We start from the raw sequence: 458528 nt of genomic DNA, 5'->3' as shown, positions 1-458528 counted from the left end.
TCAAGGGCTGACAATTGGCTCCTTTCGACCTGTTGTGGCAGGCGTAGATTGCGAAACTTGGTCTCCAACCCCCAGCCTTTTCCAAAGGAATGAACATGAAAGCAGTGGTATGCCATCACGGTGAGTTTTAGGTTCAGGATGTGACTGAGCCACCGAACATGAGTATCAGGTCTTGCCCCGTGCCTGGGATGGCAAAAGACATGAGATCCGCGACCCCGGGCTTCCGCGACTGGTTGATGGTTTCAATATCTACCCCGCGTGGAACGGCCCTGGTGGCGGCGATTCCCGGAGCCGAGAGAGGGGGGGCGCCAGCTGGCCCGTGGTGCGGCGGCAGTTGTTCGCAGCCTGGGTGCGGCCATTGAGGATGCGCAGGCATCGACCGGTCCGAAGACGGCCGCACGCGGGCGCAGGACCTAGACCAGAGTTTGTTGGTTAGATTGAAGCCCACTGCGGGATTTACCAAGGGAGAGTCGAGATGTTGATCAAACGGCAGTCGTTTTCAGTGCTTTTCGTTGCCACGCTGCTGTTGGTCGGCTGTGACAACAACGGATCGTCAAGTGATGATTCGGCTGGCATCGTCACTGAGCGTGGCGTAACGCCCAGCCAGCCGCAGAATCTGGATCGCAGCTGTGATGAAGCAGCCTACCCGTCAGCGAAATGGACAGCCTGCGAAGCAGCCAATTACGCCAAGGTGCAGGAAGCCACTACAGAGCAATTATCACCGGATTTCGATTCGCGTTGGGTCATGCAATCGGCAGCCAACCTGCAGGCCTGGACTGAGCGTTCACTGGCTGATCCAAGCTGGTTGAGCCCACTCGCCGGCAATACCCCTGTCACCCCGCTGTGCACCACTTGGTCACTGCAATGTACCGGCGATCCGTTCCGCTACCCCACAGTCGACGGGCCAGATGGCCGGACTTTTTATGAAAACGAAGCCGAGGTCATCCCGGTCGTGTTCTACGACGACGGCTGTGCACGCCTCAGCGGCCGGGTCTGGGCACCCAAAGGTTCGACTGGAAAACGGCTGCCCGCCGTAGTTATCGAAAACGGCTCCGTCCAGGCGCCTGAAACCGCCTACTGGTGGGCGGCACAACTGCTCGTGCGTGCCGGTTATGTGGTGCTGACCTTCGACCCACGCGGCCAAGGGCGATCTGATTTACAGACACCCACCCTGAGCCAGGGCGGCAACATCAATGCGGATGTGTTCGTCACGGGCCTGGTCAACGCCATCGATTTCTTCCGCTCGACGCCCGCCACGCCCTATCCCTGGAATCAGAGCTGCGCCGCTACCTATCCCACCGCGGTGAACGAACACAATCCCTTCCATGACCGCATCGATCCCGAGCGGCTAGGTATTACCGGACATTCGGCAGGCGCCATCGGTGCCTCGATCGTCGCCGGTTTCGGTGCGCCTGGCGCGGATGTCTGGCCCGGCCTGTTGGATACCGACAACCCGGTTGATGCACTGGTAGCCTGGGACCCGCTGGTCTCAGGTTCCACCCTCTTACTGCCCAGTCGGTTTGCAGTGCCACGCGTGCCTGGCCTGGGGCTGGTCGGCGACTACATCAGCGCGGACGGTATCAACCGGGATTTACTGACCGGCGTATTTACGCTGATCCCTAATGTCGTCCCGCCCAATCCGAAACAGAACCTGAAGCTGGCCTACAACGACTACGTGGCGGCTGGCATCCCCGTGTACTCTCTGACCATCGCCGGCGCGACCCATTTCGATTTCAGTCAGGTCCCTACTTTTCCGGCCACTTCCTGGTGCCCGGACACCAGCAGCGGCAACTGTGAAGGGGGCTGGGGCATCGGGGTAATAGAACATTACACCCTGGCCTGGTTCGATCGCTGGCTTAAGAAGCCGGGAGAACCGGGATATGCTGATGCCGACCAACGACTGGTGGACGATGCCGGGCCTGATGGCGCGACAAAACTCAGCTTCCACTACCACTCCGCACGCGCCTATACCGACCGCTCAGGCAAATGGCAACTCTGCGAGGACATACGGGCCGGCTGTCCTTGAGTTTCGGACACTAGGGCGAAGTCGGGGACACCCATAAATTGGAAGATCGCCTACGCTGAAAATGCACGATGTCTGATATTGGTCTGTCGGGATGATCAGTATCTTTTGAGTCATGGATAAGCAAGGAGGCGTTCCATGACTCGTGCTCGCTATACCCAGGTTTCTCTGGACTCCACTCCCTACTATCACTGCATCTGTCGCTGTGTGCGGCGAGCCTTTCTGTGTGGCCAGGACCACTATTCTGGCCAGGATTACGAGCATCGCCGCCAATGGGCGGTGGATCACCTTGCAGTGCTGGGCCAGGTGTTTGCCATTGATCTCTGTGCCTATGCGGTAATGTCCAATCACTATCACGTTGTTGTTCGACTCAATCAGAAGCAGGCGCAGGCCTGGTCAGATGCTGAAGTTGCTGAGCGATGGATGCAGTTATTCAGTGGGCCACTGATTGTGAAGCGCTGGCTGAGCGGGCAGTCAGAGGATGGTGAGGCGTTGAAGGCACTTGAGATCGTCGGCCAATGGCGGGAGCGGCTTTATGATCTTGGCTGGTTCATGAAATGCCTGAATGAATACCTCGCCCGGCGGGCGAACGAGGAGGATTGCTGTAAGGGCCGCTTCTGGGAAGGCCGTTACAAATGTCAGGCGTTACTGGATGAAAAGGCCGTGTTGCAGTGTATGGCCTATGTGGATCTCAATCCTGTTCGGGCGGATATGGCCAGTACTCCTGAAGCTTCGGATTATACCTCGATTCAACAACGAACCAGCGAGGTTAAGGATCGCCACACAACGAAGAAAATGCCCCGACTACTCCCGATGGTAGATAGTGAGACAGTGGAAGTTGAAGACGGTGATACGGTTTGCCGCTTTCGGCTGATGGACTATCTGGATCTCGTGGACAGTACGGGAAGGGCGGTGCGTGCAGACAAGCGTGGAGCAATTTCGGAGCGGGCGGCGGGGATTCTGGATCGACTCGGCATTGATAAAAGGGCCTGGCTGCAGCATATGCAGAAGCGCAAGCAGAGACTGCCTGTCGCGGTCGGCAGCCTGAAAAGACTGAAAGCCTATGCAGACTCGACAGGTCGTAAATGGGTGGCGGGACAAAGCCTGATCGCATGCTGATTGATCCGACTTTCTTTTGATTAAATTTATGCGTGTCCCGGATTAGAATGGACGCGCCCCCAATCGAGGAGTTCCGCAGCATGTATGTCCCGAGCCACTTCAAGGAAGACGACATTGGCAAGCTTCAGCAATATATTCGTGACTACGGATTGGGTTTGCTGGTAGTTGCTGATGATGCTGGAATTGAAGCGAACCATGTCCCTTTTTATTTGAGCCCTGAAGAAAGCGGTTCTCTTGGGGTTCTGCAGTGCCATCTGGCTAGAAGCAACCCGGTTTGGCAGCGCCTGCAGGGTGGGGCTCGGGTTCTTGTCGTTTTTCAGGGGCCGGATGCATACATTTCACCCTCGTGGTACGAAACCAAGTCTGAAACAGGCCGAGTCGTTCCAACGTGGAACTACCTGGCTGTCCATGCAGAAGGACAGGCTCGGATTATCGAGGATTCAAGCTGGCTGAAGCACCATCTTCATCGGCTGACAGAGCAGAATGAGTCCGGCATGAGTGATCCTTGGTCCGTAGATGATGCGCCAGCTGACTTCACCGAACGTCTGGTGCAGGCTATTGTGGGTGTAGAGATAAAAATAGATTCTCTGACAGGCAAGCTGAAAGCTAGTCAGAATCAGCCGGAGCGTAACAGGGTGGGCGTCAAAGCTGGCCTTGAAGCTGGAGAGAGAACGCATAATCGGGGCATGTCCAAATTCATCCGCTAACCGAGAGTTGACTCAATATTCAAATAACGGCCTTTCCTCCCGCCATTTCTCAGCGTCCCCACAGCGCTTTCAAGTGTCGCACCCCTGCCCGAAGCCACTCCTGCCGGGCCCGCAACTGGTCTCGTCTGACCTGCTCCAGGTTAATGCCGCCCCGCCCATTCCGGTATCGGGCCGGGATGGGTTCGTTAGGTAGATTATTGGCACGGCCTTTTTCTGCGTCAGCGCTGTCGCGCAGAGCGACAGGGATGCCGCTGTTAACGTATTGAACCTCTTCGAAAACTGACATGCCCGACCTCCGTTACCCGGCCCCTGATCGCAGGGGCCTTGGCCATCCAATGGATTTATGGGCATGCTAGTCCTGTCGTATGCTGCAAACTATTCCCGCTACGGCCTGAGTGTGGATCGGAGTCATGGATCTGGTCAGCAACGGCCTGGGCGGCGGCAGCGCCAGGCAGGTGATTAACGGCAACGAACGCTGATATCTACGTGCGCCTGGAACAAAAACGCCCGCAAGGACGCCGAAGCCATCCACAGCCTGCGCCTCAAAGCCGCCGACGGAGCCTGGGTACTTATGGATCTTGGCGGACGTATCCCTGATCTCTCCGGCCCACCGCAGATCAGCCGCGACGACGTGCAGCGCCGTGTGGTAATCCAGGCCAACGGCCAGGAGAGTCGCGACATGGGCTTTCCCGTAGTGGCGGACATCCGGCAAGCCATCGACAGCGAGGTAGACCTGCCCGCCGGCTACAGCGTGGACATCGGCGGCCAGTACGAAAACCAGCAGCGCGCCCAGCAACGCCTGGCCATGGTGGTGCCCGTGGCCGTGGGCCTCATTGCCTTGCTGCTCTACTTCGCCTTCGGCTCCGTGGCCCAGGCTGCCCTCATCCTGGTCAACGTCCCCCTCGCCCTTATCGGCGGCATCCTCGCTCTGGCTCTCAGCGGCCAGTACCTGTCGGTGCCCAGTTCCGTAGGCTTTATCACCCTGTTCGGGGTGGCAGTGCTGAATGGGGTGGTGATGGTGGAAGCCATCAATCATCGGCTGCGTGATGGGGAGGCGCTGGAGACGGCGATCTTCGAAGGGGCGGTGTCTCGCCTGCGCCCGGTGCTGATGACTGCGCTCACTTCCATGCTGGGTCTGATTCCCATGTTACTGGCCACGGGGGTGGGCAGTGAGGTGCAAAGGCCGCTGGCAGTGGTAATTGTCGGGGGGCTAGTGTCGGCGACGGGGTTAACGTTGCTGGTACTGCCAAGTCTTTATGCGTTTTTCTCGAGCAAAAAAGCTGTCGAGTTACAACGATAATCTAATCTTCCCCCGGCGGTTATCAGCCGGGGGGTTTAGGAGGAAAAAATGCTTTACTCTACATTGTGCAATCAAGGTGACTGGGCTTTTCGATGGCGTAGTATCGCTCCGGCGGTGCTTATGATTCCCGCGGTAATAGTTGCCTTAATAGATGTGCAATATTTTTTGGATAGTCACACCTATGATCAGTGGTGGGACTTGTTCGCGATATCGTTTGTGGTGGCGGGCCTTGGGATTCGTGTCTGGACTACTGGACATACCCCGCGAAGAACCTCTGGTCGTAATACCAAAAGTCAGGTGGCGGATTCACTAAACACTCGCGGTATTTATTCTATTGTTCGTAATCCTCTCTACCTGGGGAATTTTGTCGGAGCCTTGGGGGTGATTCTATTGCTCCACTCCTTATGGTTAACCCTTTACTATGTGCTGGCGTTCGCGCTTTACTTCGAACGTGTAATTCTTGTTGAGGAGAGATTTCTGTTGAGAAAATTTGGTGATTCATATCGCCAATGGGCAGAAAAAACGCCGGCTTTCTTCCCTTTAATATTACGAAAGTACCAGCCTGATGAATTGCCTTTTTGTTGGAGAACGGTGTTACGTCGTGAATATATAACTGTCGCCATGACAGTGTTGCTGCTGTTTGTTATGGAGGTCGGCGAAGATACAATGATCCAGGGGGAAATTATTCTGGATAGTCGCTGGCTAATAATTGCGGCAATCAATGGAGGGATGTTCTTGTTCTTCCGGGTGGTTAGCAAGCGAACACGTTGGCTTTCCAAAGGTTGGCAGGTAATATACCGAAAAGGAAAAATCGTTAGGGAAGGAGAAGATAATCGTGGACACCCATAAATTGAAAGATCTCCTACTCTGAAAATGCGCGATGTCTGATACTTGTCTGTCTTTACGGCCAGTACATTGATGTCATGGATAAGCAAGGAGGCGTTCCATGACTCGTGCTCGCTATACCCAGGTTTCTCTTGATTCCACTCCCTACTATCACTGCATCTGTCGCTGTGTGCGGCGAGCCTTTCTGTGTGGCAAGGACCACTATTCCGGCCAGGATTACGAACATCGCCGGCAATGGGTAGTGGATCGCCTTGCGGTGCTGGGTGAGGTGTTTGCCATTGATCTCTGTGCCTATGCGGTAATGTCCAATCACTATCACGTTGTTGTTCGGCTCAATCAGAAAGGCGAAGGCCTGGTCAGATACTGAAGTCGCTGATCGGTGGATGCAGTTATTCAGTGGCCCACTGATTGTCAAGCGCTGGCTGAGCGGGCAGTCAGAGGATGGCGAGGCATTGAAGGCACTTGAGATCGTCGGCCAATGGCGGGAGCCGTTACAAGTGCCAGGCGCTACTGGATGAAAAGGCCGTATTGCAGTGTATGGCCTATGTGGATCTCAACCCTGTTCGGGCAGATATGGCCAGTACTCCTGAAGCTTCGGACTATACCTCGGTGAAACAACGAGCCCGAGATGTTAATGGTCGCCACGCAACGAAGAAAATGCCTCCCCTGCTACCGATGGTGGATAGTGAGACAGTAGAATTTGAGCACGATAATACGGTTTGCCGTTTTCGGCTGATGGACTATCTGGAGCTCGTGGACAGTACGGGAAGGGCGATGCGTGCAGACAAGCGTGGCGCAATCTCGGAGCGAGCCGCAGGGATTCTGGATCGCCTTGGTATTGATGAAAGGGCCTGGCTGCGGCATATGCAGCCGCGCAAGCAGAGACTGCCTGTCGCGGTCGGCAGCCTGGAAAGATTGAAAGCCTATGCCGCCTCGACAGGCCGTAAATGGGTGTCGGGACAAAACCTAATCGCATACTGATTGATGAGGATTTCTTTTGATTAAATTTATGTGTGTTCCGGATTAGAATGGGCGAGCCCCCAATCGAGGAGTCCCGCAGCATGTATGTCCCGAGCCACTTCAAGGAAGACGACATCGACAAGCTTCAGCAATATATTCGTGACTACGGATTGGGTTTGCTGGTAGTTGCTGATGATGCTGGAATTGAGGCGAACCATGTTCCTTTTTATTTGAGTCCTGAAGAGAGCGGTTCTCTTGGGTTTTTGCAGTGCCATCTGGCTAGAAGCAACCCGGCTTGGCAGCGCCTGCAGGGTGGGGCTCGGGTTCTTGTCGTTTTTCAGGGGCCCGATTCCGCTTTCCATTGGTCTGGCCTTGTTGGCGATGGCAAGTCTGGGCATGTCCGCCAACCTGATGTCACTGGGTGGCCTGGCCGTGGCCATCGGCATGCTGGTGGATGGCTCCGTGGTGATGGTGGAAAACATCTTCAAACACCTGAGCCGCAAAGAGGGCAGTCACGACTCACAGGGAGGCATCGCCTTGAGGGTAAAAGACGCCGCCCAGGAAGTGGCACGCCCGGTGTTCTTCGCCGCCAGCATTATCCTGGTGGTGTTCCTGCCCCTGTTCGCCTTCGAAGGGGTGGAAGCGAAAATGTTCGTGCCCATGGCCATCAGCATCATGCTCGCCATGACCGCCGCCGTGCTGGTGGCGTTGATCGTGGTGCCGGCGCTGGCCGGTTTTCTGTTCCGTCACGGCGTGGAAGAAAAGCCCAACAAACTCATGCAGTGGCTGGAGGCCCGCTATCGAAAACTGCTGGCCAAAGCCATGCAGGCCCGCAAGGCGGTCATCGGCGGTGCGGTGGGCCTGTTTGCATTGGCGCTGGCCACCACGCCCTTTATCGGCACGGAATTCGTGCCGGTACTGGAAGAGGGCACCCTGGCTTTGCGCGCCACTCTGGCTCCGTCCTCCAGTCTCGATACAGCGCTAGAAGTGGGTCAGAAACTGGAGAAGGAAATCATGACCTTCCCGGAAGTCACCTACGCGCTCAGTCGGGTAGGGCGCGCGGAAATCGGCGGCGACCCGGAGCCAGTGAGCAACGTGGAAATCTATATCGGCCTCAAGTCCATCGACGAATGGGAAAGCGCCAGCACACGTCTTGAGCTACAGGAAAAGATCCAGCAGAAACTGGAAAAACATCCCGGCCTGCTACTCAACTTTTCCCAGCCCATCGCCATGCGCGTGGACGAACTGCTCTCCGGCGTCAAAGCCCAGCTGGCCATCAAACTGTTCGGCCCAGATCTCGACGTGCTCCAGGAAAAAGGCGAAGCCATCACCCAGGCCGTCAAGGAAGTGGATGGCGCTACCGACGTGCAACTGGAGCAGATCGCCGGGGAAGCCCAGCTCGTCGTCACTCCGGACCGCAACGCACTCAGTCGCTACGGCCTGAGTGTGGATCAGGTCATGGATCTGGTCAGCAACGGCCTGGGCGGCGGCAGCGCCGGGCAGGTGATTAACGGCAACGAACGCTACGATATCTACGTGCGCCTGGAACAAAACGCCCGCAAGGACGCCGAAGCCATCCGCAACCTGCGCCTCAAAGCCGCCGACGGAGCCTGGGTGCGCCTTATGGATGTGGCGGACGTATCCCTGGTCTCCGGCCCACCGCAGATCAGCCGCGACGACGTGCAGCGCCGTGTGGTAATCCAGGCCAACGTGGCCGGTCGCGACATGGGCTCCGTAGTGGCGGACATCCAGCAAGCCATCGACAGCGAGGTAGACCTGCCCGCCGGCTACAGCGTGGACATCGGCGGCCAGTACGAAAACCAGCAGCGCGCCCAGCAACGCCTGGCCATGGTGGTGCCCGTGGCCGTGGGCCTCATTGCCTTGCTGCTCTACTTCGCCTTCGGCTCCGTGGCCCAGGCTGCCCTCATCCTGGTCAACGTCCCCCTCGCCCTTATCGGCGGCATCCTCGCTCTGGCTCTCAGCGGCCAGTACCTGTCGGTGCCCAGTTCCGTAGGCTTTATCACCCTGTTCGGGGTGGCAGTGCTGAATGGGGTGGTGATGGTGGAAGCCATCAATCATCGGCTGCGTGATGGGGAGGCGCTGGAGACGGCGATCTTCGAAGGGGCGGTGTCTCGCCTGCGCCCGGTGCTGATGACTGCGCTCACTTCCATGCTGGGTCTGATTCCCATGTTACTGGCCACGGGGGTGGGCAGTGAGGTGCAAAGGCCGCTGGCAGTGGTAATTGTCGGGGGGCTAGTGTCGGCGACGGGGTTAACGTTGCTGGTACTGCCAAGTCTTTATGCGTTTTTCTCGAGCAAAAAAGCTGTCGAGTTACAACGATAATCTAATCTTCCCCCGGCGGTTATCAGCCGGGGGGTTTAGGAGGAAAAAATGCTTTACTCTACATTGTGCAATCAAGGTGACTGGGCTTTTCGATGGCGTAGTATCGCTCCGGCGGTGCTTATGATTCCCGCGGTAATAGTTGCCTTAATAGATGTGCAATATTTTTTGGATAGTCACACCTATGATCAGTGGTGGGACTTGTTCGCGATATCGTTTGTGGTGGCGGGCCTTGGGATTCGTGTCTGGACTACTGGACATACCCCGCGAAGAACCTCTGGTCGTAATACCAAAAGTCAGGTGGCGGATTCACTAAACACTCGCGGTATTTATTCTATTGTTCGTAATCCTCTCTACCTGGGGAATTTTGTCGGAGCCTTGGGGGTGATTCTATTGCTCCACTCCTTATGGTTAACCCTTTACTATGTGCTGGCGTTCGCGCTTTACTTCGAACGTGTAATTCTTGTTGAGGAGAGATTTCTGTTGAGAAAATTTGGTGATTCATATCGCCAATGGGCAGAAAAAACGCCGGCTTTCTTCCCTTTAATATTACGAAAGTACCAGCCTGATGAATTGCCTTTTTGTTGGAGAACGGTGTTACGTCGTGAATATATAACTGTCGCCATGACAGTGTTGCTGCTGTTTGTTATGGAGGTCGGCGAAGATACAATGATCCAGGGGGAAATTATTCTGGATAGTCGCTGGCTAATAATTGCGGCAATCAATGGAGGGATGTTCTTGTTCTTCCGGGTGGTTAGCAAGCGAACACGTTGGCTTTCCAAGGTTGGCAGGTAATATACCGAAAGGAAAAATCGTTAGGGAAGGAGAAGATAATCGTGGACACCCATAAATTGAAAGATCTCCTACTCTGAAAATGCGCGATGTCTGATACTTGTCTGTCTTTACGGCCAGTACATTGATGTCATGGATAAGCAAGGAGGCGTTCCATGACTCGTGCTCGCTATACCCAGGTTTCTCTTGATTCCACTCCCTACTATCACTGCATCTGTCGCTGTGTGCGGCGAGCCTTTCTGTGTGGCAAGGACCACTATTCCGGCCAGGATTACGAACATCGCCGGCAATGGGTAGTGGATCGCCTTGCGGTGCTGGGTGAGGTGTTTGCCATTGATCTCTGTGCCTATGCGGTAATGTCCAATCACTATCACGTTGTTGTTCGGCTCAATCAGAAAAAGGCGAAGGCCTGGTCAGATACTGAAGTCGCTGATCGGTGGATGCAGTTATTCAGTGGCCCACTGATTGTCAAGCGCTGGCTGAGCGGGCAGTCAGAGGATGGCGAGGCATTGAAGGCACTTGAGATCGTCGGCCAATGGCGGGAGCGGCTTTATGATCTTGGCTGGTTCATGAAATGCCTGAATGAATACCTCGCCCGGCGGGCGAACGAGGAGGATTGCTGTAAGGGCCGCTTCTGGGAAGGTCGTTACAAGTGCCAGGCGCTACTGGATGAAAAGGCCGTATTGCAGTGTATGGCCTATGTGGATCTCAACCCTGTTCGGGCAGATATGGCCAGTACTCCTGAAGCTTCGGACTATACCTCGGTGAAACAACGAGCCCGAGATGTTAATGGTCGCCACGCAACGAAGAAAATGCCTCCCCTGCTACCGATGGTGGATAGTGAGACAGTAGAATTTGAGCACGATAATACGGTTTGCCGTTTTCGGCTGATGGACTATCTGGAGCTCGTGGACAGTACGGGAAGGGCGATGCGTGCAGACAAGCGTGGCGCAATCTCGGAGCGAGCCGCAGGGATTCTGGATCGCCTTGGTATTGATGAAAGGGCCTGGCTGCGGCATATGCAGCCGCGCAAGCAGAGACTGCCTGTCGCGGTCGGCAGCCTGGAAAGATTGAAAGCCTATGCCGCCTCGACAGGCCGTAAATGGGTGTCGGGACAAAACCTAATCGCATACTGATTGATGAGGATTTCTTTTGATTAAATTTATGTGTGTTCCGGATTAGAATGGGCGAGCCCCCAATCGAGGAGTCCCGCAGCATGTATGTCCCGAGCCACTTCAAGGAAGACGACATCGACAAGCTTCAGCAATATATTCGTGACTACGGATTGGGTTTGCTGGTAGTTGCTGATGATGCTGGAATTGAGGCGAACCATGTTCCTTTTTATTTGAGTCCTGAAGAGAGCGGTTCTCTTGGGTTTTTGCAGTGCCATCTGGCTAGAAGCAACCCGGCTTGGCAGCGCCTGCAGGGTGGGGCTCGGGTTCTTGTCGTTTTTCAGGGGCCGGATGCTTACATTTCACCCTCGTGGTACGAAACCAAGTCAGAAACAGGCCGAGTCGTTCCAACGTGGAACTACCTGGCTGTCCATGCAGAAGGTCAGGCTCGGATTATCGAGGATTCAAGCTGGCTGAAGCACCATCTTCATCGGCTGACAGAGCAGAATGAATCCGGCATGAGTGCTCCTTGGTCCGTAGATGATGCGCCAGCTGACTTCACCGAACGTTTGGTGCAGGCTATTGTGGGTGTAGAGATAAAAATAGATTCTCTGACAGGCAAGCTGAAAGCTAGTCAGAATCAACCGGAGCGTAACAGGGCGGGCGTCAAAGCTGGCCTTGAAGCTGGAGAGAGAACGTATAATCGGGGCATGTCCCAATTCATCAGCTAACCGAGAGTTGACTCAATATTCAAATGCCGGCCTTTCCTCCCACCATTTCTCAGCGTCCCCACAACGCGTTCAAGCGTCGCACCACTGTCTGAAGCCACTCCTGCCTGGCCCGCAACTGATCCCGTCTGACCTGCTCCAGGTTAATGCCGCCCCGCCCATCCCGGTATCTGGCCGGGATAGATTCGTTAGGCAGATGACTGGCACGGCTTCTTTCTGCATCAGCGCTGTCGCGGACAGCGACAGGTATGCCGCTGTTAACGTATTGAACCTCTTCGAAAACTGACATGCCTGACCTCCGTTACCCGGCCCCTGATCGCAGGGGCCTTGGCCATCCAATGGATTTATGGGCATGCTAGTCCTGTCGTATGCTGCAAACTATTCCCTAAAGGCGAGTAATGACTTTGCAAAAACGAACAGGAAAGCCAAACGAGCCCGCTTCTGACGACTATCCGAAAACCCGCAGTCATCTGGCGTGGAATGACTTTGAGATCGTTCTCGCGGTGGCGGTGGCGGGTTCCCTGTCCGGGGCGTCCCGTGCCATGGGGGTCAGTCACGCCACGGTGTTTCGGCGCCTGGGGGAGATCGAAAAGCGTCTGGGGGTGACGCTCTTTGAGAGGAGCCGTACCGGGTATCGGCCGACGCCCGCCGGGGAGGAGCTTGCCGAAACGGCCAAGGTGATGGACCAGGCCGCTCTGGCTGCCGAGAGAAAAGTCGCGGGGCGTGACCTGGAGCCGAGCGGGGAAATCTGGGCCACCACAACGGATTCGTTGCTAATGGGCCTGTTGGCGCCGTTGTTCACGGAGTTTCGGCAACATTATCCGGGCATCGTGGTGGACGTTGCGGTCTCCAACCAGTTGTTCAACCTGACACGTCGGGAAGCAGATGTTGCCATCCGCCCCTCCAACCGCCCCCCGGAAAATCTTATCGGCCGGCCCCTGACCACTATTGGCCAGGCGGTATATGGGCACCGAAGCCTCGGCCTGACCCCGGGCGAGCCCATCAGCGCTCTTGTGGATCAGCCGTGGATTGGTGCGGGGCCCCGGTTGCTGGATTCAAAACTGGATCAGTGGATGGACAGTAACGGGTTAAAACCAGCCTGCGTCTACCGCGTGGATACCCTGGTAGGCATCCTCAGTGCCATTCGCTCTCGGATGGGGTTGGCCGTCCTGCCGTGCTATCTGGCGGATTCAGATCCGGACATTGTTCAGCTCAGCGACCCCATTCCCGAGCTGGAATTCGGCCTCTGGTTTCTCATGCACCCGGACCTGCGTGGCGTGGTGAGAATTCATGCCTTGATGGACTTCCTGACCGAAGCGATCCGGGCACAGAAACAGCGCCTGGCCGGGCCGCGATTATGCTAACCAGAAGGCCGGGGTAGGGGCTTTCTTCATTTATTGGTTTTACCGATAACCCCTCAAATATATGTGTGTCCCGAATTAGCGGAAGGCGTCACGGATTGGCTGGCGATCCGGATGCTATACCAGTGGTAGCTTGAAAGGCCGTGGGGGGCATCCGCCTCCCATGGGTCGATACGAAACCCCAGGGATATGGGGCAAACGGGTACAAGGAGCGACCAATGCGAAGCACACTGTTATTGATGACGGCGATGATTCTGACCGCCTGCCACCATCCGAGCCGCAGTTATGAAGTGAGATATCTGGAGCCTACTGCACGCCAGCAGCTTTACATGCGTGACGAGGGCGACATGGCTGGCATTGATGTGTTCTGTGGGGTGAATGTGTCGGGGCTGCCGGGGCAGGATTATCCCGGGCTGACGGAACCCACGTCGGCGGTGGTCGGTTATGAAAGCACGGATCTCCCCAAAAGCGCCCGGCCGCGGTGCCGGGTTGATGTGAATGTGGAGCACCATGCATGGCTGCTGTTTGATTTAAGCGAAATCACCCGGGATGGTGAGCCCCGTACCCTGATCAAGGCAACGCTCAGTGGCGAGGCGCACCCTGACAGTGATAACGCCAACTGCCAGGCCGATACTCCCTTCATTGCCTGGGTCAATTTTGCGCCGCCGTCGGTAGCCGTGCCGACAATGGATGATGGCACACCACATAACGGGATAGAGGCGCCCACGGCCATCATTGATGACGAGCACTTGAACTTCCGCGAATACCATGAGCGGCTTTCCGCAGCCAGAGAGTTTACCCGGGGGCGACATGGCAGCGCGCCTAATTTCGTTTATACCTTGAGTGATCGGGAAGTGGGGAGACTGGCTGAAACCTTTGCCACCGAGGAGTGGATTTCGCCTGACCCTTACCATGCGGTTCTGGTCGGCGTGGAAAACCCCGCTCCGGGGCGCGATAGCTACTGCCTGGCCGGGCTGGAAAATTTGAAGCTGACCCTCATCTTTTCTGACATGGAATAGATGGTGAGAGGAGGGGTCCGTTAAACGCAGGGGGACTGCCTGTCTTTCTGGTTTTCTATGTGTTTCCCGGGTCCGAGACGAGTATCCGTTTGGATTCGCCGATTCGAAAACATGCTCTTGTTCCGTGCTGGAGAGTGAGGCAGCATGGACCCTAGTATCAAGTTTGAACCGCGACAGTAATCCATATCAGTAGGCATAGTAGATTTCCTCTGGTGTTTTGTAGTTGTGTCTCTTTCTTGGTCGGCTATTAAGTTTGTCAGCGATCCTGTCGCATTCAATCTGAGTCAGCTCCGACATACTCGTTCCTTTCGGGAGATACTGTCGTATTAGCCCATTCGCGTTTTCATTGCTGCCTCGCTCCCATGAGTGATGAGGTGTTGCGAAGTAGAATTTCACGCCAGTGCGCTTTTCAACCAGCTTGTACTGATGGAACTCGGTGCCATTATCAGCAGTAATTGTCTTGAACGAGATCGGGTCTCTGCTAATCAATCGAATGACTTTTTTGTTAAGTGATTTGGTGGATCGGTCTCTGAGCTTGCCGATCTGGATGAACCCGGACTTGCGCTCAAGTATCGTTACAATGCAGTCAGTTGAACCTGTTCCCATCACAGTATCGATCTCCCAATGCCCTCTATAGCGGCGGGTTTCGACGGAGCCAGGCCTTTCTGAGATATGTCTCTTGTCGGCCAATCGCCCCCTGCTGTCATAGGCTCGATAGCGTTTTCTTCGCTGCTTGCTCGACTGGCGAAGATGCATCCATAGAGCGCCACCTTCTGCCTTATCGCGCCAAAGGTACTGATATATCGTTTCATGACTGATGTGGCGGTGCATTAGAGAGAACCGACGAATATGGCCGGATATTTGCTCTGGAGACCACTTCTGTCTCAGCAGTTTCCGGATCAACTTGAAGTGATCATCAGTGTAGTGACGATTGCGCCTGGAGCGACTGCGGCGGGCACGGGTTCGGCGCTCGGCTTTGCTGGGCCTGTACGAACCGTCAATGTGCAAGCAACTGTTGCGCTGTAGCTCGCGATAGAGAGTTGAGAAATGACGCCCCAGCTGGCGTGCGATCTCTCTGACTGACAGGCCTTGCCGTTTTAGTGTGGAAAGCATTACTCTTTCTTCGTAGGTGAGCTGTACATATCTCATAGCAATTTCAACTTCTTGGCGGGAGTGAAAGTGCTGGTATTACAGCTCACCTTTTTATTACATGAAAGTGTCGCGGTTAGTATATGAATTCGGCGACGAAAACATGGAATCTGAGCAACACAGGGAGCGTGCCGCATTGGATTAATGCCATGTTCAGGCGGGGATCTGCCTGCAACCAGCCTTCTTTATGCACCGACCAACTGAAAGTTGGCGGCCCTGTCTCGTTGTTGTTTGTTATTTGGGCGCTTTTGCATCAGGCATTTTATGCTCATAAAGGGTTCTCCCGGTAGATGTGAATCGCCAACACCGAATTGAATAACAATAATAGTGGTAAAAATTTTGCCACCTTTTTTCACAAGGAGTGAAAATGATGTCACTAAAAGAAAGGATGCTTAATCCACTCACGATCGCTGTGTTTGTTGTGTCTGCAGTGCTTGCGCTGTCGGCTTGCGAGAGTACGCGGGAAGAAGAGAAATCCAGTGACAATGACATTCAGAAAGAGGCTTATCCCGTTGCTACCGTCACTGTGCCGGCCCTTGTTGCTGCGAAGAGTGACTTCATCGAATTGGTGCAGTCTCGAGGGCATGCTGGCGGTATGGATGATGTCAGGGAGCTTGAGCGTCTTGCCGACGTGATTGTCTCGCTGGAAAGCGTACTGGGATCGGATCTCGAGGCTGCCCTGCATACCCGTGATCCGGCTCTTGCGATAGACATGATGGGCTGGTCGACGGATCTGGCCGGTGAGCTCCTCGCTGAAGTCGGCGGCAATGTCAGGCTTGCTGAACTGCTGGGTGAACGTCGGGGTGGCAATGATCTGGGGCGAGGAAACCCCAGTGGGCTTTCAGATTCGCCGGGGCTGTCGAAGTTCGAGTCCTCTCTGGGTGGCCTGATGGGGTCGTTGTCAGATTATATGCAGAGCGACCCGGATGGCTGGCCTGGTGAAGGGGAGGATAATGATCGGGGGGCAAACAATGAAAGCAGTGACCCCTGGGTGAATTATCTGAATGACAGAGTCCCCCAGGGCGCCGACCCTGATCCGAACGACCCCGATGTGGACGCTACCGGTGATACCTGGAACGACTACCTGAACGATGATGCCGCCCCGGGTGCCGACCCGGACCGACCTGATGAGGGCAGTGGCAATGACACTGAAGGCGACGGTGAGGAGATCGAGGTCGGTGACGGTGATGTAGTGATCATTTGGACGGATGGCGATGGCAATCTGGACCGTGTCGAAAAAAACAAGGATGAGGGAGAGACTGGCGACACAGGTAATGACGGTGCTGATGACGGAGCCGGTACTGATGGTGATGATGGCGCTAGCGGTGGTGACGGTAACGGCACCAGTGGTGGTGGCAGTGACCCCGATGATGGTACAGGCGATGATGGAGAGAGTGGCACCGGAAGCGGCGATGAAGAAATGCCCTGTGACCCCAATATTGATGGCTGTAATACGGGTGGGGGAGAAGTGCCGGACACGGACCCCAATGATGGGACGACTCAGCCGGGGCTTGGCGATGCTGGCAACGACGATCCAGAGATTGATCTGGGCTCAAAGGGTGGTGGCCTTGGCCCCCTGATCCTTGTCGGTCCCGATCATCAACAGCGCGGCGCAGTGGTCTTGGTGGTTCGTTCGCCGACTTATGGGCAGACGCAGCCTGGTTTGGGGGACGACCGCTTTAATGGTGGTTTCTGGAAAGGCGATGTTGATGTTATCGGCGGCAGGATTGATCAGCTGTTTTCCCGGTCGAGAGAGCTGGCCGAGGGAGTTGCAGAGCTCTGTGCGCCCCAGGATTGCTGAGGGTTCTGCCTATCAAAGTGATGAAAGAAAAGACCGGGGCATGCATGAAGTTGTCTGATCGTTTGCGATGTAATGTATTCTTGTCCCGGATTTAGTCAGCCTGTGAAGTATTGAAAAGGACACTTAATGAAAAAACTTTCCCTGTTTATTTTGGTCGGCGCGCTTTTGGGTGGATGCGCTGCGGTTCCGGTCTCAGAAGATCGCACTGCCTCTGAGCCAGCAAAAAATGAGATATCGACGTCCCTATTTGCCTCGGATAAGGCTGTGATGTCCGATGAGGCGGTAAAGAAAGCGCTGGATGGTGTGGTCCGCTTTCCTTCCCGGGCAAGAGTGGCGCTTCTGGATGTGTCTCCCGAGCGGCAGAGCTATCGATACTATGGCTCGAATTATTGGCGCTCGGAAGCCTACATGAATCAGCAGCAGCGTTATTTTGATGCATTATCGCTACCTGTAACCGGAATTGATGAGGTGAAAGCGGCTGTTCCCATGCCGTCTTTTACTGTCAACAAGCAGATGACCCTGTCACAGATTCGTGAAGCTGCTGTCAGGATGCAGATCGATGCCTTGGTTATCTATGCCTTACGAAGTGATATTTTTGAAAAATCCCGCTTATTTTCAGCGACTGAAGTCAAAGGATTTGCCACCTGTGAGGTCGCCATCCTGGATACACGAACAGGCATCATGCCATACACTGATGTGATGACAGTCAAGGAACAGGTTGAGCATCAGCGCAGCCAGGAAGACCTATCCGAGACGCGTATGCGTGCTGAGCTGCAAGCGTCGGAAAAGTGCCTGGGGATGTTGGGTGAGGCTATGTCAGAATTCATTGATGGATGATTATGAGATTCGGATCAGATAATGAAGAAAGGAGCATCGCAGGTATCAGGAATAAGCTGTTGTTGACAGCTTATTCCTGATAGAAGGTGATTCTCCTAAGCGATCCGGCTCTGCCCCCGAATCATATCCACTGCCTTTTCCGCAATCATCATGGCCGGCGCATTGGTGTTGCCGCCGATCAGGGTGGGCATGATGGACGCATCGATGACACGCAGGCCCTCAATACCGTGAACCCGTAATTGCGGGTCGACCACGGCGGCCTCATCGGTGCCCATCTTGCAGGACCCCACCGGGTGATAGACCGTGTCGGCCCGTTGCCGGATCACTTCGCGGATCTCGTCGTCGCTTTTTACGTTCCCGGTGAACATGTCTTTCTTCATCCAGCGCTTGAGTGACGGCGCTTCCATGATCTTCTGCGTGATCTTGTAGCCTGCCACCATGTCTTCCAGATCCTGAGGGTCGTCCAGGAAGGCCGGGTCGATCAGGGGCAGGTCGTTCGGGTTGGCGCTGGCCAGTTGCACGCTGCCCCGGCTGCGCGGGCGCAGCAGGCAGACATGGCAGGAGTAGCCCTGGGTGAAGTGCATCTTGCGGCCGTGATCATCCACCAGGGCGGTGACCATGTGCAGCTGCAGGTCTGGGGCGGTAAGCTCTGGCCGGGTTTTCAGGAAGGCGCCGGCTTCTGCAAAGTTGGAAGTCCACAGGCCGCGCCGTTCCTTGCGATAGGTGCTCATGGCCATCAGTGCCCGCCACATGCCACCCGGCGACAGACCGAAGGTGGCCGGGCTGTCGGTGGTGTAGCCGAAAATGAAATCCGGGTGGTCCTGCAGGTTCTTGCCCACGCCGGGAAGATGGTGGACCACGGGTATGCCATGTTTTTTCAGTTCATCTGAATCGCCCACCCCGGACAGCATCAGCAGCTGAGGAGACTGGAAGGCGCCGGCTGACAACAGCACTTCCTTGCGGGCGCGGACGGTACGCACCTGTTTGCCTTGCTTGAATTCCACGCCCACGGCGCGTTTGCCTTCGAAGACAATACGCTGGACCTGGGCATTGGTTTCCACGGTCAGGTTGCTGCGATCCATATGGGGGAACAGGTAAGCCCGTGCACTGCTCCAGCGCTCGCCGTCTTTCTGGGTGACCTGATAGACCCCGGCGCCTTCCTGCTCTGCACCGTTGAAGTCATCGGTAATGGGGATATCGCATTCTCTGGCGGCATCCAGAAAGTAGTTCTGGAACGGGTTGCCGGTGCGGCTGTCGCTGACCCAGAGTGGCCCGTCGGAGCCGTGGTATTCGTTGTCGAGGCGTTCGTTGTGTTCGTTGAGGCGGAAGTAGGGCAGCACATCCTCATAGGACCAGCCGTCATTGCCCAACGCGGCCCAGTGATCGTAATCCTTGCGGTGGCCACGAATATAGACCATGGCATTGATGGCCGACGAGCCGCCCAGGCACTTGCCCCGGGGCTGGAACCCCTGCCGGCCATTGAGTCCTTTTTGCGGCACGGTCTCCATGACCCAGTTGTTGATGGGTTTGGAGAGCATGGCCACCGCGCCCGAGGGCACATTGACCAACAGGCCATCACCACTGCCACCGGCTTCGAGCAGACACACGTGGGTGTCCGGATCTTCGCTCAGCCTGCCGGCCAGGGCGCACCCTGCGGAGCCTCCGCCGATAATGAGGTAGTCGAAGTCGTTTTCCATGTCTGCTTCCCTTTTGTTGTCTGTTATTTGCGGTGTGGCTCGACAGAGGCATTTGTTTCGGCGAGCTTTCGCTGGTGAGGGGCTGGTGCCGACATCCATCACAACTTCAGGGGGAAAGATTATCACCGGGTTTTTGTGGTGGTAAGTACTGTTTGTGTGACCAATAGCGCTCTCCTGTATGCTGAATCAAGCCTCACGTGGCCTTAACGGCTGATGTCGCCTCATAATTAACAGTGCTTGCGATGCAAGTTTTGGCATCGTGCCAAGGGGCACTGCGTATGTTTATATGAAGCCCTTCTTTTCCCGGCATGCTTTTCGTGTGCCCGAGGGCATGATGATGAATGGAGATAACAATGAAAAAGCTGTCTGCAGCGCTACGCCTGGTAGCAGATAACACCCGCGCAAAGCCCATGCTGGTGCCGATGCGCAGGAGCCTGCGTTTCAACCTGGACCCCAAGCGGATTTCTGACTGGCACACCCAGGGTGGGCCGGTGCTGACGGCGTTTCTTAATACCTTCTCCACCATCCTGCCCGTGGGTGAACGATTTTTTATCGACAGTGTGCGTGCCTACCGGGACCAGATTACCGATCCGGAGCTCAAGAAGGCGGTGACCGCCTTTATCGGCCAGGAAGCCATGCATGGCCGCGAGCATGAAGAATATAACGATGCCCTGTTTGCGGTGTCGTCGGTGGCGCCCAAATTCGAGCGTCTGGTGGAGGGCGTGCTGAAGACGTTCAACAAGTACAGTGCGCCGGTGTCCCTGAGCGGTACCATTGCCCTGGAGCACTTTACCGGTCTGCTTGCAGACAGCGTGTTGAGCGACCCCCGAGTGGTGGAAGGGGCCGACCCGGCCTATGCGGCGTTGTGGCGCTGGCATGCCCTGGAAGAAACCGAACACAAGGCGGTGGCCTTTGATGTGTGGACGGCGGTCATGGGCAAAGGCGTGGGTGCCTACGGGTTGCGCTGTTTCGGACTCGGTCTGGCGACGGTGGTGTTCTGGGGGCTGGTGATTCCGGTCTTTATTGAAGTGCTGCGCGAGCAGGGCAAGCTGACGGACTGGAAAGGGTGGCAGAAGTTTTTCCACTACACCTTCGGTGATATCGGCATGCTGCGAAAGCAGATTGGCAATTATCTAGATTACTTCCGCCCAGGGTTCCATCCCTGGGATCACGACAACCGGGAATACCTGCTGCAGATCGACAGTTTTCTGGCTGAGCAGGAAGCTGCCGCCTCCGCCTGATATTTCCCGCCTGTTCTTGGCCGGCTGACATCATGATCTGAAAACCATGATGTCAGCCGACGCTGCCTTTCTTGTCTGTTCACGTTCCTCTCCTGTGTCCGATGCTGTGAGCGCTCCCAGCTGTTGCACAGCGAAATAATCTGCGTTTCAGTGGTAGACGAGAGCCCATGAAATGAGGCTTGCGTGCAGGTTTTTTCAATGTCACCGGGCAGGCAGGAGGGCAGATGGCGCGCCTGAGCACAGCGTTGGTGATCGTGGCAGCGCTGTGCTGGGGGCTGTCAGGCGGCCTCGGCGGTATTCTCATGGCCGAAGGCTGGGGCGCGTTTCTGGTGTCTTTTTACCGGGGCGCCATCGGTCTGCTCTTTGTGCTGATCTGGCTGGCATTGCAGCCGGTGGGCCATGGCCTGACCAGTGGCCGACTATGGGGTTGGTCGCTCATTGCCGGGCTGGGTGTGGCCGGTAATTTCGCCTTCTATTTTTTCAGTATTTCCCGGGGCAGTGTGGCGGTGGCAGCCACCTTGATGTACTGCGCCCCGGTGTTCGTATATCTGGTCTCGTTTGCTCTTCGTCTGGAGCGTCCCTCTGTGTTGAAGCTGGCCGCGATTGCCGTGGTGATGCTGGGCATCGTGCTGCTGACCCGGGTTTATGACATGGGCGCGGACGGGGTGACAGCTATTGGCGTGGGTGCAGGTTTGCTGGCCGGGGTCTGCTATGCGCTCTTCATTTTCGGATTCAAGTATGCCGCCCCTCATGGCAGCCCCCAGGCGATTCTGTCCATTGCGTTTACGGTGCTGGTCGCGATGCTGGTGTGGCCGGCGGATGCTGGCCAGATTGTGGCGGCAATTAACTCCGCGGACTTGCCGTTGTTCGCCGGGATCGGTGTGCTGGGTGCGGGGTTGTCGTTTGTGTTTTATGTGATTGGCCTCAGGGAGGTGGCTCCGGCGATCGCGTCCATCGTGGCCATGGTGGAGCCGGTGACCGCGTCGTTATTTGGCGTGGTGATATTGAATGAAAGCCTGGCCGGTTCACAGGTGATCGGTATGGCATTGATTCTGGTGGCGGTGACGGCGCTGAGCCTGTATTCCGGCTCAGGCCGTCTCCCTTCCCGTTGGGGTGTCCACTGACCGGCCTGGCCTCCAAGAACCCCTGCAATCCTTGGTTTTCTGCGGCAAGATCGCCGTTATTCGCGATGCCAGTTCGCTTTCTACAGCAGAAAAATCAGGCCCGGCGCCTGTCCTTTCTGGCACGAAACGGTGCCACCTTCCTGTCACTTGGCCCATCCGCCTTGCGGGACACATAATCCGCCGGCGGTGCCTCAAGCAGGCTCTGGTAGCTCAGGTTGACGATGGACTCGGAGGTCTTCGGCAGCAGGTAATACATGGCCAGGGCACCCTTGCCGAAGATGCCCAGCTTGCGTTTGTTCTGGGTGATGACCACATCCAGCAACCAGTTCACCGCGGTGTCCGGCGACATGACCGGCAGGTAGTCGTAGATTTTGGTGGGCGCAATCATCGGCGTGCGCACCAGCGGGTAGTTGATGGAGGAAAAACGCAGGTTGGTATGGGCATATTCGTTGGCGGCCACCCAGGTCCAGCCCTCCAGCGCCCACTTGGAACCCAGATAGGCAGAAAAGCGCGCCGGATTGGCCTGCACCCCCACGGTGGACACATTGATGATATGGCCCTCGTCGCGGGCTTCCATGCCAGGCAGCAGGTTCATGGCCAGACGCAGGGCGGCAAAGTAATTGAGCTGCATGGTGCGTTCGTAATCGTGGAAGCGGTTCACGGTGAATTTGATCGAGCGGCGAATGGAGCGGCCCGCGTTGTTGATCAGGATATCCACGTGGCCATGGTCGGCCAGGGCCTGCTGGCAGATGCGGTCGCACTCTTCCATGTCGGTCAGATCGCCCGGGTAGATGAAGGCCCGGCCGCCACGTTTCCTGATACCAGCGGCAATGGCCTCCAGCTTGTCCGCATTACGGGCCAGCAGCAGCAGGGTGGCGCCGGCATCGGCCAGTTTCTCTGCCACGCCTTCCCCGATCCCGGAACTGGCGCCGGTGAGCAGTACCACTTTTCCCTGCACTCGATCACGCAGGGCCTGCCCGGGCGTCAGCAGGCTTTTGGCGTTCCAGGCCCAGTGATTGCGGAAACGGCTGAAGTAGGCGCCGACTTTGGGGCGTCTGAACTGGATGTCGTTGGCCATGGGGGTCTCGCGGTTTGCTGTGGGTGTCGTCGTGCAGTCATTATAATCTGAGCATATACTCGGAAAAACTCGGATTTGCTGACTGGAACAGGCCCCCGGACCATGCGCACAGAAAAATGGCAAACCTCTGATTTCAAAATGAAAAAAGAGCCGAAACAGGTGCGATCAAAAGCCTCGGTGGCGGCCATGGTGGGCGCCTGTGCTCGGATTCTGGAGCGGAGTGGTTACACGGGCTTGAGCACCAATGCCATCGCCGAGGTGGCCGGGGTCAGCATCGGTTCGGTGTATGAGTATTTCCCGGGCAAGGAAGCGGTGGTGGCGCGCCTTACGGAGGAGCTGCTGGCGGAAACTACCTCCCTGCTGCATGAGCGCCTGGATCTGACCGATAACCGCAACGACCTGCATGTGGCCATGCGCCATTTTCTGGGCGCCCTGTATTCGCTGATGCGCAGGCAGCGCAAGCTGTTGCGGGTGCTGGTGTTTCAGGTGCCCTATCTGCACCAGTTGCCGGCCACCCGGCAGTTGCAGAAAGAGTTGCAGCAGGTGTTGCAGACCGGCTTGCAGAAAACCCGTCAGCATTATCAGATGAACGTCCATCCCCATACCCTGTATCTGATGGCGACCTCCACGGCGGGCAGCCTGTTGCATCTGGTGCTGATGGCACCGGCCGGACTGGATCATGAGGCGATTCTGGATTCCCTGGCAGGGAAGCTGTCGGATTGGCTGATAGCAGGCTGAGTTCCTGGATTGCCGGCTCTGCTATCATGTGCGGAAAGCGAAAACATGACTTCAGATCTCCCGGGAATATCAATGAAAGAACTTGAACAGGCAGAAGACGATTTCGCGCAGCAGGCACTGGTGGAAGCGGTGGAAAACCAGATCGCCGATGGCCATCCCCGTGAGGCGGGGCTGGTGATCATGGATCTGATCGGCCAGGGCGTGGACCGTGAAGAGGCGCTGGAGAAGATGGCGGATGTGCTGGCAGCGCATATTGCACTCACCATGAAGGACGAAACGCCCTTTGATGTGAACGCCTATGCCCGTGATCTGTTGCAACTGGCGGCAGCGGATAGCGCCGAGTGATCGGCCGGCTGTCGGCGGCTCCGGGCGCTCCAACAAGAGGCTGGTAACGCCGACTCCCTCCCCAATTACCTTTTCTTGCGCGGATTTCAAGCCTTTATCGACTGGCCGACAGGGGCGGGCCTGCCATGGTATCCAGCCTGTATAATGCTAGTCTTGCGCACCCTGGCGATGACGCCAGCGAATACAGACCGAGGTAACCGTGTCCGACATCGAGATCCCCATCGAAAATTTCCGCCCGCCGTCCCTGCGCACCATGGCCCGGGTGACTGCCCTGCAGCGTCGCTATTTCGCAGCGACACTGGAAGGTGCGGAAAACGTGGATCCGCAACGGCCGGGCCTGTTTGTGGGTAACCATGCGCTGATGGGGGTGCTGGATTCACCGTTGTTTGTCTATGAGCTGTATCGGCAGACCGGTGTATTTCCGCGTTCCCTGGGGGATCACTTTCACTTCCCGACGCCGGTTTGGGGAAAACTGGTGACCCGGTTTGGTGCCGTGCCCGGCACCCGTGAGAACTGCCGTCGGCTGATGGAAAGCGGTCAGCATGTGCTGGTTTTTCCGGGCGGTGCCCGCGAGGTGGCCAAGCGCCGGGACGAGATCAACAAGCTGGTATGGAAAAAAAGAACCGGCTTTGTCTACATGGCTATTGAGCAGGGCTTTGACATTATCCCCTTTGCGTCGCTGGGCTGTGATGAAGCCTATGACATCGTCTATGACGGTGATGATTTTGCCAATGGCTGGCTTGGCAAACGGTTACTGGGTAACGAAAAGATCAATTCGTTGATGCGCGGCGGTGATCTGTTCATGCCGCTGGTAAAGGGGGTCGGTCCTACCCTGCTGCCCAAGGCAGAGCCGTTCCGCTTTGCCATCGGCAAGCCCATTTCAACGGCTCATCTGAAAGGCCAGGAAAGTGACCCCAAGGTGCTCTGGAAATTGCGCGAACAGGTGTCCGATGCCATTACCGGGATGCTCTCCCGAATGGATGAAGAGCGTAAAGAAAAGCCGCGGCCCCTGTGGCGAAAAGTGCTGGGTGCGCGCAAGCACTGAGCGTAGCGGATAACCGCCGTTATTCGCGATGCGAGCATCGCTTCCCACATTAGAAAAAGCGCGCTAACCCAGAGTCAGAAACGGCAGCAGCGTTACCAGTAATAGCGCCAGTACCGCCACGAACAATCCCACAACGCGAAGCGGCTGTTCACGCAGTCGCCCTCCCAGCGTCGGGGCCGTTCCGTCCCGTTGTGCTTCCTCATAGGCTTCCCGCTGTAGCCGGGCCCGCTCCTGTTGGTAGTCGGCCAGCAATGCCTTGGCACGTTCCCGGTCCTCGGGCTGGGTCAGCCAGATACCACCGGAGGAAATTCCCCACATGCTCGGGGTGGTTTCATAGAACGGGATCTGGTTCTGTTCCAGCAAGGCACGAACTTCATCGGCCTCGTCGTCCGGAACCCGGCGCAGATTCAGCAGTAAGGTGGTCATGGTGCTCCTGATGATGTGTCCTGGCCTGCCGGGTAGCACCGGGCAGGGCGTAGAGGTGCATACAGGATACATGGGTGCGCGCGCCAAGGGTTACCACCCTTCCGCGCGGTTTTATCGCCATTACACTCAACCCAGTAAGCCGTGTGACACCCAGCCGCCCAGGTACAGGCCGGCGCCGAACATCCCATGGGTCAGCAGGCTCTGTAAGCGGGCGGCGTTCGGGGCCGGTGTGCGCGAGGCGGCAATGCCGGCCCCCATGCCCGGTTGCATCAACAGAAACGGTGCGGCAACGGTGCCGATGCCGACCAGCAAGGCCGGTGCCAGAGTGGGCTGGTCGATCCAGCCTTGTCCCACGGTGCCCAGCAGAATCCCGGCGAAGACCAGACCGGTCAGATGATGGGCCAGCCAGCCGACGGCTTTTTCTCCAGGCATGGCGGGCGAAGTGGCAATGGCGGAGTGGCCGAATTGCCCGTGGCCCATGTGCAGCAACCAGCGGCCGACCATGGCGTAGTTGGGCGGGGCCACACCGAGCAGCGGCTGGCGCAGCCAGCTCCAGGCGTCCATGACCAGGGTGGCGCAGATCCCGATGGCCCGGGCCCAGGCGCACCTGGATCGTTGCCAGGCGGATCAAAATCCAGCCTGATCATCACCACCGGCGGCCTGCGGGTGCCGGCGGACTTATCAAGGCCCTGGCGCTGGGGGCGGATGCAGTGGCGTTGTCCAGCAGTGCCCTGCAGGCCATCCCGGTTGTCTGGGCATGCGGGCCTGTCATATAATATTTCATGGTGGGGATTGCGACCCAGCGGCGCACGCAGGGCGCCTGCTGGTGGAAACGGCGGCGGCGCGGCTGGCGTTTCTCACCGCTTCCACCGAACTGATGCAGGTGATGGCACGGGCCTGTGGCTACCCATCTGAATCAGTTCAATCGCGACTGATCTGACCACCTGGCAAGGAAATGGCAGAGCTGGCCGGCATTGCCTTTGCCGGAGTATGAAGATCGATAAGAAGACGCTGCGATCCGCCATCAGAACAAAGCGCATGCGCTGTTGTGTCTGCCATGCCAAAAACATTGCGGCCAAGGCGATCTGAGCCGCAGGATTCACCGCGGTCTTTGCTATCATGGTTGCAGTGTGTTGTTCCCGCCGATTGGATAATGGAAGTACAGATATGAAAACTTGAACAGGCAGAAGACGATTTCGCGCAGCAAGCGCTGGTGAAGCGGTGGAAAACCAGATTGCCGATGGCCACCCCGCGCGAGGCGGGGCTGAGGTGATCATGGACCTGAATTGGCCGGTGTGGACCGTGAAGAAGCCCTGGGAGATAGCCAGATGTGCTGGCGGCGCATATTGCGGTCACCCTGAAGGACGAAAAGTCCTTTGATGTGAATGCTTACGCCCGCGACCTGCTGCAGTGAAGCAAGCTGTTGTCGGTGATTGCCTGGGTGCTCCTCCACGGGTGTGCCCATCGTTGATTTCAAAGCTCTTTCGACGCTGAACCGTCAACGGCAGATCTGCATGGTCGCCGCCTGTACCAATGTGAATCGCCACCTGGCGCTGACACCAGCGAAAACAGACCGAGGTAACCGTGTCCGATATCGAGATCCCCATCGAAAATTTCCGCCCGCCGTCCCTGCGTACCATGGCCCGGGTGACCGCCCTGCAGCGCCGCTATTTCGACGCGACGCTGGAAGGCGCCGAGAATGTGGATCCGCAAAGGCCGGGCCTGTTTGTAGGGAATCTCGCGCTGATGGGGGTACTGGATTCGCCGCTGTTCGTCTACGAACTGTATCGGCAGACCGGTGTATTTCCACGCTCCCTGGGGGATCACTTCCACTTCCCGACACCGGTGTGGGGCAAGCTAGTCACCATTTTAGCGCAGTACCAGCTTTTACGTGAAAACTATCGCCAGCTAATGAAACTGATCAGCATGCTGGTATTTTCCGGGCGGCGCCCGCGGAAGGAAGTGGCCAAGCGCCGGGACGAGATCCCAACCGGCTGGCAGGTACATGTGGAAGAAAGAACCGACACGTCCTGCATGGCCATTGAGCAGGGGGGTTCATTTTATTATTCCTTTGCGTCACTGGAGTTGTGATGAGGCCTACGACATCGTCTATGACGGTGACGATTTTGCCAATGGCTGGCTTGGCAAGCGGTTACTGGGTAACGAGAGAATCAACTGTGATGCGGTGGTGATCTGTTCATGTAGTAAAGGCATCGGCCCGACCTTGCTTCCCAAAGCAGAGCCTTTCCTTTGCCATCGGCAAGCCCATACCGACCGCGCACCTGCAGGCAGGAAAACGATCCTGCGGTGCTCTTGGCAATTGCGCGAACAGGTCTCGGATGCCATTACCGGCCATGCTTTCCCGCATGGCTGAAGAGCGCAAGGAAGAGCCACGGCCCTGTGGCGGAAAGTGCTCGGTGCGCGCAAGCGCGGGCGCAGCGGATAACCGCCGATTATTCGCGGTGCGAGCATCGCTTCCACAGTAGAAAGAAGCGCTATTCGGTATAACCCAGAGTCAGAAACGGCAGCAGCGTTACCAGTAATGACGCCAGCACCGCCACGAACAATCCGCAGCGCGAAAGCATACTCGCGCAGTCGCTTCCCGGCGCCGACCCGACCTGAAGTCATTCCAGGCCTGGATCGAGTAAGGCGGCGTCTGGGTGGATGCCCGGGAAATTGCCGATTGGGAACAGGCCAATCCGCAGAAGTTTCAACGTGATCGTTACCAGGGCAGCTACGCGGATTTCAAGGGCACGGACGATGAGCCCCACGTCAAGGCGATCCATGCGCTGGCCGACAGCGGCCTGGAAAAGACCGGACACCATGGGCCCATGGCGGCCATGGGCGTGCCCGGGCGCAGCCTGCCACGCTGGGATGACATCCAGGTGCTGACAGCACAATTGCATCGCCCGCCGCAGCTGGATGAGGCTCCGGTGGGCACCGAGGTGGTGATTGGCCCGGCGGCGGCCAGGCCGCTGACCCTGGATATTCCACTGATGGTCTCGGACATGAGTTTCGGTGCCCTGTCCCAGGAAGCCAAGACGGCCTTGTCCCTGGGGGCCGAGCAGGCCGGGACCGGTATCTGCTCCGGTGAGGGTGGCATGCTGGACGAAGAGCAGGCGGCCAACAGCCGGTATTTCTACGAACTGGCTTCGGCCCGTTTCGGGTTTTCCATGGACAAGGTGGCACGCTGCCAGGCTTTTCATTTCAAGGGGGGCCAGGCCGCCAAGACCGGCACGGGCGGACACCTGCCCGGGAGCAAGGTCATCGGCCGCATCGCCCAGGTGCGGGACCTGGCCGAAGGGGAGGCCGCCGTGTCACCGGCGCGCTTTCCGGACTGGACTTCTCCGGCGGATTTTCGGGATTTTGGCAATCAGGTGCGCGAAGCCACCGGCGGAATTCCGATCGGTTTCAAGTTGTCTGCCCAGCATATCGAAAAGGATATTGATGCGGCGCTGGAAGCGGGGGTGGATTACCTGATTCTGGATGGGCGAGGTGGTGGCACCGGTGCCGCGCCACTGTTGTTCCGCGACAATATTTCCGTGCCCACCATTCCCGCGCTGGCCCGGGCCCGGGCGCACCTGGATCGTTGCCAGGCGGATCAAATCAGCCTGATCATCACCGGCGGCCTGCGGGTGCCGGCGGACTTTATCAAGGCCCTGGCGCTGGGGGCGGATGCAGTGGCGTTGTCCAACAGTGCCCTGCAGGCCATCGGTTGTCTGGGCATGCGGGCCTGTCATACCAATAACTGCCCGGTGGGGATTGCGACCCAGCAACCGCACCTGCGGGAGCGCCTGCTGGTGGAAACGGCGGCGGCGCGGCTGGCCCGTTTCCTCACCGCTTCCACCGAACTGATGCAGGTGATGGCACGGGCCTGTGGCTATACCCATCTGAATCAGTTCAATCGCGACGATCTGACCACCTGGCACAAGGAAATGGCAGAGCTGGCCGGCATTGCCTTTGCCGGAGTGAAAGATCGGTAAGAAGACGCTGCGATCCGCCATCAGAACAAACGCGCTGCGCTGTTGTGTCTGCCATGCGCTTATTCTGCGCAATGCGTGATCACAGGCCGCAGGATTCACCGCGGTCTTTGCTATCATGGTTCACAGTGTGTTGTTCCCGCCGATTGGATAATGGAAGTACGAATGAAAGAACTTGAACAGGCAGAAGACGATTTCGCGCAGCAAGCGCTGGTGGAAGCGGTGGAAAACCAGATTGCCGATGGCCACCCACGCGAGGCGGGGCTGGTGATCATGGACCTGATTGGCCAGGGTGTGGACCGTGAAGAGGCCCTGGGGAAGATGGCAGATGTGCTGGCGGCGCATATTGCGGTCACCCTGAAGGACGAAAAGTCCTTTGATGTGAATGCTTACGCCCGCGACCTGCTGCAATTGGCGGCAGCGGATAGCGCCGAGTGATCGGCCGGCTGTCGGCGCTCCGGGCGCTCCAACAAGGGCTGGTAACGCCTTACCTTTTCTTGCGCGGATTTCAAGCCTTTATCGACTGGCCGACAGGGGCGGGCCTGCCATGGTCTCCCGCCTGTATAATGCTAGTCTTGCCCACCCTGGCGCTGACACCAGCGAAAACAGACCGAGGTAACCGTGTCCGATATCGAGATCCCCATCGAAAATTTCCGCCCGCCGTCCCTGCGCACCATGGCCCGGGTGACTGCCCTGCAGCGTCGCTATTTCGCAGCGACACTGGAAGGTGCGGAAAACGTGGATCCGCAACGGCCGGGCCTGTTTGTGGGTAACCATGCGCTGATGGGGGTGCTGGATTCACCGTTGTTTGTCTATGAGCTGTATCGGCAGACCGGTGTATTTCCGCGTTCCCTGGGGGATCACTTTCACTTCCCGACGCCGGTTTGGGGAAAACTGGTGACCCGGTTTGGTGCCGTGCCCGGCACCCGTGAGAACTGCCGTCGGCTGATGGAAAGCGGTCAGCATGTGCTGGTTTTTCCGGGCGGTGCCCGCGAGGTGGCCAAGCGCCGGGACGAGATCAACAAGCTGGTATGGAAAAAAAGAACCGGCTTTGTCTACATGGCTATTGAGCAGGGCTTTGACATTATCCCCTTTGCGTCGCTGGGCTGTGATGAAGCCTATGACATCGTCTATGACGGTGATGATTTTGCCAATGGCTGGCTTGGCAAACGGTTACTGGGTAACGAAAAGATCAATTCGTTGATGCGCGGCGGTGATCTGTTCATGCCGCTGGTAAAGGGGGTCGGTCCTACCCTGCTGCCCAAGGCAGAGCCGTTCCGCTTTGCCATCGGCAAGCCCATTTCAACGGCTCATCTGAAAGGCCAGGAAAGTGACCCCAAGGTGCTCTGGAAATTGCGCGAACAGGTGTCCGATGCCATTACCGGGATGCTCTCCCGAATGGATGAAGAGCGTAAAGAAAAGCCGCGGCCCCTGTGGCGAAAAGTGCTGGGTGCGCGCAAGCACTGAGCGTAGCGGATAACCGCCGTTATTCGCGATGCGAGCATCGCTTCCCACATTAGAAAAAGCGCGCTAACCCAGAGTCAGAAACGGCAGCAGCGTTACCAGTAATAGCGCCAGTACCGCCACGAACAATCCCACAACGCGAAGCGGCTGTTCACGCAGTCGCCCTCCCAGCGTCGGGGCCGTTCCGTCCCGTTGTGCTTCCTCATAGGCTTCCCGCTGTAGCCGGGCCCGCTCCTGTTGGTAGTCGGCCAGCAATGCCTTGGCACGTTCCCGGTCCTCGGGCTGGGTCAGCCAGATACCACCGGAGGAAATTCCCCACATGCTCGGGGTGGTTTCATAGAACGGGATCTGGTTCTGTTCCAGCAAGGCACGAACTTCATCGGCCTCGTCGTCCGGAACCCGGCGCAGATTCAGCAGTAAGGTGGTCATGGTGCTCCTGATGATGTGTCCTGGCCTGCCGGGTAGCACCGGGCAGGGCGTAGAGGTGCATACAGGATACATGGGTGCGCGCGCCAGTGGTTACCACCCTTCCGCGCGCGGTTTTATCGCCATTACACTCAACCCAGTAAGCCGTGTGACACCCAGCCGCCCAGGTACAGGCCGGCGCCGAACATCCCATGGGTCAGCAGGCTCTGTAAGCGGGCGGCGTTCGGGGCCGGTGTGCGCGAGGCGGCAATGCCGGCCCCCATGCCCGGTTGCATCAACAGAAACGGTGCGGCAACGGTGCCGATGCCGACCAGCAAGGCCGGTGCCAGAGTGGGCTGGTCGATCCAGCCTTGTCCCACGGTGCCCAGCAGAATCCCGGCGAAGACCAGACCGGTCAGATGATGGGCCAGCCAGCCGACGGCTTTTTCTCCAGGCATGGCGGGCGAAGTGGCAATGGCGGAGTGGCCGAATTGCCCGTGGCCCATGTGCAGCAACCAGCGGCCGACCATGGCGTAGTTGGGCGGGGCCACACCGAGCAGCGGCTGGCGCAGCCAGCTCCAGGCGTCCATGACCAGGGTGGCGCAGATCCCGACGATGATCATGCTGGCCAGGTACTCCGTAACGTTATCCATGGGGCTTCCTCAAGGTGGATTTGATGCTAACGTACAACTTGAAGCTGGCTTGAGGTCAAGGTCGTGTTGGATATTACCGAAGTGGTGCGCCAGTCCGGCGTGCCGGCGTCGACGCTGCGCTATTACGAAGAGAAAGGGCTGATACTCTCCACCGGGCGCCGGGGGCTCAAGCGGATATTTGCACCCAGGGTGCTGGATCAACTGGCGCTGATTGCCCTGGGGCGGGCAGCGGGATTTACGCTGGATGAAATCGGCGAGATGTTTGATGCCGGCGGCGAGCCAAGTATTGATCGGGATATGTTGTCGGCGAAAGCCGATGAACTGGATGACACCATCCGCAAACTGTCTGCCATGCGTGACGGCCTGCGCCACGCGGCAAAATGTCCGGCCCCCAGTCACCTGGAATGCGGACAGTTCCGGCGTTTGATGAACATTGCCTCGGCACGAATAAGGGTGGAAAAGGGCGGTAGCAGGTAGCGGTCGTCGTGTGAGCTACGGGTAAGAAGGCACGTAAGAAGGGACACGCATCAGTAGGTGTGTGTCCCTCGGCAGTAGCTCGGCAGTGGCGTTACGCACTCTGCCTGTGGTTCACCGGCTGCATGAAGCCGTCGAGCCCTTCCAGGAACGTCAGCTGCTGGCGGATCACGTTGCTGAATGCCGGTTCGAAATAGGGTTCGAAGTGGTTGGCGTCAATGCTGGCGATGGTCAGGTTGGGGTTGTTGACGTTGCGGATGGCGCTTTCCGCAAAGGGGGCGACGGAATCCTGGCTGGCGCCGAGCAGCAGGGTCGGGATACGGATGTCCTTGAGGCGCTTGAACGGACGGTAGGGGCCCATGGTCATCATGGAGCGGGCCGCTATGCGGTTATCGTAGCGACGACCGATGCTGGTTTCGGCCAGTTGCAGTGCCTTGCCGGCATCGTCCCGGTCCATGGAGGAAAACGCCCCGGGTTCGCTGACCACAGGCAGGTAGACCGGCTGGCCTGGCTTGAGCAGGTCGGCCATGGCGTACAGCCCAAAGCGCAGCAGTCGTGGCAAGGGAACGGCGCGCACCGCGGCCATGCCATCGAGCATGGGGACCTGGGCAATGGCCCCGGCCAATTCCGGATGTTCGGCGGCCAGTTCCACCACATGGCCGCCACCAAAGGACGAGCCCCACAGCACGATGCGATGGGGATCGATGCCCGGCTGGCTTTTCAGGAAGGCCAGGGCAGCGTCGCCATCGGCTACCCGCTGGCGGGCGGAAATCACGTGCCGCGGCAGGCCGGCACTGTCGCCCCAGCCGCGATAATCAAAGGTCATCACTGCGTAGCCAGCGCGGGTGAATTCCTCATAGTAGGACACCGTTAGCGCATCCTGAATCCCGCCCCAGCCGTGTAGCATGAGGATCGCTGGCAGTGTTTCTGCTGAGGCCTTTGCTGGCCGGTGCAGGGTGGCCGCACACCAGGTCCCGCCGGAGTAAAAACCGGTTCGCTGGCTGTCGCAGGTCAGGTCCTGGGGGCTGTGTCGCAGGGTATCCATGGTCGGGCTCCGGGTTTCTTGTATGGCATTCAAGAGCAAAGACTAGCATTCTTGAATACCATACAAGATGACCGGACAGACTGTGGGAGAGGGCCCCTTGGCCAAGAACAAGCGCGATATTGATCTGAAGGTAAAGCAGGACGAGCTGGAGAGCACAGCAGCTCGGCTGTTCCTGTCACTGGGCTACGATGGCACGTCCATGGGCCGTATTGCCCGAGAGCTGGGGGTCGCCCCGAATACCCTGTACTGGTATTACGCCAGCAAGGACGAGCTGTTGGTGGCTGTGCTCAACCGGCAGATGTCACAGACCCTGGTCCGCCTGCCGGCCATCGTGAACAAACCCCTGAAGGAGAAGATGGCTTGGGCATTGCTGGAATTCGAGCAGAGCCGCGAACTGGTCACCACGGTGCATGCCCGGCTGGAACAGTCCGCGGTGATCCGCGAATGGCATGACCAGTTCCACCGTTTTGTGGAGGCGGCGGTGATCCATACCCTGCAAGCGGATGGTGTGGCGCAGGAACGCGCGACCATGCTGGCCACGGTGGGCACCTTTCTGGTGGAGGGTTTGCTGGCCCACCCTCACAGTGAGCGTCAGCGCGAGGCTATTCTGCAGTGGTTTGCTGACAGCGCTTTGCCGGTGTAGCAATAAGAGAAGAGAGAAATCAGGAAAGGAAATAAAGGGACACGCATCAGTGAGTGCGTGTCCCTGGCCGGTCTCAACCCCAGTCACCCAGCCATTTCTTCTTCGCTTTCTCCACCAGATCCCGGGCGTCGTGATCCCACGGGTGGAAGTTCGGGCTGTAGAACTTGAAGTAAGCGGGCAGCAGCTTGCGGAATACCCCCGGACGGCCCCACATGTAGTTCACGGCACCCAGCCAGGATTTCACATTGCCCAGCTGGCCGTCCTCTTTCATCAGTTGCACCAGGTGCACTGCGGAGAACACCGGGAACAGCACGCTGACGACCATCATTTCGGTGACACGGGCAAATTCGCTGCCGCCCACGGCCTTGTAAACATCAAAGGCGACCGCCTTGTGTTCGGATTCCTCGATGGCATGCCAGGCCCAGATCGGAGCGATGCGCGGGTCCATCTCTTCCAGGGCGTCGTACTTGAGCAGGAACTCCTCGGCCATCAGCGCGGTAAAGTGCTCCACGGCGACGGTGTGGGCGAGCTGGCGTTCCGGGCTCAGGTGTTTGCGCAGCAAATTCATGAAACCCAGGATTTCACGCTCCAGCCGCGCCAGATCCACGCCGCGTTCCTGCAGGAAGCCGTTCATCAATTCGTGTTCGCGTGAGTGGTGGGCTTCCTGGCCGATAAAGCCCTTGATGGCTTTCTTCAGTTCCGGATCGGTGATCTGGCTCTGATAGTGACGCACCGAATCAATGAAAAAGCGCTCACCGGGCGGGAAGCTGGCGGACATGGCAGCCAGCAGCAAGGTCTTTACCGGGTCGTTGTCCCACCAATAGCGCGGCAGGTCTTCGGCCTCGCTGAAGGTGAACTGGGGGCGACGCACCTTGGGGATCATGTCCTTGGGGGTTTTGCCGGCAAGGTTTCGCAGGGAGCCGGCGAGGCCTTTGCGAGCCTTTGCCTTGCCCGGGCGAACAGGGACCACAGCATTCATGTCAGAACTCCTCGTTGAGGTGTTTGCTCAATATGTCCCATACGGTACTGGTGAATGGGCGGAGGGCGTGAGATTCTGCACGGACATTGTACTTGTCATCGGTGGCCAAATGCCGCAAAGCGAACTCCTGGCAGCAACCACACAGCAACTGGCAGCGCTTCCGGCCTGGGTACGGCAGCGTAATCAGTCCGCTACCTACCCGCGTGCCTTTATGGAAGCGGCCATAGACAGTGGCGCCTCCCGGGAGCAGTTATTGCAGGCGGCCGGTATTACCCCCGATCAGATTGACGATCCGGCCGGGCGGTTGTCGTTGCAGGAAACCTGGAAGCTGGGTGCTGCGGCGCTCTCGCTCACTGGCAATGGCAGCCTGGGGTTTGCCTCCGGTGATCGCATGCCTCTCACCGCCCACGGTAACCTGGGTTATGCCCTGATGTGTGCCGGTAGTCCCCGCGAGGCCATCGCCATTCTGGAGCGCTTCTGGCACCTGCGCGGGCGCGGGGCGCAGTTGATGGTGAGCGAGAGCGAGGATCGCCTGTTCATGGAGCTGGTGCTGGAGCTCTCCGCCCCGGATGCCCTGCGCGATATGCTGATGAGCTCCATGCTGACCAGCATGTATCGCGGCATGGAGTTTCTGATTCCGCACCTGCCCGAGCAACGGGAAATCTGGGTGTATGGCGACGAGCCGGCGGGGTTTGATCGCTGGCGAGCGCTGCTGCCGACGGTCCGTTTCGGCATGCCCCAGGCCGGTATTTCCCTGGCGGGAGATATCGCGTTGCTGGATCAGCCCCTGCCCACCGCCAACCCGGAAGCCCTGACGCTGGCGCTAGCCCAGTGCGAACGGGAAAGCGCGCTGGTGGATGACGCCGACGACACCCTGCGCCGTGCCCGTGCGGCCCTGACCCTGGGCGCGGACGGGTACCCATCTCCGGAGGCCCTGGCCGACAGCCTGCACCTGACGCCCCGAACCCTGCGGCGGCGCCTGCAGGAACAGGGCTACAGTTATCAGCAGCTGCTGGAAGCCGCCCGGCGGAGGGACAGCTGTCAGATGCTGGCGGATCCGGACCTGGAGATTCGCCGCATTGGTGAGGCGCTTGGCTATGGCGACCCGGCCAATTTCACCCGTGCCTTCAAGGCCTGGACCGGCCTGTCTCCCCGGGAATGGCGCAAGGGCCACGCTGGGAGCTGATCACGCTGCCTTTGTCCCTGATGTAACAATTGTGCGTGTCCCCGATTGGGGTGTGCGTTTACGTGGAGTGAGTGACGATGAAGCAGAGCGACAAGGAAACACGACATAGCGGCCGGACACTCCAGTATTCCAGCAACCGGGGCCGGGCCAGCCACCGGGTGCGTTATGTGGAAAGTTCTGCGCCGGCGGCTGGCGAATGCATGTTGTGTGTAGGGTCCCTGGCAGATCTTGAGGGCGACCTGCATTTTTATGGGCCGGTCAATGACTCAAGGCCTCTGCCGATGCAGTTACCGATTCCGTTACCCACATGAAGGTGGGATAAGCGGCGTTCGCAGGCCGCCTCGCGAATAATTTATGCGTGTCCCCGATTGAAAAGTCTCTGCTTGACCCGATTGCCCCTGCTGTGGTCAATTATTGGAATTGTATTCCAAAAAAATAAAGGGAGAGCATATGTCACTTATCAATGGGCTGCGCAGCAGCCTTCTGGCTGGCGCAGTGATGGCCTGCGGCCTGGCACAGGCCGGTATTCCCACACCGCTGAGCGAAAAGGTCGGCAAGCTGGCTGCAGACCAGCAGCCGGAGCTGGAGAAGGTGTTCCGCCAGTTGCACGCCAACCCGGAGCTGGCCTTCGATCTGCACGATACCTCCGCGCTGGTGGCCAAGCGTCTGAAGAAACTGGGTTACCAGGTGCATACCGGCATTGCGGAAACCGGCCTCGCCGCGGTGCTGAAAAACGGCGATGGCCCGGTGATCATGTTCCGCAGCGACATGGATGCCCTGCCGGTGAAAGAGGAGAGCGGCCTGTCCTATGCCAGCAAGAAACAGGTGGAGCTGGATGATGGCAGCACCAGCTATGTGTCCCATGCCTGTGGTCATGATTCCCATACCGCCTGGTTGCTGGGCATTGCCAAGGTGATGATGGAAACCCGCGATGCCTGGTCCGGCACTTTGGTGCTGGTCGGCCAGCCGGCGGAGGAGCTGATCGCCGGTGCCCAGGCCATGGTGGACGATGGTCTTTACGACAAGGTGCCCAAGCCGTCTCTGCTGATTTCCGCCCACGTGTACCCGGTGTGGCCGGCGGGCACGGTGGCGGTGAAAGCCGGCCGCCGCATGGCCGGCAGCGATCAGCTGGATGTGCATCTCACCGGTATTGGCGGCCACGGTTCCCGCCCGGAAGGCACCATTGATCCGGTGGTCATGGGCGCGCGGGCGGTGATGGCCTACCAGACCATCGTCAGCCGAAACATCCCGGCCCAGGACCCGGCGGTGCTGACAGTGGGCGCAATGCAGGTGGGTGAAACCCATAACGTGATTCCGGAAACCGGCACCCTGAAACTGAACCTGCGCTGGTTCGACAAGGGCGTGCGCCAGACCATGCTGGATGCCATCGAGCGGGAAACCCAGGGCATTGCCGTTGCTGCGGGTGTGCCGGAGGAGCGCAAACCCACCATGACCATGCTGGGGTATGCGGAGCCGGTGATTAACGAGCCTGCCCTTGCTGCGAAGGCCAATGAAGCGTTGGTGGCGGCCCTGGGGAAAAAACGGATCATGCCCGGCATTCCGCCGGTGATGGGCTCCGAGGATTTCCCCATGCTGGTGGCGGGCATTGAAGATGCCGAAACCCTGTTTGTGGAAGTGGGCGGTGGCGCCCCGGATGTGATGAAGAAATACATGAGTACCGGCGAACTGCCGCCGCTCAATCACAACCCGAAATTCCGCATCGACAATCCGGGCCTGGCGATTACCACCGCCGTGCAGGCCAACAGCACCTTGTTGCTGGATGCCTTTCTTGCCGGTGACGCCGAATAACCTCGACGCACTTTGCGGTGATAAAAAAACAGCGGCCAAGGCCGCTGTTTTTGTTTGCAGGGGATAACGGTTAGTTAGCCCGCCCTGGCCGATAGCGCCGGGCCAGGCCGAGCATGCCGAGCAGAAGCAGCAGGCCGCCCAGGTTGACGCTGCCGATGCCGGAGGAGCTGGAACCTCCTCTGCCGCTGTCTAGCAGATCGGCCAGCAGACCCTGGCGGGATACGGATACGACGCCGCCACGCACGGCAATCCTTGCATCGGCCTGGCCGTCCGCATCTGCGGCGCTGCCGTCACGGATGCCCACGCGCACACACCAGTGGCCCGGGTTCAGGCCACTGCGGTATGCGGCGGAGCCGGGGGAGGGGCAGTACCCCTCGGCGCCCGGGGCAGACGCCACGTTGCCGGCGGTGTGCCAGCCGCCGTTGGCGAACAGCTGGAAGCTGGCGTTGGACCCGATCGCCCGGGCCTGGGGCACCACCAGGTAAGCGGTGCGTTGCGGTGCGCCCAGGGCGGCAATGCGCACGTCCACAAAGCGGTTGCCGTCTTGAAGGTCAAAACCGCTGTCGAGGGACACATTGAAGGCATCCAGCAGTTCCTGGGCGCTTATCGTGGCGGCGCTGTTGTCGGCTGCCAGAACGGTGTCGCCGAGGCTGAGCTGCAGGCCGGGCTCGGTTTCCAGCAGGTGTTGGTCGGCGATGGCGGGCTGGCCCTGCAGCACATTGCCGGTGGCGATGGCATCCAGGTAATCCGGCACGCCATCGTTGTCGGTGTCGGCAATGCCTTCGCTCGGGTCGTCCAGACCGTCGCCGTCGCTGTCATCATGGCCAAGCACCGGCGCCTCGCCCAGCAGGCGCAATGCCAGCGAGCTGCTCACCGCAGCGCTGCTATCGGAGACGGTGACCGCCAGGGTGTACTGGCCCGGGCCCAGCAGCGCCGGGTCAAAGGTGAAGCTTTGCGGGTCGCCGTCAGTATCCACCAACGCACCGCTGGTGGCGGACCAGTCCAGGGTGTGGCTGTCGCCGCCGTTGGCATCCTCGATGGTGGCCGTCACCGTGACCGGGCCACCGGCCGGGGTCAGCCAGCGTGTCTGCTCACCGTTCTGTTCCGCGTGCAGCTGAACCGCCGGCACCACATTACTTTCGTGGATGGTGACGGTCTGGGAGGTGAGGAAGCCGGTCACCGCATTGCTGGGGGTGCCGAAGATCACCTGCAGGTTTTCACTGCCTTCGCTGCTGCCGTCGGCGATCAGTTGCAGGGCCAGGCTGGCTTCGGTGCCGGCGTTGATGATCAGGTCGCCTTCGACCAGATCATGGTCGCTGGAGTCGGCGCTGCCGCTCAGGGTATAGGGCACGGTGACCGGGTACTGGGCGGCCGGGCCGTTCAGGTAGGCGCGCAGGGTGACGCTGGCGCCTTCGGCGGAGACCGGGTCGGGGCCGAAGCTGATCTGCGGAATCACGCTGACGGTTTGATCGGTGCTGGCGGTATTGCCGGCGTTGTCGGTGGCGCTGCGCTCAACCAGGTGTTGCCCCGGTGCGAAATAGCCCCGGTCGGGAGTGGTGTTGATGTCACCGTCCCGGCCGTCGCTGGCCACCAAAGTGCCCAGCTGCACTAGGGTGAACAGGCCGGTGGAATCCGTGCTCACCGGTGTGGCCGCGCCCAGCAGCGGCGCATAGTCATCCACGGTGGGGTCGCTATTGGCGAGGAACTCGTCCAGGTTGCTGGTGCCGTCACCATCCAGATCGGTATCGGCGTCCCCGGGATCTCTGGGGTCCAGTCCGGCGGTGGTCTCAAAGTCGTTGCTCATGCCATCGCCATCGATGTCATCGTCATGGATATCGGCAATGGTGTCGCCATCCAGATCGGCGAGCACTTCAATCGTCATTTCCAGGGTGCTGTCCGCCTGCCCATCGCTGGCAGTCAGGGTGATGGCAGATACCTGGCCCACGGTGTCGGCGCCCGGGGTGCCGGTGATCTCGCCGCTGCTGCTGTTCACGCTGGCCCAGGCGGGCAGGCCGCTGGCGGTGACGGTGAGGGTGTCACCTTCCACGTCGGACAGGGTGGTGGGGCTCACGCTGAGCGCCACGTTTTCCACCGCGCTGATGCTGGCCGGGCCGGTCAGGGTGGGGGCGTCGTTGATCCCGGCAATATTCACGGTGACGGTGATGTCGGTGATGCCGCCGTTGCCGTCGGCAACGCGCACCACAAAGCTGTCGCTGCCGCTGTAGTCGGGGGCAGGCTGGTAATCGATGGCGGGGCTGGCGCCGGTGCCGCTGACGGTGGCCGTGCCTTCGCTGGCCGGGGTCTGTAGCGACCAGCTCAGCAGGTCATCCTCAATATCGCTGGCATCCAGTGTCAGCGCAAAGGCGGTGGGTGAGCTGTCTTCGTCCATGTCCACGGTCACCGCATTGCCCTGGGTGATCACGGGGGCATCGTTGAGCGGGTTGATGGTGACGTTGAAGGTGTGGCTGGCCGCGCCGCCGTTACCGTCGCTGACGCTCACCGCGAAGTTGTCCGTGCCATTGAAATTCAGGGCGGGGGTGTAGGTCACATTGCCGCCGGCCACTTCCACCTGGCCGTTGGCTGCGGCGCTGGAAACGCTCCAGTTCAGCGGATCACTTTCCACATCGTTGGCAGTCAGCGTGGTCAGCAGGGCGCTGTCTTCGTCGGTGATGTAATCGGCGTCGCTTCCCTCACTGATGACCGGTGCGTCGTTGACGCTGGCGATGGTCAGGGTCGCCGTGGCGGTGGGGCTGAACAGGGTGCCATCGCTGGCCCGCCAGTTGAAGCTGCTGCTGCCGTGCCAGTTGGCATCGGGCATGAAGGAAAGGGTATTCAGGTCGGCCAGGGGCATCAGGGTGCCGGCGCTGACCGCAACGCCAGCCTGCAGCAGGGTGCCGTTGGCGGGCAGGGTGTCGATGGAAACAGACAGGTTTTCGCCGTCCGGTTCGGTAACCGTAAAGTCGCCGGCTGACAGATTCAGCGGGGTGTCTTCCTGGCCGTTAACGGTAAAGCCGATGACCCGGGGTGCCCGGTTCACGGTAAGCGTGAAGGACTGGCTGTCCGCCGGGCTGACGCCGTTATCGGCGGTAATGGTGATCGGGTAGCTGGCCTCGGCGTTGACCGGTGTGCCACTGAGGGTGCCGTTACTGCTGAGCGTGACGCCATCGGGCAAGCTGCCGGCGGTGACGGAATAGGTGGGCGCCGGGTAACCGTCTGCGGTGACGCTGAAGCTGTTGGCCTGGCCTTCCGAGAAGGTGGTGGCGTTGGCGCTGGTAAGGGTGGGCGGGCCTTCCACGAAAAGCGTGAACGATCTGCCTGCGCTACCGGCGCTGTTGGTGGCGGTAATCACCGGGTGATAGACGCCCTGGCTGCCGGTGGCCGGGGTGCCGGTGAGTCGGTAATTGACGCTGTCCCAGGTAACGCCGGCGGGCAGGGTGCCGGATTGGCTCAATACCGGTTCCGGTACCCCGGAGGCGGCAAATACTACCGGGGTGGCAGCGGCGCCTTCCCGGAAGGTGGCGCTGGTACCGCCGCTGGTGAATACCGGCGGGAACGAGCCACCGGTCGGCGTCACATACACCGAGTCCATGTCGATCTCGGTAATGTCGGTGGGGCCGGCGTAGTTGGTCGGTGCATCTCACCGGTATTGGCGGCACGGTTCCCGCCCGGAAGGCACCATTGATCCGGTGGTCATGGGCGCGCGGGCGGTGATGGCCTACCAGACCATCGTCAGCCGAAACATCCCGGCCCAGGACCCGGCGGTGCTGACAGTGGGCGCAATGCAGGTGGGTGAAACCCATAACGTGATTCCGGAAACCGGCACCCTGAAACTGAACCTGCGCTGGTTCGACAAGGGCGTGCGCCAGACCATGCTGGATGCCATCGAGCGGGAAACCCAGGGCATTGCCGTTGCTGCGGGTGTGCCGGAGGAGCGCAAACCCACCATGACCATGCTGGGGTATGCGGAGCCGGTGATTAACGAGCCTGCCCTTGCTGCGAAGGCCAATGAAGCGTTGGTGGCGGCCCTGGGGAAAAACGGATCATGCCCGGCATTCCGCCGGTGATGATGGGCTCCGAGGATTTCCCCATGCTGGTGGCGGGCATTGAAGATGCCGAAACCCTGTTTGTGGAAGTGGGCGGTGGCGCCCCGGATGTGATGAAGAAATACATGAGTACCGGCGAACTGCCGCCGCTCAATCACAACCCGAAATTCCGCATCGACAATCCGGGCCTGGCGATTACCACCGCCGTGCAGGCCAACAGCACCTTGTTGCTGGATGCCTTTCTTGCCGGTGACGCCGAATAACCTCGACGCACTTTGCGGTGATAAAAAAACAGCGGCCAAGGCCGCTGTTTTTGTTTGCAGGGGATAACGGTTAGTTAGCCCGCCCTGGCCGATAGCGCCGGGCCAGGCCGAGCATGCCGAGCAGAAGCAGCAGGCCGCCCAGGTTGACGCTGCCGATGCCGGAGGAGCTGGAACCTCCTCTGCCGCTGTCTAGCAGATCGGCCAGCAGACCCTGGCGGGATACGGATACGACGCCGCCACGCACGGCAATCCTTGCATCGGCCTGGCCGTCCGCATCTGCGGCGCTGCCGTCACGGATGCCCACGCGCACACACCAGTGGCCCGGGTTCAGGCCACTGCGGTATGCGGCGGAGCCGGGGGAGGGGCAGTACCCCTCGGCGCCCGGGGCAGACGCCACGTTGCCGGCGGTGTGCCAGCCGCCGTTGGCGAACAGCTGGAAGCTGGCGTTGGACCCGATCGCCCGGGCCTGGGGCACCACCAGGTAAGCGGTGCGTTGCGGTGCGCCCAGGGCGGCAATGCGCACGTCCACAAAGCGGTTGCCGTCTTGAAGGTCAAAACCGCTGTCGAGGGACACATTGAAGGCATCCAGCAGTTCCTGGGCGCTTATCGTGGCGGCGCTGTTGTCGGCTGCCAGAACGGTGTCGCCGAGGCTGAGCTGCAGGCCGGGCTCGGTTTCCAGCAGGTGTTGGTCGGCGATGGCGGGCTGGCCCTGCAGCACATTGCCGGTGGCGATGGCATCCAGGTAATCCGGCACGCCATCGTTGTCGGTGTCGGCAATGCCTTCGCTCGGGTCGTCCAGACCGTCGCCGTCGCTGTCATCATGGCCAAGCACCGGCGCCTCGCCCAGCAGGCGCAATGCCAGCGAGCTGCTCACCGCAGCGCTGCTATCGGAGACGGTGACCGCCAGGGTGTACTGGCCCGGGCCCAGCAGCGCCGGGTCAAAGGTGAAGCTTTGCGGGTCGCCGTCAGTATCCACCAACGCACCGCTGGTGGCGGACCAGTCCAGGGTGTGGCTGTCGCCGCCGTTGGCATCCTCGATGGTGGCCGTCACCGTGACCGGGCCACCGGCCGGGGTCAGCCAGCGTGTCTGCTCACCGTTCTGTTCCGCGTGCAGCTGAACCGCCGGCACCACATTACTTTCGTGGATGGTGACGGTCTGGGAGGTGAGGAAGCCGGTCACCGCATTGCTGGGGGTGCCGAAGATCACCTGCAGGTTTTCACTGCCTTCGCTGCTGCCGTCGGCGATCAGTTGCAGGGCCAGGCTGGCTTCGGTGCCGGCGTTGATGATCAGGTCGCCTTCGACCAGATCATGGTCGCTGGAGTCGGCGCTGCCGCTCAGGGTATAGGGCACGGTGACCGGGTACTGGGCGGCCGGGCCGTTCAGGTAGGCGCGCAGGGTGACGCTGGCGCCTTCGGCGGAGACCGGGTCGGGGCCGAAGCTGATCTGCGGAATCACGCTGACGGTTTGATCGGTGCTGGCGGTATTGCCGGCGTTGTCGGTGGCGCTGCGCTCAACCAGGTGTTGCCCCGGTGCGAAATAGCCCCGGTCGGGAGTGGTGTTGATGTCACCGTCCCGGCCGTCGCTGGCCACCAAAGTGCCCAGCTGCACTAGGGTGAACAGGCCGGTGGAATCCGTGCTCACCGGTGTGGCCGCGCCCAGCAGCGGCGCATAGTCATCCACGGTGGGGTCGCTATTGGCGAGGAACTCGTCCAGGTTGCTGGTGCCGTCACCATCCAGATCGGTATCGGCGTCCCCGGGATCTCTGGGGTCCAGTCCGGCGGTGGTCTCAAAGTCGTTGCTCATGCCATCGCCATCGATGTCATCGTCATGGATATCGGCAATGGTGTCGCCATCCAGATCGGCGAGCACTTCAATCGTCATTTCCAGGGTGCTGTCCGCCTGCCCATCGCTGGCAGTCAGGGTGATGGCAGATACCTGGCCCACGGTGTCGGCGCCCGGGGTGCCGGTGATCTCGCCGCTGCTGCTGTTCACGCTGGCCCAGGCGGGCAGGCCGCTGGCGGTGACGGTGAGGGTGTCACCTTCCACGTCGGACAGGGTGGTGGGGCTCACGCTGAGCGCCACGTTTTCCACCGCGCTGATGCTGGCCGGGCCGGTCAGGGTGGGGGCGTCGTTGATCCCGGCAATATTCACGGTGACGGTGATGTCGGTGATGCCGCCGTTGCCGTCGGCAACGCGCACCACAAAGCTGTCGCTGCCGCTGTAGTCGGGGGCAGGCTGGTAATCGATGGCGGGGCTGGCGCCGGTGCCGCTGACGGTGGCCGTGCCTTCGCTGGCCGGGGTCTGTAGCGACCAGCTCAGCAGGTCATCCTCAATATCGCTGGCATCCAGTGTCAGCGCAAAGGCGGTGGGTGAGCTGTCTTCGTCCATGTCCACGGTCACCGCATTGCCCTGGGTGATCACGGGGGCATCGTTGAGCGTTGATGGTGACGCGTTGAAGGTGCTGGCTGGCCGCGCCGCCGTTACTGTCGCTGATCTGCAGGGCCGCAAATAGCGGCGGGTTTTTCAGGCCGAATTCAGATGGACCAGCCTTTGCCAGTCACGTGGACCACGAATAGCTGGGGTCATCCGGACACTCCAGTATTCCAGCAACCGGGGCCGGGCCAGCCACCGGGTGCGTTATGTGGAAAGTTCTGCGCCGGCGGCTGGCGAATGCATGTTGTGTGTGGGGTCCCTGGCAGACCTTGAGAGCGACCTGCATTTTTATGGGCCGATCAACGACCCAAGGCCTCTGCCGATGCAGTTGCCGATTCCGTTACCCACATGGAAAGTGGGGTAAGCGTAGTCCGCAGGCCGCCTCACGATAATTTATGCGTGTCCCCCGAGTTGCTCGCGGATGATGTCAAACGATCAAGGCGCCTCCGTTGGAGGTTTGCTTGCAAAGCGAAGAGCCATCTACCGTAGGCCCTGCGTCAGATTGACCGTCTTTGCCTCGCAAGCAAGGCTCCAACGAACCGGTGCCTGTCCCCCGATGCCATGCCGCGTAAAGTGAGTGGTATTCCGGCATTTCCCGGCGCCTGTATTCATGCGTGTCCCCGATTGAAGAGTCTCTGCTTGACCTGATTGCCCCTGCTGTGGTCAATTATTGGAATTGTATTCCAAAAAAATAAAGGGAGAGCACATGTCACTTATCAACGGGCTGCGCAGCAGCCTTCTGGCTGGCGCAGTGATGGCCTGCGGCCTGGCACAGGCTGGTATTCCCACCTCGCTGAGCGAAAAGGTTGGCAAGCTGGCTGCGGACCAGCAGTCGGAGCTGGAGAAGGTGTTCCGCCAGTTGCATGCCAATCCGGAGCTGGCCTTCGACCTGCACGATACCTCTGCGCTGGTGGCCAAGCGTCTTAAGAAGCTCGGTTACCAGGTGCATACCGGCATTGCGGAAACCGGCCTGGCCGCGGTGCTGAAAAACGGCGATGGCCCGGTGATCATGTTCCGCAGCGACATGGATGCCCTGCCGGTGAAAGAGGAAAGCGGTTTGCCCTATGCCAGCAAGAAACAGGTGAAGCTGGATGATGGCAGCACCAGCTATGTGTCCCATGCCTGTGGTCATGATTCCCATACCGCCTGGTTGCTGGGCATCGCCAAGGTGATGATGGAAACCCGCGATGCCTGGTCCGGCACCCTGGTGCTGGTCGGCCAGCCGGCGGAGGAGCTGATCGCCGGTGCCCAGGCCATGGTGGACGATGGTCTTTACGACAAGGTGCCCAAGCCTTCCCTGCTGATTTCCGCCCACGTGTACCCGGTGTGGCCGGCAGGCACGGTGGCGGTGAAAGCCGGCCGCCGCATGGCCGGCAGCGATCAGCTGGATGTGCATCTCACCGGGATTGGCGGCCACGGTTCTCGCCCGGAAGGCACCATTGATCCGGTGGTGATGGGCGCGCGGGCGGTGATGGCCTACCAGACCATCGTCAGCCGAAACATCCCGGCCCAGGACCCGGCGGTGCTGACAGTGGGCGCAATGCAGGTGGGTGAAACCCATAACGTGATTCCGGAAACCGGCACCCTGAAACTGAACCTGCGCTGGTTCGACAAGGGCGTGCGCCAGACCATGCTGGATGCCATCGAGCGGGAAACCCAGGGCATTGCCGTTGCTGCGGGTGTGCCGGAGGAGCGCAAACCCACCATGACCATGCTGGGGTATGCGGAGCCGGTGATTAACGAGCCTGCCCTTGCTGCGAAGGCCAATGAAGCGTTGGTGGCGGCCCTGGGGAAAAAACGGATCATGCCCGGCATTCCGCCGGTGATGGGCTCCGAGGATTTCCCCATGCTGGTGGCGGGCATTGAAGATGCCGAAACCCTGTTTGTGGAAGTGGGCGGTGGCGCCCCGGATGTGATGAAGAAGTACATGAGCACCGGAGAACTGCCGCCGCTCAACCACAACCCGAAATTCCGCATCGAAAATCCGGGCCTGGCGATTACCACCGCGGTGCAGGCCAACAGCACCTTGTTGCTGGATGCCTTCCTTGCCGGTGACGCCGAGTAACCTCGACGCACTTTGCGGTGATAAAAAAACAGCGGCCTGGGCCGCTGTTTTTGTTTGCAGGAAATAGTGGTTAGTTGGCCCGCCCTGGCCGATAGCGACGGGCCAGGCCGAGCATGCCGAGCAGAAGCAGCAGGCCGTTGAGATTGACGCTGCCGATGCCAGAGGAGCTGGAGCTTCCTGTTGCGCCGTCAAGCAGGCCGTCGAGCAGACCTTTACGGGGTGCGGCTACGACGCCGCCACGCACGGCAACCCTTGCATCGGTCTGCCCGTCCGCATCCGCGGCGCTGCCGTCACGGATGCCCACGCGCACACACCAGTCGCCCGGGTTCAGGCCGCTGCGGTATGCGGCGGAGCCGGGGGAGGGGCAGTACCCTTTGGCGCCCGGGGCAGACGCCACGTTGCCGGCAGTGTGCCAGCCGCCGTTGGCGAACAGCTGGAAGCTGGCGTTGGACCCGATCGCCCGGGCCTGGGGCACCACCAGGTAAGCGGTGCGTTGCGGTGCGCCCAGGGCGGCAATGCGCACGTCAACAAAGCGGTTGCCGTCTTGCAGGTCAAAACCGCTGTCGAGGGACGCATTGAAGGCATCCAGCAGTTCCTGGGCGCTTATGGTGGCGGCGCTGTTGTCGGCTGCAAGAACGGTGTCGCCGAGGCTGAGCAGCAGGCCGGGCTCGGTTTCCAGCAGGTGCTGGTCGGCGATGGCGGGCTGGCCCTGCAGCACATTGCCGGCAGCGATGGCATCCAGGTAATCCGGCACGCCATCGTTGTCACTGTCGGCCATGCCTTCGCTCAGGTCGTCCAGACCGTCGCCGTCGCTGTCATCATCGCCAAGCACCGGCGCTTCGCCCAGCAGGCGCAGCGCCAGCGAGCTGCTCACCGCAGCGCTGCCATCGGAGACGGAGACCGCCAGGGTGTACTGTCCCGGGCCCAGCAGCGCCGGGTCAAAGGTGAAGCTCTGCGGGTCGCCGTCAGTGTCCACCAGCGCACCGCTGGTGGCGGACCAGTCCAGGGTGTGGCTGTCGCCGCCGTTGGCATCCTCGATGGTGGCCGTCACCGTGACCGGGCCACCGGCCGGAGTCAGCCAGCGTGCCTGCGCACCATTCTGTTCCGCGTGCAGCTGAACCGCCGGCACCACATTGCTTTCGTGGATGGTGACGGTCTGGGTGGTCAGGAAGCCGGGCACTGCATTGCTGGGGGTGCCGAAGATCACCTGCAGGTTTTCACTGCCTTCGCTGCTGCCGTCGGCAATCAGTTGCAGGGCCAGGTTGGCTTCGGTGCCGGCGTTGATGATCAGGTCACCTTCTACCAGATCATGGTCGCTGGAGTCGGCGCTGCCGCTAAGGGTATAGGGCACGGTGACCGGATACTGGGCGGCCGGGCCGTTCAGGTAGGCGCGCAGGGTGACGCTGGCGCCTTCGGCGGAGACCGGGTCAGGGCCGAAGCTGATCTGCGGGATCACACTGACGGTTTGATCGGTGCTGGCGGTATTGCCGGCGTTGTCGGTGGCGCTGCGCTCAACCAGGTGTTGCCCTGGTGCGAAATAGCCCCGGTCGGGAGAGGTGTTGATGTCCCCGTCCCGGCCGTCGCGGGCTACCAGAGTGCCCAGCTGCACCAGGGTGAACAGGCCGGTGGAATCCGTGCTCACCGGTGTGGCGGCGTCCAGCAGCGGCGCATAGTCATCCACGGTGGGGTCGCTATGGGCGAGGAACTCGTCCAGGTTGCTGGTGCCGTCACCATCCAGATCGGTATCGGCGTCGCCGGGATCTCTGGGGTCCAGACCGGCGGTGGTTTCAAAGTCGTTGCTCATGCCATCGCCGTCGATGTCATCGTCATAGATATCGGCAATGGTGTCGCCATCCAGATCGGCGAGCACTTCAATCGTCATCTCCAGGGTGCTGTCCGCCTGCCCATCGCTGGCAGTCAAGGTGATGGCAGATACCTGGCCACGGTGTCGGAGCCCGGGGTGCCGCTGATCTCGCCGCTGCTGCTGTTCACACTGGCCCAGGCGGGCAGGCCGCTGGCGGTGACGGTGAGGGTGTCACCTTCCACGTCGGTCAGGGTGGTGGGGCTCACGCTGAGCGCCACGTTTTCCACCGCGCTGACGCTGGCCGGGCCGGCCAGGGTCGGGGCGTCGTTGATTCCGGCAATATTCACGGTGACGGTGATATCGGCGTTGCCGCCGTTGCCATCGGCAACACGCAGCACAAAGCTGTCGCTGCCGCTGTAGTTGGGCGCGGGCTGGTAATTGATAGCGGGGCTGGCGCCGGTGCCGCTGACGGTGGCCGTGCCTTCGCTGGCCGGGGTCGGTAGCGACCAGCTCAGCAGGTCATCCTCAATATCGCTGGCCTCCAGTGTCAGCGCAAAGGCGGTGGGTGAGCTGTCTTCGTCCATGTCCACGGTCACCGCATTGCCCTGGGTGATCACGGGGGCATCGTTGAGCGGGTTGATGGTGACGTTGAAGGTGTGGCTGGCCGCGCCGCCGTTACCGTCGCTGACGCTCACCGCGAAGGTGTCCGTGCCATTGAAATTCAGGGCGGGGGTGTAGGTCACATTGCCGCCGGCCACTTCTACCTGGCCGTTGGCTGCGGCGCTGGACACGCTCCAGCTCAGCGGATCACTTTCCACATCGTTGGCAGTCAGCGTGGTCAGCAGGGCGCTGTCTTCGTCGGTGATGTAATCGGCGTCGCTTCCCTCACTGATGACCGGTGCGTCGTTGACGCTGGCGATGGTCAGGGTCGCCGTGGCGGTGGGGCTGAACAGGGTGCCATCGCTGGCCCGCCAGTTGAAGCTGCTGCTGCCGTGCCAGTTGGCATCGGGCATGAAGGAAAGGGTATTCAGGTCGGCCAGGGGCATCAGGGTGCCGGCGCTGACCGCAACGCCAGCCTGCAGCAGGGTGCCGTTGGCGGGCAGGGTGTCGATGGAAACAGACAGGTTTTCGCCGTCCGGTTCGGTAACCGTAAAGTCGCCGGCTGACAGATTCAGCGGGGTGTCTTCCTGGCCGTTAACGGTAAAGCCGATGACCCGGGGTGCCCGGTTCACGGTAAGCGTGAAGGACTGGCTGTCCGCCGGGCTGACGCCGTTATCGGCGGTAATGGTGATCGGGTAGCTGGCCTCGGCGTTGACCGGTGTGCCACTGAGGGTGCCGTTACTGCTGAGCGTGACGCCATCGGGCAAGCTGCCGGCGGTGACGGAATAGGTGGGCGCCGGGTAACCGTCTGCGGTGACGCTGAAGCTGTTGGCCTGGCCTTCCGAGAAGGTGGTGGCGTTGGCGCTGGTAAGGGTGGGCGGGCCTTCCACGAAAAGCGTGAACGATCTGCCTGCGCTACCGGCGCTGTTGGTGGCGGTAATCACCGGGTGATAGACGCCCTGGCTGCCGGTGGCCGGGGTGCCGGTGAGTCGGTAATTGACGCTGTCCCAGGTAACGCCGGCGGGCAGGGTGCCGGATTGGCTCAATACCGGTTCCGGTACCCCGGAGGCGGCAAATACTACCGGGGTGGCAGCGGCGCCTTCCCGGAAGGTGGCGCTGGTACCGCCGCTGGTGAATACCGGCGGGAACGAGCCACCGGTCGGCGTCACATACACCGAGTCCATGTCGATCTCGGTAATGTCGGTGGGGCCGGCGTAGTTGGTCGGGAACGCCAGCCGCACGGTGATCCGGTTGATGGCACCGAAATTCGGCTGCGGTGAAAAGCAGGTCGGGTTGACGCTGCAATTGAAGTTCAGCGCCAGGGACTGGCCGTCGGGCACATTGCCGATGCCGGTATTGTAGGTGCCATTCACGCCGCTGGTGTCGCGGGCGGTAATGGTGACACTCAGGGCAGTTTCCCCTTCGGCGGCCTCGGCCCGGACAATCCGGTCCATGACCAGGAAGAACTGGGTGTTGGTGCCGCCATCGGTGAGATCGATGGGGGAGGGGAACGTGTAGGTCATCAGCAGGGCGCCGGCGGTGTTGCCGTTGCCGCCCAGAGTGACCTTGGCGCGGCCACCGGTTTCGGTGAAAGTCGCCCCGTTGGTGGTGGTCGACGTTGCCGGCAGCGGATAGCGGGTTATTCCCCGGCTGGCTTCCGGCATGACCGGCACAAAGCCGTCAATCTGAATGAAGTCGGCCCTGAGTTGACCAAACCCCAGTAAACACACCAGCGCCAGCAGCGCCGGTAACCCCCGTTTGAACCCCATATTGTTCCCCTTGCCTGTATGCCGGTGGAATGACCGGATCAGGCTTTATTGTGAATAAAGCAGGTGCAAAATTTATCACACTAAAGAGTGAATAAAGCAGGGTTTTGTACGGGGGAGGCCCGTTATGGCCTGTTCTGTATACCTTTGGTGGCGGACAGGGGCGGAGATTGTGGAGATTGGGGGGGGAGATCGGGGACACGCACAGGTTTGAATGGGTGCGTGTCCCCGATTGGGAAGGCCGCTCGGATTACATCAACGCGAAGGCCAGATACAGCATCAGGGCTACCTGGGCGAGAAACAGGCTGGCGCGGATGAATACCAGGGGAAAACTGGTGCCGATCAGGTGGACCAGGCTTTGCCCGATGCGTGCCGCCACAATAAAGCCCGCTACCGCATTCACGGTCTCGCTCTGCCCCGTGGCCGCCGCGACCAGCACCAGGGCCGCAAATAGCGGCAGGTTTTCCAGGCAATTCAGATGGGCAGCCTTGGCGCGGACCAGAATAGCTGGGTCATCAACCGGTTTGCCTCGCTCCCAGTGGCTGGCTGTCTTCTTGCCGGTGAGCACCAGCGGTAACCGGTAGGTGGCGTAACTGAGCGCCAGAATCAGCGTCCAGACGATGTAAATCAGCAGTGCAGTCATTCCGGTCATGGTACGGCCCTTTTTTCACGGATAAACCACCAGCGTGGTGGCGGACGAGGCAAGATGGCGTGAAGTCCGGTTTGGGGGCTGGCCGCGGCAATGGGTGCGTGTCCCCGGTAAGCCTTGGCCGGTCTCAGCCCCAGTCACCCAGCCATTTCTTCTTCGCGTTCTCCACCAGATCCCGGGCGTCGTGATTCCACGGATGGAATTTCGGGCTGTAGAACTTGACGTAGGCGGGCAGCAGCCTGCGAAATATTCCGGGTTTGCCCCACATGTAGTTGAGTGCGCTGACCCATGCCTTCACATTGCTGAGCTGGCCGTCGGCCTTCATCAGTTGTATCAGATGCACGCTGGTCAACACCGGAAATAGCATGCTGACTCGCATCATCTCGGTCACCCGAGCAAATTCACTGCCTCCGACGGCTTTGTAGACGTCAAAGGCTACGGCCTTGTGCTCGGATTCCTCAATGGCGTGCCAGGCCCAGACCGGTGCCATGCGCGGGTCCATCTCGTCCAGTGCGTCGTACTTGAGGAGAAATTCCTCGGACATTATCGCGGTGAAATGTTCCACTGCGACGGTATGGGCGAGTTGACGTTCCGGGCTCAAGTTTTTACGCATCCAGTTCATAAAGCCGAGGACTTCTTTCTCCAGGCGCGCCAGGTCGACGCCGCGCTCCTGCAGGAAACCGTTCAGCATTTCGTGCTCGCGGGAGTGGTGCGCTTCCTGGCCGATAAACCCCTTGATGGCTTTTTTCAGTTCCGGATCGGTGATCTGCTTTTCGTAGTGGCGCACGGAATCGATGAAGAAACGCTCGCCAGGCGGGAAGCCAGCGGACATGGCAGCCAGCAGTAGCGTCTTCACCGGGTGGTTGTCCCACCAGTAACGAGGCAGGTCATTCTCGGCGAATTCGAATTTGGGGCGACGGATTTGCGGGACCATGCCCTTGGGGGTCTTGCTGACGGCGTTGCGTACGGTACCGGTGAGCCCTTTGCGTTTCTTATCCTGATTAATGGGAACATTAGCATTCATGGTTGTGCTCCTTTGCGGCCGTGGGCGGCCCTTTTGTCTCAATATGGGCCATACGGTACTGGTTGCCCGGCGAGGAGCGTGAGATTCTGCCCGGACAGAATAATTATCATTGGTGACCACATGGTGCACAGTGAGTTGATGGAGGAGACAGACAAGCTGCTGGCGAATCTGCCGCCCTGGACTCGTCAGCCCACCCAGTCAGCCACTTACCCGCATGCCTTCGTGGAAGCGGCGGTGGCGGCGGGTGCGTCACGCCAGGGGGTGCTGGAAAGCGCTGCGCTCTCCCAGGCGGATTTGGCGGGGCTGGAGGAACCGGGGGGGCTGGTGTCATTGCGGTCGGTGATTCGCATCGCCGCCGCAGTGCTGGTGCATACCGACGATGACTCCCTGGGTTTTGCCTGCGGGCAACGGATGCCGCTGACCGCCCATGGCCATCTGGGATATGCCCTGATGTGTGCCGACACGCCGCGCCAGGCGATACATATTCTCGAGACCTACTGGCATGTGCGTGGACGCGGTGCCCTGTGTACCGTCCATGAGGAAACGCAGCGCGTTTTTCTGGAGTTGTTGCCCGAAGTGGATTCGCCGGCCAGGGTGCAGCAGATGCTGTTCAGCGCCATGCTGACAAGCATTTTCAAGGGCATCGAATTCTTGTTACCCCAGGCACCGATCACGGTGGAGTTCTGGCTGCAGTATGACTTTTCCCTTCGCCCTGGCACTGACATGGCGTCCCTGCCACCGGTGCGGCTGGGAATGCCGCGGGTGGGGATTGCCCTGGAGGGCGATCTGACCATTCTGGATGCCCCTCTGCAAACAGCTAATCCGGAAGGCCTGCGCGCTGCGCTGGCTCTGTGCGAACGGGAAAGTGCGCTGTCGGCGGCGGGCAGTGATGTGCTGCGTCGTGTGCGTACTGCTCTGGTGCCGGGGCCTGACGGCTATCTATCACTGGAGGGGCTGGCTCAGATGCTGCACATGACACCGCGCACGCTACGGCGCCGGCTGCAGGAACAGGGTTATAACTATCAACAATTGCTGGAAGACGCCCGCCGTCGTGACAGTGCCCAGCTGCTGCGTGATCCGACACTGGAGATCCGCCGTATCAGTGAAAAGCTGGGATATCTGAACCCGGCCAATTTTACCCGTGCCTTCAAGGGCTGGACGGGTATGTCGCCCCGGGAGTGGCGGCGGCAATGGGAAAATGGCGGGTAGCAAGTGGGAATCAGTGCTCGAACGCCCACTTACTACCATGGTCGCCTGGGGTGGCGCCTAGTCACTGACGTATAGTAAAGGCTCATGCGCTGCAGGAGCCCGCCATGGCCTTTCAGGTCTATCAGCCACTGCCGTTTGGCATTACCCGTATCGATACCGCCATGGTTCACGACGAGCTGGCGGCCTGTTATCTGCTGGAAGACGCCGGCGAATGCGCCATCATCGAGACCGGCACCCACAACACGGTCCCCATCATCCTGTCTCTGCTGGCGGAAAAGGGGATTGATCGGCGGCAGGTGAAATACGTGATTCCCACCCATGTGCATCTGGATCATGCCGGGGGTGTGGGTGGCTTGATGGAAGCGTTACCCGAGGCCACCTTGTTGATCCACCCCCGTGGCGCCCGCCACATGATCGACCCGGCTAAACTCAAGGCCGGGGCCATGGCTGTCTATGGGGAGAAAGCGTTCGCGGATATCTATGGGGATGTGATCCCGGTGCCGGAAAGCCGGGTGCGGACCATGGATGACGGGGACCAGGCCGTGGTGGGCGGGCGCACCCTGCAGTTTATCGATACACCGGGGCATGCCCGGCACCACTTCTGCGTCCACGACCCGGTATCCCGGGGGCTGTTCACCGGCGATACCTTTGGGCTTTCCTATCCTGCCCTGACCACCCCGAACGGGCCCTTTATCTGCCCGACCACCACTCCGGTGCAGTTCGATCCGCCGGCGCTGAAAGCCTCCATCCGCAAGCTGCTGGCCCTTGCGCCCCAGCGTATTTACCTAACCCATTACGGCATGGTGGAAAACCCGCAACCCCTGGGCGAGCGACTGCTGACCATGGTGGACGACTATGTGGCCCTGGCGGAAAACGTGGCACCAACCAGCGACACTGAGGCGCTGGAAAAAGTACTAATGACTGCCATGGGTGAGTATCTGTTTCGCTGTGCCCGTGAACATGGCTGTGAGATGTCCGACGAGCAGCTGCAGGCGGTGCTGGGGCTGGATATCCAGCTCAACAGCCAGGGCCTGGCGGTGTGGTTGCAGTCCCGTTCCTCTTAGCCCGACGATGAAAACCGGTATTCATGGCGGCATGCTGCTGCCTGATATTTCTTGTAGGAGCGTCGCTGGCGGCGCGAACTGGAACGAAGTGCATAACCCGACGTTTGCAATCGCGCCGCCAGCGACGCTCCTACGGAAAGCCGGAAAAAGGATTCATTAACGGTAATAGGGTTCCCGGGTGTTCCGTCATCCGATTGTTGCCCGGCATGTTGTTATACTGCGGGCACTTTTCTCCGAAACAGGCCTTGTTATGCGCGGTATGAGCCAGGACGTCACCCCCAAACCTATCGACTGGTCCGTGCTGAAAACCCTGTTTCCCTATCTGCTGGAATTCCGTACCCGTATTGCCCTGGCGGTGGTTTGCCTGGTGCTGGCCAAGCTGGCCAGCGTGGGGTTGCCGTTTATTCTCAAGCACATCGTCGACGGGCTGGACGCCAAGGATGTCAGTCAGTTGATCACCCTGCCGCTGGGTCTGTTGCTGGCCTACGGGGTGGTGCGTTTTTCCAATGTGCTGTTCGGTGAACTGCGCGACACCCTGTTCGGGCGCGTTACCGAGCGGGCCATGCGGCGGATAGGCCTGAAGGTGTTTCGGCATCTGCATGCCCTGGATCTGGATTTTCATCTCAACCGCCGTACCGGCGGGCTGTCCCGCGATATCGAGCGGGGCACTAATGGCATCAGTTTTCTGCTGCGTTTCATGGTGTTCAATATCCTGCCCACCCTGCTGGAAATCGGCATGGTGATCGGGCTCTTGCTGTGGAACTACGATGTCTGGTTCGCCTTGATCGTGGCGGTATCGGTGGCGGCCTATGTGGCCTTTTCCGTGTTCGCCACGGAATGGCGGCTGGCCTTTATCCGCGAGGCCAACCAGGCGGAATCCTCCAGCAGCACCCGTGCCATCGATAGCCTGCTCAACTATGAAACGGTGAAATATTTCACCAACGAGGAATTTGAAGCCCGTAACTACGACGAGAACCTGGAGCGCTGGGAGCTGGCCCGGGGAAAAAACCGTTTGTCACTGTTTGCCCTCAATGCGGGCCAGTCACTGATTATTGCCGCCGCCATGACAGCAGCCATGGTGCTGGCGGCGGTGCAGGTCACCGACAAGGTGATGACCCTGGGTGACTTCGTGCTGATCAATGCCTTCATGATGCAGGTGTTCATGCCGCTGAATTTTCTCGGTTTTGTTTACCGGGAAATGAAAGGCGCCATGACCAATATCGAAAACATGTTTGCGGTGTTGGACGTGCAGCCTGGTGTGGTGGATCGCGAAGGCGCCAGCGAGCTGACAGTGGGCGACGGTGAGATCCGCTTTGATGATGTGCACTTCGGGTATGGCGACACACGGGAAATTATTCGCGGCGTCAGCTTCACCGTGCCACCAAAACAGAAGGTGGCGATCGTGGGCAGTAGCGGGGCGGGAAAGTCCACCCTGTTCAAGCTGCTGTTCCGCTTCTATGACGTGAACAGGGGCGACATCACCATTGATGGTCAGTCGATTCGTCAGGTCAGCCAGACGTCCCTGCGCCGACAGATCGGCGTGGTGCCCCAGGATACGGTGTTGTTCAATACCAGCATCTTCGAGAATGTGCGCTACGGTCGTATTGATGCCAGCGACGAAGAGGTTCGCGAGGCCATTCGGCTGGCCTACCTGTCCGACTTCGTCGCCTCCCTGCCGAAGGGAGAGAACACCATGGTGGGCGAACGGGGACTGAAACTCTCCGGTGGTGAAAAGCAGCGGGTGTCCATCGCCAGGGCGTTGCTCAAGCATCCGCCGATCATGGTCTTCGACGAAGCCACCTCATCCCTGGACAGCCATTCGGAAAAAATCATTCTCAAGGCCATCCGCGAGATTTCCCACCAGCAGACCACCCTGGTGATCGCCCATCGCCTGTCCACCATCATGGATGCGGATCGCATCATTGTGCTGGACAACGGCCAGGTGGCGGAGCAGGGCAGTCATGGCGAGTTGCTGGCCCGGGGCGGCTTGTATGCGCACCTGTGGGAAGTCCAGCAGCACGAGAGTGGTATATCGCGTTAAGCCTTCAACGGGTAATTCTGAAAGGGAGTGGCAGCAATGGCAGAGAAGACGGTTTTGATTGTTGGGCTGGAGCCAACCCTGATTGATTTTTCAGATCCGGCCTATGGTTTCGTGCCGGGTATCAATGCGGAAAAGGTCAAGGCAGGGTTGGACGCGTCGGAAAACGCCCTGAAGGAGCTGGGCTATGCTGCCGAACAGTGTCTGATCGATTTTGGTGACACCGCAGAGGCGGTACTGCAGAAAAAACTGGCGCAGCAGCATTACGATTGCGTGCTGATCGGTGCCGGGGTTCGTGTTGTGGAAAGCAATTTCCTGCTTTTCGAGAAGGTGATTAACGTGGTGCACCGTCATGCGCCTCAAGCCCGGCTTTGCTTCAATACCCGGCCTGATGATACAGCCGAATCGGTTAGGCGCTGGGTGTAGTCAGCAGGCTACCGACAGGGTGCGTGAAAAGCGGTAGAAAATGCCAAGCATCATGGAGTAAAGGGCAAGACCTGAGCGCCGTCGGCGGGTACCCTGCCGATAAGAGATGATTCTAACCGGGAGCTGTTTTTATGTCCGATGACACCTACACCCCACCCCGCGTCTGGAAGTGGGACCAGGCCAATGGCGGTGCTTTCGCCAATATCAACCGCCCCATCGCCGGCCCCACCCATGACAAGGCCCTGCAAGTGGGCAAGCATCCTTTGCAGCTTTACTCCCTGGCCACCCCTAACGGGGTAAAGGTCACAGTGATGCTGGAAGAGTTGCTTGAGAAGGGCCACAAGGATGCGGAGTACGATGCCTGGCTGATCAATATTCAGAATGGCGACCAGTTCGGCAGTGGCTTTGTGGAGGTGAACCCCAACTCCAAGATCCCCGCGTTGATGGACCACAGCGTTACCCCGCCACGCCGGGTATTCGAGTCCGGCAACATCCTGCTTTATCTGGCAGAAAAATTTGCTGAATTCCTGCCCGCGGAACCAGGCAAACGTACCGAAACGCTCAATTGGTTGTTCTGGCAAATGGGCAGTGCGCCACTGCTGGGGGGCGGCTTTGGTCATTTTTATGCCTACGCCCCGGAAAAGTACGAGTACCCGATCAATCGCTACACCATGGAGATCAAGCGGCAGCTGGATGTGCTGGATCGTCAGCTGGCAGAAAACGACTATATCGCCGGTGATGAATACACCATTGCCGATATGGCCATCTGGCCCTGGTATGGTGCGCTGGTGACCAACAAGGTCTATGAAGCGGCGGAATTTATCGAAGCCCACACCTACAAGAATGTGCTGCGCTGGACCGAGCAGATCGGCGAACGACCGGCAGTGAAACGCGGCCGTAAAGTGAACCGCGCCTGGGGCGACCCTTCCAGCCAGTTGTGGGAACGCCATGATGCCAGCGATTTCGAGCTGCGCACCCTGGACAAGCTGCAAGGTGAGCAATAGCAAACCCCGGTGCTGATCAAGACGTAGGGTGCACTGAGCCCAAGCGAACTGCACCATTCAAACGCCGGATCGGTGCAGTTCGCCTTAGGCTCAGTGCACCCTACGCAAGGCATTACGTTTGCTGCTTTCCGGTAAGACGTTGTCGCGATGACGGTGATCTGACTGGTGTGATGGCCCTTTGTCTTGCGTTAACCTCACTCCATGACCACGTCGCCAACCGCTGTCCGCTTGGCGCCACTCGCCTGGGCCACTGCCCTGTTGCCGCTGGTGACCATGCATGTCTGCTACCTGCTCTCCGCCAGTGAGCAGCTGGTCCCCTGGTGCCTGCCCTGGTTCGAGGGGTGTACCAGCATTTCCCGCGCGTCCCGTTCTGGTACCGCCTATTTCGTGTTCAAGGCGGGCATGTTGCCTGCCTGTGTCTGCATGGTGTTGTTCTGGTGGAGCAATCGTTATTGGTTACGGCAACTGGGCGTGGAGCCGAAGGTCTGGTGGTGGCTGGGGATGCTGGCGGCCCTGCCTCTGGCGCTGTATACGGTGGTGCTTGGCCACGTGGGGGATACGCCCTACCTGCTGCGTCGGATCGGTGTCGTGGGATTCTTCGGCCTGACCTACCTGGCACAACTGGGGCTGAGTGCCTCCCTGCGTAACAGTGCGCTGTCGTCGGCGGGGCAGCGGTTGTTCCGGCTGTGCGGCGTTACGCTTCTGGTGGGCATCGGGTCATTGATACTTGGCGTGATCTGGCCGGAACACTACGACACCATGGATGACGGGTTTGAGTGGACGTTGGCGGTGCTGATCAATCTGCATACCTTGTGGGTGGCACGGCTATGGCAGCGTAGCGGCTTCTCCGTCACGTTTTCATCGACCCCCTGATCTGATATCGCGATCCAGACAATGCCGTAGGAGCGTCGCTGGCGGCGCGATCCCAAACCTGTTTTAAAAGCATTCTCCCCACAGATGGCAGAGAGCACACCGAGAAAACCTTTTCTTTTCCTCGGTGTGCTCTGTGCCATCTGTGGTAATACATTCTTTAGCCACGTTGGGCTATCGCGCCGCCAGCGACGCTCCTACGGCGTCTTTTGTGGGCAGGGCAAATCCATGGTCGGGGCGACTGGTTATCAGGTGCCGCAAAATGTCTGGCAGACCCGTTCCTCTGGCGCTGGCGGCTGGCGATAGGCGTTGTCCAGGCCGCGGTCCTCATACGGGGCGTTCAGCGCTTTCAGTAGCGCCGTGGTAACAGAGAGATTCCCCTGTTCCGCTGCGACCAGCGCTGCTTCTACGCGATGGTTGCGGGGGATCACCGCCGGGTTGTGATTGCGCATCAGGCACAGGGACGATTTGAGTGGCTTGCGGTTCCGCCCCAGTCGGGCCTGCCAGCGCTGGTGCCAGTTGATGAAGTCGTCATCCTGGTAAAAACGATCTTTTGGGAAAGACTTGGCAGTGAGATCACGGAAGGTATTGGTGTAATCCGCCTGATGGGTTTTCATCCATTCCAGCAGATCGGTAATCAGCTTTTCATCCACCGGATCATCACCGAACAGTCCCAGCTTTTTCTTCATCATTGCCAGCCACTTTCCACTGTAGCGTTCGTTGAAAGACTTGATCACAGCGGTGGCTTTCTCGATGGCGCTGTCCACGTCCTCGTCGATCAGTGGCAGCAGGGTCTCGGCGAAACGGCTCAGGTTCCACTGGGTGATGGTGGGCTGATTGCCATAGGCGTAGCGGCCCTGACGGTCGATGGAGCTGAACACCGTGTCCGGGTCGAAGCTGTCCATAAAGGCGCAGGGGCCGAAGTCGATGCTTTCGCCACTGAGTGTCACGTTGTCGGTATTGAGCACGCCGTGGATAAAGCCTACCCGCATCCAGTGCACGATCAGATCAATCTGGCTGTCCATCACCGCATCCAGCAAGGCCAGTGCCTTGTTGTCGCCGTCATTTTTTTCCGGGTAATGACGGTTCAGGGTGTAATCCACCAACGCTTCCAGTAACGCCGGATTCTGCCGGCCGGCGGCGTATTGGAAGGTGCCCACCCGCAGGTGTGATGCGGCTACCCGGGTGAGAATGGCGCCGGGCAGGGCGGTTTCGCGCAATACGGATTCCCCGGTGCTAACCACGGCCAGACTGCGGGTGGTGGGGATGCCCAGGCCATGCATGGCTTCGCTGATGATGTACTCGCGCAGCATGGGGCCCAGCGCGGCACGGCCATCACCGCCCCGGGAAAATACCGTGCGACCGCCGCCCTTGAGCTGGATATCCCGCCGCGCGCCATCCGGGGTGATCTGTTCGCCGAGCAGAATGGCGCGGCCATCGCCGAGCATGGTCAGGTTGCCGAATTGATGACCAGCGTAGGCCTGGGCGATGGGATCGCTGCCGTCGATCAGCTCATTGCCCGCCAGGAGGGCTGCCCCTGCCGGGCTGTCCAGCCCGTCGCCGTCCAGCCCCAGTTCCTTGGCCAGGGCCCGGTTGAACAGCAGCATCTGCGGTGCCTTCACCGGCTGTGGTGGACAGCGGGAAAACAGGTCTTCCGGCAAATGGCTGTAGCTGTTGTCGAACTGGAAACCGAAGGGGCGGGTCATTGTGGGCGCTCTGCAAACCATGGGCTTACAGGTTAACAGGAGGGGTCGGGCGGGGTCATTCGGTGTGGCTTTTTAACAGGCCCTAGTAGTCCTGCCGGTCCTCACTGGTTTGCCATAACTCGAAGGCGGCTAGCCGGCGCGGGTGATCAAGTTGTTTGGTGGTCAGCTGGCGCTGCGCGACAGGTCGGGCCAGTTCCTGGTAGATAAACTGGTCATCAAAACCGATACGGGCCGCATCGGCCTGGCTGTTGAGATAGAACAGCTTGTCGGGTCTGGCCCAGTAGATGGCACCCAGGCACATGGGGCAGGGCTCGCAACTACTGTAGATCACACAGCCATGGAGCTGGTGGCTACCGAGGTGGTGGCAGGCGTCACGGATGGCTTCCATCTCCGCGTGGGCGGTGGGGTCACGCTGGTCCGTCACCCGGTTACAGCCCTGGCCGATAATGACGCCGTCTTTCACCACCAGGGCGGCAAAAGGCCCGCCCTGGCCCTGGCGTACATTGTCCTCAGCCAGGTCGAGAACAGTCTGGATCAGGTTCTGATGATTATGGATCGGTTCCATGGTTCAGCGTCCTGAGGTATTGGCGTGCCAGCATTGCTTGGCATTCCTTAACGGCGGGTGACCTTGCCGATCACGGTGTTATCCAGATAGTCCGCCCAGGCCTGCAACATCTCCCGGCGTTTTTCCAGGTAGGCCTGGCGGTCGGTTTGTTCGTCGCCGGTCTGGCTGAGCAGTTGTGACTGGATCTGTTCCGCCTGGTAGCCCAGCTCGCCCAGGGCGGTGGCGGCCAGGGTGCGCAGGTTGTCGGTGGAAACGGGTGTAGTGCGGGTGACTTTCTTCAGCGCGCCGGTGAGGGTGCTGGCGCCCAGATGCTTCTTGCGGTCACGGGTGCCGGGGAAAATATATTCCTGGCGGCCGGTAAGGGGTTCTATTTCCCGCAGCAGTTCCACTGCCTGGCGGGGCAGGGGTACGGTAATGATCTTGCTACCGTCCGGGCTATCGGTGCTTTTACGGCGGATGCGCCATTCTCCAGCATCCAGATCCATGTCGGACCAGCGCGCGTTGACGATCTCGCTGGGCCTGGCCAGCAACCAGACGGTGAGTTTGAGCGCCGCTGTCGTGGTGGTGCGACTCCATTGGCCGAGCACGCCGCTGGCCAGATTGAAGAGTTGCTCGCGGGTGCTAAGCAGGAACTCCGGCTCGGTGCCGGAGCCGGTGAGGCGCCGGCGCAGGGCGCCGGTCTGCTGGTAGCCGGCCACGCCGGTATCGCGGGCATGGGTGTAGACCCGTTTGGCAATGCCCAGTACCCGTTTGCCCTTGTCCAGATGCCCCTCGGCACCCAGGGCGGCAGCCAGGGACTTCAGATCTTCCGGGGTGACTTCGCTGACCACCCGCTTGCCGATACTGGAGATCAGGTAGTTTTCCATTTGCCGTTTGGTGCGGCGAAACTGTTCTTCAGAGACTTCAAACCGGTAGACCCGTTCCAGCCAGTCCCGCGCCACCGCTTCGAAGGTTTCCACCGAGGGGCTGAACACTTCCCGCTTTTCACAACGGGTAATCGGGTCGGTGCCGTCGGCGATCAGCTCCCGGGCCTCGTCACGAAGCTGGCGGGCAAAGGCCAGGGTGACTTCCGGGCAGGGGCCCAGGGTAATGACCTTGCTGCGGCCATCGAACCGGTAGTTGAATTTCCAGGTACGATTGCCATTGGTCTCTACCAGCAGGTAAAGCCCCTTGTCGTCCCGGAGTTTGTAGTCTTTCTTGAGAGGTTCGGCGTTGCGGACGTCCGCGGAAGTCAGGGCCATGGCTCGCTGCAGGTCAGGTTATTGTCGGCATCGCGTAAAACGATGCAGGGATTACAGACAATAAGCTACCCAGCTTTGCCGAGGCGTTCAATTGCTGTGCGGTAAGTGCCCGTTTGCTGGCCTCTGGTCAAAGCCTGCCGTGGCTTTGGTGAGGCGAGCCCCGTCAGCGTCAGGTGGCGTCGCTGATGCTCGTCTGGGCGCCATCAAACAGCTCCCTGACTTCGCCACCAGCCAATACGATGGTGGCGATGGCCACCATGGCGATCAATGAAACGAGAATGGCGTACTCTACAATGGAAGCGCCACTTTCTTCCTGCACAAATGCAGTGATGAGCTTGAACATGGCCTCGCCCTCCTGGCGGTTTGGGTATCCTTTTAAATCACAATAGCACGCTTGTTCCGGTACGGTGATGACTTTGATGTATGCAAAAAGGAGAGCATGAAGTTCAGGTTTGTTGGGGGTTTTCTCCACCAAGTTGCCGGTTTTCGGTGATATTTTTCTCCCCGGGAAATAATGCAAAATTTAGGCATTTGTTGGCTTCTTGTAAGAGAGGCCGAAGGTCATGGCGCTTGCTGTCATTCTGCCAGTTGTTGACCTGGGGCAATTTGTCACACACCGTCGCAATTTCTATGTGCTAGCCTAGTGAAAATCATGAATCCTGTTCGCAGGCCTGACATGGGGAGGTTGTGCCCGTGGAGTTTGATCCGTTCCTGCTGGCCCGGCTGCAGTTCGCTGCCAATATCAGTTTCCATATTCTTTTCCCCACCATCACCATCGGCCTGTGCTGGGTGCTGTTCTATTTTCGCCTGCGCTATACCTTTTCCGGTGACAAGGCCTGGGAATATGCCTACTTCTTCTGGGTAAAGATCTTTGCCCTGAGTTTCGCCCTGGGGGTGGTATCGGGCATCACCATGAGTTTTCAGTTCGGCACCAACTGGCCCGGTTTCATGGAGCGCGCGGGCAACATTGCCGGGCCGTTGCTGGGTTATGAAGTGCTTACCGCCTTTTTCCTGGAAGCGTCTTTCCTGGGCATCATGCTGTTCGGTAAAGATCGGGTTTCCAACCGTACTCATCTGATAGCCACGGCGCTGGTGGCAGTGGGTACCTCGTTTTCCGCGTTCTGGATTCTCAGCCTCAATTCCTGGATGCAAACCCCCACGGGGTACCGGATTGAAGATGGTGTGTTCTTCGTGGAAAGCTGGTGGGAGGTGATCTTCAACCCGTCCTTCCCCTATCGCTTCGCCCATATGTTCACTGCCTCCCTGTTGACCGCGGCTTTCCTGATCATGGGTATCAGTGCCTGGCGGGCCATGCGCGGTGTGGATGGCCCGGCCACCTGGAAGGTGATGCGCACCGGTGCACTGATGGCGGCTGTGCTGGCGCCGTTGCAGGTGGTTATCGGTGACTTGCACGGGCTCAATACCCTGGAGCACCAGCCTGCCAAGATCGCCGCCATGGAGGGGATCTGGGAGACGGAAAAAGGGGCCCCGCTGACTCTGTTCGGCTTTCCCGATGAGGAAGAGAAGACTACCCACATGGCCATCAAGGTGCCCAAACTGGCCAGCTTCATCCTGACCCATGAGTGGGACGGTGAAGTGCTCGGGCTCAATGAGTTCGAGGGAGAAGCCCCGCCGGTGGCGCCGGTGTTCTGGGCGTTCCGGGTGATGGTGGGCATCGGCATGTTGATGGTGCTGGTGGGCTGGTGGTCGGCCTGGCGGCTGTTCCGCAACCGGGATGAAAACCGCGACACCCAGACCTGGCTGCTGCGGGCCCTGTCGGTGATGACCTTCTCCGGCTGGATTGCGGTGCTGGCGGGCTGGTACGTGACCGAAATTGGTCGCCAGCCCTGGATTGTGGATGGTCTGCTGCGCACCTCCGAGGTGGTGGCGGATCACAGTAGCGCCACCGTTGCCGGCACCCTGTTCGGCTATGTATTGCTGTACCTGTTCCTGTTGGTGTCCTACATCGCCACCTTGCGACACATGGCCACCAAGCCGGCACGGTCCCTGACGCTGACCCCTCAGCAACGGGCCATGAATGATGCGGAAACTGCCGAAGGAGGCGCGTGATGGATCTGGGATACTGGCTTCCGTTGTTCTTTGCCGGCGCCATGGGCCTGGCGCTGCTGATCTATGTCATTCTCGACGGCTACGATCTGGGCATTGGCATGTTGCTGCCTTTCGCCAGCGATGACGAAAAGGATGTGATGGTGGCAGCCATCGGGCCATTCTGGGATGCCAACGAAACCTGGATCGTGCTGGGTGTGGGTATTTTGCTGATTGCCTTTCCCCAGGCGCATTCCATCGTGCTCACCTCCCTGTACCTGCCAGTGACGCTGATGCTGATGGGGCTGATTCTGCGCGGGGTATCGTTCGATTTTCGGGTCAAGGCCGGCGACAAGCACAAGGCCAAGTGGAATCGTCTGTTCGCGTTTGGCTCGCTGGTGGCTTCCGTCAGCCAGGGCTGGATGCTCGGCGCCTTTGTCACCGGGCTCACCGGCGATGCTACCAGCACCCTGTTCGCCGCGTTGATTGCGTTGGCCTTACCGGCCCTGTACATCATGCTCGGTGCCGCCTGGTTGCTGATCAAGACCGAAGGCGAGCTGTTCAACAAGGCCGCTCGCTGGGGGCGGCTGGCGGTATGGCCCACGGGCGGGTTTTTGCTGCTGATTTCCATCGCCACCCCGCTGGTCAGCAGTACCATTGCCGACAAGTGGTTCACCCTGCCCAACGCCATCGGCCTGATGCCCATTCCTCTGGCGACCGCGCTGGCCTATGCAGGGCTGATCTGGGTGTTCAACAGCAAGCAGATCCTGAACAACGGTTATGGTTGGCTGGCCTTTGTGGCGTTGATGGTGGTGTGTGTGCTGGCGAGTATCGGGCTGGCCTACAGCCTGTTCCCGGATATCGTGCTGGGCCAGATTTCCATCTGGGAAGCGGCGTCGGCCACGGAGTCCCTGCTGTTTACCTTCTGGGGTGCCATCATCGCCTTGCCGATGATTCTGGGCTATACGATCTTTATTTACCGGGTGTTCCGCGGCAAGGCCACGCACCTGAGTTACGAGTAGCAATTCGCCTTGTGAACAAGGCTCCAACGGCGTAGTGCCCTAGCGCTACTTAAACCGTTGGAGCCTTGCTCGCAAGGCGAAGTTTTTCAAACGGTTTCCATTACCGGAATAATGATTTTTCGTTAAGCACTTTCTCCAGGCTTTGTCTCTCAATCCCCGCCATATCAATGGCAAACACCCCCTGCAGTAAGCCCCATAATTCTGTCACCGACGTGATCGTGTGTTTTTCACTGCGGCCATCAGGATAACGCACCGTATAGAGCTCGTTGAGCAAGGTATGGCGGCGATTTTCGCCGGTGCGCACGGCAATCAGGTTATTCACGAATTTGGATTGCGGGTGGCAGGCCACGTACCAGTTGGCCATCTCGAAATCCACGGCGCCCTGTTGCATCAGATCGAAGCGATAAAGCAGGCGCCATGGACCACCAACGTTAACCCACAAGCTGTAACCCTCCTGATCCACATCCACACGAAACGGTTCCAGCGGTGTGCTTTGTGGATCACGGCAGTGGAGTTGCAGTGGCGCGGTGGGTGTCATGCCACCGAATCCCACATCACTGAGATAGTCCTCACCGCCAATCGTCACCAGTAGCAGCATATGCGAGCGTGGTGGCCAGGCATCGTCGGGCTGGTTCCAGTAGACCCGGCCGGTGATGCCGCGGGCCTGGAACCCCAGGGTGGTAAGCACCTCCAGGAACAGCAGGTTATTCTCGAAACAGTATCCGCCGCGACGCTGGTGAACCAGCTTGTCCATCAGGGCCTGGCGATCCAGTGGCACCGGGAGCCCCAGCAGCGGGTTCAGATTTTCGAAGGTAATGGCCTGCAGATGTAATTGTTGCAGGGCCTTAAGGGTGGTCAGGGTGGGTGGCTTTTCCCCCTGATAACCGATCCGCTGCAGGTAGGCTTCAATATCCAGCGTCATGGTGTGAGTCCCTGTTGGAAAAAGATCAGGCAAGCATAAAACCTCAACTCTGGTTGATGTAAAGTCTCAATATCAAAAATAAAGGACAGAGGGTGCAGGGATGAGATGGGCTCTGGGGATTCTGGCGGGATGGTTAACGATGTCTTTTATGGCGTCGATTATTTCTCTTCTCACCATGGCGGGAACGCTCGGCTACAACCTGTATTTTGGAATGGAAGGTATTCCGCCGAAGGAAAAGGCCGATTGGATGGCCGGTTATCTGGACAAAGTGACGAATGATTTCTGGTTCATTGATTTTCCCGCTTGGGGGATCGGTGCCCTATTGGCAGGATGGGTGTTGATCCGGATTACGCGAACCGAGAACGGTTTTGCCGTGGTGGCTGTGTCTTTGCTGATGGGTACCTATGTCGGGCTGAATTACTGGAACTGGCCTGGCAGTGTCGGGCCCTTCCTGGCTGTTTCTGTACTGTTCTTTATCGGTGCTTATATTGCCGATCAGCGCCGGCAAAAAGTGGGAAAGGTGCAAGCCTCTGGTACTGGAGACGATATAGACAAAACTGATTAATATGGGAAAACGATAAACAGCTGGCAGTCGTTAAAAAGGATGCGGGTTACGCTTTTGCAAAACAGACCGGCATGATGCGTACAGGGCTGTGCGCTACACAGGGAAGGCGATAGCAAAAACGTTATGAAAGTCTCAGTGGCAACGGACAGGCTCACCTTTACCCCGCTCACCGAAGCGGACCTGCCGGTGCTGCATGACTGGCTGGGGCGTGAGCATGTCAGCCGCTGGTGGGGGCCGCAGCGCAGTCTGGAGGAGGTGGTGCGGGACTATCATCCGGCCCAGCGTTGCTTCGGCGGCCCCATGTTTTTCTTTATCAGACTGGATTCTGAGCCGCTGGGTTTTATTCAGCGTTATGCGCCTATCGAGCACCACCATGAAGGCTGGTGGCTGGAAATCGACGATCCCGGCGTGCGTGGGGTGGATGTGTTTCTTGCCAGCGAGAGCCACCTGGATCACGGGTTTGGCAGCACGGCAGTGGCGGCTTTTGTGGCGATGCTGTTCGACGACCCCCTGGTCACCGAAGTGATCGCCGATCCGGCCCCGGATAACCTGCGTGCCATTCACTGTTTCCGCAACGCTGGCTTTATTGCCCGTCAGGTGGTCAAAACCCCGGATGGCCCCGCCTTGCTAATGCGCTATCGCCGTCCTTGATCGTCAGGTTCCAATGAGCTGCAGCCCTTTCGCAGTGTCACGAGAGGATTGTCTCCCGGTGGCGATTTTCTGACACAATCAATGAATCCGAAACGGAGCGCTGAGTGTGGCTGACCTTCCCTCCCTGAATCTATTGCGTACCTTTGACGCCGTGGGCCGGCACATGAGTTTTCGGGCCGCTGCCGAGGAATTGCACGTTACCGCTTCGGCGGTGAGCCACCAGATTCGCGATCTGGAAGAGTATCTGGGTCTGCCGTTGTTTGTGCGTGGCGCCCGCCAGGTGAGCTTTACCCCGGAAGGGCAGCAATACCATCAACAGATTTCGCCGCTGCTGCAGCAACTGCGTCAGGCTACCCAGTCCCTGCTCAGCCGTGACCATCCCCTTGCCCTGCGGCTCAGTGCCATTCCCTATATCGCCACCGATGTGATTGCCCCGGAGCTGGCCGCCTTCCAGCGCCAGTGGCCCGGGTTGCGTGTGGACGTGCTGGGTGACACCCGCGCCATGAATGTGGAAGAGGGCGAAGCGGATGTGGCCATCCGGTTTGGCCTGGATATCCACGATAACGCCATTCCCCTGGTGCCTACCCAATGCACCCCGCTGTGCGCGCCGGAGATTGCCGAAGCGGTACGGAATGACCCGGAAAAAGCCTTTGCTACCTTCCCGGTCTACAACATGAGCGGCTACATGGATCTGTGGCAGTTCTGGCTAAAAGAGCAGGGCTGGCGGTTGCCAGCAGACCACACTACCAACCTGAACAGCTATCGAGGCCTGCTGGTGGCCGCGTCTCAGGGTGGCATCTGCCTGGGATTCCTGCCGGTGGCGGTGCCCTGGCTGGAGCGCGGTGAGCTAGCGATGCCGTTTGCCGAACGGACCGTGTCACTGGGGCAGCTGTCCCTGGAGGTGCGTGACGGGCTGCGTTACCAGCCGGAGATTCAGGCCCTGATTCCCTGGCTGCGCGAGCTGTTCCAGGGCTATCAACAGCGCACGGATGAGTTTTTCTCACCACCCCCTGTGTAATCCTCAATTTTCCCGTTTCCAGCCCCGGCCTAGGCTTGCTTTCAACCTTCTGTGTTGTGGAGCAAGGCCATGAGTCTCAGCGACAGTTTTACCCTGACCACCGAGGACGGCGCGCTACTGCAGGCCAGCGGCTTCCGTGCCCGGTCACCCCGGGCCGTGGTGGTCATGGCCGGTGGTACCGGTATTCCCCGCCAGTTCTATCGCCATTTTGCCGCCTGTCTGGCAGGCAGCGGTCTGCATGTCATCACCTTCGATTACCGGGGCAAAGATAGCGCCGTGGCAGCGGAGCAGTTGCGCATGGCGGACTGGGGCCGCCAGGATCTGGATGCGGTGCTGGCCCATGCCGCGCAGCGTTTTCCTGAGTTGCCGCTGCTGTTTGTGGGCCACTCCGTGGGTGGTCAGATCTTCGGGCTGGCCCGTCATTCGGAGAAGGTGCAGGCAGCGCTGCTGATTGCTTCCCAGAGCGGCTACTGGCGGCACTGGCCTGGGGCCTGGCGTTGGCGCCGCTGGCTGGACTGGCACCTGCTGACACCGGCTATGATTCGTCTAGTCGGTGAGCTGCCCGGCTGGATGCTGGGCGGCAAGCCATTGCCCGCCGGCATCAGCAAGGAATGGGCGCGCTGGTGTCGCTCGCCTCATTATCTGTGCGAACGCAACGGGGCGCCCATGCGCGATCACTTTGCCCGCTTGCGTTTGCCCATGCGGTTTTACGGCATCAGTGATGATGTCGGTCTGGCGCCGCTGGCGGCGGTGCGGGCACTGATGGGTTTTTATCCGGTGGCCGGCAAAGAGCTTCAGGTATTAACCCCGGCGGATGCCGGTGTTGCGGCCCTGGGGCATTTCGGTGTGTTCCGGGAAAGCGCCAGTGTGCTGTGGCCACCCATGGTCGAGTGGTTGCTGGTATCGTTATCCTGTGAGCCGCTGCGGTCAGGGCGCGGTGAGTTACAGGAGTGTCTGTCATGAAACGGAACGTATCGCGGCGGCTGTTGTTCGCCGGTTTCCTCTTGCTGTTACTGGGGCTGTTGACCGGCTTCACCCTGCCGCTTCTGGCCAATCCGCGTATGGGGCTGGCCAGCCACATGCAGGGCATTACCAACGGCTTGCTGTTGGTTGCCCTGGGGCTTTGCTGGGGGCGCCTGGTGTTGTCCTCCAGGGCCGCCTGGCTGACCGGGTGGCTGGCGCTCTATGGCACCTATGCCAACTGGCTGGCAACGCTGCTTGCTGCCATCTGGGGCACCGGGGCCATGATGCCGCTGGCGGCGGCGGGCTTCACGGCGGCACCCTGGCAGGAGCAAGTGGTCAGCCTGTTGTTGATCAGCCTGTCCCTGGCCATGGTGGTGGCGTTGCTGCTCGTGATCTGGGGCTTGCGTCCCGGTGCGCAGCAACGCCATGAAGAGGACGGGTAGTCTTTCCGACCACTGGCGGCTGGCAGGGCACCAGCGTCGATCAGATTTCACTCAATCGGGTTAGCCGTGTGACATAATTCCGGTATGAATGAGAACTCATGCCATGTCAGCGGTTGATCGCAATCCGCTTCCCATCACCGATCTGCTCGACTGGAGTGATCGGGACAAGAGCCTGTTGTTGTCAGTGCTCACCGGCCTGCTGATGCTCGGTTTTCTCGGCTGGTTATTGTTCACGCTGCGCTATACCGGTTTTGGTGAGCAGTTCCTGTCTTTGGAAGGGGCTGCGCTGGCCCGCGATATCTTCCTCTTTAACGTGATGGGCTGGCTGTTGCTGGCCTGCTGGGGCATCGCCCTGCACAAACGCAAACGCCACTCGGTGGCCTACCCCAATGTGTGCATTCACTTCTTCGGCTTTTCCTTTCTCGGGGTCGGCTATGTGATGGGCCTGTATAACCCGATCATGGGTCTGGTTCTGGTGGGGTCACCGCTCACCGGCTTTATTCTCTTCGATTTCAAACGGGTCACCTGCAGCCTGGTGCTGCACACCGTCATGGTGCTGGCCATCTATGCGCTGATCGTGCAGGGCAAGCTGCAATATGCGCCGCTGCTAAAGGCGGATCCGGTGACCAAGGACATGGTGTCCGTTTACTGGGTCAACAGCATGATTGCCTTTTCCGTCCCTTTTCTGACCATGGTGTTCGGGTTCACCTATGTACTGCTGCGCCGTTGGCAGATTCGTGAAAATCAGATTCGGGACCTGGCCGTTACCGATCCGCTGACTGGCCTGTCGAACCGGCGCGCCCTGTTCGATCAGTTCAGCTATGAGCTCGCACGTAGCCGGCGCAGTGGTAGCTCTGTATCGGTATGCGTCATGGATCTGGACCATTTCAAACAGATCAATGACCGCTATGGTCATGGTGCCGGGGACCGGGTACTGGAGAGGGTGGCGGAGATATTGAAAGGGTCTCTGCGTGAAACTGATCGTGTCGGCCGCATTGGTGGTGAAGAGTTCATGGTGCTGATGCCGGAAACGGATCTGAATGGCGCAGCCCTGGTAGTGGAGCGATGTCGTAAAGGGATAGAGGCGCAGCGCATTGCACTTTCCGATGTATCGATATCGGTTACCGCGAGTTTTGGTGTCGCTTGTGTCCGGGGGGATGAGGTGCTCAGCGAAGAGCAGATTTTCTGCCAGGCAGACAAAGCCTTGTACCATGCGAAGGAGAGGGGCAGAAACAGAGTTGAATTCTGGCATGGCGACACTGAGCAGCGATTCCGGGAGGCGGGAGCAGGGATTGCCTGAATAGCAAACTCCCTGGGGTTTCTTCAAATAATGAAAATTGGCGAGGGATGCCAATGAATTATAAGAATGAAAGGAAAACATGGGGGTGGATGTACGGTTGCGCTGCCTTGTTCGTCGCTTCTGTAGCCTGTGCCGAGAGTACTGTTCCGGAAACCATTATTTTTGCCGGTGATGATAATTATCCTCCGTTCCAGTGGGTTGATGAGAGCGGGAAAAACAGGGGGATGATTTTCGACCTGGAGAAATCCCTGGTTGAACGACAAGGCAGAAAATCTGAGCACCGGTTGATGGATTGGGCGTCAGCAATTGATCAGCTTGAGTCCGGCCAGGTTGATGTGGTGGCAATGTTCGCTTCAAAAAAACGAAGTGAAAAATTCCTTTTCACGACCCCCTTCTATTTTCTCACGCACGGTATTTATGGTCTTCCTGGTAGTCCCGGGATAAGTGATGTGACGGCGCTTTCCGGAAAAAGTGTGGCGCTGGAAAATAAAGGATATGCCGAGGAGGCATTGGCAGAAAATAACATCGCTGTGATCCCGGTATTGCGGGAGGACTTCGAAGCCGCGCTTCGTGCGGTGATAAACGGTGAAGCAGAATTTGCCGTGGTTCCGCAGCAGTTGGCCAACCGCACTATTGCCCTGGAAAAAATGGACCTGCAGTCCCTGGGGCCACCGATATGGCCGAGACCCTATGTGTTTGCCGTCTCTGCAGAACGTCCCGGTTTGCATGCCTGGCTTCAGAATGAACTGGGTCTGGTGATATCCAGCGGTCGTTATTACGATATTTTTGAACGATGGCGTAGCCAGATAGAGTGGTCAGAAAATGCAGGATGGTGGCGTTACAAATGGTTGTTATGGGGCCTGGCAGGGGTGCTGTTACTGGCGCTATTGGGTTATGGCTATTCATGGCAAATGCGCACCCTTGTTCAGCGCCGCACTCGTGATCTTGAAGGGGCCCTGGATTCGCAGAAAAAAGCGGAAAATGAGTTGCGTCATTGGGCCAGCCATGACCGTCTGACCGGGTTGGCTACCCGCGCCGGGTTCTTCAGCCAGTTACAGGCGATTTCCCGTCAGAAAAAAAACGGTGTCCTGCTGGTTCTTAAATTGACCGATCTGAATGAAATTATCTGTGGGTTGGGCTTTCAGATCGGTGAGGGGGTGCTGGCGGCAGTCGGGCAACGCTTTCAGAAGCAGAACTTTCTCGCTGTCGGACACTTTGGGCGCGGGGTCTTTGCGGTTCTCGCAGAGGGTACGGTGGCGAGCATTGAGGATTTGATTGATGTGTCGCCCTTGTCGGTGGGCGGTATGGATATAGAGCCCCGTTTTGGCGTGGGGGTGGCGCGTCTGGAAGGCCGGCGATGTGATGTAACGGAAGTGTTGAGACAGGCGGAAACGGCAATGGCTGTTGGCGCCAGCCGCCGGCGTTACTGGATGCACTACCACCCGGGAATGGATCCGGACCCGCAGGCATTGTTCGTGATTCGCGATTTTCGCCGAATGCGGGGCGAAGGCTTGAGTGTTTGTCTGCAGCCTCAGGTTGATTTGAGTAGTGGGGCGGTGGTCGGCGCCGAGGTGCTGGTGCGTTGGAATCACCCTTCCCTGGGAGAGTTGTCACCGGCTTACTTTGTTCCCTTGCTTGAGCGTGCCGGGCTGATATCCAGGCTGACAGAGTATGTCTTGAATGAAGCTGTCCGAATAGCTGCAGGGCTTCGGCGTGATGGCTTGCCTACCTGTCTGAGTGTGAACATTTCCGCTGTCGACCTGCTGGAAACCGACTTGTATCGGGTCGTGTTACAGGCACTGGAAAAATATCAGGGCCGGCCAGAAGATCTGCGCCTGGAAATGACAGAAACCAGTGTCATCAGTGACCCGGAAAAAGTCAGCGAAGTGGTTGCCCGTCTGGCAGAGATGGGGGTGGAGTGCAGTATTGATGATTTCGGCGTTGGCTTTTCTTCCATGTCGTATTTACGACAGTTTGCTGTCAGAGAAATAAAGATTGATCGCAGTTTCGTCACTGACATGCTGGAAGAAGATGCGCACTACGCCATAGTGCGAGCGGTGATTGCCCTGGCCCATGAGCTGAATATGACGGTCGTCGCGGAGGGGCCGGAGGACAATGATACCGTCAAGGCGTTGATGGATCTCGGCTGTGATCGTATTCAGGGTTATGTGTTTTCCAGGCCGGTACCCCTGAGCGCTTTTTATGATATCCGGACTCGCACCCTGGCTGTTGGTGACAGGCTGGAAGCCTAGAATCTCCCGCCATGCCGGTTTACGCCAGGGAGATTGCGACCCGGCAAAGAAAGCGCAAGGCTCACTGAGCCCTGCGCTCTTTATAGCGTGCGGGCGGGGTGCCTACGATTCCATCCCGGCAATCAGCGCATTCACGGCGCGGGCAAACTGCACCGGCGAATCCTCCTGAAGAAAGTGACCGCCTACCAGGGTCTGGTGAGGCTGTCCCTTGGCGCCGGGAATACGCTCCTGCATGTACTTGTCGCCGCCCCGGGTGATCGGGTCGCCGTTGCTGAAGGTGGTCAGGAACGGTTTGTTCCACTGTTCCAGCACTTTCCAGGCCTTGCGATTGGCATCGCTGGCCGGGTCATCCGGGGTCACCGGCACCAGCTTCGGAAATGCCCGGGCGCCGACTTTGTATTTCCTGTTCGGGAAGGGGGCATCGTAGGCGCGACGCTCATCCGGGCCCAGTGTCTTGAAGGTGCCACTGCCGATAATGCGGGCGATGGGGAACACCGGGCTGTAAAGCGCGAAATTCTTCCACACGTGAAACGCCTTGGGGACTTTCAGATCGCCAGTGGGCAGCATGCCGTTACCTACCACGATGGCTCCCTTGCTTGAGCGTGCCGGGCTGATATCCAGGCTGACAGAGTATGTCTTGAATGAAGCTGTCCGAATAGCTGCAGGGCTTCGGCGTGATGGCTTGCCTACCTGTCTGAGTGTGAACATTTCCGCTGTCGACCTGCTGGAAACCGACTTGTATCGGGTCGTGTTACAGGCACTGGAAAAATATCAGGGCCGGCCAGAAGATCTGCGCCTGGAAATGACAGAAACCAGTGTCATCAGTGACCCGGAAAAAGTCAGCGAAGTGGTTGCCCGTCTGGCAGAGATGGGGGTGGAGTGCAGTATTGATGATTTCGGCGTTGGCTTTTCTTCCATGTCGTATTTACGACAGTTTGCTGTCAGAGAAATAAAGATTGATCGCAGTTTCGTCACTGACATGCTGGAAGAAGATGCGCACTACGCCATAGTGCGAGCGGTGATTGCCCTGGCCCATGAGCTGAATATGACGGTCGTCGCGGAGGGGCCGGAGGACAATGATACCGTCAAGGCGTTGATGGATCTCGGCTGTGATCGTATTCAGGGTTATGTGTTTTCCAGGCCGGTACCCCTGAGCGCTTTTTATGATATCCGGACTCGCACCCTGGCTGTTGGTGACAGGCTGGAAGCCTAGAATCTCCCGCCATGCCGGTTTACGCCAGGGAGATTGCGACCCGGTAAAGAAAGCGCAAGGCTCACTGAGCCCTGCGCTCTTTATAGCGTGCGGGCGGGGTGCCTACGATTCCATCCCGGCAATCAGCGCATTCACGGCGCGGGCAAACTGCACCGGCGAATCCTCCTGAAGAAAGTGACCGCCTACCAGGGTCTGGTGAGGCTGTCCCTTGGCGCCGGGAATACGCTCCTGCATGTACTTGTCGCCGCCCCTGGTGATCGGGTCGCCGTTGCTGAAGGTGGTCAGGAACGGTTTGTTCCACTGTTCCAGCACTTTCCAGGCCTTGCGATTGGCATCGCTGGCCGGGTCATCCGGGGTTACCGGTACCAGCTTCGGGAATGCTCGGGCGCCGACTTTGTATTTCCTGTTCGGGAAGGGGGCATCGTAGGCGCGGCGCTCATCCGGGCCCAGTGTCTTGAAGGTGCCACTGCCGATAATGCGGGCGATGGGGAACACCGGGCTGTAAAGCGCGAAATTCTTCCACACGTGAAACGCCTTGGGGACTTTCAGATCGCCAGTGGGCAGCATGCCGTTACCTACCACGATGGCGCGGAAGCGTTCCGGGTTTTCCGCCGCCAGCCGCAGGCCCAGCAACGAGCCCCAGTCCTGGCACACCAGGGTAATGTCACGCAGGTCCAGTTGCTCCAGCCAGGATTGCAGCCAGTCCATATGGCTCTGGTAACTGTAGGCGTTGATGTCGGTGGGCTTGTCGGACTTGCCGAAACCGATCAGGTCCGGAGCCAGCACCCGATGCCCGGCGGCGGCGCAGATCGGAATCATGTGCCGGTACAGGTACGACCAGGACGGCTCGCCATGCATCATCAGCACCGGTTTGGCATCCGCCGGGCCTTCATCCAGATAATGCATGCGTAGCCCGCCCACGTCTGTGTAGTGGGGTTCGAAGGGGTAGTCCAGCAGTCGCTCGAAACGGGAATCCGGGGTGCGCAGAAAATCCATGGCCGGTCCTTGTTGGTTGAGAAGAAAAACAGCTCTCAGCAATACCACTAGATGCCGGCAATGGCCAAGTCGTTACAGGACAAACCGTGATGGTTGTCGTTGGAGCGTTGCTTGCAAAGCGAATATCCCGGTCATGGAATATCGAGTTCGCCTTGCGAGCAAGGCTCCAACGGTGGAGGGGTAGGGTTGAGGTTTACTCGTCCCAGAGACCTTCCAGGGTGTAATCGCTGCCCGGCTGTGCCCAGAAACCGCCGTCCACGTAGCGGCGGTGACGGTCCAGCTCGGCGATGGCCTGCATGTCATCCTCGCTGAGTGTCAGGTCGGCGGCGGCCAGGTTCTGTTGCAGCCGTTGCGGGTTCACCGATTTCGGAATCACCGCCGTGCCGCGTTGCAGGGCCCAGGCGATCAGCACCTGTGCCGGGCTGGCGCTGTGGTGGTCGGCGATGTCATGAATGATCGGATCTTCCAGCAGCACCGGTTCATCCTCGGCCTTGAGGCCGTCCGGGCGGTCGGAGGAGCCCAGCGGGGAAGTAGGCGGTCAGGTGGATGCCCTGTTGCTGGCAGAAGCGCAGCATGGCGTTCTGTTGCAGGTAGGGGTGCAGTTCGATCTGGTTCATGGCCGGTTTCAGACGGGCCTTGCCGATCAGGTCTTCCAGCTTCTTGACGCTGAAATTGGACACGCCGATCTGCCGGGTCAGATTCTCGTCCACCAGCGCTTCCATGGCAGCCCAGGTGGTGGCTACGGGCAGCTCATTCAGCGAGACCATGTCGTTGCCGGACTGGGGAAAGGGCACGCCCTTCTTCAGGGCCACCGGCCAGTGCATCAGGTACAGGTCCAGATAATCCAGCTTCAGGTTGTTCAGGGTGGTTTCCAGGGCGGGCTGTACATCCTCCGGGGCATGGTCGCTGTTCCACAGCTTGGAGGTGATCCACAGGTCCTCGCGCTGCACGGTGCCGGCGGCGAACACATCCTGCAGGGCCTGGCCGATTTCGTCCTCGTTGCCATAGATATGGGCACAGTCGATGTGCCGGTAGCCCATCTCGATAGCCGCCTTCACCGCCTCGTAAACCTCGCCGGGCTGGGATTTCCAGGTACCCAGACCCAGTTGCGGCATGGCGTCGCCGTTGGCAAATGTCAGTGTTTTCATCACCTGCTCCTGTAGATGCTGTGTGACAGTACCGGCCGCTTTTGGCAGCCGGTCAAATACCCTACCCACAGTGACCCCCCAAGGGCACCGCAGTTCCTGCCGGATTGTTGTCCGATTCTCCGGAATGAGCGCTTGAGCCGCTTGGGGCATTTCGCTACTGTGGCCAACCCTTCTATTTCGGCGGCGCCTTTTCTCGCCGCCCCTTGTTTGGAACCTGTTTATGTGGATCAAGAATCTGGTTGTGTTTGTGGGCGAAGAGGCCTTTCCTTCCTCCGTGGCCGAGCTCGATGAAATCCTGGACCAGAACCGCTGTCAGCCCTGTGGCTCCCAGACCCTGCGCACCGAAGGCTTTGTGCCGCCCCTGAAAGGGCAGGACCCGATGGTCTATGCGGTGGACGGTTTTATCTACTGCACCTACCAGGAAACTTCCCGCCTGCTGCCCGGGCCGGTGATCAAGGAGCTGCTTGACGAGAAGGTGGAGCACATCCAGGAAGAGGAAGGCCGCAAGGTCGGTCGCAAGGAAAAAGCGGACCTGAAAGAGCAGATCACCTTCGAGCTGATGCCCCGCGCCTTTACCCGCTCTCGTCGCACTTCCCTGCTGATCGATACGGAGCAGATGGTGGCCTGCCTGCGGAGCATCGGCACCCTAACGGTTGCGTCACGCCAGCCGCGAAACCGCCCCTAAGCTGGTGGCCTGCTGCGCAAAAGGCCATCGGCAGCTGGGGTTCGAAGGGGTAGTCCAGCAGTCGCTCGAAACGGGAATCCGGGGTGCGCAGAAAATCCATGGCCATCCTTGTTGGTTGAGAAGAAAAACAGCTCTCAGCAATACCACTAGATGCCGGCAATGGCCAAGTCGTTACAGGACAAACCGTGATGGTTGTCGTTGGAGCGTTGCTTGCAAAGCGAATATCCCGGTCATGGAATATCGAGTTCGCCTTGCGAGCAAGGCTCCAACGGTGGAGGGGTAGGGTTGAGGTTTACTCGTCCCAGAGACCTTCCAGGGTGTAATCGCTGCCCGGCTGTGCCCAGAAACCGCCGTCCACGTAGCGGCGGTGACGGTCCAGCTCGGCGATGGCCTGCATGTCATCCTCGCTGAGTGTCAGGTCGGCGGCGGCCAGGTTCTGTTGCAGCCGTTGCGGGTTCACCGATTTCGGAATCACCGCCGTGCCGCGTTGCAGGGCCCAGGCGATCAGCACCTGTGCCGGGCTGGCGCTGTGGTGGTCGGCGATGTCATGAATGATCGGATCTTCCAGCAGCACCGGTTCATCCTCGGCCTTGAGGCCGTCCGGGCGGTCGGAGGAGCCCAGCGGGGAGTAGGCGGTCAGGTGGATGCCCTGTTGCTGGCAGAAGCGCAGCATGGCGTTCTGTTGCAGGTAGGGGTGCAGTTCGATCTGGTTCATGGCCGGTTTCAGACGGGCCTTGCCGATCAGGTCTTCCAGCTTCTTGACGCTGAAATTGGACACGCCGATCTGCCGGGTCAGATTCTCGTCCACCAGCGCTTCCATGGCAGCCCAGGTGGTGGCTACGGGCAGCTCATTCAGCGAGACCATGTCGTTGCCGGACTGGGGAAAGGGCACGCCCTTCTTCAGGGCCACCGGCCAGTGCATCAGGTACAGGTCCAGATAATCCAGCTTCAGGTTGTTCAGGGTGGTTTCCAGGGCGGGCTGTACATCCTCCGGGGCATGGTCGCTGTTCCACAGCTTGGAGGTGATCCACAGGTCCTCGCGCTGCACGGTGCCGGCGGCGAACACATCCTGCAGGGCCTGGCCGATTTCGTCCTCGTTGCCATAGATATGGGCACAGTCGATGTGCCGGTAGCCCATCTCGATAGCCGCCTTCACCGCCTCGTAAACCTCGCCGGGCTGGGATTTCCAGGTACCCAGACCCAGTTGCGGCATGGCGTCGCCGTTGGCAAATGTCAGTGTTTTCATCACCTGCTCCTGTAGATGCTGTGTGACAGTACCGGCCGCTTTTGGCAGCCGGTCAAATACCCTACCCACAGTGACCCCCAAAGGGCACCGCAGTTCCTGCCGGATTCTTGTCCGATTCTCCGGAATGAGCGCTTGAGCCGCTTGGGGCATTTCGCTACTGTGGCCAACCCTTCTATTTCGGCGGCGCCTTTTCTCGCCGCCCCCTGTTTGGAACCTGTTTATGTGGATCAAGAATCTGGTTGTGTTTGTGGGCGAAGAGGCCTTTCCTTTTTCCGTGGCCGAGCTCGATGAAACCCTGGACCAGAACCGCTGTCAGCCCTGTGGCTCCCAGACCCTGCGCACCGAAGGCTTTGTGCCGCCCTTGAAAGGGCAGGACCCCATGGTCTATGCGGTGGACGGCTTTATCTACTGCACCTACCAGGAAACCTCCCGCCTGCTGCCCGGGCCGGTGATCAAGGAACTGCTCGACGAGAAGGTGGAGCACATCCAGGATGAGGAAGGCCGCAAGGTGGGGCGCAAGGAAAAGGCGGATCTGAAAGAGCAGATCACCTTCGAGTTGATGCCCCGCGCCTTCACCCGCTCCCGTCGTACCTCCCTGCTGATCGATACGGAGCGCAAGCGGGTAATGGTGGATGCCTCGTCCGCCAGCCGCGCCGAAGAAGTGGTGGCCTGCCTGCGCAAGGCCATCGGCACCCTGCCGGTGGCGTATCCAGCCCCCAACTCCGCCCCCTACACCAGCTTCAGCAACTGGCTGAAAGACACCAAGCTGCTGCCGGAAGGCTACACCCTGGGTGACCGTTGCGAGCTGAAAGGCACCAAGGACGAAGGCGCTGCGGTGAAGTTCACCGCTGTAGATCTGGGTCAGGACGAAATTCTCGCCCACCTGGAAACCGGCATGGTGGCTACCCGCATCAATCTGGCCTGGCAGGATTCCCTGGAGCTGGATGTGAACGACAAGCTGGAGATCAAGCGCATCAAGGCGCTGGATCTGCTGCAGGAAAACATCGACGCCATGGATGCAGACGATGCAGTGGCAGAACTGCAGGCGCGCATCAGCCTGCAGGGCAATGTGCTGCGCGAGGCGCTGGATGGATTGTTCGGTTATTTCGAGGTGAATCCGGCGTAACCTGAAGCCGGACACCCTTTGCCGTAGGAGCGTCGCTCGCGGCGCGATGGCAAACGCCTTTAATCGCGCCGCGAGCGACGCTCCTACGGAAAGAGAGGGAAGGGCTCAGTCATCAATGTCCTTGTCGTCTTCCTGGTCCTTGTCCAGTTTGACGATGGAACCTTCATCGCAGTCCGGGGAGTGGGTGAAGGTCCGGGTCACATCCAGATAACCCAGGTGGGACAGGGTGCGGCGGCCCAGCAGTACCGGGTAGATCATGTCCGAGCGGTCGTTCAGGGTGAATTGCTCTTCATAGACGGTGTTGCCCATACACAGATTCATCAGCACCACCGGGCGACGATCGGCACCGCCGGCACCGCGGATCAGCACTTTGCGGTAACGGGGCTTCTCGAAGGTTTTTTCCATCTTTTTACCGCTGGCTTCATCGCGCACGTCCACGGTAAAGCGCACCCAGTTTTCCCCGTCTTTTTCAAAAATTTCCACATCGGTGGCGTGCAATGACGAGGTCAGGGCGCCGCTGTCCAGCTTCGCCTTCAGTTCCACCCCCCAGGGTTCCAGCGTGGCCTTTTCCACCCAGCCGAATACCGGGCGGTCGGCCGCCAGGGTCTGGCCGGCCAGCAGTAACAGGGCAGGGAGCAGGGCAAGTGTCAGGCGAGGCATGGCATCTCCTTGATGATTCATGTCGAACAGTACGACCGGTAACGGGCGGTCCGGTTCCCGCCTGTCCTGATCAGACCGGACCGGGTTCGAACTGGTACTTGTCCGGCTCGAACTTGCGGGTGCGCATCCAGTACTGGAAGGTGAAGCTTGGCCACAGGGTACGGTTTTTGCCGAATTCGTCCAGGTACCAGCTCTCACAGCCACCGGAAGACCATACCGCATCATCCAGTTGTGCCTGCAGGCGCCGGTTGAAGCCCGCCTGCACCTCCGGCTTCACGTCCAGGGACCCGGCGTCCTCACGCAGCAGTTTGTTCACCGCCTGCATCACGTAGTTCACCTGTGCCTCGATCATGAACACGATGGAGGTATGCCCCAGGCCGGTGTTGGGGCCCAGCAACATGAAGAAATTGGGGAAGCCGCTCACCGAGATACCCAGGTAGGCTTCCATGCCGGTCTCGTCCCAGGTGTCGCGAATTTCCTTGCCCCCCTTGCCGACGATCTGCATGGGACCGATGGGGTCGGAAACCTTGAAGCCGGTACCGTAGATAATGCAATCCGCGTCCCGTTCCACGCCCTGGCCATCGACAATGCTGTGGGCTTTCACTTCCTGGATGCCGTCGGTGAGTACCGCCACGTTGTCGCGATTCAGTGACGGGTAGTACTCATCGGACATGAGGATGCGCTTGCAGCCGATGGTGTAGTCCGGGGTGACTTTCTTGCGCAGCTCCCGGTCCTTGATGTTGCGGCGGATAAAGTGGCGGCCATAGAGCTCCGCCAGTTTCATGGCGCGCGGATCCACCGCCAGACCCAGTACCCGGCTTTCCATCCACCAATAGATGCCGCCGCGGAACAGTTTCTGGGTCACCGGCACGGTTTTGAACAGCAGTTTCTCGATCTTGCTCATGCGCCGGTCCGGTTTGCTCAGCACCCAGGGCGGGGTGCGCTGGTACAGATCCAGCTGTTTTACGTCCGGGGCAATGCGCGGCACGAACTGGATGGCGCTGGCGCCGGTGCCGATCACCGCCACCCGCTTGCCGCTGAGATCATAGTCATGGTTCCAGCGGGCAGAGTGAAAGGTCTCGCCCTGAAAGTTTTCCAGCCCCGGCAGTTTCGGGTAGGCAGGGATACTCAGCGCACCGATGCCGGAGACGAAAATGCGGGTGGTCAGCTCGGTGCCGTCATGGGTGGTCACATGCCAGATCTGCTGCTGCTCGTCGTAGACCGCTCGCTCCACCTCGCAATTGAAGCGCATGTGGGGGGTAACCCCGAACTTGTCCGCGCAACGTTTCAGGTAGTCCCAGATCTCCTGTTGCGGGGCAAACATGCGCGACCAGCGCGGGTTGGGGGCAAAGGAATAGGAATACAGATGGGAGGGCACATCGCAGGCGCAGCCCGGGTAGATGTTGTCACGCCAGGTGCCGCCGATATCGTCAGCTTTTTCCAGCACCACGAAATCATCGTAGCCGGCTTGCTTGAGCTGGATCGCCATGCATAGACCGGAGAACCCGGCGCCCACCACAATCACCTGATGGTCTGCCCGGGTAGCATTATTGTTTTTGCTCATTGTGCACCTCCCTGGTTGCTTTCATCATGGCGCAAGGCGTCCGGACGGGCCACCGCTGTTGCGCATTGCCAGCACACCGTTACCGACGATAAACAAAGCCGAAGCGCCATGACCCGGGCGCGCCCTCTGCCCGCGTCATGACCAAGGTGGTCGCCACCATGCCAGTTACGATGGGGGCAGAGAAACATGAGGAATTTGCGATGACAGACAAGCCATCCGCGCCCTCCCTGGGGCTGTTGCTGGGAGAAAGCCGGGCCATGCTGGCCTACGGGCGTTACCTGCTGCGGGGCATGGGCCATCGTCAGCTGCCTGCCGGCAGTGGCCAGCCGGTGCTGGTAGTACCCGGGTTCGGCGCCAGCGATGCCAGTACCCGCCCCCTGCGACGGGCGCTGACCCGACTGGGCTACAGCGTGTACGGCTGGGCCCAGGGCACCAACCTGGGCATGAACAGCAAGCGCAAGGCCATGCTGGTCAGCCAGCTGCAGGCCATCCATACCCGTCATGGCCAGCCCGTGGCGTTGATCGGCTGGAGCCTGGGCGGCGTGTTTGCCCGGGAGCTGGCGCGGGCCTACCCGGAACGGGTCAGCCAGGTGTTCACCCTGGGGAGTCCCATCAATGGTGACCCGGAAGCCAACAATGTGACCACCCTGTTCAACCTCTTTAATCCCCGGCGACCGCCGCCGGACCGGGAAGCCTTCGAAGCGCGTATCCCGGCACCGCCGGTGCCCTGCACGGCCATCTTCACCAAACAGGATGGCATCGTCTCCTGGCAATGCAGCCAGGAAGAAGAGGGCCCGCTCACCGACAACGTGGAAGTGCAGGGCACCCACGTGGGCCTGCCCTGGAATCCCCAGGTGCTGGCGGCCATCGCCGAGCGCCTGGCCCGCAACCCGGAGAAAGGCAATGAGTGACCTGCAACCGGGCCGCTACCGGCACTTCAAGGGCAACGAGTACCAGGTCATCGGTACCGCCACCCACTCGGAAACCGGCGACACCCTGGTGGTCTATCGGCCGCTCTACGGCGATCAGGCCCTGTGGGTACGCCCGCTGGCCATGTTCACCGAAACCGTGGAGCGCGACGGCAAGGTCCAGCCGCGCTTCGCCCGGGTAGGCGATTAGCCCGCCCCCGCCCCCCGGCCCCGTTGGAGCTATGCTTGCATGGCGAATGGGGTTCTGTTTCAGGCAAACGCACTGCGAACCTGACAGCTATTCGCCATGCAAGCATAGCTCCTACAGCAATAAGGCAGTCATTCGCCAAGATAGTCGTTACAATGGCCCCTCGATAGCGGAGCCCATTGCATGACCACCTTTGCCGACCTCAATCTGCACGAGCGCCTGATCAAGGCCCTCGGCGAACTGGAAATCACCACCCCCACGCCCGTCCAGGCGTCAGCCATTCCCGAGGCCCTGGCCGGCCACGACCTGCGTGTGGTCGCCCGCACCGGTAGCGGCAAGACCGCCGCCTTCATGCTGCCCCTGCTGCACCAGCTGCTGCAGCACTCCCGGCCGCGTACCGACACCCGTGCGTTGATCCTGCTGCCCACCCGTGAGCTGGCCCAGCAGACCCTCAAGCAGGTGGAAGCCCTGGGTCGCTACACCTTCATCAAGGCGGAGCTGATCACCGGCGGCGAAGACTTCAAGGTACAGGCCGCCAAGATGCGCAAGAACCCGGAAATCCTCATCGGCACCCCGGGGCGCCTGATCGAGCATCTGGAAGCCGGCAACCTGCGCCTGCAGGACCTGGAAATGCTGGTGCTGGACGAATCCGACCGCATGCTGGACATGGGCTTCAGCGATGATGTGCTGCGCCTGGCCGCGGAATGCCGCGCCGAGCGCCAGACCCTGCTGTTCTCCGCCACCAGCGGCGGCAACGCCATGGAGAAAATGGTCGCCTCCACCCTGCGCGCGCCCAAGTCCCTGATGCTGGATTCCGTGCGCGACCTGAACGAATCCGTGGTTCAGCAAGTGATCACCGCCGACGACGTGAAACACAAGGAACGGCTGGTGCAATGGCTGCTGGCCAACGAGACCTACGACAAGGCGGTGGTCTTCACCAACACCCGCGAGCAGGCCGACCGCCTGGGCGGCGTGCTGGTGGCCTCCAACCTGAAAGTGTTCGTGCTGCACGGCGAGAAAGACCAGAAAGACCGCAAACTGGCCATGGATCGCCTCAAGGCCGGGGCCGTGAAAGTGCTGGTCGCCACCGACGTGGCCGCCCGTGGCATTCACGTGGACGGTCTGGATCTGGTCATCAATTTCGACATGCCGCGCAGTGGTGACGAATACGTCCACCGCATCGGCCGCACCGGCCGGGTGGGCGGCGAAGGCACCGCCATCTCCCTGATCGCCGCCCACGAATGGAACCTTATGGCGAGCATTCAGCGCTACCTGCGCCAGAACTTTGAATACCGCCTGATCGAAGCCTTGAAAGGCAACTTCCTGGGGCCGAAAAACCTCAAGTCCAACGGCAAGGCCGCTGGCAGCAAAAAGAAAAAAATGAAGAAAAAGGCCGATGCCAAAAAAGGCAAGAAACCGGCGAAGAAAAAAGTGGTAGCGAAGAAAAATTCACGGACCAACAAGCCGGTACCGGATACCAACAGTGGTTTTGCTACCGTGAAGAAGCGGAAAAATCCCGGGCCGATCGACTGAAAGGCAGAGGATTTCTAAAGGCAATTAATAGTTAATAGTGAATAATTAATAGCGAAACCAAAAAAGAAGACCCCTCGAAATATCTCCAGTTATTATGCGAGCTTTCGTGGCTTGGGGTGAATGGATTCCCTCTGAGGCTTCTGTGGTACAGTCGGAAATTGTTAGACTGGTTTTCAAGGCAAGAGGCCGCGCCATCATGTTGGGCGCGGCCTCTTGCGTTAGAGTATCGCGGCGCTTTATCGCGCAACTATTAATTATTCACTATTCACTATTAACTATTAATTGCTTTTTTCACATCATTTTCCCGACCATCTTTAACGGCAAATGCCGCATGGCAAAGCCCAGCGGCCCCCAGGGCCAGCCTGGCACCGACGCATTTTTCGGTTCTTTCTCGATGGCCTTCACCAGTGCCTTGCAGCCGGTTTCCGTGTCTACCAGGAAAGGTGTGTTTTTCACCTTCTCGTTGATCTCGGAACGGATAAACCCGGGGAAGATGGTGGTTACCTTGATCGGGGAATTCTGCAATTCCACCTGCAGGCCTTCGGCCAGCATGGCTACGCCGGCCTTGGTGGCGGCGTAGGTGGTGAGGTTTTTCTTCATGCCGCGCATGGCGCTGATGGAAGAGATCATCACCAGGTGGCCGCTATTCTGGGCGCGGAAAATTTCCATGGCCGCTTCGGTCTGCGCCAGCGCCGCCACGAAGTTGGTTTCCGCGGTTTGCCGGTTGGCATAGAAGTAGCCGGTGCCCAGCGGCTGGCCCTTGCCCATGCCGGCGTTGATGATGACGCGATCAATGCCGGCCATTTCCGTGCGGAACGCATCGAACACCGCAAACACCTGGTCGTAATCGTTCACATCCAGCGGCTTGATCAGCACCTGGATACCCGGATGCTTTTCTTCCAGCTCGGCCTTCAAGGTTTCCAGCCGGTCCATGCGCCGGGCACACAACGCCAGGTTGCGCCCCATGGCCGCAAACAATCGCGCCATCCCTTCGCCCAGTCCGGAGCTGGCACCGGTGATTAGAATATTCTTGCGTGTCGGCATGGTTATCCCCGCTTTCAATGATTCGTTGTAGGAGCGTCGCTGGTGGCGCGATCACCGTGCGCATGGAATCGCGCCGCCAGCGACGCTCCTACGGAAAAGTTAGCGATACGTCACCTGCTCGCTCGGCAGATGCAGATGCTCGTTCACCGAGACTAGCCGCAGCTTGCCGGCATTCACAAGCACGCGGGTCACACTGGTGTTGATCAGGGTGCGGTTCCAGGTGATCAGGGCTTCGTCGGTGAGGCCCATCAGCCGCTGGATGATCACGCTGATGGCGCCGCCGGAGGTGAACACCAGGGCGCTGTCGCCGCTGCTCAGGCTGTTGCCCAGGCTGTAGGTGCTGGCCAGCACCCGTTCGCGGAAGGCGGGCCAGCTTTCGCTGTAGTCACCGTCGCCGCTTTGCCAGCGACGCAGGGCCTGCTCGAAGCGGGCCTGGAACACCTTGCGCGGATGCTCCTGCTCGGCCAGCCACTGGGTCAGCGCCGCCCGGTCGGTGGCCAGGGGCCAGTCCACGGCCAGCAGTTCAGTGTGGTTGTATTCGTTGAAGCCGGTATCGGTGTGCCACTCCTTCGGCAGCCCCAGTTCGCCCAGGGTCGCTTCGGCGGTTTCTTTGTGGCGTCGCATGGTGCCGCAGATGGAGCGGGGCACACCCAGATCCTGGTTCTGCAGGGCATGGCCGAGAATGCGGCTCTGTTCCCAGCCCACATCGGAAAGCTGATCGTAATCTTCCTTGCCGAAGCTGGCCTGGCCGTGGCGGATCAGGTAGATCACCGGCATCAGGCCTGCTCCGCTTTTTCCAGTTTGCCCTGCAGTCGTTGGGCGCCTTTCAGCATCACGCGGTTAAACACGAACGGCATGAAACGCTTCATCCAGTAGGCCCGGCGACCACTCTTGTGCGGCAGCAAAAAGAACTGCTTTTTAGCCACCGCCTGCTTGATCATTTCGGCAATCTGGTCGGCAGTGAGTTCGTCACTGGAAAGCAGCTTGTCCACCGTCTCGATCATGCCCGGTTCCGGGGTGCGCATGGATTCGTGCAGGTTGGTGCGGAAAAAGCCCGGGCACACCACCGTGGTGTGGATGCCGTAAGGCGCCAGCTCAAAACGCAGGGTTTCCGACAGGGAAATCACCCCGGCCTTGGTCACGTTATAGCTGCCCATCACCGGCGCGTGCAGCAGCCCGGCCAGGGAGGCGATATTGACGATATGGCCATGGCCCTGGCGCTTCATCATCGGCACGAACACTTTGCAGCCGCGCACCACGCCTTTCACATTGATATCGAAGATCCAGTCCCAGTCCGCCATGTCACCGCGATCGATACGGGCGGCACCGGCCACCCCGGCATTGTTCACCAGCACATCCAGGCCACCCCAGTTCTGCTCCAGCCATTCGCGGGCATTGTTGAAGCTGGCCGCGTCGCGCACATCCAGATACTGGAACTGCAGCTCGCCGGGCAGATCCTTCAGGGCCGCCAGGGTGTCTGCGGCGCGCTCCTGATTCACATCGCCGATCAACACCCGGGCGCCATCGCGCAGCCAGGCCTCGGCCATGGCGCGCCCCAGCCCGGAGGCGCCGCCGGTGATCAGGATGCGTTGTGGGGTCTGGGTCATGATGTGTCCTGTTGTCATGGTGATTTCGGTCGTGGATTGGGCGTCAGGCGTCGACCCGCCGAGATCCGGGGTCTTATCCATTGACCGATGCTAGTGACGGCGTTTCAATAAATCCAATGAATCCTCGCAATGATTACTGATAAACGCCATGCATGTTTCGCGGTTCGATCTCAATCTTTTCGTGGTCTTCGATGCCATCTACACCGAAGGCTCCCTGACCCGCGCCGCCAAGGTGCTCAACCTGACCCAGCCGGCGGTGAGCCACGCCTTGGGGCGCCTGCGTGACCGCTTGGGCGACCCGCTGTTCGTGCGCCAGGGCAGCCGTATGGTGCCCACCGCCCGGGCCCGGGCCATGGTCAGCCCGGTGCGTCATGCCCTGGGGGGCTTCCAGCGCTGCCTCAGTGATGAAGGCGGTTTCGATGCCAGCGAGGCGGAGCGCACCTTCGTGCTGGGCCTGCGCGATGGCCTGGAAGGCTGCCTGCTGCCATCGCTGATGGCGCAGCTGTTGGAAGACGCTCCCGGGGTGCGTTTGCAATCACTCACTATCAGCCGAAAGCAGATGGCCACTGAGCTGGCCAGTGGCCGGCTGGACCTGGCCTGCGACGTGATGCTGGCCCTGCCGGAATCCATCGAGCACCTGCCGGTACTCAGCGGGCCGCTGGTGGTGATGATGCGCGAGGGTCATGAGCTGGCTGATGACATGGATCTGCCCGGCTACCTGGCCGCCCAGCATGTGCTGGTGTCGTCCCGCCGCGAAGGGCCGGGGCTGGAAGATTTCGGCCTGGCCCGGCAGGGCTACCGGCGCCATATCCGCCTGCGCTGCCAGCACTACCAGGCGGCCATCAGCACCGTACAGAACACCGACTTGCTGCTCACCCTGCCGGCCACCCTGGCCGGTCGCCTGTCTCGCAAGGGCATGGTGATCAAATCCTTCCCGGCCGACCTGCCCGGCCTGGAAATGCACCTCTACTGGCACCGCGACCAAAGCGCCGACCCGGCCCACAGCTGGTTGCGGCAGAAGGTGTTGGCGTTGTTGAAAGAACAGCAGGAGCAGTTAACAGTTAACAGTTAACAGTTAACAGTTAACAGTGAATAGTTAACAGCGCGCGAGATCGCGCCAGTGTTGGCTAAAGCGCAGAGGCCGCGTCCCAGTGATGGGCGCGGCCTCTATGGTTGCAGGAACAGAAGCCTTCCCCGCGAGCTGTTCACTGTTACCTATTAACTGTTAACTAAAGTAGTGCGGGTTTTCCTCCACCCGAATATCGCTGGGCTTCACCACGTCGCCGCAGTGGCTGCATTGCAGCTGGGCTTCCAGGGGCTCGCCGCACTGGCGGTGGTAGCGAAAGAGGGGGGCGCCGTGTTCGCCGGCTAGGTGCTTGTCGCCCCACTGGGCCAGATGCACGATCACTGGGTACAGCTCCTTGCCCATGGCAGTGAGCCGGTATTCATGGCGCAGGGGGCGTTCCTGGTAGGCCACCTTGTCGAGCACGCCGCCCTCGGTAAGCTTGCGCAGGCGGTCGCTGAGCACATGGCGGGTGACGCCCAGGCGTTGCTGGAAATCATCGAAGCGGCGCACACCCATAAAGCAGTCGCGCAGCACCAGCAGCGTCCAGTTGTCGCCGATAATGGCCAGGGTGCGGGCCAGGGAACAGGGCTGTTGATCGATGTCTTGCCAGCGCATGCTAAACCTCCGTGAACGTTTTCTGATCATACAGGGTTGACGAGTTCTCAAAAAGAACTGACTATAAGTTCTAAATGGGAACCAACTGCTGGCCCCGCAACAAACCAGGAGGCTCCATGCCTGAATCCGCCGTCGTTGTAATCGGTGCCGGTGATGCCACCGGCGGTGCCATCGCCAAACGCTTTGCCCGCGAAGGCTATACCGTCTGCGTCACCCGCCGTACTGAAGAGGCGTTATCGCCCCTGGTGCAGGAGATCGAACAGGCCGGCGGCAAGGCCCGACCGTTCGGCTGCGATGCCCGCGACGAGGAGCAGATGGTGGCGCTGTTCGACACCATCGAGAAAGAAGTGGGGCCGGTGGAAGTGGTGGTGTTCAACATCGGCGCCAACGTGTTCTTCCCCATCCGTGAGACCACCGCCCGGGTGTACCGCAAGGTCTGGGAAATGGGCGCCTTCGCCGGTTTCCTGGCCGGCCGCGAAGCCGCTCGCGTGATGGTGCCGCGCAACAAGGGCACCATTATCTTCACCGGCGCCACCGCCTCGGTGCGGGGCGGCAAGGGCTTCTCCGCCTTCGCCGGTGCCAAGTTTGCCCTGCGCGCCCTGGCCCAGAGCATGGCCCGCGAGCTGGGGCCGGAAGGCATCCACGTGGTGCACCCCATCATCGATGGCGCCATCGACACCGCCTTTATCCGCGACACCTTCCCGGCCATGTACGCCAAGAAAGATCAGGATGGCATCCTCAACCCGGAACACATCGCCGACACCTACTGGATGCTCCACCAACAACCCCGCGACGCCTGGACCCACGAAATCGACCTGCGCCCGTGGATGGAAACGTTTTAGATAACCAATAACCCTTCACCGTAGGAGCGTCGCTGGCGGCGCGATTCCCGACGTTGGGTTATCGCGCCGCCAGCGACGCTCCTACGGAAATTCCTGAAAGGAAAAACCCATGACCCCAAAAATCGAATTCCTCTTCGACGTAGGCAGCCCCACCGCCTACCTGGCCTGGAGCCAACTGCCGGCCCTGTGCCAGCGCACCGGCGCTGAACTGGTCTACGTCCCCGTCTTGCTCGGCGGCATCTTCAAGGCCACCGGCAACAACCCGCCCGGCGCCGTGCCCGCCAAGGGCATGTACATGATGCGCGACCTGGCCCGCTACGCCGCGCGCTACCAGGTGCCGCTCACCATGAACCCCCACTTCCCGGTGAACACCATCACCCCCATGCGCATCATCACCGCCGCCATCGGCACCCCGGAACAGGATGCCGTCATCACCGCCCTCTACAACGCCATGTGGCGCGAGCCCTGCAAACTGTCCGAGGTAGACGAAATCACCCGTGTACTCACCGACGCGGGCCTGGATGCGCAAGCCTGGCTGGAAAAAGCCGCCAGCGATGAAGTGAAAGAACAGCTCAAGGCCAACACCGAAGCGGCCGTGAAGCGCGGTGTGTTTGGCGCGCCAACCATGTTCGTGGGCAATGAAATGTTCTTCGGCCAGGACCGGCTGGATTTTGTGGAAGAAGCGGTGAAAGGCAGTTAATAGTTAACAGTGAATAGTTAATAGCGAAAATCAAAAAACAGGAGTCGAATGTCCTGGGCGTAAATAGCCTGCCTCTGTAGGAGCTATGCTTGCCCCCAAGGGGATCTGCGACATGCGAACCGGCGCTGGCCGGCCAAGGCAAATCGGGGGAAGACCTGCCTCATTACCCCTGTTAAGTTATCAAGGAGTCGGTGACGCCTTGGCGGGGGACATATGCAGCAGACGATTCAGGAAGCGCTGGTTGCGTGGGTAGATGCGGCAGGGCTGGCCCTGCTTGCCATCATCGCCGGGTTGCTGGTCTATAAAGCGCTGGTCTACCTGATTGGCCGTTTTGCCCGGTCTGACTCCGTCGGCCGTATCTTCTTCGACGCGGCGGCGCGGGCCATTGGTGTGTCGCTGGCCCTTATCGCCCTGAGCAGCGTGCTGTACACCGTGCCTAACGATCTGCCCTGGCTGGCAGAGATACGCCATGGCACCACGCTGCTGCTGATCATTGCCCTCACCTGGACCGCGGTGGGGTTCACCTCCGCCATTGGCGACGTCATCGTCAAACTGAACCCGGCCTACGAAAACGAATGGAAGCGGGCGCGCAAGGTGGAAACCCAGACCCGCTTTCTGGTCCGTTGCCTGAATATCGTCATCGTACTGGTCGGCACCGGTGCCGCCCTGATGACCTTCGATTCCGTCCGCCAGATCGGCACCAGCCTGCTGGCTTCCGCCGGTATCGGCGGCATCATCCTCGGCTTCGCCGCCCGCCCGGTGCTCAGCAACCTGCTGGCGGGCATGCAGATCGCACTCACCCAACCCTTTCGTATCGATGACGCCATGTTCGTGCAGGGCGAATGGTGCTGGGTAGAAGAGGTCACGGCCACCTATGTGGTCCTGCGGGTGTGGGACCTGCGCCGTCTGGTGGTGCCGCTGCAATGGTTTATCGAAAACCCCTTCCAGAACTGGTCACGCAATACCGCCGACCAAATTGGTAGCACCCTGATCTGGGCGGATTACGGTATCCCCATTGAGCCGTTGCGCGAGGAATTCTATCGCCTGCTGGAAGCGGCCTCGGAGTGGGATGGTTCCACCGGCACCGTTCAGGTCGTGGAAGCCGGGGAAAAAGCCATACAAATCCGCTTCCTGATGAGCGCCAAAAACTCCACCACCCTGTGGAACCTCAGGTGCTCCATCCGCGAAGACATGATCGCCTTTATCCAGAAACGCTTTCCCCAATACCTGCCCCGCTATCGTGGCCAGCTGGAAGAGCCGCAGGAGCCAACCGGGCCGGCCAACGTGTTGCCCTGATTTGACAGGGCTGCACACACCAACAGAGCCCCATTGCCGTGGGGCGGTTTTCGTTATTCATTATTAACTATTCATTTTTAATTTATCTGCGCGTTTCCTTGTCCTCCAACATTGTGTAGATTCGGAACTGGATCACAAATCAAAAACCGGTCAGCCAGGGTGGCGTGGCCTGCGAAAGCGAATCGGGGGAAGGGATGCCTGTCTGTTTATCTTTATGTCGGCCTGGTGCTGGCTTCTGCAATGACTTCTCTTCTCTGGCTCGGCGCTCGGGGCAAGACCTGACACCGATTATGTGGCTCTAACGTGTGGAGAGAGACGAGCATGGATTGGAATAATGCCGTTGTTGGTGCGCTCATTGGTGGCGCACTAACGTCAATGGGCTTTATGTACAAGAGAAGAGTTGAGAATCACGTGATTCTTAATCGGTCTCTCTACCAGCTCTTAAATCTCTATAGGTCTATTAGATCTGCCGCTATAAGGCCGTCGGCGGCTGCAAAAATCATAGTTGAGGCTCTCCATGAGATTTTCCCAGAGTCAAAAAGCGACCCGTCAATGGCGGGTGTCGAAGAACTTTACGGTGAGATGTTAACGGAATTATTTAAAAAGACTTCAGGATCCGAGGACGAAGGTTTGCTCCAGATGTACCTTGGTGCTGTGGAAAACCTCTCAGCGGTTGATCCAGTTTTGGCTTATAGGCTTAGCGCAAACGCTGGCTTAAAGCGTTACTTTGTAGTGGTCTAATGAATCCGGACACCAACGTAGGTGGTAAAGTTACCACCTTAATCGAGGTGTCAGATGACCAGAAAACGACGTTCCTTTACTCCTGAGTTCAAGCAGGAAGCCGCCAGCTTGGTGTTGGATCAAGGCTACACTGTTCCCCAAGCCAGCACATCGCTTGGTGTAGTTGAGAGCGCGCTGCGGCGCTGGGTCAAGCAGCTTGAGGCTGAACGCCAAGGTGTTACCCCCAAAGGCAAGGCTCTTACCCCGGAACAGCGCCGGATACAGGAGCTTGAGGCTCGGTGTGAGCGCCTGGAACGGGAGAAGAACATTCTAAAAAAGGCTACTGCTCTCTTGATGTCGGACGACTGGAATCGTACGCGCTGATTGACCAATTAAGTGAGCAAGAGCCTGTGGAATTGGTCTGTTCAGCGTTTAATGTGCATCGTTCCTGTTACTACGAACACCGTAAGCGGTGCCGTCGTATTGATGCGGAGAGGGTAGCCTTGAAAGCCAAAGTGAACTGCTTATTCAATCAGAGTCGCAGCTCGGCGGGAAGCCGTACGATACAAGGGCTCCTCAATGAGCAGGGGGGAGGAAATTGGCCGTTTCAAGGTACGCAGTCTTATGCGTGAACTCGGGCTGGTCTGCAAGCAGCCCGGGCCTCATGCTTACAAGCAGGCGACAGTAGAGCGGCCCGATATACCGAACCATCTGGATCGAGAGTTTACGGTGGCAGCCCCGAATCAGGTGTGGTGTGGAGATATCACCTATATCTGGACGGGGAAAGGCTGGAGTTACCTGGCTGTCGTGCTGGATCTCTACGCCCGGCGAGTTGTGGGCTGGGCCATCTCCAGCCACCCGGATGCAGATCTGGTGGTGAAGGCCCTGGATCATGCCTGGGAGCAACGAGGTCAGCCTGAGAAAGTCATGTTCCACTCGGATCAGGGCAGCCAATATGCCAGTCGCATGTTCCGGCAGCGGTTGTGGCGCTATCGGATGCAGCAAAGCATGAGCCGGCGGGGCAACTGCTGGGATAATGCGCCAATGGAAAGGCTGTTCCGTAGCCTGAAGTCAGAATGGGTGCCGACAATGGGCTACCGCAACTTGCCTGAAGCAAAGAAAGATATCGGTGACTATCTGATGGGTTACTACAATCACCACAGGCCACACAGCTACAACGGCGGAATCGCCCCTGCGGTGGCAGAAGAAAAACCTAAATCACTGTCCGGGATTAGTTGACCACTACACTTGGTAGCGGCGGATGAGGAAACGGCAAACCTAAGGCGCATGGCGGCTGCCGAGCTTTCAGAGGAAGACATGAAGTACATTAAGGCCTGTCATGAGGAAGCTGCTGAGTTGGCCTCAAAGGAGGCTCTACACGAATTGAAGATAGATCTTCTGCTTTTGTCGATCAGGTGCGGAGTCTTTCAATTTATTGCGGTAGCTCGGCGGGTGTGTAGGAAGCATGGTCTTTCTGTCGGAGAAACGGAGAGTATAAAGGCTAATATAAAGGCTCTGCTTGAGAACCAGATCAAGGGTCAGCATGCTGAAACCTAGAGGCTCTAGAGGCTCTAGAGGCTCTAGAGGCGCTTTGGGTTAGGCCTAGGTCCGTGCTTTAAATAGCAAAATATAAGATCTGACCTCAAGCGCATGCGCTTACTTTCAACGAATGAAATAACATTAATTTCTGGATGGTTCATTAACGATATTTCCCATAAACGAAGTCAATGCTGCAGCGCAGCGTGAAGGTCGGGTCTCTTATCTCCTGTTTGAGTATGTGAGCGTTATGAAGATGGAGAGGCCTGCCCCTAGACTCCTTGGGGTGAGTAATTTCCATCGGCATAAAATATGTTAGAAGAAAAAATTTAGTGCGAATAAGAGAGAGAATAGGATGCTTGATTTTAACTACCCCAAACAAGCTCAGGAATTCTATGGGAAGGGGCCTGCCATCATTATGGGTAGCGGTGCCTCGGCTGCATACGGTATTTCTGGAATGTGGGATCTGGCGAATCATTTGGTCGAAAATACTGATACATCGGGGCTCAATGCTGCAGAAAACGAGACATGGTGGGAGTTCTGTCAGCTGCTAAACGATAGTGTCGATCTGGAGTCCGCCCTACATCAAGTAACAGCTTCTGAAGAACTGACAGCTAGGATTGTCAAATCCACTTGGTCGCTGATTAACTTTGAAGACAATAAAATATTTCAGAAGAGCCTTCAAAACAGTGCGTTGTTCCCATTGAGTCGCCTTCTTGAGCATATGTTCAAAAGCAGCCTTAAAAAAATAAACGTTGTCACAACAAACTACGATCGTTTGGCGGAATATGCATGCGACCAGGCTCGCATTTACCATTACACCGGCTTTACCCACGGATTTTTCCGTCAGCTCGCAGATCCTGAAGAAATAATTAGCTCGCGTAGAGTTAATATTTGGAAAGTTCATGGATCTCTGGATTGGTTTCAGTCTCCCCTAGAAGATACTGTAGCCCTCACAAATATCCAGGAGATACCGGATAATTATCAACCTCAGATTGTTACCCCAGGAACACAAAAGTACCAAAAGACGCATCTTGAGCCTTTTCGTTCCATTATTAATAACGCCGATCAGGCGCTCAATGAAGCCGGGTCTTACCTTTGTGTGGGTTACGGTTTTAATGACGAGCACATCCAGCCCAAACTGATGGTGAAGTGCCTTCGGCAGAAAACACCTATAACTATTATCACCTATGCGCTGTCTGAATCAGCTAAGAAGCTTATTCTTGACGGTAAGGCTCAGAACTACCTTGCAATAGAGAGAGGTGAAACAGACGATCAATCCATCGTTTATTCTTCTCTAGATAAAGATCCGCTGAAAGTGGAAAAAAATATCTGGAGTCTTGATGGTTACCTAGAACTAATAATGTAGGAAGAAGGCATGTCGATTTTTAACTTTAGGGACGAAGAAGCTCTTGGGAAAGTTGCTTCAGTCGATACAACAAATGTAATCGTAGAAGTGGAAAACGTCGATCAGTTAAAAAGATTGCAAGTTAATCATCTTTCTGTTCTTCAGAGTAGCAGGCCTGGGCAGCATCTTATCGGTATAATTACACAGGTGACACGTAAGCGCGGCATCGAACAAGTTGTAAATGACGGCATCAGCGAGCATGCCTCAGAGTTGAATTTGTGTCGTATAGCTCTGATTGGAACCATGTTGGACCGTGATGGTGAAAAGGAAAATGTGTTTCGTCGCACTCTTGAGAGTGTTCCTGAAATCGATGCGAATTGCTTCTCGCTTGAAGGCGAAAACCTCACGGGTTTTATGAGAACCCTTTCCAGTGTTTCTGCCGATGGAAATGCCTTGACTCTCGGAAAATACACGCTGGATGAGCATGCTATCGCTTACCTCAACGGAAACAAATTTTTTCAGCGACATGCCTTCATTGGTGGTAGCACAGGCTCGGGTAAATCATGGACAACTGCTAAAGTCATCGAGCAGGTGTCTGGCCTCTCTACCGCTAACGCTATAGTCTTCGATCTTCATGGTGAATACGCGCCTTTGGTAGGTAAAGGAATTCAGCATTTTAAGGTGGCCGGTCCCGCAGACGTTGAGGCAAAACGCACCATTGATGATGACGTTATTTACCTTCCGTACTGGCTGCTTTCTTATGAGGCACTCGTTTCCATGTTCGTCGATCGTAGTGATCAGAATGCCCCGAATCAGGCCATGATCATGGCGCGCGAAATAAACAAGGCGAAGCAAAAGTACTTGGAAGAAAACGGTCAGAAAGACGTGCTCAAGCATTTCACAGTCGATAGCCCTGTCCCGTTTGATCTCAATGTCCTTATGGGGAGGTTGAATGAAATTAACGTCGAGATGGTGCCCGGAGCGGGCGGCAAACCGAAGCAAGGAGATTTCTTCGGAAAGCTCGCCCGCATGATTTCCCGCCTTGAGAATAAAATTTCTGATAGACGTCTTGGCTTTATGTTCAACGGCGATGATGGCCTGCTGGATTTCTCCTGGCTTGAGAAATTCACCACTGCGGTACTCGGGAGCACCGATGAAAACGGAAAGGCAGGGATCAAGATTATTAACTTCTCGGAAGTGCCATCTGACATTCTTCCATTGATTGTGTCTCTAGTTGCACGAGTCACCTTCTCCGTCCAACAATGGACTCCATCGGAGTTGCGCCATCCTATTGCATTGCTCTGTGATGAGGCGCATCTTTATATGCCTCAGCGCAATATGGCCGACTCTGTCGATGATATTTCGCTTGATATTTTCGAGCGCATCGCGAAGGAAGGGCGTAAATATGGCGTTAGCCTGGTTGTGATAAGTCAGCGTCCGTCCGAAGTAAATAAGACGATGCTTAGCCAGTGCAGTAATTTTGTATCCATGAGGTTGACCAACGCAGAGGATCAGGGCGTTATCAAGCGTCTACTTCCTGACAGTCTTGGTGGATTTAGCGATATCTTGCCGACGCTGGATACTGGTGAGGCACTTGTCGTTGGTGATGCTAGCCTGCTACCAAGCCGAATTAGAATCGATGAGCCAAAAAATAAACCAAATAGCGGTACGGTTGATTTTTGGGACGAATGGCAGAAGCCAGTCAAGAGTAGACGTTTGCCAATCGCTGTTGATAACTGGCGTAAGCAGAATATCCAATAGTGGGGAAAATGAGCTTGTGGTTTTGGGGTCGGCTCTGGTAACGGATAACGAGGGTCAGGTCTTTCCCCGTGCGCTTCTGGCTCCTGGTGGTCGGTATATCTAAACGAAAATGCTCTTGCTTCCAACGAAGACAAGGGCATTTTTTTCGTAGCTCGTAGCTCGTAGCTCGTAGCTCGTAGCTTGCAGCTCCTAGCCGTTTATCGCCTAAACGGCGGCAACACCTGCGCCATAAACGGCGGCACACACCTGCGCCCCTTAAACATAGCCGCTGAATAATGCTCCCTCCCAACCCCTTTTGCGTTGGTGTCCGCTTTTCGGAATACACTCACATCGCGGTTCTGCGCTCCAGGCTGCTCTTGGATTACTTTTAAGTGGCACCATCGTATTGAAATCTGATGGGCGCTCCTGCCTGGCTTTTAACAGGTTGAATGGTTTTGCCTTTTCCAGGAATCAAGTCTCATTTCCTGAAATGTAAGATATCACTTACAGCAATGTACGACACCGTTGGATAGAATTACCGCCTTCAACGCACCTCTGAGAAGGGGCGATTTCTGCACTTAACGATGAATCATCATTGGGGGAAGTATGTATCACTCTATAAGAGCGTTAATGGCTCTTTCTGCCTGTTTGATTGTCACTGGCTGTGCCACCGTGACAACGGATGAGCTCACAGTCGCTGAATCCGAGGAAATGTCTGAAAAGACGGTGGTGATGAGCCGCTACAAGGAGCTGCCAGACTTCGTGGCACAAACCGCCACCAATGCACAATTCGGTTTTTTGGGCCTGGCTGCTGCAAAATCCAATGGCAATGCCATGATCCAGAATAATAATATTGCTGATCCAGCGGTAGCTATTTCATTGCAACTCGCGGAAGGTCTTGAGAAAAGTTACAGCCTTAAAGTTATTGAGAATGGCGAGCTGAAGAGTGAATCCGCAAAGCTAGAAAACCTTGTCGAGGTTTATCAGGGCTATGACTACATTCTGGATGTTCGCACGCTGGGGTGGCGATCTATCCATTTTCCGACTGACTGGAATAGCTACAAGGTTTTCTACGCTGCGCACGCCAGACTAATCGATGCGGCCACTCAGAATGTGGTGGCAGAAGAGTTGTGTAATTACATTCCTGAATACGAAGACTCGAATGACGCTCCTTCGTATGAAGAACTGGAAAATGGCGAAGGCCTGCGAAGTGAGCTGGCAAAATCCGTCAGCTATTGCGTGGATTACATAACAACAATGGCCAAGCTGCATAAGCAGGAGAAGGAGCAGGATCTGGCGGCAGCCAAGGAATAATCAGCCGCTTTCGTATGTTTTGGAAAGCTACCCTCCTGAAAAAAAGAATGCCCTTGCTTCTAGCGAAGACAAGGGCATTCTTTTTCGTAGCTCGTAGCTCGTAGCTTCTTAGCCCTTAATCGCCTTCTCCATAAACGGCGGCAACACCAGCGCCCCTTTATGCTGGGCCGCAGTGTAGTACTTGGTTTCGAACCCTTTGCCTGTGGCATCGCCTTCGCGGAACTGGCTCACGTCGGTGTTCTTGCCGGCCATGGTGCAGCTCCACCAGCCGCTGGGGTATACGGGCTGCGGGAAGGGCAGGGTCTGGGTGGTGGTAAAGCCCGCTTCGCGCATGTACATTGTGTAGATTCGGGACTGGATCACAAAGAACAACCGGTCAGCCAGGGTGGCGTGGCCTGCGAAAGCGAATCGGGGGAAGGGATGCCTGTCTGTTTAACTCTATGCTGGCCTGAGGCTGGCTCCTGCGATGACTTCTTTGGTTTTTTGATAATGCGTTGCTCAGAGTGAGGCAGGGGGTAAAGTGAAGTTATTAATAGGGTTGCTTTTCGTATTTATGATGGTGGGTTGTGGTGATGGGGTGGAAGTGGAGAGGGGCGCTTACTCTGATCCTGATAAGGTTTTCGATGAAGCATTGCAGGCCCATCGAGATGGTAAATACGAGGAGGCGCTGAGAAAACATATCTGGTTTCATCAGTATGCGCTTGATTACCAGCCCTCTTTATATGGAGTCAGATTGTCATATGCCTTGAGCGACTGGCGCTGTTTGGCCACTAAGTACCCTGATGCGTTAGTCGCTTTGGAGTATTTTGCTGAGAAGGCAGAGGATGAAATCAAAGATGGTGGCGATGTTTACTCTGTCTTTCACGATTTTGAATCTATCAATAAAGTTCTCGGCAATGAGGAGCGAACAATCGCTCTCTTTGAGTGGCTAGACAGAAATGATGAGTGGCTGGCGGAGAAGGTTTCCAATTTGGCTCGTCCGGCATTAATAGATGCTGAGAAGTACACCCTGATCGGGAAATATCTTGATTCTGAGAGAGAGCTGGATATGCAGCTGATGCAGCTGGACGTTGTAAGTAGCTTTGATGTTCCGGGTGCTAAGGGTGGCGAAATGGAAGCCTATGCGTATGAGACTTTTTCTGAAGATATTCAAACTATGGTCGCTATCCTTGCGAAGAATGGTCGCCTTGACGAGATTGAAAGGGTGTCGAGAAAAGCCACAGAGAAGTGGGATAATGAGGGCTTCAGAGCGCAATTGAAACTAGCACAGCGTGGGGTTTTCCCAGAGCGAAAAAAGAACAACAGTGCCTGCTGTCGCCAGAGTGAATGTGTTGAAAGTGAATAGTCGGTGGTGCGGATAACGAGGGTCAGGTCTTTTCCCGTGCGCTTCTGGCTCCTGGTGGTCGGTATATCTAAACGAAAATGCTCTTGCTTCCAACGAAGACAAGGGCATTCTTTTCGTAGCTCGTAGCTCGTAGCTCGTAGCTCGTAGCTTGCAGCTCCTAGCCGTTTATCGCCTTCTCCATAAACGGCGGCAACACCTGCGCCCCTTAAACATAGCCGCTGAATAATGCTCCCTCCCAACCCCTTTTGCGTTGGTGTCCGCTTTTCGGAATACACTCACATCGCGGTTCTGCGCTCCAGGCTGCTCTTGGATTACTTTTAAGTGGCACCATCGTATTGAAATCTGATGGGCGCTCCTGCCTGGCTTTTAACAGGTTGAATGGTTTTGCCTTTTCCAGGAATCAAGTCTCATTTCCTGAAATGTAAGAGATCGCTTACAGCAATGTACGACACCGTTGGATAGAATTGCCGCCTTCAACGCACCCCTGAGAAGGGGCGAGTTCTGCACTTAACGATGAATCATCATTGGGGGAAGTATGTATCACTCTATAAGAGCGTTAATGGCTCTTTCTGTCTGTTTGATTGTCACTGGCTGTGCCACCGTGACAACGGATGAGCTCACAGTCGCAGAATCCGAGGAAATGTCTGAAAAGACGGTGGTGATGAGCCGATACAAGGAGTTGCCGGACTTCGTGGCACAAACTGCCACTAATGCACAGTTCGGTTTTTTGGGGTTGGCCGCTGCAAAGTCCAATGGTAACGCCATGATACAGAAAAATAATATTGCAGACCCTGCGATAGATATTTCACGGCAGTTAGCCGCTGGTCTTGGGGAAAATTACAATCTTAAAGTTGTTGAGAATGGCGAGCTTAAGAGTGAATCCGGAGAGCTCGAAAATCTTGCAGAGGTTTATCAGGGTTATGACTACATCCTGGACGTTCGCACCCTGGGCTGGCGATCTATTCATTTTCCTACGGACTGGAATAGCTACAAGGTCTTCTACGCTGCTCACGCCAAGCTAATTGATGCTGCCAGTCAGAGTGTTGTTGCAGAAGAGCTGTGCAATTACATTCCTGAATACGAAGACTCGAATGATGCTCCTTCGTATGAAGAGCTGGAGAATGGAGAGGGCTTGCGAAGTGAGCTGGAAAAATCTGTCAGTCATTGTGTGGATCACATAACAACAATGGCCAAGCTACATAAGCAGGAGAAGGAGCGGGATCTGGCGGCAGCCAAGGAATAATCAGCCGCTTTCGTATGTTTTGGAAAGCTACCCTCCTGAAATAAAGAATGCCCTTGCTTCCAATAAAGACAAGGGCATTCTTTTTCGTGGCTCGTGGCTCGTGGCTCGTGGCTCGTGGCTCGTGGCTCGAGTGCGCCGAGGGTCAGGTCTTGCCCCGCGCGTTCCAGAAAACGATGATTTTTCATCAATAAGAATTGTTGTGAGAAATTGATGAAGCATCAGGTCAATGACGTGGTGCTGGAAAGATACCAAAAGCGAGTCGAAATTACCTCGGCCTGCGTCTTCTTTGTCGTAGCTATTCTGCTCTATCTGATGACAGAAAGTTTCTGGGCTGTCTCTGTTATTCCCTTCTATCCCCTGGCTGCCAAAATATTCTGGGAAGCATTGACCGCCTATCTCGATGATGTGGATGAGTGGCGCGACTGGGAGATTGAAAGAACTTCTGAAGGATTGCGTTTCCATTACAAGCATACGGAGCAATGTGCTTTTTTCTGACCTGTCAAAGGTAAAGGTCGATTCAAAGAATGGTGAGATTACGGGCCTGACACTGACATTGAAAAACGAGCAGCGTATCGGCGTGAACTGGTACAACGATATGAATGCCCTGTATCAACACCTGCTTTCCGGTGTCAGTGTGGATGTGGAAATCATCCAATAACTTCCGGAGCCCTGCCAGGCTGAATATTGCCCCCTGATTTCATTGTAATGAAAATATCGACCTATATAATGATTTCTTCCGGTGAAGAAATGTCAAGCCACACTATGGAAGGGAAAAATGAAAATCAGGAACGTACATTTATTCTTTGCGGTTTTTATAGGGTTGTTCAGCTCGATTTGTCTGGCAGATCAACGCGAAAGTAATATCGATAAGTTGATGGCGTTGTCTGGCATCAACAAGCAGATTGCAAGCTTTCCAGACCAAGTCAAGGCTGGTTTTCTTCAGGGGGCCAACCAGGGCGGAATTGGTGAAGAGCGCGTCTCCAAGATTCTTGAAAGTGCCGATAATACAATTGTGCCAGATGTTATTTTGGGTGAAATACGTTCATCTCTAGCGGCTTCTTTGAGTGATGAAGAGACGGCAACTTTGCTGAAATGGTATGAATCTGATATCGGCAGAAGGGTTACTGCTGCAGAGGAAGCGGCGTCTACCCCTGAAGCGTATGAGGAAATGTTGGAAAATGCGCAGATGCTTATGGAGAACGATAAGCGTGTTCAAATGGCAATGCGGATTGACGAGCTGGTAGGTGCCACAAAGATGGGGATGGAGATGCAGGAGTCCAGCAGTACTGCCATTTACTCTGCAATGATGGCAGCGATGGCGCCTGGTCAACCTGTGGATTTTGAGGCTTATAAAAAAGAGATGGAGAAAATTGAGCCTCAAATGAGAGAGCAAATGCAGAGTCTGGTGATGCTTTCCTTTTTGCATACATATCAACCGGTTAGTGATGGTGATATGGCGAAATATGAGGCCTTTCTGAGCCGACCAACGACAAAGAAATTCAATGACTCCGCGCTTTCTGGTCTCGCCCGAGGTTTTGATAAAGTGGTTAAAGATTGGGCTGGTGAGCTGGCTGTCATTATGAAGAGTGAGGCCGCGTGATGCTGTTGGCTACTGGATACATAGCGCTGCAGTATCGCGGTCGTACCCGCTGAGCATGGCAAACGACTGCTCCCACAGAACAAAAAATGCCCTTGTCTTCGATAGAAGCAAGGGCATTCTTTCGTAGCTCGTAGCTCGTAGCTCGTAGCTTCTTAGTCTTTTATCGCCTTCTCCATAAACGGCGGCAACACCAGCGCCCCTTTATGCTGGGCGGCAGTGTAGTACTTCGTCTCAAACCCTTTACCTGTCGCGTCCCCTTCGCGGAACTGGCTCACGTCGGTGTTCTTGCCGGCCATGGTGCAGCTCCACCAGCCGCTGGGGTAGACCGGCTGCGGGAAGGGCAGGGTCTGGGTGGTGGTGAAGCCCGCTTCGCGCATATTGGCGTGAAGATCCTTGATGATGGTATCGCTGTGCAGCAGCGGGGATTCGGACTGCTGCACGATGATGCCGCCATCGGCCAGCACGCGGTGGCAATCGCGGAAGAAGTCGGCCTTGAACAGGCCTTCCGCCGGGCCCACCGGGTCGGTGGAGTCCACGATGATCACGTCCACGCTGCCATCTTCACAGTTGCGCATGTATTGCACGCCGTCTTCGAACAGCAGCTCGGCGCGGCTGTCGTTGTTGGACTCGCACAGTTCCGGGAAGTATTTCTCGGAGTAGCGGGTGACCATTTCGTCGATGTCGATCTGGGTGGCTTTTTCCACGCTGGAGTGACGCAGCACTTCACGCAGGGTGCCGCAGTCGCCGCCACCGATGATGATGACGCGCTTGGGGTCGGCGTGGCTGAACAGCACCGGGTGCGACATCATCTCGTGGTAGAGGAAGTTGTCGCGGGTGGTGAGCATGGTGGCGCCATCGATGGTCATCAGGTAACCGAAGGTGTCGGTTTCCCACATCTCGATGTGCTGATACTCGGTCTGCACTTCTTCCAGCTTTTGTTTCAGGCGCAGGCCGAATGCGGTGCCAGCGGTGTCGAAGTGCTCGTAAAACCAGTTGTCTTTGGTGCTGCTCATGGTGGTTCCCGGTGGAGTGGTGTGGGGGCTGACAGGCGTGGAGCTTCTGCCTTCGCCATACAAACATGACATTCCACAAAAACCTAGCCTCTCAGGGCCGGATTGTAAGGCTTGCGCCCCCCATGTAAAGCAGGAAAAAGGGGTGCGAGTGCGGCGCCCCGGCAGGCATAATGCCCCCAGACAACCCCCTAATTTCAGGACAGGTAATGACCGACAGATCTCCCTTGCCCGCCAGCGACATCTATAACGTGGATCGCTGGGGCGACAGCTACTTCCGTATCGACGACCAGGGCCAGCTGTGTGTGCGGCCCAATGGCGAGCAGGGCGGCCAGGCCACGCTGGAAGCGGTGCTGGAAAGCTGCCGGGCGGCCGGGTTGCGGGCGCCAGTGCTGGCGCGTTTTTCCGGGATTCTGCGCCAGCGGGTGAAGCTGCTGGCGGGGGCCTTCCGTGAGGCTATCGAGGGCAACGACTACCAGGGCGGCTATACGCCGGTGTATCCGATCAAGGTGAACCAGCAGCGCCGGGTGGTGCACGAGATCCTGCGTGCCCGTGAAGATGGCGAGCGTATCGGCCTGGAGGCGGGCTCCAAGCCGGAGCTGTTGGCCGTACTGGCCCTGTCCAACCCGGGCGATACCATCGTCTGCAACGGCTACAAGGACGCGGAATACCTGCGCCTGGCGCTGATGGGCGAGAAGCTGGGCTTTCACGTGCATATCGTGGTGGAGAAGATGTCCGAGCTGCCGGCGCTGCTGTCGCTGGCGGACGAGCTGGGCGTGTCGCCGCGTATCGGCCTGCGGGTGCGGTTGATGAGCATCAGCAAGGGCAACTGGCAGAACACCGGGGGCGAGAAGTCCAAGTTCGGTCTGAGTGCGCCGCAGCTGATGGCGGCCATCGAGCATTGCCGTGCTGCCGGGCGGCTGGATTGCGTGAAGCTGCTGCATTTCCACCTGGGATCCCAGGTGGCCAATATCCAGGACATCAAAGCGGGCATGCGCGAAGCGGCCCGTTACTACACCGAGATGCGTGCCCTGGGTGCGGCGGTGGAAACCGTGGATGTGGGCGGTGGCCTGGGGGTGGATTATGAAGGCACCCATTCCCGTTCCTACTGCTCCATGAACTACGGGGTGGGCGACTATGCCCGCCATATCGTGCAGACCCTGCAGCAGCAGTGCGCCCAGCACGGCCTACCGGAGCCCAACATCATTTCCGAGTCCGGCCGGGCGCTGACTGCCCACCATGCGGTGCTGCTGGTGAATATCACCGACCAGGAGCAGATGGCGTCGGTGGCGGTGGACGCACCGGCGGCGGACGATGTGGCCGAGCTGCATCAGCTGTGGGAGCTGCAGCAGGCGCTGGCCGGTGAGCCGGGCAATCTGCTGGAGCGCTTCTCGGAAGTCACCGGCGCCTGGCAGGACATTCACCAGCGTTATATCGCCGGTGACCTGGGCCTGGGCACCCGTGCCCGGGGTGAGCAGCTGTATATCAACTGCCTGCTGGCCCTGCGCGGTCGCCTGAACCCGTTGCGCAAGCAGCAGCGCGAGTTGCTGGACAGCCTCAACGAAACCCTGGCGGACAAGCTGTTCGTAAATTTCTCCGTGTTCCAGTCGGTGCCGGATGTGTGGGGCATCAACCAGGTATTCCCGGTGCTGCCGCTGTCCGGCCTGGACCAGCCCGCCACCCGCCGGGCGGTGATCCAGGACATCACCTGCGATTCCGATGGCCGCATCGACCAGTTCGTGGATGGCGAAGGCGTGGAAGCCACCCTGCCGCTGCCGGAACAGCTCAACGGCCACCTGGGCATTTTCATGGTGGGCGCCTACCAGGAAATTCTTGGCGACATGCACAACCTGTTCGGCGACACGGATTCGGTGGATGTGGACGTGGAGGCCGATGGTGCCATCACCCTGAGCCACGCCATCCAGGGCGATACGGTGAGCACCGTGCTGCGCTACGTGAACTACGATACCGACAAGCTGCTGGCATCCCTGGAGCAACATTGTCGCCAGGCGCATTTGAGCGATGGTGAGCAGGAAACCTTTATTGGGCTGGTACGCGAAGGCCTGGCCGGGTATACCTATCTGGAGTAGCTACGAGCTACGAAGCCGCTGTAGGAGCTATGCTTGCATGGCGAACCGCGTTTACGCGGAATCGCCCGCAGGGCGATCAGATATTTCAGCGCTCGACAGATTTTATTCATGGCATTGTGAGACCCTTGAATCTCTGTCGCCTCGCTGCGCTCGGGTTCGCCATGCAAGCATGGGCTCCTACGGCGGCGTTATAGCTAGCGGCTAGCAGCTCGTCGCTCACAACTGATTTTCACAGCCAGCAAGGAGAACAAGATGCGTTATGAACTCTGTGCCAGCCAGGATATTCCCCAGGGGAAAAGCCGTGCTTTGGAAGCCGGTGAGAAGAAGCTGGTGGTGTATCACCTGAGTGATGGTTTTTATGCCACCCAGGCCCGTTGTACCCATATGTTCGCGCCGCTGGGGAAGGGCAAGATTCTTGAAGACAAGTGTGTGCAGTGTCCGCTGCACCGGGCGCGGTTTGATATCCGTACCGGGGAAGTGAGCGAGTGGGCCAACTTTCCGCCCGGTGTGCAGCTGTTGAATGTGGTGCGCGGTGAGAAAGCGCTGGAGACCTGGCCGGTCACGGAAGAAGACGGCCACCTGTTTGTGGAGATGTAATGGCAGCAAGGACAGAAGCCCAGCAACGGGCAACCCTGGAGCGGCTGGAAAAGTTCAGCCGTTTTACCGACAGCAGTATCGGCATTCCCTTTACCAAGTTCCAGATCGGTGCCGAGGCCATCATCGGCCTGGTGCCGGTGGTGGGCGATGCCGCCGGTCTGATCCTGTCCAGCTATGTGCTGATCGAAGCGCAGCGGGCCGGGGCCAGCAAGGGTGTGAAGCTGCGTATGCTGCGCAACATGGGCATCGATTTTCTCGGTGGCCTGTTGCCGGTGGTGGGCGATGCCTTCGATGCCATCTACAAGGCCAATACCCGCAATACCAAACTGCTGAAGAATTACCTGGAAAAGCAGCTCGAAGTGGAGCCGCCCCCGCCACCGTTTCCCTGGAAGACCCTGATCGGGTTATCCATCCTGTTTGCCGTTGTCACCGGTGGGCTGACGCTGATTTTCTAGGGCGTTAGTTCCATCGGCCGGTTCTTTTTTGTAGGAGCTATGCTTGCCCCCAAGGGGATCTACGACATGCGAACCACCGCCATCGCGAGCAGGTTCGCCATGCGAGCATAGTTATTCGCTACGCTCACCCTTCGGGCCGACCTGCGGTCGTTACTCCGCTACGCTACTTTCCTACAACGATCTCTGCGTACAACGTTTTCTTCACGCAGTTCTGACCGCGAACAAGAATTCACTTTCATGTTACCCATGGCCTCGGCAGAATGAGGAAAGCCGTGTGTGAATGCCTCGGGAAGATCGGGCGCTGAATACACACCGCTGGCGGTTTGCTGTGTGCCGGAGGGCACCACTGTCAGGGCGTGTCTGTGGCCGGTGCCGGGGTGTTTGCAAAACCGCGCAACCCTGACTGGAGGAACGCTGAATGGATACAGCCAACCCGTCACCCCAGGCCGAGCCCGAGACCCCGGACGGCCGTATCAATCCCCTGGTTTTCTATGGCTCCACCACCGGCATTGTGCTGTTTGCGTTGTGGGCCATGTTGTTCACCGAACAGGCCAATGAAACCATCTACGGCGCCCTTGCCTGGATCTCCGACAGCTTTGGCTGGTTCTATTTTATTTCGGTGGTGGCCTATCTGGTTTTCGTGATCGCCATCGCCTGTTCCAGGTACGGCAGCATCAAGCTGGGGCCGGACCACGCAGAGCCGGAATTCAATATTGTTACCTGGGCGGCCATGCTGTTTTCCGCCGGCATCGGTATCGACCTGATTTTCTATTGCGTGGTGGAACCGGTGACCCAGTACCTGACGCCGCCGGTGGGCGAGGGTGGCACGGTGGAAGCGGCCCGCGAGGCCATGCAGCTCACCTTTCTGCACTGGGGGCTGTCCGGCTGGGGCATCTACTCTTTGGTGGGCATGTCGCTGGCCTATTTCAGTTATCGCCACGGGTTGCCGCTGACCATTCGTTCCGCGCTGTATCCCATTTTCGGTAAACGCATTCACGGTTCCATCGGTAACGCGGTGGATATTGCCGCCGTGCTGGGCACTGTGTTCGGGGTGGCCACCAGCCTGGGCATTGGCATTATCCAGCTGAACTTCGGGTTGAATTACATGTTCGGTATTGCCGAGAGCACCCTGACCCAGGCGGTGCTGGCGATCTTTATTGTGCTTTTCTCGGCGATTTCCGCGGCCACCGGTGTGGACAAGGGCATCCGTCGACTCTCTGAATTCAACATGCTGCTGGCCATCGTGCTGATGCTGTTTGTGCTGGTGGTGGGCGATACCCGCTTCCTGCTGGATGCGCTGGTGATGAATGTGGGTGACTACCTGACCCACTTTGTGTCCATGTCCTTCGATACCTATGCGTTTGATCCGCCCCAGGACTGGCTGAATGCCTGGACGGTGTTCTTTTGGGCCTGGTGGATTGCCTGGGGGCCCTTCGTGGGGCTATTCCTGGCGCGGATTTCTCGCGGGCGCACCATTCGCAGCTTTGTGGCCGGCACCCTGATTCTGCCGCTGACCTTCATGATGGTGTGGATGTCCGTGATGGGCAATTCTGCCATCGACATGGTCATGAATGGCGCCACCGAGTTCGGCAAGGAAGCGGTGGGCAACCCGGGCTCGGCCATCTACCTGTTCCTGGAGCAATTGCCCTGGGTCACGGTGACCACCATTGTGGTGACGGTGCTGGCTATTGTGTTCTTCGTTACCTCCGGGGACTCCGGCTCGCTGGTGTTGTCCAATCTGACCTGTCGTATCAAGGACCCGAACAACGATGCGGCACCGTGGATGCGCATTGTCTGGGCCGCCATTATCGGGGTGGTGACGTTGGCGTTGCTGATGACCGACGGCCTCTCGGCCTTGCAGAGTGCGGTAGTGATCATGGGGCTGCCGTTCGCCTTTGTGCTGTTCCTGATGATGATCGGCCTGCACCGGGCGCTGAAACTGGAAGGGCTCAAGTCCATCAGTATGCAGGATGCTTTGGCCGGGCAATTGTCCGGGCGCAGCAGCTCCCGTACCGAGCATGAAAGCTGGAGCAAGCGATTGGCGCGGGCGATCAGTTTCCCCAGCGAAAAACAGGTGGCCCAGTTTATCGACAAGACGGTCCGCCCAGCCTTTGAGGCGGTGAAGGAAGAGCTGGCGGAGAAGGGCTACCCGGTGGAGATCGCCGACGACAGTGGCGATCAACTGCACATGACCCTGAACGTGGATCTGGGCGGCGAGCAGAACTTCACCTACCAGGTGTGGCCGCGCCGCTGCCTGATGCCGTCGTTCACGGTGCGTACCCAGCAGTCCCGATCCGTGTATTACCGGCTGGAAGTGCACCTGCGCGAGGGTGGCCTGAGTTACGACCTGATGGGTTACAGCCGCGAGCAGGTGATCGAGGATCTCATCGACCATTTTGAGGCGCACCTGCAGTACCTGCACATGCGTCGGGAAATGGGTAACACCATGGATGATTCCAGCGAGCCGGGTCCGGCTTGAATGCAGCATGCGAACGAGGTGAATCATGACCACCTTTGATCAGGAAATGGATTACGTGATCGTCGGTGCCGGCTCTGCCGGCGCCGTGCTGGCCAACCGCCTTACCGAGGATGGCAGCAATCAGGTGCTGGTGCTGGAATTCGGCGGCAAGGACAACTCCATCTTCATCAAGATGCCCACCGCCTTTTCCATTCCCCTGAACATGAACAAGTTCGACTGGGGCTTTCATACCGAGCCGGAGCCAGGTCTGCACGGGCGCAGTATTCACCAGGCCAGGGGCAAGGTGATCGGTGGTTCTTCTTCCATCAACGGCATGGTCTATGTGCGCGGCTGCGCCGGTGACTTTGCCGAGTGGGAATCACTGGGCGCCGAAGGCTGGGGCTATGCGGATGTGCTGCCCTACTTCAAGCGGGCGGAAGGCTGTGTCTACGGCGGCGATGACTATCGCGGCGCCGACGGGCCGCTGACCACCTGCAACGGCAACAACATGAAGAATCCGCTGTACCGGGCCTTTATCCAGGCCGGTGAGGAAGCGGGGTACGGGTACACGGAAGACTACAACGGGTTCCGCCAGGAAGGGTTCGGGCGCATGGACATGACGGTGCGCAACGGCGTGCGCTGCTCCTCCGCCATGGCCTACCTGAAGCCGGCCATGAACCGGCCCAACCTGGACGTGAAAATGCACGCCCTGACCACCCGGGTGATCATGGAAGGCAAGAAAGCGGTGGGGGTGGAATACCGCCGTGGCGGCAACACCTACAAGGTGAAGGCGCGCAAGGAAGTGATTCTGTCTGCCAGTGCGTTCAATTCGCCGAAGTTGTTGATGCTGTCCGGCATTGGTCCGGCGGAGCATCTCAAGGAAAACGGTATCGAGGTGATTCACGATCTGCCCGGGGTGGGTAAGAACCTGCACGATCATCTGGAGGTGTGGGTGCAGCAGGAATGCACCCAGAAGATTACCTTGAATGGCTGGCTGGGGCCGCTGGCGAAAGCCTGGATTGGCGCCAACTGGTTGTTTCTGCGCCGTGGGCTGGGCACCTCCAACCACTTTGAATCCAACGGTTATATTCGCAGCCGTGCCGGGCTGCAGTATCCGGATATCCAGTATCACTTCCTGGCCGGGGCCATTGCCTACGATGGCTCCAGTGCGGTGAAGGGGCACGGTTTTCAGGTGCACCTGGGGGCCAACAAGCCGCTTAGCCGTGGCTGGGTGAAATTGAAATCGAAAGACCCGGCAGCGCCGCCCAGCATGTTCTTCAACTACTTCGACCGGGAAGAGGATCGCCAGGCCTTCCGGGCCGGTGTGCGTTTCACCCGGGAAATTTTTGCCCAGCCGGCCATGGACCCCTATCGCGGTGCCGAGCTGTCACCGGGGCCGGACATCAACAGCGATGACGAGCTGGATGACTGGATGTCACGCACCGCGGAAACCGCCTACCACCCGGCGGGCAGTTGCCGCATGGGCACCGATGACATGGCGGTGGTGGACCCGCAGTGCCGGGTGCACGGGGTGGAGAATCTTCGGGTGGTGGATTCCTCCATTATGCCCACGGTAACCAACGGCAACCTGAACGCCCCCACTATCATGATCGGCGAAAAAGGCGCGGACCTGATCCTGGGTAAATCCCTGCCACCGTCCACGGCGCCCAGCTTCCATGCGGATGGTTGGGAGGAGTATCAGCGTAGCGGGATGCCCAAGCGGCAGGTGTAAGAGACCGTCAACTTTTCACCATAGAGGACACAGAGAGCACAGAGAAAGATTTTGACTCAGTGAACTCGGTGACCTCTGTGGTAAGAACGCCTTTGCGGTTATTCGCCATGCGAGCATGGCTCCAACGGGTTGGCTTGCTTAGTACGGCGAATCCACATCTTCCTGGGCCACGTACACCGTCTTCAGTCGGGTGTAGTGAGCGAAGGCGCGGCGGCTGTTTTCCTTGCCGATGCCGGACTGCTTGAAGCCACCGAAGGGCATCTCAATGGGCGTCAAGTTGTAGTGGTTCACCCACACGATGCCGGCATCGATCCGTTCCGCCATGCGGTGGCCGCGATTGATGTCGCGGGTGAAGACGCCGCCGGCCAGGCCGAAGTCGGTGTTGTTGGCGCGGGCCACCACTTCATCTTCGTCGCGGAAGCTGAGCAGTGACAGCACCGGGCCGAAGATTTCCTCGCGCACGATGGTCATGTCGTCGTTGAGGCCATCGAATACCGTGGGCAATATGAAGTTGCCCTCCGGTAGGCCATCCACCTCTGCCTTGCCGCCGCCGATCAGCACCTGCCCGCCTTCTTCCTTGCCGATCTCGATATAGTTGAGCACGTGTTGCATGTGCTGGCGGCTGATCAGCGGGCCCACTTCCGTGGCCGGGTCCGCGGGGTCGCCCAGGGTCAGGGTGCCGACACGGGCCAGCAGTTTTTCCACAAAGGCATCCTTGATGTCTTCGTGCACAAAGACGCGGGTGCCGTTGGTGCAGATCTGCCCCTGGGTGTAGAAGTTGGCGAGCATGGCGGCGGACACGGCGTTATCCAGATCCGCATCGTCGAAGATGATCAGCGGCGATTTGCCGCCCAGTTCCAGGGTGACGGCTTTCAGGGTATCAGCAGCGGCGCGCATCACCGCCTTGCCGGTGGGGACGCCACCGGTGAGCGACACCTTGGCCACCTGCGGGTGACCGGTAAGTGCCTCGCCGGTTTCCCGGAAACCCTGCACCACATTGAAGATGCCATTGGGCAGGCCCGCTTCCTTGAACAGCTCTGCCAGACGCAGGGCGGACAGGGGGGTGACTTCCGAGGGTTTGTAGACCAGCGCATTGCCGGCGGCCAGGGCCGGGGCCGCTTTCCAGCTGGCGATCTGCACTGGGTAGTTCCAGGCACCGATGCCGGCGCACACGCCCAAGGGTTCCGGGCGGGTGTAGAAGAAGCCGCCGGGCACCTGCTGGTATTCCCCCTGCAGGGAGCTGGCCTGGCCGGCGAAATACTCCAGGCAGTCGATGGCGGAATCCACATCTGCTTCCGGGGTTTCGGCGATGGGCTTGCCCGCATCCAGGGTTTCCAGCTGGGCGATCTCGTCACGGTGTTCGCGCAGCAACTGCGCGGTGCGCATCAGGATGCGCCCGCGCTCCACGCCGCCAAGTGCCTGCCAGGCGGGTTGCGCACGCTTGGCCGCCTGCACGGCGCGATCCACATCGTCGGGGGTGGCCTGGGCCACCCGGCAGATCACCTGATTGGTGGCCGGGTTGATGGTGTCGAAAAACTGGTTGTCGCTGCCGGGGGTAAATTGGCCGTCGATCCAGAGCAGCCGATCCTGTTGCTGTGTCATGACATCCTCGCCGGGTCGCTGATGGGGTCCATTACCGACCACGATAGCGCGCATTGATTCCCCACGAAACCGGGCTCGGGTTTGGTTTTCGCTATTAACTATTAACTGCTCTTCAATGCATCGCCTGCCCAAGCTTGTCCAGATAGTGGCGCAGCCCACTGTGCAGGGGCTCGTCCAGTTGTTCGCTTTGTGCCTGCATGTCATTGAGCCACTGGCCCTGATGGTCGCTGTGATGCCACTGGTGGTAGCAATACACCTGCAGCAGAAAGCTTTGCAGGAAGGCGGGCTTTTCCAGGTCGCTGTCGTTGGCCAGGGGGATGCGCGGGAACAGTTCGTGGAGCTTGCGGGCGAAGGCGCCGGAGGCCATGCCGATCTGCTGACCGCTGGCGTTATGCACCGGCGTGCTCAGGTGGCCGCAACTGGGGGAGCGGGCTTTGAGCACGAAACCGCTCAAGGGTTCGTTCATGCCGGCGGCCACGGTTTCCAGGGCTTCGGTGACATCCTGTTGTGGATCGTCCACGCCCCGAACGCGGAGCTGGTCATCCAGCTGCACCACCTGAATGGGCGGCCTCGGCACCGGCAGGCCGATGGCCACTTCCGGGCAGGTATCGCGAAAGCGCAGCAGGGGGCCAAGTTGATGAACCAGGATGGCGCTGTGTTTGTGGTCGCCGTCGTAGCGGACCTTCTGGCCGAGCAGGCAGGCGCTGACGCCCACTACCGGTTTCTGCCACTCATGTTGTGGCAGGGTGAAGCCCATCTTTTCCAGCAAATCCGTTAGCATGGAACCCCTCCCTTCTTCCCCGATAAAGGTGACCGAACATGCAGGGCGTTTTTCTCGACACCGATACCCTTAATCCCGCCGAGATGGACTTCGCCGCCCTTGAGGCGTTGATGCCCTGGACCTTTTATCCGCTGACCCGCCCGGAAGATCGGCTGGCGCGTCTGGATGGTGCCCAGGTGGTCATCACCAACAAGGTGGTGCTGGATGCCACCACCCTGAAAGCCTGCCCGTCCCTCAAGCTTATCTGCATTTGTGCCACCGGTACCAATAATGTGGATCTGGAGGCGGCCCGGGAATTGGGCATCACGGTGTGCAATGTGAGCGGTTATGCGCGGGCGTCGGTGGCCCAGCACACCCTGACCATGATGCTGTCCCTGGCCACCCGCTGGCATCTTTACGACCGGGATGTGAAGGCCGGGGCCTGGAGCCGGGCGGAGCAGTTCTGTTTGCTGGATCATCCGATCATGGAACTGGCCGGCAAGACCCTGGGGCTGATTGGCCACGGGGATCTGGGGCGGGAAGTGGCACGACTGGCCGAGGCGTTGGGAATGCAGGTGCTGGTGGCGGAATCCTTCCAGCGCCACGGTGGCCAGTCCGGGCGAGTGTCGTTGGCGGAACTGTTGCCCCAGGCGGATGTGCTCAGCCTGCATTGTCCGCTGACGGCGCAGACTGACAAGCTGGTGAATGCGTCGTTTATTGCGCAGATGAAACCCGGCGCCCTGTTGATCAACACCGCCCGTGGCGGCCTGATCGATGAACCGGCCCTGGCCGATGCATTGCGTAGCGGCCACCTGGGTGGCGCCGGCCTGGACGTGCTCAGCAGCGAACCGCCACCGGCGGATCATCCGTTGCTGGCGGACGATATCCCCAACCTGATCATTACCCCGCACAACGCCTGGGGCACCCGGGAATGCCGACAGCGGTTGCTGGACGGGGTCGTGGAAAATATCCGTCAGTGGCAGGCGGGGAGTGCCATCAACGTGGTGAATTGAAGGTTGTTGTAGGAGCGTCGCTCGCGGCGCGATTCCGGGACTGGATCAAAAGCATTTTCCCCACAGAGGGCACAGAGCACACAGAGAAACCCTTTTCTTTTCCTCTGTGACCTCTGTGGTAAATCGATCTTTTCTGACGTTGGGTTATCGCGCCGCCAGCGACGCTCCTACGGAGAGGTTTGGTTTCACCCCTTCTTCTTAAGCTGGCTGGCCAGCAGTTTGTCCATACCCCGGAACAACGGCTGCGGCAGTTTGGTGGCCGGGCCGGGGAGGGCGGCGAGCAGCACGCTGCCCAATTTGCCCATGGGGCGCGCAATGCGCGCCGGGCGTTTTTCGCAGGCTTCCACGATCCAGCCGGCGGCCTTTTTCACGTGCATCATCGGCATGTATTTGTAGATGGCGGTGCGCGATGACATGGGCGTGCGCACCATGGGGAAGTACACCACCGTGGTGCTGATACCCTGATGGCCCATTTCCGCCTGCAGGGAGCGGGTGAAGGATTCCAGCGCACTCTTGCTGGCCAGGTAGGCGGAAAACAGGGGGATGGGCACCTGGGTGGAGAGGCTGGAAATATTCACCACATGGCCCTGGCCCTGGTCGAGAAAACGCGGCAGCAGTTTCAGGGTCATGGCGACGGCGCCGATGTAATTCAACTGCACAGTGCGCTGGTAATCGTGCAGGCGATCCAGGGACTGTTCGATGGGGCGTCGGATGGAATGGGCCGCGTTATTTACCAGTGCATCAATGCGCGGCTGCTCGGCGAGAATGCGTGCAGCGCAGGCCTCGATAGCCACGTTATCGCTCAGGTCGCAGGGGTAGATAAAGGCGCAGCCGCCATCGGCCTCGATGACTTCCTGAACCTCGCGCAACTGTTCTTCGCGACGTGCCACCAGGCACAAGGTGGCGCCTCGGCGCGCCATGATTTTCGCTGCCTCGGCCCCGATGCCACTGGAGGCGCCGGTCAGTACAATGGTCTGGCCATTCAGTTTCATGATGTTTCCCTGTCTGTCGTTGGCTCAAGTGTGCCGGGGTCAGCGGGGAGAGCCAAGGTCCGGAGGGGACGAAGATGTGGTTTCAGAAAACGTTGACGCTGGCGGCGCAACGCCGTGGTTGCCACCTGGTAACCCGTGAAGTGCGGGAAGGCTTGCCGGAGCTGGCGGAGGTGAAGGTGGGCTTGCTGCATCTGTTTATCCAGCACACCTCCGCGTCGCTGACCATCAACGAAAATGCCGACCCGGATGTGCGCGGCGACCTGGAGCGTCACCTGAATGTGATGGTGCCGGAAAACGCGCCCTATTATGAACACACCCTGGAAGGCCCGGACGATATGCCGGCCCATATCAAGAGCGTGCTGATCGGCCCGTCACTGAGCCTGCCGATCAGCAATGGGCGCCTGGCGCTGGGTACCTGGCAGGGCATCTATCTGTGCGAGCACCGGGACCATGGCGGGGCGAGAAGAGTGGTGGCGACGATTCAGGGGGAGTGAATTTCTACACCTCGCCGTAGGAGCGTCGCTGGCGGCGCGATCCCAACCAGGATTGAAAGCATGTTCACCACAGAGGGCACAGAGAAACCCTTTTCTTGTCCTCGGTCTGTGCTCTCTGTGGTAAATCGATTTTTCAGACGTTGGGTTATCGCGCCGCGAGCGACGCTCCTACGGTAGTAGGGAGCGTCGAGTAATCGGTGGGGTTACTGCGAAATCCACTGCAAAAATTCCCGACGTTCTTCCGGGGTGGCCTGTTTCCACTGGGCTTTCAGGGTATCCAGGTAGCTGCCGGCGGGGGCCGGGGCAGGGGCTGCCTGGGTGGCGGGAGCCGGGGCGCTGGGCGCTGGCGCCGGGGTGGCCGTTTGCTGGGGGGCCACGCTGTCGGCGGCGGCGGTGCTCACTTCTTCGCCGGTGATCGGCGCCAGGAAGCCGCGCTTGAGGATCAGGTTGGATTCCGTGGCAGCGACTTTTTCGCCAGTGGCGGTATTGACGGTCCAGCCGGTAAAGGAATCTTCCAAGGCACGGGCTTCTTCCACATCCTGGGGTTTTTCATAGCCCAGCTGCCATTTCTCGCCAGCCTTGCCATCGACGATGAAGTTGGCCGGGTTGCTCTTCACGATTTCGTGGTTGTCCGCATCCAGCTGCCACAGTTCCTTGTAGTAGGCGAGGATCTCGTAGCGTCCCGGGGTGAATTTCAGTTCCTTGAAGTCGGTGGCGAAAAAGGTGTTCACGCCATCCACTTCCTTGCCGTTGATGGTGAACACTTCGATTTCACTGGGCACACGCACGGTGAGGACCTGGCTGTCGGACTTGGCGGGGCCATCATAGAGCTGAACCACCGGGCTGCGGGCGCAGGCAGACAGGATCAGGACGCAGAGAACGAGGGGGATAAGGCGCAGGGACAGCATGGTCTCTCCTAGGTAGGCGCGGGCCAGCCAGTCTGGCCGGCCGTAATGACAACTTTGTGACAGCGGCACAATCAGAAGCCCCAGGTATCTACCCGGGCCGGTGCCACGTTGCGATTCAGGGTGCTCAGGCCGCGGGCACAGCGCACGATCCACCAGATGGTAATCACTACCATCAGTAACCAGCCGATAAAGGCCAGGGTGGTGATACCGGCAATGATGCTGTAGAGCAGACCGATCCAGAAGGTGCGGTACTGGAAGCGGAAGTGTTCACGCAGGGGCGGCGGGGCTTCACCGGCGTGCAGGTGGGCAATGATGACCCCGGCAACGGCGGTCAGCCCGCCGGTGATCAGGCCCACCAGGTGTAGTACATAAACCGCCCGGGCCATGCCCAGGGACGATGTCTGACTCATTGCGGGTCTCCTTTGCTGCGGTAGGTTCTCGCCGGGGCGGCGGGTTCACTATTGCTGGCATTGCAGGTCTGTACGCAGGCGTCCTGTGTTTCGAAGGGCACGCTCCCCTTGCAGCCACCCCAGGTAAAACTCTTGCAGCTGTCACTTTCCTGATCGTAGTAGTAACGCTGGAACGCCGCCTTGCACATGCCGGTTTCCGGCGGCTGGTAACAGGCATCCGGTAGCCTGTTGTCGGCTTCGGTGCCGCTCTGACAGCCGGCCAGCAGGGCGGTGATGATCAGGGGGAAGAGGTATCGCATGGTTTCGTCCTTGTGGTGGTCTTGCCCTTGCCCGCCTGGCAAAGGGTGTCAGTTAGGTTAGCTGTCACTTTACTCGCGCCGGGCGAGCTAGTCAGCCCGGCAGTGTTTCTGGTCTTTGGGCAGGGTGTCGCCGCGCAGGCGAATCACGGTTTTCTGGAGCAGCAGGTTGTTGGGCAGGGTGTAGCGGTGGCCCAGCTCGTCCTGCACGGTGATGAAGATCAGCCCCATGTAGCGGATTTGCCCGGTGACCGTGTTGTCGCCATCCAGCAGGCGGATGCGATCGCCCACCCGGTAGGGCGCACTGAAGAACAGGATGATGGCGGCGGTGGTGTTGCTGAGCATGGACCAGCTGGCAAACAGGGCCACACCGAGCAGTGCCATCAGCGAGGTGGCGAACACCATCAGGCCGCTGCCGTTCAGGCCCCAGAGAATCCCGATGGTAAGCAGTGACAGCACCACACAGGCGCTGTTGATGACCACGGCGGTTTGGAAGATGCGTGCCCGGCTGAAATCACGGCGGCGGCCCAGGCGCCGGGTGGCACCTCGCAGCAACACGGACAGCAGCCAGGCCACCAGAATCACGGCAACCGTCAAACCCCATTTCATTGCGCTGGATTCCATTGCTGCCTCAACCGTGCTTGCCGGAAACGAAAGGATTGTTGGCCCGCTCGTGACCGATGGTGGACATGGGACCGTGGCCAGGGATGAAGGACACATCGTCATCCAGGGTGAGCAGCTTGTCCTTGATGGCCTGGATCAGGGTGTCGAAATCCCCCTTGGGGAAATCCGTGCGACCGATGGAGCCGTTGAACAGCACATCGCCGACCACCACCAGTTTGCTTTCCGGTTGGTAGAACACCACGTGGCCGGGGGTGTGGCCCGGGCAGTGACGCACCTGGAATTCGGTCTCGCCTACGGTGACCGTGTCACCGTCTTCCAGCCAGCGGTTCGGGGTGAACGGGCGTGATGGCTGAAAGCCCATCATCTGCGCCTGTTGGGGCAGCATGTCGATCCAGAACTGGTCGTCCTTGTGTGGCCCTTCGATGGGCAGATCCAGTTTTTCCGCCAGCTCGGCCACGGCGCCGATGTGATCCAGATGGGCGTGGGTGACGAGAATTTTTTCCGGCGTGCCGCCGACCTGCTGCAGGGCTTCCAGAATCTTGTCCAGATCCCCGCCGGGATCGACGATGGCCACCTTGTCAGTGGTGTCGCACTTGAGGAAGGAGCAGTTTTGCTGGAACGGGGTAACCGGCAGGATGGCGTACTTCATGGCTGTCTATCGGGTAAAAAATGTGCCCGCAGTATAGCCGCAAACCGGAATCCGGTTCATTCCCTGTAAAGCGTAAATAATGGCAAATTCCGACGTGTTGCCGCTGAGGGTGGCGAAAGCAGTGCTATTTTAACGGCTTTCACATTATCGCAAAGGAAGGGAACCATGGAAGTGGAGCAGGTGCAGCCTTATCTGGACAAGGCGATTGAGCTGGGCATGACCTACCTGCCCAAGGTGGTACTGGCCATCATTACGCTGATCGTGGGCTTCTGGCTGATCGGCCGAATCACCAAGGGGCTGAACCGGGTGCTCGGCCATAAGGCGGTGGATGACACCCTGCAGAAGTTCATGGCCAGTTTTGTGGAAGTGTTGCTGAAGATCCTGCTGCTGGTGGCTGTGGCCGGCATGGTCGGGGTGCAGACGACCTCCTTCATCGCCATGCTGGGTGCCATTGGCCTGGCGGTGGGTCTGGCCCTGCAGGGTAGCCTGGGCAACTTTGCCGGCGGCGTGCTGATCCTGTTCTTCAAGCCCTACCGACTGGGGGATATTATCGAAGCCCAGGGGCACATGGGCCGGGTTCATGACATCCAGATTTTCAACACCATCCTGATCACCTATGACAACCAGCGCATCGTGATTCCCAATGGTCCCATGTCCAATGGCTGCATCAAGAACGTGTTCTGCGAGCCGCAGCGGCGGGTGGATATCGAATTCGGCATTAGTTATGACGACAGCATTGCCGATGCCAGGGTAGCGATCCAGTCGGTGATCGATAACGATGACCGGATTCTCAGCGGCGGAAAGTTCGATCCCAATATTTTTGTCTCCGCCCACGCGGACAGCAGCATCAATATGCTGACCCGGGTGTGGGTGAATTCCGAGGATTACTGGCCGGTGTATTTCGGGCTCTTTGAGCAGGTCAAGCTGGCCTTCGACAAGGCAGGCATCACCATTCCGTATCCGCAGCGGGATGTACATCTGTATCAGCAGAGCTGAGCTACGAGCTACGCTCGTAGGATAGGGGAGGTCTGGAAAGTTCCTCGTGCTTCGTCATCTCGACGAAGCCGCTGTAGGAGCGCCTCTTGAGGCGCGAACCGCGTGCGAACGCGGAATCGACCGCAGGGCGATCAGGGACGGCAGTGCTCGACAGGTTTCAAAAAAGGTTGCTGCCGTTCGAATCTCTGTTGCCTCGCTACGCTCGGTTCGCACCTCAAGAGGTGCTCCTACATTCAATCGCGTCGCCAGCGGCGCTCCTACGGAAAGATTAGGTAGGGCGCCGGCCACCAGGCTCGGCTCCTCCCGTGTTGTGGCTTACTGCTGCCTTTCAGCGTTTCTCCAACACCACCGGCAAACCATCCTTGGGCATGATCAGCGGCACCTGCTGCACAGGCATTTCGTAACCCGGTTTCAGGCTGACCTTGTAGCGCTGCAGGAAGTGGAACAGGAAGGTCTTGGTCTGCAACTCGGCAAAGTTCAGTCCCAGGCACTTGTGGTGGCCGCCGCCGAAGGGTACCCACTGGTAGAAGTGCTTCTTGTGCTCGGCCCGTTCATCACTGAAACGTTCCGGGTCGAAGGTGTGCGGGTTGCTCCAGTACTCCTCCATGTAGTGGGTGAACAGGGGGGAGATATTGATCAGGGTGTTGCGCGGCAGGGTGTAGCCCTGGAAGGTCACTTCCTTCACGGTGCGCCGCGGGAAGGTGGTCAGCGGCGGGCGCATACGCAGGGTTTCGCGGAATACCCAGCCGGTTTTTTCCAGCTTTGCCAGGTCGTCGTAGTCCAGGTTGTCCTTGTTCAGGCCGGCCATCTCTTCGGCCAGCTGGTCCTGCCAATAGGGATGTTTTGCCAGCAGATAGATGATGGAGCACAGGGTGCTGGTCGTGGTGTCGTGGGCGGCGAACAGCAGGAAGATCATGTGGTTCATCACGTCCTGGTCGCTGAGCCCGCCTTCTTCGTCGGCGGCCTTGCACAGTTCGCTGAAGAAGTCCGGGGTCTCGCTAGCTCGTTTCTGGGGAATCAGGTCGGTGACGAATTTTTCCAGGTAACGGCGTCCGGTCATGCCTCGGTGCCACAGGGTGCCGGGAATGGGCAGGCGCAATACCGCCAGAGAGGCATCTGCGGCATCGATAAAGGACTGGTTCACTTTGTCGGATTCCGGGCCCATGTCCAGACCGAAGAATATCTGTGCGCCCACCTCCAGCAGCAGTGCCTTGATATGGTCGAAGAAGCTCAGGGTGTCGCCGGTCTGCCAGAGCGGGATCTGGCTGCTGATGTGGGCGTTCATGCGGTCCAGGTAGCTGGCCAGTGCCGGCTTCTTGAACGCCTGCTGCATGATGCGGCGATGAAACTTGTGGTCGGCAAAGTCGCGCAGCATGAGCCCGTCGGTGAACAGCTTCTCCAGAAACGGGTTCCAGGCCGCGCGGCTGGAAAACACGTGCTCCGGGTCCTTGAGGACAAACTCGTTGGCCTCCGGCCCCAGCAGGGTGACGCCGCGCTGGAACAGTACCGAGCCCTTGGAGACCAGGCCGTATTTTTCCGCCCGCCGGGTGACCAGCTTATGGTAATCCTTGAGGAAAGGAATGGTGTCGCCCAGTAGTGGCGTGCCGTAATCCCCCGGAATGTGGTCCAGCTTGCGTTGTGGCAGGCGCGGCAGGCGAGCGGCATCCTGCTGGGCGGTTTCCATGCTGCTGCTCATAGTCAGCTCTCCCGATAAACACGTTGTATAGCGTCAATGTACGGTGAGCAAACCGCGGCGAACAGGGGGCTGTTGGCAACGGTCAATTCGGGATGTGCTGTCCAGCCACGGTGGCATGGCTCGTGCTAGCATTGGCGCCAACAGCAAGGAGAAACCCTATGTCCAAGCCTGCGGCAGCCTTCGAGCCCCTGGCCCTGGCGGTATTGACCGTCAGTGATACCCGTACCCCCGATAACGACACCTCCGGAGACCTGCTGGTGCACCGTCTTGAGGAGGCCGGTCACCACCTGCAGGCCCGCCAGATTGTCAAAGATGACATCTATCAGCTGCGCAAGGTGGTGTCGGAGTGGATCGCCGACGAGCGTATTCAGGGCATTCTGACCACCGGCGGCACCGGCTTTTCCGGCCGTGACTCTACGCCGGAGGCACTTAGCGTGCTGTTTGATAAACACATTGAAGGCTTTGGGGAGTTGTTCCGCCAAGTCAGCGTGGACGATATCGGTTCGTCCACCATCCAGTCCCGGTGTCTCGCCGGGCTGGCCAACCGGACGGTGATCTTCTGCCTTCCGGGGTCCAACAATGCCTGTGCCACCGGCTGGGATCGCATCATCCGCGACCAGCTGGATGCCCGCTACCGGCCCTGCAACTTTGTCGCCCAGGTGCGTCGATGAGTGGGGTGCCGATGGCGCTGATGCCGGTGGAGGAAGCCCTGGCCCGCCTGCTGGACAGCGCCGGGCCGTTTGCCCGTGTGCAGGAAATCGCCCTGGGAGAGGCCCGAGGTCAGTACCTGGCCCAGGACGTGGTGTCCCGGGTGGATGTGCCGGCCTTTGATAATGCGGCCGTGGATGGTGTGGCCCTGCGTTATGCGGACTTGGACGAGCCGGGCCTGACCTTGCCCATGCCGCTGCGCATTGCCGCCGGTGACCCGCCCGGCACCCTGATGCCGGGGCAGGTGGCGCGTATCTTTACCGGCGCGCCGGTGCCCGCCGGGGCGGATACGGTGTTGATGCAGGAAGACTGCGAAATCGCTGATGGCCGGGTGCGTCTGCCGGCACAGGCGTCGGTGAGCGAAGGGCAGAACATTCGCCCGGCGGGGCAGGATGCCCGGCTGGATGAGGTGGTGATGCGCGCCGGCCAGCGCCTGACTCCCCAGGCTGTGGGGCTGGTCGCTTCGGTGGGGGTAGACCGGGTGCGGGTGTATGCCCCCCGGGTGCTGGTGCTGACCAGCGGTGATGAATTGCAGGCGCCGCAGGAAAGTCCGCTGCCGGGGAAAATCTACGACAGCAATGGCCCACAGCTGGAGCAGCTGCTGATACAGAGTGGTTTTGCCGAGGTGCAGCGCGAACATCTGCCCGACGACCCGGCCATTATTCGCGCTACGCTGACCCGGGCGCTGACGGATGCGCAGCAGCGCCCGGATGTGATTATTTCCACCGGCGGTGTGTCTGTGGGCGAAGAGGATCATCTGCGGGCGGTACTGGAGCAGCAGGGCCAACTGGATTTCTGGCGGCTGGCCATCAAGCCCGGCAAACCGTTCACCTACGGTAGCGTGGACGGCATTCCGTTTTTCGGTTTGCCCGGCAATCCGTCCGCGGTGCTGGTCTGTTACCTGATGCTGGTGTTGCCCTCCTTGCGTCGTTGCTGTGGCGCCGAAAAGGTCTTGCCGGAACCGTTCCGTTTGCCGGCGGATTTTTCCGTCAAAAAAGCGGGCAAGCGACAGGATTATTTGCGCGTGCGCTGCGTGCCGAAAAACGGGGAGCTGGTGCTGGAGAAGCACCCCAACCAGAGTTCCGGCATGTTGAGCTCTGCGGTGTGGGCGGACGGGCTGGCGGTGGTGCCGGTGGGTGAAACCGTATCGCCGGGAAGCATGCTGGCATACTGGCCGTTCCCGGCACTCATGTAGAAAAGTAGGGTGGATTAGCCTAAGGCGTAATCCACCACAAACGGTTCATCGCGGATGAGAGGGAAAGTGATACAGGGTCTGGGGTCGGACGTCGGAAGTTGGACGCTATAAACGGAAAACCTACAGGCCTTGGATCCGCTATCTTGGTCTCCACCGGCTCTAAACCCGCAGGCTGGTTGCGGTTTTTGGCGTCCGACTTCCGACTTCCGACGTCAGACGTCTGACCAATCTAAATTCCCGACAATGGGCGATGAACCCAAACAATCGGCAAGCGGTGGATTACGCCTGCGGCTAATCCACCCTACGGCCGGCACATTGATGGAGTAAACGAATGACACTGGAATCCAACCTGCTGGCGCGAGCCGATTCGACCTGTGAACTGTGCGGTGCCGGTGAGGCGCTGGCGGTGTATGCGGTGCCGCCGGAAGGGGATGGCACGGCGGCGCAGAGCGCCTTGCTGTGCGAAACCTGCAGTTTTCAGATCGACAATCCCGGCAACGAGGATATCAACCACTGGCGTTGCTTGAACGACAGCATGTGGAGCCAGGAGCCGGCGGTGCAGGTGCTGGCCTGGCGCATGTTGACCCGGTTACGGGCGGAAGGTTGGCCCCAGGATCTGCTGGATATGCTCTATCTCGATGACGAGACACTGGCCTGGGCCCAGGCCACCGGCGAAGGGCAGAGCGAGGAAGACAAGGTTGAGCACCGCGACAGTAATGGTGCGGTACTGGAAGCCGGTGACAGCGTCACCCTGATCAAGGATCTCAACGTGAAGGGCGCCAACTTCACCGCCAAGCGTGGCACACCGGTGCGCAATATCTCGCTGGTGCAGGATAACCCGGAACAGATCGAAGGCCGGGTGGAAGGTCAGCGCATTGTCATCCTCACCCAGTTCGTGAAAAAGAATTGATGCCACATTCCCTGATTCTCGGTGGTATCCGTTCCGGCAAGAGTTCGCTGGCGGAACGACTGGTCTCCGAGCAACCCGATCCGGTGGTGTACGTGGCCACGGCCACCGCCGGGGATGGTGAAATGAGTGAGCGCATTCGTCGCCACCAGCGGCGCCGCCCGGTGAGCTGGGGCCTGGTGGAGGAACCCGTGGAGCTGGGGAATCTGCTGAACCGCCAGGCTACCCTGTCGCCGCCCCCCTGCGTGTTGATTGATTGCATGAGCTTGTGGGTGAGTAACCTGCTGCATGCCGGCGATACGGTCTTTGTGCGCGAGAAGGAAAACTTTCTGGCGGCGCTGGCAGCCTATCCGGGCTCGGTGGTGATCGTCAGTAACGAGGTGGGCCTGGGCATCATCGGCATGGACCCGCTCACCCGCCGCTTTGCCGATGAACTGGGCTGGTTGAATCAGGCCCTGGCGAAACGCTGTGACCGGGTGATGTTGTCGGTGGCGGGGATTGCGCAGACGTTGAAAGGGTAGGCCTGGCCGTAGGAGCTATGCTTGTCCCCCCAGGGAATCTGCGACATGCGAACCTCGCGTAGCGAGGCGGCAACGATCAAGGTTTGTCCCTCGTTGTTTCTGAAACCTGTCGAGTGCTGATACCCCTGATCGCCCTACGGTCGATTTCCGCGCAAGCGCGGTTCGCCATGCAAGCATGGGCTCCTACGGCGGCTTCGTAGAATGACGGCGGGTTAGCCCCCGTGCCTTACCAAACAACTCAAGGTGCCATGCTCGGTGTTATCAATCCGCACCTGCGAGCGGCAGGCGAAGGGCACCTGAAATCCGGCCATGGCATTGCTTGGGCTCAGGCCCAGTACATGACTCAGTACCATGCGGATAACGCCGCCGTGGCATACCAGTAGCACTCGCTGCCCTTGCATGGCCTGCTGCCACAGTGCCCAGGCGTCGCCGATGCGCTGGTGGAAATCCTGAATGGTTTCGCCGTTAACCGGGGGATGGTTTTCCGCATCGCGCCAGAAGTTGGCCTGATGATCGCCGTATTCCGCTGCCACCTGTTCCCGGGTTTTGCCTTCCCAGTCGCCGAAGCTGATTTCCTTGAAATCATGGGCCACGGTGAAGGGAATATGGTGTTGCTCGGACAGGTGCGCGGCAAACTCCCGGCAGCGCAGTAGCGGCGAGGTGAGGATGTGATCCCACTGATCGTCCGCCTGGATGGCATCGCGCATTTGCTGCCAGCCCAGGTCGCTGAGCGGATCGTCCTTGTGGCCGCGATACATATGGCCGCCGACGGGTTCGCCATGGCGGATTAGATCAAACAGGGTGGTGGTCATGGTTTACTCCGCACTGTTGACGCCGGCATCGGCAAAGGTGGCCATGCCGTTATGCAGGGCGCAGGCGCTGCGAATCACCGGCACGGCCACCGCCGCGCCGCTACCTTCACCCAGGCGCATGGACAGGTTGAGGACCGGTTCTGCGTTAAGGGCGTCGAGCAGCCTGGTGTGGCCGGGTTCCCGGGAGTGATGCGCGAATAGCAGCCAGTCACGTAGCTCCGGTCGTAATCGCACGGCGGCCAGTGCCGCCACGGTGACAATAAAGCCATCCACCAGCACGGGAATGCCTCGGGCGGCGCAGCCGATGATGGCACCGGTGAGCGCCGCAATTTCAAAACCACCCAGCGAAGCGAGTACCGCCAGCGGTTCCCGGTTGTCCCCGTGGCGGGTCAGGGCCTGCTCGATCACGGTGGCTTTATGACTGACGCCATCCGCATCCAGCCCGGTGCCGGGCCCGGCCAGGGCTTCCGCCGGTTCGGCCAGCAGGGCACAGGCCACGGCGCTGGCGCTGGTGGTGTTGCCGATGCCCATTTCGCCACCGATAAACAGCTGGGCCTGCTGGTCTGCTGCACGCTGGGCGGCACGGTCACCGGCGGCCAGGGCCTGCTCAAGTTGCGTGGATGACATGGCGGCCTCGCGGGCCAGGTTGGCGGTGCCGGCGGCGATGGTCTCATCCAACACGCCGTCGCTGGTGGGCGGTGGTGTGGCGGTACCCAGGTTGATCACGTCCAGCGTCGCACCCAGCTGTCTGGCCATGACACTGATGGCGGCGCCACCGGCAACGAAGTTGGCAATCATCTGCCCGGTGACTGCCTGGGGAAAGGCGGAAATTCCTTCTGCACAGACACCATGATCGCCGGCAAAGACAGCGATGCTGATACGGTCGGCGGCAGGGGTGTCACTGTGCTGCAACGCCGCCAGCGTCACTGCCAGGGATTCCAGACGACCCAGTGAGCCGGCGGGTTTGGTGAGCTGCCCCTGGCGGGCCAGGGCCTGTTGCCGGTGGGATTCACTGGGGGCGCAGATCGGTTGTTGCCAGGGTAAAACAGGGTGCACGGAAAACTCCCGGAAGCGGGCGGTGGGCCGCAAAGCGGCAAATCCTCTGCCCCGGCGGGGGCAGTGTCAAGTAGACTGCCCGCCTCGGATCATTGTCAGAACCATTGTAATGGGTACCCGATGCTGTCTTTTTCCCTGTTCTGTGCACTGCTTGTCGGCGTGATGCTGGATCGCTGGTTGGGCGAGCCTCGCCGCTGGCATCCGCTGGTGGGGTTTGGCCGGTTGGCGATGGCCGTGGAGCAACGCCTTAACCGTCAGGGTGGTGTATGCGCCGGCACCCTGGCCGTGGCCATCACCGTACTGCCCTGGGTGCTGGCGGTGGTGTTGTTGCTGCAGCTGTTGCCGGGCTGGGCCGGTTGGGGGCTGCAGGCACTGGGCCTGTGGCTGGTGATTGGCGGGCGCAGTCTGGCGGAGCATGGCCGGGCGGTGATCGTGCCGTTGCAAGGCGGCGATTTGACTGACGCCCGGGAGCAGGTGGGCCGCATGGTCAGCCGCGACACCGCCGACCTGGATAGCGAAGGTGTGGCCCGGGCGGCCACCGAGTCGGTGCTGGAAAACGGCGCCGATGCCCTGTTTGCCAGCCTGTTCTGGTTTGCGTTGGCCGGGTTGCCCGGGGCCTTGCTGCACCGGCTGGTGAATACCCTGGATGCCATGTGGGGCTATCGCACGGAACGCTTCGAGCGGTTCGGCAAGGTGGCCGCGCGGCTGGATGATCTGCTCGGCTGGGCGCCGGCACGATTGACGGCAATCAGCTATGCCCTGTGCGGCCGCTTCGCGGCGGGGCTGCGTTGCTGGCAGCAGCAGGGCAGGGCCTGCGACAGCCCCAATGCGGGCCCGGTGATGGCCGCCGGGGCTGGTGCCCTGGGTGTGCGGCTGGGCGGTGGCGCGCCCTATCACGGCGGCTGGAAGGACAAGCCGTGGCTGGGTGAAGGTAAGGTGGCCAGTGCTGACAGCATTGCCGCCGCCATCACCCTGGTGCAGAGGGCGTTGGCGCTGTGGCTGGTGGTGTTGCTGGGGGTGAGCCTGTGAGCGTTCCTGTGCGTGAGCATCATGGCGGGCGTTTGCATGAGGCGGCCCGGCGTTGGGGGATTCCGGTCAGTGACTGGCTGGACCTGTCCACTGGCATCAGCCCCTGGTCCTGGCCGGTGCCGGTATTGCCCACGTCTGTGTGGCAGCGACTTCCTGATGAGGATGATGGGCTGGAAGCACTTTGCCGTCACTGGCTCGCCGTACCTGGAGAAGCCGGCTGTCTGCCGGTACCGGGGAGCCAGGCGGCGCTGCAGCTGTTGCCACGGCTGCGTACGACCTGCCGGGTGGGGGTGCCGTTGCCCGGTTACCGTGAGCATGCGCTGGCCTGGCAGCGGGAAGGGCACGAGGTGGTGCCATTGTCTGTGGAACAGATCGATGCGGCCCTGCCGGATCTGGATGTGCTGGTGTGCATCAACCCCAATAATCCCACCGGCCACCTGTACCCGACAGACACTCTGTTGCACTGGCATCAGCAGTTGACGGCGAAGGGCGGCTGGCTGGTGGTGGATGAAGCGTTTCTGGATGCCAGTGATGGCGAGTCTCTGGTTTCCCGCTGTGATCAGCCGGGCCTGATTGTGTTGCGCTCGCTGGGCAAGTTTTTCGGCCTGGCGGGCTTGCGGGCCGGGGTGATGGTTGGGCCCACGGCTGTGTGTGAGGCGCTGGCGGATCAGCTGGGCCCCTGGGCACTGAGCCATCCGGCCCGTTGGGTAATGGCCCAGGCGGTGCAGGACCGGGGTTGGCAACAGCTGCAGCGGCAACGTTTGCGGCAGGCCAGGCAGCGGTTGAACGAGCTGTTAAGCAAGGCCGGTTTGTTCCCGCAGGGCGACAGTGATCTGTTTGCCTTGTGTGTTCATGATGAGGCCGAGGCGATACGGGATGGTCTGGCGCGCCAGGGCATTCTGGTGCGGCATTTCCAGCAGCCCGCTGCGCTGCGTTTCGGATTACCGGGGAATGAACGTGAAGAACAACGCTTGTTGCTGGCGCTACAGACCTTGCCGGTTTGATCCTTTCCCGTAGGAGCCTGCCTGCAGGCGATGGCTTGCCAGAGAGACATTTCGCCTGCAGGCAGGCTCCTGCGGGCAGACTATTAGCTGACCTCAACTTCTCCTGAATTTTCCTCAAGCTGTGCGTATCCGTTTGCTTATTACCGCCGCCGTTGGTAATTTCGCGCCACCTTCCGGTGCCCGCCTGTTCACACACAGCCGGGTTAAACGGGAAGTCGGTGTGCTTTGCTGTGTCCGCAAAGCCAGTCCGACGCTGCCCCCGCAACGGTGATTGAGTTAATCGCGTTTCGTAGTGCCACTGTGCCAAAGCCCGAAAGGGTGCATGGGAAGGCGAACGCGCCGAGGGAATACGCCTCGCTCATCAGCCCGGAGACCGGCCAGAAGGTGAACTTGGCGTCGCGGTGGGCGATGGCGGGGTGTAACGGTGCTGTTCTGTGCCGGTTATCCCTGTTGTGTCTCCGCGGCTGAATCCAGGCCGTGCGGGTGGGCACGGCAACAGGGGATCTCCTTCATGTCTTTGCGTTTTTTTGCGGCCTCTGCCGCTGTGTCCTTGTCTGTCTTGCCATGGGTCGTTCAGGCCGAATCTTCCGCGTCGCAACAGGTGGCCATGCTCGACCCGGTGGTGGTAACACCTACCCTGGTCAGCCGTACCACGGAAGCATCACTGTCCTCGGTTACCGTGGTGGACGAGCAACAACTTCGCGACCAGCAACCGGTGGATATGGCTGACATCCTGCGTGGCCAGCCTGGTGTGGATACCACCAGCAATGGTTCCTTCGGCAAGAATGCCAGCGTCTTCATCCGCGGTACCTCCAGTGATGCGACCCTGCTGCTGGTAGACGGGGTGCGGCTGCGGTCCGCCACCGCCGGTAGCCCGGCCTGGCAATATCTGCCGCCGGCCATGCTGGAACGGGTGGAAGTGGTGCGCGGTCCACGCGGCTCCTTGTACGGTGCCGATGCGGTGGGCGGCGTGGTGCAGCTCTTTACCCGCGATGACGGTAGCTGGCTGGATTTCGGTGCAGGGAATTTCGGCACCATGAATGCCGGTGCCGGCGTTTCCGGTGAACAGGGCGGCACCCGTTATACCCTGGGTATCAATCGCTTCCGCACCAATGGCATCGAGCTGCGCGAAGACAGCGAAGAACGCGGCTACGACAATACCGCCGGTATTGCCAAACTGAGCCATCGTTTCGGGGATCGTGGCGAAATCGGGGTGTTCGGTTTTCATACTCGGGGCAATACCGAATTTGAAGGCAGCACACCGGCAGACGACAGAAATATCGACTACGCACTGGAAGTGGCAGGTCTGAAAGGCGAGGTGATGCTCACCGATGGCTGGCAGACCAAGGTGCTGATCAGCCAGGCCAAGGACGAAAGCGAAGACTTTGCCAATGACGTCAGTAACGGCGTATTCGATACCCGTACTCGTACCGCCAACTGGCAGAATGTGTTTGCGGTCGGCGCCCATCAGTTTGTGTTGGGTGGCGAATACCAGCGTGATGAGATTACCAGCAGCAACGAATATGACGTGACCGACCGGGACAACAAGGCGGCGTTTGGTCAGGCGCTGCTGCACTTCGGTCCGCTGGATCTGCAGGGCAGCCTGCGCCATGACGATAACGATGCCTACGGCAGCAAGGTGACTGGCGCCGGCGCACTGGGCTACAAGCTGGATACGGCTCACCGGGTACGGGTTAGCTACGGCACGGCCTTCAAGGCGCCCACCTTCAACGATCTCTATTTCCCGGATTCGCCGCCATTTTTCTTCAGCAACCCGAACCTGAAGCCGGAGTCTTCGGAAACCGGTGAGCTGGGTGTGCGCGGCCAGTATCAGCACTGGTTCTGGGATGCGGCGGTGTATCGTACCAACATCGATGATTTGATCGCCTACGATGGCAGCAAGGGCTCCTCGTTCAATGTGAACAAGGCCAGCATCGAAGGGGCGGAACTGGCCCTGGGTATGGACTGGCAAGAGTGGCAGGTGCGGGTAGCCTTCTCCGCACTGAAGCCGGAGGACCGGGATACCGATACCCTGATTGCCCGTCGTGCCCAGCGTCTGGGCCGGGTGGATGTGGATCGCCGCATCGGCACCGTGACCCTGGGGGGCACCGCCAGTTTCCAGGGGCACCGTTACAATGATGCCGCCAACACCCAGCGGCTTTCCGGTTTCGGTCTGCTGGACCTGCGTGCCGGCTGGCAGTTCGCGCCGAACTGGTCCACCCGCCTGACGATGAAAAATGTGCTGGATAAAGAGTACGCCACCGCGAAGAACTTCAGCGGCTGGAACTATCTCAACGCCGGGCGTTCCGTAATGGTAAGCCTGCGTTACGATGTGCAGTAACTGAAACACGGAGTCCGCCATGCCCCCAGCCCGTCTGTTATCACGTTGTCTTCCCCTGTTGGCCGCCTTGTTGTGTCTGGGGAGCGGGCTGGCCCTGGCACAGGTATGTGTCACCGATGATGTGGACCGTCAGGTTTGTCTGGCGCAGCCGGCGCAGCGGATTATTGCCTTGTCTCCCGGTGCCACCGAGTTGTTGTTCGCTGCCGGTGCCGGGGAGCAGGTGGTGGGGGCGGTAAGTTTCAGCGATTATCCGCCGTCGGCAAAAAAGCTGCCGCGGGTGGGCAGCTACAAGCGGCTGGATCTGGAGGCGGTGCTGGCGTTGAAGCCGGATCTGATTGTCGCCTGGCAGAGTGGTAACCCCATGGAACAGGTGGAGCGTCTGCAGGCCATGGGCGTGCCGGTGTACCACAGTGAACCCCGTCGTTTCGAGGATATCAGTACCACCCTGGAGCGCCTTGCGACACTGGCCGGCACCGAAGCGGTAGGGCAGGGCGCAGCCGATGCTCTGCGTAGTGGCATGGATTCCCTGCGTCAGCGCTATGCGGAAGCGGCGCCGGTGACGGTGTTTTACCAGGTCTGGGAAGAGCCGCTGATGACCGTGAATAATGATCATCTGATCAGCGAGGCGATCCAGATCTGCGGTGGCGTCAATGTGTTCGGTGAGCTGACATCGCTGGCGCCAAAAATCAGCCGTGAAGCGGTTCTGGCCAAGGATCCGGAGGTGATCATCGCCGGTGGCATGGGCGAGGATGATCCCGCCTGGCTCGATCCCTGGAAACAGTTCTCCTCCCTGCGCGCGGTGAAGCACGACAACCTGTTCTTTGTGGCGCCGTCCACCCTGCAGCGGCCGACGCCACAGATGCTGGCCGGTACCCGCACCCTGTGCAGCCACCTCGACACCGTGCGCGCCCGTGATTAGCCGCCGAGCCGTCTCTTCCCTGCTGATGCTGGCGGCACTGGGTGCGCTGGCATTGCTGGTGGCGGTGACCGTGGGCAGTGTCTCCATGACTCTCACGGAGCTGTGGATGGCGGTTGTCGGCCGGGGCGACCCCCTGTTCGGTGAATTGGTGTTTTCCCTGCGATTGCCCCGTGCCATGGCGGCGTTTGCCACCGGTGGCCTGCTGGCACTGGCCGGCGCCCTGATGCAGGTGCTGTTGCGTAACCCACTGGCCGATCCCTATGTACTGGGTATTTCTGGTGGTGCCGCTGTGGGGGCACTGGCGTCCATGTTGCTGGGCTTGGGCACGGCCATGGTGTCCGGCTCCGCCTTTGCCGGCGCGCTGCTGTCCACCTTGCTGGTGTTCGGCCTGGCCCAGGGGCGGGGCAGCTGGACGCCCACCCGTTTGCTGCTGACCGGGGTGGTCATCGCTGCCGGCTGGGGTGCGGTGATTACCTTTATGCTGTCGCTGAGTCCGGCGGATCGCTTGCCCGGCATGCTCTACTGGCTGATGGGTGATCTGAGTTACGCCCGCTCGCCACTGATGGCCTGGCTGGTGCTGATTCCGGTGCTGATTCTTACGTTGCCGCTGGGGCGCAGCCTCAATGTGCTGGCCCGGGGGCCGCTGCAGGCGGCGGCCCTGGGGGTGGCGGTGAAGCCGCTGGCCTGGCTGGTCTATGGGCTGGCCAGCCTGCTCACGGCGGTGGCGGTGACTACCGCCGGTAGCGTGGGTTTTGTGGGGCTGATCGTGCCGCATATGCTGCGGCTGGTGCTGGGCAATGATCAGCGCATCATTCTGCCGGCCAGTGTCATGGCCGGCGGCGCCTTGCTGACCATCGCCGATACCCTGGCGCGTACCCTGATGGCCCCGGAGCAATTGCCGGTGGGTGTGATCACCGCCCTGCTTGGGGTGCCCACTTTCCTCTTCTTGCTGTATCGGAGTCGGTGATGGCGATTCTCGAAGCCAGCAATCTGGTGGTGGATATTCCCGGTCGTGCGGCAGGCCAACCTTTTTCCGCACGGATTCTGCCAGGCCAGCGCTGGGGCGTTCTGGGCCCCAATGGCGCGGGCAAGTCCACACTGCTACACACCCTGGCGGGGCTAAGGCCGCCGCGAAGTGGTCAGGTGTTGCTGGATGGTGAATGCCTGACTCAACTGCGTCGTCGGCAACTGGCGCAAAAACTGGCGGTGGTATTTCAGGAACGCCAGGACAGTTTTCCCGCCACGGTGCAGGAGACTGTGCTGATCGGTCGCCATCCTTTCCTGTCGCCCTGGCAACGGGAAACTGCCAACGATCTGCGTCTGGCCAACCAGGCCATGGAGGCCCTGTCCCTGAGTCTGCTCGGCGGCGATCGTCTGGTCAGCACCCTGTCCGGTGGGGAGCGTCAACGGGTGGCCATCGCCACAGCTTTGACTCAGCAGCCGGCCATCTGGCTGGCGGACGAGCCCACCAATCATCTGGATCTGCATCATCAGGTGGCGGTGATGGAGCTGCTGCATCGGCAGGCGGAGCAGGGCGCGGCAGTGTTCATGTGCCTGCACGATCTGAATCTGGCAGCCCGTTGGTGCGATCATCTGCTGCTGCTCTATCCCGATGGCGAGCTGTGCTTCGGCCCCGCCGAGACCATGCTGGTGCCGGAAGCACTGGAGCGACTGTACGACCAGAAACTCAGTGTGGCGCGGATCAACGGTGCGCCGGTGTTTGTCCCGGGATGAGAACTCTTAATGGGCTGTAGGAGCTATGCTTGCATGGCGAACTGGCGGGCGGTCTGCGCAGGCAGGTTCGCCATGCAAGCATAGCTCCTACGGAGTGAACCACCAGAAAACATGTCTCTTTCATTGCCGGCTTAATAGCGAAAGTCAAAAGCGTAAAGAAAAGAACCAAAATCGAACATGGAAAACAATATGAAGCCTGATCCGAAAAGCCCTGAGCGTCATGCCTGGCGGATGGAAAAGAAACAGCAAATCATGCGTGAGCGTATTGCCAATGCGGACAAGGATCAGGGCATCCTGCTGGTGCTCACCGGGCCCGGCAAGGGCAAGAGCAGTTCCGGTTTCGGCATGCTTGCCCGTGCCCTGGGCCATGGCATGAAGGTGGGTGTGGTGCAGTTTATCAAGGGGGCGTTCAGTACCGGTGAGGAAGCCTTCTTTCGCGACCTGCCCAACGTGGATTATCACGTCATGGGTGATGGCTATACCTGGGACACCCAGGACCGGGAAAAGGATGTGGCTGCTGCCAGTGCTGCCTGGGATATCGCAAAAAAAATGTTGCAGGACGACAGCTACCACATGGTGTTGCTGGATGAGCTGAACATCGCGTTGCGTTACGAGTATCTGGATCTGGATAGGGTGCTCGACGATCTGCAAAACCGCCCCGCCATGCAGCATGCCGTTGTCACTGGCCGCTATGCACCGAAAGAGCTGATTGAGCTGGCTGATACCGTTACCGAGATGAAGGTGGTGAAGCATGCCTTCAAGGATCTTGGGGTAAAGGCGCAGAAAGGCGTGGAGCTGTAGTTAATAGTTAACAGTGAATAGTTAATAGCGAAACAAAGCGATGGCTGGTCGTTCGTCGATAACACTGATGGTTCAGGGCTGTACGTCGGATGCCGGGAAGAGCACCGTGGTGGCGGCGTTGTGTCGGTGGTTTGCGCGGCGGGGGTATTCGGTGGCGCCGTTCAAGCCGCAGAACATGGCGTTGAACAGTGCGGTGACTGTGGACGGTGGGGAGATTGGGCGGTCTACCGCGTTGCAGGCGCTGGCTTGCGGGATTGAACCGCATAGCGACATGAATCCGGTGTTGCTCAAGCCGCAGACCGACATGGGCGCCCAGGTGATACTCCGCGGCCAGGTGTTGGGCAATATGCAGGCGCTGGATTATCACGCGTATAAAAAGACCGCCAGTGAAGCGGTGCTGGCGGCCTGGAAAGATCTTTCGAACCGCTATGATGTGATTATCGCCGAAGGCGCCGGCAGTCCGGCGGAAATCAATCTGCGTGACAACGATATCGCCAATATGGGCTTTGCCGAGCTGGTGGATTGCCCGGTGATTCTGGTGGCGGATATCGATCGCGGTGGGGTCTTTGCCCATCTCACCGGCACGCTGGATCTTCTTTCCAAAACCGAGCAACAACGAACCCTGGGTTTTGTCATCAACCGTTTTCGCGGTGACCTGTCGTTATTGCAGGGCGGGCTGGACTGGCTGGAAGATCGCACCGGCAAACCGGTGTTCGGGGTGCTGCCTTATCTGCATGGCCTGACCCTGGATGCGGAAGACGCGGTGGCCGAGCAGGGTGACCATGACGGTGATGCGCTCAAGGTAGTCGTGCCGCTGTTGCCGCGCATGAGCAACCATAATGATTTCGATCCGCTGCGTTTGCACCCCCAGGTCGACCTGCGTTTTGTGAAAATGGGGGAGGTCTGGCCAGCGGCAGATCTGGTAATCCTTCCTGGTAGCAAGGCAACTCGGGCCGACCTTGCATTTCTGCGTGAGCAGGATTGGGACAAACAGATCGAAAAACACCTGCGTTATGGCGGCAAGGTGCTGGGTATCTGCGGTGGATTTCAGATGTTGGGCGAACGGATCGATGATCCTGACGGGCTGGAAAGTGATGCGGGCAACAGCCCTGGTCTTGGCTGGTTGGGGATGACTACCCGGCTGATTGCCGGCAAGCAGTTGCGCAATGTGCAGGGGGTTTTCCTGCCAACCCGGACCGCCATCCACGGTTACGAAATTCACAATGGCATCAGCGAAGGCCCGGCCCTGTCGCAGCCCATGCTGAAACTGGGTGCCCGTGACGAAGGCGCCATCAGCGACGATGGCCAGATCATGGGCTGTTACCTGCATGGCCTGTTCGATAGTGCCGAGGCCGGCAATGCCATTCTGCAATGGGCGGGTTTACGCAGCGACCGGGCGGTGGATTACGATGCCCATCGGCAGAAGGATCTGGACCGGCTGGCAGACATGATTGACCAGCATCTGGATACGAAAAAACTGCTCTCCGTTTTGTAGCGCTGGCCTGCTAGAGTGTTTTTCTTTCTACACAAAGAGAGAAAACCATGCACAAGGATGATGCCCACGCTGGCCAGGCTGTTTACAGTCCTTTCGTTCTCACCCTTTATGACAGGGCCGTGCTCGGCCTGTCCTGCCGCTGGTTATGGCGCTGTCCTGCGTCCACCCTGCTGGCGCATTATCAACAACAGATCAGTGACAACCATCTGGATGTGGGCGTGGGCAGTGGCTACTTTCTGGACAAGGTGACCTTCCCCTCGCCGAGTCCGCGGGTGGCACTGATGGATCTGAATCCTAATAGCCTCGACTATTGCGCTCAGCGTATTAGCCGCTATCAGCCGGAAACGCTGCAACGTAATGTGCTGGAACCCATCGACTATCAGGGCGGCAAATTCGATTCGCTCGGCATGAACCTGCTGTTGCATTGCCTGCCTGGAACCATGGCGGAGAAAGCGCACGCTTTTGACCACCTGCTGCCGTTGCTGACTCCAGGTGCCCGGGTATTTGGTGCCACGATTCTGCAGGGCGATGTGCCCCGTAATATTGCCGCCAGAGGATTGATGGCGGTGTACAACCGCAAGGGTATCTTTTCCAATCAGAATGATTCACTGGCGAGTCTGAAGCAGGCACTGGAAAGCCGGTTGGATAAGGTGGACGTTCAGGTGGAAGGGTGCATGGCCCTGTTTTCAGGGGTCAGGCCTTGAGGCTTTTGATGTGACGTTTGCCAGAATGAAGAAAGGGCCGGCGAAGACCGGCCCTTGTAATATTATTCCATGGGGTTGACGCATTCCGCCCGTGACGGCTCCAGCTTGCAACGCACCTTTCTGAGCAGTCCCATCATCGACTTGTCGTAGACTCCGTCCTGAGTCAGTGAGATACGTGCCTCACGCATCATTTCGTCGTAACGCAACTTGTCCGAATCGGGGATACGGATCCACCATTTTTTATCCACTTCGCTACTGGCGTTATCAATCAATCGCATGGCGCGATCAAATTGCCCATACATGAATTCGCGGGACTGCTGGGCATACTCCGCGGGGAACCGGTCTTTCTTGAGAATGATCTGGGCGCTGAGCTGGCCCAGTACATAATCGAGAATGCCGCCATCGGGAGCCATGCCCTTGTACAGTTCCAGGGCAGAGAAGCCCATGATGGGCGCGAAACAGATATCCACGGAACCATTGTTGAAGCGGGTGGAGAAGTTGGTGATGTCGGACATGACCGGTGACATCCCCACGCGGGAGGCCATGTTTGCCTGGGCACTGTCATATTCAAGTACGGCGATGGATTTTCCGGACAGTTCTTCGACTGTGTCGATCTCCTGATCTTTCAGGAAAAGAAATGCCGCGCCCATGGGAACCACGCCGCCAACTTCATAGGGGCCGGATACCAGTTGCTTGTTGATGGACGGTGTGTCGCTGGCAATGACGGAAATTACGGTCTTCATCGCTTCATAGCTGGGGATGGCGCCAATGGAGTCCATGCTGCCGGTGAAACTGTTGAACTGACGGCCACGAATACCGGTGAGAACCGCTGCGTCACATTGGCCGGCTTTCAGATCTTCAGCGGCGATTTTTTCATCGGTGAAGGGTTTGAGCTCCACATCCACGCCCCATGCAACCGCGGCGGTTTTGTAGTCCTTCATGATGTTATAGATGTCACCGTTGGCGCCGATGATATCGAAAACACAGAATTTTCGTTTTTCCAGTGCGTGAGCAGACAGGGATATACTCGAAAGCAAAGCGGAAAGAATTAATATCGTTATGTAGCGCATGATGCTCTCCCATAAAAACAAAACTATCAAAGAGCATCGATCCTATTGGGCTGTCGAGGATACATTCAATAAGGCTTTACAAAAATCGGCATAATCGACAACAAGAAGCAGAAGTAAGTCGGGTGAGGCTGTCATTCGGATAAAAAAGGAGGAGGAAAAGGGTGCGGGATTCACTCTGCGTTCACTATCGCACAGGTTTCGGGTCTATTAAGGGGTAAATAAAAAAGGCGCCAATGGCGCCTTTTTTCTGGAGGGAAAGACCTTAATGGTCGTGACCTTCCGGACCATGTACGTGGCCGTGTTCTTTCTCTTCGTCGGACGCTTCACGCACTTCGGTGACTTCCACGGCGAAGTTCAGTGTTTCGCCTGCCAGCGGGTGGTTGCCATCAACAGTCACTTCCTCACCTTCCACAGCGGTGATGGTGAAGATGCGCGGACCGGCTTCGGTCTGGGCCTGGAACTGCATGCCCGGCTGCAGATTCTCTTCGTTGCCTTCGAAAGCGGTTTTCGGCACTTGCTGGATCAACTGCTCGTGGCGCTCGCCATAGCCTTCTTCCGGGGTGACGGTCACGTCCAGCTTGTCGCCGGCGGCCTTGCCCACCAGGGCTTTTTCCAGGCCGGGGATAATGTTGCCCGCGCCGTGCAGGTAGGCCAGGGGCTCGCCACGCTGGATAGAGGAATCGATGGTCTCGCCGGCGTTGTTGGTGAGAGTGTAGTGAATGGACACTACGGTGTTTTCAGAAATTTGCATGGAAACCCTTTTGGGGTGGATGAATTCGGAATGCGTGGCATTCAGTCAGGCGCACATTCTAACAATACCCCAGCCGCCATGACCAACCGGGCCCCGGGCGGGCCGACAGGCGTTGCCGCGCTGGCTGGCCTGCCATTTGCTACAGTAGGGCCATGACTGTGACCCGCGCCACCGCCCAATCCGCCCTGCAGGACCGTTTCGGCCGTACCATCGACTATGTGCGCCTGTCGGTGACGGACCGCTGTGATTTCCGCTGTGTGTACTGCATGGCGGAGGATATGACCTTTGTGCCCCGGGCCCAGGTGCTGACCCTGGAGGAGATGGGGCGGCTGGGCCGGGTACTGGTGGAGCTGGGTGTGCGGCGGATCCGGTTGACCGGCGGCGAACCTCTGGTGCGCCGTGATGTGGCGCATCTGGTGCACAATCTTGGTGCGCTTGAGGGGCTGGATGAACTGAATATGACCACCAATGGCGCCGGCCTGGGCCGTTTTGCCGATGATCTGAAGGCCGGTGGGTTGGCTCGACTCAATATCAGCCTGGATTCCCTGGACCCGCAACGCTTCCGGGCGCTGACCCGCACCGGTGACCTGAACAAGGTGCTGGACGGCATCGAGGCGGCCCGCCGGGCCGGTTTCCGCCGCATCAAGCTGAACAGCGTGATCCTGCGCGGGCGCAATCAGGACGAGGTGCCGGCGCTGGTGGATTTCGCCCTGGAAAAGGGGCTGGATATCTCCTTTATCGAGGAAATGCCCCTGGGAGCCATCAGCGAACATGACCGAGCCCTGGAGTTTGTGTCCTCCGAGGAACTGCGAGATCAGCTCTCCGAGCGTCTGACCCTGGTGCCCATGGCGGAAAAAACTGGCGGGCCATCCCGTTACTGGCAGGTGCCGGGCAGTGACAGCCGCATCGGCTTTATCTCTCCCCACTCACAAAACTTTTGCCATTTGTGTAATCGGGTGCGAATTACTGCCGAGGGCCGTATGCTTCTGTGCCTGGGGCACGAGCACAGTGTGGACCTGCGGGCAGTATTGCGGGCGCACCCCACGGATGATGCCCCCCTACGTCAGGCAATTATTGATGCCATGGCCATCAAACCGGAACGGCACGACTTCAATCTGGCCCCGGGTGAGCAACTGGTACGGTTCATGAATATGACCGGTGGTTAACGTCGGGCGTCAAACATCCGGCCTCCAGTAAATGAATGTAGCGAGCGACCATGAAATCCCTTCCTGAACTCTTTACCAACAACGAGCAGTGGCGTCATGACATCGAGAAGGAGCACCCGGGCTTTTTCAAGGCCCTGGGTGAGCAGCAGAGCCCGCAGTATCTGTGGATCGGCTGCGCAGACTCCCGTGTGCCTGCCAATGAGGTGGTGGGGCTGATGCCCGGTGAGTTGTTCGTGCATCGCAATGTGGCCAACCTGGTGAATCACACCGACCTGAACCTGTTGTCGGTGCTGCAGTTCGCCGTGGATGTGCTCAAGGTGAAGCACATCATGGTGGTGGGGCACTACGGTTGCGGTGGGGTGAAGGCGTCCATGGAAGACGTGCCCCATGGTCTGATCGATAACTGGCTGCGCCAGGTGCGCGAGCTCTATCTGCGCAACCGCAAGCACCTGGTCAAGCTCCCGGATGACAAGGCCCAGCTGGATCGCATGTGCGAGCTGAACGTGGCCCGTCAGGTGATCAATGTCTCCAATACCACCGTGGTCCAGGAAGCCTGGCGCCGCGATCAGCCTCTCACTGTCCATGGCTGGATCTACGGCATCGGTGACGGTCGTTTGCGGGATCTGGATCTCCAGATTCAGAACAACCGGGAACTCCGGACGCTGGAAAACGAGGAATACGATAACTCCTCGGCATAAGGTGTCTGCAAGGATCCCTGTAGGGTGCATCGCCTTAGGCTCAGTGCACCCTGCGCAAGATCGACCACTGGCTTTTCAGAACCAGGGAGTGGATTCCTTCCTCCAGTGAAGGCTCTGCCGGGCTGTTGCCTTAACAGGCTGTTGAAAAGCCCCTTGCGTGCTCAGCGTGGCCTGAAGGGTGCAGCTGTTGTGTTTTGTCGCGACGGACAGGGTGGTTCCCTTTCCTAGCGGCAAAGCGCAGCAGATGTGCCCTTCAGGCCTCGCCCTCCGGGTCTTCCAGGCTGGCCCGCACTCGTTGTTGCGCTTTTTCGACAGGCAACCAGCATGCCATCAAAAGCGCGCCTGGATTGCGAACCAGCCTGGAAGACTGAGCATGCAAGGGGCTTTTCAACAGCCTGTTAATGAGCATGGTCATGGTGCTCATGCCCTGTCTTCCCTGCACTTTCCGTTTCCGCTCCGCTGAGCCGTTTCCATTCGGCTTCGGTCATCTCCGGCATGGCTTGCAGCAGAGCCACCATATCCCACAGGGATTCATCGTCATGACTGGTGCCCCAGGCCGGCATGCCGCTCATCTTGATGCCGTGCTTGATGGTCCAGAAGGCGCTGGCCGGGTCGTGGATGCCATGCTCGTTGAGCACCGGAGGTTGTGGATAGAGGCCTGCGCGTAGCTCGGTATTCTCCATGCCCGGTGCCAGATGGCAGCCGGAACACATGGGTTGATAGTGCCTGGCCCCATTGCGAATACGTTCCGCGGCGTCCAGGTCATCCGGCACCGTAATCCGGCTGGCGCGTTGGTCGATGGAGCGGTGCCTGGCAGCTCCGATCAGGCTCTCGGTGAGCCGCCAGTGGGGACTGTCCGCGGCAAAGTTATAGGCGCCGGATGCGATCAGCACTGCTGCTCCCGCTGTAGCCAGCAGGACCACACCAAGCAGGGTCAGTAGAACGGTTTTCATGGCTGTCTCCCGTGGAGAAGGAAAAGCGTACAAGGCGGCGCCGTGGATGACGCCGCCCGGCTCAGAACCAGAAGTAGATCCCTGCTACCAGCGATGCTTCTTCCGGGTCGCCGCCTGCCGCCCGGGTTCTGTCGGCGGTATCGCCGTACTGTTTTTCCCAGTGCACGCCGATGTAGGGCGCCAGCTCCCGGCGGATTTCGTAGCGTAGCCGCAGGCCGGATTCAATGGCGACCAGACCGTCGCCGACACCCAGCTCGTTATCGTCCTTGCCGTAAAAGCTGGCTTCCACTTCCGGCACCAGCGCCAGACGCTGGGTCAGCATCAGCTCGTATTCCGCTTCCAGGCGCAGTTCGCTGAGGCCATCTTCGCCCAGGAACAGCTGGCCGTCGACCTCGAACCAGTAGGGGGCCAGGCCCTGGATGCCCAGGCTGGCCCAGTCCCGGTTGGGATCGTCGGGCTGCCAGTCCCTGCGCCAGCCCAGTTGCCAGTCCCAGTAGGGGGCGAAGGCGTGGCTCCAGGCCAGGCGGGTTTCTGCGCTTTCGGTGCCGGCTTCCTCGTCACGGTGGTCCGGCTCCATGAGCCGTTCGCCTTCCGTGGACAGGTACAGCTTGTTCAGGTCGCTGCCGTACCAGGCACTGGCATCCCAGCCCAGTACCGAGCCCTCGTCGCTGTCACGCAGCTCAAGCTGATCCACCAGCACCTTGCTGAAGCGGGGCGGGTGTTCGCTCATGGACCAGGCCGGTGTGGTGCAGGCCATGGCGGCCAGGGATGACAGTAGCAAAGTGGATGTTTTCATCATGCGTCCTCCCCGTGTGCGCCGTGGTGTGAGTGGTCACCGTCGGCCTTGGCCTTGACCACGCGCACTTCCCGGAACATGCCCGCGTCCATGTGGTAGAGCAGATGGCAGTGATAGGCCCAGCGGCCCAGCGTATCGGCGCGCACCAGGTAGCTGAGTTTCTCGCCGGGTTTCACGGTGATGGTGTGCTTGCGCAGCAGCTTGCCATCGCCCACTTCCAGATCGCTCCACAGACCATGCAGGTGGATGGGGTGGGTCATCATGGTGTCGTTGACCAGGGTGATGCGTACCCGTTCGTTGTGATACAGCTCCAGGGGAACGGAATCCGCAAAAGGAATGCCGTTGAAGCTCCACATGTAGCGGCTCATGTTGCCGGTCAGGTGCAGCACAATTTCCCGTTCCGGGTGCAAGCTGTCCGGTGGCCCGCCAGCGGTTTCCAGGTCCGCATAGGTGAGCACTTTCCAGTCCCGGTCACGCAGACCGATACCCGGGTCGGCGAGCATCTCGCCAGGGGCCATGGCGCGCATGTCCACGCCGGGACCGTATTCGCTGTCGGCATGGTCGGTGGCGTTGTCTCTGGGCGGCAGGTCAGGGTTGTTGCTGTCTACCGCGAAGGGCACGGTGTTGGCGTGCTCGCTGTGATCCATGCCCGCCATGCTGTGGTCCATCCGCCCATGGTCCATCTGGCTGTGATTCATGGCGCCCATGCCCATCTCGGTATGGCCCAGCAGCGGCGGTGGGTCCATCTCTGGCACCGCTGCTTTCATTGCCGGGTTTGGCGTCAGGGTGCCGCGGGCATAGCCGCTGCGGTCGATGCTCTGGGCAAACAGGGTATAGGCCTGGTCCGCTTTGGGTTCCACGATCACGTCCAGGGTTTCTGCCACCCCCAGGCGCACTTCATGGAAAGGAACCGGGTTGACCGGTTGGCCGTCCATTTCAATCACGGTCATGTCCAGGCCGGGAATACGGATGTCGAAGAAGGTCATGGCGCTGGCGTTGATAAAGCGCAGGCGGATGCGCTCGCCCGGGTTGAACTGGCAGGTCCAGTTGCCGTTGGGGCTCTGGCCATTCATCAGGTAGGTGTAGGTGTAGCCGGTGACGTCGGCCAGATCCCGGTCGCTCATGCGCATGGTGTTCCACATGTGGCGATCCTTGAGGGTCTGGATCACGCCCTTGTCCCGGAAGTCGCGCAAGGTGTCGAACACGGTGCGCTCGTTGAAATTGTAGTAGTGGCTGAGTTTTTTCAGGGTGGCGAAGATGTGGTTCGGGTCCTCGTCACTCCAGTCCGACAATACGATGACCTGATCCCGGTCCACCGGGTGCGGCTCCGGCGTTTTCGGATCAATGATGATGGAGCCGTACAGGCCGGTCTGCTCCTGAAAGCCGGAATGGCTGTGATACCAGTAGGTGCCGCTCTGCTTGACCGGAAAGCGGTAGGTGAAGGTCTCACCCGGCTTGATGCCATCGAATGACAGCCCGGGCACGCCATCCATTTCAAACGGCAGCAGCAGGCCATGCCAGTGGATGGAGCTGGTTTCCGGCAGCAGGTTGGTGACTTTGAGGGTGACGGTGTCGCCTTCTCGCCAGCGGAGGGTGGGGCCGGGGACGATGCCGTTGATGGTGGTGGCCGGTCGGGTCTTGCCGGTGATGTTGACGTCGGCGCCGCCCAGGGTCAGGTGGAAGGTGTCACCACTGAGGGTGGGGGCGCCGGTATGACCCTGGCGGGCCAGCAGCTGGGCGGGTGTCAGCCCCAGCCCCAGGCCGGTGGCACCCAGCGCCAGGCCCTGCACGAAACGACGTCGCGGCAGGGAAAACGGATCTGCGGTTTTCATGATGTATTTCCTGATTGTTTGAGTGGGAAAACGAACTCAAACAGTCAGGGAAGGTGGCCGTAACGGCAGGTGATGGATGCCGTCGTGAAGGCCGGTCTCCAGGTCGGAGTGCCAGGGGCGATCGGGGATATCAGCCTGCCCGCTGAACAGGGCGACGGTGGTGGCATTGATCTGGCACAGGGTCAGGCACTGGCAAGCGTCATCTTCGGAGCAGTGCTGGCTGTCGCCATGATCCGCTTGTGTCATCTCTGCATGGTGATGGCAGTGGGTCTGGGGAGTGCTGTCCAGATGGCTCACGGAAATCTGCGCAGCCAAATTGCTTGTCACCACCAGCATCAGGGTGGCAAGCAGGCCGGCCAGCAGGGACCGGTAATCGGGGCGCAGATATCGTTTCATGGGACCATTATTAACCTTGGTGTCGCCCCAAGGTCAAAGGAAAAATTGAGGGACGCCTGATGTCAGGCCGCCTGCCAGACCACGCTGGCGGCGATGACGACCAGCAACACAGCGGTGCCTTTTTCCACCCAGTGATGGTGGGCCCGCAGCCAGGGCAGGAAACGGCTTCGACCCAGCAGTACGGCCACCAGTACATACCAGCCGCCATCGATGAACATGGAGGTCAGTACCATCTGGATGCGCGCGGCCTGGGCCATGTCCGCTTGCAGAAACTGGCTGAACAGAGCCAGAAAAAACAGCGCCACTTTCGGATTCAGAAACGCTACCAGGAAACCGTCCCGGGCGGCGCCGTGCAGGACGTTGAACTGGCTGTCGGCATTGCCGGGTGCCAACGGCTGTTTGCCTGCCTGCCAACTTTTCCAGGCCATCCATAGCAGGAACATGGCGCCGGTCAGACTGAATGCCAGTTCCAGCGATGGGTAGCGGTGGAAGAGTACCGCCAGCCCGGTGACGGTGGCGGTGGCCCAGATGCCGATGCCCAGGGCATGGGTAATGCCGGCGATGGCACCGGCGCGGGGGCCGCCATGGAGAGTGTGGCGCGTAATCACCGCCAGACTGATGCCGGGCGCCATGGCACCCAGGGCGCAGACGCTGGCCAGCAGCAGCCAGTCATGGAGAGGAAGCATTCAGGGTCTCATTACACGCAAAGGGAAAGACTGTAGCGGGTTTCGGTGACAATCTGTAGGTGGTCAGTCCTGGCCGTAGGAGCGTCGCTGGCGGCGCGATAATTCAAACCAGGATCAAAAGCATTTTCCCCACCGAGGGCACAGAGCACACAGAGGAAACCTGTCTTGTTCTCCGTGATATCTGTGCCTTCTGTGGTCAACCGTCTTTTCAGCAGTTGGGATATCGCGCCGCCAGCGACGCTCCTACGGGCGGGTCTGGCGGTATTCAGTTCCCCGGATAGTGACTGAACACTTCAGTGCCTTCTTCATCGAATAGCAGCACGTCGTAGGCGTCCTGACGGTCCCCCATTTCCATGCCCGGGGAACCCACCGGCATGCCGGGAACGGTGAGCCCCTTGGCGTCCGGTTGTTCGGCGAGCAGACGATCCACGTCGCTGGCGGGCACATGGCCTTCAATCACGTAATCGCCGATAAAAGCAGTATGGCAGGAGCCCTGACCCGGCAGGATGCCGGCTTTTTCCTTGATGGATTGCAGGTTTTGCTGTTCGTGGACGACCACCTGATAGCCGTTTTCTTTCATGTGATCCACCCAGGCGCCACAACAGCCACAGGTGGGTGATTTGTACACTTCCAGCACCTTGTCAGTGCTGGCGGTTTTGGTGTCTTCAGTGGCAGCGGGGGGCGCTTCGGTGGCCTGGGGCTGGGGTGGACCGTCGTCGCCGCAGGCGGTGACCAGAAAAGCCAACAGGAGTGCCGAAAATACTTTCATGATGTTTCCTCTTTCATGCGTGCGGCAGTTGCGTGGGTGTGTTGTCGTCAACTAACACCTGAAACCGTGACTTCATCGCGGCGCCTGACGTCAGCCTTTGCCGCCACAAAGAATTTTCTTCAGTCGATCGTATTCCCTGATACGACACTTCCTCAGACCCCCCTGTGCCAACAAATTCTTACGCCATGCATCCACGCTGAAATCACGGATTCAGGTGACAATCAATCTGCCCTGATACATCTGCATCTGGCAGGTGAAACGGTACTCGCCGGCAGGCGGGTTGTTCAGGGTCACGGTGGTGATGGTACCCGTTTCCAGAAACTCGCTCACGTCGAGCCCGTGAAACACCACCTGCTCGGCGCAGGGGGAAGGGTCCCGTCGGTCGAAGTGCAGGGTCAGCGTCTCCCCGGCCTTGGCGCGCAGGGTGGCCGGGCTGTAGACGCCATCGGCGACCACAATGGTGGTGCCCTGGTCGCTGACGTCCTGGCTTCGCGCTGTGGATTTTGACAGCCAGAACCACCAGATGATCCCTGCCATCAACAGCAGGCCGGCAAGATTGATCAGCAGTGTCATGATTAGGCCTCCGGATTAAGGGCGGTGATGACCAGACCGGTCTTGTGCATGATCTGGCCCATCACGTTGATACTTTTCTCTGGAACGATCTGCTGGCGCACGTCGACAAAGCCCGCCGTCTTCAGGGACTGTTGCAGATCAGGGCCGTCGTAGGTGAGAAAGCCGTGCCGGAACACCGGCAGGGTGGCCATGCTGTTCCTGTCGCGCAGGCCCAGGCAAAGCTGGCCGCCGGGACGCAGCAGTTTGCGAAGCGCCGCTAAGGCTGGCAGCAGCGGATTCCAGAAGTACACCACATTGATGGCCACCACATGATCCGCGCTGCCGGGGGCCAGCGGCGGATCATGAAGATCACCTTCCACGAAACGTACCTGTTCCTGATGGTCATGATGATGCTGCGCCTGGGCCACCATGTCCGGGGACTGGTCCAGCCCGGTGTAGTGCAGATCGTCGGCCATGGCCATTAGGTCTGACAGGTAACCCGCGGTACCAGGGCCCACTTCTACGATATGGTCACCGGCCGACGGCGACAGTGCCTGGTAGCTGGCCGCGATGATCGGCTGGTTATGCCGGTTCATGTTGTCGGCCACCAGGGCGCCCTCATCGCCACTGGGGCAGCGCAGTTGGGCAGCCAGTTGTTTCGGCGTCATGACTTGCCTCGCTGAGGTTTGAACAGGCGTAACCGGTTGGCATTGCTGACCACGGTCACCGAACTGAGTGACATGGCGGCGCCGGCGATCACCGGGCTGAGCAGGCTGCCGGTGATCGGGTAGAGCACCCCGGCAGCCACCGGCACGCCCAGGCTGTTGTAGATAAAGGCACCGAACAGGTTCTGCTTGATGTTGCGCACGGTGGCGGCGGAAATCGCCATGGCATCGGCTACGCCGTGCAGCGACCCGCCCATCAGGGTGATGGCGGCGGATTCGATGGCCACGTCGGTGCCGGTGCCGATGGCAAAGCCCACATCCGCCTGGGCCAGCGCCGGGGCATCATTGATGCCGTCGCCGACCATGGCCACGATGCGGCCTTCTTCCTGCAGAGACTGCACTTTTTTCGCCTTGTCCTCGGGCAGCACTTCCGCCATGACTTGGTCCACGCCAACCTGTTTGGCGATGGCGTCGGCGCTGGCCTGGATGTCACCGGTAATCATCACCACGGTGAGGCCCTGATCCTTCAGGCGGGCAATGGCCTCCTGTGAATCGTCCTTGATGCGATCGGCGACGCCGAGGATGCCGAGCAGGGTGTTGTCTTCAGCCAGGAACAGGGGGCTGGCGCCACGCTCGGTGAGCGAGCTGCTGTCCAGATCCACGTCGATGCCTTCGCTTTCCAGCCAGCGACGGTTGCCGAGCCGGTACTGTTTGTCGTTCAGGGTGGCGCTGACACCTTTGCCGTTGAGGGCCTGAAAATTCTCGACCCTGTCCGTTGTCAGCTCGCGCCGTTCTGCTGCGTCCACAATGGCGCGGGCCAGCGGATGCTCGGAGCCGCTTTCCAGGCTGGCGGCCAGCTGCAGCAGGGTGTCTTCCTGCTGGCCTTCGGCGCAGAGAATCTCGGTGAGCGCCGGTTTGCCCTCGGTGATGGTGCCGGTTTTGTCGAGCACAATGGTGTCCAGCTTGCTGCTGGTCTGCAGGGCATCGCCTTCACGAATCAGGATGCCGTGCTCGGCAGCCTTGCCGACGCCGACCATGACCGACATGGGCGTGGCCAGTCCCAGAGCACAGGGGCAGGCAATGATCAGCACCGTGGTAGCACTGATCAGCATGTGGGTGATGCGCGGCTCTGGCCCCAGGTTGAACCAGGCCAGGGCGGCCACTACGGCGATCAGCATGATGGTGGGTACGAACACGGCGGAAACGTCGTCGGCCAGGCGGCCGATGGGCGGCTTGCTGCCCTGGGCTTTTTTCACCAGCGCCACGATGCGTGACAGGGCGGTGTCCTTGCCCACGGCGGTGGCCCGGTAGAGCAGGGTGCCCCCTTCGTTGAGGGTGCCGGCACTGACGGTGTCACCGGTGCTCTTGCTCACCGGCATGGGCTCGCCGGTGAGCATGGATTCATCCAGCCGGCTTTCGCCTTCCTCGACAATGCCGTCCACGGCAATTTTTTCACCGGGGCGTACGCGCAGGATGTCGTCGGTCTGCACCTGGTCAACCGGAATGTCCTGCTCCATTTTTTCCTGATTTGGGCCATCGCGGACCACCCGGGCGGTTTTGGCGCCCAGGTCCAGCAGCCGTTTTACCGCCGCGCTGGTTTTGCCCCGGGCACGGACTTCCAGTGCCTGGCCCAGATTAATCAGGCCGATGATCATGGCGCTGGCTTCGAAGTACACATGGCGGGCGGCTTCCGGCAGGGCGGTGGGTATCAGCACTACGGCCATGGAGTAGAGCCAGGCGGCCCCGGTGCCCAAGGCGATCAGGGTGTCCATGTTGGCGTTGTGATTGGCAAACGCCTTCCAGGCACCAACAAAGAAGTGGCGGCCGGCGGTAGCCAGCACCCCCAGGGTCAGCAGGCCGATAGCCAGCCAGATCCACTGACTGGCTGTGCCGGGCTGTACCATCATGTTGCCGCCCAACAGCCCCCAGGCCATCAGCGGAGCGCCCAGCCCCAGGCCCAGCCAGGTATGCCGCAGCAGGCCTCGATAGTGTTTCCGCTCCTGTTCTTCGCGGGCGTCACTGTCATCGCTGTCGTCCAGCAGGCTGGCGCCATAGCCGGCTTTTTCCACGGCGTCGATCAGGGCCTTAGTGTCCGCCGAGCCACTGACTCTTGCCGTGCGGTCGGCAAAATTCATTTGTGCCTGGGTGACGCCGGCGGTGTTACGCAGGGCATTTTCGATGGTGCGCACGCAGGCGGCACAGGTGGCGCCGGTAATGGCGAGCTGCTGCTCCTGATCGGTGCTGGCGGAGGATGCGGGGGGCGTTTTCGGCTTGTCTTCGACGGCATAGCCTGCCTTGGCCAACGCCGCCTGCACGTCGGTACTGTCAGCGCTACCGGTGACGGTCACCTGCTGGGCATCCAGATCCACCTGCACATCATTGACGCCAGGGACAGGGTCAAGCGCCTGGCGAATCTTGCGAACGCAGCCCTGGCAGCTGGCGCCCTGAATATCGAATTTCTGTGTCTGCATCGGGATCTCCATCGGCCTGTAAAGGCGGAACCATGCGTGTTGTCACAGATTGTCAAACTTAAGGGTAACCCCAAGGTCAAGCCTGTGCTATAAGGGTGCACCTGTTTAGGGTTTATAAGGACGTTTTCGTTGTAGCTGAAAGGCTTCACAACAGCCTTGGCAGGACCAACGGCATTGAAAATTTTTATAAAACTGTCCAAAAGACGGAACCGCTCGCGCGCAAAACACTCCATACCCCCACTACAGTGCGAGCACATTGATGCCGTTCATCGATATTGAGAGGACCTTTTCTATGTTTAAGAAAACTTTGCTTGTGTCAGGGATCGCCCTGGCTGTTGCTGCACCGGCCATGGCTGAGCAGCGGACGTCCATGGTCCGTGATAACGGTTTTTCCTACACCTACGGCCAGCTGGCCTATGATCGCTGGGATCTGGATAACGATCTGGATATTGATGCCCTGACGGCGGAAGGCAGCTTTGCGCTGGACGAGCATATCTTCCTGCGTGGCAGCCTGGGCTTTTATGATGGTGATGGTCCGTTCCGGACTGACGTAGATGGCCATCGTCTTTCCGGTGGTATGGGGTTTCATACCCCGCTGCAGCGCGGCCTGGACTTCGTGACATCTGCTGACATTATTTACGATGAGATCGATATTGGTCGCCGTGATGATGACGAGATCGGTTTTGAAGTACGCGGTGGTGTGCGTCATGCCACTACCGAGCAGCTGGAACTGTCCGGTGGCCTGACCTACATGGATCTGTACGACGATGATCTGGGTGTTTATGGTCAGGGTCTGTTGAAACTGACTCCGGTGGTGGATCTGGGTGCCCGCGTTATCGTGGGTGGCGACCGTGATACCTACGGTGTGTTCGGTCGCTACAACTTCTAAGTAGCGCTCCGCACAAAAAAGCCCGCCGGATGAAAATCCGGCGGGCTTTTTTTGTGGGTGGTGATTCTTGCTGACGTGAGAATATCTCCGCCTATTGTTGTGATTGGCTGTAGGAGCGTCGCTGGCGGCGCGATTATCACAGTATCGAGTTGCGAGGAGCGAGTGCCGACAATCAAAACCTGAAAGACGGAGAGGTCAGATTTGCGCTCCTCCTGACTCGTTTCTCGCAACGTGTTTCTTCGCGCCTCAAGCGACGCTTCTTCGAAGGCTTTATTCGCTCAGGGCTGATTCAGCCAGGCTGACAGCGCCTCGCTGCCTTCTTTTTTCGATGCCGCAAGCGTCTCTTCAATCCCCGCTGCTTTTTCTGCCCAGGCCTTTAACGTGGTCTGATCCATGTCGCGCACACCTTTCAGCAGCCGTTTAGCATTCACCTCGCGAACCGTTGCCGGAATAAACAAGCCTTCTGCTTCCAGGTCGGTGCTGTCTTTGCGGGCGTTACGGGCCAGAGTCTGTTCCAGCCCACATTTCAGGGACGGGGAATCAAGTGGCGCCGCCACGGACAGCAGCCTGGCATCAGCCTGCAGTTGCTCGCCAGCCAGCTGCAGATACTGACGGCGGCGCATGGCAATCTCGTCTTCGCCAGCGAGTAAAGGCAATGCCTTGCTCGTCTCCTCGGTGCCATTGAGTGCCACAAACAGGGCGGCAAAGCCAAGGCTGGCTTCGCTGGCATCGGTGGCGCCGTGCTGGGTGCGCAGGGATTTGCGTGTCATTTCCAGGTAGGGGTCACTGATCAAACCGGATTCGGGCCATTCCGGCAGGGCATCCAGGTAGCCGGGGTAGAGCGGCCAGGTGTCCATGCGGTTGAGCAATTCCTGTTGCTTGAGCTGGCAGGCGCGGCTGGCAGCGAGCAGGTAGTGATCCACAAAGGCGGCATACCAGTCTTCCAGACGATCGCGCAGCGCGTCGAGTTGTGTCTGTTCGCGGGATTCAGTGAAATCGTTCAGGGCCTGTTGCCAGGCTTCAGCACGGTCCTGAAAGGCGTTGTCTGCGCGTTGTTGCCAGTCGGTGGCGGGGATGTCTGCCGTGGTGCCGGAGGTAACCGTTTCTTCGGTCTGCTCCGGTTCCGGTATGTTGCTGTCGCAACCACTTAACACCAGTGCCAGCAGCGTGGCAAAAAAATAACGCATGGTTCCCTTTCCCATTTTTATGAGTCTCAGCGCAGGCTGATGATCGGCCAGCCTTGTTCCCGTGCTTCGCGATCCAGGGTGACATCCGGGTCCACCGCCACCGGGTTGTCCACTTTTCTGAGTAGCGGCAGGTCGTTATGGGAATCGCTGTAGAACCAGCTGCCTGCCAGGCTTTCGTTGTTGGCACGCAGCCATTCTGCCAGTCGTTCCACCTTGCCGTCCCGGTAGCTGGGAATGCCGGCCACATTGCCGGTATAGCGCTCGCGCTTGCATTCGGCCACGGTGGCGATGAGATGATCCACGCCCAGCCGGTCCGCCAGCGGGGCAGTAACGAAATCGTTGGTGGCGGTAATGATCATCAGGGTATGGCCCTGGTCACGGTGTTTCTGCAGCAGGGCCTCGGCCTTTGGCAGCCACATGGCATCGAGTTTTTCCGCCAGAAACTGCTCGCGCCAGAAGTGCAGTTGCGCCATGTCATGCTCGGCAAGCACTTTCAGGGAAAAACGCAGGTAAGCCATGATGTCCAGGCGACCATTCTGGTAATCCACGTAGAACTGGTCGTTGGTATCCTTGTAATGCTGCTGGTCGACAATGCCTTTTTCCACCAGCCAGTCGCCCCACAGGTGGTCGGAATCGCCGGCGATCAGGGTGTTGTCCAGGTCGAAAATTGCGAGCGTCATGGCCTCTCCTTACGTGAACGGCACATTTTATGCGAAGCGAATGACAAGGGAACCTCTGAAAAACTCCCCGACTTTGCCATAATCAGGGCTTTCTATCAGCCACTTTCCGGGAATGCCATGAGCCAGCTGACTTTTGCCGAAGCCGAATATGAACACAAGAAGCGCAAGACCCGGCGGGAAGTGTTCCTTGAGAAGTTGGATCAGTTGCTACCCTGGAAGGCGCTGGAGTCCACGATTGCGGTCTATTACGCCTCTGGCAGCACTGGCCGGCCGCCGTATGCGCTATCGAGCATGCTTCGCATTCATGTCATGCAGATCATCTACAACCTGAGTGATCCGGCGATGGAAGATGCCTTGTATGAGATCGAGTCTATGCGCCGTTTCGCAGGGATTCGGCTCTCTCGGGTTCCTGATGAGACAACGATCCTGAACTTCCGGCACCTGCTGGAGCAGCACACTCTTGGCAAGAAGCTGTTCAAGAAGATCAACCGTCAGTTGGCACGACATGGCCTGATGGTTCGGGAAGGCAGCATCGTTGATGCGACGATTATCGAAGCGCCCAGCTCGACGAAGAACAAAGGTAAGGCTCGTGATCCGGAGATGCACCAGACCAAGAAAGGCAATCAATGGCACTTTGGCATGAAGTGCCATATTGGCGTCGATGACACGGTGGGTCTGATTCATAGCCTTGCCACTACCGCCGCGAATGAGCATGACCTGACGGCATCAGACCAGCTTTTGCATGGCAAAGAGAAACGTGTCTGGGGAGACGCGGGTTATTGCGGTATCGAGAAACGCGAAGAGCACAAGAACCGTAAAGTGGATTGGTTTATCGCTGAGCGTCCTGGTAAGCGCTCCACGATGTCGAAGGTTGCGCTGGAATGCGAAACCATCAAAGCCAGCGTACGTGCCAAAGTGGAACATCCCTTCCGAGTGATCAAAGGCATGTTCGGTTACAGCAAGGTTCGCTACCGGGGTCTGGCGAAAAATACCAACCGGCTCTATCTCCTGGCGGGGCTGCACAACCTGTTGAGGGTGAAACGGGTGCTGCTGCCCTAGGGGCAGTGCGCCTGATTGCCGCTAAAGTGCGGCAATCAGGCGAAAAAATGAACACTCAAGAGTGAATTGTGGCCTGAATTTGATGGCAGAAGCCTGTTGATCATCGTAAAGGCGAAAAAAGCGAGTTATTCAGACCTTCCCAAGTTATAGGGAGGTGGCCGGAGGCCTTGTTGGCAAGGCTGCCGGTGATTGTGGACCGGATGTTGCACGGTTGTGCATTGATTGCGGGTTGCCCGGCAAGGTTTAATGGGTCAACAAGGAGCCAGAGTCGGCAATGGTGTGCCGACTCGCAGAGACACCATGACAGGCATTATTGATGAAAAGGGATTTCGGCTGAACGTCGGGATCATCATTGCCGGCCAGGATGGCCGGGTATTCTGGGGTCGCCGGGTGGGTAACCGTGATGCCTGGCAATTTCCCCAGGGGGGCATGATGCCCGGCGAAACCCCGGAGGAGACGCTTTTTCGCGAGCTGGAAGAAGAGGTGGGCCTACGTCCCGAGCACGTTGAGATTGTTGCCAGCACCGAGGGCTGGCTGACCTATCGTCTGCCCCGCCGCTTTCTGCGCCGGCCCCGTAATCGACCCCACTGTATTGGTCAGCGACAGAAATGGTTTTTGCTGCGGCTGACGGCGGAGGAAGAGGCCATTGACCTGTTCGCCAGCGAGAGCCCCGAGTTCAAGGCGTGGCGCTGGGTCAATTACTGGTATCCGATTCGCAAGGTGGTGCACTTCAAACGGGGCGTTTATGCCCGTGCCCTGCGTGAACTGGCCCCGGCGCTTAAGGGCGAGAAGCGCGAACAGGACAGCAACCCGATGTCACCGGGAGACAACCCCAATGCTTGAGACCCTGCGACGGATTGTCCAGGAAGTGAACAACGCGGCGGATATCCCCTCCGCGTTGAACCTGATGGCCAAACGGGTCCGTGACGCCATGGGCACCGAAGTGTGCTCCATCTATCTGCGCAATGAGGAAGAGCAGCGCTATGTGCTGATGGCGTCTGAAGGTCTCAAGCAGGAAGCCGTGGGTCACGTGAGCCTGGGGTTGTCGGAAGGTCTGGTGGGCCAGGTGGGGCTGCGCGAGGAGCCGGTGAACCTGGAAGACGCCTTCACCCACCCGAAATTCCATTACCTGGCGGAAACCGGTGAAGACCCGTTCCACGCCTTTCTCGGCGTGCCGGTGATGCACCACGGCAAGGTGCTCGGGGTGATGGTGGTGCAGCAGCGCGATGTGCGCCGTTTCGACCAGAGTGAAGAAGCCTTTCTGGTGACCATCTCCGCCCAGTTGTCGGCGGTGATTGCCCACGCCCATGCCTCCGGGGTGCTGTTCGAGCAGCTGGATGCCGGCGGTGTGGACCTGCCCAGTTTCTATGATGGTCTGCCCGGTTGCCCCGGTGCAGCCATTGGCTACGGCGTGTTGTTGTTCCCGGCGGCGGATTTGTCTGCGGTGCCGGATCGTCAGGTGGAGGATGTCAGCGCAGAAATCGCCCGCCTGGATGATGCGCTGGTACGTGTGCGTCAGGAAGTGCGTGATCTGGCCGAGCGGGCGTCGAAGAGTCTGGGTGCTGAAGAGCAGGCGCTGTTTGATGTCTATCTGCGCATGCTGGACCGGCATGCGTTGCCCGCCGAAGTGATCGTCCATATTCGAGAGGGTCAGTGGGCCCAGGGGGCCCTGCGCACGGTGGTGGATGCCCATGTGCGCAACTTCGAGATGATGGATGATCCCTACCTGCGCGAGCGGGCGGCGGATGTGCGCGACCTGGGGCGGCGGGTGCTGGCGCAGCTGCAGAGCCAGAACCGCCGGCATATCGTGTTCCCGGATGACTGCATCCTGCTGGGCGAAGACATTTCCGCGCCGATGCTGATGGAAGTGCCCCGTGAGCGGATTCGCGGCATCGTGACGACGCGGGGTTCGCGCAACTCGCACATGGCCATCGTCGCCCGCGCCATGGGTATTCCCACCGTAGTGGGCGCCCAGAACCTGCCGCTGAAACAAATGGACGACAAGGAAATCATCGTCGATGGTTTCCGTGGTCGGGTAGTGGCCAATGCCTCGCCGGAGCTCAAGCAGCAATTTGAAGAGATCATCGCCGAGGAAGCCAACCTCCAGGCCGGTCTGGAAAAACTGCGCCATGAACCGGCGGAAACCCTGGACGGTGTGCGTATTCCCCTGCAGGTGAATACCGGCCTGATGACCGACATCAACCGTTCCATCGAGCGCGGTGCCGAAGGGGTAGGCCTGTATCGCACGGAAATCCCCTTCATGGTGCGCGACCGCTTTCCGTCCGAAGAAGAGCAGCGGGTAATCTACCGGGAACAGCTGGCCGCCTTTGCGCCACACCCGGTGACCATGCGTACCCTGGATATCGGTGGCGACAAGTCATTGAGCTACTTCCCCATCGAGGAAGAAAACCCCTTCCTGGGCTGGCGGGGTATCCGAGTCACCCTGGATCACCCGGAAATTTTCATGGTGCAGGTGCGCGCCATGCTCAAGGCCAGCGATGGTCTGAATAACCTGCACATCATGCTGCCCATGGTCACCAGCGTGATCGAAGCGGAAGAAGCCCAGCATCTGATTCACCGTGCCTGGCTGGAAGTGCGCGATGAAGGCCTCGACATCCCCATGCCCCAAGTGGGGGTGATGATCGAAGTTCCCGCTGCCGTCTACCAGGCCCGGGCGCTGGCCCAGCGGGTGGACTTTCTGTCCATCGGCACCAACGACCTGACCCAGTACCTGTTGGCGGTGGACCGTAACAATCGCCAGGTGGCGTCGTTGTATAACTCCTATCACCCGGCGGTACTGCATGCCATCCTGCATGTGGTCGAGCAGGCCCATGAGGAAAACGTGCCGGTGTCCGTGTGCGGTGAAATGGCCGGGGAAGTGGGCTCAGCATTGTTGCTCATGGCCATGGGCGTCAATGCCTTGTCCATGAATGCCTCCAACCTGCTCAAGGTGAAAGCCGCCGTGCGCCAGGTCAAAGCCAGCTTTACCCGCCAGCTGCTCAACGAAGTGCTGGCCATGGACAACGGCGAAGTCATCGCCGCCTACGTGGACCTGCAACTGGACAAGGCTGGGCTGGGCGAGTTGCTGCGCAACCGCAAGGCGCTGGTCTGACCTGCAGATGGCAGAGCTCTATGCGTTTGCCGGTTTGCCCGGCGTGGGTAAAACCACACTGGCCATAGCGCTGGCGCAACGCACGGGCGCCACCTACCTGCGTGTGGATGCTGTGGAGCAGGGCTTGCGCAACACCTGCGGGCTGGCTATCCATGCCGAGGGCTATGAGCTGGCGGCCTATATGGCCACGGACTGCCTGAAACAGGGCTTGTCGGTGATCTGCGATTCCTGCAACACGGTAGCGGCCTCCCGGGTTGGCTGGCAACAGGCGGCAGACGCGGCTGGGGCAGCCTGCATCAATATCGAAGTCATCTGTTCCGATGCGGAAGAGCACCGCCGCCGAGTGGTAGCGCGGACATCCTCTCTGCCTGGCCTGATTGTGCCGACCTGGTCAGCGGTTCAGGCCCGGGAGTATGAACCCTGGTCGGTGCCAGTTATTCGTATTGATACGGCGGGAAGGCCGGCACAGGCCTGCAGCGAAGAACTCTTCGCTAATCTAGGAGTGTGATACTAACAACGCATCAATAAAGGCGGAAAAAAATGAAACGCTTGCTGCAATTGCTGGTATTGGCCGTACTGATTCTGCTCGCAGTCCTGGTCTATAACACCCTGACATTGCCCCAGGCGGATAACCGCGTTGCCGACCTGCCCGAATTGCACCAGACCATGGATGAGGACGCCATGGTGGAACGACTGGCAACAGCGCTGCGTTTTGCGACGCTGCCGGAGCAGCCCGATGCCTTTGTGGGCTTCCATGATTTTCTGCGCGCCAGTTTTCCGCTGACCCACCAGACCCTTTCCCTGAAAACCTTCGGCCATAGCCTGTTGTATCACTGGGATAGCAACAACGATTGCCCGCCACAGTTGCTGCTGGCCCATCAGGATGTGGTGCCAGTGTCGTCCCCGGAACAATGGCAGCACCCACCGTTTGCCGGAGTAGTGGATGACGACTTTGTCTGGGGGCGCGGCGCCCTGGATGACAAGGGCAGCCTGATGGCGATCCTGGAAGCCACCGAAGCATTGCTGCAAAACGGCCAGACTCCCGCCTGCGATGTGTATCTGGCATTCGGCCACGATGAGGAAATCGGTGGCCGCGAGGGCGCAGTGAAGATTGCCGCCTGGCTGGAACAGCAGGGCCTGGGGTTTGCCCTGATTCTGGACGAGGGTGGCATGATGCTGCCGGGCAGCACCCTGGGCCTTGATCGCCCGGTGGCGCTGATGGGTATTGCCGAGAAAGGCTACATGACGGTAGAGCTACAGGCAGAGGCCGAGCCGGGGCATTCGTCACGGCCGCCGGAGCGAACTGCCATCGGTGATCTGGCGGCAGCCATCAATCATCTGCAGACCCATCCCCGTCCTGCTTCACTGAGCGGCCCGACTCGAAAAATGCTGGAACAGATCGCACCTCACCAGCCCTTTGGCAAACGGCTGGTGTTTGCCAACTTGTGGCTGTTCGAGCCGCTGATCATTCGCCAGCTGGAAGGCAAACCGGAAACCAATGCCCTGCTGCGCACCACCATGGCGCCCACCTTGCTGGAAGCCGGGGTAAAGGAAAACGTGCTGCCGGCCACCGCCAACGCCACCCTGAATTTCCGCCTGGCCCCCGGCGAAACCCGCGACAGCCTGCAGGCCTATCTGCAGCAGGAGCTACCGGACAACATCACCGTAACGGCCAGGGGCGCCTTCCTGTCCGACCCGTCCGCCGTCACCGATATCCCCTCTGCGAGCTTCGATCGACTGGCCGCGCTGGCGCGGGCATTACCGGAACAACCGGTGGTCGCCCCCTACCTGCTCATCGCCGGCACCGATGCCCGCCATTACCAGCATCTCTCCGACCACGTATTCCGCTTTATGCCGGTGTCCCTGGGCCAGGACGACCTGGCCCGCTTCCACGGCCACAACGAACGCCTGCCCCGTGAGCAATATCCGCACATGGTGCGGTTTTATGCGGGGCTGATACTGGGGCGGTGATACTTGTTTGTCGGCAAAGACTTGCTTCTACGTAGGGTGGATTAGCCACAGGCGTAATTCACCTTGCCCCCGGTAACGCCAACCCCAAGTCCCCACCAACGAGTTGTGATCACACCCCAAACCCGTGGAGCCATCGGCAGAGAGAGGATTGTGGATTAAGCCTGAATTACCTTTCAGACTTCCTGCCGAGTTGCTTCGAGGGCTTTCCAATTGATGCGCTGCTCGGAGGGTTTCCAGCCGCTGGCCAGGGCCTGTTCACGGGTTTTTCCCCAGGGGAAGTCCTTGGCGGCTTTTCTGGCGGCTTCGCGGCGTATTTCAAACTCTTCATCACTCATGTCACGCCAGAAGTGTTTGGGGCGATCGTGTTTTTCGTCGTATTCGGAGGTGACCGGGTCGAACTGTCGGGCCGGTTCGGTGATCACCCGGTCCGGCATGGGCTGGGAAATGTCCATGGATTGATGCAGCCGCTCCCATTCCAGATAGACTTCGAATTCTTCGTTATAGACGTTGATATGCTGAATCAACAGGTCGGAATAGCGGTGAACGAGTTGAAGCAGAAAGCCAGTTGAGCCGGTGGGGCCGGTGCGATGGGTAAGATGAGGATCGAACTCATCGAACGGGACCTCCAGGCGATCTTCGCCCTTCTGGTAGATGCTGACCATGCCGGTACGGCGGTAGAAACGAGTGTCTTTTTTTAGCTTTGGTTCGCCTCTTGTAATGATTTTGAAGAATAACCATGTTGCAAAAATGGGGATGGAAAATTTCGCAAATTCAAGTGCTACTTCGTAACCATTAAGAAGACCAAATATTATTGTCGCCCCCCCCCCGCCAACAAAGGCTAACCATCCGCTGACGTAACATAGCGTTCTGGCCATAACCGGCCACTCAAAAAGGGTGGGCCAGAAATCCATAAGATGAGGATTGCGCATATGGCTGCATTTCTTTTCATCGGAGCCATTTTCTTGAAGCTTTTCCAGATCGAATACATCGCATTGGGCTTCGGCGATATATTCCCGGCATTGGGCGCCAGGAAGGGGCAGCGGGGTGCCGTAGGCTATGCGGGTGAAGCAGCCGCCGCGCTCATTCGATGTTTCCCCCTCGGGCAAATCACGAGGGTTCTGGCTGCTGTAAGCTGTGGCGGCGTAAACCGCTTCATGCTTCATGGCGCTTGCAGCATGCTTTGTGGTCAGGGGTTCGGTCATGCGGTTTGTTGTTTTTCTTTCAAAGCCTGCCAGTTGATGCGCTGCTCGGAAGGTTTCCAGCCGCTGGCTAGAGCCTGTTCGCGGGTTTTCCCCCAAGGGAAATCTTTGGCTGCTTGCTTGGCGGCTTCACGGCGCTCACGGAGCTCTTCTCGGTCCATGTCTCGCCACAAGTGTTTGGGACGCTCTGTCTTCCGGTCGTATTCAGCAGTGACAGGGTCAAACTGGCGGGCAGGTTCGGTCACGATCCTGTCAGGCAAGGGCTGGGATATATCCATGAACTGATGGAGTCGTTCCCACTCCAGATAGACTTGGTACTCTTCAGGATAATCGTTGATATGACTGATGACGATATCCGACTGCCGGTGGGTCAGTTGCAGCATAAAGCCTGTAGAGCCAGCAGCCCCGGTTCGGTATGTCATGGTAGGTTCGAATTCCTCGAAGGGGATTTCCAGTCGATCCTGACCTTTCCGATAAATGCTAACCATACCGGTGCGGCGGAAGAAGCGGGTGTCCTTTTTTAGTTTTGGTTCCCCTTTGGTTGCTAACTTTAAAACTAGCCATGCGATGAAAAAAGGCAAGAAAAAAAATTGAAGTAATCCGAGTATGGCTTTTAGATTGATATCTCCATCTATTAATCCTATAAATGTCATTATTAGCGCGCCACCAATTCCACCAGCAAAGGCGCACCAAGCTATTCCGTGGCGCAATATCATAGCAAAAACTGGCCACTCAAAAAGTGTAGGCCAAAACTCCATCAGGTGGGGATCGCGCATTTCCTCGCATTGCCTTTTCGCTGGCTTCCGCGTCTGTAAAGCATCTTGCTGGAAAATATTGCATTGCCATTCTGCTAGATATTCTTGGCAGTGCGCACCTTTCGGAAGCCCAAGTTTATTGCCGCGGGCAACACGGGTGAAGTAACTATCGTTGCTTCTGTTTTTCCTGGCGGTTAGTTCGGTTTTTTTTTGGCTGTTGTAAGCTGTGCTTTCGTATGTGCTTTCTCGTTCTTGATTCATAAATAGTTTCTTCAAGCGAAGGTTCTGGGGTCGTGACTCAGTGTCAGGGTGGCCTGGGTCCAGCCTCTTGGGGCTGTGTCCGGGTCCAGTTCTGCCTGGGCGGCGCTACTATCCAGGGCGGCGTCTTCGGGCCTGAATGGAAGCCAACATTCCTCCTCTTCATGGAAGAAGCGGGCGCGCACATAGAAAGTGCAAGCGCCAAAGAATTTCGGTTTTTCGTACCAGGCGATCAGGCCGGTACGGCTTTGCGGGTCTTCTTTATTCGCCAGTATGGACACCCAGGCGAGGGGGTTGAGTGTTTGCAGGTCGCCATGTTGATCCTGGTAGACCACGGCATGGTGGATCTTGCCGTTTTCGCCGGCCACCGGGGCGTGGATTTCTACCTTGAACTGGTTGGGCGGGTTCTGACTTTCGGTGATGATGGGTTTGGGGGTCATCAGCAGGGACAGAAGGGATTGATAGACCTGCCCGGCGGTCAGGTCACGATATTCCTCCGTCAAACGTTCTTCTGGGTCGTCGCCGAAGGGGCCGAACTGGGCCCAGCGTTCCATGGGGCTCAGCTTGAGCCATTCGGCCGTAATAGCAGCAATGATGCTCACGGCGGTAAAAGCCCAGCCCCAGGGGCCTAGAGCAAAGAGAAAGGCTCGTCGGCCCAAGCCGCTAACGACAGCACGAGCCAGCTGAGATCCGGTGAGACCGAGCATGGAGGCAGCGGCGACACCATGTGCCGTCGCACTGGCTTGGTTGCCCTTATCCAATTGAATCAGGGCATCCATGGCTGATATGCCGGCTCCAAAGAGGCTTAGTAGGGCACCAAATGCTTTAAAGGTGTTGGCTTCGAGGGTACGGAAAAGATAGGAGTTGCCCTGAATGAGTTTGTGGGCCCATGAGGCTTCTTTTTTCAGCGTCAGCGCTGACAACGCCCGGGTCACTTTGTCCTCGCCAGCTAGCTGTATAGCCGTCTCAGTTATGGCATATGATAGAGAGATACTGCCTAGACCAAAGCCAAAATAGTCCTTAACCTGCCATCCTTCTTTTTTTGCTCTTTCGTATATGCTAGAGAGATTAAAAACCTCCAAAACTGCCATGGTAGGGGGCAAGGTCTTGTTCGCTACCTTGATAGCTCCCGTTGTGAGTCTTGCTCCGGTACTCGCCTGGGTATCCGGCTGGTTCCAGTGCCGTGCATATTCACTGGTGGGTGGTACGGCCATGACGGTTTGTTTTACTCGGGTCAGGCCGTCCTGGCCGACTTCCTGATACAGGTCGGTCCAGTTCTTGTTGGTCAGATTGCGGGGTATGCCCCGGTTATAGGTCAGTTCCGTGGCGTCGCTGCTGCCGAGTACCTTGCCGGGGTCGGTGGGGTCGAGCACCTTGACCCGGCCTTCTGCGTCCAGGCCGCCCTGGCGGATGATATCGCGCCGTTGTGAGCGTTTCAGGGGTTCGAAGACGCGTTCCTTGGCATCGATAATCATCCAGCCTTCGGGGATGACGCTGCCTGTCTTGAACAGCCGGGCGCCGTGCAGGTCGGGTGGGCCGGATCCTTTACCCAGCCGCATCAGCATTTCAATAGTGTCTTCTTGTTGATTGGCCAGTGCGTCCTTCCATTGCTTCTGGAAGCTGAACAGCAGGCTGGCAACGATGCTGTCTGTCTGGTTACGGGTTTGTTGCCAGTACCACCAGTCCGGGTGGCTGCCGGTGACGGCGGCATAGGCGGCATGGCGGAAGCTGCTGTTCGTGGCGGGTTGCTTGGCTTCTTCCAATGAGGGAAGAAAATCACTATCGAGAGGGATCTGATCCGCGCCGGGGATCAGGGCGGCGTGGAGGGGATGATCTGGCTTCAGGAGCTGACTTCTCAGTGCATGCACGGGGTCGTTGTCGTTATCCCATTCCGGATCCGGGTCGGCATCGTAGGCACTGTCGATGACGGAGGGATCCGAGCCCAGGCCGGACAGCAGGCCGGAGATGGCTTTCCAGAAGGCGCTGTAGTCCGGGGTGGCATGGTTGTCGTCCGGGTTCAGGGTGTGGCGTTGCTCGTCACCGGGAACGGGTAGCCAGGCGTAGTCCCGCAGAGCCTCCCAGGGAGAGAGAAAGGCGGTGAAGCCCTGGCTGGCATCGCTGCCTTCGGGGGTTTTGCCATCCAGCCAGTTGATGGTGTCGCGGCGCTGCTGGCGAATCTTCTGGCGCAACTCTCGTCGCTCGGTGACCCGGAGGACTTGCTCCAGAAAGTTACGGTCGATTCGGTCTGCTGCGTCTCTCAGGTTGTCGGCATGGGTGCCATTTTTCACGTAGGTGGTATGCATGTGACCCATGGCGGCGGGGCGGGTTTGCTGTGCATGAAGACGTTGCCTGAAAAACGTCTGATAGGCATAAACGGCACTCTTGGCATGTTCATGCTGGTCGATTTCCATTACATGCTGGCATAGCTCATTCATCAGCAGGGTGAGTTTGCCGACTCCTTCAAAGGCAATCCCCAGCGGGTCCTGAAGGGCCGCCACTGGCAGGTTGTCCTGAATATCTGCGCGGCTCAATTGGGGCAAAGGTAGCAGCCCGTTTTCGTCGGGCTGGTTGTAGTGGTTGTTGGCTTGCCAGGCACCGATCAGGGCGGTTTGTTTGAGGGTGTCCGGCGAGCCCTGGCCATCGAAACTATTCACATTTAACAGCGTGGTCCGCTGCAGACGCAGGGCGTGGTCCACGTTGTCGCGATGCCACTGGTAGGGGGCGTGTTCCGGCAGATCGGGCAGGTAACGGGGGTCTTCATCGGCCAGGCCGCCGAGGATTTCGATCAGGGCCCAGCTCCAGGGGATTTCCGAGAAGGCGATTTGCAGTAGTACCGGGCCGCCATTAAGACGATGGGGGACGGTGATGGCGCCGATTTCGGTTTCCGTGCCGTCGTCCGGTGGGCGCTGGTCGCAGCCCTGGTACTTGGCCAGGTTGATGTCGCGGAAGCTGTTGCCGTCATCGCTGACCACCAGTTCCCGCCACAGGTAGCCACCGACAAAAATATACAGTCTGCCGTTGTCGCGAAGGGGCGCAAGATGTTGGCCTTCTGGGTCCGCAAAGCGCACGGGTTTGATGTGGCCGAGGGCGGTGAGGGCGTCTGTGCTGGTGTCGTCCCGGACTACGGGCAGCCCTTGCCCCAGTGGGACCAGATATAGATTGTCGCTGTCTTTGCTCAGGTAACCGCTTTCTTTCAGGCCTTTTGCAACGGCGTCAGGGTAGCGGGTGCGGTTGTCGTTGAATTCCAGAAACAGTTCCGAGGCGTCTTCCCCGTTGACGTAGAAAGAGGCGGTAGTTCTGTTGCCGACGGTTTCATTGTCGGCCAGGAAGCGGGTTTGGGCGTTCATTTTACCCTCCTGCGCAGGCGCACGAAGTGGCGACGACGGGGCTGGGCGGGGGCCTGGTTGTCCACATCAAGACGATGGGTCGGTGCGATGGTTTGTTCTTCGGTTTCTTCCGGGGTGAGCCCCTGGGGCAGGCCGGCGCCGGCCTGCTGAAGCGGGGCGGGTGCGGTGTTGCGCATGTTGGATACCATCATGTCGCTCTGGCGCACGGCGGGCTGGCCTTCCACGAAGACGTTGGGTGAGAAGGTGAGAAATTCCGCCTGCCCGGCAATGGTGCCGGACATGACTCCGCCGCAGGTTCCTGCCATGTCGCCGCTACTTTTGGCGAAGGTGGAGGCCACATGGCAAACCGGATTGCCGTTGACCAGAACGGAGCTGGCGGTGCCGGCGGCATCCGTGCTCATGGCCACGTTGCTGTAGGGGATGGGCTGGCAGAAAGGCGGGGTCTTGCAAATATCCATGGTGACAAGGGTGCCACCGGAGCCGGCGTGAACAGCGGTGAGGCCGTTGATCAGGATATTACTCATGGCGGGTTCCTTCCTTTGAACCTGGGTGTTGTGCGATGTCTTGTCGTTGATGGTGAAGTTGCATAGCCAGATGCTGCGGGCCACCGGGGCTGTCCAGCACCAGGGCGGTATCCGCCGGGCAGACGCGAAAGCGTAGCGCTTCACAGGCGGTGATCAGGCCCACAGGCAGGGTGGCAGCTCCGCTATCGCCGATGGTGAGCGCCGGGCGCAGGATATGCAGTGGCGCTGGCAGTGTCGGTTGTGGCGCTTCTTTTTCCCCTTTGCGCATGGCCAGGTTGTCGCGGTTGGAAAGACGCACCGGCCACAGGCTTATCTGGGTAGAGTGCCAGCTGAGTTCATGGTCGCGGGTTTGTGCGTGCGCCAGTACCAGCCGATCCGGACGGGAAACGGCCTCATTGTCTGCGGCCTGTCGGGTGGCGGTGGCCAGGGCCTGGCCTTGTTGATGGGGGTGATCCGTTGCGGATGCCGAGTGGCTGCCAAGGCCGGTGCAACTAATGTCGCCGGGTTGCAGGGTGTCGCTTGCTTCGAATCTCACCAGGGCGATGGCCTCCGAGAGTATCCGGCCATGGCTCCAGCTATGGGTACGTACGTCGTTAGCGGGCTGCCGTTCGTTCAGGGTTTCCTCGTTAAGCAGGCTGTCGACCCCGAGCAGGGTGAGCGCGGTAAGGCGCCCCTGCTGCAGATGCTGCCATTCTTCCGCCAGCGCTTCGGGCAGGGTGCGGGGGCAGGTCACCCGTATTTCGCCGGCAGGGGATGCCTCTGCCAGCCGATTGTGTAGCCAGGGGAGGAGGGCCTGCTGCAGGCGTTCGTGACGTGCCCGGTCCGCCGCTGGCAGGCAAAGCAGTATCCGGCTGTCTGTCAGGGCTGGGGCATTCTCATTCAGGAGGGCATCGAGGGCCGGGAGCAGGCGCTGGGGATTGAACGGGGCCTCGTCGTGTTCAGCGGGGATTCGCCCCAGCATGACCGGGTCGGGGTTGCCGCTGGTGGGGTCGGGAATGCACAGGTTTCTGTCGGCCTGATACGCCGGTATTCCGGCCTGGCAGGCCAAATAGACCCCGGCCGGGTGAGTGCCGGTGGGGGCGTTGAGCGCATAGTGGCTGAGGCGGATGGCTGCGGGCATGGGCGGTCAGTTCAGTTCGATACGGGCGCCAAGCAGGCGGTTGATGCCGTCGGCGATGGCGTGGATTTCCCGCCCATCAAGCAGCAGGGTGCCATCCGGGCGCAGCTCTATCTGGGCGTCGCCGGTACGCAGTAGCAGGCCTTTGGGGGCATCGAAGAGGAGCTGGCCATTGTCCAGTTCGGTGACCAGATCCGCGCCCGGGTGGCTATCGGCCAGGGGAACGATGCGGTCGGTGACCACCACCCCGATAGTGTCATCAAGCAGGCAAAGTACCCGATCACCTTCCTGCAGGGTGGTGACGGTTTCGGCGACGTGACGGACCGGCTGCGGATTGTCGTGATTCGGTGTGGTGACCAGAAGGGCGCCATCCTGGCAAGTGATGGTGGCGATGTAGGGGGATGATGTAGTTGGCAGCCGGTCTGCTGCCCGCAATGATGACGTGACCATGAGCCTCTCCTGCTTCCTTGCCGGATCAAAGCAGGGAACGCTAACAGGCTGCCCAGTGGATATCTGTAGGAAATCACTGACAGTTGCCGCCAGTGAGAGCCGTTTAACGCAATTCAGCTATGCCGGAGGCTTCCGTTGGGACTGCCGTCCGGCAACCAGCCCTGTTCCAGCATGATCGGGTCGCTGTTGCGGTGCAGTTGGACCACGCTGCTGGCGCGGGTGCCGTAGGTGGGGGACTGGATAAAGACCGGTGCCACCAGACGCTCCAGGTCCATGCCGACGCCGGTATCGGGCAGTTCGCTGTCCGGCGGCTGGTAGTGATCGTTGACCACCTCCATGAGTTGTTCCGGACTGCTGTCGGCGCTGATGGCGTTCGCCAGGCGCTGTTTGGCGCGTTGCACCTTGGGCCAGGGATCGTCCAGCAGGCCGTTGCACAGGCCGTGAATGCCGGGGCTGACCGCTTGTGGAGCGGCGCCGCGGTTGCCCAGGTACCAGAGGCTGTCAGGGGTGCCGACTAACAGGTTGAATGCGCCGTAGTGATGTTGTTCTTCGGCCAGTTCCCGGCAGAACTGTTCCGGGGAGTCGCTGCCTTCCAGGAAGGCCAGGGGCAGCAGGCCCCGGGAGCGTTCGCCGGTTTGCCGGTCGGCAATGGGTTCCCGGTAGTTGGTGACCACGGCGACGCGGCCATTGCGGTGGATGCCCAGCCAGGTGCCGCCGGCGGTCAGGTCCAGGCCGCAGAAGATATCGCCGCGCCAGCGGGCGGGCTCGGCGGGACGGGCGTGGAATTCGTCCCGGTTGGCGGCCATCCGCAAGGGGGTGTCAGAGTCCGGCTGCCAATCAAAGAGAACAATACACATAAGGGGGAATCCGGTTGCTTTGCGTGCGGCGTGTTGCGTCCAGCGTGCCGCGTTTCACCGTGCTAGCATACCTGCCTTGCGAGTGATTGGCATAAGGGCCGGCCAATGTGGGAACTGTTTCTGATTTGTCTGGGGGTCGGTGTCGGCGCCGGGCTGCTGGCCGGGGCGCTGGGCCTGGGCGGTGGCGTGGTGATCGTGCCGGCGCTGATCTTTCTGTTTCACGGGCTCGGCTTTCCGGCTGACCTGGTGGCGAAGATGGCGGTGGCCACCTCCCTGAGCACGATCATGATTACCTCCATCAGCGCGGTGCGCACCCATCACAAGGCGGGCTTTGTTCGCTGGCCGGTGGTGTTGCGGCTGGGCGTGGGGATTGTGCTGGGGGCCTTCGCCGGAGCCTTTATCGCCGATGCCATGAAAGGGGAACTGCTGACCCGGTTGTTTGGTCTGTTTGCCATGGTGATTGCCCTGCAGATGGCACTGACGGGCCGCAAGGCGCCGGATGGTAACCTGCCGGAGCGGGTGCCCGGCGCGGCGGGGCTGGGTGTAGCCGGGGTGCTGATCGGTACCGGCTCCGCCATTTTCGGTATCGGCGGCGGCTCGCTGACGGTGCCGTTCTTGAGCTGGTGCCGCCTGAAAATGCAGGAAGCGGTGGCCATCGCATCCGCCTGTGGTCTGCCCATCGCCATCGCCGGCACCCTGGGCTTTGCGGTGGCCGGCTGGCAGGAAACCCGGCTCCCCGAGGGGGCGCTGGGCTATGTGTTTTTACCGGCAACAGCCGGTATAGTGCTCACCAGTTTTCCGTTCGCCCGACTGGCGGCGCGACTTAGCCACCGGCTGCCTTCAGCCATGCTGAAAAAGGTGTTCGCGGTGGTGTTGTTTATCATCGGCCTCAGGCTGGTTTTGGGATAGGCATTATGGAATTTCCGCAGATTGATCCGGTGGCGATCGCCATTGGTCCCCTCAAGGTGCACTGGTACGGCCTGATGTACATGATCGGCTTTGCTGCTGCCTGGTTGCTGGGGGTGTATCGCGCCAAGAAACCGAACTCGGGCTGGACCAAGGACCAGGTGGGTGACCTGGTCTTCTACGGCGCCATGGGGGTGATCCTGGGTGGTCGTCTGGGCTATGTGCTGTTCTATAACTTCGGCAAGTTTCTCGATGATCCTATCTGGCTGTTCAAGCTGTGGGACGGCGGCATGAGTTTCCATGGTGGCGCCATTGGTGTGCTGGTGGCGTTCTGGCTGTTTGGCCGCAAGACCCACAAGCGTTTTTTCCAGGTGGCGGATTTCATGGTGCCCATGGTGCCGATTGGTCTGGCCACCGGTCGTCTGGGTAATTTCATCAATGCGGAGCTGTGGGGGCGCACCAGCGATGCGCCCTGGGCCATGGTGTTCCCCACCGATCCGGACCGCCTGCCACGGCACCCTTCCCAGCTGTACGAGTTTGCGCTGGAGGGGGTGATGCTGTTTCTGGTGCTGTGGTTCTATTCGGCCAAACCCCGACCGGCGGGGGCGGTGACCGGGCTGTTCGGGGTGGGTTATGGTCTGGGCCGCACCTTTGTAGAATTCTTCCGCGAGCCGGATGCCCACCTGGGTTATTTGGCCGGTGGCTGGCTGACCATGGGCATGCTGCTGAGTATTCCGATGATACTTCTCGGTGCCGCCATGATGGTGTGGGCCTACCGTCATGATGATCGCGCCGTTACCCCTTCCGGGAGTCGTTCATGAAGCAATATCTCGATCTGCTGCGCCATGTGCGTGAGCATGGCACCTTCAAGGAAGACCGTACCGGCACAGGCACTTACGCGGTGTTTGGCCACCAGATGCGGTTTGATCTGAGTGAAGGGTTTCCCATGGTCACCACCAAGAAGCTGCATCTGCGCTCGATCATTCGTGAGCTGCTGTGGTTTCTGTCCGGCGATACCAATATCCGTTATTTGAAGGAAAACGGGGTGTCGATCTGGGATGGCTGGGCGACCCCGGAGGGTGAGCTGGGGCCGGTCTACGGCGAGCAGTGGCGCAGCTGGAAAACCCACGATGGCCAGGTGGTTGACCAGATCAGTGAGGTGCTGGCAGAGATCAAGCGTAACCCGGATTCCCGCCGTCTGGTGGTGAGTGCCTGGAACCCGGCGGTGCTGCCGGACCCGTCCATTTCTCCGGATGCCAATGCCGCCGCCGGCAAACAGGCGCTACCCCCTTGTCACTGCCTGTTTCAGTTCTACGTGGCGGATGGCAAGTTGAGCTGCCAGCTGTATCAACGCAGCGGCGATATCTTCCTGGGCGTGCCGTTCAACATCGCCTCCTATGCGTTGCTGACGTTGATGATGGCGCAGGTCTGTGATCTGGAGCCCGGCGATTTCGTCCATACCCTGGGGGATGCGCACCTGTACTCCAATCATCTGGAGCAGGCGGATACCCAGCTTGCCCGGGAGCCGCGCTCGCTGCCCACCATGACCCTGAACCCGGAAGTGAAGGATCTGTTTGCCTTTACCTTCGAGGATTTCACCCTGAGCGATTACGAGCCCCACGCCCATATCAAGGCGCCGGTGGCGATTTGAGACGAGTCTGACGTCGGAGGTCCGACGTCAGACGACAAAAATCCTTGCGTCCGACTTCAGACGTCCGACGTCAGACTATAGAGTTTTTTCATGTCCATTCGTCTTTCTCTGATGGTCGCCAAGGCCAGCAATAATGTGATTGGCCGCAATAACAAGCTGCCCTGGTATCTGCCCAACGACCTCAAATACTTCAAGCAGGTCACCTTTGGCAAGCCAGTGATCATGGGCCGCAAGACCTGGGACTCCCTGGGCAAGCCGTTACCCGGTCGCACCAATATCGTCATTACCCGCCAGCCGGATTTTCAGGCGGAAGGCGCCAAGGTGGTGGCGACGCTGGATGAGGCGGTGACCATGGCGGAAAACGTGGCCTTCATCGAAGGGCAGGACGAAGCGGTGGTGATGGGCGGTGCCGAGATTTATGCGCTGGCCTTGCCGAAAGCCGACCGGCTCTATCTCACCGAAGTGCATGCAGAGGTGGAGGGCGATACCTGGTTCCCGGAGTACGACACCACTGAATGGAAAGAGATTGGCCGTGAAGATTTTTCGGCGGAAGGGCCGAATCCCTACGATTATTCGTTCGTGGTTTACGAGCGGAAATAGGGAAGAGCTACAAGCTACAAGCTACAAGCTACAAGCTACAAGCTACAAGCTACAAGCTACAAGCTACAAGCTACAAGCTACAAGCTACAAGCTACAAGCTACAAGCTACAAGCTACAAGCTACAAGCTACAAGCTACAAGCTACGCTTGTGGGATAGGGAAAGCCTCATAAGTTCCCCCGGGTCTGGTTATTTCTACGAAGCCGCTGTAGCAGCTATGCTTGCCCCCCAGGGGATCTGCGACATGCGAACCGCGCTTGCGCGGAAAGCGACCGTAGGGCGATCAGGAATATCCGCGCTCGACAGGCTCCAGAAAGCATGGTGGCAGACTTTGACCTTTGCTGCCTCACAACGCTCGGTTCGCCATGCAAGCATAGCTCCTACAGCAGCCTGGATAACGCGGGTGTGGCGCCAACCGTTTAGCACGGCCTTGCCCGCGTTGTAGCTTGAAGCTTGTAGCTGCCTTACCCTCTCGGCTCAATCAACACTTCACTCTTCACCGATTGCGCAATAAAGCACTTCTCGTGGGCTCGCTGGTGCAGGGCCTGGATCTTGCCGGCGTCAGGTTGTTCGCCGCTGAAGGTCACCAGCGGCTGCAGCAATACCTGCCGGACATAGATCATTGCCTGCTCGTTCTGGCCAAGGACGGCTTCGGGGGCGTCGTCATAGCTGATCACGGACAGGCCTTCGCGGGCGGCTTCAGTGAGAAATGACAGTAGATGGCAGCTGGCCAGGGCGGCGATAAAGGCCTCTTCCGGTTCCATGAATTCCTGCTGGCCATGACGGCTTTGGTCGAAGTCGGTGACAAAACGTCAGTGGCTGGTGTCGGGTGTATCCGTGGTATGGCAGCTTGCGAGTGGCGGCTGCGGGAAGTGAAAACGTTGCGGCCACCACTCGCGGGTTTGCTCTAGTGCGTGGCACTGTCCTGGGCCATTTCCCAGTAGCGGAATACCGCCACATTGACCAGAGCACTGATCAGGCTCACTGGCAGGCCCACCAACAGTGCGGCAGCCTGGGGCTGGCTGACGGCGGCGGTGACCAGTGATGCCAGGATGCTGCTCATCAGCAGATAGGCCAGGAAAACCAGCACCAGTATCAGTAGCAGTGGCCACTGCTGGGCTTCTGTCATGGCAAAGGATTGTCGCAGGGCATCAATGGGATTGCGGCGTTTCAGGACGACCAGGAAAGGCGCGAAACACAGGCGGGTGTAGACCCACAGGGCCGGGAAGAAAAACGCCAGCCAGCCCAGAGAGACACCAACGGCCATGATGGCATAGGTGGCCAGTAGCATCGGATAGACCAACAGGGCGGCTGCCAGACACTGCAGCAGGCCAGCAGGTTTTCCAGAGCGGGTGGCGGCCAGCTGTGCAATCAGCGCGCCTTCGGCCAGAGGGCGGCTGAGCAGCACGATGGCCAGGCTGATGCCGCTGAACTGCAGGGCGCCGCCGGCTTCTTCCGGGAATACAAAACTGGGGCCAAACAGCCACTGGCTGGCTTCGGTGAGCAGGGCAAAGGGCGCGGTGACCAGAAAGATCGGGCCAAGATTGCGCCACCAGAAAAAGAGAATTTCGCGAAAACGTTGGCTGATCATATCGGCTGTAAGGTGTAGCGGGAAAGCCGCTATTTCACCACAGCGGGCGCGCAGTTCACAGAGAAAGCGGGCGAATAGGTGTTGCGATCTTGCGGGGGGAAGATCGTGTAACGGGGTTGGCTGCAGGTAGGGTGCAGTTCGCCCTAGGCTCAGTGCACCCTACGGAATAACCGGTGGGGGGATTCACCACCAGTATTTGCCCCAGTTTTCCGGGTTGGCCCAGAAGCGCGGGTTGTTCCATTTGCGCTCGAAGTTGTAGTTGTCCAGGTCGTAGCTGTAGATGTTCAGCTCGCGGCCATCCTGGGCAAAGTGGCCCTGTTCCCGGCAACCCAGTGCCAGAAACCCGTTGCTGGGCCAGCGCAGTTTCTGCGGGGCCAGGTTGGGCTGGTACACCGCCACCATGGAGTCAGTATGCAGGTTGCGCAGCAAGCCCATCAGGGCTTCGCCGTCCCGCTGGCTCATGTATTCCAGCTGGTCGGCCACGATCGCCATATCCACCCGTTCGATCTCTTCCAGTGCCGCAAAGGGATCCTGCTCCTGGATTTCCACCAGCTTGCAGTCGTGATCCTTGCACCATTGGCTGACGACGGGGATGGGATTGAGGCTGACGGTAACAATGGAGGAGGGCTGGTGGCTATCCAGGATAGCGGCCAGACGTTCCTGGGGGGATTCGGTCATGGGGTGTGCCATCGCGGTATTCATGATTTCAGTCTAGCGCGGTTGAGCAGGGCTTTCGATAGGGGAACGTAAAAACGTTGGCGGGCGGGAGACTTGAGGCGCGGTTCAAGTTTGGGGAGGCGGCAGACGGTTCAAATCCAGGGGGATTATCTGGAAAAGATCAGTGTGCTCTGCAATCCCTGATCGCCCTTTGGGCGATTTCCTCGCAAGCGAGATTCGCGCCTCATACTCGCAGAGCACAGAGAGCGGCGCTCCTACAGTCTGGCCTTTGATCATCTGGGTTACGGCGCTGTTTGTGATCCCCATCAGAAAATCCGAAAAGAGCGTTGACGGTTTCCCAATCAGTAATGATAATGATTCTCATATGCAGACAAGGAGGCCAATATGACTCAGCTCAAGAAGAACGTCACTGCTACCACCCGCCGGGTTTCTATCAATGCAGAAAGCAGTGTTGCCAGCAGCCTGCTGTTGAATCATCAGGGCAAGCTGTGGATCGAGCACGCGGGGGAGCGCTATTTACTGCGCCGCACCTCCAACAACCGGTTGATCCTTACCAAGTAACGTTTATTTGCCGTGCGCTGACTGACATTAGGTGTTTTGCCTGTGGCAGTGCTGTCGGCGCCGGAACCTTTCTCCCTGACGTGGATCGCCAGCCGCTGCCAGCTTTCCACACCTAATAACAAGCACCGTCGACACCTATCGATGGTGCGCGCGATCTGGAGGCAGCATGTCAGTAGTGGCGTGGTCCCCGGCGCCGGCGGCATCCCCGCTGCTTCGTCAGTGCGGTGCCGCACTCGGTGATCGGGTTTTACGGTTACAGGATGAACCGCTGGCCATTCTCAAGGCTCTCTACCGGCTCGGCTCCCTGGTGGTGACCACCTTTACCAGTGGCTCGCGGGTTTCCCAGAACATGCATTATCCGGCGTTCCATGAGGGCGAGTGGTGGCTGGAATCAGTGGGGGATCGTTGCCGGTTGCGGCAGAGCCTGCAGGTATCCCAATGGCATTCGGTGCTGGCGGTACTGGAGCCCACCGGCGCCTTGCCGGCTCGCAGTCTGGTGTTTTTTGATCGCCAGGGGCAGCCGTTGCAGCAGATGGCAGTGGCCCCGGACAGTGGTGGCCTGGCATTCGAGGAACTGGTCTGCGCCATGCTGCATCCCGATCAGCAAAGACTGAATCTGCCGGCCGGTCTGCCCCGGGCTGTAGCGGGTGAGCTGGGACCGCTCTCTCAGCTGGAACGGGACTGGGCCGGCAGCGCCGATGACGAGGATTTCACCCACCTGCTGCAGCGTTGTGATAACCAGCGTTCTGTTCTTTATCGTTCGGTGCGGGATAGTTTTGCCTGCCCGGTACGCCCGGAAACCCTGCCGGCGGTGCTGGCGGAAGCCTCGCGGCGTGACGAAGCGACCACGCTGTGTGTCGGCAATCAAGGTGTGCGTCTGTGCATGACCGCACCCTGGTCGTCACCGCGCTGGCAAGACAGCCATTGTCATCTGGCCCATAACGGTGCCCTGGTATCGCTGGACATGGCAAAGATGCACAGTCTGTGGCGTCTGCGTAAGCCCGGTGATGGGCAGGTGATCACGGCGCTGGAAGCCTTGGATGAAAACGGTGACTGGTTGTGGACATTGTCGGCCGGCGAAGCCGAGTCAGACTGGCGGGCGTTATTGCGGGATAGCGTGATTCGGTAGCTACCAAGCTACGAGCTACGAGCTACGAGCTACGAGCTACGAGCTACGAGCTACGAGCTACGAGCTACGAGCTACGAGCTACGAGCTACGAGCTACGAGCTACGAGCTACGCTGGTTGGATAGGGACAGACTGGAAAGTTCCAAAGACTTCATCATTTCTACGAAGCCGCTTGTAGGAACGGAGCGCAGCGGAGTAACGCACGTAGTTCCGTGCGGCCCGAAGGGTGAGCGAAGCGAATAACCATGCTTGTCCCTCAGGGGATCTGCGACATGCGAACCGCGCTTGCGCGGACATCGACCGCAGGGCGATCAGGGGCGCCAGGGCTCGACAGGTTTCAGAAAGAATGACTGGCAGACTTCGGTTTCTGTACCCTCGCTACGCCCGGTTCGCACCTCAAGCGGTGCTCCTACATTGAATCCCAAATCCTCGCTAAGGCTCGAATCGCGCCGCCAGCGACGCTCCTACAGATACGAGCCCCCGGCTTCGTGTTGCCGCTACCTTAAAAGTGCTCGTCGAACTGCTTCAACAGATCAATGATCTCGCTGACATCCTGGTCCATTCCCTTCAGCGCCTCTTCCGCCATGGGGCTCACATCGCACTGGCCGGGCAGGGGATGGTCGGCATCCAGAATGGCGCGGAAGCGGGCGATAAACACCCACTGCAGCCACTGGCTGAAAGCCATGGTGTCGGCGAAGAACGGGGTGCTGCTGTTGAAGGCGGCGGGCGCCGGGGGCTGTCGGGGCCACTTTCGACAGGCAGGGCACCTTGCGGCTCAGGCGGTCGATATCGGCCATGGTGAAGTCCACTTCGCCTTCCAGGGCGGCGGCCAGCAAGTGCAGCACGGTATTGGTGGAGCCGCCCATGGCGATATCCAGGCTCATGGCGTTCTCGAAGGCCTTGAAGGACGCGATATTGCGCGGCAGAACTGCCTCCACATCCTGCTCGTAGTACAGCTTGGCCACATCGACGATGCGACGACCGGCTTCCAGGAACAGCTCACGGCGATCCGCATGGGTGGCCAACAGGGAGCCGTTCCCCGGCAGGGACAGGCCCAGCGCCTCGGTCAGGCAGTTCATGGAGTTGGCGGTGAACATGCCGGAGCAGGAGCCGCAGGTGGGGCAGGCGGAACGCTCCACTTCGTTCAGGGTGGCTTCGTCCACGCTGTCATCGGCGGCCTNCGGCCGGTGTGCAGCTTCTTGCCGGTAATGCCGATCTTGTCGGTGAGTCGCGCCTCGATGTTCATGTGCACGTCTTCCAGGGCCACGGACCACTGGAATTCGCCGGCTTCGATCTCTTTCTGGATTTCCGCCAGGCCGTTGATGATGGCGTCGCGCTCCTCATCGGTGAGCACGCCCACCTCCGCCAGCATGGTGGCGTGGGCCTGGGAACCGAAGATGTCCTGACGGTACATGCGCCGGTCAAAATTCACGCTGGCGGTGAATTCCTGCACGAACTGGTCGGTGGATTCGCTGAAGCGGCCGCCCCAGAGTTTGTTCTGCTGCTTGTCGGTCATCGTACGGTTCCCATGCATAAAGCCGGATTTGCGAGGCGCGCAGTATAGCAGGGACCGGCGACCCCCTGAACATTAGCTGGTATTGCTTGGGTGACGTGCCCGCTTCAGGTATAACTGCCTGTAACTAGTGATTTTTACTGACAGGAGCTTCAATGGCGGCCACGGACGACCAGCCCAACTCCAGTTTCCTGCCCGATCTGTGCAGCACCCGCGCGGTGCTGGTGGTCGTGGTGGTGGCCGAGCTCATGGCTCTGGTGATCAACCTGGTAGCTACCTACTACAGCGATTTCAGCATGGGCCGGCTGGCCATTACCTCCCTGTTTGTACAATGGGTGGGGCTGACCTCGGCGGCGCTGGTCTGCCAGTTGCGAGCGCGGCTCAATCGCCTGGCACCGGCCTGGGCGGCGGTGGCGGTGGTGCTGCTGGTGGTGGTCGATACCCTGCTGTTCAGCGTGGTGGCCGGCCTGGTGATGAGCTGGGTCACCGGGAATCTGATGCCGGGCTCCCTGTGGACCCAGGAAATTGCGGTTAACAGCCTGATTGCCGCCATTATCGCCGGCCTGGTCATGCGTTATTTCTACGTGCAGGAGCAGCTGCGCCAGAAGGGGCAGGCGGAATTGCAGGCCCGTATCCAGGCCTTGCAGTCGCGGATTCGCCCGCATTTCCTGTTTAATTCCATGAACATTATCGCCAGCCTGATCGCGGTGGATCCGGATGCCGCCGAGCAAGTGGTGGAAGACCTGTCGGTGTTGTTTCGTGCCAGCTTGAAGAATATTGGCAACGAAGCAACGCTGGATGAGGAACTGGAGCTGTGTCGGCGCTATATTCACATTGAGCAGCTGCGCATGGGTGAGCGTTTACAAGTGGAATGGGATATTCGCGTGGAAGCAAAAAGCGTGATGATTCCGCTGTTAACCTTGCAACCCTTGCTCGAAAATGCCATTTATCATGGCATACAGCCATTATCTGCAGGTGGTGTGGTGACTATCCGGGCTCTGGCAGAAAATGGCGAGTTGGTGTTGTCGGTGAGTAACCCAAAGCCGGAAGGCGATGGGCACCACAAAGGAAACCGTATGGCACTGGAGAATATTCGTCACCGGCTGGAAGCGCTGTATGGTGACGGGGTGGCGGTTGAATCCCGACCGCAACAAAAAGAATACGAGATAGAAATCCGATATCCGCTGAAATAAAAAGGATGGGAATTATGCGGGTGCTTGTGTGTGATGACGAACAACTGGCGCGCGACCGGCTCAAGAGGCTGGTGGAGAAAGCCGACGGGGTTGAAGTGGTGGCAGAAGCGGCCAATGGCCGGGAAGCCATTGAGCAGGCCCAGGCCACCAGGCCGGACGTGATCCTCATGGATATTCGCATGCCGGAAATGGATGGCATGGAAGCTGCCGAGCATCTCAGCAAGATGGACAATCCTCCGGCTCTGATCTTCTGCACCGCCTATGATGAGCATGCCCTGCAGGCCTTCAAGGTCCATGCGGTGGATTATCTGCTCAAGCCGGTCAGCGCCGATGATCTGGCAACGGCTCTGGGCAAGGCCCGCACTCTGAATCGGGTGCAGCTGGCGGAAATCGGCAAGGAAGTCAGCGAGGAAAAACCCCGCCGCCGTGGACACATCAGCGCCCGCACCCATCGCGGGCTGGAGCTGGTGCCGGTGGATGAGGTGCGTTATTTCCTGGCTGACCAGAAGTATGTGACCGTCTGCTCCGGCGAGGGCGAAGTGCTGATCGACGAAACCCTCAAGGAGCTGGAGACTGAATTCGGTGACCAGTTTGTGCGCATTCACCGTAATGCCCTGGTGGCGTTGAAGTTTATCGAAGGTATGGAAATGGCCACCGCCGGCCACCATCAGGTACGGCTGCGCGGCATCGATGAACGACTCACTGTCAGCCGCCGCCATGTAGCGGGTCTGCGCCGGGTGCTGCAGAATCTGTAGTCGTTAACAGAGCTTCACGGGCGTGCTAGCCTTGGCATCCCCATGTTTCTAGCGATCAAATAACAAGAACAGGAAACCTGCCATGAAAAAGCTTCTTCTTCTGCTGGTCAGCGCCGCAGCACTGAGCGGCTGTGCTTCCGCCACCATGCCGGTCACCGGTCTGCTCTATGGCAATGTGAAAGCGCCACTCACCGCCACCGCCTCCACCGAGAAGCCCACCCGGGTTGGCCGGGCAAGCACCCGCTCGATTCTCGGCATCATTGCTTCCGGCGACGCCAGCATCCAGACCGCCGCCCGCAACGGCGGCATCACCGAGATCCATCATGTGGATTACGAGTCCCAGAACTTCTTCGGGGTGCTGGCGGAGTTTACCGTAGTGGTTTACGGCAACTGAGAAAGACAGCTACAAGCTTCAAGCTGCAAGCTACAACGCGGCACAGAGGTTTGACTGATCTTCAGCACAGGGGCCGCGTCCAGAGTCTGGACGCGGCCCCTGTCGTTTAAAATCGCAACATCCTTTCTGGCGTGTTGCAGCTTGCAGCTTGAAGCTTGATGCCGCTTTTCCTGTAAACTGTCCTCCTCATTTCAGAACCGACAGGATCTCCCATGTCCCGCGAAGTCTTGCGTATCGCCACCCGTTCCAGCCCCCTTGCCATCTGGCAGGCGGAATACGTTCAGCAGCGTCTGGAAAGTCTGCACGAGGGGTTGAGCGTGGAGCTGGTGCGGATCAAGACCCAGGGGGACAAGATTCTCGATACCCCGCTGGCCAAGATTGGTGGCAAGGGGCTGTTCGTGAAAGAGCTGGAAGAGGCAATCATGGACGGCCGTGCAGATATCGCCGTGCATTCCATGAAGGATGTCCCCATGGAATTGCCGGAGGGCTTTGCGTTGCCGGTGATCTGTGAGCGGGAAGATCCTCGCGATGCCTTTGTTTCCAATCACCATGACAGCCTGTCTGCCCTGCCCGAGGGTGCCTGTGTGGGCACCTCCAGCCTGCGCCGTCAGGCCCAGGTGCAGGCCAATCGGCCGGATCTGGTGGTGAAAAGCCTGCGCGGTAATGTGCAGACCCGGCTGGGCAAGCTGGATGCCGGCGAGTTCGACGCCATCATTCTCGCCGCTGCCGGTCTCAAGCGTCTGGAAATGCACGAGCGGATCCGTTACGAAATGCCCCCGGAGGAATCCCTGCCGGCGGTAGGGCAGGGGGCGGTCGGTATCGAATGTCGTGATGGCGACACTCGTACCATCGAGTTGCTCAGCCCGCTCAGCGACCGGGATACCTGGGATAGAGTCGTGGCCGAACGGGCCATGAATCGTCGCCTGGAGGGCGGCTGCCAGGTGCCAATTGCCGGTTTTGCCCTGCTGGAAGATGGACAGCTATGGCTGCGCGGGCTGGTTGCCGAAGAAAACGGCAAGCAGGTGTTGCGCGCGGAAGGTCGTGCTCCCCGTGAGCGCGGCGCGGAGCTGGGCGTGGAGATTGCCGAGCAACTGCTGGCCCAGGGCGCGGACGAGATCCTCAAGGCGCTCTACGAGCGGGGCTGATCACCATGCAGGTGCTGGTTACCCGTCCCCGGGGGCAGCAGCAGGCGTTAATGGATGCCCTGCGTCACGCGGGTCATGAGCCCCTGCACAGCCCGGCCCTGCATATCGAGCCGCTGCCGCTTAGCGATGCCACCCGCCGGGTTCTCATGGACCTGGATCTGTTCCACGCCGTCTTCTTTGCCAGCAGTAACGCCGCCCGCCTGGCCCTGTCCGCCATGGCGGATCTGTGGCCCCAGTGGCCTGTAGGCGTTCACTGGCTGGCAGTGGGCAAGGCCACCGCGGCGGAAATCAGCCGCTGGCATCTGCAGCCCACGGTGCCCAACGGCGGTTTCAATTCCGAAGCGGTGTTATCCCTGCCTTGCCTGCAACAACTGGCGGAAAAGAAAGTGCTGCTGTGCCGCGGTGAAAGCGGTCGGGAGTTGCTGGCGCAAACCCTTGCCGAGCGCGGCGCGGAGGTTGTCACCCTGCCGTTTTACCGTCGTTTGCCCAGCGCCGATTTCCATTGCCCCGAGTCATGCGACTGGGTCATGGTGACCAGTGTGGAAAGCTGGCAGGCGATCAGCGAGAAAATCCCCGCTGGCGCTGGAATCGTGGCTGCAGGAGAACGAGTGGCTGCACATATCCGTGTACAACATACTGGCCCAATGCGAGTGGCGGTCAGTGCCCATGATGAAGACATGCTGGCCGCCCTGACCTCCGCTTGAAGAACGTGCATAGTCGATCTCTTTTCGTCCCCTTGCGGGAGCGGAGCAAAGAACCGACTTTTCATATTGCGAAAGTAGTGTTTTGTAATCCATCTCGCGATTTCATGCCCTGTTTGCCCTTCCTATTACATTGTTTAATGGACACTCAGCGCAGCCCCAATTAAGGTTTTCGCAGAGGATCGCCCGTTAGAACCGGTTTCGGGGTTTTGGGGTGCCAGATAATCAGAACATGGAGCTGACATGACGCAGGAACGTCTTTATTCCCGCCAGACAGGCATGAGCGTCTGGGTAGTACTGGTGGTGTTGGTGGTTCTGGCGGCCCTGGGGGCCGGTGGCTGGTGGGGCTGGCAGCAGTTCCAGCAGATGCAGAAGGAAAAAGCCGGTCTTGCCGGTCAGATCAGCGAATTGAAAGCGGCCATGGCCAGCCAGCGCAGTGACGTCCAGGGTGCGCTGTCTTCCTTCGAGAAAAAGCAGGCAGAGTTGTCCGCCCGCATGGTCAAGGACCGGGCAGTGTTGGCCGACATGCAAAGCGGTGGCCAGACCCTGTGGCTGGTCAACGAGGCCCGGGCACTGGCCAGTCTGGCTAGTCAGCGGTTGCTGCTGACCCAGGATGCCTCTGCAGCGCGGCGCTTGCTGAAAGCCGCCGATGAAACCCTGGCCCGCCTGGACGATCCCAAGGCGCTGCCTGCTCGCCAGGCACTGGCCATGGATATGGAAAAACTCAGCGGTGCAGGCCAGGTGGACGTGCAGGGCATGGTCCTGCGTCTTGGTGCTCTGCGTCAGATCGTTGCCGAGCTGGCGGTGCCGGTAGAAGAAGCCCCTCCCGAAAGGGATATGCCGGACGTGAGTCAGCCCTGGTGGCAGGACGTGCTCGACCGTTTGCCCATCAATGTGCGCCACCATGAAGGCGCTGTGCCCCTGCCGTTGTCCGCAGAACAGGCGTCCCTGGTACGGCTCACTCTGGATGGCAGTCTGCAGCAGGCACAACTGGCCCTGATGCAGGGCCGTGCCAAGGCGTACCAGCAGGCACTGGATAATGCGCGTACCACGCTGGCCCAGTGGTTCCGTGAGGATGAGCCGCGGGCGGCGCAGATGCGCAAGGCCCTGAAAGAGCTGGGTGGCAGCAGCGTTGCCCAGGCCCTGCCGGAGATTGGTGCGGGGCTGGCGGCCATTGAAGAGTTGAAACGCAAGGAGGGCGGTGCATGAAAAAAATCGCCCTGCTGATCGTCATCGCCCTGGTTGCTGCTCTGGCTCTGGGGCGCTGGATGGCGGCGGATTCTGGCTATGTGCTGGTAATTCGTGATGATTTCTCCATGGATACTACCCTGGGCTTTGTGGTGCTGGCGGCACTGCTGGCGGTGGTGGCCATTGTCATTCTGACCCTGCTCGGCAATGCCGCCTGGAATATTCTGGAGCCGGTTCGTGCTACCCGTCGCTGGAAAAAAGCAGTGGCAGCGCGGCGTCTGCGCAGTGGTTTTCTGCAACTGGTGGATGGGGAGCAGGAAAAGGCCGAGCGGCTGCTGGTTGCCGCCGGTGAAGATGGCGACTGGCCCTTGCTGGCCTGGCTGCTGGCCGCGGAAGCCGCCCAGGAGCAGGAGAATGTGGAGGCCAGCCAGCGGTATCTGGACCATGCCAGTAGCGACCGCCGTGGCCGGCTGGTAGCCGGGCTGATGAAGGCCCGCTTCGCCCTGGACGATGGCTATCCGGAACAGGCTCGTCAGGAACTGAAGGTGCTGGCGGATCTGGCACCCCGTAACAAGCGCATTCTGCGCACCTATGCGGAAGTGTTGGAAAGCCAGAAGGACTGGCCGGCCCTGTGCGCCCTGATGCCGCGTCTCAAGCGCGCCTTCGGTGAGGGTAAGGAGTCCCGTCGCGAACGCCGGGCCTGGCTGGCCCTGCTGCAGGAAACCGCGCGCAAGCCCGGCTTCAATGATGCGGACAGTCGTCGCGAGGAGCTGCGCAAGCTGTGGAAGGATGTGCCGGTACACCTGAAGAATGATCCTGCCATGGTGGCCCGTTATACCGGTTTCCTGGCCCAGCTTGGCGGCGGCAAGGGCGCGCTGAATCTGGTCCGCGAACAGCTTACTCAGCAGTGGGACGACCGCCTGCCGCCGGTACTGGAAGCCATCGATGATATTTCCCCGGATGACCTGCTACAGGTGCTGGAAGGCTGGCTGGCAGAACGGCCAGGCAATGCGGCGGTGCTGATTACCGCCGGACGGGTGGCGTTGAAGGCCCGCCTGTGGGGCAAGGCCCAGGGCTTCTTCGAAGCCGCCGCCAATTCCAGCCAGAGCGCCACTGCCCTGGCCGAACTGTCACGCCTGTATCAGGCACTGGGCGATACCAGCAAGGCGCAGAAAGCATTCGAGCGTCGCCTGCAGCAACTGGACGGGGAATTGCCCGCGTTGCCCATGCCGGAGAAATCGTTGTAGGAGCAAGCTGCCGAACGGCATTGAAACCCAAACCAAGAGGCCGCCCCGGATCCCCGGCGCGGCCTTTTTTATTGCAGGAGCGCCGCTTGAGGCGCGAACCGCATTGGCAGTGAGTCCAGGGTGGGGTTCGAAAAGCGTTTTGTTTTCCGTAACCCGCTTGTCGCAACTCGACCCTGTTCGCGCCTCAAGCGGTGCTCCTACAAAACCCGTGGAGCCCCTGCGGGCGGGTATTGTGTAGGGAGGATTAGTCGCAGGCGTTATCCACAATTCGTCCCTTCGCCGTTTATTTCAACGCCTGGGTGATGGTCTGTGCGGTTTCCTGCCAACCCTGGTCCAGGGCTTCAACCAGCGCCGCGTACCCTTCGCCGTTGATGGGCCCCTGCCAGTCAATGTTTCCCTGCCGGGTTTGTTCTTCTGCGCGGAATTGCCAGGTGCCGGTGATCATGGCTATGTCGCCCTGCGCACTCTGTACGCCCTGAAAGCGGCTCAGTTGCAGATCCAGTTTCCCTTGCTCCGGCAGCGTGGTCTGGCCTGCCAGCGTCGCCGCCAGTGCCCGCTGCAATTGCGCGCCCAGTGGTTCCGCCCAGCGATGCTGGCGGGCCACGTGCAGTTCGGTATCGCTCAGTTGCAGCACGATGCCGCCCTGGTCCAGGTAGCTGGCCAGGCTCACGCGAACCTGTAGCGGGCTATGCCCGCTATGGCTGGCGCCGGGTAGCAGGTAATCCGGTGGCGGTGCCGAGGGGGTTTGGCTACAGGCACTCAGCAACGGCATCAGGGCGATCAGCAGGCCGGTAAGGAAGAACGATTTCATCAGCGTGTGCCTCTGGGTTGCGGGTCGGGGGCCGGCTGGCGCTGGAAGATCAGCGCATTGGGTTGCTGGTTGAGTGTATCCAGCAGCGGTTCGGCCTCATTGAGCAGACGATCCAGTTTCTGCAAGGTCCCTTGCAGTTGCTGGTAGCCGTCGCCGTCGGTCTGCCAGCCTTGCAGGGTGCCTTCCAGGGCGCCCAGGGTGCCGGTAAGCCGTTCCGGCAGGGCATTGAGTGCCGGGTCGGCCAGCAGCGCTTCAAGCCGCTGGGTGGTGCCGGCCAGGTTATCCAGGTTGCGGTTCAGGTTGCCGGCAATGGATTCCAGGGGCAGGTTGTTGAAGGTGTCCAGCAACTGCTGGATCTGGTCTTCGATCTTGCTGATGCCGCCGCTGTCGACCGTGGGGAAAACCGCCACGTCAGCATAGCGTTCGCCGCTGTTGCCGGCGGGACTCTCCGGGTGGAAATCCAGGTCCACGAACAGGGAGCCGGTGAGCAGGTTGCCCGGTTTCAGGCTGGCGCGCAGACCATCACCAATCATGCGATCAATTTCTTCTCGCCAGCGTGCGGTGTCTTCGTGGTTGTGGTGAGTGATGCGCTGGGGCTCCAGGCGGATCAGCACCGGAATCGGTGCGCTGCTGATGGTGGACGGGCCGGTCTGTCCAAAGCCCCAGGCCACCTGTTCCACCGTGCCCACGCGGATGCCCCGATACTCCACCGGGGCGCCACTTTTCAGGCCTCGCACACTGCGTTCCACCAGCAGCACATAATCCAGGGTGTCGGTATACAGTGCCCGGCGCGCGCTTTCCTCGTCGTTGTGCAGGATGAATTCCCGCTCGTCTTTCACCGGGTCGCCGGCCCGCATGTTGCCATCGGGCACCGCGAAGGTGATGCCGCCGCCGATCAGGGCTTCCAGAGAGTGGATCTGGGCCTGAAAACCCCGTGCATCAAGCTGGAACCCCAGGCCACTGGCCTGCCAGAAACGGCTGCTGTCCGAGACCAGCACGTCATAGGGTTTCTGGATAAAGATACGGTGGTGGAAGCGTTTGTCGGCGGCGTTGAAGCGGGTTTCCACTACCCGGCCCACCTTCAGGCTGCGAAAGTTTACCGGGTCACCCACGTCCACATTAGTGCCCGCTTCGCTGACCAGCTTCAGGAACAGGCCGGCGCCGGTGGTCTCCGGGGGCGGGGTGTCCTGCACCTGGAAGCGTTTGCCCTTCTTGTTGCTTTCGCCGGGCATCAGCTCGATGTAGGAGCCGGACAACACCGTATTCAGCCCACTCACCCCTTCCCGGCTGATACGGGGTTTGACTACCCAGAAGCGGGTGTCCCTGGCCAGCATGCGCTCGGTATCCGATTGCATCTGGACAGTGAGCAGGGTGTGGCTCATGTCATCGGACAGCCGCACACTTTCCACCAGACCGACCTGCACGTTGCGGGTTTTTACCGGCGTCTTGCCGGCGTTGATACCTTCCGCATCCGCCAGTGTCAGGGTGATCACCGGCCCCTGGCTGGACAGATAACTGAACACCAGCCACAGGCCGATCAGGGCGGCCGCAAGCGGGATCAGCCAGACGGCGGAAAGCCGGGTGCGGCGAGGTTCGGCTTGGGCATTGTCACTCAAGGCTGCTGCTCCAGTTGGCGGTTGTGGGCCAGCTGCTGCTGGTCCCAGATCAGGCGCGGGTCAAACTGGTGGGCGGCCAGCATGGTAAATATCACCACGGCGGAAAAGGCCACGCCACCTACGCCCGGGGTAACGGTAAGAATATTGCCCATCTGGAACAGGGCGACAATGATGGCCACCACGAACACATCGATCATGGACCAGCGCCCCACCCATTCGGTGATCCGATAGAGCGCCATCTGGTTTTTCATGTCCAGGGTGTCGCGCCGGCGGCTGGCAATGCATAGCCAGCCCAAGGCGAGAATTTTGCCGAACGGCACCAGCACGCTGGCGGAAAAGATGATCAGGGCGATGGGCCAGTCGCCATGGCGCAGAAACAGCATGACGCCGGCAATGATGGTGGAAGGCTCGTTCTGGCCCAGGCTGGTGGTGGTCATGATCGGAAACAGGTGGGCCGGAAAGCAGCACAGAATGGCGGTGATTAGCAGTGCCCAGACCCGTTGTAAAGTCAGCGGATGGCGGTCGTGAAGGCTGCTGTGGCAGCGGTGGCAATGGTGGTTGCCCCGGGCTTGCAACTGCCCGCAGCGCTGGCAGCCGATCAGCCCCTGGGTGCGGGCGGTGAGCCCGCTGCGGGTGGTGGCGGGTTGCTGCAGATTGCCCAGGAGGCGTTGCCACAGGCTGACGGTATTCATGCGGGTGACGGTAATCAGCAATAACAGGGCGTAGCCGGAAAAGGTCCAGAAGGCGGAGAGTAGCTGGATATGAGCCATGGCGACGATCTTCACCAGGCTCACCAGGGCGGCGATGGCAAACACGTCTGCCATCATCCAGGGCTGCATGCGCGGCAGCCAGCGGGCCAGCAACAGGCTGCCGGGTAGATGGCGGGGCGCTGCCAGGCTCAGATGTATCCAGCAGATCGACAGCAGGTAGAGGGCCGGGATGACGATGATGGTGGCAATGACAATGACGGCCAGCGCCGGGTGGTGATAGACCGCCAGTTCCCAGGCCGCGTCGGTGACCGTCATGGCTCGCTCGATGCCACTCTTTTCGAAACCGATGTAGGGAAACAGCAAGGACAGGCCGAGCAGGATCAGGGAGGTGAACGCCAGTGCCGGCGTCAGCTGGTCGCTTTGTGCCTGGCGCATCAGTGGGTGCCGGCAGCGGGGGCATTGCAGCCAGCCACTATTCTGGCGAAGGTCTACCTCGCAGACCAGGTCGCACTCGTGGCAGGGCAGAAGCAATGTCTGGTTGCGCACCGTGGGCGGTGAATCCTGCGCCATCGCATCCCTTCCTTGATGTAAAGCTTCAAGCAGCAAGCTACAAGCTACAACGCGGGCCCGGTTGTTGCCAGTCCGGCCACGTTTTGGCCGCGATTCGTAGCGGATACTCGATGCGGCATGACCAACCAAGCTTGCTGCGCGGGGTCCAGGCCTTGTCGATTAGCACGGGCTCAACCCGCGTTGCAGCTTGTCGCTTGAAGCTTGCGGCTAACTAATCCCTGGGCGCGTAATCGAACACGTCGCAGTGAATATTGCCTGCGGGTACGCCTTCTTCCACCAGCGCATCGAATACCGCCCATGCCATGGGAGGCGAGCCGCCCAGGTAGAACAGCGGTAACTCCGGTTCGTTCAGGGCCGCCAGCGCTGCTTCATGCACCAGGCCTTCGGCGTGGTCCGGGTGACGGATGTCGGACAGGGAGGTGGTGAAATCGAAGTCCTTGAGAGCGGTTTTCCACTGGGCAGGCAGAGCCGGCAGATAGAGGTCCTCCGGGGTGCGTGCGCCCCAGAACAGGCGCACCGGCTGCTCAAAATCCAGGGCGATAAGGCGCTCTACCATGGCCTTTACCGGGGCAAACCCGGTGGAGCCACAGATAAACCACACCGGCTGCTCCGGGGCGCTGTCGATAAAGCGCAGGCCGGCGGGCAGGGTGGCGCTGACGGTGCTGGCTGACTCCAGGTAAGCCATGATGTCCTGGGCGGCACTGTTGTCGTCGCCATGGCGGATGTGTAGCTCCAGGCGGCGGCCATCGCAGTGGTTGGCGATGGAAAAGGGGAAGCCCTCGCCGTTCAGGTTGAGCATCATGTATTGCCCGGCATGCCACTGCACCCGCTTGCCGGCGGGCAGCTGCAACCAGACCCGGCTCACGTCATGGTTGAGCGCTTCAATCTGCTGAATCTGGCAGTTGACGTCGTGGCTTGGCAGTTCGCCGGGAACGGTCACCTCGGGCACATCTATCTCGCAATCGCTGAATGGTTGGGCGACGCAGTATAACACCCGGGAGCTGTCGGCATCGCCCGCATGAATGGTGTGGTTTCTTTGCTGAACGTGTCCGCGTTGAAGCGTGCCCATGCAGCGCTCACAGACACCATTGCGACAGGCCACCGGAAAGCCGAAGCCGGCCTGTTGGCCGGCCTCGACGATGGTCTGGTCCGAGCGGCAGGGGAAAGACGCCTTGCCGTTGACGGAGATGGTGCAGGTCTGGGGCACGAATGATGAATTGATAATGGAAAATTGAGAATTGATAACGAAAACCACCTCCAGTGAGGATTGGCAGTGGTTTTCAGGGTTTTAAGTTATCAATTATCCATTCTCAATTATCAATTGCCTTCTCGTTATGCTCCAACGCCCACGAACAGCGCCACGATACAACCCATGCCGAAGGCCCATACCAGGGTGCGGGCGCTGGCCCAGTCGGCGATATAGCAGACGGTGTACATGACCCGGCTGACCACAAAGGCCAGGGCGATGCCGTCGATGGTGCCCTGCGGGGCGGTTTGCGCAAGATGGGCAATGATCACGGCTGCGGCAAAGGCGGGGGTCACCTCGAAGCTGTTCTGCTGCGCCCAGTGGGCACGCTTGCGGCTGCCCTCCAGGGTTTCCAGGAATTCCCGGGGGTTATGGTTCTGTTTGGGGCCGAAGCCGCCCTGGAACTTGGCCAGAGCCGTATTCAGGTAAGGCAGGAAAATGGCGGCAAGCACGCACCAGTAGGCAAGGGTCATTATGTTCTCTCCGTGGTTTTTATATGCCGTAGGAGCGGCGCTTGAGCCGCGAAGCGTCCAGAGAAATTTTCGGAAACGACTTCGCGGCTCGAGCGCCGCTCCTACGGAAATGCAGGTGAGGTTATCTCAGTCTTTGTCGTCGGCCTGTGAGGCTAGCAGGCATGCCTCGATCACCGCAAAACGATCCTGGCCCCAGACCATGGTGTTTTCGGTCAGGAAGCTGGGGACGCCCCAGCTGCCGGCTTCCATCATGACGTTGCGGTTGTCTTCGGCGCGGTCGCGCCAGCTGTCGTCATCCAGCCAGCGGCGGGCCCGGTTCCAGTCCAGGCCGGCATTTTCCACCAGGAATTTCAGGCCGTTGTCGGTGGCGGCATTGATGCCCTGGCTCCAGATGCCGGTGGCGGCGGCACGCAGCCATTCACGCAGGCGGCCTTCCTTTTCGGCGAAAGGCCAGATGGCCATGCAGCGTTCCACACCGGGGCCCACCGGATCGCACACCTTGCCAAACGGTACCTTGTGCAGGCGGGCTTCCCGGGCGGCGTCCTTGAGAATGTAGAAACGCTTGGCCTTGGGGACCGAGAGCCCGCGCATGACCATGGGCAGCACCGGGCGGATTTTCAGGTTCAGGCCGTAGTGGTCCGCCATGGCGTAGGTGCGGGCCAGGGCCAGATAGGAGTAGGGGCTGCGGAAGGAGAAGAACATCACCAGCGGTTTGCCTTTCAGGCCCTCTGGCACATCTTTCAGGCGGGCGCGCTTGGCGCGGCCGTAGGGCAGCGGCCAGTCCGCGCTGCCCAGCCCCAGGTCGTTGAGGCGGTGGGCCAGGTGGTCCAGCCGTTCCACGCTCCAGTACCACTCACCCTCGTAGTGCAGGGTGCCGGTGAGATAGTGGCCGTCCTTGAGGAACTGGTCGCGGCGCGCGCTTCCAGGGCCAGCTGGGCCCGGTCGGCGGGCATCTGGCCGTGTTCGGTCAGCAGTTCTTCCAGCTTGTCGTGGTCGTTGCGCCACAGGGCATCGGCCAGGGCCGCAGCCAGGCTCCAGAAGCGCTCGTCGCCCTCGTGTTTGAGCAGGCAGCGGGTGGCCGCCAGGCTCACTTCCCGGGGCGGCAGTTGCCAGTGGTGGGGAAAGTCCAGCTCGTGCAGGCGTGCCAGCTGGGTGGCGTCGCGGGGGGCCAGCTCTTCCAGCATGTCCGCCGCCGGGTACATCTGCTGATCCAGGTACAGCATGACCCGGGGGGTAATGATGATGCCGAAGTGACGGGCAAAGCGGGGCAGTACCTGGGCCATCAACACCGAGTAGGGGTCATCAATGCGGAAGTAGAACACCGCCTGATGAGGGCGTCGTTGCAGCTTGCGGCGCGATTCACGAAAGGCCCGTCGCCATTGTTGCAGGCGCTCACTGGTGATCAGCTTGGCCACCAGTGGCATCAAACGTTGTGTCAGACTCATTAACAGAGTGCTCCTCGTCGTGGGCACAGACCGGGATCGCCGACGGGAAAATGCGTCGGGTCCGGTCAAGGTTCCTACGATACTTGTTCAGAAAGCGCCGCGTGGCAACACCCTGTCTACCGGGGTGCGGCAGCGGTCATGGATGTCGGGCGAGAAAGGGGACACAACAAAAGGGCGGCTCGAAAGCCGCCCTGGTCCGTTATTTGTTGAGCTGGCTGAGATCTCGCACGGCGCCGCGGTCGGCGCTGGTGGTCAGGGCCGCATAGGCTTTCAGGGCGGTGGACACCCGGCGTGGGCGCATTTCCATGGGCTTGTAGGCCAGCTTGCCGCGGGCTTCCATCTTGCTGCGGCGGTGGGCCAGTTCCTCATCGGAAATGTCCAGGTTAATGGTGCGGTTGGGGATGTCGATGGCGATGGTGTCGCCTTCTTCCACCAGCGCAATGGCGCCACCTTCCGCCGCTTCCGGAGAGGCGTGGCCGATGGACAGGCCGGAGGTGCCGCCGGAGAAACGACCATCGGTGAGCAGGGCGCACTGCTTGCCCAGCCCCTTGGATTTCAGGTAGCTGGTGGGGTAGAGCATTTCCTGCATGCCCGGGCCACCTTTCGGCCCTTCATAACGAATCACCACCACGTCCCCGGCCACGATCTGGTCGCCGAGAATGGCGCGCACGGCGGAATCCTGGGATTCGAACACCCGGGCACGGCCGGTAAAGGTCAGGATGGACTCGTCCACCCCGGCGGTCTTCACGATGCAGCCGCGCTCGGCGATGTTGCCATACAACACCGCCAGGCCGCCGTCCTTGCTGTAGGCGTTCTCGTAGTTGCGGATACAGCCGTTTTCCCGGTCATCATCCAGGCTGTCCCAGCGGGTGTCCTGGCTGAACGCGGTCTGGGTGGGAATCCCCGCCGGGCCGGCGGTGAACATTTTTTTCACACCTTCGTCGCTGGTGCGCATGATGTCGTAGTGCTCCAGCGCTTCCGCCACGCTGGCGGAGTGCACCATGGGAATGTCCCGGTGCAGCAAGCCGGCCCGGTCCAGTTCGCCGAGAATGCCCATCACGCCACCGGCCCGGTGCACGTCTTCCATATGGTACTTCTGGGTGGCCGGGGCCACTTTCGACAGGCAGGGCACCTTGCGGCTCAGGCGGTCGATATCGGCCATGGTGAAGTCCACTTCGCCTTCCAGGGCGGCGGCCAGCAAGTGCAGCACGGTATTGGTGGAGCCGCCCATGGCGATATCCAGGCTCATGGCGTTCTCGAAGGCCTTGAAGGACGCGATATTGCGCGGCAGAACTGCCTCCACATCCTGCTCGTAGTACAGCTTGGCCACATCGACGATGCGACGACCGGCTTCCAGGAACAGCTCACGGCGATCCGCATGGGTGGCCAACAGGGAGCCGTTCCCCGGCAGGGACAGGCCCAGCGCCTCGGTCAGGCAGTTCATGGAGTTGGCGGTGAACATGCCGGAGCAGGAGCCGCAGGTGGGGCAGGCGGAACGCTCCACTTCGTTCAGGGTGGCTTCGTCCACGCTGTCATCGGCGGCCATCACCATGGCGTCCACCAGATCCAGCTTGCCCTCGGCCAGCCTGGTCTTGCCCGCTTCCATGGGGCCGCCGGACACGAAGATCACCGGGATGTTCAGGCGCATGGCGGCCATCAGCATGCCGGGAGTGATCTTGTCGCAGTTGGAAATGCACACCAGCGCATCGGCGCAGTGAGCGTTGACCATGTACTCCACGGAATCGGCAATGATGTCGCGGCTGGGCAGGGAGTAGAGCATGCCGTCGTGGCCCATGGCGATGCCGTCATCCACCGCAATGGTATTGAATTCCTTGGCGATGCCGCCAGCCCTCTCCACTTCACCGGCCACCAGTTGGCCCATGTCCTTCAGGTGCACGTGCCCGGGCACGAACTGGGTAAAGGAGTTGGCGATGGCAATAATCGGTTTACCGAAGTCCCCGTCCTTCATGCCCGTCGCGCGCCACAGGGCACGGGCGCCGGCCATGTTACGGCCATGGGTGGTGGTACGGGAGCGATACTGCGGCATGGGAACCTCGTAATGATCGATAGCGGGACATAAGCCCGCCATTGTAACCCACAGACCCCCACTGTTGGAGCCTTGCTCGCAAGGCGAAGAGGCGGGGAGACGGCGCTCCCCTGGGGCGGCGCCCACGCCACTCAACGCAATCACCATAGTTGCCTTCACCAACCAGCCCATCCCCGCCCACCGTTGGAGCCATGCTCGCATGGCGAAATAGCTCAGACCCCGGGAATCCAGATGCTCACCCGCAGAGCGCCAGCGCCGTTTTTCACCCGCGCGCAAGTTGAATATGTAGGATATGGCTTACATATTTTTGTAAGTGGCTGAGATAGAGTGAATTTTCAGTTTTGGGGCTGCAAGAAAAGTCCGAACAAAATTTCCCGTTCAACACGCAAGTGCAAGAAAAGTCTGTTGAGAGTGATTCCCGGATGTAGGGTGAATCGCCACCAGTTTGCTAGACACCTTTCAGCCATCCAAAATGGCAATCAGAGAGGTATCTATGAGTAGCAAACGCTATCCCGAAGAATTCAAGATTGAGGCGGTTCGCCAGGTGACGGATCGTGGTCACAGTGTGGCCCAAGTGGCTGACCGACTCGGCGTCACCACCCATAGCCTGTACGCCTGGATCAGGAAGTTTGGCCCGGATTCCGAGCAGCATCAGGCCAATGCAGATGACCAAGCCGAGATTCGCCGGCTCCAGAAAGAGCTCAAGCGCGTTACCGAAGAGCGAGACATCCTAAAAAAAGCCGCGGCGTACTTCGCCAGTCAGTCCGATTGAGGTACGCCTTCATTCAGGAGCACAGCGAGCGGTGGCCAATCCGCTCACTGTGTTCTCTGTTGGACGTTCACCCCAGTGGCTTTTACGCCTGGCAGAGACAGCCTCGTTCAGCTCGTGCAATCGAGGACGAGCGCCTGTCCGGGCTGATCAAGCAGTTCTGGCTGGAATCCGGGGCCGTGTATGGCTACCGGAAGGTTCATACCGATCTGCGCGAGTATGGCGAGCGATGCGGGCCCAATCGAGTCCACCGCCTGATGCGCCACGCAGGAATACGAGCGCAGGTGGGGTATCGTAAACCACGCCATAGGGCTGGGGAGCTGCACAAGGTGACACCGAATATCCTTCAGCGCCAGTTCAATCCGCAAGCCCCGAACGAGAGCTGGGTAACGGATATTACCTATATCCGCACACATGAAGGCTGGCTGTATCTGGCGGTTGTTCTAGATCTGTTCTCAAGACGGGTGATCGGTTGGTCAATGCAATCCAGGATAACCAAGGAACTGGCGCTGGATGCGCTGCTGATGGCGGTCTGGCGTCGCAAGCCTGAGGGCAAGGTGGTTGTTCACTCCGACCAAGGAAGCCAATACACCAGCCACGACTGGGACTCGTTTCTGAAGGCGCATGAGCTGGAGGGGAGTATGAGTCGGCGCGGTAACTGCCACGACAATGCTGTTGCTGAGAGCTTCTTCCAGCTGTTGAAGCGGGAGAGAATAAAGCGAAAGATTTACAGCAGTCGGGACGCGGCCCGGGCAGATATTTTTGATTATATCGAGATGTTCTATAACAACCGTCGACGCCATGGTTCTAATGAAAAGCTGTCACCGGTAGAGTATGAAAAGCGTCACCAAGAACGGCAGGGAAGTGTCTAGAGAACTGGTGGCGATTCAGGGTAAGTTGCTGGTTTGTTGTCGATTTAATGTGGTTCTTGAGTCGGCGTTGATAAGGGATATACAGCAAAGTGTTATATCGCATCTGCAATTGAATACACTGTTAGGGTCAAGAGATGTTGGAGCTCATTATCCAGTTTTGGGCGGTGGTTTTTTCCTGCATAGTTCTGTTGCATATATATTCGGCTGTGCGATTTTTCCGCATTGTTGAGAAGGAGAAGCCTGAGTGGCTGGAAGCTCAATCGTCACTAAGTATTTTCTGCACAGGTTTGCCGAGATATGGAGATCCTAATGTCCAGGTTAAGCTCATAAAGATTATTTATAGTTCCAAGATTGAAGAGTTGAGCTCGCCAATGGCTGTCACATATGCGAAAAGGGTAAGGGTGCTTCTGCCTGTGGGGGTGTTATTGTTTGTCATGTATCTTTTGGTGGTCTTAATAACTGCTCCCTAACAAGAAACTGCAGCGGATCAAATTTCGCTGCGCTCAATTAGTCCGCTGAGTTTGGCGTTACATTTCAAAATAGATCGAGCATGGAAAGAGCAGAAATAATAGAACCAGGGTTTTCAACCGCGGATGCTGGCTTCCCAGACATCAATATGGATGAGGGAGACTTAGTCCTTAAATTTAAAGATTGGCAAGAAAATCCGCGTGAAGTGTTTTTTTCAGATATTGTTGCATTTAAATGGCAAATGATCGAAACCTTCATTGAAGGCGAAGAATACGATAGGTGCCATATTATTAACGAGTCTGAATGGCTAGCAGAGCATATACGACAAGGCGAAATTGGCTCACAAGAAGAGTACAAGCACTACAAATTCAATTTTAATGGTTGCGGGCAGCTTGAGGTAATCAGCAATGGCTTCACCGTCAAAATGTAACAAGTCAAAGCACACGGACTTGGTAAAGCTGTCACCTTTTTTGTCCCAAGAAAGCCGCCAACTTCACCAAGCCGGTGTTTGAGGCGTTAAATGAAATTGATATAGGCAGTATTTTTTGAACGAAGGCTACGGTTATTTATCTGTTCTCGTTAATTTCATAAAAGCGATTTTGATGGGTGTAGGCTATGCATTGCTCATATCTGTAACTGCAACGCTGTTGGGTTTTGAGGCTGATACTGTGGTTAGGGATCAACCGGCGCATAGAGTGGTTATGCTTTTCTCATTGTGCATTTTAGAGGCGCCATTAACCGTTATAGTGGTTTTCAAGTCTGTAGATGCGTTGTTTCTGGCTGCAAGAATTATTTTTAACCGCGTTAAGGAAGGTCTGAATAACTCGCTTTTTTCGCCTTTACGATGATCAACAGGCTTCTGCCATCAAATTCAGGCCACAATTCACTCTTGAGTGTTCATTTTTTCGCCTGATTGCCGCACTTTAGCGGCAATCAGGCGCACTGCCCCTAGGGCAGCAGCACCCGTTTCACCCTCAACAGGTTGTGCAGCCCCGCCAGGAGATAGAGCCGGTTGGTATTTTTCGCCAGACCCCGGTAGCGAACCTTGCTGTAACCGAACATGCCTTTGATCACTCGGAAGGGATGTTCCACTTTGGCACGTACGCTGGCTTTGATGGTTTCGCATTCCAGCGCAACCTTCGACATCGTGGAGCGCTTACCAGGACGCTCAGCGATAAACCAATCCACTTTACGGTTCTTGTGCTCTTCGCGTTTCTCGATACCGCAATAACCCGCGTCTCCCCAGACACGTTTCTCTTTGCCATGCAAAAGCTGGTCTGATGCCGTCAGGTCATGCTCATTCGCGGCGGTAGTGGCAAGGCTATGAATCAGACCCACCGTGTCATCGACGCCAATATGGCACTTCATGCCAAAGTGCCATTGATTGCCTTTCTTGGTCTGGTGCATCTCCGGATCACGAGCCTTACCTTTGTTCTTCGTCGAGCTGGGCGCTTCGATAATCGTCGCATCAACGATGCTGCCTTCCCGAACCATCAGGCCATGTCGTGCCAACTGACGGTTGATCTTCTTGAACAGCTTCTTGCCAAGAGTGTGCTGCTCCAGCAGGTGCCGGAAGTTCAGGATCGTTGTCTCATCAGGAACCCGAGAGAGCCGAATCCCTGCGAAACGGCGCATAGACTCGATCTCATACAAGGCATCTTCCATCGCCGGATCACTCAGGTTGTAGATGATCTGCATGACATGAATGCGCAGCATGCTGGAGAGCGGATACGGCGGCCGGCCAGTGCTACCGGAGGCGTAATAGACCGCAATCGTGGACTCCAGCGCCTTCCAGGGTAGCAACTGATCCAACTTCTCAAGGAACACTTCCCGCCGGGTCTTGCGCTTCTTGTGTTCATATTCGGCTTCGGCAAAAGTCAGCTGGCTCATGGCATTCCCGGAAAGTGGCTGATAGAAAGCCCTGATTATGGCAAAGTCGGGGAGTTTTTCAGAGGTTCCTTAAGTAAGTTGTAAGTTCTATTTAACAAGGGCCTTCAGGCCGAACTTCGGCGGCTGAGGCGGGCGTTAAGAATCAGGGGGAGATATGGATTGCTTTAACCACCCAGGCACATCAGCAGTGGGTACATGTAAGTGTTGTAGCAAGGGGATTTGCTCAAGCTGCGCTGCTGACTTGAACCATGGTCTCGCCTGCAAGGGTAAGCATGAGAATCAAGTTGAAGCGATGAATATGATTATTGAGAAGAATGCGAAGGTGTATGCAGCGGCACCAGCAAATACGGTGATAGCACCAGTGCTTTATCTGTTCATGGGGATTTTGTTCTCTGGGTTTGGTTACTACTCAAGAGGCGGTGTTATGAGCTTGCCGTTCCTCATGGGGCTGGGCTTTATAGTATTTGCAGTAGTTGTTTTTGTTCGTAATAGAGCACTATTCGGCAAAGAGGATAATTCTTAACAATGCCATGCATGCGACAAGCGCATGATGGCGGGCGTTAGCAAGAAAGGGAATTGATGGGGTGTTTGGAAGGGTGGTTGTGGGGGCGCTAGTCCCAATAGTGGTTGTTGATGCATTGCTCATCATGGCGCTACTAATTTCGGAGCAACGATGGTCAGCTTGGCCGGAAGTGGTCGCAAGCATCGTCGGCTTTTCCTTAATCCTAATGCTGACGCCTGCTGTTCTCATATCAATTGCGGCTGAGATGGTGTTGAGCACTGGTATTCGCTCAAAGTGGTTTCTCTTGCTTGGAGGGTTCGCTGGTGCTGCCGCAGGGATAGGGCTCTCGACAGTATCGAAGTTCGATATAGCCATTATGGGTTTCTATGCGCTCCTCGGTGTCACTGGAGGTGTGGCAGGTGCGTATAGTATGCAGTTCATGCGCAGCAAAGATGCTGCTAACAAGTAGCAGCATGCCGACCTTCGGCGGCTGTGCTAGGCGTTAGCATCCAAAAAAGATATGAGCATGAAGTGGACTCCAATTCCTTTAAAAGAACTCAATGATCTCATTGATACACACTATTGGTGTATGGAGCCAGAAGAACGAGAGTTGTGGAATCGAGTAAAAATTGCACCAATTAAGTGGCGGCTTGACCCATGGGGGCGCCACGGTGGAGGCTTTTTCGTGGTCGGGATTTTGGGAGCTAGAGTGATCTGGTACAACGACATAGAAGAAGGCTTCAATATTAGCCAGTATTCTGATTTTGGAGTTATAGACGAATACCTTTGTGAGCAGCTTGAACTCCATTTTGTTATCAGAAGACTGCGTTATGAAATCAAGCAAAAGTGCTAACAATTGCAGGCAAGCGACGCTCCTGACGTCGCGCGCCTGCTGCTAGCGTTATGCCTAAGGAGACTAATCACAAATGGATCAAGATTGGATCCTCCAAAAGAAAGAAACCCGTCGTGCATTTTCTAAATCGACTTGGGTGCCTTTGAGGGCGGCTGTAGATAACGAGCACGGCAACGTTAAAAATTTAGGCTACAGCAACGAGTTTTTTGGCTGTGGGTCCGTTGCATTTTCACCAGAAAACCGTGAAATCGCCGATAAATTGAGTTGGGGTGATATCGGTCTTAGCAAGACAATTGGCCCTTACGCATACGAAGATGGGTGTAGTGGTCTAATGAATCCGGACACCAACGTAGGTGGTAAAGTTACCACCTTAATCGAGGTGTCAGATGACCAGAAAACGACGTTCCTTTACTCCTGAGTTCAAGCAGGAAGCCGCCAGCTTGGTGTTGGATCAAGGCTACACTGTTCCCCAAGCCAGCACATCGCTTGGTGTAGTTGAGAGCGCGCTGCGGCGCTGGGTCAAGCAGCTTGAGGCTGAACGCCAAGGTGTTACCCCCAAAGGCAAGGCTCTTACCCCGGAACAGCGCCGGATACAGGAGCTTGAGGCTCGGTGAGGCTCGGTGTGAGCGCCTGGAACGGGAGAAGAACATTCTAAAAAAGGCTACTGCTCTCTTGATGTCGGACGACTGGAATCGTACGCGCTGATTGACCAATTAAGTGAGCAAGAGCCTGTGGAATTGGTCTGTTCAGCGTTTAATGTGCATCGTTCCTGTTACTACGAACACCGTAAGCGGTGCCGTCGTATTGATGCGGAGAGGGTAGCCTTGAAAGCCAAAGTGAACTGCTTATTCAATCAGAGTCGCAGCTCGGCGGGAAGCCGTACGATACAAGGGCTCCTCAATGAGCAGGGGGAGGAAATTGGCCGTTTCAAGGTACGCAGTCTTATGCGTGAACTCGGGCTGGTCTGCAAGCAGCCCGGGCCTCATGCTTACAAGCAGGCGACAGTAGAGCGGCCCGATATACCGAACCATCTGGATCGAGAGTTTACGGTGGCAGCCCCGAATCAGGTGTGGTGTGGAGATATCACCTATATCTGGACGGGGAAAGGCTGGAGTTACCTGGCTGTCGTGCTGGATCTCTACGCCCGGCGAGTTGTGGGCTGGGCCATCTCCAGCCACCCGGATGCAGATCTGGTGGTGAAGGCCCTGGATCATGCCTGGGAGCAACGAGGTCAGCCTGAGAAAGTCATGTTCCACTCGGATCAGGGCAGCCAATATGCCAGTCGCATGTTCCGGCAGCGGTTGTGGCGCTATCGGATGCAGCAAAGCATGAGCCGGCGGGGCAACTGCTGGGATAATGCGCCAATGGAAAGGCTGTTCCGTAGCCTGAAGTCAGAATGGGTGCCGACAATGGGCTACCGCAACTTGCCTGAAGCAAAGAAAGATATCGGTGACTATCTGATGGGTTACTACAATCACCACAGGCCACACAGCTACAACGGCGGAATCGCCCCTGCGGTGGCAGAAGAAAAACCTAAATCACTGTCCGGGATTAGTTGACCACTACAGGGTTCTACTCGGCAATTGATGAATATCAATATAACGATAAAGAACCGATAGGTGTTCATTTGGTCTTGGAATTGCCTCTACCAGTAGTCGGTGGAAGACAATGGTTATTGAACCCTGATCTTGTTTCAGCTCTCCGCCTCATAAAAGAGGGCGCTCATTGGGTCAGACCTGAGGAGAATTTTGTAGTTGTCGCTCGTGAGATTCTCGATGAGAACGGCGAGCAGCGCCTGATCGAAATTAAGAGAGAATACTTGCTTGATTACTTAGCAGCTAGGAACTTGGCGTTACGACTCTCCTACTACCGTCAAAGAGTGGAAAATGTAACCGCTCTTGAAACTAGCCAATATGCGGGTTTAGAGAGTCATCAAGAAGATCGAGATGGTGGTCGATATGAACTACTGATTCGCGACATCAATGACGTTTTTGGCGGAAGCTGGGCGATGTTCCGCGCTTGGCGAACTGATGTAGACGAAGATGAAGATGCTCCCGTGATGGGGCCAGAAACCAACGAAAACACCGATTATGAAAGCTCCCGAGGACACAAAGGTGGCTATGAAGGTGTCAGAGTGGAGGGGGAGTTCTGGCGAGATGAATGGATAGATCATCAAGGGATTAGCACGCGCGTAAGAGGAGATGCAGATAAAAACCTGCCTCAGTTTATAGTGGAGACCGATGGCACTCGTTTGGCGTCTTCCGAATTAAATAGTGAAGACATTGGAAGATGGTTGTGGTTTCGGTCAAGCATTGTTAACGAACTTCTTGATCTCCGTGGATTTTCGCTTGGGTGGTATACAGCAGAAACTGGCTGCATCAAATCGACTTCCGGGTATTCGGTTCACTTTGGAATAAACTCTTCGGATTTAATTACCATTTACGCTTACGACATAGCTCGCCTTCCTGCATGGGAGCAGCATATTTGGGCAGCTCATAATGTCGTTCCAGATGGGAAGGTTTCAAGCGAGTTATTGGATTCGCAAGTAAAAGCTCAACCGGCATCTACCCATGCTGTGGAAGAGCTTCTTTTCGAGGTTATAGCTATGCTTGAAAACGGTTTTCGTGAAGTCTTTAACGTTCCGCTTTTCACGCATGACATCAACCGCTTAGAAGCTATGAAGCATATATCTCGTTTCGCCAGCAAGGATCAGGCATCTCTTCTACGGTTGGCAAAAGAACTTGTTCGTATATTTTCCGATAGGTTGGATGTGCGTGAGCTTCGTAAGCTTTCAACACATTCAAACAAGGATAAATTGGGTTCAAATAAACTCCTTGAGGATGTGCTGGCTCAGAAGGTGGGCCCCGAAAAAGCTCGTAAAGTATTTGGCCCAATTGCGGGAGCTTATGATATGCGAGTAGGTGATGCTCATCCTACCAGCTCGAAGATTGGGGTTGCGTTAAAGCTCGCGGGGATTGACAGTAGCAACTCATTTCTACGGCAAGGAGAGCAATTAATATCCAATTTTGGCCAATCAATTTGGTGGATTGGAAAACTATTGTTCGAAAAGCCGTAAAGTGAGATATGCAGGCAGGTTGGCATAACAAGGCGCTGCACTCGGACATTTTTTCCGCTTCGCTACAAAAATGCCGGTGAGCGCAGCGTTATACACATAGGGCAGGAAGATCACGATGACAAGGATAGCTGCGTTCTTGATTTTGATGGTTTTATGCTCAGCTTCCTTTGGCAAAGTTATATCCTCTGATCCTGGCGAGATATACAAGCTAATCGGAAATGAGGAAATAAAAAGTCGAGGTGTTGAGTACGATTTCCATGTCGTTTCAACCGATCCCTCATCGGAAAGCTGGGCACCAATGGCGTTTGTTGGTGCAATTGACGTCGACACGGGCGCTGAGTTCCAGGTGTTCATTTTTCAGAAGAGTGGCGGCGGTGACCTTGTTCTTGGACATCGCTACATAGAAGGTGATGAGCTTGTTTTTACCAGAACGCTCTTTCACGGCGTGCCATTTAAACTGGACATTAAAATCATTATTTCGGTGAACGAAGACGGTCTGTTACGTGTGGAGCAGCCGGGCGTTGGGGCGTCGCATGAATACCAAACCGGCATCCTGAATCTGCGATCCTACATCGGCGTCGTTGGAGCTAAGGCAGACTTCAGGCTTGAAGCTGATTGAAGGTATAACAAGGCAAGGCAGCGGACGCCTTCGGCGCCCCTGCTAGCAACGTTCACACTTTGCGAGCCCTTCGCCATGCGAGCATGGCTCCAACGCCAACCGTGCGGTGGCTTGGTAGCGGGCTGGGTGGCGTCAGCTACAGCCCCTTCACAAACACCTTCGAGTTCCGCTGCCAGTTATACAGCGACTTCCGGGCCCCCGGCAGTGCTTCCACCCCAGCCAGTTCAAACCCCTGCTGTTGAAACCAGTGCGCGGTCAGAGTGGTAAGCACGAACAGGCTGGTCAGCCCCTGTTCCTTGGCCCGCCGCTCCAGATAGCCCAATAGCTGGGCGCCGCGCTCGCCCTTGCGGTAGCCGGGGTGGACGGCCACGCAGGCCAGTTCGCCGGTCTTGTCGTCCGGGAAGGGGTAGAGGGCGGCGCAGGCGATGACCATGCCGTCGCGCTCGATGATGGCGAAGCGCTGGATTTCGTTTTCCAGCAGTTCCCGGGAGCGACGCACCAGGGTGCCGTCGGCTTCCAGGGGTTCTATCAGTTCCAGGATGCCGCCCACGTCGTCGATGCGGGCGCCGCGCAGGGTTTCGTAGGTTTCCCGGGTGACCAGGGTGCCGCAGCCGTCGCGGGTGAACAGCTCCTTGAGCAGGGCGCCGTCGTCGTTGGCGTCGATCAGGTGGGCACGGCCTACGCCATTGCTGGCGGCGTGACAGGCGGCGGTGAGCTGCCGGTCCACGCCATTGTCCTGCAATTGGTCGTCGGCAAGCAGTTTGCCGGCCTGTTGCGGGCTGAGTTCGCGCACCATGTCGCCGTTGTTGTCCGCGAGTCGCAGGTCGTTGCCCATGAGAATGAGCTTGTCGGCGCCCAGGGCGATGGCGGCGGTGGAGGCCACTTCTTCCGCATTCACGTTGAACAGTTCACCGGTGGGCGAACAACCCAGCGGTGACAGCAGTACCACATTGCCATTGCTCAGTTGCTGGCGGATGGCATCCACTTCGATACGCCGCACTTCGCCGGTGTGCTGGTAGTCGAACCCGTTGCGCACGCCCACCGGTTTGGCGATGACGAAATTGCCGCTGATCAGCCGGATGCCGGCGTTGTACATGGGGGAGTTGGCCAGCCCCATTGAGAACAGCCCTTCCAGTTTCAGGCGCAGGGCACCCACCGCCGCCATGACACCATTGAGCGCAGCGCTGTCGGTGATGCGCATGTGCTGCTCAAAGGTGGATTCGATGCCGGACTCTGCCAGTCGTGCGCTGATCTGCGGGCGGGCACCGTGGACCAGCACCAGCTTGATCCCCAGGCTGTTGAGCAGGGCCAGATCGTGAATCAGGGTGGGCAGGCGCGGGCCGTCCAGCAGTTCGCCGGAAAGCATGACCACAAAGGTGCGCCCCCGGTGGGCGTTAATGTACGGGGACGAATTGCGGAACCAGTTGACCTGATTGTCGGGGGTGGCGCTGGGCACGGCATGTCTCTGTGGTTGGTGGCTGACAGATCAGTATAGCCAGCGGGGGGCGTCGGTTGCCAGATGTGCCGGTGGGGCGTTGTGGAAGGTGGCCTGGCAACAGAAACAAAAACGCCGCCCGAAGGCGGCGTTGTGTTCTTCAGGCTGGGTTGTTACGCGCCGAACAGGCCCTTGAAGAAGTAGAAGAACAGGATCGACAACAGGGCGCCTGCCGGCAGGGTGACCACCCAGGAGGTGAAGATGGTGCTGACCACCCGCAGGTTCAGGGAGCCGATGCCGCGAGCCATGCCGACACCCAGGATTGCCCCCACCAGGGTGTGAGTGGTGGAAATGGGCAGGCCGGTGCCGGAGGCCAGGATCACCGTGCCGGCAGCGCCCAGCTCGGCGGCAAAGCCGCGGCTGGGGGTCAGCTCGGTGATGTTCTTGCCCACCGTGGCCATGACCCGGGCCCCGAGAATGGCGAGACCGAACACGATACCCATGGCGCCCACCAGCAGAATCCAGCTGGGCATGGCCGCTTCACCACCGATAACGCCTTCATTGACGATGACGCTGTTGATGGCGGCCAGCGGCCCCACGGCGTTGGCGACATCGTTGGAACCATGGGCGAAAGCCATGGCACAGGCGGTGAAGATCATCAGCACGGCAAAGATGCGCTCCACGGAGTGAAAGCGGAAATCCTTGTCGGCTTCCGGATTGGGCTGGATGCGGCTGAGGATGATGGCGCCGATCAGGGCAATGACCAGGCCGCCCACGGCAGCCCAGCCGAGGCTGGCAGCAAAGCTGATTTCCAGGCCGATATGCTTGAGCCCCTTGAGCAGGGTGACGGCGGTGATCGCGAAGCCCACCAGGAACATGTAGAAAGGCACCACCCGCTTGGCTCGCTGGAAGGGGTCGTCCTGGTTGAGTACCAGCTTCTGCACGCTCTTGATCAGGGCAAAGGAGATAAAGCCTGCCAGCAACGGCGAGGTGACCCAGCTGGCGACGATGTTGCCCACCTTGCCCCAGTTGACCGCATCCATGCCCACGCCCACGGCGGCAAAGCCGACAATGGCGCCGACGATGGAGTGGGTGGTGGAGACCGGCCAGCCGAACCAGGAGGCGACAATCAGCCAGATGCCGGCGGCCAGCAGGGCGGACATCATCCCGTAGACCAGATAGTGGGGGAATTCAGTAAAGACGCCCGCGTCGACGATGCCTTTACGTACCGTGGCGGTCACTTCGCCACCGGCCAGATAGGCACCACAGAACTCAAAGACGATGGCAATCATCACGGCTTGCTTGACCGTCAGGGCGCCGGAGCCCACGGATGTGCCCATGGCGTTGGCCACGTCGTTGGCACCCACGCCCCAGGCCATCAGGAAACCGAAGGCGCCGGCCATCAACAGCATCAGGTAGCTGTGTTCAATCATCCACTCCATAAGATAACTCCTAGCGTGCGACCAACATCTGCAGGCGGCCGCCCACTTTCTGGGCGCGATCAGCGAGATCGCCTACCCATTCGATGATCTTGTAGAGAAAAATGACATCCACCGGGGGCAGTTCGCTTTCCAGCTTGAACAGGGTGGAGCGGATGGTGATTTGCTGTTCGTCGTTGTTGCGCTCCAGGCGGTCCAGCTCTTCGATGAGCTCTTCCACGATCTGGATTTCGCGGCCGCTGAAGCCGGTCTCGATCAGCTCGTCGAGCTCGTTAATGGCTTTCTGGGCCTGGGCGGAGGTGTCGATGGCACCCTGCACATAGTCGCGCATCACATCGGCCAGCACCGGCGGGATGCTCATCTGCCGGCCCAGCATCAGCCCGGAGATGTCCTTGGCCTTGTTGGCCACCTTGTCCTGCACGCTGATCAGATCGAGCAGATCGGTACGGGGCATGGGCAGAAACAGGCTTTTGGGCAGGTTCAGGCGGAACTCTTTTTTCAGTTCGTCGGCCTGGTTTTCCAGTTCGGCGATACGTTTGCGGGCAGAGCGCGCCTTGTCCCAGTCCCCTTCGGTAACGGCGGCGAAGAAATCCGCCAGGGTGCGGGCACAATCGTGAACGGTGTCGTAATGTTGCTGTAGGGGCTTGATCGGTGAGCGGCCAAACAGGCCGGCAATGGAGCTTCCAAAGGACATAGGCGCCTCGGATCCAGAGTCAGGTAGAAATCAGTGTCCCACTTTCCCGGGGCGTCGCCCATAGGGAGAGGAGCTCGGGTCATGGCACGACCGTGCGTCTGTCACGGATGTGTCATGAAGCTGGCCGCGAGTATAGTCAAAGGCGTCGGGGCTGTCAGGGTTTACCTGTTATCGTTACAGTACTACAAAATAATGAGACAGGCGGCTCTGCCCGCCCACGACCCGGAGAGTTTCCGTGAACGCCACTGCCAACCCCGCCAAACTGGATGGTCTGCTGATTGATGTGCGCTGGCTGATGCGCGAGTTGCTGGAAGAAGGGCGTGTCAGTCAGGAAGACTTCAATGTCATTTCCACCACGCCGCGGGAAAAGAAGGAGCTGAATTGGCATCCGATTCAGGTGCTGGCGAAGTACCGGCTCACCGATCGGACCAATACCCATCAGTTGCTGGATGTGGACTTCCTGACCCACTGGCTGGGAGAAAAGGCGGGTATGCCGGTGTGTCACATTGATCCACTCAAGGTGCATGTGGACCAGGTGACCAATGTGATGAGCTACGCCTTTGCCGAACGTCACGGCATCGTGGCGGTGGAGGTGCTGCGGGACAAGGTGGTGGTGGCCTGCGATCAGCCCTTTGTGCGCGACTGGCAGGCCCACCTCAAGCAGGTGCTGCGTGATCGGGAGCTGGAGGTGGTGCTGGCCAACCCGGAGCAGCTGCGCCGTTACCGCGTTGAATTCTACAACCTGAGCCGTTCCATCGCCGGGGCTTCCGGCAACACCGGCCAGGAAATGTCCGGTATTACCAACTTCGAGCAGTTGCTGGAAGTGGGTAAGGGGCATCACGACGCGGACGACCAGCACATCGTCAATATCGTGGACTGGATTCTGCAGTACGCGTTTTCCCAGCGGGCCAGCGATATCCATCTGGAGCCTCGCCGGGAGACCGGCAAGATGCGTTTCCGGATCGATGGCGTGCTGCACGATGTCTACGAACTGCCGGCGGCAATCATGGCGGCGGTCACCAGCCGGTTGAAGATTCTCAGCCGCCTGAATGTGGCGGAAAAACGCAAGCCCCAGGATGGTCGCTTGAAGACCAAGTCCCCGGAAGGGGACGAGATTGAACTGCGTATCTCCACCCTGCCCACCGCCTTCGGGGAAAAGATGGTGATGCGGGTGTTCGACCCGGATGTGCTGGTGCGCAGCTTCGAGCAGATGGGTTTTACTGCCGAGGATTACCAGGCCTGGCAGCGCATGACGTCCCATCCCCACGGGATCATCTTCGTCACCGGGCCCACCGGTTCAGGCAAGACCACCACCCTGTATTCCACCCTCAAGCAGCTGGCCACCAGCGAGGTGAATGTCTGCACCATTGAGGATCCCATCGAAATGGTGGAGCCCAGCTTCAACCAGATGCAGGTGCAGGCCAATATCGACGTGAGTTTTGCCCAGGGGGTCAAGGCCATGCTGCGCCAGGACCCGGATATCATCATGATCGGCGAGATCCGCGACCTGGCCACGGCGGACATGGCGATCCAGGCGGCGCTGACCGGTCACCTGGTGCTGTCCACCCTGCACACCAACGATGCCCCATCTTCCATTACCCGTCTGGTGGATCTGGGCGTGCCGCCCTACATGATCAGCGCCACGGTGCTCGGGGTGATGGCCCAGCGTCTGATTCGCACCCTGTGCCCCCATTGCAAGGAGGCAACAGAGACCGATGTGCAGGCCTGGGAGGAGCTGGTGCGCCCCTTCAAGATGAAGCCGCCGGAAGTGCTCTACCGTCCGGTGGGCTGTCTGGAATGTCGGGATACCGGCTATCTGGGGCGCATGGGGGTGTATGAAGCCATGCCCCTTAACACCAGCCTGAAAAACCATATTTCCCGGGGCTCTGAACTGGAAACCCTGACTCGCCAGGCCCTCAAGAATGGCATGAAGCCCCTGCGTATCAGTGGTGCCATGAAAGTGGCCAAGGGTCTGACCACCATTGAAGAGGTGATGCGGGTGACGCCATCCCAGGATATTTTGCTGGGGTGAATCAGCTGCAAGTTTCAAGCTACAAGGTACAAGGCGCGGAGGGAGGTGGTGCCATCTGGTTCGCTCTGGTTCCGCGCTGAATGCTCGATGATTGCCCCTGATTATTGGTCGCTGCGGGCGATGTGGCGTGCACGGTTTCGGTCGGCGTGAGCAAGGGAAAGCCCCGCTGTCGCTAGCATGGGCTCTTCAGAGTTGGCTGATTGCCATTGATTTCAGCGCGAAGCACCAAGGTTACAATGGCTTGCCGACCGTTCCCCGTGTTGCAGCTTGAAGCTTGAGGCTTGCATCTGCTGCTTGTAGCTTGCAGCCCGCCGTATAACAATAGCCGCCCATGAAAGAACCCCAATATCACGCTCTGCCGGATGAATTGTCGGTGCTGGTCAGCCAGCACTGGCAGCACTTTGTGGAATCCGGTCATCGTATCCCCGACGCCCTGCTTGATGACCTGCCCCGGGTGTGGGCGGGCTCTGACTATGTGGCGCAACAGTTTCAGCGTGATCCGGGCCTGGGTCAGTGGCTGCTGGACAGTGACCCGAGCCAGCCTCTGGCAGAGGATTCCCTGCGGCAGACCGTGCGCGACTTGCTGGCAGTCTGCCACAACGAGGACGAGCTCAAGCGGGCCCTGCGTCGCCTGCGTCACCGGCACATGGTGCGCATCATCTGGCGGGATCTGGCCGGGATAGGGGACTACCACAGCACCGTGGCGGATCTGTCGTTGCTGGCGGATACCCTGATTCAGGAAGCGCTCGCTGTGCTGCACGGCTGGGCCTGTGAGAAAAGCGGCACCCCCATGGGTCCGGATGGCAAGCCAGTGCAGCTGGTGGTGCTGGCCATGGGCAAGCTGGGGGCGCGGGAGCTGAATCTGTCCTCGGATATCGACCTGATCTTTGCCTATGAGCATGAAGGGGAGCTCGAGGGCGAACGGCGCAGCCTGAGTCACCACCAGTTTTTCGTGCGCCTGGGTCAGCAGTTGATCAAGGCCCTGGACCAGCCCACCGCGGATGGCTTCGTATTCCGGGTGGACATGCGCCTGCGGCCCTGGGGCAAGAGTGGTGTGCTGGCCATCGGTTTCGACGCCATGGAAGGGTATTACGAAACCCAGGGCCGTGAGTGGGAGCGCTATGCGCTGATCAAGATGCGTCCGGTGGGTGGTGATCTGCAGGCCGGCAAACGCCTGATCAAGCGGCTCAACCCCTTCGTCTATCGCCGCTATATCGACTACGGCGCCTTCCATTCCCTGCGCGAGATGAAATCCCTGATCGAACGGGAAGTGAACCGCAAGGGCATGCAGGCGGATGTGAAACTGGGCGCCGGTGGCATCCGTGAAGTGGAATTTATCGTCCAGGCCTTCCAGTTGATCCGTGGTGGCCAGTTGCCGGCCCTGCGGGAACCGAATCTGATCAAGGTGCTGCCGCAACTGGTGGAGCTGGAGTTGCTGCCTGAGGACGTGGCGGAGGAGCTCACCGAAGCCTATCTGTTCCTGCGGGATGTGGAGCATCGACTGCAGGGGATTGCGGATAAGCAGACCCAGCGCCTGCCTGACGACGAGCTGGGCTGGCAGCGTCTGACTTTTGCCATGGGCTTCTCCGCCCGCGCCGCCTTCGAGCGCAAGTTGCGGCGTTACCGGGAAAGCGTGCGTCATCATTTCAGCCAGGTGATCGCCGACCCGGAACAGGAAACCGACGCCGCCCAGGGCGCCGATCAGGAGCTGCTGGATCTGTGGCTGGGCGAGCTGGATGAGGCCCAGGCCGTGGCTCAACTGGAAGCCATCGGCGTGCAGGAGGGCGACAAGGTCTACGCCCATTTGAATGATTTCCGCGAGAGCCGCTCGGTGCAGAACATGCAGGCGATCGGTCGAGAGCGGCTGGACCGGCTGATGCCCCTGCTGCTGGAGGCCCTGGGTTACCAGGGTCACGGGGAAACCACCGTAGTACGACTGCTGGCTTTTGTGGAGGCGGTGCTACGCCGTAGCGCCTACATTGCCCTGCTGGTGGAAAACCCCAGCGCCCTGACCCAGCTGGTGAAACTGTCCGGAGCCAGCCCCTGGATCGCCGAGCGCCTTACCCTGCATCCGGTGCTGCTGGATGAGCTGCTGGACGTGCGCACTCTCTATTCGCCGCCGGAGCGTGCGGAGCTGGATGACGAGCTGCGCCAGCAGCTGCTGCGGGTGGCCGAGGATGATCTGGAACAGCAGATGGAGGTGCTGCGTAACTTCAAGCAGGCCCATCTGCTGCGGGTGGCGGCCTCGGAAGTCACCGAGGTGCTGCCACTGATGAAGGTCAGTGACTACCTCACCTGGCTGGCGGAAAGCATTCTCAACCAGGTAGTGATGCTGGCCTGGGAGCCGCTGGTGGAACGCCATGGTCGTCCCTCGCGCATCGACGGTCAGCCCTGCAACCCGGATTTTGTGGTGGCGGGTTACGGCAAGCTGGGCGGCATCGAGCTGGGGCACAACTCCGATCTGGACCTGGTGTTTCTGCACGATGCGGCCAGTGGCGGCATGACCGATGGCGACAAGCCGGTGGCCAACGAACAGTTCTATGCCCGCCTGGGCCAACGCATCATTCATATTCTGTCCACCCGCACCATGAGCGGCCAGCTGTACGAAGTGGATATGCGCCTGCGCCCCTCCGGTAGTGCCGGCTTGCTGGTTAGTTCCATGGATTCGTTCGAGAAATACCAGCTCAACGATGCCTGGACCTGGGAGCATCAGGCCCTGGTGCGGGCCCGCGTGGTGGCTGGCTGCAACCGGGCTCGGGCCCGTTTCGAGGCGATTCGTCATCAGGTGCTGTGCCTGGAGCGGCCGCTGGAGAAGTTGCGCGAGGATGTGCTGGCCATGCGCGACAAGATGGTCGACCACTTGGGAGAAAAAGGCGAGGACCGTTTTCATCTCAAGCAGGACCCGGGTGGTATCGTTGATATCGAATTTATGGTGCAATACGGGGTTCTGAGATGGGCCTCCTCCCACGGTGAACTGACCCGCTTCACCGATAATGTGCGGCTGCTCGAAACACTGGCTGCACTGGATATTATGTCGGCGCAGGATGCCGGCTTGCTGCGGGAAGCGTACCTCGCTTACCGATCCGCGGCTCATCGCGCCTCGTTGCGCAAAGAGAAATCCATCGTCGACGACACTCAATTCCGCGATTTGCGTGAAGGCGTGCGAGCGATCTGGAAGCACTGGTTCGATCTGCAGGACTGACGCCTGCAGGTCCTTAGCTCTGGGAGTATCACTGCCATGTCGATGGCTGTAAGAGACGGTTTTATCTGGTTGGATGGCGAACTGGTTCCCTGGCAGGAGGCCAAGGTGCATGTGCTGACGCACACCCTGCACTATGGCATGGGGGTTTTCGAAGGCGTGCGCGCCTACGAAACGGCCAAGGGTCCGGCCATCTTCCGCATGAAGGAGCACACGGACCGCCTGTTCAACAGTGCCCACATCATGAACATGAAGATCCCGTTCACCAAGGACGAGGTCAACGCCGCGCAAGTCGCCGCGGTCAGAGAGAACAACCTGCCCCACGCCTACCTGCGCCCCATGGCATTTTACGGCAGCGAGGGCATGGGCCTGCGCGCCCATAACCTGAAGGTGCACTTGATGGTAGCGGCCTGGGAATGGCCGGCCTACATGTCGCCGGAAGCCCTGGAGCTGGGCATCAAGGTGCGTACCTCCAGCTACACCCGCCACCACGTGAACATCACCATGTGCAAGGCGAAGGCCAACGGCAACTACATCAACTCCATGCTGGCGTTGAACGAAGCCCTGTCCGGCGGTGCCGACGAGGCCCTGTTGCTGGACAACGAAGGCTATGTGGCAGAAGGCTCCGGTGAGAACATCTTCGTGATCAAGGACAAGGTGCTCTACACCCCGGAACTGACTTCCTGCCTGGACGGCATCACCCGCAAGACCATCATCCAGCTGGCCGAAGAGCGCGGTTATGCGGTGCGCGAGAAGCGCATTACCCGTGACGAAATCTACGTGGCGGATGAAGCCTTCTTCACCGGCACCGCCGCCGAAGTCACGCCGATCCGTGAACTGGATGGCCGCATCCTCGGTGAAGGCAAGCGCGGTCCGATCACCGAGCAACTGCAGGCTGTGTACTTTGATCTGGTGCGCGGCAAACTGGATGACGACTACGGAGACTGGCTCACTTACGTGAGCTGAGCAGGCGTATGCCGGCTATTTTGTCCGACTCGCCTTCCGCCATCCTTGTCGTCGGCCCGTCCTGGGTCGGCGACATGGTGATGGCCCAGACCCTGTTTTCCGAACTTCGCCGTCAATATCCGGACTGTGCCATTGATGTGCTGGCGCCGGCCTGGTGCCGGCCATTGCTGTCGCGCATGCCAGAAGTGCGCGAGGCACTCTCGCTGCCTTTTGATCATGGCGATCTGAAGCTGGGCGAGCGACACGCCCTGGGCAAGTCCCTGCGCGGCAAGTATCAGCAAAGTTATGTGCTGCCCAATTCCCTCAAGTCTGCCCTGGTGCCCTGGTCGGCGAAGATCCCCCGGCGCACCGGCTGGCGCGGGGAAATGCGCTATGGCCTGCTCAACGATGTGCGCAAGCTGGACAAGGATCGCTATCCGCTGATGGTGCAGCGTTTCGTGGCGCTGGCACAGTCGCCCGGTGAACCGGTACCGCAACTGGACACCATTACTGCCCCGCATCTGGAGGTCAGTGAAGACTCGCTTCAGCAGGCCATGGCGGCCCACGGGCTCAATACGCAGCGTCCGGTGCTGGGGCTGTGCCCCGGCGCCGAGTTCGGCCCGGCCAAGCGCTGGCCGGAGCATCATTATGCGGCAGTGGCCCAGCACTGGATTGAGCATGGTGGCCAGGCATGGATCTTCGGCTCCGGCAAGGATCAGCCCGTGGCCGAGACCATTGTCGAAATGCTGGAAAACAGTGCTGATGAGCATGCCACGGTGCTGGCGGGCAATACCTCCCTGGAGCAGGCGGTGGATCTGCTGTCGGCTACCACGGCGGTGGTCAGCAACGATTCCGGTCTGATGCATATCGCCGCCGCGCTCAAGCGTCCGCTGGTGGCGGTGTATGGTTCCACCTCCCCGGGCTTTACCCCGCCGCTGGGTGATAGAGTGGCAGTGGTACGGCTGGGGCTGGAATGCAGCCCCTGTTTCGAACGGGAATGCCCGCTGGGGCATTTGAACTGTCTGCGCCAGCTGCCACCTTCGCAGGTGATTGATGCCCTGCAGCAGCTGGAAAGCGCGGATGCCTGAATTGACGGCGAGCAGGTTCTGACATGCGCGTGCTGCTGATCAAGACTTCCTCCATGGGGGATGTGATCCACACCCTGCCGGCGCTGACCGATGCCCTGTCGGCCATTCCCGATCTGCAGGTGGACTGGGTGGTGGAAGAGGCCTTTGCCGATCTGGCCCGCCGTCACCCGGCGGTGCATCAGGTGTTTCCCTGTGCCCTGCGCCGCTGGCGCAAGCACCCCCTCAAGGCCCGCCGCTCCGGTGAGTGGGCGGACTTCAAGCTCAAGCTCCGGGCCACCGACTACGATGCGGTGATCGACGCTCAGGGCCTGATCAAGAGCGCCTTCGTCACCCGCCTGGCGCGGGGGCCGAAATTCGGTCTGAACAAATACTCCGCTCGCGAAGGGCTGTCAGCCCGGGCGCTCGATCATCCCCTGGCAGTCGCGAAGGGGCAGCATGCCATCGACCGGGTGCGGAAACTGTTTGCGCAGGCGCTGTCCTACGACCTGCCCGACGATGCCCCGGATTACGGCCTGCCGCGCAGCCATGTGCCCAGCCCGCTGAACAAGCCGGCGCAGCTGGTGTTCTGCCATGGCACCACCTGGCCCACCAAGCATTATCCGGAAGCCTTCTGGCGTCAGCTGCTGGAGCTGGCCACCGGTGAAGGCCACACGGTTTTTTTGCCCTGGGGCAACGAAACGGAAAAAGCCCGCGCCCAGCGTTTGAGCGAAGGACTGGATAGCGCCCGGGTTCTGCCGAAAATGGGGCTGGATACACTCACCGACAAACTGCTCAGTTGGGATGCGTTCATTGCTGTGGACACTGGCCTGGCTCATCTGGCCGCTGCCGCCGGCTTGCCCGGTGTGGCGCTCTATGGTCCCACTGACCCGGTATTGACCGGGGTGCGAGGCATTCAGGCGCATTCCCTGGCGGCGGATTTTCCCTGCGCCCCCTGCGTGCAGGAAAAGTGCACCTATCGTGGTGAGCTGGGCAAGGGTGTGGAGCCGCCCTGTTTCAGTAGCCTGAAACCGAAACAGGTGTGGCGGGAACTGCGGAGGCGCACCGCATGAAACTGGCCATGGCGCTCTATCATTACTTCCCCTACGGCGGTCTGCAGCGGGATTTTGCCCGCATTGCCCGGGAAGCGGTGAGCCGGGGTCATGAGGTGGTTGCGCTGGTGAGTGATTGGCAAGGTGAAGCCATTGACGGGGTAACAGTGCAGCGCATTGCTGTGTCCGGTGGCAGTAATCACGGCCGTATGTTGTCCTTTGCGAAGGGGGTTCTGGCCGCCCGGCAGACAGGAGAATTCGATCGGGTAGTGGGCTTTAACCGCCTGCCCGGGCTGGACGTGTACTTTGCGGCCGACAGCTGTTTTGCCGAGCACGTACGCAGCAAGCCGAAACCGTTACGTTGGCTGCCCCGCTATGCTGGCTACCTGAAACTGGAGCAGGCGGTGACGGCGGCGGATGGCCCGCTGATCCTGTTTCTCAATGACGATCAACGGGATCAGTACCTGCGTCATTATCCGCTGGCAGAAAACCGTTATGCCTTGTTGCCGCCGGGTATCGAGAGAGATCGTCAACGGCCTGCCGACCACAAGGCGCTGCGCCAACAAACCCGCGCAAACCTGAGTGTTGATGAGCGGGAGACCTTGTTGTTGTTCCTGGGCTCCGGCTTCAAGGTCAAGGGACTGGATCGGGCCCTGAAGGCGTTTGCCGCCCTGCCGGAAACCGTGAAATTAATGATTGTGGGCAATGATCAGGCGGACCCTTATCTGTCCGGCCTGCCGGAGGCCTTGCGCCGTCGCATTCTGGTGCTGGGGCCGCGGGATGATGTGACTGCCCTGATGCAGGCCGCAGACCTGCTGTTGCATCCGGCTTATCGTGAGTCTGCGGGGATGGTGTTGCTGGAAGCCACGGTGGCAGGCTTGCCGGTGCTGACCACGGACACCTGTGGCTACGCCCGCTATGTGCGCGAGGCTGGTTCCGGGGAAGTCATTGCGTCGCCGTTCAGTCAGCAGGCGCTGGACGACACCCTGCAGAAAATGGTCAGCCAGTTGCCCGGGCCCTGGCAGGAAAATGGGGTGGAGTATGGCCGTAACCCGGCCCTCTATTGTCTGGCGCAGACGGTGGTGGATCATGTGGAGGGCTGGACGCCGTGAAACTTTTTCTGCGCGATGACATCGTCGCCCTGTGGGGCGACCGCGACCCGTTCGAGCAGGCCGCCGAGCAGGAGGGTGAAATCTTTCGGGCCCGGGAGGGGCGTCGCACTCTGCGCTTTGCCGGCAACGGCCGCAGCTATTTTCTCAAATATCACGGTGGCATCGGCTGGAAGGAAATCTTCAAGAACCTGACCCAGGGTAAATTGCCGGTGCTGGGCGCCATGGATGAGGTGACTGCCATCGACGCGGTGCGCGGCGCCGGCCTGGATACCATGACCATTGCCGCCTATGGTTCGCGGGGCAGTAATCCGGCATCGGTGGAGTCCTTCATTATTACCGATGATCTGGTGGGCACCTTGAGTCTGGAAGATCTTGGTGAGCGCTGGGTAAAAGACCCGCAGGCCATGCCGCCGGTTTTCAAGCGAGCACTGATCGAACGGGTGGCTACTATTGCGCGCACCATGCACGGCGCGGGCATCAATCACCGGGATTTCTATCTGGCCCATTTCCTGATGCGCGATAGTGATGCGGCGTCGAACAACGCGGACGGCCCCTTGTATCTGATCGATCTGCATCGCTCCCAGGTGCGCAGTCAGGTGCCCCGCCGCTGGCGTATCAAGGACCTGGGTGGGCTGTATTTTTCCACTGCCCGATTCGGCATGACCCGGCGCGACCTGTTGCGTTTTATTCGTACATACAGCGGCTTGCCTCTCCGACAAGCGTTGGCCGACGACAGCACCTGGTCTGCTGTCCGGCGCGAGGCAGAGAAAATCTATCGCCGTTATTTTGAAGTGGAGCCCGAGCTACCGCTGCAGTTCAATGAACACCCGGGAAAGGATATCTGATGGCGGACTCGTCACAGGACATTACCCAGGCCCTGCTGGCCAGCCGTGAAACCGTTTTGCCGGTGACACTGAGCGTGGACGGGCAGGTGCTGGAGATGCAGTCTCTACTGCGCTTTATGCCTGAGCGTCGGGCTGTCTATTCCGGGCTGTTGGATGGACAGCCGGTGATTATCAAACTGTTTTCTTCGCACCCTCGTTCTCGCCGGGAAGTGCAGGTTGAGCAGCAACGGCTGACGGCGCTGGCTGAAAAACAGGTACCGGCTCCCCGGGTATTGCTCCGCGACTATCCCGGGGAGTCGGCCTTGCTGGTGCTGGAGCATTTGGGTGAAGCGTCAGCCAAGGCTCGATTGCAGGAAATCTCCGCTGAAAAAATTCCCGGGCTGGTGCAGGAACTGGTGGTGTTGACCAGCAAAATGCATCGCCATGGCGTGATGCAGAATGATATCCACTTGGGTAACTTTATTTTTGCTGACGGGGCTTGGCATGTAATCGATGCGGGGGATGTAGAAGTGACCGATGCCCCCGTGGAAAAGAGCAAGGCCCTTGGCAATCTGGCTCTGCTACTCGCCCAGTTTCCTCCCTTGTCCCTGCCCACCGCACAACAGGTTGTCAGCGCCTATGGTGATACGTTTTCGTCGCAGCAGTTGGCAGAATCCCTGAAAAAAACGCGTCACGCCCGTTTGCGCAAACTGGTCAAAAAGTCTCTGCGTAACTGTACCGAGTTTGTGGAGCTCAACGGCAAAGGCTACACAGGTATGGGGCGACGGGAGGATCAGCCGCTGATTGATGCTTTGTTGAACACGGGGCTGGATACCTTGCTGGAAAACTGTGAGCGACTGAAGGATGGCAACAGCGCCACCGTAGGGCGTGTGCAGATTCAGGGCGAAAGCCTGGTAATCAAACGCTATAACGTGAAAAGTGCCTGGAAAAAACTGGCCCGCCAGTTCAAAAGCCGGGCGCGCAATTCCTGGCTTAACGCGACTTACCTTGGGTTGGTGCAGATTCCGACTCCCCGGGCGGTTTGCTACCTGTCCAGCAAACAGTCAGGACTGACGGATCGGGAGTATCTGGTGTGCCGCAATGTGGAAGGCCGCATGCTCCCGGAAATCTGCGAAGCCGGTGGCCCCTTGCGGGATCAGGCGCTGAGCCAGATGGCGGATTTTTTTGCGGTGATGCGTTTGATGGCGTTCAGCCATGGCGACAGCAAATATACCAATTTCCTGTTTCAGGATGGCCAGCTCCAGGTGCTGGATCTGGATGGTATGAGCCGGGACCCCGGCAGGGGGCTGGAGCAGGAACTGGCAGATCAGCGCCAGCGCCTTTTCGAGAGCTGGCGCCCCCGTGAAGCCCTGGCTCCGCAAGCCCGGCAGGAATTCAATGCGTTTTACGAGGCGCGCATCAAATCGATTGAGAGTTGGCTATGAAAACCCTGGTTGTCTCCACTGACGGGAAGCTGATGGTTACACGCCCTCTGTGGGAAGCGGCGAAGGGGCGCTTTGATTTCGATCATGTAGAAGTGACCCGCGAGCATGGTCTGGAAGCCTATTTCAACGAGGCAGATTTCAGTGGCTATGATCGGGTTATCGCCGATACCAACCTGCGCCGGCTGGGTAAGCGTTACCAGTGTCTCAAGCGGGCGCCGGGTCTGGTGATCTTCGATCACGATGTATGCCAGAACAATGTGCCCACCAGTGAGTGGTATCGCCGTTATCCGGCGGTGCTTCGTGATCTGGAAAAGGCAAGAATCATTGTCTCCGGTGCCAGCCTGGCGCAGCAGCTTCGCGATGAAGGCATTGATGCCTGCTTTCTTCCCAAGGGCTATGACGGCACAACCATTTCTGATCTGGGACTGGAACGCACCATCGCGTCTGCGTTTGTGGGCCGGGTGAAAAACAAGGTCTACAAGCGCCGCAAGCGTTTTTTACTCAGGCAGGAAAAGCTTGGCAAGCTACAACTGCTGCGGGCAGAGCCGGGCGAGCCCTATAATCGTTTGCTCAATTCGATTCGGGTGTTTGTCAGCGCTGACATCGGGTTCAACGAATACATGATCAAGAATTTCGAAGCCATGGCGGCGGGATGCGTGTTGCTGGCCTGGCGGCAACCGGCTCTGGAGCAGCAGGAGCTGGGGTTCGTGGAGAACGAAAACGTTGTTTTGTACGACAGTGAGCCCGAGTTGCATGAAAAGTTGCAATGGCTTCATGAAAATCCGGAAAAAGCCGGGGCAATTGCCCGGTCAGGACAGCATCTCGTGAGTGAAAAGCATACCTGGGCTTGCCGGGCTGCTGCCTTTCCTGACTTGCTGGCGCCGGATATCAAAATTGCTCCGACACCAAACTGGCGGGACAGAATCCGATTGCTGGGAGCCGGAAAATGAGTGCGACGCATCTGCATGTGGTGGGGTGTCCACGCAGTGGCACCACCCTGATGGCGGAAATGCTGGTGGCCTGTTATCCCCATGAAGGCCACTCTGAACACGAAGAAACCATCTTCAAGGTGTCGCCGCAGGAAAGCGGACTGCGGTTATCAAAAAAACCCAACGATGCGCTGTGGATGGCGCCGTTGCTTGACCGTGACCCGAATCTTTATGTGATTGCCATGATGCGTGATCCCCGCTCGGTGATTTGCAGCATGCACAAGGCCTGGCCTGGTATGTATTTCTGCAACTATCCGGTATGGAAGCGGGCAGAAAAAGCCATCATGGAAATCCAGTCCCACCCCAGGGTGATGGTGCTGCGCTACGAGGACCTGGTCAGTGACCCGAAAGGTGTGCAGCAACGGATGGAAGATATCTTCCCGTTTCTGCACAGAAGCCATGACTTTGACCGCTTTCATGAAGTGGCTGAGGCTGGTGAAGACGCACAGAATGCGCTTGGCGGGCTCCGCCAGGTTGACCTGTCACGCATTGCCGGTTGGCGAGAGCATCTACCACGCCTGAAGCAGCAGCTGCAACGCTACCCGCAGTTGGCGCAGGATCTGATCACCCATGGCTACGAAAGCAATAATGACTGGCAGGCGCAATTAGAGGGAGTGGTGGCGGAAAACTTTCCCTGTCGCTATTCCGATTCGTCAGAGTTCTGGAAGCATCTGGAGCAGAAGCTGCGCTTTGTGGGCAAGCGCCGCCGCTATTTCCGTGAAAGGGGGCTGTGACCATGCAAACCCTTCGTGAGTTCGTGTTCCTGGGCCTGGCGAACCACCTGCCTCGCCTGAGATTTAGTGACAAGTGGCGCTGGTTGTTTCTCAAGGCTGCCGGGTTTGATATGCAGGGGCGTTCCACGGTCTATGGGCCTGTGGTGCTGAGGCCGATTGGTGGTGCGCCCAAAGTGCACATCGGCAAGGGTTGTTTTATCAATACCGAAGTCCGTTTTGCCTGCCCGAAAGCAGCGATCACTCTGGGGGAGCGGTGCCGTATCGGACCCAGGGTCTGCTTTGAAGGGGCGCAGCACAGTCTTTATCTCAATGAAAAGGGTAGGCGTGGTACTACTGGTGCCCCTATCTCTCTCGGTAATGATGTATGGATCGGTGCCGGTGCGATTATTACCGCGGGGGTGGATATCGGTGAGGGCAGCGTTGTAGCCGCTGGAGCGGTTGTAACCGGTAACGTGCCTGCCTTTACGCTAGTAGGCGGTGTTCCGGCAAAAATCATCAAGGACTTGAAAGAGTAGCGTTGAGAGCCTCTTTCCTCGCGGCTAAAGACTTTTTCTCGGCGGACGGTAGCGTTGTCCCAGCTCTCTCAGATACAGCTCCAGACGACGAAGCAAACGGTTGTTATCTTTTTTCTTGTGTTTTCGGGTCTTATTTCGTTGCCGGTCATCCTCAAGGTTGGAGTTGCCCGACTGGACGGGACACAAACCTGCTGCTTTAGGAACAATGGCAAACATATCCAGATCTTTTCGGATCCATCCGCCCGAAACAAAATCATCCGCAGGTAAATAAAAGCTCTCACTAAGTTTAAGTAGCTTGTGGGCGCCAGCAGGTGTCAGCATGTAGGCTGCGAGGCAATAGGCTCTGCGGTTAGCAAACTTGGCAAGACGGAAGGTGTTGTCCAGACGCTGCTGATACCAAACAGAGGGGATGCATTTTGAGTAGTACAGCATGGCCAGCTCCCAGCTAGCCCTCCCGTCACTCAGCATTTCACAGACGTCACGGGAGCTTTCGTTCAGGTCTGCGTCGCCTTCCAGAATTAACGAGGGGCGATCAGATTCTGCTGCCAGTTTCCAGGCTGCCCTGTGGCTCAGGAAGCAACCAATTTCACCACAGGATAAATCCCTGCCTAGGAGCGTTCTGGATTTTTTGTGATTGAAGCCCACTTGATGCCATTGGTCACGCGGAACCGGTGGAGAGGTTTTGACCAGCTCATAGTGCATATTTAGCGCAGACAGCATCTCGTCAAGATGCTGTCTTCGCTCAACCTCGGTGGGTTGAGCTATGGCCAGGATGTTATATTTTTGTTCGGGGTTTTTCATTCTAGGGCCTGTGTTCTCTTTTCTGTTTTCATCATTAGCATAAGAATGGGGAGCCAGGTGTAAAGCCAGAAACTGTTTGGTGAGCGCACCGGGTAGACCCCTTCAAATCCCTGGGTAATCAGGCCAAACAGAAGTATGTAGCCCCATATATTGCTGTGTGCACTTGACGATACATGTTTGCGGATCGCCAGGATCACCAAAATAGCGTAAAGAGCTGCTGCCAGCAGTCCGCCCCGCAGAATCAATGCAAAGTAAAGGCTGTGGGGCTCAAGTTTTACTCCTTGCACTTCGGAGAAAACGGTGATGCTGCCCGCCAGGCCGCTTCCCCATAGTAAATTAAAGTTTGAGTAATGACTGAGAAATTCGCCCCACAGCGAGGGGCGGTGGCTCAACAGTCTTTCAGCATCAATTACCCCTTTCAGCATTAAAGCAATCATGATCCCTGCAGCGATTGCGCAGGCGATAAGATAGCTAATAGAAAGTTTGCGTTGCTGTCGCTCGAAGAAAAAGGCAAAAGGCAGTGTTACGGCTAGCCCCAGCATTGCTGAGCGGCTATTGGCCAGATAGATTGCCATGATAAGAGGGATGGCCAACAGTAAGCCCGTAACACGAGGTTGCTGTATCAAATGAACAGCGAGGATAAGCAAGCCTACTGACAGAGCAAGGCCTGTCTCGTTAGGGTTGTCGCCAAGATTTCCCATGCCGATATTCCCCCGGCTGAGTAAGCCTTGTTGAGCTAGAACGACATAAAAAAGAAAAAGTGCTGCCAGGCTTGAAACGAATAAAATGGCAGGAATACGAGCTGCGAGCACTGGGTGGTGTATGTAAAGGTGTCGAACAGCTACAGCGAGACTCATTACGAACAGTACGCCTTTCAGGTTTTTCCTCATGGTGTCCAGTACATCTCCTGTAACCCATAGGCTTGGCAGATAGAGCGCCAGGGTGATAGCCAGTACCCATAGCAAGGCTCGATCTTCTGAAAGGAAATAGCGTTTACCCTGCCAAAGAGAGAAGTACAGGGCCGGCAAAATAATCCCTATATAGAGGGTGAGGTACTGCGCCTTGCTTGATGGAGCAAGGAAAAAACCACAGAGATAGAGTACCAAGCCTGATGTTATCCAGACCGAAAAAAATTGATAGGTGCGGGACTCGTTTAAGGTCGTCATCAATAACGCTTTGGCTGGCCGGGTGGCTGGTGTTTGAACCGCTTGTGCACCCACAGGTACTGCTCGGGATGTTTGCGGACATAATGTTCGATGGTTTGATTGATGCGTGCAGTATCCGCTTCTTCATTGCCGCTGGGGAAGTCCTCCAGTGGCGGGCCGAATTCGATCTGGTAGTGGCCGCCTGGCAGGCGATAGTGAGCACATGGGATCACCGCAGCCTTGCCCATCTTGGCAATGCGGCTGGTGGCAGTGATGGTGGCAGCGGGAATGCCGAAAAACGGCACGAAGACCGCATGGGCGGTGCCGTAGTCCTGGTCCGGTGCATACCAGAGCACTTCGCCGTTGCGAAGTAGTCGCAGCATTTGCCGCAGATCGGCACGGTCTACCGTGCTGCGGATGTAGTTGCGGCGCCCCTTGTCAATCAGTCGGTCGATGACCGGGTTGTCATTGGGCCGATAGACCGCATGCATATCCAGCAGGGGACCAAGCATCCTTGAGCATGTATCCAGGGTATTGAAATGCATGCCGAGTAGTAATACACCCTGGCCCCTGATCTTACAGGCCTGGATATGTTCCATGCCGGTTACGGTAAGGTTTTTGTTCAGGTCGATGCGGTGATTGTTGTAACTGCCTGCCATTTCCAGGATTGCCTCGCCGGTGCTGATGACGCAGCGGCGGGCCAGGTCTTCCTGTTCCTGTGGAGACAGCTCGGGGAAGCACAGGCGAATGTTGGTCTCGGCAATATGGCGCCGTTTTTTTGCCAGACGCCAGGCCAGACGCCCCACGCCCCGGCCGATGGCCTGCAGAAAACTCCAGGGCAATTGGCCGATCAGCCAGAACAGGCCCACACCGATCCAGGAGGGGTACAGCCTTGGATCAGACAATCGGGTGGGGCGATTAGTACGTTTTCCCATGCAAGACTCGAGACAGATTTAACGGCTGTTTGGGCGGATTGAGGGGCGCTCACTCAGCCGGGCGAGCAGCAGGGCCAGTGGTAACCAGACACTGAGCCAGCTGGCATGAAACGGCACCAGCAGAAAGGCGCCGGCGGAAAATGCCATAAACAGGCCGGGGAGAACGGCGATGGAGTAGGCCGCGTCCTCGTGCCAGTTGATCTGCCGCTGTAACAGGGCGGTAAAGGGGCTGATCCAGCTGGCCAGGAACAAGACCAGACCGACCAGGCCCACACTGTGGATCAGCAACACGAACAGGTTGCGTGGATGTGCCAGGCTGAGCAGTCGGTTGTGGTCCTGGGCGAGCACGCTGTTAAGGGTCTCCTGATTGAGACCATTACCGATCAGCGGATGCAGGAAATAGTTGCTCAGGGTGAAATCGCTGCGCCCTTCCAGCATCAGATAGACCCCGGCGAGCAAGGGCACCACTGCTACCCAGGAACGTCGCTGACGGCTGGCCAGCCAGCTCAGCCCCAGCATCACCGCCATCAGTCCCAGTGGCAGCGAGGTCAGGCACAGAAACACAAAGCCTACCGCGGCCCCCACCAGGCGACGTCCGCCCTTGCCGCTGATCCCTTCTTCCATGCCCTGAGCGAGGAGGATAAAGGTAGGGGCGACCATGGCCATCAACGCAACGCTGGGATCCAGGGATGGCAGATGGAAGATCAGGTTGGCCGGTTCGCTGAACAGGGGGCTGTTGAGTGGCTGGGTGGTGTAGTAACTGATCATCACCATGGTGGCAACTATCATGCAGCACAGGGCGCCATTGGCCAGGGCCTGTTTGAAGGTGTTGCGGAAGTACAGGTGCAACCAGCGGAAAATGCCAACCATGATGATGATCTGAACCATGCCGCGTACTGCCCGCGAGGTGTTAGGCTCTTCCGCCCAGATAAAGCTCAGGGCTGCCCAGCCGATAAATAGATAGAGGGGCATCAGCAGTGGCGAGGTCATCAATCGATAGTCGCCGCTTACCACGGCGCGGGTCAGCAAGGTCAGTGCCGGCAGGAAGAACAGCACATCCAGCACATTGAGGAACCCGATACGGGAATTGAACAGAAAGGTGCCGCTGAACATCACCGCAAAGGACAGGGTCAGCCACCAGCGCAGCCAGCGACCTTGCATGATGTTGGGAGGTAATGGCGGCATAGCGGTTCTGAAGCTCCTGTGGTCTGCCTGTTGGCGGACATGATACCTGTCTGGCAGAGGGATGCGTAGCGGCGGCAAAGTGTACTGGCAGGGGCGGATGGTATCCACTGTTGCCGCGCTCGCCCGGTTTTGGCCCACTATCAAGAGGTGCTGCGTTTTCCCTCAGTGCTTTCAGCAGGTTAGCTAAGTATTGGCCTATGCTACACTGCGTCAAAATCCGGCTCTGTTGTGTTTTGGAGAGCGAAGGGCACCTCCATCAATAGATTGCTATCTCTGGCTTTCAGGCTGGTTCGCAATCTAGGCGCACTTTTGAAGGCATGCTGGTTGCCTGTCGAGAAAGTGCAACAACGAGTGCGGGCCAGCCTGGAAGCCCCGAAGGGCGCGGTCTGAAGCGCACATCTGCTGCGCTTCGTCACTAGGGAAGGGAGCCACCCTGTCCGTCGTGACGAAGCACAACAGCTGCATGCTTCAGGCCACGCAGAGGTAGCAATCTATTGATGGAGGTGCCCTTGATGCACAATCCGCATATCCCCGCTTTTGCCACGGCCCGTGTTCTGGTGGCCGGCGATGTGATGCTCGACCGTTACTGGCACGGACCTACAGGCCGCATTTCGCCGGAAGCACCGGTACCAGTGGTGCGGGTGACCGAGCTGGAGGATCGTCCCGGTGGCGCCGCCAACGTGGCCCTCAATATGGCCGCGCTGGGTGCCCGTGCCGAGCTGGTGGGGATTACTGGCGATGATGAGGCCGCCACCATTCTGGAAGAGCGCCTGGGAGCTGCAGAAGTGGGTTGCCACTTCCAGAAGATCAACGGTCTGCCCACCATCACCAAGTTGCGGGTGATCAGCCGCCAGCAGCAGTTGCTGCGCCTGGACTTCGAGGAAGCCTTCCACGATCAGGACCCGGCTCCGTTTGCCGACAGGGTGAAAGAGCAGCTGGCCCACTGTGGGGCGCTGGTGCTTTCCGATTATGCCAAAGGCGCCCTGCGCGATTGCCCTGGGCTGATCGCCCTGGCCCGGGAAGCCGGTGTGCCGGTACTGGTGGACCCCAAGGGAACCGATTTCAGTCATTACCGGGGCGCCACCTTGCTGACGCCCAATCTCAGTGAATTTGAAGCGGTGGCCGGGCCGATCAAGGATGAACAGGATCTGATCGCCAAGGGCCAGCAACTGATCCGCGACCTGGACCTGAAAGCGCTGCTGGTGACACGCAGCGAAAAGGGCATGACCCTGCTGCGCGACGGCCAGCCGGAACTGCACCTGCCCGCCCGTGCCCGCGAGGTGTTCGATGTGACTGGCGCCGGCGATACCGTGATCTCGGTGTTGGCGGTGGCGCTGGCTGCCGGTGCGGACATGGCCGACGCGGTGGCGCTAGCCAATATCGCCGCCGGTATCGTGGTCGGCAAGCTGGGCACCGCCGTGGTGTCCGCCCCGGAGCTGCGCCGGGCGGTGCATCAGGAAGGGGGTCTGGGCCGCGGGGTGATGACCGAAGAACAGCTGCTGATCGCCATTGAAGATGCCCGAGCCCAGGGCGAGCGGATCGTTTTCACCAATGGCTGCTTCGACATCATCCACGCCGGCCACGTGGGTTATCTGGATTCCGCACGACGTCAGGGCGACCGCCTGGTGTTGGCGGTGAACGGCGATGAATCCATCCGCCGCTTGAAGGGCCCTGGCCGCCCCATCAATCCCCTGGAGCGCCGCATGGCGGTGCTTGCTGCCCTTGAGGTGGTGGACTGGGTAGTGCCCTTCGACACCGACACCCCCGAACCGCTGCTGGAAGCCATCAAGCCCGATGTGCTGGTAAAAGGCGGCGACTACAGTGTGGATCAGGTAGTCGGCCACGAGTTTGTGCAAGGCTATGGCGGTGAGGTGAAGGTGCTCGATTTTATCGATGATATCTCTACGACGAAGATTGTGGAGCGGATCAAGAAAGACCGGTGATTTAGTTAACAGTGAATAGTGAACAGTTAACAGCGACGCGGACCAGGATTGTCTGACTTTAAATGCCAGAAGTCGCGCTTATGGTTTGGGCGCGGCTTCATCGGTGAAAGCAAAGACAGACTCGCTTCGCGAGCTATTAACTGTTCACTGTTAACTATTCACTGCTTTTACGGTGTTTTGCCGGCGTCTGCCCCGTCCAGCGTTCAAACGCCCGCACAAAGGCGGCGGATTCGCTGTAGCCCAGCAGTTCGCCGATCTGCGCCACGCTTTTCTCTGAATCGGCCAGGTAGCGTTTCGCCTTTTCTTCCCGCACCTGATCCATGATGCCCTGAAAGGGCTTTTGCTCGCTGCTCAACTGGCGCCGGAAGCTGCGCTCCGGGATGCCGAAGGCCTGGGCTACCTGCTCGGCGGTGGGGTAGCTGCGTACAAACAGCTGCAGATAACTGGCCACCCGGGCGGCCAGGTTGTCGGTGGGGATCTCCCGGCGGGCCAGCATGGCGTCGCACTGTTCCCGGTACATGTCCTGGGCCATTTTGTTGTAGCCCGGCATCCGCACGGCCAGGTCCTGATTGCGGATCAGCGCCCGGCAGTGGGGCTGGTCGTAGCGTATCGGGCAGCCGAAATAGTTCTCGAACACTTGTACCTGTTCCTCCGGCGGGCGGGGGTAGGGCATCCAGACTTCCTCCGGTTTCAGGTCCAGATTGAGCTGGGTCTGGATATCGTTGACCAGCTTGAAGGTGCCCACCATGTCCCGGTCGATCAGGGTGCGGCGCAACTCCGGCGGTAGGGAGATGGGGTACAGGTCCAGGGCGGTACTATGTTCGCCGGGAATCAGGGCGATTTCGCCGTACAGGTAGGTGAGTGCCTGGTAGCGAACGCCGAACTGAAACCCCTGAAAGGCGGTCTCGCTGGTCATCAGCAGCATGGTGAGCTGGCCATAACCGGCAAAACCGAAGCGGCTGCCCATCTCGAAACCCAGCATGGGATCGTCCACCTGGGGTAGCAGCTCGGAAAAGATCAGCAGTTCCCGGTCCCGGCCGATCTCGCTGTTGGGGTCCAGGCTGGTCTTGTCCAGGCCGTGGCGGGCCAGCACCGGCGCGCAATCCAGTCCTTTCTCCGTTTCCAGGAGTTCCACGGTGTAGATCAGTGCCAGGATCGAACGAGCAGACATGGGTATAGCCTTGGCCGGAATTATCAATTTTCGACTCAGGTTAACACGTATTCACCAGCACCAACCATGGCTAGAGTAGCGGGCAATGACGAATGACAGTTGGCGCTGTCCATGGAGGATAAGGATGACAAGTCAGGCCCGGATCAATGTACAAACCCGTCGCGTAAAGGTGGCCATCGTTGGTGGTGGCTTTGGTGGGCTGTGTATGGCCATCAAGCTGCGTGAGGCCGGTATCGATGATTTTGTGCTGCTGGAGAAGGGCCGCGATGTGGGCGGTACCTGGAATCACAACAGCTACCCCGGGGCCGCCTGCGATGTGCAGTCGCACATGTATTCGTTTTCCTTCGAGGGTAACCCGGACTGGAGCCATCGCTACAGCGGCCAGCAGGAAATCCACAACTACATCAAAGGGGTTACTGACAAGCACGGCATTCGCCCGTTCACCCGCTTCAATGCAGAAGTGACCGGTGCCCATTTTGATGACCAGGTCGCTCTGTGGACCCTGGATCTGGCAGATGGCTCCCAGGTGATCTGCCAGCACTGGGTGCTGGCCAGTGGCCCCCTGCATGTGCCTTCTTTCCCTAACTTCAAGGGCATGGAAAACTTCAAGGGCAAGATCATCCACTCTGCCCAGTGGGACCATGATTACGACATGGCCGGCAAGAAGGTGGTGTCCATCGGTACCGGTGCCAGCGCCATTCAATATGTGCCCCACGTGGCCAAAGAGGCCGGCCACCTGACTGTAGTGCAGCGCACCCCGCCGTGGATCATTCCCCGCGACGAGCGCGCCTATTCCGGCCTGAGCAAGTGGATGTTCCGCCGCTTCCCGGCCCTGCGCAAGCTGCACCGCCTGCGTCTGTATCTCAGCAATGAGGTCAGGGTGGTGCCGATCTTCAACCCGCGCCTGGCCAAGCTGGCGGAGCCAGCCCTGAAGGCCTTTATCCGTTATCAGGTGAAGGACAAGGAAACCGCTCGCAAGCTGATTCCCAGCTACACTCTGGGCTGCAAGCGCATCCTGATTTCCAACAATTATTACCCCACCTTCAACCGGGACAATGTGTCACTGGTTACCGAGGGGGTGAAGGAAATCCGCGAGAACAGCATCGTCTTCAACGACGGTACGGAACAGCAGGCGGATTGCCTGGTGCTGGGTACCGGCTTTATCGTCGATCCGCGCATCTACATGAAGGGTTTCGAGATCACCGGCCTGCCGGGCCGCCGTCTGCAGGATGACTGGAAAGACGCCGCTGAGGCCTACCTGGGTACCACCGTCAGCGGTTACCCGAATATGTTCCAGCTGGTGGGACCGAATACCGGCCTGGGGCATAACTCCATCATCTTCATGATCGAGAGCCAGGTGCGCTACATCATGGATGCCATCGGTAAACTGGATGAGCGTGGTGATGCCTGGCTGAATGTGAAACAGGATGTGCAGGATCGCTACAACGACAAGCTGCAGGAAGAGCTGAAAGGCACCGTGTGGCAGAACGGCGGCTGCATGAGCTGGTATCAGCAGGCCGATGGCCGCAATACCGCCCTGTGGCCCCACGCCACCTTCCAGTTTATGGCTCGCACCTGGACCGTGAACATGAAGGATTACACTTGGCAGCCGGCGGTTGTGGCACAGACGAAGGAAGCAGAGGCGGCCGCCCGGGCCTGATCCGGCGACGCCATCAGATTCACAGAAAAGGGCATCGGGAGTACATTCTCCCGGTGCCCTTTGCGTTTGTGGCCACGGTCAGTTTCCACAATGGGCGGGATCGGTTGCCCGATAAAGCCGGCGGGCTTCTTCCATGCGCGCTTGCAGAGCACCGATGCGCGAATCGTGATTGGGGTGGGTAGACAGGAACTCCAGCGGTTGCCCGCCTCCGGCGGCGGCCATGTTACGCCATAGTTGCGTGCTCTCTCGCGGATCGAAGCCGGCGCTGGCCATCAACTCCAGCCCCATCACGTCCGCTTCCTCCTCGTGGGCGCGGCTGAAGGGCAGGGCAATGCCCAGATGGGCACCCAGCCCCAGCGCCTGGATGATCCGCTCGCTGTCTCCGTCTCCCTCGCTGAACAGCCCCACCAGTAACAATATCGCCTTGATGCCCAGTTCCTGGGTCAGCCGCTCATTGCCGTGGCGTGCCAGTACATGGGCTACCTCATGGCCGATCACCGTGGCCAGCTGGGCATTGTTGCCGGCCACGTCCAGTAATCCCTGATTCACGCCGATCTTGCCGCCGGGCAGGGCAAAGGCGTTGGGGGTGGGGTCATCAAACAGCACGATTTCCCAGGTATCCGGCATGGGCGTGCCGGGAAAGCGATTGCCCACTTCCAGCAGGATTTCCCGGGCGATGCACTGCACTCGCGCATTGCTGGTCGCATTCTCGCTGACGGGAATCTGTTGCTGCATCTGCAGAAAGGCCTGGCTGCCAAACTGGGCCATCATCGACGCCGGAACCAGTGCCAGCTGGTCGCGCCCTGTGGGGGTCTTGTCGCAACCAGCGAGCAGCAGCATGGCCAGAATCATGAAAGGCGTTTTGTTCATCGGTTCACCTGTCCGGGACTGTCCGTTGGAGTGGACAGAATATCGGCATACGAGGGCGTGGATTTTACGGATTCCGGTTTGACAGCGCCAAAACATTAAACGAGAATCATTTTCACTATGGCGTCTGTCAGCACTTCCTGTTAGGCGTTGCGGCGCCATGGCCAGCCTCAAAGCCAGCCTCTCCAGCCGGTCTTCCCCGGCACAAATCCGACCGAGTCTCGACACTGCCATGAGTGGTGGGGCCCCGTCATGTCTTTCTCTTTTGACACGTTACCCGACAAGCTAAGGATACATCATGAGTGATCAAGCTGTGCCGTTCATGCCGTCCAGACCCGACGGCAGCGGGACTGCCGAGCCGTTTCCCGTTTTTGGTGACTTCAGCGTGAGTGATTACCGCCAGGGCATGCAGGCAGTTATGGATTTGCTGCAGCATCGGCTGGAGGTCACGACCGGTCCATTCAGCGGCATTCGCCCAGGCGAGCTGGCGCCGTTGTTCAGCCGTGTGGATCTGGATTGCCCTCTTGGCAATCTGGAACAGGCTTTGGTCGAGGTGGATGACCTGTACCTGCGTGATGCAGTGTATTTCCATCATCCCCGTTACCTGGCCCATCTGAATTGTCCGGTCACCCTGCCGGCGGTGCTGGCCGAAGCGATTCAGAGTGGCGTGAACACGGCGGTGGAAACCTGGGATCAGAGTGCCGGCGCCACCCTGATCGAGCAGGCGCTGGTAGACTGGACCGCAAAACGGATCGGGCTGGGTGAAGAGGCGGATGGCGTTTTTACCACAGGAGGCACCCAGTCCAACCTGATGGCCATGCTGCTGGCCAGGGACCATTTCTGTCAGCGCCGTTGGCATCACTGCACCCGTGAACAGGGCCTTCCTTCGGAATCCAGTCGGTTACGCATCTTCGCCTCTGAAATGAGCCATTTCAGTGTCCAGAAGGCGGCCTCCCTGTTGGGGCTGGGCTATCAGGCGGTGGTGCCGGTGCAGAGCGACCGTTACTACCGCATGGACCCGCAAGCCCTGGAAGCGGCCATCCTCCGGTGCAAGGCTGAGGGCGACTATCCGCTGGCGGTGGTGGCCACCGCCGGCACCACGGATTTTGGCAGTATTGATCCGCTGCCGGCCACCAGTGCTCTTTGCCGGGCCCATGACATCTGGTTCCACGTGGATGCGGCCTACGGCTGCGGTCTGCTCAACTCCCGTCGCCACCGGCACTGCCTTGATGGCATTGAGCAGGCCGACTCGGTGACGGTGGATTACCACAAGAGTTTCTTTCAGCCCGTCAGTTGCAGTGCCCTGCTGGTGCGTAATCGCCATCACCTGTCCTGCGTCACCTGGCATGCGGATTACCTGAACCCCTTCTGTGCCCGGCAGGAAGGCCCCCCGAATCTGGTGGACAAGAGCCTGCAGACGACCCGGCGGTTTGATGCCCTCAAGCTGTGGCTGACGCTGCGCACGGTGGGGGCGGATGCCCTGGGGGAGGCGTTCGATACGGTCATCCAGCGTGCCCGTCAGGCCTATCTGTTATTGCTGTCGGAGCCGGATATCCAGGTGATACACCAGCCTCAGCTGAGCACCCTGGTGTTTCGCTATCAGCCTGCCGGTGTTGATGATCAGACGCTTAACCGGATCAATCCGGCCATTCGCAGCGACATCATGCGCTCGGGCAAAGCGATGATCGCCGGGACCCGCGTTCATGACCGTCAATATCTCAAGTTTACCCTGCTGAACCCGCAGACCGGTCTGGCGGACATTCGTGCCATCGTGGAGTTGATCAAGCAATACGGCGGCCAGCAGTTGGTAGCCTCAAAAGCGCACGCCTCGCAGCACGCTGAGCCGGAGGTGATCTGTGAGTGATTCCATTTATGACCTGGTCGGTATTGGCCTGGGGCCATTCAATCTCAGTCTGGCCTGTCTGGCAGAGCCGGTGGAGGGGCTGTCTTCCCTGTTTCTGGATGAAAATCCCGACTTTGACTGGCACCCCGGACTAATGATGGAAGACGTGCACCTGCAGACGCCGTTCATGTCGGATCTGGTGACCCTGGCCGACCCCACCAGCCGTTACAGTTTTCTCAATTACATCAAGCAGCAGGGTCGCCTGTACGCCTTCTACATCCGTGAAAACTTTTTCCTGTTGCGCCGTGAATACAACCAGTACTGCCAGTGGGCCGCCGGCCAGCTGAGTAATGTGGCGTTCAATCGTCATGTGTCCCGGATCGAGTTCGATGACGCCCGTGACTGCTACCGGCTGACCGTGCGCCGTAACGATAATGGCGGTCGTGAAACGGTGCTGGCGCGCAAGCTGGTCATGGGCACTGGTCCCACGCCGTCGATACCGGCCTGCTGTGAGGGGCTGGGCGAGAACGTGATCCACGCCAGCGATTACCTCAAGCACAAGGCCGAGCTGCAACAACAGGGGAGCATCACTCTGGTGGGCAGTGGCCAGAGTGCAGCAGAAATCTTTTATGACCTGCTGGAACTGGCTGGCCCGGACAGCTATCGGCTCAGTTGGCTCACCCGCTCACCGCGGTTTTTCCCACTGGAGTACACCAAACTGACTCTGGAGATGACCTCGCCGGAGTATGTGGACTATTTCCATGGTCTGCCGACGGCCAGCCGTGATCGCCTGATCGCAGAGCAGAAACAGCTCTACAAGGGGATTAACTCGGAGCTGATCAACGATATCCATGACTTGCTGTACCGCAAGCGCTTGGCAGGTGAGGTGCCGGTGGTGCTGATGACCAACTCCAGCCTGACCGGGGCACACCGTGACCGTGTCTCCAACCGGCTGGAGCTGGATTTTCATCACCATGAGCAGCAGCGTGATTTCCGGCACCAGACCTCATCACTGGTGCTGGCCACCGGCTACCAGTACCGGGAACCCTACTGTCTGGACGGTATTTCGGATCGGCTGCGCCGTGATGATCAAGACCGGCTGGACCCCCGTCGCGATTACAGCATCGACCAGCGCGGTGATGTGTTTATCCAGAACGGCCCGCTGCATAGCCACGGTTTTGTCACCCCGGATCTGGGCATGGCTTGCTATCGCAACGCCTGCATCCTGCGTGCGGTTACCGGCCGTGAACCCTACAGGGTGGAAAAACGGATTGCCTTCCAGGAGTTCGGTGTGCCGGAAGCGAGCGATGTCGTGCTGGAAGCCCGGCGGGAGAGCGCGTAATGAGACCCATGAAATTCTGGCTGATCGCCATGACGCTGGCCGCGGTGGTCAGCGATACCATGCTGCTGCCGTTCTACCCGCAGTTTTTCGAGCGCGTGTTCGGCATTACCGACCCCAACTATGTGGGAGCCTACATCGCTGCCTGTTGCGCGGTCGTGATGCTTGCCTTTCCCTTCTGGGCTCGGGTCGCCCGACGGATTCCGGTGCTTCAGTTGCTGGTTTATACCCAGTTGGCTGCCGGGTTGTTCAGCGTACTTTGCTGGGCGGCGCCGTCGGCCACCGCGTTCTGGTTGTTGTCGTTGACCATGCTGGTGTTCAAGGGCAGCTACCTGCTGGTGTATCCGCTGCTGATGAGTCAGGAAGCACCGGACGGCCATGGTCGCACCATCGGTCTGTTGTCCGTGGTAGTGCATTTTGGTGCCATCTTCGGCGCGCTTCTGGGGGGCTCGGTACTGCAGTTCTTCGAGCCGCGCCAGGTTTACCTGCTGATGACGTTTGGCGACCTGTTCCAGATCCTGGTGTGCCTCTACCTGCTCCGTCAGAAAACCTCGCAAGCTCCCCGCGCCAGCGATGAAGCCGAAGGCGCGGCGCATCCCCTGGCCTGGCCGGTAATTCTGCGTCTCGGCAGTGTCATGTTCCTGTTCTACTTTGCGATTTACCTCACCCGTCCCTTTTTCGCCCGTTACTGGGAGGCATTGTCCGGTAACTCCAGCGAGGTGCTGGCCGGGGCGATCTTTGCTCTGCCCGGTGCGGTGGCGGTGCTGGTGCTGTGGCTGGATTACCGCCGTGGCCACAGTGGTGATGCCAAGGGGGTGCTGCTGCCGGCCATGGCGCTTTGTGCCCTCGGGCTGATGCTGCAAGCCAGCGGCAGCATGGTGCTGGTGCTGGCCGGGCGGCTTCTTTACGGCTGGGGGTTGTTCCGCGCCACAGTGGGGCTGGACCAGTTGCTTTATGTGCTGAGTCGCCCGGCCAGCTATGCCGCTGATTTCAGCAAGATCAGTGTCTTCCAGAACCTGGGCGTGCTGGTGTCGTCCTTTGCGACCGGTGCCCTGGTGGCCTTTGCCGGTCCCCGTCCGACCTTCCTGGCCGGGGCGCTGGGGCTTGCCTTGACCCTGGTGCTTTATCTGGTGTTGGTGCGCCCGCTTTTCTCGTCGTCCCGTAATGCCTCATTTCTTTCTGCGCTTTCCCGGAGTGAAACATGACAAGCAAGACCCCGTTTTCTGTTGATATTACCGGCTTTGGCCGTTTCCACATCCGTGCTGTGCAGGTGCCGGATGATATTGCGCTGATCCACCACTGGCTGAGCAGTGAGCATGCTCGCTACTGGGGAATGCAGGACATGAATGAAAACCAACTGGCGGATTTTTATCGTCAGTTACCTGAGTCGGGCACCGGTGAGGGGTTTCTTGGTTTCCATGAAGGGCGCCCGGTGTGCCTGATCGAGAGTTACGATCCCCGTCGCGATCCGGTGGGAGCCCATTATCCGGTGCAGCCTGGTGATCGCGGCATGCACGTGCTGGTGGCGCCCAGCCGGACACCGGTATCCGGTTTCACCCGTGCCGTTTTTGCCGGGGTCATGGACTTCATGTTCCGGGATCAGGGGGCGCGGCGGGTGGTTGTGGAGCCGGATGAACGCAATGAGCGCATTCACACCCTGAACCGGTTTGGCGGTTTTGTGTACGCCAATACCATTAAGCTGGATACCAAGGTGGCGGCCCTGGCCTTCTGTTGCCGTGAGCAGTTCCTGGATTCCCCGGCCGCCATGCTGATCGCGGCACGGCGGGAAACCTGCGGGGATCTGTTGCGTCTTGCCCCGCAGCGCGCGGCAGCTCATCTGTCGCCGGCGGTCTGGGAACAGGTCAACCGGGTGCAGATCCGCAAGAGCCTGGCAGAGCTGGCCCATGAGCGTCTGCTGACGCCGCAACCCGTTGCAGGGGAAGCGGGGGTCTACACGGTTCACACTGACAAGGAAGGCATTGTCTACCGTTTTCGGGCTCGCCGCCTGGCACTGAACCACTGGCTGGTGGAGCCCGGCAGCATCGAAAAAACCGTGGATGGGGAGCCGGCCTTGCTGGATGCCCTGGCCATGATCATCGAGTTGCAACACACCCTGGGCATCCGCGAGGCCATGATGCCGACCTACATGGAGGAAATCGCCAGCACCCTGTATGGCAGTGCCTACAAGTTGCAACGGCCGGTGCCGGATGCGGAAGGCCTGGTGGATGCGGATTTCCAGCAGATTGAAGCCACCATGAGCGAAGGCCACCCCTGCTTTCTCGCCAATAATGGTCGTATTGGTTTTGATGTACTGGACTACCCGTCCTACACCCCGGAAGCCGGCTCGCCGGTGCAGTTGATCTGGCTCGCAGCGCACCGGGACTACACAGTGTTTGCCGCCAAGGAGGGGCTGGACTACGAGGCGTTGATGACCCATGAACTGGGTGAGGGCCAGCGGCTGGCGTTTGATGCCATGCTCCGCGAGCAGGGCGTAAAACCCAGGGACTACCACCTGATCCCGGTCCATCCCTGGCAGTGGTATAACAAGCTGGCAAGCGTATTTTCCGCTGATCTGGCCGAGCGCAAGCTGATTTGCCTGGGCAAGGGGGAAGACCGTTACCAGGCGCAGCAGTCCATCCGTACTTTTTATAACCTGGACCAGCCGGAAAAGCGTTACGTGAAAACGGCCATTTCCGTACTCAATATGGGCTTCATGCGAGGCCTGTCGCCGTATTACATGAGCACCACGCCAGCGATCAATGACTTCCTGCATGGTTTGGTCAACCAGGATCCGGAACTGGCCGATACCGGCTTCACACTGCTGCGGGAAGTGGCGGGCGTGGGGTATCGGCAGCGTCATTTCGAGGAGGCGGTGGATCAGTACAGTGCCTATCGCAAGATGCTGTCGGCCCTGTGGCGGGAAAGCCCGCTGGATCTGCTGGAAGAGGGGGAAGGGCTGATGACCATGGCGGCACTGCTGCATGTGGATAGCAATGGTCAGGCCTTGCTGCCGGCCCTGATTCGCCGTTCGGGCATGACGCCGCAGGCCTGGCTGGCCGAGTACCTGCGCTGTTATTTACGCCCGTTGATGCATTGCTTTTACCAGCATGATCTGGTGTTCATGCCCCACGGGGAAAACCTGATCATGGTGATGAAAGACGGGGTGCCCCGGCGCGCCATCATGAAAGACATCGCCGAGGAATGCGCCATTCTCAATACCGAGGTGATGCTGGCGGACAAGATCCGGCGGCTGGCCGTGGACGTGCCTGAAGACCTGAAAGTGCTGTCACTGCTGACCGATGTGTTCGACTGCTTCTTCCGCTTTATGGCGGCGATTCTGGTGGAGCATGAAGTGATGGAAGAGGACAGCTTCTGGGCCCAGGTGGCGGAATGCGTGCATGCCTATCAGGCGGATCATCCACAACTGGCCGATAAATTTGCCCGCCATGACCTCTTTGCCCCGGAATTCACCCTGTCATGCCTCAACCGGCTGCAGCTGGCCAATAACCAGCAGATGGTGGACCTGGCCGATCCGGCCAGTGCGCTACAGTTTGCAGGTACCCTGGTGAACCCTATCGCCCGCTGGGCAAGGGTGCCGGAAAAGCAGGCAGAGAGCGCTTGAGAGCACGGTCCGCCGTGGATGCTGTTTCCGTGAGGGTTTTCCCTTGCGGGAGCAGGATGGTGCAGGGAATGAGAAATAGGGGCTGCGGGGCGTAATGGCCAGAGCCGGTCTCTGGGGGCGCAGCGCTATTCATTGCAATGAGCCGCCAGCCGGGCATGACAGAGGGGAACCAAAAAAGGCCTCGCGATGCGAGGCCTTTTGATATCTGGTGCCCGGAGGCGGAATCGAACCACCGACACGGGGATTTTCAATCCATATCGAGGGGGTGTTTGGTGGCGTTAATTTGCGCCTATTTTTCCTTGATAATCAGTACACTGCCTTTAAAAGCAACGCCTTGTCTTAACCCTTGTTAACCCCTTTCAATTAGCAGAAAATTCCTACACAGTTCCTACATGGCTCCTACATGAAATTTAGGGGCGTATTTCTGCGGAAATAGAGCGGCTCTCGTAAAAGCAGTTTTTTGAGTCCAAAAAAGAAAGCCCCGGAGGTGCGGCAACACCCCCAGGGCTGACCAAAGGGCAATATGGAGGATTCCCCCTTGGCACAGGCAAAGCGTACACCAAACCGCACCCATTTCACCCCTGAGCGTATCCGCAAGGCGAAGTGCCCACAGGGCCGCCAGCAACTGCTGGTCTGGGATGACGACCCCCGCAGTCTGGGGCTGCGTGTCACGGCCAGTGGCGCAAAGTCCTATGTGTTCGAGTTCCGGTTACATGGCAGGAACGGGCGCACCACCATTGGGTCAATCGAGGCGTGGGACATTGCCGCCGCCAGAGCGGAAGCACGCCGGTTACAGGTGCTGGTGGATTCCGGCACAGACCCCCGCGACGAAAAGGCCGCACAGGCTCGCCAGAAAGAGCGAGAGCGCCACGAGAAGCAACGGCAGGCCGTTACCCTTGGTGAGTTGTGGCCGGAGTACGTGGAGGCAAACAGCAAGCACTGGAGCGAGAACCACCAGAAAGACCACCAGAAGGCGATACAGACGCCGGGGCTGCCGCGCCAGCGTTCCAAGCTGAAAACCAAGGCGGGGCCGCTGTATGCGCTTGCTGATGTGCGCCTGGTAGACCTGACGCCGGATCGGCTGGAGCGCTGGTTGCTGGAAGAATCCAAGAGCAGGCCCACGGCGGTGGGTCGCGCCTTTCGGTTGCTGCGGGCGTTCCTTCACTGGTGCGAGGATCAGCCCCGGTATCAGGGACTGGCGGCCCCGTCGGATGTGCTTACCAAGAAAGTGCGCAAGGCGGTGGCTTCTCCCAAGGCCAAGACGGATTGCCTACAGAAAGAGATGCTGGCGGACTGGTTCAAGGCTGTTGGCCAGCATGAAAACCCGGTTGTGACCGCCTATCTGGAAGCCCTGTTGCTTACCGGAGCCCGCCGCGAAGAAATGGCCCGGTTGAAATGGGCCGATGTGGATTTCCGGTGGCGGAGCCTGACCCTTGGCGACAAGGTAGAGGGCGAGCGCGTTATTCCCCTGACCCCCTATCTGGCCAGCAAGCTATACGCACTGCCCCGCCGCAATGAGTGGGTATTCAGTAGCGCCACGTCTGAATCCGGCAGGCTCACGGATGTTTACCGCGCTCACCAGCGTGCGGTGGCCATGGCTGGGCTGCCCCATACCACCTTTCACGGCTTGCGCCGTTCCTTCGGCACCTTGGCGGAATGGATGGAATGCCCGGTGGGCATCGTGGCGCAAATTCAGGGCCACAAGCCAAGCGCCCTTGCCGAAAAGCACTACCGCCAGCGCCCCCTGGATCTGTTGCGAAAGTGGCACACCAGTATCGAGAGCTGGATTCTGGAACAGGCCGGGCTGGAGCAGCCAGACCCCAAGGCGAAGTTGAAAAAACTGGGGCTGGCCAGCTAGGGAGGTAAAGCATGGAAGCAAAGCCGCGTGTGGTGCGCTTGGGAAGGAAGCAATACCGGGCGTTTTTCGAGGTCGTGAAGCGGGAGACTGGTGCGGTATTGGCTGTTATGTCGGCTGCTGAGATGGGAGGTTGCTGGGGGATGTATAACCCGATGGCGGTGCCTGTCCAGATAGACGCTAAAGACCCTAATTCAATGTTTGCTGAGAAGGCGGCCATTACCCTGGCGGACCGGATCAATGTGAGGCGTTTGAAGTCGGCAAAGCGGCCAGAAATGGATTGGCATTCCGTACCTGATGACAAGGTGTATGAGTTTGTTTTGTGGCATGAGATCGGCCACAGGATGAACAACTTTTATATCCCAGATGTGTGGCGGGCGGTTGATGGTCTTGAGCGCGGCGGCATGGAGCTGTTTGGGAGGGCGAAGCGAGCCAATGAGGTGCTGGCGGATCGGTACGCCTGGGGGCGCTTGTTTCCAGATAGAAGGTTTCCGGTGCGTGGGGATTTGCCGAGAGAGCAATGCCGCGAGCTGAGTCGAGATATTGAGCATATCAGCACCCTTGTTGAGCTGAGGGAGATTCGTCCGCCAGCGCTTCCTCTTGGTCAGTACGATTACGTTCCCTTGAGTATGCTGAAAAGCGACAGGCTGGCTGCTTACGTTGGCCCTGACGCCGCAATGAGAGAGGTGGCGGCATGAGTCATTGGGAGGAAAGCGACGAATACAGGCGGGATCTTGAACAGTTGGATTGGGAGCGTGAAATATCCCGGCGCAATGGCTTTGAGATTGATTTGGCGCTTGATACTGCTGGGCAAGTGAGAATAGAGGTACGTCATGCTGTGCCTGGTTGGGCAGGCTGGGAGCTCTCAATGGTTTTACATGAGTTGGTCTATGAGTGGATGAAAAAACGTAACCCATACCATCTAGATTTGGCTTCAGCATGTTGCCTTCAGCATGGCGTGCCGCCCACTCCCACTCTATGGCGGCTAATGGGGGAGCTGGCGCAGATGAGGGTCAATGGTGAAGCACCAGCAGGTACGCCTGAGAAGGTTCTAAACGACAAGGCCAGACAAAGCACCCTGATTCTGATGGCGAACCTGATTTTTCATGGTGCTACCGACAATGTGGCGGCTAGCAAAGCGGCAAAAAATCATGCCGACCGCTACCCAGGACTAAAGCAGTACAAAGCTAGGGAACCTCTGAAAAACTCCCCGACTTTGCCATAATCAGGGCTTTCTATCAGCCACTTTCCGGGAATGCCATGAGCCAGCTGACTTTTGCCGAAGCCGAATATGAACACAAGAAGCGCAAGACCCGGCGGGAAGTGTTCCTTGAGAAGTTGGATCAGTTGCTACCCTGGAAGGCGCTGGAGTCCACGATTGCGGTCTATTCCGCCTCTGGCAGCACTGGCCGGCCGCCGTATGCGCTATCGAGCATGCTTCGCATTCATGTCATGCAGATCATCTACAACCTGAGTGATCCGGCGATGGAAGATGCCTTGTATGAGATCGAGTCTATGCGCCGTTTCGCAGGGATTCGGCTCTCTCGGGTTCCTGATGAGACAACGATCCTGAACTTCCGGCACCTGCTGGAGCAGCACACTCTTGGCAAGAAGCTGTTCAAGAAGATCAACCGTCAGTTGGCACGACATGGCCTGATGGTTCGGGAAGGCAGCATCGTTGATGCGACGATTATCGAAGCGCCCAGCTCGACGAAGAACAAAGGTAAGGCTCGTGATCCGGAGATGCACCAGACCAAGAAAGGCAATCAATGGCACTTTGGCATGAAGTGCCATATTGGCGTCGATGACACGGTGGGTCTGATTCATAGCCTTGCCACTACCGCCGCGAATGAGCATGACCTGACGGCATCAGACCAGCTTTTGCATGGCAAAGAGAAACGTGTCTGGGGAGACGCGGGTTATTGCGGTATCGAGAAACGCGAAGAGCACAAGAACCGTAAAGTGGATTGGTTTATCGCTGAGCGTCCTGGTAAGCGCTCCACGATGTCGAAGGTTGCGCTGGAATGCGAAACCATCAAAGCCAGCGTACGTGCCAAAGTGGAACATCCCTTCCGAGTGATCAAAGGCATGTTCGGTTACAGCAAGGTTCGCTACCGGGGTCTGGCGAAAAATACCAACCGGCTCTATCTCCTGGCGGGGCTGCACAACCTGTTGAGGGTGAAACGGGTGCTGCTGCCCTAGGGGCAGTGCGCCTGATTGCCGCTAAAGTGCGGCAATCAGGCGAAAAAATGAACACTCAAGAGTGAATTGTGGCCTGAATTTGATGGCAGAAGCCTGTTGATCATCGTAAAGGCGAAAAAAGCGAGTTATTCAGACCTTCCCTAGCACCTTGCTGAAGGAGTATGCCGCACGGTTCAGAAAGACAGGGTTTCAGGATGAGCTATTTGCTGTTTGGGAAAAGCACCAAGATGAAGCCGTTAGACAGCAATGGCAGAAAATCCTTTCTGAATTGGATGATGCGGATGATGAAATGAAGGGGAGTCGGAGATAGGGGAAAAAAAGAATTTGGATTTTTCCCCTCCCATTTTGTTTGGTATGTGAAGAATAAAGGGCGGACTAACGAATTGGAGTTCGCTCAAATGAAAGTAAATCAATCCAACGGCCTAACCACGGTTCAATTCGGCGCACAAATCGGCATCAAGCCTGAATCCATCCGTGTGCGCCTCTGCCAGACCGGCAGTTACTTCGGTGTTACCCCTCGCAAACTTCCCAATGGGCGGTTGTTGTGGCCCGCTGATGCGGCGGAACAGTTGCTGGGAGAGGAGGGCGCGGCATGAGAGAGAATCGGCCCGCCCCCGCTGCGAACGGGGACAAGACCAAACCGAAGCAAGCCAATGATACTGCGCCCCGCAAGCCGGGGAAACAGGCCCGCATCCTGCTGGTGTTCTATCGCGGCCACAGCCTCCACCGTTTCGAGGCTGAACATATTGGCGACCACTGCCTACACTCCACCATAAGCGCCCTGTTTAACGGTTACGGGCTGGTGTTCGACCGTGAGCGCGTGAAGGTGCCTAACCGTTTCGGAACGCAAACCACCGTGACAGAGTACCGCCTGGCTGGATCTTCCAGAGAGAAAGCGGCCCGGCTTTTGAGTCGCTGGGGTGTGCCGGTTGATCCGCCAGCACCTGAGCAGGCTACAGGCTGAGCAGTATGGCAAGGCAGAGGAAGGCCAAAGGGCCGCCCGGTGGCTTTGCTGGTATCCCGCGCATAGTTATCGAGCATCCTGATTTTCGCGGGGTATCGAGTACGGCCAAGGTGGTGCTGCTGGTGCTTGCGTATCAATACCGGGGCGGCAATAACGGAGACCTGAGCGCAGCCCCCAGCTTGCTAAAGGGCTGGGGCATCGCTTCCAAGGTTACAGTGAATAAGGCCATTCAGGAGTTGATGCTGGCCCGGTTAATTATTCGTACCCGAGAGGGGCGGTTTATGAACCCTGGAGGGCGGTGCGCATTGTACGCACTGAGCTGGCAGCCCATTGATGAATGCCAAGGTAAGCATGATGCGCAGCCGACCACTACGCCCCCTCGAAAATTTACATTGGAGCGGCGGCCATGAACAAAACGCCCGGCACAGAAAATGACCCTAGTGGTATCAAAAAATGTACCCAAACGCTGAAAAAGCAACCAATTTTCAGCCCTAAAAAGGGGGCGTGGTATCAAAAAATGAACCGATGGCGTGTCCAGCCTGGTACAGAAAATGAACCCCTTATTAAGTTACCAAGGGGTAGGGGTGTTTTCTGTATCAATCAGGGAGGTATCAGGCATGGCGAAATTTAAGCGCGGCCAGTCCGGCAACCCGGCAGGCAAGCCCAGGGGAGCCCGCAGCCGCTTCACCAAGATGCGCGAGAAGCTGGAGGCCGACTTGCCTGACCTGCTGGACGCCACCAAGCAAGCGGCGCTGGCTGGTGACATGACGGCCATGCGCTTGCTGTTGGAGCGTACCTTGCCGCCACAGAAAGCCACGGCAGCCACGGTGAGTATACCCGCGCTGGAAAAGGCGTCAGGGCTTACGGAGAAAGCGGACGTGGTGCTGGCGGCAGTGGGGCGGGGTGAGCTGCCCCCGGACGTTGGCGCGTCCCTGGTGGATGGCCTGACCCGTATGGCGAAGCTGAAAGAGCTGGATGAAATCGAGCGGCGATTACTGGCACTGGAGGAACAGCGACAATGAATACGCGAACCCTGAACCGGCTAGCCCGCCTGGAGCAAGGCGGCGGTGAACCTGTCGTGATCCTGGTGATGCGTCCCGCGGCGACCCCGCAGCCCTTCCGAGGCTACCGGGTGACCTGGCCGGACGGTGAGAACGATTACCCCGGCGAGGATCCGGCCAGCTTGAAAACGGTAATCAGAAGCGAGGCGGCGCACAGGCTGCCTGCTGGGGTGTTTGCGCTACAGGTGCGGGAGTTAGCGGCATGAAACGGTTGCGTGAACGTCTGGCGGTACTGGAGGCCACTACCGGGGAGCCCATGGAACACTGGATACATTGCTATAGCGGCCCAGGTGGTGATGGCTGGGAGTGCCTGCCGGGTAATGGGTTGTCGGCCAACGTGCTGCGCCGCCCTGGCGAGGATGGTGCCAGCCTGGAAGGCCGGGCGCGGGAGGTGATGGCGGCGCTGCGCCGGAAAGGTGGTCCGGCTGGCCCTGTAGTATATTTTTTCGGAATCGACCGCGCCCACTAGCCCCTGTCCTGAATGCCTGCCCCTTCCCCCTGTTCGCTGAACACTTACTGAACGCTCATTGAGTCCGCAGTGAAGTGACGACCACAGTGCCGAGTGCTGTCCGCACGTCATGCGGACACGGTGCGGACGAATCACGATTTATCGAGAGCGCTACCAGAGTGCTACCCGAACCCTGGTCGGGTGTGGGTTTTCGTTGGGTTACGGGGTGATGATAAGCGGGGAGGATGGAGCCAAAATCTTCAACGATTTCCTACATGGCTCCTACATGAAAAAGCCCGGCAAGAGCCGGGCTTCTCAAAAATGGCCTAAGCCATTGTTTTATATGGTGCCCGGAGGCGGAATCGAACCACCGACACGGGGATTTTCAATCCCCTGCTCTACCGACTGAGCTATCCGGGCAATCAGGGCGCGTATTAAAGCGGCTCGGGCCGGAGGCGTCAAGCCATCAGCGTTTATTTGTTCGCATCGTGAGCAGGAGGTACGTAACCCTCGGCTTTTTCGTAGTTCTCATTGTTCAGAAAACGATCACGTTGTTCATCCAGAAAGCGTTTAGCCTCCGGGTCCATCACGTTCAGGTGTTTTTCGTTGATCAGCATGGTCTGCTCGTGCAGCCACTCCTGCCAGGCCTTGCGCGATACATTGTCGAAGATGTCCTGCCCCTTGGGACCGGGAAAGGGGGGGCGCTCCAGCCCTTCCTGTTCGCTCTGGTATTTGCGGCAGAAAACCGTGCGACTCATAACGTCTCCATGGTGAGGAATGGGTATGGCAGGACTATAACATGCTCGTTTGCTTTGGGCGGTCGAGCCGACCCAGTAGTTTCTTGACCGGGGCAGCCAGCCCCAGCTCGCCGGGAGCGCTGGGGTCTACCCAGCGACCGCTGCTGTCGCGGGTGCCGATGGTTTGCACCGGGATCTCCAGCGGCGTGATATCCAGGTGGAAGTGGCTGAAGGTGTGACGAAAACCTTGCAGGGCCTGTGGTGTGTCACTGGCGTTAAGTGCGCGCTGGGCCAGGGCCTCGTCGAAAAGATCGATTGCTTCCGTCTGTGGGAAACACCAGAGGCCGCCCCAGATGCCCGATGAGGGACGGGGTTCCAGCCACACCCGGCCTTGCGCATCCCGCAGGATCAGCATCACGGTGGTGCGTACCGGCAGGGCTTTTTTCGGCTTGCGGCCGGGATAGTCCTGCGGGTTGTCATTGGCATGGGCCTGGCAGTGATTTTGTACCGGGCAGGCGCTGCAGTTCGGAGTGCCGCGGGTGCAGACGGTGGCGCCCAGATCCATCATGGCCTGGGTGTAGTCGGCCAGCCGCTGGTGGGGGGTGTAATGCTCTGCCAGTTCCCAAAGGCGGTTTTCCACCGGTTTCTTGCCGGGCCAGCCTTCCACCGCATGCAGCCGCGCCAGTACCCGCTTCACATTGCCGTCGAGGATGGCGGCGCGGATGCCACGACTCTGGGCCAGAATGGCGCCGGCGGTAGAGCGGCCGATGCCGGGCAGGGCGGCGACTTCTTCCACGGTGTGAGGGAAATCGCCATCATGCTCCGCCACCAATGTCTGGGCGCACTTGTGCAGGTTGCGGGCACGGGCGTAGTAGCCCAGCCCGGTCCACAGGTGCAGCACTTCGTCCTGGCCGGCCCTTGCCAGGTTGTGCACATCCGGGAACCGTTCCATGAACCGTTGGAAGTAGGGGATCACGGTGGTGACCTGGGTCTGCTGCAGCATGATCTCCGAGATCCACACCTGATAGGGTGTGCGCGGGTGCTGCCAGGGGAGGCTCTGGCGGCCGTGCTGATCGTACCAGGCGAGCACGGAGTCGCTGAAAGTGGTGGCATCGATAGGGGAGGGGCTACGCATGCGGCGAGTTGTACCCGGAAACGCCGGGTAGGGCAAGAGCATTGGCTTGGTTGTCTGGAGAGGGCAAGGCCGGAGCGTTTGTGGGTCGCTCCGGCCAGGTACGAACGGCAGTTAGTTGAACAGCTTTTTCAGGCCTTCTTTGAGTTGCTTGTCCACTTCTTCCTTTGCCTTATTCTTGGCTGCGTCTTTGATCACTTCCTCGGCGGTGTCACCTTCGCCTTCAATACCCAGCTTGTCCTTGAGCTTCTGCTGGGCCGCTTTGGCGGCGACTTGCTTGCCGATGTCCTTGAAGCCGGATTTGTCCGGGCCGCACCATTTTGCAGGGCTGCCGCCCAGGTTGCCTTCACAGCGCAGCGGCCAGGTGGTGCCCTCCAGATATTTGGAGGTGCCCAGTTCCGGGGACTGCATGCCGATTTTCAGATCGAAATCCTGATTGAGGATATTCATCCAGCCGTTGCCGGAGATTTCGCCTTTGCTGAGCACCGCATTGAGGCTGTCCAGATAGGCCACGTTTTTCTCCAGACGGGCCTTGCTGGTCAGATCCACGATCTTGGTGTCTTCGGACAGGGCGCTGGGCAGCTTGCCGGATTCCTGGTTGGGTATCAGGGCAGCCGCCAGGCCCTGGAACTGGCCAAGCATATCGTTCACGCCGCCCACCAGGGTCTGGTAGAGGTTGAGGCCGCGTACAGTGGCATCCGCCAGGGACATGTCGATGGTGCCTTTTGCGGAATCCATCAGCGCCTTTTCACTGTTGCCGCTGGCGCTATAACTGCCGTTCATGGCGAAGATGCCCTTGGCCAGATCATCTTCCAGTGCCAGCTGCACCAGAGGCTGGATCTGCACACTGGTGACGGTGTTGCTGGCGGTGATCTTCGGGGTCTTGCCGGAGGCATCCAGTTTGCCCCTGGCGGTGAAGCTGCCGCCCAGGGTCTCGCCGCTGGCTTCGGTAAGCTGCAGGATGCCGTTGTTGGCTGAGACCGCAAACTTCAGGTTGCTGGCGTCGATGGTGTCGTATTTCAGGCTGCCGATGCGCAGTTTGCCGTCCATGACCAGCGGACGCAGCGCATCGACCGGAATTAGTTCCGCGGTGGACAGGTTGGCGGTGCCGCCGTCCTTGCCGCCGCCGGCGGCTGCGGTGGCCGGCTCATCCGAGGAAGGTGGCATGTAGCCATCCAGGATGATCTGATCCAGTGCCAGGTCAAAGATGATCTTGCCGCTTTCCAGACTGGCCAGCCCGGCGCTGCCGCTCAGGGTGCTGTCATCCAGAGTGATCTTCAGTGGGTTGGCCATGACACTGCCTGGCTTGCCGCCCAGGGTGGCTTCCATGGCAATGTTGCTAAGCGCCTTGCTGTCGCTGGTCTCGATGGGGGCTTCACCGATGGCTTCCAGCACCTTGTTGGCGTCAAACGCTGCCGTGGCCAGTTTGCCGCTGAGCTGCATATCGCCAGTGAGAGCAGTGATGTCGATATTGCCGCGGGTTTCGGTGCCGGCGGCGGTGAGCAGCAGGTCCTTGATGGAGACAGTGTCCTCGTTGAGGTTCACGTCGAGCTTCTGCTCCAGATGGACATCCACCGGCATGGTGGTAGCGCCGGCGATGTTGGCGTCCAGTTTCATCGGATCAAGGATGAAATGGTTGGCGTCCAGATTGGCGGTGAGTGTAGTGTCCAGATTCATGTCCACGCGCATGTCGCTCTGGTCCTGATAACGCAGGGACATCTGCAGCGGGAAGGCCTCGTCCAGATTCACGTCCTGAGCATTCAGATTGAAATGCTCTACCACGATATCGGTACCGTCGCCGCTGTGGCGATAGCGCACCTTGCCGTCGGTCACGGCCACGCTGGGAATGGTCAGGGGGATATCCAGGCTGCTGCTGCCTTCCTCGTCAGCGGCGGGTGCTTCCTCCTCAGGCGTTTCCTCTGCCGCGGTTTGCGGGCCAATCTGTTCCCAGTTGGCGCCATCCGGTCCATCGGTCAGGTTCACATCCAGGCCGGCCAGGGTGATGCCGTCCATCTCCACCTGGCCGTAAAGCAGGGGAAGCACGGCAACACTGACGCTGGCGGCGTCTAGAGCCGCGAACAGCTCTTCCTCATCGGCGATGCGTGCCTCGGTGCGGCCCAGGCTGACGCCCAGCGATGGCCAGAATTGCCAAGCAAGATCGCCCTGGATATCCAGTGTCAGATTGGCCTGCTCCCTGGCCTGCTTTTCAATTTCCGGTTTGAACTCGTTGGGATCAATAACCTGCGTGATCACAAAAACGGCAATGGCCAATAGCAGAATGATGGCAAAAACTGTGATCAGCAAAATTTTTATCAAGCGTCCCATGGAGCTCTCCTTGCGTGTTGGACGATGGATCAGGATTATACCAGTCGGAAACAACTGACCATAACTTAGCATTGATGGCGTGAGTTTAGGGGAAGGACCTTTGCAAAAGTTCCAATTTTCAGTGTTGACGCTTCTGTTGATGTGGTGCGGCCTGGCAACGGCCGCACAAGGCAGGACGGTGGCACTGGCTGATGCCAGGGATAAGGTACTGCTGGGCGAGTACATGCAGGTACTGGAAGACCCGGAAGGGGACTGGACCCTGGATCAGGTACGAGACCAGTTTGCCAGCCGTTTTCGCAACAGCGAAAGCAGTGCCCTGAATTTCGGCTTCACCCGCAGCACTTTCTGGTTGCGGATCGCCGTGGATACCACCGGGGTGGAGGGTAGCTGGTTTCTGGTGGAGCGCCATCCGATCCTGGACGAGTTGACGCTTTACGCCCCTGACGGGCAGGGCAATTACAGTGCCCTGGAAGTAGGGGATACACGGGATTTTGGCCAGCGACCCATGAAACACCGGGCTTTTGTATTTGGCCTGGAAACCGAAGATCCCGGAGTGAAAGAGTATTACCTGAAGGTGCGCGGTAAAGGCGCGCTGAACATGATGCCGGTGCTTTACAGCGCCAAGGGGCTGGTGGAGTTTACTTATCTTGAGCAGTTGATGCAGGGTCTGTTTTACGGCTCCCTGGGGATCATGCTGATCTATAACCTGCTGCTCTATCTCTCCCTGCGCGACAATGTGCATCTGCATTTCGTGATGTTTCTGGGCGGGATCATTTTCTTCAATATCAATGTCAGCGGTTTTGGGCTGCAGTACCTGTGGCCGGAAACGCCCAAGATCAACGAGTACTTCTGGCTGAGTACCTATGTGATTTCCCTGGCGTTGGCACTGTATTCCCGACAGTTCCTGCAGCTGGCCCAGCGTTTCCCCCGCTATGATCGTCTTCTCAAGCATTACCTGATGCTGATCGGCGGTGCTTTCCTGCTGCAGTGGTTTATGGAGCCACCCTGGACCTACCACCTTTCCACGGTGATTGCGCTGATGACCGTAGTGCTGTTCAGCTGGCTGGGCTGGATGGTCTGGCGGCAAGGGTTTCGAGTGGCACGGCTCTATGTGCTGGCCTGGTCGGTGTTTCTGCTAACTATTTTCCTGTTTGCCATGGGCAACCTGGGCCTTATGCCCTACAGCGTATTCGTGCCTTATCTGCCGCATTTCGGCGCCCTGTGGGTGGTGGTAATGCTGTCCCTTGCCCTGGGCGACCGTATTCGTTTCCTGGAGACCGAACGCAAGCAGCTGGCCCATGAGGCACAACAGAATCTGGAGCGGCATCTGGCCGATATTGAGCAGATGAACCAGGACAAGTCCATGTTCCTGCAGTACATCAGTCACGAGCTGAATACGCCGATCAACTGGATCGGTGCGGCCGACTCCCTGGGTCAGGATGCCCAGGGTGATCAGGAGGTGGATGTCTGGGCCATGGTGCGCAAGGGGCAGCGACGGCTGACCGGTATCGTCAGCACCTCGCTGCGCTATTTCGACTTGTCCGACCGTAACCAGCCGCCTCCGGTGGGTAACTGTCAGCCGATGTGGGTGCTGGATGCGATTCTGCGTGAGCAGGCGGGGCGGATTGAGCAAAGCGGCATCGCCGTGCGCAATCGGGTGTCACCGAATCTGCGGGTCAACGCCAGTGAGGGTGAGCTTCAGGAGGTATTGTCCATTGGCCTGGATAATGCCCTGCGTTTCAGTGCCGAAGGCGGCAGTGTGGATCTTTCCAGTGAAGTGGATGTGCCCGGTGGTTACGCGGAGATTCGTATTCGGGACGAAGGCAAGGGCGCCACGGCGGAGCAGCTTGAGCATATTCTGGAGCCGTTCTTTGTGATGGGATCGCGTCACCACGAGGAAGGCTTCGGTCTGTCACTGGCCATGGCCCGGGTGATGATCGAGCAGGTGGATGGCCAGCTATGGGCGGAAAGTCCGGGGCCCGGGCAGGGCTTTACCCTGCATATCCGTCTGCCGCTCTCGGACATGCAGGCGCCGCGGGCATAACCGTTACCGCCCGGTGTACAGATCAGCGGGGTTGCTCGCATTCCCGGGGCAAGGCCAGTATCGCTCCCAGTTGTTGGCCGATAAGCCGCAGGAAGTCCTTGCCCACTCCCCGGCCCCGGGTGGCCGGGTGTACCACCACCCAGTCCAGCTCGGGCCGATCTTCTTCTACCAGCGCCACTGCCACTCGCTTGCCGTTGAAATGGGCGGCAAACAGGCGTTTGCCGCCAGCGGCCACCGCCGCGTCCAGTTTTTCCCGGTATTGTGGGTCATCGCGCAGCACTTGATCGAAGGTGGCGGCCTGTTCCGGCGATAATGGGTGGGATTCAGCACTGATCGGCATGGAATTGCTCCGCTGGTTAGGCTCTGTCAGGGTGCGTATAATAACCGGCCCACTGCCCTGGGTAACCCCTGGAGATATAGATGAGCAAGCGCAGCGCCTCTGTTGAGCGCAACACCCTGGAAACCCAGATCCAGGTCTCCATCAATCTGGATGGCACCGGCCAGTGCAAACTGGATACCGGCCTGCCGTTCCTGGAGCACATGCTGGACCAGGTGGCCCGCCATGGCCTGGTGGATATCGAGATCAAGGCCAAGGGGGATTTGCACATCGATGCCCACCACACGGTGGAAGACATCGGCATTACCTTGGGTCAGGCGTTTACCAAAGCCATTGGCGACAAGAAAGGGGTGCGCCGTTACGGCCACGCCTATGTGCCGCTTGATGAAGCCCTGTCCCGCGTGGTGCTGGACCTGTCCGGCCGTCCCGGCCTGGAAATGTTCGTGGACTTTACCCGGGGCAGCATCGGCGGCTTCGATGTGGACCTGTTCTACGAATTCTTCCAGGGGCTGGTGAACCACGCCATGATCACCCTGCACATCGATAACCTGCGCGGCAAGAACGCCCACCATCAGGCAGAGACCGTGTTCAAGGCCTTTGGCCGTGCCCTGCGCATGGCGGTGGAGCAGGATCCGCGCATGAGCGGCATTACCCCGTCCACCAAGGGCACCCTGAGCGAAAGCGAATAATTGGCCGGACGTATTTATGAGTGATGTAGTTGCCGTTATTGATTACGGCATGGGCAATCTGCACTCCGCCGGCAAGGCGCTGGAGAAGGTGGCCAGTGGTCAGCAGATCGTCATTACCGGTGACCCGGATCAGGTGCGAGCGGCAGACCGGGTGGTGTTCCCCGGTGTGGGCGCCATCCGTGACTGTATCGCGGTGCTGCGCGAGACTGGTCTGGACCGGGCCATTCTGGATGTGATTGCCGCCGGCAAGCCGGTGCTGGGTATCTGCGTGGGCATGCAGGCCCTGATGGCACGCAGTGAGGAAAACAACGGTGTGGATTGTCTGGGCGTGTTTGATGGTCAGGTCACCTTTTTTGGTGAATTGCAGAGCGATACCGGCGGTCGCCTGAAGGTGCCGCACATGGGCTGGAACCAGGTACGCCAGGGTATGGCGCATCCCATGTGGGCAGGTATTGCCGATAACACCCGTTTCTACTTCGTACACAGCTACTGCGTTACCGGGCTGACCGATGAGGAAGTGGCGGGCCGTTGTGATTACGGTCTGACTTTTGCCGCAGCGGCGACCAGAAAGAATGTTTTTGCGGTGCAGTTCCACCCGGAAAAGAGCGCCGATGCCGGCCTGACCCTGCTGGAAAATTTTCTACGCTGGCGGCCCTGATTCAGCGGCAGAACCGCTGTCAGCACAAACTACTATTTCATGTGCTGCCCTTCTGCGAGGGCAGCCTTCGTTTTGAGACCTAGCTATGCTTTTGATTCCCGCCATTGATCTGAAAGACGGTAAATGTGTACGCCTGAAGCAGGGACGCATGGAAGACGATACGGTGTTTTCCGATGATCCTGTGGCGGTGGCCAGCCACTGGGTGGAGCGCGGTGCCCGTCGTCTGCATCTGGTGGACCTGAACGGTGCCTTTGCTGGTGAGCCGGTGAATGGCGATATCGTCAAGGCGATTGCCAAGGCGCACCCGGATCTGCCGATCCAGATCGGTGGCGGCATTCGCAGCCCGGAAATCATCCAGGCCTATCTGGATGCCGGGGTGCAGTGGGTCATTATCGGCACCAAGGCGGTTAACGAGCCGCAGTTCGTCAAGGAAATGTGCCAGCAGTTCCCCGGCCACATCATCGTTGGTCTGGATGCCAAAGACGGCAAGGTTGCCACCGATGGCTGGGCCAATGTCACGGATGTGGACGTGATTGATCTGGCCAAACAGTTCGAAAACGATGGTGTCTCTGCCATCGTCTATACCGACATCAGCCGTGACGGCATGTTGCAGGGCGTCAATGTGGACGCCACCGTGCGACTGGCCCAGTCCATGTCTATCCCGGTGATTGCCTCCGGCGGCATCACCAATCTTGATGATGTGCGTAACCTGTGTGCAGTGGCGGATCAGGGCATCAGTGGTGCCATTACCGGTCGCGCCATCTACGAGAACACCCTGGACTTCGGCGAAGGCCAGGCACTGTCCGACGAACTGATCGGCGCCTGACGGGGACGCATTATGGGCTTAGCCAAACGCATTATTCCGTGTCTCGATGTGGACGCCGGCCGGGTGGTCAAGGGCGTGCAGTTCGTTGACATTCGCGATGCCGGTGACCCGGTGGAGATTGCCAAGCGCTACAACGACGCCGGCGCTGACGAAATTACCTTTCTGGATATCACCGCCAGCCACCAGGAGCGCGATACCACCTTGCACACGGTGGAGCAGATCGCCAGCCAGGTGTTTATTCCGCTCACCGTGGGTGGCGGCGTACGGACTCTGGAGGATATCCGCAACCTGCTCAATGCCGGTGCCGACAAAGTGGGGATCAACTCGGCGGCGGTGCACAACCCGGAATTTGTCCGCGAGGCGGCAGAGCGGTTCGGTTCCCAGTGCATCGTGGTAGCCATTGATGCCAAGAAGGTCAGTGCCGAGAGTGAAACCAATCGCTGGGAAATCTTCACCCATGGCGGGCGCAAGCCCACCGGGCTGGATGCGGTGGCCTGGGCGAAGAAGATGACCGATTACGGCGCCGGCGAAATCCTGCTGACCAGCATGGACCGGGATGGCACCAAGAATGGTTTTGATATTGCCCTGACACGGGCCATTGCCGACGCAGTGCCGGTGCCGGTGATCGCCTCCGGCGGGGTCGGCAACCTGCAACACCTGGTGGACGGCGTAGTTCAGGGCGGCGCCGATGCGGTGCTGGCCGCCTCCATTTTTCACTTCGGTGAATACTCCGTGCAGGAGGCCAAGCAGTTCATGCAGGCCGCCGGCGTGGAGATGCGGCTGGACCAGTAGCGGCCTGGATAGTTCGCTGGCCCGCTACAGAATCGACCCGTTGGAGCTTTGCTCGCAAAGCGAATCTTTCGATTGCTCTTGCCCTTCGCTTCGCGAGCAAAGCTCCAACAGGTATAGAGCGGAAACTTCAGACCGCGGTCGCATCCTGTAGCAGCGTAGCCGCTTTGTACTGGCTGTCAGTAAAATCCTGTTTTACTCTCGAGGCTTTACCAAGAATAAAACCTCGGGAGAGAGTCAATGGGTTCCAACGCGCTAATCGATATCGGCCTGCCGGTGTCCCTGTTTCTGATCATGGTGGGGATGGGCATGACCCTGACTCCCAAGGACTTCCGCGAAGTCGCCATCGCCCCGCGCGGTACCTTCTTCGGCCTGCTGGCCCAGATTCTCCTGCTGCCGATCATTGCCCTGGGCGTGGCCCTGGCTCTGGACCTGTCTCCCGCACTGGCAGTGGGTCTGATCGTCATTGCCGCCTGCCCCGGCGGCACAACGTCGAACCTTTTTGTCTATCTGGGCCGCGGTGATGTGGCCCTGTCTATCGTGCTGACGGTGCTGGCCAGCCTCATCACCATTGTTACCCTGCCGGCCTTTACCGGTTGGGCGCTGGAGCGCTTCCAGGATGCGGACAAGGTGCTGGAGCTGCCGGTGCTGCGCACCATCATTACCCTGTTTGTGATCATTCTGCTGCCGGTGACCGTGGGCATGACGATTCGCCATTTCCGCCAGGACTGGGCGGAAAAAGGGGAGAAGGCAGTAGGCCTGCTGGGGCTGCTGGTACTGGTGGCGGTCATCGTGTTGCTGATGGTGGAACTGGGTGAAGAGGCGCTGGAACTGTTCCGCAAGGCGGGGCTGTCGGCGGTGATTCTGAACGTTGCCGGTCTGGTGCTGGGGCTGGTGGGAGGGCGTCTGATCGGCCTGAGCCGGGACCAGGCCTTTACCGTGGCCATCGAGCTGGGCATCAAGAATGGCACCCTGGGGCTGATGGTGACCCTGACCCTGTTGCACTCGGAAGCCATGTCGGTGCCGTCGGCTGTGTACGGGGTACTGATGTTTGTCTTCGGTTTCCTGATGATCGGCTATGCCAGGCTCACCGGTATCGGTCGGGGGCGGCCCGCTCCGGTTTCCGAATAACGAGACTCAGGATTCGGCGTGGCTGCCGTTGCCGGTGGTGACGGTATCCAGCGCCGGGGTGTCCAGTAGTGACGAGACCGGAACCACCTGAATGCCGGCGTCGTCCATCAGTGGCAGTACCTGCTGCAGATAATGGACGGTTTCCGGATAAGGGTGGCCGATGGCAATGGCCTGGCCGCGCTGGCGGGCCAGCCGGATCAGCTTGTTGAACTGGGCGTTGATCTTGACCAGGTTCCGGTCGTTATCCAGAAAGATGTCCCGACCGGCGTTGGCCAGCCCCTGTTGTTGTGCCACCCGCTGGGCCACCGAGTGGCCACTGGTGCGGCTGTCCACAAAGAACAGCTGATGGGCTTTCAGTTCTGCCATCAGCCAGCTCATGGGCTCGTTCTGTTCGGTAAGCGCGCTGCCCATGTGGTTGTTGAGGCCGCGGGCCTGGGGGATCTGGCTGAGTGCCTGGCGCACGGTATCCAGCAGTTCGTTTTCGCTGATTCCCAGCCGCAGTCCGCCACGATCCAGGCGAACATGTTGCCCGGCATCCATGGGCAGGTGCACCAGCACTTCCTTGCCGGCCCGACTGGCACGTTCGGCCAGCTTGCGCCCGTGGGGGGAGTAGGGGATCACCGCGCAGGTAATTGGCGCGGGCAGGTCAGTAATGGCCTGGCCGTTCTGGCGGTGGTAGCCCAGATCATCAATGATGATGGCGATGCGCGGCTGGGCGGCGGCAGTGGCCGCCGCCAGCAGCAGTGCCAGGCCGGTTGCGAGACGGCGCATCAACGGCTTGCGTTGTTACGGGCCAGCACAACGCCTTTCAGCACGGACAGCGCCTGGGCCAGGGCATAATCTTCCTGGGCAAGAGAGCGACGCTTGCCGTCGTCGCGACTTTCTCCGTTTTCGTTGTTCAGGTGGCGGGGCAGGTCAGCCTCTCGTACCTGCATGTCTTCACGGACTTCCAGTTTGGTGACCACGTCCACGGCGATATCCGGTTCAATGCCTTCCGCCTGAATGGAGCGTCCATCGGGAGTGTAGTAACGGGCGGTGGTCAGCTTCAGGGCCTTGTCCTTGCTCAGCGGCAGCACTGTCTGCACCGAGCCCTTGCCGAAGGTGCGATTGCCCACCACGATGGCGCGGCCCTGATCCTGCAGGGCGCCGGCGACGATTTCCGAGGCGGACGCACTACCGCCGTTAACCAGCACCACCATGGGCATGCCATTGAGGCGGTCGCCGGGTTTGGCATTGAAATCGCTGCGACTGCTTTTCTCGCGGCCCTGGGTATAGACAATCAGGCCGCTGTCCATGAACAGGTCAGCCACTTCCACGGCGCCACCGAGCACGCCGCCGGGGTTGTTACGCAGATCCAGAACCAGACCGTGCAGGGAGTCTTCCTTGGCCAGCTTGTCGAGGGCCTTGCGGGCATCGTCGCCGGTATTGTTCTGGAATTGTGAGATACGCAGATAGCCCAGTCCCGGTTCCAGCATGCGGGATTTCACGCTGTGCAGCTGGATCTTGTCGCGCTTGAGGGTGACCTGGTGGGGTTTCTCGTCTCCCTCGCTGAGCACCATCAACTCGATTTCCGAGCCAATCTCGCCGCGCATCAGTTCAACGGCTTCGCCCAGAGTCAGGCCTTTTACAAAGGTCTCGTCAATTTTCAGGATCAGATCGCCGGCCTGGATGCCGGCCTTGCTGGCCGGTGAGCCGTCCACCGGGGTAACCACCTTGACGAAGCCGTCTTCCATGGTGACTTCGATGCCCAGGCCGCCGAACTCACCGGTGGTGGTGACCTGCAGGTCGTCGAACTGGTCCGGGGTCAGGTAGCTGGAGTGCGGGTCCAGTTCGTAGAGCATGCCGCGAATGGCGGATTCCAGCAGTTCGCGGTCATCCACCTCATCAATATAGGCGCCGCGGATGCGTTCCATAACCTCGGCAAAGGCACGCAGCTCATCCACCGGCACGCCCTGCTGGCGAGCCTGTTGATCCAGCGCCGGGTCTGCAGCATGGAGACTGGCAAAGGGGGTGATGGAAAGCAGGGCGGTCACCATGACGGTGCGCAAAAAGGACAAGGTTGGCGTTGGCATTCAGTATCCCCGGCAGGCACGCGACACGAATGGGCGTGCTTTAATCATTTGCGTTATGGGCCAATGGCGGCAGTGTAACACGGCGATTACACCAGCGTGTGGGGTTCACGGCCTTGCCGCGATGGCGTATCTCAAAGTACAGACCGCTGGCACGATTACCGCCGGAATTGCCGGCCAGTGCCAGGCTGTCGCCGGCAGATACCCACTCGCCGACGTCCCGCAGCAGGCTCTGGTTGTACCCATAGAGGGTCAGGTAGCCATTGCCGTGATCAACGATGGTGAGCAGGCCGTAGCCACGCAGCCAGTCGGCGAATACAACCCGCCCGGCGTATACCGCACGTACCGGCGTGCCGGCAGGTGCGTTGAGAATGACTCCCTGCCAGCGCAGCGCCCCTTCGCGGGCGCTGTTGTAGTTGGTGCCGATGCTGCCCTGCACCGGCCAGGGCAGCTTGCCCGCCAGTTTGCCAAAGGGTGTGCCACCCAGGTCAGCGGGGATGTCGTCCAGGCTGCGTTGCATGTCGGCCAGCAATTGTTCCAGCTGCTGCTGATCGCGCTTGAGCTGACTGAGGCTGGAGCTGCGGTCATCCAGTGAGCGGTTCAGGCTGGCCAGGGTCTGCTGGCGGTTTTTCTGGGCTTCCTGCAATTTGTCCGCATGGCGCTGTACGTCGCTACGCTTGTCGAGCAGAGTCTGGCGCGCCTGCTCCACACGCAGGCTGATCGCCATCAGCTCATCCAGTTCCCCATTGACCTGCTGCAGGCGATTGCTGCGGGCACGCTGGTAGTACTCCTGGTAGCGTAGCAGGCGGGCAATCTGGTCCGGTTGTTCCTGGTTCAGCAGCAGTTTGATGCGCTCCTGGCGCCCGGCCTGGTAGCTGGCGCGTACGGTTTTGGCCAGCCAGTCGAGCTGGGTCTGCTTTTCCTGCGCCAGTTGCGCCTGCTCCTTTTCCAGTCTGGCCAGGCGCTGGCGAGCCTCACCGGCTTTCTGCTCCAGGTTGCGTTGTTCCCGGGACAGACGGCTGATGCGCAACTCGGCTTCGCGCAGCTCCGCCTGCACCGAGTCCCGCTTGCGCAACTCCCGGTTCTGGGCGGCGCTGAGCTCGCTGATGCGCTCCTTGAGCTGCTCCAGCTGAGCTTTTGACGGTGTGTCCCCACCCCAGGCCAGGGCGGAAAGCAGTAGTAACAGCAGGAATCCGGGGCGCATGGTTTTACCTTACCCCCTTGCGGGTGTGTATACTTGGCGCCGATTTTCCATCGGTACGGGGCTGTGCAGTTATCTGCAGAGTTTCTGCCATTGCCACTGATTCGGGGTTCCAATGAGCCAATTGCTTGAATTTGCCAGTAACCATTACCTTCTGGTGTCCGCCTTTTTTCTGCTGTGGGCCGTTTTCTTTGTGCTTGAGTCCCGCCGTGGTGGCAAGGCTCTGAGTCCTCAGCTGGCCACTAATCTGGTGAACCAGAAGGATGCGGTGATTGTCGACCTGCGTGACAGTGATGAGTTTCGTGCCGGTCATATTGCCGGCAGCATCAATATCCCTGCCAGCCAGGCCCTTGAGCGTATTGCAGAACTGGAAAAATACAAGGACAAACCCATCATTCTGACTTGTGATATGGGTGCCAAGGCCTCACATCTCGGTCGTCAGCTGCGCGGCAAGGGGTTTGCCGAATTGTATCGTATCCAGGGCGGGCTCAACGCCTGGCGTGGCGCCAGCCTGCCCGTGGTGAAGGGGTAGGCATGGCGAAAGTCGAGCTTTATACCACAGGTTGGTGTCCGTTCTGCATTCGTGCCAAGCAGTTGCTGAATAGCAAGAACGTGTCTTACCAGGAAACGGATGTGGATCGTGAGCCGGACCAGCGTGCAGTGATGATGCAGCGCGGTGGTGCGCGCACGGTGCCGCAGATCTTTATTGATGATCGCCCCATCGGCGGTTGTGATGAACTTTATGCTCTGGAGCGCGCAGGGGAGCTGGATACGCTGCTCGGCGCCAATTCGGGGGAGTCGGGAACAAGGTAACAGGAGAAAAACCATGGCCGAACAACAACAAGTTTTCCAGCTGCAGCGTATTTATCTGAAAGATGCTTCCTTCGAGTGCCCGGGTGCACCGGAAGTGTTTCTGGAAGAATGGAAGCCCAAGCTGAATGTGCAGCTCAATAATGGCGCTCGTCGTATTGGCGAGACCGATGAATTCGAAGTGGAGCTGACCGTCACGGTCACAGCCAAGGACGAGAAGGAAGAAAAAACCTTCTATCTGGCAGAAGTGAAGCAGGCCGGTATCTTCACCGTGAAAGGTGTGGAGGGCGAAGAGCGTGCCCAGCTGCTGGGCGCCTACTGCCCAAACCTGCTGTTCCCCTATGTGCGCGAAGTGGTCTCGGATCTGGTCGCCAAGGGCTCCTTCCCGCAGATGGTGCTGCAGCCGATCAACTTCGATGCCCTATACCAGCAGCAACGCCAGCAACAGGCGAAAGCGCAGGCAGAAGCTGGGGGGGAGACGGTTCAGTAAATTCAGTGAGCAGTTAATAGTGAATAGTTAACAGTTCGCGGACTGGCACTGTTGCCGGTCTTTAACGCAAGAGGCCGCGTCCAACCTTTGGACGCGGCCTCTTGCGTTCAGGAACAGATAAAACCGTATCGCGACGCTGTTCACTGTTAGCTATTCACTGTTACCTGCCCCTATGTAGTCCAGCTGTCGCCACGCCTCATACAACGTCACCGCCACCGCGTTGGCTAAATTGAGGCTGCGGCTGTCCGCCACCATGGGCAGTCGCAGTTTTTGTGTGGGCGGCAGGCTGTCGAGAATGTCGGTGGGCAGGCCGCGGGTTTCCGGGCCGAACAGCAATACATCCTCATCCCCGAACACCGCATCACTGTGTGGCTGGCTGGCGCGGGTGGTGAGGGCAAACAGGCGGCGGTCCGCCATGGCTTCCTGGAAAGCGGCAAAATCCGCATGCACAGTGAGGTGGGCCAGTTCGTCGTAATCGAGCCCGGCCCGGCGCAGTTTCTTTTCTTCCAGGGAAAAACCCAGTGGTTCGATCAGATGCAGGTGGGCACCGGTATTGGCGGCAAGACGGATGATGTTGCCGGTATTGGGCGGGATTTCCGGTTCGAACAGTGCGATATGAAGCATTTGCTTTTGCCTTGGTGGGCCGCTCATGGTACTGCTTGTTATCTGCGAAGGGAAAATAACAAGGCTGGTACCATGATACTGAAACACACGCTGTTTGCGTTGCTGTTTTTACTGGTTGCTTGTGGTGAAAAGAAAGACAAGCCCGGCGAGATTCTGCACGTTGCTCCTTATACCTCCGCATGTATCGGTGCGGGGCCCATGGACTGCCTGCGGGTGCGCAGTGATGATGAGCCCAACTTCCAGCTTTTCTATAATCATATTGACGGTTTCGAGTTCGAGCCCGGCCACAATTACACGCTGAGGGTGAAGATAGAAGAAGTGGCGTCACCGCCGGCGGATGGCAGCAGTTTGCGTTATACGCTGCTGGAAGTGGTGAGCAAGGAAGCGGTCAACCCTTGAGGTATCTGAGGATGCTGCCGTGAAGTGTGTTTTTCATGCCCGCGACGGTATTGAGGCGCATATGCTGGCAGATCTGCTCGAGCAGGTCGGTATCATGGCCCAGGTGCAGGGCGACATGTTGCAGGGGGCGGTAGGGGAGCTGCCTGCAGCGGGCCTGGCGTCGGTATGGGTAGCGGAAAGCGATGAGTCACGGGCCCGGGAGGTCATCGCCGATTTTGAGGCCAGCCAGCCGGCGGATAGTCCGCAAAGGCGGCCGGAGATGCAGCGGTCGTTTACCCGTGGTTTGTTACTGGGAATGGTGATTGGCGCCGTGGTGATGCTGGTGTTGCTGCGTTGAGAACAGTCAGCACAAAAAAGCCGGGCAGTGCCCGGCTTTTTTGTGTTCAGCATTGGCGGCGAGGATGCAATTCGCGCTGCGCATTGCATCCTGCGACCACTATTGCGTTACCGTCCGGCGCGCTTGCGCTCGGTTTCGGTGAGCAGCTTCTTGCGGATACGCAGGCAGTTCGGGGTCACTTCCACCAGTTCGTCATCTTCGATGAAGTCCAGCGCCTGCTCCAGGCTGAAGCGGATCGGCGGGGTCAGGACGATGTTTTCATCGGTGCCGGAGGCGCGCATGTTGGTCAGCTGCTTGCCTTTGGTGGGGTTGACCACCAGGTCGTTACCGCGGCTGTGAATACCGATAATCTGGCCTTCGTACACGTCCACGTTCGGGTCGATCAGCATGCGGCCGCGCTCCTGCAGGTTGAACAGGGCAAAGCCCAGCACCTTGCCTTTTACCATGGATACCAGCACACCATTGATGCGTTTGGCCATGTCGCCGGCCTTGAATTCACCGTAGTGGCTGAAGGTGCTGTTGAGGATACCGGTACCGGAGGTGAGGGTCAGGAACTGGCTACGGAAGCCGATCAGGCCGCGGCTGGGCACCAGGAATTCCAGGCGAACCCGGCCCTTGCCATCCGGTTCCATGTTGGTCATTTCCGCGCGACGCAGGCCCAGATGCTCCATGATGGCGCCCTGGTGCTGTTCTTCCACATCGGCGATTACGGTTTCGTAGGGCTCCTGCTTGACGCCATCCACTTCACGGATGATCACCTGGGGACGACCCACGGCCAGCTCGAAACCTTCGCGGCGCATGTTTTCGATCAGCACCGACAGGTGCAGTTCGCCACGGCCGGAGACGCGGAACTGATCGGCGCTGCCGGTTTCTTCCACGCGCAGGGCCACGTTGTGCTTGAGCTCGGCTTCCAGGCGCTCGCGGATCTGGCGGCTGGTGACGAACTTGCCGTCCTGGCCGGCAAACGGCGAGGTATTCACGTGGAAGAACATGCTCACGGTGGGCTCGTCCACGCTCAGCGGCGGCAGGGCTTCCACGCTGGCCGGATCACACAGGGTGTCTGAAATGTTCAGCGGGTCCAGGCCGGTGATGCAGACGATTTCGCCGGCGGAGGCGGTGGGCGCGTCGACCCGCTCCAGGCCGTGGTAGCCCATGATGGTGAGGATCTTGCCGTTACGTACCTTGCCGTCGGCACCGATCACTTTCACCGGGCTGTTGGCCTTGATGTTGCCGCGCTTGACCCGGCCGATGCCGATGATGCCCAGGTAGCTGTTGTAGTCCAGGGAAGAGATCTGCATCTGGAAGGGGCCTTCCGCGTCCACGTTCGGGTAGTCCACCTTGTCGACAATGGTCTGCAGCAGCGGCGTCATGTCGTCGGCCATGTTGTCAGCTTCCAGGCCGGCGATACCGTTCAGGGCGGAGGCGTAGATCACCGGGAAGTCGAGCTGCTCGTCGGTGGCGCCCAGGTTATCGAACAGGTCGAACACCTGATCCATGACCCAGTCCGGGCGAGCGCCGGGACGGTCGATCTTGTTGATCACTACAATCGGCTTCAGGCCGGCGGCAAAGGCTTTCTGGGTTACGAAGCGGGTTTGCGGCATGGGGCCATCCACCGCGTCTACCAGCAGCAGTACACAATCCACCATGGACATGAACCCGCTCTACCTCGCCACCGAAGTCGGCGTGGCCGGGGGTGTCGACGATATTGATGCGGTATTCATTCCACTGGATGGCGGTGTTCTTGGAGAGGATGGTGATACCCCGTTCCTTCTCCAGATCATTGGAGTCCATTACCCGCTCAATATCGCCAGCGCGATCTCCCAGGGTGCCGGACTGTTGCAACAGCTTGTCCACCAGGGTGGTCTTGCCGTGGTCAACGTGGGCGATGATGGCGATATTGCGCAGACGTTCAATCACAGATGTAGCTCCGTTAAGAAATGGGCGGGATGGTATTCGTGCCTGATCTCGACCTGTACGCAGCCACGTAGTGGGCGTGAAAAGGGGTCTTGCATCCCGCGGGGGCGCGCATTATACCAGCGCTGCGCGCAGGTGATAGCCCGTCGGTCAGGCTTTCGCGTAACATTTGCGAATGTGAAAAGATTCAAAAATTCACGGTTGTTCCTGCGAGTCAGCTGCGGATCGCCTAGAATGGCGCAACCATTTTCCCGGGGAAGGGTCAGATCAACCGCTCTTCTTCGTTGCCGGCAATCAATATCCGGCACTAACGCTTTTAAAATCAGGTTGTTATGATGCGAATCCCCTTGGTGCTGATAGGGGCTCTGGTGCCTTCTGTGGCCCTGTCAGAGGTGCCGCCGGCCAACAAGAGAATCTATGGTCTGCACGAAAGTGTGCATATCCGTGAACTGGGTATTACGGTGCCGGCGAAACTGGATACCGGTGCGGACTCTGCTTCCCTGAGCGCCCGTTACATAAAGACCTTTGAGCGTGACGGGGTGAAAATGGTTGAGTTTGATATAGCCATCGACCGGGATGACCGCGAGGAGTGGGGCATCAGCCAGAGTCAGTGGGATGATGTGGAGCTGCCTCTGGCCGGACATGTTCGGATCAAGCGCCGGGCAGAAAGTGTGCAGGATGGCGAGCGGGATTTCAGTCGCAGGCCGATGGTGACGCTGACGATATGCGTGGGCAATCGACGGCAACAGATTGATGTCAATCTGACCGATCGCAGTGAGTTTCGTTATCCGCTGTTGATCGGGGCAGATGCCCTTAAGGGCCTGGGAGCCCTGGTAGATCCGTCGCTGTCCCACTCTGTGGGCAAGCCACGCTGCCGGGAAGATCAAGAGGATACATTGACGATGGAGGCTGCCGGGGCGCAATAACATGGGGTCTGTCAAACTACAGGCACGGATTCTGGCCGTGTTTCTTTTGCTATTGGGTGGCGGCAGTATCGCGTACCAGTTGCTGGTGCAGAAAGTGCCGTTGACTCAGGACGAAAAAGATCCGGTGTGGGTGGTGGACGCCCAGGTCAGTTTTACGGCCAGGGCCAACAAGCCCATCAAGGTACGCATGTTTGTGCCACCCCAGGGGGCAGGCTACACCACACTTAATGAAAGCTTTATCTCCAATAACTACGGCGTGAACGTCAATGTGGAGAAGGGCAATCGGCAGGTTACCTGGTCTGCCCGTCGTGCGGAGGGCAATCAGTACCTTTACTACCGGTTAATGCTTACCCCTCGCTTTGCGGAAACCCGGGAGAATGAGCCTGGTCCCCAGTTCCGCCCTGCACCGGTGCTGGATGGAGCGGAGAAACTGGCCGCCGAGGCGTTGTTGCAGCCAATCCGTCAACATTCCGCAGATGTGGAAACGTTTATCGGTGAGACCATCAAACGGGTGAATGAGCTGGAGAACGACAACGTCCAGTTATTGCTCGGCGGTGATGTGAGTCCGGAGAATCGGGCTCAGGTGGTGGATCTGTTGCTGGCCATGTCCCATATCCCCGCTCAGCCGGTACACACCTTGCGCCTGGTGGAAAGCCAGGAGCAGCAGCCGGAACTGTGGTTGCGTACCTACAACGGAAAGCGCTGGCTGTACTTCAATCCGCTGGATGGGCAGCAAGGACTGCCGGATGACCGGCTGGTCTGGTGGAGCGGCAGTGAGCCGTTGCTGAATATCGAAGGCGGGCGCTCGGCAAACATGACGTTGAGCGTGCATCGCAATGAGATGAGTGCGCTTCAGTTGGCCCGTTCCCTGCGCTTGCAGGATGCCAGCAGCTTCATCGATTTTTCCCTGTATGAGTTGCCGCTGCCCTCCCAGCAGCTGTTCCGTATCCTGATGATGATTCCGGTGGGCGTACTACTGGTGCTGTTGATCCGCTCTCTGGTGGGAATGGAGACCCTGGGCACCTTTACGCCGGTGCTGATTGCCCTGGCATTCCGCGAAACCCAGGTGATCTGGGGGGTGTTGCTGTTTACCTTTATTACCGCCATTGGCTTGTCGGTGCGCTCCTATCTTGAGCATTTGAAGCTGCAGCTGCTGGCGCGTTTGTCGATTGTGCTTACCTTCGTAGTGATCCTGATGGCTGTGATCAGTCTGCTGGGCTACAAGCTGGGTGTGTCGTCCGGGCTGTCGGTGGCGTTGTTCCCCATGGTGATTCTGACCATGGTGATCGAGCGGGTTTCTATCGTCTGGGAAGAACGGGGCGGGACACAGTCCCTCAAGGTGGGGCTTGGCACCCTGGTGGCTGCGGTGCTGTGTCACCTGTTGATGGTATGGCCGCCGCTGGTCTATTTCGTCTTTACCTTCCCGGGCGTTTTGCTGTGCATGTCTGCAGTGATGGTGCTGATGGGCCATTACCGTGGTTACCGCCTCACCGAACTGATGCGCTTCCGGGCCATGGTGGAGCGCTGACATGTTCTGGTCGAAGACCCGCAAAGCCCTGCGCGCCCGTGGCGTAATGGGAATCAACCAGCGTAACGGCGATTACATCCTGCGTTATAACAAGCGCAGCCTGTACCCGCTGGTGGACGACAAACTGCAGACCAAGCAGATGGCGCTGGATGCGGGTATCCGGGTGCCGGAACTGTATGGTGCCATTGCCACGGAGCAGGGTATCAGCACCCTGCACCGAGTGGTGGAAACCCACCGGGATTTTGTCATCAAACCGGCTCAGGGTGCCGGCGGTGACGGCATCATGGTGATCGCCGACCGCTTCGAGGACTATTTTCGTTCCGCCTCCGGGCGCATCGTGACTACCGAAGAGCTGGAGCACCATATCTCCGGCATCATTTCCGGCATTTATTCCCTTGGCGGCCACCGGGACCAGGCCCTGATCGAATACCGGGTGCGCTCCACCGAGTTGTTCAATCGCATCAGTTTCGAGGGGGTGCCGGATATCCGCATCATCGTTTTGCAGGGTTATCCGGTGGCGGCCATGCTGCGCCTGCCCACCCGTCAGTCCCAGGGCAAGGCCAACCTGCACCAGGGGGCGATTGGTGTGGGGCTGGATCTGTCCAGCGGTGTGACCCTGGGCGGCACCTGGCACAATCAGAAAATTGAGCGGCATCCGGATACGGCCAATGCGGTGGCGGGTCTGACCGTGCCGGACTGGGAAGAGTGTCTGGAGCTTGCTGCCCGGTGTTATGACCTGACTGGGCTGGGTTATCTGGGTGTGGATCTGGTGATGGATCGGGAGTTCGGGCCGATGATGCTGGAGCTGAATGCTCGCCCCGGGTTGAACATCCAGATCGCCATGGATGATGGCCTGCTGCGTCGCTGCCGTATTATCGAGGACCACCTGGACAGTCTCGGTAATACCCGGCGCCCGGCAGCGGAGCGCATCGCCTTCTCCAAAAAACATTTCGCCGTGGCCGGGCCGGTACCAGTCAGCGATCCTGCCCCCGCCGTTACTCCCTGACGCCCTGGCCGCGCTGTTCTCCCTCCCAGAGCAGCGTGATCAGCGGGTCGTCGGGATCTCCCTGCACACTGTAGAAACGGTAGTTGGCGCGCAAGCTGTTGCCGTCGTCGCGGATATCCAGGGTCACCAGGCCATGGCTGGCACGGGTGAAGCGCTGGTTGTCGCTTGGCTTGCCCAGATCATTGTTGATGCTGGCGGAGCCGGAGATCAGTTGCCGGGAGCCCTGGTATTCCCCCTCGTCGGACAGAATGTGGTCGTGGCCGCCCAGCAGCAGGTCGAGTTTGCCAATCAGCTTGCTGCGAAGGTGTAACTGCATCATTTCGCCGGCGTTGCCGTGGGAGCCGGAGCTGATCATGGGGTGGTGGGAAAAGACCAGGCTGAAACGGCATTGCCGGTGTTGTGCGGTCTCCATGGCCTGTGTCAGCCAGGAGCCCTGACGACGAAAGTAATACCATTTCTCGAACCAGGTGGTTTCCAGGCTGAAGGCACAGGCGTCCGGCCATTGCTCGAAATAGTAGTAGTGGGGGAGGTGGATCAGCGGGTGGCGCCGTGCCACCTCCAGCCAGGCTTCGGCATTCTGTTTCCAGTCGTGGTTGCCCAGAACCAGGTAGACCGGAATGCCGGCCTCTAAAGCAGGGTTGAGCGGGGCAAAAAAACGGCTTTCCAGCAGCGGATCGTCCGGACCGTTGATGCCGTCCGGGTAGACCAGATCGCCCAGATAACGCACCTGATCACAGTCCAGCAGCACCAGTGCCCGGCCCACGGCCAGGGAGGGCGCATTGCCCCAGCCGCCGTCGCCGATGATGCACAGGCGCTGCCCCGCCAGGGGTTCTCTGTGCATCAGCCATGGGCCGTGGGGGGTATGCCACCACCAGCCCAGGCAGGCGGCGGCAAGGAGCAGAATTAGCAATCGCAGTAGCAAGCGGAGTCGCATGGGGTCCCGTGAGGTGGTCCGGAGCTCCGAGTCTGGCCCGCTGATATGACCCCCAGGTGACAGTCGGGGCTGCGTGAAGGGTGCGTCAGGAGGGCGTGATTGCTATACTTCGCCGCCCATTTTTTAAGCGCCGATCAAGGCAGCAGGTTTTTTCACATGACGTCTTCTGTAACTGAGCCAACCCAACCGATCAAGCGTCGCGCTATCGCTCTGGTGTCCGGCGGACTGGACTCCATGCTGGCTGTGAAAGTGATGCAGGAGCAGGGCATCGAGGTGGAAGGCGTCAATTTCTTCACCGGTTTCTGTGTGGAAGGCCATACCCATGCCATCCGCAAGAAGGACAAGGACAAGGAAAAGCGCAACAACGCCCTGTGGGTGGCCGAGCAGCTGGGCATCAAGATGCACATCATTGATATCTCCGAGGAGTACAAGGATGTGGTGCTCAACCCCAAGCATGGCTACGGTGCGAATCTGAACCCCTGCCTGGACTGCAAGATTTTCATGGTTAACCAGGCCACCCTGATGATCAACAAGGCCCGGGAGCTCGCCGGTGATCGTGGCTTCGACTTTATCGTTACCGGTGAAGTAATCGGCCAGCGGCCCAAGAGCCAGCGCAAGGAAACCATGCCGATCATCAGCCAGGAGTCCGGCGCCGATGATCGTCTGCTGCGTCCTCTGTGTGCCAGGAACCTGCCGCCCACCCTGCCGGAACGCGAGGGCTGGGTGAATCGCGATGAGCTGTATGATTTTTCTGGCCGTAACCGCAAGCCACAGATGGCCCTGGCCAAGGAGTTCGGGCTGGATGATTTTGCCCAGCCCGCTGGCGGTTGCTGCTTTCTCACCGATGAATCCTACTCCAACAAGCTGGCAGATCTGTGGAAGGCCCGTAACGAGCGCCGCTACGAGCTGGATGACATCATGCTGTTGAAAGTGGGCCGCCATCTGCGTCCCCAGCCCCACTACAAGCTGATCATCAGCCGTGAGGAAGGGGAAAACCGTTTTCTGGAAGGCTACCGTTACCAGTTCACCAGCATTACCACCGTGAGTTGCCCGGGGCCTTTGGCGTTGGTGGATGGTAATTTCCAGAGCGATGAGGAGCTGCAGCAAGCCGCGGCTATTGTTGCCCGCTATTCCAAGGGCCGCTCCCTGGACGAGGTGACCCTGGAAGTGCGCAGCCCGGATGGTGTGGCCCGTCAGGTCACCGTGGAACCGGTTCGCCCTGATGCGGTGCCGTTGGCATGGAATGTGGGGTAAAGGCAGCTATGAGCTGTTAGCTGCTAGGAAAACAAAAAAGTGCTGTTGGGGTTGTGCTTCGTTTGGGGTGCGGCACCATCTTTAGAAGCTAGAAGCTAGAAGCTAGAAGCCAAGGATCCCTGATGACCGAAGCTCTTCACGAACTGGATGTACGCCGGATGCTGTGTCCCATGCCGGTGATCAAGACCCAGAACAAGGTGCGCACCCTTTCCGCCGGCGATTGCCTGCGGGTGGTATGCACCGATCCCGGCGCGCTGAATGATATCCCTGCCTGGTGCCGGATCAACGGTCACGAGGTGCTGGAAACCGGTGAGGCGGGCAACGAGGTGTTTGTGGTCCTGCGGGTGGGTGAAGATAATGGCGCACTCTTTTAGTGCGCACCATTGGTGCATTGCACCACTTTAATGCATCATAAGGATGCATTCTCTCGCCCAATTCTGTGTTTACGCGTCAAATGCGCTAAAAAAGGGCTGGCATGGAACTTGCCTCCCTATTGGCAAAGCAGGCCTGGTGGCCGAGAATACCGGCTCTCTGTTCTGCCCTGATGCGGGGCGGGGCGATTGAGCCAGAGACAAACCCGCTGTTCCTTAGGAGGACGCACGACAATGTCTGAAAAGACCCTCAAGCTGATTAAAGAAAATGATGTGAAATGGGTGGACCTGCGCTTCACCGATAGCCGTGGTAAGGAGCAGCATGTAACCCTCCCCGTGGGCGAAATCGACGAAGATTTCTTCCAGGACGGCAAAATGTTCGACGGTTCTTCCATCGCCGGCTGGAAAGGCATCAACGAGTCCGACATGGTGATGATGCCTGACGACGCGTCTGCCGTGCTGGACCCGTTCACTGATGTGGCTACCGTTAACCTGCGTTGCGATATCCTCGAGCCGTCCACCATGCAGGGTTACGAGCGTGATCCGCGCTCCGTGGCTCGTCGCGCCGAGGAATATCTGAAGTCCACCGGTATCGCCGACACCGCGCTGTTTGGTCCCGAGCCGGAATTCTTCGTATTTGATTCCGTGCAGTGGAAATCCGACATGCAGGGTTCCATGTACAACATTCACTCCGAAGAAGCGGCGTGGGTGTCCCACGAAGACTTCGAAGGTGGCAACATCGGTCACCGTCCGGGCGTGAAAGGTGGCTACTTCCCGGTTCCGCCGGTAGACAGCCTGCACGACCTGCGTGGTGCCATGTGTTCCGCCATGGAGCAAATGGGCCTGAACATCGAAGTGCATCACCATGAAGTGGGTACTGCTGGCCAGTGTGAAATCGGCGTTGGCGCCAACACCCTGACCGCCAAGGCTGACGAAGTACAGATCCTCAAGTACTGCGTGCACAACGTGGCTCACGCCTACGGCAAAACCGCCACCTTCATGCCCAAGCCGCTGATCGGTGATAACGGTTCCGGCATGCACGTTCACGTGTCCCTGGGTAAAGATGGCAAGAACCTGTTCGCTGGCGACGGCTATGCGGGTCTGTCCGACGAAGCCCTGTACTTCATCGGCGGTATCATCAAGCACGCCCGTGCCCTGAACGCCTTCACCAACGGTTCCACCAACTCTTACAAGCGTCTGGTGCCCGGTTTCGAAGCTCCGGTAATGCTGGCTTACTCTGCCCGTAACCGCTCTGCTTCCATCCGTATTCCGTTCGTGAGCAGCGCCAAAGCTCGTCGTATCGAAGCACGCTTCCCTGATCCGTCTGCCAACCCCTACCTGTGCTTCGCGGCACTGCTGATGGCTGGCCTGGACGGCATCAAGAACAAGCTGCACCCTGGTGATGCCATGGACAAGGATCTCTACGATCTGCCGGCAGAAGAAGCCAAGGATATCCCGACTGTGGCGCATACCCTGACCATGGCGCTGGATTGCCTGGAAGAAGACATGGACTTCCTGACCGAAGGCGATGTGTTCTCCAAGGATATGCTGCAGGGCTACATCGATCTGAAGCGTGGTGAGATCGAGCGTCTCAACATGACTCCGCATCCGGTCGAGTTCGATATGTACTACTCCTGCTAATTCCCTTTTGGGAAGTTGCAGAAAGAGGGCCCCCGCCAGTCGGGGGCTTTTTTTTGTCTGTGCTATTCTGAAGTAACCGCCATTTTGTGCATTTGGCACTTTCCTGCGCCCGGTGGTCGGGTGAGAATCAGGGAAGGTCTATGGGAGGCGATAATGACGAAAACAGGAATGCTGCTGGCCAGTTTGCTTGTCTGTTCTGGCGGACTTCACGCAGAGACAGGCGTCGATGCTGAAGAGGAGAAGGCAAACGGCTCCGCGAAAATATATCGATCTGTCGATAAGAATGGCAACGTGATTTTCAGTGATCAGCCCCCGGGGGATGGTGGTGCCTCTGAAGAGGTGCACCTGCGTACCCCCAATGCTGTGCCTATGGAGCAGGTCAAATTGCCGCGGGTTGACCCGCAGCCCGCGGAAAAAGAACAGTTTCAGGGGTATGTTTCTCTGGTGATCACCAGCCCTGAGCCGGAAAGTACCATTCGTAATCCGCAGGAGCCGGTGCCGGTGGTCGCGGATCTGAAGCCATCCCTTCAGGATGGGGATCGTCTGGTTCTGTTCGATAACGGGGAGGCGCAGGCTGGTATGGAGCTGAATACCGTGATTCGGGGCACTCACTCCCTGGTGGTGAAGGTGGTGGGCCCGGATGATGAGGTATTGATCAGCTCGGAGCCGGTGCAGGTCTATGTGCATCGCAGCACGGTGCAGAATTTCCAGAACCGTCCGGGTAATGGTAATGGGGGTAACAGGGCCCCGAATACCATCGGTGATCCTGCGAGACGTGGTAACTCCGCCGGGACGGGGGAAACGGCGTCATCGGGCAAGCCCGCGGGTGCGGGCGACCAGGCGGGCCGGGGGAAGCCGGCTCGCCCCGCCCAGCAGCGCCCTGTTCTGACTCCTCGATAATGCACCATTAGGGTGCATCCTTTCCCTGAATCCCGCTACACTCATCATCATGGGTCTGCATTCTCCGCTGTGACGACCTGAAGCCGTGCATCTACGGCGTCAGCAGAGGTGGCCTGATAATTGCTTATGCCCTGTTATGGGCCAACAGTTGATGGGTGGTGTCACCTTGCACAAACGTTTACTCGATCACCTGCGCACTGCAGTGGTCATGCTTGATCACAATCTGCAGGTCCGCTATCTGAATCCAGCGGCAGAGATGCTGCTGGCGACCAGTGTCAGCCGTGCAATGGGGCAGCCGCTTCCCGACTATTTTTTTGATGACGAGGAAGCCCGTGATGCCCTGCGCCAGTGCATCCAGGATGAGCACCCGTTTACACGTCGGGAGGCCCGTCTGGCGGTAGCCCCGGGTTATGAAATAACCGTGGATTATTCGGTCAGCCCGATCAACGAACCCGGCCAGACGCTGAGTCTTTTGATGGAAATGCAGCCGCTGGATCGACTGTTACGTATCACCCGGGAAGAGGCGCTGATCCATGCCCATCAGGCAACCCGGGCGCTGGTGCGCGGGGTGGCACACGAGATCAAGAACCCGCTGGGGGGTATCCGGGGGGCGGCACAGTTGCTTGAACGAGCGTTGCCAGATCCGGATCTGACCGAATACACCAAGGTCATTATTGATGAGGCGGACCGGCTTCGCACAGTGGCGGATCGCATGTTGGGTCCGCGAAAACCGCCGGAATTCAAGGCGGTAAATGTCCACGAGTGCCTGGAGCATGTTCGTCAATTGCTGCTGGCGGAACATCCTCAGGGGGTGGCGATCTGGCGGGATTACGATATTAGTCTGCCGGATGTGATCGCCGACCGGGATCAGATGATACAGGTGTTGCTCAATATTATTCGCAACGCTACCCAGGCCTTGCTGGAGTCACATACCGAGGATGCCCGCATCATCATGCGCACCCGGGTATTGCGCCAGTTCACCATTGGCTCCCAGCGTCACCGTCTGGTGCTGAGGGTGGATATTATCGACAACGGCCCGGGCATTGCAGCGGATGTGCAGGAGACCCTGTTCTATCCCATGGTCAGTGGCCGGGCCAGTGGTACCGGGCTGGGATTGTCCATTGCCCAGTCCATTATCAGTCAGCATCAGGGGTTGATCGAGTGCGAGAGCACACCGGGCAAGACCGTTTTCAGTATTTTGCTGCCAATGGAGCAGCCGGAAGTAACGGAGAGTGAACAGCCATGAGTGCCTACGCAGCCGTGAGCAACGTTAACAGTGAAACACCAGAGAGAGGCCGGTCATGAGCGTAACTGTATGGGTAGTCGACGATGACCGTTCCATTCGCTGGGTGCTGGAGAAGGCATTGGGCCAGGAAGGCTATGCGGTGACCTGTTTCGAGGATGGCGATGAGGCCCTCAATACCCTGGAAGAGGGGGGGCAGGAGCCTGAAGTGCTGATCAGTGATGTGCGTATGCCGGGCACCGATGGGCTGCGCATGCTGAAGATTCTGCAGCGCAAGAACCCGGACTTGCCAGTGATCATCATGACGGCTCACTCGGACCTGGATTCGGCGGTGGCATCCTATCAGGGCGGGGCTTTTGAATATTTGCCCAAGCCGTTTGATGTGGATGAGGCGGTGGCACTGGTGCGCCGTGCCATCAAGCATCGGGAAGAATCCCGTGGTGAGCAACCTGAGGCGGTGGAGGAAGAAACGACCGAAATTATCGGTGAGGCGCCGGCCATGCAAGAGGTGTTTCGTGCTATCGGGCGGCTCAGTCATTCCAACGTCACGGTATTGATTAATGGCCAGTCCGGCACCGGTAAGGAACTGGTGGCGCGGGCTCTGCATAGTCATTCCATGCGCCGGGAAAAGAATTTTGTGGCGCTGAACATGGCGGCCATCCCCAAGGACCTGATCGAGTCCGAACTGTTTGGCCATGAAAAGGGTGCCTTTACCGGTGCCAACAACCAGCGCGTCGGCCGTTTCGAGCAGGCCAATGGCGGCACCCTGTTTCTCGACGAAATCGGTGACATGCCACTGGAGGCTCAGACCCGACTGCTGCGGGTGTTGCAGGAAAGTGAGTTCTATCGCGTTGGTGGAACCACGCCGATCCATGTGGATGTGCGGATTATTGCAGCTACCCACCAGGATCTGGAGCGGCTGGTAAAGGATGGTGACTTTCGTGAGGATCTGTTTCACCGTCTTAACGTTATTCGTATTCATATTCCCCGTCTGGCCGAGCGCCGTGAAGATATTCCCCGGCTGGCCAACTACTTCCTTCAGCGGGCGGGCAATGAGCTGGGTGTGGAGCCCAAGGTGCTGCACAAGGACACGGAAAAATACCTGGCCGCCCAGGGCTGGCCGGGTAACGTACGGCAGCTGGAAAACACCTGTCGCTGGCTGACGGTAATGGCCTCCGGTCGCGAAGTGCTGGTGGATGATCTGCCCCCGGAACTGAAAGAGGCCGGTGCCGCCAAGGGCGCTGATGTGACCGGCGATTGGCTCAAGTCCCTGCGCAACTGGGCCGACCGGGCCCTGTCACAGGGTGAGCGCAGCATCCTCGAGCAGGCAGTCCCCGGTTTTGAGCGCACCATGATCGAAGTGGCCCTGCAGCACACCGGTGGCCGCAAACGCGACGCAGCTGCTCTGCTGGGCTGGGGACGCAATACCCTCACCCGCAAGATCAAGGAACTGGATATGGAAGGGCAGTTGAGTGGTGGCGATGAGGATTGAAAGGCAGTGAACAGTTAATAGTGAATAGTTAACAGTTCGTGGGACTGGATTTCCGGTTCTGCAACGCAAGAGGCCGCGCCCAAACTATGGGCGCGGCCTCTTGCGTTGGGAGATCACAGCGTCACAATCGCGAACTATTCACTATTCACTATTCACTATTCACTATTCACTATTCACTATTCACTATTCACTATTCAGTCCCTAAGTCCGTTCGCTGTCAGCCCTTCAATCTTCCACTCGCCGTCTTCGCGCCAGTCGCTCACCACCCTGTAGCTGTCGGCGTTGTCTGGCATGATGTCTTGGCCGCCCCAGGCGAAGGCGGTGAAGGTGACGCGGGCATGGCGCTGGTTAACCGGGTCCAGCTCGATGTTGACCTGGGTGATTGCCAACTGGCGTTTCGGGTAACGCAGGAAGGTTCCCATCAGCAGGCGGCGTACCTCGTCCCGCTGCAGGGAATGATTGCCGCGCTGAATATCCGCCTGTTCGGTGAGAATATCCATCAGCGTGCCGGTATCGCCAGCCTCGATGGCAGTCTCAAGACTTTCCAGGGCCTCCAGAATGGCCTGCTCCGGTGGTGTTCTGGTGCATCCTGCGATCAACAGTTGCAGGGCAAATACCAGCAGGTATGCTGAAGTCTTTCTGCAGACAAGTGCAGCTCTCATGGCATTATTTCCCTTGCCGGACAGTTATCGGCAGTCTCTGGTGTCGGTAGGTCAGGGGCACCAGCTTTACGTGGAAGAAAGCGGCAACCCGGAGGGTGTGCCTGTGGTCGTGCTGCACGGCGGGCCCGGTGGAGGTTGTTCGCCGTTCATGCGCCGTTTTTTCGATCCCCGGCGGTTCCGCATTATTCTCTTCGATCAGCGAGGTAGCGGTCAAAGCCGTCCCTTCGCGTCCATTCAGGACAATACCACCGCGCATCTGGTTGCCGACCTTGAGTGCCTGCGAGAGGCCATGGGGATAGAGCAGTGGCGGGTGTTTGGTGGCTCCTGGGGTGTCACCCTGGCCCTGGCCTATCTGGCGACGTACCCGCAGCGAGTCGGCGGCATGGTGTTGCGGGGCATCTTCCTTTGTCGACAGCAGGACCGGGACTGGCTCTATACCCCTGGTGGGGCTGCTCGGTTATTCCCTGAACAGTGGGCGGCATTTCAGGAACAGGCGCCGCCCGGTGAAGGTGATTTGCTGCAGCGATACCATCGCGGCCTGCAGGGAGAGCATGCTCGCTACCATGCCCGTAACTGGTGTAACTGGGAGTCAGTGCTGGCATTAACGTCAGTATTGCCGCCCGGCGAAGCCAGTGATGACGAGTTATGCATGGCCATGCAGGAAACCCATTATTTTCTTCATGACGGCTTCCTGTCCATGTCGTTACTGGAGGCCTGTGCCGGCATGACTCTGCCGGTGGAAATTGTTCACGGCACCCGGGATTTTGTCTGCCCGGCAGATCAGGCCCTTGCCCTGCACCAGGTACTGCCCGGCAGCCGGCTGCACTGGGTAGAGGGGGGCAGTCATTCATCCTCCGACCCGCTGATTGCCAGGGCGCTGGTGGATGCGGTGAAGAGACTGGAAAAGAGGATTGACGATTGAAAGTGTTGTTGCAGCGTGTCAGTGAAGCCTCGGTGACCGTATCCGGCGACTGCGTCGGCCGTATCGGCAAAGGCCTGCTTTTACTGGTTGGCATTGAATCCGGCGACGATGAGGCGACGGTCACGCGGATGGCGGAAAGGACGGTGGGCTACCGGGTGTTTGCCGACAGCGATGACAAGATGAATCTGGATGTGCGTGATATTGATGGAGAAATTCTTGCCATTTCCCAGTTCACCCTGGCGGCAGATACCCGCAAGGGGCGTCGCCCCAGCTTCAGCAAGGCGGCCTCGCCGGTGCATGGAAAGCAGCTATACGAATGCTATTTACGGGAACTTGAGAAGCAGAATATCCCGGTCAGTAGCGGTGTTTTTGGTGCGGATATGCAGGTACAGCTGATCAATGATGGGCCCGTCACATTTCTTCTTGGCACGTGACAGCGGTTTTGCAATTGTATTGCAAAGGTTCTCGCCTTGTTTATGATGAAGTCAGTTGCCTGATTGCGGGTGACGGGGAGAGCACTGAGCAGCATCGCTGCCAAAGGGTTGCCAAGTACAGCCTGGTGCTGTGAAGTATCCCCAGGGACGATATATAAAAACTTGGAGGTATCTCAGAATGAAAAAGACGCTTATTGCTGCCACTCTGCTCGGCGCTTCAACTTCTGCCATGGCTGTCGCACCGGGTGGTCCCGGTTGTGGCTGGGGTAACATGCTGTTCGAAGGCAAGTCCGGTTTGCCCATGCATCTGCTGGCGACCATCGTGAACGGCACCTCCGGCAACGCTACTTTCGGTATGACCACTGGTACCAACGGCTGTGATACCAACGGTTCCCTGACTTACAGCGGGCAGAGCCTGCTGGGCATGACTGGTGTCATGGAAGAGGTGGCTCAGGACATGGCAACCGGTGAAGGAGAAGCCCTGACTGCGCTGTCTGTATCCATGGGTATCGAAGCAGGTGATCGTGCCCGCTTCAATGCTGCCATGCACGAAAATTTCGCTGTTATCTTCCCGCACCAGGATGTAACCGCCGAAGAAGTAATGGCCAGCATCACCGAGGTAATGAAGCAGGACGAGAGCCTGTCCAAGTACCTGGCGTAAACGGTTACCGCGTTTACTGACGAGCCCCGCCCAACGGCGGGGCTTTGTTTGTCTGATCTGGAACTGCAGATGCAGGTCTGAATTTTCCCCGCCCGAATCACGGATAATACCGGATGCGCACTGGACTGCTTTGTGTGCTGCTGTGCTGGATTGCCCCGGCGTTGGCCGCGAACCTCCCCCCCTCCCTGGTTGATCTTGCCGCTTCGTCACGATGGCAGGCACTGATGCATGTGAACCCCGGCGCCACCCTGCGTGACCGGGGGCGCAGTTATATCGACGACGATAATTATTTTCTTGCCGAAAATGGCAAGGATGATGTGCTTGCCGAGCTGAGGGCAACGGTGGCGGCGCTTGAGCCGACCAAAGCCCCCGAACGCTGTCGTTTTCCCGCCCGCTACCGTTTTCTCGCCGAGCATTTCAACTGGCAGGACGAAGCGCCATTTGCCCATTGCGAGGACTATTCTGAATGGCGCTCCGCGGTGCAGGCCAACCGTGCAGTACTGGTTTTTCCTGCGGCCTATCTGAACAGCCCATCGTCAATGTTTGGGCATACGCTACTGCGCCTGGATCAGGGTGAAGACAGTGCGGTGTGGTTGTCCTGGGCGGTGAATTTCGGGGCGGTGTCCAGCGAGGCTGATAATTCCTTTTTCTATATTTATCGTGGGCTCGCCGGCGGCTACCCCGGGCGCTTTGCCCTGGTGCCTTATGTGCAAAAAATTCAGGAATATTCCCACATGGAAAATCGCGACATGTGGGAGTACACCCTGGAGCTGGACCAGCAGGAAATTGACTGGCTGATCGAGCATCTTTGGGAACTGAAGGACATCAATTTCGATTACTACTTTTTTGATGAAAACTGCTCCTTCCGTCTGCTGGAGCTGGTAGAGGTGGCGCGCCCGGAGTCGCAGCTGCTCACGGAACTAAGGTTTGCCGAAGTGCCGGTGAATACGGTCCGCGCCCTGGATGATCGGGATCTGATTCGCGAGCGTCACTACCGCCCCTCCAAGGCCGTGGAGCTGGATAACCTGCGCCGCCAGATGACGGCGGGCCAGCAGCAGCTGGCCCGCCGTATTGCGGATGATCCCGGCCTGCTGGAATCGAAAGAGTTTCAGCAGGCCGCTGCGCAGCAGCAGGCGCTGATGGTGACCACCGCCTACCGCTATTTGCGGCTGGTCAATCGCAAAGGGGCCAGGGACCCGGAAGCAGCAAAGGATTCGTTCACGTTACTGACAGAGATGAACCGCCTGCCGAAGGTGGATGTGCCGGAGACGGTGGATCCTGAGCCACCGGAATCGGGCCATGGCACCCAGATGCTGGCCCTGGCCGGTGGCCAGCGTGAGGCGAACCAGGATTTCGGCGAGCTGAGCTATCGCTTGACGTACCACAACCTGCTGGATAACGGTTACGGCTTCCTGCGCGGGGCCCAGATCGAAGGGTTGGGAGTGACCCTGCGCAGCACGGAGTCCGGCGATCCCAAGCTGGAGGAATTGGACGTGGTGAGCATTCGCTCGCTGGCTCCCCGCAATCGTTTCAGCAAGCCGTTGAGCTGGTATGTGGAGGGTGGCCTGGAGAGGGCCTGGGCCGGTCGCCGCAGGCTGGTGCGCTACGTTCAGGGCGGCGCGGGTGGCAGCTGGGCCCTGGGCAACTGGCAGCCCTACCTGTTAACCAGCCTGCGAATGGAAAATAATAGCGACTTTGATACCTTCCTCACCCCCGGGGCCGGGCTGGATGCGGGCCTGCTCTACCAGCGTGGACGCTGGCAGTGGCAACTGGGCAGTGTGGGGCATTACTTCACCAACGATACCTATCGACATACCTCCGAGCTCGCCGTGCACTGGGCTTTTGCCCGTCAGCATGGGCTGCGGGCATCGCTGAGCCGGGAAGGCTGGCGCGGGGATGGCGATAACGAGTTCAAACTGCAATGGCGATGGTACTTCGACTGATCCTGCTGGCCGGCCTGGCCATGGCGCTGGCCGGCTGCAGCAAACTGTTCTTCTATCCCATGGAACCCTGGGTGCAGAACCCGGAAAACCAGGGGCTCAGCTACGAGGATGTGGTGTTGATCCATCCGCGTGGGCTGCGCCTGCATGGCTGGTGGTTGCCGGCCGCGGGGGATGGCCATGTGCGAGGCACCGTGTATTTTCTCCACGGCAATGCCCAGAACATCAGCACCCATCTGGCCAGTGTGCAGTGGTTGCCGGAGCAGGGCTATAACGTCTTTCTGCTCGACTACCGAGGTTATGGCCTGTCCGAGGGCAAGCCGACACTGCCGGCGGTATTTGACGATGTGCAGCTGGGGCTGGACTGGTTACGCCATGCCAAGAGCGCCGAAGGCCCGTTGACGGTGTTTGGCCAGAGCCTGGGTGGTGCCATGGCGACCACCGTGCTGGGCGATGAGGAGAATCAGGGTGCGGCAGATTGCGTGGTACTGGAGGCTGCCTTTGCCAGTTACCGGGGTATTACCAACGACGTGATGAAAGGAAGCTGGCTGCTGTGGCCACTACGCTGGATGGTGGTGCCGACCATGCCCGCCACAGATCTGGATCCTGAATCCCGAATTGCCGGGGTAGCGCCGACCCCACTGCTGGTCATGCACAGCGAAGACGATCCGATTATTCCCTATGATCACGGCAAGCGGTTGTTTGCCGCCGCCGCTGAGCCCAAGCAGTTTCAGCGTTTGCGTGGCAGGCATATTGAGAGCACCCGGGACCCTGCCGTGCAGCAACGGATTGTGAACTTCCTGCAGAGCAATGGCTGTGCCGCACCGGCACCAACGCCACCGGCCCGTGATGACGGCATGGATGGCATGACTCCTTTGCCGTTGCCGCCTGCACCAACCGGGAATAATGGCTACCGTTTTTGACGAAAGCCGGCTGCTGGGCACGACATAGACAGCGTCGCGTACGGTGGATTTAGGTGGCAAGCAGTAAACCGCCATAGGGGCGGGAGAAGTGCTCGATCAGGTTGGTCTGGTGGATTTGCGCCTTCCGGCTCATCTACTCCGCGGGTCAGGTCGCGTCTCGCTGCTTCTGCTTTTCCCGGCGAATCAACCGCGCGGCCAGCAGGCCAACCTCGAACAGGAACCACATGGGTAGCGCCAGCAGGGTCTGGCTGATGATGTCCGGGGGGGTCAGCAGCATGCCAACCACGAAGCAGCCCACCACCACATAGGCGCGGGCGCCGGCCAGTTTTTCCACGGTCGTGGCGCCGGTGCTGACCAGCAGTACGATGGCGATGGGTAATTCAAAAGCCAGTCCGAACGCCAGGAACAGGGCCAGCACAAAATCCAGATAGCTGCTGATGTCTGTGGTCACCGCCACCCCTTCCGGGGCAATGGCGGTAAAGAACTGGAACATCAGCGGGAATACCACGAAATAGGCAAAGGCGGCGCCAGCGTAGAACAGCAGTACGCTGCTGCCCAACAGGGGAATGGCCAGGCGCTTTTCATGCCGGTACAGGCCCGGGGCCACGAAGGCCCAGGCTTGATGCAGGATAAAGGGCATGGCCACGAAGATGCTCAGATACAGGGTCAGTTTGAAGGGCGCCAGGAAGGGTGAGGCGACGCCGGTGGCGATCATGCTGGTGCCTTCGGGCATGGCCTGCATCAGTGGTTTGGCCACCAGGGTGTACAGTTCCCGGGAGAAATAGAACAGCCCCAGAAACACCACGAAGATTGCCGCCATGGCCTTGAGCAGGCGGTTACGCAGTTCCAGCAAATGGGCAATCAGTGGCTGGCCGGAATCGTTGCTGGCGTCATTCATGGCGCGGTGGTTCCTGAGCTTTTTTGCTGTCGTCAGCGGGGTCCGCTTGCGCCTCGCGGGGGGTGCGCGCCTTGGCAATTTGCTCCGGGCTGAGCAGGCTTTCCTTCGCTTCGCGGATGCTGTCTTCGTCCAGGCCCATCTCGCGCATCTGTTTTTCCATGCGCTCGCGCATGTCCTGGGTCACCGCTTCGCGTTCCAGTTCGTTTTTCAGATGGTTGAAAGTGGAGCGGGCACGGCCGACCCACTGGCCCAGGGTGCGTGCCACCGTGGGCAGACGCTCCGGACCAAGCACCACCAGACCGATGATGAAAATCAGGGTAAGTTCGGCAAAGCCGATATCGAACATGGAAACCTCTTAACGGGACGCAGGGAAGGCTGGCCAGATCAGGCCTGGTCTTTTTCCTTGTCCTTCTCGGTTTTCTGCTCGCTGGTGTCCTTCTCGTCTTCGGCCAGACGTTTCTGGTCCTGCTCTTCCTCGCCGTCTTTCATGGCGTTCTTGAAGCCTTTTACGGCCCCACCCAGGTCGCCGCCGATATTGCGCAGTTTCTTGGTGCCGAACAACAGGACCACAATGGCCAGAAGGATCAGTAACTGCCAAATGCTGATGCCGGAAAACATGCTGTTTCTCTCCGATAGATAGGGCGCTGATAGTCAGGGCGGTCAGTGCTTGCTGCCGCGCGCCGCTTTTTCGTCATGGCCGGACAGGCCGAAGCGGCGCTCCAGTTCTGCCAACACCTTGTCCGGGTGTTCACCCAGTTTGGCCAACATGACCAGACTATGGAACCACAAATCCGCGGTTTCGCTGATCAGTGCATCGGTTTTGCCACTGACCTCTGCGTCGCGGGCGGCGAGAATGGTCTCTACCGCTTCCTCGCCCACTTTTTCCAGGATCTTGTTCAGCCCCTTGGCATACAGGCTGGCCACGTAGGAACTGTCCGGATCGGCGCCCTTGCGGGATTCAAGCACCTGATGGAGCTGGCTGAGAATATCTGACATAGCGTTTGCACTTTCTTTATGGTTGGCGCCTGCTGCGGGCGGGCGCCGACGGATTATCCGATGTGCCGCGGTGCGGTGTCACAGTCTAGCGCCGCCAGCTCCAGCTCACCAGCAGCACGGCGACAGCGGCCAGCGGCCAGCTGACATGGGGTGTTGCTAGCCAGATGGCAGTACCGGCGCAGCCCAGCCCCGCCAGGCCGACAAACAGCTTGTGACGGTGGCGTAGCAGGGCCTGTTCGAAGCGGGCTTCCAGTCGATCCTGCTGGTAAGGCAGCTCGCGCAGGCTTTCCAGGCCGTCGCGCAGCAGATCCGGCATCTCGGGCAGCTGGGCGGTCCATTCCGGCATGCGGTTCTGCAGTTTCTTCAGTGTGGCGCTGGGGCCGTATTCGGCCAGCATCCAGGCTTCCAGCAGGGGGCGGCCGGTGCTCCAGATATCCAGTTGCGGATAGATGCTGCGCCCCAGGCCTTCGATATGCACCAGGGTTTTCATCAGCAGGATGTACTGCACCGGCATTTCGATCTGGTAGTGGCGCGCCATATCAAACAGCTTCATCACCAGCGGGGCGAATTCCAGCTGGTCCAGTTGGGCGGACCGCACCGGCTCGACAATGTCGATCACGGCCCGTTCAAAACGGGGACGATCGATGGGGGCGGTATTCCAGCCGGCACGGATCACCGCATCTACCAGGGCACTGTAATCCTCCCGCATCACGGCCAGCACCATGCGGCCCAGCACGTTCAGGTCTTCCTTCGACAGCCGCCCGGCGATGGCTGCATCGACGGCCATGTATTGCGGGGATTCCGGGTGTTCCGGGTTGACGAAGATGTTGCCCGGGTGCATGTCCGCGTGGAAGAAGTTGAAGCGGAATACCTGTGAGAAGAAGATCTCCACGCCCCGTTCTGCCAGCACCTTCGGATCAATGCCGGCGGCCTTGATGCGCTCGATATCATTCACCGGGATGCCATGGATGCGATCCATGATGATCACGGTGGGGCTGGACAGCTCCAGATGAATGGCCGGGATATGCAGCAGCGGGCTGAACAGGAAATGCCGGCGCATGGTTTCGCTGTTGCGGGCTTCGGCGGCCAGGTCCAGTTCGCCAAGGATGATGTCCCGGTAGTCCTGTACCACCCGGGCCGGGCGGAAGTAGCGGGCATCGCGCCACAGCCGTTCCAGCCAGCGGGCGCCGAAGGCCATGACTTTCAGGTCCCGTTGCACCACCGGAAGAATGGTAGGGCGCAGCACCTTGGCCACCACCTGCTGGCCATTGTGCAGGGTAGCGGCATGGACCTGGGCCACGGAGGCGGCGGCCATGGGAGTGCTGTCAAAGTCGCGGAATACCTCATCGAAGGGCTGGCTCAGGCTGGCCGCGACCAGGTCCCGGGCCTGTTGCCCGTCGAAGGGGGCCACCTGGTCCTGCAGTCGCGCCAGGGCGCTCGTCCATTCCGGTGGCAGCATGTCCTGGCGGGTGGCCAGTAGCTGGCCGAACTTGATGAAGATGGGGCCCAGTCGCTCCAGGGCCTTCTGCAGGCGTTCGCCTTCGCTGAGCTTGCCGGTGCCCAGCCAGCTTGAGGGCACCAGAAAGGACAGCACCAGCAGCACGTTGCGCAGTGGCTGGGCAGGCAGCAGGGCGATCAGGCGATAGCGGCACACCACATGGGTGACCACCAGAATACGGGTAACGGGCAGCATCAGTCGGTGGCGCTCCCGTTACTGTTGGTGCCGGTCCGGGCGGTGCGAAGGCGCTGGATGCGGGCATCCAGACGATCCACGTCCATGCGCAGTTCGTCCACATCCTGGCCAAATTCATAGACATCCCGGCGGCCGGGTGTCAGGCCGGATTCGTTGCCCACGTAGTCGGCCAGCTGCTCGGTCAGTCGGCCGGCGGCCTGGCGGGCCCAGCCGAACAGACGGCGGGCGCTGTAATCCAGTTGCTGGGCCAGTTCCGAACCGGTCACCGGCTCCAGAATGGCACCCCAGTCGATTTGCAGCTCGCCGGCCAGTTGCTGCATTTCCTGCAGCAGTTCCCGGTTACCGCTGATGTCCACCGGGCCGCCGATGACGCCGGGGCGGGTGTTCCAGTTCAGCAGCAGGGCAGCCAGATCCATGGGATTGCCCTTTACCGTGACATCCGCGTTGGCATCGCTGCGGTGGTACAACTCCACCCCGTCTTCCACGATCAGCGCATAGATAGCCAGCGGCGGTAAGGTCACCTCGATGGCCAGCAAGCGGCCGGCATGGAGCGCCAGCCGGTCGGCACTGGCCGGGTCGGAACGCAGGGCAGTGTTGATGGCTCTTTCCACCGTGGCCAGGGCCGTGGTGGAGAGCAGGCCGGGGGAGCGGGACTGGTCTTTCAGACTCAAAATTTGAACCCTCTGTGCAGCGCCACGATGCCGCCCAGCATGTTGAAGTATTCGGTACGGGCGAAGCCGGCCTGATCCATCATGCCCTGCAGGGTGTCCTGGTCCGGGTGCATGCGGATGGATTCGGCCAGGTACTGATAACTATCCGCATCGTTGACGATCAGTTTGCCGAGTTTGGGCCACACACCGAAGGAGTAAAGCTCGTAGGCCTTGGCCAGGGGCTTGTGCACCGGGGTGGAGAATTCCAGTACCAGCAGCCGGCCGCCGGGTTTCAGCACCCGCAGCATGGAGCGCAGGGCGGCATCCTTGTCAGTGATGTTGCGCAGGCCGAAGGCGATGGTGATGCAGTGGAAGCTGTTGTCTTCAAAGGGCAGGCACTCGCCGTTTACCTGGGTGACCTGGGTGTTGTGGCTGCAGCCTGCATCGAACAGACGGTCGCGGCCCACTGCCAGCATGGCGTCATTGATGTCCGCCAGCACCACCTGGCCAGTTTCCCCGACAAGGCGGGAAAACTTGATGGCCAGATCGCCGGTGCCGCCGGCCAGATCCAGCACCTTGTGGCCCGGACGCACCCCGGCCAGCTCGATGGTCATGCGCTTGAGCAGGCGGTGGCTGCCCATGGAAATCAGGTCGTTCATGACATCGTATTTGCCCGCTACGGAGCGGAATACGCCGGCCACTTTCTGCTGCTTTTCCTGCCACGGTACCTGCTGGTAACCGAAGTGGGTGACCTTGGTGTCGTCGTTCATGTCAGTCCTCGAAGGGGGCCGGGTGATGGTCGAAGACCTTCTGCATGATGGTCTCTTCCCGTGCGGCCAGCTGCTCCAGCAGCAGGCCCACACTGGGCACCGGTTTCATCACCCGGAAGCTGCGATCCATGAAATCATACAGGTTCGCAAAGCCTGCCGCATGGGCCGGTTTACGCACCATGCGAAAGGTGGTCTGTATCATCCGTGAGCGGATATAGCGATCCAGATGATGTCCCAGTTCGGCCACCAATTGTAGCTGGCGCTGACGGGCATCGTGGTGGTGGTCCTGACGAAAACCCTTGAGGTAGGTCAGCTCGGTGAGTGGTTGATCCAGTTCGCTGCCCAGTGAGTCGGCGATCTGCTCATCCAGCTCCTGGGTGAGGATCGCGGCCTCCAGCGCACTGGCCGAGGTGGCCATGACCTTGTCCGGCAGCAGTTTCATGGCCTTGGGCAGGGCGCGACGGATTTCCCGGGCCACCGGTAGCAGCTCCCGGCCACCGTAGACTTCGTCGAGTAGAAAGCGGATCCCCTCCGCCGTGGCCGGGTCGTCCAGAAGGTGGCGGTGGGTATGGCTGAGGCGCTGGCTCTGCCAGTCCTGCAAGCGCCGCAGGCGGCTCAGGAACAGGGTGTCGTCGCCATGCTGGCGCAGGGCAAAGAAGCGGTTGAGATAGTGTTGAAGCTGTTCGCCGGCGGTCATGGTTTTTCCTCCGGCGGGGATAATAGCAGGAAAGCGGTCGGACGTTGGAAGTCAGGCGCCTGACGCCAATGAATTCAGCGTCAGACGTCTGTCGTCAGGCCTCGGGCTATCAGAGGATATAGCGGCTCAGGTCCTCGTCATCGGCCAGTTCACCCAGATAGCGATCCACCGCTTCGGCGTCCAGTACCAGGGGCTTGTCGTGGTATTGGGTGGCCAGGGAGTCGGCATCGTAGCTGATCTCTTCCAGCAGTTTTTCCAGTACCGTGTGCAGGCGGCGGGCACCGATATTTTCGGTGCGTTCGTTGACCTGCCAGGCCACTTCGGCAATGCGCCGGATGCAGTCGTCGGTAATCTCCAGGTTGAGCCCTTCGGTATCCAGCAGGGCCTTGTACTGCTCGGTGAGCGAGCATCGGGGTTCGGTAAGAATGCGCTGGAAGTCATCCGGTGTCAGCGGGCTCAGTTCAACGCGAATGGGCAGACGGCCCTGCAGCTCCGGGATCAGATCGCTGGGTTTGGCCAGGTGAAAGGCGCCGGAGGCGATAAACAGGATGTGGTCAGTCTTGATCATGCCGTACTTGGTGGACACGGTGCAGCCTTCAATCAGCGGCAGCAGGTCTCGCTGTACCCCTTCACGGGACACGTCAGTGCCGCCGCTTTCGCCGCGTTTGGCCACCTTGTCGATTTCATCCAGGAATACGATGCCGTTGTTTTCCACTGCATCAATGGCCTGTACCTTCAGCTCGTCCTCATTGACGAAGCGGGCCGCTTCCTCGTCCCGGATCAGCCGGTAGGCTTCGCGGACACGCAGCTTCTGGCTGCGCTTGCGGCCGCCCCCGCCCATTTTCGAGAACATCTGTTGCAGCTGGCTGGTCATTTCTTCCATGCCGGGAGGCGCCATGATTTCCACTCCGGCCGGATTGCTGGACACCTCGATCTCGATTTCCTTGTCGTCCAGCTCGCCCTCGCGCAGCTTCTTGCGGAAGATCTGACGAGTGCTGTTGTCGGTCTTGCTCTCTTCGTCGCCGCGGGCTGCGGGTAGAAGGGCATCGAGAATGCGTTCCTCGGCGGCATCATCGGCCTGGCTGCCGACGCGGGCGATAGCTTTCTCGCGCAGCATCTTGATGGCCATTTCCACCAGGTCGCGGATGATGGATTCCACATCGCGGCCCACATAGCCCACTTCGGTGAACTTGGTGGCTTCGATCTTGATAAAGGGGGCGTCGGCCAGTTTGGCCAGGCGCCGGGCAATTTCGGTCTTGCCCACGCCGGTGGGGCCGATCATGAGGATGTTCTTGGGCGCCACTTCAGCGCGCATTTCTGCCGGCAGCTGCATGCGCCGCCAGCGATTGCGCAGGGCCAGGGCAACGGATTTTTTTGCCGGCTCCTGGCCGACAATGTGCTTGTTCAGTTCATGAACAATTTCGCGCGGAGTCAGGTTTGGCATCGGATTACCAGCTCAATTCTTCAATGGTTTGCTGTTGATTGGTGAAGACGCAGATATCGCCGGCGATGGTCAGGCTCTTTTCGACAATATCCCCGGCAGCCAACTCGGTGTTATGCAGCAGGGCGGTGGCGGCTGCCTGGGCAAAGGGGCCGCCGGAGCCGATGGCGATCAGGTCATTTTCCGGCTCGATGACATCGCCATTGCCGGTGATGATCAGTGAGGCTTCCTTGTCGGCCACGGCCAGCAGGGCCTCCAGGCGACGCAGGGCGCGGTCGGTGCGCCAGTCCTTGGCCAGCTCCACCGCAGCACGAACCAGATGGCCCTGGTGTTTTTCCAGCTGCGCTTCAAAGCGCTCAAACAGGGTAAAGGCATCGGCGGTACCGCCAGCAAACCCGGCAATTACCTTGCCGTGGTAGAGCCGGCGCACCTTGCGGGCATTGCCTTTCATGACGGTGTTGCCCAGTGACACCTGGCCGTCACCGCCAATCACAACGCTATTGCCGCGGCGTACGGATACGATCGTGGTCACATTCAGCTCCTTTCACAGTGATTCTGCAGATGTGGGGCTGGTGGCAGGGGATTCAAGGGGATTTGAAGGTAATTAATAATTAACAGTGAATAGTTAATCGCTGCGCGGGAGCTTCCCGGCAAGTGATCTGCCAGGTGCTCCCACGGGGGATGTGTCTGGCGCCAGGAAACCCTGCGTTCAGCGTCTTACTTCTTCATCTTGATGGGCAGGGTCTCGATGCCATTGCCGGCCAGTTGGTCCTGGGCCCGGTGCATGGCGTTGAGGTTGTCGTAGGGGCCAATCATGACCCGGTGCCAGCTGTCGCCGCTTTCCAGATCCACGGACTGGATGGAGGCGTCGAAACCCTTGAGGATCAACTCCGCCCGGCGGCGGTCGGCATCTTCGTTGCGGCGAAAGCTGCCGGCCTGCAACAGGTAGCGTTCGTTGCTGGAGCGGGTACTGGTATCCGGCTTGCGTTCGCTGGTGGACTTGTCCTGGGCGGTGTCACGGCTCTTGCGGGTGCCGGAATCGCTTTCATTCTGCGGCACGATCACTTCCATTTTTGGCAGTACCGCATAAAAGTCGAATTGCGGGGCGTCGTCGCTGCTGTCTTTTTTCGGCTCAGGTTTGGCCGGTTTGGCGGGCTGTTCCACTTTCTGAGCCGCCTTGCCATTGCCCCCTTGCTCCAGCTGGGTCTTGCCCAGGTGAAACAGGAAGGCCACAAACAGACCGACCATCAGGCCGGTAAACAGCCACACCCAGCCGGGGACCTGGCGTTGCGTCTTCTTGCGTACCGGGCCGCGGCTGGCCCCTCGTTTGCTGGTGTTCTTTGCCATGGGGTGTCCTGTGGTTCTCGGCTACATCCGTTCGAGCGGGCTCAGGCCCAGCAGTTCCATGCCCTGTTTCAGGGTGCGGGCTGTGAGGGCGGCCAGTTTCAGGCGGCTCTGCTTCAGGGCCTCATTGTCGCCGGAGAGGATCGGGCAATGCTCGTAAAATGTGGAAAACAGGCCGGCCACGTCATACAGATAGGTGCAAAGCAGATGGGGCAGACCTTTTTCGGCCACGCTTTCCAGTACTTCACCGAATTGCACCAGACGGGCGGCCAGGGCCTGTTCCGCCTCTTCCTGAAGCAGGAAGTCGCCGTTTACGTCGGTCATTTCCAGGCCGGCCTTGCGGAATACGCTAGCCACCCGGGTATAGGCGTAAAGCAGGTAGGGGGCGGTGTTGCCTTCGAAGCTGAGCATCTGCTCGAAATTGAAAATGTAGTCACTGCTGCGGTTCTTGGACAGATCCGCGTATTTCACCGCGCCAATGCCAACGGCATGGGCAATGGTGCGCAGGTCCTGATCGTCCAGTTCCGGGTTCTTGTCCTTGACCAGTGTATAAGCGCGTTCTTCAGCTTCGTCGAGTAGATCGATCAGTTTGACGGTGCCGCCGTCGCGTGTCTTGAAGGGGCGACCATCCGGACCGTTCATGGTGCCGAAGCCCATGTGTTCCAGTTCGGTCTCTTCCGGAACAAAGCCGGCGCGCTTGGCCAAGCTGAACATCTGCTGGAAGTGCAGGGCCTGGCGCTGGTCCACGAAGTAGAGCATGCGGTCGGCATGCAGGGTGCCGGCCCGGTAACGCAGGGCGGCCAGGTCGGTGGTGGCGTACAGGTAGCCGCCGTCGGCTTTCTGCACGATCACCGGCAGCGGGGTGCCTTCCTTGTTCTTGAATTCGTCCATGAACACGCACTGGGCACCCTGGTCTTCGCTGAGCAGACCTCTGGCGTCGAGATCGCTGACCACCTGGGCCAGGTCATCGTTGTAGGCGCTTTCGCCGCGAACGTCCGCTGGGGTCAGGCTCACGCCGAGACGGTCATAGACGGCCTGGCAGTGGCTCAGGGATACGCTGTTGAATTCCCGCCACAGGGCCAGGCAGTCTTCGTCGCCGGCCTGCAATTTCACCACCAGGCTGCGTGCGCGTGTGGCGAAGTCGACGGACTCGTCGAAGCGCTGTTTGGCGGCGCGGTAGAAGCCTTCCAGGTCCCCCAGCTCACGGGACAGTTCGGTGTCGCTTTCCTCGCTTTTCTGTTCTTCCAGGTAGGCCAGCAGCATGCCGAACTGGGTGCCCCAGTCGCCCACGTGGTTCTGGCGAACCACCTGGTGGCCGAGAAATTCCAGGGTGCGCACGACGGCATCGCCGATGATGGACGAGCGCAGGTGCCCCACGTGCATTTCCTTGGCCAGGTTGGGGGAGGAATAGTCCACTACCACGGTCTGTGCCTGCGCTGGACGGGCCACGCCCAGATGTTCGTCTGCCAGAGCCTGGTCCAGCAGGCCGGTGAGCCAGTCATCCGCCTGGAAGAAGTTGATAAAGCCGGGTCCGGCGATCTCCACTTTGGCCACGGCGTTGTCCGCCGGCAGGGCGGCAATCAGTTTTTCCGCCAGGTCGCGGGGCTTCATGCCGGCGGGCTTGGCCAGCATCAGGGCGATATTGGTGGCGAAGTCGCCGTGGCTCTTGTCCTTGGTGCGGTCGATCTGTGCCGGGCGCTTGGCGTCGGCGGGCAGAATCTCCTCGGCAATCAGGGTGTCCAGGGCGCTGTCGATCAGGGATATCAGGCGTTCTTTCATGACATTCTTTTGTGGAGGGCATCTGGGCCGTTCAAGTGGGCGGCGATTGTACGGGAAAAGGCCTGCTTGCGCATGCGCCGGGCGTCAGGCCCGGGGCCGTTCTACAGCATATCGATCGGATCCACATCCAGATGCCAGCGGCACTGACGGGCGGCGGGCAGGGTGCGGGCCTGTTCCAGCAGCAGGCTGATGGCCTGATGCAGGGGGCGACGGCTGGCGCACTGCAGCAGCATCTGGGTGCGATAACGGCCGGCACGCCTTTCCATCGGCGCTGGGACCGGCCCCAGCAGCTGGACGTCCGCAGGTAGCGGTATACCAGCAAGCTGCTGCAGAAACTCCATGGCCTTGGCCATGCTCATGGCTTCACAGCGGAACAGGGCCAGGTGGCCGAAGGGGGGCAGTCCGGCCATTTTCCGCTCTTCCAGCAGGGCATTGGCCAGGGCCGGGTAGTCGCCGCTGGCAGCCAATTGCAGGAGGGGGTGATCCGGGTGGCGGGTTTGCAGCAGCACCCGGCCCTGGTCTTCCCGGCCGCTGCGGCCAGCCACTTGCAGCAGCAACTGGGCGGCCTGCTCCGGGCCACGGAAATCGGCGCTGAGAAAGCCGGCGTCCATATCCAGAATCACCACCAGGGAGAGTTTCGGAAAGTGGTGGCCCTTGGCCAGCATCTGGGTGCCTACCATAACTACCGGGTTGCCCTGCTGGATGGTGGCCAGATGGGCATCCAGGCTACCCTTGCGGCGGGTGGCGTCCCGGTCGATGCGGATCACTGGTGCCTGCACCGACTGCTCCAGCAGTTCGGTGAGTTTTTCGGTGCCGCTGCCGGCTTCATGGATGGCGCTGGAGCCGCAGTCCGGGCAGCGCGCGGGTACCCGTTGCTGATAGTTGCAGTGGTGGCAGCGCAGGCTGCCCTCGCTGCGGTGCCAGGTGAGAAAACTGTCGCAACGGCGGCATTCCGCCTGCCAGCCGCAATCCTGGCAGAGGATCATGGGGGCATAGCCGCGCCGGTTGATAAAGACCAGGGCCTGGTTGCCCTGCTCCACGCAGTGTTTTATCGCCTGCAGGGACAGGGGCAGCAGTGGCTGGCCCGGGGCGGCCAGGGTGCCGTCGAGGATTTCGATGGGCGGGCGGCCCTGATCCGTGGCCCGTTGTGAGAGTTTCAGCCACTGGAAGCGGCCATCCCGGGCCAGTTGCAGGGTTTCCAGGGCCGGGGTGGCACTGCCCAGCACCACGGGAATATCCAGTTGCTGGGCCCGCCAAGTGGCCAGGTCGCGGGCGTGAAAACGAAAGCCGTCCTGCTGTTTCAGGGAGGCGTCGTGGGCTTCGTCGACGATGATCAGTCCCGGGGCGGCCAGCGGTGTAAAGATGGCGGAGCGGGTGCCGATGATGATGCGTGCCTTGCCGTCACGGGCGGCCAGCCAGTTGTCCAGCCGTTCCCGATCGGTGAGCCCGGAGTGCAGGGTCGCCACGGGCACGGCGAAGCGCTGCCGGAAGCGCTGCACCGTCTGGGGCGTCAGGCCGATTTCCGGAATCAGCACCAGTACCTGTTTGCCGGCGGCCAGATGCGCAGTCATGGCCTGCAGGTAGACTTCGGTCTTGCCGCTGCCGGTAACGCCATCAAGAAGGAAGGGGGAGAAGCCCTGGGCCTCCTCCAGCGCGCGGATCGCCTTGCGCTGCTCCGCGTTGGCAGCCAGTGGCGCCTGGGCAAGAATGTCCCTGGGGGGCGCACTGTCCTCCTGCGTTACCTGTTCCGCCCAGCCCTTGTCGCGCAGACTGGCCAGGGCAGCGGCGGGGACATCCAGGGCCGCCAGCATGGCGCTGCTAAGTCCCTTGGGGTGATCGCGCAGGGTGTGCAGGGCCTGACGTTGGCGCGGGGCCCGGCTGAGCTGGTCGTCGCTGACATGTTGGCCCCGCTCGGTGAGTTGCCAGCGTTTTTCCTGGCTGGCCTCTGCGTCGTTGCCCTGGCGCAGCAGGGCCGGCAGGGCATAGCTGAGGACTTCGCCCAGCGGGTGGTGGTAGTAGCGGGCGGCCCGTTCGCATAGCCGGTAGAGTTCTTCCGGCAGGACTGGGCTGTCGTCCAGTACGCGCTGGATGGCTTTCAGTTTCGGGTGTTCGCTGTGGCCATGGCCGTGGACCAGGCCTACCAGAGTGCGTCGACCGAAGGGCACCTGCACCCGCGAGCCACGGGGTGGCGGGGTGGTTCCCGGGTACAGATAGTCGAAGCAGCCCGGTAGCGGGACCGGCAGGGCAATTTGCAGGGTTTTCTTGGCTGACACGGGTTTTCCTGAAGCCTGCAGCGTCTGAGAAGCGCTCAGCGCTTGCGGATTGGGGCCAAGCTGTTATGATTCGCCTTCTTTTTCCCAGACGCAAGCCGTGTGGTGCCTGTCGTAGAGGCAGGTAGCGACACAGATTGGAGCTCAGCCATGAAACCAGAGATTCATCCCGAATACCAGGCAGCGACTTATACCTGTAGCTGCGGTAATGTTATTGAAAGCCGTTCCACCCGTGGTGGTGACATGGCTTTGGACGTTTGTTCTTCTTGCCATCCTTTCTACACTGGCAAGCAGAAGCAGGCCGACAGCGGTGGTCAGATCGACAAGTTCAAGCAGCGTTTCGGCATGATGCGCAGCAAGAAGGACTAAACGGCGTCTTCACCGCAGTTTATGTAGCCTTTAAAAAGCACCCTGCGGGGTGCTTTTTGCTTTGAGAACTTGCGTACACAGTGTTTAGCCTGACAGTTTAGCCCGACTTAGGGACCAGCGGAGACCAGCATGTCTGAGGATTTGAGAACGGCGGCCCTGGAATACCACGCCAAACCGCGGCCAGGGAAAATCAGCGTTGAGGTGACCAAGCCGGCGGCAACCAGCCGTGATCTGAGCCTGGCTTACAGTCCGGGCGTGGCGGAGCCGGTGCGTGAAATCGCCCGCGAGCCTGAGCTGGCCTACCGCTTTACTGCCAAGGGCAACCTGGTGGCCGTGATCAGTGATGGCACCGCCATTCTTGGTCTGGGCAATCTGGGCGCGCTGGCGTCCAAGCCGGTGATGGAAGGCAAGGGGATTCTGTTCAAGCTGTTTGCCGGTATTGATGTATTCGATATCGAGGTGGACGCGGAAGATTCCCAGGCTTTTATTGACACGGTGGTTCGTATTCATCGCACCTTTGGTGGCATTAACCTGGAGGATATCCGGGCACCGGAGTGTTTCGAGATCGAGCGTATCCTCAAAGAGCAGTGCGATGTGCCGGTGTTTCATGATGACCAGCACGGTACCGCTATTGTGGTGGGGGCGGGTCTGATCAATGCGCTGGAAATCCAGAAAAAGCGCATCGAAGATATCAAGGTGGTCTGTGTGGGTGCTGGCGCCGCTGGCGTGGCATCGGTGCGACTGCTGATCGAGATGGGTGCACGCAAGGAAAATATCCTGGTGCTGGATCGCAAGGGCGTGATTCACAGCCGTCGCGACGATCTCAACCAGTACAAGGCGGCGTTGGCCAACGACACCGACAAGCGCACTTTGAACGATGCGGTGGAAGATGCGGATGTGTTTATCGGTGTGTCCGGCCCGGACATGCTGACTCCGGAAATGGTCAAGAAGATGGCGCCCCGGCCGATCATTTTTGCCCTGGCGAATCCGGATCCGGAAATTCGCCCGGAGGTGGCCAAGGCGGCGCGCCCGGATGCGATTGTGGCTACCGGGCGTTCCGATTTTCCCAACCAGGTGAACAATGTGCTGTGTTTCCCGTACATGTTCCGTGGTGCTCTGGACGTGCGCTCCACCTCAATCACCGAGGAAATGAAGATCGCTGCGGTGCACGCCATTGCCGAGCTGGTGCGCGAAGCGCCGCCTCAGGAAGTGCTCGACGCCTACGGCGGTGAGCCGCTTACCTTTGGTGCCGATTACATCATTCCCAAGCCTAATGATCCTCGTCTGCTGGGCCGTGTGTCCTCAGCGGTAGCCCGTGCGGCGGTGGATTGTGGTGTGGCTCGCAAGGGATACCCTTCTCATTATCCGCTGAACTCGCTGGATGAGATTTTCCCTGAGTTGTAGGGGAGAGAAGCCACCCATAAAAAAACCGCCTTTCGGCGGTTTTTTTATGGGTGGGCAAGCGCCAGAGAAAGTCTGGCGCGCCAGTATTAATCAGAAGATCTGTTCTGGTGCACTATTGCCGCCGCCGGGGCCGCGTTGTGGTTCCAGTTCCGGCACCTGATCCTCAATAAAATATTCGCGGATGGCATTGGCGTTGTCCGGGCGCGCGAGCAGGCCGCTGTCGGGATCAATGCGCACGGTGGCGATGCCGGAGGGTTGCTCCAACTGTCTTTCGGGAACCCCTTGCAGGGCCGGGCCCATGTAATCGATCCAGATTGGCAGGGCGGCCTTGCCGCCATATTCGCCCCAGCCCAGGTTGGCCGGGTTGTCGAAGCCCACCCAGACAGTGGCCACCAGGTCCGGAGAATAGCCGGAGAACCAGGCATCCACCTGGTCGTTGGTGGTGCCGGTCTTGCCGGCCAGGTCATCGCGGCCCAGAGCACGGGCCTTGCTGCCGGTGCCTACCCGGATTACATCCTGCAGCATGGAATTCATCAGCCAGGCAATGCGCGGGTCCAGCACCCTGGGCGCCATGACCGGTTCCGGCTGTATCGGTGTGGCTGGCTTGTCGTCACTGTTTTTGTCGCCCTGGTCTGATGCTTCCGATGGAGATTCCAGCTCGGAGATATCGTCTTCCAGTGTGAGTGGTGGCAGGCAGGGAGGCTCACACAAAATGACCTCCGGTGCCTGCCAGAGGATGTCTCCATCGGCATTTTCAATGCGCTGTATGGCCCAGGGGGTAACCCGGTAGCCGCCGTTGGCGAACACGCTATAGGCGTTGGCAATATCCATCGGGGTGACGCTGGCGCTGCCCAGCGCCAAGGACAGGTCTCGCTGAAAATTATCGGCAGGTAGCCCGAAGCGCTTGAGGGTGTCCATGGCCTGGCTGATGCCGATCTGCCGAAGGATGCGAATGGAGACCAGGTTCAACGAGCGATACAGGGCTTCGCGCATGCGGGTGGGGCCGTAGAACTTGCCGCTGGCACCGGTGGGTCGCCAGGCAGTTTCCAGCTTGTCGTCATCGAACACCACGGGCGCATCGTTGATGATGGAGGCGGGAGTGAAGCCGTTTTCCATGGCCGAGGTATAGATGAAGGGTTTGAACACGGAGCCGGCCTGTCGCTCGCTTTGTACGGCCCGGTTGAAGTTCGACGCAGAGAAGCTGTAGCCGCCCTGCATGGCGACCACTGCCCCATTGGCCGGGTCCAGAGAGATCAGGGCCGATTGTGCCTTGGGCAGTTGGGCCAGGCGCCAGCGGCGACTGTTGTCGGGACCCACTGGGCGGACGCGGACGATGTCGCCCCGGGTCAGCACATCACCTGCCTGCTGGGGCTCTTCGCCGACATACTTGTTGTTGAGCTGGGGGCGGGCCCAGCGAATATCATCCCAGGCCAGCCGGGCGCGCTTGCCATCACGGAACAGGATGTCCGCATCCTGTTCGCCCACGCGGGTAACGATGACCGGTTGCAGGGGGCCGATTCGTTGCTGGTCGCGGATGATATTGACCCAGCTGGCGACCTTCGGGTCCAGCCCGGTTATGGTCTTCTCGATTTCTGCTTTTTCTGCCTGAGCAGGCAGTTCGCTCTCTTCGGCGGGCGGTTGTTCGCTGTCAGTGATCTCTATAGCTGGCAATGCCGGGGCCGCACTGACATCTTTCTGTGCTACCGGGCCGCGATAACCATGGCGTTCGTCGTAGCTGTGCAGGCCGGACCGCAGTGCCTTGACGGCCGCTGTCTGGCGTTTGCTGTCGATGGTGGTGATGATGCGAATGCCGTCGGTGAAGATGTCCTGCTCCACCAGCTTGGCGGCTTGCAAGCGGACCATCTCGCCCACATAAGCGGCATCCACCTCTGGCTGAGCGGCATGGAAGCGGGCGCTGACCGGCTCTGCCTGGGCCGCCTCGCGTTCTTCGGGGGTGAGGGCGCCGGTTTCTTCCATGCGGAACAGGATCCAGTTGCGCCTTACCCGTGCCCGCTCCGGGTTGGTGATCGGGTTGTAGGCGGAGGGAGCCTTGGGTAACCCTGCGATCATGGCCTGTTGGGCGATATTGAGCTCCCCCACGGATTTGCCGTAGTAGACTTGGGCGGCGGCTTCTGCTCCATAGGCCCGGTGGCCCAGATAGATTTTGTTGAGGTATAGCTCGAGGATCTCTTCCTTGCTGAGCACCCGCTCGATCTGGATGGCGAGAACAATCTCGTTGAATTTGCGCAGGAAGCGCTGGTCCCGGCTGAGAAAGAAGTTGCGCGCCACCTGCATGGTGATGGTGGAGCCACCGGAGCGGATTTCCCGGTAGCGGGCCAGCTCCACGGCGGCCCGCACCAGGCCCTTGAGGTCAACGCCATTGTGTCTGAAAAATCGTTCATCCTCGGCGGCCAGTACGGCCTGGACCAGGGTTTCCGGCAATTCGTCGTAGGCTACCGGTTGTCGGCGTTTTTCCCCATACTCAGCAATAAGTTTTATATCGCTACTGTAAATACGAAGGGGAATCTGGTATTCCACCTCGCGAATCTGGCTGGCAGGGGGCAGTTGCGGGGCCAGATAGAGGTAGCTGGCGGCCAGAATGGATAGTCCGCCACCGGTGCCGGCAATCAGGAGAAGGAGCAGGTATCGGGTCCAGGAGGGTAAGCGCATGTTTTCGACAACTACTGGCTGGGATCGGTAGAAAGGCCTAGCGGGCCCGTGAAGTGGGTCATTATATGGTGGAAAGGTTGTTGTGATCTAATATCTGTTCTGCTATTACTACACCTAAAGTGATTCGACATAAAAAACGTGTAAGTGTATCTTTATCAAGAAAAAACACTTTAATAATAACCAGACGGGACGACAACAGTGCTGCCTTTCCTCAGAAAAAAGGCCCAGACACTACTGGGGATCGACATCAGCTCCACGGCCGTGAAGCTGCTCGAGCTGTCCAAATCGGGGAACCGCTACAAGGTCGAAAGCTACGGGGTTGAGCCCCTGCCGGCCAATGCGGTTGTCGAAAAAAACATCAGTGACGTGGAGGGTGTCGGGGATGCAATTGCCCGTCTGGTCAGCCGTGCCCGTCCTGGCGTAAAGACTGCGGCTGTGGCCGTGTCCGGCTCCGCCGTGATCACCAAGCTGATTGAAATGGATGCCTCTCTCAGCGAAGACGAGATGGAGAGTCAGCTGAAGGTGGAGGCGGATCAGTACATCCCCTTCCCGCTGGATGAAGTGCGCATGGACTTTCAGGTCATGGGTGCGGTTGAGGGCAATGACGATCGCGTGGAAGTGCTTGTTGCCGCTTCGCGGACGGAAAACGTGGAAATGCGAACCGACGCCCTGGAAATTGGTGGATTGCAGGCCAAGGCGGTGGATGTGGAAGCCTATGCCATGGAGCGGGCCTTCCAGCTGGTGTTGCCGGGTCTGCCCAACGCCGAGGAACTGGAGACCGTGGCTGTCTTCGATATCGGTGCCACCATGACCACGTTAAACGTCTTCCATCAGGGTCGCAGTGTCTATACCCGTGAACAGTTGTTTGGTGGCAAGCAACTGACCGAAGAGATTCAGCGGCGTTACGGTATTTCCATGGAAGAGGCCGGCCTGGCCAAGAAAACCGGTGAGCTGCCGGATGATTATGAGGCAGAAGTGCTTCAGCCCTTCAAGGATGCAGTCGTTCAGCAGGTTAATCGGTCTCTGCAATTTTTCTACGGCTCCACCCAGTTCAATGAGGTGGACTATATCCTGCTGGCAGGGGGGTCGGCTTCCATCCAGGATCTGGCTGAGCTGGTACAGGAAAAAGTGGGTGCCAGCTGTTCCGTGGCCAACCCGTTCAGTGACATGGCGCTAGCAAACAAGGTGGCTGCGTCTGCCATTGCCAATGATGCGCCAGCACTGATGATCGCGTGCGGTTTGGCATTGAGGAGCTTTGAACAATGACAACAACAATCAATCTGCTGCCCTGGCGGGAGGAGCGCCGCAAGCGCCAGCAGCAGGAGTTCATCGTTCTTCTGGTAATGGCAGCGGTTCTGGGCGTGGTGTTGTTCTTCGGTTGGAAAACCGTAGTTGACCAGCAGATTGCGGATCAACGCGCCCGCAACAGCCATATTCAAACAAAAGCGGCTGAGCTTGATGAGAAGATCAAGGAGATCAACGAAATCAAGACTCGGCGTGATGAGCTGATTGCAAGAATGGAGGTCATCCAGAGTTTGCAGGGCAACAGGCCGACGATCGTGTATGTGTTCGATCAGTTGGTCAGAACACTGCCCGACGGTGTCTATTACTCAAAAGTGGAGCGCAAGGGCGACGTTTACACGATCAACGGGATTGCTGAATCCAATAACCGTATTTCCCGTCTGATGCGGAATTTTGATCAGTCACAGTGGTTCAAAGACGCAACGCTGCAAAATGTAACGGCTCTGGAAGATGGCTCCCAAGCCAACAAGTTTACGCTCAATCTGAAGCAGTCTTCACCCGCCAGCAAGAATGAGGAAGAAAAACAATGAAAGCCTCTGAGCTGAAAAACATGGATTTGCGAGAGCTGATTGACGAACTGAACAGTCTCGATTTTGAGAATGTGGGCGGCTGGCCGGCACCGATTAAACTTGGCGCTGCCGTCATCGTTTTGGCGCTTGTTCTGGTGTTGGGTTATTTTTTCGTGATAAAGGACTTGAATGCTTCTCTTGAGCAGCAGCGTGGAGAGGAAAAAACGCTCCTTCAAAGCTATGAGAAGAAAGCATTTGAAGCTCACAATCTTGATCAGTTTCGTGCGCAGCTTGCCGAGATGGAGCAGACTTTCGGGGCTCTGTTGAAGCAGTTGCCTAAAGATACCGAAGTCCCGGGTCTGCTTGAGGATATCACTCATACCGGTTTGGGTAGCGGCTTGGAATTCGAGGAAATCGAGCTTAAGAGCGAAGTGGAAAAGGAGTTTTATGCCGAGCTCCCCATCGATATCAAGGTGATTGGGGATTATCACGGTTTCGGGTCGTTCGTTTCCGGTGTAGCTGCTTTGCCGCGAATTGTTACGCTTCATGACTTCGTTGTTGCCTGGCCCAAGGATAATGAGAAAGAGTTGAAGGCTTTGGGGCTGCTGAAAATGAACATCACTGCAAAGACCTATCGTTATTCCAGTCAGGGCGGTGTTTCTCCGAATAATAAACCGGCCTCTGGTCGCAAATAGGGAGGGCAGATGATGTCTTGTAACAGGTATGCTGCGTTTCCTCTGGTTGCGGTCTTTGTGTTCAGTCTTGCAGGTTGTGGCTCCGGCGCCAATCTGGGTGAGCTGGATGCTCGGCTGCAAGAAATCAAGGCAAGGCCTCGGGGTCGAATTGAGCCGCCACCGGAATTCAAGCCGATCGCTACCTATGCTTATGCGAGTCATCAGCTCCGTTCGCCGTTTGTTGCTCCAATGGAGCAGGAGCTGATAGCGGTAACCGATGGCAGGAAAGTGGAGCCGGATATTGGCCGCCCGAAGGAATATCTTGAGCGCTTCCCTCTAGATGCTCTGAATATGGTAGGGACAATTAGTCGGCCAGGCGGGACGCTTGAGGCCTTGATATCAGATCCGTCCGGAGCGGTGACGCGGGTAAAGCCGGGTAGCTATATGGGGAAGAATTTTGGCCGCGTCAAAGAAGTGACAGATGCCAAGGTGAGTCTTGTGGAAATTGTGCCAGATGGGCGTGACGGTTGGGTAGAGCGGTCCAGTAACGTCACTATTTCCGAATAACAGTCGCTGGGGATCCAGTTATGAATATTGCAACACTGACAACAACAAAGAATGCTTCCCGGCGCTTTTCGGGATTACTGCTATGTGGGCTCCTGTCGCTGTCTGCTTCTTTTGCGGGGGCGGACACTCTGAAATCCATAGAGGCCAACTCCTTGTCCGGCGATGGCATGGAAGTGCGTCTGAATTTCGAGGGAGGGGTTCCGGAGGCCAAGGGCTACAGTATTGAAAAGCCCGCCAGAATTGCCCTTGACCTTATCGGTGCTGACAGTGATGTTGCTGGTAAGCAGCAGAATCTTGGTACGGGAAATGCCCGGAGTGTGACCATTGTCGAGGCCAAGGACCGCACCCGCTTGATTTTCAATCTTGAATCGCTCACAGGATATTCCACTAGAGTCGAGGGCAGTAGTCTGATTGTGATGCTCGGGAAGGAGCAGCAGAGTTCGGTTGCAAAGGGCGATTATGAGGCTGAGGGGGATGCCTCTATCAAGAGTATTGATTTCCGTCGTGGAGATGCGGGAGAAGGCCGTATTGTTATCGGTTTGTCAAAGGCTTCGATTCCTGTGGATGTGCAGGAAGAGGGCGGAAAGATCGTTGCGAAGTTTGTGGGTGCCGGTATATCCAATGATCTGATAAGGAAGCTGGATGTCACGGATTTTGCCACGCCGGTGAAAATGGTGGACACGAGATCCAACGATGACAGTGTTTTAGTGGTTGTTGAGCCTACAGGAACCTGGGAGTACCTCGCGTATCAGGCAGATAACGAATTTAGTATCAATGTGAAGCCATTGACTCGCGCGGAAGCAGAGCGTCAAAAGAAAGAAGACTTTGCTTATACGGGGGAGAAACTGTCCCTGAACTTCCAGGATATTGAAGTTCGTGCAGTGCTCCAGTTGATTGCTGATTTTACCGGTTTGAATCTGGTTGCTTCGGATACTGTGAATGGGCGTATTACCCTGCGCCTCCAGAATGTGCCATGGGATCAGGCGTTGGAACTGATTCTCAAAACCAAGGGGCTGGATAAGCGTCAGGTCGGCAATGTGTTGCTGGTGGCTCCGGCTGATGAAATTGCCGCGCGAGAACAGCTTGAGCTGGAAAGCCAGAAAAAAATTGAAGCCCTTGCTCCTCTTCGCACAGAGTACATCAGCATTAATTATGCCAACGCCTCTGATATGAAAGAGCTCATAAGTAATGCTGGAGGGGAAGGCGATGCGTTGGTTTCCAATCGAGGCTCGGTTGTTGTGGATCAGCGTACTAACACGCTCATTATTCAGGACACCCAGGCCAAGCTTCAGGAAATCCGCGATCTGATCGATACGCTGGATGTGCCGGTTCGTCAGGTACTGATTGAAGCGCGAGTCGTAGTTGCGAGCAACAATGTTGCAGATGAATTTGGTGTTCGCTGGGGCGGGCTGGGTTTTGATGCTGAGTCCATGCTGCAAGATAAGCGCACTTTTGGGGTCTCTGGTCGGCTTCAATCTCTGAGAAACCTTCATCAGTCGAATGTTGACTCAACAGTTTTTCAGGCAACACCTGGGATCGATCCTGATGATGTGGATTTCGGTCCGGACGATTTCACGTTCCAGGAGCCTGAGGGTGACGATGATCTGATTGTCGATCTGGGCGTGGATTCCGCCGATGCCTCACGGTTCGCGATTGGTTTCACGTCCCTGGCTTCAGGGTTGATTGAGCTTGAGCTTTCTGCGTTGGAGGCTGAGGGGCATGGTGAGCTGGTGGCCACACCAAAGGTTCTCACAGCGGATCAGCAGCCTGCTATCATTGCTTCCGGCCAGCAGGTGCCTTTCGAAACTGCTACGGCTTCTGGTGCTACCGCGATTGAATTTGTCGAAGCTGAATTGAGCTTGCAAGTGACTCCCCATATCACCCCTGATGGTAATATCATCATGGATTTGAAAGTGAACAACGATTCATTTGATCCTTCCGGTACAACGGCTATCAATACCAATCGTGTAGAAACCTCTGTTTTGGTGAGTGATGGCGAGACAGTGGTGCTTGGTGGTATCTTCCAGCAGGAAAAGGTCAACTCCGTGACCAAGACGCCTTTCCTGGGTGACTTGCCGTGGATTGGCAATCTGTTCAAGAAGACCGTGAAGCGTGATAACAAGCAGGAGTTGCTGATTTTCATTACGCCACGGTTGATGAAGGATGCTTTGGCGAATCGGTGACCAAGACGACTAACCCCTCTCTGATACTGGTCGGCCCCATGGGTGCTGGAAAAAGCACCCTGGGCCGCCACCTTTCCCAGATACTGGATTATCCCTTCTTCGATTCTGACCGGATTATTGAGGAAAAGACGGGGGCAGATATCCCGTGGATCTTCGATATGGAGGGTGAAGCCGGTTTCCGGCGCCGCGAACACGAAGCAATCGATGAGCTTACCCGTCAGGATGGCATTGTTCTGGCGACTGGCGGCGGCGTTGTGGTGACACCGGAGAACCGTGACCTTCTTCATGAGCGTGGTTGTGTGGTCTATTTGTGGACTCCCGTCGACGTTCAGCTCGCCCGTACTCGTAATGACAAGAACCGGCCCCTGCTGCAAACTGCGGACCCGCGGGCCAGGCTGGAAACGCTGTTCGCCGAACGCGATCCGCTGTACCGGCAGGTGTCCCATCATGTGGTGTCTACCGCTTCCGGCAACCTGAAAAAGGTTGCGGATGACGTGTTGGCTTGTTTGGCGTCTCACCGGCAAGGATAATGTAACCCCCGCAATTGACGGCATGATCCCCTCAGGGTGCCAGTCTTCCATGTTGCATGCGGTGTTATTCAACGGAGATCCAATGCGAACACTTCAGGTGGCCCTGGCCGAGCGTAGTTACCCGATCCATATCGGTGCCGGTCTACTCGACACCTTTCCTATTGCCGAGCAGGTGCGTGGCAATCAGGTCATGATCATTACCAATGAGACCATCGCCCCGCTGTATCTGGAGCGTCTGACCCGGCATTTCTCCGCAGCCCAGTGCGATACTCTGGTTCTTCCAGATGGGGAGAAGTTCAAGACGCTGGAGACTCTGGAAAGCATTTTTGATGCCCTGATGGCCAAGCGCCACTCGCGAACGACTACGCTTATCGCTTTGGGTGGCGGCGTGATTGGCGACATGGTCGGCTTCGCTGCCGCCTGTTATCAGCGAGGGGTGGATTTTATCCAGGTGCCGACCACGCTGCTGGCCCAGGTGGATTCCTCCGTGGGTGGCAAGACCGCCGTTAATCATCCCCGTGGCAAGAACATGATCGGTGCGTTTCACCAGCCGCGGCTGGTGCTGATAGATACGGACGTGCTGAGCACTCTCCCGCAGCGCGAACTGGCGGCAGGTTATGCGGAAGTGATCAAGTATGGCCTGATTCGCGATCCGGATTTTTACCATTGGCTGGAAACCAACAACGAAAAACTGTTGTCCAGAGACACAGAGGCGTTGTCTGAAGCCATCTATCGCAGTTGCGCGAACAAGGCGCAGGTGGTGGCGGATGACGAAACCGAGCAGGGCAATCGCGCCCTGCTTAATCTGGGTCACACCTTCGGCCATGCGATAGAGACGGCCACGGGCTATAGCCAGTGGCTTCATGGTGAGGCGGTTGCGGTCGGAATGCTGATGGCTGCGCATATGTCAGCCAGGCTTGGCTGGCTGGATGCGGCGCTGGAGCCCGGTCTTGCAGATGTGCTGGCGAAGTGGCAATTGCCGGTCACGACTCCCCCGGGGATGAGTCCGGATCAGTTCATGGATCTGATGGCGCTGGACAAGAAAGTACAGAATGGCCAGCTTCGTCTTGTGTTGCTGCGACAGCTGGGTGAGGCTGTGGTCACTGCAGACTACGATGCGGTGGCATTGCGCCAGACGCTGGAGGCTTTTTGTGGAACATGATGATGACCGTTTTTTCAGTGGTGCATCCCGTGGCGATTATCTGGATGCATTGACTGCCCATGCCGGCCTGGGCTCCGTGGTGGCGCTGGAAGGCGATAGCGGTAGCGGGGTGTCCACCTTGCTCGGCCACACGGTGATGGCGTTGCTTGGCGACATGGAGATTGTCCGGATTGATGGCGCTGCCGAGCATAATGCCAATGTGGTCGTTGAGGCCTTGCTGCGGCATTTCGACATCGATCGGGTTGCCCTTCCGGAAAAGCTTCGGGAAACCCTGACTGACGGTCGCATACTGGTGGTGGTGGATAACAGCGAAGATCTGCTGGATGAAGCTATCGTTACCATGGCTGCCCTGAAGCAGAAGCTGGGTGCCCGCCTGGGGTATTTGTTTGGCGGTTTGCCAGGCACGGTGGAAAAGCTGAAGGGAGCGGATCTGGCCCTGGATGACGTGCTTGATCTGCCCTCGCTGGTTGCCGACGACATTCAGGATTTTGCCTGGTTTGTGCTCGGGCTGGAGCTTGATGAGAACCAGGCAGACCGCTTGCGTCATGATAGTGATGGCAATATTGCCCGCCTTATGGAGGTGCTTGGTAGCCAGGATGTCGGTGCGCCGATGATGCTGTCCGCTTCTCCGGAGGATGAGGATGAGGGGGGCGAGCCTGCTGCCGTTTTTGCATCCCGTCCCGCTGATGATAATTCCCAGGACGAGCTGCAGCTTTCTTCCTCGGCAGTGGATGAGGATAGTGTCGATGCTGATGACGAGGACTATCAGGATGAAGAGCAGAATCGCCGTGCCGTGGTGACCCCGCCATGGCGTCACGTGGCGGCGGTTGTTGGACTGCTGGTTGTCGTGGTTATTGTCTGGTCGGTTTTCTCCGGTGGGGGTGGTGACGAGGCTGGGCAGGGAGAGTCTCGTCAGCTTGCCCTGCCGGTTCCCGAGCAATCCGGCGCTAAGTCGGATGCAGGTTCCGCCGGTGAAGATGCGCCTGCGCGCCCGTTGGCATCTTCCATGGAGCCGGTGGCGAGATTGGAGGACCTTCCGGAGCGTCAGGCTGCAAAGACGGATCCCCAAGTTGATAACGAATCCACCAGTGTGTCCCTGGCGCCGGTAACGGATCCGGTTATGCAGTCTGCCCCGGCCAGACAGGAGCAGGAGCTTCGTGTGGCGCAGGAGTCTGCGAGTGTCTCTGCCGAAGAGACCCAACAGGAAGCGCAAACGCCGCAAGAATCGCCTGCGCAAAATTCCCCCGAGGAGCCGGATACACTGCCCGCCAGCGAGCCGGCCCTCAGCGGCCTGGATGCGGAGCTGGGCTATCAGCAGGAAGATTGGCTGGCGACCCTGGATGACAGTCGCTGGTTTTTGCAGATTACGGTTACCAGCCAGGAGGCCAACGCACGCGGAGTGTTGGACCAGCTGGAGCGCAAGGGGGCCTATTATCGGGCCGAGCGTAACGGAAAAGCGGTCTATCTGGTGCTGTCCGGGGACTATTCCAGCCGCCAGGCAGCATTGGATGCAAAGTCGACGTTGCCTGCAAAGTTGCGCTCAGCAGGGCCATTTCCCCGCAAGATGGCCGACATTCGCGGCGAGCTTTGAAAAGAAAAATACCCCTCGGGCGACTGTTCAATTTGTCGCCCGAGGGCGCAATGTGTAGAATGCATATCCCTTTTTTGCCGTCACCACTATCCTGACGCCATTCGCCTTCTGTAAGTCTCTGAATTTCAAGAGGAAAGGTTTTGATGCAGCAGAACTCAACGCTGGTGCGGGGGCTCACTGAGCCCGGAGAATTCCGGGACAACTGTGGTTTTGGTTTGATTGCCCATATGGAGGGCAACGCCAGCCACGAGCTTTTGCAAACGGCCATCGAAGCACTGACATGTATGACTCACCGGGGCGGCATTAATGCCGATGGAAAAACCGGTGATGGCTGCGGTCTGTTGCTCAAGAAACCCGATTCTTTCTTCCGCAAGGTCGCGGAAGCCCAATCCATTAGTCTGCCGGACAATTACGGCGTGGGGATGATCTTTACCCACCCGGATGCCGACCAGGCCGAACAGCAGAAAGCTGCCATCAATGCGGCCCTGGAAGCGCAGGATGTGCAGGTGCTGGGCTGGCGGGAAGTGCCCACCGACGACGCCTGTCTCGGTGATCTGGCTCGTGCCTCCCTGCCCGGCTTCTGGCAGGTGCTGGTGGCGGCTGACGGCAACACCGAGCAGGAGCTTAACCGTCGCCTGTTCTTTGCCCGTCGTCATGCGGAGAAGGCAGTGGAGAGCGATGGCTACTTCTACGTCTGCTCCCTGTCTGCCTCGGTGATTTCCTACAAGGGTCTGATGATGCCGGTGGACCTGCCGGCATTCTTCCCGGACCTGGGTGACAGCGCCATGGAGACCGCCATCGTGGTGTTCCACCAGCGCTTCTCCACCAACACCCTGCCGCAGTGGCCGCTGGCCCAGCCGTTCCGTTACCTGGCCCATAACGGTGAGATCAACACCGTGCAAGGGAACCGTAACTGGGCGCTGGCCCGGGAAAACAAGTTCGAAAATGAACTGTTGCCCGGTCTGGAAGAGCTGAGCCCGCTGGTCAATCGTACCGGTTCCGACTCCTCCAGCATGGATAACATGCTGGAAGTGCTGCTGGCTGGCGGCATGGATCTGTTCCGCGCCGTGCGCATGATGATCCCGCCGGCCTGGCAGAACGTGGAAACCATGGATTCCGATCTGCGGGCTTTCTACGAATATAACTCCATGCACATGGAGCCCTGGGACGGACCTGCTGGCCTGGTGATGACCGACGGTCGTTACGCCGTCTGTATGCTTGACCGTAACGGTCTGCGCCCGGCCCGTTGGGTAGTGACCAAAAACGGCTTTATTACCCTGGCCTCGGAAATCGGCGTGTACGGTTACAAGCCGGAAGACGTGGTGGCCAAGGGTCGGGTCGGACCGGGCCAGATCCTGGCCATTGATACCGAAACCGGTGAAGTGCTGCACACCAAGGACATCGACAACCGTCTCAAGGTGCGTCACCCCTACCGGGACTGGCTGAAAGGCAATGCCCTGCGCATCGAAGCGGACTACGACCACGAAGTGGAGCGTACCGACGAGGTGGATCAGCAGGACCTGCTCAGCTACCAGAAATTCTTCCAGATCAGCTTTGAAGAGCGTGATCAGGTGCTGCGTCCGCTGGCAGAATCCGGCCAGGAAGCCACCGGCTCCATGGGCGATGACACCCCCATGGCGGTGCTGTCCCGTCGCGAGCGCTCCCTGTATGACTACTTCCGTCAGCAGTTCGCCCAGGTGACCAACCCGCCCATCGATCCGCTGCGTGAAGCGATCGTGATGAGCCTGGAAACCTGTGTGGGTGCCGAACGGAATGTGTTCGAGGAAACGGCGGACCACGCCGACCGGGCGATTCTGTCTACCCCGGTACTGTCCCATTCCAAGTTCACCAACCTGATGAAGATCGATCGTCCCGGGTATGATGTGGCCAAGCTGAGCCTGCATTACGATCCGCAGATTGGTCTGCGCCAGGCAGTGGAAAATCTTTGCGAGCAGGCCGCCCAGGCGGTCCGCGATGGCAAGGTGATCCTGGTGCTCACCGACCATGGTATTGCCCAGGACAAGCTCACCATCCACGCCCTGATGGCCACTGGCGCGGTGCATCATTACCTGACCGAAAAAGGTCTACGTTCTGACGCCAACATCATTGTGGAAACGGCCACTGCCCGTGACTCCCATCACTTCGCGGTGCTGTTCGGTTTCGGCGCGACGGCCGTCTACCCGTACCTGGCCTACGACGTGATCTCCGACATGGTGCGCTCCGGCGAGCTGCTTGGTGATGCGGTGGAATTGCAGAAGAACTTCCGCAAGGGCATCAACAAGGGCCTGATGAAGATCCTCTCCAAGATGGGGATCTCCACCATCACCTCCTATCGTGGTGCCCAGCTGTTTGAAGCGGTGGGTATCGCCAGTGATGTGGTGGACCTGTGTTTCCGCGGCGTGCCCAGCCGTATCCAGGGTGCCAGCTTCGAGGATTTCGAGGCGGACCAGCAGAGCCTGGCCAAGGATGCCTGGAAACAGCGCAAGCCCATCGATGCCGGCGGCATTCTCAAGTACATCCACGGCAAGGAATATCACGCCTTCAATCCGGACGTGATCTACGCCCTGCACCGGGCCACCCAGGACGGTGACTACGATGCCTACAAGGAATACGCCGAGCTGGTGAACAAGCGCCCGGTGGCCACCTTGCGTGATCTCTTTGCCCTGCGCGATGACGTGGACGCCATTGATGTGGAAGAGGTGGAGCCGCTGGAGAACATCCTGCTGCGCTTCGACTCCGCAGGCATGTCCCTCGGTGCCCTGAGCCCAGAGGCTCACGAGGCTATCGCCACCGCCATGAATCGTCTGGGCGGTCGCTCCAACTCCGGTGAGGGTGGTGAAGATCCGGCCCGTTACGGTACCGAGCGTGTCTCCAAGATCAAGCAGATCGCCTCCGGCCGTTTCGGCGTGACCCCGCATTACCTGGTCAATGCTGAAGTGCTGCAGATCAAGGTGGCCCAGGGTGCCAAGCCCGGTGAGGGTGGCCAGCTGCCGGGTGGCAAGGTGAATGCGCTGATTGCTCGTCTGCGTCACTCCGTACCTGGTGTGACCCTGATTTCACCGCCTCCGCACCACGACATCTACTCCATTGAGGATCTGGCCCAGCTGATCTTCGACCTCAAGCAGGTCAATCCGGACGCCCAGGTGTCCGTGAAGCTGGTGTCCGAGCCCGGTGTGGGTACCGTGGCCTCCGGTGTGGCCAAGGCCTACGCGGACCTGATCACCATTTCCGGTTACGACGGCGGTACCGCGGCCAGCCCGCTGACCTCCATCCGCTATGCCGGCTCCCCCTGGGAGTTGGGTCTCGCGGAAGCCCACCAGGCCCTGCGTGGCAACGATCTGCGCGACAAGATCCGCCTGCAGACGGATGGTGGCCTGAAGACCGGTCTGGACGTGATCAAGGCGGCCATCCTCGGTGCCGAGTCCTTCGGTTTCGGTACCGTGCCCATGGTGGTGCTGGGCTGTAAGTACCTGCGTATTTGTCACCTGAACAACTGCGCCACCGGCGTGGCCACCCAGCGTGACGATCTGCGCAAGGAGCACTTCATTGGTGCCCCTGAGCTGCTGATCAACTACTTCACCTTTGTGGCCAAGGAAGTGCGTGAGCTGCTGGCGCTGCTGGGCGTGAAGAGCATTCCCGAGCTGATCGGTCGTACCGACCTGCTGAAAGTGCTGGAAGGCGAGACCGTGCGTCAGGGCAAGCTGGATCTGACCCCGATCCTGCGCAACGACCTAGTGCCGGCGGACAAGCCCACCCATTGTCAGGTGAGCCGTAACGAGCCGTTCGACAAGGCGGTGCTGAACCAGAAGATGGTGGAAGACATGCTTGCCGCCGTCGACAGTAAGTCTGGCGGTTCTTTCCACTACGAGATCACCAACTGTGATCGCTCCGTGGGTGCCCGGGTGTCCGGTGAGATTGCCAAGCGCCACGGCAACCTGGATATGGAAACTGCGCCGATCAAGGTGCGCTTCACCGGTACCGCCGGGCAGAGCTTCGGCGTGTTCAACGCCGGTGGTCTGCACATGTACATCGAAGGCGATGCCAACGATTACGTGGGCAAGGGCATGGCCGGCGGCAAGCTGGTTATCCGTCCGCCCAATGGCAGTCCGTTCAAGAGTCAGGAGACTGCCATCATTGGTAACACCTGTCTGTACGGTGCCACCGGTGGCAAGCTGCTGGCGGCCGGTACCGCCGGTGAGCGTTTCGGGGTGCGTAACTCCGGCGCTCACGCCGTAGTGGAAGGCGCTGGCGATCACTGTTGTGAGTACATGACCGGCGGTTCCATCACCGTGCTGGGTCGCACCGGGCATAACTTTGGTGCTGGCATGACCGGTGGTTTCGCCTTTGTACTGGACGAGGACAACGACTTCTTCGACCGCATCAACCCGGAGCTGATCGAACTGCATCGCATCAGCTCCGAAGCCACCGAGTCTCATCGCAGTCACCTGCGTGGCGTGATCTCCGATTACGTGCAAGAGACCGGCAGCGAATGGGGCCAGTACATTCTGGATAACTTTGATGCCATGAGCCGCAAGTTCTGGCTGGTTAAGCCCAAGGCCGCAAGCCTGGAAAACCTGCTCAAGAGCACGCGTGCCAATCCGGCATAACGGGGGAGACCATGGCTGAACGTTTGAGCAATAACTTCCAGTTTCTCGACGTGCCCCGGCACGATCCGAAGAAAAAGGACATTGACGACCGCAAGCACAAGTACGAGGAAATCTACTACCCGTACGAAACCCGGGAAGTGGAGCACCAGGCACACCGTTGCCTGCACTGCGGCAACCCGTACTGCGAATGGAAGTGCCCGGTCCACAACTACATCCCCAACTGGTTGAAGCTGATCAGTGAAGGCAACCTGATGGAAGCGGTGGAGCTGAGTCACCAGACCAACTCCCTGCCGGAAGTTTGTGGTCGTGTGTGCCCGCAGGACCGTCTCTGTGAAGGGGCCTGTACCCTGAACGACGGTTTCGGTGCGGTCACCATCGGTGCCACCGAGAAATACATCACCGACACCGCCCTGGCCATGGGCTGGCGCCCGGACATGTCCAAGGTGGTGTGGACCGACAAGAAAGTCGCTGTGATCGGTGCCGGCCCCGCCGGCATCGGCTGTGCTGACGTGCTGGTGCGCAGCGGCGTGAAGCCGGTGGTATTCGACCGTTACGAGGAAATCGGTGGTCTGCTGACCTTCGGTATCCCCGAGTTCAAGCTGGAAAAACCGGTCATGGCCAAGCGCCGTGAAGTGTTTGAAGGTATGGGCATAGAATTCCGCCTGGGCGTGGAAGTGGGCAAGGACATCACCATTGATGAGCTGCTGGCCGACTACGACGCCGTCTTCATGGGCATGGGCACTTACACCTACATGAAAGGTGGGTTCCCCGGTGAAGACCTGGAAGGCGTGCACGAAGCGCTGCCGTTCCTGGTGGCCAATGCCAACCGCAACCTGGGCTTCGAGAAGGATCCGGCCGACTTCATCGATATGAAGGGCAAGCGTGTTGTGGTGCTGGGTGGTGGTGACACCGCCATGGACTGTAACCGCACCTCCATTCGCCAGCAGGCGGACAGCGTGGTCTGCGCCTACCGCCGCGACGAAGAGAACATGCCCGGTTCCCGTAAGGAAGTGGCCAACGCCAAGGAAGAAGGCGTGCAGTTCCTGTTCAACCGTCAGCCCATCGAAGTGGTGGGAGAAGACGGCAAGGTCACCGGCGTGAAAGTGGTGGAAACCAAGCTGGGCGAGCCAGACAACAATGGCCGTCGTCGCCCCGAGCCGATTCCGGGCAGTGAGGAAATTCTGCCGGCGGATGCGGTGATTGTGGCCTTCGGCTTCCGTCCCAGCCCGGCGGACTGGTTCGAGCCCCAGAATGTGGCTACGGACGATTCCGGTCGCGTGCAGGCTGCGGAAGAACAGGAATTCCCGTTCCAGACCAGCAACGAGAAGATCTTTGCTGGCGGTGACATGGTGCGCGGCTCCGACCTGGTGGTGACCGCCATCTGGGAAGGGCGTGAAGCGGCCAAGGGTATTCTCGATTATCTGGACGTGTAAGAAAGCCGAAAGTGTGACACGGAGGGCCCGCAATGCGGGCCCTTTTGTTATGCGCACAATGGGCTGAATAGGGTAAAGTTGCCGACTATTGCCGATTGTTTCAGGGCGCCGTCCACAGATCTGCGGCGTCAGACCCAAAGGATCACTCATGACCTTCGCTCCTCTACAAAACGACCGTTTTCTCCGTGCCCTTAACCGTGAGTCTGTGGATCAGACGCCGGTGTGGATGATGCGCCAGGCCGGGCGCTATTTGCCGGAATACCGGGCCAGTCGCGAGCATGCCGGCTCGTTCATGGACCTGTGTCAGAATGCGGACCTTGCCTGCGAGGTGACCCTGCAGCCGCTGGAGCGTTACCCGCTGGATGCGGCCATTCTGTTCTCGGATATTCTCACCATTCCCGATGCCATGGGGCTGGGGCTGTATTTCGAGACCGGTGAAGGACCGAAATTCCGCAAGGTAGTGCGCAGCGAAGCAGACGTGGCGGCGTTGCCGATCCCGGATGCGGAAAGTGACTTGGGTTATGTAATGAAGGCGGTCAGCACCATTCGCGGCGCACTCAATGGCCGGGTGCCCCTGATCGGCTTTTCCGGCAGCCCCTGGACACTGGCGACCTATATGGTGGAGGGCGGTTCCAGCAAGGACTTTCGCCACCTCAAGGCCATGGTGTACAGCCAGCCGGAGCTGGCCCATGCCCTGTTGGACAAGCTGGCCCAGTCGGTGACTTCGTATCTGAATGCCCAGATTCGCCATGGCGCCCAGGCGGTACAGATCTTTGATACCTGGGGCGGCGCCCTGTCCGCCGAGGCCTACCAGCAGTTTTCCCTGAAATACATGCAGCAGATCGTTGACGGTCTGATTCGCGATCACGAAGGCCGCAAGGTGCCGGTGATCCTGTTCACCAAGAACGGTGGGCTGTGGCTGGAGTCCATGGCGGCGACCGGCTGTGACGCCCTGGGCCTGGACTGGACCATCAATATTGGCGAAGCCCGCCGTCGCGTCGGTAACAAGGTTGCCCTGCAGGGCAATATGGACCCGGCGGTGCTGTACGCGTCCCCGGATGCCATCCGTGCGGAAGTGAAACGGATTCTGGAAGATTTCGGCGACCACCCGGGGCATATTTTCAATCTGGGGCATGGTATTACGCCCCAGGTGGATCCCGCCCATGCGGGTGTCTTTATCGAGGCGGTGCAGGAATTCAGCAGGAAATAACAAAGCTACAAGCCTCAAGCTGCAAGCTACAACGCGAATCCGGGGTTTGTCTGGTCTTACGTCGCAGGCGCCGCGCCGGGGGATTGGGCGCGGCGCCTTGCGTTCAAAACAGATAAAACATTCAAGCGCGTTGTAGCTTGTAGCTTGAGGCTTAAAAAGGGGGGAAGGGAATGCGTACTGTAATAGCGGTCCTGTTGCTGGTGTGGGGAGCATCGGCAGCGGCCATGTCATTGGCGCTGGCCAAGGTGGAGCGGGCCGGGGAGGGGGAAAGTGAGCAGCAGGTCTGTGACCGGGCCCTGCAGATGATGACCGAGGAGCTGCATACCAGCTTGTTCAGTGTCATTGCCGCCACCGATGATTATCAGCAGCGGCTGCAGGCTTACAAGGAGCAGGACCGCTCTGAGTCCCTGCTCCGGGATGCCTACCTGAGTCAGTTGCAGGAAGAAAAACCCAGTTTGCAGGGGCGTCGCTGGAGCGGTTCGCGTTGCACGCTACGGGCCCGTTATGAGGCGGATATCGATACCCTGGCCCGGCGTGTGCCGATTCCCGAGAAGTCGCAGGCAAGTCGTCCGCAGCATCAGGACGAGCCGCCACCGGGTATCGATCCGAAAACCTGGGAGCTGTTCAGCACCAGCCGGGACCGATCCGCGCTGGCACAGGCATTCAGTACCGTGTCGGTACTACGCATGCAGATCAGCGAGTACTACCTGTCCAGCGGCAAGTGGCCGGGCAGCCTGAACGATATGGGCATTGCCCCGGAGCAGGTGGTGGATCAGCGGATCAAGCGGGCCTACATGCTCCGCGAAGGTATGCTGAAGCTGGAACTGGCTGGTCGCCTGGAAGGCCATGAGCTGACCACCTGGCCGGTGGAAGGCGGGCTGCGTGGCCTGGAATGGCAATGCTCGACCACCGTCAATATGGGCCCGAACGGGTTCTGTGAGCAGGCGGAATAAGCAGTTGAAAGTTGCAAGTTAAAAGTCGCAACGCGGACCATGTGGTCTCGCCCTTACGTCGGAGTGACCGCGTCTACTGGTGACGGGGGAATGGGCCGCGGGGAAGCTCTTCGCCGTGCGGCATTGCCCTTGCCCGCGCCTTGTAACTTTCAACTTTAAACTTGCAACTCAACTCACCCGCCGATCTTGCGCATCTGGTACACGTTATGGGAGAGGGCAACCACCTCTCCATTGGCGTCTTTCAGTTCCACATCCCACTCGAAGTCGCACTTGCCTGCCTCTTCGGTGGTGCTTTCGATGCGCGCAATTTCCTCTTCACTGACGGTGATTTCCACGGTGACATCCGTGGTGGCCGGGCGGCGGAAACGGATCGCCATATCCTTGACGATGGGGTAGAAGCGTTTGGTGTCGAAGGAGGTCAGGTAGATCACTCCGCCGGGCAGTTCGGCGATGGTGTAGAGAGCACCCGCATACATGATGCCCACGTGGTTAAGATTTGGCTCAAGGGGCATCATCATCTTGCAGTAGCCCCGCTCCACATCCAGGGTTTTCACCCCGCAGCGCTCCACAAACGGAAAGGTCTTGTCACTGGCGGCTTTGATCAGGGTTTTCTGTTGTTCGGAAAGGGCCATGCTGTTTCTCCTTCAGTTACGAAGAATGCTAGCAAAGGCGGCGGTTGTTGCCGCAAGCCGTTTTGATCATGGCGGTGGAGGAATTGGTCAAAAAGAGCTGCAAGCTACAAGTTTCAAGCTGCAACGCGGACGAGGCAGTGCCAACCGAATGGCGCCTTGCCCGCGATATTGACGTCAAAGTTGAAGAGAACGTCGGGAGCTTTTTACGCCGCTCCTATCCAAAAGCGTAACTTGTGCTTAGAGCAGCGCGTCGGTCTTGGCGGCGCAGATAAAGTCATTGCGGTGCAGGCCGCCAATCTTGTGGGTCCACCAGGTGACGGTGACCTTGCCGTACTCGGTGAGAATGGCCGGATGATGGCCTTCGTCTTCCGCCAGATCGGCTACCTGATTGGTAAAGGCGAGGGCCTCGGTAAAGTTGTCGAACGAGAAAGCGCGTTGCAGTTTCTCGATGCCGTCTTCCTCCACCAGAATCCAGTCGGGAATCTGGGGGTGCAGTTCCTGGCGCTCCTGATCGGTTACCCGGGGTGCGTCAGCCCGGCATGCGTCGCAGCTCTGTGTGGTCAGGGAAGTCATAACAGCAGTTAATAGTTAATAGTTAATAGTTAACAGCGAAAACCCCAAAATTCAGTTTTGGGTGCTGTTTCCCGAAGTGCATAGGACCCGCGCCATTGTCACGAAGCGCGGGGTTCTGCCTATCCAGTACACACCAAGCCTGTTGCTCGTTGCAACTTCCAACTTGCTAATGTTCTCAGGCCGGTTCGCACAGTCGGACCGGGTCGCCATCGGTGCCGCCGGGGGCCATTTTCTTCAGCAGGCGGCGCAGTTTTTCCAGGTCCGTGTCATCGCGGACGCGGCCGGGGATTTCCATGCCGTCGGCCAGATTCAGCAGCACTGCCTTCATCTTTTCAGGCATCAGTACCGGCTGGCGGTGTTGCAGCACATAGATGCGGTCGCCACGCTTGAACAGCATGAAGCCGTAGTAATAAGTGCCACTTTCCGCTTCGCTGTCTTTCACCTGGGCGGCATCCACATTGATGCCGATAATGGCGAACAGGGCGCGGGGATCGGCGTCTTCCAGGAATTCCCGGTAGGAGGCTTCCGCACTGGTGATCATGGGAGCCTTGGCCACGACCTCACGTAGGTAACTGTTCAGGGTCAGGTTGAGCAGGGTCAGATCGGAGGCAAAGCGGGGAGCCTGGATCATCGGGTGATTTTCCGCGCTCAGATAGTCCACGCGGAACAGGCGCCCGCTGCCGTCCCAGAAGGTGGTGGAGCCACCATGCCGGTCGCAGCGCTCATCAAGCACCACTTCACCCCGGAAGGTGTTGATGCTCATATCCAGAATATAGGCGCCAGCGGGAGAGAAGTAGTAGTCCCCTTGCCGTTCACCCTGCAGATTCTGGCAGCTGGCGAGCAGTAGGGTGCAGATCAGTAACGCGGCAGTTTTAATTGTTTTCATTATTCGCCCCGGATAGAAAAAGCCCGTCGATCATAGCACACCCAGCCGGATGTGCAGCGATTGGCAATGATCTTCGCTAAAGGACGGGTAAACCTTCCAGGGGAATCACGGTTTTCTGCGCGCTGGCCTTGCGGCTGCGGTTGTAGTGCCAGGTGGCCTGGTGGGGTTTGTCGTAGACCCGGGCAGGTAGTTCCGTGACAGCGACCTGGCAGGCGCTGATCTTCTCGGCGGCCTGGTTGAAGCGGGCCAGCAGCTCGGCGTTGATGGGCTGCTGGCGCTCGGCTACGGCGTCACTGCATTGCTGGCCTTCAGCCTGCAGGTAGTTTACTGCCGGAGAGATCAGCACGAATTGCTTGAGCTGTCGCTGGCTGGCGTCGACCACTTCGATGCACTGATGCACCCAGTAGTAATAGCAGTCTTGCGCCCAGGCACCGGCGGCGCAGCCCATGATCAGGCAGGCAATCAGGCCACGTATCATGATGGCAGGCCCTCACGTTGCTGACGAGCGGGTTCCCACTGCAGCAGGATGTTGTCGGTAATCAGGTGCTCGGGAATGCGATGGCGGATTGTGTCATGCAGTGCCGGCAACTGACTCCAGTGCAACCCGGGCAGCATATGGTGAGCGGTGTGGTAGCCCAGGTTCCAGGAGGGCAGGTTGTAGCGCTTCAATTCCACATTGCGCGAGGCGTGGTAGTGGTCCTCGAAACTGGTGCCAGCGTGCTGGCCGTAGGTGTTGTCCAGCAGCATGAACAGCATGGCCGCCATGGGCAGGACGAAAAGAATGACGGCGTTACGCGGATCGTATAGCAGTGCCAGCAGCAGCGGCATGTTAGCGAGTACCAACAGGCGCAGGAAGCGCTGGTATAGCTGAGGATGGCGCTGGCCGATTCGGTGGATTTCCGGGTAGACCTTAAGCGTATTGATCAGAACATAGCGCCAGCGGGGCATCAACGAACCATCCGCCTGCTGCCAGGGGGAAGGGTCATTGTCCGGTTCCAGGTAATGCTTGTGGTGGCCGATATTGTGGTGCAGGGTCCAGCTCAATGGGCTGGTGCCGGTCTGCAGGTAGAGGATGCATTCGAACAGCCGGTTCAGCGGCTTTTTCACGAACACATTCACATGGTGATGATTGTGGCAGATGGCACCACAGGAGACCTGCACCGGCAGCAGGGCCAGCATGGCCAGCCAGGTTGTCAGGCCGTCGCTGAGGAAAAACAGGCCCAGTTGAATGGCAAACACCGCTAACACCAGGGCAACTGCGGCGCGATCAGCCCTATAGCGTACTAACATTTCAACCACCCAGGCTGATTTCTCAGCCTTCACTACGAATAATGGTTGAGTGTATGCCGGAACCCGGAGTGTGATGAAGACCACAAAAACCATTCTGCCGGGCGCAATGGTCAATATGCTGACACTGCGCCTGGCAAAACGCTTACGGCCTTTATAGTCAAAGGCTTACACGCGTCCCAGCAAGTCCCGGGCAATGGCAATGATCTGCATTTCGTCGGTGCCGGCGTAGATCTGCAGGATCTTGGCGTCGCGCATCAGCTGTTCCACCCGTGATTCGCGCATGTAGCCGTAGCCGCCATGGATCTGCACCGCCTCGGTGGCCACCTCCATGGCGGCCTGGGCGGCATAGAGCTTCATGGCAGAGGCTTCCGCCAGGGTCATCTGCTGACCGGCGGCAGTCATCTCGATATAGCGGAACACCATGTTCTGCAGATTGGTACGGGCCACTTCCATTTTTGCCAGCTTGAGCTGAATCAGCTGGTTCTGGCCAATGGCCCGGCCGAACTGGACCCGGTCATGGGCGTACTGGGTGCTCAGTTGCAGCGCCCGTTCCACCATCCCCAGGGCCATGGCGGCCACGCCGGCGCGCTCCTGCATGAAGGTGCCCTTGGCGCCGCTGCGGCCGTAGCTGTCTTCGCTGCCACCCAGCAGCCGGTCCGCGCCCACTTTCACATCGGAGAGGAACAGCTCGCCGGTGGGGGAGGAGCCGATGCCCATCTTCTTGAAGGGTTTGGACTGTTCCAGCCCTTCCATGCCGCTATCCAGGATAAAGGAGACGATCTTGCGTTGATCGGCGGGAACCCCTTCCTCGTCCAGTTTGCAGATCAGGATGATGGTGTCCGCATAGGGACCATTGGTGATCCAGGTCTTGCTGCCATTGATGATGTAGCCGCCATTGCCATCGCGTTTGGCCAGGGTCTTCATCTGCCCGAAGGCGTCGGAGCCGGCGTTGGGTTCGGAGATCGCCCAGGCGCCCACTTTTTCCAGGGTCAGCAGCGGCAGTGCCCAGCGCTCTTTCTGCTCGATGGTCCCTTTGCTCATGATGGCACCACCACCCAGGCCCATGGACACGCCCATGGCTGTCACCAGCCCCTGGGCATGCTTGCAGATCTCGATGATGGGGATCATGCGCATGGCGGCTTCTTCCCCGGCCATGGCGGAGGGGCCGTCCTTTTTCTTCTCTTCCACGGTTTCCCCGGCGGCAATGGCCTTCTCCCGGGCTAGCTGTTTTTCAAAAGACTGCTGGGCCATCACGTCCATGCCGAAGGTCTTGATCAGCTTGCGCAGGATGTCGTAGGGCGGCACACCGTTGTACTCGATGTCATCCAGTTGCGGCACAATTTCTTTTTCCACGAAATCGCGCACCATTTTCTGGATCATCTGTTGTTGTTCGGACCACTGGATCATGGGGCTGTCCTGTCTGTTGAATTGGTTTCAACAGTAGCAAGTCCGTGGTGGGTGCCGCATTGATCAAAAAGAACGGAAATCTTGACGTCCCGGGTCAACAGCCTGCTAGGGAGCCGGGTGAGCGGTGATGCAAGGAATCGGATCAAAGCGCACCCGCATGATCAGGGCACCGGGGCCTTCGCTGGTGGCGGCGGCTTCAATATCCTCCGGGCGCAGGCGGGGGTGGCTGCCGTCGTAGAATTTTTTTGCGGCCTTGGCATTCAGGGTGCGTTCGCGGGCAGCGGCGTAGCTGACGCCTTCGCCGCCCAGCAGGTGGCGGATGTATTCCGCGCAGGCCACGTCTTCGTCACCGGTGGGGTGTGAGGCCACCAGCACCACGATGGGCGGGTTCTTTTCGCGCAGATAGTTGGCGGTGGCTTCCGCATTGACCAGCCCGGCCACCAGTACTTCCTGGCTGTCCTGGGCTTTCAGGGTGGCCACCACGCCGTTGGTGGTGCGCAGGATCAGTTCCCGGTCCTGCAGATCGGCCTGGTCAATTTCCCAGGGGGAGTTGCCGAAATCGAATCCCTTGATCGGTAGAGCCTCCACTTCGCCGGCCAGCAGGGCGTCGGGCAGGTGCTCGTCACGCAGGGCAAAGGCCTGCTCCGCATTGGCCACTGGCCAGATGCAGCGCAGTCCCTTGCGAAAGGCATGATGGCTGGTGGTGAACGCCCGGATCACGTCGATCACCACGGTGATGCCATGAATGTTGTGTGGCGGGTTATGCCCCTGGGCAATATGTACTTCCATCAATGATCCTTTCCAGGGCACTGGTTCAGAACAGCAGGCCGATGCCCCAGGTTGCGTTGTCGAAAATCTCTTCGTCGCTGTCCTGGTATTGTTCCACCGCAACGGTAAAAGTGATGCGGTCACCCAGGGTCATGCGGTCTTTCGGGGTGCGTTTGCCGGTAAAGAAATCCACCACCGAGCGATAGTTGAAGTCGGAGCGGAAGCGCAGCAGGTCACCGTGGTTACCGTAGCCATACTGAATCTGCACGATGCGACCGAAACCGATGCCGGCGTAGGCATTGTTGACCCGTTCCCCATCCGCTTCAGACAGGTCGTCTTCCCGCTGGTCAGAGCGTAGCGGGGAGTCGCCGAATTTTTTGGTGCCGATGCCTGCATTGATAGCCACGCTGCTGTAGTTGGCATCCACAAAGAAACCGGTGTCCACATTTTCAGTAGGATCCACACGGCCCACCGAGACAACGGTGCCACGGATCAGGGTAACACCGCTATAGCGGTCTTCGGCATAGGCATGGTTGGCAAAAGTGGTGGACAGAAAAAACAGGGTTATCGCGCTTATTATTGTTCTCATGGGTATCCCTCCGTGAACTGGCAGGCTGTTGAAAAGCCCTTTGCCTACTTGTTGTGGCCGTTCTTGAAGGTGAGCGGTTTCGACGGGTGGACAGGCACCTTCAAAATTGCGTCCCTTTTCCCTTGGCCAAGGGGCGAGCCAGCCTAAAAGACGGAGCACGCAAGGGGCGATGCAGCAATCGCTGGGGATCATTATGCCTAACAGGCAGGTGAAATACAGCGCATAAGGCGGCGTTTGCGCACTGAAAGCAATTGCGCCTCTTAATGCTCCGGAGTCCGCGCCAGGGTCCACACCCGCACTTCCGCGGCGCCATGGCGCAACAGACATTCACTGGCGGCCCGGGCGCTGCTGCCGGTGGTCATGACGTCATCCACCAGTACCAGCTTCAGCCCGCTGACTGGCCGGGTGCAGGCAAAGGCACCACGCAAATTGCGTCGCCGCTGGCTACGGCTGAGTCCTTGCTGCATGGGGGTTGATTGTTGACGTTGCAGCGCGGGTAAGGACGGCATTTCCCACAGGCCGGCGAGACGATCGGTCAGCCGCTGGCTCTGGTCGAAGCCCCGCTGCCAGCGGCGTTGCCAGTGGGCGGGCAGCGGGCACAGGGCATCCATGTCCGGCCAGGGGCAGGGCGTGTCCGCCAGCAGTTGCTCGATGCCCCTTTCCGCCACCAGATCACCACGGTACTTGTAACGGCGAATCAACCGATCCAGCGGGAAGCTGTAGCGCAGCGGCGCCTGGCTGGCGGTAAAGGGGGGCGGGCGACGCAGGCAGCGCCCACATAGCGGGGCGGGAAGTTCCTCGCCGGGGTTGCCAGCGGGGTGGGGCAAACCGCATCGACACAGTGGGCCTTCCAGGCGCGCCAGTAATACCAGGCAGGCCGGGCAGACTCGGTTGCTCTGTGTCTGGCCACAAAACAGGCATTGGCAGGAGCGATCAAAAAGTGACCTGCAGTAAACTTTTGTTGCCTCTATCAGGTTGACAGGTGCCATGTTGCTCCCTAGCCTGCTTGAAGTCCCGAATGGAGAAGAAGCATGCCCGCAACCGCCAGCCCCGCCCAATCGCCAGCCTCTGACGTTGCTGTACGCCATGACTGGAAACGTAGTGAGATCGACGCCCTGTTTGCTCTGCCGTTCAACGATTTGCTGTTTCAGGCAGCCAACGTGCACCGGGCCCATTTCGATCCCAATGCGGTGCAGGTGAGCACCCTGTTGTCCATCAAGACCGGCGCCTGCCCGGAGGATTGCAAATACTGCTCCCAGTCCGGTCACTACAACACCGAGCTGGAAAAGGAAAAGCTGCTGGAAGTGGCGCGGGTAGTGGAAGAGGCACAGGCCGCCCGCGACAAGGGCGCCTCCCGTTTCTGCATGGGCGCCGCCTGGCGTAGCCCTCGTGAGAAAGACATGCCCTATGTGCTGGACATGGTGCGGCAGGTGAAATCCCTGGGGCTGGAAACCTGCATGACCCTGGGCATGCTGGATCAAGGCCAGGCGGAAGCGTTGGCGGACGCTGGTCTTGATTACTACAACCACAACCTGGACACCTCGCCGGAATACTACGGCCAGGTGATCACCACCCGGACTTACAACGACCGTCTCTCCACCCTGGCCAATGTGCGCGATGCGGGCATGAAGGTGTGCTGTGGCGGTATCGTCGGCATGGGCGAGCAGCGCGATGATCGGGTCGGTCTGCTACAGCAGCTTGCCAACCTGCCGCACCACCCGGAATCCGTACCCATCAACATGCTGGTGAAGATTGAAGGCACGCCGCTGGCGGACGTGGATGATCTGGACCCGTTCGAATTTATCCGCACCGTGGCGGTGGCGCGTATTCTGATGCCGCAATCCTATGTGCGACTGTCCGCCGGCCGTCAGGAAATGAATGACGAGGCCCAGGCCCTGTGCTTCCTGGCCGGCGCCAACTCCATCTTCTACGGTGAGCGGCTGCTGACCACGGACAACCCGGAAGCCAATCACGACCAGCAATTGTTCAAGCGCCTGGGTATCCACCCGCTGGACCTTGGCCATGAAGCCTCCGACGAGGCCCATGAACAGGTCATCAAGGCCCAGGTGGCCGAGCAGCAGGCGGAAGAGGCCGGGCTGTTCTATAACGCCATGTCGCAGAAAGGTGGCGGAAAGCGCCCTGCCAAACATGTACTAGACAAGGACACCGGCCGCCCCGCTGCCACTGAACATTAAGCCATGGCTTTCGATCTGGCTGCCGATCTGGCGGCCCGCCGTGCTCAGCACCGATATCGTCAGCCCTTGCTACAGGACGGCCCCTGCGGTCGTTATGCCAAGGTGGACGGGCGTCGCTATCTGAATTTCTGCAGCAATGATTATCTTGGCCTGGCCAATGATCCGGCGGTGGTTTCCGCCCTGCAGGGCGCGGCCGCTGACTGGGGCGTGGGTAGCGGTGCCTCCCATCTGGTTTGCGGCCATCAGCGCCCCCATCAGCAACTGGAAGACGCGCTGGCGGATCACACCGGCCGGGAAAGAGCGCTGCTGTTTTCCAATGGGTATATGGCCAACCTGGGCGTGATGAGCGCCTTGCTGAGCAAGGGCGATGGGGTCTTTAACGACCGCCTTAATCATGCCTCTCTGCTGGATGGCGGCCTGCTCAGTGGCGCCCGGTTTCGCCGTTTTGCCCATAATGATGCGGTAGCCCTGCGTGGCCAGCTGCAGCGCAGTGAGGCGCGCCGCAAACTGGTGGTCACCGATGGGGTGTTCAGCATGGACGGCGATGTGGCGCCGTTGGCTGACTATGCGGATGCCTGTGAAGACCATGACGCCTGGCTGATGGTGGATGATGCCCACGGCCTGGGCGTGCTGGATGTGCAGGGGCGTGGCTCGTTGTTCGCGCAGGGCGTGAATGAGCGGGTACCGGTACTGATGGGCACGCTGGGCAAGGGGCTGGGCACCGCCGGCGCCTTCGTGGCCGGCAGCCATGCGCTGATCGAGACCCTGATACAATTTGCCCGCACCTATATCTACACCACCGCCATGCCGGCAGCAGTGGCCGCCGCCACCCTGGTGAGCCTGGCCAAGGCCCGGGAAGAGCATTGGCGGCGGGAAAAGCTGGTGGCGCTGATCCAGCGTTTTCGCGCCGGGGCCGAACAACAGGGTTTCACCCTGATGGACTCGGCCACCCCGATCCAGCCGCTGCTTATCGGTGCTGATCAGCAGGCCCTGGCCCTTAGCCAGCAACTGCGTGAACAGGGCTTTCTGATCACCGCTATCCGCCCGCCCACAGTGCCGGACGGGCAGGCGCGACTGCGGGTCACCCTGTCGGCGGCCCATGAGGAAGGCGACGTGGATGCGTTGCTGGCGGCGCTGGATAAGGTCGGATGTCGGACGTCGGACGTCTGATGCTAACCACGATAACCGGATTATGTTGTTTGTTTTTGTCGTCAGGCCTCCGACGTCAGACGTCTGACCAAAGGAACCCGAATGCCTAAGTTGATCCCTTTCCACAACACCTACAAAGCCACCGGCGTGGCGGATGCCGATGCCCAGGATATCGTGCTGATCCATGGCTGGGGTCTGCATGCCATCGTCTTTGACGACATCGTGCCGGCGCTGCTGGAACGCTTCCGGGTCACCGTGGTGGATCTGCCGGGCATGGGGCAGAGCCCGCTGCCCAATGATGATTACACCCTGGCATTTCTCGCCGACCAGGTGCTGGCAATCATGCCGGAACAGGCCCATCTGCTGGGCTGGTCCCTGGGCGGGCTGGTGGCCCTGGCCATGGCCGAGAAGGCGCCGCAGCGGGTGCAGTCTGTGGTGACGGTGGCTACCTCGCCGCGCTTTACCGCAGCGGCGGACTGGGAGCCGGCCATGAAGGCGGATATCCTGGCCAAGTTTGCCGAGCTCTTCGATGAAGACCACGAAGGTACCCTGGTGCGCTTCCTGGCCCTCAACTGCAAGGGCAGCGCGGCCATGCGCGAAGACACCGCGCGCTTGAAAGAAATTCTCTATTTCTGCGGCCTGCCGGCACCCAGGGCGTTGCGTGGTGGGCTCGATATCCTTCGCGATACGGATCTGCGTGACACCTTGCCAGCGTTACCCATGCCGGTGCTGATGGTGTTTGGCGAGCACGATCATATCGTGCCCGCGGCGGCCATGGCCGCGGTGGAACCGCTGATTCAGAACGGCCGCACCGCACTCATCGAACAGGTGGCCCATGTGCCCTTCCTGTCTGCTCCCGATACCTTTACCCGGGCGGTCAATGACTTCTATCGCGACCATCAACTGGTTGACTGAGGCGGCCGTGGAAAGGCCTCTCAAGACGGCTGTCAGCCAGCACTTCAGTCGCGCTGCGCGCAGCTATGATGCCCATGCGGAGCTGCAGTTGGCAGTGGGGCGCTCGTTGGTGCAGCGGTTGCCCGCTGAGCTGGTGACACCGGCTGCACTGGATCTGGGCTGCGCCACCGCACCGTTTGCCCGCGCCCAGCAGCAGGCGTTGCCGGGGGTGTTCTGGCAGGCGGTGGATCTGTCCTCCGATATGCTGAATGAGGCTGCCGAGCGGGGCCGGCTCAATGACAATTATCAGCCCCTGTGTGCCGATGCAGAATCGCTGCCTCTGGAGGATGGATCACAGGGATTGGTGTTTTCCTGTTTTGCCTTGCAGTGGTGTGACCCGACCAGAGTAATGGCGGAAGTGCACCGGGTGCTGGCACCGGGGGGGCGATTGTTGCTGGCGGTGCCGTTGGCGGGCTCCCTGCGGGAACTGAACCAGAGCTGGCAAGCGGTCAATCATCGCCCTCATGTGAATGCCTTGCCATCGTTGGACGACTGGCAAAAAGCCTCTCTGCATGCCGGGTTTGTCGGCGCGCAAATTCAGCAGCAGGTGATGGTGGAATACTACGAATCGGTCAAACAGATTGCTCGCCGCCTGAAAGCGACCGGTGCTGATCATGTCAGTGGCGCCAGTGGTCTGACCGGCAAGCATGCCTGGCAAGCCATGGTGGCGGAATACGAAACCAGACGAACCGGGCAAGGGCTGCCATTGACCTGGAATGTGTTGTTCCTGGAAGCGGAAAAGACGGAGTAGCAAGTGACAAGTTTCAAGTTGCAAGGCGCGGTACAGGCCGTGCGATATTGGCATGCCATACGCGCGATTCACCTGCGCACAGGTTGCTCGCGGGATGACGTCGTTGTTCGTAGGCAAGATCATCACTGCGCGTTGTAACTTGCAACTTGAAACTTGCATCCCGGCAATTTAACGACAAGTTCACCCGAGTAAATCATGGAAAACCAGAAACCTCCTCTTCCCGCCCTCAAGGGCATCTTCTTTGTCACCGGTACCGACACCGAAGTCGGCAAGACCTGGGTGAGTTGTCGTCTGCTGGAGCGGGCCCGCGAGGCCGGGTTGAGCTGCTATGGACTCAAGCCGGTGGCGGCGGGTTGTGAAGAAACGGCGGAGGGCTGGCGCAATGACGACGCCCTGCAGCTGATGGCGGCCAGTTCGGTGACATTGCCCTATGAGCTGGTTAACCCGGTGGCATTGAAAGCGCCGGTAGCGCCACATATTGCCGCCCAGCAGGAAGGCAAAGCGGTTACCCTGGCGCGTCTGGCGGGCTATGTGCGTGGCGCCCTGAATGCTCACAAGGCGGACCTGATTCTGATCGAAGGTGCCGGTGGTTGGCGGGTGCCGCTTAATGATCGGGAGATGTTGTCCGGTCTTGCCAGCGAGCTGGAGCTACCAGTGATTCAGGTGGTGGGCATGAAGCTGGGCTGTATCAACCATGCTCTGCTTACCGCTGAGGCGATCCAGAAAGACGGGTTGCGCTATGCCGGTACCATGGCCAATTGTTTTGGTCCGATGGCGGTGCAGGAAGAGAATCTGCTGACGCTGCGCCAGCATTTACCCGGGGCTTTTGCCGTGGTGTAGTCGCATTCTGAACACTGAAAATCATCAGATTTTCAGTGCCCGGTCATGCCTCTGTCACCTTTAACTGGGCGGTTACAGGTGGCTACATAGTACTACAGTGCAACTACTCAAGGCCCACTGTTCCGGTGCAATTTCCTGCCTAATCTTGAGTCGTCATCCCGTGAAGCGATGGCATTCAATCAGGGGGAAGTTCCATGGATCGCAAACGACGCCGCCTGGTACAGGCACTGGGCGCAGGCAGCACGCTTGCGCTGGCAGGCTGCGGTGGTGGTAGCAGCTCGTCATCGTCACCGGTTAATACACCCACACCGAATCAGCCCGAGATTCCGGATCAACCCGATGCGCTACCTTCCGTGTCTTTTGTGCATGGTGTGGCGTCCGGTGATCCGCTGTCTGATCGGGTTATCCTGTGGACCCGGGTAACGCCGGATTTGGGTAACGGTGAGGATGTGGCCGTGACAGTCACCGTCGCCAATGATCCGGCCATGCAACAGACCGTCGCCAGTTATGCGGCCACCGCTCGGGCAGCGGAGGACTACTGCGTCAAGGTGGATGCCACCGGCCTACAGGCGGACCGCTGGTACTACTACCGGTTCTCTGTGGGCGAGCAGACCTCCCCGGTGGGGCGCACCCGGACTTTCCCGGCCTCTGAGCGTTTTATCGACCGCGCCCGTTTCGCGGTGGTGTCCTGTTCCAATTATCCCAACGGCTTTTTCTCCGTCTACCGGGCGGTGGCCAATCAGGCGGACCTGGATTTTGTTCTGCACCTGGGGGATTACATTTACGAGTACGGTGCCGGTGAATACGGCAACTTCCCTGAGCGCGATCCCCAGCCGCCCCATGAAATGGTGTCCCTGAGCGATTACCGTCAACGCCATGCCCAGTACAAGACCGACCAGGATCTGCAGGCGATTCATCAGCAATTCCCCATGATCGCGGTCTGGGATGATCACGAGTCCAGCAACGACAGCTACCGTGATGGTGCAGAAAACCACCAGCCGCTCACCGAAGGCGACTGGGAAACCCGCAAGCAGATCGCCCAGCAGGCTTACTTCGAATGGCTGCCCATACGCCCTCGCGAGCCGGGCTCTCACAGCGTGATCTATCGCCGTTTCCAGTTTGGCGATCTGCTCGATCTGACCATGCTCGACACCCGCCTGGAAGGCCGTGACGAGCAATTGAGCATTCCCGCCGATCCGGCCCGCAACGATGAAGACCGACATCTGATCAGCGCCGAGCAGATGGACTTTCTGCTCGACAGCCTCAGCGCCTCCACCAGCCAGTGGCGTTTCATCGGTCAGCAGGTCATGTTTGCCCAGCTCAATATTGCCGAGCTGCCGACCCTGGATGAGCGTAGCGCACAACTTCGCGGCAATCTGTCCGCCATCAACATGGATCAGTGGGATGGCTATGCGGCAGACCGGCTGAAAATTCTCAACCATATCGACGACAACAACATCGATAATGTGGTGATTCTTACCGGGGATATTCATACCTCCTGGGCCAGTGAAATCTATCGCAACCCGGGCTCATTACTCGGTGACCTTTTCGACAAGCCGCTGGCAGCGGAGCTGGTCACCCCGGCGGTGACCAGTCCGGGCTTCCCGGATGGTGCGGCAGAAGTGGCCGGCGCGCTGATTCCAGTGGTCAACCCGCATATCCGTTATGTGGAAGCCAAATCCCGCGGTTTCATTCTGGTGGACGTGGATCGCCAGCGTACCCAGGGCGAGTTCTACTACGCGCAGAGCATCGAATCCTTCGATCAGCGTGGCCAGATTGATACCAGCAAGACCAAGGTGGTGGCGGTGAAAAGCGGCGACAGTCGCATTATCGAAGACCTGCCCCCGTCTCGTCCGCGTTCCCTGCGCACCGCGATTTTCCACCCTCCTGTACCGAATGCCGATGAGGTGATGTCATGACTTTTCCCTGGAAACTGCTGCCACTGGTGGCGGCACTGACACTGGCAGCCTGTGGCGGTGGGGGCTCCTCTGGTTCCGGCGGCAATGGCGGCGGTAACAGTGCCACCCCGAACTCCCCGGCTGAGCCGGGCGATGACGGTGGTGACGGGTCGGTGACACTAAATCCACCCGCGGCTCTGCGTTTTATCGTGATCGGTGATTCCGGCAGTGGCTCCGCCGGTCAGTATGCGGTGGGCGAAGCCATCGCCAGGGTCTGCCAGGAAAAAGACGAGTTTATTGGCGACATCGGGTTTCCGGGCTGTGATCTGGTTGTCGGCCTGGGTGACAACATCTACGAATCTGGCGTCACCAGCGTGGACGATCCCCAGTTTGCGGAAAAATTCGAGAAGCCTTTCGAGCCGGTGCAACTGCCTTTCTACATGGTGTTGGGCAATCACGACAACACGGCTTACGTGGGCGGTGATGGCGCCGGCAATGCCCGTGGTGAATTCCAGGTGGATTACACCTATTTCGACGGCAAACTGTCCAATCGCTGGAATATGCCGGATCGTTATTTCCTGCACAGTGCTGGCACCACCCACACCAATCCCCGCCCGCTGGTGGATTTTGTGGCGCTGGATTCCAATCCCATTGCCGGTGGTTTCGGCGATCCGGATATTGCCTACGCCTACCACACCTACGGCATTGATCAGCGCAACTGGGTGGTGAATACCCTGGCCGGTTCCAACGCAGTGTTCAAGATCGCCATGGCCCACCATCCCTACCTGTCCAACGGCACTCACGGGAATGCCGGCAACTACGATGGCGTGCCCAGTGAGATCCTGCCGGTGCTGGCCGGCGAGCGCTGGAAAGCCTTTATGGAAGAAGCGGTCTGTGATCAGACCGACTTCTTCTTTGCCGGTCACGATCATGATCTGCAGGTTCTCGAAGCGGTGCCGGAGTGCGGACGTACCGAGTTCGTGGTCAGTGGCGCAGCCGGTAAGACCCGTTCCATTGATGATCCTGAGCGTAACGCTGCACGTTTTCAGCAAGGCGATGTCTATGGGTTCTTCTGGATGAAGGCCACCGAAGCCGACCCGGTTACCCTGGCGCCGGCCACCCTCTGCCTGGATGCCTATGTGGTAGACCCGGAGGCAGAAGGCCTGGGCGTGATCAGTAACGGCGAGCTGACCCCGGCCTATACTCACTGTTATGACAAACAGCCCATGGCGGGGCTGGTGCCGGGCAATGATTTTTCCGGCCTGCCCCTGGGTGACGACGTGCCTTGCCGCTGCCATTGCCGGACGGTTTTGATGCGGATTTTACCGGGCCCCTCAAGGAGCTGCGTGAAACCCTGGTGTCCGGTTTTACCCAGGCCGGTGCCAACTTGCCTGAAGACCAGCGTCAGGTGTTCGACCAGATGATTGCCGGTACCGATATCCTGTTCAATGCCATGGATGCAGCCACCGCTGCGATTCTGCAAGGCGACAGTAGTGGGATCACCCAGTCCATTCAGGCGGTGCTTGCGGCGTCGGAGCAATTGCAGGCCATTGATACCAGCGGTCTGCCGGCGCCCTTTGATCAACTGGGTGGTGCGTTCGATGCCCTGGCCGCCGGTTTTGGTGGTGGCGGTGGTGACGCCAGTGAAGGCGGTACGGTGGAAGACATTGCCTTTATCGCCGGTCCGCTGGTGGCCCTGTCCCGCAACCTGAATAACATCCTTGATGGCATCGAAGAGCAGGTGCCCGGTGAAGTGCCGGTGTTCGCCGGGCTCACCTCGGTGTTGTCCACCGTTTCTCTGGGCCTGGCGAATACCCTGGAGCAACTGGTGCTGCTGGATACCAGTGCCACCGGTGAGCAACTGGTGGGCACGGTACAGCAGACCCTGGAGAACCTGGTCAACGACGTGCTCTGGCTCAACCAGATTCCCGGCGCGGAGGATTACGCGACCTTGCCCGGTGATGCGCTGTCTTCCGGGCTGCTGATCGTGGTGCGGGAAGTGACCGAGCAACTGGATGAGCGACTGCTGAGCCCGCTGACTCCACTACTGGATCTGTTGTCGCCAATCACCGGATTGCTGGCTGGGTTGTTCGATGGTTTCTGATTTCCAATAACAAGAAGGCAGCCTTTCTTGTCCATAAACCGTGAGGTGGAAACGCCTCGCGGTTTTTTTCAGGGTAAATAAAGGCCGTTGGCGCTTTGCTTGCAAAGCGAAGGGGGGCAACGCCCGGAGCCTGCTGATGCCTTCGCCTTGCGAGCAAGGCTCCAACGGGGGGGCTGTGGCTTCAGGAAATGCGCAACGTCTTCACCGGGCTCGGGTGGGCGACAGACATCACTCCCAGTTCTTCCAGAGTATTGATCACTCGGTCCACAGTAATCCGTTGCAGGCAGGGGTAACTGTCCAGGGCGCAGCTGCTGCGTTCGCAATCCTGGTGACAATGCTGCCAGCGCAGTACCTGGGCATGGGCGGAGAGTGGTTGCCAGAGGCTGTCATCGGTGGGACCGAACAGGGCCACGGTGGGCAGTCCGCAAGCCGCTGCCAGATGCATGGGGCCGCTGTCGTTGCCGACAAAGCCGCGGCTGCGTTTCAGCAAGGCGATCAATCCGGCCAGGCTGAGTTGATCGCACAGGTCGATAACCGGGTCGCAGAGAAAGCTCTGGATGCGGGCGATCTGCTGGCGATCTTTCTGGCCAGCGCCAACCAGCAGTGGGGTAAGCCCGGCTCGACGCAGCTGTTGGCAAAGCGCAGCAAATTGCTCCGCGTGCCAGATTTTGTATGTCTTGGTGGCGCCGGCATGAATGACCACTCGATGGTCTGTTATCAGGGCGCCGTTGAGTATCGTGTCCACTTCAGCCTGACCCGCGGGGCTGTCATTCAGTGGTAGATAGCGCGCCGGTGAGTTTGCCGCCGGTCGGCTCAGACTGGCGTAGGCTTGCCAGCGATGGCCGGACCAGTCCGCTCGCGGTTGCAGCGTATAGAACCACCGGCCGTGGCGTCGACGTGGGCCGATTCGCTCGGCGGCACCACTGAACCGCGCTAACGTGGCGGACTTCTGCTCCCCCTCGATATCCACCACCACCTTCGCCTTGAAGCGACGCATGGCCATGACCAGTTTCAGGTAGCTGCGCACACGCTGAAACAATGGCATCTGCCGCGACAGGGACTGCTCCGGGTAATACAGCAAACGCGTCTCGCCGGGCAGGCTCTGCTCCACCAGCGATTGATAGCGTTCACTCACCACCAGCAACGCGTCTGGTTGTGCGGCCAGCATGGAGCGCAGATGGGGCAGGGCAATGAGCAGATTGCCCATGTGGCTGCAGGGAAACAGAATCAACAGGCGGGACATGGCAGGCTGGTAGTTATCCATAACATGGGATACCAGCCTAGGGGGCTTGGGTGTCGGTTACATGACAGAAGGCAGCTACGAGCTACGAGCTACGAGCTACGAGCTACGAGCTACGAGCTACGAGCTACGAGCTACGAGCTACGAGCTACGAGCTACGAGCTACGAGCTACGCTGATTGGATAGGCAAAGGTTGGAAAGTTCCTCGTAGTTCGCCATTTCTACGAAGCTGCTGTAGGAACGGAGCGCAGCGGAGTAACGCACGTAGTTCCGTGCGGCCTGAAGGGTGAGCGAAGCGAATAATACCTCTTGAGGTGCGAACCGCGCTTGCGCGGAAATCGCCCGCAGGGCGATCAGGAAGCCCCGAGCTCGACAGGTCTATCCAAACCGTCCTGACCCGGTGCCACCCTAAACCATTCGCCATGCGAGCATGGCTCCAACGGGGGGTGGCACGGCCAAACCCCCGTTGCGGCTTGCCGCCTAGCCGCTGCTTTCAATCCCGCTCAATCAACCAGTCAGCAATTTTCCCCCAGCTTTGTTTCTGTGCCGCGGCGCTGCCAAGGATGCCCATGTGGCCGCCTTCGATGGTGATGAAGGTCTTGTCCTTGCTGCGGATCAGCGGCTCCATGGCCTGGCTGCATTCCGGTGTGACGATGGGGTCGCTGGCGCCGGTAATGTTGAGCACGTTGGCGGTAACCTGGTTCAGGTGGCCTTCGGTGCCTTCCATGGGAAGCTGACCGTGGGCCACCACATTGTCAGTCCACAGGTAGCGGATGATGTCCTGAATCACGCCGCCCGGGTAGGCCACCATGTCATCCAGGAAGGCACCGTTGGTGGCATGGGCGGAGACGAAGTCCCGGTCGTGCAGGTTCTTCACCAGATTCCAGTAACCCTGCAGGCTGCCCACCGGATTGGTGAGTTTGAAGGCCAGGCTGTTCACCCAGCCGGGAGAGCGCAGCAGCCCCGCCGGCACATCATGAATGCGCAGGCCGGTGTTGCGGCGTATCCATTTGGCGCGACGGCTGACGCGGCGGTACTGAGCGCCCAGGGCGCCGTTGCGGTGATAGTCCGTGGGGGCGCCCACCAGCACCAGATTCTTGATGTCCGGGTCCTGGCCCAGTGCGCTATAGCAGAGGCTGAACAGGCCGCCGAAGCTCCAGCCGTGCAGGCTGAGCTGCTGCTTGCCGCTGTGCTGACGCACCTGTACCAGCAGCTTGGGCAGATAGTCGGCGAAATAGCTGCTCAGGCTCAGGTGGTTGTGGTGTTTGCCGGGCCGGCCCCAGTCCACCATGTATAGCTCGAAGCCCCGGGCGCGCAGGTAGCGCACCAGGCTACGCTGGGGAAACAGGTCATAGATCAGCATGTTCACCGCCAGCGGTGCCACCAGCACCAGCGGGGTGCGCTGGGTGTCCCGGCTCACGGACATCACCGTGCCGTCGGTAAGCGGGATGGCGTTTTCCTGCAGCGGTGGGTAGTAGCGCAGCTTCACCAGGCCATCGTCGAACAGGGTCTCGTAGGGGGTCTGTTCCGCCTGGCTCAGGGCGTCCGCCTGGAACAACCGGGCGCGGCCGTTATCCAGGCGCTGTCGCCAGGGGCGGGTGGTGTTGTCGAGGGCCTGCTGCAGGGTGTCAGTGATCATGGTTTCACCGGCGATGAATTCGTTGGCGGGCCATTGTAGGGAAGATGGGGGAATCTGCAGTTGCTTTGCGGCCCGGGCCTGATGTCAGGCGAGACACCCGGTCAATCCGGGTCATTGAATGATGGTGGTGTATGGGGTAGACGGGTGGATCGAAAATGTTTCGGCTGCAGGCGGGGAAGGGAATGGGCCGGTTGAACCGGCCCATTCTGCCAAATCAGGCCGGGGTGTCGTCGTTGTACTGCCCCAGCTTGCCTTTCACCCGTACCAGGCTGCCGGCTTTCAGGTCGGTCTCGAAGTTCGCCTTGCCTTCCGGGAACAGCAGTACCACGGTGGAACCGAGCAGGAAGCGGCCCAGCTCGTCGCCTTTTTCCAGGGTGATAGGAGCGGTGCGTTGATAGTCGGTGGTCACCACCTGTTTGGGCAGGGGGGTCACCTGGCCACTGAACACGGTTTCGATGCCGGCCACGATCATGGCACCCACCAGAATGACCGCCGCCGGACCGCGCTCGGTATCAAAGATGCACACCAGCCGCTCGTTGCGGGCAAACAGATTGGGGACGCCATTGGCGGTGGCTTCGTTCACCGAAAACAGATCGCCGGGCACATAGCGGGTTTCGCGCAGGGTGCCGGTCACCGGCATGTGCACGCGGTGATAGTCTCGGGGAGACAGATAGATGGTGGCGAACTGGCCATTGGTGAATTCGCTGGCCAGGGCACTGTCACCACCGAGCAGATCGTACAGGGAATAGTCGTGGCCCTTGGCCTGGAACACCTGATTAGCGCGAATAGCACCCAGCTGGCTCACCGCTCCGTCCGCCGGGCAGGCGATGTCGGCGTCGTCCACTGCTTCCAGTGGGCGGGCGTCCGCTTTCAGTGCCCGGGTAAAGAAGGCGTTGAAAGTCTCGAACTGGTCCGGGTCTTCGATCTGGGCTTCCGACAGGTCGATGCCAAAGCGCTTCATGAAGAGGTTGATGAAGGTGGTCTTGATCCACGGCACTTCGCTACGCGCCAGCATGCCCACCAGCCGGGACAGGCCATGCTGGGGAATCAGGTATTGCAGGGTAACGAAGAGTTTGTCGCGCCAGTTGTTCAAGAGATGTCCTTAACGTGGGTTATTCGGATTTTTCCGCCGGGGTATCGGGGTGGTTGCCCCATTCTGCCCAGGAACCAGCATAGCCACGCAAGGTGGGGTAGCCGAGGATCTTGCCTACCAGCCAGGAAAAGCTGGAGCGATGGTGGGTCTGGCAATGGCAGATCACTTCCTTGTCGGGGGTGATGCCGCGGGCTTCCAGCTCAGCGCGGATATCATCCAGCGGACGCAGGCGCAGGTTGTTCTGCTTGTCCATGGGTTCGGTCCATTCATAGTGAATGGCGCCGGGAATATGGCCGGCTTTCTGGGCAAAGGCGCGTACCCCGGAGAACTCTTCTTCTGAGCGCGAATCCCAGATCGCCACCGCCGGGTCCTGATAATGGGCCAGCAGGTAATCCAGGCTCACTTCGGTCAACGGATCATGCTCACCCACTTCATAGTCACTGGGTGTGGGTTCCGTGGATTCGCTGCTGGTGGGATGCCCTTCTGCCAGCCAGGCATGAATGCCGCCGTTCAGATAGCTGTAGTGCTTGTGGCCAATGGCATCCAGCGTCCACAGCAGTCGCCCGGCCCAGCCGCCGCCTTCGTCGTCATAGGCGATCACATGGGTATCCGGGGTCAGCCCCAACCCGGAAAACAGGTCGCCGAGGGTGTCGTCATCAGGCAGCATCCCCGGCGCCGGCTGGGCGCCAGTCTGCAGGCGTCTGAAATCCAGATGGATAGCCCCGGGTACATGGGCCTGAACATAAATGGTGGGCTTGCTCAGGTCGATAATGAGCAGCTTGTCATCGCCCAGGTGCTTGGCGAGGTCGGCAGGTTCGAGCAGCAGAGGAAGCATGGGATCAGTGAACAGTTAATAGTGAATAGTGAACAGCGAAAAAAAGACATATCGCTGTCAGCGTTGGGGCATTGTCCCTTATTAGCTGTTCACTGTTAACTGTTCACTGATATCTCTCCCGCCCATCCTCATCCAGCGTATCGGCGATCTGGTAGAAGTTGGCCAGCCGTTCCTCGCTGATCTCGCCACTTTCTGCCGCCATGATCAGGGCGCAGCCGGGTTCATTGCGGTGGGAGCAGTTGCGGAATTTGCAGTGGCCGGCCAGGGCGGACAGCTCCCGGTAGCCATGCAGCAGCTCATCTTCGCTGATATGCCAGAGGCCGAATTCGCGGATACCCGGGGAATCGATCAGCTCACCGCCGGTGGGCAGGTGGAACAGCCGGGCGGTGACGGTGGTGTGCTGGCCCAGTCCCGAGCTGGCGGACAGGTCACCCACCTGCAGATCGGCTTCCGGCAGCACCGCATTCACCAGGGAGGATTTGCCCACCCCGGATTGCCCCACAAACACGCTGGTCTTGCCGATCAGGGCTTCCTGCAGCGGGGCCAGGCCCTGGCTGTCGTGGGCGCTCACTTCCAGTACCGGATAATCCAGTCGCTGGTACAGGGCTTTCAGCTCGTCGATGAAGGGCCGCACTTCCTCATCGATCAGATCTGCCTTGTTGAGCACCAGGGTAGCGGGAATCTCGGACAGCTCCGCCGCTACCAGATAGCGGTCCAGCAGGGCGCTGGAGGGAGTGGGCAAGGGCGCGAACACCACCAGCATCTGTTCCACATTGGCGGCCACCGGTTTCAGGTTGCCGTACATGTCCGGCCGTTTCAGTACCGTCTGCCGTGGTTCGATGGCCACCACCACCCCCAGCCCTTCGCTTTTCGGCGGCTGCCAGATCACCCGGTCGCCCACCACCAGCTGCTCCAGGGTGGCGCGGAAGTGGCAGCGCATGGATTCGCCATCCGCGCTTTCCACGCCCACCTGCTGGCCGAAATGGGCGGTGATGGTGCCGGTCTGCTCATCGCCCAGGTCGTCCGCCACCAGGGTCTCCAGCTCCGCGTTGCGGCGCTGTGCCCGCTGGCGTTTCTCTGCCTGGATTTTTTCAATGCGCCAGCGCTGGCGCCGGTTGAGCTTGCGTTTTGCCACGAGGTATTCCGATTGATTGGTGGCTGCATGCTACCATGCCGGTATAAAGCCATGATACGGAATCCCCATGACTGACAAGCGCAACAATCTGATCTGGATCGATCTGGAAATGACCGGCCTGAGCCCGGAAAACGATCGCATCATCGAAATTGCCACCATTGTCACGGATGCCCAGCTGAATCTGCTGGCTGAAGGGCCGGTGCTGGCGGTGCATCAGAGTGATGCCCTGCTGGAGGGCATGGACGAGTGGAATACCGAACACCACAACAACTCCGGGCTGGTGGCGCGGGTGAAGGAAAGCCGCATCAGTGAGATGCAGGCCCAGGCCCAGACCCTGGATTTCCTCAAGGAGCATGTGGAGGCGGGCATGTCCCCCATGTGCGGCAACAGTATCTGCCAGGATCGCCGCTTTCTGGCCAACTATATGCCAGAACTGGAGGCCTTCTTTCACTACCGCAACCTGGATGTGTCGACCCTGAAAGAACTGGCGCGTCGCTGGAAGCCGGAGATCCTGCCGGGCTTCAAGAAGGACAACAAGCATCTGGCGCTGGACGACATTCGCGAATCCATCGCTGAGCTGCAGTACTACCGTGAGCATTTTATTGATTGCTGACGCTTGCGCGCGACACGCAACACGCAAAATCCTCGCCGTAGGAGCGTCGCTGGCGGCGCGATAAAACAGCAGGATCAAAAGCACTTTCACCACAGAGCACACAGAGGCACAGAGAAACCCCTGCCTTTTCCTCAGTGAGCTCTGTGGTAAATCATGCTTTTCCGGGGTTGGGGGATCGCGCCGCGAGCGACGCTCCTACGGTTGGGGTGGGCTATGCCGTTCCAGCGCCCACTGCACATGCTCCTGCACCGTCTCGTCCGGAAAATTCTCTCTTTCTCTCAGCGCCTGCACAATGTCCTCTGACCCCGGCGCATTCCCCAGCGCCACGGCAATATTTCTCAGCCACTTGCGGTACCCGGCCCGGCGAATGGCGCTGCCGGCGGTGCGTTCCAGAAATTCCTCTTCGCTCCACAAAAACAGCGTCACCAGGTCGCTGTCACCGAGCCCGTGACGGGGATGAAAATCCCCCTCCCCGGTGTGCTGGGCAAAGCGGTTCCAGGGACACATAAGCTGGCAGTCGTCGCAGCCGAAAATGCGGTTGCCGATGCCTTCGCGCAGATCTTCGGGGATGCTGCCTTCATGTTCGATGGTCAGGTAGGAAATGCAGCGGCGGGCATCCAGTTCATAGGGGGCGACGATGGCATCGGTGGGGCAGACGGTGATGCAGGCCCGGCACTTGCCGCAATGGTCTTCGCCGGGCTGATCCACCGGCAGGGGGATATCCGTATAGATCTCGCCGAGAAAGAACCAGCTGCCTGCTTCCCGGTTCAGTACCAGGGTGTGCTTGCCCTGCCAGCCCAGCCCGGCCTTGGCAGCCAGAGGTTTTTCCATCACCGGTGCACTGTCCACAAAGGCCCGCGCCAGTTGACTGTCGGCCACTTCCTCGCGAATGCGGGCGGCCAGCGTGGCCAGGCGCTTGCGGATCAGCTTGTGGTAATCGCGGCCCAGAGCGTAGCGGGACACATAGGCCTTGTCTTTCTGCTGCAGCATCTTCACCGGCTGGGTATCCGGCGGCAGATAGTCCATTCGTGCGGAGATCACCCGCAGGGTGCCCGGTTCCAGTTCTTCCGGGCGATAGCGTTTGTTGCCATGGGCGGTCATCCACGCCATCTGGCCCTGGTAGCCTTTTTCCAGCCAGGCCTTCAGGTCCGCTTCGGCGGCGCGCAGATCCGTATCGGCAATGCCGATCTGCTGGAAGCCGAGCTCGCGCCCCCAGAGCTGGATCTTTTCTTTCAGTGCCTGCAGGTCCATGGTTTGAAGGGATATAATGCCGGGAAATGAACGATGAAGGGTAACATGACGACACTGCCGAAGGCTCTCTATACCGCTGCTCAGACCCGTGAACTGGACCGCCTGGCGATCGCTGCCGGCACGCCAGGCGCCGAGCTGATGAGCCGAGCGGGTCAGGCGGCCTTCGATGCGCTGTGTGAGTGCTGGCCGGAAGCCCGCCGGATCGCCGTGCTGTGTGGTGGCGGTAATAACGGTGGTGATGGCTATGTGGTGGCGCGCCTGGCCCATGCCGCCGGGCTGGCGCCGCAGATCCATTTCACCGCGCCGCCGGAAACACTGAAAGGCGATGCCCTGACCATGGCAGAACGTTGTCGTGATGCCGGCATCCCCATGACCCCCCTGACGCTGGACCATCTGCCCGAAGGGGTGGACCTGCTGGTCGATGGCCTGTTGGGTACTGGTCTCAGTGGTGCGTTGCGCGATGAAATGGCGGCCTTGCTCACGGCGCTGGATGCAATGGCGGTCCCCCGGCTGGCGCTGGATATTCCCTCCGGCCTGGGCGCGGATACCGGCATGCCGTTGGGGGCCGTATTGTCAGCCGATCTGACCTGTACCTTTATCGGTCTCAAGCGGGGTCTGCTGACCGGTGAGGGTCCGGTGCATAGCGGTGAGCTGCGTTTCTTTGATTTGCAGGTGGACCGGGATGTCTATAACCAGGTGCCGCCGGATTGCCGGGTGCCCATGTCTGGTGACCTGCACGCACTGCTGCCGCCGAGACGGGCGGATGGCCACAAGGGCAACTACGGCCATGTACTGGTCATCGGCGGTGACCATGGCTTTGCCGGTGCGCCGGTGATGAGCGCACAGGCTGCCGCCCGCTGCGGGGCAGGCAAAGTCAGCCTTATTACCCGCCCGGATCATGTGGCGGTGGCGCTCATGCGCCAACCGGAAATCATGGTTCGCGGCGTGGAAAATGCCAACGAGGCGGCCCCCTTGCTGGCGGCGGCCAGTGTTATCGCCATTGGCCCGGGGCTCGGCCGTGATGACTGGGGCCGTGCGCTGCTGGCCCTGGCGCTGGAAAGCGGTAAGCCGCTGGTAGTGGATGCGGATGCCCTGACCCTGATGGCTGACGATGACGGCATTGGTCTGGGCGACTGGGTGCTGACCCCTCATCCGGGGGAGGCGGGTCGCCTGCTTGGCGTATCTGCAGCGGATGTGCAACAGGATCGCTTTGCGGCTCTGGAAAGCCTGGCGGCCCGCTATGGTGGCACGGTGTTGCTGAAAGGCCTGGGAACCTTGATTCAGGGCGAAGACGTACAGGGCGAGAAAAGTCGCGCCCTGATCCGTGACGGCAATCCGGGAATGGCTTCCGGGGGCATGGGCGATGTGCTCACCGGCGTGATTGCCGCCTTACGCGCCCAGGGCCTGGCAAGCTATGATGCGGCCCGGCTGGGGGCCATGATTCACGCCCGCGCCGCCGATGCCTGCGCGGCGCACCGTGGGCCTCGGGGCATGCTGGCCACGGACCTGTTGCCGTATTTGCGTGCCGAGCTGAATGAAACCTGTCTGGCTAAATGACGAGAGCGTGGATGACTGTTGAGCATGTGGATCTGCCCGATGAAGCCGCTACCCTTGCGCTGGGTGCCAGCCTGGCACGACGTCTTACCGGTGGGGGTGCCTGCGTCTATCTGGAAGGGGACCTGGGGGCCGGCAAGACCACCCTGGTGCGCGGTTTGCTGCGCGGCCTGGGTCATGAAGGGGCGGTAAAAAGCCCGACTTACACGATTGTGGAACCCTACGAGCTTGGCGGCGTCCATATCTATCACTTCGACCTGTATCGTCTTGGTGATCCGGAGGAACTGGAGCTGATAGGTGTACGGGATTATTTCTCCTCCGACAGTTTATGTTTGCTGGAGTGGCCGGAGCGGGGCGCCGGGGTGGTGCCTTCAGCGGATTTGACCATTACACTGGCCGTCAACGGCCGTGGACGAAAGGCGACCCTGGATTGGGCCTATGACGCATCGTGACAATAACAACAACCTGACGGCACTGTTTGTGCTTCTGCTCAGTGGCTTGTGGGCGAGTCTGGGGTTTGCCCAGACGAATATTGATTCGGTGCGTCTGCACCGGGCGCCGGACCACACCCGTATCGTCTTCGACCTGCCCGCGCCGGTAGATCACAAGCTCGACAAGCTGGCCAACCCGGACCGCATCGTGCTGGATCTGCTGGATGCCAGCCTGGGTTTCGACGTCAACACCCTGGATTACGCCAGCAGCCCCATCGCCAATATTCGTGTCGGCAAGCATAGCGACAAGACCCGTGTGGTCTTCGACATGAAAGACGGTGTGCGTACCCGCACCAACCTGCTCAAGCCCATCGAACCCCATGGCTGGCGCCTGGTGGTGGATCTGTTCGACAGCGAACTGCAAAGTGCTGCCAAAACCAGCCCGGAGCCGGAAAAGAAGAAGGAAGCGCCCAGCGAGCCGCGGTTGATGGTGGTGGCCATTGATGCCGGCCATGGTGGTGAAGATCCGGGGGCGCGCGGTCCCAGCGGCGTTTACGAGAAAACCCTGGTGCTGCAGATTGCCAAGAAGGTAGAAAAGCTTGTCAATGATCAGGCCGGCATGCGTGCGGTGATGGTGCGTGACGGGGATTATTATGTGCCTCTCGCCGAGCGCCGCCGTATCGCCCGTGAAGATCACCGGGCGGATGTGTTTATTTCCATTCACGCGGATGCCTTTACGGATGCCCGCGCCAACGGTGCCTCCGTGTTCGCCCTGTCCAGCAGCGGTGCCACCAGTGCCCGGGCCCGCTATCTTGCGAAGATTGCCAACGAATCCGACCGGGTGGCCGGGGTGTACGAAGAGGAAAAGGACGACAGCTCCCTGCTCAGCGTACTGGCGGACCTGCGCATGAATGGCTCCATGGCCGGCAGCCTTTATCTGGGGCGCCAGGTGCTGGGAGAAATGGGCAAGGTGACCAAGCTGCACGGCAACCGGGACCGGGTGGAGCAGGCCGGGTTTGCGGTGCTGAAAGAACCGGAAATGGTCTCCATCCTGGTGGAAACCGGCTTTATTTCCAACCCCAGAGAAGAACGCAACCTGCGCTCCTCTGCACATCAGAGCAAGCTGGCCCGTTCCATCGTCAACGGGGTGGACGCCTATTTTCGCAGTCACCCGGCGCCGCATAGTTGGTATGCGGCCCAGCGCCGTGAGCACGGTGAGCAGTATCGTATCCAGCCCGGTGATACACTCTCGGAAATTGCCCGTCAGTACAGCGTGTCCGAGCAGGCGATCCGCAGTGCCAATGCGCTGAATGGTGATCGCATTGTGGTCGGACAGGTGCTGAAAATTCCGCGTTCGTGAATTGACGTGCTGGCAGCTATGAGGCTGCGCCTTCTGTGTCAATGCCATCCTGGGGCAAGCCCTGGATGGCATGCCATTCACTGCCGGACTGCTAACCCTGAATCCCACCAACAGAGACGCCCGTGACAAAGATCCAGCTGCTTGATTCCCGCCTTGCCAACCAGATCGCCGCCGGTGAGGTGGTGGAACGTCCTGCCTCGGTGTTGAAAGAACTGCTGGAAAACGCCCTGGATGCCGGGTCGGAATCCATCAGCGTGGATGTGGAGCAGGGTGGCGTTAAGCTGGTGCGGGTGCGTGACAACGGCAGCGGCATCGACCGCGACGACCTGCCCTTGGCCCTGTCCCGCCATGCCACCAGCAAGATTCGCGGGCTCGATGATCTGGAAGCCATTGGCACCCTGGGCTTTCGCGGTGAGGCGCTGGCAGCAATCAGCTCGGTATCCCGGCTGACCCTGGCCAGCAACGTGGAGGGAGAAGCGGAAGGCTGGCAGGTGCAGGTGGAGGGGCGCGATATGGCGCCGACCGTGACGCCTGCCGGGCACCCCCGTGGCACCACCGTGACCATGCGTGACCTGTTCTTCAACACCCCGGCTCGGCGCCGCTTCCTGCGTACCGAAAAGACCGAATTCAATCACCTGGAAGAAGTGTTTCGCCGCATTGCCCTGAGCGAGTTCAATACCGCCTTCCGTCTTACCCACAACCAGAAGGTGATTCATCAGTTGCCCGCTGGTCTGGATGACACCCTGCGCGCCGCGCGGGTGGCGAAGCTGTGCGGCAAGGGTTTCATGGAGCAGGCAATACCGGTGGATGTGGAGCGCGATGGTATCCGTCTGCACGGCTGGATGGGGCTGCCCACCTTCTCCCGGTCCCAGGCTGACCTGCAGTATTTCTATGTGAATGGCCGCGTGATTCGCGACAAGGTGGTCAGTCATGCGGTCCGCCAGGCCTACGCGGATGTGCTCTACCATGGCCGTCATCCCGCCTATGTGTTGTTCCTGGAACTGGACCCGGCCCAGGTGGATGTGAACGTGCATCCCACCAAACACGAGGTGCGCTTTCGCGAGCAGCGCATGGTTCACGGCTTCCTTTATAGCTCTTTGCATCGAGCCATTGCCGAGGTGCGCCCGGGCCAGTCACTGGCCGCCAATGTGGTGGACGAAGGGGAGTCGGTGATGCCGGCCATGGAACCCAGTCAGGCCAGCATGTCGCTGTCTGCCCCGGCGGGGCGGCCTTCCTATTCGCTGCCGACGAACAGTTTCAGCTATGGCCAGGGCGCGCGCCAAGCGGATGCCTACGGGGCCCTGGTGCGCCCGCAGGTGGCGGAAACGTCGGTGATGCCGCCAGCCTCGGATCAGGAAACCGTGCCGCCACTGGGTTATGCGGTAGCGCAGTTGCACGGCATCTTTATTCTTGCCGAGAACCAGCAGGGGCTGGTGGTAGTGGATATGCATGCCGCCCACGAGCGCATCACCTACGAGCGGCTGAAACAGAGCTGGTCCGAGGACAAGGTGCGCAGCCAGCCGTTGCTGGTGCCGGTGTCGCTGGCGGTGTCCTCCCGGGAGGCGGATTTTGCCGAGCAGCAACCCGAGGTGTTTTCCCGGTTGGGCTTTATGGTGGATCGCGCCGGGCCTGAGACCCTGGTGGTACGGGAAGTGCCGGCCATGCTGCGCGACAGTGACAGCGAAGCCATGGTGCGCGATGTGCTGTCCGACCTGCTGGCCCAGGGCAGCAGCGAGCGGATTGAACAGAAACTGGATGAATTGCTCTCCACCATGGCCTGCCACGGCAGCGTGCGTGCCAATCGTCGCCTGACCATCCCGGAAATGAATGCCCTGCTGCGCGACATGGAAGCCACCGAACGTTCCGGCCAGTGTAATCATGGCCGCCCCACCTGGACCCAGATGAGCCTGAAGGATCTGGACCGCTTGTTCATGCGGGGGCAGTAGGAATGTCGGACGTCGGACGTCTGAAGTCAGACGACAACACCGCGGCCTCAGACGTCCGACTTCAGACGTCCGGCCCGATCCTGTTGCTCATGGGACCCACCTGTTCCGGCAAGACTGCCCTGGCCATCGAGGCGGCGCAGACTCTGCCCATCGACATCATCAATGTGGATTCCGCGCTGGTCTATCGGGGGCTGGACATCGGTGCGGCGCGGCCCAGTGACGAGGAGCTGGCGGCGGCGCCGCACCGGCTGCTGGGATTTCGCGAGCTGAACATGCCTTACTCGGCGGCGGATTTTCGCGCCGATGCCCTGCGGGAAATCGAACAGATCCATGCCAATGGCAAACTGCCCCTGCTGGTGGGCGGTACCATTCTCTATTTCAAGGCACTGGTGGAGGGGTTGGCGCCCCTGCCGGAAGCGGACCCGGCGGTGCGTGCCGAGATTGCCGCCCTGGCAGAGGCTGAAGGCTGGTCGGCGGTGCATGCGGCGCTGGCCCAGGTGGATCCCGCCAGTGCGGAGCGTCTCAAGCCCACGGACCGCCAGCGTCTGCAGCGGGCCCTGGAAGTCTATCGGGTCACCGGTCGGCCCCTGTCCGCTTTTCATGCGGATCATCATACAACTGTCACACAGAACCGGGATGGTCTGAGTGAGTTCAGTGCCTTGCCCTGGCCAGTCTACAGCGCGGCCCTGCTGCCCCCGGATCGTGCCTGGTTGCACCGCATGATCGAGCAGCGATTCCGACACATGCTGGAGTTGGGGTTGGTGGAAGAAGTGCAGGCACTGCGCCAGCTGCCCGGCGTGCATCGGGATCTGCCGGCCATGAAGGCGGTGGGTTATCGGCAGGTGTGGGATTATCTGGACGGTCAGTACGACTACGACAGCATGGTGGAGCGGGGCATTATCGCCACCCGGCAACTGGCCAAACGGCAGTTCACCTGGCTGCGTAAATGGCCGTATTTACACGGCTTCGACAGTAACGATCCGTCACAGCGACAGGCGCTAGTCGAGCAGCTTGCGAAGATCTGTAAATCTGTGTTTAGTTAGCCCTGTTACTGGACTTTTTGGTTTATAATTCGCCAAACGTCAATTTTGAGCCATTTTGCGGCGATTTGAGAAGCGCGGCGCGGAATGTGTTGGGTCGGGACCTGGAACCAATTTGCTGGGTTGTTGACAAAAAATTTGCCCGATAGCGCATCGGGTGAAGGCAGTGACCGTATGGGACGGTTTCACTGTGTTGCAGCGCTGATTGCCCGAAGTGTTGGGCACTACTTTTTACTGTTATTTCAAGGAGACTTGCCATGTCAAAGGGGCACTCGCTACAAGACCCTTTTCTCAACGCCCTTCGTAAAGAGCGTATTCCGGTTTCTATCTTTCTGGTGAACGGAATAAAGCTGCAGGGGCAGATTGAGTCTTTTGACCAATATGTCGTGCTGCTGAAAAATGCAGTCAGTCAGATGGTTTACAAACACGCTATTTCCACCGTCGTGCCCGCCCGCAACCCCCGTGGCGGCGGTAACCCGGCCATGACCACCACCGGCGCTGGCGGCCCTGCCGCTCCTGCTGCCGATGAGGGCTTCGGCAACCAGTAACACTGCCGCAGACCTGCAAAGAGCCACCTTCGGGTGGCTCTTTGCGTTGTGCCCGGGCTAACGGTCCCGATCGGTACTTTTTCCTGCCGGTTTCCCTGTCTTCTTGCTCTGACTGGTTTAAACTGGCGGTCTAATCCCCCATATCAGGCCTCTATGGACCTATTTGACCGTACAGAGCAGACCAGAACCGGCGCCGGTGAACGCGCTGTTCTGGTGCATTTGGATCTGCCCGATGCCATGGGCCGCGAAGATCTGGATGAATTTTATCATCTGGTCACGTCCAGCGGCGTAGAGCCAGCGGCGGAGTTGACCGGCAAGCGTGACCGGCCCGATCCGGCTCTGTTTATCGGCTCAGGCAAGAGTGAGGAGCTGGCGGCGCTGGTAAGCGACATCAAAGCGGATGTGGTGCTGTTCAATCATGCTCTGAGCCCGGCTCAGGAGCGTAACCTGGAGCGGGTGGTCAAATGCCGGGTGCTGGATCGCACCGGCCTGATTCTGGATATCTTCGCCCAGCGTGCCCGTACCCATGAAGGGCGCTTGCAGGTGGAGCTGGCCCAGTTGCGCCACTTGTCTTCCCGGCTGGTCAGGGGCTGGACTCACCTGGAGCGGCAGAAGGGTGGCATCGGCCTGCGTGGTCCCGGTGAAACCCAGCTGGAAACCGACCGCCGGTTGCTCCGTGATCGTATCCGCGCCATCGAGTCGCGTCTGGAGAAGGTGCGCAAGCAGCGGGCCCAGGGACGTCGGGCTCGCCAGCGTTCCGAAACACCACTGATTTCCCTGGTGGGCTATACCAATGCGGGCAAGTCCACTTTGTTCAACGCCATCACCACTGGCGATGTCTATGTGGCAGACCAACTGTTCGCCACCCTGGACCCGACCCTGCGCAAGGTAAAGGTGCCGGGCGTGGGGCCGGCGATTCTGGCCGACACCGTGGGTTTTATCCGTCATCTGCCCCACCGGCTGGTGCAGGCGTTTCGCGCGACTCTGGAAGAAACCGTTAACGCCACCTTGCTGTTGCACGTGACAGACTGCAGTGCAGAAGAGCGCGACAGTAATGTGGCTGCGGTGAACGAAGTGCTGGAAGAGATTGGCGGTGACACCCTGCCGGTGCTGCACGTTTACAACAAGGTGGATAATCTGGGCCAGTCGCCGAAAATTGATCGGGATGAGCACGGCAATCCCTGGCGCGTATGGATTTCTGCGCAGACCGGAGATGGTTTTGATCTACTGTTTCAGGCCATCGCCGAGCGACTGGCCGCCGGTTGGGTGGATTGCTGGGTGCGTCTGCCCGCGTCTGCCGGTCGTCTGCGTGCCCGCCTGCACGAGGCTGGCGAAGTGCTGGAGGAGCAGGCGGCTCTGGATGGCAGCATGCTGCTGCGTATCAACGTGAACCGGGTGCATTTTGAACGTCTCTTGCGTGAGCAGGGGCTCACGGAAGAAGAATTGGTGGTGCCGGCTCCTGCGGTTGCAGGGGATGATGCCCCTTCCTACAATTCACAACGCTCGCACGATGCGAGCCATCAATAATCCGGTGGGCACAGCGCCCGGACCGATTGGAGACCTACATGGCGTGGAATGAACCCGGCGGCAACAAGCCGAAGGACCCTTGGGGTGGAGGCGGTGACCAGGGGCCGCCGGATCTGGATGAAGCTCTGAAGAATCTGAAAGAGAAGATCAACAGCGTATTCGGCGGCAAGGGCGGCAAGTCCGGAGGCGGCGGCCGCAGTGGCGGTGGTTCTCCCTGGCCGGTGCTGATCATCGCTGCGGTGATCGGCGTGGTGGTTTACGGCCTGGTCGGGTTTTTCCAGGTGGATCAGCGCGAACGTGCCGTGGTGCTGCGTTTCGGGGAATACAACCGCACCGTGGATCCAGGTCTGCGCTGGCGTGCACCGATCATCGAGCAGTATGAGAAGGTGGACGTGGAGCAGAATCGCCGCTACGAAATCACCGAGGCAATGCTCACCCGTGACACCAACATCGTCAGTGTGACCTTGCAGGTACAGTATCAGGTGCTGGACCCGATTCCCTTCCTGCTGAAAGTGGCGCGCCCGGAAGTCATTCTGCAGCACGCCACCAGCTCTGCCCTGCGCCATGTGGTGGGTACCTCCACCATGGATGATGTGCTCAAGGACAACCGTGAGGCCATCCGGGTACAGGTCCGTGAACGTCTTGATGAATACCTGAATCGTTACGATACCGGTCTGGTATTGAAACAGGTGGTGCTGGATCGGACCCAGGCACCGGATGCCGTACGTGACGCCTTCGATGATGTGTCCAGAGCCAAGGAAGATGAGGATCGTTTCAAGAAGGAAGCGGAAGCTTATCGTAATGCGGTGATTCCTCAGGCTCGAGGCGAGGCCAAGCGGCTGGAAGAAGAGGCGGAAGCCTACCGGAACCGTCTGATCGACAGCGCCGTGGGTGATGCAGAGCGCTTTACCGATCTGTTGACCGAATACCGCAAGGCGCCTGAAGTGACCCGTGAGCGTCTCTATCTGGAAACCATGACCGAAGTGTACAGCGCCACCAGCAAGGTGCTGGTGGATGTGGATAACGGCAATAGCCTTATCTACTTGCCGCTGGAGCAACTGGTCAAGGGGCGTGGGGGCAATGTCAAAGTGCCAGAGAGTAAAGGAGGCGCCAATCCGGCCAGTTCTTCATCAGCAGGAGCAGACGATGGCGGCAGTGGTCGTGAGGCCTCTCGCAGCCTCTACAGCACACCAAATCGGGAGTTGCGCTAATGAATAATCGTGGATGGTTGGCGCTGCTGGCTCTGGGTGTTCTGGCCCTGCTGGCGCTGGATTCCTTCTTTATTGTGAATCAGGCCGAAAAGGCGGTGCTCAAACAGTTCAGCCGGATCGACAAGGCCGATGTGGAACCGGGTATTTATTTCAAATGGCCGCTGGTGGAAGAGGTGGTACGGGTTGATGGTCGTGCCCTGGTGTACGACGTGCCCACACAGTCTTTCCTCACGGCCGAGAAGAAATTGCTCAACGTAGATGCCTTTGTGGTCTGGCGGATCAACAATGTGCAGCGCTACATCGTCAGTGTGGGTGGCGGCTCTTCCAATGCCCAGGTAATGGAAGGGCGTGCCCGCCAGTTGCTGGACCCGCGGGTCAACGAGGCGTTGCGTAACGAGTTTGCCTCGCGCACCGTGTTCCAGGTAGTCGCTGGCGAAAGCGATGTGGAAAAACTGGAAGGTGACACGGCCGTACTGCGTGACCCGGTCACCGGTGAGATGACCGAGGTGCCCAGGGATCAGCTGGACGAGTCCATTATTCGTGAAGCCGAGGCCGAAGCCTCCACGGACAAGGTGGATCCCCGGAAAATGGCCAGCGACCAGCGCGAAGCGCTGATGGACCAGGTTCGTGCCAAAGTGAACGAATCCACCATGGAAGATCTGGGCATTGAAGTGGTGGATATCCGCGTCAAGCAAGTGGACTGGCCTGACCAGGTCCGTGGCCGGGTGTTTGATCGTATGCGCGCCGAGCGCCAGCGTGACGCAGCTGCCCACCGTTCCCAGGGCCGCGAGGAAGCGGAGAAAATTCGCGCCGGTGCCGATCGTCAGCGCAGTGAAATCCTTGCTGAAGCCTACCGTAAGGCTCAGGCCACCCGCGGTGAGGGTGACGCTCAGGCCGCGGCCACTTATGCGCAGGCCTACAATCAGGACAAGGAGTTCTTCCGCTTCTATCGCAGCCTCCAGGCCTACAAGGAGAGCTTCAAGGACAAGGAAGATGTGCTGATCCTGGAGCCGGATGGCGAGTTCTTCCGCTACCTGAAGGGAGCGAAGGGCACTCAGCCCTGATTCACCCTGAAAAGCCCTGTCGGCATGACCGGCAGGGCTTTTTTGTGTCTCCAGGGAAGAGGGCGTTAACCTGTCCGCCGCCGGGAGACCGTGGTAGAATGCTGCAACCGGGGGCCGAGGCTCCCGGTTTTTTTGTGGCTGTCTGGCAGGAACAATGGACTTCAGCTTATTGATCAAGGCCCTGTGCCTGGTATTGGTGATCGAGGGCATTCCGCTGTTTCTGGCGCCTAATCGTGCGCGTGAGGCGGCCTTGCAGGTTGCCCGCATGCCCGGGCGCTCACTGAGAATTCTGGGGCTGGTGCTGATGATATTGGGTGCCGGCCTGCTACTACTGATGCGGTCGTAAATGATGAACCAGGAAGAACAGTGGCTACTGCCCGACGGGGTGGAAGAGGTTCTCCCGGGGCGAGCCCGGGCCATTGAGCAATTGCGCCGGCAGACGCTGGATCTTTACCAGCGCTGGGGCTATGAACTGGTTTTCCCGCCACTGATCGAGTTTCTCGAGTCCTTGCTCAACGGCGCGGGCCGTGACCTGGAGCGGGAAACCTTCAAGATCACCGATCAGCTGACTGGCCGCCTGATGGGCGTGCGCGCGGATATCACCCCTCAGGTGGCGCGCATGGATGCCCACAGCCTGCGCCGTTCGGCCCCCTCCCGCCTGTGTTACTGCTCCAGTGCCCTGCGCACCCGCCCGGCGGTGGCCGGCGCTACCCGGCTGCCCTACCAGCTCGGGGTGGAGCTGTTCGGCCATGCCGGAAGTGACAGCGATCTGGAAGTGATGACTCTGCTTCTGGATACCCTGGCTCTGGCTGGTGTGGCCAATGAAGTGGTGCTGGATCTGGGGCATGTGGGTCTGTTCCGCGGGCTGCTGGATGCCTGTGATCTGAGTGATGCCGAGCAGGGTCAGCTGGAAGATATTTATGTCCGCAAGGCGCGGGTAGAGCTGGATAGCTTTCTGGCGGAGCGCGATCTGCCGGCTCCGGCGGCCCGCGCTCTGGCGGCGCTGCCCTGGCTGGCCGGTGGCATCGGCATTCTTGATGAGGCCCGCAGTCTGCTAGGCGATTTCCCCGGTGCCCTGGCGGCGCTGGATGAGCTGGCGGTGCTGGCCGGGGTGCTGGACGCTCGTGGCGTGCAGTTGCATCTGGATCTGGGTGAGTTACGTGGCTATCACTACCACACCGGCTGTGTCTTCGCCGCCTACCTGCCCGGCGAGAGTGAGCCGGTGGCTAAGGGCGGCCGTTATGATCATATCGGTGAAGTGTTTGGCCGGGCCCGCCCGGCGACCGGTTTCAGTGCCGATCTGAAAATGCTGGCGGCGCGTACCGAGGCGGCTGCGCTTAATGGCATTTTGGCGGAAGGTTCTCTGCAGGATGCTGGCTTTGCCGCCCGGGTGGCCGAGTTGCGTGATATGGGCGAGCGGGTGGTGCTGGCGTTGACCGGGGCCGATAATGACCCTCGCGAGCTGGGCTGCCAGCGCAAGCTGGTGCAGGAAGACAGCCACTGGGTGATCCAGGATATTTTCTAGACCGGACACTTCCCTGGGAAGTCTCCGGCACAACCTCCGGGTCGGCAATCGCCGCTCCGGGGTGAATCAAACTGTGCGTGAAGCGTGTCGCGTACAAGCGTTCAATCAACAGGCAGCAAGCAATCATGGGTAAGAACGTAGTCATTCTCGGCACCCAGTGGGGTGATGAAGGCAAGGGCAAGATCGTTGATCTGCTTACCGATCAGGCCTCTCTGGTGGCCCGCTTTCAGGGCGGTCATAACGCCGGCCATACCCTGGTGATCGACGGTAAGAAAACCGTCCTGCATCTGATTCCTTCCGGCATTCTGCGTGATGACGTTCAGTGCCTGATCGGCAATGGTGTGGTGCTGGCCCTGGATGCCCTGCTCAAGGAAATCGGTGGCCTGGAAGAGCAGGGTGTGCCGGTCCGTGAGCGTCTGCGTCTGTCCGCCTCCTGCCCGCTGATTCTGCCGGTGCACGTGGCACTGGATCAGGCCCGGGAAGCGGCCCGTGGCAACAAGAAGATTGGCACCACCGGTCGCGGTATCGGCCCCGCCTACGAAGACAAGGTGGCCCGCCGTGGTCTGCGTCTGGGGGATGTCTATTCCCGCGAGCGCTTTGCTGCCAAGCTCGGCGAAGTGATGGATTACCACAACTTCGTGCTGCGTAGTTATTACAATGCCGAGCCGGTGGACTTCCAGAAAACCCTGGATGAGACCCTGGCCATGGGCGAGGAAGTGCGCAGCATGGTCACCGACGTGACCACTGTGCTGCACGGTGCCCGTGAGCGTAACGAGAACATCATGTTCGAGGGCGCCCAGGGCACGTTGCTGGATATCGACCACGGCACCTATCCCTATGTGACCAGCTCCAACACCACCGCCGGCGGCGCCGCCACCGGCACCGGTTTCGGCCCGCTGTATCTGGACTATGTGCTGGGTATTACCAAGGCCTACACCACCCGGGTGGGTAGCGGTCCTTTCCCCACAGAGCTGTTCGATGAGAACGGTCGTTACCTGGCAGAGAAAGGCCACGAATTCGGTTCCACCACCGGCCGTGCCCGTCGTTGTGGCTGGTTTGATGCGGTGGCCCTGAAACGCTCCATCCAGATCAACTCCATCACCGGCCTGTGTCTCACCAAGCTGGATGTGCTCGACGGTCTGGAAGAAGTGAATATCTGTATCGGTTATCAGGATGCGGAAGGCAACTCCCTGACCTGTGCCTGGGATGCGGATAGCTACGAAGAAGTGAAACCAGTCTACGAAAGCCTTCCCGGCTGGACTGAATCTACCCTGGGTGCCAAATCCGTGGACGAGCTGCCGGCCAACGCCGTGGCTTACCTGAAGCGGATCGAGGAAGTGACCGGTGCCCCCATCGATATCATTTCCACCGGCCCGGATCGCGTGGAAACCATCATCAAGCGGCATCCTTTCGCCTGATCGCCTTTTCATCACGTCCCCGGATCCCCGCCAGGGTATCCGGTGACGTGACCGCTTTATGCGGGTTAATGCCTGATTTTCTCTCTCCTCTCCTTTCTTGACGATTGTCTTTTGATAGACACATGCATGCATTGAAAATGACATGCGCTGTACCCCTTTCTGTCATTCGTTCTGCCTAAGCTCGGTTTCGTACTTTTACCGACTCAGTGGCCGGTGTGTCCGGCTCCAGGCAGGCAACGCAAACAGAACAGGGAGAACAGAGATGGGTCACCATCCCGTAGAAGACAGCAACCGTTCCGATAACACCACCATCAATACTGTGCTGGAACAGCATCTTTCCCGTCGCCAGATTCTGCGCGGCGGTGCGACTGCGGCCACCATGGTGGCCGGTGCCAGCCTGGTGGCCTGTGGTGGTGACAGCAACAATCGCGGTAATGGCGGCGATGCTGGCGGCCAGGTGCCTGCCGAGCTGGGCTTTGCAGCAGTCCCGCGTTCACTGGAGGATCGCGTAGTGCTGCCGGAAGGCTATCGGGCCAGTGTCCTGATCGCCAAAGGCGATGCGCTGTTTTCTGATATTGCGGATTATCAGAACGATGGCAGCGGCGAGGATTTCGACAAGCGTTCCGGTGATGAGCACGATGGCATGGAGTATTTCGGTCTGGATGCTGACGGGACTTGGGATCCGAATGGGTCAGAGCGTGGTGTGTTGTGTATGAACCACGAAAATCTGGAAGATGACACCTTGCATGAGAATGGTGTTACCGCTGCCGCCGATAATGGTGGTGCCCGCCCGCAGGTAGAGATTGACCGGGAAATTCTCGCCCATGGTGTGGCGTGTCTGGAAGTGATCAAAGAGGATGGCCAGTGGCGTTACGTCAAGGATTCCGCCTTCAACCGTCGTGTTACCGGTGCCACTGAAGCGGTGATTTCAGGCCCCTGCTCAGGCCATGACGCCTTGAAAACCAAACTGAGCCCTGCCGGTGACAAGGGCTTCGGCACTCTTAATAACTGTGCCAGCGGCCGGACCCCCTGGGGAACCTACCTGACCTGTGAAGAAAACTGGTTTTCGTATTTCAGCCGTAATGATGCATCCGACGCCCGCAGCGCCACCGAGAATGCGTTGCTTGCCCGCTACGGTATGGGGCTGGTGAGCAAAGGCTTCTCCTATCGGGAATGGGATACGGTGGCCGGCGATATGTACCAGCGGTTCAATATCAGTGTCACTGGCGCCTCGGCCACGGAGGATTTTCGCAATGAGCCAAACACCTTTGGTTATATTGTGGAAATTGATCCTTTCAACACCGCCAGCAAGCCGGTCAAACGGACAGCCATGGGGCGTTTTGCCCATGAAGGAGCCATCTTCGCTCCCGCAGAAACCGGCAAGCCGCTGGTCTATTACATGGGTGATGATTCCCGCAACGAATATCTCTACAAGTTCGTCAGTGCGGCCAACTGGGATCCAGCCGATGTGGGTACCGGTACGGCTGCTGGCAACAAGTATCTGGATGACGGCAAGCTGTACGTGGCGGTGTTCAATAATGACGGCACCGGCGAGTGGAAAGAGCTGAGTGTTGGGGTGAATGGGCTGGATGCAATGAACCCCCTGTATCCTTTCTCCAGTCAGGGGGATGTGATGCTGGCGACTCGCCTTGCTGCAGATCACGTTGGCGCGACCAAAATGGATCGCCCGGAGTGGGCAGCCGTTAATCCGATCAATGGTGAGTGCTACCTCACCTTGACCAACAACCGCGGCAGCAATCGTAATCCGGATACCGTAGACGGGCCCAACCCGCGTACCTACGGCGGCTCGGGCGGTAACCCCAACGGCCATATCATCCGTTGGCGCGAAGAGGGCGGCGACCATAGCGCTACCCGTTTCGATTGGGATGTGTTCCTGTTCGGGTCCCCTGCGGACAAGGATGCCCAGAGCATCAACCTGTCCGGCCTGACCGCGGACAATGATTTCTCCAGCCCGGACGGTCTGTACTTCGACCATCGTGGGTTGTTGTGGATTCAGACGGATGATGGCGCTTACCGTGATGCGGTGAATAACCAGATGCTGGTGGCGATTCCGGGAGAAGTGGGTGATGGCGGCATGCTGACCTTTACCAATGATTTTGGTGGTGAGGAAAATACCACCTTTGTGGGCAAGGACGCGTCCGCGGTGGATCTGCGCCGTTTCCTGGTCGGCCCCAAGGGCTGCGAGATTACCGGTATCACCATGACTCCGGATGCCCGCAGTCTGTTCATCAATGTGCAGCATCCTGGTGAAGGGGGCTCTGCCGCCAACTTCAATACGGATGTGAGCACCTGGCCCAACCCCAACGGCGATGCCCTGTCGCTGGGTAATGGCGTCAGTCGTCCCCGCTCGGCCACCATCGTGATCACCCGAGAGGATGATGGCGAGATCGCTGTGTAGGTCAGCCGAAGCGATACCAAAACCGCCCACTTTTTGTGGGCGGTTTTTCTTTTTCTGTGGCCGGTTTTTTTGAAAGGCAACAGGTGCTGTCGGGATAGTGTCTTGCTGTCATCCCGGAGTCATGCAGCGCCATGACAATGCAGATTATCCCATCAGGCAAACACAGGTGAATCCCATGCTTTCCGGTATCAGTCTCTGGCAACTTCTTATTGTTCTGGTCATCGTCATCATGCTGTTCGGTACCAAGCGTATCCGCAGTCTTGGTTCGGATCTGGGCGGAGCTGTCAAAGGCTTCCGTGATGCCGTAAAGGATGGCGAGAAAAGTCTCCAGTCGGAGCAGGATGACCAGAGCACATTGGTGTCCAGTGACATGAACAAGCAGAAAGACACGGTTCGGAGCTGACAGGAACATGTTCGACTTCGGTTTCATGGAAATACTACTGGTCTGTGTGGTGGCGCTGGTGGTGCTGGGTCCGGAAAAACTGCCCAGGCTGGTGCGTACCCTGGGCCAGTGGGTGGGGCGAGGGCGAGCAATGATGAAGCAGATGCAGCAACAGCTGGAGAATGAGGCGCGCAACCTGGATATGAAAGAGCGCCGCGAAAAGATCCAGCGTGAGTTGGCATTGTTGCAGGGCAATCCGGTTGAAAAGGAGGTGGCAGAGAAATCGCTACCGGTGAAGGACGTGGAATCGTCATGAATGCCATGCCGCTGACTCGCCATTTGCTGGAATTGCGTCAGCGGCTGCTGCGTTCGGTGATTGCCATCGTGCTGGTCTTTATTCCCCTGTTCATGTTTGCCGGGGAAATTTATACCCACCTGGCGCAGCCTCTCATGCAGGCTTTGCCTGAGGGTGGCAGCATGATCGCCACGGACGTGACGGCGCCGTTTCTGGTCCCCTTCAAGCTGGCGTTGTATTTGAGCATGTTGCTGGCCATGCCGTTTCTGTTGCATCAATGCTGGAGCTTTGTGTCGCCGGGGCTGTATCGGCGAGAGAAACGTTTTGCAGGGCCGTTATTGCTTGCCAGCGTGTTGTTGTTCTATCTCGGGGCCCTGTTTGCCTGGTTCGTGGTCATGCCGTTGTTGTTTGCCTTCTTCATTTCGGTGGCCCCGGAAGGGGTCGCGGTGATGACAGATATCGGCGCATGGCTGGGCTTCACCATGACATTCGTGATGGCGTTCGGCATGGCCTTTGAGTTGCCGGTGGCGGTGGTGTTAATGGTGGCGTCGGGCATCACCACGCCGGCCGCATTGGCTGGTGGCCGTTCCTACGTGGTAGTGGGCTGTTTCGTGGCGGGAATGTTGCTCACGCCGCCGGACATTATTTCCCAGAGCTTGCTGGCAATACCCATGTGGGTGCTGTTTGAGGTGGGATTACTGTGTTCGCGCTGGGTGGAGCCGATGGAGGATGACAGTGAGGCGTTATCCTGAGGGGAGGCAGGCACTGGCAGGGCAGCTGTCTCCCTGCCTGCCGGCTACTTCCGGCGCCGGGTGATGATGATCAGTGCCACAGTGATGCCGATGACGGCCGCCGGAAACACCAGCAGGTACCGTTTGCGGTTGGCTTCTTTCTCCCGCTGGGCGTCGGCCTGCTGAATGGCGGGATGCTTGGCGGTGGCGTTGCCGTCGTCGGCGTAGGTGGCAACCGGGGCCAGAAACAGGCCGGTGGCCAGTACCAATGCGGCGATCATGGAGCGGAGAATAGTCATGGCTTTCTGCACCCTGGCTCTGTGGAGACTGGTGGTGTCTGGCCTGAAACGAAAAAGGGCCCCCGTCTGGGAGCCCTTTGAATTGGTGCGAGGAGAGGACTCAAATAGGGAGCGTAACTGTCTGATATAAATAAAGATATCCCAGTTCGGTTTTGCTTCATACCAACACATGTACCAACAAGCGGATTTGTAAAATTTCTGACGCATGAAGGTGTCGTCATTCATCTAAATCCTCTTTCGCTGAATATATCCAAATTTGGAGAGCAGCGAAGGGTGTGGATCATACCATTCTTGCCACCTTGTGCCACCTGCTCGATCAGGGAGGCGAGGGGCTTATCCACAGAATAAGCGACCCAGGGGCATGACTTTGAGAGGATGGGGGCAGGCTCTTTGGTGTGGGAGAGCAGGGAGTGTCACCTTGCCGATCAGATGACTACATTATGACCGTGCTAGCAATCACGTGATATCGGCTTTCTATCTAGTCGTCCGCTGGTCTTCTCGTGAAGGGAGACGAGCAGGCATTTTGCTGTGGCTAGACCTCCACGAACGCTCGGCAAAAAACTAATTCCCCCAAAAACCATTGAATCTGCATAAATCGTACATTGAATTCAGGATTTTTTTGGGTGCGTTGTCTTTAAGGCTTGACGTCGTGGTTGGGAATGCAGTAATTTTTTCTTGGCTTGGCATCGCCACAGATAGCTAAGTCCTCCTGCACCTGATTAACGCGGTGTTGGCAGAACACTACAGACATTTAATGTCTTTTCAACAGCGCAGCCTGAATGGACGTGGCATCCATCAGCAATAAGTCGCCCTCCCTAGTATTGGTTTCACGCGAAGCGTGAACTTCCAATCAAACACAAAATTATATTTGGATTGCGACCTTGTGGTCGTTCTGAGGATTTTTGCTGGGCTGCGCTGAGCGTAGGCACAATTCTTATGGCATTACTTTGCCTTGGGAATGGTGTCGTTTGGCGCAGCACTTAGGAGGGTTAATGAATACTCGATTGATTGCTGCGCCGCTATCTGTTTGCGCAGGTGAAGCACCAAAGCCGCTAACTGGCCTCACTATGCTGTCAGCCAAAGATCTGGCTGAGGAATTGGGGATCGGAGTGAGCACGCTGTGGGCTTGGGTTGATTGCAACGGGAAGCACTTTATTCCCGAATTTCCACAGCCGATAAGGCTGGGAGGGAACTGTACCCGCTGGCGGGCGCAAGACGTGGCAGATTATTTGGCCGGTGTTATGGGAGGTGATCATGCTGATTAATCATGCCTCCCCACCGTTTCAGAGACGGACAGCTCGTTCTGCAGAAAAGCTGCTTACCTCCGTAGACATGTGGGACAGCCCGGAGGAGAACGCTGTTTGCCTAGATGGGCCGAGCGAAATTTTGCGCGCTTACCGTCTCATCAATGGGCTGACAGAGATGATTCATGACGGGCGTGAAATTAAAATCGCGGTAGAGCGTCAATCCGCGAATGGGGGTAAGTGCATCAGACGTGGCCGGGATTACGATTTTGTGATCAAGTGTTTAAAGATCAATCCCTTGATGGCAGAGCGGTATGACCTCCCGCCAGACATGGACGCATGGTTGGAACTTCTGCGGGATCCCAGAATTTCTGCACTGGTAGATACTCTTCAGGGCTGGCATGCCCTTAAGAAAGAAGTCGCCGACATCCTAATTGAATGCGTTGCCCGTTTCCGAAGGATTATCACCAGCAAGGCTCATCGCAAGCGATGCTATAACGAAGTGGGCAATGCCAGGCGGCGGCGGCACTCCATGATCAAGGCGATCAGGCTGTGTTATTACCTGTGCGATGAGGTCGAAATTGCCTTGATCGATCTGTCATGGAAGCCGGAGTGCAGGATGCGGAAGACATTAGCCGATACCGACGCTGCTTATAAAAATTTTGCAAATGGGATTCGGCATCACTCTGCATCCCGCTGCTTTCTGGTGGCTATCTTTTCTGTGGAGTTGAGCGACCACAAGGGATTCCATATCAGCGGTATGCTGTTGCTCAAACCTGGAGCCGGGGAGCGGGCGGCTAACCTTGGCTGCTACTGGCGGGATAATGTGACGGATGGGGAAGGTAGCTTTCTGTGCGCAACCGACAAGCCATATGCAGCTATCTTATCGAAGTGGTCAGGGTTGAACTTCACAGATGTTGCTTCTCCTGTTTATGTTCAGGGCGCTCATGCCCGGCAGCAGCTCCTGGAAGCTGCTGTTACGCGCTTCGCTAAATTCAGCCAGAAACTACGTGCAAATGGTAACGGGAAAAAGCACCGGCAGATCAGGATAATTAAAGGGGCACAAATTCGGCGCTTGGCCAAGATTGTGCCAAACGTTGTCGATAGTGGGGGTGAGAAATGGTGATTCGGCCCATTCAGGTTCCGCCTATTAATATCGGCATTGATGCTTTGTCCGGTCGTGGGTTGGGATTTTTTCCAGGACTATGTGCCAACGGGCATGTCGAGATCACCGGATCATCTGGCATGGGGAAGTCGACCGTAGCCAAATTTATCGCATCATACCTGTTTTGTTCGAAGGTGCCGGTAGTGATTTTCGATTTTCATGATGACTTGGCTATATCAGGGATCAGGACGCTGCATCTTGGAGATGGAGCTTCCGGTGAATGTTCGATCAGATTTCTGGAGCCAACGCCCTTGGCATTGGAGGTCTTTGGTCTGAGAGGGTGCCTGGAAAGCGCGGTCAGAGCCATTGAAGCGACGGGGAGGCGAAAGCTTGGAGATGGTCAAATCAACGTTCTGCGATCAGCGATCATGGAGTTGTGGCGGCGCCTGGGGATTACGGAAAGCGCTTCCGATTCCCCCGCTGCGACTGCAAAGAGTATTCGGCCTTCTGATCTGAGAGATCTTCTTCTTGAGAAGAAAGACGAGGCCGAAAGCAGCAGGGAAAGGCAGATTTTTGATGGCTTGATAAACCGTGTTGATGTATTGGCTGCATGCGCTATTTTCGAGCATGAATCGCCCTTGAGGGTTGATGATCTTTTACAGAATGGTGCGCGTCTTCATATGCAGGGAATCCCCGCTTCAATGAGGGGCTGGGTGGCTCGAACCTTGGTGAATATGATCTATGCTGAAATTGCGGCCATGGGGCCAGTGAAAGAATCACCGTTTGATGCCGGATCGCCATTTCGGGTGTATCTCGTCCTTGATGAGGCTGGATCGGTGATACGCCAGAAAGCGGATGACTGCATCATAAAGACCATTGCGAAAGAGAGCCGGAAGTTCGGTGTTGGCCTCCTGCTGGCCGCTCAAACGCTTGATGAACTGAGTGAGGAAGTGGTCGCCAACGTTGACACCCACTTTGCGCTGCCTACCAGAAGTGCCAAGGATGCCAGGAAGGTGGAGCAGAAGTTGGGCCTCTGTAAGGGCGCGCTAAACTGCGGAACTGGCCGTTGGTCCGGGTTCTATCAGACGGGCCATAATGTATACAAAGCAAACTTCTACCATCTGCAATAGGTGGGGGCTCCTTGCTTAAAAGCGGGTAGCGCCCTCGGTCAATCCTCAGGAGCCATTGGGGGCAGAGTGATGTGGTGGTCAGTATATAGTCAGGGCTGCGAAATTTCTCATGTTAATAAAATTCTTACTAATACTGGTGGCAGTGTCAGTATTAGTAGGGCTTGCTTAATAACGTACATGTTTTGCCCATTATATGAGCGGCGATAGTCAGTGATTTCGGGATCCGGGAGTGGTTGTCTGGTAAATCATAAAGGGGAACATGTTTATTCTCTGGTTTTATTAATATTCAGATTTCCATTCTGGTTGGTTCGTTGCTCATAAAAAGCCATCAAAGAATAAGGTTAATACTGGAGCAATGACGATGAACCAAGGGCACGGCATGATGCTGTCAGTAGAAGCTCAAGTGGGACGGCTGGAGCAGTTCCATGAAATGCTGGACTGTGGACTGGATGTTTACAATCAGAGAGATAATCTCAATAAAGTCTTCATCACTGATCAGGCAGAGACTGCACGTGCGCTTGCGGACGTCACGACGCTTTTAGATGAAATCGTGCCCCAGCGGCGACTGGTCATTAGCCGACGGCAGGAGACTAGCCAAGGGCTTATCCGCAGAATCCCCAATAAGAAGACACCAGCCATCGAATCCTGTATCAATCTCACTGAGGATGATTTCTGGGGGTACAAGGTGGACCCGGATGTTCAGGTTGTCCTGGGCCTCAATAGGGAAGCGGCGGTTCGCGTCTTGACGGGGCGTCGGTTGCATGAGCGCGTTGGCGGTAAAACGGTACATGATTACTATCTCGAGTATCTTCACGAACTGAAACGGCGGCTATCAGCACCTGAGATCCTTCAGTTTCGTAGACAGCAGGTGGTCAGGGAGCAGCGTAGAGTAGACAGCATCACCGGGGCAGTGAATGAGGCGTTGAGCCTTTGTCGAAAAGCTCGCTTGGTGCGTGTTGATGGCAGCTACAAACAGTCTGTGCGTAGGAATAAAACCCCAGAGTGCATATCAAACGATCTAGACCGCTTCATTAGAAACATGCGGCATAACAAGCGCCAGTTTTCTGCTCTGGTGTTGGCGGTGTTCAAGATTGAATACGGGGCAAAAAAGGGCTATCACTGGCATGGATACTTTATATATGACGGTAGTAAGGTCCGCATGGATGTTTTACTTGGCACTTACTTGAAGAGCTATTGGTGTGACGTGGTTACTAAAGGTGAAGGGGCTGGGTTTAATGTGAATGTAGGTGAGATTAGAACGGCGCTGTCGAAACGATTACAGGTCCCTGTGCGGCATTTGGCGGTTGGAGAATTTCGTAAGGGCGATGCAATCCAGGAAGCCAATATGAGGGCTCTCATCCGTTACTTCGCAAAAAAAGAACAGTCCCTTCGGCTAACCGGACAAAAGAGCGTCAATCAATTGCGCATTGTGCGAGGGCCCCGCTTCAAGGCACTGAAGCAGCGGAGAGACCGAACAGCGACCAGGGAAAGTGGTTGACCTACAGTGTGAATGCAATCAAGAGCAGGGCAGAGTGTGACAGTGAGCTACGGGCAACTCTGCCCATTGCGTTGTGTACTCCGGTGATCTGAACTGTTGCCTCATGTACCACGGGGCTGAGGTCCCTTGGGAGGCCATGAACACGCTGCCTTTCCCTTGGGCACGGTTGATACTGTCGATGACGGTCATGAGCTGGTCAGCTCTCTCTGTCTGGCCTGGGTGTAGCATGTCGAACTGATGGTGCTTGCGGTCGCAGATGTTCACGAGACCAACACCCGCTTTCAGGAAGGCATGGCCAGGTTGGTACAGGCGAGCGGCTGTCGCCCTGGCCAATTTCACGATCTCTCGTGTGTCGTCGGTGGGGTAGGGAAGCTGGACCAAGTCGCTGGCGGAGTGGAAGTTCGGCTCAAATGGCGAGGTGTGCATGAACACATGCATGCTCAACGCCAGGTGGTGCTGTTTCCGGAGTTTCTCGGCGGCTCGGGACGCGTAGAGAGCTACCGCCTCCAGTACAGGGCCTGAAGTAGAGGCCTTGTTGCCGAAAGAGCGAGTGCAGTAGATCTGCTTCTTCGCGGGCGGCACTTCCTCAAGGGCCAGGCAGGCTCTGCCGTTCAGCTCCTCGATAGTTCGTTCCAGGTTGATACTGGTCATCCGCCGAATGACCTTGGGGTGTGCCCTGGCGAGATCGAGAGCGCTGTGAATTCCTTCAGCATTGAGCCTGGCCCCCAATCGTCGGGCGATCCCCCAGATGGCCGTGACCGGGACACGCTTCAGCACCCATTCCCACTTCAGTGGTTCATCCAGCACACAGACACCCTGACACTGCGGGAGCTTCTTGGCAGTTCGGTTGGCCAGCTTGGCCAATGTTTTGGTTGGCGCAATGCCTACCCCCACTGGCATTCGGATGTGATCCCACAGCTGAGCCTTGATCTCATGTGCGGTGTGCTTCGGATCGCCAGGGATCCCCGCCATGTCGAGAAACATCTCGTCGATGCTGTAGACCTCAATCCGGGGGCTGAATGCCTGGAGTTTGGTCATCACCCGGTTGGAGATGTCGCCATACAGCGGGTAATTACTGGAAAAGATGGCTACGCCATGCTTTCTGAGTAGCCCCTCAATCTTGAAAAAGGCTTCCAGGTCTGGGATGCCTAGCGCTTTGGCCTCCTTGCTACGGGCGACAACAAAGCCATCGTTATTGGACAGCACCACCACCGGCTTGCCTCGTAAGTCAGGCCGGAAGATCTGCTCGCAACTGGCGTAGAACGAGTTGCAGTCAACCAGTGCGATGGCGGAAGAAGTGGATGGCATTGATCACAACCCCCTCAATCTGAAAGTCGCTCCCATCCAAGATGGGGATCGGCGGGAAGTCCTCGTGGGCTGAACATAGCAGGCGACGATGGGCATCCAGGATCTTGCAGGTCAGCTCACCATCCAGAAAGGCTAAGACCACATCCTGATGCCGTGCCTGCTCCTCGCGGTCAACAATCAGGAGATCCCGGTCATAGATGCCGACGCCCTCCATGGATTCCCCCTCGGTCCAGCAGTAGAAGGTTGAGGCGGGGTGTTTTATAAGGAACTCATTGAGGTCGAGTTTCTTGTCCATGTAATCGTCAGCAGGGCTCGGAAACCCGGTCCTGACGCGGGAGAGATAGCAGGGTGCAGCAAACTGCTCCCTTATCTCCAGTGGAGAGAGAGTGGTAATCGGCATGGCTAAATTAACTGTCCATAAGTACAGTATTTGATTATGTGTACCAATTACGTGCTAATCAAGAGCGATGGCTCAGCCAAATTGGCAGAATCGTTGGGCGTGGACGCTAACCGACTGATCTATGGTGACTTTCGGCCTGGGGCCCAGATTAGCGTGGTGACGGGCGGTAGTGAGGCTCGATTACTGCGCACGGCGACGTGGTGGCTGTATCTCCAGCAGACGCAGGAGGGGCTACGTCCCCACAGGGACTACTTCAGCGTAAACACCAATTACCGCAAGCTACCCCAGAAACGCGAGTTCAAGCATTCGCGCTGCATTATCCCCGCTACCGCCTTTGTCGAGAGCCAGGACGGCAAGCGCCCGCATCTGTTGGAGCCAGCCAATGGCACCGCCATTGCCTTTGGGGGGGCTGTACAAAGAATGGACGGACAAGGTGACAGGGGAGGAAGTTACCTCCGCGTCGATCATTACCCTGCCGGGTATCCCGGCCCTGGAGCAGATCCACCGCAAGTCCACGCCATTGTGGTTGCCTGAGGATGCGTATGACATTTGGTTGTCGCCAGAGGTGACGGATGTGACTGCGCTGGAAGGGTTGCTAGCCCCAGTGATACGCGCTGATCTGATGGCTACCCCGATTGACAAGGTCAGCCTCAAGCAGACGGTAGGGGAACCTTTTCTTATTCAGGATTAAATGCTGCATAAGGGCTGGAAATCAAGATTGGTCTGGCGGCAGGGATATAATGATTAAGTCTTTTCGGAAAAAACAAGTTAAACATAGCGGTGTCGTGCTAGAGAAAATCGTATGACGGCGAGGGTTAAGTGAATTGAGGGGGGTATTATGGCGAAAAATATTAAGTATAGGAAAAATCAAACCATTGGCGATTGGAAGCTTTCATACAAGCTGGGATCTGGTGGTAATGGAGAAGTATGGTCAGTAAAAGATGGAAATGATTCTTATGCCATAAAGCTTTTAAAAAAAATCAGGCCGACGATTTACAATAGATTTAGGTCCGAAGTAGAAGCCATGGAGAAGAATCAAGATATTAGTGGTGTTATACCGTTGGTTGACAAGTTTTTGCCAGAGGATGTGGGTGATCAGGTGCCGTGGTTTGTGATGCCGCAAGCTATCAAGTTTTCTGAGTGGAGAAAAGGAAAAACTGTTCTGGAGATAGTGGAGGGGATGCTGGGACTGGCTAATACTCTCCATCAACTCCATCAAAGAGAATTTCATCATCGTGATATAAAGCCAGCCAATATCCTTTTCCTAAAAAACCGTTTATTTTTGTCTGATTTTGGACTTGTTAAGTACCCGGGTCGAATAGATATTACTAAGGAAGGTCTGAATAACTCGCTTTTTTCGCCTTTACGATGATCAACAGGCTTCTGCCATCAAATTCAGGCCACAATTCACTCTTGAGTGTTCATTTTTTCGCCTGATTGCCGCACTTTAGCGGCAATCAGGCGCACTGCCCCTAGGGCAGCAGCACCCGTTTCACCCTCAACAGGTTGTGCAGCCCCGCCAGGAGATAGAGCCGGTTGGTATTTTTCGCCAGACCCCGGTAGCGAACCTTGCTGTAACCGAACATGCCTTTGATCACTCGGAAGGGATGTTCCACTTTGGCACGTACGCTGGCTTTGATGGTTTCGCATTCCAGCGCAACCTTCGACATCGTGGAGCGCTTACCAGGACGCTCAGCGATAAACCAATCCACTTTACGGTTCTTGTGCTCTTCGCGTTTCTCGATACCGCAATAACCCGCGTCTCCCCAGACACGTTTCTCTTTGCCATGCAAAAGCTGGTCTGATGCCGTCAGGTCATGCTCATTCGCGGCGGTAGTGGCAAGGCTATGAATCAGACCCACCGTGTCATCGACGCCAATATGGCACTTCATGCCAAAGTGCCATTGATTGCCTTTCTTGGTCTGGTGCATCTCCGGATCACGAGCCTTACCTTTGTTCTTCGTCGAGCTGGGCGCTTCGATAATCGTCGCATCAACGATGCTGCCTTCCCGAACCATCAGGCCATGTCGTGCCAACTGACGGTTGATCTTCTTGAACAGCTTCTTGCCAAGAGTGTGCTGCTCCAGCAGGTGCCGGAAGTTCAGGATCGTTGTCTCATCAGGAACCCGAGAGAGCCGAATCCCTGCGAAACGGCGCATAGACTCGATCTCATACAAGGCATCTTCCATCGCCGGATCACTCAGGTTGTAGATGATCTGCATGACATGAATGCGCAGCATGCTGGAGAGCGGATACGGCGGCCGGCCAGTGCTACCGGAGGCGTAATAGACCGCAATCGTGGACTCCAGCGCCTTCCAGGGTAGCAACTGATCCAACTTCTCAAGGAACACTTCCCGCCGGGTCTTGCGCTTCTTGTGTTCATATTCGGCTTCGGCAAAAGTCAGCTGGCTCATGGCATTCCCGGAAAGTGGCTGATAGAAAGCCCTGATTATGGCAAAGTCGGGGAGTTTTTCAGAGGTTCCCTAAGGAAGGTGGAGATGTTGGCCCTAAGTTTACGATGGCTCCTGAAATGAGACGTTATGCCAATGAGGCTGATGGTGAAAAAGCGGACATTTACTCCTTTGCAAAGACTCTATGGATTGCGATTGTTGGTGATATGAAATGCTTTGATGGCCAGTATAGTCCATTATCAGTGATCAGTATCAACTCGGTATGTGGAGGGCTTTACACAAAGTCTCTTCATGATCTATTGACTGAGTGCACTGATAACTCTCCCGATAAGCGGCCTGGAATGAAAGATGTTATTAGTAGGATTGAGGGCTGGCTTAGGATTAACAATGATTTTCATGAGCAGAATATAACCGAGTGGTTTGATCTTCAGAATGCATTGTTTCCGGCAGGCTCTCCAGAGTCTGTTATATGGAGAGATTGTGAAAATATAATTACGGTATTAAATGAAATTTCAAGAGTTGATGGTTTGAATCATGCGTTTTTGCCTGGGGGTGGAGGGAGTACATTTGTAGGTGCCGAGCGTGCTAAAGAGAAGGGGATGATTGCAGTTAAAGTTTCTGAGAGGCTGTATTATTACCTGAAACCAAAAAAGCTAACATACGAGTCGTTCGGTCTTCATCCGCAATGGAATTACTTTCGAATGGAGGCTGAAGAAATTGAGTCTACTAATACATATGAAAATGACTCGTTGATATCTCCCTATGAGGAATTGGTAGAGATTGATTCTGGTAAGTACGTTGAACGGTTTAATTGGGATGAGGGTGAGTTTGATGGAGAGCCGCTGCCAGAGCAAGCACGGTTAATTTGCAGGTATTTACGTGGTAGCTTTGTGATTTTCAGTACTAGGGAACCTCTGAAAAACTCCCCGACTTTGCCATAATCAGGGCTTTCTATCAGCCACTTTCCGGGAATGCCATGAGCCAGCTGACTTTTGCCGAAGCCGAATATGAACACAAGAAGCGCAAGACCCGGCGGGAAGTGTTCCTTGTGAATCGCCACCAGTTTGCTAGACACCTTTCAGCCATCCAAAATGGCAATCAGAGAGGTATCTATGAGTAGCAAACGCTATCCCGAAGAATTCAAGATTGAGGCGGTTCGCCAGGTGACGGATCGTGGTCACAGTGTGGCCCAAGTGGCTGACCGACTCGGCGTCACCACCCATAGCCTGTACGCCTGGATCAGGAAGTTTGGCCCGGATTCCGAGCAGCATCAGGCCAATGCAGATGACCAAGCCGAGATTCGCCGGCTCCAGAAAGAGCTCAAGCGCGTTACCGAAGAGCGAGACATCCTAAAAAAAGCCGCGGCGTACTTCGCCAGTCAGTCCGATTGAGGTACGCCTTCATTCAGGAGCACAGCGAGCGGTGGCCAATCCGCTCACTGTGTTCTCTGTTGGACGTTCACCCCAGTGGCTTTTACGCCTGGCAGAGACAGCCTCGTTCAGCTCGTGCAATCGAGGACGAGCGCCTGTCCGGGCTGATCAAGCAGTTCTGGCTGGAATCCGGGGCCGTGTATGGCTACCGGAAGGTTCATACCGATCTGCGCGAGTATGGCGAGCGATGCGGGCCCAATCGAGTCCACCGCCTGATGCGCCACGCAGGAATACGAGCGCAGGTGGGGTATCGTAAACCACGCCATAGGGCTGGGGAGCTGCACAAGGTGACACCGAATATCCTTCAGCGCCAGTTCAATCCGCAAGCCCCGAACGAGAGCTGGGTAACGGATATTACCTATATCCGCACACATGAAGGCTGGCTGTATCTGGCGGTTGTTCTAGATCTGTTCTCAAGACGGGTGATCGGTTGGTCAATGCAATCCAGGATAACCAAGGAACTGGCGCTGGATGCGCTGCTGATGGCGGTCTGGCGTCGCAAGCCTGAGGGCAAGGTGGTTGTTCACTCCGACCAAGGAAGCCAATACACCAGCCACGACTGGGACTCGTTTCTGAAGGCGCATGAGCTGGAGGGGAGTATGAGTCGGCGCGGTAACTGCCACGACAATGCTGTTGCTGAGAGCTTCTTCCAGCTGTTGAAGCGGGAGAGAATAAAGCGAAAGATTTACAGCAGTCGGGACGCGGCCCGGGCAGATATTTTTGATTATATCGAGATGTTCTATAACAACCGTCGACGCCATGGTTCTAATGAAAAGCTGTCACCGGTAGAGTATGAAAAGCGTCACCAAGAACGGCAGGGAAGTGTCTAGAGAACTGGTGGCGATTCATTGAGAAGTTGGATCAGTTGCTACCCTGGAAGGCGCTGGAGTCCACGATTGCGGTCTATTACGCCTCCGGTAGCACTGGCCGGCCGCCGTATCCGCTCTCCAGCATGCTTCGCATTCATGTCATGCAGATCATCTACAACCTGAGTGATCCGGCGATGGAAGATGCCTTGTATGAGATCGAGTCTATGCGCCGTTTCGCAGGGATTCGGCTCTCTCGGGTTCCTGATGAGACAACGATCCTGAACTTCCGGCACCTGCTGGAGCAGCACACTCTTGGCAAGAAGCTGTTCAAGAAGATCAACCGTCAGTTGGCACGACATGGCCTGATGGTTCGGGAAGGCAGCATCGTTGATGCGACGATTATCGAAGCGCCCAGCTCGACGAAGAACAAAGGTAAGGCTCGTGATCCGGAGATGCACCAGACCAAGAAAGGCAATCAATGGCACTTTGGCATGAAGTGCCATATTGGCGTCGATGACACGGTGGGTCTGATTCATAGCCTTGCCACTACCGCCGCGAATGAGCATGACCTGACGGCATCAGACCAGCTTTTGCATGGCAAAGAGAAACGTGTCTGGGGAGACGCGGGTTATTGCGGTATCGAGAAACGCGAAGAGCACAAGAACCGTAAAGTGGATTGGTTTATCGCTGAGCGTCCTGGTAAGCGCTCCACGATGTCGAAGGTTGCGCTGGAATGCGAAACCATCAAAGCCAGCGTACGTGCCAAAGTGGAACATCCCTTCCGAGTGATCAAAGGCATGTTCGGTTACAGCAAGGTTCGCTACCGGGGTCTGGCGAAAAATACCAACCGGCTCTATCTCCTGGCGGGGCTGCACAACCTGTTGAGGGTGAAACGGGTGCTGCTGCCCTAGGGGCAGTGCGCCTGATTGCCGCTAAAGTGCGGCAATCAGGCGAAAAAATGAACACTCAAGAGTGAATTGTGGCCTGAATTTGATGGCAGAAGCCTGTTGATCATCGTAAAGGCGAAAAAAGCGAGTTATTCAGACCTTCCCTAGATCAATCTATAATCTGGTGCCTGATACTTATGATGGACGCCATGATACGATGTCAGAGCAGGAATTCCGAACTTATATTGAAAGTAATGCCTCCTGATAAAAATTTTAGTCTCTGAAAATCTGGCATAACTAAAGCAATCGGTTATCTAAAAATCTATTTTTTGGGGATGAAGTATTGCAAGATTCATGTCTCAAGGAGCACGGTGTGAAATCCTTTGCGATGGGAGGTCGTCTCCTGGCAGTCAAGTCAGGCCCCCCACCGCACATGGTGTCAGATGGACACAGTCTCCACACACTTTGATAATCGCGCAACTGTGGTCACGGCTGGGATAATGCCAAACTAGATAACCGGATCGCCCAGCTCTTCCTGAATATCCTTGAACTCTTCAGGGTAGGCTCTTTTCAAAGAGGCGTACTGTAGGAAGTTACTTTCAGCCATCTTGGCATATACGCGCCTGCCATCATCAACGATGACATTGGATAGATACCCAATCACGGTGTAGTTCTTGTCTTGTATCACCTCTTGTACTTTTTGATCTCCAAATGAGCTGGTGTAGGAGTAGCCGGGCGGGAGCGGGTCATTACCAAGGTCGGCGAATACTGACGTTGAGTAAACCTGTTCCCCCGTACTTCTCTGGACGACGCTCACCTCTAGGGAGAATTCCCTGATAGTGTAATCGGTGTTGTTATCGAGTTCGGCTTTGATGGCCAGCGGCCCCAGGAATTTTGCTTCCATCGCTTCTAGGGCCACTGGCAGGTCTTTCATCGACGACAAGATCTTTTCTCTGCTATCTAGATAGAGGCCATGGAGCTCTCGGAGCATAAAGAGATCTTCTTCCCTGCGAATGTCGGCAACGTACTGTTCATGCTGCGCGACTTTGCTGATGACCTCCCCGTAGGTGAGGCCATGAAGTGACTCAATGTCATTTTGAGCAAAATTGATACCAGGCTCTTCAGGATCCTGCGGGAGTTCATACTGTTCTGTATAGAACTGGTACTGGCGTTTGAACTGCTCCTCTTCTTTACCATCCAAAGTCTCTAAAATCCCGTTGTACGAGACCCGGATCATGTTGTCATTCGAAGCATCAAATGTTTCACCGCAGCCGGTCATGAATGCTGCGAATAATAGAGTGATGATCAGTTTGTTAATCATTGTTCAATACCTTGCGTGTCAGAGTTCGTGTTAGATCATTGGCAATGGAGTTCGAGGCTGCTGTCGTGGGTTCCGGTAAATGCATGACGGAGATCTCTGTTTTCGTATGCATAACCGACCGAGAGTCTCATCTGCCGGTCGCCATAGGTGCTTTCATGGTGTTTTTCATCTGTTGGCTTTTTAAGCCCGACCCCACCCTCAATCAGAACGAAGGTGCCGTTTTCGGCGACAGACCAGCGGAAGAACTCATAGGCTGAGGCGACATTAAACCCAGACAAGATCTGGTTAACTTTGGATAGAGTGGTTTTGTTGTTGGCTATTTTGTTCTTTTCCCACCGGTCAAGCTCTTCCAGCCTCGCTGTCTTCTCATCGGCTTTTTTTGAGTGATATTTGATGAGCCTTTTTGTTCGATCTGATTCGGCAGACTCAACTTCTGATTTGAGATGATCGATAGAATCCAGCTCTTCTTGGCGCTCTTTCTTGAGTCTTGCCCTGAAGGGGTTGGGGGAGGTGTCGTTTAGGGATTCCTGGCATTTTTCAGCCAGAGCAACCAGTCTTTTATGGTAGTAGTCGTTGACGCCTACAATCTCGCAGCGGTACTCGACTAGATCTCTTCCACGGTTATCTTGAACCATTTGCCAGCTGGTGCTTTCGCACATGGACCGGTTGTCAAAGGTTTCACCGATCTTGAATTCTGGGTGGGCGTCGAATCGCCCTTCTTTGACGATGTCTATATCGCTGGCGCCATCCAGGCAGCCGATAAGTGATGTAGCCAGAAAAAGGCCTGCTATCAGTCGAAGGCAGTCATTGCCCATGGTTTTCTCCTTTTTTGTGCTTCGTTCTTCTTTGGTGGGATGAGCCAATGCTCTGAGGCGACCCTTAATCAGATGATTAGGGTGATTAGATTACTTAATGTTTCCTATAGAGTACATAGGGTGCCCTAACGGGCGTTAATAGGCTTCTCATAACCATCCAGACTGCTTTCTTTACCTTAGATGGCAGGTCAGCATTTGATGGAAATTCCGGTTGCCTTTGGCAAAGCAGTCAAGATTAGGCGTATTGAGCTGAGTATCAGCCAAGAGGATTTGGCTAACAGGGCAGGGCTCTCCAGATCCTTTCTGTCCGGTGTTGAGCTGGGTAATCGACAAGCCTCGGTTTCAACGGTGTGGCGTCTGTCCGAGGCATTGGAGTGCCGCCCTTCAGATCTATGGTTGAAGGCTGAAGTGCTGATCGTTGGCGAGAGTTAAGAATTCTCGCCATGCTTACTTACTTTCGTTGTTTCCTGTTGCGGCCGGCGTAAGCGGTGAATTGGTCAATTTCTGTTTGAGCTTTTTCGTTGATTGAGCGTTTGCTTCGGATTTGGGTGCCGTCTCTGCTTGAAAGAACTCCTCAGTAACCTGCAGCCCTTCTTCTTCCCCATACTCGAACCAGGCGTTCAACAGCCCGGCCTGAGCAACCTTGTCCAGCTCCGTCTGGTGAATCCCCAGATTCTCTCGCCCCTTGGCTTCCTCCCTGGCGTGGGTGACGGCTTCTTTCAGGGGCTGATCGGCCCGCAGGGTTAGATCCACGTAGTAGATCGGTGCCCGGTGGCTCTGGGTGGTGCTCTTGCCGCGCAGCTTGAGCTCCAGCGGCAGGGTGGCCAGGTTGCCGCCACTGATGGCGTGGAAGTAGCGCAGCCGGGCAGCCAGGGTACGGATGCTGTTGTAGCCGGTGGTCCGGAACACGAAACAGCCCAGCTCATCGTCATTCCCGATACGGACATACAAGCGGCCATAGGGCTTACACAGCCCGTGGCTGCCGTAGTCGCACAGATCCGGTGACGGGCAGGGGAGCGATTCCAGTCCATTCTCGGTATGCCGCCGGCATGTCTCCCCGTTGCCTGCACACAGCGGCCTGCCACTCTTGCGGTCAAAGAAGGTGTATTCCGCCCGTAGATTCAGGTCCGGATCGTTGAACGGCAAGGTGACGGGAATGCTGCGGAGCTTGTTGCCCTTGGTGTCCTGGCGCAGGGCGTCATCCAGCGGGTGGGGCAGCCAGCCTTCCTTGGTCTGGATCTGGGTGGTGATGGTGAACTGATCGTCTTTCTCGGGCAGACGCTTGCCGTTCTTCTCCACCACGCGGCCGATGCTGATGCGGCCAATCACGGGGGGCGTAATCGCGAGTCCTTTAATCATGGGATGCTCCTGATGGATAACAGGCATAGACGCAGCCGGGCCAGGCCCGGCTGTTATGCCGTGAGTCGTAGAGGGTTAAGCATTGGGGCGAACCAGGAAGCGACGGCTCCCGGCCTTGTGCTTGGGGTACTGCTTGAGCAGATCAGGCTGATCCTGCAGGAGAGCTTTCGTGTCCAGGCTAGTGGAGTCCTTGCTTCGCTTCCAGGTCACAGAGCCCTCTGTGAAGGTGGCCTTGCTGGCCAACCCCATGGTCTGCTGGATGCGTTGCTTGAGGGTGGATTCCCGGTTGCTCAATCGGCCCAGGGTGTCACGCAGATCCAGTAGCTCATTGAAGTCGCCTTCGATGGCCGGGTTGTCCGTGAGATCCATGGTTTCCCCTTTGTCCTGGGGGTAGAGCGCTTGCAGGGCGTTCCCTGCTGAGTCGGAGCCATCCGGGTCCGGTGGCGTGTCCGCTTCCACCAGCTGCCAGAACTCCCGCTCCAGCTCGTACAGGTGAGCGATCAACGCCTCATCCCGTTCGATCCGATGAATCTGCAACTCCTGTCCGCAGATCAACACGGCCACATCGGCAGCCTGCTTTCCGGTGACCGCTAGCTGATGCTGCACTTGGCATTGGATGTACTCGGGAACCCCATCGGCCCAGAGCTTGGCGCCGTACTGGCCGGTGGTTTTGCACTCGAGGATCTGTACGTCATCGTTACCCACCACGGCGTAATCCAGATTGGCGAGCATCCAGGGCTTGTCTTCATCCGGGTGCTGCAGAACGGAATTCACCCGCCGAACCTTGTTGCCGGTGATCTTGGCGTAAGCCTCGGCCACCTTGGGCTCCAGCAGGGTGCCCCAGTAGAGCGGCGATTGGATGTCATCGGGATCAGGCGCGGGTAACAGACCATCGCGCCCGGTCTTGATCATCCACAGCTCCAGCGGTGACTGGTACGGGCTGATGCCGACGGCGGCAGCCGCATCACTGGCGCCAATGCCCTGCTTGCGGATCTTCAGCCAGTCCTCCCGGCTCATCTGCTTGGTAGAGACAAGGCGCAGTGCCGGGCGCTGGGTAGGAGTTGTGCTTTTCGGTTGTGCCATGAGTGTTCTCCTGACAAAGAAAAGCCCCGGCACAATGGCCGGGGCTAGAAGTAAGGGAAGGGGATGGAGAGTGAGTGATGCCTAAATGGCATCATGCGGCGCGGCCTGACGACGAGGGTGGCTCATCACCTATCTCGAAGAAGTCATTCACCAGCGCTTCGATATAGCGTTCGGCTTGCTTGTCGCTGGGGAGGTGGCCGGTAGTAAGCAGTTGCTCACCCAGCCATTCGCCCAGCTCGCTGACCACTTCGTACTCGAAGATGCCGGGGCGTCCACGGGGTTCGAACCAGATGTGGGAGACGGTTTGCCACAGTGGGTCCAGGTATTCACAGGAGGCGATGATCAGCTCGATGCAGCCACTGTCCCAGGTCTCCAGGATGCGGCGACTGCGCCCCGGATCGCCGGGGTGGCACATCAAGCCTTCATGCAGGAACGCGCCCCACACCGCTGCCAATTCAGCAGGCATAGGGCGGCAGTCCCATACCGCCAACAGGCGGTAGAGCCATTTCAGATCCATGGTGTTCTCCAGGTTTTTTTAATGCGGGAATAGAGAGGGGAAGAAAAGATCCGACCGGTATCAGGCGACCAGCAGGGAAGTTTGCTCCAGAGCACGTTGCTTGATCTGGGCACCCTTGCCGAACCAGGCCGAGTCCAGCCGGTTGTCGGTGCTGCGGGCTCGTCGCTCATGGTCCACGAACTCGGTGACCGCATTGAGCAGGCCGTAGGCTGTGTTCTTGGCGGACGTCAGATCCGACCCGCGACCGGCACCCTCATACAGAGCCATGGCTTTCTTCATGGCCTGTTCGTTGGCCTTCACCGGCATGCCCGGTGGCTGATAGCCGGTGTCGGTGAAGATGGTCTGCATGACCTTCTTGGCGGTCTTGCGGGTAATGCGGCGCTCGCTGAGGGCCTTCAGGCGATACATGAAGTCATCCCAGGCAGAGACAGAGATGCCTAGCTGCTTCTTCACCGACTGCGGATCAAAGGTGGTGTTGTGGCGTACCTTCACCGCATGGGTATTGCCATTCAGTGCCACCGCAAGGGTGTTATTGCAGACGACCCGGATACTGGTGAACTGCGCCGTGGTAGCCAGGGTGCCGTCACAAGCCGTGGCCAGCAGCACATAGCCGTTGGTTTGGTCATTCCCAGCCAACGTGCCGGACTGCCCGGTACGCGCAAGCGCCCAAAGCTTGCGGCCCCCTTTCAATACGCCAGCGGTCTCCAGCTCGAAGCCGGATTGCTCGGTGAGATCCCGGTAGAACTCCAGCACCTCACGGGGCTGAACCACCTTAAAGCGGTTGCTCACTACCGACAGGGGCTCTTGATTGTCAGAACGGAACAGCACCTTCTGATCCGGGAACGATGAGATCTGGCCGAGCGCGCCGGCTTCGCTGCTGATAAAGCGCACCGGGGTCTCACGGATCTCCCAATCCATGCCCGCTTCGCGCATCCAGACTTCCAGCGGCTGTTGGCTGGCCAGCTGGTTGCCCAGCCCGTGCCAGGGGGTACGGCCTACATAGGCCATGTTTTCGACAAGATGTGCCATGGTGAATCTCATGTTAAAGAGGGAATGCCCAAAGGGCAGGGTTAGAGCCAGCCGCGCTCGGCGAGGCTCACGTAGCTGGAACGGGACACCACAAAGTGGTCCAACACCCGCACATCGATCAGTGCGAGGGCGTCCTTGAGGCGTTTGGTGATTTGCCGGTCGGCAGTGGAGGGCTCACTGCAACCGGAAGGGTGGTTATGGGCGAAGATGATGGCTGCGGCATTGCAGTCCAGAGCGCGTTGCACTACCACGCGGGGGTAAACAGCGGAGCTATCAATGGTGCCGTTGAACAAGGTCTCGAAACTGAGCACCTTGTGCTTGTTGTTGAGGAAGATGGCCGAGAAGACTTCGTTTTTCTCCTGTGCCAGAGCCAGTTGCAGGAACTGGGCGACATCGGTAGGCGCGGTCAGGGCCTCCCGGTCGGTAAGCTCATCCAGCAGGATGGTGGCCGCCGTACTGACGATCTCCTCGGGTTTAACGCAGCCCTGTACGTGGTACAGGCCCTGCTCGTTCTTTACGAAAGTGGGAATATCCATTCAGGCCTCCAAAGGGGCATAAAGAAGCCCGCACAAGGCGGGCTTCGGAGTGGTGGGCAAAGGGAAGAGGGGGTTACTCAGAATCGAGGCGGAAGCTGTGTCCGCAGTCCAGGCATTCCAGGTTGTCGAGATAGGTCTCGTCGAGCTTGGCTCCCAGCGCGGCACCGGCTTCACCTCCGGCAACGCCACCAGCTAGACCGCCGAGCACGGCACCTGCGATACCGCCGATGGCGGACCCGGCAGGGCCAAACGCCAAGCCGACAGTAGCGCCAACCCGAGCACCACTGGTCGCCATGGCAAACCCACTGGCAGCGCCGGCAGCCGTGCCAACAGTCCCGCCAACCTTGCGGCCATTTTGCAGGGCGACGATTCGGATGGAGCGGCAGGACGGACATTGAATGATCATGAAACCTCCATGAGATGGGGTCAGGAAGGACATTCCTTCCCGGCTTCATGGAGGTGATATGTGTTTGAAAATAATTAGATTAGAGCTGTTTATGTGAAAGCCAAGGAGATAGAGGCGCTTTGATAGGTTGTCAGAGTTTTATGTCTCTTTGTGCTGCCTGTAGTCCGTAGACTTTTGTAAATCACATGTGTTGAATTGCGATCGTGAAAGACGAGAATATGAATAGCAAAATTCGCTATTCAGTTGGGGGTAATGTTCGCCCAAATGGAAGTGCGCTCTATGTCGCAAGAGAAGTTGTGATAAATGTTGTTTGGATAGATGCATGCACTATCGGCTGGATCATATAATCCAAGAAGAGTGCGAGGGCTCATGCTAAGCTATGTTAGTGTGCGGAGTTTTCAAGAGCCCGCCTAGAACCGCACGCGGAAGAAAAGTGAATAAAGCACAGGTATTGCCACCATGGTAAGCAGAGTGGCGAAGGCAAGCCCCCCCATGATAGTAATCGCCATGCTCGAAAAGAAGGCGTCCCACATCAGAGGTATCATGCCGAGAATGGTGGTGAAGGCCGCGAGGATCACGGGGCGCAGGCGGCTGACGCTGCCATCGACTAGTGCATCTCTCATTAGCTTACCGTCCTTGACCTGTGCGTCGACTTCGTCAATTAACACGATGGCATTTTTCATCAGCATTCCGGAAAGGCTGAGGAAGCCGAGCATTGCCATGAAAGTGAATGGCTGACCAGTTAGTAACAGGCCGATGCTCACGCCACAGATCGACATTGGTACGATCAGCCAGATTATCAGCGGCTGACGGACCTTTCCGAACAATAATACTGAAATTACCAGCATCACAAGGATCCCCAGCGGTACCTGTTTCGCCAGGGACGCTTGCGCTTCGCTGGCTTTCTCATATTCGCCGCCCCATTCCAGAGCATAACCTTTTGGCAGCGGTAGAGTTTCCACCGCGTTATGTAATTGTCGCAATGCTTGGTCGGCAGTCAGGTCGCCAATCGGTTCGGCCTGAACTTTGAGCGCGCGTATACGGTTGCGCCGATGAATAAGGGATTCTTCGGTGGCAATTTCTAGTCCGCTTAGCACCTGGCTAACAGGAACGTAGGTCTGTTCGGCGCTGCTCCACATAACACGGTTGCCGAGTTTGCTGACGCTGCCACGTTCCTCGCTGGGAGGACGTACCACAATTGGTATTTGCGAGTCATATTCGCGGTAGGTGCCGGCTTGGATACCGGTAGTGGCAAATAGTGATGACGTTTTCACTTCTGCACGGCCAACGCCGGCGATACGTGCTCGTTCTTCATCGAAATGCGGTACCACGACAACCTCCCGCGTACGCCAATCGATTCTGATATCTTGCACAACATTACTCTCTTGGAAAATTTGTTGTGCTTGCTCACCAAGTTGACGAAGCACAGCAGGATCGTTGCCCTTAAAGCGTGCCTCAATCTTGGCCCCGCCACCAGGGCCGAACATCATCGTTTGTGGGTACACCTCGAGGGACGGATATTGGTTTGCTAGAACTACTCTTAATTCATCAATCAGGCCGTTAATCAACTGACGATTAGTTACGCGCACGATCAGCTGACCATAGGATGGATTTGGTAGCTCCGGTTCATAAGTCAGCATGAAGCGGCTGGCGCCCTGGCCAACAAAGGTGGTGACTGCTTCTACTTCATCGTGAGCGAGAATCAGACTTTCTATTTCGCTTATCTGCCGCGCGGTTTCTTGTATATCGGCACCCTGACGTAGCCACACATTAAGGTAGAACATTGGCATGTTCGATGGCGGGAAGAAAGCATGTCGAACAAAACCGAAGCCGACTATCGAAATTACGGTAATCATAACTAGTGCGGTAACGGTGATGCCTCGGTTTTTTAGTGCAAGCAGAAGGATCATGCGGTACTTGCCGTAGCTTGCATGCGCGTAGGGATCTTCGCCTTCTTCATACTGGTGGCCATCAAACAAATAGTGGCCCATAAGTGGCGTAACAGTGATCGCCAGCAGCCAACTTAACAACAGTGAAATGGAAATAACTGCGAACAGCGAGAACAGGAATTCGCCGGTCACGTCTTGCGACAGGCCGATCCCGGAAAATGCCATGATGCCGATAACAGTGGCGCCAAGCAGCGGGATTTGGGTGCGACGACAGGCTTCGCTTGCGGCATTCTCGGCACTTTTGCCGCGCTGGATACCGATTAGCATACCTTCGGCAATGACGATGGCATTATCAACTAGCATCCCCATGGCGATAATCAAGGCGCCGAGAGAAATGCGCTCCATTTCGATGGCAAAAATTGCCATAAAAAACACTGTGCCAAGCACGGTAAGTAAAAGGGTGCTGCCGACGGCAACTCCGACGCGCCAGCCCATGGCCAGACAAAGGACACAGATTACAATAGCCACTGACAATGCAAGACTGGCAAGGAAGTCATCAATCGCTTTGTCAACCACAAGGTGCTGCTGGTAAATCGGCTTAATATGCACACCTAACGGAATATGGTGGCGAATTTTATCAAGGTGCTCGTTGACCGCGTGCCCTACCTCGACAATGTTGGCATTTTGCAGGCCGGCGATAGCGAGGGTGAACGCCCTTTCGCCATCATAATTGATAAGTTCCCTGGGGATATCGTCGGTAGCGCGGTATACGGACGCCACATCGCTCAGGCTGAATTGCTCCGTGGAACCGGGTCGACCGATGCGTAACGCCTCAATGGCTGCGACTGAATCAAAACCGGGTTCGCCGCTAATGCGAATGCGGCGTCCATCGATTTTAAAAGAACCGCCGGATTGCATGCGGTTTTCCGATTGTAGAGCGTTGAGCACTACTTCCAGCGGAATGCCGAGGCTGACCAGGCTTTCTTGGGAGATATCCACATAAATGACTTCTGACGGCTCGCCTGCGGTGGTGACTTTCGACACATTTGGCACATTCAATAACTCGCGGCGTAGGAAGCGCGAGAGCTCGCGTACCTCGGAATCAGTTAGGTCTGGTGCGACGACCGCAAAGAAAATTCCGAACACATCGCCATAGTCATCATGGACAGTGGAATTTAAAGCCCCAATTGGCAGGAAGCTTTGTGCGTCACCGACCTTGCGTCGCAGTTCATCCCAAACTTGCGGCATTGTGTCGCCGTCATACTGGTTCTTTATCTCGACCTTGATAATAGACTCACCGGGTCGAGATCGCGAGGTCAGTCGTTTCAGCTGTGGTAATTGCTGGATGGCGGATTCCAGCGGCTCGGTGATTTCCTTTTCTACTTCTACTGCGGTGGCGCCAGGGTAGGGCGTGACCACCAGTGCCATCTTGATGGTGAAGGCAGGGTCTTCGAGGCGGCCAATATTGTTCATTCCCCACAAGCCGCCGAGCAGGCATGCAAGTATAATCAGCCAGGTGTTGACAGGACGCTTGATGGAGGTGCGTGCGATATCCATGAGGCGCCCTATCAGAATCCGTTGAATGGGGTTACGGGCATGTTATCGTGCAATAGCCGCACGCCAGCACTAACAACCTGTTCGTTACCTGAGAGACCGGCGACCAGAGCGTGGCCCTGCTTGGTGACGCCATGTACCTTGACCGGCTGTGCAGTCACCACAGATTTTTTCGGTTGGTAAACCCACACACGGAATTTGCCTTCGGCATCGCTGTCAAGTGCGGACTGGGGAATGTCAATCATGGCATCCGGGCGGTTGCTGGCTTCACTTACACGCACCGTAACGGTCATACCCGGTAAAATTGTCTTTTCGTGCTGGCGCGCCAAGCTGAAGGTGACGCGATAGGATTGTGCTACGGAATTCGGCTCAGTTTCATGTTCGTGATATTTGAGCGGCAACGGATGCTCCGAGTCGTTACCGAAAATTGCGTCGGCCATCAGTCGTTCCGGTGATTCAAGAGTCGCCATCAAGTTCTCCGGGACGTTGATGTGAACACGGAATTCCTCCACGTTTTGCACTCGCACGATTTGTGCGCCAGCGGGTACGTTGGTGAACGGATCGACCAGTCGTCGTGTTACCAGTGCATCGAACGGTGCGAGGATGCGTGTGTAGGCAAGGTTTCGTTGTGCTGTAACAAGAGCAACTTTACGCAGTTTGTATGCGGTTTCGGCCTGATCGAATTTTGCTTGCGGCAGTGTGCCCCGTTCGAACAAGGTACGGGTTCTCTCAAGATCGCGCGAGGCCTGTTCGAGTTGTAGTTCAGCTTCGCGCACCGCGAGTTGATAATCAGATGAATCAAGCGCGGCGATTAGTGTTCCCTTAGCAACAAACTTGCCCTGATGGACCGGCATATCGATGATGCGGCCACTCACCTGAAAAGACAGGTCTACTGTGTTGACTGCGTCGACGCGACCGACGAAGTGGCGAGCTGCTTGAAAGTTATTATTACTGCTGACTTGGTAGAGGCGGACCGTACGGGGCTCCATTGCTGCTTTATCATTGCCGCCGCAGGATGACAGCAACAGGGTAGCGTAGACCAAGATAGCAAGAGTAATGCAGCCATTGCGTAGCGGTATTGGTGACACGCTTTTGGCGTGTGAATGCATGCCGGAAAAGGATGCTGGATCTTGTTTCATTTGAGCAGATCCTTGGCCAGTCGTTGCAGTTGTTGGTAAACCAGCCTGCGTTGGTCGCTGGGTACCGGTGAGATATCAAGTAATTCCTGGAACAACAGGCCGTCGGCGGCTGCCCACAGCAACCATGCCGTGGGAGATTCCCGTTCTTCTTCGAGGATACGTTTGCGGGTTTGCTGAATGTATTGACGCAGCGGGTCGAGAAGGGCCGGCTGCTCAGCGGCTGAGGTCAGTATGGCCATGGTGACCCTGGGGTCGAGCACCTCAGGATCCATCCTTGCTGCAAGCATGGCGCGCAGGACGCTCCAGGGCTGGCCCGACAGCGTTTGCTCATGCGTCTCACGAACTGTTCTGGTGCGGGCGATTAGGCGTTCGAGCATTGCCTGGAGTAGGGCTTCCTTAGTGGCAAAGTGGTAGAGAAGCCCGCCTTTGCTGAAGCCGCTTTCACGGGCAACTTTGTCAAGGGTAATGCGCCCGGATCCGTGCTCTACGGCTATGCGCTGAGCAGCATCCAAGATCATGTCACGAGTGGAGGTGGTGTTCATGGCGGTTCCTAGTACGAACTACATGGTCTGCTTAATGTACCAACTAGACGGTAAAGTAGCCAGTTCCTTGGTCTTGGTGTGGATAGCTGTGTTTTAAGGGGTTGGATGATCGCCCGGGTTCGTTCATATGCTGTTGGTGGTTTGAATTATTCCTCTGGCATTGACATTTGGTTGTATGGCCAAATAACATATTTCGAAAGTGCCGCCTTTTTTGCGGCTTGACCATCCTGAAGAGCCCTGTCTATTTGGAGGAGCCATGAAATCTATCCCGATTAAGCCGCGCAAAGTCGCCTTTGATGTCTCATCAGTGCCAAGGCACTGGAATGGCGGTGATCCCGTGCTGACCCGCTTTTTTGATGCTCTCTCAGTGCATTTCCCGGAGGGAGAGCGCTTCTTTATCCAATCAGTGCGTAACTTCAAGGATCAGGTGACAGATGATCAGCTGAGTGAGGATATTCGCCACTTTATTCGGCAAGAAGGTCAGCATGGGATTGTCCATGATCGCTTTAACGATGTTATGGCAAGCCAGGGTGTAGACGTGGATAAGGTAACGGCGAATCTAAGATCGTTTATTCGCACCACGCAAAAGTACTTGCCGAAGAAGTATCAGCTAGCAATGACTGCGGCGTTTGAGCACTTTACGGCAACCCTTGGCGAAACCATGGTCAGCGAGAAGAGCGACATGTTTAGTGAAGCTGACCCCGTAATGAGGGCATTGTTCCTTTGGCATGGTGTTGAAGAGGTGGAGCACAAGGCCGTGGCCTATGATCTTTACCAAGGGGCTGCTGGTGGAGGGTACCTGACACGTGCTTCCGCGCTGGTGGTCGCGACTCTTATGGTTCACCTGGTAGTGGCTCCGGTATTTTGGAATATGCTCAAGCTTGATGGTGTGACGCGCCAGCCTGGCGTGATTCTGCGAGGCTTGAACAAGCTTTATGGTAGAAACGGTATTCTCACCGGTATGCTGCCTGATTTTCTCGCCTGGTTTCGCCCTGGGTTTCACCCTTGGGATACTGGCATGCCTGAGAAAGTTACCGCGTGGTTGGCTGAGTATGAGGCTCATGGTGATCCGATGCGGGCATCGGAAACCATTTATGGTGCGGCTCCAGTGAGTGAGGCGGCCTGATGCAGGTAGTGAAGCAGGATAATTCTAGTACCATTGATGTTCCTCATACGCATCGGCCTGGGCGTCATTGTGGCAGTTCGGCTATCAGAGACCTGCTGGAGTTCCATGGACTCAATTTGACAGAAGCTTTCTGCTTCGGGCTGGGGGCCGGCCTTGGTATTACCTATGTGGAAATACCAGACACGGCCACCCCGTTTATTGTCCATGTCCGTTCAATGGGTTTCGAAGAAAGGGTGTTCTCAACGCTGGGCGTGCCGTTTCGATGGGAGACTTGGCAGGATAAAAGTGCAGCAGCAGATGCTCTTGATAACCATCTTGAGGCCGGCAGGCCAGCCCTACTGTTAACTGATATATACCATCTGCCTTATTTTAAAAGTAGTACGCATTTTCCAGGTCATGCGATTGTGGCTTGGAAGCATGCAAGAGATAAAATGAGTGTACTTGTAAGCGACACCGAGCGCCCGGGGCTTATTGAGGTGCCACATAGTAAATTAAGTGAGGCGAGATTTTCATTGTCCCCACCTTTTATTCATCATGGATCGTTGTTTGCGCCGGAATACATTGATGTGCAGGTCTCGGCCGAAAAAGTCCGCAATGCAATCCTTAATAATGCTCAGTCTCTCAAGCAGGGAAATCAAAAAAAAGGGATTGAAGCGCTAACGACCTGGAAGCAAGACCTTCCCAGGTGGAAAGCTTTTGAGAAATGGCCTTGGTTGCTTCGATTTGCGTATCAAGTAATCGAAAAGCGCGGGACTGGTGGTAGTGGCTTTCGCGCTATGTACTCAGAGTTTCTAGATGAATCAAGTGGAATTCTACCTGAAATAAAAAATATGGGCTTGGTGGTTTTAATGCGCCGTAGTGCTACGGCTTGGTCATATTTGGCGGATTGCCTTCGTGAAGGTTCGGAAAGCGAAACATTTCCAGAGAAAAAGATAGGTGAGGCCATCGAATATGTTCGGGAAGCAGAGCTTAGATACGTAAACGCTGCTTTAGAATTATGAATATTAAGTTGCGAAAAAAATGACAGCCGAGAAAAAAATAGCAAATAAAATGCTTGCCGCCAAAGCTTTTTTTGGATCGGCACACCCTCTTTTTAATGCTTTTAATATCACAATGGATGACATTACCAAAGATGGCGCGGTAATGAGCATGCCTTGTGTGGAAGTGGTTTGTGATCAACAGGGAAAGCTTCATCGGGGAGCCATCGCTACCTTGCTTGATACGGCATGTGGTTTGGCGATTTTTGTGCGCCTCGGCGACATGCGCCCAATTGCGACAATTGACTTGCGCGTTGATTTCATCGCTAACCCCGAGGCTGGCGAAGGGGTGGCATGTAATGTCACCTGTTTTGCAGTTGAAGAAAATATTGCCTATGTCCGTGGAGAGGCATTTGGGCGTGATGGCGGCAATTTGCTGGCGTCGGTATCAGGCAGTTTTGCGATAGGAACGGCAGGCCCGTCCTTTGATCAATCTGTGAATCCTAGCAATAAGAGAGCCCCCTCCAAGAAAAAAACAATCGATGATGAAGGAATCATCAGCTTCGAAACAGAAAGGGTAACCGCTCTCTCTACTGTGGTCGGCGATGTATCACCATACGAAAAATTTCTTGGTATGACGGCTTCGGACGATAACGGCGAAGCAACCTATAAAATGCCGTTTCGCGAGCAGCACATTGGCAACCCTCTGATCAAGACTTTTCATGGCGGTATTATCGCAAGCTTCGCGGAGCTTGTTGCTGGCGCGCACTTAACAGCGAATCAGACTGAAAAAATAAGCCAGTATGTTCAAGTATGACTCTGGATTATTTGCGCCCGGCCTTTGCGGGTACGTTGGTGGCCAAGCCGAACATTATTCGTGAAGGAAAGCGCTTCATTGTGGTTGTTGTGGATGTGTTTCTTGATGGCGCCCAGGTTTCCCGAGGTCGCTTCATTTATAAGAGAGCCTTCGCTTCCAGCTAATCCAATCTATAAACAACCCTCCCCCCTTCCTTTTCTGCCTCAATAGAGGAGTTCTGTTATGTATATTTCACAGACTTTGCGCCGTGCGGTTCAATTAAACGGCCAAGGTACGGCTACCGTTTTTGCTGGTCGGCGGCAAACCTGGCGAGAGTTTGAAGACCGTATCGCATGCCTTGCTAACGGGTTGCTAAGTCTGGGCGTCAATGCGGGTGACAGGGTTGCCATACTGGCATTAAACAGCGATCGCTACCTGGAGTATTTCTATGCAGTGCCGTGGGCCGGTGCGGCAGTGAATCCCGTCAATATTCGGCTCGCACCACCTGAAATCGCCTATACCTTGAATGACTCAGGTTCTAAAGTGCTTTTCGTTGATGACACCTTTGCAGCATTGCTGCCATCCCTACAGCCACAGCTTGAGTCTATCAAGCATGTTGTCTTCATGGGTGAGGGTGAGTGTCCACAAGGGTGTATTGATTATGAATCCCTTGTCGCCAACGCCGATCGAATCCGTGACGCCAATGCTGGCGGTGACGATCTGGCGGGGCTGTTTTATACCGGTGGTACCACTGGGCGGTCAAAAGGCGTGATGCTGAGTCATGACAACCTGGTATTCAATGCCCTGAACGTGGTTGCCGAGATGGGCTATGACAGTGACACCATATATATGCATGCCGGGCCCATGTTCCACTTGGCTGATATGGCCAGCACGTTTGCCGTGACACTGGCTGCGGGAACTCATGGCATTGTTCCTCGCTTTGATGTTGATGAAGTGCTGGCTTTCATTGAGCAGGAGAAAGTCACGAACACCCTGCTGGTGCCGACCATGGTCAATCTTCTAGCCTCATCTGGGCGCATCGCCAATTACGATGTCAGCAGCATAAAACGCATGCTGTATGGCGCCTCGCCAATGCCAGAGGCGGTATTGATTAGTGCTATGGAACAAATGCCGACAGTGTCATTTGCTCAGGGCTATGGCCAGACCGAAGCCTCCCCAATCATTACCTCACTCGGGCCAGAACATCACATTCCCGGCGGAGAAAAATTACGTAGCGCCGGTCGCGCAGCACTGGGTGTGGAGGTGGTGGTGCTTGATGAAAATGATCAGGTGGTATCTCAAGGTACGGTTGGCGAAATATGTGCGCGGGGACCAAACGTCATGTTGGGTTACTGGGGAATGGAATCAACAACCGCTGATACCTTGCGCAATGGTTGGCTACATACCGGCGACCTTGGCTACATGGACGAGGATGGATTTGTCTTCATCGTTGATCGAGCCAAGGACATGGTAATTAGCGGTGGAGAAAATATTTTCTCTGTTGAAGTTGAAGGTGCCATTTATAGCCATCCTGCGGTACAGGAGTGCGCGGTAATCGGTATTCCTGATGAGCGTTGGGGTGAAGCTGTGCATGCAATCGTGGTGCTGCGTGAAGGAGAGCGCGCTAATGAGGCAGAGATTATCGAACATTGTCGTGAACGAATTGCAGGTTACAAAGTGCCTCGTAGCGTTGATTTTAAGGCAGAGTCGTTGCCGGTGAGTGGGGCAGGTAAGGTGCTGAAAAACGAACTGCGAGCCCCCTTTTGGGAGAGCAACGGTAAACAGGTTAATTGAGTAATCGATGACCTTGTATTGCGAAATTTATTGGCTTGGAGGCTTCCATGAATCTGGATTTCAGTAATGACGAAAAAGAATTTCGTAAGAGTATCCGGCAGTGGATGAAGGAAAATGTGCCTGATGATATTCGGCGCTGTACTGCCCGAGGAGCGATGCCAGACAAGAATATGCAGCAACGATGGGAGCGTTTGCTGGGCAGTCAAGGTTGGCTCACGTCTACTTGGCCAGAACAATTTGGTGGCCCAGGGTGGAGCGCAACCCAGCGGTATATTTTCGATCAGGAACGCGCCTCGGCAGGGGCTCCGCCAACAAGTCCTTTTGGTGTGGCCATGGTTGGGCCGGTGTTATATACCTTTGGTTCTGAAGCACAGAAGGAACGGTGGTTGCCCGGCATTCAGCGTGGCGAAACGCTATGGTGCCAAGGTTATTCTGAGCCCAATGCGGGCTCAGATCTGGCCTCGTTAAAAACGCGAGCCACGCGTAATGGCGACCATTATTTGGTTAATGGTCAAAAAATCTGGACGACACAGGCCCATTGGGCAGACATGATGTTTTGCTTGGTGCGAACGGATAGCACCGTGAAACAGCAGCAGGGTATTTCATTCCTGCTGATCGATATGAAAACCCCCGGGCTTGAAGTACGGCCGATTTATTCAATTGATGGGCATCATCACCTTAACGAAGTCTATTTTACCGACGTGAAAGTGCCTGTGGAAAATTTGGTGGGTCAAGAAGGAATGGGGTGGACCATTGCCAAGTTTCTTCTTACCCACGAACGCACCACCATTGCCGGTGTGGCGGATATTCACTACGAAATCAATCGCCTTAAAAGTGCTATCGATGCGCTACCAACGGAAACAGATAAGCAGTTGGCGGTGCGTCGGTTGGCTGGCTTGGAAGTCGATCTTATGGCACTGGAATACACCAACTTTCGCACCGTTGCTGCCACAGATGAAGGCAAGCCGTTCGGCCCAGAATCGTCAGGACTGAAAATCAAAGGCACGGAACTACAGCAAAGGGTTTCCCAAGCGATGGTGGAAATCGGAGGTTTGATGTCTTTGCCATGGGATAACGAGGAGCCCATTGGGGAGCAAATTTTTAATCAGGCCAGTCGCCGCTATAACTTCCTGCGTGCGTGCACCATCTATGGTGGATCTAACGAGATCCAGAAAAACGTGTTGGCGAAGATGTTGCTCGGATTGTGAGGTGAAAAATGGATTTCAAGTTACCCGAAAATACCACCATGATTGCGGATACCGCGCGCCGTTATCTTAAAGACAACTATTCATTTGACAGCTACATTGCACAGTTGAATGAGAGTAATCACCTTGAAGCGAATCGCTGGCAGGCCATGAATGATTTGGGTTGGTTTGGCCTTCCGTTTGCTGAATCTGTTGGAGGGTATGGCGGCTCATTGCTTGACGTGTGCGCCATTGTTCAGGAGTTAGGAGCCGCGCTTTGTCTTGACCCTTTTGTCGATTTAATTGTTTCCCCCGGCAAGTTATTGGAGTTCGCCAATACGCCAACATCCTTGGCGTTGCTTGATCGCATTATTTCTGGTGAGGCACGTGTGGCTTGCGGTCTTTATGACCGGCATGCCGGTTATCACGTGCTGAACCCTTCCTTGAGGCTAAACGGAGAACGACTTTCCGGGCAGAAGCACGTTGTGTCTGATGGTGGCGTTGCAGACGCCGTGCTCGTCTCCGCTATGTCTGGTGATGAGTTGGCCATTGTCGCGCTACCTTTCGACGCCTGTGACGTTGAAAGATATCGACTGCTCGATGGAAGCCGTGCTGCCAGTTTGACGCTTGATGATGTGCTCATCACAGACGAAATGGTTTTGTGTCGTGGTGATGCGGCAAAGCAAGCGGTTTCTGCCTGGTTCGATTATCTGTGCGCATTGGACTGCGCACGTATGTACGGCGCCTGCCGAGAGGTGTATCAGGCCACTCTGGAATACGCTCGAACGCGTAAACAGTTTGGTACAACGATTGGCAGTTTTCAGGTAATCCAGCACTACCTTGTTGATGCGTTTATTGATCTCCAGCAGCTGGAATCCATGCTCTTGATGGTGTCAGTAAAAGGAGAGAGCGCAAACGTCGGTGAGCGCGGGCGCGCGACAGCGGCGGCAAAGGCTTACTACGCAAACCGGGCCGTTGGTATCACTCAGCAAGGTATCCAGATCCATGGTGGCGTTGGTGTTACGGAAGAGCTGAACATTGGCCATTACTTCCGTCTGGTGACACATGCATCATTGAGTCATGGCGACCGAGAGCACCACATGTCACGGTTTATTCAGGCGGGGGAGAAGCAAAATGAAGTCGTTTGATTTTATCGTCGTGGGGGCGGGCTCTTCGGGCTGTGTTCTTGCCAACCGGTTAAGCGAGTGCGGCAAGTATTCCGTTTGTCTTATTGAGGCCGGCCCCCACGATAATAGCGGTTTTATTAATATTCCGTTTGGACTCATCGGTCTAATTAAACAAGGAAAGCGAAACTGGGGCTACGACACCGCGCCACAAAGTCACCTTAATAAAAGGCGCCTCTACTGGCCGCGAGGAAAAACACTGGGGGGCAGCAGCTCAATCAATGCCATGGTCTACATTCGAGGCCAACAACAAGACTATGATGACTGGGCAGCGCAAGGCGCAACAGGGTGGGCGTGGAAAGATGTGCAGCCGGTATTCAATGCACATGAAAACAATGAACAATACTCCGCTGACAATTGGCATGGTGTGGGTGGGCCACTGAATGTTACCCGAGTCAGGGATGTTAACCCGTTAACCCCGCTGTTTATTAAGTCCGGTGAAGAGCTGGGTTATACCCGAAACGATGATTTTAACGGGCCGGAACAGAAAGGCTTTGGCCGGTTTCAGGTAACACAAAAAGAAGGGCGCCGGTGGAGTGCCGCGCGTGCTTTCCTGGATCCTGCACGTGGCCGCGATAACTTGCACATCATGACGGATGTGCAGGTAACCAAGGTGTTACTGGATTGCGGCAGGGCGATTGGCGTCGAAATTTGTGATAGTGATGGTGCTCAATCGGTCATTCGTACGAACAAAGAAGTCATCCTGTCCGGTGGGGCGATCAATACCCCTCAGTTGCTGATGTTGTCGGGTATTGGAGAGCGAGAGCACCTATCGAAAATCGGCATCACCTGTTTGCAAGACTCGCCGGAAGTTGGGGAGAACCTTCAAGATCACCTTGATATGACCGTCATGATCAAGGACAAAAGCCGTCAATCAATCGGCATGTCACCGTTTTTTATACCTCGGCTGATTAGTGCCTTCTACCAGTATTTTCGTCATCGGCGCGGCTTTCTTGCCAGTAACGCGGCGGAAGCAGGGGCTTTTGTCAGCCTGCTCAGCGAGCCGGATCGTCCGGATGCTCAGCTACACTTTTTACCGGCTTATCTTCGAGATCATGGACGTCAGTTGACGCCAGGGTTTGGTTGTACGATTCATGTGTGCCAACTCAGGCCTAAGAGTCGAGGACAGATTCGATTGGCCAATAGCGATCCATTTGCTGCGCCTTTGATAGACCCAAACTATCTTTCTCATCCTGACGATATTCTTGTGCTCCGTGAAGGCGTGAAACTAGCCAGAAAAGTGTTTCACAGTCATTCTTTCAGCTCTGCTTTTGGCGGTGATGACGAACCGGCTTCCAGCGTGGAGAGTGATGACCAGATTGACGCGGATATTCGCCAGCGCGCTGAAACAATCTACCATCCCGTCGGCACTTGCCGAATGGGTAGTGATGAAAAAGCGGTGGTGGATGTCCGTCTGCGGGTAAACGGTGTGAAGGGGTTGCGTGTCGCCGATGCCTCGATCATGCCACTGTTGATCAGTGGTAATACGAACGCGCCATGTATGATGATTGGCGAGCGAGCGGCACAATTCATTCTAGAGGATGCGCAATAAAGATCGGCTAGAGAAAAGCTATGATAAAAGGTGTAATGCCGGAGTTGCATGGAAGCAATTCCGGCATTTTTTTGTGTGTCTTTTAGCAAACGGTGGTGACAGAGTCGTCAACTATTCAGAGGTTCCCTAAACCCCCTTGAGCATTATTATGCCGCCGGATTGCTATACAGCTCATGCAGTTGGCCACCTTCAGCGAACAACTTCTCACGCCACAGTTTTTCCAGCCCTTTGGTGTCATGTTGATCAGGGTGGAAATCCGGCTGAATGAACTCAGGAAGGCGCGAAAGGATTTGCGATACAAACCCGTTACGACCTAGCAAAATATTCAGACCTTTAACATTATCGCTGATGTTGCCGAGCTGGCCGTCTTTGACAAGCATCCAGCTCCAGGTGATGCCCAGCATCGGCAGCAAGACGACCATCGAGGCGAGGGCTGCAGCCACGCGCTCTGTACGGCTGTTACCAATAAGCTCATATACGTCGTAGGCAACAGATTTGTGTTCCAGCTCTTCGAGCGCATGCCACTGCCATATTTTGAGCATTTCAGGGTCTGCCTGGCGTACAAAATTCTCGTCTTCAAGCAGCTGCTCGGCGAGAAGCGCAGTAAAGTGCTCCATAAACGTGGTGGCGGCTAGCCGAGTGCTCGGCGGCAACTTCTCTAGTATGGCCAAGCCAATTTTGACAAACCGATCTGGCGACTGCATGTCATAGCCGTACTCGGCGAGAATCTGGTTCAGCCTGTCGTGCTCTCGTCCGTGAATGGCCTCCTGCCCCATGAAGCCCGATATGGCCGCCCGTAGAGATTCGTCCTTAACCTGACCACGAAAGTGTCTAACGGACTCCATGAAATAGCGTTCACCAGGTGGGAAAAAACCGGAGAGCATGGCAAAGAAAGTCGTTGCTGTGGCATTTCCAGCATAAAAATACTTTGGAATGGAATCCGGAAATTGAAAATTGATATGACGCGGTGGAATGCCCACCAGTGCGCCGCTGAGTTTCTTAATGCTTTTTACCGTATTAGACGAGCGCATATCGCCTCCAATCAATAATGTGATAGTTAAAGAGAAAAATGTCAGGCCATGCCCTGATGCGTTTTTTTATTTTTGCTGCTTTGCTGTTTTTTAAACATAATTTCAAGCAAGCGTTGGTAGCCTGTGGGTATCAGTCTCTGTGTGGTGTCCAGCATGACCGCGTCACCGCCTACCAAAACTCTTCGCCGGTTTTTCCGCACGCCTTTCAGGATGGTTCTAGCGGCAGCTTCGGGTGTGGTCATGGCAATTTTTTCGAACATGCTGGCAATCTCTTCTTTGTCGCCCATGTTCATGCTGCCCATGTCTCCCATGCGACTATTACGCGCGATGTTGGTCTTTACTCCACCTGGATGAACGCAAGTCGCGCTGACAAGGCCGCCCGCGATATCCAGCTCTTCACGTAATGATTCTGTAAATCCGCGAACAGCAAATTTTGCGGCGTTGTAGGCTGACTGGGTTGGAACACCGATAATGCCGAAAACGCTGGAGATATTGACGATATGGCCTTCACCTATTTTCTGGAGATGGGGAAGAAATGCCTTTGTACCGTATACGACACCCCAGAAATTGATATTCATCAGCCATTCAAAGTTTTCATAGCTCATGTTCTCGACGGTCTCACCCAGTCCCACACCGGCATTGTTCATGATGAGATTTACTTTTCCGTGTGTTGATACGGTATCTTCCGCGTATTGATAAACCGCATTTTTGTTGCTGACATCAACAACATGAGTGCTGATGTTGACGGCGTAGCCTGCCAGTAATTCGACCGTCTTCTCTAGGCTTTCTTCGCTGATATCAGAGATCGCTAAGTGGCAGCCTTCTTTTGCTAGAGCAATCGCCGTGGCTTGCCCGATGCCCGACCCGGCGCCAGTGATCGCCGCGACTTTTCCTGAAAATGATTTCATCGTTGCGCCTCTATATTGAGTGTGTTGCTCAGAAGTTTTTGGACGAGATTGCGTTTCGTTTTATGTAGGTTTGTCGTTTCGAATTTAAGGTGGCCATCATTCATTTTTCCATAACGAAGCGCCGGCAGGTCGTGAAGATAATCGTTGAGGTTTTGCCAAGGATCTTTGTTGCCTTGGCGTGGCAGGCGGTCATCAGCACGTTGAATGTAGCCAGAGCGAAGGTTGAGAAAGTTGACATCAGAGCCACACCCTTCCTCGTCGATAGGGGTCACCTTTTCTGCGCCTGTCTTGCGCATATGCTTGAGAAGCCGACAAACAAATTCGGAGGCAATATCTGCCTTGAGGGTCCAGGACGCGTTGGTATAGCCAAAGACCAGTGCCATATTAGGCACTTTTTCCAGCATTAAGCCTTTGTACATCATGGTGTTTGAGAGATTGACGTGCGTACCATCAACACGTAGCTCTGCGCCGCCCAACATTTGCAAATCCAGACCGGTAGCTGTGACGATAATATCGGCAGGTATCCAATCCCCAGATTCCAGTTTTATACCGGTTTTGGTGACATTTTTTATATGATCCGTCACCACGGAAGCCTTGCCTTCACGAAGCACCTTGAACAGATCCCCCTTGGGAACTGCGCACATTCGTTCCTCCCATGGGTTGTAGTGAGGTTGAAAATGCTTCATGTCGATATCCGGCCCCAGTTGTTTGCGAGCAGCGGCCAGCAGTAATCTGCGGATCGCTTTGGGCTTACGAATCGATAGGTTAAATACGGTTCTCTGCAGCAGGATATTGCGTGTGCGCGCCATGCGGTAAACAAGCATTTCTGGCAGTACTCGGCGCAGGTTTTTCGAGATGAGATCTTGCTCAGGGACGGAGGCAACATAAGTAGGGGAGCGCTGTAACATGGTGACATGCGCAGCGCGGTCGGTCATCGCGGGCACCAGTGTTACGGCGGTGGCGCCGCTGCCGATCACGACAACTCGCTTACCCGTATAGTCGTAGTTATCTGGCCAGTGCTGCGGGTGAATTACCTCGCCGCCAAAGCGATTGATTCCAGGAATTTTCGGTGTGTAGCCGGCGTCATAGTTATAATAACCGGTACAGTTGAGGACAAACCCAGCGGTGAAAACTTCTTCTTCACCGGTTTCCTCGTTCAACGCGGTAACCGTCCAGCGATTGAATTCGCTGCTCCAGTCCTCGGCAGTGACTTTCAGGCCAAAATGAATTTTCTTGTGGACCTGATGATGCTCAGCGGTTTCTTCGATGTAATTGCGAATAGAGGGGCCATCGGCAAGCATCTTGGTGTCTGTCCAAGGCCGAAAGTTATAGCCGAGTGTGAACATATCGGAGTCCGAACGGATGCCGGGATAGCGAAATAAATCCCAGGTGCCACCAACGCGCTTGCGTCGCTCAAGGATGCCATAGCGTAGATCTGGGCACTTGCGGCTTAGGTGACAAGCCGCACCAACGCCGGAAAGGCCCGCGCCAATGATCAGCACGTCGAGGTGTTTATGTTTCATGGTGTAAGTCTCCGATCGGTGGAGCGTATGTGATTTCCTTGCGGGTCAAGGTGCTGAAGAAAGTCCAGCACTGCTCCGGTAAAAATACTGTTGCGGTCACCCGCTACCATATGACCTGCTTGATGGATTACTCGGTACTTGGCATGTGGCACGAGGGCTAATAATTCCTGGGCTCCTGCTTCGCTGAGTACATCACTGTGATGGCCGCGGATGAGTAATATCGGTAATTTGAGTTTGCTTGCTGCAAGATTGAGTCGCGCTCGGCCGAACATGCCTTCATTTGCTTCAGGGATTACCGCATGATCAAGAAACGCAGGATCCCAGTGCCAATGGAGACGGCCATTAGCGTCCTGGCGGAGGTTTTTTCGCAAGCCCTGTGAGCTTGATTGTGCTTTTCGTGTTGGGTTATAGGCAGCCACGGCATCCTGAACCTGATCCAGAGAGTCGAAACCGTCAGGGTGGCGGCGCATGAACTCAATCACCCGGCGAACGCCTTTGGTCTCAAGCCGTGGGGCCACATCCACCAGTACCAGACCTCGACAGGGCAAGGGGGGCTCCTCCCCAAGGGTAAGCATGGCCGTCAGTCCGCCCATTGACGCTCCCACGATATAAGGTGATGTGGGAAGTGATTGGATGATGGCGCGGAGGTCTGATACCAGCGCGGTGCCGCTGTAATCCCCTTCAGGGCACCACTGGCTTTGACCATGACCGCGGGCATCAATGCAGGTAGCGCAGTACCCGGATCTGGCCAGAGCTGTTGCCGTGTGCGCCCAGGCATGACGGGTCAGTCCGCCGCCATGCAGCAAAAGCACCTGCGGTGACTTCGGGTCCCCGAACTGGGTTGCACTAAGAACCAACCCGCCGTTTCCCGGGAACTGTATATCCCTGCCAGATTCCGGTGAGTGCTTTGAATCGCTATAGGCAAGGCTTGCGAGGCTGTCGTGAGGATGCATCATTATAGGCATTTATTTATTTGGCCAAACAACCAAATATTAGCGTTTCTTCTACACAAAGAAAAGTCCTATTTGACGATATTGATGATCATTCAGCGGTGTGGCATACGGTGAGGACAGAAAAAAGCCCCCATAAAGGGGGCATGAAAGTGCGTTAGCACAAGGGGAATATATTAAAAATCTTTTACCGGCAAGAAGGTAAAAGTAAGGTCTACGCCGAGGGGCGGTACCTCCAATTCGACACCGGCCAAACCTATGCCAAGCAGATCAATGTTGGCTGGTATGACGAGAGAGTCAGGGTTGCGAACTTTTAGAATCAGGCGACCATCGTCAACAAAACGTAACGGCCCTTCCAAGGTGACTCCGGTTATTTTTTTACTGCGGATGTCATGCCCAAGTTCAATGATTAGTCGTGGTTCCAGTTCTGGTGCATCCACCATGAGATCAAACGTGGTGCTAAACCAGGGGCCATCAGGGGTTCGGGTGATATAGCCAGTAATGGGCTGATTGTTTTCATATGCCAAGCGAAGCACCAGGGGGCCGGTGTCTAACGGTATTGTGATTAATCCCAGTGCACGGGCTTCCAGAAACACACTCGTCGTTGGGAGAACAGTGGGGAAGACTTTGGCAATGACGGCGCCGGTGACTTCATTTGATGTCATTGGGTCGCTGTCGATGAGGCGTCGGTTGATGGTGACATCCGGCTCATACTGGCTTACCCCGGCTTGCAAGGCGCCTGACCCGACAAAGGCAAATTTCTTTTCCGGGCAATCGTCGCCTATACCACAGCCAATGTTGGCATGGGTTATTACTCCCGATTTGTTTTTTAGCCTAAGCTGTAGGTAGTTGGCATCGGCAATGGCACCGCCGTTACCATCGGGTACCGCACCTTGCTCGTTGTCATCGATACTAAGATTAGCGTTAACATCCGCAACCGGCAGAGAGCGTAACGACACACGGGTGATCCGGTCTTCTTCCCCTGTTACAACGAAGTGATTGGTTAGGTCTGGACCTCCTTCTCTAAGCTCTGGGGCTGAGGAACTGGACTGAGAGATTTGACGTGTTTGTAGCGGTGCACCATCGGTTGAACATATGGCATTGGTGCCACAAACAGGCGAGTTTTGCTCGGAGTGCAGGGTGTAGCGATAAAGCTCGCCAATCTGCCACGGGTTGTTCGGGAGAAACTCTATTCGCTGGGCAAGCACCTTGAGACGACCATTGATGGGGTCCCATGCGTTATTGTTGGTATCGAAGTGTTCAACAACAAAAGTCTGATCATTAACCGTGTCGCCGTCGATACTGCGGCTAAAGATGACTCGAATACTAAAATCCTTGAACATATTCGGTACAGGATAGAGCGGGTCGCTATTTTTACCTCCTACACATCGGCCATTGCGCCAAGTCTCTCTTTCGCCGGTAAGATCGACATCGGTTAACGCACAGGGGTAACCGGGAAAAACAGCAGCGACAAGTGGTGCACGTAGCTCATTGGTGCTGCCATTGGGAAGCACGAAGTCCGGTAGGCGGATGTTGAGTGTCTGGTCCTGGTTGAGCGGGTTTCCCTGCGTATCTCGGAGCAGGCTGGTGAGGGTGACCTCGACGTCTTTTCCGTGTTGAAGGATATCTCCTCCGATGATGATCGTGGCTCCATCGTGACGTATTGGGTACGTCTTTACTACATCATCAACAGAAACCTGTACGGCACCGTCAAGGAACACCGAAGCTGGGTCCAATGGTTTGTTGAAGTTCAGGATAACGGGGTCACCAGGTCTTGCATTGGGTTGGAATGTTTCCCCCGGTGCCCAAGACTGGAGCTGCAAGGGCTGTGTATCTTGGCTTGGGGTAGGCGCTTGGCGCTGGTTTTGATAGGCCTCCATGCGAAATGAGAGCAGGCCAGATGCCCTCTCTAAGCCCAGCACTTCAAGTTCAACCACACTGACCGCATCCAGTACCAGCACACCATCTTTTACAACGGCTAAACCCGCCACCTGCACATTTAGCAGATTCTGGCTGAGAGCCGCATTGGGTTCTTGACCTGCAGCTGTCATTGCTGCGTCCATATTAAGCAGGGCATAGCGGGGGACCGATGGGGAATCACTGAAAGGATTCGGGATCAGATACCCATTAGCGTCGCTGAGTATCGTGATGGTGACTTCACCGGTTTCTAGCCCGGACGGTATTTCGCCCAGTATATTGACGTCGACGGCGGTGCCTCGGAGTACGGAACCAGCGGGGACTCGCAGTGGAACGGCATCAGGAAAGTTGGGAGCAAAAGCCAGATCTGCTGCTAGATCCCCGCTCAACCCGGTAAATGATTCATCTCCCAATACAAAGGATTGTACTGGTACCTGATTGATCGGGTTGCCGGTTAAAGTTGACGCTAGTTCAGGTTGCTCAGCTCCAAGGCTGCCAACTTTGAGAACGGATGTAGCACGGGGAAGTGTCGTTTTCGGTACAAAAGTACGATTGTACACCGGTAACTGTTCACCGGTAGTCTGGGCGCGCAGCCCAGCAATCGTTAGTGTGTGTTCCACAGGTTGTAGATCTTGGTCAGGATCCAGTGTCAGGTAACGGCCCTGCAAAAATAGGGATGCGGGAACCAGCTTGCCGAGGTTGTCACGAAGTTGAACCGATCCGGTTTCGCCATATGCTGTGCTGGCTGGATCAACCGTCTGGTTAAACGACATCCTGAAGGTGCTCATGTCGTTGGGATGCCTGGCATCATCAATTGACTCTAGCAATGACGGTTGGTCTAAAGGAGTGGCTGAAAGCAGAGTGAAAGAGCCGCTTCCCATGCTTTGCGATGCGCCGGCCTGATTGCCTGCAGTCCGAAACCGAACGCGGGCCACAGAATTGTCATCAATGGCTCCTAAGCCACCATCGTTGACAACCAGATGGTACCCTTCAGCCGGAGCCAGCTGCGATTGAGGATACAGGGCCAGGCCTCTGCCATTGTCTACCACTTGATAGTCAACCATGACGGTATTCCCATCAGTATCACTGGCCAGCTGTAGGCGTGAGTCAATGTCATCAATAACCTCTTGCTCAAGTGCAGAGGAAAATCGCAGGATCACTGGCGCGGTAACTGGCACTTCTGTCTGGCCGGGATAAGGGTAAGAAAAAATTAGTGTCTCTGGTGTGCTCCAGGGATTGTTTACATCGCCCTGGTCGCCACCGCATCCGGTCAGAAGGGCTGCTATGGCGATCGCCAGAATAGTAAAAAACTGATGGATTGTGCTGGAATTATTATTCATTGCTCTTCTCCTGGTATTAATCGCATGCCTGTTGTTAAAACTTTAGCGACAGAGAGGCAGAAAATACGTTTATCTCACCATCAGCCCTTACCGTTTCATAAGAATCTGGATCGGTGGGAGAGTTGATGGAGGTCAATTCAAAATCAGCTTCATCCAGCATTTGATACTGGTAAGCGAAGGCGAGTTCTAATGGCATATCTATTATTGGTGCGCTGGCCAGACGGTAGCTGGCACCCACACCGAAAACCTTTTTATCGGTGTCAAGATAGTTAACATCCTGGGATCGGCTGGATTTTAAAGGTGAGTCCTCCAGGGCTGCGCCGGCAAAGAGTTTCATGGACTCCGACCACTGATAGCTAACGCCAATTCGGGGAATGGTGATGTCGTCAAACGCTAGATTAGCCTGATCGCGAATAGTATCGCCGGCAAACTCGCTTTCAAGCGCAGACCAATTGTGCTGCTCAATGCCTGCCGTCAATTCGAATTTGCCAACGGGAAGCAAAATGGCTGCGCCGAGAACTTCAGGTTGATAGGTATCAATTGTACTAAGCGCTAGGCTCAGGCCTGGTTCAGGGATAACTCCCGGCACAACCACATTGGCATCCACGGATACCTCATAGCTACTTTCCCCCCGCCAGAAAAGAGCCAGCTCCATCTTATCCATTCCAAAAGGCATGCACTCGCTTGTACCGCAAAACATTTCTCCAGAGCGGATATTGATACCTAGTGCCGGTGATAGGGATGGAGAGGCTTCCAGGGAAAGTTTTTCAGAGTCTGTGTTGCCGCCAAGGTCTGAAACTGCTTCCAGGTTGGCTTTGGCCTGGAGGGTAAGACGTGCTGATGCGCCGACGTCAATGCCCCTCAGGACGTTGCTGATAGCACCACCAAATGCGAGATAAAGTGGCTGAGACTCATAGCGTAGAAACTGCCCTTCCTGGCTGGTATTGGCCTGATAGGGCAATAGGTTGGACGAGTATTGGTCTACACCCACGTTCAGCCCAAAGTAAATGGGCTTGTCGATGCTGGAAATGCCGGCGACGCGGCTTTTCAAGCCAATTAATAGTAGTTCGGAACTGGTATCAGAGAGGATATCATTCTCTCGCTCCAAAGGGTCTGTTCCTCCCAGTGATTTGGCACGTAATTCCTGGTCGCCATACTGCACAATGACTCCCAGTTCGCCCTCCGGGGAGCGGGCCATGGCGGCCGGGTTGTAGTACACCGACCAGCTGTTGGATGCAAAAGGACTGAATGCCAAGGCAGAGCCAGCATTCATTGGGCCTAGCCCATAAGTGCTCGCTCCGTCGCCAGCACCGCCAATGGCCAAGCCGGGTGAGAGCAATGCTGTAGTGCACGTGAAGAAAAGGAGAGGTAACCGTTTTGTTTTTTTCGCAGGCATTTCAGGCTCCTAAAGGGGGCTGTTCTGGTTATAGATGGTGAGTTGTTCTGATTTTCTGTTTGTTTGGTTAAACAACCAATATTGGTCTCAGGCTTAGCTGTCTGTGTCCATGACTGTAATGACGTTGTGCTCTGGCGCTCCGGTAATGTCACACATTAATGCGTGACGCCCAGTCGTCGTCTATGACGAGATGCCGTGTTCTGTTGCTGACCAGGCATGGGTTATCGAGTGGTGTAACGCCTCCTGGGCAGCGCTAAAGCGCACGGTCAACTGGATCTGGAGAGCTCTGCTGGCGTGACATGTACAAGCAGGCTCCACACTTTCTCTGGCACAGTCACTGAGAATTGTTATCTGTTTGTTTTGCCGAAATGCCCTTCTCTGGCGGCGGGGATGTGTGGCTCACAGGCTTGTCTCCCGCCGTCGTGTCTGCTGGGAGTGTGCCCGGCCAGTACACTGAACCGGTAGTGATCCATCGGTAAATGCTTGGCTCGCCACAGCATTTCCAGAGAGGTAGAGGGCCGCAGCATTGGCGCGTCACCATGATGGTCGAAGTAATAACTGTTCGACAGCGCGCAGTTGTGGTTAAGGAACACGGTGTTTTGCTGGCGTTTCTGGATATTGCGGAAATACGCGTCATGGACGGACTGACGTATTTCCACTTGGCTGGCTCCACGTCGGTTGGCTTCGCGAATACAGCGAGAGAGGTGGATGGCATTCCCTTCGACCATCTTGAAGTAAGAGGTGCCGATAAGGGCATAGGGACCGAGCATGATGTAAAAGTTCGGGTAGCCCGGAATGGTCAACCCTTCATAGGCCTGGTAACGGTAGTCATGCCAGAAATCGCCCAAATTGATGTTGTTGCTGCCGATGACGTCGAACGAGGGAATATTTCCTTTCTCGAAGGTTTTGTAACCGGTGGCGAGGATCAAGGTATCGATACGCCGTGAGCGGCCGTCCTGGGTGGTGATGCCGCGGGACGTAATACGCTTGATCGGGGTCGTGACAAGCTCAACGTTGTTTCGGGCAAAGGTTCGGAAATAGTCGTTGGAAAACGTTGGCCTTTTGCACCCGAAGCCGTATTTCGGTGTCAGTGCTTGCCACAGGTCCTGGCGGTTGGGCAGCTGTTCGCGCAGGTTGTTTATGCCCGCCTTTTCACACATGCGAACCAGCCAAGGGGCCTGCCGGTAATATATTGCGGAAAGCACCATCAGGGTTTCGCTGACGGTGTCGGTAGCGCCGCGAAGGCTGCGTTGCAAGCCCGGTACGGTTCGGAACAATACCTTGAGCCAGCCAGGCAGAGTCTGATCCGGCTTCTTCAGCACCCAGATGGGGGTGCGCTGGTAGACGTCAAGTTGACGAGCCTGGCGGGCAATTTTCGGAATCAGTTGCACTGCAGTGGCGCCAGTGCCTATTACCGCTACTCGCTTGTCACTAAGATCAAGGTCATCTGGCCAGCGTGCAGTGTGAATGACATTGCCCTGGAACGTATCAAGCCCTTCAATATCTGGCATCTTGGGTGATATCAAACCGCCACAGGCCGAGACAATATGGCGTGCACTAAGTCGCCTGCCATCCGTAAGATCGATCAACCAGACATGGCTGTCGAGATCAAAACGGGCGCTAGCGACTTCGACACCAAAGCGAATCAGTGGGTAGATGCCATACTTGCTTGTTACCTGTCTTGTATACTGGTAAAGCTCGTTTCCCGGCGCAAAAACGCGAGACCAATTTGCGTTTTGTTCGAAGGAAAATGAATAGGTAAACGAGGTAATGTCGACAGCGATTCCCGGATAACGGTTGTCGCGCCAGGTTCCTCCCACATCCTTGCTTCGCTCAAGGATCAAGATATCTTTGATGCCATCGGCACGCAGCTGGATTGCCGCACCAATTCCAGAAATTCCCGCGCCGATGATAATGACTTCATGATCAGGAGTAACGCTGGGACGAGGGTTATGGATTGCAACAGCAGCCATATTCATGATGCAACCTCAACTATGGCGCTATCGCTAGCATTGACCGTTTGGGATGGGGCTTTGCCGACGTTATTGCTGGTCAGATACTTTCCCAGAATTCGGACGATGGTAGGGAAGTCCTGCTTTGCCTCTGGTAGCAAAAAGGTGAATACGGGCCACACGTGCGGCATATCATCGCGCTCCAGAACCTGCACGGGCACCCCCGCATCTCGCGCGCATTGTGCTGCTGCATGGGTATCGTCGCGCAGACACTCTTCGCTACTGACAGTGAAAAGTAGAGGGGGCAAGCCGGTGAAATCCGCGGTGATTGGTGAGGCATACGGGTGAGCGGGGTCCGCGCCGGCCAGATAGATATCCGTTGCCACCTCAATCATGCCATGGGAAAGCATGGTATCGCTGTCGCTATTCGCCTGTCTGGACATCAGGGTGCCTCGCGCATCCGATGCCGGCGAAATGGCGAGGGCGCAAGCCGGCATTTTCAGCAGCTGATCACGGGCACGCAGCAATGTGACTAACGTCAGGTTGCCTCCCGCAGAGTCTCCTGCAATGACCACAGGGCGAGGGTCTGCGATCAGTTCACGATACACATTAAAGGCGTCATCCGTTGCTGCCGGGAAGGGGTGCTCAGGGGCTAGTCGGTAATCCGGAAGAAAGACCCGCGCATTCAGGGCGTGAGCCAAACGGCCACAAAAGTGGTGATAGGTATCAAGCCGCCCGCCGATGAAGGCGCCACCATGCAGGTAGAGTATGGTGATTTGTGGGTCTGCGGTGCCTAGCCAGTGGCCAGCTATTCCTGCAACCTTGCCTCGCTTGAGTCGCACTCCGCGTGGCAGCAGAGAGGGGGCCAAAGGCGCGTTCATCACCCTGCGAAGATGTCTTACCAGTTTGTCCGGGTCGCGTATATCACGCTTCATGCCGGCGCGAAAAAGTAGCTTCAAAATTGTTGTAGGAATGGAGGCCATATTGAATTCCTTGCGTGTTCCGTTTCCTCAAATGCGGTTTAATCAGCCAGCATTCTGTAAGCTTCGCCAATTGCGCGGGCGTATAGTCGTGGCGTCAGGCGTTTCAACCGCCAGGCAAGCCGGCCGTCAATTTGTGGCAGCATGTAAAGCTCACCTCGATCAAGGGCACTGAGGGTCTGTCGGGCCACCTGGTCGGCGTTGGTGAGGGCATAGCGGGTCATCGCTGAACGGGCAAAGTCACGGCGACGTTCAGGCAGGCGCCCATTCTCGACGATATTGGTCGGGACCACGGTTGGGCACAGGGCCGTGATTTTTACGCCGGTTCCGGTCAGTTCAGAAGACAGCGTTTCGGACAGGGCCAGTACCCCTGCCTTGGTGACGTTGTAGGCGGCCATTTCCGGGGCGGACCCGAATGCGGCAGCAGAGGCCACATTGATGATGCCTCCATAGCCCAGATCGCGAAGCTGAGGGGCAAAATAATGGCAGCCGTGAATAACTCCCCATAGATTGACGTTCATGCACCAGTGCCAATCTTCAAGTGACACCTCGCCGATTGGGCCACCGAGGCCGACGCCGGCGTTGTTGATTACCAGGGTTACCGGCCTGCCGAGCAAAGGCTCGGCATTTTCCGCCAGGTATGCCATCTGTTTTTCATCGCCGACATCACACCCCAGGGCTACCGCGTGAGTACCGAGTGCTCGCAGGCTGATCGCCACCTGTTCGGCGCGCTCTTCATTGATATCGACACACAGTACCGAACCGCCTCGACGGGCAACTTCGTAAGCAAAGCTACGACCGATGCCGCTACCCGCCCCGGTGATGACAGCTGCCGCCTGAGTTGACGGGTGCAAGGGTTTCTTTTTCATGCCTGCCCCCATGCGGGTTCAGGTTGTGGCGTTTCGAATGTACCGTGTACATTGTTGGCTCGGTGGTCTCTGAGCGCTTGATAGGCCTTATGAGGGTCGCCAGTTCTTTCGTAGGCGCGTTTCCAGATCCGGATTACATCACGGTTATCGTCATCCCACGGGTGGAAAGTGGGGGAGAAATAGGGGGGCACGCCAGCGAGTACCTTGGAAAGAATGCCGGGACGCCAGAACAGGACTTTGGTCATTTTGGCGGCGGACCACAAATTCAGAATTTGACGATCCTTGTAGAGCAGATAGGTCTGGTTGCCGATCATAATGGGGAAGCCCAGGGCAATGGCCAGTAGCATGCCACTGATACGCAGTCGGTAACTGCGGTAGCCACCACCACTGGCATCGACGAAGACGTCATAACTGACGCTCTTGTGCTCGGTTTCTTCGACAAAGTGCCAGTAGAGCATGGCACGCAAATCCGGGTGGGTTTCGTCAAACAGCTCCGGGTGCTCAAGCAGTACCGAGGAAATAATGGCCGTGAAATGTTCAAACGCCGCTGCGATGGAGCTCTGCATATCGTCACTGAGGCGGTGTTGGAGTTGCTTACGGATCAGCTTGAACACGCCTTCAACCTTGTCGATGGGAACCCCGTGTTGCACGCCGATGGCGTTCATTTCATCGTGCTCACGAGCATGAATGCGCTCCTGACGAATGAATTCTTTAGCTGCGTTCAGCACTTCTGGATCGTCAAGCTTGCCAAGCTGCCGTCTTGCAGAATTCATCACCCAGCGTTCACCGTCGGGGACGGCGGCGAGAATGGCATTCATCCAGTGAGTGGACCACGGGTCGTTGCGAAACCAGTGGCGGGCCACGTTTTCGATGTTCATGGGAAAGTGAATGTCACGGGTTACAACCTCGTCGTAACCAATCTTGCGGTTTGCCAGAGCCATTGGATCGCTCCCAAGTAAAGTGCATTCATTGGACTTTATTTGTATGACCAACCAAATTCAAGATTGTAAGGTAAACAGCGTGTTTTTATCTGTATAGATCGAGTAGTGCCATCGGCCAGGAAGGCTGGGCCGACTTTAAAAGGAATGCTAGAATCAAAGGCTTATAGTATGGGAGTGGCTTGTGGGAAGAAAGAAAAATCAGGTAACACCGGTAGCGCAAACGGATCGAGAGTTTGTGCTCGGTGCTGCGGCACGTCTATTTCGTCAAAAGGGGTTCGATAAAACCACCGTTAAGGAAATTGCCGAAGCTTGTGACATGTTGCCTGGCAGCCTGCATTACCGTTACCCCTCCAAGGAAAGCATCCTGGTAGACCTGATGCGTCTTGCGCTTGAGCAAGCCTCCACAGCTTTGTCTGAGGCTATTCGGGGGGAGAGTGAACCACTTGAGCAGTTGCGCCAGGGCATTAATGCTCACCTTGAGTTACTGGTCGGCGGTTCGGATATGGTCTATGTGCTACTTTTTGAATGGCGCTCCTTGCAGGGCCAGTCACGCAAGGAAATGATTGATCTACGAGACAGATACGAACTTCTTTGGTCTGCTATGATCCAATCCTTGTCCTTTCAAAACCTGATTCGTGCGGATGTAGATCGTGACCTTTTGCGCCTTATCGGCTTGGGAGCGTTAAATTGGGTCGCAACATGGTTTAACGAGGGCGGGCGGTATACCGTAAAAGATATCGGTGACTTTGTGTGGGTGGTAATTAAAGACGGTGTGCTCAAGCGCTAGACGATCTATTGAATGAGAAGTCATGACCAGCGCTGATTGCTGACTGTCGGCACGGCTTATGTGCCCGTCCTTTGTCTGTACTGATCAGGAGTCTGACCAAACCAGCGTTTAAACGCCCGTCTGAAGCTGGCAGTGTCATGATAATTCAACAGTGTAGCGGTTGCTTCGACCGAGAGCTGACTCTCGCACAAATAGTTTGCTGCTTGCCTGGATAGCACTTCATCGCGAATCTTTCTGAAGCTGCTGTTTTCTTTCTTGAGCTTCCGTGCAAGGGTGCGTTTGCTCATGAAGAGGGAGGCGGCGGCTTCATCTTCACTCAGTGTCCCGGGTGGTCGGGAAAACATCATTTTCTGTAGCCGAGTCCGATAGTCCGGTTCAGGGTTCTCAAGGCGCGCAAGCATGGATTCGCACTGCTGAAAGGCCAGATGATAGCTTTCATGATTGGCTGATGCGTTCGGCTTTCGACATAACTCCATTGCTAATCTTAGTTTGAAGTGATCGCAGTCGAAGTAAACTTTGCCTGGTAAATACTCCCGGTACATGTCCTGGTAGACGGGGGCTGGATGGGGGAAATGAACCTCTGATTCATACAATGGGCGACCTACGATGAACTCGCCAATTTCAAAAAAAGCCTTGATCACAGTATCTGCCAAGCAGCGCTCCACGTCGTTGTCCATTGCTACCTGAAAGCTCACAACACATTCCAGATAATCCTCAGTGTTTTGCAAGTTCACCTGAATAAAGCTTGCTCGCGTAGGCAGGAAAGTGTGAACGGCTTGCAGCGCGGTATAAAGGTCGGGGCTGCTGTTAGCAACAAAGCCCATCACCCCATGGGTTGCCGGGGTGAGGCGCCTGCCCAACCGCAAGCCGAACTCTGGTTTACCGGATAGATCCAAAGCATTACGCAAGATCTGGATCTGTTGGGTTGCGGTGAGTCGACTCTCATCTTTGAGTAATTGCGTAACATCCACATCTGTTTTGCGCAGGAGTCGGGGCAGCTCTCGTGCACTCAGACCAAGTTCACGGGCGATAAGGCGTGAGTAGTTCGATGGGATATCAGCATCCACGCTTTGCAAGCTATCACTCTGCGTAGTTATTGCCATTAGCCTCTCCTCGGAAAGTCATTACTGTCTTTAAATGTCCCTGTCCTGTCAAGAAATGTCCTCGCTGGCATGCCGCTATATAGCCAATCTTCAGGTTAGACATAAATACTAGGAGACGCGCTGTGGGAAAAATTATCTTTATTGAACATGACGATACCGAGCATGTGACGGAATTCAGGGCGGGTTCTACGCTTATGCAAGTTGCGGTTGATAACGCCGTGCCAGGTATCGATGGTGATTGTGGCGGCGAGTGCGCCTGTGGTACCTGCCACATGATTGTTGCCGATGAGTGGTTCGGCAATACCGGAACGGTTGGTGACGCGGAAGAACAGATGCTGTCCATGACCCCGGAGCGGGCGAGAACCTCGCGTCTGGGCTGCCAGGTAGAAATTACTGAGGCGATGGACGGTATGACCGTGCATTTGCCTGAATTCCAGATGTAAGCAGGGAGAAAGCTATGTCAACAAAAACAAGCTCAAGCAACAGTTTGCAGACCAAGGTTTTCAACGTTTCGTCGAAAGTGGTGCCAATGCATTTTCAGATTAAAACCATGAAAATGTTGATGAAGGCAAAGAGAAAGGCCGTGGGTTCTCGCTCCACACAAATGGAGTTTGTCGAAACTCCCCTGCCTGATGTTAGCACCTTGGCACTGGAAGATATCGACACCAGCAACCCTTTTCTGTATCGACAAGATCAGTGGCGCGCCTATTTTAAGCGGTTACGAGATGAAGCTCCGGTACATTACCAGAAGAACAGTCCATTCGGGCCTTTCTGGTCAATAACGCGCTATGAAGATATTTTGTTCGTCGACAAGAGCCATGAACTGTTTTCCTCTGAGCCGCAAATTATTCTGGGTGATCCACCGGACGGACTATCGGTGGAAATGTTTATCGCCATGGATCCGCCCAAACATGATGTACAGCGCCGAGCGGTGCAGGGCGTCGTTGCTCCGAAAAACCTTAAAGAAATGGAAGGGCTGATTCGTTCTCGTGCGGCGGAAGTGCTAGACAGCTTGCCTCTGGATAAACCTTTCGATTGGGTGCCGGCGGTGTCCAAAGAACTGACTGGCCGTATGCTCGCTACGTTGCTGGATTTCCCTTATGAGGATCGTCACAAACTCGTTGAATGGTCTGATCGTTTGTCTGGCGCGGCATCCGCCACGGGTGGAGAATTTACCGACGAAGATGTCATGTTTGATGACGCGGCAGATATGGCGAGGGCGTTCTCCAGGCTGTGGCGAGACAAGGAGGCGCGACGTGCTTCCGGCGAAGAACCCGGTTTCGATTTGATCAGTATGCTGCAGAGCAACGAAGATACAAAAGACCTGATCAATCGGCCGATGGAGTTTATCGGGAATCTGGCGCTGCTTATTGTTGGTGGAAATGATACCACTCGCAACTCGATGAGTGGTGGCGTGCTGGCTTTGAATCAGTTTCCCGAGGAATTTAGAAAACTGAAGGCAAAACCGGAGTTGATTCCGAATATGGTTTCGGAAATCATCCGTTGGCAAACCCCGCTGGCCAACATGCGCAGGGTTGCGACACAGGACGTTGAGCTTCGTGGCCAGACCATCAAGAAAGGGGACCGGGTTTTAATGTGGTATGCCTCAGGAAATCGGGATGAACGCAAGTTTGAAAACCCCGATCAACTTATTATTGATCGCAAGGATGCACGCAACCATATTTCTTTTGGTTACGGTATTCACCGTTGTATGGGCAACCGCCTGGCCGAATTGCAATTGCGGATTTTGTGGGAAGAACTGCTCAAGCGCTTCGAAAATATCGAAGTGGTCGATGAGCCGGAGCGTGTACAGTCGAACTTTGTGCGCGGTTATTCGAAGTTGATGGTCAAACTGACGGCAAAAAATTAATGAAAGGTTTGACCAGTCTGGCGACTGAACAATTCGATTATATCGTTGTTGGCGCTGGCTCAGCAGGGTGCGCGGTAGCCAATCGTTTGTCTGAGAGTGGCCTCTATACGGTGTTGCTACTCGAAGCCGGGCCCCAGAGTCGCCGAAACCCTTTCGTCAACACGCCTCTTGGATTTTTGCAGTTGATGTTCAGTCGCCGTTTCAACTGGCAGTTCTATACTGAACCACAGCGCCACATGTATGGTCGCTCGTTGTTCCAGCCGCGGGGCAAGATGCTTGGCGGTTCGAGTGGGATTAACGCCCAAGTCTATATCCGTGGTCACGCCAGGGACTACGACGAGTGGGCACGGCAGGGGTGTAACGGTTGGTCATACGCCGAGGTGTTGCCGTATTTTCGTAAGTCAGAACATTACGAGCCTGAGATGGTGCCGGGTACCGCAGGCTTCCACGGTCAGGATGGGCCTCTCAATGTGGCGGAGCGGCGTTATACAAACCCGTTGAGTACGGCGTTTGTCGAGGCATCAGTACAGGCGGGGTATCGACGCAATCGGGACTTCAACGGCCCTGATCAGGAAGGCGTCGGCTATTACTACACCTATCAGAAGGATGGTTCCCGTTGCAGTAATGCGCGTGCTTATCTTGAGCCTGCTGAGGGTCGATCTAACTTGACCATTCGCAGCGATGCACATGTTACCCGCGTGCTGTTTGATGGGGCTCGCGCTATTGGTGTCGAGTATCGCCACGCAAAAAGTTTGGTTAGAGCTCATGCCAAGCGGGAGGTTATCCTATGCGGCGGTGCATTCAACTCGCCACAACTGCTTATGCTGTCAGGTGTCGGCCCCCGCGAGGAGCTTGCTCGACATGGCATTGAGCTGCGTCATTCGCTGGAGGGGGTGGGGCGTAATCTTCAAGATCATGTTGACGTTTTTGTACGGGTCAGATCGCGAAGCCGACTGGGAATATCGATGCATCCGAGCTATTGGTTGAAGGGGGGGCGGGCCTTAATGCAATACCTGAGCGGTCGTCGAGGTGTGCTGTCTAGCAATGGCGCTGAGGCAGGCGGATTCATCTGCTCCCAAGAAGAGCAACCGATACCTGATCTGCAATTGCACTTTGGGCCAATGCTGTACGCTGATCACGGCCGTGACATGAAAATTGCAATGAGTGGCTATGGCTACATTGTAATGATCTATGGGCTCAGGCCCTTGTCCCGGGGCCGCATTGGTTTACACAGTGCTGATCCGCTCGCTGCACCATTGATTGACCCCAATTACATGGCTGACCCTGCCGATGTCGAACAACTCATTCGTGGTGTTCGGCTTGTTCGTAATATTTTGTCCCAGCGTGCACTTTATTTTCATCAGGATGTAGAAATTTCACCAGGGCTGGAAATACAGGATGACGCGAGTCTCACCGAGTGGGTGCGCCGTAATGGTGAGTCCGCATACCACCCGGTCGGCACTTGTAAGATGGGGATTGATCATATGGCAGTGGTCGACCCTCGTCTCCGTGTGCGTGGCTTGCAGTCGTTGCGGGTAGTTGATGCGTCTATCATGCCAACCCTGGTTGGCGGAAATACCAATCAGCCGGCGACCATGATTGGAGAGAAAGGGGCAGATATGATACTTGAGGACGCCGCGGTGGCTGGATTTTAGGCATCATGTGTTTAGCTCGGATGATGTTGCAAGTTATAGTTATTCATGAATTTTTTGTGGGTAACTCGGTTTCAGTACGCATAGAAAGAGACAGGTTATGATTAACAAAAATAAAGAGGTCACCGTCATTATTGGTGGTGGACACGCAGCAGGAACACTTTTGACCGCCTTGCTGCAAAAAAAATACCCTCACAAAGTGGTTATGGTTAGCGAAGAGCTGCACCCTCCCTATCAGCGACCGCCCTTGTCCAAGAATTATCTCGCGGGGGAGGTTGATAAGGCGTCTTTATACCTTAAACCGCCTTCAATCTACGAGAAAGCGGGGCAGCAATTACAGCTCGGCGTGCGCGTAGAACAGATTAACAGAGACGACAAAAGCCTCATTTTGTCAGATCAAAGCACTTTAAAGTACGACCAACTGGTCTTGGCCACTGGCTCACATGTCCGCCGTCTTAACGTGCGGGGTTCAGACTTGAAAGGTATTCATTATTTGCATGGTATCGAGGACACAGATGCCCTGCGTCGTGAGCTAGTACCCGGCAAACGCCTGGTTATCGTGGGGGGCGGGTATATCGGACTTGAAGTGGCTGCCAGTGCGACTAAGCAAGGTGTTAAAGTTACTGTCTTGGAAGCTGCCGAGCGCTTAATGCAGCGTGTTACTGGGCCAGAGATATCTGAATTTCTCTACGCCAAACACACGAGTGCAGGAGTCGATGTTCGTCTGGGGGCGGCCGTAATTGGTTTTGAATCAGATGATCAAGGGTGCGTGAATGGTGTGACCTTGGCCGATGGGGGTAAGGTGTCAGCGGACATCGTTCTCGTTTCGATTGGTGTCATACCAGAAACGGCCTTGGCTGAAAATGCTGGCCTGCTTTGCGATGATGGCGTTGTCGTCGATGAATTTACCCGCACCGATGACCCAGACATTCTGGCGATAGGAGATTGTACCCGCCATCATAATCTGTTCTTCGACAAAAGGCAGCGTCTTGAATCAGTCGCTAACGCTGTTGAGCAAGCTCGTACGGCGGCAGCTACACTTATGAGTGAAGAAAAGCCCTACGATAGCCCTCCCTGGTTCTGGTCGAACCAGTATGATGTTCGTTTGCAGATGGTAGGATTGTCCCAAAATCATGACCAGCGTGTACTGCGTGGCAGTATCCTTGACAAGGAATTCGCAGTTTTCTATCTATGTCTTGGTCATGTTATTGCTGTTGATGCAGTCAATTTTCCAGTTGCATTCATGGTGGGTAAACAGTTGGTTAAACTGCGCAAGAGTGTCAGCGCTGAAGTGTTGTCTAATCCGAATATCGAACTGAAGTCTTTAATCTGAAGCACTGCAAGAATTGCTATCTCCAATAGTCTCGATGACGACTTGTGTCAACGGAAACCGTATCCGGTACCGAAGGTCGATCTGAGCAATCAAGTGGCGTGGACATGGTCGATATACAGCTTTATTCGTTGGGTGTTAACGACAACGTAGCTATGTGTAGAGATGCCGCAAGCCCAAGTGGGGCGGTCAAGCATCGCTCAGCGGTAGTTCCCACTTGGGCGGGTAAGGCGGTGGGTCGTTTACATCTGCACGGGCTCGCAGATGAACGGCGAGCATGTTGCACCAGACTTTGAGATAGCGGTCAAAGAGCGTTTTGTCGGCAACGATGTGCAAATCCTGCGCCATGCCGCGCAACAGCCATTGCGTCAACATCATCATCGAGCGCACATCGGTGTCTTCACTAATGGCCTCCAGATAATGGTCTGCCGCGTTACCGACGATGAAGTAATTGGAAGTCCAGACACGTTGCAAAATGGATGCAAGCTCAGGGTCATGTTGGCTGGCTGTCAATAGTTGCATCAACGGGATAAATTCCGGCTGATCGAAAACATTCTTCCATGCACCAAAGATAAGGGCTTCTAGTCGATCTTCAGATCCATGGAGTTTGGCGATGGCTTTACCCAGCTGAATATAGTGCTGGCGAATTAAATGCTCAGCTGCCGCAGCGATCATGTCTGCTTTACTAGAGAAATGGTGTAGTGGGGCGCCCCTAGATACGCCAGCGATGTTGATAATGCGACTGACGGTGGTGCCAGCGAATCCATCCTTCTCTAGACAGGTGAGCACTGCCTGAATGATGCGTTCCCGCATGGCGTCGCTACGTTGTTCCTGGGTGCGTCGTTGAGCATTCATCGCGTTCTCTGTCTATTACTGAGCATGGTCACTGGGATGCAGAGGCCTGATTCTAAATGATAAATGGATTGTAGCGTAGCTCGCCAATAAACAAGTTGAACGTACGTATTGTAAGTTATAAAGTCTTGCCATTGTTCCTGAATCAACGTTGGAAGCCTGTAATGAGTGATGTGCATGTACCGGCGGCTGTATCGCCGATGATCCCCCGTACTCTCTTCAATGAAGACCATGAGGCGTTCCGCGCCACAGCAAGGCGTTTCTTCGAGACTGAAATCTCCCCTTACCACGAGAAGTGGGAGGAGCAGCAACATATTGATCGTGAACTGTGGAACAAGGCGGGGGAGCTGGGGCTGCTGTGTCCAACGATGCCTGAAGAGTACGGCGGCTGCGGCGTTGACCGTCTCTATTCGATGATACTGATGGAGGAGCAGGCGAGGGTGGGGGATTCGGCCAGCGGCTTTGCCCTGCACTCGGACATTGTTGCCAACTACATCAACAACTTTGGTTCCCATGAACAGAAAAGCCAGTGGCTGCCCAAAATGGCCACCGGTGAAGCGGTCACTGCCGTGGCCATGACCGAGCCGGGTACCGGTTCCGATCTTCAACGTATCAAGACCACGGCCACCCTTGAGGGCGATCACTACGTGGTAAATGGCTCGAAAATCTTTATCACCAACGGTTACCTCTGTGACATGGCGGTGGTGGCGGTGCGTACCGGGCCGGCTGAGCTGGGTGCACAAAGTGTGTCCCTGATGATTATTGAGGCGGATCGCGAGGGCTTCTCCAAGGGCAAGCCGCTGAAGAAAGTCGGCATGCGCGGGCAGGACACCTGCGAGTTGTTCTTCGACAACGTCAAGGTGCCCAAGGAAAACCTGCTGGGTGCCGAGGGCATGGGTTTCATTGCCTTGATGAAGGAGCTGGCCTGGGAGCGGATGATGATCGCCATCATCTGTTCGTCGGCTGCCGAGCATGCGCTGGCAACCACCGTGGAATATGTGAAACAGCGCCAGGCGTTTGGCAAGCCGGTGGCGGCATTCCAGAACACCCGCTTTGAATTGGCCGAGATGCGTTCTGAAATCCAGATTGCACGGGTCTATGTTGATCGCTGTATGGAGCTGGTGGTGAAGAATTCCCTGTCGCCCGAGGCTGCCTGTGCGGCCAAGTACTGGGTATCCGATTTGCTCAGCAAGGTGGTTGACCGCTGTGTGCAACTGCATGGTGGCTATGGCTACATGCTCGAGTATCCGATCGCCCGAGCCTACATCGACACCCGTGCCAACCGCATCTACGGCGGCACCAACGAAATCATGAAAGAACTTATTTCACGCTCTATCTGAGGATTCTCGACCCTGCACGGCATGTGTGCCCTGTATTGAAAAGAGGAAAGTATCATGGCAGAACTTCGTTTTGATGATCGTGTAGCCATTGTCACCGGTGCCGGGGGCGGGCTGGGCCGGCAGCATGCCCTGACCCTGGCCGCGCGTGGCTGCAAGGTGGTGGTTAACGACCTGGGTGGCAGCGCCCACGGTGATGGCAAGTCGTCGTCTGCCGCAGACAAGGTGGTGGATGAGATCCGGGCCATGGGAGGGGAGGCGGTTGCCAACTATGACTCGGTGGAAAACGGCGAGTCGATAGTACAAACCGCGTTGGATAGCTTCGGCACTGTGGACATCGTGGTCAACAATGCCGGCATCCTGCGTGACGTCAGTTTTGCCAAGATGTCGAAGCAGGACTGGGACTTGGTGTTGAAAGTCCATCTGGAAGGTTCCATGAGCGTCACCCATGCGGCTTGGCCGATCATGCGTGAGAAGGGCTATGGCCGCATCATCATGACGACCTCGGCAGCCGGCCTCTACGGTAACTTTGGTCAGGCCAACTACTGTGCTGCCAAGTTGGGTCTGGCCGGGCTGGCCAACTGTCTGGCGGAGGAAGGTCGCAGCAAAAACATTCATGTGAATACCATTGCGCCGATTGCGGCCTCTCGGCTGACTGAAACCATCATGCCGCCGAATTTGCTGGAAAACCTCAAGCCAGAAGCGGTCAGTCCGCTGGTGGCCTGGTTGTGCCATGAAAAGTGCGAAGAAACCAAGGGTATCTTCGAAGTGGGTGCCGGCTTCATCAGCAAGTTGCGCTGGGAACGTAGCCAGGGCAATAGCTTCCCCCTTGGCAAGGCCTTCAGTGTTGATGATGTAGCGCGTCGTTGGGGCAAGATCACCGACTTTACCGATGCGGAGCATCCATCCAATGTCAACGAATCCTTCTCGCCGATTCTCGACAACATCAACAACCCGTCACTGGGCGGCAACGAATTCATCGATCTGGATGTGGCCAGCAAGGAAAGCCTCGAGCTGGAATCGTCCTATGATGAAAATGACCTGTCGTTGTATGCCCTAAGTGTGGGCGCCGCACGTGATCCGCTCGACAAGGATGAACTGAAGTTCGTCTACGAGCTGGGTGGCAATTTCCAGGCGTTGCCCACCTATGGCGTCATGCCACAGATCGGCGCGATGCTAAAGGCAGCAAAAGAAGGCGCGCTGGCTCTGCCAGGGATGAACTTTGGCTTCGACCGGTTGCTGCATGGCGAGCAATACACCGAAATCAAGCGGCCACTGCCGCCCCATGCCAAGCTGAAACATACCTTCAAGTTCAAGAAGGCGCTGGACAAGGACCCGAACGCGGTGGTCACCTTCGCCATTACCTCCACCGACGAGAATGGTAACGAGGTGGCCTACAACGAGATGACCTCGTTCGTGAAAGACGCCGGCGGCTGGGGCGGTGAGCGGGGCGATTCCGGCGAGATCAATGTGCCGCCCGCACGTGAACCGGATGCGGTGATCGAAGAGAAAACCGACGCCAACCAGACGCTGCTGTATCGCCTGTGCGGTGACTGGAATCCGCTGCACGCCGACCCGGCGTTTGCCAGGGCGTTCGGTTATGACAAGCCGATCCTGCATGGGCTGTGTACCTTCGGTTATGCCGGACGCCATGTCATCAAGGCGTTCAGCAATAACGATGGCCGTTATTTCAAGAGCATCAAGGTGCGCTTTGCCAAGACGGTATTTCCGGGTGAAACCCTGGAAACGCGCATGTGGAAGGAATCCGATAACCGCATCATCTTCGAAACCTGGGTGAAAGAGCGTAACGAGGTGGTGCTGAAGAATGCCGCCATCGAGTTGTTCTCGGAGATTCCGGCAGAAGCGCCGGTGCCGGAACAGGTGTCCGCCGAGGAAGTGTCTGCGCCGCAGGTGGAGCAGGCGGTGACGCCTGACGATGTGTTCGCGGCGGTGGCGACCTACATCAAGCAGAAACCGGAACTGGTTGATCAGACCGGTACCAGCTTCCAGTTCGAGTTCAGCAATCCGGATCAGCAGTTCTTTATTGATCTGAAAAATGCACCAGGCGCGGCAGGGCCTGGCACGATCGACAAACCGGACGTGACTCTGGCGCTGGACAGCGAGCATCTGGCGACCGTGTTTGGTGGCGATCTTGCGGCGGTGCAGAAACTGTTCTTCGGTGGCGAGCTGAAAATTTCCGGCAACGTGATGGCGTCCAACAAGTTGACCGTGTTGCAGGACATGGACCCGAAACTGGCCGAGCAGGCGCGTGACAAGCGCGTGGCTGACGGTGGTGGTTCACAAGCTGTCGCAGTACCGGTCGAATCGCAGGAGCCGACCATGGCGGATGTGTTCAGTGCCATCGGCCACTTCATCGCTGACAACCCGGATCTGATCGAGAAGGCCGCTACCAGCTTCCAGTTTGCGTTCAGCAACCCGGATCAGGATTTCTATATTGATCTGAAAAACGCACCGGGTACCGCCGGGGCGGGCCAGCTGGACAAGGCGGATGTGACGCTGGAGTTGGACAGCAAACATGCCCCGACCCTGTTTGGCGGTGATCTGGCTGCGGTACAGAAACTGTTTTTTGGTGGCGATCTGAAGATCGGAGGTAACGTGATGGCCTCCAACAAGCTCACCGTGTTGCAGGACATGGACCCTAAGCTGGTGGAGCAGGCACGCGACAAGCGATTGGCCTCCGGCCAGCCGGATACCGCTACCGCACAACCGAAAAAGCAGAAAGCACCGCAGGCGGAGAAAGTGCTGCCGGAGCTGGCGGAAAAACTGTCGGCCATTGGTGGACAGGGTGGTGTGTTGCAGATCAAGGTGCGGAGCCCAGACAGTGCCTGGTTTATCGATCTATCCGCCTCGTCGCCCGGCATCGTCAGCGGCGAGAAGGACGCGGCGGCGGTGATCACGCTGGACGACAGCAAGCTTGCCGACCTGATTGCCGGCAAGGTGGCCTTGAGCACCTTGTACCAGAAGGGCGACATGCGCGTCGACGGTGACCTGGCGCTGGTGCGCAAACTTGAACAAATCCTGTAACGCCATAATTCGGAGAACAGAGAATGAAACGTAGAGTGAATGTGATCGGTGTCGGGATGACCAAGTTTGCCAAGCCCGGTGCCAGCGATGATTACCATGTGATGGCAAAAGCGGCTGGCCTCGCCGCAATGAAGGATGCCGGCATCCAGTACAGCGATGTTGAGCAGGCGTTCTGTGGTTATGTCTACGGCGATTCCACCTGTGGTCAGCGTGCCGTGTATGAACTGGGCTTGACCGGCATTCCCGTGGTCAATGTGAACAACAATTGTTCCACCGGTTCGTCGGCCCTGTTCCTGGCGCGCCAGGCCATCGAAGGCGGTTTGGCTGAATGTGTCATCGCCCTGGGTTTTGAAAAAATGGAGCGCGGCGCGCTTGGTGCTAAGTTCAATGATCGCGAGAACCCCATGAGCCAGCATGCGCAGGTGATGATGGATACGCAGGGCTTCAATCAGGCGCCGCCGGCGGCACAGATGTTCGGTGGCGCAGGGCGTGAATACCGCTGGAAGTACGGCACCAAACGGGAAACCTTCGGCAAGATTGCCGAGAAGGCGCGTCAGCATGCCGCCAACAATCCTTACGCACTGTTCAATCAGGTGCTGTCGCTGGAAGAGATCATGGCGTCAGACGAGGTGTTTGATCCGCTCACCCGTTTCCAATGCTGCCCGCCCACCTGTGGTGCCGGCGCCGCGATTCTGTGTTCGGACGAGTTCGCCAAGAAGCATGGCATTGCTAACCCGGTGTATATCGCCGCCCAGGCGATGACCACGGATTTCGCCAGCAGCTTTGATGAAAAATCCATGATCAAGATGGTCGGTTACGACATGACCCGTTCCGCCGCCGACAGCGTGTACGAGCAGGCCGGTATCGGCCCGCAAGACATCAATGTGGTCGAGTTGCACGACTGCTTTACCGCCAATGAGCTGCTCACCTATGAAGGTCTGGGTCTGTGCCGGGAAGGCGGCGCGGAGAAATTTATCTGGGATGGCGACAACACTTATGGAGGCAAGTTCGTGACCAATCCGTCCGGTGGCTTGCTGTCCAAGGGGCACCCGCTGGGGGCTACAGGTCTGGCGCAATGTGCCGAACTGGTGTGGCAGTTGCGTGGCCAAGCAGAAAAGCGACAGGTCGAGGGAGCTCGGGTAGCCTTGCAGCACAACCTTGGTCTGGGGGGGGCCTGTGTAGTGACCCTGTACCGCAACGATTGAGCCGTTACATGCAAGGGATGGGCTGGCTGCGCTTCTGATCGGGATGTTGACCAAATAGGGCGGTATCTTAGACGGGCTAGGACGCTTTTGGATGCCTGGGGACTATGCTCAATGACTTGCTTTGCAGGCCTGCGTTATGCTGCCGCCCACGAAGGGTTAGGGTTCCATTTTTTTGCGATTTTTCGGCTGAAAGTCTGTGTTGTTACTTGCACCCGGTGATTTCGAGCTACGAGTGTTTGGTAAAGATCGGAGTGGCGACTAATCAGATGTGGGTTTTTCCTGGGATGCATAATTGCTAAATAAAGCTGTAAAGCTTTTCTTGCCATCCTTCTTTAGATTGCCATTCTCTTTTTCAGTCGATTCGCAGCTAAGGCTGTATTGAGTTTCTGGGGTTGTTCCCGCCCGTTCAAATTGTTTCCCATCTCGAAGGGCGTCTAGGTAGTTGGCCCACTCCTGCATCATTTTGGTGCGCTGACTCAGGAAGCTGGTTCTATTATAGGCGGTACCATTGGGGTCTTTGACGGCATGAGCCAGTTGGTGCTCGATCCACTCAATCCTATAGCCCAGTACTTCGTCCAAGATTGTCCGGGCTGTTGCTCGGAAGCCATGGGGGGTTACGTCATCGTTGCCGTAGCCCATATCCCGAAGGGCCACTCGGACGCCATTCTCGGATAGACAGCGGCTTGCCCCTCGTTGCGACGGAAAAACGTATTTGCCGCGTCCGGTAAACAGGTGGATATCCTGTAGTAACGCCATGGCTTGCTGCGGTAGTGGTACTATGTGGGGATGGCGCATTTTCATCTTGTCGGCAGGGATCTCCCAGCGCTGCTCTTCCCAGTTGATCTCGGACCATTCCATTTGCCGGATTTCGCCTGGGCGCTGGAATAAGATGGGGGTCAGAAGCAGGGCGGTTTTCACCACTGGGCCTGCTGTGGACGCTTGCATGTCCCGTAGCAGCTTTCCCAACCGGGAAGGGTCGGTGATGGCGGCGCGGTGTTTTACCTTGGGTGACTTGAGCGCTCCTCGCAAGCTTGCCGTGGGATCGATTTCGGCTTTTCCCTCAATGATTGCATGGCGGAAGACCTGGCCGCACTTTGTCTTCAGGCGTTGAGCTGTTTCCAGCTTGCCGGTTGACTCGACTCGGCGGAGGACATCCAGCAGTTCTCGGGGGGATATGTCGGCAATAGGCCTGTGTCCTATATAAGGAAAGGCGAAGGTTTCCATGAGCCAGCGATTTTTCTTGTCTGTTTCGGGGGCTACCTGCTGGCGCACCAGCCATTCCTGGGCAACAGCCTCGAAACTGTTGGCCTGGGCTTCGGTGCGAGCCAGTTTCTCCTGGCGGCGAGCTTCGCTAGGGTCAATGTTGTCGGCAAGTTTGAGCCGCGCGTCTTTGTGAGCTTTTCGGGCGGCCTTGAGGGAGATTTCGGGATACACCCCAAGTGCCAAGGATTTCTGCTTACCTAGGAAGCGGTACTGATAGCGCCAGTACATTCCTCCATCAGGAGAGATCTGTAAGTAGAGCCCGCCACCGTCAGCAAGCTTGTAGGTTTTGTCTTTCGGTTTGGCCTTTTTGATCTCAAGGGCCGACAGCTTTTCCATCGCATTCTTGCTCATTTCCTGTTCCTTGGGCGTTGTTGGTATCTGAAAGAGGCCAGCAGGGCAGTGCCAACATAAGTACCAACAGAAATGCTGGTATCTGGTTGGATTCCATCGGATGGGATTAGAGCGAGTATAAACGAAAAAAGCCCTGAACCAGACGGTTGCAGGGCTTTGTCGGACTCCGTAAGAGTCATGTTTGGTGCCGAGGAGAGGACTTGAACCTCCACGGGGTTGCCCCCACTAGCACCTGAAGCTAGCGTGTCTACCAATTTCACCACCTCGGCGTTTCGTGCTGTACCGGACCCTTGTAGATAAGGTAAAGTTTCTTACCGTTTCCGGCCGGTTCATCGCGAAAGCGCGTGCATTCTAGTATATGATGGCCGGATGTCAAACCCTCTTTCCGAAAAAAATTTAATGCCCCCTAAAAAACGTTACCGCGACCCCCATGCCGATCGTGAGGCCGAAAATTACGAAAACCCCGTCCCCAGCCGGGAACTGATCCTGGAAGTGCTCAATGACCATGGCAAGCCCATGGAGTTCGAGCAAATCGCCTCCCTGCTGGAGGTGGATGAGGACGGTGAAGTCGGCCTCGAACGCCGCCTGAAGGCCATGCTGCGTGATGCCCAGTTGGTGCAGAACCGCAATGGCAAGCTGGGTGTGGTGTCCCGAATGGACCTGATTCCCGGACGCGTGCAGGGCCACAAGGATGGCTTCGGCTTCCTGATTCCCGATGACAAGACCCTGAGTGACCTGTTCCTCGGCCCGCGCCAGATGGAAAAGGTCATGGACGGGGATCGGGTACTGGTCAGCGATGCCGGTTACAACCGCTTCGGCAAGAAAGAAGCCCGTATCGTGGAGATTACCGAGCGGGTTGCCACCGAAGTGGTGGGCCGCTATCGCCGTGAAGCCGGTATCAGCTTTGTGGAGCCGGAGAACCGGCGTATCACCAAGGAAGTGCTGGTTGAGGACAAGAACGGTCTGAAACCCAATCCTGGCGACCATGTCCGCGCCATCATTACCCAGTACCCTAGCCGCGACCACCATGTGCTGGTGCGCCTGGAAGAAATCATTGCGACCCCGGATCAGGCCGGCATGGAAATCGAAGTGGCCCTGCGCCGTTTCGAGATACCCCATGTCTGGCCGGACGGCGTGGAAGCCGACGCCGAGCGTTTTGGTGCCGATGTGCCCCACAAGGCCAAGGCCCATCGGGTCGATCTGCGTGATTTGCCGCTGGTCACCATCGATGACGAAACCGCCCGGGATTTCGACGACGCGGTCTATGTGGAGCGCCGCCCTCGTGGTGGCTGGCGTCTGATCGTCGCTATTGCCGATGTCAGCCACTATGTGTCGCCGGGTTCCGCCCTGGATCGGGAAGCGGCCACCCGTGGCAACTCGGTCTACTTCCCCAACCGGGTAGTGCCGATGCTGCCGGAGGCCCTGTCCAACGGTCTTTGCTCGCTCAATCCCCATGTGGATCGGCTGTGTCTGTATTGCGACATGAGGATTTCCGCCAACGGTCGCCTGACCGGGTTTGTTTTCCGCGAAGGGGTGATGCGCTCGCGGCACCGGCTGACCTACAACAAGGTCGGCGCCATGATCGAGGAGCCGGATTCCCAGCTGGCCCAGGACACCGTGGCCAGCCTGGACGACGAGTCCCTGGACATGATCTGGTCGTTCCACGAAATGTTCCTGGCCCTGCGCAAGCGTCGTGCGGAGCGGGGTGCCATCGACTTCGACAGCGATGACACCCGCATCATTTACGATGAAAACCAGAAAATTCAGGCGATTGTGCCGGTGACCCGCAACGTGGCGCATATCATGATTGAGGAGGCCATGCTGGCCGCCAACATCTGTTCCGCCAAGCTGCTGGAAAAGGCCGGTGTGCCGGCCCTGTTCCGTAACCACGAGCCGCCCAAGGAAGAGCGACTGAGCAAGTTGCAGCAATTCCTCGGTGGCCTGGGGTTGAGCCTCGGCTGGTCAGAAGGGGCGCCCAGACCTCATGTCTATCAAGATCTGCGGGAGCAGATCCTGGAGCGCCCGGATCGCAACGTGATCCAGACCATGATGTTGCGCTCCATGACCCAGGCCAAATACGAAGCGGAGAACAAGGGGCACTTCGGGCTGGCCTACAAGGCCTACACCCACTTCACCTCGCCGATTCGCCGTTACCCGGACCTGCTGGTGCACCGGGCCATTCGCTTCCTGATCCGTAGCGAGGCCGTGCCCAACCATGTGGACAATCCGGGCAAGCTGCCGAAGATTCCCCGCGAGAAAATCATCCCCTACAGCCAGGCGGACATGGTGGCCATCGGCGAGCAGTGCTCCATGACCGAGCGCCGGGCGGACGATGCCACTCGTGATGTGGTGTCCTGGCTCAAGTGCCAGTTCATGGAATCGCACATCGGCGATGTGTTCGAGGGCGTGATCAGTGGCGTGGCCAACTTTGGCCTCTTTGTGCAACTTAACGAGCTGCACATTGATGGTCTGGTGCACGTGGCCAACCTGGATAGTGACTACTACCATTTCGATGAGGTCAATCTGACCCTCACCGGGGAAAGCAGTGGTCGCAAATTCGGGCTCGGTGATGGGGTCACCGTGCGAGTAGCTGCGGTGCATACCGAAGAGCGCAAAATTGATCTGCAACTGGAATCCTCTACCCCGTCCGGCAAGGGTCGGCCCAAGGGCGGCAGCAAGAAGGCCGGTAGCGGTAACCGTAGAGGCGGTAGCAGCGAACGGGAAAAGCTGGCCAAGGGCGATATCCCCAAGCCCAAGCCTAAGCGCAAGGGGCCGCCGCGCGGCAAGAAGGCGGCCCGGCGTAACAGCAAAAGCTAGAGTCCCCTGTAGGACGTGCCTGCAAGCGAATTTACCGGCGCTGCGTAAGCGTGGGCGCTTGCGGGCACGCTCCTACATCCAATATTTGCCCGGGCGTGCCGCGTGCGGGCGTGATGCGTGCAGGCGTTATCATGAGCAAACCCCAGAAACCCCAGATGTATTCCGGCTTCCATGCGGTGGAAGCTCTGTTGCGGCATCGTCCGGAGGCGGTGTTGGAGCTGTTTGTGCAGGACAGCCGTGCCGAGCGGGAGGAGCCGCGGCTGGCGGCCATGATCCAGTCCGCCAGGGATTTCGGCATCGCGGTACAGCGTGCCCGTCGAGACGTGCTGGAAAAACACGCCGGTCCTCAGCATCAGGGCATCGTGGCCCGGGCGCGACCGCGTAAACCGGGCGATGAGAGCGGTCTTCTCAAGTGGCTGGATGGCAAACCTGCCCGGCCTTGGCTGCTGGTTCTCGAGAACGTCACCGACCCTCATAACCTGGGTGCCTGCCTGCGCAGTGCCGATGCGGCCGGCGTGAATGCGGTGATCGTGCCGCGCCGTAACGCTGCTGGCCTCACCCCCGTGGCCTGTCGCACGGCGGTGGGAGCGGCGGAAAGCCTGGCCTATTACGAAGTGGGCAATCTGGCCAGTCTGCTGGATCAGCTCCGTGAAAGAGGTGTCTGGGTGGTTGGCACCGCGCTTGAGGAGCGCAGTGAGTCCTTGTTTACCTTCCAGGCCCCGGATGCCCTGGCGGTAGTGATGGGTGCAGAAGGTGCCGGTCTGAAACGGCTGACCCGTGACAAGTGCGACCAGCTACTGGAAATTCCCATGGCCGGCGAAGTGCAGAGCCTGAATGTGTCCGTGGCCACGGGGGTGATGTTGTTTCATGTGCGGGCGCAGCGACAGAGCAGTGAATAGTTAACAGTGAATAGTTGCGCGAGCAACGGTTCTCGGGTTTTCCAACGTATGAGGCCGCGACCAGATTCTGGTCGCGGCCTCATACATTTGGGAACCACAAGGCTGACCCGCGAGCTGTTAACTATTCACTGTTAACTATTAACTGCTACCGCAGTTCTGCCTGGTTGACGACGGTCTGCCGCTCCAGGGTGGGTAGTGGCAGCTGGGGGCGGCGGGCGGAGAGTTCCCGCTGGATGCGCACGTTGTCCTCCAGCAGTATTTCCGGGATCTCCTCGTCATGGTTGTCCGGCAAGGTGCCGGGGGCGCTCAGGGCCTTGTCGGCCAGTTGCTGGCCGGGCAGTGGCGCCAATGGGAAACTGACATGGGTGGTACGGTTGAAGCGGATCGGTTCCCGGTATTTGGGCTGCACGTAGCCATGGGCATTGCGTACGGCGGTATCCAGATCTTCCGGGCCGGTGATGTGGTGCCAGTCATTGGGGGTAGTGGGTCGGGGTGGGGTGATGGATTCGCCCCGGGCCAGTCTGGCTGTCAGGCGGGCTTTGCGTTGCTGCCAGGCCAGTAAGTCGGTGACGAACTGGTCCTGACGACTGTAATTGTGGATATCCGGTCGTGGTCCCAGCGCCTGCTCCAGGGCCTGTTGTTGGGGCTGACTCAGCCCGCTGTCACCAGCGGCCATAGTGGCCACAGGCAGCAGGAAGCCCAGCAGGATTAGAAAGGCGATAAAGCGGATCAGGGACATGGTGTGCTCCGAGGTTCCTCTTCTCGTGTCTTCGGCGGCTCTAGGGTGAACTCTCGCAGCCGCTGCTTAGGCAGCTTTCCACTTCGATAAGACCGGTAGTCAGCACGGCTTCATTATTAAGATCCAGATAGAGCATCAGATTGCCGTTACTGGATATCTCGACAATGGCATTGGGGTTGCCGGCCATCAGGGTAGCCAGATCTACCTTGCGCTCCTCGCCAAACAGGTTCCGGTAAAGCTGCTCGGTGAGCAGATTTCTGGCCTCGCCACCATCATTCAGCCCGTTCAGCTGCATCCCGACAATGGTCATCGGTAGCACCAGTGGGGTGTCTGAGCCGGCATTGCCAAGCAGGGTGCGGATGTGCTCACCAGACAGGGAGTTGCCGGGCAGGGCGGGCAGACCGAAGCTCTGCGAGGTGGAGCGGTTATACCAGGTTCGGTTGCGCTGGTAGTCAATAGGGCTCAGGCGCTCGGTGCGGGCCAGGGCGCTGTCCAGGGTTTCCGGCTGATCAATCACGGTGGGGTCGCTGCTTGCCACCGGCTCCGGCTGGTAATCCTGGGGACAGGCTGCCTGATGGGCTGCCTGATCGCGATTGGCCTGCTTGTACTGCATGACCTGCAGCAGAAAGTCCGAGTAATCCGGGTAATCCTCGAGGGCCGGTTTGTCCGGCACGGTCATGGGGCTGCCACAGGGAGGTGGGGCCGATTCCCGCGCAGACAGGGGGCTCAGCATGCAGATGCCGCACAGGCCGAAGGCCAGAGCTCTGAATTTCATGGTCGTATCCCGTTTTTGTTGTTTTCCCCTGCTATTTCAGGGGTTTAGGGTTAACGACGCTTCTTGTAAGCGTTTGTAGCGTTTTGTTTCTACTGAGCATACGTCCGTCTTTGCCGGATGGCAACGGATATGCCTTGAGGAAAGGGCGTGCTATGGGATAGAATCGCGCGCTTCCTGCGTCCAACTGGCTTCAGGCCGTCGGGCAGGTCTCCTTGCTTCACCGTCTCGCATCTTGCGGATGGGAAGCTGAATTGATGCCGTGAGGTATCGCAACCGTAAGGAGCTAATATGCGTCATTACGAAGTTGTGTTTCTGGTTCATCCGGACCAGAGCGAACAGGTGCCGGCCATGATCGAGCGTTACAGCGCGATCGTGACTGATGGTAAGGGCACCATCCACCGTCTTGAGGATTGGGGTCGTCGTCAGCTGGCATACCCGATCAACAAGATCCACAAAGCCCACTACGTGATGCTGAACATCGAATGTGACGGCGAAACCCTGGGCGAGCTGGAAAACACTTTCCGCTTTAACGATGCCGTAATCCGTCACCTCGTGATTCGTTGCGACAAGGCGGCCACCGAGCCGTCCCCGCTAGCCAAGAATGACGAGAAGGAGGGGGCTGCCAGCTGATTGTGGAAAGCAATCGCTGCGAACTCACCGGTGTGATCGTCACTTTGGAAAAAGTGGCACTGACGCCGGCAGGGGTGCCGCGCCAACGCCTTTGGCTGGAGCATCGCTCCCGACAACTGGAAGATGGCCACCCCCGAGAAGTCCAGGCCCGCATCGCCGTAATACTGGCAGGCGGGATGACCCGACAGGCCCAAGGCCTGAAAGAGGGTCAGCGCATCAAGGTTACCGGTTGCCTGAGTCGCGCCGGTTACAAGGGTGACGCCCGGGACCGTTTGCAACTGATTGCCCAGACGCTGGACACCCTCAACCAGGATTAAACAGGAGATTATCCAATGGCCCGTTTTTATCGCCGCCGCAAGTTCTGCCGCTTTACCGCGGAAGGTGTTGAGTACATCGATTACAAAGATCTCGACACCCTGAAAGCCTACATCACTGAAACCGGCAAGATCGTGCCCAGCCGTATCACCGGCACCAAGGCACGCTACCAGCGTCAGCTGGCCTCTGCGATCAAGCAGGCCCGCTTCCTGGCGCTGCTGCCGTACACTGACAGCCACGACAATTAAGCCGAGGGGACCATCATGCAAGTGATCCTGCTGGAAACGATCAAGAACCTGGGCGACCTGGGTGCTGTGGTGGATGTACGTTCCGGTTACGGCCGTAACTTCCTGATCCCGCAAGGCAAAGCCCTGCCGGCCACCAAAAACAACCTGGCCGAAGTAGAGCAGCGCCGCGCCGAGCTCGAGAAGCACGCCGCCGAGCAGCTGGCTGCTGCCCAGGAACGTGGTGAAAAACTGAACGAAGCCAGCGTAACCGTGTCCTCCAAGGCCGGTGACGAAGGCAAGCTGTTCGGTTCCGTGGGTACCCGCGACATCGCCGAAGCCATTACCGCTGCCACCGGCGTGGAAGTGGAAAAATCGGAAGTGAAGCTGCCCCACGGTGCGCTGCGTAACACCGGTGAGTACGAAATCGATGTGGTTCTCCACGCCGATGTGACTGTGACCATCAAGCTGGCTGTGGTTCCTGCCGAGTAATCGACAGTTGACCGACAACCGGTTTGCCCCTTGCGGGGCGCGGTGACAGAATCAGGGCATTGTCCGCAAGGGCAGTGCCCTTTTTAATGGCAGCTACAAGCTTCAGGCTGCAAGCTACAACGCGCTCAGAGCACCTCATGAATTTGAATGCCCGCAGCCGCGCAGCAAATGTGGGCGCGGGCGAAAGCGTTTCAAAACAGGTATGCCTGCCCCCGTGTTGTAGCTTGCAGCTTCCCCTTGCAGCTCCGCTCGAAACTGGATTTTGGTTGCCCCATGAATGATGCCCTGTCTCTGGATAAACACCTGCCGGAAAACCTCCGGATCCCCCCCAATTCCCTGGAGGCGGAACAGGCCATTCTTGGTGGTCTGCTTCTCAATAACAGTGCCTGGGATGATGTGGCGGAACGTGTGGGGGCCCGCGATTTCTACCGCAAGACCCATCGGCAGATTTTTGAGGTTATTGCGCAGCTGGTTGAGGAGGAAAACCCCTGTGACTTGGTCACCGTCTCCCAGGCTCTGACCCAGTTGGGGCAGCTGGAGGGTATTGGCGGCATGACCTATCTGTCTGAGCTGGCGCGCAATACTCCCAGTGCGGCGAATATTACCGCTTACGCGGAAATTGTTCGCGAGCGCAGCATTCTTCGTCAGTTAATCAGTGTGTCCCAGAATGTGGCGGACAGTGCCTTCAAGCCGGAAGGACGCAAGTCCCTGGAAATCCTGGATTTGGCAGAATCCGCGATTTTCGAGATTGCCGAGCAGCAGAAGAAAGGATCGGGGCCCCAGGACATCAAATCCGTCCTCAAGAAAACCGTGGACCGCATTGATGAGCTCTACAAGAACAAGAGCGCTATTACCGGGGTGACCACCGGCTTTGACGAACTGGATAAAATGACCGGTGGCTTGCAACCCTCCGATATGATCGTGATTGCCGGCCGCCCCTCCATGGGTAAGACCACCTTTGCCATGAACCTGTGCGAGAACGTGGCGATCAAGGCCGGCAAGCCGGTGCTGGTCTTCTCCATGGAGATGCCCGCTGATTCCATTGTCATGCGGATGCTGGCCTCCCTGGGTCGCATTAACCAGACATCTATCCGATCCGGTCAGCTGGAAAAGGATGACTGGCCGCGCATTACCTCCGCCATTCACATGCTCAGTGAACAGAAATTCTTTATCGACGACACCCCGGCGCTCAGTCCTCTGGAAATGCGTGCCCGTGCCCGCCGGGTTGCCCGCGAATGTGGCGGTGAGCTGGGCGCCATCATGGTGGATTACCTGCAGCTGATGCAGGTGCCGGGGGTCGATAACCGGGTCAATGAAATTTCAGAAATTTCCCGCTCCCTGAAAGGGCTTGCCAAGGAACTGAGCTGCCCGGTGCTGGCCCTTTCCCAGCTGAACCGCTCTCTGGAGCAGCGCCCGAACAAGCGCCCTGTCATGTCCGATTTGCGTGAGTCCGGGGCGATTGAACAGGATGCCGACTTGATCGCGTTCCTGTACCGGGATGAGGTTTACAACAAGGACAGTAACGAAAAGGGTGTGGCGGAAGTGATTATCGGCAAACAGCGTAACGGGCCTATCGGCACGGTACGTCTTGCCTTCCAGGGGCAGTTTTCCCGGTTCGATGATCTGGCGCCTGAATACTATGCTCAGCTGGCCTCCATGGATGAGTAACGACCTTGCATGATGCAAAGACTGGAAAAGATGGCAAGGAAGGCAGGGCACTGACCTGGTCTGCCCCCCGCAGGAGTCTGTCCTGATGAGAGGAACCCGAGTAGAGATCCGCTGCGCAGCACTGACGCACAATGCGCGACGTGCCCGGCCCTGGCAGGCAGGGAGCGCCGAGGTGTTTGCCATGGTCAAGGCTGATGGCTATGGCCATGGACTGACGCTGGCGGCAGACGCCATGGCCGGGGAGGTGGATGGTTTTGGTGTGGCGGTTCTGGAAGAGGCCCGGGCCCTGCGCGAACATGGGGTCAGCGCCCCGATTCTGCTAGCGGAAGGGTTTTTCGATCAGGATGAGCTTGAGCAGGCCAGGGGACTGTCGCTGGAGGTGGTAGTGCACTCCTCATGGCAGGTGGGTCTGCTGCTGGAGCACCCCGGCCCGCTGCGCATCTGGCTGAAACTGAATACCGGTATGAATCGGCTGGGATTGCGCCCGGATATTGCCCTGGAAGCTGCCGGCCAGCTTGCTGCCGCCGGAATGAAGCCGATGGGAGTGATGAGCCATTTCGCCTGTGCTGATGAAGCCAGCGATGGTCGTAGTAACACCCAGCTGCGCCTGGCCGGTGAGATTGCTGATGCCCTCGATCTGCCTCTCTCTGCCGCTAATTCCGCCGCTCTGATCCGTTATCCCCATGCCCGGGCTCAGCGGGTGAGGCCGGGCATCATGCTGTATGGATCGTCGCCGTTCGACTGGCAAAGCGCGGCAGAACTGGATTTGGCGGTGAGCCACCGTTTCACTGCCCGCCTGATTGCCATTAATGAGGTTCAGCCTGGTGATACGGTTGGTTATGGCGCCACCTGGACCGCTGCGCGGCCGGGCCGCATTGGCGTGGTGGCCGCCGGCTATGGCGACGGCTACCCGCGCCACGCCCCCAGTGGTACTCCCGCCGCCGTCAACGGCCAGCCCACGGTGCTGGTGGGGCGGGTCTCAATGGATATGCTGACCATCGACCTGAACGGCATCCAGGCTGACATCGGTGATGAGGTAGAGCTGTGGGGGGACGACGTGGACGTGGACAAGGTTGCTCGCGCCTGTGGCACCATCAGCTATGAATTGTTCTGCCAGATCACTGGTCGGCCGGAACGCATCATCGTCTGATCCGACGCCGCTGTAGGAGCACCTCTTGAGGTGCGAACATACCTGAGTTTCGAGAAGCGAGTTTCGAAAACCAAACCCATCAGGCCCGATCGGTTTGGATTGTGCTTTTCGCAACTCGAAACTCGTTACCCGCTAACGCTCGGATTCGCGCCTCAAGCGGCGCTCCTACAGCGACTATCGTAGAGAGTAATACACAAGAAGGACTTGTTTGTGGCCAAGAAAAAAACCGCCTTTGTCTGCACGGATTGTGGCGCCGATTTTCCCAAGTGGCAGGGCCAATGCCCGGCCTGTGGTGCCTGGAATACCCTGCAGGAATTCGTCCATGACCCGGCGACACCCATGTCGAAAGGTGCCGGTAGCCGTGGCGGTTTTTCCGGGCAGTTGTCCGAGGTGCAGAACCTGGGTGAGATCGTGCTGGCGGAGACCCCGCGCATCAGTTCCAGCATGGGCGAGCTGGACCGGGTGCTGGGCGGCGGCTTGGTGCCGGGCTCGGCAATCCTGATCGGCGGGCATCCCGGTGCCGGCAAATCCACCCTGTTGCTGCAAACATTGTGCAAGCTGGCGGCCACGCAGAAATGCCTCTACATCACCGGCGAAGAATCCCTGTCCCAGGTGGCCATGCGTGCCGACCGGCTCAAGCTACCCAAGGAGCAGCTGCGGCTGGCGGCGGAAACCGATGTGGAGCAGATCCTGGATCTGGCCCGCAAAGAGCAGCCCCGGGTGCTGGTGGTGGACTCCATCCAGGTCATGTTTCTGGCCGCCCTGCAATCTGCCCCGGGCAGTGTGGCCCAGGTGCGTGAGTGTGCGGCGGCGCTGACTCGTTTCGCCAAGCAGACCGGCACCGTGCTGTTGCTGGTGGGCCATGTCACCAAGGATGGCACCCTGGCCGGTCCCAGGTGCTGGAGCACATGATTGACTGCTCGTTGATGCTGGAAGGCTCCACGGATTCCCGCTTCCGCACCTTGCGCGGTCTCAAGAATCGCTTCGGGGCGGTGAACGAGCTGGGCGTGTTCGCCATGACCGGCGAAGGCCTCAAGGAAGTGAAAAACCCCTCTGCCATCTTCCTCAACCGGGCCGACGAGATCGCCTCCGGTTCCCTGGTGACAGTGGTCTGGGAGGGCACCCGGCCCTTGCTGGTGGAATTGCAGGCGCTGGTGGACGCCTCTCACTTTGGTAATCCGCGCCGGGTCTGCGTGGGGCTGGAGGCCAACCGCCTGGCCATGCTGCTGGCGGTGCTGCATCGCCACGGTGGCATTCAGGTGGGCGACCAGGATGTGTTCATGAATGTGGTGGGTGGCGTCAAGGTCACCGAGACGGCGGCAGATTTGGCCCAGGTGCTGGCCATCGTCTCCAGCTTCCGCGACCGGGCGCTGGGGCGTGAGCTGGTGGTGTTTGGCGAAGTGGGTCTGTCCGGGGAAATTCGGCCGGTGCCCCAGGGGCAGGAGCGCCTCTACGAAGCAGTCAAACATGGCTTCAAAAAAGCCATCGTCCCCAAAGCCAACCTGCCACGACAGTTGCCGGAAGGGGTAGAGGTGATCGGGGTGAGTACGGTGGCGCAGGCGTTGGAATACTTGTGAGGCAATTAATAGTTAATAATGAATAATTAATAACTCGCGATTTGAGTTTGTGGCTTTCAAACGTAAGAGGCCGCGCCCAAAGTATGGGCGCGGCCTCTTACGTTAATAACTGCAAAACTGTTGCTCGCGCAACTATTAATTATTCATTATTAACTATTAATTATGTTTTGGTGTAGCGTCACCCGATCTCCCTGCGCCCAGCACCAGGCGTCGACGATGTCGAAGAACAGGCTGATCGCGTTGACCATGACTACCGCTACGGTGAAGGCCCATTGGCCGCGGGTAAGGAAGTCGTCACCCCAGAGGCCGGCAAGCTGGCCGACCAGGCCCAGCTCCAGGGGGATCCAGGCGAGCAGGTGAACCAGAGACATGTCCTTGTTCATGCCGCCGTGGTGCCACATGAGCGGCAGGTTCACCGCCAGGACCAGTAGCAGGGCCAGGGCGGTGGCCTGGCCGCTGAAGCTGTCCAGCAACAACAGGCTGGCGCCGTTCAGGGGCATCAGGATCAGCAGCACCCAGCCCTGCAGCCACAGGGGAAGATTGCGAAAGGAATGCCAGATGCCCAGCAAGCGGTGCGAAGCGGTGTTGCCTTCCATGACTCAGCTCCCGTTGATGTATTGATTCAGCGACCAGTCATAATCCAGAAACTGAATCTTCAGCTGTTCCGCGTCCAGTGACTTTCGGTGGTTGGCGGGTATCTCCAGCGTATCGGCATACTGCAGAAGGTAATGGTGCAGGCTGCCGGCGGCATCCACAAAGTCCTCTTCATACCAGTCGAAGATTTTCGATACTTGCAGGCGTGGCGGGTTCTCATTGAAGCGATTGCGCTGTCGGTCGGAAAGAAAGCGGCGGGTGCTGTCGGCCAGTTGCTGCGCCAGTTTCTCTGCGCGGTAGGCTTCCGGTCGCAATGCCGGGCAGCCCACGGAGGCGCAATTCACGGCAAAGTGAATGCGCGGATCCATCAGTGCCGGATTGCCGCGAATCATCTCGTGTTCCACTTCGTCCAGGGTGCGTTCTTCGCCCAGTAGGGTAAAGAAGCGCTGCTCCCAGGGGCCGGAGAAGAAGGAACCAATATCCCGGATGGAGTCGGGCAGGGAGTCCTGGCGCAGGATCAGGTCGACGGTGAAGGCATTGTAGGCGTTGATCAGAAAAGCCAGTTGCTGATCCCGGGACCAGCGCTCAAAGTCATCGTTTGAGACCTGCGACAGGTCGGCAAGATATTCATCCAGCGCCACCCGGTCAGCGCGGATGCCAGGGTAATCCACGCCGGTGGTGACTCCGTCACGCTGCCACTGCACATGATCTGCCAGCAACTGGTCCCAGCCACTATGATCAAATGCCATCAATGGGCTGGCAAGCAATAGCAGCAAGGGTAACAACAAGCGCGCAATCATGGTGTCTCCTATCGGTTTTCGCGATGGAAGCATCGCTTCCCACAGTAGAAAAACGCTTTCCTGACGCTGTCTAGCGCCGCCAGTCGTGAAAGCGTTCCACCCAGCGCAACAGGCCTTCCGGTTTGTGGGCTTTCTTCCATTCACCGGCAGCAAATTTGTTTGCTTCTGCCATGGTGGGGTAGATGTGGATGGTGCCGAGGATCTTGTTCAGGCCCAGGCCGTGTTTCATGGCCAGCACATATTCGGCAATCAGGTCGCTGGCACCGGTGCCAACGATGGTGACGCCGAGAATCTTGTCGCTGCCCTTGGCGGTAATCACTTTCACGAAGCCGTGGTCGTTGCTGTCGGCAATGGCCCGATCCAGATCGTCGATGCCATAGCGGGTCACTTCGTAATCCACACCCTGTTCATCGGCGTCCTGCTCATTCAGCCCCACCCGGGCCACCTCCGGGTCGGTGAAGGTCGCCCAGGGGATCACCCGGTAATCCACGCTGAAGCGTTTCAGTGACCCGAACAGGGCGTTGACGGCGGCATACCAGGCCTGATGGGCCGCAGTATGGGTGAACTGGTAGGGGCCGGCCACGTCGCCGCAGGCGTAGATGTTAGGGTAGCGGCTTTGCAGCTGCTCGTTCACGGTGACGGTACCATTGTCATTAGTGGGCAGGTGCAACTCGTCCAGGCCCAAACCATCGGTATTGGCACGACGGCCCACGGCCACCAGCACTGCATCGAACACCAGCCGCTTTTCTTCGCCGTTGTGCTCCACATACAACACCTTGTCGTTGCCTTCCCGGGCAAAACGCACGGCCTTGTGTTCGGTCATTACGTCCACCCCGCTTTCCTGCAGTGAGGCGGTGACCAGGGCAGCGGCATCGTCATCTTCGCGGGGCATGATGCGCGGCAGCATTTCCACCTGCATCACCTGGCTGCCCAGGCGGGCAAAGGTCTGGGCCAGCTCACAGCCAATGGGGCCGCCACCCAGCACCACTAGCCGCTTGGGTTGCTCCTGGACTGCCCAGAGATTGTCGGAGGTGAGGATGTCCATGTCCTCGATGCCGGGAATGGGTGGCACGAAGGGGCGGGCGCCGCTGGCAATGATGATGCTGCGGGCGGTGAGGCGTTCAGTGCTGTCACCGTTGCGGATTTCCACTTCCCAGGGGGACACAATGCGCGCTTCACCCTGGCGGCAATCCACTCCCAGCTCCGTGTAGCGCTCCACGGAGTCATGCGGTTCGATCTTTTCGATCACCTTGTGCACCCGGGCCATCAGTTTGCTGAAACGAAAATCGCTGCGGATGGTATCAAAGCCATACTTGTCCGCTTCCTTGTCGTGCCAGGCAAGCCGTGCGCTTTTGATTAATGCCTTGGAGGGCACGCAGCCAGTGTTCAGACAGTCGCCGCCCATCTTGTGTTTTTCGATCAGGGTGACCTTGGCTTTCACGGTGGCGGCGATATAGGCGCTGACCAGCCCGGCGGAACCGGCACCAATGACGATCAGGTTGCGATCGAAGTGGTCCGGTTTCTGCCAGCCCTGGTAAACCTTGCGGGCCTGCAGTCTTGCCATGATGAACTTGGCAATCCAGGGAAAAATACCCAGCAGTACAAAGGCGCCGATCAGTTCCGGCGACAGCAGGCCGCTGGCGCTTTTCACCTGGCCCAGTTGAGTGCCGGCCAGTACATAGACGGCGGTACCGGCCAGCATGCCCACCTGGCTGACCCAGTAAAAGGTAACCACCTTGATGGGGGTGAGGCCCATGACCAGGTTGATCACGAAGAACGGAAAGGCGGGGACCAGGCGCAGGGTAAAAAGATAGAAGGCTCCGTCCTTCTTGACGCCGTCGTTGAGTTTTTTCAGACGATCGCCGAAGCGATGCTGTACGGAATCATGGAACAGAAACCGGGAAGCGAGAAAGGCCAGAGTGGCACCGATGGATGACGCAAAGGACACCAGCACCAGCGCCACCCAGAAACCAAACAGGGCACCAGCAGCCAGAGTCATGATAGCGGCGCCGGGCAGGCTCAGGGCGGTAACCACCACGTACAACACAAAGAAACCACCAAGAATCAGTACCGGATTTTCCTGGTACAGGGCGTCAAACGACGCCTGCTGATTCTTGATGTAATCCAGGCTCAGGTACTGACCCAGATCGAAGAAAAAATAGCTGGCGATCAGTGTTGCAAAGATCGCCAGCAGTAAGAGTTTACGAACATTCATGGGTGAGTCCTTGCCGGGTTACCCCTGGAAAATCCAGGATTGCTCCATCAGTGTCCAGAGCGAGCGTAGCTCTTCCTCGCTGGGGGCATAGGCAGTGCCCGCCAGGGTAAGACCACTGAGTGCCAGTAACGCCAGTGCGATCATGGATCGTTTCATCGTTCTCTCCTGGTTACTGTATGCAGTAATAGGATGCGTGGCGAAAAGGGGTGTTACATCGCGCGGCGATAACGGCAGTGATTTAATCACTGCATCAGCAGCAGGGTGCAGCACCGTTCCCGGTGTCGCTGTCTTCAAAGGGGACGTTCAGCCCGCACCCTGCAAAGATGCCGTAGTGCGTATCGAAGTTGCCGATAAAGGTGAAATGTTCGGCGAAGCGACTCTTTTCCAGCATCAGCCAGGTGTTGCCACACACTGGAAACACCTTGCCGGTTTCCATAACGTGGTGATCATCAAGCACGAAGGCATGGGGCTGTTGTGGCACGGTGCCCTGGTAGATCACTGCCTGGCCGTAATCTTCACAGGCTGGTTCCAGGCCATCAATATTGAATAGCCGGTAGGTGGCGGAGTAGAAGCGCTGCTGACCCAGGCGGGCTTCGATGTCCGGGTTCTCGATGGTCAGACGGCGGGATTCCACCAGCCGCGGATCAGCAAAGCCGCTCTGCTTGGCCAGGTTGAGAAAGTCGTTCCAGTACAGGGCGCCGGCCAGGCACTCGCCGTACAGCACCGGGTCGTTGCGCAGGTTGTCCGGCACGCGACGATCCGCGTATACATCGGAAAAATAGAATTCGCCACCGGGCTTGAGCAGGCGCTTCACGTCGCGCAATACCTTGGGCTTGTCGGTGCTCAGGTTGATCACGCAGTTGGAAATGATGATGTCGAAGTAACCGTCCTCCAGATCCAGCTGATCCAGCTCTTCGATATAGCCCTTCAGGAAACGCACATTGCTCTTTGCGTAACCGAAGGTGTCGCGGTGATAGTCCTGATGACGGCGGGCCACTTCCAGCTGTTCATCGGTCATGTCCACGCCCACCACTTCACCGTGCTCACCCACCAGAGCAGACAGCAGATAGACATCACGGCCGGAGCCGGAACCCAGATCCAGAATGCGCATGCCTTCAAGCTGCTGGGGAGCCACCAGACCACAGCCGTAGTAGCGCATCACCACTTCATCGTGGAGCTGCGAGAGAAGGGGTTTCAGCCAGGCCGGCGGCTCCTGATCGCAGCAGGCGTTGGTCTGCAGGTCGTCACTGGAATGCAGTTGCTGGCCGTAATAATTCTGTACCTCTTCACGCATTGTTGATCCTCTGGTGGTTGCATCGGTGTAACGTATTATCAGCGGGCTTTTTTATGCCCAATGAAATAAGGATGCCGTCTTCCTGTGCAGGTTACACCGGCGAGCGGCGATGGCTGTAATTTTTGCGTCAAGATGGCATCCAAGGCGACAGCAAAAGGTGAAAAAGGGCAGGGCATGCACGGAAAGACATTGAAAGGCTTGCTGTTGGTATTGCTGCTGGCCGGCTGCCAGCCGGCAGAGAACAAGCTGGTGATTACCGGCTCCAGCACCATCGCGCCGCTGATGGCCGAGTTGGCGGAGCGCTTCGAGGCGCACAGTGGCGTGCAGGTGGATGTGCAAAGTGGTGGTTCCGGTCGCGGGATCAGCGATGTGCGTCAGGGGCTGGCAGATCTGGGCATGGTCAGCCGGGCCCTCAAGGCCGATGAACAGGATCTGACCGGGCACCTGATCGCCCGTGATGGTATCGCCCTGATTGTCCACCAGGATAATCCGCTGTCCTCGCTTTCCCGGCAACAGGTTGTCGCCATCTATACTGGCAAGCTGGACAGCTGGGCAGACCTTGGCGGTGCGGAGCGGGCCATTACCGTGGTGCACAAGGCGGATGGCCGCTCGACACAGGAGCTGTTTCTCGAGCATTTCGAGCTGGACAACGATCAGATTCGGGCGGATCTGGTGATCGGCGAAAACCAGCAGGGTATCAAGGCGGTGTCCGCGGATCCCTTTGCCATTGGTTACGTGTCCATCGGCACCGCCATTCATGAGCTTGAGGCCGGGGCGCCGTTGCGGTTGCTGCCATTGCAGGGCGTACCCGCCAGCCTTGCCGCGCTGGAACAGGGTGATTACCCACTGGGGCGCGAGCTGAACCTGGTCAGCGCCGGTGAGCCTGATCCCCATGCCAGAGCGCTGTTGGCATTTATTACCGACCCGGCACAGGCAGAGGTATACCGTGATTACTACTTCCTCCCGGCCTCCCGCTGATCAACTGCTGACCTGGCTGCTGCGCCTTGCCGGCGTTGCCGCGGTACTGGTTCTGGGGGGCATCGTGGCGGTGTTGTTGGTTCAGTCCGCACCGTTTCTGGTCGAGTACGGCAATGCCCTATGGCGCAATGACTGGCAGCCCGGTCAGGCCCGTTACGGCATGGCTGCCATGATTGCCGGTTCCGTTGTGGTGAGTGTACTGGCGCTGGTGATTGCCGGCCCGCTGGCGGTGCTGCTGGCGGCCTGGCTGCGTTACTTCGCGCCGCTGATGCGGCGACCGGTGCTGGCCCTGGTGGAGTTGATGGCTGGCATTCCCTCGGTGGTCTATGGTCTGTGGGGCATGCTGGTGCTGGTGCCCTGGATCAACCAGTGGGCACCGCCGGGCGCCTCCTGGCTGGCCGCCTCGCTGGTGCTGGCGTTGATGATCCTGCCGCTGGCGTTGCTGGTCACCGACACCGCCCTGGGCCAGTTGCCGGCCCGTTATCTGCAGGCGGGTCAGGCCTTGTCCCTGTCCCGGGTGGGCATGCTGCGTCGGGTGCTGTTGCCCCAGGCCGGGCCGGCCATTGTCAGTGGTCTGGTGCTGCAGTTTGGCCGTGCCCTGGGCGAAACCATGGCGGTGCTGATGGTGGCGGGCAATGTGGTGCAGTGGCCCACGTCCCTGTTCGACCCGGTGCGTACCCTGACCGCCAATATCGCCCTGGAAATGGCCTATGCCACCGGCGATCACCGGGTGGCCCTGTTTGCCAGCGGCCTGCTTTTGTTACTGGTCACGGCGGTGCTGTTGATGCTGAGCTGGCGGTTGCGGGGAGGGCGTCATGAGATGGCCTGATCGCCTTGCCGGCGTGATTGGCGCGCTGCTGTTGCTGGCGGTGCTGGTGCCCATGGGGCTGATGTTGTGGTCCCTGCTGGAGCAGGGCGCCGGCTTGATCTCTGTGGACTTTCTGCTGGATGACCCGCGCCAGGCGGGCCGCGCGGGCGGGATTGCCGCGCTGCTGGTCAGCACCGCATGGATCCTGGCGGTGTGCCTGCTGGTGGCGGTGCCGGTGGGGTTGGGCTGTGCGCTCTACCTGAGCGAACAGGTGCCGACGGGCACCCGCCGTGCCCAGTGGCTGGGCGGGGTGCTGGATATGCTGGCGGCGGTGCCTTCCATCGTCTATGGCCTGTTCGGTTACCAGTTTTTTGCCATCAGCCTGGGGCTGGGTTTTTCCATTCTCAGTGGCGGTCTGGCGCTGGCGCTGATGGTGTTGCCGCTGATGATCCGCAGCGCCGAGCAGGCCCTGCGGGCGGTGCCGTTGTCCTACCGGCAGGCCAGCGAGTCCCTCTCAATCAGTCGCTGGGGCTGGGTGCGACGTATTCTGATACCCCAGGCGGCACCGGGCATTGCGGTGGGGATTATTCTCAGCATTGGCCGGGCGCTGGCGGAAACCGCGGTGCTGCTGTTCACTGCCGGCTATGTGCTGCGGCGGCCGGATTCGTTGCTGGATTCCGGCCGTGCCTTGAGCGTACATATTTATGATCTGGCCATGAACGTGCCCGGCGGCATGCCCCGGGCAGCGGCCACCGGCCTGGTGCTGGTGGCCATACTGGTGATACTGAATCTGCTGGTGCGGCGCTGGCTGCGCCCGGCACAAGGAGCCTGGCAATGACCTCCCCAACCCTGGAACTGCAACAGGTGTCGGTGTACTACGGTAATCAGGCTGCCATCGAGCAGGCCTCTCTGAGTGTGCAAGCCGGCGAGCTGATGGCGCTGGTGGGGCCCAGCGGCTGCGGCAAGAGCAGCCTGCTGGCCAGCATCAACCGCATGACCGACGGCATCCCCGGGTGTCGGGTCAGTGGCACGATCCTGCTCGGCGGAGAGGCCCTTTCTGCCAGCCAGGATGCCACGGCCCTGCGTCGTCGCATCGGCATGGTGTTCCAGCAGCCCAATCCCTTTCCGTTATCCATCATCGACAACCTGCGCTTTCCCCTGGCCGAGCACGGTGTGCCACGACGTGAACGTGACACCCGGGCCGAGCAGGCACTGCGGGCGGTGGGCCTGTGGGAGGAAGTCAAAGGCCGCTTGTCGCAGTCGGCACTGGGGCTGTCCGGCGGCCAGCAGCAACGCCTGTGCATCGCCCGGGCGCTGGTGCTGGAGCCGCAGGTGCTGTTGCTGGATGAGCCCTGCTCGGCGCTGGACCCGGTGTCCTCGAAAGTGGTGGAGGAGCTGATTGTGTCCCTGAAAGGTCGCTATACCCTGCTGATGGTCACCCACAACCTGGCTCAGGCCCGGCGCATTGCCGACAGCGTCACGGTCTGCTGGATGCAGGAAGGCTGTGGTTGTGTGGTGGAATCCAACGGGTGCCGGCAGGTGTTTGAACACCCCAGCCACCCGATCACCGCCGCCTATTGTGCCGGGGAGGCCGGTTAGCAAGGCGGTGGGAGTCAGGGCGCCAGGCATTGGATCTGTAACAAGCCTGGATCCAGGGCATCATTTGTGCACACCAGAAACCCTACCGGAAAAAGATGATGGATCGGATGAATGATATCTGGCGTTCGTTGCGCAGCTTGCCACTGTGGGTGCAGATCTGGGTGGTAGGCATCCTTGTGCCGGTGAATGTGCTGCCGTTTTTTCTGCTCGATACCCGGGTGGGGATGGCCGCTGCACTGGCCGCGCTGTTTGTGGCGGCCACCAATGGCCCCTTGATGTGGATCTACCGGGGCATGAACAAGGTGCTGTCGATCCCGCACCTGATTGCCTGGGGGCCGCTGGAAATCTATCTGCTGATGCTGCTGGCCGATAGCGGCTTCCGCGCTGAAGCGGGTGCCCTGGAGTTGGGGCTGGCGGTGCTGCTGGTGGTAATCAATGGCATCAGCCTGGCGTTCGATGTGATGGATAGCGCCAAGTGGGTGGCCGGTGACCGGGCCACGCCGGGGCTGCCGCCGCACTCCTCCAGCTGATATAGTCGTGCTAACAGATTCTGGAACCGGGTTATGATCCATCGGCAACACCGTCAGCGTGCCCTGATCGGGCTGATACTGCTTGGGCTATTGTTCCAGGTGCAGACGGTGTTTGCCTGCCAGATGGTGGACACCCACCGTGGTCTCGCCTCGGATTGCTGTTGCGAGAGCATGGCCATGGCCAGTGACGAAGCACCCATGCCGGACCGCAATGGCGGCTGCTGTGACCTGGAGAATACCCTGTCCCTGAAAGACAGCGACAATGACAGCCCGTCCATTGTCCAGGCACGCCTGGTGCCGGACCTGCCCGAGGCGTCGCTGGCCTTTGTGCTGGTATCACTGGATCTCCTCCCTGACGTCACAGCGGCGCCCTCTGCCCTGGTCGCTATCGGCGACAACCCCGCTGATCCGGGTTCCCATACCTGGCTGGAAACCCGCCGCCTGCGCATTTGATTGACTCCCCCGTCGCCACTCAGTGCGACCACACCCCCTGATGCATTGAGTTTAACCGGCAGTGTCGGCGTCGCGTGTATGTGATCGCGGTGTCCGGCCTGCCAGGATTGGGAGTCAATCCATGCAACCCCTGTTTTCCATAGCGTTTACCAGGCGCTGGCTGCTGCTTGCCGCGCTGCTGATGGCCCGGCCCGGCTGGGCAGACGCGGCCTGTGAAGCACCGGCCACCACCACCGAGGGGCTGGTACAGCAAGCCCTGACCTGCAACCCCGCACAACAGGCCTATCTTTCCCGGCATCAGGCGGCGCAGCATCGCAGCGAGGCCAGCGGGCGCCTGGATGATCCGCGCCTGTCCGTCGGTGTGGCGCCCAACACCTTCGGCAATGACCAGCTCGATGATGGCTATATCGTCGAACTCAGTCAGCCCTTGCCCTGGCCCGGCACTCTGAGCCTGGACCGCCAACTGGCCGACGACCGGGTCGCCGGTATTCAGGCCATGACTGCCCACCATCAGGTGGAGCTGGCCCGGCAGTTACGGCTGGCGCTGGCGCGCCGGGACTACCGCCGTCAGCGGCTGGCCATCAACCGGGAAAACCAGCGGCTCTGGCAGTTGCTGATCGACACCCTGGAGGATCGCTATGCCAGCGTCACCGCAAGCCGCTCGGCGCTGCTGCAGGCACAGCATGAGCGGCACCTGCTCATGGAAAACGCCATCCAGCTGGAAGCTGCCCTGGAACGGGACAGCAGCCAGATCCGGCAAGCCCTGAATCTGCCAACCGCAACAGCACTGCCGGATCTCTCCAATGACGGCATCCCGGCGATTAGCGATGACCAACTGACACAGCGGTTATCGGTGCTGGATGAACAGCCGCAGATTCGCGCCCTGCAGGCAGAACAGTCGCAGAAGCAACACGAGCTGGAACGGATCAGAAAACAGCGCTATCCGAACTTCTCACTGATGACCCGCTACAACAGCCTGTGGATGAACGAGGACCAGCGCTGGGTGGTGGGTGTCGGCATCAACCTGCCGCTGGACCAGGGAGGGCGCAGCCGCCAGGAAGCGGCCCTGCGCGCCGACCAGCAGGCGCTGGACTGGGAACAACGGGATCGCCTGCTGGCCCTGCGGGAGCAGCTGGCCCAGGCCGCCAGCCACTACCGGGAAGCCGGCAAGCGTCTGCGACTGTACGCCAACGAGCTGCTGCCGCTGGCCCGCGAAAACCTGGCCGCCAGCCGGGATGCCTTCCGCAGCGGGGAGGCGGATTTTCAGCGCATTCTCACCGCCCAGCGGCAGCTGCTGACCACCCAGGAACAACAGGCCCAGGCGTACTACCAACAGCGCACCGGTTTTGCCCAGCTTACCGCCGCCGCCGGCCTGGTGTTTGTGTCCGACTGGCAATCAACAAACCACAGCGAGAACGGTGGCCACCATGAATAAGCGTACGATTTTGGTCATTGAGGTAGTGGTTGTGGGGCTGGCCCTGTTGCTCTGGTGGTGGAGTGCTGCCGAGCCTGGCAGTCAGGCCATGAGCGATGCCGATTTTATCAGCGCCGGCCCCTATCGAGTGGCCGTTACCGTGACACCAGACAAGCCGGTGGTAGGCGAAAACCAGCTACAGATTCTGGTCCGTGACAACGACGGTCAGCCGCTTGGCGGCGCCGAGGTAAGGGCGGTGGGAGAAATGCCGGCCATGGGCACCATGTCCGCCATGTATGCACCGGCGGAGATTACCGAAGTGGCGCCGGGCCGCTATGAAGGCAGCTTCGAATTGACCATGGCCGGGGAGTGGCCCCTGGCGGTGGATATTGCTGAGGGCGAAAACCATGTGGATCTGACCTTCGATATGGCTACAGGCCGGGAAGGCCTGCGGTTGGCCACGGCCACGCCCGCGGGGGAGGTGGCTTACCACACTTGCTCCATGCATCCCTCGGTGAAATCCGCCACGCCGGGCACCTGTCCGATCTGTGGTATGGATCTGGTGCCGGTCACCCATGAAGAAATTAACAGCGGCAGCATTCGCGTGGAGGAGGGGCGGCGCCAGACCATCGGCATCAGGACCGGTAAAGTCACACGCGAAACCGTGTCTCTGCCGTTACGCTTGCAGGGGCAGCTTGCCTACGACGAGAGCCGGCTTACCGATATCAGTCTGCGTTTTGACGGCTGGATTGGTGAGCTGAAGGTCACCGATGAAGGGCAGGCGATCTCACAGGGGGAGACACTGTTCACCGTCTACAGCCCGGAGCTGCTGACCCTGCAGGAAGACTATCTACGCGCTCGCCGCAGCGGCAATGCCCGCCTGCGCTCGGCGGCACGGCAACGGCTGATGCGTGCCGGTATCACCGATCCGCAACTGCAGTGGTTGGCCAAACGAGGAAAGGCGCAGGACTACTTTCCGATTTTTGCGCCAGCATCCGGGGTGGTGATCGAGAAACATCTGCTGCCCGGTTCGGCGGTAAAAAGCGGCGAGACGCTGCTTCGTCTGGCGGATCTGTCCCGGCTGTGGGTGGAGGCATTTGCCTATGAACAGGACGTGCCGCTGCTGGAAACCGGCCTGACGGCCGATCTGCGTATTGCCGGCCAGTCTGCCATCCCGGCCACGGTGGCCCACGTGGACCCATTCCTGCAGCGCGATACCCGCACCGCCCGGGTGCGCCTGTCGCTGGACAATGAGGCGGGCCGTTATCAGCCCGGTCAGTTCGCCCAGGTCAATCTGCAGGTGCCACTGGGTGAGCAGCTGCTGGTGCCGGAAGACGCGGTGCTGGTGTCCGGTCACAAGCGGATTGTCTTCAAGGATCAGGGGGGCGGCCGGTTGATGCCGGTGCCGGTGCGTACCGGTTACCGTATCGACGGGCAGATCGTCATTCGTGATGGGCTGAAAGAAGGGGAGGCCATCATCACTGCCGGCACCTTCCTGATCGCGTCCGAGAGCAAGATGAAAGCGGGGGTGGCGCAATGGTAAGCCCGAATCCGCCGTCACCGCCGCCGGGTCTGATTGCCCGCCTGATTGCGCTCTGTGCCAGCAAGCCGGGCATCACCCTGTTGCTGGTGCTGCTGGCCGCCCTGTGGGGCGGTCGCAGCCTGTTGCAGGTGCCGCTGGATGCCATTCCCGACCTGTCCGATGCCCAGGTGATCGTGTTCACCGAGTGGGACGGACGCAGCCCGGATCTGGTGGAAGACCAGATCACCTATCCACTCACCACCGCCTTGCTGGGTGTCCCCAATGTGCGCTTTGTGCGTGGCCAGAGTTTCATGGGGCTCAGCTTTGTCTATGTGATCTTCGAGGACGACACCGATATCTACTGGGCCCGCTCGCGGGTGCTGGAATACCTGAACACCGCCAGCCAGCAATTGCCGGAAGGTGTCAGCCCCACACTGGGGCCGGATGCCACCGGGGTGGGCTGGGTGTTCCAGTACGCCCTGGTGGACAAGAGCGGCAAGCATGACCTGGCTGAGCTGCGCGCCTTGCAGGATTTCAAGCTGCGCTACTGGCTCACCGCCGTGGAAGGGGTGGCCGAAGTGGCCTCCGTGGGCGGCTTTGAAAAGGAGTATCAGGTCAGCATCGACCCGGACCGCCTGGCCAGTTTCCACATTCCGCTGAGGAAAGTGGTGGAGGCGATTCGCCGCTCCAACAATGACGTGGGTGGTCGGGTACTGGAAATCGCCGGCCATGAACACTTCATCCGTGGCCGCGGTTACCTGCAATCCAAAGACGATCTGCGTGATGTGGTGATCGGCGTGGATGCCAATCGCATTCCCATCCGGCTGGAACAGGTGGCCAACATCAGCCTGGGCCCGGCCATGCAACGTGGCCTGGCAGAGCTGGATGGGGAAGGGCAGACCGTGGGCGGCATCGTGGTGATGCGCTATGGCGAAAATGCCCTGGCGGTGATCGAGCGGGTCAAGCAGCGTCTGGAAGACGTGCAGGCAGGGCTGCCGGAAGGAGTGGAGGTGGTGACCACCTATGACCGGTCCAACCTGATCCAGCGGGCCATCGATACCCTCACCCATACCCTGATTGTAGAAATGGTGGTGGTGGCACTGGTGATCTTTGCCTTCCTGCTCCATGTGCGTTCGGCGCTGGTGGCCTGTATCACCTTGCCCATTGCCATCCTGCTGGCCTTTATCCCGCTCAAGGCCCAGGGGCTGACCGCCAACATCATGTCCCTGGGTGGCATTGCCGTGGCCATCGGCGCCATGGTGGATGCGGCGGTGGTGATGGTGGATAACATCCACAAGAGGCTTGGCGCGAGGGAAGAGGGCGATGACAGAAAAGCCCTGATCATCAGCGCCATGCAGGATGTGGGGCCGAGCATCTTCTTCTCGCTGCTGATCATTACCCTGTCGTTTATCCCGGTGTTTTCCCTCCAGGCCACCGAAGGGCGGCTGTTCTCGCCACTGGCCTACACCAAGACCTACAGCATGGGCTTTGCGGCCATTCTGGCGGTGACCTTGATACCGGCTTTGGCCGTGCTGTTGATCCGCGGTCGCATCCGCTCGCACAACAATCCGGTCAACCGGGTGCTGGTAACAGTGTTCCTGCCCGCCATCCGCTTCTGTATCCACTGGCGCTGGCCGGTGGTGGGGCTGTCGGTGCTGGCCCTGGTACTCACCGTGCCGGTGGCCCGGCAACTGGGCAACGAGTTCATGCCGCCGCTCAATGAGGGCAGCATTCTTTACATGCCCACCGCCTTGCCGGGCATGTCGATCACCGAAGCCGGCAAGGTGTTGCAACGCATGGACAAGCAGCTCAAGGCGTTTCCCGAAGTGGAGCGGGTGTTCGGCAAGGTGGGGCGCTCTACCAGCGCCACCGACCCGGCGCCCCTGTCCATGGTGGAAACCGTGATCACCCTCAAACCCCGTGACCAGTGGCGCGAGGGAGTGAGCTGGGATGACCTGATTGCAGAAATGGATGAAAAGCTGCGTTACCCCGGTATGCCCAATATCTGGTGGATGCCCATCCAGACCCGCACCGAAATGCTCGCCACCGGCATTCGCAGCGCGCTGGGTATCAAGGTGTTTGGCGACAGTCTTGCGGAGATCGAGAACACCGCCGTGGCCATCGAGAAGGCCCTGCAGGCGGACCCGCGCACCGCCGGCGATACCCGCAGTGCTTTCGCCGAGCGACTCACCGGTGGCTACTTTATCGATTTCGATATCGACCGCCCGGCAGCGGCCCGCTACGGCCTCAATGTGCAGGATGTGCAAGATGTGCTGATGGCTGCCATGGGCGGAGTGGCCGCCACCCAGACCGTGGAAGGGCGCGAGCGCTATAACGTACAGGTGCGTTATGACCGCAGCTACCGGCAATCCATCGCGGATATGGAGCGCTTGCTGATCCCCACGCCCACCGGTGCCACCCTTCCCATCACCGAAGTGGCGGATATCGCTTTTCGTACCGGGGCCCCCATGATTCGCAATGAAGATGGCCAGTTGGTGGGCTTCGTATTCGTGGACCTGAAAAGTGATGTGGGGGTGGCCGATTACGTGGCACAGGCCAAGGACGTTGTTGCTGACAAGGTGGCACTGCCCAGCGGCTACCGGTTGGGCTGGGCCGGCCAGTTCCAGTACTTCGAGCGCGCCAAGGCACGTTTGCAGTGGGTGGTGCCGGCCACCTTGCTGGCCGTGTTCCTGTTGCTCTACCTGCACCGGGGCCGCCTCAGTGACACCCTGTTTGTGCTCAGTGCCATGCCGTTCGCCCTGATCGGCGCCGTCTGGTTACTGTTTTTGCTCGATTACAAACTGAGCGTGGCGGTCTGGGTGGGGATGATTGCCCTGGCCGGGCTGGCGGCGGAGATGGGGCTGCTGATGCTGCATTACCTGGATGGCGCCTACCGGCAGGCCTGCCAGCGAGTGCCTGACATGAGTCCGGCGCTGCTGTGCGAGGAAGTGGCCCAGGGCGCTGTGCACCGAATCCGGCCCATGCTGATGACCAGCCTGACCCTGCTGATTTCGCTGATCCCGGTCATGCTCAGCGACGGCACCGGCGCTGATGTGATGAAGCGCATCGCCGCCCCCATGGTAGGGGGCACGATAACGGCGTTGATTGTGGTGTTGCTGGTGTTTCCGGCGTTATTTGTGTTGTGGAAGCAGCGGTCGCGGCGCCATTAATCGTAATGGTTCAGATGGCACGATAGCGTGCTATCTGAGCCTCGGCGAGGGGGTACAGTAAAACTACTCCAGCAGGCATTACCGGGGATACCGGATAAGTCAGTAATAGTTGCCATAACTGCGCTAGTCTTCGATCAGTAAAAAGCACCGGATCATGGGGGCTGCCCGTGGTTGGCATAATCATTTTACGATCCAGTGGCCAGGCTCAGCAAAGGGCCGACCTTTAGTGAAGAAGGATAACGGAAATGGTGTTGTAGAATGGGTGAAGGGACCCTGCTGGCCGGATTAGTGCCCTTGCGATGCGTCCAGTTTTTTCAGGATGGCCTCGGTGCGGGCATCCTCCAGTGGCTCCTCCTGGCGAGGCAGAAAACCCAGCAGGGCGCGCAGCTGACGCACGTAGCGGCGACAATGGCGACACATCATCAGGTGCAGACGCAGGGCAAAGCGTTCACGCCGGCTGAGCGCGCTGCCGTCGACCAGGGCATCAGCCTTTTCGGTGATATGCTTGCACTTAAGCATTTTTAACTCCTAGCATTCCCCGGTTTCCTGAAAGTGATCCACCATCTCGAACAATCGGGCTCTTGCCCGGTGAAGCAATACCCGGACATTGGATGCGCTGATCTCCAGCATGTTACAGACGTCTTCAGCGGGCAGGCCTTGCAGGTCGCGCAGCTCCAGCACCAGGCGCTGGCTGTCCGGCATGAAATGCAGGTGCTTCTCCATGCAGCGGCGCAGCTCCTCGCGGGTCAGCAGGTTGTCCGGGCTGGACAGTTCCCAGTGCTGCGGAGGGTGTTGCCAGTGGCCGTCGCCGTGAAAGCGATGAGACAGGGCGTCCGGGTCGTTGGTGGGATCAAACTGAATTTCCCGACCACGCTTTCTTAGCATCATTTTCGCCTGGTTGATCACGATGCGTGTCAGCCAGGTGCGCAACTGGCTGCGCCCCTCGAATTTTGCGATCGCTCTGTGTGCGGCAATCCAGGCATCCTGCACCGCTTCTTCGGCATCTGCGGGGTTGAGCAAGGTGCGGGCGGTGGCCAACAACATATTATGATGGCCTTTGACGAGTTTACCAAAGGCGGACCGATCCCCCTGGCGGAGCTGTTCGATGAATCGGGGGTCTTCCAGCTGGGTATCGGCCATTGGCAGTTCCGGTTGGCTAGCGGGGGAGGAGATTGCTGGGGTCGTCTTCGCCATCGTCTCCCTGGTGCAACATGACCAGCCGGCGCAGGTGCTGCATGTCATCCACGGAAGGACGGCTGAACATGATGCCGATTTCCAGCCCCTGCTGGCGTTTGACGGTGCCAGGCAGGGTCAGGTGGATATCCGAATCCTCCAGAGTAATGGTCAGGGTGACCGGGGAGGCGTCTGGCAGGGCCAGCGGCTGATTGCTGTGGACTTGGGCGCCCATGACGGACAGGTCCACCAGTTCCACTGCAAAGGTGTCCTGCTGAAAGATCAGAGTGGCTTCACCATCAAAGGCAACGCGATTGGCCCGGCGCCGTTCATTCATGTTGTTTGTCCTTATCGATCCCCGTACCCCGGCGACGCTCCTGTTGCCGGGGTGACCCTTCAATTGCCCTATACCTCGATACGCTTGTATTTCATGCGCTTGGGCTGCAGGGCGTCGTCGCCCAGCTGTTTGCGTTTGAACTCCTCGTACTCGGTATAGGAGCCTTCGAACCATTCTACCCGCGCATCCCCTTCAAAGGAGAGAATGTGGGTGGCCACCCGATCCAGGAACCAGCGATCGTGAGAGATCACGATGGCGCAGCCCGGGAAAGCCAGCAGGGCTTCTTCCAGGGCCCGCAGGGTTTCCACATCCAGATCGTTGGTAGGCTCATCGAGCAGCAGCACATTGGCGCCCTGCTTGAGAAGTTTGGCAAGGTGCAGACGATTTCGTTCCCCGCCGGACAAATCGCCAACCCGTTTCTGTTGATCGCCGCCCTTGAAGTTGAAGCGGCCCAGGTAGGCGCGGCTGGGAACTTCGTAATTGCCGATCTTGAGAATGTCGTTACCGTCGGAGACTTCTTCCCAGACCGTCTTCTTGCCGTCCAGGTCTTCGCGGCTCTGGTCCACGTAGGCCATCTGCACGGTGTCGCCGATAACGATCTCGCCCTTGTCAGGATTTTCCTGGCCGGCCAGCATGCGGAACAGGGTGGTTTTACCGGCACCGTTGGGACCGATGATGCCGACGATGGCGCCACGGGGAATCTGGAAGCTCAGATCTTCATAAAGCAGTTTGTGGTCGAATTCCTTGGCTACATTGTGCAGCTCGAAGACCTGCTCGCCCAGGCGCTCACCCGGCGGAATATAGAGTTCCTGGGTTTCGTTACGCTTCTGGAATTCCTGGCTGGCCAGTTCCTCGAAGGCGGCTACCCGGGCCTTGTTCTTGCTGCGCCGGCCTTTGGGGTTCTGGCGTACCCATTCCAGTTCCTTTTCCACGGTCTTGCGGTGGGCGGACTCGGATTTGGCTTCCTGCTCCAGACGCTTCTCTTTCTGTTCCAGCCAGGAGGAGTAGTTGCCTTTCCAGGGGATGCCTTCACCGCGGTCCAGTTCCAGAATCCATTCGCAGGAGTTGTCCAGGAAGTAGCGGTCGTGGGTCACCGCCACCACGGTACCGGGGAATTCGTGCAGGAAGCGCTCCAGCCAGGCCACGGATTCCGCGTCCAGGTGGTTGGTGGGCTCATCCAGCAGCAGCATGTCAGGGGCGCTCATGATCAGGCGGCACAGGGCCACTCGGCGGCGTTCACCCCCGGACAGGTGCTCCACGCTGGCATCCCAGGGCGGCAGGCGAAGGGCGTCGGCGGCGATTTCCAGCTTGCGCTCCAGGTTATGGGCATCGCTGGTTTCGATGATGGCTTCCAGCTTGGCCTGTTCGGCGGCCAGCTTGTCGAAATCCGCATCTTCTTCCGCGTAGGCGGCGTAGACCTCATCCAGTCGCTGCTGGGCACTGAGAATCTCGGACAGGGCTTCCTCCACGATCTCGCGGACGTTTTTGCTGGGGTCCAGCTCCGGCTCCTGGGGCAGGTAGCCGATGTTGATACCCGGCTGCGGCCGTGCTTCACCCAGATAATCCTTGTCCACGCCGGCCATGATGCGCAGCAGGGTGGATTTACCTGAGCCGTTCAAGCCCAGCACGCCGATCTTGGCGCCGGGGAAGAACGACAGGGAAATGTCTTTGAGGATGTGCTTTTTCGGTGGGACAACCTTGCCCACCTTGTCCATGGTGAAGATGTACTGGCTCATAAACTCCGACCGCAGTGTCATTAAGTGTGCGGGGCCCCGCGGGCCCCGTCGGAATGGCGCCTAAGCTAACGGAAAGCGGCGCCGAGTGAAAGGCTGTGGGCCCCTGAGGAGTAGGAGGTGGGCAGTTGCAGGCTTCCTAGTGTGGGGCGTTGCCAATGCCGCTGGCGAGCAGGATCCGGATGACGTCCTGCTGCTTATTGACACCGAGCTTGTGAAAGATGCTTTTGAGCTGGGTGCGCACCGTGGCCAGGCTAACACCTTTCTGGGCGCTGATTTCCTTGAGATCCAGGCCGTTGGTGAGGGCAATGGCAATGCCGGCTTCCCTGCGGGTCAGGCCGAAAGTCTGGATCAGCTGCTCCGCGGAGGCATTGAAAGAGGCGCTAGGGTCGGACAGATAGAGGGCCACAAGCCCAGGCTCTGCCGGCCCAAACCGTGAATGCGGGGTTTCGTGACAGGGTACCCCGATTACAGTAAGAGGGTGGCTTCGGTCCGGGTGACGTAGGCCGACGGCCTGGTCCCGTGGCCAGCCTTCCCCGTCGGGGGCTTTTCGCAGGCGCTGCAGCATCTCCCGGAGTCTCTCGTCGTCGTCAGGGTAATAAGCCTTGAACCCCTGCTGGGTCTGTACCAGGGCGGGGTGACAGTCCAGCAGCCTGTCGGCAAGATCATTGCGGTAACGGATGGTGTTGTCCTGGTCGACAATGACCGTGCCCAGCATGACTTTGGACAGCGCGTATTCCAGGGTTTGTGCCTTGCTTTCCTGCAGGTGAAGTTGACGCTGGATCAGTAGTGCCCGCTGGAAATGTGGGGCGAGCTGGTCGAGAAGTTGTAACTCCGCCTCCCCGAACGGTTGGGCGTTGAAGGAACGGTGAACGCCAATGCCCACATGCCAATGCTCATCATTGAAGAAACTGATGGCGGCCACGTAGCCCAAATCATTGGGCTTTACGATCAGGCGATAGTAGAGCGGGTGAGTCAGCCGGGCTTCATCATGCCGGGACACCATGCTGGCCTTGCCGATGGGGCGTTGACTCTGGATCTGGTAAACGGGGTCATATTTGGCAACGCCCAACCGGTAGGATAACTCGGTGACCTTGGGCAGGCCGTAACAGGCCATCATGTACCGTGTATTTTGATGGTAGTCCTCAACATGGATGCCGCCGGACTTGGCACCCAGTCGCCGGCACAGCTCGCTAATGACCACATTCCAGTGTTCGGGCTGGTATGAGGCTTGATAAATGTCGCCGACAAACGCAAGAAGATCCTCTGCGACGTTGGTTGTCGCATTGTCGATGGCTGCTCTTTCCATGGCGCTCCCCAAAGCACGCTTTACGGTACTATTGTGGGTGCAACTGGTATCGCCGTTGACCAGCTGCTGGTTCCCTTAGAGTTTTTGTGGGTATTCCCCGTGGGCAACAGTTTAGGCAGCTTGCCCGGCTGCTTGCAATAAATGTGACACAGGTCTCACGATCAGGCCGATGAACGGGCCAGAACAATGAAAGCCGGTCATGGAGAAATGAAAGTCCTTCATGTGCCAAGCCGCTGGCTTTTGGGTAGAATACGCGCCCCAACCCATCTCTTTGCATGCTGACAGGTAGCCCATGTTCCCGAAATCCATGTCCATCGCCGAGTTCGATCCGGAAATCCAGGCGGCCATCGAGGCCGAGGAAGTTCGCCAGGAAGAGCATATCGAGCTGATTGCCTCTGAAAACTACGCGTCTCCACGGGTCATGGAAGCCCAGGGGTCCGTGCTGACCAACAAATACGCGGAAGGCTACCCGGGCAAGCGCTACTACGGCGGTTGCGAGAATGTGGACGTGGTCGAGCAGCTGGCCATCGACCGGGCCTGTGAGCTGTTTGGCGCCGACTGGGCCAATGTGCAGCCGCACTCCGGTTCCCAGGCCAACGGCGCGGTCTACATGGCCATGCTGCAGCCGGGTGACACCGTACTGGGCATGAGCCTGGACGCCGGTGGCCACCTGACCCACGGCGCCAAGCCGAACTTCTCTGGCAAGACCTACAATGCGGTGCAGTACGGCCTGGATAACGACACGGGTCTGATCGATTACGAGCAGGTTGAAGCCCTGGCCCGTGAGCACAAGCCGAAGATGATCGTCGCCGGCTTCTCCGCTTACTCCCAGGTGGTGGACTGGCAGCGTTTCCGGGATATCGCCGACGAAGTGGGCGCCATCCTGCTGGTGGACATGGCCCACGTGGCCGGTCTGGTTGCCGCGGGCGTGTACCCGAGCCCGGTGGGCATCGCTGACATCACCACCACCACCACCCACAAGACCCTGGGTGGTCCCCGTGGCGGCCTGATCATGGGCAAGGCCAACGAAGAAATTCAGAAGAAGATCAACTCTGCGGTGTTCCCCGGTGGTCAGGGTGGTCCGCTGGAGCACGTGATTGCCGCCAAGGCGATCTGCTTCAAGGAAGCCATGCAGGCGGACTTCAAGGGCTACCAGCAGCAGGTGGTGAAGAACGCCCAGGCCATGGCCAGCGTATTTATCGAGCGTGGTTTCGACGTGGTCTCCAACGGCACTGAAAACCACCTGTTCCTGCTCAGCCTGATCAAGCAGGACATCACCGGTAAGGATGCTGACGCCGCCCTGGGTCGCGCCAACATCACCGTGAACAAGAACGCTGTCCCCAACGACCCGCGTTCCCCGTTCGTCACCTCCGGCCTGCGCATCGGCTCCCCGTCCATCACTCGTCGTGGCTTCAATGAAGCTGACGCTTCGGCCCTGGCCGGCTGGATCTGCGACATCCTCGACAACATGGGCGATGAGTCCGTGATCGAGACCGTTAAAGGGAAGGTGAAGGAGATTTGTGCGCGGTTGCCGGTGTACGAGCGGTAATTCAGTGAACAGTTAACAGTGAATAGTTAACAGCAAAAACACGGGGTCATGGATGACGGACGGGTTTGTGGCGCGGGAGAAATCCCGCGCTTTTGCTTTGCGGGTGGTGAAAAGTTGCCAGTACCTGCAAAGTCAGAAGCGGGAATATGTGCTTAGCAAGCAGCTGCTGCGAAGTGGAACGGCCATCGGTGCCCTGATTCGTGAGGCAGAGTATGCTGAGAGCCGGCTGGATTTTATCCACAAAATGCACATTGCCCTGAAGGAAGCCAATGAAACGGATTACTGGATTGATCTGTTGTCAGATTCGGAGTACTTCAACGAAGAAGCGGGAGCCTCCCTGCAGGCAGATTGCCGAGAGCTGTTGAGATTGCTGATAGCCATTATCAAAACTACCAAGCGTCGAGGATAATGCGATTGTTCTCGCTATTAACTGTTCACTGTTAACTATTAACTGGATCCCCAATGTACTGTCCTTTCTGCAGCGCCCAAGACACCAAAGTGATCGATTCCCGTTTGGTCGCAGACGGTGGGCAGGTGCGTCGTCGGCGTGAGTGTCTTAGCTGCAACGAACGCTTTACCACCTTTGAAACGGCCGAGCTGGTGATGCCGCGACTGGTAAAATCCGATGGCACTCGCCAGCCATTCGATGAAGCCAAGTTGCGTGCCGGTATGTTGCGGGCTCTGGAGAAACGGCCGGTGAGCATGGAGGATCTGGAGGCAGCGATCAGTCGTGTCTGCCATCGTTTGCGGGCCACCGGGGAGCGTGAGTTGCCAGCTCGGGAGCTGGGTGAGTTCGTGATGGAAGAGTTGCAGCAACTGGACGATGTGGCCTATGTGCGCTTTGCGTCCGTGTATCGCAGCTTTCAGGATATTTCCGAATTTTCTGCCGAGGTGGATCGCCTGCGCGGAAGAAGTGACAAGAAAGACGACTAGTCTTTTCGTCAAGTTGAGCATTGAAAAGCCACCGGTCAGCGAGCATGACCGGTGGCTTTTTTCGTTGTGCTGCGACGCCGATGCTCAGCTTCCGTGCAGCCATTGGGCAAGCAGCAGATACAGTGGAATACCGGCCAGCACATTGAACGGAAAGGTGATACCCAGTGAGGCCGCCATCGACAGTGTGGCGTTGGCCTGGGGCAGGGCGACACGCATGGCAGCGGGCACAGCGATATAGGACGCGCTGGCTCCCAGAACGGCAAGCAGGGTGATGCCGCCCACCGACAGGCCGAGCCCCTGGCCCAGCAGGGCGCCCAGTCCGCCCGCCAGTAGCGGCATGAAGATGCCAAAGGCGGTCAGGAACGGGCCGTCTTGCTTGAGAGCGCCGAGCTGTTCTGTGGTGATCAGCCCCATTTTCAGCAGGAACAGGGCCAGGGCGCCCTGGAACAGGTCCATGAAGAAGGGGGATATCTTGTTCAGGCTGTCGCCGGCGAAGGCGCCGATCAGCAGGCCGCCCACCATTAGCACGATGCCGGGGCTGAGCAGGGTTTCATGGGCCAGTTGGCGACTGGCCAGGCCGGCGGACAGCCCCTTTGCCAGCACCAGGCCGACAATGATGGCGGGAATCTCCAGCAGCACCACAAACAACGGGAAGTAAGGCTCGTAGGCCACGCCAGCGGCATCCAGCACTGCCACGGCGACAGCGTAGGTGGCCACACTGACGCTGCCATAATGGGCGGCAATGGCGGCCGCGTTGACCCGGTTAAGGCCGCCCACATGGCGCAGCAGCGGGAATGCCAGTAACGGCAGGACCACACCGAAGCCCACCACCAGTAACGATTCCCGGACAATCCGCAGGCTGGCATGTTCCGCCAGGGCAGCGCCGCCTTTCAGGCCGATGGCCAGCAGCAGGAACAGGGTCAGGCTCTGGTAAAGGCCGCCGGGGAAGGGAAGGCGAACCTTCAATACGCCGGCGGCCAGCCCCAGCACGAAGAAAAGCACTACCGCATCAAGCTGCATAGCTATCCCCGCCTCGCTGGGCGTCAGTGGTGGCGGCCGGGTTGCGCCCTGCCAGCCAGGCCAGCGGCAGCAAGGCAATGCCGATCACCCCCAGCGGAAGGCCGGCGTGCCCGTTGACGATGAGCGCTGTGGCCAGCCCAAGGTTGAGCAGGGCAACGAAGAGAATGAAAAGACGCTGTCGAGTGTGCTGTGGCATAGGGCCTCCTGGGTCAAAACGGGGGCTATTATCCGAGAGACAAAGATTAGATAAAAATAGATACTATCTAGGTTTAATATAGATAAAGGTCTATCTATGAGCCGGTTACATGCCCGCGTGGGCACTCTCCGACAATTGGAAATCCTGCTGGCGGTGCATGAGGCGGGCACCGTGACCGGGGCGGCGGAAATGTTGCACCTGACCCAGCCCACGATATCCATGCAGCTGCGCAAACTGGTGGATGCCATGGGGATGCCGCTCTACGAGCAACAGGGGCGCAAGTTACGCTTTACCGACGCGGGGCTGGCGGCGGTGGCCAGTGCCCGCCGGGTACTGGAGGAGTTCGAGCACCTGGACATGACCCTGGCGGATCTGCGCGGACTCAAGGCCGGCACCCTGCGCCTGGCGGTGGTCAGCACCGCCAAATATTTCGTGCCCCATTTGCTGGGCCCCTTCTGTGCCCGGTATCCCGGCGTGGAAGTGTCTTTCCATGTGGGTAACCGTGAGCAGATCATCGAGCGGCTGGAGCAGGGGCTGGATGATTTCTGCGTCTTCAGTCATGTTCCCGGCGGCCGCCCGCTGATCTCCAGTGCCTTCCTGGATAATCCGTTGGTGGCCATTGCCGCCGAACACCACCCTCTGACTCGCCGTGACTCTCTGACCCTGGATGACATCGCCAGGGAGCCTTTTCTGATGCGCGAGCCAGGCTCTGGTACCCGCCATGCCATCGAGCACTATCTGCAGCAGCAGGGCAAGCAGCTGAATGTGAAGATGACGGTGGAAAGCAATGAGGCCATCCGCCATTCGGTGATGGCCGGGTTGGGCATTTCGATCCTGTCGGCCCATACCCTCAATCTGGGTGGTTGGGTGGGGCTGGCCCCCTTGAAGGTGGTCGGCCTGCCCATTGTGACCCAGTGGTACCTGGTGCGGCCTTCCGGGAAGCGGCTCTCCATCGTGGCGCAGGCGTTCCAGCAGTTCATGGCCAGCGAGGGCAGAGCGGTGCTGGCGGATTTTGTCGAGGATGCGGATCGCTTTGTTGCGGCACCGGACTCCCGCATCCAGTAGAATGCCAGCCATGTTTACGCGTCTGGACACTCACTACATGGCCCGCGCCCTGCAGCTGGCGGAGCTGGGGCTGTATACCACCGACCCCAACCCCCGGGTGGGATGTGTGCTGGTGCGCGATGGCGAGATTGTCGGCGAGGGCTTTCATGCCCGTGCTGGCGAGCCCCATGCGGAGCGTCATGCCCTGGCGGCAGCGGGTGACAGTGCTCGCGGGGCCACCGCCTACGTGACCCTGGAACCCTGCTCCCACACCGGTCGTACCGGGCCCTGCGCAGATGCGCTGGTGGCCGCCGGGGTGGCCAGGGTGATCGCCGCCATGGAAGACCCGAATCCCCAGGTGGCGGGCAATGGCATGGCGAGACTGGCGGCGGCGGGAGTCGACACCGCAACCGGCTTGCTGGAAAGCGAAGCGCGGGCGCTGAATCCGGGCTTCATTTCACGCATGACACGCCAGCGACCCTTTATCCGTATCAAGATCGCCGCCAGTGTGGATGGCCGCACGGCCATGGCCAGTGGCGAGTCCCAGTGGATTACCGGCCCTGCTGCCCGTGAGGATGTGCAGCGGCTGCGGGCGCGAAGCTCGGCGGTGATTACCGGCGTGGGGACGGTGCTGGCAGACCGTCCCTCCTATACCGTGCGCCCGGACCAGTGGGAGCGTGCGGATTATCATCGCCAGACCGATAGCCAGTGGGTGCGTCAGCCTCTGCGGGTGATCCTCGACCGTACCCTGCAAACCCCGCCGGATGTGCCGGTGGTCAGTGCCCCCGGACACTGTCTGCTGGTGGCCGGCGAGCAGCACCCGGGGCGCCAGAATGCCCTGGAATCCGCCGGCGCGGAGGTGATGCTTTTGCCCGCCTCCGGGTCCGGGATTGACCTGCAACAGTTACTGATCGAACTGAACCGGCGCGAATGCAACGAAGTACTGGTAGAATGTGGCGCCACCTTGGCCGGGGCCTTCGTTCGCGAGGGGCTGTTCGATGAACTGATCGTCTATATGGCGCCGGCCCTGCTGGGCTCATCGGCGCGCCCGCTACTGGGTTTGCCGCAACTGGCCAGCATGAGCGAGAAGGTATCGCTAAAGTGGCAGGACGTGCGGATGGTGGGCGGTGATCTTCGTCTGACGCTGACTCCGGCCGGACAACCCCTGCCGTAGGAGCGTCGCTGGCGGCGCGATAACCAACGCCGGGGATCGCGCCGCCAGCGACGCTCCTACGGTGTGAAATCGAGAGGCATTTCCATGTTTACCGGCATTATTGAAGCCATGGGCAAGGTCGCGGCCATGACCCCGAAGGGGGGCGATGTGACCCTGCTGATCAAGAGCGACGCGCTGGATTTTTCCGATGTGCAGCTGGGGGATTCCATTGCCGTCAACGGTGTCTGCCTGACCGCCACGGCCTTGCCAGGTGGTGGCTTCGAGGCGGATGTATCCGGGGAAACCCTGTCGCTGACCTCTCTCAAGCAGATCGCCGTGGGCAGCCAGGTAAACCTGGAAAAAGCACTGACACCGACCACTCGGCTTGGCGGTCACCTGGTCAGCGGCCACGTGGATGGCCTGGGCAAGATCGTGCAGATGAAGCAGGATGCCCGTTCGGTACGCATTGATATCGAAGCCCCGGCGGAGCTGGCCCGCTATATTGCCCACAAGGGCTCGATCACTGTGGATGGCATCAGCCTGACGGTGAACAGCGTGGACGGTGCGGTATTTTCCCTGAACATCATCCCCCACACCCAGGACGTGACCACCATCGGCCAATGGCAGGTGGGGACGCCAGTGAACCTGGAAGTTGATATAATCGCCCGCTATCTGGAGCGCCTGTTGCTGGGCAACAAGGCCGCCGAGCCGAATGCGGAAGGCATCTCCATGGCGTTTCTGGCCGAAAACGGGTTTTTGAAGGGCGGCTGACGCCGCCAGTAACAAGCTGCAAGAGACTAGCTTCAACGCGATGAAAGCGAGTTGCCATCAATTGCAGGCTTGATTATGCGATACCGAAAGAGAGGGTTTGCACTGGTTTTCCTTGTAGCTTGCGGCTTGTCGCTTGCAGCGCATCACCGGTGAAAAATGCAGAGGAAGTGCTGTTTGCTTCCACGCTTAATAGGTCGAGTACCACTATGCAGCTCAACAGTATTGAAGAACTGATCGAAGACATTCGCCAGGGCAAGATGGTTGTCCTGATGGATGATGAAGACCGGGAAAACGAGGGCGATCTGGTGATGGCCGCCGAGCATGTCACCGCCGAAGCCATCAATTTCATGGCCAAGTATGGCCGTGGCCTGATCTGTATGCCCATGTCCCGGGAGCGCTGCGAGCTGCTGGAACTGCCGTTGATGGTACAGAGCAATGGCAGCGGTTTCGGTACCAAGTTCACCGTGTCCATCGAGGCCCGTGAAGGGGTGACTACCGGTATTTCCGCCGCGGACCGAGCCCGCACCGTGCAGGCCGCCGTGGCCCGCAATGCCCGCGCCTACGATATCGTTCAGCCCGGGCATATCTTTCCGCTGATGGCCGAGCCCGGTGGCGTACTGCGTCGCGCCGGCCACACCGAAGCGTCTTGCGATCTGGCCATGCTGGCCGGTTGCGAGCCCGCCGGGGTGATCTGCGAGGTGATGAACGAAGACGGCTCCATGGCCCGCCGGGAAGATCTGGAAGTGTTCGCCAAGGAGCACGACCTGAAAATCGGTACCATTGCCGATCTGATTCAGTACCGCGCACTGAACGAAAAAACCATTGAGCAGGTATCCGATAATGCGCTGGATACCTGGTACGGTGATTTTCGCCTGGTGGCCTTCCGCGACACCGTGGACGGGCTTACTCATGTGGCGTTGGTGAAAGGCGAGATCAGCGAAGACCGGGAAGTGACGGTACGGGTGCACCAGGTGGACCCGCTGCGGGATCTGATGAGTGCCAAGATGAACGGTCGAACCGGCTGGAACATGCACCGGGTTCTGGAAGCGATATCTGGTGCGGATGCCGGGGTGGTGATTATTCTGGGGCAGGACTATGAATCCCAGGATACCGTGGAGCGGCTGGAAGCCTTCTTCGGCGGCACTGCCAGCAAACCCAAAGGGGAATCCCGGGCCTACCGCAACATCGGCACCGGCTCCCAGATTCTCAAGGCCCTGGGCGTGCGCAAGATGCGCCTGCTCAGCTCGCCGATGAAATTCAATGCGCTCAGTGGTTTCGATCTTGAAATCACCGAGTACGTGGAAGCAGACAGCTAAGGCGCCGCGCGCCGAAACAGTAACGCAAAGCGGCGCGGCTAGCCGCCGGATGACAGGAAAATAGGTATGCAAAACATCAAGACCCTTGAAGGTACCCTGAACAATGTGGGCGGTCGTTACGGCATCGTCGTGGCTCGCTTCAACAGTTTTGTGGTGGAAGCCCTGCTGGAAGGCGCCGTGGATGCGCTGGTCCGTCACGGTGTTAGCCCGGATGACATCGAGATCATCCGTGTGCCCGGTGCCTGGGAAATGCCGGTGGCAGTGAAGAAGATCATCGAAAAGCGTGACTACGACGCGGTGATCACCCTGGGTGCGGTGATTCGCGGTGGCACCGCCCACTTTGAATATGTGGCCGGTGAAGCCGCCAAGGGTATTGCCTCTGTGCAGAACGCCACGGGTGTGCCGGTGGTCTTCGGCGTACTGACCGTGGATACCATCGAGCAGGCCATCGAACGTTCCGGCACCAAGGCCGGCAACAAGGGTGCCGAAGCGGCCATGAGCGCGCTGGAAATGGTCTCCCTGTTTAAGGCACTGTAATTATTCGGGACGCGGCGCGGGGCGCAGGCGTCCCGCACCACTTCCTGACGTTGAGGCAGCATGAACAATCCTTCCACACCCAGTGCCCGCCGCAAGGCGCGCCGATTCACCATGCAGGCCCTGTATCAGTGGCAGCTGGCTGGTGCCGCAGTGAGCGACATCGAAGCCCAGTTCCTGGCCAACCAGGATTTTGCCAAGGCTGATCGCGAGTATTTCCATGACCTGCTGCACGGTGTGCCGGCCCAGGTGAAAGAGCTGGACGAGCTGCTTACGCCCTATCTGGATCGCCGGGTAGAGGAGCTGTCCCAGATCGAGAAAGCGATCCTGCGCCTCGGCGCCTTCGAGCTGAAAGAGCGGCTGGATGTACCCTACCGGGTGGTGATCAACGAAGGTATCGAACTGGCCAAGGTGTTCGGTGCCGACGATTCCTTCAAGTACGTCAACGGCGTGCTCGACAAGCTGGCGCGAAAGCTGCGCTACCAGGAAGCGTCAGAACGTCCTTTCCGCGATTGAGCGGGTGCGCGCAGGCTTGCCTGCGCGCTATGCTTCTCCCATGACAGACTCCACGCAGCCGCACACACTGGATGAGTTTTCCCTGATCCGGCGTTACTTTCATCGCCATCTTCATCACGGCCCGAATGCCGGCGTGCTGCTCGGCCCTGGTGATGATGCGGCCATCCTGGTCCCCCCTGCCGATCAGCAACTGGTGATGACCCAGGACACCAGCCTGGCCGGTCGCCATTTTCCTGACGACATGGATGCTGCCGACGTGGGTTACCGCTGCCTGGCGGTGAATCTGTCCGACCTGGCGGCCATGGGCGCCGACCCCCTCTGGTTTCTGCTCTCGCTGACCCTGCCCGATGTGGATGAAGCCTGGCTGGCCGGCTTTGCCGATGGCATGTTTGCGCTGGCGGACCAGGCCGGCATCTCTCTGGTGGGGGGCGACGTGACCCGGGGTCCGCTGTCCGTTTCCATTCAAGCCACCGGGGCAGTGCCGCCGGGGCAGGCCCTGCGCCGTGACGGCGCCCGGGTCGGTGATCGCATCTGTGTAGGCGGTGTTACCGGCGCCGGCCTGCTGGGGCTGCAACAATGGCAGCGGGGTGTGCGCAGTGGTGCCGCTATTGATCACTTCCGGCGCCCGTCTCCGCAACTGAATCTGGGGCTGTCGCTGCGGGGTCGTGCCACGGCCTGTATCGATATCTCCGACGGGGTGCTGGCGGACCTGGGCCATATTCTGGCCGCATCCGGTGGTCTGGGCGCTTGCTTGCAGGAAGACGCCCTGCCGTTGAACAGTGCTGTACTTGCCGGTTGCAGCGAGGCAGAACAACGTCGTCTGCAATTGCAGGGCGGTGATGATTACCTGCTGCTTTTTACCCTGCCAGCACAGGAAAGCCTGCCGCCGGGCTGCTATTGTCTGGGGGTGGTGGAGCAGCAGGATGGCCTGCGACTGGCAGGTTCAGACGGAACAGTCACTACGATGCGAGCCTCTGGCTGGCAGCATTTTTGATTAACGCAGGGTAGGCGTAGGGTGCCGTTCGCTCAGGTTGGGTTCCCCCTACGTAATAATGACAAGCAAGAGAGATGCCGATGGAATTGAAACGCCCGAAGATGACAAACCCGGTCCACTTTCTTGCTTTCGGCTTTGGCTCTGGCCTGGCGCCCATTGCGCCGGGGACCTTCGGTACGCTGGCTGCCATGCCGATCTGGTGGCTGTGTGCCCAGCTGCCACTGTGGGGCTATCTGCTGGTGACAGCGCTGGTGATTGCGGTGGGACCGTTCCTGTGTGGGAAAACCTCCCATGACATGCACGTACACGACCACCCGGGCATTGTCTGGGACGAAATTGCCGGCCTGCTGATCACCATGATTGCGGTGCCGGTAACCTGGTGGGGGGCGCTGGCCGGGTTTGTGGCCTTCCGGGTGTTCGACATTATCAAGCCCTGGCCCATTGGCTGGCTGGACCGTCGCGTGGAAGGCGGGTTGGGCATCATGGTGGATGACCTGCTGGCCGGGGTATACGCAGCAGTGGTGGTGCAGTTGCTGATTGTGTTTCTGCCGCAGTGGTTTACCTGAGCCCTTGCAAAAACGCTGCTGCCGCTGGCGGAGCGCGTTGCGCGCTTGATATGTTCCTTATTGCACTAACCATTATTGCCCTAATATCGTTTTGTCACTACCGCTGGCACAAAAAGGATGGCGCCACGCGGGGTTAGCTCTTAGCCTGACTGGATAATAACTGACCAACCGCAGGCAGGGATTTGCCATGTCGGATACCGATCCCCGTTCCAGGCGGGTGGTGGTGCCGGGGGTGCGCTGGTTACGCTTTCCCCGGCGCCTGGAAATGGAATACCGTGAGTATCAGTGCCGGGAAGCCGTGGATGGCTTCCGGGTCAACGCCTTTTATATTCTTCTGCTTTACGTCCTGCTGATCACCGGTATCTATGCGCTGGCCCCGGAGGCGGTACGTGGCCGCTGGCTGGCGACTTATATCTGGGTGGGGGTCATCGTGCTGGTGGCGGGTGGTCTGGCCCAGGTGTCGGCCCTGAATCGTTATTTTCCCTGGTATGCGGGGCTTGGCAGTTTTCTGGCCGTGGCGGTCTCCATGGCGATTCCCGGTTTTATCAACGGGCCGGTGGCTGTCCAGCTGGCCCATGTGTCGGTGATCTATGCGTTGGTGATTGTCTACGCCATGGTTGGCCTGCGCTTCCCGGTGGCGGTGGCGGCCTGTTGGGGCGGCGGGCTGCTGGGGTGGTGGCTGTCGGAGCGTTTCGGCCATGGGGTTGATTGGCAGATGGCCCATCGTACCTATACCGGGGTGAGTCTGTTGGGCATGTTCTTGTGCTACACCACCGAGGTACGGGATCGCCTGCTGTTTTTCAATCAGCGGCAACTGCTGCGGCAGCAGCAGCGCACCCAGGCGCTGGCGGAACGGCTGCATCGCCTGAGCCGGGAAGACAGCCTCACCGGGTTGGCTAACCGGCGCTCCTTTGACGAGGCCCTGGATCGTGAATGGCGACGCTGCCAGCGTGATCAGCAGCCGCTGACTATCATGCTGGTGGATGTGGACTGCTTCAAAGCCTACAACGACCACTACGGGCACTTGCAGGGCGACCGCTGTCTGCAGCTGCTGTCCAGTGAGCTGCGACGTTACGGACGGCGGGGAGGCGACGTGGTGGCGCGCTTCGGCGGAGAGGAATTCGTCATGCTGTATCCGGGCATCGGTGAAACTGAAGCGCAACAGCTGGCCTCCCGGGTATGCCGTTCGATCCGTGCGTTGGCAATCCCTCATTGCTGCAATCCTGACACCGGCGAGGTCACCGTCAGCCTGGGCGTCGCGGTGCTGACTCCGGGGCCCAAGCAGACCCCGATAGCCTTGCTGGACGCGGCGGATCGGGCTCTGTACCAGGCCAAAGAAAGCGGACGGGACACCTGGCGTCTTTACGAGCCGCCGCCCAGAGTGCGATTGGTCAAGGATGACAAAGGGGGGTAGGGCTCACGCAGGATGGGAATCCTAAGCGAACTGGAAAACCGCCAACCCGGCTTTTACCACAGAGGGCACAGGGCTCACTGAGAAAATTCCGAAAAGGTTTTCCTCGGTGAGCCCTGTGCCCTCTGTGGTAAAAAGGTTTGGTCTTCAGCGAGCCTCGCGCAGGCGTTGCTGTTCGCTCAGGCGGGTGCGGATTTGTGTTTCGATACCCTGGGCATCCAGTCCGGCTTCGGCCAGCAGCACATCCCGTTTGCCGTGGTGGATGAAATGGTCCGGCAGTGCCAGGTTGAGCACGTCTACCAGTAGCCCTTCTTCGTGCAGCAGTTCGTTCACCGCCGAGCCGGCGCCGCCCATGCGCTGATGGTCTTCCACGGTGACCAGCAGGGCGTGGTTGGCGGCGGCCTTGAGGATGGCGTCGCGATCCAGGGGTTTCACCCAGCGCATGTCCAGCACGGTGGCATTGAGCGCCTTGCCGGCCTCCAGTGCTGCCGGGGTGAGGGCGCCGAAGGCCAGGATTGCCACTTGCTGGCCGTCGCGCAGGGTGCGCGCCTGGCCGATGGGCAGGGCTTCCATGGTCTTTTCAATCTCCACGCCCGGTCCGGTGCCGCGCGGGTAGCGTACCGCCGCCGGGCCTTCGTGCTGGTAGGCGCTGTATAGCAGCTGCCGGCATTCGTTCTCGTCGGAGGGCGCGGCGATGATCATGTTGGGCACCGTGCGCAGGTAGGCCAGATCAAATACGCCGCCATGGGTGGCACCGTCTTCGCCCACCAGGCCGGCCCGGTCCAGGCCGAAGGTCACATCCAGGTCCTGCAGGGCCACATCATGGATCAACTGGTCATAGCCCCGTTGCAGGAAGGTGGAGTAGATCGCCACCACCGGTTTCTGGTTTTCACAGGCCAGGCCGCCGGCCAGGGTGACCGCGTGTTGTTCACAGATCGCCACGTCATGGAAACGGTCCGGGAAGCGCTGGCTGAATTCCACCATGCCGGAGCCTTCGCACATGGCCGGGGTAATGCCCACCAGGCGCTTGTCCTGCTCGGCCATGTCGCACAGCCACTGGCCGAAGATGTCCTGGTACTTGGGTTTCTTGGGCTGGCTGGGGACTGCCACCTGTACCTTGGGCTTAGGCTCGATCTTGTTGATGGCGTGGTAGCCCACCGGGTCCGCTTCGGCGGGAGCAAAGCCCTTGCCCTTGGTGGTGTAGATATGCAGTAGCTGGGGGCCTTCCAGCGCACGCATGTTGCTCAGGGTGCGCACCAGCTCGTCCACATTGTGGCCATCGATGGGGCCAATGTAGTTGAAGCCGATGGCCTCGAACAGCATGTCCGGGCTCACCATGTTCTTCATGCTCTCTTCGGTGCGGCGGATAAAATCCCAGGCCGCAGGCATGGTGGAGAGCACCTTC

430 protein-coding genes, 2 tRNA genes, 11 pseudogenes and 1 riboswitch (1 of these 444 running past the window's edge) are annotated in these 458528 nt (G+C 58.5%); of the genes and pseudogenes, 269 read left to right on the top strand and 174 right to left on the bottom strand.

Going from position 1 to position 458528, the window contains the following annotated elements:
• Positions 1-475 precede the first annotated feature (475 nt).
• The 3 genes from KZ772_RS10955 (at position 476) to KZ772_RS10945 (ending at position 3849) form a co-directional block, all read left to right on the top strand.
• Positions 476-2026, top strand: a complete 1551-nt coding sequence (locus KZ772_RS10955) for a hypothetical protein (protein WP_290536611.1) — start codon at positions 476-478, stop codon at positions 2024-2026.
• A gap of 135 nt (positions 2027-2161) precedes the next feature.
• Positions 2162-3142: a transposase gene (locus tag KZ772_RS10950; protein ID WP_290536610.1), complete on the top strand. Its 981-nt coding sequence runs from the start codon at positions 2162-2164 to the stop codon at positions 3140-3142.
• Between the two features lie 47 nt (positions 3143-3189).
• Positions 3190-3849 (top strand): FMN-binding negative transcriptional regulator, encoded by a 660-nt coding sequence (locus KZ772_RS10945; protein WP_290536609.1) that lies wholly within the window; start codon positions 3190-3192, stop codon positions 3847-3849.
• A gap of 49 nt (positions 3850-3898) precedes the next feature.
• Here KZ772_RS10945 and KZ772_RS10940 read toward each other — a convergent pair whose 3' ends face one another.
• Entirely contained in the window at positions 3899-4135 is a 237-nt protein-coding gene (locus tag KZ772_RS10940; protein WP_290536608.1) for a hypothetical protein, read from the bottom strand.
• Positions 4136-4324: 189 nt separating this feature from the next.
• On the opposite strand from KZ772_RS10940, the gene KZ772_RS10935 reads away from it, so the two are divergent.
• The 11 genes and pseudogenes from KZ772_RS10935 (at position 4325) to KZ772_RS10885 (ending at position 14307) form a co-directional block, all read left to right on the top strand.
• Positions 4325-5149 (top strand): efflux RND transporter permease subunit, encoded by an 825-nt coding sequence (locus KZ772_RS10935; protein ID WP_365871131.1) that lies wholly within the window; start codon positions 4325-4327, stop codon positions 5147-5149.
• A gap of 48 nt (positions 5150-5197) precedes the next feature.
• Positions 5198-5998 (top strand): isoprenylcysteine carboxylmethyltransferase family protein, encoded by an 801-nt coding sequence (locus KZ772_RS10930; protein WP_290536607.1) that lies wholly within the window; start codon positions 5198-5200, stop codon positions 5996-5998.
• A gap of 97 nt (positions 5999-6095) precedes the next feature.
• Positions 6096-6362: a hypothetical protein gene (locus KZ772_RS10925; RefSeq protein WP_290536606.1), complete on the top strand. Its 267-nt coding sequence runs from the start codon at positions 6096-6098 to the stop codon at positions 6360-6362.
• A 170-nt stretch (positions 6363-6532) separates the two neighbouring features.
• The gene (locus KZ772_RS10920; RefSeq protein WP_290536605.1) at positions 6533-6976 is read left to right on the top strand and encodes a hypothetical protein; all 444 of its coding nucleotides are present in this window, start codon (positions 6533-6535) and stop codon (positions 6974-6976) included.
• A gap of 47 nt (positions 6977-7023) precedes the next feature.
• A pseudogene (locus tag KZ772_RS10915) lies at positions 7024-7248 on the top strand (FMN-binding negative transcriptional regulator); the annotation flags it as partial.
• 55 nt (positions 7249-7303) lie between these two features.
• Positions 7304-9298, top strand: a pseudogene (locus KZ772_RS10910) (CusA/CzcA family heavy metal efflux RND transporter); the annotation flags it as partial.
• A 48-nt stretch (positions 9299-9346) separates the two neighbouring features.
• Positions 9347-10090: an isoprenylcysteine carboxylmethyltransferase family protein gene (locus KZ772_RS10905; protein ID WP_290536603.1), complete on the top strand. Its 744-nt coding sequence runs from the start codon at positions 9347-9349 to the stop codon at positions 10088-10090.
• 152 nt (positions 10091-10242) lie between these two features.
• Entirely contained in the window at positions 10243-11223 is a 981-nt protein-coding gene (locus KZ772_RS10900; RefSeq protein WP_290536602.1) for a transposase, read from the top strand.
• 80 nt (positions 11224-11303) lie between these two features.
• Positions 11304-11930, top strand: coding sequence for an FMN-binding negative transcriptional regulator (locus tag KZ772_RS10895; RefSeq protein WP_290536601.1), 627 nt, complete (start codon positions 11304-11306; stop codon positions 11928-11930).
• Between the two features lie 395 nt (positions 11931-12325).
• On the top strand, positions 12326-13291 hold the full coding sequence (locus KZ772_RS10890) for a LysR family transcriptional regulator (RefSeq protein WP_290536600.1): 966 nt from the start codon (positions 12326-12328) through the stop codon (positions 13289-13291).
• 215 nt (positions 13292-13506) lie between these two features.
• Positions 13507-14307 (top strand): hypothetical protein, encoded by an 801-nt coding sequence (locus tag KZ772_RS10885; protein WP_290536599.1) that lies wholly within the window; start codon positions 13507-13509, stop codon positions 14305-14307.
• A 186-nt stretch (positions 14308-14493) separates the two neighbouring features.
• Here KZ772_RS10885 and KZ772_RS10880 read toward each other — a convergent pair whose 3' ends face one another.
• Positions 14494-15456 (bottom strand): IS30 family transposase, encoded by a 963-nt coding sequence (locus KZ772_RS10880; RefSeq protein WP_290536598.1) that lies wholly within the window; start codon positions 15454-15456, stop codon positions 14494-14496.
• A 421-nt stretch (positions 15457-15877) separates the two neighbouring features.
• Between KZ772_RS10880 and KZ772_RS10875 the strand changes: the two genes are divergently transcribed.
• Both KZ772_RS10875 and KZ772_RS10870 read left to right on the top strand, forming a co-directional pair.
• A complete protein-coding gene (locus KZ772_RS10875; protein ID WP_290536597.1) occupies positions 15878-17257 on the top strand; it encodes a hypothetical protein in 1380 nt (459 codons plus the stop codon).
• A 126-nt stretch (positions 17258-17383) separates the two neighbouring features.
• Positions 17384-18094: a hypothetical protein gene (locus KZ772_RS10870; RefSeq protein ID WP_290536596.1), complete on the top strand. Its 711-nt coding sequence runs from the start codon at positions 17384-17386 to the stop codon at positions 18092-18094.
• A 95-nt stretch (positions 18095-18189) separates the two neighbouring features.
• Here KZ772_RS10870 and KZ772_RS10865 read toward each other — a convergent pair whose 3' ends face one another.
• Complete coding sequence (locus tag KZ772_RS10865) at positions 18190-19791, bottom strand: choline dehydrogenase (RefSeq protein WP_290536595.1); 1602 nt, start codon at positions 19789-19791, stop codon at positions 18190-18192.
• A 353-nt stretch (positions 19792-20144) separates the two neighbouring features.
• Between KZ772_RS10865 and KZ772_RS10860 the strand changes: the two genes are divergently transcribed.
• Together KZ772_RS10860 and KZ772_RS10855 are read left to right on the top strand one after the other, a co-directional pair.
• Positions 20145-21032 (top strand): metal-dependent hydrolase, encoded by an 888-nt coding sequence (locus KZ772_RS10860; protein ID WP_290536594.1) that lies wholly within the window; start codon positions 20145-20147, stop codon positions 21030-21032.
• A 224-nt stretch (positions 21033-21256) separates the two neighbouring features.
• Positions 21257-22156, top strand: a complete 900-nt coding sequence (locus KZ772_RS10855) for a DMT family transporter (RefSeq protein ID WP_290536593.1) — start codon at positions 21257-21259, stop codon at positions 22154-22156.
• A gap of 94 nt (positions 22157-22250) precedes the next feature.
• On the opposite strand, the gene KZ772_RS10850 is transcribed toward KZ772_RS10855, so the two are convergent.
• Positions 22251-23234 carry an SDR family NAD(P)-dependent oxidoreductase gene (locus tag KZ772_RS10850; protein WP_290536592.1) on the bottom strand — a complete coding sequence of 328 codons (984 nt, stop codon included), beginning with the start codon at positions 23232-23234 and terminating at the stop codon, positions 22251-22253.
• Positions 23235-23372: 138 nt separating this feature from the next.
• On the opposite strand from KZ772_RS10850, the gene KZ772_RS10845 reads away from it, so the two are divergent.
• The 3 genes from KZ772_RS10845 to KZ772_RS10835 all read left to right on the top strand — a co-directional run bounded on the left by KZ772_RS10845 (position 23373) and on the right by KZ772_RS10835 (position 25362).
• Positions 23373-23972, top strand: coding sequence for a TetR/AcrR family transcriptional regulator (locus KZ772_RS10845; RefSeq protein WP_290536591.1), 600 nt, complete (start codon positions 23373-23375; stop codon positions 23970-23972).
• A 72-nt stretch (positions 23973-24044) separates the two neighbouring features.
• Positions 24045-24317: a hypothetical protein gene (locus KZ772_RS10840; RefSeq protein WP_290536590.1), complete on the top strand. Its 273-nt coding sequence runs from the start codon at positions 24045-24047 to the stop codon at positions 24315-24317.
• Positions 24318-24516: 199 nt separating this feature from the next.
• Positions 24517-25362 (top strand): lysophospholipid acyltransferase family protein, encoded by an 846-nt coding sequence (locus KZ772_RS10835; protein WP_290536585.1) that lies wholly within the window; start codon positions 24517-24519, stop codon positions 25360-25362.
• A 63-nt stretch (positions 25363-25425) separates the two neighbouring features.
• Here the strand turns inward: KZ772_RS10835 and KZ772_RS10830 are convergent, their stop codons facing one another.
• Together KZ772_RS10830 and KZ772_RS10825 are read right to left on the bottom strand one after the other, a co-directional pair.
• Complete coding sequence (locus tag KZ772_RS10830) at positions 25426-25788, bottom strand: DUF6164 family protein (protein WP_290536584.1); 363 nt, start codon at positions 25786-25788, stop codon at positions 25426-25428.
• A 126-nt stretch (positions 25789-25914) separates the two neighbouring features.
• Positions 25915-26370, bottom strand: coding sequence for a DUF2938 domain-containing protein (locus KZ772_RS10825; protein ID WP_290539472.1), 456 nt, complete (start codon positions 26368-26370; stop codon positions 25915-25917).
• 1002 nt (positions 26371-27372) lie between these two features.
• On the opposite strand from KZ772_RS10825, the gene KZ772_RS10820 reads away from it, so the two are divergent.
• From KZ772_RS10820 to KZ772_RS10800, 5 genes are all read left to right on the top strand, one after another.
• Positions 27373-27879 (top strand): hypothetical protein, encoded by a 507-nt coding sequence (locus KZ772_RS10820; protein ID WP_290536589.1) that lies wholly within the window; start codon positions 27373-27375, stop codon positions 27877-27879.
• Entirely contained in the window at positions 27794-28162 is a 369-nt protein-coding gene (locus KZ772_RS10815) for a hypothetical protein (protein ID WP_290536588.1), read from the top strand. Before KZ772_RS10820 ends, KZ772_RS10815 begins: the two co-directional genes overlap by 86 nt.
• Before the next feature lie 286 nt (positions 28163-28448).
• Complete coding sequence (locus KZ772_RS10810) at positions 28449-29771, top strand: FMN-binding glutamate synthase family protein (RefSeq protein WP_290536587.1); 1323 nt, start codon at positions 28449-28451, stop codon at positions 29769-29771.
• Positions 29772-29933: 162 nt separating this feature from the next.
• Complete coding sequence (locus KZ772_RS10805; protein ID WP_290536586.1) at positions 29934-30206, top strand: hypothetical protein; 273 nt, start codon at positions 29934-29936, stop codon at positions 30204-30206.
• A 183-nt stretch (positions 30207-30389) separates the two neighbouring features.
• A complete protein-coding gene (locus KZ772_RS10800) occupies positions 30390-31235 on the top strand; it encodes a lysophospholipid acyltransferase family protein (protein ID WP_290536585.1) in 846 nt (281 codons plus the stop codon).
• A 63-nt stretch (positions 31236-31298) separates the two neighbouring features.
• Here the strand turns inward: KZ772_RS10800 and KZ772_RS10795 are convergent, their stop codons facing one another.
• Complete coding sequence (locus KZ772_RS10795) at positions 31299-31661, bottom strand: DUF6164 family protein (RefSeq protein WP_290536584.1); 363 nt, start codon at positions 31659-31661, stop codon at positions 31299-31301.
• A gap of 128 nt (positions 31662-31789) precedes the next feature.
• Positions 31790-32290, bottom strand: a complete 501-nt coding sequence (locus KZ772_RS10790; RefSeq protein ID WP_290536583.1) for a DUF2938 domain-containing protein — start codon at positions 32288-32290, stop codon at positions 31790-31792.
• Between the two features lie 63 nt (positions 32291-32353).
• Here KZ772_RS10790 and KZ772_RS10785 point away from each other — a divergent pair, with 63 nt between their 5' ends.
• Positions 32354-32767: a helix-turn-helix domain-containing protein gene (locus KZ772_RS10785; protein WP_290536582.1), complete on the top strand. Its 414-nt coding sequence runs from the start codon at positions 32354-32356 to the stop codon at positions 32765-32767.
• Between the two features lie 91 nt (positions 32768-32858).
• Here KZ772_RS10785 and KZ772_RS10780 read toward each other — a convergent pair whose 3' ends face one another.
• Entirely contained in the window at positions 32859-33809 is a 951-nt protein-coding gene (locus tag KZ772_RS10780; RefSeq protein WP_290536581.1) for an alpha/beta fold hydrolase, read from the bottom strand.
• A 97-nt stretch (positions 33810-33906) separates the two neighbouring features.
• On the opposite strand from KZ772_RS10780, the gene KZ772_RS10775 reads away from it, so the two are divergent.
• Complete coding sequence (locus tag KZ772_RS10775; protein WP_290536580.1) at positions 33907-34452, top strand: TetR/AcrR family transcriptional regulator; 546 nt, start codon at positions 33907-33909, stop codon at positions 34450-34452.
• Between the two features lie 73 nt (positions 34453-34525).
• Here KZ772_RS10775 and KZ772_RS10770 read toward each other — a convergent pair whose 3' ends face one another.
• Positions 34526-35431, bottom strand: a complete 906-nt coding sequence (locus KZ772_RS10770; protein WP_290536579.1) for a metal-dependent hydrolase — start codon at positions 35429-35431, stop codon at positions 34526-34528.
• Positions 35432-35540: 109 nt separating this feature from the next.
• Between KZ772_RS10770 and KZ772_RS10765 the strand changes: the two genes are divergently transcribed.
• The 3 genes from KZ772_RS10765 (at position 35541) to KZ772_RS10755 (ending at position 38426) form a co-directional block, all read left to right on the top strand.
• The gene (locus KZ772_RS10765; protein WP_290536578.1) at positions 35541-36617 is read left to right on the top strand and encodes an AraC family transcriptional regulator; all 1077 of its coding nucleotides are present in this window, start codon (positions 35541-35543) and stop codon (positions 36615-36617) included.
• 71 nt (positions 36618-36688) lie between these two features.
• Positions 36689-36928, top strand: coding sequence for a hypothetical protein (locus KZ772_RS10760; RefSeq protein WP_290536577.1), 240 nt, complete (start codon positions 36689-36691; stop codon positions 36926-36928).
• A gap of 139 nt (positions 36929-37067) precedes the next feature.
• The gene (locus tag KZ772_RS10755; protein ID WP_290536576.1) at positions 37068-38426 is read left to right on the top strand and encodes an amidohydrolase; all 1359 of its coding nucleotides are present in this window, start codon (positions 37068-37070) and stop codon (positions 38424-38426) included.
• A 70-nt stretch (positions 38427-38496) separates the two neighbouring features.
• On the opposite strand, the gene KZ772_RS10750 is transcribed toward KZ772_RS10755, so the two are convergent.
• Positions 38497-42015 (bottom strand): tandem-95 repeat protein, encoded by a 3519-nt coding sequence (locus KZ772_RS10750; RefSeq protein ID WP_290536575.1) that lies wholly within the window; start codon positions 42013-42015, stop codon positions 38497-38499.
• A 34-nt stretch (positions 42016-42049) separates the two neighbouring features.
• Here KZ772_RS10750 and KZ772_RS10745 point away from each other — a divergent pair, with 34 nt between their 5' ends.
• Both KZ772_RS10745 and KZ772_RS10740 read left to right on the top strand, forming a co-directional pair.
• On the top strand, positions 42050-42490 hold the full coding sequence (locus KZ772_RS10745; RefSeq protein WP_290536574.1) for a hypothetical protein: 441 nt from the start codon (positions 42050-42052) through the stop codon (positions 42488-42490).
• Entirely contained in the window at positions 42469-42732 is a 264-nt protein-coding gene (locus KZ772_RS10740; protein WP_290536573.1) for a hypothetical protein, read from the top strand. The genes KZ772_RS10745 and KZ772_RS10740 overlap by 22 nt, the downstream gene beginning before the upstream one ends.
• A 70-nt stretch (positions 42733-42802) precedes the next feature.
• Here KZ772_RS10740 and KZ772_RS10735 read toward each other — a convergent pair whose 3' ends face one another.
• Positions 42803-45241 carry an Ig-like domain-containing protein gene (locus KZ772_RS10735; protein WP_290536572.1) on the bottom strand — a complete coding sequence of 813 codons (2439 nt, stop codon included), beginning with the start codon at positions 45239-45241 and terminating at the stop codon, positions 42803-42805.
• Between the two features lie 631 nt (positions 45242-45872).
• Here KZ772_RS10735 and KZ772_RS10730 point away from each other — a divergent pair.
• Positions 45873-47231 carry an amidohydrolase gene (locus KZ772_RS10730; RefSeq protein WP_290536571.1) on the top strand — a complete coding sequence of 453 codons (1359 nt, stop codon included), beginning with the start codon at positions 45873-45875 and terminating at the stop codon, positions 47229-47231.
• A gap of 70 nt (positions 47232-47301) precedes the next feature.
• Here KZ772_RS10730 and KZ772_RS10725 read toward each other — a convergent pair whose 3' ends face one another.
• From KZ772_RS10725 to KZ772_RS10710, 4 genes are all read right to left on the bottom strand, one after another.
• Complete coding sequence (locus KZ772_RS10725) at positions 47302-49152, bottom strand: hypothetical protein (RefSeq protein WP_290536570.1); 1851 nt, start codon at positions 49150-49152, stop codon at positions 47302-47304.
• Positions 49149-51404: a tandem-95 repeat protein gene (locus KZ772_RS10720; RefSeq protein ID WP_290536569.1), complete on the bottom strand. Its 2256-nt coding sequence runs from the start codon at positions 51402-51404 to the stop codon at positions 49149-49151. The genes KZ772_RS10725 and KZ772_RS10720 overlap by 4 nt, the downstream gene beginning before the upstream one ends.
• A gap of 247 nt (positions 51405-51651) precedes the next feature.
• Positions 51652-52053: an MAPEG family protein gene (locus tag KZ772_RS10715; RefSeq protein ID WP_290536568.1), complete on the bottom strand. Its 402-nt coding sequence runs from the start codon at positions 52051-52053 to the stop codon at positions 51652-51654.
• A gap of 124 nt (positions 52054-52177) precedes the next feature.
• Positions 52178-53074: a metal-dependent hydrolase gene (locus tag KZ772_RS10710; protein ID WP_290536567.1), complete on the bottom strand. Its 897-nt coding sequence runs from the start codon at positions 53072-53074 to the stop codon at positions 52178-52180.
• Between the two features lie 78 nt (positions 53075-53152).
• On the opposite strand from KZ772_RS10710, the gene KZ772_RS10705 reads away from it, so the two are divergent.
• The 6 genes from KZ772_RS10705 to KZ772_RS10680 all read left to right on the top strand — a co-directional run bounded on the left by KZ772_RS10705 (position 53153) and on the right by KZ772_RS10680 (position 59688).
• Positions 53153-54283, top strand: coding sequence for an AraC family transcriptional regulator (locus KZ772_RS10705; protein ID WP_290536566.1), 1131 nt, complete (start codon positions 53153-53155; stop codon positions 54281-54283).
• Between the two features lie 104 nt (positions 54284-54387).
• Complete coding sequence (locus KZ772_RS10700) at positions 54388-55347, top strand: MBL fold metallo-hydrolase (RefSeq protein WP_290536565.1); 960 nt, start codon at positions 54388-54390, stop codon at positions 55345-55347.
• Positions 55348-55597: 250 nt separating this feature from the next.
• On the top strand, positions 55598-57388 hold the full coding sequence (locus KZ772_RS10695; RefSeq protein WP_290536564.1) for an ABC transporter ATP-binding protein/permease: 1791 nt from the start codon (positions 55598-55600) through the stop codon (positions 57386-57388).
• A gap of 36 nt (positions 57389-57424) precedes the next feature.
• A complete protein-coding gene (locus KZ772_RS10690; protein WP_290536563.1) occupies positions 57425-57811 on the top strand; it encodes a hypothetical protein in 387 nt (128 codons plus the stop codon).
• A gap of 131 nt (positions 57812-57942) precedes the next feature.
• Entirely contained in the window at positions 57943-58815 is an 873-nt protein-coding gene (yghU, locus tag KZ772_RS10685) for a glutathione-dependent disulfide-bond oxidoreductase (protein ID WP_290536562.1), read from the top strand.
• Positions 58816-59016: 201 nt separating this feature from the next.
• Positions 59017-59688 carry a hypothetical protein gene (locus KZ772_RS10680; protein WP_290536561.1) on the top strand — a complete coding sequence of 224 codons (672 nt, stop codon included), beginning with the start codon at positions 59017-59019 and terminating at the stop codon, positions 59686-59688.
• Between the two features lie 245 nt (positions 59689-59933).
• Here the strand turns inward: KZ772_RS10680 and KZ772_RS10675 are convergent, their stop codons facing one another.
• From KZ772_RS10675 to KZ772_RS10660, 4 genes are all read right to left on the bottom strand, one after another.
• Positions 59934-61391, bottom strand: a complete 1458-nt coding sequence (locus tag KZ772_RS10675) for a protein adenylyltransferase SelO (RefSeq protein ID WP_290536560.1) — start codon at positions 61389-61391, stop codon at positions 59934-59936.
• A gap of 82 nt (positions 61392-61473) precedes the next feature.
• Positions 61474-61956, bottom strand: coding sequence for a nucleoside deaminase (locus KZ772_RS10670; RefSeq protein WP_290536559.1), 483 nt, complete (start codon positions 61954-61956; stop codon positions 61474-61476).
• A gap of 47 nt (positions 61957-62003) precedes the next feature.
• Positions 62004-63197, bottom strand: a complete 1194-nt coding sequence (locus KZ772_RS10665; RefSeq protein ID WP_290536558.1) for an integrase arm-type DNA-binding domain-containing protein — start codon at positions 63195-63197, stop codon at positions 62004-62006.
• 169 nt (positions 63198-63366) lie between these two features.
• Positions 63367-63540 (bottom strand): hypothetical protein, encoded by a 174-nt coding sequence (locus KZ772_RS10660; protein WP_290536557.1) that lies wholly within the window; start codon positions 63538-63540, stop codon positions 63367-63369.
• Between the two features lie 350 nt (positions 63541-63890).
• Between KZ772_RS10660 and KZ772_RS10655 the strand changes: the two genes are divergently transcribed.
• Both KZ772_RS10655 and KZ772_RS10650 read left to right on the top strand, forming a co-directional pair.
• Positions 63891-65267, top strand: coding sequence for a cytochrome ubiquinol oxidase subunit I (locus tag KZ772_RS10655; RefSeq protein WP_290536556.1), 1377 nt, complete (start codon positions 63891-63893; stop codon positions 65265-65267).
• A complete protein-coding gene (locus KZ772_RS10650; protein ID WP_290536555.1) occupies positions 65267-66265 on the top strand; it encodes a cytochrome d ubiquinol oxidase subunit II in 999 nt (332 codons plus the stop codon). The genes KZ772_RS10655 and KZ772_RS10650 overlap by 1 nt, the downstream gene beginning before the upstream one ends.
• 100 nt (positions 66266-66365) lie before the next feature.
• On the opposite strand, the gene KZ772_RS10645 is transcribed toward KZ772_RS10650, so the two are convergent.
• On the bottom strand, positions 66366-67187 hold the full coding sequence (locus KZ772_RS10645) for an arylamine N-acetyltransferase (protein WP_290536554.1): 822 nt from the start codon (positions 67185-67187) through the stop codon (positions 66366-66368).
• Positions 67188-67287: 100 nt separating this feature from the next.
• On the opposite strand from KZ772_RS10645, the gene KZ772_RS10640 reads away from it, so the two are divergent.
• The 7 genes from KZ772_RS10640 to KZ772_RS10610 all read left to right on the top strand — a co-directional run bounded on the left by KZ772_RS10640 (position 67288) and on the right by KZ772_RS10610 (position 74379).
• The gene (locus KZ772_RS10640; RefSeq protein WP_290536553.1) at positions 67288-67752 is read left to right on the top strand and encodes a hypothetical protein; all 465 of its coding nucleotides are present in this window, start codon (positions 67288-67290) and stop codon (positions 67750-67752) included.
• Positions 67753-67875: 123 nt separating this feature from the next.
• On the top strand, positions 67876-68403 hold the full coding sequence (locus KZ772_RS10635; RefSeq protein WP_290536552.1) for a GNAT family N-acetyltransferase: 528 nt from the start codon (positions 67876-67878) through the stop codon (positions 68401-68403).
• 106 nt (positions 68404-68509) lie between these two features.
• Positions 68510-69421: a LysR family transcriptional regulator gene (locus KZ772_RS10630; RefSeq protein WP_290536551.1), complete on the top strand. Its 912-nt coding sequence runs from the start codon at positions 68510-68512 to the stop codon at positions 69419-69421.
• A gap of 69 nt (positions 69422-69490) precedes the next feature.
• Positions 69491-70384: an alpha/beta hydrolase gene (locus KZ772_RS10625; RefSeq protein WP_290536550.1), complete on the top strand. Its 894-nt coding sequence runs from the start codon at positions 69491-69493 to the stop codon at positions 70382-70384.
• Positions 70381-70827 (top strand): hypothetical protein, encoded by a 447-nt coding sequence (locus KZ772_RS10620; RefSeq protein ID WP_290536549.1) that lies wholly within the window; start codon positions 70381-70383, stop codon positions 70825-70827. Before KZ772_RS10625 ends, KZ772_RS10620 begins: the two co-directional genes overlap by 4 nt.
• Positions 70828-70930: 103 nt before the next feature.
• The gene (locus KZ772_RS10615; RefSeq protein ID WP_290536548.1) at positions 70931-72127 is read left to right on the top strand and encodes a GGDEF domain-containing protein; all 1197 of its coding nucleotides are present in this window, start codon (positions 70931-70933) and stop codon (positions 72125-72127) included.
• Between the two features lie 53 nt (positions 72128-72180).
• The gene (locus tag KZ772_RS10610) at positions 72181-74379 is read left to right on the top strand and encodes an EAL domain-containing protein (protein ID WP_290536547.1); all 2199 of its coding nucleotides are present in this window, start codon (positions 72181-72183) and stop codon (positions 74377-74379) included.
• 102 nt (positions 74380-74481) lie between these two features.
• On the opposite strand, the gene KZ772_RS10605 is transcribed toward KZ772_RS10610, so the two are convergent.
• Complete coding sequence (locus KZ772_RS10605; RefSeq protein ID WP_290539524.1) at positions 74482-74961, bottom strand: hypothetical protein; 480 nt, start codon at positions 74959-74961, stop codon at positions 74482-74484.
• Between KZ772_RS10605 and KZ772_RS10600 the strand changes: the two genes are divergently transcribed.
• Positions 74945-75592, top strand: coding sequence for an EAL domain-containing protein (locus tag KZ772_RS10600; RefSeq protein ID WP_365870102.1), 648 nt, complete (start codon positions 74945-74947; stop codon positions 75590-75592). The two genes, KZ772_RS10605 and KZ772_RS10600, sit on opposite strands and share 17 nt — an antisense overlap.
• A 102-nt stretch (positions 75593-75694) precedes the next feature.
• Here KZ772_RS10600 and KZ772_RS10595 read toward each other — a convergent pair whose 3' ends face one another.
• The 3 genes from KZ772_RS10595 to KZ772_RS10585 all read right to left on the bottom strand — a co-directional run bounded on the left by KZ772_RS10595 (position 75695) and on the right by KZ772_RS10585 (position 77736).
• On the bottom strand, positions 75695-76588 hold the full coding sequence (locus KZ772_RS10595) for a haloalkane dehalogenase (protein ID WP_290536546.1): 894 nt from the start codon (positions 76586-76588) through the stop codon (positions 75695-75697).
• 193 nt (positions 76589-76781) lie between these two features.
• Positions 76782-77063 carry an aldo/keto reductase gene (locus tag KZ772_RS10590; RefSeq protein WP_290536545.1) on the bottom strand — a complete coding sequence of 94 codons (282 nt, stop codon included), beginning with the start codon at positions 77061-77063 and terminating at the stop codon, positions 76782-76784.
• A 4-nt stretch (positions 77064-77067) separates the two neighbouring features.
• Complete coding sequence (locus KZ772_RS10585; protein ID WP_290536544.1) at positions 77068-77736, bottom strand: aldo/keto reductase; 669 nt, start codon at positions 77734-77736, stop codon at positions 77068-77070.
• A 220-nt stretch (positions 77737-77956) separates the two neighbouring features.
• Here KZ772_RS10585 and rdgC point away from each other — a divergent pair, with 220 nt between their 5' ends.
• On the top strand, positions 77957-78421 hold the full coding sequence (gene rdgC, locus KZ772_RS10580) for a recombination-associated protein RdgC (RefSeq protein ID WP_290536543.1): 465 nt from the start codon (positions 77957-77959) through the stop codon (positions 78419-78421).
• A gap of 292 nt (positions 78422-78713) precedes the next feature.
• Here the strand turns inward: rdgC and KZ772_RS10575 are convergent, their stop codons facing one another.
• Positions 78714-79667: an aldo/keto reductase gene (locus KZ772_RS10575; protein WP_290536542.1), complete on the bottom strand. Its 954-nt coding sequence runs from the start codon at positions 79665-79667 to the stop codon at positions 78714-78716.
• Positions 79668-79887: 220 nt separating this feature from the next.
• Between KZ772_RS10575 and KZ772_RS10570 the strand changes: the two genes are divergently transcribed.
• A complete protein-coding gene (locus tag KZ772_RS10570) occupies positions 79888-80793 on the top strand; it encodes a recombination-associated protein RdgC (protein ID WP_290536541.1) in 906 nt (301 codons plus the stop codon).
• 105 nt (positions 80794-80898) lie between these two features.
• Here the strand turns inward: KZ772_RS10570 and KZ772_RS10565 are convergent, their stop codons facing one another.
• Positions 80899-81453, bottom strand: coding sequence for an ATP-dependent zinc protease (locus tag KZ772_RS10565; RefSeq protein WP_290536540.1), 555 nt, complete (start codon positions 81451-81453; stop codon positions 80899-80901).
• Between the two features lie 70 nt (positions 81454-81523).
• Entirely contained in the window at positions 81524-83017 is a 1494-nt protein-coding gene (locus KZ772_RS10560) for an NAD(P)/FAD-dependent oxidoreductase (protein ID WP_290536539.1), read from the bottom strand.
• A gap of 200 nt (positions 83018-83217) precedes the next feature.
• Here KZ772_RS10560 and KZ772_RS10555 point away from each other — a divergent pair, with 200 nt between their 5' ends.
• The 3 genes from KZ772_RS10555 to KZ772_RS10545 all read left to right on the top strand — a co-directional run bounded on the left by KZ772_RS10555 (position 83218) and on the right by KZ772_RS10545 (position 85666).
• Entirely contained in the window at positions 83218-83928 is a 711-nt protein-coding gene (locus KZ772_RS10555; protein ID WP_290536538.1) for an alpha/beta fold hydrolase, read from the top strand.
• Positions 83921-84136, top strand: a complete 216-nt coding sequence (locus KZ772_RS10550) for a DUF1653 domain-containing protein (protein WP_035245397.1) — start codon at positions 83921-83923, stop codon at positions 84134-84136. Before KZ772_RS10555 ends, KZ772_RS10550 begins: the two co-directional genes overlap by 8 nt.
• 180 nt (positions 84137-84316) lie before the next feature.
• Complete coding sequence (locus KZ772_RS10545; protein WP_290536537.1) at positions 84317-85666, top strand: DEAD/DEAH box helicase; 1350 nt, start codon at positions 84317-84319, stop codon at positions 85664-85666.
• Between the two features lie 291 nt (positions 85667-85957).
• Here the strand turns inward: KZ772_RS10545 and KZ772_RS10540 are convergent, their stop codons facing one another.
• From KZ772_RS10540 to KZ772_RS10530, 3 genes are all read right to left on the bottom strand, one after another.
• A complete protein-coding gene (locus KZ772_RS10540; RefSeq protein WP_290536536.1) occupies positions 85958-86710 on the bottom strand; it encodes an SDR family oxidoreductase in 753 nt (250 codons plus the stop codon).
• A 99-nt stretch (positions 86711-86809) separates the two neighbouring features.
• Complete coding sequence (locus KZ772_RS10535) at positions 86810-87487, bottom strand: histidine phosphatase family protein (RefSeq protein WP_290536535.1); 678 nt, start codon at positions 87485-87487, stop codon at positions 86810-86812.
• Positions 87487-88317 carry an SDR family oxidoreductase gene (locus KZ772_RS10530; RefSeq protein WP_290536534.1) on the bottom strand — a complete coding sequence of 277 codons (831 nt, stop codon included), beginning with the start codon at positions 88315-88317 and terminating at the stop codon, positions 87487-87489. The genes KZ772_RS10535 and KZ772_RS10530 overlap by 1 nt, the downstream gene beginning before the upstream one ends.
• 148 nt (positions 88318-88465) lie before the next feature.
• Here KZ772_RS10530 and KZ772_RS10525 point away from each other — a divergent pair, with 148 nt between their 5' ends.
• On the top strand, positions 88466-89389 hold the full coding sequence (locus KZ772_RS10525; RefSeq protein ID WP_290536533.1) for a LysR family transcriptional regulator: 924 nt from the start codon (positions 88466-88468) through the stop codon (positions 89387-89389).
• A gap of 153 nt (positions 89390-89542) precedes the next feature.
• On the opposite strand, the gene KZ772_RS10520 is transcribed toward KZ772_RS10525, so the two are convergent.
• The gene (locus KZ772_RS10520) at positions 89543-89998 is read right to left on the bottom strand and encodes a helix-turn-helix domain-containing protein (RefSeq protein WP_290536532.1); all 456 of its coding nucleotides are present in this window, start codon (positions 89996-89998) and stop codon (positions 89543-89545) included.
• A gap of 116 nt (positions 89999-90114) precedes the next feature.
• Here KZ772_RS10520 and KZ772_RS10515 point away from each other — a divergent pair, with 116 nt between their 5' ends.
• The 8 genes and pseudogenes from KZ772_RS10515 to KZ772_RS10480 all read left to right on the top strand — a co-directional run bounded on the left by KZ772_RS10515 (position 90115) and on the right by KZ772_RS10480 (position 99494).
• Entirely contained in the window at positions 90115-90840 is a 726-nt protein-coding gene (locus tag KZ772_RS10515; protein ID WP_290536531.1) for an SDR family oxidoreductase, read from the top strand.
• A gap of 109 nt (positions 90841-90949) precedes the next feature.
• Positions 90950-91540 carry a 2-hydroxychromene-2-carboxylate isomerase gene (locus KZ772_RS10510; protein ID WP_290536530.1) on the top strand — a complete coding sequence of 197 codons (591 nt, stop codon included), beginning with the start codon at positions 90950-90952 and terminating at the stop codon, positions 91538-91540.
• Between the two features lie 213 nt (positions 91541-91753).
• Positions 91754-92836, top strand: a complete 1083-nt coding sequence (locus tag KZ772_RS10505) for a mechanosensitive ion channel domain-containing protein (protein ID WP_290536529.1) — start codon at positions 91754-91756, stop codon at positions 92834-92836.
• Positions 92837-93157: 321 nt separating this feature from the next.
• Positions 93158-93577 (top strand): hypothetical protein, encoded by a 420-nt coding sequence (locus tag KZ772_RS10500; RefSeq protein WP_290536528.1) that lies wholly within the window; start codon positions 93158-93160, stop codon positions 93575-93577.
• A gap of 54 nt (positions 93578-93631) precedes the next feature.
• Positions 93632-94795: pseudogene (locus tag KZ772_RS10495) on the top strand (IS3 family transposase).
• Positions 94796-95447: 652 nt separating this feature from the next.
• Entirely contained in the window at positions 95448-96461 is a 1014-nt protein-coding gene (locus KZ772_RS10490) for an SIR2 family protein (RefSeq protein ID WP_290536527.1), read from the top strand.
• A 9-nt stretch (positions 96462-96470) separates the two neighbouring features.
• Positions 96471-98201, top strand: coding sequence for an ATP-binding protein (locus KZ772_RS10485; RefSeq protein WP_290536526.1), 1731 nt, complete (start codon positions 96471-96473; stop codon positions 98199-98201).
• Between the two features lie 609 nt (positions 98202-98810).
• Complete coding sequence (locus KZ772_RS10480) at positions 98811-99494, top strand: hypothetical protein (RefSeq protein WP_290536525.1); 684 nt, start codon at positions 98811-98813, stop codon at positions 99492-99494.
• A 108-nt stretch (positions 99495-99602) separates the two neighbouring features.
• Here KZ772_RS10480 and KZ772_RS10475 read toward each other — a convergent pair.
• A pseudogene (locus tag KZ772_RS10475) lies at positions 99603-99827 on the bottom strand (polyamine aminopropyltransferase); the annotation flags it as partial.
• Positions 99828-100014: 187 nt separating this feature from the next.
• Between KZ772_RS10475 and KZ772_RS10470 the strand changes: the two are divergent.
• The 4 genes from KZ772_RS10470 (at position 100015) to KZ772_RS10455 (ending at position 103682) form a co-directional block, all read left to right on the top strand.
• Positions 100015-100839 (top strand): hypothetical protein, encoded by an 825-nt coding sequence (locus tag KZ772_RS10470; protein WP_290536524.1) that lies wholly within the window; start codon positions 100015-100017, stop codon positions 100837-100839.
• Positions 100840-101398: 559 nt separating this feature from the next.
• Positions 101399-102082, top strand: a complete 684-nt coding sequence (locus KZ772_RS10465; RefSeq protein ID WP_290536523.1) for a hypothetical protein — start codon at positions 101399-101401, stop codon at positions 102080-102082.
• Positions 102083-102292: 210 nt separating this feature from the next.
• A complete protein-coding gene (locus tag KZ772_RS10460) occupies positions 102293-102577 on the top strand; it encodes a hypothetical protein (RefSeq protein WP_290536522.1) in 285 nt (94 codons plus the stop codon).
• 280 nt (positions 102578-102857) lie between these two features.
• Positions 102858-103682, top strand: a complete 825-nt coding sequence (locus KZ772_RS10455; protein WP_290536521.1) for a DUF2059 domain-containing protein — start codon at positions 102858-102860, stop codon at positions 103680-103682.
• Positions 103683-103834: 152 nt separating this feature from the next.
• Here KZ772_RS10455 and speE read toward each other — a convergent pair whose 3' ends face one another.
• A complete protein-coding gene (speE, locus tag KZ772_RS10450; RefSeq protein ID WP_290536520.1) occupies positions 103835-104695 on the bottom strand; it encodes a polyamine aminopropyltransferase in 861 nt (286 codons plus the stop codon).
• A gap of 206 nt (positions 104696-104901) precedes the next feature.
• Between speE and speA the strand changes: the two genes are divergently transcribed.
• The 5 genes from speA to betA all read left to right on the top strand — a co-directional run bounded on the left by speA (position 104902) and on the right by betA (position 112024).
• Entirely contained in the window at positions 104902-106782 is a 1881-nt protein-coding gene (speA, locus tag KZ772_RS10445) for a biosynthetic arginine decarboxylase (RefSeq protein ID WP_290536519.1), read from the top strand.
• Between the two features lie 252 nt (positions 106783-107034).
• A complete protein-coding gene (locus KZ772_RS10440; protein ID WP_290536518.1) occupies positions 107035-107379 on the top strand; it encodes a Rieske 2Fe-2S domain-containing protein in 345 nt (114 codons plus the stop codon).
• Positions 107379-107834, top strand: a complete 456-nt coding sequence (locus KZ772_RS10435; RefSeq protein ID WP_290536517.1) for a DUF4112 domain-containing protein — start codon at positions 107379-107381, stop codon at positions 107832-107834. Before KZ772_RS10440 ends, KZ772_RS10435 begins: the two co-directional genes overlap by 1 nt.
• A gap of 418 nt (positions 107835-108252) precedes the next feature.
• Entirely contained in the window at positions 108253-110313 is a 2061-nt protein-coding gene (gene betT, locus KZ772_RS10430; RefSeq protein ID WP_290536516.1) for a choline BCCT transporter BetT, read from the top strand.
• A gap of 25 nt (positions 110314-110338) precedes the next feature.
• Positions 110339-112024, top strand: a complete 1686-nt coding sequence (gene betA / locus KZ772_RS10425) for a choline dehydrogenase (protein ID WP_290536515.1) — start codon at positions 110339-110341, stop codon at positions 112022-112024.
• Positions 112025-112162: 138 nt separating this feature from the next.
• Here the strand turns inward: betA and betB are convergent, their stop codons facing one another.
• Positions 112163-113680, bottom strand: coding sequence for a betaine-aldehyde dehydrogenase (betB, locus tag KZ772_RS10420; protein ID WP_365870088.1), 1518 nt, complete (start codon positions 113678-113680; stop codon positions 112163-112165).
• 58 nt (positions 113681-113738) lie between these two features.
• A complete protein-coding gene (locus KZ772_RS10415) occupies positions 113739-114407 on the bottom strand; it encodes a DUF523 domain-containing protein (protein WP_290536514.1) in 669 nt (222 codons plus the stop codon).
• 38 nt (positions 114408-114445) lie between these two features.
• On the opposite strand from KZ772_RS10415, the gene KZ772_RS10410 reads away from it, so the two are divergent.
• Complete coding sequence (locus KZ772_RS10410; protein WP_290536513.1) at positions 114446-115399, top strand: 2-hydroxyacid dehydrogenase; 954 nt, start codon at positions 114446-114448, stop codon at positions 115397-115399.
• 185 nt (positions 115400-115584) lie between these two features.
• Here the strand turns inward: KZ772_RS10410 and KZ772_RS10405 are convergent, their stop codons facing one another.
• Entirely contained in the window at positions 115585-116391 is an 807-nt protein-coding gene (locus tag KZ772_RS10405) for an SDR family NAD(P)-dependent oxidoreductase (RefSeq protein ID WP_290536512.1), read from the bottom strand.
• A gap of 74 nt (positions 116392-116465) precedes the next feature.
• On the opposite strand from KZ772_RS10405, the gene KZ772_RS10400 reads away from it, so the two are divergent.
• Positions 116466-116885: a secondary thiamine-phosphate synthase enzyme YjbQ gene (locus tag KZ772_RS10400; RefSeq protein WP_290536511.1), complete on the top strand. Its 420-nt coding sequence runs from the start codon at positions 116466-116468 to the stop codon at positions 116883-116885.
• Positions 116886-117088: 203 nt separating this feature from the next.
• On the opposite strand, the gene KZ772_RS10395 is transcribed toward KZ772_RS10400, so the two are convergent.
• From KZ772_RS10395 to KZ772_RS10375, 5 genes are all read right to left on the bottom strand, one after another.
• A complete protein-coding gene (locus KZ772_RS10395) occupies positions 117089-117793 on the bottom strand; it encodes a DUF2057 domain-containing protein (protein WP_290536510.1) in 705 nt (234 codons plus the stop codon).
• Between the two features lie 71 nt (positions 117794-117864).
• A complete protein-coding gene (locus KZ772_RS10390; protein WP_290536509.1) occupies positions 117865-118203 on the bottom strand; it encodes a hypothetical protein in 339 nt (112 codons plus the stop codon).
• Positions 118200-118502 (bottom strand): BPTI/Kunitz domain-containing protein, encoded by a 303-nt coding sequence (locus tag KZ772_RS10385; RefSeq protein ID WP_290536508.1) that lies wholly within the window; start codon positions 118500-118502, stop codon positions 118200-118202. The genes KZ772_RS10390 and KZ772_RS10385 overlap by 4 nt, the downstream gene beginning before the upstream one ends.
• 87 nt (positions 118503-118589) lie before the next feature.
• Positions 118590-119108, bottom strand: coding sequence for a mechanosensitive ion channel domain-containing protein (locus KZ772_RS10380; RefSeq protein WP_290536507.1), 519 nt, complete (start codon positions 119106-119108; stop codon positions 118590-118592).
• A 22-nt stretch (positions 119109-119130) separates the two neighbouring features.
• Complete coding sequence (locus KZ772_RS10375; protein WP_290536506.1) at positions 119131-119772, bottom strand: MBL fold metallo-hydrolase; 642 nt, start codon at positions 119770-119772, stop codon at positions 119131-119133.
• Between the two features lie 165 nt (positions 119773-119937).
• On the opposite strand from KZ772_RS10375, the gene KZ772_RS10370 reads away from it, so the two are divergent.
• Entirely contained in the window at positions 119938-120768 is an 831-nt protein-coding gene (locus KZ772_RS10370; RefSeq protein WP_290536505.1) for a mechanosensitive ion channel domain-containing protein, read from the top strand.
• Between the two features lie 328 nt (positions 120769-121096).
• Here the strand turns inward: KZ772_RS10370 and KZ772_RS10365 are convergent, their stop codons facing one another.
• Positions 121097-122464: a cytochrome P450 gene (locus KZ772_RS10365; RefSeq protein WP_290536504.1), complete on the bottom strand. Its 1368-nt coding sequence runs from the start codon at positions 122462-122464 to the stop codon at positions 121097-121099.
• Between the two features lie 158 nt (positions 122465-122622).
• Here KZ772_RS10365 and moaB point away from each other — a divergent pair, with 158 nt between their 5' ends.
• The 4 genes from moaB (at position 122623) to cobU (ending at position 125795) form a co-directional block, all read left to right on the top strand.
• Positions 122623-123135 carry a molybdenum cofactor biosynthesis protein B gene (moaB, locus tag KZ772_RS10360; protein ID WP_290536503.1) on the top strand — a complete coding sequence of 171 codons (513 nt, stop codon included), beginning with the start codon at positions 122623-122625 and terminating at the stop codon, positions 123133-123135.
• Positions 123132-124367 (top strand): gephyrin-like molybdotransferase Glp, encoded by a 1236-nt coding sequence (gene glp / locus KZ772_RS10355; protein WP_290536502.1) that lies wholly within the window; start codon positions 123132-123134, stop codon positions 124365-124367. The genes moaB and glp overlap by 4 nt, the downstream gene beginning before the upstream one ends.
• Before the next feature lie 331 nt (positions 124368-124698).
• Positions 124699-125277, top strand: coding sequence for an alkylphosphonate utilization protein (locus tag KZ772_RS10350; RefSeq protein ID WP_290536501.1), 579 nt, complete (start codon positions 124699-124701; stop codon positions 125275-125277).
• On the top strand, positions 125277-125795 hold the full coding sequence (cobU, locus tag KZ772_RS10345; protein ID WP_290536500.1) for a bifunctional adenosylcobinamide kinase/adenosylcobinamide-phosphate guanylyltransferase: 519 nt from the start codon (positions 125277-125279) through the stop codon (positions 125793-125795). The genes KZ772_RS10350 and cobU overlap by 1 nt, the downstream gene beginning before the upstream one ends.
• A 212-nt stretch (positions 125796-126007) precedes the next feature.
• Here the strand turns inward: cobU and KZ772_RS10340 are convergent, their stop codons facing one another.
• Both KZ772_RS10340 and cobT read right to left on the bottom strand, forming a co-directional pair.
• Positions 126008-126607: a histidine phosphatase family protein gene (locus KZ772_RS10340; RefSeq protein ID WP_290536499.1), complete on the bottom strand. Its 600-nt coding sequence runs from the start codon at positions 126605-126607 to the stop codon at positions 126008-126010.
• Positions 126608-126610: 3 nt separating this feature from the next.
• Positions 126611-127663, bottom strand: coding sequence for a nicotinate-nucleotide--dimethylbenzimidazole phosphoribosyltransferase (gene cobT / locus KZ772_RS10335; RefSeq protein ID WP_290536498.1), 1053 nt, complete (start codon positions 127661-127663; stop codon positions 126611-126613).
• 120 nt (positions 127664-127783) lie between these two features.
• Here cobT and cbiB point away from each other — a divergent pair, with 120 nt between their 5' ends.
• The 9 genes from cbiB (at position 127784) to KZ772_RS10290 (ending at position 137690) form a co-directional block, all read left to right on the top strand.
• Positions 127784-128692 carry an adenosylcobinamide-phosphate synthase CbiB gene (gene cbiB / locus KZ772_RS10330; protein WP_290536497.1) on the top strand — a complete coding sequence of 303 codons (909 nt, stop codon included), beginning with the start codon at positions 127784-127786 and terminating at the stop codon, positions 128690-128692.
• Positions 128689-129696 (top strand): threonine-phosphate decarboxylase CobD, encoded by a 1008-nt coding sequence (gene cobD / locus KZ772_RS10325; protein ID WP_290536496.1) that lies wholly within the window; start codon positions 128689-128691, stop codon positions 129694-129696. The genes cbiB and cobD overlap by 4 nt, the downstream gene beginning before the upstream one ends.
• A gap of 157 nt (positions 129697-129853) precedes the next feature.
• A riboswitch (cobalamin riboswitch) is annotated at positions 129854-130093 on the top strand.
• A 114-nt stretch (positions 130094-130207) separates the two neighbouring features.
• The gene (locus tag KZ772_RS10320) at positions 130208-132037 is read left to right on the top strand and encodes a TonB-dependent receptor (protein WP_290536495.1); all 1830 of its coding nucleotides are present in this window, start codon (positions 130208-130210) and stop codon (positions 132035-132037) included.
• 19 nt (positions 132038-132056) lie between these two features.
• Complete coding sequence (locus tag KZ772_RS10315; protein ID WP_290536494.1) at positions 132057-132956, top strand: cobalamin-binding protein; 900 nt, start codon at positions 132057-132059, stop codon at positions 132954-132956.
• Between the two features lie 25 nt (positions 132957-132981).
• A complete protein-coding gene (locus KZ772_RS10310; RefSeq protein ID WP_290539469.1) occupies positions 132982-133923 on the top strand; it encodes an iron ABC transporter permease in 942 nt (313 codons plus the stop codon).
• Entirely contained in the window at positions 133923-134690 is a 768-nt protein-coding gene (locus tag KZ772_RS10305) for an ABC transporter ATP-binding protein (protein ID WP_290536493.1), read from the top strand. Before KZ772_RS10310 ends, KZ772_RS10305 begins: the two co-directional genes overlap by 1 nt.
• Positions 134691-134879: 189 nt before the next feature.
• Entirely contained in the window at positions 134880-135491 is a 612-nt protein-coding gene (cobO, locus tag KZ772_RS10300; protein ID WP_290536492.1) for a cob(I)yrinic acid a,c-diamide adenosyltransferase, read from the top strand.
• Positions 135492-135558: 67 nt separating this feature from the next.
• Positions 135559-136986: a cobyric acid synthase gene (locus KZ772_RS10295; protein ID WP_290536491.1), complete on the top strand. Its 1428-nt coding sequence runs from the start codon at positions 135559-135561 to the stop codon at positions 136984-136986.
• A gap of 47 nt (positions 136987-137033) precedes the next feature.
• The gene (locus KZ772_RS10290) at positions 137034-137690 is read left to right on the top strand and encodes a class I SAM-dependent methyltransferase (RefSeq protein WP_290536490.1); all 657 of its coding nucleotides are present in this window, start codon (positions 137034-137036) and stop codon (positions 137688-137690) included.
• A gap of 62 nt (positions 137691-137752) precedes the next feature.
• Here KZ772_RS10290 and KZ772_RS10285 read toward each other — a convergent pair whose 3' ends face one another.
• Positions 137753-138760 carry a putative solute-binding protein gene (locus KZ772_RS10285; protein ID WP_290536489.1) on the bottom strand — a complete coding sequence of 336 codons (1008 nt, stop codon included), beginning with the start codon at positions 138758-138760 and terminating at the stop codon, positions 137753-137755.
• Positions 138761-139022: 262 nt separating this feature from the next.
• On the bottom strand, positions 139023-139511 hold the full coding sequence (locus KZ772_RS10280) for a peptidylprolyl isomerase (RefSeq protein WP_290536488.1): 489 nt from the start codon (positions 139509-139511) through the stop codon (positions 139023-139025).
• A 152-nt stretch (positions 139512-139663) separates the two neighbouring features.
• Here KZ772_RS10280 and moaA point away from each other — a divergent pair, with 152 nt between their 5' ends.
• Positions 139664-140677, top strand: coding sequence for a GTP 3',8-cyclase MoaA (gene moaA, locus KZ772_RS10275; protein WP_290536487.1), 1014 nt, complete (start codon positions 139664-139666; stop codon positions 140675-140677).
• A 50-nt stretch (positions 140678-140727) separates the two neighbouring features.
• Complete coding sequence (gene can, locus KZ772_RS10270; RefSeq protein ID WP_290536486.1) at positions 140728-141375, top strand: carbonate dehydratase; 648 nt, start codon at positions 140728-140730, stop codon at positions 141373-141375.
• 253 nt (positions 141376-141628) lie between these two features.
• Here can and KZ772_RS10265 read toward each other — a convergent pair whose 3' ends face one another.
• From KZ772_RS10265 to KZ772_RS10220, 10 genes are all read right to left on the bottom strand, one after another.
• Entirely contained in the window at positions 141629-141799 is a 171-nt protein-coding gene (locus KZ772_RS10265; RefSeq protein WP_290536485.1) for a hypothetical protein, read from the bottom strand.
• Entirely contained in the window at positions 141774-142328 is a 555-nt protein-coding gene (locus tag KZ772_RS10260; RefSeq protein ID WP_290536484.1) for a cytochrome c, read from the bottom strand. The genes KZ772_RS10265 and KZ772_RS10260 overlap by 26 nt, the downstream gene beginning before the upstream one ends.
• 61 nt (positions 142329-142389) lie before the next feature.
• Positions 142390-143127, bottom strand: a complete 738-nt coding sequence (locus KZ772_RS10255; protein ID WP_290536483.1) for a copper resistance protein B — start codon at positions 143125-143127, stop codon at positions 142390-142392.
• Complete coding sequence (locus tag KZ772_RS10250) at positions 143124-144956, bottom strand: copper resistance system multicopper oxidase (RefSeq protein ID WP_290536482.1); 1833 nt, start codon at positions 144954-144956, stop codon at positions 143124-143126. Before KZ772_RS10250 ends, KZ772_RS10255 begins: the two co-directional genes overlap by 4 nt.
• A gap of 36 nt (positions 144957-144992) precedes the next feature.
• Entirely contained in the window at positions 144993-145352 is a 360-nt protein-coding gene (locus KZ772_RS10245; protein WP_290536481.1) for a hypothetical protein, read from the bottom strand.
• Positions 145353-145414: 62 nt separating this feature from the next.
• A complete protein-coding gene (locus tag KZ772_RS10240) occupies positions 145415-146038 on the bottom strand; it encodes a LysE family translocator (RefSeq protein WP_290536480.1) in 624 nt (207 codons plus the stop codon).
• Between the two features lie 265 nt (positions 146039-146303).
• On the bottom strand, positions 146304-146807 hold the full coding sequence (locus KZ772_RS10235; RefSeq protein ID WP_290536479.1) for a DUF411 domain-containing protein: 504 nt from the start codon (positions 146805-146807) through the stop codon (positions 146304-146306).
• Positions 146808-147017: 210 nt separating this feature from the next.
• Positions 147018-147380 carry a cupredoxin domain-containing protein gene (locus tag KZ772_RS10230; protein ID WP_290536478.1) on the bottom strand — a complete coding sequence of 121 codons (363 nt, stop codon included), beginning with the start codon at positions 147378-147380 and terminating at the stop codon, positions 147018-147020.
• A gap of 2 nt (positions 147381-147382) precedes the next feature.
• Positions 147383-148027 carry a class I SAM-dependent methyltransferase gene (locus tag KZ772_RS10225; RefSeq protein WP_290536477.1) on the bottom strand — a complete coding sequence of 215 codons (645 nt, stop codon included), beginning with the start codon at positions 148025-148027 and terminating at the stop codon, positions 147383-147385.
• Entirely contained in the window at positions 148024-150495 is a 2472-nt protein-coding gene (locus KZ772_RS10220; protein ID WP_290536476.1) for a heavy metal translocating P-type ATPase, read from the bottom strand. Before KZ772_RS10220 ends, KZ772_RS10225 begins: the two co-directional genes overlap by 4 nt.
• A 292-nt stretch (positions 150496-150787) precedes the next feature.
• Here KZ772_RS10220 and KZ772_RS10215 point away from each other — a divergent pair, with 292 nt between their 5' ends.
• On the top strand, positions 150788-151384 hold the full coding sequence (locus KZ772_RS10215; RefSeq protein WP_290536475.1) for a hypothetical protein: 597 nt from the start codon (positions 150788-150790) through the stop codon (positions 151382-151384).
• 278 nt (positions 151385-151662) lie between these two features.
• On the opposite strand, the gene KZ772_RS10210 is transcribed toward KZ772_RS10215, so the two are convergent.
• Both KZ772_RS10210 and KZ772_RS10205 read right to left on the bottom strand, forming a co-directional pair.
• Complete coding sequence (locus KZ772_RS10210) at positions 151663-152571, bottom strand: hypothetical protein (RefSeq protein WP_290536474.1); 909 nt, start codon at positions 152569-152571, stop codon at positions 151663-151665.
• Positions 152572-152597: 26 nt separating this feature from the next.
• Positions 152598-153251, bottom strand: a complete 654-nt coding sequence (locus tag KZ772_RS10205; protein ID WP_290536473.1) for an HAD family hydrolase — start codon at positions 153249-153251, stop codon at positions 152598-152600.
• Between the two features lie 117 nt (positions 153252-153368).
• On the opposite strand from KZ772_RS10205, the gene KZ772_RS10200 reads away from it, so the two are divergent.
• The 5 genes from KZ772_RS10200 (at position 153369) to KZ772_RS10180 (ending at position 159393) form a co-directional block, all read left to right on the top strand.
• Positions 153369-154310, top strand: a complete 942-nt coding sequence (locus tag KZ772_RS10200) for an IS5 family transposase (RefSeq protein WP_290536472.1) — start codon at positions 153369-153371, stop codon at positions 154308-154310.
• Between the two features lie 300 nt (positions 154311-154610).
• Entirely contained in the window at positions 154611-155153 is a 543-nt protein-coding gene (locus KZ772_RS10195; protein WP_365870069.1) for an RNA pyrophosphohydrolase, read from the top strand.
• Positions 155146-157422 (top strand): phosphoenolpyruvate--protein phosphotransferase, encoded by a 2277-nt coding sequence (gene ptsP / locus KZ772_RS10190; RefSeq protein WP_290536471.1) that lies wholly within the window; start codon positions 155146-155148, stop codon positions 157420-157422. Before KZ772_RS10195 ends, ptsP begins: the two co-directional genes overlap by 8 nt.
• 7 nt (positions 157423-157429) lie before the next feature.
• The gene (locus tag KZ772_RS10185) at positions 157430-157930 is read left to right on the top strand and encodes an AAA family ATPase (RefSeq protein WP_290536470.1); all 501 of its coding nucleotides are present in this window, start codon (positions 157430-157432) and stop codon (positions 157928-157930) included.
• A gap of 32 nt (positions 157931-157962) precedes the next feature.
• Complete coding sequence (locus tag KZ772_RS10180; RefSeq protein WP_290536469.1) at positions 157963-159393, top strand: M20/M25/M40 family metallo-hydrolase; 1431 nt, start codon at positions 157963-157965, stop codon at positions 159391-159393.
• Between the two features lie 173 nt (positions 159394-159566).
• Here KZ772_RS10180 and KZ772_RS10175 read toward each other — a convergent pair whose 3' ends face one another.
• The 7 genes from KZ772_RS10175 to KZ772_RS10145 form a co-directional block, all read right to left on the bottom strand.
• A complete protein-coding gene (locus tag KZ772_RS10175; RefSeq protein WP_290536468.1) occupies positions 159567-160595 on the bottom strand; it encodes a hypothetical protein in 1029 nt (342 codons plus the stop codon).
• On the bottom strand, positions 160592-161608 hold the full coding sequence (locus KZ772_RS10170) for a hypothetical protein (RefSeq protein WP_290536467.1): 1017 nt from the start codon (positions 161606-161608) through the stop codon (positions 160592-160594). The genes KZ772_RS10175 and KZ772_RS10170 overlap by 4 nt, the downstream gene beginning before the upstream one ends.
• An 11-nt stretch (positions 161609-161619) precedes the next feature.
• Complete coding sequence (locus KZ772_RS10165) at positions 161620-164952, bottom strand: hypothetical protein (RefSeq protein WP_290536466.1); 3333 nt, start codon at positions 164950-164952, stop codon at positions 161620-161622.
• Positions 164949-165476: a DUF4150 domain-containing protein gene (locus KZ772_RS10160; RefSeq protein WP_290536465.1), complete on the bottom strand. Its 528-nt coding sequence runs from the start codon at positions 165474-165476 to the stop codon at positions 164949-164951. The genes KZ772_RS10165 and KZ772_RS10160 overlap by 4 nt, the downstream gene beginning before the upstream one ends.
• A complete protein-coding gene (locus tag KZ772_RS10155) occupies positions 165469-166596 on the bottom strand; it encodes a hypothetical protein (RefSeq protein WP_290536464.1) in 1128 nt (375 codons plus the stop codon). The genes KZ772_RS10160 and KZ772_RS10155 overlap by 8 nt, the downstream gene beginning before the upstream one ends.
• Positions 166597-166602: 6 nt before the next feature.
• Positions 166603-167043, bottom strand: coding sequence for a hypothetical protein (locus KZ772_RS10150; protein ID WP_290536463.1), 441 nt, complete (start codon positions 167041-167043; stop codon positions 166603-166605).
• 113 nt (positions 167044-167156) lie between these two features.
• A complete protein-coding gene (locus tag KZ772_RS10145) occupies positions 167157-167900 on the bottom strand; it encodes an NRDE family protein (protein ID WP_290536462.1) in 744 nt (247 codons plus the stop codon).
• A gap of 105 nt (positions 167901-168005) precedes the next feature.
• On the opposite strand from KZ772_RS10145, the gene KZ772_RS10140 reads away from it, so the two are divergent.
• The 4 genes from KZ772_RS10140 (at position 168006) to KZ772_RS10125 (ending at position 171057) form a co-directional block, all read left to right on the top strand.
• Positions 168006-168809 carry a sulfite exporter TauE/SafE family protein gene (locus KZ772_RS10140; protein ID WP_290536461.1) on the top strand — a complete coding sequence of 268 codons (804 nt, stop codon included), beginning with the start codon at positions 168006-168008 and terminating at the stop codon, positions 168807-168809.
• 5 nt (positions 168810-168814) lie between these two features.
• On the top strand, positions 168815-169627 hold the full coding sequence (lgt, locus tag KZ772_RS10135; protein WP_290536460.1) for a prolipoprotein diacylglyceryl transferase: 813 nt from the start codon (positions 168815-168817) through the stop codon (positions 169625-169627).
• Positions 169624-170457: a thymidylate synthase gene (locus tag KZ772_RS10130; RefSeq protein WP_290536459.1), complete on the top strand. Its 834-nt coding sequence runs from the start codon at positions 169624-169626 to the stop codon at positions 170455-170457. Before lgt ends, KZ772_RS10130 begins: the two co-directional genes overlap by 4 nt.
• A 90-nt stretch (positions 170458-170547) precedes the next feature.
• The gene (locus tag KZ772_RS10125) at positions 170548-171057 is read left to right on the top strand and encodes a dihydrofolate reductase (protein WP_290536458.1); all 510 of its coding nucleotides are present in this window, start codon (positions 170548-170550) and stop codon (positions 171055-171057) included.
• A 462-nt stretch (positions 171058-171519) separates the two neighbouring features.
• Here the strand turns inward: KZ772_RS10125 and KZ772_RS10120 are convergent, their stop codons facing one another.
• The 3 genes from KZ772_RS10120 to KZ772_RS10110 all read right to left on the bottom strand — a co-directional run bounded on the left by KZ772_RS10120 (position 171520) and on the right by KZ772_RS10110 (position 173324).
• Positions 171520-171819 (bottom strand): OsmC family protein, encoded by a 300-nt coding sequence (locus KZ772_RS10120; RefSeq protein WP_290536457.1) that lies wholly within the window; start codon positions 171817-171819, stop codon positions 171520-171522.
• Between the two features lie 143 nt (positions 171820-171962).
• Positions 171963-172646: a YciC family protein gene (locus KZ772_RS10115; protein ID WP_290536456.1), complete on the bottom strand. Its 684-nt coding sequence runs from the start codon at positions 172644-172646 to the stop codon at positions 171963-171965.
• Positions 172647-172829: 183 nt separating this feature from the next.
• Positions 172830-173324 carry a DUF6231 family protein gene (locus KZ772_RS10110; RefSeq protein WP_290536455.1) on the bottom strand — a complete coding sequence of 165 codons (495 nt, stop codon included), beginning with the start codon at positions 173322-173324 and terminating at the stop codon, positions 172830-172832.
• Between the two features lie 384 nt (positions 173325-173708).
• On the opposite strand from KZ772_RS10110, the gene hemP reads away from it, so the two are divergent.
• Positions 173709-173885 carry a hemin uptake protein HemP gene (gene hemP / locus KZ772_RS10105; RefSeq protein ID WP_062815611.1) on the top strand — a complete coding sequence of 59 codons (177 nt, stop codon included), beginning with the start codon at positions 173709-173711 and terminating at the stop codon, positions 173883-173885.
• A gap of 166 nt (positions 173886-174051) precedes the next feature.
• Entirely contained in the window at positions 174052-175014 is a 963-nt protein-coding gene (locus KZ772_RS10100) for a ChuX/HutX family heme-like substrate-binding protein (protein WP_290536454.1), read from the top strand.
• Between the two features lie 500 nt (positions 175015-175514).
• Here the strand turns inward: KZ772_RS10100 and KZ772_RS10095 are convergent.
• Both KZ772_RS10095 and KZ772_RS18600 read right to left on the bottom strand, forming a co-directional pair.
• Positions 175515-175706: pseudogene (locus KZ772_RS10095) on the bottom strand (YqcC family protein); the annotation flags it as partial.
• Between the two features lie 46 nt (positions 175707-175752).
• A pseudogene (locus KZ772_RS18600) lies at positions 175753-176528 on the bottom strand (dihydroxy-acid dehydratase); the annotation flags it as partial.
• A 152-nt stretch (positions 176529-176680) separates the two neighbouring features.
• Here KZ772_RS18600 and KZ772_RS10080 point away from each other — a divergent pair.
• The 7 genes from KZ772_RS10080 to KZ772_RS10050 all read left to right on the top strand — a co-directional run bounded on the left by KZ772_RS10080 (position 176681) and on the right by KZ772_RS10050 (position 183148).
• Positions 176681-177718, top strand: a complete 1038-nt coding sequence (locus tag KZ772_RS10080) for a sensor histidine kinase (RefSeq protein WP_290536453.1) — start codon at positions 176681-176683, stop codon at positions 177716-177718.
• 14 nt (positions 177719-177732) lie between these two features.
• Positions 177733-178473, top strand: a complete 741-nt coding sequence (locus KZ772_RS10075; protein ID WP_290511001.1) for a LytTR family DNA-binding domain-containing protein — start codon at positions 177733-177735, stop codon at positions 178471-178473.
• 82 nt (positions 178474-178555) lie between these two features.
• Complete coding sequence (locus KZ772_RS10070) at positions 178556-178867, top strand: TRL-like family protein (RefSeq protein ID WP_035245269.1); 312 nt, start codon at positions 178556-178558, stop codon at positions 178865-178867.
• A gap of 212 nt (positions 178868-179079) precedes the next feature.
• Positions 179080-180012, top strand: coding sequence for a hydroxymethylbilane synthase (gene hemC, locus KZ772_RS10065; protein WP_290536452.1), 933 nt, complete (start codon positions 179080-179082; stop codon positions 180010-180012).
• 5 nt (positions 180013-180017) lie between these two features.
• A complete protein-coding gene (locus tag KZ772_RS10060; RefSeq protein ID WP_290536451.1) occupies positions 180018-180716 on the top strand; it encodes a uroporphyrinogen-III synthase in 699 nt (232 codons plus the stop codon).
• 240 nt (positions 180717-180956) lie between these two features.
• Entirely contained in the window at positions 180957-181922 is a 966-nt protein-coding gene (locus KZ772_RS10055) for a uroporphyrinogen-III C-methyltransferase (RefSeq protein WP_290536450.1), read from the top strand.
• Positions 181919-183148: a heme biosynthesis HemY N-terminal domain-containing protein gene (locus tag KZ772_RS10050; protein ID WP_290536449.1), complete on the top strand. Its 1230-nt coding sequence runs from the start codon at positions 181919-181921 to the stop codon at positions 183146-183148. Before KZ772_RS10055 ends, KZ772_RS10050 begins: the two co-directional genes overlap by 4 nt.
• 283 nt (positions 183149-183431) lie before the next feature.
• Here the strand turns inward: KZ772_RS10050 and KZ772_RS10045 are convergent, their stop codons facing one another.
• From KZ772_RS10045 to ilvD, 8 genes are all read right to left on the bottom strand, one after another.
• The gene (locus KZ772_RS10045; RefSeq protein ID WP_290536448.1) at positions 183432-183959 is read right to left on the bottom strand and encodes an ABC-type transport auxiliary lipoprotein family protein; all 528 of its coding nucleotides are present in this window, start codon (positions 183957-183959) and stop codon (positions 183432-183434) included.
• Positions 183959-185575, bottom strand: coding sequence for an intermembrane transport protein PqiB (gene pqiB / locus KZ772_RS10040; RefSeq protein WP_290536447.1), 1617 nt, complete (start codon positions 185573-185575; stop codon positions 183959-183961). Before pqiB ends, KZ772_RS10045 begins: the two co-directional genes overlap by 1 nt.
• Positions 185572-186855, bottom strand: a complete 1284-nt coding sequence (locus tag KZ772_RS10035; RefSeq protein WP_290536446.1) for a paraquat-inducible protein A — start codon at positions 186853-186855, stop codon at positions 185572-185574. The genes pqiB and KZ772_RS10035 overlap by 4 nt, the downstream gene beginning before the upstream one ends.
• A 211-nt stretch (positions 186856-187066) precedes the next feature.
• Positions 187067-188062, bottom strand: coding sequence for a 2Fe-2S iron-sulfur cluster-binding protein (locus tag KZ772_RS10030; protein WP_290536445.1), 996 nt, complete (start codon positions 188060-188062; stop codon positions 187067-187069).
• A 125-nt stretch (positions 188063-188187) separates the two neighbouring features.
• A complete protein-coding gene (locus tag KZ772_RS10025; RefSeq protein WP_290536444.1) occupies positions 188188-188574 on the bottom strand; it encodes an MAPEG family protein in 387 nt (128 codons plus the stop codon).
• 126 nt (positions 188575-188700) lie between these two features.
• Entirely contained in the window at positions 188701-189414 is a 714-nt protein-coding gene (locus tag KZ772_RS10020) for a DsbA family protein (protein WP_290536443.1), read from the bottom strand.
• Complete coding sequence (locus KZ772_RS10015) at positions 189315-190019, bottom strand: hypothetical protein (protein WP_290536442.1); 705 nt, start codon at positions 190017-190019, stop codon at positions 189315-189317. The genes KZ772_RS10020 and KZ772_RS10015 overlap by 100 nt, the downstream gene beginning before the upstream one ends.
• Before the next feature lie 199 nt (positions 190020-190218).
• Complete coding sequence (ilvD, locus tag KZ772_RS10010) at positions 190219-192066, bottom strand: dihydroxy-acid dehydratase (RefSeq protein ID WP_290536441.1); 1848 nt, start codon at positions 192064-192066, stop codon at positions 190219-190221.
• 493 nt (positions 192067-192559) lie between these two features.
• Here ilvD and KZ772_RS10005 point away from each other — a divergent pair.
• From KZ772_RS10005 to KZ772_RS09995, 3 genes are all read left to right on the top strand, one after another.
• Positions 192560-193707, top strand: a protein-coding gene (locus KZ772_RS10005) for an IS3 family transposase (RefSeq protein ID WP_290536301.1) whose coding sequence is annotated in 2 segments (ribosomal slippage) — positions 192560-192797 and positions 192797-193707 — 1149 coding nt in all. Because the reading frame shifts where the segments join, the coding sequence is not laid out codon by codon here.
• Between the two features lie 550 nt (positions 193708-194257).
• The gene (locus KZ772_RS10000) at positions 194258-194605 is read left to right on the top strand and encodes a hypothetical protein (RefSeq protein WP_290536440.1); all 348 of its coding nucleotides are present in this window, start codon (positions 194258-194260) and stop codon (positions 194603-194605) included.
• Positions 194606-194720: 115 nt separating this feature from the next.
• The gene (locus tag KZ772_RS09995; protein ID WP_290536439.1) at positions 194721-195023 is read left to right on the top strand and encodes a hypothetical protein; all 303 of its coding nucleotides are present in this window, start codon (positions 194721-194723) and stop codon (positions 195021-195023) included.
• A gap of 100 nt (positions 195024-195123) precedes the next feature.
• On the opposite strand, the gene KZ772_RS09990 is transcribed toward KZ772_RS09995, so the two are convergent.
• A complete protein-coding gene (locus KZ772_RS09990; RefSeq protein WP_064782570.1) occupies positions 195124-196065 on the bottom strand; it encodes an IS5 family transposase in 942 nt (313 codons plus the stop codon).
• A gap of 298 nt (positions 196066-196363) precedes the next feature.
• On the opposite strand from KZ772_RS09990, the gene KZ772_RS09985 reads away from it, so the two are divergent.
• The 7 genes and pseudogenes from KZ772_RS09985 (at position 196364) to KZ772_RS09955 (ending at position 201115) form a co-directional block, all read left to right on the top strand.
• Positions 196364-196588, top strand: a complete 225-nt coding sequence (locus tag KZ772_RS09985) for a hypothetical protein (protein WP_290536438.1) — start codon at positions 196364-196366, stop codon at positions 196586-196588.
• Positions 196589-196688: 100 nt separating this feature from the next.
• Positions 196689-197036 (top strand): hypothetical protein, encoded by a 348-nt coding sequence (locus KZ772_RS09980; RefSeq protein WP_290536437.1) that lies wholly within the window; start codon positions 196689-196691, stop codon positions 197034-197036.
• Positions 197037-197093: 57 nt separating this feature from the next.
• Positions 197094-197420 (top strand): hypothetical protein, encoded by a 327-nt coding sequence (locus KZ772_RS09975; protein ID WP_290536436.1) that lies wholly within the window; start codon positions 197094-197096, stop codon positions 197418-197420.
• 73 nt (positions 197421-197493) lie between these two features.
• A complete protein-coding gene (locus tag KZ772_RS09970) occupies positions 197494-197838 on the top strand; it encodes a hypothetical protein (protein WP_290536435.1) in 345 nt (114 codons plus the stop codon).
• A pseudogene (locus KZ772_RS09965) lies at positions 197807-198979 on the top strand (IS3 family transposase). The gene KZ772_RS09970 and the pseudogene KZ772_RS09965 overlap by 32 nt, the downstream one beginning before the upstream one ends.
• Complete coding sequence (locus KZ772_RS09960) at positions 198976-200496, top strand: hypothetical protein (protein ID WP_290536434.1); 1521 nt, start codon at positions 198976-198978, stop codon at positions 200494-200496. Before KZ772_RS09965 ends, KZ772_RS09960 begins: the two are co-directional and overlap by 4 nt.
• Before the next feature lie 115 nt (positions 200497-200611).
• Positions 200612-201115, top strand: a complete 504-nt coding sequence (locus KZ772_RS09955) for a hypothetical protein (RefSeq protein WP_290511012.1) — start codon at positions 200612-200614, stop codon at positions 201113-201115.
• 136 nt (positions 201116-201251) lie between these two features.
• On the opposite strand, the gene argA is transcribed toward KZ772_RS09955, so the two are convergent.
• The 3 genes from argA to KZ772_RS09940 all read right to left on the bottom strand — a co-directional run bounded on the left by argA (position 201252) and on the right by KZ772_RS09940 (position 204683).
• On the bottom strand, positions 201252-202571 hold the full coding sequence (gene argA, locus KZ772_RS09950) for an amino-acid N-acetyltransferase (RefSeq protein ID WP_290536433.1): 1320 nt from the start codon (positions 202569-202571) through the stop codon (positions 201252-201254).
• Between the two features lie 152 nt (positions 202572-202723).
• Positions 202724-203992 (bottom strand): inorganic phosphate transporter, encoded by a 1269-nt coding sequence (locus tag KZ772_RS09945; RefSeq protein WP_290536432.1) that lies wholly within the window; start codon positions 203990-203992, stop codon positions 202724-202726.
• 10 nt (positions 203993-204002) lie between these two features.
• The gene (locus KZ772_RS09940) at positions 204003-204683 is read right to left on the bottom strand and encodes a TIGR00153 family protein (protein WP_290509164.1); all 681 of its coding nucleotides are present in this window, start codon (positions 204681-204683) and stop codon (positions 204003-204005) included.
• A gap of 295 nt (positions 204684-204978) precedes the next feature.
• Here KZ772_RS09940 and KZ772_RS09935 point away from each other — a divergent pair, with 295 nt between their 5' ends.
• The 11 genes from KZ772_RS09935 to KZ772_RS09885 all read left to right on the top strand — a co-directional run bounded on the left by KZ772_RS09935 (position 204979) and on the right by KZ772_RS09885 (position 218594).
• On the top strand, positions 204979-206715 hold the full coding sequence (locus KZ772_RS09935; RefSeq protein WP_290539467.1) for a GspE/PulE family protein: 1737 nt from the start codon (positions 204979-204981) through the stop codon (positions 206713-206715).
• A gap of 331 nt (positions 206716-207046) precedes the next feature.
• Positions 207047-209917, top strand: a complete 2871-nt coding sequence (glnE, locus tag KZ772_RS09930) for a bifunctional [glutamate--ammonia ligase]-adenylyl-L-tyrosine phosphorylase/[glutamate--ammonia-ligase] adenylyltransferase (RefSeq protein WP_290536431.1) — start codon at positions 207047-207049, stop codon at positions 209915-209917.
• Positions 209918-209953: 36 nt separating this feature from the next.
• Positions 209954-210880, top strand: coding sequence for a branched-chain amino acid transaminase (locus KZ772_RS09925; protein ID WP_290509806.1), 927 nt, complete (start codon positions 209954-209956; stop codon positions 210878-210880).
• A gap of 8 nt (positions 210881-210888) precedes the next feature.
• Complete coding sequence (gene waaF, locus KZ772_RS09920; RefSeq protein ID WP_290536430.1) at positions 210889-211947, top strand: lipopolysaccharide heptosyltransferase II; 1059 nt, start codon at positions 210889-210891, stop codon at positions 211945-211947.
• 23 nt (positions 211948-211970) lie between these two features.
• A complete protein-coding gene (waaC, locus tag KZ772_RS09915) occupies positions 211971-212996 on the top strand; it encodes a lipopolysaccharide heptosyltransferase I (RefSeq protein ID WP_290536429.1) in 1026 nt (341 codons plus the stop codon).
• Entirely contained in the window at positions 212993-214087 is a 1095-nt protein-coding gene (locus KZ772_RS09910) for a glycosyltransferase family 4 protein (RefSeq protein WP_290536428.1), read from the top strand. The genes waaC and KZ772_RS09910 overlap by 4 nt, the downstream gene beginning before the upstream one ends.
• On the top strand, positions 214084-214932 hold the full coding sequence (rfaP, locus tag KZ772_RS09905) for a lipopolysaccharide core heptose(I) kinase RfaP (RefSeq protein WP_290536427.1): 849 nt from the start codon (positions 214084-214086) through the stop codon (positions 214930-214932). Before KZ772_RS09910 ends, rfaP begins: the two co-directional genes overlap by 4 nt.
• Positions 214932-216356, top strand: coding sequence for a lipopolysaccharide kinase InaA family protein (locus KZ772_RS09900; RefSeq protein ID WP_290536426.1), 1425 nt, complete (start codon positions 214932-214934; stop codon positions 216354-216356). Before rfaP ends, KZ772_RS09900 begins: the two co-directional genes overlap by 1 nt.
• The gene (locus KZ772_RS09895) at positions 216353-217306 is read left to right on the top strand and encodes a glycosyltransferase (protein WP_290536425.1); all 954 of its coding nucleotides are present in this window, start codon (positions 216353-216355) and stop codon (positions 217304-217306) included. The genes KZ772_RS09900 and KZ772_RS09895 overlap by 4 nt, the downstream gene beginning before the upstream one ends.
• The gene (locus KZ772_RS09890; protein WP_290536424.1) at positions 217303-218079 is read left to right on the top strand and encodes a sulfotransferase; all 777 of its coding nucleotides are present in this window, start codon (positions 217303-217305) and stop codon (positions 218077-218079) included. Before KZ772_RS09895 ends, KZ772_RS09890 begins: the two co-directional genes overlap by 4 nt.
• A 2-nt stretch (positions 218080-218081) precedes the next feature.
• A complete protein-coding gene (locus KZ772_RS09885) occupies positions 218082-218594 on the top strand; it encodes an acyltransferase (protein ID WP_290536423.1) in 513 nt (170 codons plus the stop codon).
• A 24-nt stretch (positions 218595-218618) separates the two neighbouring features.
• Here the strand turns inward: KZ772_RS09885 and KZ772_RS09880 are convergent, their stop codons facing one another.
• Genes KZ772_RS09880 through KZ772_RS09865 form a run of 4 tightly spaced genes read right to left on the bottom strand, consistent with a single transcriptional unit; the run spans position 218619 to position 222660 of the window.
• Positions 218619-219395, bottom strand: coding sequence for a glycosyltransferase family 25 protein (locus KZ772_RS09880; protein WP_290536422.1), 777 nt, complete (start codon positions 219393-219395; stop codon positions 218619-218621).
• Positions 219392-220615: an O-antigen ligase family protein gene (locus KZ772_RS09875; RefSeq protein WP_290536421.1), complete on the bottom strand. Its 1224-nt coding sequence runs from the start codon at positions 220613-220615 to the stop codon at positions 219392-219394. The genes KZ772_RS09880 and KZ772_RS09875 overlap by 4 nt, the downstream gene beginning before the upstream one ends.
• Complete coding sequence (gene lpxL, locus KZ772_RS09870; protein WP_290536420.1) at positions 220561-221475, bottom strand: LpxL/LpxP family Kdo(2)-lipid IV(A) lauroyl/palmitoleoyl acyltransferase; 915 nt, start codon at positions 221473-221475, stop codon at positions 220561-220563. Before lpxL ends, KZ772_RS09875 begins: the two co-directional genes overlap by 55 nt.
• Positions 221476-221493: 18 nt before the next feature.
• Complete coding sequence (locus tag KZ772_RS09865; RefSeq protein ID WP_290536419.1) at positions 221494-222660, bottom strand: hypothetical protein; 1167 nt, start codon at positions 222658-222660, stop codon at positions 221494-221496.
• 512 nt (positions 222661-223172) lie between these two features.
• Here KZ772_RS09865 and hldE point away from each other — a divergent pair.
• Positions 223173-224603, top strand: a complete 1431-nt coding sequence (gene hldE / locus KZ772_RS09860) for a bifunctional D-glycero-beta-D-manno-heptose-7-phosphate kinase/D-glycero-beta-D-manno-heptose 1-phosphate adenylyltransferase HldE (protein ID WP_290539466.1) — start codon at positions 223173-223175, stop codon at positions 224601-224603.
• Between the two features lie 154 nt (positions 224604-224757).
• On the opposite strand, the gene KZ772_RS09855 is transcribed toward hldE, so the two are convergent.
• A complete protein-coding gene (locus tag KZ772_RS09855; protein WP_290536418.1) occupies positions 224758-225774 on the bottom strand; it encodes an AraC family transcriptional regulator in 1017 nt (338 codons plus the stop codon).
• Positions 225775-225898: 124 nt separating this feature from the next.
• Here KZ772_RS09855 and KZ772_RS09850 point away from each other — a divergent pair, with 124 nt between their 5' ends.
• On the top strand, positions 225899-227434 hold the full coding sequence (locus KZ772_RS09850) for an NAD(P)/FAD-dependent oxidoreductase (RefSeq protein ID WP_290536417.1): 1536 nt from the start codon (positions 225899-225901) through the stop codon (positions 227432-227434).
• 78 nt (positions 227435-227512) lie between these two features.
• Here KZ772_RS09850 and KZ772_RS09845 read toward each other — a convergent pair whose 3' ends face one another.
• A complete protein-coding gene (locus KZ772_RS09845; RefSeq protein WP_290536416.1) occupies positions 227513-228304 on the bottom strand; it encodes a M48 family metallopeptidase in 792 nt (263 codons plus the stop codon).
• Positions 228305-228599: 295 nt separating this feature from the next.
• Here KZ772_RS09845 and KZ772_RS09840 point away from each other — a divergent pair, with 295 nt between their 5' ends.
• The 13 genes from KZ772_RS09840 (at position 228600) to KZ772_RS09780 (ending at position 241656) form a co-directional block, all read left to right on the top strand.
• On the top strand, positions 228600-230165 hold the full coding sequence (locus tag KZ772_RS09840; RefSeq protein ID WP_290536415.1) for an aspartate aminotransferase family protein: 1566 nt from the start codon (positions 228600-228602) through the stop codon (positions 230163-230165).
• Positions 230158-231486: a SidA/IucD/PvdA family monooxygenase gene (locus tag KZ772_RS09835; protein WP_290536414.1), complete on the top strand. Its 1329-nt coding sequence runs from the start codon at positions 230158-230160 to the stop codon at positions 231484-231486. The genes KZ772_RS09840 and KZ772_RS09835 overlap by 8 nt, the downstream gene beginning before the upstream one ends.
• Complete coding sequence (locus KZ772_RS09830) at positions 231486-232688, top strand: MFS transporter (RefSeq protein WP_290536413.1); 1203 nt, start codon at positions 231486-231488, stop codon at positions 232686-232688. Before KZ772_RS09835 ends, KZ772_RS09830 begins: the two co-directional genes overlap by 1 nt.
• On the top strand, positions 232685-235105 hold the full coding sequence (locus tag KZ772_RS09825; RefSeq protein ID WP_290536412.1) for a GNAT family N-acetyltransferase: 2421 nt from the start codon (positions 232685-232687) through the stop codon (positions 235103-235105). Before KZ772_RS09830 ends, KZ772_RS09825 begins: the two co-directional genes overlap by 4 nt.
• A 538-nt stretch (positions 235106-235643) precedes the next feature.
• The gene (locus KZ772_RS09820) at positions 235644-236963 is read left to right on the top strand and encodes an integrase family protein (protein WP_290536411.1); all 1320 of its coding nucleotides are present in this window, start codon (positions 235644-235646) and stop codon (positions 236961-236963) included.
• 11 nt (positions 236964-236974) lie between these two features.
• The gene (locus KZ772_RS09815) at positions 236975-237658 is read left to right on the top strand and encodes a hypothetical protein (RefSeq protein ID WP_290536410.1); all 684 of its coding nucleotides are present in this window, start codon (positions 236975-236977) and stop codon (positions 237656-237658) included.
• A complete protein-coding gene (locus KZ772_RS09810) occupies positions 237655-238185 on the top strand; it encodes a hypothetical protein (RefSeq protein WP_290536409.1) in 531 nt (176 codons plus the stop codon). Before KZ772_RS09815 ends, KZ772_RS09810 begins: the two co-directional genes overlap by 4 nt.
• A 35-nt stretch (positions 238186-238220) precedes the next feature.
• The gene (locus KZ772_RS09805) at positions 238221-239162 is read left to right on the top strand and encodes an IS5 family transposase (protein ID WP_290536408.1); all 942 of its coding nucleotides are present in this window, start codon (positions 238221-238223) and stop codon (positions 239160-239162) included.
• A 398-nt stretch (positions 239163-239560) separates the two neighbouring features.
• Positions 239561-239758, top strand: coding sequence for a hypothetical protein (locus tag KZ772_RS09800; protein WP_290536407.1), 198 nt, complete (start codon positions 239561-239563; stop codon positions 239756-239758).
• On the top strand, positions 239755-240126 hold the full coding sequence (locus tag KZ772_RS09795) for a hypothetical protein (RefSeq protein ID WP_290536406.1): 372 nt from the start codon (positions 239755-239757) through the stop codon (positions 240124-240126). The genes KZ772_RS09800 and KZ772_RS09795 overlap by 4 nt, the downstream gene beginning before the upstream one ends.
• Before the next feature lie 617 nt (positions 240127-240743).
• Positions 240744-241148 carry a DUF5681 domain-containing protein gene (locus tag KZ772_RS09790; RefSeq protein ID WP_290536405.1) on the top strand — a complete coding sequence of 135 codons (405 nt, stop codon included), beginning with the start codon at positions 240744-240746 and terminating at the stop codon, positions 241146-241148.
• The gene (locus KZ772_RS09785) at positions 241145-241393 is read left to right on the top strand and encodes a hypothetical protein (protein WP_290536404.1); all 249 of its coding nucleotides are present in this window, start codon (positions 241145-241147) and stop codon (positions 241391-241393) included. Before KZ772_RS09790 ends, KZ772_RS09785 begins: the two co-directional genes overlap by 4 nt.
• Positions 241390-241656: a hypothetical protein gene (locus KZ772_RS09780; protein WP_290536403.1), complete on the top strand. Its 267-nt coding sequence runs from the start codon at positions 241390-241392 to the stop codon at positions 241654-241656. The genes KZ772_RS09785 and KZ772_RS09780 overlap by 4 nt, the downstream gene beginning before the upstream one ends.
• A gap of 323 nt (positions 241657-241979) precedes the next feature.
• Here the strand turns inward: KZ772_RS09780 and KZ772_RS09775 are convergent.
• From KZ772_RS09775 to KZ772_RS09760, 4 genes are all read right to left on the bottom strand, one after another.
• Positions 241980-242055: transfer RNA gene (locus KZ772_RS09775), tRNA-Phe, on the bottom strand.
• A 53-nt stretch (positions 242056-242108) separates the two neighbouring features.
• Complete coding sequence (locus KZ772_RS09770) at positions 242109-242393, bottom strand: oxidative damage protection protein (protein ID WP_290511190.1); 285 nt, start codon at positions 242391-242393, stop codon at positions 242109-242111.
• A gap of 34 nt (positions 242394-242427) precedes the next feature.
• Positions 242428-243507, bottom strand: a complete 1080-nt coding sequence (mutY, locus tag KZ772_RS09765) for an A/G-specific adenine glycosylase (protein WP_290536402.1) — start codon at positions 243505-243507, stop codon at positions 242428-242430.
• 111 nt (positions 243508-243618) lie between these two features.
• Positions 243619-245829: an AsmA family protein gene (locus KZ772_RS09760; RefSeq protein WP_290536401.1), complete on the bottom strand. Its 2211-nt coding sequence runs from the start codon at positions 245827-245829 to the stop codon at positions 243619-243621.
• 178 nt (positions 245830-246007) lie between these two features.
• Here KZ772_RS09760 and KZ772_RS09755 point away from each other — a divergent pair, with 178 nt between their 5' ends.
• Positions 246008-247873, top strand: a complete 1866-nt coding sequence (locus tag KZ772_RS09755) for a sensor histidine kinase (protein ID WP_290536400.1) — start codon at positions 246008-246010, stop codon at positions 247871-247873.
• Between the two features lie 22 nt (positions 247874-247895).
• Here the strand turns inward: KZ772_RS09755 and KZ772_RS09750 are convergent, their stop codons facing one another.
• Complete coding sequence (locus KZ772_RS09750; RefSeq protein WP_290536399.1) at positions 247896-248213, bottom strand: acetyl-CoA sensor PanZ family protein; 318 nt, start codon at positions 248211-248213, stop codon at positions 247896-247898.
• An 80-nt stretch (positions 248214-248293) separates the two neighbouring features.
• Between KZ772_RS09750 and hisB the strand changes: the two genes are divergently transcribed.
• The 5 genes from hisB (at position 248294) to KZ772_RS09725 (ending at position 252303) form a co-directional block, all read left to right on the top strand.
• Positions 248294-248899: an imidazoleglycerol-phosphate dehydratase HisB gene (gene hisB, locus KZ772_RS09745; RefSeq protein ID WP_290536398.1), complete on the top strand. Its 606-nt coding sequence runs from the start codon at positions 248294-248296 to the stop codon at positions 248897-248899.
• Positions 248900-248915: 16 nt separating this feature from the next.
• The gene (gene hisH, locus KZ772_RS09740; protein ID WP_290536397.1) at positions 248916-249557 is read left to right on the top strand and encodes an imidazole glycerol phosphate synthase subunit HisH; all 642 of its coding nucleotides are present in this window, start codon (positions 248916-248918) and stop codon (positions 249555-249557) included.
• An 85-nt stretch (positions 249558-249642) separates the two neighbouring features.
• Entirely contained in the window at positions 249643-250383 is a 741-nt protein-coding gene (hisA, locus tag KZ772_RS09735; protein ID WP_035245193.1) for a 1-(5-phosphoribosyl)-5-[(5-phosphoribosylamino)methylideneamino]imidazole-4-carboxamide isomerase, read from the top strand.
• Positions 250384-250395: 12 nt separating this feature from the next.
• On the top strand, positions 250396-251175 hold the full coding sequence (hisF, locus tag KZ772_RS09730; protein WP_290536396.1) for an imidazole glycerol phosphate synthase subunit HisF: 780 nt from the start codon (positions 250396-250398) through the stop codon (positions 251173-251175).
• Between the two features lie 237 nt (positions 251176-251412).
• Positions 251413-252303, top strand: a complete 891-nt coding sequence (locus KZ772_RS09725; RefSeq protein ID WP_290536395.1) for a bile acid:sodium symporter family protein — start codon at positions 251413-251415, stop codon at positions 252301-252303.
• A gap of 6 nt (positions 252304-252309) precedes the next feature.
• On the opposite strand, the gene KZ772_RS09720 is transcribed toward KZ772_RS09725, so the two are convergent.
• Genes KZ772_RS09720 through KZ772_RS09710 form a run of 3 tightly spaced genes read right to left on the bottom strand, consistent with a single transcriptional unit; the run spans position 252310 to position 255576 of the window.
• Complete coding sequence (locus KZ772_RS09720) at positions 252310-253074, bottom strand: divergent polysaccharide deacetylase family protein (protein WP_290536394.1); 765 nt, start codon at positions 253072-253074, stop codon at positions 252310-252312.
• Complete coding sequence (locus KZ772_RS09715; RefSeq protein WP_290536393.1) at positions 253074-254375, bottom strand: S41 family peptidase; 1302 nt, start codon at positions 254373-254375, stop codon at positions 253074-253076. Before KZ772_RS09715 ends, KZ772_RS09720 begins: the two co-directional genes overlap by 1 nt.
• Positions 254376-254415: 40 nt before the next feature.
• A complete protein-coding gene (locus tag KZ772_RS09710) occupies positions 254416-255576 on the bottom strand; it encodes a peptidoglycan DD-metalloendopeptidase family protein (protein WP_290536392.1) in 1161 nt (386 codons plus the stop codon).
• 112 nt (positions 255577-255688) lie between these two features.
• Here KZ772_RS09710 and KZ772_RS09705 point away from each other — a divergent pair, with 112 nt between their 5' ends.
• From KZ772_RS09705 to secB, 3 genes are read left to right on the top strand one after another with little or no spacing between them, the layout of a single operon-like run.
• On the top strand, positions 255689-256105 hold the full coding sequence (locus tag KZ772_RS09705) for a rhodanese-like domain-containing protein (RefSeq protein WP_290536391.1): 417 nt from the start codon (positions 255689-255691) through the stop codon (positions 256103-256105).
• Positions 256106-256107: 2 nt separating this feature from the next.
• Positions 256108-256386, top strand: coding sequence for a glutaredoxin 3 (gene grxC, locus KZ772_RS09700; protein ID WP_290536390.1), 279 nt, complete (start codon positions 256108-256110; stop codon positions 256384-256386).
• Between the two features lie 13 nt (positions 256387-256399).
• Positions 256400-256873: a protein-export chaperone SecB gene (gene secB, locus KZ772_RS09695; protein ID WP_290536389.1), complete on the top strand. Its 474-nt coding sequence runs from the start codon at positions 256400-256402 to the stop codon at positions 256871-256873.
• A 150-nt stretch (positions 256874-257023) separates the two neighbouring features.
• On the opposite strand, the gene trmL is transcribed toward secB, so the two are convergent.
• Positions 257024-257497, bottom strand: a complete 474-nt coding sequence (trmL, locus tag KZ772_RS09690) for a tRNA (uridine(34)/cytosine(34)/5-carboxymethylaminomethyluridine(34)-2'-O)-methyltransferase TrmL (RefSeq protein WP_290536388.1) — start codon at positions 257495-257497, stop codon at positions 257024-257026.
• Positions 257498-257569: 72 nt separating this feature from the next.
• On the opposite strand from trmL, the gene KZ772_RS09685 reads away from it, so the two are divergent.
• Complete coding sequence (locus tag KZ772_RS09685; protein WP_290536387.1) at positions 257570-257896, top strand: DUF4377 domain-containing protein; 327 nt, start codon at positions 257570-257572, stop codon at positions 257894-257896.
• A gap of 19 nt (positions 257897-257915) precedes the next feature.
• Complete coding sequence (locus KZ772_RS09680; protein ID WP_290511176.1) at positions 257916-258233, top strand: DUF2007 domain-containing protein; 318 nt, start codon at positions 257916-257918, stop codon at positions 258231-258233.
• A gap of 107 nt (positions 258234-258340) precedes the next feature.
• Here the strand turns inward: KZ772_RS09680 and typA are convergent.
• Positions 258341-260150, bottom strand: a pseudogene (gene typA / locus KZ772_RS09675) (translational GTPase TypA).
• Between the two features lie 329 nt (positions 260151-260479).
• Between typA and KZ772_RS09670 the strand changes: the two are divergent.
• Genes KZ772_RS09670 through KZ772_RS09660 form a run of 3 tightly spaced genes read left to right on the top strand, consistent with a single transcriptional unit; the run spans position 260480 to position 263607 of the window.
• Entirely contained in the window at positions 260480-261073 is a 594-nt protein-coding gene (locus KZ772_RS09670; RefSeq protein WP_290536386.1) for a RimK/LysX family protein, read from the top strand.
• 1 nt (position 261074) lies between these two features.
• The gene (locus tag KZ772_RS09665) at positions 261075-262601 is read left to right on the top strand and encodes an inactive transglutaminase family protein (RefSeq protein ID WP_290536385.1); all 1527 of its coding nucleotides are present in this window, start codon (positions 261075-261077) and stop codon (positions 262599-262601) included.
• Position 262602: 1 nt separating this feature from the next.
• Positions 262603-263607 (top strand): alpha-L-glutamate ligase-like protein, encoded by a 1005-nt coding sequence (locus KZ772_RS09660; RefSeq protein WP_290536384.1) that lies wholly within the window; start codon positions 262603-262605, stop codon positions 263605-263607.
• Here the strand turns inward: KZ772_RS09660 and KZ772_RS09655 are convergent.
• Positions 263597-264541, bottom strand: coding sequence for a metallophosphoesterase (locus tag KZ772_RS09655; RefSeq protein WP_290536383.1), 945 nt, complete (start codon positions 264539-264541; stop codon positions 263597-263599). The two genes, KZ772_RS09660 and KZ772_RS09655, sit on opposite strands and share 11 nt — an antisense overlap.
• Before the next feature lie 156 nt (positions 264542-264697).
• Between KZ772_RS09655 and KZ772_RS09650 the strand changes: the two genes are divergently transcribed.
• The 6 genes from KZ772_RS09650 to glnG all read left to right on the top strand — a co-directional run bounded on the left by KZ772_RS09650 (position 264698) and on the right by glnG (position 271442).
• Complete coding sequence (locus tag KZ772_RS09650; protein ID WP_290536382.1) at positions 264698-265795, top strand: tRNA (5-methylaminomethyl-2-thiouridylate)-methyltransferase; 1098 nt, start codon at positions 264698-264700, stop codon at positions 265793-265795.
• 122 nt (positions 265796-265917) lie between these two features.
• Positions 265918-266169, top strand: a complete 252-nt coding sequence (locus KZ772_RS09645) for a sulfurtransferase TusA family protein (protein WP_290536381.1) — start codon at positions 265918-265920, stop codon at positions 266167-266169.
• A gap of 231 nt (positions 266170-266400) precedes the next feature.
• Positions 266401-267807, top strand: coding sequence for a glutamate--ammonia ligase (glnA, locus tag KZ772_RS09640; protein ID WP_290536380.1), 1407 nt, complete (start codon positions 266401-266403; stop codon positions 267805-267807).
• A 153-nt stretch (positions 267808-267960) separates the two neighbouring features.
• Positions 267961-268707 carry a DUF4124 domain-containing protein gene (locus KZ772_RS09635; RefSeq protein WP_290536379.1) on the top strand — a complete coding sequence of 249 codons (747 nt, stop codon included), beginning with the start codon at positions 267961-267963 and terminating at the stop codon, positions 268705-268707.
• A gap of 136 nt (positions 268708-268843) precedes the next feature.
• On the top strand, positions 268844-269953 hold the full coding sequence (gene glnL / locus KZ772_RS09630) for a nitrogen regulation protein NR(II) (RefSeq protein WP_290536378.1): 1110 nt from the start codon (positions 268844-268846) through the stop codon (positions 269951-269953).
• A gap of 55 nt (positions 269954-270008) precedes the next feature.
• The gene (gene glnG, locus KZ772_RS09625) at positions 270009-271442 is read left to right on the top strand and encodes a nitrogen regulation protein NR(I) (RefSeq protein ID WP_290536377.1); all 1434 of its coding nucleotides are present in this window, start codon (positions 270009-270011) and stop codon (positions 271440-271442) included.
• A 194-nt stretch (positions 271443-271636) separates the two neighbouring features.
• On the opposite strand, the gene KZ772_RS09620 is transcribed toward glnG, so the two are convergent.
• Positions 271637-272104 carry a nuclear transport factor 2 family protein gene (locus KZ772_RS09620; protein ID WP_290536376.1) on the bottom strand — a complete coding sequence of 156 codons (468 nt, stop codon included), beginning with the start codon at positions 272102-272104 and terminating at the stop codon, positions 271637-271639.
• Between KZ772_RS09620 and pip the strand changes: the two genes are divergently transcribed.
• From pip to KZ772_RS09595, 5 genes are all read left to right on the top strand, one after another.
• Entirely contained in the window at positions 272103-273026 is a 924-nt protein-coding gene (pip, locus tag KZ772_RS09615) for a prolyl aminopeptidase (protein ID WP_290536375.1), read from the top strand. The two genes, KZ772_RS09620 and pip, sit on opposite strands and share 2 nt — an antisense overlap.
• Complete coding sequence (dtd, locus tag KZ772_RS09610; RefSeq protein WP_290536374.1) at positions 273023-273460, top strand: D-aminoacyl-tRNA deacylase; 438 nt, start codon at positions 273023-273025, stop codon at positions 273458-273460. Before pip ends, dtd begins: the two co-directional genes overlap by 4 nt.
• A 178-nt stretch (positions 273461-273638) precedes the next feature.
• Positions 273639-274121 carry a DUF3015 domain-containing protein gene (locus tag KZ772_RS09605; protein ID WP_290536373.1) on the top strand — a complete coding sequence of 161 codons (483 nt, stop codon included), beginning with the start codon at positions 273639-273641 and terminating at the stop codon, positions 274119-274121.
• Positions 274122-274234: 113 nt separating this feature from the next.
• On the top strand, positions 274235-276064 hold the full coding sequence (locus KZ772_RS09600; RefSeq protein WP_290536372.1) for a DUF4105 domain-containing protein: 1830 nt from the start codon (positions 274235-274237) through the stop codon (positions 276062-276064).
• A complete protein-coding gene (locus KZ772_RS09595) occupies positions 276043-276984 on the top strand; it encodes an alpha/beta hydrolase (RefSeq protein ID WP_290536371.1) in 942 nt (313 codons plus the stop codon). Before KZ772_RS09600 ends, KZ772_RS09595 begins: the two co-directional genes overlap by 22 nt.
• Positions 276985-277129: 145 nt before the next feature.
• Here KZ772_RS09595 and tatC (KZ772_RS09590) read toward each other — a convergent pair whose 3' ends face one another.
• From tatC (KZ772_RS09590) to KZ772_RS09530, 13 genes are all read right to left on the bottom strand, one after another.
• Positions 277130-277882: a twin-arginine translocase subunit TatC gene (tatC, locus tag KZ772_RS09590; protein ID WP_290536370.1), complete on the bottom strand. Its 753-nt coding sequence runs from the start codon at positions 277880-277882 to the stop codon at positions 277130-277132.
• A complete protein-coding gene (tatB, locus tag KZ772_RS09585) occupies positions 277875-278228 on the bottom strand; it encodes a Sec-independent protein translocase protein TatB (protein WP_290536369.1) in 354 nt (117 codons plus the stop codon). The genes tatC (KZ772_RS09590) and tatB (KZ772_RS09585) overlap by 8 nt, the downstream gene beginning before the upstream one ends.
• 38 nt (positions 278229-278266) lie before the next feature.
• Positions 278267-278500: a Sec-independent protein translocase subunit TatA gene (tatA, locus tag KZ772_RS09580; protein WP_290536368.1), complete on the bottom strand. Its 234-nt coding sequence runs from the start codon at positions 278498-278500 to the stop codon at positions 278267-278269.
• A 42-nt stretch (positions 278501-278542) separates the two neighbouring features.
• On the bottom strand, positions 278543-278878 hold the full coding sequence (locus KZ772_RS09575) for a phosphoribosyl-ATP diphosphatase (RefSeq protein ID WP_062815693.1): 336 nt from the start codon (positions 278876-278878) through the stop codon (positions 278543-278545).
• A gap of 85 nt (positions 278879-278963) precedes the next feature.
• Entirely contained in the window at positions 278964-280571 is a 1608-nt protein-coding gene (locus tag KZ772_RS09570; RefSeq protein ID WP_290536367.1) for an AarF/UbiB family protein, read from the bottom strand.
• Positions 280571-281242, bottom strand: a complete 672-nt coding sequence (locus tag KZ772_RS09565) for an SCP2 sterol-binding domain-containing protein (protein WP_290536366.1) — start codon at positions 281240-281242, stop codon at positions 280571-280573. Before KZ772_RS09565 ends, KZ772_RS09570 begins: the two co-directional genes overlap by 1 nt.
• Positions 281239-281991, bottom strand: coding sequence for a bifunctional demethylmenaquinone methyltransferase/2-methoxy-6-polyprenyl-1,4-benzoquinol methylase UbiE (gene ubiE, locus KZ772_RS09560; protein ID WP_290536365.1), 753 nt, complete (start codon positions 281989-281991; stop codon positions 281239-281241). Before ubiE ends, KZ772_RS09565 begins: the two co-directional genes overlap by 4 nt.
• 1 nt (position 281992) lies before the next feature.
• Positions 281993-282688 carry a hypothetical protein gene (locus KZ772_RS09555; RefSeq protein WP_290536364.1) on the bottom strand — a complete coding sequence of 232 codons (696 nt, stop codon included), beginning with the start codon at positions 282686-282688 and terminating at the stop codon, positions 281993-281995.
• 109 nt (positions 282689-282797) lie between these two features.
• Positions 282798-284132, bottom strand: a complete 1335-nt coding sequence (hslU, locus tag KZ772_RS09550; protein ID WP_290536363.1) for an ATP-dependent protease ATPase subunit HslU — start codon at positions 284130-284132, stop codon at positions 282798-282800.
• Positions 284133-284136: 4 nt separating this feature from the next.
• On the bottom strand, positions 284137-284661 hold the full coding sequence (gene hslV, locus KZ772_RS09545; protein ID WP_290536362.1) for an ATP-dependent protease subunit HslV: 525 nt from the start codon (positions 284659-284661) through the stop codon (positions 284137-284139).
• Between the two features lie 185 nt (positions 284662-284846).
• Complete coding sequence (locus KZ772_RS09540; protein ID WP_290536361.1) at positions 284847-285476, bottom strand: SPOR domain-containing protein; 630 nt, start codon at positions 285474-285476, stop codon at positions 284847-284849.
• A gap of 21 nt (positions 285477-285497) precedes the next feature.
• Positions 285498-287252, bottom strand: coding sequence for an arginine--tRNA ligase (gene argS / locus KZ772_RS09535; protein WP_290536360.1), 1755 nt, complete (start codon positions 287250-287252; stop codon positions 285498-285500).
• Between the two features lie 101 nt (positions 287253-287353).
• On the bottom strand, positions 287354-289525 hold the full coding sequence (locus KZ772_RS09530; protein WP_290536359.1) for a primosomal protein N': 2172 nt from the start codon (positions 289523-289525) through the stop codon (positions 287354-287356).
• A gap of 147 nt (positions 289526-289672) precedes the next feature.
• On the opposite strand from KZ772_RS09530, the gene rpmE reads away from it, so the two are divergent.
• Positions 289673-289891 (top strand): 50S ribosomal protein L31, encoded by a 219-nt coding sequence (rpmE, locus tag KZ772_RS09525; RefSeq protein ID WP_062815702.1) that lies wholly within the window; start codon positions 289673-289675, stop codon positions 289889-289891.
• Positions 289892-290020: 129 nt separating this feature from the next.
• Positions 290021-291295 carry a malic enzyme-like NAD(P)-binding protein gene (locus KZ772_RS09520; RefSeq protein WP_290536358.1) on the top strand — a complete coding sequence of 425 codons (1275 nt, stop codon included), beginning with the start codon at positions 290021-290023 and terminating at the stop codon, positions 291293-291295.
• A 90-nt stretch (positions 291296-291385) separates the two neighbouring features.
• On the opposite strand, the gene KZ772_RS09515 is transcribed toward KZ772_RS09520, so the two are convergent.
• On the bottom strand, positions 291386-293965 hold the full coding sequence (locus KZ772_RS09515) for a penicillin-binding protein 1A (RefSeq protein ID WP_290536357.1): 2580 nt from the start codon (positions 293963-293965) through the stop codon (positions 291386-291388).
• A gap of 198 nt (positions 293966-294163) precedes the next feature.
• Here KZ772_RS09515 and KZ772_RS09510 point away from each other — a divergent pair, with 198 nt between their 5' ends.
• From KZ772_RS09510 to KZ772_RS09455, 12 genes are all read left to right on the top strand, one after another.
• Positions 294164-295231, top strand: a complete 1068-nt coding sequence (locus tag KZ772_RS09510; protein ID WP_290536356.1) for a pilus assembly protein PilM — start codon at positions 294164-294166, stop codon at positions 295229-295231.
• Positions 295228-295797: a PilN domain-containing protein gene (locus KZ772_RS09505; RefSeq protein WP_290536355.1), complete on the top strand. Its 570-nt coding sequence runs from the start codon at positions 295228-295230 to the stop codon at positions 295795-295797. Before KZ772_RS09510 ends, KZ772_RS09505 begins: the two co-directional genes overlap by 4 nt.
• Positions 295794-296471, top strand: coding sequence for a type 4a pilus biogenesis protein PilO (locus KZ772_RS09500; RefSeq protein ID WP_290536354.1), 678 nt, complete (start codon positions 295794-295796; stop codon positions 296469-296471). The genes KZ772_RS09505 and KZ772_RS09500 overlap by 4 nt, the downstream gene beginning before the upstream one ends.
• Before the next feature lie 9 nt (positions 296472-296480).
• A complete protein-coding gene (locus KZ772_RS09495; RefSeq protein ID WP_290536353.1) occupies positions 296481-297017 on the top strand; it encodes a pilus assembly protein PilP in 537 nt (178 codons plus the stop codon).
• 20 nt (positions 297018-297037) lie between these two features.
• Positions 297038-299200 (top strand): type IV pilus secretin PilQ family protein, encoded by a 2163-nt coding sequence (locus tag KZ772_RS09490; RefSeq protein WP_290536352.1) that lies wholly within the window; start codon positions 297038-297040, stop codon positions 299198-299200.
• Positions 299197-299730 (top strand): shikimate kinase AroK, encoded by a 534-nt coding sequence (aroK, locus tag KZ772_RS09485; protein ID WP_290536351.1) that lies wholly within the window; start codon positions 299197-299199, stop codon positions 299728-299730. Before KZ772_RS09490 ends, aroK begins: the two co-directional genes overlap by 4 nt.
• A gap of 82 nt (positions 299731-299812) precedes the next feature.
• Positions 299813-300892, top strand: a complete 1080-nt coding sequence (gene aroB / locus KZ772_RS09480; protein ID WP_290536350.1) for a 3-dehydroquinate synthase — start codon at positions 299813-299815, stop codon at positions 300890-300892.
• Entirely contained in the window at positions 300882-302483 is a 1602-nt protein-coding gene (locus KZ772_RS09475) for an SPOR domain-containing protein (protein WP_290536349.1), read from the top strand. The genes aroB and KZ772_RS09475 overlap by 11 nt, the downstream gene beginning before the upstream one ends.
• A 143-nt stretch (positions 302484-302626) precedes the next feature.
• Positions 302627-307090, top strand: a complete 4464-nt coding sequence (gene gltB, locus KZ772_RS09470) for a glutamate synthase large subunit (RefSeq protein ID WP_290536348.1) — start codon at positions 302627-302629, stop codon at positions 307088-307090.
• An 11-nt stretch (positions 307091-307101) separates the two neighbouring features.
• A complete protein-coding gene (locus KZ772_RS09465; protein WP_290536347.1) occupies positions 307102-308523 on the top strand; it encodes an FAD-dependent oxidoreductase in 1422 nt (473 codons plus the stop codon).
• 148 nt (positions 308524-308671) lie between these two features.
• Positions 308672-309733 (top strand): uroporphyrinogen decarboxylase, encoded by a 1062-nt coding sequence (gene hemE, locus KZ772_RS09460; protein ID WP_290536346.1) that lies wholly within the window; start codon positions 308672-308674, stop codon positions 309731-309733.
• Positions 309734-309903: 170 nt separating this feature from the next.
• Positions 309904-310686: a hypothetical protein gene (locus KZ772_RS09455; RefSeq protein ID WP_290536345.1), complete on the top strand. Its 783-nt coding sequence runs from the start codon at positions 309904-309906 to the stop codon at positions 310684-310686.
• 173 nt (positions 310687-310859) lie between these two features.
• Here KZ772_RS09455 and KZ772_RS09450 read toward each other — a convergent pair whose 3' ends face one another.
• Positions 310860-311318: a YiiD C-terminal domain-containing protein gene (locus KZ772_RS09450; protein ID WP_290536344.1), complete on the bottom strand. Its 459-nt coding sequence runs from the start codon at positions 311316-311318 to the stop codon at positions 310860-310862.
• A 47-nt stretch (positions 311319-311365) separates the two neighbouring features.
• On the opposite strand from KZ772_RS09450, the gene KZ772_RS09445 reads away from it, so the two are divergent.
• The gene (locus KZ772_RS09445) at positions 311366-311548 is read left to right on the top strand and encodes a hypothetical protein (RefSeq protein WP_290536343.1); all 183 of its coding nucleotides are present in this window, start codon (positions 311366-311368) and stop codon (positions 311546-311548) included.
• A 7-nt stretch (positions 311549-311555) separates the two neighbouring features.
• Here KZ772_RS09445 and KZ772_RS09440 read toward each other — a convergent pair whose 3' ends face one another.
• From KZ772_RS09440 to KZ772_RS09405, 8 genes are all read right to left on the bottom strand, one after another.
• Positions 311556-311891 carry a 4a-hydroxytetrahydrobiopterin dehydratase gene (locus KZ772_RS09440; RefSeq protein ID WP_290536342.1) on the bottom strand — a complete coding sequence of 112 codons (336 nt, stop codon included), beginning with the start codon at positions 311889-311891 and terminating at the stop codon, positions 311556-311558.
• A gap of 175 nt (positions 311892-312066) precedes the next feature.
• Entirely contained in the window at positions 312067-312777 is a 711-nt protein-coding gene (locus KZ772_RS09435; RefSeq protein ID WP_290536341.1) for a hypothetical protein, read from the bottom strand.
• A 76-nt stretch (positions 312778-312853) separates the two neighbouring features.
• The gene (locus tag KZ772_RS09430) at positions 312854-313255 is read right to left on the bottom strand and encodes a hypothetical protein (protein ID WP_290536340.1); all 402 of its coding nucleotides are present in this window, start codon (positions 313253-313255) and stop codon (positions 312854-312856) included.
• Positions 313252-314067, bottom strand: coding sequence for a fatty acid desaturase (locus KZ772_RS09425; protein ID WP_290536339.1), 816 nt, complete (start codon positions 314065-314067; stop codon positions 313252-313254). Before KZ772_RS09425 ends, KZ772_RS09430 begins: the two co-directional genes overlap by 4 nt.
• Positions 314068-314232: 165 nt before the next feature.
• Positions 314233-315474, bottom strand: coding sequence for an acyl-CoA dehydrogenase family protein (locus KZ772_RS09420; RefSeq protein ID WP_290536338.1), 1242 nt, complete (start codon positions 315472-315474; stop codon positions 314233-314235).
• 105 nt (positions 315475-315579) lie between these two features.
• The gene (locus tag KZ772_RS09415) at positions 315580-316263 is read right to left on the bottom strand and encodes a 2-phosphosulfolactate phosphatase (RefSeq protein ID WP_290536337.1); all 684 of its coding nucleotides are present in this window, start codon (positions 316261-316263) and stop codon (positions 315580-315582) included.
• A gap of 25 nt (positions 316264-316288) precedes the next feature.
• Complete coding sequence (locus KZ772_RS09410; protein ID WP_290536336.1) at positions 316289-316831, bottom strand: hypothetical protein; 543 nt, start codon at positions 316829-316831, stop codon at positions 316289-316291.
• 260 nt (positions 316832-317091) lie between these two features.
• Positions 317092-317820 carry a ComF family protein gene (locus tag KZ772_RS09405; protein ID WP_290536335.1) on the bottom strand — a complete coding sequence of 243 codons (729 nt, stop codon included), beginning with the start codon at positions 317818-317820 and terminating at the stop codon, positions 317092-317094.
• Positions 317821-317862: 42 nt separating this feature from the next.
• On the opposite strand from KZ772_RS09405, the gene bioB reads away from it, so the two are divergent.
• The 8 genes from bioB to KZ772_RS09365 all read left to right on the top strand — a co-directional run bounded on the left by bioB (position 317863) and on the right by KZ772_RS09365 (position 326722).
• Positions 317863-319026 (top strand): biotin synthase BioB, encoded by a 1164-nt coding sequence (bioB, locus tag KZ772_RS09400; protein WP_290536334.1) that lies wholly within the window; start codon positions 317863-317865, stop codon positions 319024-319026.
• A 3-nt stretch (positions 319027-319029) separates the two neighbouring features.
• On the top strand, positions 319030-320196 hold the full coding sequence (bioF, locus tag KZ772_RS09395; protein WP_290536333.1) for an 8-amino-7-oxononanoate synthase: 1167 nt from the start codon (positions 319030-319032) through the stop codon (positions 320194-320196).
• An 81-nt stretch (positions 320197-320277) separates the two neighbouring features.
• Positions 320278-321090 (top strand): pimeloyl-ACP methyl ester esterase BioH, encoded by an 813-nt coding sequence (gene bioH, locus KZ772_RS09390; RefSeq protein WP_290536332.1) that lies wholly within the window; start codon positions 320278-320280, stop codon positions 321088-321090.
• Positions 321056-321880: a malonyl-ACP O-methyltransferase BioC gene (gene bioC, locus KZ772_RS09385; RefSeq protein ID WP_290536331.1), complete on the top strand. Its 825-nt coding sequence runs from the start codon at positions 321056-321058 to the stop codon at positions 321878-321880. Before bioH ends, bioC begins: the two co-directional genes overlap by 35 nt.
• Positions 321881-322075: 195 nt before the next feature.
• The gene (gene bioD, locus KZ772_RS09380; protein ID WP_290536330.1) at positions 322076-322720 is read left to right on the top strand and encodes a dethiobiotin synthase; all 645 of its coding nucleotides are present in this window, start codon (positions 322076-322078) and stop codon (positions 322718-322720) included.
• Between the two features lie 194 nt (positions 322721-322914).
• Entirely contained in the window at positions 322915-324639 is a 1725-nt protein-coding gene (locus KZ772_RS09375; RefSeq protein ID WP_290536329.1) for an alkaline phosphatase D family protein, read from the top strand.
• Entirely contained in the window at positions 324636-326042 is a 1407-nt protein-coding gene (locus KZ772_RS09370; protein ID WP_290536328.1) for a metallophosphoesterase, read from the top strand. The genes KZ772_RS09375 and KZ772_RS09370 overlap by 4 nt, the downstream gene beginning before the upstream one ends.
• On the top strand, positions 325976-326722 hold the full coding sequence (locus KZ772_RS09365; RefSeq protein WP_290536327.1) for a hypothetical protein: 747 nt from the start codon (positions 325976-325978) through the stop codon (positions 326720-326722). The genes KZ772_RS09370 and KZ772_RS09365 overlap by 67 nt, the downstream gene beginning before the upstream one ends.
• 181 nt (positions 326723-326903) lie before the next feature.
• Here the strand turns inward: KZ772_RS09365 and KZ772_RS09360 are convergent, their stop codons facing one another.
• The 5 genes from KZ772_RS09360 to rsgA all read right to left on the bottom strand — a co-directional run bounded on the left by KZ772_RS09360 (position 326904) and on the right by rsgA (position 332664).
• Positions 326904-327986, bottom strand: coding sequence for a glycosyltransferase family 9 protein (locus KZ772_RS09360; protein ID WP_290536326.1), 1083 nt, complete (start codon positions 327984-327986; stop codon positions 326904-326906).
• Between the two features lie 469 nt (positions 327987-328455).
• Complete coding sequence (locus KZ772_RS09355; protein WP_290536325.1) at positions 328456-329601, bottom strand: alpha/beta fold hydrolase; 1146 nt, start codon at positions 329599-329601, stop codon at positions 328456-328458.
• Positions 329602-329815: 214 nt separating this feature from the next.
• Complete coding sequence (gene asd, locus KZ772_RS09350; RefSeq protein WP_290536324.1) at positions 329816-330694, bottom strand: archaetidylserine decarboxylase; 879 nt, start codon at positions 330692-330694, stop codon at positions 329816-329818.
• Between the two features lie 19 nt (positions 330695-330713).
• Positions 330714-331529: a rhodanese-like domain-containing protein gene (locus KZ772_RS09345; RefSeq protein ID WP_290536323.1), complete on the bottom strand. Its 816-nt coding sequence runs from the start codon at positions 331527-331529 to the stop codon at positions 330714-330716.
• A gap of 103 nt (positions 331530-331632) precedes the next feature.
• Positions 331633-332664 carry a small ribosomal subunit biogenesis GTPase RsgA gene (rsgA, locus tag KZ772_RS09340; protein WP_290536322.1) on the bottom strand — a complete coding sequence of 344 codons (1032 nt, stop codon included), beginning with the start codon at positions 332662-332664 and terminating at the stop codon, positions 331633-331635.
• 67 nt (positions 332665-332731) lie between these two features.
• Here rsgA and orn point away from each other — a divergent pair, with 67 nt between their 5' ends.
• Positions 332732-333277: an oligoribonuclease gene (gene orn, locus KZ772_RS09335; RefSeq protein WP_290536321.1), complete on the top strand. Its 546-nt coding sequence runs from the start codon at positions 332732-332734 to the stop codon at positions 333275-333277.
• 195 nt (positions 333278-333472) lie between these two features.
• Here orn and queG read toward each other — a convergent pair whose 3' ends face one another.
• Positions 333473-334528 (bottom strand): tRNA epoxyqueuosine(34) reductase QueG, encoded by a 1056-nt coding sequence (queG, locus tag KZ772_RS09330; RefSeq protein WP_290536320.1) that lies wholly within the window; start codon positions 334526-334528, stop codon positions 333473-333475.
• 45 nt (positions 334529-334573) lie between these two features.
• Here queG and KZ772_RS09325 point away from each other — a divergent pair, with 45 nt between their 5' ends.
• The 16 genes from KZ772_RS09325 to tatC (KZ772_RS09250) all read left to right on the top strand — a co-directional run bounded on the left by KZ772_RS09325 (position 334574) and on the right by tatC (KZ772_RS09250) (position 352000).
• Entirely contained in the window at positions 334574-336085 is a 1512-nt protein-coding gene (locus KZ772_RS09325; protein ID WP_290536319.1) for an NAD(P)H-hydrate dehydratase, read from the top strand.
• Between the two features lie 11 nt (positions 336086-336096).
• On the top strand, positions 336097-336534 hold the full coding sequence (gene tsaE / locus KZ772_RS09320; protein WP_290536318.1) for a tRNA (adenosine(37)-N6)-threonylcarbamoyltransferase complex ATPase subunit type 1 TsaE: 438 nt from the start codon (positions 336097-336099) through the stop codon (positions 336532-336534).
• Positions 336521-337873 (top strand): N-acetylmuramoyl-L-alanine amidase, encoded by a 1353-nt coding sequence (locus tag KZ772_RS09315; RefSeq protein WP_290536317.1) that lies wholly within the window; start codon positions 336521-336523, stop codon positions 337871-337873. Before tsaE ends, KZ772_RS09315 begins: the two co-directional genes overlap by 14 nt.
• 122 nt (positions 337874-337995) lie before the next feature.
• Positions 337996-339819 (top strand): DNA mismatch repair endonuclease MutL, encoded by a 1824-nt coding sequence (mutL, locus tag KZ772_RS09310; protein ID WP_290536316.1) that lies wholly within the window; start codon positions 337996-337998, stop codon positions 339817-339819.
• Between the two features lie 2 nt (positions 339820-339821).
• Positions 339822-340862 carry a tRNA (adenosine(37)-N6)-dimethylallyltransferase MiaA gene (miaA, locus tag KZ772_RS09305; protein ID WP_365870009.1) on the top strand — a complete coding sequence of 347 codons (1041 nt, stop codon included), beginning with the start codon at positions 339822-339824 and terminating at the stop codon, positions 340860-340862.
• A gap of 254 nt (positions 340863-341116) precedes the next feature.
• Positions 341117-341407 (top strand): RNA chaperone Hfq, encoded by a 291-nt coding sequence (gene hfq, locus KZ772_RS09300; protein ID WP_290536315.1) that lies wholly within the window; start codon positions 341117-341119, stop codon positions 341405-341407.
• A gap of 153 nt (positions 341408-341560) precedes the next feature.
• Positions 341561-342934 (top strand): ribosome rescue GTPase HflX, encoded by a 1374-nt coding sequence (gene hflX / locus KZ772_RS09295; protein WP_290509289.1) that lies wholly within the window; start codon positions 341561-341563, stop codon positions 342932-342934.
• Between the two features lie 38 nt (positions 342935-342972).
• Positions 342973-344145 carry an FtsH protease activity modulator HflK gene (gene hflK / locus KZ772_RS09290; RefSeq protein ID WP_290536314.1) on the top strand — a complete coding sequence of 391 codons (1173 nt, stop codon included), beginning with the start codon at positions 342973-342975 and terminating at the stop codon, positions 344143-344145.
• Entirely contained in the window at positions 344145-345209 is a 1065-nt protein-coding gene (gene hflC / locus KZ772_RS09285; RefSeq protein WP_290509287.1) for a protease modulator HflC, read from the top strand. The genes hflK and hflC overlap by 1 nt, the downstream gene beginning before the upstream one ends.
• Before the next feature lie 154 nt (positions 345210-345363).
• Entirely contained in the window at positions 345364-345555 is a 192-nt protein-coding gene (locus tag KZ772_RS09280) for a DUF2065 domain-containing protein (RefSeq protein ID WP_290509286.1), read from the top strand.
• A 3-nt stretch (positions 345556-345558) separates the two neighbouring features.
• Complete coding sequence (locus KZ772_RS09275; protein WP_365871126.1) at positions 345559-346734, top strand: ATP phosphoribosyltransferase regulatory subunit; 1176 nt, start codon at positions 345559-345561, stop codon at positions 346732-346734.
• Between the two features lie 125 nt (positions 346735-346859).
• Complete coding sequence (locus KZ772_RS09270) at positions 346860-348152, top strand: adenylosuccinate synthase (RefSeq protein ID WP_290536312.1); 1293 nt, start codon at positions 346860-346862, stop codon at positions 348150-348152.
• 262 nt (positions 348153-348414) lie between these two features.
• Positions 348415-350571, top strand: a complete 2157-nt coding sequence (locus tag KZ772_RS09265) for a PhoX family phosphatase (protein ID WP_290536311.1) — start codon at positions 348415-348417, stop codon at positions 350569-350571.
• Between the two features lie 175 nt (positions 350572-350746).
• Entirely contained in the window at positions 350747-350974 is a 228-nt protein-coding gene (gene tatA / locus KZ772_RS09260; RefSeq protein ID WP_290536310.1) for a Sec-independent protein translocase subunit TatA, read from the top strand.
• 7 nt (positions 350975-350981) lie between these two features.
• Positions 350982-351269: a Sec-independent protein translocase protein TatB gene (tatB, locus tag KZ772_RS09255; protein ID WP_290536309.1), complete on the top strand. Its 288-nt coding sequence runs from the start codon at positions 350982-350984 to the stop codon at positions 351267-351269.
• The gene (gene tatC, locus KZ772_RS09250) at positions 351266-352000 is read left to right on the top strand and encodes a twin-arginine translocase subunit TatC (RefSeq protein WP_290536308.1); all 735 of its coding nucleotides are present in this window, start codon (positions 351266-351268) and stop codon (positions 351998-352000) included. Before tatB (KZ772_RS09255) ends, tatC (KZ772_RS09250) begins: the two co-directional genes overlap by 4 nt.
• 44 nt (positions 352001-352044) lie before the next feature.
• On the opposite strand, the gene KZ772_RS09245 is transcribed toward tatC (KZ772_RS09250), so the two are convergent.
• The gene (locus KZ772_RS09245) at positions 352045-352278 is read right to left on the bottom strand and encodes a hypothetical protein (protein ID WP_290536307.1); all 234 of its coding nucleotides are present in this window, start codon (positions 352276-352278) and stop codon (positions 352045-352047) included.
• A gap of 992 nt (positions 352279-353270) precedes the next feature.
• On the opposite strand from KZ772_RS09245, the gene KZ772_RS09240 reads away from it, so the two are divergent.
• The 4 genes from KZ772_RS09240 (at position 353271) to KZ772_RS09225 (ending at position 357255) form a co-directional block, all read left to right on the top strand.
• On the top strand, positions 353271-353543 hold the full coding sequence (locus tag KZ772_RS09240; RefSeq protein ID WP_082872370.1) for an AlpA family phage regulatory protein: 273 nt from the start codon (positions 353271-353273) through the stop codon (positions 353541-353543).
• The gene (locus KZ772_RS09235; protein WP_290536306.1) at positions 353533-354648 is read left to right on the top strand and encodes a hypothetical protein; all 1116 of its coding nucleotides are present in this window, start codon (positions 353533-353535) and stop codon (positions 354646-354648) included. The genes KZ772_RS09240 and KZ772_RS09235 overlap by 11 nt, the downstream gene beginning before the upstream one ends.
• The gene (locus KZ772_RS09230) at positions 354642-355757 is read left to right on the top strand and encodes a DUF87 domain-containing protein (RefSeq protein WP_063537788.1); all 1116 of its coding nucleotides are present in this window, start codon (positions 354642-354644) and stop codon (positions 355755-355757) included. The genes KZ772_RS09235 and KZ772_RS09230 overlap by 7 nt, the downstream gene beginning before the upstream one ends.
• 361 nt (positions 355758-356118) lie before the next feature.
• On the top strand, positions 356119-357255 hold the full coding sequence (locus KZ772_RS09225; RefSeq protein WP_063520015.1) for an inovirus-type Gp2 protein: 1137 nt from the start codon (positions 356119-356121) through the stop codon (positions 357253-357255).
• Between the two features lie 18 nt (positions 357256-357273).
• Here KZ772_RS09225 and KZ772_RS09220 read toward each other — a convergent pair whose 3' ends face one another.
• Together KZ772_RS09220 and umuD are read right to left on the bottom strand one after the other, a co-directional pair.
• Positions 357274-358563, bottom strand: coding sequence for a Y-family DNA polymerase (locus KZ772_RS09220; RefSeq protein ID WP_290536305.1), 1290 nt, complete (start codon positions 358561-358563; stop codon positions 357274-357276).
• The gene (gene umuD, locus KZ772_RS09215) at positions 358529-358963 is read right to left on the bottom strand and encodes a translesion error-prone DNA polymerase V autoproteolytic subunit (RefSeq protein ID WP_081939765.1); all 435 of its coding nucleotides are present in this window, start codon (positions 358961-358963) and stop codon (positions 358529-358531) included. The genes KZ772_RS09220 and umuD overlap by 35 nt, the downstream gene beginning before the upstream one ends.
• Positions 358964-358999: 36 nt before the next feature.
• Between umuD and KZ772_RS18595 the strand changes: the two are divergent.
• From KZ772_RS18595 to KZ772_RS09205, 3 genes and pseudogenes are all read left to right on the top strand, one after another.
• A pseudogene (locus KZ772_RS18595) lies at positions 359000-359332 on the top strand (hypothetical protein); the annotation flags it as partial.
• 13 nt (positions 359333-359345) lie between these two features.
• Positions 359346-359654 carry an SOS response-associated peptidase family protein gene (locus KZ772_RS09210; protein WP_063520012.1) on the top strand — a complete coding sequence of 103 codons (309 nt, stop codon included), beginning with the start codon at positions 359346-359348 and terminating at the stop codon, positions 359652-359654.
• A 147-nt stretch (positions 359655-359801) separates the two neighbouring features.
• Positions 359802-360335, top strand: a complete 534-nt coding sequence (locus KZ772_RS09205; RefSeq protein WP_290536304.1) for a protein kinase — start codon at positions 359802-359804, stop codon at positions 360333-360335.
• 100 nt (positions 360336-360435) lie between these two features.
• Here the strand turns inward: KZ772_RS09205 and KZ772_RS09200 are convergent, their stop codons facing one another.
• On the bottom strand, positions 360436-361377 hold the full coding sequence (locus tag KZ772_RS09200) for an IS5 family transposase (protein WP_064782570.1): 942 nt from the start codon (positions 361375-361377) through the stop codon (positions 360436-360438).
• Between the two features lie 116 nt (positions 361378-361493).
• Here KZ772_RS09200 and KZ772_RS09195 point away from each other — a divergent pair, with 116 nt between their 5' ends.
• The 4 genes and pseudogenes from KZ772_RS09195 to KZ772_RS09180 form a co-directional block, all read left to right on the top strand.
• Positions 361494-362315: a hypothetical protein gene (locus KZ772_RS09195; protein WP_290536303.1), complete on the top strand. Its 822-nt coding sequence runs from the start codon at positions 361494-361496 to the stop codon at positions 362313-362315.
• Between the two features lie 35 nt (positions 362316-362350).
• Complete coding sequence (locus tag KZ772_RS09190; protein WP_290536302.1) at positions 362351-362494, top strand: hypothetical protein; 144 nt, start codon at positions 362351-362353, stop codon at positions 362492-362494.
• A protein-coding gene (locus tag KZ772_RS09185) for an IS3 family transposase (RefSeq protein WP_290536301.1) occupies positions 362487-363634 on the top strand; the annotation gives its coding sequence in 2 pieces (ribosomal slippage) (positions 362487-362724 and positions 362724-363634; 1149 coding nt in all). Before KZ772_RS09190 ends, KZ772_RS09185 begins: the two co-directional genes overlap by 8 nt.
• Positions 363635-363648: 14 nt before the next feature.
• Positions 363649-364524: pseudogene (locus KZ772_RS09180) on the top strand (IS5 family transposase); the annotation flags it as partial.
• A 484-nt stretch (positions 364525-365008) separates the two neighbouring features.
• Here KZ772_RS09180 and KZ772_RS09175 read toward each other — a convergent pair.
• Positions 365009-365821, bottom strand: coding sequence for a DUF6694 family lipoprotein (locus KZ772_RS09175; protein ID WP_063519350.1), 813 nt, complete (start codon positions 365819-365821; stop codon positions 365009-365011).
• A 35-nt stretch (positions 365822-365856) separates the two neighbouring features.
• Complete coding sequence (locus KZ772_RS09170) at positions 365857-366636, bottom strand: hypothetical protein (protein WP_290536300.1); 780 nt, start codon at positions 366634-366636, stop codon at positions 365857-365859.
• Between the two features lie 180 nt (positions 366637-366816).
• On the opposite strand from KZ772_RS09170, the gene KZ772_RS09165 reads away from it, so the two are divergent.
• Positions 366817-367068 carry a helix-turn-helix transcriptional regulator gene (locus tag KZ772_RS09165; protein WP_365869996.1) on the top strand — a complete coding sequence of 84 codons (252 nt, stop codon included), beginning with the start codon at positions 366817-366819 and terminating at the stop codon, positions 367066-367068.
• A gap of 15 nt (positions 367069-367083) precedes the next feature.
• Here the strand turns inward: KZ772_RS09165 and KZ772_RS09160 are convergent, their stop codons facing one another.
• The 9 genes from KZ772_RS09160 to KZ772_RS09120 all read right to left on the bottom strand — a co-directional run bounded on the left by KZ772_RS09160 (position 367084) and on the right by KZ772_RS09120 (position 376690).
• Positions 367084-367995, bottom strand: coding sequence for a hypothetical protein (locus tag KZ772_RS09160; RefSeq protein ID WP_063519347.1), 912 nt, complete (start codon positions 367993-367995; stop codon positions 367084-367086).
• A 75-nt stretch (positions 367996-368070) separates the two neighbouring features.
• Positions 368071-369078, bottom strand: coding sequence for a lambda-exonuclease family protein (locus KZ772_RS09155; protein WP_063519346.1), 1008 nt, complete (start codon positions 369076-369078; stop codon positions 368071-368073).
• 91 nt (positions 369079-369169) lie between these two features.
• Positions 369170-369595, bottom strand: coding sequence for a hypothetical protein (locus KZ772_RS09150; protein WP_063519345.1), 426 nt, complete (start codon positions 369593-369595; stop codon positions 369170-369172).
• Positions 369596-369655: 60 nt separating this feature from the next.
• Entirely contained in the window at positions 369656-370624 is a 969-nt protein-coding gene (locus tag KZ772_RS09145) for a DUF932 domain-containing protein (protein WP_063519344.1), read from the bottom strand.
• A 41-nt stretch (positions 370625-370665) separates the two neighbouring features.
• Positions 370666-371160: a DNA repair protein RadC gene (gene radC, locus KZ772_RS09140; protein WP_035233489.1), complete on the bottom strand. Its 495-nt coding sequence runs from the start codon at positions 371158-371160 to the stop codon at positions 370666-370668.
• Between the two features lie 73 nt (positions 371161-371233).
• Positions 371234-371566 carry a hypothetical protein gene (locus tag KZ772_RS09135; protein ID WP_035233488.1) on the bottom strand — a complete coding sequence of 111 codons (333 nt, stop codon included), beginning with the start codon at positions 371564-371566 and terminating at the stop codon, positions 371234-371236.
• Between the two features lie 410 nt (positions 371567-371976).
• On the bottom strand, positions 371977-375012 hold the full coding sequence (locus KZ772_RS09130; RefSeq protein ID WP_035233487.1) for an efflux RND transporter permease subunit: 3036 nt from the start codon (positions 375010-375012) through the stop codon (positions 371977-371979).
• Positions 375013-375023: 11 nt separating this feature from the next.
• A complete protein-coding gene (locus KZ772_RS09125) occupies positions 375024-376148 on the bottom strand; it encodes an efflux RND transporter periplasmic adaptor subunit (RefSeq protein WP_082872392.1) in 1125 nt (374 codons plus the stop codon).
• Entirely contained in the window at positions 376145-376690 is a 546-nt protein-coding gene (locus tag KZ772_RS09120) for a TetR/AcrR family transcriptional regulator (protein ID WP_063519343.1), read from the bottom strand. The genes KZ772_RS09125 and KZ772_RS09120 overlap by 4 nt, the downstream gene beginning before the upstream one ends.
• A 256-nt stretch (positions 376691-376946) precedes the next feature.
• Here KZ772_RS09120 and KZ772_RS09115 point away from each other — a divergent pair, with 256 nt between their 5' ends.
• From KZ772_RS09115 to KZ772_RS09080, 8 genes are read left to right on the top strand one after another with little or no spacing between them, the layout of a single operon-like run.
• Positions 376947-377816: a metal-dependent hydrolase gene (locus KZ772_RS09115; protein WP_035233533.1), complete on the top strand. Its 870-nt coding sequence runs from the start codon at positions 376947-376949 to the stop codon at positions 377814-377816.
• Positions 377816-378817, top strand: coding sequence for a BtrH N-terminal domain-containing protein (locus tag KZ772_RS09110; RefSeq protein WP_052041593.1), 1002 nt, complete (start codon positions 377816-377818; stop codon positions 378815-378817). The genes KZ772_RS09115 and KZ772_RS09110 overlap by 1 nt, the downstream gene beginning before the upstream one ends.
• A gap of 19 nt (positions 378818-378836) precedes the next feature.
• Positions 378837-379610 carry a hotdog domain-containing protein gene (locus KZ772_RS09105; RefSeq protein WP_290539455.1) on the top strand — a complete coding sequence of 258 codons (774 nt, stop codon included), beginning with the start codon at positions 378837-378839 and terminating at the stop codon, positions 379608-379610.
• Positions 379607-379774, top strand: a complete 168-nt coding sequence (locus KZ772_RS09100) for a hotdog domain-containing protein (RefSeq protein ID WP_290539454.1) — start codon at positions 379607-379609, stop codon at positions 379772-379774. Before KZ772_RS09105 ends, KZ772_RS09100 begins: the two co-directional genes overlap by 4 nt.
• Positions 379775-379832: 58 nt before the next feature.
• Positions 379833-381383 carry a long-chain-fatty-acid--CoA ligase gene (locus KZ772_RS09095; protein WP_290539453.1) on the top strand — a complete coding sequence of 517 codons (1551 nt, stop codon included), beginning with the start codon at positions 379833-379835 and terminating at the stop codon, positions 381381-381383.
• Positions 381384-381430: 47 nt separating this feature from the next.
• Complete coding sequence (locus KZ772_RS09090) at positions 381431-382591, top strand: acyl-CoA dehydrogenase family protein (RefSeq protein WP_007150215.1); 1161 nt, start codon at positions 381431-381433, stop codon at positions 382589-382591.
• A gap of 8 nt (positions 382592-382599) precedes the next feature.
• On the top strand, positions 382600-383715 hold the full coding sequence (locus KZ772_RS09085) for an acyl-CoA dehydrogenase family protein (RefSeq protein WP_290539452.1): 1116 nt from the start codon (positions 382600-382602) through the stop codon (positions 383713-383715).
• Complete coding sequence (locus tag KZ772_RS09080; protein WP_035248738.1) at positions 383702-385303, top strand: GMC family oxidoreductase N-terminal domain-containing protein; 1602 nt, start codon at positions 383702-383704, stop codon at positions 385301-385303. The genes KZ772_RS09085 and KZ772_RS09080 overlap by 14 nt, the downstream gene beginning before the upstream one ends.
• A 146-nt stretch (positions 385304-385449) precedes the next feature.
• Here KZ772_RS09080 and KZ772_RS09075 read toward each other — a convergent pair whose 3' ends face one another.
• From KZ772_RS09075 to KZ772_RS09030, 10 genes are all read right to left on the bottom strand, one after another.
• On the bottom strand, positions 385450-386334 hold the full coding sequence (locus KZ772_RS09075; RefSeq protein ID WP_007149555.1) for a metal-dependent hydrolase: 885 nt from the start codon (positions 386332-386334) through the stop codon (positions 385450-385452).
• Positions 386335-386375: 41 nt separating this feature from the next.
• Complete coding sequence (locus KZ772_RS09070) at positions 386376-387242, bottom strand: SDR family oxidoreductase (protein WP_007150445.1); 867 nt, start codon at positions 387240-387242, stop codon at positions 386376-386378.
• Positions 387239-388765 carry an NAD(P)/FAD-dependent oxidoreductase gene (locus KZ772_RS09065; protein WP_035248735.1) on the bottom strand — a complete coding sequence of 509 codons (1527 nt, stop codon included), beginning with the start codon at positions 388763-388765 and terminating at the stop codon, positions 387239-387241. The genes KZ772_RS09070 and KZ772_RS09065 overlap by 4 nt, the downstream gene beginning before the upstream one ends.
• A complete protein-coding gene (locus KZ772_RS09060; protein WP_290539464.1) occupies positions 388762-389718 on the bottom strand; it encodes an alpha/beta hydrolase in 957 nt (318 codons plus the stop codon). Before KZ772_RS09060 ends, KZ772_RS09065 begins: the two co-directional genes overlap by 4 nt.
• A gap of 173 nt (positions 389719-389891) precedes the next feature.
• Positions 389892-392972, bottom strand: coding sequence for an Ig-like domain-containing protein (locus tag KZ772_RS09055; RefSeq protein WP_290539451.1), 3081 nt, complete (start codon positions 392970-392972; stop codon positions 389892-389894).
• 34 nt (positions 392973-393006) lie between these two features.
• Positions 393007-394368 carry an outer membrane protein transport protein gene (locus KZ772_RS09050; protein WP_290539450.1) on the bottom strand — a complete coding sequence of 454 codons (1362 nt, stop codon included), beginning with the start codon at positions 394366-394368 and terminating at the stop codon, positions 393007-393009.
• A 347-nt stretch (positions 394369-394715) separates the two neighbouring features.
• Complete coding sequence (locus tag KZ772_RS09045) at positions 394716-396347, bottom strand: NAD(P)/FAD-dependent oxidoreductase (protein ID WP_290539449.1); 1632 nt, start codon at positions 396345-396347, stop codon at positions 394716-394718.
• Entirely contained in the window at positions 396344-397303 is a 960-nt protein-coding gene (locus KZ772_RS09040) for an alpha/beta hydrolase (protein WP_035233473.1), read from the bottom strand. The genes KZ772_RS09045 and KZ772_RS09040 overlap by 4 nt, the downstream gene beginning before the upstream one ends.
• Positions 397304-397341: 38 nt before the next feature.
• The gene (locus KZ772_RS09035) at positions 397342-398181 is read right to left on the bottom strand and encodes an SDR family NAD(P)-dependent oxidoreductase (protein ID WP_022983810.1); all 840 of its coding nucleotides are present in this window, start codon (positions 398179-398181) and stop codon (positions 397342-397344) included.
• Positions 398166-399110: a metal-dependent hydrolase gene (locus KZ772_RS09030; protein WP_008930237.1), complete on the bottom strand. Its 945-nt coding sequence runs from the start codon at positions 399108-399110 to the stop codon at positions 398166-398168. The genes KZ772_RS09035 and KZ772_RS09030 overlap by 16 nt, the downstream gene beginning before the upstream one ends.
• Before the next feature lie 181 nt (positions 399111-399291).
• Between KZ772_RS09030 and KZ772_RS09025 the strand changes: the two genes are divergently transcribed.
• Positions 399292-399897: a TetR/AcrR family transcriptional regulator gene (locus KZ772_RS09025; protein ID WP_290539448.1), complete on the top strand. Its 606-nt coding sequence runs from the start codon at positions 399292-399294 to the stop codon at positions 399895-399897.
• 56 nt (positions 399898-399953) lie between these two features.
• Here the strand turns inward: KZ772_RS09025 and KZ772_RS09020 are convergent, their stop codons facing one another.
• Positions 399954-401000, bottom strand: coding sequence for an AraC family transcriptional regulator (locus KZ772_RS09020; protein WP_290539447.1), 1047 nt, complete (start codon positions 400998-401000; stop codon positions 399954-399956).
• A gap of 122 nt (positions 401001-401122) precedes the next feature.
• Here KZ772_RS09020 and KZ772_RS09015 point away from each other — a divergent pair, with 122 nt between their 5' ends.
• The 4 genes from KZ772_RS09015 to KZ772_RS09000 all read left to right on the top strand — a co-directional run bounded on the left by KZ772_RS09015 (position 401123) and on the right by KZ772_RS09000 (position 405855).
• A complete protein-coding gene (locus KZ772_RS09015; protein WP_008930234.1) occupies positions 401123-401443 on the top strand; it encodes a 2Fe-2S iron-sulfur cluster-binding protein in 321 nt (106 codons plus the stop codon).
• Between the two features lie 14 nt (positions 401444-401457).
• A complete protein-coding gene (locus tag KZ772_RS09010; RefSeq protein ID WP_290539446.1) occupies positions 401458-402870 on the top strand; it encodes a cytochrome P450 in 1413 nt (470 codons plus the stop codon).
• Positions 402870-404525 (top strand): choline dehydrogenase, encoded by a 1656-nt coding sequence (locus tag KZ772_RS09005; RefSeq protein WP_290539445.1) that lies wholly within the window; start codon positions 402870-402872, stop codon positions 404523-404525. Before KZ772_RS09010 ends, KZ772_RS09005 begins: the two co-directional genes overlap by 1 nt.
• A 97-nt stretch (positions 404526-404622) precedes the next feature.
• Positions 404623-405855 carry an FAD-dependent oxidoreductase gene (locus KZ772_RS09000; protein ID WP_290539444.1) on the top strand — a complete coding sequence of 411 codons (1233 nt, stop codon included), beginning with the start codon at positions 404623-404625 and terminating at the stop codon, positions 405853-405855.
• Positions 405856-406041: 186 nt separating this feature from the next.
• Here the strand turns inward: KZ772_RS09000 and KZ772_RS08995 are convergent, their stop codons facing one another.
• On the bottom strand, positions 406042-406707 hold the full coding sequence (locus KZ772_RS08995) for a TetR/AcrR family transcriptional regulator (protein WP_022983803.1): 666 nt from the start codon (positions 406705-406707) through the stop codon (positions 406042-406044).
• Positions 406708-406904: 197 nt separating this feature from the next.
• Here KZ772_RS08995 and KZ772_RS08990 point away from each other — a divergent pair, with 197 nt between their 5' ends.
• Genes KZ772_RS08990 through KZ772_RS08980 form a run of 3 tightly spaced genes read left to right on the top strand, consistent with a single transcriptional unit; the run spans position 406905 to position 412291 of the window.
• Entirely contained in the window at positions 406905-408044 is a 1140-nt protein-coding gene (locus tag KZ772_RS08990; protein WP_197055146.1) for an acyl-CoA dehydrogenase family protein, read from the top strand.
• A 54-nt stretch (positions 408045-408098) separates the two neighbouring features.
• Positions 408099-411086 (top strand): peroxisomal multifunctional enzyme type 2, encoded by a 2988-nt coding sequence (locus tag KZ772_RS08985; RefSeq protein WP_022983801.1) that lies wholly within the window; start codon positions 408099-408101, stop codon positions 411084-411086.
• A gap of 23 nt (positions 411087-411109) precedes the next feature.
• Positions 411110-412291: a lipid-transfer protein gene (locus KZ772_RS08980; RefSeq protein ID WP_031225738.1), complete on the top strand. Its 1182-nt coding sequence runs from the start codon at positions 411110-411112 to the stop codon at positions 412289-412291.
• Between the two features lie 258 nt (positions 412292-412549).
• On the opposite strand, the gene KZ772_RS08975 is transcribed toward KZ772_RS08980, so the two are convergent.
• Together KZ772_RS08975 and KZ772_RS08970 are read right to left on the bottom strand one after the other, a co-directional pair.
• Positions 412550-413905 carry an integrase arm-type DNA-binding domain-containing protein gene (locus KZ772_RS08975; protein WP_022983799.1) on the bottom strand — a complete coding sequence of 452 codons (1356 nt, stop codon included), beginning with the start codon at positions 413903-413905 and terminating at the stop codon, positions 412550-412552.
• 182 nt (positions 413906-414087) lie between these two features.
• Positions 414088-414174 (bottom strand) — tRNA-Leu (locus KZ772_RS08970).
• Between the two features lie 130 nt (positions 414175-414304).
• On the opposite strand from KZ772_RS08970, the gene rnr reads away from it, so the two are divergent.
• Together rnr and rlmB are read left to right on the top strand one after the other, a co-directional pair.
• Positions 414305-416722, top strand: a complete 2418-nt coding sequence (gene rnr, locus KZ772_RS08965) for a ribonuclease R (RefSeq protein WP_290539443.1) — start codon at positions 414305-414307, stop codon at positions 416720-416722.
• 131 nt (positions 416723-416853) lie between these two features.
• Complete coding sequence (gene rlmB, locus KZ772_RS08960) at positions 416854-417621, top strand: 23S rRNA (guanosine(2251)-2'-O)-methyltransferase RlmB (protein ID WP_290539442.1); 768 nt, start codon at positions 416854-416856, stop codon at positions 417619-417621.
• A gap of 145 nt (positions 417622-417766) precedes the next feature.
• Here the strand turns inward: rlmB and KZ772_RS08955 are convergent, their stop codons facing one another.
• On the bottom strand, positions 417767-418360 hold the full coding sequence (locus KZ772_RS08955) for a hypothetical protein (protein ID WP_290539441.1): 594 nt from the start codon (positions 418358-418360) through the stop codon (positions 417767-417769).
• A 40-nt stretch (positions 418361-418400) separates the two neighbouring features.
• Entirely contained in the window at positions 418401-419135 is a 735-nt protein-coding gene (locus tag KZ772_RS08950; protein ID WP_290539440.1) for a hypothetical protein, read from the bottom strand.
• 288 nt (positions 419136-419423) lie between these two features.
• On the opposite strand from KZ772_RS08950, the gene rpsF reads away from it, so the two are divergent.
• From rpsF to radA, 7 genes and pseudogenes are all read left to right on the top strand, one after another.
• Complete coding sequence (gene rpsF, locus KZ772_RS08945; protein ID WP_290509276.1) at positions 419424-419765, top strand: 30S ribosomal protein S6; 342 nt, start codon at positions 419424-419426, stop codon at positions 419763-419765.
• A gap of 2 nt (positions 419766-419767) precedes the next feature.
• On the top strand, positions 419768-420082 hold the full coding sequence (gene priB / locus KZ772_RS08940; RefSeq protein ID WP_062815758.1) for a primosomal replication protein N: 315 nt from the start codon (positions 419768-419770) through the stop codon (positions 420080-420082).
• Between the two features lie 15 nt (positions 420083-420097).
• Positions 420098-420328, top strand: coding sequence for a 30S ribosomal protein S18 (rpsR, locus tag KZ772_RS08935; protein WP_035245006.1), 231 nt, complete (start codon positions 420098-420100; stop codon positions 420326-420328).
• 15 nt (positions 420329-420343) lie between these two features.
• Positions 420344-420796 carry a 50S ribosomal protein L9 gene (gene rplI / locus KZ772_RS08930; protein ID WP_290539439.1) on the top strand — a complete coding sequence of 151 codons (453 nt, stop codon included), beginning with the start codon at positions 420344-420346 and terminating at the stop codon, positions 420794-420796.
• Positions 420797-421069: 273 nt separating this feature from the next.
• Positions 421070-422464, top strand: coding sequence for a replicative DNA helicase (dnaB, locus tag KZ772_RS08925; protein ID WP_290539438.1), 1395 nt, complete (start codon positions 421070-421072; stop codon positions 422462-422464).
• A gap of 85 nt (positions 422465-422549) precedes the next feature.
• On the top strand, positions 422550-423614 hold the full coding sequence (alr, locus tag KZ772_RS08920; protein WP_290539437.1) for an alanine racemase: 1065 nt from the start codon (positions 422550-422552) through the stop codon (positions 423612-423614).
• A gap of 210 nt (positions 423615-423824) precedes the next feature.
• Positions 423825-425191: pseudogene (radA, locus tag KZ772_RS08915) on the top strand (DNA repair protein RadA).
• 149 nt (positions 425192-425340) lie between these two features.
• Here the strand turns inward: radA and KZ772_RS08910 are convergent.
• The 5 genes from KZ772_RS08910 to KZ772_RS08890 form a co-directional block, all read right to left on the bottom strand.
• Positions 425341-425787: a hypothetical protein gene (locus tag KZ772_RS08910; protein WP_290539436.1), complete on the bottom strand. Its 447-nt coding sequence runs from the start codon at positions 425785-425787 to the stop codon at positions 425341-425343.
• Between the two features lie 3 nt (positions 425788-425790).
• Positions 425791-426585 (bottom strand): DUF547 domain-containing protein, encoded by a 795-nt coding sequence (locus KZ772_RS08905; protein WP_290539435.1) that lies wholly within the window; start codon positions 426583-426585, stop codon positions 425791-425793.
• Positions 426586-426655: 70 nt separating this feature from the next.
• The gene (locus KZ772_RS08900; RefSeq protein ID WP_290539434.1) at positions 426656-428800 is read right to left on the bottom strand and encodes an FAD-dependent oxidoreductase; all 2145 of its coding nucleotides are present in this window, start codon (positions 428798-428800) and stop codon (positions 426656-426658) included.
• 18 nt (positions 428801-428818) lie between these two features.
• Complete coding sequence (locus tag KZ772_RS08895) at positions 428819-428956, bottom strand: hypothetical protein (RefSeq protein WP_290539433.1); 138 nt, start codon at positions 428954-428956, stop codon at positions 428819-428821.
• Positions 428957-429050: 94 nt separating this feature from the next.
• Positions 429051-430094 (bottom strand): methyltransferase domain-containing protein, encoded by a 1044-nt coding sequence (locus KZ772_RS08890; RefSeq protein WP_290539432.1) that lies wholly within the window; start codon positions 430092-430094, stop codon positions 429051-429053.
• Positions 430095-430268: 174 nt separating this feature from the next.
• Between KZ772_RS08890 and KZ772_RS08885 the strand changes: the two genes are divergently transcribed.
• The 9 genes from KZ772_RS08885 (at position 430269) to KZ772_RS08845 (ending at position 440568) form a co-directional block, all read left to right on the top strand.
• A complete protein-coding gene (locus KZ772_RS08885; RefSeq protein ID WP_290539431.1) occupies positions 430269-431072 on the top strand; it encodes a phosphate ABC transporter substrate-binding protein in 804 nt (267 codons plus the stop codon).
• Positions 431041-431901: a phosphate ABC transporter permease subunit PstC gene (gene pstC / locus KZ772_RS08880; RefSeq protein ID WP_290539430.1), complete on the top strand. Its 861-nt coding sequence runs from the start codon at positions 431041-431043 to the stop codon at positions 431899-431901. Before KZ772_RS08885 ends, pstC begins: the two co-directional genes overlap by 32 nt.
• Positions 431888-432718, top strand: coding sequence for a phosphate ABC transporter permease PstA (pstA, locus tag KZ772_RS08875; protein WP_290539429.1), 831 nt, complete (start codon positions 431888-431890; stop codon positions 432716-432718). Before pstC ends, pstA begins: the two co-directional genes overlap by 14 nt.
• Positions 432715-433479, top strand: coding sequence for a phosphate ABC transporter ATP-binding protein (locus tag KZ772_RS08870; protein ID WP_290539428.1), 765 nt, complete (start codon positions 432715-432717; stop codon positions 433477-433479). The genes pstA and KZ772_RS08870 overlap by 4 nt, the downstream gene beginning before the upstream one ends.
• 107 nt (positions 433480-433586) lie before the next feature.
• Positions 433587-434009, top strand: a complete 423-nt coding sequence (locus KZ772_RS08865; protein ID WP_290539427.1) for a hypothetical protein — start codon at positions 433587-433589, stop codon at positions 434007-434009.
• Between the two features lie 33 nt (positions 434010-434042).
• Positions 434043-434462 (top strand): hypothetical protein, encoded by a 420-nt coding sequence (locus KZ772_RS08860; protein WP_290539426.1) that lies wholly within the window; start codon positions 434043-434045, stop codon positions 434460-434462.
• Between the two features lie 121 nt (positions 434463-434583).
• Complete coding sequence (locus KZ772_RS08855) at positions 434584-435897, top strand: TolC family protein (protein WP_290539425.1); 1314 nt, start codon at positions 434584-434586, stop codon at positions 435895-435897.
• Positions 435890-437419: an efflux RND transporter periplasmic adaptor subunit gene (locus tag KZ772_RS08850; RefSeq protein WP_290539424.1), complete on the top strand. Its 1530-nt coding sequence runs from the start codon at positions 435890-435892 to the stop codon at positions 437417-437419. The genes KZ772_RS08855 and KZ772_RS08850 overlap by 8 nt, the downstream gene beginning before the upstream one ends.
• Entirely contained in the window at positions 437413-440568 is a 3156-nt protein-coding gene (locus KZ772_RS08845) for a CusA/CzcA family heavy metal efflux RND transporter (protein WP_290539423.1), read from the top strand. Before KZ772_RS08850 ends, KZ772_RS08845 begins: the two co-directional genes overlap by 7 nt.
• 285 nt (positions 440569-440853) lie before the next feature.
• On the opposite strand, the gene KZ772_RS08840 is transcribed toward KZ772_RS08845, so the two are convergent.
• From KZ772_RS08840 to KZ772_RS08820, 5 genes are all read right to left on the bottom strand, one after another.
• A complete protein-coding gene (locus KZ772_RS08840) occupies positions 440854-441087 on the bottom strand; it encodes a zf-HC2 domain-containing protein (protein ID WP_290539422.1) in 234 nt (77 codons plus the stop codon).
• 9 nt (positions 441088-441096) lie between these two features.
• On the bottom strand, positions 441097-441708 hold the full coding sequence (locus KZ772_RS08835; RefSeq protein WP_290539421.1) for a sigma-70 family RNA polymerase sigma factor: 612 nt from the start codon (positions 441706-441708) through the stop codon (positions 441097-441099).
• Positions 441709-441724: 16 nt separating this feature from the next.
• Positions 441725-442078, bottom strand: a complete 354-nt coding sequence (locus KZ772_RS08830; protein ID WP_290539420.1) for a PilZ domain-containing protein — start codon at positions 442076-442078, stop codon at positions 441725-441727.
• A 68-nt stretch (positions 442079-442146) separates the two neighbouring features.
• Positions 442147-443814, bottom strand: coding sequence for an energy-dependent translational throttle protein EttA (ettA, locus tag KZ772_RS08825; protein ID WP_290539419.1), 1668 nt, complete (start codon positions 443812-443814; stop codon positions 442147-442149).
• A 136-nt stretch (positions 443815-443950) separates the two neighbouring features.
• Positions 443951-445120, bottom strand: coding sequence for a LuxR C-terminal-related transcriptional regulator (locus KZ772_RS08820; RefSeq protein ID WP_290539418.1), 1170 nt, complete (start codon positions 445118-445120; stop codon positions 443951-443953).
• 292 nt (positions 445121-445412) lie between these two features.
• Between KZ772_RS08820 and glyA the strand changes: the two genes are divergently transcribed.
• From glyA to nrdR, 3 genes are read left to right on the top strand one after another with little or no spacing between them, the layout of a single operon-like run.
• Entirely contained in the window at positions 445413-446669 is a 1257-nt protein-coding gene (gene glyA, locus KZ772_RS08815; RefSeq protein WP_290539417.1) for a serine hydroxymethyltransferase, read from the top strand.
• Positions 446670-446721: 52 nt separating this feature from the next.
• Positions 446722-447078, top strand: a complete 357-nt coding sequence (locus KZ772_RS08810; protein WP_290539416.1) for a four helix bundle protein — start codon at positions 446722-446724, stop codon at positions 447076-447078.
• Between the two features lie 53 nt (positions 447079-447131).
• Positions 447132-447602, top strand: a complete 471-nt coding sequence (nrdR, locus tag KZ772_RS08805) for a transcriptional regulator NrdR (protein WP_035244983.1) — start codon at positions 447132-447134, stop codon at positions 447600-447602.
• Positions 447603-447686: 84 nt separating this feature from the next.
• Here nrdR and KZ772_RS08800 read toward each other — a convergent pair whose 3' ends face one another.
• Positions 447687-448622 carry a sodium-dependent bicarbonate transport family permease gene (locus KZ772_RS08800; RefSeq protein ID WP_290539415.1) on the bottom strand — a complete coding sequence of 312 codons (936 nt, stop codon included), beginning with the start codon at positions 448620-448622 and terminating at the stop codon, positions 447687-447689.
• Positions 448612-448818: a hypothetical protein gene (locus tag KZ772_RS08795; protein WP_290539414.1), complete on the bottom strand. Its 207-nt coding sequence runs from the start codon at positions 448816-448818 to the stop codon at positions 448612-448614. Before KZ772_RS08795 ends, KZ772_RS08800 begins: the two co-directional genes overlap by 11 nt.
• A 96-nt stretch (positions 448819-448914) precedes the next feature.
• Here KZ772_RS08795 and KZ772_RS08790 point away from each other — a divergent pair, with 96 nt between their 5' ends.
• The 9 genes from KZ772_RS08790 (at position 448915) to KZ772_RS08750 (ending at position 457126) form a co-directional block, all read left to right on the top strand.
• Positions 448915-449883 carry a LysR family transcriptional regulator gene (locus KZ772_RS08790; RefSeq protein ID WP_290539413.1) on the top strand — a complete coding sequence of 323 codons (969 nt, stop codon included), beginning with the start codon at positions 448915-448917 and terminating at the stop codon, positions 449881-449883.
• A 10-nt stretch (positions 449884-449893) separates the two neighbouring features.
• A complete protein-coding gene (gene ribD, locus KZ772_RS08785) occupies positions 449894-451036 on the top strand; it encodes a bifunctional diaminohydroxyphosphoribosylaminopyrimidine deaminase/5-amino-6-(5-phosphoribosylamino)uracil reductase RibD (protein WP_290539412.1) in 1143 nt (380 codons plus the stop codon).
• 84 nt (positions 451037-451120) lie between these two features.
• Positions 451121-451786 (top strand): riboflavin synthase, encoded by a 666-nt coding sequence (locus KZ772_RS08780; RefSeq protein WP_290539411.1) that lies wholly within the window; start codon positions 451121-451123, stop codon positions 451784-451786.
• A gap of 206 nt (positions 451787-451992) precedes the next feature.
• Positions 451993-453102 carry a bifunctional 3,4-dihydroxy-2-butanone-4-phosphate synthase/GTP cyclohydrolase II gene (gene ribBA, locus KZ772_RS08775; RefSeq protein WP_290539410.1) on the top strand — a complete coding sequence of 370 codons (1110 nt, stop codon included), beginning with the start codon at positions 451993-451995 and terminating at the stop codon, positions 453100-453102.
• A gap of 66 nt (positions 453103-453168) precedes the next feature.
• Positions 453169-453639, top strand: a complete 471-nt coding sequence (gene ribE / locus KZ772_RS08770) for a 6,7-dimethyl-8-ribityllumazine synthase (protein WP_290539409.1) — start codon at positions 453169-453171, stop codon at positions 453637-453639.
• Between the two features lie 60 nt (positions 453640-453699).
• Positions 453700-454152, top strand: a complete 453-nt coding sequence (gene nusB, locus KZ772_RS08765; protein WP_290539408.1) for a transcription antitermination factor NusB — start codon at positions 453700-453702, stop codon at positions 454150-454152.
• Between the two features lie 40 nt (positions 454153-454192).
• Positions 454193-455146: a thiamine-phosphate kinase gene (gene thiL / locus KZ772_RS08760; protein WP_290539407.1), complete on the top strand. Its 954-nt coding sequence runs from the start codon at positions 454193-454195 to the stop codon at positions 455144-455146.
• Between the two features lie 80 nt (positions 455147-455226).
• Positions 455227-455712, top strand: coding sequence for a phosphatidylglycerophosphatase A (locus KZ772_RS08755; RefSeq protein ID WP_290539406.1), 486 nt, complete (start codon positions 455227-455229; stop codon positions 455710-455712).
• Between the two features lie 187 nt (positions 455713-455899).
• Positions 455900-457126 carry a diguanylate cyclase gene (locus KZ772_RS08750; RefSeq protein ID WP_290539405.1) on the top strand — a complete coding sequence of 409 codons (1227 nt, stop codon included), beginning with the start codon at positions 455900-455902 and terminating at the stop codon, positions 457124-457126.
• Positions 457127-457270: 144 nt separating this feature from the next.
• On the opposite strand, the gene dxs is transcribed toward KZ772_RS08750, so the two are convergent.
• Positions 457271-458528, bottom strand: the 3' portion of a protein-coding gene (gene dxs, locus KZ772_RS08745; protein ID WP_290539404.1) for a 1-deoxy-D-xylulose-5-phosphate synthase. 659 nt of this gene lie beyond the right edge of the window; only the last 1258 of its 1917 coding nucleotides appear in the window; its start codon lies beyond the right edge, outside the window; its stop codon occupies positions 457271-457273.

It is taken from the genome of Alcanivorax sp., assembly GCF_019431375.1.
Classification (GTDB): Bacteria; Pseudomonadota; Gammaproteobacteria; order Pseudomonadales; family Alcanivoracaceae; genus Alcanivorax; species Alcanivorax jadensis_A.
This window is presented reverse-complemented; position numbering and strand designations above follow the sequence as displayed.

Excerpts from the sequence above, each read along its gene's own strand:
- KZ772_RS10955 (WP_290536611.1), top strand. The coding sequence starts at position 476 with ATGTTGATCAAACGGCAGTCGTTTTCAGTGCTTTTCGTTGCCACGCTG.
- KZ772_RS10950 (WP_290536610.1), top strand. The coding sequence starts at position 2,162 with ATGACTCGTGCTCGCTATACCCAGGTTTCTCTGGACTCCACTCCCTAC.
- KZ772_RS10945 (WP_290536609.1), top strand. The coding sequence starts at position 3,190 with ATGGACGCGCCCCCAATCGAGGAGTTCCGCAGCATGTATGTCCCGAGC.
- KZ772_RS10940 (WP_290536608.1), bottom strand. The coding sequence starts at position 4,135 with ATGTCAGTTTTCGAAGAGGTTCAATACGTTAACAGCGGCATCCCTGTC.
- KZ772_RS10930 (WP_290536607.1), top strand. The coding sequence starts at position 5,198 with ATGCTTTACTCTACATTGTGCAATCAAGGTGACTGGGCTTTTCGATGG.
- KZ772_RS10925 (WP_290536606.1), top strand. The coding sequence starts at position 6,096 with ATGACTCGTGCTCGCTATACCCAGGTTTCTCTTGATTCCACTCCCTAC.
- KZ772_RS10920 (WP_290536605.1), top strand. The coding sequence starts at position 6,533 with ATGGCCTATGTGGATCTCAACCCTGTTCGGGCAGATATGGCCAGTACT.
- KZ772_RS10905 (WP_290536603.1), top strand. The coding sequence starts at position 9,347 with ATGCTTTACTCTACATTGTGCAATCAAGGTGACTGGGCTTTTCGATGG.
- KZ772_RS10900 (WP_290536602.1), top strand. The coding sequence starts at position 10,243 with ATGACTCGTGCTCGCTATACCCAGGTTTCTCTTGATTCCACTCCCTAC.
- KZ772_RS10895 (WP_290536601.1), top strand. The coding sequence starts at position 11,304 with ATGTATGTCCCGAGCCACTTCAAGGAAGACGACATCGACAAGCTTCAG.
- KZ772_RS10890 (WP_290536600.1), top strand. The coding sequence starts at position 12,326 with ATGACTTTGCAAAAACGAACAGGAAAGCCAAACGAGCCCGCTTCTGAC.
- KZ772_RS10885 (WP_290536599.1), top strand. The coding sequence starts at position 13,507 with ATGCGAAGCACACTGTTATTGATGACGGCGATGATTCTGACCGCCTGC.
- KZ772_RS10880 (WP_290536598.1), bottom strand. The coding sequence starts at position 15,456 with ATGAGATATGTACAGCTCACCTACGAAGAAAGAGTAATGCTTTCCACA.
- KZ772_RS10870 (WP_290536596.1), top strand. The coding sequence starts at position 17,384 with ATGAAAAAACTTTCCCTGTTTATTTTGGTCGGCGCGCTTTTGGGTGGA.
- KZ772_RS10865 (WP_290536595.1), bottom strand. The coding sequence starts at position 19,791 with ATGGAAAACGACTTCGACTACCTCATTATCGGCGGAGGCTCCGCAGGG.
- KZ772_RS10860 (WP_290536594.1), top strand. The coding sequence starts at position 20,145 with ATGAAAAAGCTGTCTGCAGCGCTACGCCTGGTAGCAGATAACACCCGC.
- KZ772_RS10855 (WP_290536593.1), top strand. The coding sequence starts at position 21,257 with ATGGCGCGCCTGAGCACAGCGTTGGTGATCGTGGCAGCGCTGTGCTGG.
- KZ772_RS10850 (WP_290536592.1), bottom strand. The coding sequence starts at position 23,234 with ATGGCCAACGACATCCAGTTCAGACGCCCCAAAGTCGGCGCCTACTTC.
- KZ772_RS10845 (WP_290536591.1), top strand. The coding sequence starts at position 23,373 with ATGAAAAAAGAGCCGAAACAGGTGCGATCAAAAGCCTCGGTGGCGGCC.
- KZ772_RS10840 (WP_290536590.1), top strand. The coding sequence starts at position 24,045 with ATGAAAGAACTTGAACAGGCAGAAGACGATTTCGCGCAGCAGGCACTG.
- KZ772_RS10830 (WP_290536584.1), bottom strand. The coding sequence starts at position 25,788 with ATGACCACCTTACTGCTGAATCTGCGCCGGGTTCCGGACGACGAGGCC.
- KZ772_RS10815 (WP_290536588.1), top strand. The coding sequence starts at position 27,794 with ATGTGGAAGAAAGAACCGACACGTCCTGCATGGCCATTGAGCAGGGGG.
- KZ772_RS10805 (WP_290536586.1), top strand. The coding sequence starts at position 29,934 with ATGAAAGAACTTGAACAGGCAGAAGACGATTTCGCGCAGCAAGCGCTG.
- KZ772_RS10795 (WP_290536584.1), bottom strand. The coding sequence starts at position 31,661 with ATGACCACCTTACTGCTGAATCTGCGCCGGGTTCCGGACGACGAGGCC.
- KZ772_RS10790 (WP_290536583.1), bottom strand. The coding sequence starts at position 32,290 with ATGGATAACGTTACGGAGTACCTGGCCAGCATGATCATCGTCGGGATC.
- KZ772_RS10780 (WP_290536581.1), bottom strand. The coding sequence starts at position 33,809 with ATGGATACCCTGCGACACAGCCCCCAGGACCTGACCTGCGACAGCCAG.
- KZ772_RS10770 (WP_290536579.1), bottom strand. The coding sequence starts at position 35,431 with ATGAATGCTGTGGTCCCTGTTCGCCCGGGCAAGGCAAAGGCTCGCAAA.
- KZ772_RS10765 (WP_290536578.1), top strand. The coding sequence starts at position 35,541 with ATGCCGCAAAGCGAACTCCTGGCAGCAACCACACAGCAACTGGCAGCG.
- KZ772_RS10755 (WP_290536576.1), top strand. The coding sequence starts at position 37,068 with ATGTCACTTATCAATGGGCTGCGCAGCAGCCTTCTGGCTGGCGCAGTG.
- KZ772_RS10750 (WP_290536575.1), bottom strand. The coding sequence starts at position 42,015 with ATGGACTCGGTGTATGTGACGCCGACCGGTGGCTCGTTCCCGCCGGTA.
- KZ772_RS10740 (WP_290536573.1), top strand. The coding sequence starts at position 42,469 with ATGCCCGGCATTCCGCCGGTGATGATGGGCTCCGAGGATTTCCCCATG.
- KZ772_RS10730 (WP_290536571.1), top strand. The coding sequence starts at position 45,873 with ATGTCACTTATCAACGGGCTGCGCAGCAGCCTTCTGGCTGGCGCAGTG.
- KZ772_RS10720 (WP_290536569.1), bottom strand. The coding sequence starts at position 51,404 with ATGGGGTTCAAACGGGGGTTACCGGCGCTGCTGGCGCTGGTGTGTTTA.
- KZ772_RS10715 (WP_290536568.1), bottom strand. The coding sequence starts at position 52,053 with ATGACCGGAATGACTGCACTGCTGATTTACATCGTCTGGACGCTGATT.
- KZ772_RS10710 (WP_290536567.1), bottom strand. The coding sequence starts at position 53,074 with ATGAATGCTAATGTTCCCATTAATCAGGATAAGAAACGCAAAGGGCTC.
- KZ772_RS10700 (WP_290536565.1), top strand. The coding sequence starts at position 54,388 with ATGGCCTTTCAGGTCTATCAGCCACTGCCGTTTGGCATTACCCGTATC.
- KZ772_RS10695 (WP_290536564.1), top strand. The coding sequence starts at position 55,598 with ATGCGCGGTATGAGCCAGGACGTCACCCCCAAACCTATCGACTGGTCC.
- KZ772_RS10690 (WP_290536563.1), top strand. The coding sequence starts at position 57,425 with ATGGCAGAGAAGACGGTTTTGATTGTTGGGCTGGAGCCAACCCTGATT.
- yghU (WP_290536562.1), top strand. The coding sequence starts at position 57,943 with ATGTCCGATGACACCTACACCCCACCCCGCGTCTGGAAGTGGGACCAG.
- KZ772_RS10680 (WP_290536561.1), top strand. The coding sequence starts at position 59,017 with ATGACCACGTCGCCAACCGCTGTCCGCTTGGCGCCACTCGCCTGGGCC.
- KZ772_RS10675 (WP_290536560.1), bottom strand. The coding sequence starts at position 61,391 with ATGACCCGCCCCTTCGGTTTCCAGTTCGACAACAGCTACAGCCATTTG.
- KZ772_RS10670 (WP_290536559.1), bottom strand. The coding sequence starts at position 61,956 with ATGGAACCGATCCATAATCATCAGAACCTGATCCAGACTGTTCTCGAC.
- KZ772_RS10665 (WP_290536558.1), bottom strand. The coding sequence starts at position 63,197 with ATGGCCCTGACTTCCGCGGACGTCCGCAACGCCGAACCTCTCAAGAAA.
- KZ772_RS10660 (WP_290536557.1), bottom strand. The coding sequence starts at position 63,540 with ATGTTCAAGCTCATCACTGCATTTGTGCAGGAAGAAAGTGGCGCTTCC.
- KZ772_RS10650 (WP_290536555.1), top strand. The coding sequence starts at position 65,267 with ATGGATCTGGGATACTGGCTTCCGTTGTTCTTTGCCGGCGCCATGGGC.
- KZ772_RS10645 (WP_290536554.1), bottom strand. The coding sequence starts at position 67,187 with ATGACGCTGGATATTGAAGCCTACCTGCAGCGGATCGGTTATCAGGGG.
- KZ772_RS10640 (WP_290536553.1), top strand. The coding sequence starts at position 67,288 with ATGAGATGGGCTCTGGGGATTCTGGCGGGATGGTTAACGATGTCTTTT.
- KZ772_RS10635 (WP_290536552.1), top strand. The coding sequence starts at position 67,876 with ATGAAAGTCTCAGTGGCAACGGACAGGCTCACCTTTACCCCGCTCACC.
- KZ772_RS10625 (WP_290536550.1), top strand. The coding sequence starts at position 69,491 with ATGAGTCTCAGCGACAGTTTTACCCTGACCACCGAGGACGGCGCGCTA.
- KZ772_RS10620 (WP_290536549.1), top strand. The coding sequence starts at position 70,381 with ATGAAACGGAACGTATCGCGGCGGCTGTTGTTCGCCGGTTTCCTCTTG.
- KZ772_RS10615 (WP_290536548.1), top strand. The coding sequence starts at position 70,931 with ATGTCAGCGGTTGATCGCAATCCGCTTCCCATCACCGATCTGCTCGAC.
- KZ772_RS10610 (WP_290536547.1), top strand. The coding sequence starts at position 72,181 with ATGAATTATAAGAATGAAAGGAAAACATGGGGGTGGATGTACGGTTGC.
- KZ772_RS10600 (WP_365870102.1), top strand. The coding sequence starts at position 74,945 with ATGCCGTTACCTACCACGATGGCTCCCTTGCTTGAGCGTGCCGGGCTG.
- KZ772_RS10595 (WP_290536546.1), bottom strand. The coding sequence starts at position 76,588 with ATGGATTTTCTGCGCACCCCGGATTCCCGTTTCGAGCGACTGCTGGAC.
- KZ772_RS10585 (WP_290536544.1), bottom strand. The coding sequence starts at position 77,736 with ATGAAAACACTGACATTTGCCAACGGCGACGCCATGCCGCAACTGGGT.
- rdgC (WP_290536543.1), top strand. The coding sequence starts at position 77,957 with ATGTGGATCAAGAATCTGGTTGTGTTTGTGGGCGAAGAGGCCTTTCCT.
- KZ772_RS10575 (WP_290536542.1), bottom strand. The coding sequence starts at position 79,667 with ATGAAAACACTGACATTTGCCAACGGCGACGCCATGCCGCAACTGGGT.
- KZ772_RS10570 (WP_290536541.1), top strand. The coding sequence starts at position 79,888 with ATGTGGATCAAGAATCTGGTTGTGTTTGTGGGCGAAGAGGCCTTTCCT.
- KZ772_RS10565 (WP_290536540.1), bottom strand. The coding sequence starts at position 81,453 with ATGCCTCGCCTGACACTTGCCCTGCTCCCTGCCCTGTTACTGCTGGCC.
- KZ772_RS10560 (WP_290536539.1), bottom strand. The coding sequence starts at position 83,017 with ATGAGCAAAAACAATAATGCTACCCGGGCAGACCATCAGGTGATTGTG.
- KZ772_RS10555 (WP_290536538.1), top strand. The coding sequence starts at position 83,218 with ATGACAGACAAGCCATCCGCGCCCTCCCTGGGGCTGTTGCTGGGAGAA.
- KZ772_RS10550 (WP_035245397.1), top strand. The coding sequence starts at position 83,921 with ATGAGTGACCTGCAACCGGGCCGCTACCGGCACTTCAAGGGCAACGAG.
- KZ772_RS10545 (WP_290536537.1), top strand. The coding sequence starts at position 84,317 with ATGACCACCTTTGCCGACCTCAATCTGCACGAGCGCCTGATCAAGGCC.
- KZ772_RS10540 (WP_290536536.1), bottom strand. The coding sequence starts at position 86,710 with ATGCCGACACGCAAGAATATTCTAATCACCGGTGCCAGCTCCGGACTG.
- KZ772_RS10535 (WP_290536535.1), bottom strand. The coding sequence starts at position 87,487 with ATGCCGGTGATCTACCTGATCCGCCACGGCCAGGCCAGCTTCGGCAAG.
- KZ772_RS10530 (WP_290536534.1), bottom strand. The coding sequence starts at position 88,317 with ATGACCCAGACCCCACAACGCATCCTGATCACCGGCGGCGCCTCCGGG.
- KZ772_RS10525 (WP_290536533.1), top strand. The coding sequence starts at position 88,466 with ATGCATGTTTCGCGGTTCGATCTCAATCTTTTCGTGGTCTTCGATGCC.
- KZ772_RS10520 (WP_290536532.1), bottom strand. The coding sequence starts at position 89,998 with ATGCGCTGGCAAGACATCGATCAACAGCCCTGTTCCCTGGCCCGCACC.
- KZ772_RS10515 (WP_290536531.1), top strand. The coding sequence starts at position 90,115 with ATGCCTGAATCCGCCGTCGTTGTAATCGGTGCCGGTGATGCCACCGGC.
- KZ772_RS10510 (WP_290536530.1), top strand. The coding sequence starts at position 90,950 with ATGACCCCAAAAATCGAATTCCTCTTCGACGTAGGCAGCCCCACCGCC.
- KZ772_RS10505 (WP_290536529.1), top strand. The coding sequence starts at position 91,754 with ATGCAGCAGACGATTCAGGAAGCGCTGGTTGCGTGGGTAGATGCGGCA.
- KZ772_RS10500 (WP_290536528.1), top strand. The coding sequence starts at position 93,158 with ATGGATTGGAATAATGCCGTTGTTGGTGCGCTCATTGGTGGCGCACTA.
- KZ772_RS10490 (WP_290536527.1), top strand. The coding sequence starts at position 95,448 with ATGCTTGATTTTAACTACCCCAAACAAGCTCAGGAATTCTATGGGAAG.
- KZ772_RS10485 (WP_290536526.1), top strand. The coding sequence starts at position 96,471 with ATGTCGATTTTTAACTTTAGGGACGAAGAAGCTCTTGGGAAAGTTGCT.
- KZ772_RS10480 (WP_290536525.1), top strand. The coding sequence starts at position 98,811 with ATGGCTCTTTCTGCCTGTTTGATTGTCACTGGCTGTGCCACCGTGACA.
- KZ772_RS10465 (WP_290536523.1), top strand. The coding sequence starts at position 101,399 with ATGGCTCTTTCTGTCTGTTTGATTGTCACTGGCTGTGCCACCGTGACA.
- KZ772_RS10460 (WP_290536522.1), top strand. The coding sequence starts at position 102,293 with ATGAAGCATCAGGTCAATGACGTGGTGCTGGAAAGATACCAAAAGCGA.
- KZ772_RS10455 (WP_290536521.1), top strand. The coding sequence starts at position 102,858 with ATGAAAATCAGGAACGTACATTTATTCTTTGCGGTTTTTATAGGGTTG.
- speE (WP_290536520.1), bottom strand. The coding sequence starts at position 104,695 with ATGAGCAGCACCAAAGACAACTGGTTTTACGAGCACTTCGACACCGCT.
- speA (WP_290536519.1), top strand. The coding sequence starts at position 104,902 with ATGACCGACAGATCTCCCTTGCCCGCCAGCGACATCTATAACGTGGAT.
- KZ772_RS10440 (WP_290536518.1), top strand. The coding sequence starts at position 107,035 with ATGCGTTATGAACTCTGTGCCAGCCAGGATATTCCCCAGGGGAAAAGC.
- KZ772_RS10435 (WP_290536517.1), top strand. The coding sequence starts at position 107,379 with ATGGCAGCAAGGACAGAAGCCCAGCAACGGGCAACCCTGGAGCGGCTG.
- betT (WP_290536516.1), top strand. The coding sequence starts at position 108,253 with ATGGATACAGCCAACCCGTCACCCCAGGCCGAGCCCGAGACCCCGGAC.
- betA (WP_290536515.1), top strand. The coding sequence starts at position 110,339 with ATGACCACCTTTGATCAGGAAATGGATTACGTGATCGTCGGTGCCGGC.
- betB (WP_365870088.1), bottom strand. The coding sequence starts at position 113,680 with ATGCGCGCTATCGTGGTCGGTAATGGACCCCATCAGCGACCCGGCGAG.
- KZ772_RS10415 (WP_290536514.1), bottom strand. The coding sequence starts at position 114,407 with ATGCTAACGGATTTGCTGGAAAAGATGGGCTTCACCCTGCCACAACAT.
- KZ772_RS10410 (WP_290536513.1), top strand. The coding sequence starts at position 114,446 with ATGCAGGGCGTTTTTCTCGACACCGATACCCTTAATCCCGCCGAGATG.
- KZ772_RS10405 (WP_290536512.1), bottom strand. The coding sequence starts at position 116,391 with ATGAAACTGAATGGCCAGACCATTGTACTGACCGGCGCCTCCAGTGGC.
- KZ772_RS10400 (WP_290536511.1), top strand. The coding sequence starts at position 116,466 with ATGTGGTTTCAGAAAACGTTGACGCTGGCGGCGCAACGCCGTGGTTGC.
- KZ772_RS10395 (WP_290536510.1), bottom strand. The coding sequence starts at position 117,793 with ATGCTGTCCCTGCGCCTTATCCCCCTCGTTCTCTGCGTCCTGATCCTG.
- KZ772_RS10390 (WP_290536509.1), bottom strand. The coding sequence starts at position 118,203 with ATGAGTCAGACATCGTCCCTGGGCATGGCCCGGGCGGTTTATGTACTA.
- KZ772_RS10385 (WP_290536508.1), bottom strand. The coding sequence starts at position 118,502 with ATGCGATACCTCTTCCCCCTGATCATCACCGCCCTGCTGGCCGGCTGT.
- KZ772_RS10380 (WP_290536507.1), bottom strand. The coding sequence starts at position 119,108 with ATGAAATGGGGTTTGACGGTTGCCGTGATTCTGGTGGCCTGGCTGCTG.
- KZ772_RS10375 (WP_290536506.1), bottom strand. The coding sequence starts at position 119,772 with ATGAAGTACGCCATCCTGCCGGTTACCCCGTTCCAGCAAAACTGCTCC.
- KZ772_RS10370 (WP_290536505.1), top strand. The coding sequence starts at position 119,938 with ATGGAAGTGGAGCAGGTGCAGCCTTATCTGGACAAGGCGATTGAGCTG.
- KZ772_RS10365 (WP_290536504.1), bottom strand. The coding sequence starts at position 122,464 with ATGAGCAGCAGCATGGAAACCGCCCAGCAGGATGCCGCTCGCCTGCCG.
- moaB (WP_290536503.1), top strand. The coding sequence starts at position 122,623 with ATGTCCAAGCCTGCGGCAGCCTTCGAGCCCCTGGCCCTGGCGGTATTG.
- glp (WP_290536502.1), top strand. The coding sequence starts at position 123,132 with ATGAGTGGGGTGCCGATGGCGCTGATGCCGGTGGAGGAAGCCCTGGCC.
- KZ772_RS10350 (WP_290536501.1), top strand. The coding sequence starts at position 124,699 with ATGACACTGGAATCCAACCTGCTGGCGCGAGCCGATTCGACCTGTGAA.
- cobU (WP_290536500.1), top strand. The coding sequence starts at position 125,277 with ATGCCACATTCCCTGATTCTCGGTGGTATCCGTTCCGGCAAGAGTTCG.
- KZ772_RS10340 (WP_290536499.1), bottom strand. The coding sequence starts at position 126,607 with ATGACCACCACCCTGTTTGATCTAATCCGCCATGGCGAACCCGTCGGC.
- cbiB (WP_290536497.1), top strand. The coding sequence starts at position 127,784 with ATGCTGTCTTTTTCCCTGTTCTGTGCACTGCTTGTCGGCGTGATGCTG.
- KZ772_RS10320 (WP_290536495.1), top strand. The coding sequence starts at position 130,208 with ATGTCTTTGCGTTTTTTTGCGGCCTCTGCCGCTGTGTCCTTGTCTGTC.
- KZ772_RS10315 (WP_290536494.1), top strand. The coding sequence starts at position 132,057 with ATGCCCCCAGCCCGTCTGTTATCACGTTGTCTTCCCCTGTTGGCCGCC.
- KZ772_RS10310 (WP_290539469.1), top strand. The coding sequence starts at position 132,982 with ATGCTGGCGGCACTGGGTGCGCTGGCATTGCTGGTGGCGGTGACCGTG.
- KZ772_RS10305 (WP_290536493.1), top strand. The coding sequence starts at position 133,923 with ATGGCGATTCTCGAAGCCAGCAATCTGGTGGTGGATATTCCCGGTCGT.
- cobO (WP_290536492.1), top strand. The coding sequence starts at position 134,880 with ATGAAGCCTGATCCGAAAAGCCCTGAGCGTCATGCCTGGCGGATGGAA.
- KZ772_RS10295 (WP_290536491.1), top strand. The coding sequence starts at position 135,559 with ATGGTTCAGGGCTGTACGTCGGATGCCGGGAAGAGCACCGTGGTGGCG.
- KZ772_RS10290 (WP_290536490.1), top strand. The coding sequence starts at position 137,034 with ATGCACAAGGATGATGCCCACGCTGGCCAGGCTGTTTACAGTCCTTTC.
- KZ772_RS10285 (WP_290536489.1), bottom strand. The coding sequence starts at position 138,760 with ATGCGCTACATAACGATATTAATTCTTTCCGCTTTGCTTTCGAGTATA.
- KZ772_RS10280 (WP_290536488.1), bottom strand. The coding sequence starts at position 139,511 with ATGCAAATTTCTGAAAACACCGTAGTGTCCATTCACTACACTCTCACC.
- moaA (WP_290536487.1), top strand. The coding sequence starts at position 139,664 with ATGACTGTGACCCGCGCCACCGCCCAATCCGCCCTGCAGGACCGTTTC.
- can (WP_290536486.1), top strand. The coding sequence starts at position 140,728 with ATGAAATCCCTTCCTGAACTCTTTACCAACAACGAGCAGTGGCGTCAT.
- KZ772_RS10265 (WP_290536485.1), bottom strand. The coding sequence starts at position 141,799 with ATGAGCACCATGACCATGCTCATTAACAGGCTGTTGAAAAGCCCCTTG.
- KZ772_RS10260 (WP_290536484.1), bottom strand. The coding sequence starts at position 142,328 with ATGAAAACCGTTCTACTGACCCTGCTTGGTGTGGTCCTGCTGGCTACA.
- KZ772_RS10255 (WP_290536483.1), bottom strand. The coding sequence starts at position 143,127 with ATGATGAAAACATCCACTTTGCTACTGTCATCCCTGGCCGCCATGGCC.
- KZ772_RS10250 (WP_290536482.1), bottom strand. The coding sequence starts at position 144,956 with ATGAAAACCGCAGATCCGTTTTCCCTGCCGCGACGTCGTTTCGTGCAG.
- KZ772_RS10245 (WP_290536481.1), bottom strand. The coding sequence starts at position 145,352 with ATGAAACGATATCTGCGCCCCGATTACCGGTCCCTGCTGGCCGGCCTG.
- KZ772_RS10240 (WP_290536480.1), bottom strand. The coding sequence starts at position 146,038 with ATGCTTCCTCTCCATGACTGGCTGCTGCTGGCCAGCGTCTGCGCCCTG.
- KZ772_RS10235 (WP_290536479.1), bottom strand. The coding sequence starts at position 146,807 with ATGAAAGTATTTTCGGCACTCCTGTTGGCTTTTCTGGTCACCGCCTGC.
- KZ772_RS10230 (WP_290536478.1), bottom strand. The coding sequence starts at position 147,380 with ATGACACTGCTGATCAATCTTGCCGGCCTGCTGTTGATGGCAGGGATC.
- KZ772_RS10225 (WP_290536477.1), bottom strand. The coding sequence starts at position 148,027 with ATGACGCCGAAACAACTGGCTGCCCAACTGCGCTGCCCCAGTGGCGAT.
- KZ772_RS10220 (WP_290536476.1), bottom strand. The coding sequence starts at position 150,495 with ATGCAGACACAGAAATTCGATATTCAGGGCGCCAGCTGCCAGGGCTGC.
- KZ772_RS10215 (WP_290536475.1), top strand. The coding sequence starts at position 150,788 with ATGTTTAAGAAAACTTTGCTTGTGTCAGGGATCGCCCTGGCTGTTGCT.
- KZ772_RS10210 (WP_290536474.1), bottom strand. The coding sequence starts at position 152,571 with ATGCGTTATTTTTTTGCCACGCTGCTGGCACTGGTGTTAAGTGGTTGC.
- KZ772_RS10205 (WP_290536473.1), bottom strand. The coding sequence starts at position 153,251 with ATGACGCTCGCAATTTTCGACCTGGACAACACCCTGATCGCCGGCGAT.
- KZ772_RS10200 (WP_290536472.1), top strand. The coding sequence starts at position 153,369 with ATGAGCCAGCTGACTTTTGCCGAAGCCGAATATGAACACAAGAAGCGC.
- KZ772_RS10195 (WP_365870069.1), top strand. The coding sequence starts at position 154,611 with ATGACAGGCATTATTGATGAAAAGGGATTTCGGCTGAACGTCGGGATC.
- ptsP (WP_290536471.1), top strand. The coding sequence starts at position 155,146 with ATGCTTGAGACCCTGCGACGGATTGTCCAGGAAGTGAACAACGCGGCG.
- KZ772_RS10185 (WP_290536470.1), top strand. The coding sequence starts at position 157,430 with ATGGCAGAGCTCTATGCGTTTGCCGGTTTGCCCGGCGTGGGTAAAACC.
- KZ772_RS10180 (WP_290536469.1), top strand. The coding sequence starts at position 157,963 with ATGAAACGCTTGCTGCAATTGCTGGTATTGGCCGTACTGATTCTGCTC.
- KZ772_RS10175 (WP_290536468.1), bottom strand. The coding sequence starts at position 160,595 with ATGACCGAACCCCTGACCACAAAGCATGCTGCAAGCGCCATGAAGCAT.
- KZ772_RS10170 (WP_290536467.1), bottom strand. The coding sequence starts at position 161,608 with ATGAATCAAGAACGAGAAAGCACATACGAAAGCACAGCTTACAACAGC.
- KZ772_RS10165 (WP_290536466.1), bottom strand. The coding sequence starts at position 164,952 with ATGAACGCCCAAACCCGCTTCCTGGCCGACAATGAAACCGTCGGCAAC.
- KZ772_RS10160 (WP_290536465.1), bottom strand. The coding sequence starts at position 165,476 with ATGAGTAATATCCTGATCAACGGCCTCACCGCTGTTCACGCCGGCTCC.
- KZ772_RS10155 (WP_290536464.1), bottom strand. The coding sequence starts at position 166,596 with ATGCCCGCAGCCATCCGCCTCAGCCACTATGCGCTCAACGCCCCCACC.
- KZ772_RS10150 (WP_290536463.1), bottom strand. The coding sequence starts at position 167,043 with ATGGTCACGTCATCATTGCGGGCAGCAGACCGGCTGCCAACTACATCA.
- KZ772_RS10145 (WP_290536462.1), bottom strand. The coding sequence starts at position 167,900 with ATGTGTATTGTTCTCTTTGATTGGCAGCCGGACTCTGACACCCCCTTG.
- KZ772_RS10140 (WP_290536461.1), top strand. The coding sequence starts at position 168,006 with ATGTGGGAACTGTTTCTGATTTGTCTGGGGGTCGGTGTCGGCGCCGGG.
- lgt (WP_290536460.1), top strand. The coding sequence starts at position 168,815 with ATGGAATTTCCGCAGATTGATCCGGTGGCGATCGCCATTGGTCCCCTC.
- KZ772_RS10130 (WP_290536459.1), top strand. The coding sequence starts at position 169,624 with ATGAAGCAATATCTCGATCTGCTGCGCCATGTGCGTGAGCATGGCACC.
- KZ772_RS10125 (WP_290536458.1), top strand. The coding sequence starts at position 170,548 with ATGTCCATTCGTCTTTCTCTGATGGTCGCCAAGGCCAGCAATAATGTG.
- KZ772_RS10120 (WP_290536457.1), bottom strand. The coding sequence starts at position 171,819 with ATGGAACCGGAAGAGGCCTTTATCGCCGCCCTGGCCAGCTGCCATCTA.
- KZ772_RS10115 (WP_290536456.1), bottom strand. The coding sequence starts at position 172,646 with ATGATCAGCCAACGTTTTCGCGAAATTCTCTTTTTCTGGTGGCGCAAT.
- KZ772_RS10110 (WP_290536455.1), bottom strand. The coding sequence starts at position 173,324 with ATGACCGAATCCCCCCAGGAACGTCTGGCCGCTATCCTGGATAGCCAC.
- hemP (WP_062815611.1), top strand. The coding sequence starts at position 173,709 with ATGACTCAGCTCAAGAAGAACGTCACTGCTACCACCCGCCGGGTTTCT.
- KZ772_RS10100 (WP_290536454.1), top strand. The coding sequence starts at position 174,052 with ATGTCAGTAGTGGCGTGGTCCCCGGCGCCGGCGGCATCCCCGCTGCTT.
- KZ772_RS10080 (WP_290536453.1), top strand. The coding sequence starts at position 176,681 with ATGGCGGCCACGGACGACCAGCCCAACTCCAGTTTCCTGCCCGATCTG.
- KZ772_RS10075 (WP_290511001.1), top strand. The coding sequence starts at position 177,733 with ATGCGGGTGCTTGTGTGTGATGACGAACAACTGGCGCGCGACCGGCTC.
- KZ772_RS10070 (WP_035245269.1), top strand. The coding sequence starts at position 178,556 with ATGAAAAAGCTTCTTCTTCTGCTGGTCAGCGCCGCAGCACTGAGCGGC.
- hemC (WP_290536452.1), top strand. The coding sequence starts at position 179,080 with ATGTCCCGCGAAGTCTTGCGTATCGCCACCCGTTCCAGCCCCCTTGCC.
- KZ772_RS10060 (WP_290536451.1), top strand. The coding sequence starts at position 180,018 with ATGCAGGTGCTGGTTACCCGTCCCCGGGGGCAGCAGCAGGCGTTAATG.
- KZ772_RS10055 (WP_290536450.1), top strand. The coding sequence starts at position 180,957 with ATGACGCAGGAACGTCTTTATTCCCGCCAGACAGGCATGAGCGTCTGG.
- KZ772_RS10050 (WP_290536449.1), top strand. The coding sequence starts at position 181,919 with ATGAAAAAAATCGCCCTGCTGATCGTCATCGCCCTGGTTGCTGCTCTG.
- KZ772_RS10045 (WP_290536448.1), bottom strand. The coding sequence starts at position 183,959 with ATGAAATCGTTCTTCCTTACCGGCCTGCTGATCGCCCTGATGCCGTTG.
- KZ772_RS10035 (WP_290536446.1), bottom strand. The coding sequence starts at position 186,855 with ATGGCGCAGGATTCACCGCCCACGGTGCGCAACCAGACATTGCTTCTG.
- KZ772_RS10025 (WP_290536444.1), bottom strand. The coding sequence starts at position 188,574 with ATGACCCTTGCCTACTGGTGCGTGCTTGCCGCCATTTTCCTGCCTTAC.
- KZ772_RS10015 (WP_290536442.1), bottom strand. The coding sequence starts at position 190,019 with ATGAGTCTGACACAACGTTTGATGCCACTGGTGGCCAAGCTGATCACC.
- ilvD (WP_290536441.1), bottom strand. The coding sequence starts at position 192,066 with ATGCCGCAGTATCGCTCCCGTACCACCACCCATGGCCGTAACATGGCC.
- KZ772_RS10000 (WP_290536440.1), top strand. The coding sequence starts at position 194,258 with ATGGAAAGAGCAGAAATAATAGAACCAGGGTTTTCAACCGCGGATGCT.
- KZ772_RS09990 (WP_064782570.1), bottom strand. The coding sequence starts at position 196,065 with ATGAGCCAGCTGACTTTTGCCGAAGCCGAATATGAACACAAGAAGCGC.
- KZ772_RS09985 (WP_290536438.1), top strand. The coding sequence starts at position 196,364 with ATGATTATTGAGAAGAATGCGAAGGTGTATGCAGCGGCACCAGCAAAT.
- KZ772_RS09975 (WP_290536436.1), top strand. The coding sequence starts at position 197,094 with ATGAAGTGGACTCCAATTCCTTTAAAAGAACTCAATGATCTCATTGAT.
- KZ772_RS09970 (WP_290536435.1), top strand. The coding sequence starts at position 197,494 with ATGGATCAAGATTGGATCCTCCAAAAGAAAGAAACCCGTCGTGCATTT.
- KZ772_RS09955 (WP_290511012.1), top strand. The coding sequence starts at position 200,612 with ATGACAAGGATAGCTGCGTTCTTGATTTTGATGGTTTTATGCTCAGCT.
- KZ772_RS09945 (WP_290536432.1), bottom strand. The coding sequence starts at position 203,992 with ATGGAGTGGATGATTGAACACAGCTACCTGATGCTGTTGATGGCCGGC.
- KZ772_RS09940 (WP_290509164.1), bottom strand. The coding sequence starts at position 204,683 with ATGTCCTTTGGAAGCTCCATTGCCGGCCTGTTTGGCCGCTCACCGATC.
- KZ772_RS09935 (WP_290539467.1), top strand. The coding sequence starts at position 204,979 with ATGCGCGAGTTGCTGGAAGAAGGGCGTGTCAGTCAGGAAGACTTCAAT.
- glnE (WP_290536431.1), top strand. The coding sequence starts at position 207,047 with ATGAAAGAACCCCAATATCACGCTCTGCCGGATGAATTGTCGGTGCTG.
- KZ772_RS09925 (WP_290509806.1), top strand. The coding sequence starts at position 209,954 with ATGTCGATGGCTGTAAGAGACGGTTTTATCTGGTTGGATGGCGAACTG.
- waaF (WP_290536430.1), top strand. The coding sequence starts at position 210,889 with ATGCCGGCTATTTTGTCCGACTCGCCTTCCGCCATCCTTGTCGTCGGC.
- waaC (WP_290536429.1), top strand. The coding sequence starts at position 211,971 with ATGCGCGTGCTGCTGATCAAGACTTCCTCCATGGGGGATGTGATCCAC.
- KZ772_RS09910 (WP_290536428.1), top strand. The coding sequence starts at position 212,993 with ATGAAACTGGCCATGGCGCTCTATCATTACTTCCCCTACGGCGGTCTG.
- KZ772_RS09900 (WP_290536426.1), top strand. The coding sequence starts at position 214,932 with ATGGCGGACTCGTCACAGGACATTACCCAGGCCCTGCTGGCCAGCCGT.
- KZ772_RS09895 (WP_290536425.1), top strand. The coding sequence starts at position 216,353 with ATGAAAACCCTGGTTGTCTCCACTGACGGGAAGCTGATGGTTACACGC.
- KZ772_RS09890 (WP_290536424.1), top strand. The coding sequence starts at position 217,303 with ATGAGTGCGACGCATCTGCATGTGGTGGGGTGTCCACGCAGTGGCACC.
- KZ772_RS09885 (WP_290536423.1), top strand. The coding sequence starts at position 218,082 with ATGCAAACCCTTCGTGAGTTCGTGTTCCTGGGCCTGGCGAACCACCTG.
- KZ772_RS09880 (WP_290536422.1), bottom strand. The coding sequence starts at position 219,395 with ATGAAAAACCCCGAACAAAAATATAACATCCTGGCCATAGCTCAACCC.
- lpxL (WP_290536420.1), bottom strand. The coding sequence starts at position 221,475 with ATGGGAAAACGTACTAATCGCCCCACCCGATTGTCTGATCCAAGGCTG.
- KZ772_RS09865 (WP_290536419.1), bottom strand. The coding sequence starts at position 222,660 with ATGCCGCCATTACCTCCCAACATCATGCAAGGTCGCTGGCTGCGCTGG.
- hldE (WP_290539466.1), top strand. The coding sequence starts at position 223,173 with ATGCACAATCCGCATATCCCCGCTTTTGCCACGGCCCGTGTTCTGGTG.
- KZ772_RS09855 (WP_290536418.1), bottom strand. The coding sequence starts at position 225,774 with ATGTCTGCTCGTTCGATCCTGGCACTGATCTACACCGTGGAACTCCTG.
- KZ772_RS09850 (WP_290536417.1), top strand. The coding sequence starts at position 225,899 with ATGACAAGTCAGGCCCGGATCAATGTACAAACCCGTCGCGTAAAGGTG.
- KZ772_RS09845 (WP_290536416.1), bottom strand. The coding sequence starts at position 228,304 with ATGAACAAAACGCCTTTCATGATTCTGGCCATGCTGCTGCTCGCTGGT.
- KZ772_RS09840 (WP_290536415.1), top strand. The coding sequence starts at position 228,600 with ATGAGTGATCAAGCTGTGCCGTTCATGCCGTCCAGACCCGACGGCAGC.
- KZ772_RS09830 (WP_290536413.1), top strand. The coding sequence starts at position 231,486 with ATGAGACCCATGAAATTCTGGCTGATCGCCATGACGCTGGCCGCGGTG.
- KZ772_RS09825 (WP_290536412.1), top strand. The coding sequence starts at position 232,685 with ATGACAAGCAAGACCCCGTTTTCTGTTGATATTACCGGCTTTGGCCGT.
- KZ772_RS09815 (WP_290536410.1), top strand. The coding sequence starts at position 236,975 with ATGGAAGCAAAGCCGCGTGTGGTGCGCTTGGGAAGGAAGCAATACCGG.
- KZ772_RS09810 (WP_290536409.1), top strand. The coding sequence starts at position 237,655 with ATGAGTCATTGGGAGGAAAGCGACGAATACAGGCGGGATCTTGAACAG.
- KZ772_RS09805 (WP_290536408.1), top strand. The coding sequence starts at position 238,221 with ATGAGCCAGCTGACTTTTGCCGAAGCCGAATATGAACACAAGAAGCGC.
- KZ772_RS09800 (WP_290536407.1), top strand. The coding sequence starts at position 239,561 with ATGAAAGTAAATCAATCCAACGGCCTAACCACGGTTCAATTCGGCGCA.
- KZ772_RS09795 (WP_290536406.1), top strand. The coding sequence starts at position 239,755 with ATGAGAGAGAATCGGCCCGCCCCCGCTGCGAACGGGGACAAGACCAAA.
- KZ772_RS09790 (WP_290536405.1), top strand. The coding sequence starts at position 240,744 with ATGGCGAAATTTAAGCGCGGCCAGTCCGGCAACCCGGCAGGCAAGCCC.
- KZ772_RS09785 (WP_290536404.1), top strand. The coding sequence starts at position 241,145 with ATGAATACGCGAACCCTGAACCGGCTAGCCCGCCTGGAGCAAGGCGGC.
- KZ772_RS09780 (WP_290536403.1), top strand. The coding sequence starts at position 241,390 with ATGAAACGGTTGCGTGAACGTCTGGCGGTACTGGAGGCCACTACCGGG.
- KZ772_RS09770 (WP_290511190.1), bottom strand. The coding sequence starts at position 242,393 with ATGAGTCGCACGGTTTTCTGCCGCAAATACCAGAGCGAACAGGAAGGG.
- mutY (WP_290536402.1), bottom strand. The coding sequence starts at position 243,507 with ATGCGTAGCCCCTCCCCTATCGATGCCACCACTTTCAGCGACTCCGTG.
- KZ772_RS09760 (WP_290536401.1), bottom strand. The coding sequence starts at position 245,829 with ATGGGACGCTTGATAAAAATTTTGCTGATCACAGTTTTTGCCATCATT.
- KZ772_RS09750 (WP_290536399.1), bottom strand. The coding sequence starts at position 248,213 with ATGCCGATCAGTGCTGAATCCCACCCATTATCGCCGGAACAGGCCGCC.
- hisB (WP_290536398.1), top strand. The coding sequence starts at position 248,294 with ATGAGCAAGCGCAGCGCCTCTGTTGAGCGCAACACCCTGGAAACCCAG.
- hisH (WP_290536397.1), top strand. The coding sequence starts at position 248,916 with ATGAGTGATGTAGTTGCCGTTATTGATTACGGCATGGGCAATCTGCAC.
- hisA (WP_035245193.1), top strand. The coding sequence starts at position 249,643 with ATGCTTTTGATTCCCGCCATTGATCTGAAAGACGGTAAATGTGTACGC.
- hisF (WP_290536396.1), top strand. The coding sequence starts at position 250,396 with ATGGGCTTAGCCAAACGCATTATTCCGTGTCTCGATGTGGACGCCGGC.
- KZ772_RS09725 (WP_290536395.1), top strand. The coding sequence starts at position 251,413 with ATGGGTTCCAACGCGCTAATCGATATCGGCCTGCCGGTGTCCCTGTTT.
- KZ772_RS09720 (WP_290536394.1), bottom strand. The coding sequence starts at position 253,074 with ATGCGCCGTCTCGCAACCGGCCTGGCACTGCTGCTGGCGGCGGCCACT.
- KZ772_RS09715 (WP_290536393.1), bottom strand. The coding sequence starts at position 254,375 with ATGCCAACGCCAACCTTGTCCTTTTTGCGCACCGTCATGGTGACCGCC.
- KZ772_RS09710 (WP_290536392.1), bottom strand. The coding sequence starts at position 255,576 with ATGCGCCCCGGATTCCTGCTGTTACTACTGCTTTCCGCCCTGGCCTGG.
- KZ772_RS09705 (WP_290536391.1), top strand. The coding sequence starts at position 255,689 with ATGAGCCAATTGCTTGAATTTGCCAGTAACCATTACCTTCTGGTGTCC.
- grxC (WP_290536390.1), top strand. The coding sequence starts at position 256,108 with ATGGCGAAAGTCGAGCTTTATACCACAGGTTGGTGTCCGTTCTGCATT.
- secB (WP_290536389.1), top strand. The coding sequence starts at position 256,400 with ATGGCCGAACAACAACAAGTTTTCCAGCTGCAGCGTATTTATCTGAAA.
- trmL (WP_290536388.1), bottom strand. The coding sequence starts at position 257,497 with ATGCTTCATATCGCACTGTTCGAACCGGAAATCCCGCCCAATACCGGC.
- KZ772_RS09685 (WP_290536387.1), top strand. The coding sequence starts at position 257,570 with ATGATACTGAAACACACGCTGTTTGCGTTGCTGTTTTTACTGGTTGCT.
- KZ772_RS09670 (WP_290536386.1), top strand. The coding sequence starts at position 260,480 with ATGATGCGAATCCCCTTGGTGCTGATAGGGGCTCTGGTGCCTTCTGTG.
- KZ772_RS09665 (WP_290536385.1), top strand. The coding sequence starts at position 261,075 with ATGGGGTCTGTCAAACTACAGGCACGGATTCTGGCCGTGTTTCTTTTG.
- KZ772_RS09660 (WP_290536384.1), top strand. The coding sequence starts at position 262,603 with ATGTTCTGGTCGAAGACCCGCAAAGCCCTGCGCGCCCGTGGCGTAATG.
- KZ772_RS09655 (WP_290536383.1), bottom strand. The coding sequence starts at position 264,541 with ATGCGACTCCGCTTGCTACTGCGATTGCTAATTCTGCTCCTTGCCGCC.
- KZ772_RS09650 (WP_290536382.1), top strand. The coding sequence starts at position 264,698 with ATGACGTCTTCTGTAACTGAGCCAACCCAACCGATCAAGCGTCGCGCT.
- KZ772_RS09645 (WP_290536381.1), top strand. The coding sequence starts at position 265,918 with ATGACCGAAGCTCTTCACGAACTGGATGTACGCCGGATGCTGTGTCCC.
- glnA (WP_290536380.1), top strand. The coding sequence starts at position 266,401 with ATGTCTGAAAAGACCCTCAAGCTGATTAAAGAAAATGATGTGAAATGG.
- KZ772_RS09635 (WP_290536379.1), top strand. The coding sequence starts at position 267,961 with ATGACGAAAACAGGAATGCTGCTGGCCAGTTTGCTTGTCTGTTCTGGC.
- glnL (WP_290536378.1), top strand. The coding sequence starts at position 268,844 with ATGGGCCAACAGTTGATGGGTGGTGTCACCTTGCACAAACGTTTACTC.
- glnG (WP_290536377.1), top strand. The coding sequence starts at position 270,009 with ATGAGCGTAACTGTATGGGTAGTCGACGATGACCGTTCCATTCGCTGG.
- pip (WP_290536375.1), top strand. The coding sequence starts at position 272,103 with ATGGCATTATTTCCCTTGCCGGACAGTTATCGGCAGTCTCTGGTGTCG.
- KZ772_RS09620 (WP_290536376.1), bottom strand. The coding sequence starts at position 272,104 with ATGAGAGCTGCACTTGTCTGCAGAAAGACTTCAGCATACCTGCTGGTA.
- KZ772_RS09605 (WP_290536373.1), top strand. The coding sequence starts at position 273,639 with ATGAAAAAGACGCTTATTGCTGCCACTCTGCTCGGCGCTTCAACTTCT.
- KZ772_RS09600 (WP_290536372.1), top strand. The coding sequence starts at position 274,235 with ATGCGCACTGGACTGCTTTGTGTGCTGCTGTGCTGGATTGCCCCGGCG.
- KZ772_RS09595 (WP_290536371.1), top strand. The coding sequence starts at position 276,043 with ATGGCGATGGTACTTCGACTGATCCTGCTGGCCGGCCTGGCCATGGCG.
- tatC (WP_290536370.1), bottom strand. The coding sequence starts at position 277,882 with ATGAATGACGCCAGCAACGATTCCGGCCAGCCACTGATTGCCCATTTG.
- tatB (WP_290536369.1), bottom strand. The coding sequence starts at position 278,228 with ATGTTCGATATCGGCTTTGCCGAACTTACCCTGATTTTCATCATCGGT.
- tatA (WP_290536368.1), bottom strand. The coding sequence starts at position 278,500 with ATGTTTTCCGGCATCAGCATTTGGCAGTTACTGATCCTTCTGGCCATT.
- KZ772_RS09575 (WP_062815693.1), bottom strand. The coding sequence starts at position 278,878 with ATGTCAGATATTCTCAGCCAGCTCCATCAGGTGCTTGAATCCCGCAAG.
- KZ772_RS09570 (WP_290536367.1), bottom strand. The coding sequence starts at position 280,571 with ATGCTGCCCGTTACCCGTATTCTGGTGGTCACCCATGTGGTGTGCCGC.
- ubiE (WP_290536365.1), bottom strand. The coding sequence starts at position 281,991 with ATGAACGACGACACCAAGGTCACCCACTTCGGTTACCAGCAGGTACCG.
- KZ772_RS09555 (WP_290536364.1), bottom strand. The coding sequence starts at position 282,688 with ATGACCGCCGGCGAACAGCTTCAACACTATCTCAACCGCTTCTTTGCC.
- hslU (WP_290536363.1), bottom strand. The coding sequence starts at position 284,132 with ATGCCAAACCTGACTCCGCGCGAAATTGTTCATGAACTGAACAAGCAC.
- KZ772_RS09540 (WP_290536361.1), bottom strand. The coding sequence starts at position 285,476 with ATGGCAAAGAACACCAGCAAACGAGGGGCCAGCCGCGGCCCGGTACGC.
- argS (WP_290536360.1), bottom strand. The coding sequence starts at position 287,252 with ATGAAAGAACGCCTGATATCCCTGATCGACAGCGCCCTGGACACCCTG.
- rpmE (WP_062815702.1), top strand. The coding sequence starts at position 289,673 with ATGAAACCAGAGATTCATCCCGAATACCAGGCAGCGACTTATACCTGT.
- KZ772_RS09520 (WP_290536358.1), top strand. The coding sequence starts at position 290,021 with ATGTCTGAGGATTTGAGAACGGCGGCCCTGGAATACCACGCCAAACCG.
- KZ772_RS09515 (WP_290536357.1), bottom strand. The coding sequence starts at position 293,965 with ATGCGCTTACCCTCCTGGACCCGATACCTGCTCCTTCTCCTGATTGCC.
- KZ772_RS09505 (WP_290536355.1), top strand. The coding sequence starts at position 295,228 with ATGACAACAACAATCAATCTGCTGCCCTGGCGGGAGGAGCGCCGCAAG.
- KZ772_RS09500 (WP_290536354.1), top strand. The coding sequence starts at position 295,794 with ATGAAAGCCTCTGAGCTGAAAAACATGGATTTGCGAGAGCTGATTGAC.
- KZ772_RS09495 (WP_290536353.1), top strand. The coding sequence starts at position 296,481 with ATGATGTCTTGTAACAGGTATGCTGCGTTTCCTCTGGTTGCGGTCTTT.
- KZ772_RS09490 (WP_290536352.1), top strand. The coding sequence starts at position 297,038 with ATGAATATTGCAACACTGACAACAACAAAGAATGCTTCCCGGCGCTTT.
- aroB (WP_290536350.1), top strand. The coding sequence starts at position 299,813 with ATGCGAACACTTCAGGTGGCCCTGGCCGAGCGTAGTTACCCGATCCAT.
- gltB (WP_290536348.1), top strand. The coding sequence starts at position 302,627 with ATGCAGCAGAACTCAACGCTGGTGCGGGGGCTCACTGAGCCCGGAGAA.
- KZ772_RS09465 (WP_290536347.1), top strand. The coding sequence starts at position 307,102 with ATGGCTGAACGTTTGAGCAATAACTTCCAGTTTCTCGACGTGCCCCGG.
- hemE (WP_290536346.1), top strand. The coding sequence starts at position 308,672 with ATGACCTTCGCTCCTCTACAAAACGACCGTTTTCTCCGTGCCCTTAAC.
- KZ772_RS09455 (WP_290536345.1), top strand. The coding sequence starts at position 309,904 with ATGCGTACTGTAATAGCGGTCCTGTTGCTGGTGTGGGGAGCATCGGCA.
- KZ772_RS09450 (WP_290536344.1), bottom strand. The coding sequence starts at position 311,318 with ATGGCCCTTTCCGAACAACAGAAAACCCTGATCAAAGCCGCCAGTGAC.
- KZ772_RS09440 (WP_290536342.1), bottom strand. The coding sequence starts at position 311,891 with ATGACTTCCCTGACCACACAGAGCTGCGACGCATGCCGGGCTGACGCA.
- KZ772_RS09435 (WP_290536341.1), bottom strand. The coding sequence starts at position 312,777 with ATGAAAACAATTAAAACTGCCGCGTTACTGATCTGCACCCTACTGCTC.
- KZ772_RS09430 (WP_290536340.1), bottom strand. The coding sequence starts at position 313,255 with ATGATACGTGGCCTGATTGCCTGCCTGATCATGGGCTGCGCCGCCGGT.
- KZ772_RS09425 (WP_290536339.1), bottom strand. The coding sequence starts at position 314,067 with ATGTTAGTACGCTATAGGGCTGATCGCGCCGCAGTTGCCCTGGTGTTA.
- KZ772_RS09420 (WP_290536338.1), bottom strand. The coding sequence starts at position 315,474 with ATGATCCAGTGGTCCGAACAACAACAGATGATCCAGAAAATGGTGCGC.
- KZ772_RS09415 (WP_290536337.1), bottom strand. The coding sequence starts at position 316,263 with ATGGAAGTACATATTGCCCAGGGGCATAACCCGCCACACAACATTCAT.
- KZ772_RS09410 (WP_290536336.1), bottom strand. The coding sequence starts at position 316,831 with ATGAGAACAATAATAAGCGCGATAACCCTGTTTTTTCTGTCCACCACT.
- KZ772_RS09405 (WP_290536335.1), bottom strand. The coding sequence starts at position 317,820 with ATGGCACCTGTCAACCTGATAGAGGCAACAAAAGTTTACTGCAGGTCA.
- bioB (WP_290536334.1), top strand. The coding sequence starts at position 317,863 with ATGCCCGCAACCGCCAGCCCCGCCCAATCGCCAGCCTCTGACGTTGCT.
- bioF (WP_290536333.1), top strand. The coding sequence starts at position 319,030 with ATGGCTTTCGATCTGGCTGCCGATCTGGCGGCCCGCCGTGCTCAGCAC.
- bioH (WP_290536332.1), top strand. The coding sequence starts at position 320,278 with ATGCCTAAGTTGATCCCTTTCCACAACACCTACAAAGCCACCGGCGTG.
- bioC (WP_290536331.1), top strand. The coding sequence starts at position 321,056 with ATGACTTCTATCGCGACCATCAACTGGTTGACTGAGGCGGCCGTGGAA.
- bioD (WP_290536330.1), top strand. The coding sequence starts at position 322,076 with ATGGAAAACCAGAAACCTCCTCTTCCCGCCCTCAAGGGCATCTTCTTT.
- KZ772_RS09375 (WP_290536329.1), top strand. The coding sequence starts at position 322,915 with ATGGATCGCAAACGACGCCGCCTGGTACAGGCACTGGGCGCAGGCAGC.
- KZ772_RS09370 (WP_290536328.1), top strand. The coding sequence starts at position 324,636 with ATGACTTTTCCCTGGAAACTGCTGCCACTGGTGGCGGCACTGACACTG.
- KZ772_RS09360 (WP_290536326.1), bottom strand. The coding sequence starts at position 327,986 with ATGGATAACTACCAGCCTGCCATGTCCCGCCTGTTGATTCTGTTTCCC.
- KZ772_RS09355 (WP_290536325.1), bottom strand. The coding sequence starts at position 329,601 with ATGATCACTGACACCCTGCAGCAGGCCCTCGACAACACCACCCGCCCC.
- KZ772_RS09345 (WP_290536323.1), bottom strand. The coding sequence starts at position 331,529 with ATGCTTCCTCTGCTGCTCGAACCTGCCGACCTCGCCAAGCACCTGGGC.
- orn (WP_290536321.1), top strand. The coding sequence starts at position 332,732 with ATGACTGACAAGCGCAACAATCTGATCTGGATCGATCTGGAAATGACC.
- queG (WP_290536320.1), bottom strand. The coding sequence starts at position 334,528 with ATGGACCTGCAGGCACTGAAAGAAAAGATCCAGCTCTGGGGGCGCGAG.
- KZ772_RS09325 (WP_290536319.1), top strand. The coding sequence starts at position 334,574 with ATGACGACACTGCCGAAGGCTCTCTATACCGCTGCTCAGACCCGTGAA.
- tsaE (WP_290536318.1), top strand. The coding sequence starts at position 336,097 with ATGACTGTTGAGCATGTGGATCTGCCCGATGAAGCCGCTACCCTTGCG.
- KZ772_RS09315 (WP_290536317.1), top strand. The coding sequence starts at position 336,521 with ATGACGCATCGTGACAATAACAACAACCTGACGGCACTGTTTGTGCTT.
- miaA (WP_365870009.1), top strand. The coding sequence starts at position 339,822 with ATGTCGGACGTCGGACGTCTGAAGTCAGACGACAACACCGCGGCCTCA.
- hfq (WP_290536315.1), top strand. The coding sequence starts at position 341,117 with ATGTCAAAGGGGCACTCGCTACAAGACCCTTTTCTCAACGCCCTTCGT.
- hflX (WP_290509289.1), top strand. The coding sequence starts at position 341,561 with ATGGACCTATTTGACCGTACAGAGCAGACCAGAACCGGCGCCGGTGAA.
- hflK (WP_290536314.1), top strand. The coding sequence starts at position 342,973 with ATGGCGTGGAATGAACCCGGCGGCAACAAGCCGAAGGACCCTTGGGGT.
- hflC (WP_290509287.1), top strand. The coding sequence starts at position 344,145 with ATGAATAATCGTGGATGGTTGGCGCTGCTGGCTCTGGGTGTTCTGGCC.
- KZ772_RS09280 (WP_290509286.1), top strand. The coding sequence starts at position 345,364 with ATGGACTTCAGCTTATTGATCAAGGCCCTGTGCCTGGTATTGGTGATC.
- KZ772_RS09275 (WP_365871126.1), top strand. The coding sequence starts at position 345,559 with ATGAACCAGGAAGAACAGTGGCTACTGCCCGACGGGGTGGAAGAGGTT.
- KZ772_RS09270 (WP_290536312.1), top strand. The coding sequence starts at position 346,860 with ATGGGTAAGAACGTAGTCATTCTCGGCACCCAGTGGGGTGATGAAGGC.
- KZ772_RS09265 (WP_290536311.1), top strand. The coding sequence starts at position 348,415 with ATGGGTCACCATCCCGTAGAAGACAGCAACCGTTCCGATAACACCACC.
- tatA (WP_290536310.1), top strand. The coding sequence starts at position 350,747 with ATGCTTTCCGGTATCAGTCTCTGGCAACTTCTTATTGTTCTGGTCATC.
- tatB (WP_290536309.1), top strand. The coding sequence starts at position 350,982 with ATGTTCGACTTCGGTTTCATGGAAATACTACTGGTCTGTGTGGTGGCG.
- tatC (WP_290536308.1), top strand. The coding sequence starts at position 351,266 with ATGAATGCCATGCCGCTGACTCGCCATTTGCTGGAATTGCGTCAGCGG.
- KZ772_RS09245 (WP_290536307.1), bottom strand. The coding sequence starts at position 352,278 with ATGACTATTCTCCGCTCCATGATCGCCGCATTGGTACTGGCCACCGGC.
- KZ772_RS09240 (WP_082872370.1), top strand. The coding sequence starts at position 353,271 with ATGAATACTCGATTGATTGCTGCGCCGCTATCTGTTTGCGCAGGTGAA.
- KZ772_RS09235 (WP_290536306.1), top strand. The coding sequence starts at position 353,533 with ATGCTGATTAATCATGCCTCCCCACCGTTTCAGAGACGGACAGCTCGT.
- KZ772_RS09230 (WP_063537788.1), top strand. The coding sequence starts at position 354,642 with ATGGTGATTCGGCCCATTCAGGTTCCGCCTATTAATATCGGCATTGAT.
- KZ772_RS09225 (WP_063520015.1), top strand. The coding sequence starts at position 356,119 with ATGAACCAAGGGCACGGCATGATGCTGTCAGTAGAAGCTCAAGTGGGA.
- KZ772_RS09220 (WP_290536305.1), bottom strand. The coding sequence starts at position 358,563 with ATGCCATCCACTTCTTCCGCCATCGCACTGGTTGACTGCAACTCGTTC.
- umuD (WP_081939765.1), bottom strand. The coding sequence starts at position 358,963 with ATGCCGATTACCACTCTCTCTCCACTGGAGATAAGGGAGCAGTTTGCT.
- KZ772_RS09210 (WP_063520012.1), top strand. The coding sequence starts at position 359,346 with ATGGCACCGCCATTGCCTTTGGGGGGGCTGTACAAAGAATGGACGGAC.
- KZ772_RS09205 (WP_290536304.1), top strand. The coding sequence starts at position 359,802 with ATGGCGAAAAATATTAAGTATAGGAAAAATCAAACCATTGGCGATTGG.
- KZ772_RS09200 (WP_064782570.1), bottom strand. The coding sequence starts at position 361,377 with ATGAGCCAGCTGACTTTTGCCGAAGCCGAATATGAACACAAGAAGCGC.
- KZ772_RS09195 (WP_290536303.1), top strand. The coding sequence starts at position 361,494 with ATGAGACGTTATGCCAATGAGGCTGATGGTGAAAAAGCGGACATTTAC.
- KZ772_RS09190 (WP_290536302.1), top strand. The coding sequence starts at position 362,351 with ATGAGCCAGCTGACTTTTGCCGAAGCCGAATATGAACACAAGAAGCGC.
- KZ772_RS09175 (WP_063519350.1), bottom strand. The coding sequence starts at position 365,821 with ATGATTAACAAACTGATCATCACTCTATTATTCGCAGCATTCATGACC.
- KZ772_RS09170 (WP_290536300.1), bottom strand. The coding sequence starts at position 366,636 with ATGGGCAATGACTGCCTTCGACTGATAGCAGGCCTTTTTCTGGCTACA.
- KZ772_RS09165 (WP_365869996.1), top strand. The coding sequence starts at position 366,817 with ATGGCAGGTCAGCATTTGATGGAAATTCCGGTTGCCTTTGGCAAAGCA.
- KZ772_RS09160 (WP_063519347.1), bottom strand. The coding sequence starts at position 367,995 with ATGATTAAAGGACTCGCGATTACGCCCCCCGTGATTGGCCGCATCAGC.
- KZ772_RS09155 (WP_063519346.1), bottom strand. The coding sequence starts at position 369,078 with ATGGCACAACCGAAAAGCACAACTCCTACCCAGCGCCCGGCACTGCGC.
- KZ772_RS09150 (WP_063519345.1), bottom strand. The coding sequence starts at position 369,595 with ATGGATCTGAAATGGCTCTACCGCCTGTTGGCGGTATGGGACTGCCGC.
- KZ772_RS09145 (WP_063519344.1), bottom strand. The coding sequence starts at position 370,624 with ATGGCACATCTTGTCGAAAACATGGCCTATGTAGGCCGTACCCCCTGG.
- radC (WP_035233489.1), bottom strand. The coding sequence starts at position 371,160 with ATGGATATTCCCACTTTCGTAAAGAACGAGCAGGGCCTGTACCACGTA.
- KZ772_RS09135 (WP_035233488.1), bottom strand. The coding sequence starts at position 371,566 with ATGATCATTCAATGTCCGTCCTGCCGCTCCATCCGAATCGTCGCCCTG.
- KZ772_RS09130 (WP_035233487.1), bottom strand. The coding sequence starts at position 375,012 with ATGGATATCGCACGCACCTCCATCAAGCGTCCTGTCAACACCTGGCTG.
- KZ772_RS09125 (WP_082872392.1), bottom strand. The coding sequence starts at position 376,148 with ATGAAACAAGATCCAGCATCCTTTTCCGGCATGCATTCACACGCCAAA.
- KZ772_RS09120 (WP_063519343.1), bottom strand. The coding sequence starts at position 376,690 with ATGAACACCACCTCCACTCGTGACATGATCTTGGATGCTGCTCAGCGC.
- KZ772_RS09115 (WP_035233533.1), top strand. The coding sequence starts at position 376,947 with ATGAAATCTATCCCGATTAAGCCGCGCAAAGTCGCCTTTGATGTCTCA.
- KZ772_RS09110 (WP_052041593.1), top strand. The coding sequence starts at position 377,816 with ATGCAGGTAGTGAAGCAGGATAATTCTAGTACCATTGATGTTCCTCAT.
- KZ772_RS09105 (WP_290539455.1), top strand. The coding sequence starts at position 378,837 with ATGACAGCCGAGAAAAAAATAGCAAATAAAATGCTTGCCGCCAAAGCT.
- KZ772_RS09100 (WP_290539454.1), top strand. The coding sequence starts at position 379,607 with ATGACTCTGGATTATTTGCGCCCGGCCTTTGCGGGTACGTTGGTGGCC.
- KZ772_RS09095 (WP_290539453.1), top strand. The coding sequence starts at position 379,833 with ATGTATATTTCACAGACTTTGCGCCGTGCGGTTCAATTAAACGGCCAA.
- KZ772_RS09090 (WP_007150215.1), top strand. The coding sequence starts at position 381,431 with ATGAATCTGGATTTCAGTAATGACGAAAAAGAATTTCGTAAGAGTATC.
- KZ772_RS09085 (WP_290539452.1), top strand. The coding sequence starts at position 382,600 with ATGGATTTCAAGTTACCCGAAAATACCACCATGATTGCGGATACCGCG.
- KZ772_RS09080 (WP_035248738.1), top strand. The coding sequence starts at position 383,702 with ATGAAGTCGTTTGATTTTATCGTCGTGGGGGCGGGCTCTTCGGGCTGT.
- KZ772_RS09075 (WP_007149555.1), bottom strand. The coding sequence starts at position 386,334 with ATGCGCTCGTCTAATACGGTAAAAAGCATTAAGAAACTCAGCGGCGCA.
- KZ772_RS09070 (WP_007150445.1), bottom strand. The coding sequence starts at position 387,242 with ATGAAATCATTTTCAGGAAAAGTCGCGGCGATCACTGGCGCCGGGTCG.
- KZ772_RS09065 (WP_035248735.1), bottom strand. The coding sequence starts at position 388,765 with ATGAAACATAAACACCTCGACGTGCTGATCATTGGCGCGGGCCTTTCC.
- KZ772_RS09060 (WP_290539464.1), bottom strand. The coding sequence starts at position 389,718 with ATGCATCCTCACGACAGCCTCGCAAGCCTTGCCTATAGCGATTCAAAG.
- KZ772_RS09055 (WP_290539451.1), bottom strand. The coding sequence starts at position 392,972 with ATGAATAATAATTCCAGCACAATCCATCAGTTTTTTACTATTCTGGCG.
- KZ772_RS09050 (WP_290539450.1), bottom strand. The coding sequence starts at position 394,368 with ATGCCTGCGAAAAAAACAAAACGGTTACCTCTCCTTTTCTTCACGTGC.
- KZ772_RS09045 (WP_290539449.1), bottom strand. The coding sequence starts at position 396,347 with ATGAATATGGCTGCTGTTGCAATCCATAACCCTCGTCCCAGCGTTACT.
- KZ772_RS09040 (WP_035233473.1), bottom strand. The coding sequence starts at position 397,303 with ATGGCCTCCATTCCTACAACAATTTTGAAGCTACTTTTTCGCGCCGGC.
- KZ772_RS09035 (WP_022983810.1), bottom strand. The coding sequence starts at position 398,181 with ATGGGGGCAGGCATGAAAAAGAAACCCTTGCACCCGTCAACTCAGGCG.
- KZ772_RS09030 (WP_008930237.1), bottom strand. The coding sequence starts at position 399,110 with ATGGCTCTGGCAAACCGCAAGATTGGTTACGACGAGGTTGTAACCCGT.
- KZ772_RS09020 (WP_290539447.1), bottom strand. The coding sequence starts at position 401,000 with ATGGCAATAACTACGCAGAGTGATAGCTTGCAAAGCGTGGATGCTGAT.
- KZ772_RS09010 (WP_290539446.1), top strand. The coding sequence starts at position 401,458 with ATGTCAACAAAAACAAGCTCAAGCAACAGTTTGCAGACCAAGGTTTTC.
- KZ772_RS09005 (WP_290539445.1), top strand. The coding sequence starts at position 402,870 with ATGAAAGGTTTGACCAGTCTGGCGACTGAACAATTCGATTATATCGTT.
- KZ772_RS09000 (WP_290539444.1), top strand. The coding sequence starts at position 404,623 with ATGATTAACAAAAATAAAGAGGTCACCGTCATTATTGGTGGTGGACAC.
- KZ772_RS08995 (WP_022983803.1), bottom strand. The coding sequence starts at position 406,707 with ATGAATGCTCAACGACGCACCCAGGAACAACGTAGCGACGCCATGCGG.
- KZ772_RS08990 (WP_197055146.1), top strand. The coding sequence starts at position 406,905 with ATGATCCCCCGTACTCTCTTCAATGAAGACCATGAGGCGTTCCGCGCC.
- KZ772_RS08985 (WP_022983801.1), top strand. The coding sequence starts at position 408,099 with ATGGCAGAACTTCGTTTTGATGATCGTGTAGCCATTGTCACCGGTGCC.
- KZ772_RS08980 (WP_031225738.1), top strand. The coding sequence starts at position 411,110 with ATGAAACGTAGAGTGAATGTGATCGGTGTCGGGATGACCAAGTTTGCC.
- KZ772_RS08975 (WP_022983799.1), bottom strand. The coding sequence starts at position 413,905 with ATGAGCAAGAATGCGATGGAAAAGCTGTCGGCCCTTGAGATCAAAAAG.
- rnr (WP_290539443.1), top strand. The coding sequence starts at position 414,305 with ATGCCCCCTAAAAAACGTTACCGCGACCCCCATGCCGATCGTGAGGCC.
- rlmB (WP_290539442.1), top strand. The coding sequence starts at position 416,854 with ATGAGCAAACCCCAGAAACCCCAGATGTATTCCGGCTTCCATGCGGTG.
- KZ772_RS08955 (WP_290539441.1), bottom strand. The coding sequence starts at position 418,360 with ATGTCCCTGATCCGCTTTATCGCCTTTCTAATCCTGCTGGGCTTCCTG.
- KZ772_RS08950 (WP_290539440.1), bottom strand. The coding sequence starts at position 419,135 with ATGAAATTCAGAGCTCTGGCCTTCGGCCTGTGCGGCATCTGCATGCTG.
- rpsF (WP_290509276.1), top strand. The coding sequence starts at position 419,424 with ATGCGTCATTACGAAGTTGTGTTTCTGGTTCATCCGGACCAGAGCGAA.
- rpsR (WP_035245006.1), top strand. The coding sequence starts at position 420,098 with ATGGCCCGTTTTTATCGCCGCCGCAAGTTCTGCCGCTTTACCGCGGAA.
- rplI (WP_290539439.1), top strand. The coding sequence starts at position 420,344 with ATGCAAGTGATCCTGCTGGAAACGATCAAGAACCTGGGCGACCTGGGT.
- dnaB (WP_290539438.1), top strand. The coding sequence starts at position 421,070 with ATGAATGATGCCCTGTCTCTGGATAAACACCTGCCGGAAAACCTCCGG.
- alr (WP_290539437.1), top strand. The coding sequence starts at position 422,550 with ATGAGAGGAACCCGAGTAGAGATCCGCTGCGCAGCACTGACGCACAAT.
- KZ772_RS08910 (WP_290539436.1), bottom strand. The coding sequence starts at position 425,787 with ATGGAAGGCAACACCGCTTCGCACCGCTTGCTGGGCATCTGGCATTCC.
- KZ772_RS08905 (WP_290539435.1), bottom strand. The coding sequence starts at position 426,585 with ATGATTGCGCGCTTGTTGTTACCCTTGCTGCTATTGCTTGCCAGCCCA.
- KZ772_RS08900 (WP_290539434.1), bottom strand. The coding sequence starts at position 428,800 with ATGAATGTTCGTAAACTCTTACTGCTGGCGATCTTTGCAACACTGATC.
- KZ772_RS08895 (WP_290539433.1), bottom strand. The coding sequence starts at position 428,956 with ATGAAACGATCCATGATCGCACTGGCGTTACTGGCACTCAGTGGTCTT.
- KZ772_RS08890 (WP_290539432.1), bottom strand. The coding sequence starts at position 430,094 with ATGCGTGAAGAGGTACAGAATTATTACGGCCAGCAACTGCATTCCAGT.
- KZ772_RS08885 (WP_290539431.1), top strand. The coding sequence starts at position 430,269 with ATGCACGGAAAGACATTGAAAGGCTTGCTGTTGGTATTGCTGCTGGCC.
- pstA (WP_290539429.1), top strand. The coding sequence starts at position 431,888 with ATGAGATGGCCTGATCGCCTTGCCGGCGTGATTGGCGCGCTGCTGTTG.
- KZ772_RS08870 (WP_290539428.1), top strand. The coding sequence starts at position 432,715 with ATGACCTCCCCAACCCTGGAACTGCAACAGGTGTCGGTGTACTACGGT.
- KZ772_RS08865 (WP_290539427.1), top strand. The coding sequence starts at position 433,587 with ATGAATGATATCTGGCGTTCGTTGCGCAGCTTGCCACTGTGGGTGCAG.
- KZ772_RS08860 (WP_290539426.1), top strand. The coding sequence starts at position 434,043 with ATGATCCATCGGCAACACCGTCAGCGTGCCCTGATCGGGCTGATACTG.
- KZ772_RS08855 (WP_290539425.1), top strand. The coding sequence starts at position 434,584 with ATGCAACCCCTGTTTTCCATAGCGTTTACCAGGCGCTGGCTGCTGCTT.
- KZ772_RS08850 (WP_290539424.1), top strand. The coding sequence starts at position 435,890 with ATGAATAAGCGTACGATTTTGGTCATTGAGGTAGTGGTTGTGGGGCTG.
- KZ772_RS08845 (WP_290539423.1), top strand. The coding sequence starts at position 437,413 with ATGGTAAGCCCGAATCCGCCGTCACCGCCGCCGGGTCTGATTGCCCGC.
- KZ772_RS08840 (WP_290539422.1), bottom strand. The coding sequence starts at position 441,087 with ATGCTTAAGTGCAAGCATATCACCGAAAAGGCTGATGCCCTGGTCGAC.
- KZ772_RS08835 (WP_290539421.1), bottom strand. The coding sequence starts at position 441,708 with ATGGCCGATACCCAGCTGGAAGACCCCCGATTCATCGAACAGCTCCGC.
- KZ772_RS08830 (WP_290539420.1), bottom strand. The coding sequence starts at position 442,078 with ATGAATGAACGGCGCCGGGCCAATCGCGTTGCCTTTGATGGTGAAGCC.
- ettA (WP_290539419.1), bottom strand. The coding sequence starts at position 443,814 with ATGAGCCAGTACATCTTCACCATGGACAAGGTGGGCAAGGTTGTCCCA.
- KZ772_RS08820 (WP_290539418.1), bottom strand. The coding sequence starts at position 445,120 with ATGGAAAGAGCAGCCATCGACAATGCGACAACCAACGTCGCAGAGGAT.
- glyA (WP_290539417.1), top strand. The coding sequence starts at position 445,413 with ATGTTCCCGAAATCCATGTCCATCGCCGAGTTCGATCCGGAAATCCAG.
- KZ772_RS08810 (WP_290539416.1), top strand. The coding sequence starts at position 446,722 with ATGACGGACGGGTTTGTGGCGCGGGAGAAATCCCGCGCTTTTGCTTTG.
- nrdR (WP_035244983.1), top strand. The coding sequence starts at position 447,132 with ATGTACTGTCCTTTCTGCAGCGCCCAAGACACCAAAGTGATCGATTCC.
- KZ772_RS08800 (WP_290539415.1), bottom strand. The coding sequence starts at position 448,622 with ATGCAGCTTGATGCGGTAGTGCTTTTCTTCGTGCTGGGGCTGGCCGCC.
- KZ772_RS08795 (WP_290539414.1), bottom strand. The coding sequence starts at position 448,818 with ATGCCACAGCACACTCGACAGCGTCTTTTCATTCTCTTCGTTGCCCTG.
- KZ772_RS08790 (WP_290539413.1), top strand. The coding sequence starts at position 448,915 with ATGAGCCGGTTACATGCCCGCGTGGGCACTCTCCGACAATTGGAAATC.
- ribD (WP_290539412.1), top strand. The coding sequence starts at position 449,894 with ATGTTTACGCGTCTGGACACTCACTACATGGCCCGCGCCCTGCAGCTG.
- KZ772_RS08780 (WP_290539411.1), top strand. The coding sequence starts at position 451,121 with ATGTTTACCGGCATTATTGAAGCCATGGGCAAGGTCGCGGCCATGACC.
- ribBA (WP_290539410.1), top strand. The coding sequence starts at position 451,993 with ATGCAGCTCAACAGTATTGAAGAACTGATCGAAGACATTCGCCAGGGC.
- ribE (WP_290539409.1), top strand. The coding sequence starts at position 453,169 with ATGCAAAACATCAAGACCCTTGAAGGTACCCTGAACAATGTGGGCGGT.
- nusB (WP_290539408.1), top strand. The coding sequence starts at position 453,700 with ATGAACAATCCTTCCACACCCAGTGCCCGCCGCAAGGCGCGCCGATTC.
- thiL (WP_290539407.1), top strand. The coding sequence starts at position 454,193 with ATGACAGACTCCACGCAGCCGCACACACTGGATGAGTTTTCCCTGATC.
- KZ772_RS08755 (WP_290539406.1), top strand. The coding sequence starts at position 455,227 with ATGGAATTGAAACGCCCGAAGATGACAAACCCGGTCCACTTTCTTGCT.
- KZ772_RS08750 (WP_290539405.1), top strand. The coding sequence starts at position 455,900 with ATGTCGGATACCGATCCCCGTTCCAGGCGGGTGGTGGTGCCGGGGGTG.